Origin of the sequence: Rahnella sp. PCH160, assembly GCF_047784855.1 — a bacterium.
In the GTDB taxonomy this organism is placed as follows: Bacteria; Pseudomonadota; Gammaproteobacteria; order Enterobacterales; family Enterobacteriaceae; genus Rahnella.
The window spans coordinates 3221285-3682657 of sequence record NZ_JBLOGT010000001.1 but is presented as its reverse complement, the minus strand read 5'-3'; the positions used below and the strand labels follow the sequence as shown (position 1 = coordinate 3682657).

General features: G+C 54.5%; 393 protein-coding genes, 1 other RNA gene and 10 pseudogenes (2 of these 404 only partly in view). 210 read left to right on the top strand and 194 right to left on the bottom strand.

Features of this window, described 5'->3' with window-relative positions; all coding sequences use genetic code 11:
* From ACM5QY_RS16885 to ACM5QY_RS16860, 6 genes are all read left to right on the top strand, one after another.
* On the top strand, positions 1–1701 hold the end of the coding sequence (locus ACM5QY_RS16885) for a nitrate reductase subunit alpha (protein ID WP_416121885.1). 2076 nt of this gene lie to the left of the window's left edge; 1701 of the gene's 3777 nt are visible here — the last part of the coding sequence; its start codon lies beyond the left edge, outside the window; its stop codon occupies positions 1699–1701.
* Positions 1698–3233, top strand: coding sequence for a nitrate reductase subunit beta (narH, locus tag ACM5QY_RS16880; RefSeq protein ID WP_416121884.1), 1536 nt, complete (start codon positions 1698–1700; stop codon positions 3231–3233). The genes ACM5QY_RS16885 and narH overlap by 4 nt, the downstream gene beginning before the upstream one ends.
* Positions 3233–3955 (top strand): nitrate reductase molybdenum cofactor assembly chaperone, encoded by a 723-nt coding sequence (gene narJ, locus ACM5QY_RS16875; protein WP_416121883.1) that lies wholly within the window; start codon positions 3233–3235, stop codon positions 3953–3955. Before narH ends, narJ begins: the two co-directional genes overlap by 1 nt.
* A complete protein-coding gene (gene narI / locus ACM5QY_RS16870) occupies positions 3952–4632 on the top strand; it encodes a respiratory nitrate reductase subunit gamma (protein WP_416121882.1) in 681 nt (226 codons plus the stop codon). Before narJ ends, narI begins: the two co-directional genes overlap by 4 nt.
* 95 nt (positions 4633–4727) lie before the next feature.
* A complete protein-coding gene (locus ACM5QY_RS16865; protein WP_416121881.1) occupies positions 4728–4967 on the top strand; it encodes a hypothetical protein in 240 nt (79 codons plus the stop codon).
* A 168-nt stretch (positions 4968–5135) separates the two neighbouring features.
* Positions 5136–6008, top strand: a complete 873-nt coding sequence (locus ACM5QY_RS16860; protein ID WP_416121880.1) for a D-amino-acid transaminase — start codon at positions 5136–5138, stop codon at positions 6006–6008.
* Positions 6009–6698: 690 nt separating this feature from the next.
* Here ACM5QY_RS16860 and ACM5QY_RS16855 read toward each other — a convergent pair.
* The gene (locus ACM5QY_RS16855) at positions 6699–7403 is read right to left on the bottom strand and encodes a DUF2461 domain-containing protein (protein ID WP_416121879.1); all 705 of its coding nucleotides are present in this window, start codon (positions 7401–7403) and stop codon (positions 6699–6701) included.
* Between the two features lie 244 nt (positions 7404–7647).
* Between ACM5QY_RS16855 and ACM5QY_RS16850 the strand changes: the two genes are divergently transcribed.
* The 13 genes and pseudogenes from ACM5QY_RS16850 to ACM5QY_RS16790 all read left to right on the top strand — a co-directional run bounded on the left by ACM5QY_RS16850 (position 7648) and on the right by ACM5QY_RS16790 (position 22874).
* Positions 7648–8172: a hypothetical protein gene (locus tag ACM5QY_RS16850; RefSeq protein ID WP_416121878.1), complete on the top strand. Its 525-nt coding sequence runs from the start codon at positions 7648–7650 to the stop codon at positions 8170–8172.
* Positions 8173–8186: 14 nt separating this feature from the next.
* Entirely contained in the window at positions 8187–8492 is a 306-nt protein-coding gene (locus ACM5QY_RS16845; protein ID WP_416121877.1) for a hypothetical protein, read from the top strand.
* A gap of 155 nt (positions 8493–8647) precedes the next feature.
* A complete protein-coding gene (locus tag ACM5QY_RS16840; protein ID WP_416122911.1) occupies positions 8648–10360 on the top strand; it encodes an ABC transporter ATP-binding protein in 1713 nt (570 codons plus the stop codon).
* A gap of 769 nt (positions 10361–11129) precedes the next feature.
* Positions 11130–12209, top strand: coding sequence for a porin (locus ACM5QY_RS16835; RefSeq protein ID WP_416121876.1), 1080 nt, complete (start codon positions 11130–11132; stop codon positions 12207–12209).
* 286 nt (positions 12210–12495) lie between these two features.
* Complete coding sequence (dgcN, locus tag ACM5QY_RS16830) at positions 12496–13506, top strand: N-acetyltransferase DgcN (RefSeq protein WP_416121875.1); 1011 nt, start codon at positions 12496–12498, stop codon at positions 13504–13506.
* Positions 13506–14471, top strand: a complete 966-nt coding sequence (gene dgcA, locus ACM5QY_RS16825) for an N-acetyl-D-Glu racemase DgcA (protein WP_416121874.1) — start codon at positions 13506–13508, stop codon at positions 14469–14471. The genes dgcN and dgcA overlap by 1 nt, the downstream gene beginning before the upstream one ends.
* Before the next feature lie 37 nt (positions 14472–14508).
* Positions 14509–16376 (top strand): annotated as a pseudogene (locus ACM5QY_RS16820) (ABC transporter ATP-binding protein).
* Between the two features lie 37 nt (positions 16377–16413).
* Positions 16414–17958: a glutathione ABC transporter substrate-binding protein gene (locus tag ACM5QY_RS16815; RefSeq protein WP_416121873.1), complete on the top strand. Its 1545-nt coding sequence runs from the start codon at positions 16414–16416 to the stop codon at positions 17956–17958.
* A gap of 241 nt (positions 17959–18199) precedes the next feature.
* A complete protein-coding gene (locus ACM5QY_RS16810) occupies positions 18200–19120 on the top strand; it encodes an ABC transporter permease subunit (protein WP_416121872.1) in 921 nt (306 codons plus the stop codon).
* Positions 19121–19129: 9 nt separating this feature from the next.
* Positions 19130–20041 (top strand): ABC transporter permease subunit, encoded by a 912-nt coding sequence (locus tag ACM5QY_RS16805; RefSeq protein ID WP_416121871.1) that lies wholly within the window; start codon positions 19130–19132, stop codon positions 20039–20041.
* 36 nt (positions 20042–20077) lie between these two features.
* The gene (locus tag ACM5QY_RS16800) at positions 20078–21142 is read left to right on the top strand and encodes a P1 family peptidase (protein ID WP_416121870.1); all 1065 of its coding nucleotides are present in this window, start codon (positions 20078–20080) and stop codon (positions 21140–21142) included.
* Between the two features lie 13 nt (positions 21143–21155).
* Complete coding sequence (locus ACM5QY_RS16795) at positions 21156–21977, top strand: M55 family metallopeptidase (RefSeq protein ID WP_416121869.1); 822 nt, start codon at positions 21156–21158, stop codon at positions 21975–21977.
* Positions 21978–22874: a LysR family transcriptional regulator gene (locus tag ACM5QY_RS16790; RefSeq protein ID WP_416121868.1), complete on the top strand. Its 897-nt coding sequence runs from the start codon at positions 21978–21980 to the stop codon at positions 22872–22874. It begins immediately after the preceding gene.
* Between the two features lie 807 nt (positions 22875–23681).
* Here the strand turns inward: ACM5QY_RS16790 and ACM5QY_RS16785 are convergent.
* From ACM5QY_RS16785 to bcsE, 8 genes are all read right to left on the bottom strand, one after another.
* Complete coding sequence (locus ACM5QY_RS16785) at positions 23682–24770, bottom strand: iron-containing alcohol dehydrogenase family protein (protein WP_416121867.1); 1089 nt, start codon at positions 24768–24770, stop codon at positions 23682–23684.
* A gap of 74 nt (positions 24771–24844) precedes the next feature.
* On the bottom strand, positions 24845–25693 hold the full coding sequence (locus tag ACM5QY_RS16780) for a MurR/RpiR family transcriptional regulator (RefSeq protein WP_416121866.1): 849 nt from the start codon (positions 25691–25693) through the stop codon (positions 24845–24847).
* Between the two features lie 3 nt (positions 25694–25696).
* Positions 25697–27016, bottom strand: a complete 1320-nt coding sequence (locus ACM5QY_RS16775; protein ID WP_416121865.1) for an MFS transporter — start codon at positions 27014–27016, stop codon at positions 25697–25699.
* A gap of 209 nt (positions 27017–27225) precedes the next feature.
* Positions 27226–27564, bottom strand: a complete 339-nt coding sequence (locus tag ACM5QY_RS16770) for a hypothetical protein (RefSeq protein WP_416121864.1) — start codon at positions 27562–27564, stop codon at positions 27226–27228.
* A gap of 239 nt (positions 27565–27803) precedes the next feature.
* Positions 27804–28568, bottom strand: a complete 765-nt coding sequence (gene fhuF, locus ACM5QY_RS16765; RefSeq protein ID WP_416121863.1) for a siderophore-iron reductase FhuF — start codon at positions 28566–28568, stop codon at positions 27804–27806.
* Positions 28569–28791: 223 nt separating this feature from the next.
* A complete protein-coding gene (gene bcsG, locus ACM5QY_RS16760; RefSeq protein WP_416121862.1) occupies positions 28792–30441 on the bottom strand; it encodes a cellulose biosynthesis protein BcsG in 1650 nt (549 codons plus the stop codon).
* Positions 30438–30671 (bottom strand): cellulose biosynthesis protein BcsF, encoded by a 234-nt coding sequence (gene bcsF / locus ACM5QY_RS16755; RefSeq protein ID WP_416121861.1) that lies wholly within the window; start codon positions 30669–30671, stop codon positions 30438–30440. The genes bcsG and bcsF overlap by 4 nt, the downstream gene beginning before the upstream one ends.
* Before the next feature lie 5 nt (positions 30672–30676).
* Positions 30677–32275 (bottom strand): cellulose biosynthesis protein BcsE, encoded by a 1599-nt coding sequence (gene bcsE, locus ACM5QY_RS16750; protein WP_416121860.1) that lies wholly within the window; start codon positions 32273–32275, stop codon positions 30677–30679.
* A gap of 202 nt (positions 32276–32477) precedes the next feature.
* Here bcsE and bcsR point away from each other — a divergent pair, with 202 nt between their 5' ends.
* The 5 genes from bcsR to ACM5QY_RS16725 all read left to right on the top strand — a co-directional run bounded on the left by bcsR (position 32478) and on the right by ACM5QY_RS16725 (position 41644).
* On the top strand, positions 32478–32678 hold the full coding sequence (bcsR, locus tag ACM5QY_RS16745) for a cellulose biosynthesis protein BcsR (RefSeq protein ID WP_416121859.1): 201 nt from the start codon (positions 32478–32480) through the stop codon (positions 32676–32678).
* Between the two features lies 1 nt (position 32679).
* The gene (bcsQ, locus tag ACM5QY_RS16740) at positions 32680–33384 is read left to right on the top strand and encodes a cellulose biosynthesis protein BcsQ (RefSeq protein ID WP_416121858.1); all 705 of its coding nucleotides are present in this window, start codon (positions 32680–32682) and stop codon (positions 33382–33384) included.
* A gap of 1 nt (position 33385) precedes the next feature.
* Complete coding sequence (bcsA, locus tag ACM5QY_RS16735; protein WP_416121857.1) at positions 33386–36001, top strand: UDP-forming cellulose synthase catalytic subunit; 2616 nt, start codon at positions 33386–33388, stop codon at positions 35999–36001.
* Positions 35998–38349 carry a cellulose biosynthesis cyclic di-GMP-binding regulatory protein BcsB gene (bcsB, locus tag ACM5QY_RS16730; protein WP_416121856.1) on the top strand — a complete coding sequence of 784 codons (2352 nt, stop codon included), beginning with the start codon at positions 35998–36000 and terminating at the stop codon, positions 38347–38349. The genes bcsA and bcsB overlap by 4 nt, the downstream gene beginning before the upstream one ends.
* Positions 38350–38470: 121 nt before the next feature.
* Positions 38471–41644, top strand: coding sequence for a cellulose synthase subunit BcsC-related outer membrane protein (locus ACM5QY_RS16725; protein ID WP_416122910.1), 3174 nt, complete (start codon positions 38471–38473; stop codon positions 41642–41644).
* 607 nt (positions 41645–42251) lie between these two features.
* Here the strand turns inward: ACM5QY_RS16725 and hutG are convergent.
* The 3 genes from hutG to hutC form a co-directional block, all read right to left on the bottom strand.
* The gene (hutG, locus tag ACM5QY_RS16720) at positions 42252–43088 is read right to left on the bottom strand and encodes an N-formylglutamate deformylase (protein WP_416121855.1); all 837 of its coding nucleotides are present in this window, start codon (positions 43086–43088) and stop codon (positions 42252–42254) included.
* Positions 43085–44347: an imidazolonepropionase gene (hutI, locus tag ACM5QY_RS16715; RefSeq protein WP_416121854.1), complete on the bottom strand. Its 1263-nt coding sequence runs from the start codon at positions 44345–44347 to the stop codon at positions 43085–43087. The genes hutG and hutI overlap by 4 nt, the downstream gene beginning before the upstream one ends.
* Before the next feature lie 180 nt (positions 44348–44527).
* Positions 44528–45328 (bottom strand): histidine utilization repressor, encoded by an 801-nt coding sequence (gene hutC / locus ACM5QY_RS16710; protein ID WP_416121853.1) that lies wholly within the window; start codon positions 45326–45328, stop codon positions 44528–44530.
* Between the two features lie 240 nt (positions 45329–45568).
* Between hutC and ACM5QY_RS16705 the strand changes: the two are divergent.
* The 10 genes and pseudogenes from ACM5QY_RS16705 (at position 45569) to ACM5QY_RS16660 (ending at position 57474) form a co-directional block, all read left to right on the top strand.
* A pseudogene (locus ACM5QY_RS16705) lies at positions 45569–46941 on the top strand (formimidoylglutamate deiminase).
* The gene (locus tag ACM5QY_RS16700) at positions 46938–47519 is read left to right on the top strand and encodes a HutD/Ves family protein (RefSeq protein ID WP_416121852.1); all 582 of its coding nucleotides are present in this window, start codon (positions 46938–46940) and stop codon (positions 47517–47519) included. The pseudogene ACM5QY_RS16705 and the gene ACM5QY_RS16700 overlap by 4 nt, the downstream one beginning before the upstream one ends.
* Positions 47520–47750: 231 nt before the next feature.
* Positions 47751–48731: an ABC transporter substrate-binding protein gene (locus ACM5QY_RS16695; protein WP_416121851.1), complete on the top strand. Its 981-nt coding sequence runs from the start codon at positions 47751–47753 to the stop codon at positions 48729–48731.
* Between the two features lie 17 nt (positions 48732–48748).
* On the top strand, positions 48749–49630 hold the full coding sequence (locus ACM5QY_RS16690; RefSeq protein ID WP_416121850.1) for an ABC transporter permease: 882 nt from the start codon (positions 48749–48751) through the stop codon (positions 49628–49630).
* On the top strand, positions 49630–50415 hold the full coding sequence (locus ACM5QY_RS16685) for an ABC transporter ATP-binding protein (protein ID WP_416121849.1): 786 nt from the start codon (positions 49630–49632) through the stop codon (positions 50413–50415). Before ACM5QY_RS16690 ends, ACM5QY_RS16685 begins: the two co-directional genes overlap by 1 nt.
* Before the next feature lie 118 nt (positions 50416–50533).
* Positions 50534–52084, top strand: a complete 1551-nt coding sequence (gene hutH, locus ACM5QY_RS16680) for a histidine ammonia-lyase (RefSeq protein WP_416121848.1) — start codon at positions 50534–50536, stop codon at positions 52082–52084.
* A gap of 61 nt (positions 52085–52145) precedes the next feature.
* Complete coding sequence (hutU, locus tag ACM5QY_RS16675; RefSeq protein ID WP_416121847.1) at positions 52146–53828, top strand: urocanate hydratase; 1683 nt, start codon at positions 52146–52148, stop codon at positions 53826–53828.
* Between the two features lie 180 nt (positions 53829–54008).
* On the top strand, positions 54009–55163 hold the full coding sequence (hisC, locus tag ACM5QY_RS16670) for a histidinol-phosphate transaminase (protein ID WP_416121846.1): 1155 nt from the start codon (positions 54009–54011) through the stop codon (positions 55161–55163).
* A complete protein-coding gene (locus ACM5QY_RS16665; RefSeq protein WP_416121845.1) occupies positions 55160–56308 on the top strand; it encodes an alpha-hydroxy acid oxidase in 1149 nt (382 codons plus the stop codon). The genes hisC and ACM5QY_RS16665 overlap by 4 nt, the downstream gene beginning before the upstream one ends.
* A gap of 80 nt (positions 56309–56388) precedes the next feature.
* Complete coding sequence (locus tag ACM5QY_RS16660) at positions 56389–57474, top strand: iron-containing alcohol dehydrogenase family protein (protein WP_416121844.1); 1086 nt, start codon at positions 56389–56391, stop codon at positions 57472–57474.
* 645 nt (positions 57475–58119) lie between these two features.
* On the opposite strand, the gene ACM5QY_RS16655 is transcribed toward ACM5QY_RS16660, so the two are convergent.
* The 15 genes from ACM5QY_RS16655 to ACM5QY_RS16585 form a co-directional block, all read right to left on the bottom strand.
* Positions 58120–58890, bottom strand: coding sequence for an SDR family NAD(P)-dependent oxidoreductase (locus ACM5QY_RS16655; RefSeq protein WP_416121843.1), 771 nt, complete (start codon positions 58888–58890; stop codon positions 58120–58122).
* A complete protein-coding gene (locus ACM5QY_RS16650) occupies positions 58887–60212 on the bottom strand; it encodes a hypothetical protein (protein WP_416121842.1) in 1326 nt (441 codons plus the stop codon). Before ACM5QY_RS16650 ends, ACM5QY_RS16655 begins: the two co-directional genes overlap by 4 nt.
* 2 nt (positions 60213–60214) lie before the next feature.
* The gene (gene hisD, locus ACM5QY_RS16645; RefSeq protein ID WP_416121841.1) at positions 60215–61555 is read right to left on the bottom strand and encodes a histidinol dehydrogenase; all 1341 of its coding nucleotides are present in this window, start codon (positions 61553–61555) and stop codon (positions 60215–60217) included.
* A gap of 16 nt (positions 61556–61571) precedes the next feature.
* The gene (locus ACM5QY_RS16640) at positions 61572–62342 is read right to left on the bottom strand and encodes an ABC transporter ATP-binding protein (RefSeq protein WP_416122909.1); all 771 of its coding nucleotides are present in this window, start codon (positions 62340–62342) and stop codon (positions 61572–61574) included.
* The gene (locus ACM5QY_RS16635) at positions 62342–63151 is read right to left on the bottom strand and encodes an ABC transporter permease (RefSeq protein ID WP_416121840.1); all 810 of its coding nucleotides are present in this window, start codon (positions 63149–63151) and stop codon (positions 62342–62344) included. The genes ACM5QY_RS16640 and ACM5QY_RS16635 overlap by 1 nt, the downstream gene beginning before the upstream one ends.
* Positions 63148–64158, bottom strand: a complete 1011-nt coding sequence (locus tag ACM5QY_RS16630; RefSeq protein ID WP_416121839.1) for an ABC transporter substrate-binding protein — start codon at positions 64156–64158, stop codon at positions 63148–63150. The genes ACM5QY_RS16635 and ACM5QY_RS16630 overlap by 4 nt, the downstream gene beginning before the upstream one ends.
* Positions 64159–64509: 351 nt before the next feature.
* On the bottom strand, positions 64510–67641 hold the full coding sequence (locus tag ACM5QY_RS16625; RefSeq protein ID WP_416121838.1) for an efflux RND transporter permease subunit: 3132 nt from the start codon (positions 67639–67641) through the stop codon (positions 64510–64512).
* Positions 67638–68888 (bottom strand): efflux RND transporter periplasmic adaptor subunit, encoded by a 1251-nt coding sequence (locus ACM5QY_RS16620; protein WP_416121837.1) that lies wholly within the window; start codon positions 68886–68888, stop codon positions 67638–67640. The genes ACM5QY_RS16625 and ACM5QY_RS16620 overlap by 4 nt, the downstream gene beginning before the upstream one ends.
* Positions 68888–70141 (bottom strand): TolC family protein, encoded by a 1254-nt coding sequence (locus tag ACM5QY_RS16615; RefSeq protein WP_416121836.1) that lies wholly within the window; start codon positions 70139–70141, stop codon positions 68888–68890. Before ACM5QY_RS16615 ends, ACM5QY_RS16620 begins: the two co-directional genes overlap by 1 nt.
* A gap of 14 nt (positions 70142–70155) precedes the next feature.
* On the bottom strand, positions 70156–70413 hold the full coding sequence (locus ACM5QY_RS16610) for a copper-binding protein (protein ID WP_416121835.1): 258 nt from the start codon (positions 70411–70413) through the stop codon (positions 70156–70158).
* A 175-nt stretch (positions 70414–70588) separates the two neighbouring features.
* Complete coding sequence (locus ACM5QY_RS16605) at positions 70589–71008, bottom strand: hypothetical protein (RefSeq protein ID WP_416121834.1); 420 nt, start codon at positions 71006–71008, stop codon at positions 70589–70591.
* A 175-nt stretch (positions 71009–71183) separates the two neighbouring features.
* Positions 71184–72191, bottom strand: a complete 1008-nt coding sequence (gene corA / locus ACM5QY_RS16600) for a magnesium/cobalt transporter CorA (RefSeq protein WP_416121833.1) — start codon at positions 72189–72191, stop codon at positions 71184–71186.
* 196 nt (positions 72192–72387) lie between these two features.
* Complete coding sequence (locus ACM5QY_RS16595; RefSeq protein ID WP_416121832.1) at positions 72388–73977, bottom strand: efflux transporter outer membrane subunit; 1590 nt, start codon at positions 73975–73977, stop codon at positions 72388–72390.
* A gap of 1 nt (position 73978) precedes the next feature.
* The gene (locus ACM5QY_RS16590) at positions 73979–75547 is read right to left on the bottom strand and encodes a DHA2 family efflux MFS transporter permease subunit (RefSeq protein WP_416121831.1); all 1569 of its coding nucleotides are present in this window, start codon (positions 75545–75547) and stop codon (positions 73979–73981) included.
* On the bottom strand, positions 75544–76734 hold the full coding sequence (locus ACM5QY_RS16585; RefSeq protein ID WP_416121830.1) for an HlyD family secretion protein: 1191 nt from the start codon (positions 76732–76734) through the stop codon (positions 75544–75546). Before ACM5QY_RS16585 ends, ACM5QY_RS16590 begins: the two co-directional genes overlap by 4 nt.
* A gap of 264 nt (positions 76735–76998) precedes the next feature.
* Between ACM5QY_RS16585 and ACM5QY_RS16580 the strand changes: the two genes are divergently transcribed.
* A complete protein-coding gene (locus ACM5QY_RS16580) occupies positions 76999–77910 on the top strand; it encodes a cation diffusion facilitator family transporter (protein WP_416121829.1) in 912 nt (303 codons plus the stop codon).
* An 83-nt stretch (positions 77911–77993) separates the two neighbouring features.
* On the opposite strand, the gene ACM5QY_RS16575 is transcribed toward ACM5QY_RS16580, so the two are convergent.
* The 9 genes from ACM5QY_RS16575 to ACM5QY_RS16535 form a co-directional block, all read right to left on the bottom strand.
* Complete coding sequence (locus ACM5QY_RS16575; protein ID WP_416122908.1) at positions 77994–78140, bottom strand: DUF2474 domain-containing protein; 147 nt, start codon at positions 78138–78140, stop codon at positions 77994–77996.
* Between the two features lie 36 nt (positions 78141–78176).
* Positions 78177–79184, bottom strand: a complete 1008-nt coding sequence (gene cydB / locus ACM5QY_RS16570) for a cytochrome d ubiquinol oxidase subunit II (protein ID WP_416121828.1) — start codon at positions 79182–79184, stop codon at positions 78177–78179.
* A 1-nt stretch (position 79185) separates the two neighbouring features.
* Entirely contained in the window at positions 79186–80604 is a 1419-nt protein-coding gene (locus ACM5QY_RS16565) for a cytochrome ubiquinol oxidase subunit I (protein ID WP_416121827.1), read from the bottom strand.
* An 840-nt stretch (positions 80605–81444) separates the two neighbouring features.
* A complete protein-coding gene (gene phoA / locus ACM5QY_RS16560) occupies positions 81445–82869 on the bottom strand; it encodes an alkaline phosphatase (protein ID WP_416121826.1) in 1425 nt (474 codons plus the stop codon).
* 128 nt (positions 82870–82997) lie between these two features.
* Positions 82998–83894: an arabinose operon transcriptional regulator AraC gene (araC, locus tag ACM5QY_RS16555; RefSeq protein WP_416122907.1), complete on the bottom strand. Its 897-nt coding sequence runs from the start codon at positions 83892–83894 to the stop codon at positions 82998–83000.
* Positions 83895–83970: 76 nt separating this feature from the next.
* A complete protein-coding gene (locus ACM5QY_RS16550) occupies positions 83971–85971 on the bottom strand; it encodes a beta-galactosidase (RefSeq protein WP_416121825.1) in 2001 nt (666 codons plus the stop codon).
* Between the two features lie 16 nt (positions 85972–85987).
* Positions 85988–87220: an oligosaccharide MFS transporter gene (locus tag ACM5QY_RS16545; RefSeq protein ID WP_416121824.1), complete on the bottom strand. Its 1233-nt coding sequence runs from the start codon at positions 87218–87220 to the stop codon at positions 85988–85990.
* An 886-nt stretch (positions 87221–88106) separates the two neighbouring features.
* A complete protein-coding gene (locus tag ACM5QY_RS16540) occupies positions 88107–89027 on the bottom strand; it encodes a L,D-transpeptidase family protein (RefSeq protein WP_416121823.1) in 921 nt (306 codons plus the stop codon).
* A 265-nt stretch (positions 89028–89292) separates the two neighbouring features.
* Positions 89293–90846, bottom strand: a complete 1554-nt coding sequence (locus ACM5QY_RS16535; RefSeq protein ID WP_416121822.1) for a DHA2 family efflux MFS transporter permease subunit — start codon at positions 90844–90846, stop codon at positions 89293–89295.
* Positions 90847–90927: 81 nt separating this feature from the next.
* On the opposite strand from ACM5QY_RS16535, the gene ACM5QY_RS16530 reads away from it, so the two are divergent.
* Together ACM5QY_RS16530 and ACM5QY_RS16525 are read left to right on the top strand one after the other, a co-directional pair.
* Positions 90928–92052, top strand: a complete 1125-nt coding sequence (locus ACM5QY_RS16530) for an efflux RND transporter periplasmic adaptor subunit (RefSeq protein WP_416121821.1) — start codon at positions 90928–90930, stop codon at positions 92050–92052.
* A 38-nt stretch (positions 92053–92090) separates the two neighbouring features.
* Complete coding sequence (locus ACM5QY_RS16525; RefSeq protein ID WP_416121820.1) at positions 92091–92696, top strand: TetR/AcrR family transcriptional regulator; 606 nt, start codon at positions 92091–92093, stop codon at positions 92694–92696.
* A gap of 89 nt (positions 92697–92785) precedes the next feature.
* On the opposite strand, the gene ACM5QY_RS16520 is transcribed toward ACM5QY_RS16525, so the two are convergent.
* Positions 92786–94858, bottom strand: coding sequence for a TonB-dependent siderophore receptor (locus ACM5QY_RS16520; protein WP_416121819.1), 2073 nt, complete (start codon positions 94856–94858; stop codon positions 92786–92788).
* Between the two features lie 447 nt (positions 94859–95305).
* On the opposite strand from ACM5QY_RS16520, the gene ACM5QY_RS16515 reads away from it, so the two are divergent.
* On the top strand, positions 95306–95989 hold the full coding sequence (locus ACM5QY_RS16515; RefSeq protein WP_416121818.1) for an O-methyltransferase: 684 nt from the start codon (positions 95306–95308) through the stop codon (positions 95987–95989).
* Positions 95990–96000: 11 nt separating this feature from the next.
* On the opposite strand, the gene ACM5QY_RS16510 is transcribed toward ACM5QY_RS16515, so the two are convergent.
* The 3 genes from ACM5QY_RS16510 to ACM5QY_RS16500 all read right to left on the bottom strand — a co-directional run bounded on the left by ACM5QY_RS16510 (position 96001) and on the right by ACM5QY_RS16500 (position 99196).
* Positions 96001–97962, bottom strand: coding sequence for a glycoside hydrolase family 3 protein (locus tag ACM5QY_RS16510; RefSeq protein WP_416121817.1), 1962 nt, complete (start codon positions 97960–97962; stop codon positions 96001–96003).
* A gap of 131 nt (positions 97963–98093) precedes the next feature.
* Complete coding sequence (locus ACM5QY_RS16505) at positions 98094–98612, bottom strand: chromate transporter (protein WP_416121816.1); 519 nt, start codon at positions 98610–98612, stop codon at positions 98094–98096.
* Positions 98612–99196, bottom strand: a complete 585-nt coding sequence (locus tag ACM5QY_RS16500; RefSeq protein ID WP_416121815.1) for a chromate transporter — start codon at positions 99194–99196, stop codon at positions 98612–98614. Before ACM5QY_RS16500 ends, ACM5QY_RS16505 begins: the two co-directional genes overlap by 1 nt.
* A gap of 123 nt (positions 99197–99319) precedes the next feature.
* On the opposite strand from ACM5QY_RS16500, the gene ACM5QY_RS16495 reads away from it, so the two are divergent.
* Positions 99320–100237: a LysR family transcriptional regulator gene (locus tag ACM5QY_RS16495; protein ID WP_416122906.1), complete on the top strand. Its 918-nt coding sequence runs from the start codon at positions 99320–99322 to the stop codon at positions 100235–100237.
* Here the strand turns inward: ACM5QY_RS16495 and ACM5QY_RS16490 are convergent.
* A complete protein-coding gene (locus ACM5QY_RS16490) occupies positions 100234–100587 on the bottom strand; it encodes an ArsR/SmtB family transcription factor (protein ID WP_416121814.1) in 354 nt (117 codons plus the stop codon). The two genes, ACM5QY_RS16495 and ACM5QY_RS16490, sit on opposite strands and share 4 nt — an antisense overlap.
* A gap of 251 nt (positions 100588–100838) precedes the next feature.
* Between ACM5QY_RS16490 and fusA the strand changes: the two genes are divergently transcribed.
* The 4 genes and pseudogenes from fusA to ACM5QY_RS16470 all read left to right on the top strand — a co-directional run bounded on the left by fusA (position 100839) and on the right by ACM5QY_RS16470 (position 105071).
* Entirely contained in the window at positions 100839–102944 is a 2106-nt protein-coding gene (gene fusA / locus ACM5QY_RS16485; RefSeq protein WP_416121813.1) for an elongation factor G, read from the top strand.
* A 130-nt stretch (positions 102945–103074) separates the two neighbouring features.
* Positions 103075–104402: pseudogene (locus ACM5QY_RS16480) on the top strand (IS4 family transposase).
* 64 nt (positions 104403–104466) lie between these two features.
* A complete protein-coding gene (locus ACM5QY_RS16475) occupies positions 104467–104760 on the top strand; it encodes a type II toxin-antitoxin system CcdA family antitoxin (RefSeq protein WP_416121812.1) in 294 nt (97 codons plus the stop codon).
* Complete coding sequence (locus ACM5QY_RS16470) at positions 104760–105071, top strand: CcdB family protein (RefSeq protein ID WP_416121811.1); 312 nt, start codon at positions 104760–104762, stop codon at positions 105069–105071. Before ACM5QY_RS16475 ends, ACM5QY_RS16470 begins: the two co-directional genes overlap by 1 nt.
* A gap of 39 nt (positions 105072–105110) precedes the next feature.
* On the opposite strand, the gene wrbA is transcribed toward ACM5QY_RS16470, so the two are convergent.
* From wrbA to ACM5QY_RS16455, 3 genes are all read right to left on the bottom strand, one after another.
* On the bottom strand, positions 105111–105710 hold the full coding sequence (gene wrbA / locus ACM5QY_RS16465) for an NAD(P)H:quinone oxidoreductase (RefSeq protein WP_416121810.1): 600 nt from the start codon (positions 105708–105710) through the stop codon (positions 105111–105113).
* A gap of 303 nt (positions 105711–106013) precedes the next feature.
* Entirely contained in the window at positions 106014–106625 is a 612-nt protein-coding gene (locus tag ACM5QY_RS16460; protein ID WP_416121809.1) for a helix-turn-helix domain-containing protein, read from the bottom strand.
* 165 nt (positions 106626–106790) lie between these two features.
* Positions 106791–107033, bottom strand: coding sequence for a hypothetical protein (locus ACM5QY_RS16455; protein WP_416121808.1), 243 nt, complete (start codon positions 107031–107033; stop codon positions 106791–106793).
* 346 nt (positions 107034–107379) lie between these two features.
* On the opposite strand from ACM5QY_RS16455, the gene ACM5QY_RS16450 reads away from it, so the two are divergent.
* The 15 genes from ACM5QY_RS16450 (at position 107380) to ACM5QY_RS16380 (ending at position 118591) form a co-directional block, all read left to right on the top strand.
* The gene (locus ACM5QY_RS16450) at positions 107380–107907 is read left to right on the top strand and encodes a fimbrial protein (protein WP_416121807.1); all 528 of its coding nucleotides are present in this window, start codon (positions 107380–107382) and stop codon (positions 107905–107907) included.
* A 120-nt stretch (positions 107908–108027) separates the two neighbouring features.
* Positions 108028–108585 carry a fimbrial protein gene (locus ACM5QY_RS16445; protein ID WP_416121806.1) on the top strand — a complete coding sequence of 186 codons (558 nt, stop codon included), beginning with the start codon at positions 108028–108030 and terminating at the stop codon, positions 108583–108585.
* Positions 108585–111140, top strand: a complete 2556-nt coding sequence (locus ACM5QY_RS16440; protein ID WP_416121805.1) for an outer membrane usher protein — start codon at positions 108585–108587, stop codon at positions 111138–111140. Before ACM5QY_RS16445 ends, ACM5QY_RS16440 begins: the two co-directional genes overlap by 1 nt.
* 89 nt (positions 111141–111229) lie before the next feature.
* Complete coding sequence (locus tag ACM5QY_RS16435; RefSeq protein WP_416122905.1) at positions 111230–111988, top strand: fimbria/pilus periplasmic chaperone; 759 nt, start codon at positions 111230–111232, stop codon at positions 111986–111988.
* A 34-nt stretch (positions 111989–112022) separates the two neighbouring features.
* Positions 112023–112394 carry a fimbrial protein gene (locus ACM5QY_RS16430; protein ID WP_416121804.1) on the top strand — a complete coding sequence of 124 codons (372 nt, stop codon included), beginning with the start codon at positions 112023–112025 and terminating at the stop codon, positions 112392–112394.
* Positions 112391–112582: a fimbrial protein gene (locus tag ACM5QY_RS16425; protein WP_416121803.1), complete on the top strand. Its 192-nt coding sequence runs from the start codon at positions 112391–112393 to the stop codon at positions 112580–112582. Before ACM5QY_RS16430 ends, ACM5QY_RS16425 begins: the two co-directional genes overlap by 4 nt.
* Positions 112575–113129, top strand: a complete 555-nt coding sequence (locus ACM5QY_RS16420) for a fimbrial protein (protein WP_416121802.1) — start codon at positions 112575–112577, stop codon at positions 113127–113129. The genes ACM5QY_RS16425 and ACM5QY_RS16420 overlap by 8 nt, the downstream gene beginning before the upstream one ends.
* Positions 113130–113139: 10 nt before the next feature.
* On the top strand, positions 113140–113637 hold the full coding sequence (locus tag ACM5QY_RS16415) for a fimbrial protein (RefSeq protein WP_416121801.1): 498 nt from the start codon (positions 113140–113142) through the stop codon (positions 113635–113637).
* Positions 113638–113645: 8 nt separating this feature from the next.
* Positions 113646–114179 carry a fimbrial protein gene (locus ACM5QY_RS16410; protein WP_416121800.1) on the top strand — a complete coding sequence of 178 codons (534 nt, stop codon included), beginning with the start codon at positions 113646–113648 and terminating at the stop codon, positions 114177–114179.
* A gap of 18 nt (positions 114180–114197) precedes the next feature.
* A complete protein-coding gene (locus tag ACM5QY_RS16405; protein ID WP_416121799.1) occupies positions 114198–114761 on the top strand; it encodes a hypothetical protein in 564 nt (187 codons plus the stop codon).
* Complete coding sequence (locus ACM5QY_RS16400; RefSeq protein WP_416121798.1) at positions 114707–115117, top strand: fimbrial protein; 411 nt, start codon at positions 114707–114709, stop codon at positions 115115–115117. Before ACM5QY_RS16405 ends, ACM5QY_RS16400 begins: the two co-directional genes overlap by 55 nt.
* A gap of 348 nt (positions 115118–115465) precedes the next feature.
* Complete coding sequence (locus ACM5QY_RS16395; RefSeq protein ID WP_416121797.1) at positions 115466–116062, top strand: pilin glycosylation ligase domain-containing protein; 597 nt, start codon at positions 115466–115468, stop codon at positions 116060–116062.
* On the top strand, positions 115962–117017 hold the full coding sequence (locus ACM5QY_RS16390; protein WP_416121796.1) for a PglL family O-oligosaccharyltransferase: 1056 nt from the start codon (positions 115962–115964) through the stop codon (positions 117015–117017). The genes ACM5QY_RS16395 and ACM5QY_RS16390 overlap by 101 nt, the downstream gene beginning before the upstream one ends.
* A gap of 114 nt (positions 117018–117131) precedes the next feature.
* A complete protein-coding gene (locus ACM5QY_RS16385; RefSeq protein WP_416121795.1) occupies positions 117132–117767 on the top strand; it encodes a hypothetical protein in 636 nt (211 codons plus the stop codon).
* 158 nt (positions 117768–117925) lie between these two features.
* On the top strand, positions 117926–118591 hold the full coding sequence (locus ACM5QY_RS16380) for a DUF3313 domain-containing protein (protein ID WP_416121794.1): 666 nt from the start codon (positions 117926–117928) through the stop codon (positions 118589–118591).
* Between the two features lie 49 nt (positions 118592–118640).
* On the opposite strand, the gene ACM5QY_RS16375 is transcribed toward ACM5QY_RS16380, so the two are convergent.
* From ACM5QY_RS16375 to ACM5QY_RS16360, 4 genes are all read right to left on the bottom strand, one after another.
* Positions 118641–119168, bottom strand: a complete 528-nt coding sequence (locus ACM5QY_RS16375) for a phospholipase D family nuclease (RefSeq protein ID WP_416121793.1) — start codon at positions 119166–119168, stop codon at positions 118641–118643.
* Entirely contained in the window at positions 119165–119407 is a 243-nt protein-coding gene (locus tag ACM5QY_RS16370) for a hypothetical protein (RefSeq protein WP_416121792.1), read from the bottom strand. Before ACM5QY_RS16370 ends, ACM5QY_RS16375 begins: the two co-directional genes overlap by 4 nt.
* Positions 119404–119820 (bottom strand): hypothetical protein, encoded by a 417-nt coding sequence (locus ACM5QY_RS16365; RefSeq protein WP_416121791.1) that lies wholly within the window; start codon positions 119818–119820, stop codon positions 119404–119406. The genes ACM5QY_RS16370 and ACM5QY_RS16365 overlap by 4 nt, the downstream gene beginning before the upstream one ends.
* Before the next feature lie 67 nt (positions 119821–119887).
* The gene (locus ACM5QY_RS16360; protein ID WP_416121790.1) at positions 119888–121372 is read right to left on the bottom strand and encodes a YadA C-terminal domain-containing protein; all 1485 of its coding nucleotides are present in this window, start codon (positions 121370–121372) and stop codon (positions 119888–119890) included.
* Positions 121373–121700: 328 nt separating this feature from the next.
* On the opposite strand from ACM5QY_RS16360, the gene ACM5QY_RS16355 reads away from it, so the two are divergent.
* Positions 121701–122027 carry a hypothetical protein gene (locus ACM5QY_RS16355; protein WP_416121789.1) on the top strand — a complete coding sequence of 109 codons (327 nt, stop codon included), beginning with the start codon at positions 121701–121703 and terminating at the stop codon, positions 122025–122027.
* Between the two features lie 101 nt (positions 122028–122128).
* Here ACM5QY_RS16355 and ACM5QY_RS16350 read toward each other — a convergent pair whose 3' ends face one another.
* Positions 122129–122434, bottom strand: a complete 306-nt coding sequence (locus ACM5QY_RS16350) for an EthD family reductase (protein WP_416121788.1) — start codon at positions 122432–122434, stop codon at positions 122129–122131.
* Between the two features lie 174 nt (positions 122435–122608).
* Between ACM5QY_RS16350 and ACM5QY_RS16345 the strand changes: the two genes are divergently transcribed.
* Positions 122609–123955, top strand: a complete 1347-nt coding sequence (locus tag ACM5QY_RS16345; RefSeq protein WP_416121787.1) for a cation:proton antiporter — start codon at positions 122609–122611, stop codon at positions 123953–123955.
* 72 nt (positions 123956–124027) lie between these two features.
* Here the strand turns inward: ACM5QY_RS16345 and znuB are convergent, their stop codons facing one another.
* Together znuB and znuC are read right to left on the bottom strand one after the other, a co-directional pair.
* Positions 124028–124813 (bottom strand): zinc ABC transporter permease subunit ZnuB, encoded by a 786-nt coding sequence (gene znuB / locus ACM5QY_RS16340; protein WP_416121786.1) that lies wholly within the window; start codon positions 124811–124813, stop codon positions 124028–124030.
* Positions 124810–125568 (bottom strand): zinc ABC transporter ATP-binding protein ZnuC, encoded by a 759-nt coding sequence (gene znuC / locus ACM5QY_RS16335; protein ID WP_416121785.1) that lies wholly within the window; start codon positions 125566–125568, stop codon positions 124810–124812. Before znuC ends, znuB begins: the two co-directional genes overlap by 4 nt.
* 95 nt (positions 125569–125663) lie before the next feature.
* On the opposite strand from znuC, the gene znuA reads away from it, so the two are divergent.
* The 3 genes from znuA to lpxM all read left to right on the top strand — a co-directional run bounded on the left by znuA (position 125664) and on the right by lpxM (position 129013).
* Positions 125664–126584: a zinc ABC transporter substrate-binding protein ZnuA gene (gene znuA / locus ACM5QY_RS16330; protein WP_416121784.1), complete on the top strand. Its 921-nt coding sequence runs from the start codon at positions 125664–125666 to the stop codon at positions 126582–126584.
* 20 nt (positions 126585–126604) lie between these two features.
* Positions 126605–127939 (top strand): murein DD-endopeptidase MepM, encoded by a 1335-nt coding sequence (gene mepM, locus ACM5QY_RS16325; RefSeq protein ID WP_416121783.1) that lies wholly within the window; start codon positions 126605–126607, stop codon positions 127937–127939.
* A 93-nt stretch (positions 127940–128032) separates the two neighbouring features.
* Entirely contained in the window at positions 128033–129013 is a 981-nt protein-coding gene (gene lpxM / locus ACM5QY_RS16320) for a lauroyl-Kdo(2)-lipid IV(A) myristoyltransferase (RefSeq protein WP_416121782.1), read from the top strand.
* A gap of 60 nt (positions 129014–129073) precedes the next feature.
* Here the strand turns inward: lpxM and ACM5QY_RS16315 are convergent, their stop codons facing one another.
* The 6 genes from ACM5QY_RS16315 to ACM5QY_RS16290 all read right to left on the bottom strand — a co-directional run bounded on the left by ACM5QY_RS16315 (position 129074) and on the right by ACM5QY_RS16290 (position 138860).
* Entirely contained in the window at positions 129074–130294 is a 1221-nt protein-coding gene (locus tag ACM5QY_RS16315; protein ID WP_416121781.1) for an MFS transporter, read from the bottom strand.
* Between the two features lie 80 nt (positions 130295–130374).
* A complete protein-coding gene (locus ACM5QY_RS16310) occupies positions 130375–132759 on the bottom strand; it encodes a GNAT family N-acetyltransferase (RefSeq protein ID WP_416121780.1) in 2385 nt (794 codons plus the stop codon).
* A 13-nt stretch (positions 132760–132772) separates the two neighbouring features.
* Positions 132773–134098, bottom strand: coding sequence for a lysine N(6)-hydroxylase/L-ornithine N(5)-oxygenase family protein (locus ACM5QY_RS16305; RefSeq protein WP_416121779.1), 1326 nt, complete (start codon positions 134096–134098; stop codon positions 132773–132775).
* Between the two features lie 13 nt (positions 134099–134111).
* Positions 134112–135680 (bottom strand): pyridoxal phosphate-dependent decarboxylase family protein, encoded by a 1569-nt coding sequence (locus ACM5QY_RS16300; RefSeq protein WP_416121778.1) that lies wholly within the window; start codon positions 135678–135680, stop codon positions 134112–134114.
* A 634-nt stretch (positions 135681–136314) separates the two neighbouring features.
* Entirely contained in the window at positions 136315–137757 is a 1443-nt protein-coding gene (pyk, locus tag ACM5QY_RS16295; protein WP_416121777.1) for a pyruvate kinase, read from the bottom strand.
* 233 nt (positions 137758–137990) lie between these two features.
* Complete coding sequence (locus ACM5QY_RS16290; RefSeq protein WP_416121776.1) at positions 137991–138860, bottom strand: MurR/RpiR family transcriptional regulator; 870 nt, start codon at positions 138858–138860, stop codon at positions 137991–137993.
* Positions 138861–139270: 410 nt separating this feature from the next.
* Here ACM5QY_RS16290 and zwf point away from each other — a divergent pair, with 410 nt between their 5' ends.
* Positions 139271–140746: a glucose-6-phosphate dehydrogenase gene (gene zwf, locus ACM5QY_RS16285; protein WP_112290019.1), complete on the top strand. Its 1476-nt coding sequence runs from the start codon at positions 139271–139273 to the stop codon at positions 140744–140746.
* Between the two features lie 203 nt (positions 140747–140949).
* Positions 140950–141591: a bifunctional 4-hydroxy-2-oxoglutarate aldolase/2-dehydro-3-deoxy-phosphogluconate aldolase gene (locus ACM5QY_RS16280; RefSeq protein ID WP_416121775.1), complete on the top strand. Its 642-nt coding sequence runs from the start codon at positions 140950–140952 to the stop codon at positions 141589–141591.
* Between the two features lie 105 nt (positions 141592–141696).
* Here ACM5QY_RS16280 and ACM5QY_RS16275 read toward each other — a convergent pair whose 3' ends face one another.
* The gene (locus ACM5QY_RS16275; RefSeq protein WP_416121774.1) at positions 141697–142041 is read right to left on the bottom strand and encodes a RidA family protein; all 345 of its coding nucleotides are present in this window, start codon (positions 142039–142041) and stop codon (positions 141697–141699) included.
* 144 nt (positions 142042–142185) lie between these two features.
* Between ACM5QY_RS16275 and ACM5QY_RS16270 the strand changes: the two genes are divergently transcribed.
* The 5 genes from ACM5QY_RS16270 to rnd all read left to right on the top strand — a co-directional run bounded on the left by ACM5QY_RS16270 (position 142186) and on the right by rnd (position 148837).
* Positions 142186–144099: an ATP-dependent DNA helicase gene (locus ACM5QY_RS16270; RefSeq protein ID WP_416121773.1), complete on the top strand. Its 1914-nt coding sequence runs from the start codon at positions 142186–142188 to the stop codon at positions 144097–144099.
* A 73-nt stretch (positions 144100–144172) separates the two neighbouring features.
* On the top strand, positions 144173–144874 hold the full coding sequence (gene tsaB / locus ACM5QY_RS16265; protein WP_416121772.1) for a tRNA (adenosine(37)-N6)-threonylcarbamoyltransferase complex dimerization subunit type 1 TsaB: 702 nt from the start codon (positions 144173–144175) through the stop codon (positions 144872–144874).
* A 62-nt stretch (positions 144875–144936) separates the two neighbouring features.
* A complete protein-coding gene (locus ACM5QY_RS16260) occupies positions 144937–145569 on the top strand; it encodes a Slp family lipoprotein (RefSeq protein ID WP_416121771.1) in 633 nt (210 codons plus the stop codon).
* 356 nt (positions 145570–145925) lie between these two features.
* Complete coding sequence (fadD, locus tag ACM5QY_RS16255; RefSeq protein WP_416121770.1) at positions 145926–147623, top strand: long-chain-fatty-acid--CoA ligase FadD; 1698 nt, start codon at positions 145926–145928, stop codon at positions 147621–147623.
* Positions 147624–147715: 92 nt separating this feature from the next.
* Positions 147716–148837 carry a ribonuclease D gene (rnd, locus tag ACM5QY_RS16250; RefSeq protein ID WP_416121769.1) on the top strand — a complete coding sequence of 374 codons (1122 nt, stop codon included), beginning with the start codon at positions 147716–147718 and terminating at the stop codon, positions 148835–148837.
* Positions 148838–149202: 365 nt separating this feature from the next.
* Here rnd and minE read toward each other — a convergent pair whose 3' ends face one another.
* The 3 genes from minE to minC are packed head-to-tail and all read right to left on the bottom strand — an operon-like array spanning position 149203 to position 151008.
* Entirely contained in the window at positions 149203–149478 is a 276-nt protein-coding gene (gene minE / locus ACM5QY_RS16245; protein ID WP_104921763.1) for a cell division topological specificity factor MinE, read from the bottom strand.
* A gap of 3 nt (positions 149479–149481) precedes the next feature.
* Positions 149482–150294, bottom strand: coding sequence for a septum site-determining protein MinD (gene minD, locus ACM5QY_RS16240; RefSeq protein WP_416121768.1), 813 nt, complete (start codon positions 150292–150294; stop codon positions 149482–149484).
* Between the two features lie 24 nt (positions 150295–150318).
* Positions 150319–151008 carry a septum site-determining protein MinC gene (gene minC, locus ACM5QY_RS16235; protein ID WP_416121767.1) on the bottom strand — a complete coding sequence of 230 codons (690 nt, stop codon included), beginning with the start codon at positions 151006–151008 and terminating at the stop codon, positions 150319–150321.
* 135 nt (positions 151009–151143) lie between these two features.
* Here minC and ACM5QY_RS16230 point away from each other — a divergent pair, with 135 nt between their 5' ends.
* The 4 genes from ACM5QY_RS16230 to ACM5QY_RS16215 all read left to right on the top strand — a co-directional run bounded on the left by ACM5QY_RS16230 (position 151144) and on the right by ACM5QY_RS16215 (position 153929).
* A complete protein-coding gene (locus ACM5QY_RS16230; RefSeq protein WP_416121766.1) occupies positions 151144–151416 on the top strand; it encodes a YcgL domain-containing protein in 273 nt (90 codons plus the stop codon).
* A gap of 122 nt (positions 151417–151538) precedes the next feature.
* Positions 151539–152693 (top strand): lytic murein transglycosylase, encoded by a 1155-nt coding sequence (locus ACM5QY_RS16225; protein ID WP_416121765.1) that lies wholly within the window; start codon positions 151539–151541, stop codon positions 152691–152693.
* 23 nt (positions 152694–152716) lie between these two features.
* Positions 152717–153373 carry a fumarylacetoacetate hydrolase family protein gene (locus tag ACM5QY_RS16220; RefSeq protein WP_416121764.1) on the top strand — a complete coding sequence of 219 codons (657 nt, stop codon included), beginning with the start codon at positions 152717–152719 and terminating at the stop codon, positions 153371–153373.
* A 106-nt stretch (positions 153374–153479) separates the two neighbouring features.
* On the top strand, positions 153480–153929 hold the full coding sequence (locus ACM5QY_RS16215; protein WP_101080018.1) for a YcgN family cysteine cluster protein: 450 nt from the start codon (positions 153480–153482) through the stop codon (positions 153927–153929).
* 325 nt (positions 153930–154254) lie between these two features.
* Here ACM5QY_RS16215 and iraP read toward each other — a convergent pair whose 3' ends face one another.
* From iraP to nhaB, 4 genes are all read right to left on the bottom strand, one after another.
* Positions 154255–154596 carry an anti-adapter protein IraP gene (gene iraP / locus ACM5QY_RS16210; protein ID WP_416121763.1) on the bottom strand — a complete coding sequence of 114 codons (342 nt, stop codon included), beginning with the start codon at positions 154594–154596 and terminating at the stop codon, positions 154255–154257.
* A 137-nt stretch (positions 154597–154733) separates the two neighbouring features.
* On the bottom strand, positions 154734–155858 hold the full coding sequence (locus ACM5QY_RS16205) for an AI-2E family transporter (RefSeq protein ID WP_416121762.1): 1125 nt from the start codon (positions 155856–155858) through the stop codon (positions 154734–154736).
* A 160-nt stretch (positions 155859–156018) separates the two neighbouring features.
* Positions 156019–156549 (bottom strand): disulfide bond formation protein DsbB, encoded by a 531-nt coding sequence (gene dsbB / locus ACM5QY_RS16200; RefSeq protein ID WP_416121761.1) that lies wholly within the window; start codon positions 156547–156549, stop codon positions 156019–156021.
* Between the two features lie 188 nt (positions 156550–156737).
* On the bottom strand, positions 156738–158255 hold the full coding sequence (gene nhaB, locus ACM5QY_RS16195; RefSeq protein ID WP_416121760.1) for a sodium/proton antiporter NhaB: 1518 nt from the start codon (positions 158253–158255) through the stop codon (positions 156738–156740).
* A gap of 242 nt (positions 158256–158497) precedes the next feature.
* Here nhaB and fadR point away from each other — a divergent pair, with 242 nt between their 5' ends.
* Positions 158498–159217, top strand: coding sequence for a fatty acid metabolism transcriptional regulator FadR (gene fadR / locus ACM5QY_RS16190; RefSeq protein ID WP_416121759.1), 720 nt, complete (start codon positions 158498–158500; stop codon positions 159215–159217).
* Positions 159218–159286: 69 nt separating this feature from the next.
* Here fadR and ACM5QY_RS16185 read toward each other — a convergent pair whose 3' ends face one another.
* Both ACM5QY_RS16185 and ACM5QY_RS16180 read right to left on the bottom strand, forming a co-directional pair.
* Positions 159287–160822: a SpoVR family protein gene (locus ACM5QY_RS16185; protein ID WP_416121758.1), complete on the bottom strand. Its 1536-nt coding sequence runs from the start codon at positions 160820–160822 to the stop codon at positions 159287–159289.
* A 253-nt stretch (positions 160823–161075) separates the two neighbouring features.
* Positions 161076–161906: an alpha/beta fold hydrolase gene (locus tag ACM5QY_RS16180; RefSeq protein WP_416121757.1), complete on the bottom strand. Its 831-nt coding sequence runs from the start codon at positions 161904–161906 to the stop codon at positions 161076–161078.
* 554 nt (positions 161907–162460) lie between these two features.
* Between ACM5QY_RS16180 and ACM5QY_RS16175 the strand changes: the two genes are divergently transcribed.
* Entirely contained in the window at positions 162461–163762 is a 1302-nt protein-coding gene (locus ACM5QY_RS16175) for a D-amino acid dehydrogenase (protein ID WP_416121756.1), read from the top strand.
* A gap of 72 nt (positions 163763–163834) precedes the next feature.
* Complete coding sequence (gene dadX / locus ACM5QY_RS16170) at positions 163835–164908, top strand: catabolic alanine racemase DadX (protein WP_416121755.1); 1074 nt, start codon at positions 163835–163837, stop codon at positions 164906–164908.
* Between the two features lie 4 nt (positions 164909–164912).
* On the opposite strand, the gene ACM5QY_RS16165 is transcribed toward dadX, so the two are convergent.
* Complete coding sequence (locus tag ACM5QY_RS16165; RefSeq protein ID WP_416121754.1) at positions 164913–166109, bottom strand: multidrug effflux MFS transporter; 1197 nt, start codon at positions 166107–166109, stop codon at positions 164913–164915.
* A 144-nt stretch (positions 166110–166253) separates the two neighbouring features.
* Positions 166254–167084, bottom strand: a complete 831-nt coding sequence (nadE, locus tag ACM5QY_RS16160; RefSeq protein WP_416121753.1) for an ammonia-dependent NAD(+) synthetase — start codon at positions 167082–167084, stop codon at positions 166254–166256.
* A gap of 466 nt (positions 167085–167550) precedes the next feature.
* Here nadE and ACM5QY_RS16155 point away from each other — a divergent pair, with 466 nt between their 5' ends.
* Positions 167551–168315, top strand: coding sequence for a DUF481 domain-containing protein (locus tag ACM5QY_RS16155; protein ID WP_416121752.1), 765 nt, complete (start codon positions 167551–167553; stop codon positions 168313–168315).
* Positions 168316–168382: 67 nt separating this feature from the next.
* Here the strand turns inward: ACM5QY_RS16155 and ACM5QY_RS16150 are convergent.
* Positions 168383–169656: pseudogene (locus ACM5QY_RS16150) on the bottom strand (YeaH/YhbH family protein).
* A gap of 34 nt (positions 169657–169690) precedes the next feature.
* Positions 169691–171625 carry a protein kinase YeaG gene (gene yeaG, locus ACM5QY_RS16145; protein WP_416121751.1) on the bottom strand — a complete coding sequence of 645 codons (1935 nt, stop codon included), beginning with the start codon at positions 171623–171625 and terminating at the stop codon, positions 169691–169693.
* Between the two features lie 520 nt (positions 171626–172145).
* On the opposite strand from yeaG, the gene ACM5QY_RS16140 reads away from it, so the two are divergent.
* On the top strand, positions 172146–172895 hold the full coding sequence (locus ACM5QY_RS16140; protein WP_416121750.1) for a MipA/OmpV family protein: 750 nt from the start codon (positions 172146–172148) through the stop codon (positions 172893–172895).
* 271 nt (positions 172896–173166) lie between these two features.
* Here the strand turns inward: ACM5QY_RS16140 and ACM5QY_RS16135 are convergent, their stop codons facing one another.
* Together ACM5QY_RS16135 and gapA are read right to left on the bottom strand one after the other, a co-directional pair.
* A complete protein-coding gene (locus tag ACM5QY_RS16135) occupies positions 173167–174036 on the bottom strand; it encodes a D-hexose-6-phosphate mutarotase (protein WP_416121749.1) in 870 nt (289 codons plus the stop codon).
* A 170-nt stretch (positions 174037–174206) separates the two neighbouring features.
* Complete coding sequence (gene gapA / locus ACM5QY_RS16130; RefSeq protein WP_056770313.1) at positions 174207–175205, bottom strand: glyceraldehyde-3-phosphate dehydrogenase; 999 nt, start codon at positions 175203–175205, stop codon at positions 174207–174209.
* A 349-nt stretch (positions 175206–175554) separates the two neighbouring features.
* Between gapA and msrB the strand changes: the two genes are divergently transcribed.
* Both msrB and ACM5QY_RS16120 read left to right on the top strand, forming a co-directional pair.
* Positions 175555–175968, top strand: coding sequence for a peptide-methionine (R)-S-oxide reductase MsrB (gene msrB, locus ACM5QY_RS16125; protein WP_416121748.1), 414 nt, complete (start codon positions 175555–175557; stop codon positions 175966–175968).
* Positions 175969–176051: 83 nt separating this feature from the next.
* Entirely contained in the window at positions 176052–176324 is a 273-nt protein-coding gene (locus ACM5QY_RS16120; protein ID WP_416121747.1) for a YeaC family protein, read from the top strand.
* An 87-nt stretch (positions 176325–176411) separates the two neighbouring features.
* On the opposite strand, the gene ACM5QY_RS16115 is transcribed toward ACM5QY_RS16120, so the two are convergent.
* The 4 genes from ACM5QY_RS16115 to sppA form a co-directional block, all read right to left on the bottom strand.
* Positions 176412–176966, bottom strand: a complete 555-nt coding sequence (locus ACM5QY_RS16115; RefSeq protein ID WP_416121746.1) for a serine O-acetyltransferase — start codon at positions 176964–176966, stop codon at positions 176412–176414.
* Positions 176967–177357: 391 nt separating this feature from the next.
* Positions 177358–177987, bottom strand: a complete 630-nt coding sequence (pncA, locus tag ACM5QY_RS16110; protein WP_416121745.1) for a bifunctional nicotinamidase/pyrazinamidase — start codon at positions 177985–177987, stop codon at positions 177358–177360.
* Between the two features lie 20 nt (positions 177988–178007).
* Entirely contained in the window at positions 178008–179021 is a 1014-nt protein-coding gene (gene ansA / locus ACM5QY_RS16105; protein WP_416121744.1) for an asparaginase, read from the bottom strand.
* A 152-nt stretch (positions 179022–179173) separates the two neighbouring features.
* Positions 179174–181027: a signal peptide peptidase SppA gene (gene sppA, locus ACM5QY_RS16100; RefSeq protein ID WP_416121743.1), complete on the bottom strand. Its 1854-nt coding sequence runs from the start codon at positions 181025–181027 to the stop codon at positions 179174–179176.
* A 179-nt stretch (positions 181028–181206) separates the two neighbouring features.
* Here sppA and ACM5QY_RS16095 point away from each other — a divergent pair, with 179 nt between their 5' ends.
* The 3 genes from ACM5QY_RS16095 (at position 181207) to ACM5QY_RS16085 (ending at position 184270) form a co-directional block, all read left to right on the top strand.
* Positions 181207–181758 (top strand): NAD(P)H nitroreductase, encoded by a 552-nt coding sequence (locus tag ACM5QY_RS16095; RefSeq protein WP_416121742.1) that lies wholly within the window; start codon positions 181207–181209, stop codon positions 181756–181758.
* 246 nt (positions 181759–182004) lie between these two features.
* Positions 182005–183951: a DNA topoisomerase III gene (locus ACM5QY_RS16090; protein ID WP_416121741.1), complete on the top strand. Its 1947-nt coding sequence runs from the start codon at positions 182005–182007 to the stop codon at positions 183949–183951.
* A 22-nt stretch (positions 183952–183973) separates the two neighbouring features.
* Positions 183974–184270: a DUF1496 domain-containing protein gene (locus tag ACM5QY_RS16085; protein ID WP_416122904.1), complete on the top strand. Its 297-nt coding sequence runs from the start codon at positions 183974–183976 to the stop codon at positions 184268–184270.
* 79 nt (positions 184271–184349) lie between these two features.
* Here the strand turns inward: ACM5QY_RS16085 and ACM5QY_RS16080 are convergent, their stop codons facing one another.
* Both ACM5QY_RS16080 and xthA read right to left on the bottom strand, forming a co-directional pair.
* Complete coding sequence (locus ACM5QY_RS16080; protein ID WP_416122903.1) at positions 184350–184742, bottom strand: pyrimidine (deoxy)nucleoside triphosphate diphosphatase; 393 nt, start codon at positions 184740–184742, stop codon at positions 184350–184352.
* Positions 184743–184748: 6 nt separating this feature from the next.
* The gene (gene xthA / locus ACM5QY_RS16075) at positions 184749–185558 is read right to left on the bottom strand and encodes an exodeoxyribonuclease III (protein ID WP_416121740.1); all 810 of its coding nucleotides are present in this window, start codon (positions 185556–185558) and stop codon (positions 184749–184751) included.
* A 254-nt stretch (positions 185559–185812) separates the two neighbouring features.
* Between xthA and tyrR the strand changes: the two genes are divergently transcribed.
* The gene (tyrR, locus tag ACM5QY_RS16070; RefSeq protein WP_416121739.1) at positions 185813–187387 is read left to right on the top strand and encodes a transcriptional regulator TyrR; all 1575 of its coding nucleotides are present in this window, start codon (positions 185813–185815) and stop codon (positions 187385–187387) included.
* 110 nt (positions 187388–187497) lie between these two features.
* On the opposite strand, the gene tpx is transcribed toward tyrR, so the two are convergent.
* Positions 187498–188001, bottom strand: a complete 504-nt coding sequence (gene tpx, locus ACM5QY_RS16065; RefSeq protein ID WP_416121738.1) for a thiol peroxidase — start codon at positions 187999–188001, stop codon at positions 187498–187500.
* A 132-nt stretch (positions 188002–188133) separates the two neighbouring features.
* On the opposite strand from tpx, the gene ycjG reads away from it, so the two are divergent.
* Both ycjG and ACM5QY_RS16055 read left to right on the top strand, forming a co-directional pair.
* Positions 188134–189111: an L-Ala-D/L-Glu epimerase gene (gene ycjG, locus ACM5QY_RS16060; protein ID WP_416121737.1), complete on the top strand. Its 978-nt coding sequence runs from the start codon at positions 188134–188136 to the stop codon at positions 189109–189111.
* A gap of 130 nt (positions 189112–189241) precedes the next feature.
* The gene (locus ACM5QY_RS16055; RefSeq protein WP_416121736.1) at positions 189242–190873 is read left to right on the top strand and encodes an ABC transporter substrate-binding protein; all 1632 of its coding nucleotides are present in this window, start codon (positions 189242–189244) and stop codon (positions 190871–190873) included.
* Between the two features lie 89 nt (positions 190874–190962).
* Here ACM5QY_RS16055 and ACM5QY_RS16050 read toward each other — a convergent pair whose 3' ends face one another.
* From ACM5QY_RS16050 to ACM5QY_RS16035, 4 genes are all read right to left on the bottom strand, one after another.
* Entirely contained in the window at positions 190963–192570 is a 1608-nt protein-coding gene (locus tag ACM5QY_RS16050) for a gamma-glutamyltransferase family protein (protein ID WP_416121735.1), read from the bottom strand.
* Between the two features lie 365 nt (positions 192571–192935).
* The gene (locus tag ACM5QY_RS16045; RefSeq protein WP_416121734.1) at positions 192936–195020 is read right to left on the bottom strand and encodes a sensor domain-containing protein; all 2085 of its coding nucleotides are present in this window, start codon (positions 195018–195020) and stop codon (positions 192936–192938) included.
* A 351-nt stretch (positions 195021–195371) separates the two neighbouring features.
* Positions 195372–195605, bottom strand: coding sequence for a hypothetical protein (locus ACM5QY_RS16040; protein WP_416121733.1), 234 nt, complete (start codon positions 195603–195605; stop codon positions 195372–195374).
* 195 nt (positions 195606–195800) lie between these two features.
* Positions 195801–196823: a LacI family DNA-binding transcriptional regulator gene (locus ACM5QY_RS16035; protein WP_416121732.1), complete on the bottom strand. Its 1023-nt coding sequence runs from the start codon at positions 196821–196823 to the stop codon at positions 195801–195803.
* Positions 196824–197083: 260 nt separating this feature from the next.
* Here ACM5QY_RS16035 and ascF point away from each other — a divergent pair.
* Both ascF and ACM5QY_RS16025 read left to right on the top strand, forming a co-directional pair.
* Positions 197084–198558, top strand: a pseudogene (gene ascF, locus ACM5QY_RS16030) (PTS cellobiose/arbutin/salicin transporter subunit IIBC).
* A gap of 14 nt (positions 198559–198572) precedes the next feature.
* Positions 198573–200003, top strand: coding sequence for a 6-phospho-beta-glucosidase (locus ACM5QY_RS16025; protein ID WP_416121731.1), 1431 nt, complete (start codon positions 198573–198575; stop codon positions 200001–200003).
* 305 nt (positions 200004–200308) lie between these two features.
* Here the strand turns inward: ACM5QY_RS16025 and ychF are convergent, their stop codons facing one another.
* Entirely contained in the window at positions 200309–201400 is a 1092-nt protein-coding gene (ychF, locus tag ACM5QY_RS16020) for a redox-regulated ATPase YchF (protein WP_416121730.1), read from the bottom strand.
* A gap of 230 nt (positions 201401–201630) precedes the next feature.
* On the opposite strand from ychF, the gene ACM5QY_RS16015 reads away from it, so the two are divergent.
* The 5 genes from ACM5QY_RS16015 to ACM5QY_RS15995 all read left to right on the top strand — a co-directional run bounded on the left by ACM5QY_RS16015 (position 201631) and on the right by ACM5QY_RS15995 (position 209314).
* Positions 201631–203112, top strand: coding sequence for a SulP family inorganic anion transporter (locus tag ACM5QY_RS16015; protein WP_416121729.1), 1482 nt, complete (start codon positions 201631–201633; stop codon positions 203110–203112).
* Positions 203113–203349: 237 nt separating this feature from the next.
* Entirely contained in the window at positions 203350–205308 is a 1959-nt protein-coding gene (locus ACM5QY_RS16010; RefSeq protein ID WP_416121728.1) for an SPFH domain-containing protein, read from the top strand.
* Positions 205305–206348 (top strand): protease modulator HflC, encoded by a 1044-nt coding sequence (gene hflC, locus ACM5QY_RS16005; RefSeq protein WP_416121727.1) that lies wholly within the window; start codon positions 205305–205307, stop codon positions 206346–206348. The genes ACM5QY_RS16010 and hflC overlap by 4 nt, the downstream gene beginning before the upstream one ends.
* Complete coding sequence (hflK, locus tag ACM5QY_RS16000) at positions 206345–207388, top strand: protease modulator HflK (protein ID WP_416121726.1); 1044 nt, start codon at positions 206345–206347, stop codon at positions 207386–207388. Before hflC ends, hflK begins: the two co-directional genes overlap by 4 nt.
* Positions 207389–207400: 12 nt before the next feature.
* Positions 207401–209314: a heavy metal translocating P-type ATPase gene (locus tag ACM5QY_RS15995; protein ID WP_416121725.1), complete on the top strand. Its 1914-nt coding sequence runs from the start codon at positions 207401–207403 to the stop codon at positions 209312–209314.
* Between the two features lie 67 nt (positions 209315–209381).
* On the opposite strand, the gene pth is transcribed toward ACM5QY_RS15995, so the two are convergent.
* Positions 209382–209972 (bottom strand): aminoacyl-tRNA hydrolase, encoded by a 591-nt coding sequence (gene pth / locus ACM5QY_RS15990; RefSeq protein ID WP_416121724.1) that lies wholly within the window; start codon positions 209970–209972, stop codon positions 209382–209384.
* A 292-nt stretch (positions 209973–210264) separates the two neighbouring features.
* On the opposite strand from pth, the gene ychH reads away from it, so the two are divergent.
* Positions 210265–210543: a stress-induced protein YchH gene (gene ychH / locus ACM5QY_RS15985; protein ID WP_104921954.1), complete on the top strand. Its 279-nt coding sequence runs from the start codon at positions 210265–210267 to the stop codon at positions 210541–210543.
* Positions 210544–210656: 113 nt separating this feature from the next.
* Here the strand turns inward: ychH and prs are convergent, their stop codons facing one another.
* From prs to lolB, 3 genes are all read right to left on the bottom strand, one after another.
* Entirely contained in the window at positions 210657–211604 is a 948-nt protein-coding gene (gene prs, locus ACM5QY_RS15980) for a ribose-phosphate diphosphokinase (protein WP_104921955.1), read from the bottom strand.
* 168 nt (positions 211605–211772) lie between these two features.
* A complete protein-coding gene (gene ispE / locus ACM5QY_RS15975; RefSeq protein WP_416121723.1) occupies positions 211773–212636 on the bottom strand; it encodes a 4-(cytidine 5'-diphospho)-2-C-methyl-D-erythritol kinase in 864 nt (287 codons plus the stop codon).
* A gap of 1 nt (position 212637) precedes the next feature.
* Positions 212638–213261, bottom strand: a complete 624-nt coding sequence (gene lolB / locus ACM5QY_RS15970; protein WP_416121722.1) for a lipoprotein insertase outer membrane protein LolB — start codon at positions 213259–213261, stop codon at positions 212638–212640.
* 278 nt (positions 213262–213539) lie between these two features.
* Between lolB and hemA the strand changes: the two genes are divergently transcribed.
* The 6 genes from hemA (at position 213540) to kdsA (ending at position 218947) form a co-directional block, all read left to right on the top strand.
* A complete protein-coding gene (gene hemA / locus ACM5QY_RS15965) occupies positions 213540–214802 on the top strand; it encodes a glutamyl-tRNA reductase (RefSeq protein ID WP_416121721.1) in 1263 nt (420 codons plus the stop codon).
* Positions 214803–214834: 32 nt separating this feature from the next.
* Positions 214835–215917, top strand: a complete 1083-nt coding sequence (prfA, locus tag ACM5QY_RS15960; RefSeq protein WP_416121720.1) for a peptide chain release factor 1 — start codon at positions 214835–214837, stop codon at positions 215915–215917.
* The gene (gene prmC / locus ACM5QY_RS15955) at positions 215917–216750 is read left to right on the top strand and encodes a peptide chain release factor N(5)-glutamine methyltransferase (RefSeq protein ID WP_416121719.1); all 834 of its coding nucleotides are present in this window, start codon (positions 215917–215919) and stop codon (positions 216748–216750) included. The genes prfA and prmC overlap by 1 nt, the downstream gene beginning before the upstream one ends.
* Before the next feature lie 44 nt (positions 216751–216794).
* Entirely contained in the window at positions 216795–217190 is a 396-nt protein-coding gene (locus ACM5QY_RS15950) for a SirB2 family protein (protein WP_416121718.1), read from the top strand.
* Positions 217187–217996 (top strand): invasion regulator SirB1, encoded by an 810-nt coding sequence (gene sirB1, locus ACM5QY_RS15945; RefSeq protein WP_416121717.1) that lies wholly within the window; start codon positions 217187–217189, stop codon positions 217994–217996. Before ACM5QY_RS15950 ends, sirB1 begins: the two co-directional genes overlap by 4 nt.
* 96 nt (positions 217997–218092) lie before the next feature.
* Entirely contained in the window at positions 218093–218947 is an 855-nt protein-coding gene (gene kdsA / locus ACM5QY_RS15940) for a 3-deoxy-8-phosphooctulonate synthase (protein ID WP_416121716.1), read from the top strand.
* Positions 218948–219022: 75 nt separating this feature from the next.
* Here the strand turns inward: kdsA and dauA are convergent, their stop codons facing one another.
* The gene (gene dauA / locus ACM5QY_RS15935; RefSeq protein ID WP_416121715.1) at positions 219023–220690 is read right to left on the bottom strand and encodes a C4-dicarboxylic acid transporter DauA; all 1668 of its coding nucleotides are present in this window, start codon (positions 220688–220690) and stop codon (positions 219023–219025) included.
* A 272-nt stretch (positions 220691–220962) separates the two neighbouring features.
* On the opposite strand from dauA, the gene ACM5QY_RS15930 reads away from it, so the two are divergent.
* The gene (locus ACM5QY_RS15930) at positions 220963–222069 is read left to right on the top strand and encodes a GGDEF domain-containing protein (protein WP_416121714.1); all 1107 of its coding nucleotides are present in this window, start codon (positions 220963–220965) and stop codon (positions 222067–222069) included.
* 36 nt (positions 222070–222105) lie between these two features.
* Here ACM5QY_RS15930 and ACM5QY_RS15925 read toward each other — a convergent pair whose 3' ends face one another.
* The 11 genes from ACM5QY_RS15925 to ACM5QY_RS15875 form a co-directional block, all read right to left on the bottom strand.
* The gene (locus tag ACM5QY_RS15925; protein ID WP_416121713.1) at positions 222106–223425 is read right to left on the bottom strand and encodes a c-type cytochrome; all 1320 of its coding nucleotides are present in this window, start codon (positions 223423–223425) and stop codon (positions 222106–222108) included.
* A 22-nt stretch (positions 223426–223447) separates the two neighbouring features.
* Complete coding sequence (locus tag ACM5QY_RS15920) at positions 223448–225052, bottom strand: GMC family oxidoreductase (protein WP_416121712.1); 1605 nt, start codon at positions 225050–225052, stop codon at positions 223448–223450.
* Positions 225045–225599: a sugar dehydrogenase complex small subunit gene (locus ACM5QY_RS15915; protein ID WP_416121711.1), complete on the bottom strand. Its 555-nt coding sequence runs from the start codon at positions 225597–225599 to the stop codon at positions 225045–225047. The genes ACM5QY_RS15920 and ACM5QY_RS15915 overlap by 8 nt, the downstream gene beginning before the upstream one ends.
* A gap of 74 nt (positions 225600–225673) precedes the next feature.
* Positions 225674–226150 carry a GlcG/HbpS family heme-binding protein gene (locus tag ACM5QY_RS15910; protein WP_416121710.1) on the bottom strand — a complete coding sequence of 159 codons (477 nt, stop codon included), beginning with the start codon at positions 226148–226150 and terminating at the stop codon, positions 225674–225676.
* Positions 226151–226545: 395 nt separating this feature from the next.
* Positions 226546–228540, bottom strand: a complete 1995-nt coding sequence (gene aegA, locus ACM5QY_RS15905) for a formate-dependent uric acid utilization protein AegA (RefSeq protein ID WP_416121709.1) — start codon at positions 228538–228540, stop codon at positions 226546–226548.
* 349 nt (positions 228541–228889) lie between these two features.
* Positions 228890–230449 (bottom strand): serine hydrolase domain-containing protein, encoded by a 1560-nt coding sequence (locus ACM5QY_RS15900; protein WP_416121708.1) that lies wholly within the window; start codon positions 230447–230449, stop codon positions 228890–228892.
* Between the two features lie 78 nt (positions 230450–230527).
* Positions 230528–231301 (bottom strand): ABC transporter ATP-binding protein, encoded by a 774-nt coding sequence (locus ACM5QY_RS15895; RefSeq protein WP_416121707.1) that lies wholly within the window; start codon positions 231299–231301, stop codon positions 230528–230530.
* A complete protein-coding gene (locus ACM5QY_RS15890) occupies positions 231298–232128 on the bottom strand; it encodes an ABC transporter ATP-binding protein (RefSeq protein WP_416122902.1) in 831 nt (276 codons plus the stop codon). The genes ACM5QY_RS15895 and ACM5QY_RS15890 overlap by 4 nt, the downstream gene beginning before the upstream one ends.
* Positions 232128–233054, bottom strand: a complete 927-nt coding sequence (locus ACM5QY_RS15885; protein ID WP_416121706.1) for an ABC transporter permease — start codon at positions 233052–233054, stop codon at positions 232128–232130. The genes ACM5QY_RS15890 and ACM5QY_RS15885 overlap by 1 nt, the downstream gene beginning before the upstream one ends.
* The gene (locus tag ACM5QY_RS15880) at positions 233051–234064 is read right to left on the bottom strand and encodes an ABC transporter permease (protein WP_416121705.1); all 1014 of its coding nucleotides are present in this window, start codon (positions 234062–234064) and stop codon (positions 233051–233053) included. Before ACM5QY_RS15880 ends, ACM5QY_RS15885 begins: the two co-directional genes overlap by 4 nt.
* Entirely contained in the window at positions 234061–235656 is a 1596-nt protein-coding gene (locus ACM5QY_RS15875; protein WP_416121704.1) for an ABC transporter substrate-binding protein, read from the bottom strand. The genes ACM5QY_RS15880 and ACM5QY_RS15875 overlap by 4 nt, the downstream gene beginning before the upstream one ends.
* A gap of 250 nt (positions 235657–235906) precedes the next feature.
* Here ACM5QY_RS15875 and ACM5QY_RS15870 point away from each other — a divergent pair, with 250 nt between their 5' ends.
* A complete protein-coding gene (locus ACM5QY_RS15870; protein WP_416121703.1) occupies positions 235907–237019 on the top strand; it encodes a dipeptidase in 1113 nt (370 codons plus the stop codon).
* 91 nt (positions 237020–237110) lie between these two features.
* Here ACM5QY_RS15870 and ydgH read toward each other — a convergent pair whose 3' ends face one another.
* Positions 237111–238064, bottom strand: a complete 954-nt coding sequence (gene ydgH / locus ACM5QY_RS15865; protein WP_416121702.1) for a DUF1471 family protein YdgH — start codon at positions 238062–238064, stop codon at positions 237111–237113.
* Positions 238065–238600: 536 nt separating this feature from the next.
* Here ydgH and pntA point away from each other — a divergent pair.
* The gene (gene pntA / locus ACM5QY_RS15860; RefSeq protein ID WP_416122901.1) at positions 238601–240127 is read left to right on the top strand and encodes a Re/Si-specific NAD(P)(+) transhydrogenase subunit alpha; all 1527 of its coding nucleotides are present in this window, start codon (positions 238601–238603) and stop codon (positions 240125–240127) included.
* Between the two features lie 10 nt (positions 240128–240137).
* Complete coding sequence (gene pntB / locus ACM5QY_RS15855) at positions 240138–241529, top strand: Re/Si-specific NAD(P)(+) transhydrogenase subunit beta (protein ID WP_416121701.1); 1392 nt, start codon at positions 240138–240140, stop codon at positions 241527–241529.
* Between the two features lie 65 nt (positions 241530–241594).
* Here the strand turns inward: pntB and uspE are convergent, their stop codons facing one another.
* The gene (gene uspE / locus ACM5QY_RS15850) at positions 241595–242554 is read right to left on the bottom strand and encodes a universal stress protein UspE (protein ID WP_416121700.1); all 960 of its coding nucleotides are present in this window, start codon (positions 242552–242554) and stop codon (positions 241595–241597) included.
* Positions 242555–242708: 154 nt separating this feature from the next.
* Positions 242709–243464, bottom strand: coding sequence for an FNR family transcription factor (locus ACM5QY_RS15845; protein WP_013575564.1), 756 nt, complete (start codon positions 243462–243464; stop codon positions 242709–242711).
* 437 nt (positions 243465–243901) lie between these two features.
* Between ACM5QY_RS15845 and ACM5QY_RS15840 the strand changes: the two genes are divergently transcribed.
* Positions 243902–244927, top strand: a complete 1026-nt coding sequence (locus tag ACM5QY_RS15840; protein WP_416121699.1) for a TerC/Alx family metal homeostasis membrane protein — start codon at positions 243902–243904, stop codon at positions 244925–244927.
* Between the two features lie 90 nt (positions 244928–245017).
* Here ACM5QY_RS15840 and ACM5QY_RS15835 read toward each other — a convergent pair whose 3' ends face one another.
* On the bottom strand, positions 245018–246238 hold the full coding sequence (locus tag ACM5QY_RS15835; RefSeq protein WP_416121698.1) for a glycosyltransferase family protein: 1221 nt from the start codon (positions 246236–246238) through the stop codon (positions 245018–245020).
* A gap of 117 nt (positions 246239–246355) precedes the next feature.
* Positions 246356–247171 carry a mannosyl-3-phosphoglycerate phosphatase-related protein gene (locus ACM5QY_RS15830; RefSeq protein ID WP_416121697.1) on the bottom strand — a complete coding sequence of 272 codons (816 nt, stop codon included), beginning with the start codon at positions 247169–247171 and terminating at the stop codon, positions 246356–246358.
* Positions 247172–247395: 224 nt separating this feature from the next.
* On the opposite strand from ACM5QY_RS15830, the gene smrA reads away from it, so the two are divergent.
* Together smrA and apbE are read left to right on the top strand one after the other, a co-directional pair.
* Positions 247396–247962, top strand: a complete 567-nt coding sequence (gene smrA / locus ACM5QY_RS15825) for a DNA endonuclease SmrA (RefSeq protein ID WP_416121696.1) — start codon at positions 247396–247398, stop codon at positions 247960–247962.
* A gap of 106 nt (positions 247963–248068) precedes the next feature.
* The gene (gene apbE / locus ACM5QY_RS15820) at positions 248069–249118 is read left to right on the top strand and encodes an FAD:protein FMN transferase ApbE (protein WP_416121695.1); all 1050 of its coding nucleotides are present in this window, start codon (positions 248069–248071) and stop codon (positions 249116–249118) included.
* Positions 249119–249178: 60 nt separating this feature from the next.
* Here the strand turns inward: apbE and glgX are convergent, their stop codons facing one another.
* A complete protein-coding gene (gene glgX, locus ACM5QY_RS15815) occupies positions 249179–251461 on the bottom strand; it encodes a glycogen debranching protein GlgX (protein ID WP_416121694.1) in 2283 nt (760 codons plus the stop codon).
* 482 nt (positions 251462–251943) lie between these two features.
* On the opposite strand from glgX, the gene ACM5QY_RS15810 reads away from it, so the two are divergent.
* The 3 genes from ACM5QY_RS15810 (at position 251944) to cbl (ending at position 255909) form a co-directional block, all read left to right on the top strand.
* The gene (locus ACM5QY_RS15810; RefSeq protein ID WP_416121693.1) at positions 251944–253614 is read left to right on the top strand and encodes a fibronectin type III domain-containing protein; all 1671 of its coding nucleotides are present in this window, start codon (positions 251944–251946) and stop codon (positions 253612–253614) included.
* A gap of 212 nt (positions 253615–253826) precedes the next feature.
* Complete coding sequence (locus tag ACM5QY_RS15805; RefSeq protein WP_416121692.1) at positions 253827–254771, top strand: 2-hydroxyacid dehydrogenase; 945 nt, start codon at positions 253827–253829, stop codon at positions 254769–254771.
* Between the two features lie 184 nt (positions 254772–254955).
* Positions 254956–255909, top strand: a complete 954-nt coding sequence (cbl, locus tag ACM5QY_RS15800) for an HTH-type transcriptional regulator Cbl (RefSeq protein ID WP_416121691.1) — start codon at positions 254956–254958, stop codon at positions 255907–255909.
* 795 nt (positions 255910–256704) lie between these two features.
* Here the strand turns inward: cbl and ACM5QY_RS15795 are convergent.
* Both ACM5QY_RS15795 and ACM5QY_RS15790 read right to left on the bottom strand, forming a co-directional pair.
* Complete coding sequence (locus ACM5QY_RS15795) at positions 256705–258648, bottom strand: exoribonuclease II (RefSeq protein ID WP_416121690.1); 1944 nt, start codon at positions 258646–258648, stop codon at positions 256705–256707.
* A gap of 147 nt (positions 258649–258795) precedes the next feature.
* Positions 258796–261102 carry an FdhF/YdeP family oxidoreductase gene (locus tag ACM5QY_RS15790; RefSeq protein ID WP_416121689.1) on the bottom strand — a complete coding sequence of 769 codons (2307 nt, stop codon included), beginning with the start codon at positions 261100–261102 and terminating at the stop codon, positions 258796–258798.
* 459 nt (positions 261103–261561) lie between these two features.
* Between ACM5QY_RS15790 and ACM5QY_RS15785 the strand changes: the two genes are divergently transcribed.
* On the top strand, positions 261562–262731 hold the full coding sequence (locus tag ACM5QY_RS15785) for a serine hydrolase (protein ID WP_416121688.1): 1170 nt from the start codon (positions 261562–261564) through the stop codon (positions 262729–262731).
* Between the two features lie 72 nt (positions 262732–262803).
* On the opposite strand, the gene ACM5QY_RS15780 is transcribed toward ACM5QY_RS15785, so the two are convergent.
* The 3 genes from ACM5QY_RS15780 to ACM5QY_RS15770 all read right to left on the bottom strand — a co-directional run bounded on the left by ACM5QY_RS15780 (position 262804) and on the right by ACM5QY_RS15770 (position 264517).
* The gene (locus tag ACM5QY_RS15780; protein ID WP_416121687.1) at positions 262804–263658 is read right to left on the bottom strand and encodes a pirin family protein; all 855 of its coding nucleotides are present in this window, start codon (positions 263656–263658) and stop codon (positions 262804–262806) included.
* Positions 263659–263813: 155 nt separating this feature from the next.
* The gene (locus ACM5QY_RS15775; protein ID WP_015697366.1) at positions 263814–264041 is read right to left on the bottom strand and encodes a hypothetical protein; all 228 of its coding nucleotides are present in this window, start codon (positions 264039–264041) and stop codon (positions 263814–263816) included.
* A 209-nt stretch (positions 264042–264250) separates the two neighbouring features.
* Positions 264251–264517, bottom strand: a complete 267-nt coding sequence (locus ACM5QY_RS15770) for a YjbD family protein (RefSeq protein ID WP_104924725.1) — start codon at positions 264515–264517, stop codon at positions 264251–264253.
* A gap of 174 nt (positions 264518–264691) precedes the next feature.
* Between ACM5QY_RS15770 and ACM5QY_RS15765 the strand changes: the two genes are divergently transcribed.
* Positions 264692–265810, top strand: a complete 1119-nt coding sequence (locus ACM5QY_RS15765) for an ABC transporter substrate-binding protein (RefSeq protein ID WP_416121686.1) — start codon at positions 264692–264694, stop codon at positions 265808–265810.
* An 86-nt stretch (positions 265811–265896) separates the two neighbouring features.
* Here the strand turns inward: ACM5QY_RS15765 and ACM5QY_RS15760 are convergent, their stop codons facing one another.
* Positions 265897–268026, bottom strand: coding sequence for a TonB-dependent siderophore receptor (locus ACM5QY_RS15760; protein WP_416121685.1), 2130 nt, complete (start codon positions 268024–268026; stop codon positions 265897–265899).
* 195 nt (positions 268027–268221) lie between these two features.
* Positions 268222–268593, bottom strand: a complete 372-nt coding sequence (locus tag ACM5QY_RS15755) for a YebF family protein (protein WP_416121684.1) — start codon at positions 268591–268593, stop codon at positions 268222–268224.
* A 216-nt stretch (positions 268594–268809) separates the two neighbouring features.
* Between ACM5QY_RS15755 and ACM5QY_RS15750 the strand changes: the two genes are divergently transcribed.
* Together ACM5QY_RS15750 and ACM5QY_RS15745 are read left to right on the top strand one after the other, a co-directional pair.
* A complete protein-coding gene (locus ACM5QY_RS15750) occupies positions 268810–269685 on the top strand; it encodes an NAD(P)-dependent oxidoreductase (protein WP_416121683.1) in 876 nt (291 codons plus the stop codon).
* Positions 269686–269844: 159 nt separating this feature from the next.
* The gene (locus tag ACM5QY_RS15745; protein WP_416121682.1) at positions 269845–270858 is read left to right on the top strand and encodes an isopenicillin N synthase family dioxygenase; all 1014 of its coding nucleotides are present in this window, start codon (positions 269845–269847) and stop codon (positions 270856–270858) included.
* 48 nt (positions 270859–270906) lie between these two features.
* On the opposite strand, the gene ACM5QY_RS15740 is transcribed toward ACM5QY_RS15745, so the two are convergent.
* Together ACM5QY_RS15740 and ACM5QY_RS15735 are read right to left on the bottom strand one after the other, a co-directional pair.
* Positions 270907–271365, bottom strand: coding sequence for a MarR family winged helix-turn-helix transcriptional regulator (locus tag ACM5QY_RS15740; RefSeq protein ID WP_416121681.1), 459 nt, complete (start codon positions 271363–271365; stop codon positions 270907–270909).
* 187 nt (positions 271366–271552) lie between these two features.
* Positions 271553–271714: pseudogene (locus ACM5QY_RS15735) on the bottom strand (colicin M resistance protein CbrA); the annotation flags it as partial.
* Between the two features lie 58 nt (positions 271715–271772).
* Between ACM5QY_RS15735 and ACM5QY_RS15730 the strand changes: the two are divergent.
* A complete protein-coding gene (locus tag ACM5QY_RS15730; protein WP_416121680.1) occupies positions 271773–272183 on the top strand; it encodes a VOC family protein in 411 nt (136 codons plus the stop codon).
* A gap of 146 nt (positions 272184–272329) precedes the next feature.
* On the opposite strand, the gene gap is transcribed toward ACM5QY_RS15730, so the two are convergent.
* Entirely contained in the window at positions 272330–273340 is a 1011-nt protein-coding gene (gap, locus tag ACM5QY_RS15725) for a type I glyceraldehyde-3-phosphate dehydrogenase (protein WP_416121679.1), read from the bottom strand.
* Positions 273341–273419: 79 nt separating this feature from the next.
* Positions 273420–274397 (bottom strand): GlxA family transcriptional regulator, encoded by a 978-nt coding sequence (locus tag ACM5QY_RS15720; RefSeq protein ID WP_416121678.1) that lies wholly within the window; start codon positions 274395–274397, stop codon positions 273420–273422.
* A gap of 198 nt (positions 274398–274595) precedes the next feature.
* Here ACM5QY_RS15720 and ACM5QY_RS15715 point away from each other — a divergent pair, with 198 nt between their 5' ends.
* Both ACM5QY_RS15715 and ACM5QY_RS15710 read left to right on the top strand, forming a co-directional pair.
* A complete protein-coding gene (locus ACM5QY_RS15715; RefSeq protein WP_416121677.1) occupies positions 274596–275201 on the top strand; it encodes a transglycosylase SLT domain-containing protein in 606 nt (201 codons plus the stop codon).
* 126 nt (positions 275202–275327) lie between these two features.
* Entirely contained in the window at positions 275328–275690 is a 363-nt protein-coding gene (locus ACM5QY_RS15710; protein WP_416121676.1) for a cupin domain-containing protein, read from the top strand.
* 191 nt (positions 275691–275881) lie between these two features.
* Here ACM5QY_RS15710 and ACM5QY_RS15705 read toward each other — a convergent pair whose 3' ends face one another.
* Complete coding sequence (locus tag ACM5QY_RS15705; RefSeq protein ID WP_416121675.1) at positions 275882–276490, bottom strand: class I SAM-dependent DNA methyltransferase; 609 nt, start codon at positions 276488–276490, stop codon at positions 275882–275884.
* 204 nt (positions 276491–276694) lie between these two features.
* On the opposite strand from ACM5QY_RS15705, the gene yqfB reads away from it, so the two are divergent.
* The gene (gene yqfB, locus ACM5QY_RS15700; RefSeq protein ID WP_416122900.1) at positions 276695–277003 is read left to right on the top strand and encodes a N(4)-acetylcytidine aminohydrolase; all 309 of its coding nucleotides are present in this window, start codon (positions 276695–276697) and stop codon (positions 277001–277003) included.
* 56 nt (positions 277004–277059) lie between these two features.
* Here yqfB and ACM5QY_RS15695 read toward each other — a convergent pair whose 3' ends face one another.
* Positions 277060–277701, bottom strand: coding sequence for an HD domain-containing protein (locus ACM5QY_RS15695; protein ID WP_416121674.1), 642 nt, complete (start codon positions 277699–277701; stop codon positions 277060–277062).
* Between the two features lie 115 nt (positions 277702–277816).
* Here ACM5QY_RS15695 and ACM5QY_RS15690 point away from each other — a divergent pair, with 115 nt between their 5' ends.
* Positions 277817–278776, top strand: a complete 960-nt coding sequence (locus ACM5QY_RS15690; protein WP_416121673.1) for a GlxA family transcriptional regulator — start codon at positions 277817–277819, stop codon at positions 278774–278776.
* Positions 278777–278792: 16 nt separating this feature from the next.
* On the opposite strand, the gene ACM5QY_RS15685 is transcribed toward ACM5QY_RS15690, so the two are convergent.
* Positions 278793–279374: a DNA-3-methyladenine glycosylase I gene (locus tag ACM5QY_RS15685; RefSeq protein ID WP_416121672.1), complete on the bottom strand. Its 582-nt coding sequence runs from the start codon at positions 279372–279374 to the stop codon at positions 278793–278795.
* 178 nt (positions 279375–279552) lie between these two features.
* Here ACM5QY_RS15685 and tus point away from each other — a divergent pair, with 178 nt between their 5' ends.
* Entirely contained in the window at positions 279553–280488 is a 936-nt protein-coding gene (tus, locus tag ACM5QY_RS15680) for a DNA replication terminus site-binding protein (protein WP_416121671.1), read from the top strand.
* Between the two features lie 69 nt (positions 280489–280557).
* Here the strand turns inward: tus and fumC are convergent, their stop codons facing one another.
* Positions 280558–281955 (bottom strand): class II fumarate hydratase, encoded by a 1398-nt coding sequence (fumC, locus tag ACM5QY_RS15675; protein ID WP_416121670.1) that lies wholly within the window; start codon positions 281953–281955, stop codon positions 280558–280560.
* 261 nt (positions 281956–282216) lie between these two features.
* Between fumC and manA the strand changes: the two genes are divergently transcribed.
* The 4 genes from manA (at position 282217) to fetB (ending at position 286707) form a co-directional block, all read left to right on the top strand.
* Complete coding sequence (gene manA, locus ACM5QY_RS15670; protein ID WP_416121669.1) at positions 282217–283398, top strand: mannose-6-phosphate isomerase; 1182 nt, start codon at positions 282217–282219, stop codon at positions 283396–283398.
* A 144-nt stretch (positions 283399–283542) separates the two neighbouring features.
* On the top strand, positions 283543–285078 hold the full coding sequence (locus ACM5QY_RS15665; protein ID WP_416121668.1) for a YdgA family protein: 1536 nt from the start codon (positions 283543–283545) through the stop codon (positions 285076–285078).
* Positions 285079–285230: 152 nt separating this feature from the next.
* Complete coding sequence (gene fetA, locus ACM5QY_RS15660; RefSeq protein ID WP_416121667.1) at positions 285231–285947, top strand: iron efflux ABC transporter ATP-binding subunit FetA; 717 nt, start codon at positions 285231–285233, stop codon at positions 285945–285947.
* On the top strand, positions 285934–286707 hold the full coding sequence (gene fetB / locus ACM5QY_RS15655; RefSeq protein ID WP_416121666.1) for an iron efflux ABC transporter permease subunit FetB: 774 nt from the start codon (positions 285934–285936) through the stop codon (positions 286705–286707). Before fetA ends, fetB begins: the two co-directional genes overlap by 14 nt.
* A gap of 61 nt (positions 286708–286768) precedes the next feature.
* On the opposite strand, the gene ACM5QY_RS15650 is transcribed toward fetB, so the two are convergent.
* The 4 genes from ACM5QY_RS15650 to ACM5QY_RS15635 all read right to left on the bottom strand — a co-directional run bounded on the left by ACM5QY_RS15650 (position 286769) and on the right by ACM5QY_RS15635 (position 291513).
* Positions 286769–287464: a GntR family transcriptional regulator gene (locus ACM5QY_RS15650; RefSeq protein ID WP_416121665.1), complete on the bottom strand. Its 696-nt coding sequence runs from the start codon at positions 287462–287464 to the stop codon at positions 286769–286771.
* Between the two features lie 178 nt (positions 287465–287642).
* Entirely contained in the window at positions 287643–289376 is a 1734-nt protein-coding gene (locus tag ACM5QY_RS15645) for an ABC transporter permease (protein ID WP_416121664.1), read from the bottom strand.
* A gap of 19 nt (positions 289377–289395) precedes the next feature.
* Positions 289396–290397, bottom strand: coding sequence for an ABC transporter substrate-binding protein (locus ACM5QY_RS15640; protein ID WP_416121663.1), 1002 nt, complete (start codon positions 290395–290397; stop codon positions 289396–289398).
* Between the two features lie 54 nt (positions 290398–290451).
* The gene (locus ACM5QY_RS15635; protein WP_416121662.1) at positions 290452–291513 is read right to left on the bottom strand and encodes an ABC transporter ATP-binding protein; all 1062 of its coding nucleotides are present in this window, start codon (positions 291511–291513) and stop codon (positions 290452–290454) included.
* 320 nt (positions 291514–291833) lie between these two features.
* Between ACM5QY_RS15635 and ACM5QY_RS15630 the strand changes: the two genes are divergently transcribed.
* Positions 291834–292166 carry a type II toxin-antitoxin system RelE/ParE family toxin gene (locus tag ACM5QY_RS15630; RefSeq protein ID WP_416121661.1) on the top strand — a complete coding sequence of 111 codons (333 nt, stop codon included), beginning with the start codon at positions 291834–291836 and terminating at the stop codon, positions 292164–292166.
* Positions 292156–292461, top strand: a complete 306-nt coding sequence (locus ACM5QY_RS15625; protein ID WP_195823369.1) for a helix-turn-helix transcriptional regulator — start codon at positions 292156–292158, stop codon at positions 292459–292461. Before ACM5QY_RS15630 ends, ACM5QY_RS15625 begins: the two co-directional genes overlap by 11 nt.
* A 27-nt stretch (positions 292462–292488) precedes the next feature.
* On the opposite strand, the gene xdhC is transcribed toward ACM5QY_RS15625, so the two are convergent.
* From xdhC to ACM5QY_RS15595, 6 genes are all read right to left on the bottom strand, one after another.
* The gene (gene xdhC, locus ACM5QY_RS15620; RefSeq protein ID WP_416121660.1) at positions 292489–293277 is read right to left on the bottom strand and encodes a xanthine dehydrogenase accessory protein XdhC; all 789 of its coding nucleotides are present in this window, start codon (positions 293275–293277) and stop codon (positions 292489–292491) included.
* A gap of 11 nt (positions 293278–293288) precedes the next feature.
* A complete protein-coding gene (xdhB, locus tag ACM5QY_RS15615) occupies positions 293289–295706 on the bottom strand; it encodes a xanthine dehydrogenase molybdopterin binding subunit (protein WP_416121659.1) in 2418 nt (805 codons plus the stop codon).
* Entirely contained in the window at positions 295699–297132 is a 1434-nt protein-coding gene (xdhA, locus tag ACM5QY_RS15610) for a xanthine dehydrogenase small subunit (protein WP_416121658.1), read from the bottom strand. The genes xdhB and xdhA overlap by 8 nt, the downstream gene beginning before the upstream one ends.
* Positions 297129–297767 carry a TetR family transcriptional regulator C-terminal domain-containing protein gene (locus ACM5QY_RS15605; RefSeq protein WP_416121657.1) on the bottom strand — a complete coding sequence of 213 codons (639 nt, stop codon included), beginning with the start codon at positions 297765–297767 and terminating at the stop codon, positions 297129–297131. Before ACM5QY_RS15605 ends, xdhA begins: the two co-directional genes overlap by 4 nt.
* The gene (gene guaD / locus ACM5QY_RS15600; RefSeq protein WP_416121656.1) at positions 297764–299116 is read right to left on the bottom strand and encodes a guanine deaminase; all 1353 of its coding nucleotides are present in this window, start codon (positions 299114–299116) and stop codon (positions 297764–297766) included. Before guaD ends, ACM5QY_RS15605 begins: the two co-directional genes overlap by 4 nt.
* A gap of 120 nt (positions 299117–299236) precedes the next feature.
* Positions 299237–300409: an ROK family transcriptional regulator gene (locus tag ACM5QY_RS15595; RefSeq protein ID WP_416122899.1), complete on the bottom strand. Its 1173-nt coding sequence runs from the start codon at positions 300407–300409 to the stop codon at positions 299237–299239.
* 317 nt (positions 300410–300726) lie between these two features.
* Here ACM5QY_RS15595 and ACM5QY_RS15590 point away from each other — a divergent pair, with 317 nt between their 5' ends.
* The 8 genes from ACM5QY_RS15590 to ydfG all read left to right on the top strand — a co-directional run bounded on the left by ACM5QY_RS15590 (position 300727) and on the right by ydfG (position 309447).
* Positions 300727–301977: an extracellular solute-binding protein gene (locus ACM5QY_RS15590; protein ID WP_416121655.1), complete on the top strand. Its 1251-nt coding sequence runs from the start codon at positions 300727–300729 to the stop codon at positions 301975–301977.
* Between the two features lie 69 nt (positions 301978–302046).
* A complete protein-coding gene (locus ACM5QY_RS15585; RefSeq protein WP_416121654.1) occupies positions 302047–302949 on the top strand; it encodes a carbohydrate ABC transporter permease in 903 nt (300 codons plus the stop codon).
* Complete coding sequence (locus ACM5QY_RS15580; protein ID WP_416121653.1) at positions 302946–303785, top strand: carbohydrate ABC transporter permease; 840 nt, start codon at positions 302946–302948, stop codon at positions 303783–303785. The genes ACM5QY_RS15585 and ACM5QY_RS15580 overlap by 4 nt, the downstream gene beginning before the upstream one ends.
* A gap of 25 nt (positions 303786–303810) precedes the next feature.
* The gene (locus tag ACM5QY_RS15575; RefSeq protein ID WP_416121652.1) at positions 303811–304764 is read left to right on the top strand and encodes a carbohydrate kinase family protein; all 954 of its coding nucleotides are present in this window, start codon (positions 303811–303813) and stop codon (positions 304762–304764) included.
* On the top strand, positions 304765–305859 hold the full coding sequence (locus ACM5QY_RS15570; RefSeq protein WP_416121651.1) for an ABC transporter ATP-binding protein: 1095 nt from the start codon (positions 304765–304767) through the stop codon (positions 305857–305859).
* Between the two features lie 115 nt (positions 305860–305974).
* Positions 305975–307420 (top strand): MFS transporter, encoded by a 1446-nt coding sequence (locus ACM5QY_RS15565; RefSeq protein ID WP_416121650.1) that lies wholly within the window; start codon positions 305975–305977, stop codon positions 307418–307420.
* A 47-nt stretch (positions 307421–307467) separates the two neighbouring features.
* On the top strand, positions 307468–308532 hold the full coding sequence (locus ACM5QY_RS15560; RefSeq protein ID WP_416121649.1) for an aldo/keto reductase: 1065 nt from the start codon (positions 307468–307470) through the stop codon (positions 308530–308532).
* 165 nt (positions 308533–308697) lie between these two features.
* The gene (ydfG, locus tag ACM5QY_RS15555; protein WP_416121648.1) at positions 308698–309447 is read left to right on the top strand and encodes a bifunctional NADP-dependent 3-hydroxy acid dehydrogenase/3-hydroxypropionate dehydrogenase YdfG; all 750 of its coding nucleotides are present in this window, start codon (positions 308698–308700) and stop codon (positions 309445–309447) included.
* Between the two features lie 125 nt (positions 309448–309572).
* On the opposite strand, the gene ACM5QY_RS15550 is transcribed toward ydfG, so the two are convergent.
* A complete protein-coding gene (locus ACM5QY_RS15550; RefSeq protein ID WP_416121647.1) occupies positions 309573–310868 on the bottom strand; it encodes an NCS2 family permease in 1296 nt (431 codons plus the stop codon).
* A 304-nt stretch (positions 310869–311172) separates the two neighbouring features.
* Here ACM5QY_RS15550 and ACM5QY_RS15545 point away from each other — a divergent pair, with 304 nt between their 5' ends.
* On the top strand, positions 311173–312078 hold the full coding sequence (locus ACM5QY_RS15545) for a LysR family transcriptional regulator (RefSeq protein WP_416121646.1): 906 nt from the start codon (positions 311173–311175) through the stop codon (positions 312076–312078).
* Between the two features lie 3 nt (positions 312079–312081).
* On the opposite strand, the gene ACM5QY_RS15540 is transcribed toward ACM5QY_RS15545, so the two are convergent.
* Positions 312082–312408, bottom strand: coding sequence for a YnfA family protein (locus ACM5QY_RS15540; RefSeq protein ID WP_152326211.1), 327 nt, complete (start codon positions 312406–312408; stop codon positions 312082–312084).
* Between the two features lie 134 nt (positions 312409–312542).
* Between ACM5QY_RS15540 and ACM5QY_RS15535 the strand changes: the two genes are divergently transcribed.
* Positions 312543–312899, top strand: coding sequence for a DUF1283 family protein (locus ACM5QY_RS15535; RefSeq protein WP_416121645.1), 357 nt, complete (start codon positions 312543–312545; stop codon positions 312897–312899).
* Between the two features lie 38 nt (positions 312900–312937).
* Entirely contained in the window at positions 312938–313234 is a 297-nt protein-coding gene (locus ACM5QY_RS15530; protein ID WP_416121644.1) for a DUF1161 domain-containing protein, read from the top strand.
* A gap of 178 nt (positions 313235–313412) precedes the next feature.
* Here the strand turns inward: ACM5QY_RS15530 and ACM5QY_RS15525 are convergent, their stop codons facing one another.
* From ACM5QY_RS15525 to malI, 3 genes are all read right to left on the bottom strand, one after another.
* Positions 313413–313571 (bottom strand): hypothetical protein, encoded by a 159-nt coding sequence (locus ACM5QY_RS15525; RefSeq protein WP_416121643.1) that lies wholly within the window; start codon positions 313569–313571, stop codon positions 313413–313415.
* Between the two features lie 167 nt (positions 313572–313738).
* On the bottom strand, positions 313739–313939 hold the full coding sequence (locus ACM5QY_RS15520) for a hypothetical protein (RefSeq protein ID WP_416121642.1): 201 nt from the start codon (positions 313937–313939) through the stop codon (positions 313739–313741).
* 14 nt (positions 313940–313953) lie between these two features.
* Positions 313954–314985 (bottom strand): Mal regulon transcriptional regulator MalI, encoded by a 1032-nt coding sequence (malI, locus tag ACM5QY_RS15515; protein WP_416121641.1) that lies wholly within the window; start codon positions 314983–314985, stop codon positions 313954–313956.
* A 236-nt stretch (positions 314986–315221) separates the two neighbouring features.
* Here malI and malX point away from each other — a divergent pair, with 236 nt between their 5' ends.
* From malX to add, 3 genes are all read left to right on the top strand, one after another.
* Complete coding sequence (malX, locus tag ACM5QY_RS15510) at positions 315222–316835, top strand: maltose/glucose-specific PTS transporter subunit IIBC (protein WP_416121640.1); 1614 nt, start codon at positions 315222–315224, stop codon at positions 316833–316835.
* 61 nt (positions 316836–316896) lie between these two features.
* Entirely contained in the window at positions 316897–318081 is a 1185-nt protein-coding gene (locus ACM5QY_RS15505; RefSeq protein WP_416121639.1) for a MalY/PatB family protein, read from the top strand.
* Positions 318082–318274: 193 nt separating this feature from the next.
* Entirely contained in the window at positions 318275–319273 is a 999-nt protein-coding gene (gene add, locus ACM5QY_RS15500) for an adenosine deaminase (protein ID WP_416121638.1), read from the top strand.
* A gap of 76 nt (positions 319274–319349) precedes the next feature.
* Here add and ACM5QY_RS15495 read toward each other — a convergent pair whose 3' ends face one another.
* The 3 genes from ACM5QY_RS15495 to ACM5QY_RS15485 all read right to left on the bottom strand — a co-directional run bounded on the left by ACM5QY_RS15495 (position 319350) and on the right by ACM5QY_RS15485 (position 322298).
* Complete coding sequence (locus tag ACM5QY_RS15495; protein WP_416121637.1) at positions 319350–320360, bottom strand: bile acid:sodium symporter family protein; 1011 nt, start codon at positions 320358–320360, stop codon at positions 319350–319352.
* A 51-nt stretch (positions 320361–320411) separates the two neighbouring features.
* Positions 320412–321455 (bottom strand): oxidoreductase, encoded by a 1044-nt coding sequence (locus ACM5QY_RS15490; RefSeq protein ID WP_416121636.1) that lies wholly within the window; start codon positions 321453–321455, stop codon positions 320412–320414.
* 144 nt (positions 321456–321599) lie between these two features.
* Entirely contained in the window at positions 321600–322298 is a 699-nt protein-coding gene (locus ACM5QY_RS15485) for a FadR/GntR family transcriptional regulator (protein WP_416121635.1), read from the bottom strand.
* A 196-nt stretch (positions 322299–322494) separates the two neighbouring features.
* Between ACM5QY_RS15485 and uxuA the strand changes: the two genes are divergently transcribed.
* Complete coding sequence (uxuA, locus tag ACM5QY_RS15480) at positions 322495–323679, top strand: mannonate dehydratase (RefSeq protein WP_416121634.1); 1185 nt, start codon at positions 322495–322497, stop codon at positions 323677–323679.
* Between the two features lie 679 nt (positions 323680–324358).
* Here the strand turns inward: uxuA and araC (ACM5QY_RS15475) are convergent.
* The 4 genes from araC (ACM5QY_RS15475) to ACM5QY_RS15460 all read right to left on the bottom strand — a co-directional run bounded on the left by araC (ACM5QY_RS15475) (position 324359) and on the right by ACM5QY_RS15460 (position 329315).
* On the bottom strand, positions 324359–325294 hold the full coding sequence (araC, locus tag ACM5QY_RS15475) for an arabinose operon transcriptional regulator AraC (RefSeq protein ID WP_416121633.1): 936 nt from the start codon (positions 325292–325294) through the stop codon (positions 324359–324361).
* Positions 325295–325471: 177 nt separating this feature from the next.
* The gene (araH, locus tag ACM5QY_RS15470) at positions 325472–326476 is read right to left on the bottom strand and encodes an L-arabinose ABC transporter permease AraH (protein ID WP_416121632.1); all 1005 of its coding nucleotides are present in this window, start codon (positions 326474–326476) and stop codon (positions 325472–325474) included.
* Between the two features lie 18 nt (positions 326477–326494).
* Positions 326495–328078, bottom strand: a complete 1584-nt coding sequence (araG, locus tag ACM5QY_RS15465) for an L-arabinose ABC transporter ATP-binding protein AraG (protein ID WP_416121631.1) — start codon at positions 328076–328078, stop codon at positions 326495–326497.
* Positions 328079–328328: 250 nt separating this feature from the next.
* Positions 328329–329315, bottom strand: coding sequence for an arabinose ABC transporter substrate-binding protein (locus ACM5QY_RS15460; protein ID WP_416121630.1), 987 nt, complete (start codon positions 329313–329315; stop codon positions 328329–328331).
* 416 nt (positions 329316–329731) lie between these two features.
* Here ACM5QY_RS15460 and ACM5QY_RS15455 point away from each other — a divergent pair, with 416 nt between their 5' ends.
* From ACM5QY_RS15455 to ACM5QY_RS15430, 6 genes are all read left to right on the top strand, one after another.
* Complete coding sequence (locus ACM5QY_RS15455; protein ID WP_416121629.1) at positions 329732–331411, top strand: ribulokinase; 1680 nt, start codon at positions 329732–329734, stop codon at positions 331409–331411.
* Positions 331412–331462: 51 nt separating this feature from the next.
* Positions 331463–332968 carry an L-arabinose isomerase gene (araA, locus tag ACM5QY_RS15450; RefSeq protein ID WP_416121628.1) on the top strand — a complete coding sequence of 502 codons (1506 nt, stop codon included), beginning with the start codon at positions 331463–331465 and terminating at the stop codon, positions 332966–332968.
* Between the two features lie 511 nt (positions 332969–333479).
* Positions 333480–333562: non-coding RNA, RtT sRNA (locus ACM5QY_RS15445), on the top strand.
* A gap of 364 nt (positions 333563–333926) precedes the next feature.
* Positions 333927–334670 carry an ABC transporter ATP-binding protein gene (locus ACM5QY_RS15440; RefSeq protein ID WP_416121627.1) on the top strand — a complete coding sequence of 248 codons (744 nt, stop codon included), beginning with the start codon at positions 333927–333929 and terminating at the stop codon, positions 334668–334670.
* 86 nt (positions 334671–334756) lie between these two features.
* Positions 334757–335698: an ABC transporter substrate-binding protein gene (locus tag ACM5QY_RS15435; RefSeq protein WP_416121626.1), complete on the top strand. Its 942-nt coding sequence runs from the start codon at positions 334757–334759 to the stop codon at positions 335696–335698.
* Between the two features lie 60 nt (positions 335699–335758).
* Complete coding sequence (locus ACM5QY_RS15430) at positions 335759–337417, top strand: ABC transporter permease (RefSeq protein ID WP_416121625.1); 1659 nt, start codon at positions 335759–335761, stop codon at positions 337415–337417.
* Here ACM5QY_RS15430 and ACM5QY_RS15425 read toward each other — a convergent pair.
* The 4 genes and pseudogenes from ACM5QY_RS15425 to ACM5QY_RS15410 form a co-directional block, all read right to left on the bottom strand.
* A pseudogene (locus ACM5QY_RS15425) lies at positions 337414–338894 on the bottom strand (MDR family MFS transporter). The gene ACM5QY_RS15430 and the pseudogene ACM5QY_RS15425 sit on opposite strands and share 4 nt — an antisense overlap.
* A 131-nt stretch (positions 338895–339025) precedes the next feature.
* Positions 339026–339712, bottom strand: coding sequence for a dethiobiotin synthase (gene bioD, locus ACM5QY_RS15420; protein ID WP_416121624.1), 687 nt, complete (start codon positions 339710–339712; stop codon positions 339026–339028).
* Between the two features lie 322 nt (positions 339713–340034).
* Positions 340035–341258: a sugar metabolism global transcriptional regulator Mlc gene (gene mlc, locus ACM5QY_RS15415; protein WP_416121623.1), complete on the bottom strand. Its 1224-nt coding sequence runs from the start codon at positions 341256–341258 to the stop codon at positions 340035–340037.
* A 168-nt stretch (positions 341259–341426) separates the two neighbouring features.
* The gene (locus ACM5QY_RS15410) at positions 341427–342326 is read right to left on the bottom strand and encodes a LysR family transcriptional regulator (RefSeq protein WP_416121622.1); all 900 of its coding nucleotides are present in this window, start codon (positions 342324–342326) and stop codon (positions 341427–341429) included.
* Positions 342327–342486: 160 nt separating this feature from the next.
* Here ACM5QY_RS15410 and ACM5QY_RS15405 point away from each other — a divergent pair, with 160 nt between their 5' ends.
* Complete coding sequence (locus tag ACM5QY_RS15405; protein WP_416122898.1) at positions 342487–343761, top strand: MFS transporter; 1275 nt, start codon at positions 342487–342489, stop codon at positions 343759–343761.
* A 721-nt stretch (positions 343762–344482) separates the two neighbouring features.
* Here ACM5QY_RS15405 and ACM5QY_RS15400 read toward each other — a convergent pair.
* The 6 genes from ACM5QY_RS15400 to ACM5QY_RS15375 all read right to left on the bottom strand — a co-directional run bounded on the left by ACM5QY_RS15400 (position 344483) and on the right by ACM5QY_RS15375 (position 350644).
* On the bottom strand, positions 344483–345577 hold the full coding sequence (locus tag ACM5QY_RS15400) for an ABC transporter ATP-binding protein (protein ID WP_416121621.1): 1095 nt from the start codon (positions 345575–345577) through the stop codon (positions 344483–344485).
* Positions 345578–345581: 4 nt separating this feature from the next.
* On the bottom strand, positions 345582–346424 hold the full coding sequence (locus tag ACM5QY_RS15395; protein WP_416121620.1) for a carbohydrate ABC transporter permease: 843 nt from the start codon (positions 346422–346424) through the stop codon (positions 345582–345584).
* A 10-nt stretch (positions 346425–346434) separates the two neighbouring features.
* A complete protein-coding gene (locus ACM5QY_RS15390; protein WP_416121619.1) occupies positions 346435–347358 on the bottom strand; it encodes a carbohydrate ABC transporter permease in 924 nt (307 codons plus the stop codon).
* Positions 347359–347415: 57 nt separating this feature from the next.
* Positions 347416–348699, bottom strand: coding sequence for an ABC transporter substrate-binding protein (locus tag ACM5QY_RS15385; protein ID WP_416121618.1), 1284 nt, complete (start codon positions 348697–348699; stop codon positions 347416–347418).
* A gap of 66 nt (positions 348700–348765) precedes the next feature.
* Positions 348766–349944, bottom strand: a complete 1179-nt coding sequence (locus ACM5QY_RS15380) for an aminotransferase class I/II-fold pyridoxal phosphate-dependent enzyme (RefSeq protein ID WP_416121617.1) — start codon at positions 349942–349944, stop codon at positions 348766–348768.
* Positions 349931–350644: a FadR/GntR family transcriptional regulator gene (locus ACM5QY_RS15375; RefSeq protein ID WP_416121616.1), complete on the bottom strand. Its 714-nt coding sequence runs from the start codon at positions 350642–350644 to the stop codon at positions 349931–349933. The genes ACM5QY_RS15380 and ACM5QY_RS15375 overlap by 14 nt, the downstream gene beginning before the upstream one ends.
* A 290-nt stretch (positions 350645–350934) precedes the next feature.
* Here ACM5QY_RS15375 and ACM5QY_RS15370 point away from each other — a divergent pair, with 290 nt between their 5' ends.
* The 10 genes from ACM5QY_RS15370 (at position 350935) to nth (ending at position 361382) form a co-directional block, all read left to right on the top strand.
* Entirely contained in the window at positions 350935–352143 is a 1209-nt protein-coding gene (locus ACM5QY_RS15370; RefSeq protein ID WP_416121615.1) for an FAD-dependent oxidoreductase, read from the top strand.
* Between the two features lie 960 nt (positions 352144–353103).
* Entirely contained in the window at positions 353104–354468 is a 1365-nt protein-coding gene (gene dcuC, locus ACM5QY_RS15365) for an anaerobic C4-dicarboxylate transporter DcuC (RefSeq protein ID WP_416121614.1), read from the top strand.
* Between the two features lie 255 nt (positions 354469–354723).
* On the top strand, positions 354724–355164 hold the full coding sequence (locus ACM5QY_RS15360; RefSeq protein WP_416121613.1) for a DUF2569 domain-containing protein: 441 nt from the start codon (positions 354724–354726) through the stop codon (positions 355162–355164).
* 39 nt (positions 355165–355203) lie between these two features.
* A complete protein-coding gene (gene rsxA, locus ACM5QY_RS15355) occupies positions 355204–355785 on the top strand; it encodes an electron transport complex subunit RsxA (RefSeq protein ID WP_101078861.1) in 582 nt (193 codons plus the stop codon).
* On the top strand, positions 355785–356351 hold the full coding sequence (gene rsxB, locus ACM5QY_RS15350) for an electron transport complex subunit RsxB (RefSeq protein ID WP_152326144.1): 567 nt from the start codon (positions 355785–355787) through the stop codon (positions 356349–356351). The genes rsxA and rsxB overlap by 1 nt, the downstream gene beginning before the upstream one ends.
* 1 nt (position 356352) lies before the next feature.
* A complete protein-coding gene (gene rsxC / locus ACM5QY_RS15345) occupies positions 356353–358365 on the top strand; it encodes an electron transport complex subunit RsxC (RefSeq protein ID WP_416121612.1) in 2013 nt (670 codons plus the stop codon).
* A complete protein-coding gene (gene rsxD, locus ACM5QY_RS15340; RefSeq protein WP_416121611.1) occupies positions 358366–359418 on the top strand; it encodes an electron transport complex subunit RsxD in 1053 nt (350 codons plus the stop codon).
* 9 nt (positions 359419–359427) lie between these two features.
* Positions 359428–360060, top strand: a complete 633-nt coding sequence (gene rsxG, locus ACM5QY_RS15335) for an electron transport complex subunit RsxG (protein WP_218521008.1) — start codon at positions 359428–359430, stop codon at positions 360058–360060.
* Positions 360053–360751, top strand: coding sequence for an electron transport complex subunit E (locus ACM5QY_RS15330; protein ID WP_152326140.1), 699 nt, complete (start codon positions 360053–360055; stop codon positions 360749–360751). Before rsxG ends, ACM5QY_RS15330 begins: the two co-directional genes overlap by 8 nt.
* Positions 360744–361382 carry an endonuclease III gene (gene nth, locus ACM5QY_RS15325; protein WP_416121610.1) on the top strand — a complete coding sequence of 213 codons (639 nt, stop codon included), beginning with the start codon at positions 360744–360746 and terminating at the stop codon, positions 361380–361382. Before ACM5QY_RS15330 ends, nth begins: the two co-directional genes overlap by 8 nt.
* Positions 361383–362129: 747 nt before the next feature.
* On the opposite strand, the gene ACM5QY_RS15320 is transcribed toward nth, so the two are convergent.
* Both ACM5QY_RS15320 and ACM5QY_RS15315 read right to left on the bottom strand, forming a co-directional pair.
* On the bottom strand, positions 362130–362624 hold the full coding sequence (locus tag ACM5QY_RS15320) for a YjjA family protein (RefSeq protein WP_416121609.1): 495 nt from the start codon (positions 362622–362624) through the stop codon (positions 362130–362132).
* A 99-nt stretch (positions 362625–362723) separates the two neighbouring features.
* Positions 362724–363653 (bottom strand): LysR family transcriptional regulator, encoded by a 930-nt coding sequence (locus ACM5QY_RS15315; protein ID WP_416121608.1) that lies wholly within the window; start codon positions 363651–363653, stop codon positions 362724–362726.
* A 235-nt stretch (positions 363654–363888) separates the two neighbouring features.
* On the opposite strand from ACM5QY_RS15315, the gene ACM5QY_RS15310 reads away from it, so the two are divergent.
* On the top strand, positions 363889–364161 hold the full coding sequence (locus ACM5QY_RS15310; protein ID WP_104922127.1) for an ElaB/YgaM/YqjD family protein: 273 nt from the start codon (positions 363889–363891) through the stop codon (positions 364159–364161).
* A gap of 63 nt (positions 364162–364224) precedes the next feature.
* Here ACM5QY_RS15310 and ACM5QY_RS15305 read toward each other — a convergent pair whose 3' ends face one another.
* A complete protein-coding gene (locus ACM5QY_RS15305; RefSeq protein ID WP_416121607.1) occupies positions 364225–365124 on the bottom strand; it encodes a nickel/cobalt efflux protein RcnA in 900 nt (299 codons plus the stop codon).
* Between the two features lie 121 nt (positions 365125–365245).
* Here ACM5QY_RS15305 and rcnR point away from each other — a divergent pair, with 121 nt between their 5' ends.
* A complete protein-coding gene (rcnR, locus tag ACM5QY_RS15300; protein WP_416121606.1) occupies positions 365246–365518 on the top strand; it encodes a Ni(II)/Co(II)-binding transcriptional repressor RcnR in 273 nt (90 codons plus the stop codon).
* A 54-nt stretch (positions 365519–365572) separates the two neighbouring features.
* Here rcnR and ACM5QY_RS15295 read toward each other — a convergent pair whose 3' ends face one another.
* Positions 365573–366991: a NarK family nitrate/nitrite MFS transporter gene (locus ACM5QY_RS15295; protein WP_416121605.1), complete on the bottom strand. Its 1419-nt coding sequence runs from the start codon at positions 366989–366991 to the stop codon at positions 365573–365575.
* 362 nt (positions 366992–367353) lie between these two features.
* Here ACM5QY_RS15295 and narX point away from each other — a divergent pair, with 362 nt between their 5' ends.
* Together narX and narL are read left to right on the top strand one after the other, a co-directional pair.
* Positions 367354–369150 (top strand): nitrate/nitrite two-component system sensor histidine kinase NarX, encoded by a 1797-nt coding sequence (narX, locus tag ACM5QY_RS15290; protein WP_416121604.1) that lies wholly within the window; start codon positions 367354–367356, stop codon positions 369148–369150.
* A complete protein-coding gene (gene narL / locus ACM5QY_RS15285) occupies positions 369147–369797 on the top strand; it encodes a two-component system response regulator NarL (RefSeq protein ID WP_416121603.1) in 651 nt (216 codons plus the stop codon). Before narX ends, narL begins: the two co-directional genes overlap by 4 nt.
* A 4-nt stretch (positions 369798–369801) precedes the next feature.
* Here narL and ACM5QY_RS15280 read toward each other — a convergent pair whose 3' ends face one another.
* Positions 369802–371235: a YchO/YchP family invasin gene (locus ACM5QY_RS15280; protein ID WP_416121602.1), complete on the bottom strand. Its 1434-nt coding sequence runs from the start codon at positions 371233–371235 to the stop codon at positions 369802–369804.
* A 543-nt stretch (positions 371236–371778) separates the two neighbouring features.
* Between ACM5QY_RS15280 and ACM5QY_RS15275 the strand changes: the two genes are divergently transcribed.
* From ACM5QY_RS15275 to ACM5QY_RS15265, 3 genes are read left to right on the top strand one after another with little or no spacing between them, the layout of a single operon-like run.
* A complete protein-coding gene (locus ACM5QY_RS15275) occupies positions 371779–372528 on the top strand; it encodes a gluconate 2-dehydrogenase subunit 3 family protein (protein WP_416121601.1) in 750 nt (249 codons plus the stop codon).
* Positions 372529–372543: 15 nt separating this feature from the next.
* A complete protein-coding gene (locus ACM5QY_RS15270; RefSeq protein ID WP_416121600.1) occupies positions 372544–374307 on the top strand; it encodes a GMC family oxidoreductase in 1764 nt (587 codons plus the stop codon).
* Positions 374304–375539 carry a c-type cytochrome gene (locus tag ACM5QY_RS15265; RefSeq protein ID WP_416121599.1) on the top strand — a complete coding sequence of 412 codons (1236 nt, stop codon included), beginning with the start codon at positions 374304–374306 and terminating at the stop codon, positions 375537–375539. Before ACM5QY_RS15270 ends, ACM5QY_RS15265 begins: the two co-directional genes overlap by 4 nt.
* 72 nt (positions 375540–375611) lie before the next feature.
* On the opposite strand, the gene ACM5QY_RS15260 is transcribed toward ACM5QY_RS15265, so the two are convergent.
* Entirely contained in the window at positions 375612–376031 is a 420-nt protein-coding gene (locus tag ACM5QY_RS15260) for a hypothetical protein (RefSeq protein WP_416121598.1), read from the bottom strand.
* 366 nt (positions 376032–376397) lie between these two features.
* On the opposite strand from ACM5QY_RS15260, the gene rstA reads away from it, so the two are divergent.
* From rstA to ACM5QY_RS15235, 6 genes are all read left to right on the top strand, one after another.
* Positions 376398–377129: a two-component system response regulator RstA gene (rstA, locus tag ACM5QY_RS15255; RefSeq protein WP_416121597.1), complete on the top strand. Its 732-nt coding sequence runs from the start codon at positions 376398–376400 to the stop codon at positions 377127–377129.
* Positions 377126–378451 carry a two-component system sensor histidine kinase RstB gene (gene rstB, locus ACM5QY_RS15250; protein ID WP_416121596.1) on the top strand — a complete coding sequence of 442 codons (1326 nt, stop codon included), beginning with the start codon at positions 377126–377128 and terminating at the stop codon, positions 378449–378451. Before rstA ends, rstB begins: the two co-directional genes overlap by 4 nt.
* A gap of 2 nt (positions 378452–378453) precedes the next feature.
* The gene (locus ACM5QY_RS15245; protein WP_416121595.1) at positions 378454–379935 is read left to right on the top strand and encodes a carboxypeptidase M32; all 1482 of its coding nucleotides are present in this window, start codon (positions 378454–378456) and stop codon (positions 379933–379935) included.
* Positions 379936–380693: 758 nt separating this feature from the next.
* A complete protein-coding gene (asr, locus tag ACM5QY_RS15240) occupies positions 380694–381125 on the top strand; it encodes an acid resistance repetitive basic protein Asr (protein WP_416121594.1) in 432 nt (143 codons plus the stop codon).
* A 116-nt stretch (positions 381126–381241) separates the two neighbouring features.
* Entirely contained in the window at positions 381242–381322 is an 81-nt protein-coding gene (ydgU, locus tag ACM5QY_RS26510) for a small membrane protein YdgU (protein WP_455567028.1), read from the top strand.
* Positions 381323–381472: 150 nt separating this feature from the next.
* Positions 381473–382354: a trypsin-like serine peptidase gene (locus ACM5QY_RS15235; protein ID WP_416121593.1), complete on the top strand. Its 882-nt coding sequence runs from the start codon at positions 381473–381475 to the stop codon at positions 382352–382354.
* A 211-nt stretch (positions 382355–382565) separates the two neighbouring features.
* Here the strand turns inward: ACM5QY_RS15235 and hrpA are convergent, their stop codons facing one another.
* On the bottom strand, positions 382566–386459 hold the full coding sequence (hrpA, locus tag ACM5QY_RS15230) for an ATP-dependent RNA helicase HrpA (protein WP_416121592.1): 3894 nt from the start codon (positions 386457–386459) through the stop codon (positions 382566–382568).
* Positions 386460–386759: 300 nt separating this feature from the next.
* Between hrpA and ACM5QY_RS15225 the strand changes: the two genes are divergently transcribed.
* On the top strand, positions 386760–387377 hold the full coding sequence (locus tag ACM5QY_RS15225) for an FMN-dependent NADH-azoreductase (RefSeq protein ID WP_416121591.1): 618 nt from the start codon (positions 386760–386762) through the stop codon (positions 387375–387377).
* Between the two features lie 105 nt (positions 387378–387482).
* On the opposite strand, the gene ACM5QY_RS15220 is transcribed toward ACM5QY_RS15225, so the two are convergent.
* From ACM5QY_RS15220 to ACM5QY_RS15195, 6 genes are all read right to left on the bottom strand, one after another.
* Complete coding sequence (locus ACM5QY_RS15220) at positions 387483–387902, bottom strand: putative T6SS immunity periplasmic lipoprotein (RefSeq protein WP_416121590.1); 420 nt, start codon at positions 387900–387902, stop codon at positions 387483–387485.
* Between the two features lie 11 nt (positions 387903–387913).
* Positions 387914–388465 (bottom strand): type IV secretion protein Rhs, encoded by a 552-nt coding sequence (locus ACM5QY_RS15215; RefSeq protein WP_416121589.1) that lies wholly within the window; start codon positions 388463–388465, stop codon positions 387914–387916.
* Positions 388466–388493: 28 nt separating this feature from the next.
* Positions 388494–388970, bottom strand: coding sequence for an Hcp family type VI secretion system effector (locus tag ACM5QY_RS15210; RefSeq protein ID WP_416121588.1), 477 nt, complete (start codon positions 388968–388970; stop codon positions 388494–388496).
* Between the two features lie 207 nt (positions 388971–389177).
* Positions 389178–389516: a YdbL family probable chaperone protein gene (locus tag ACM5QY_RS15205; RefSeq protein ID WP_416121587.1), complete on the bottom strand. Its 339-nt coding sequence runs from the start codon at positions 389514–389516 to the stop codon at positions 389178–389180.
* Positions 389517–389524: 8 nt separating this feature from the next.
* Positions 389525–389719, bottom strand: coding sequence for a YnbE family lipoprotein (locus ACM5QY_RS15200; RefSeq protein WP_416121586.1), 195 nt, complete (start codon positions 389717–389719; stop codon positions 389525–389527).
* Entirely contained in the window at positions 389716–392442 is a 2727-nt protein-coding gene (locus ACM5QY_RS15195; RefSeq protein WP_416121585.1) for a YdbH family protein, read from the bottom strand. The genes ACM5QY_RS15200 and ACM5QY_RS15195 overlap by 4 nt, the downstream gene beginning before the upstream one ends.
* A 237-nt stretch (positions 392443–392679) precedes the next feature.
* Here ACM5QY_RS15195 and ACM5QY_RS15190 point away from each other — a divergent pair.
* A pseudogene (locus ACM5QY_RS15190) lies at positions 392680–393672 on the top strand (2-hydroxyacid dehydrogenase).
* A 45-nt stretch (positions 393673–393717) separates the two neighbouring features.
* On the opposite strand, the gene ACM5QY_RS15185 reads toward ACM5QY_RS15190, so the two are convergent.
* The 8 genes from ACM5QY_RS15185 to ACM5QY_RS15150 all read right to left on the bottom strand — a co-directional run bounded on the left by ACM5QY_RS15185 (position 393718) and on the right by ACM5QY_RS15150 (position 403284).
* Complete coding sequence (locus ACM5QY_RS15185) at positions 393718–394662, bottom strand: metallophosphoesterase (protein ID WP_416121584.1); 945 nt, start codon at positions 394660–394662, stop codon at positions 393718–393720.
* Positions 394663–394680: 18 nt separating this feature from the next.
* Positions 394681–395526, bottom strand: a complete 846-nt coding sequence (locus tag ACM5QY_RS15180; protein ID WP_416121583.1) for a carbohydrate ABC transporter permease — start codon at positions 395524–395526, stop codon at positions 394681–394683.
* Positions 395523–396446 carry a carbohydrate ABC transporter permease gene (locus ACM5QY_RS15175; protein WP_416121582.1) on the bottom strand — a complete coding sequence of 308 codons (924 nt, stop codon included), beginning with the start codon at positions 396444–396446 and terminating at the stop codon, positions 395523–395525. Before ACM5QY_RS15175 ends, ACM5QY_RS15180 begins: the two co-directional genes overlap by 4 nt.
* A 9-nt stretch (positions 396447–396455) precedes the next feature.
* Entirely contained in the window at positions 396456–397736 is a 1281-nt protein-coding gene (locus tag ACM5QY_RS15170) for an ABC transporter substrate-binding protein (protein ID WP_416121581.1), read from the bottom strand.
* Between the two features lie 66 nt (positions 397737–397802).
* Positions 397803–398906, bottom strand: coding sequence for an ABC transporter ATP-binding protein (locus ACM5QY_RS15165; protein WP_416121580.1), 1104 nt, complete (start codon positions 398904–398906; stop codon positions 397803–397805).
* Between the two features lie 757 nt (positions 398907–399663).
* On the bottom strand, positions 399664–400875 hold the full coding sequence (locus ACM5QY_RS15160) for an aminotransferase class I/II-fold pyridoxal phosphate-dependent enzyme (RefSeq protein WP_416121579.1): 1212 nt from the start codon (positions 400873–400875) through the stop codon (positions 399664–399666).
* A gap of 15 nt (positions 400876–400890) precedes the next feature.
* Positions 400891–402195 (bottom strand): LLM class flavin-dependent oxidoreductase, encoded by a 1305-nt coding sequence (locus tag ACM5QY_RS15155; RefSeq protein ID WP_416121578.1) that lies wholly within the window; start codon positions 402193–402195, stop codon positions 400891–400893.
* 9 nt (positions 402196–402204) lie between these two features.
* Complete coding sequence (locus tag ACM5QY_RS15150) at positions 402205–403284, bottom strand: iron-containing alcohol dehydrogenase family protein (RefSeq protein ID WP_416121577.1); 1080 nt, start codon at positions 403282–403284, stop codon at positions 402205–402207.
* Positions 403285–403631: 347 nt separating this feature from the next.
* Between ACM5QY_RS15150 and purB the strand changes: the two genes are divergently transcribed.
* From purB to ACM5QY_RS15135, 3 genes are read left to right on the top strand one after another with little or no spacing between them, the layout of a single operon-like run.
* Positions 403632–405014, top strand: coding sequence for an adenylosuccinate lyase (purB, locus tag ACM5QY_RS15145; protein WP_416121576.1), 1383 nt, complete (start codon positions 403632–403634; stop codon positions 405012–405014).
* Positions 405011–405556 (top strand): GNAT family N-acetyltransferase, encoded by a 546-nt coding sequence (locus tag ACM5QY_RS15140; RefSeq protein ID WP_416121575.1) that lies wholly within the window; start codon positions 405011–405013, stop codon positions 405554–405556. Before purB ends, ACM5QY_RS15140 begins: the two co-directional genes overlap by 4 nt.
* On the top strand, positions 405557–406894 hold the full coding sequence (locus ACM5QY_RS15135) for an MmgE/PrpD family protein (protein ID WP_416121574.1): 1338 nt from the start codon (positions 405557–405559) through the stop codon (positions 406892–406894). It abuts the gene before it with no gap.
* On the opposite strand, the gene ACM5QY_RS15130 is transcribed toward ACM5QY_RS15135, so the two are convergent.
* Genes ACM5QY_RS15130 through ACM5QY_RS15120 form a run of 3 tightly spaced genes read right to left on the bottom strand, consistent with a single transcriptional unit; the run spans position 406881 to position 409466 of the window.
* A complete protein-coding gene (locus ACM5QY_RS15130; RefSeq protein ID WP_416121573.1) occupies positions 406881–407642 on the bottom strand; it encodes an amino acid ABC transporter ATP-binding protein in 762 nt (253 codons plus the stop codon). The genes ACM5QY_RS15135 and ACM5QY_RS15130 overlap by 14 nt on opposite strands.
* Positions 407635–408573 carry an amino acid ABC transporter permease gene (locus ACM5QY_RS15125; RefSeq protein ID WP_416121572.1) on the bottom strand — a complete coding sequence of 313 codons (939 nt, stop codon included), beginning with the start codon at positions 408571–408573 and terminating at the stop codon, positions 407635–407637. Before ACM5QY_RS15125 ends, ACM5QY_RS15130 begins: the two co-directional genes overlap by 8 nt.
* The gene (locus ACM5QY_RS15120; RefSeq protein WP_416121571.1) at positions 408570–409466 is read right to left on the bottom strand and encodes an ABC transporter substrate-binding protein; all 897 of its coding nucleotides are present in this window, start codon (positions 409464–409466) and stop codon (positions 408570–408572) included. The genes ACM5QY_RS15125 and ACM5QY_RS15120 overlap by 4 nt, the downstream gene beginning before the upstream one ends.
* 955 nt (positions 409467–410421) lie before the next feature.
* Here ACM5QY_RS15120 and ACM5QY_RS15115 point away from each other — a divergent pair.
* From ACM5QY_RS15115 to ACM5QY_RS15105, 3 genes are all read left to right on the top strand, one after another.
* The gene (locus ACM5QY_RS15115) at positions 410422–411420 is read left to right on the top strand and encodes an MsnO8 family LLM class oxidoreductase (protein WP_416121570.1); all 999 of its coding nucleotides are present in this window, start codon (positions 410422–410424) and stop codon (positions 411418–411420) included.
* A gap of 10 nt (positions 411421–411430) precedes the next feature.
* Entirely contained in the window at positions 411431–411991 is a 561-nt protein-coding gene (locus ACM5QY_RS15110) for a GNAT family N-acetyltransferase (RefSeq protein WP_416121569.1), read from the top strand.
* Positions 411992–412059: 68 nt separating this feature from the next.
* Positions 412060–413400 carry an LLM class flavin-dependent oxidoreductase gene (locus tag ACM5QY_RS15105; RefSeq protein ID WP_416121568.1) on the top strand — a complete coding sequence of 447 codons (1341 nt, stop codon included), beginning with the start codon at positions 412060–412062 and terminating at the stop codon, positions 413398–413400.
* A gap of 283 nt (positions 413401–413683) precedes the next feature.
* Here the strand turns inward: ACM5QY_RS15105 and ACM5QY_RS15100 are convergent, their stop codons facing one another.
* Together ACM5QY_RS15100 and ACM5QY_RS15095 are read right to left on the bottom strand one after the other, a co-directional pair.
* Positions 413684–413857, bottom strand: a complete 174-nt coding sequence (locus ACM5QY_RS15100) for a hypothetical protein (RefSeq protein WP_416121567.1) — start codon at positions 413855–413857, stop codon at positions 413684–413686.
* 368 nt (positions 413858–414225) lie between these two features.
* Complete coding sequence (locus ACM5QY_RS15095; RefSeq protein ID WP_416121566.1) at positions 414226–415542, bottom strand: NtaA/DmoA family FMN-dependent monooxygenase; 1317 nt, start codon at positions 415540–415542, stop codon at positions 414226–414228.
* Between the two features lie 299 nt (positions 415543–415841).
* On the opposite strand from ACM5QY_RS15095, the gene ACM5QY_RS15090 reads away from it, so the two are divergent.
* From ACM5QY_RS15090 to ACM5QY_RS15075, 4 genes are read left to right on the top strand one after another with little or no spacing between them, the layout of a single operon-like run.
* Entirely contained in the window at positions 415842–417464 is a 1623-nt protein-coding gene (locus tag ACM5QY_RS15090) for an ABC transporter substrate-binding protein (RefSeq protein ID WP_416121565.1), read from the top strand.
* A gap of 21 nt (positions 417465–417485) precedes the next feature.
* A complete protein-coding gene (locus tag ACM5QY_RS15085; protein WP_416121564.1) occupies positions 417486–418481 on the top strand; it encodes an ABC transporter permease in 996 nt (331 codons plus the stop codon).
* Positions 418482–418504: 23 nt separating this feature from the next.
* Positions 418505–419317, top strand: a complete 813-nt coding sequence (locus ACM5QY_RS15080; protein WP_416122897.1) for an ABC transporter permease — start codon at positions 418505–418507, stop codon at positions 419315–419317.
* Positions 419314–420945 carry a dipeptide ABC transporter ATP-binding protein gene (locus tag ACM5QY_RS15075; RefSeq protein ID WP_416121563.1) on the top strand — a complete coding sequence of 544 codons (1632 nt, stop codon included), beginning with the start codon at positions 419314–419316 and terminating at the stop codon, positions 420943–420945. Before ACM5QY_RS15080 ends, ACM5QY_RS15075 begins: the two co-directional genes overlap by 4 nt.
* Here the strand turns inward: ACM5QY_RS15075 and ACM5QY_RS15070 are convergent.
* The 5 genes from ACM5QY_RS15070 to ACM5QY_RS15050 form a co-directional block, all read right to left on the bottom strand.
* The gene (locus ACM5QY_RS15070; RefSeq protein ID WP_416121562.1) at positions 420916–421608 is read right to left on the bottom strand and encodes an amino acid ABC transporter permease; all 693 of its coding nucleotides are present in this window, start codon (positions 421606–421608) and stop codon (positions 420916–420918) included. The genes ACM5QY_RS15075 and ACM5QY_RS15070 overlap by 30 nt on opposite strands.
* Positions 421598–422371, bottom strand: a complete 774-nt coding sequence (locus ACM5QY_RS15065; RefSeq protein ID WP_416121561.1) for an amino acid ABC transporter permease — start codon at positions 422369–422371, stop codon at positions 421598–421600. The genes ACM5QY_RS15070 and ACM5QY_RS15065 overlap by 11 nt, the downstream gene beginning before the upstream one ends.
* Complete coding sequence (locus ACM5QY_RS15060) at positions 422368–423198, bottom strand: amino acid ABC transporter ATP-binding protein (protein WP_416121560.1); 831 nt, start codon at positions 423196–423198, stop codon at positions 422368–422370. The genes ACM5QY_RS15065 and ACM5QY_RS15060 overlap by 4 nt, the downstream gene beginning before the upstream one ends.
* 24 nt (positions 423199–423222) lie before the next feature.
* The gene (locus ACM5QY_RS15055) at positions 423223–424065 is read right to left on the bottom strand and encodes an ABC transporter substrate-binding protein (protein ID WP_416121559.1); all 843 of its coding nucleotides are present in this window, start codon (positions 424063–424065) and stop codon (positions 423223–423225) included.
* Between the two features lie 294 nt (positions 424066–424359).
* Positions 424360–425793 (bottom strand): aminotransferase-like domain-containing protein, encoded by a 1434-nt coding sequence (locus ACM5QY_RS15050; protein ID WP_416121558.1) that lies wholly within the window; start codon positions 425791–425793, stop codon positions 424360–424362.
* 95 nt (positions 425794–425888) lie between these two features.
* Between ACM5QY_RS15050 and ACM5QY_RS15045 the strand changes: the two are divergent.
* The 4 genes and pseudogenes from ACM5QY_RS15045 (at position 425889) to ACM5QY_RS15030 (ending at position 429574) form a co-directional block, all read left to right on the top strand.
* A pseudogene (locus ACM5QY_RS15045) lies at positions 425889–426658 on the top strand (arylamine N-acetyltransferase family protein).
* Between the two features lie 284 nt (positions 426659–426942).
* Positions 426943–427290 carry an HNH nuclease YajD gene (yajD, locus tag ACM5QY_RS15040; protein ID WP_416121557.1) on the top strand — a complete coding sequence of 116 codons (348 nt, stop codon included), beginning with the start codon at positions 426943–426945 and terminating at the stop codon, positions 427288–427290.
* 242 nt (positions 427291–427532) lie between these two features.
* Positions 427533–428516: a DUF1852 domain-containing protein gene (locus ACM5QY_RS15035; RefSeq protein ID WP_416121556.1), complete on the top strand. Its 984-nt coding sequence runs from the start codon at positions 427533–427535 to the stop codon at positions 428514–428516.
* Between the two features lie 26 nt (positions 428517–428542).
* Entirely contained in the window at positions 428543–429574 is a 1032-nt protein-coding gene (locus ACM5QY_RS15030) for a methionine synthase (protein ID WP_416121555.1), read from the top strand.
* Between the two features lie 155 nt (positions 429575–429729).
* On the opposite strand, the gene ACM5QY_RS15025 is transcribed toward ACM5QY_RS15030, so the two are convergent.
* Entirely contained in the window at positions 429730–429933 is a 204-nt protein-coding gene (locus ACM5QY_RS15025; RefSeq protein ID WP_416121554.1) for a DUF6434 domain-containing protein, read from the bottom strand.
* 229 nt (positions 429934–430162) lie between these two features.
* Between ACM5QY_RS15025 and ACM5QY_RS15020 the strand changes: the two genes are divergently transcribed.
* Positions 430163–430528 (top strand): methionine-R-sulfoxide reductase, encoded by a 366-nt coding sequence (locus ACM5QY_RS15020; protein ID WP_104921933.1) that lies wholly within the window; start codon positions 430163–430165, stop codon positions 430526–430528.
* A gap of 72 nt (positions 430529–430600) precedes the next feature.
* Here the strand turns inward: ACM5QY_RS15020 and ACM5QY_RS15015 are convergent, their stop codons facing one another.
* Positions 430601–431263, bottom strand: coding sequence for a dTMP kinase (locus ACM5QY_RS15015; protein ID WP_416121553.1), 663 nt, complete (start codon positions 431261–431263; stop codon positions 430601–430603).
* Between the two features lie 408 nt (positions 431264–431671).
* Between ACM5QY_RS15015 and ACM5QY_RS15010 the strand changes: the two genes are divergently transcribed.
* Entirely contained in the window at positions 431672–432310 is a 639-nt protein-coding gene (locus tag ACM5QY_RS15010; protein ID WP_416121552.1) for an NAD(P)H-dependent oxidoreductase, read from the top strand.
* A 69-nt stretch (positions 432311–432379) separates the two neighbouring features.
* On the opposite strand, the gene ACM5QY_RS15005 is transcribed toward ACM5QY_RS15010, so the two are convergent.
* On the bottom strand, positions 432380–432694 hold the full coding sequence (locus ACM5QY_RS15005; RefSeq protein WP_416121551.1) for a cupin domain-containing protein: 315 nt from the start codon (positions 432692–432694) through the stop codon (positions 432380–432382).
* Positions 432695–432930: 236 nt separating this feature from the next.
* Between ACM5QY_RS15005 and ACM5QY_RS15000 the strand changes: the two genes are divergently transcribed.
* The 13 genes and pseudogenes from ACM5QY_RS15000 to ACM5QY_RS14940 form a co-directional block, all read left to right on the top strand.
* On the top strand, positions 432931–433626 hold the full coding sequence (locus ACM5QY_RS15000) for an amino acid ABC transporter permease (protein WP_416121550.1): 696 nt from the start codon (positions 432931–432933) through the stop codon (positions 433624–433626).
* Positions 433604–434371 (top strand): amino acid ABC transporter ATP-binding protein, encoded by a 768-nt coding sequence (locus ACM5QY_RS14995; protein WP_416121549.1) that lies wholly within the window; start codon positions 433604–433606, stop codon positions 434369–434371. Before ACM5QY_RS15000 ends, ACM5QY_RS14995 begins: the two co-directional genes overlap by 23 nt.
* A 42-nt stretch (positions 434372–434413) precedes the next feature.
* Positions 434414–435187 carry an amino acid ABC transporter substrate-binding protein gene (locus ACM5QY_RS14990; protein WP_416121548.1) on the top strand — a complete coding sequence of 258 codons (774 nt, stop codon included), beginning with the start codon at positions 434414–434416 and terminating at the stop codon, positions 435185–435187.
* A 102-nt stretch (positions 435188–435289) separates the two neighbouring features.
* Complete coding sequence (locus tag ACM5QY_RS14985) at positions 435290–436168, top strand: ABC transporter substrate-binding protein (RefSeq protein WP_416121547.1); 879 nt, start codon at positions 435290–435292, stop codon at positions 436166–436168.
* Entirely contained in the window at positions 436165–436749 is a 585-nt protein-coding gene (locus ACM5QY_RS14980; RefSeq protein ID WP_416122896.1) for an ABC transporter substrate-binding protein, read from the top strand. Before ACM5QY_RS14985 ends, ACM5QY_RS14980 begins: the two co-directional genes overlap by 4 nt.
* Positions 436750–437919: a MalY/PatB family protein gene (locus ACM5QY_RS14975; protein WP_416121546.1), complete on the top strand. Its 1170-nt coding sequence runs from the start codon at positions 436750–436752 to the stop codon at positions 437917–437919.
* 609 nt (positions 437920–438528) lie between these two features.
* Entirely contained in the window at positions 438529–439380 is an 852-nt protein-coding gene (locus tag ACM5QY_RS14970; RefSeq protein WP_416121545.1) for a MurR/RpiR family transcriptional regulator, read from the top strand.
* A 251-nt stretch (positions 439381–439631) separates the two neighbouring features.
* Entirely contained in the window at positions 439632–440468 is an 837-nt protein-coding gene (locus tag ACM5QY_RS14965; RefSeq protein WP_416121544.1) for a transporter substrate-binding domain-containing protein, read from the top strand.
* A gap of 3 nt (positions 440469–440471) precedes the next feature.
* On the top strand, positions 440472–441101 hold the full coding sequence (locus ACM5QY_RS14960) for a DUF1989 domain-containing protein (RefSeq protein ID WP_416121543.1): 630 nt from the start codon (positions 440472–440474) through the stop codon (positions 441099–441101).
* Positions 441085–441732 (top strand): urea carboxylase-associated family protein, encoded by a 648-nt coding sequence (locus tag ACM5QY_RS14955; RefSeq protein WP_416121542.1) that lies wholly within the window; start codon positions 441085–441087, stop codon positions 441730–441732. Before ACM5QY_RS14960 ends, ACM5QY_RS14955 begins: the two co-directional genes overlap by 17 nt.
* Before the next feature lie 3 nt (positions 441733–441735).
* Positions 441736–442389: an amino acid ABC transporter permease gene (locus ACM5QY_RS14950; protein ID WP_416121541.1), complete on the top strand. Its 654-nt coding sequence runs from the start codon at positions 441736–441738 to the stop codon at positions 442387–442389.
* Positions 442389–443054 (top strand): amino acid ABC transporter permease, encoded by a 666-nt coding sequence (locus ACM5QY_RS14945; RefSeq protein WP_416121540.1) that lies wholly within the window; start codon positions 442389–442391, stop codon positions 443052–443054. Before ACM5QY_RS14950 ends, ACM5QY_RS14945 begins: the two co-directional genes overlap by 1 nt.
* Positions 443055–443068: 14 nt before the next feature.
* Positions 443069–443734, top strand: a pseudogene (locus tag ACM5QY_RS14940) (DUF1989 domain-containing protein); the annotation flags it as partial.
* A 439-nt stretch (positions 443735–444173) separates the two neighbouring features.
* Here the strand turns inward: ACM5QY_RS14940 and ACM5QY_RS14935 are convergent.
* The 3 genes from ACM5QY_RS14935 to ACM5QY_RS14925 form a co-directional block, all read right to left on the bottom strand.
* Complete coding sequence (locus tag ACM5QY_RS14935) at positions 444174–444560, bottom strand: hypothetical protein (RefSeq protein ID WP_416121539.1); 387 nt, start codon at positions 444558–444560, stop codon at positions 444174–444176.
* Positions 444561–444607: 47 nt separating this feature from the next.
* Positions 444608–444790: a hypothetical protein gene (locus ACM5QY_RS14930; protein ID WP_416121538.1), complete on the bottom strand. Its 183-nt coding sequence runs from the start codon at positions 444788–444790 to the stop codon at positions 444608–444610.
* A 233-nt stretch (positions 444791–445023) separates the two neighbouring features.
* A complete protein-coding gene (locus ACM5QY_RS14925) occupies positions 445024–445653 on the bottom strand; it encodes an NADPH-dependent F420 reductase (protein WP_416121537.1) in 630 nt (209 codons plus the stop codon).
* 104 nt (positions 445654–445757) lie between these two features.
* Here ACM5QY_RS14925 and ACM5QY_RS14920 point away from each other — a divergent pair, with 104 nt between their 5' ends.
* Positions 445758–446645, top strand: a complete 888-nt coding sequence (locus ACM5QY_RS14920) for a LysR family transcriptional regulator (protein ID WP_416121536.1) — start codon at positions 445758–445760, stop codon at positions 446643–446645.
* Positions 446646–446662: 17 nt separating this feature from the next.
* Here the strand turns inward: ACM5QY_RS14920 and ACM5QY_RS14915 are convergent, their stop codons facing one another.
* On the bottom strand, positions 446663–448978 hold the full coding sequence (locus tag ACM5QY_RS14915; RefSeq protein WP_416121535.1) for a molybdopterin-dependent oxidoreductase: 2316 nt from the start codon (positions 448976–448978) through the stop codon (positions 446663–446665).
* Positions 448979–449224: 246 nt separating this feature from the next.
* Between ACM5QY_RS14915 and ACM5QY_RS14910 the strand changes: the two genes are divergently transcribed.
* From ACM5QY_RS14910 to ACM5QY_RS14890, 5 genes are read left to right on the top strand one after another with little or no spacing between them, the layout of a single operon-like run.
* Positions 449225–450772 (top strand): ABC transporter substrate-binding protein, encoded by a 1548-nt coding sequence (locus tag ACM5QY_RS14910; RefSeq protein ID WP_416121534.1) that lies wholly within the window; start codon positions 449225–449227, stop codon positions 450770–450772.
* Positions 450772–451770, top strand: coding sequence for an ABC transporter permease (locus tag ACM5QY_RS14905; RefSeq protein ID WP_416121533.1), 999 nt, complete (start codon positions 450772–450774; stop codon positions 451768–451770). Before ACM5QY_RS14910 ends, ACM5QY_RS14905 begins: the two co-directional genes overlap by 1 nt.
* Complete coding sequence (locus ACM5QY_RS14900; protein WP_416121532.1) at positions 451767–452582, top strand: ABC transporter permease; 816 nt, start codon at positions 451767–451769, stop codon at positions 452580–452582. Before ACM5QY_RS14905 ends, ACM5QY_RS14900 begins: the two co-directional genes overlap by 4 nt.
* A complete protein-coding gene (locus tag ACM5QY_RS14895) occupies positions 452582–454207 on the top strand; it encodes an ABC transporter ATP-binding protein (protein ID WP_416121531.1) in 1626 nt (541 codons plus the stop codon). Before ACM5QY_RS14900 ends, ACM5QY_RS14895 begins: the two co-directional genes overlap by 1 nt.
* Positions 454204–455208, top strand: coding sequence for a dipeptidase (locus tag ACM5QY_RS14890; RefSeq protein WP_416121530.1), 1005 nt, complete (start codon positions 454204–454206; stop codon positions 455206–455208). Before ACM5QY_RS14895 ends, ACM5QY_RS14890 begins: the two co-directional genes overlap by 4 nt.
* A 744-nt stretch (positions 455209–455952) precedes the next feature.
* On the opposite strand, the gene ACM5QY_RS14885 is transcribed toward ACM5QY_RS14890, so the two are convergent.
* Positions 455953–458730 carry a flavocytochrome c gene (locus ACM5QY_RS14885; RefSeq protein WP_416121529.1) on the bottom strand — a complete coding sequence of 926 codons (2778 nt, stop codon included), beginning with the start codon at positions 458728–458730 and terminating at the stop codon, positions 455953–455955.
* Between the two features lie 623 nt (positions 458731–459353).
* Between ACM5QY_RS14885 and ACM5QY_RS14880 the strand changes: the two genes are divergently transcribed.
* Positions 459354–460865 carry an anion permease gene (locus ACM5QY_RS14880; protein ID WP_416121528.1) on the top strand — a complete coding sequence of 504 codons (1512 nt, stop codon included), beginning with the start codon at positions 459354–459356 and terminating at the stop codon, positions 460863–460865.
* Positions 460866–460953: 88 nt separating this feature from the next.
* Here ACM5QY_RS14880 and ACM5QY_RS14875 read toward each other — a convergent pair whose 3' ends face one another.
* A protein-coding gene (locus ACM5QY_RS14875; protein ID WP_416121527.1) for a GntR family transcriptional regulator crosses the window boundary here: on the bottom strand, positions 460954–461373 show its 3' portion. The gene runs 246 nt beyond the window's last position; only the last 420 of its 666 coding nucleotides appear in the window; its start codon lies off the right edge, out of view; it ends in the stop codon at positions 460954–460956.

The following is a 461373-nucleotide window of genomic DNA, read 5'->3' as shown; positions in this document are numbered from 1 at the left end:
GGCAGCGTGCGTTTCGCCGCTGAACAGCCGGACAACCCGCAGAACTTCCCGCGTAACCTGTTCGTCTGGCGCTCCAACCTGCTGGGTTCTTCCGGTAAAGGCCACGAGTACATGCTGAAATATCTGCTGGGCACCGAACACGGTATTCAGGGAGACGATTTGGGCATTCAGGGCGGCGTGATGCCGGAAGAAGTCGAATGGCAGGCGCAGGGCGGCGAAGGCAAACTGGATCTGGTGGTGACACTCGATTTCCGGATGTCCAGCACCTGTCTGTATTCCGACATCGTTCTGCCGACAGCCACCTGGTACGAAAAAGACGACATGAACACCTCGGATATGCATCCGTTTATTCATCCGCTGTCTGCGGCCGTTGACCCGGCGTGGGATTCCAAAAGCGACTGGGAAATCTACAAAGGTATCGCCAAAGAGTTCTCACGGGTTTGCGTCGGGCATCTGGGCGTGGAAACCGACGTGGTCACGCTGCCGATCCAGCACGATTCTGCCGCCGAACTGGCGCAGCCGCTGGGCGTGGAAGACTGGAAAAAAGGTGAATGCGACCTGATCCCGGGACGTACCGCGCCGCATCTGATGACCGTTGAACGCGATTACCCGAATACGTATGAGCGTTTCACCTCAGTCGGGCCCTTGCTGGAAAAACTCGGTAACGGCGGTAAAGGCATCAGCTGGAACACCGACAGCGAAGTTGAACTGCTGAAAAAACTGAACTACACCAAGGCCGATGGCGCAGCGAAAGGGCGGCCGTGCATCGAAACGGCCATCGACGCCGCCGAAGTGATCCTGACGCTGGCACCGGAAACCAACGGTCAGGTTGCCGTGAAAGCCTGGGCCGCGCTGAGTGCCAACACCGGCCGCGACCACACGCATCTGGCGCTGAATAAAGAAGACGAGAAAATCCGCTTCCGCGATATTCAGGCACAGCCGCGCAAAATCATCTCCAGCCCGACCTGGTCGGGCCTGGAAGACGAACACGTTTCTTACAACGCCTGTTACACCAACGTGCATGAGCTAATCCCGTGGCGCACGCTGTCAGGCCGTCAGCAGATTTATCAGGATCACGAATGGATGCGTGCTTTCGGTGAAAGCCTGCTGGTTTACCGTCCGCCCATCGACACCCGCGCAGCGCAGCCGTTGCTGAATGCGAAACCGAACGGTAACCCGGAGATGGCGCTGAACTTCCTGACGCCGCACCAGAAATGGGGCATTCACTCCACTTACAGCGACAACTTGCTGATGCTGACCTTAGGTCGCGGCGGCCCGATTGTCTGGCTGAGTGAAGACGATGCGACAAAACTGGGTATCGAAGACAACGACTGGATTGAAGCTTTCAACGCCAACGGTTCACTGAGCGCCCGTGCGGTGGTCAGCCAGCGCGTACCGGCGGGGATGACCATGATGTATCACGCGCAGGAACGTATCGTGAACATTCCGGGCTCCGAAATCAGCCAGCAGCGCGGCGGTATTCACAACTCCGTCACCCGCGTTTGCCCGAAACCGACGCACATGATCGGCGGTTATGCGCAGCTGTCTTACGGTTTCAACTATTACGGCACCGTGGGTTCTAACCGCGATGAGTTTGTGATTGTCCGCAAGATGAACCGTATCGACTGGTTAGACGACGAAGGCAACGACTACGTGCAGGCCGCAGTCCTCCCTAAAAAAGCACAGGAGAAAGCCAAATGAAAATTCGTTCACAAGTCGGCATGGTGCTGAATCTCGACAAATGCATTGGCTGCCACACCTGTTCCGTGACCTGTAAAAACGTCTGGACCAGCCGCGAAGGGATGGAATACGCGTGGTTCAATAACGTCGAAACCAAACCGGGCCTGGGTTATCCGCACGACTGGGAAAATCAGGAAAAATGGAAGGGCGGCTGGATCCGTAAAATCAACGGCCAGTTGCAGCCGCGCATGGGCAACAAAGCCAACCTGCTGCATAAAATTTTCGCCAACCCGCACATGCCGGAAATTGACGATTACTACGAACCGTTTGATTTCGATTATCAGCATCTGCACACCGCGAAAGACGGTAAACATCAGCCGGTGGCGCGTCCGCGTTCCCTGCTGACCGGCAAACGCATGAAGAAAATAACCGGCGGCCCGAACTGGGAAGACGATTTAGGCACCGAGTTCAGCAAGCGTTCTGCCGATCAGAACTTTGCCAACATGCAGAAAGAAATGTACGGCGAATTCGAAAACACCTTCATGGCCTATCTGCCACGTTTGTGCGAACACTGCCTGAATCCGGCCTGCGTGGCGACCTGCCCGAGCGGCGCGATTTATAAACGCGGCGAAGACGGCATCGTGCTGATCGACCAGGACAAATGTCGCGGCTGGCGTATGTGCCTGACCGGCTGCCCGTACAAAAAAATCTACTTCAACTGGAAAAGCGGTAAGTCAGAAAAATGTATCTTCTGCTATCCGCGTATCGAAGCCGGTCAGCCGACCGTCTGCTCCGAAACCTGCGTGGGCCGTATCCGCTACCTCGGCGTGGTGTTGTATGACGCCGACCGTATTGCAGAAGCCGCCTCGGTTGAGAACGAGAAAGACCTGTACGAAAGCCAGATGAGCATCTTCCTGGATCCGAACGACCCGGAAGTGATTGCGCAGGCTGAGATCGACGGCATTCCGCTGTCGGTGATGGACGCCGCACGTCAGTCACCGGTTTACAAAATGGCGATTGAGTGGAAGCTGGCGCTGCCTCTGCACCCGGAATATCGCACCTTGCCGATGGTCTGGTATGTGCCACCACTGTCACCGATTCAGTCCGCCGCCGACGCGGGCGCATTACCGCACAGCGGTGTGCTGCCGGATGTCGAAAGCCTGCGGATTCCGGTGCAATATCTGGCCAACCTGCTGACCGCAGGTGACCCGGAGCCGGTGCTGCGTGCCCTGAAACGTATGCTGGCGATGCGCCATTTCAAACGTGCAGAAAGCGTGGACGGCGTGGTGGATACATCCGCGCTGGAGCAGGTCGGGCTGACGGCTGCACAGGCGGAAGAAATGTACCGCTATCTGGCGATTGCTAACTACGAAGACCGTTTCGTGGTGCCATCGAGCCACCGTGAACAGGCGCGCGAAGCGTTCCCGGAAGCGAAAGGCTGTGGTTTCAGCTTTGGCGACGGTTGCCACGGCAGCGATACCAAATTCAACCTGTTTAACAGCAAACGCATCGATGCTATCGACATTGGCGCGAAAACCGAAAGGAAAGGCTAATGAACAGTTTACGACTGATTGGTTTATTGCTGGATTATCCGTCAGAAGATCTCTGGCTGCACAAGATGGAACTGCTTGAAGCCGTGACCACGTCGCCGGAACTTAACCCTGAGCAGCGCCTGGATCTGGCGCTGTACATCACGGATTTCTGCCAGAAAGATTTACTCGACGCGCAGTCGGCCTACACCGGTTTGTTTGACCGTGGCCGCGCGACATCCCTGCTGCTGTTTGAACACGTTCACGGCGAATCCCGCGATCGCGGACAGGCCATGGTGGATCTGATGGAGCAGTACCGCGAAGCCGGTCTGGAAATCGACAGCCGCGAGCTGCCGGATTACCTGCCGCTTTATCTGGAATATCTGACCACGCGTGATGAACAGGAAGCGCGCGGCGGCCTGCGTGATATCGCCCCGATTCTGGCACTGCTGAGCGCCCGTTTGCAGGAACGCGACAGCCATTACGCGGAACTGTTTGATCTGCTGCTGGCGATTTCGGGCAGCGACATCGTCACGGAAAGCGTGCGCGAAGGCATTAAACAGGAAGCGCGCGACGATACGCCTGCTGCACTGGACGCCGTCTGGGAAGAAGAGCAAATCAAATTCCTCGGCGAGCAAAGCTGTGCGAGCGGTGAAGAAGCTGCGCGCCAGAAACACTTCGCCGGTGCGGTTGCGCCACAGTATCTGAACCTTGATGACACGAATGCGGGGGAACCACGCAAATGACTGACTTCCTCAACAACTTTTTCTTCAACATTTACCCGTACCTGTGCGGCACGGTCTTTCTCGCCGGCAGCTGGCTGCGCTATGACTACGGTCAGTACAGCTGGCGCGCGGGCTCAAGCCAGATCCTCGAGAAAAAGATCTTGCGTATTGCCTCGCCGCTGTTCCATGTCGGCATCCTCGGCATTATCGCCGGTCACGCCTTCGGGATGCTGACACCGCACTGGATGTACGAATCCTTCCTGCCGGTGCCGGTGAAACAGCAGATGGCAATGTTTGCCGGTGGCGCGTGTGGTGTGATGACGTTAATCGGTGGCGGCATGTTGCTCTGGCGTCGTCTGAGCAATGAGCGCGTGCGGGCCACGTCAAGCGTTGGCGACATCATGATCATCGCACTGCTGGTGATCCAGTGCGCGCTGGGCCTTGGCACCATTCCGTTCTCCGCCCAACATATGGACGGCAGCGAAATGATGAAACTGGTCGGCTGGGCGCAGTCGGTGGTGACTTTCCACGGTGGTGCGGCAGCGCATCTGGACGGCGTGGCGTTTATTTTCCGTGTGCATCTGGTGCTCGGGATGACGTTATTCCTGCTGTTTCCGTTCTGCCGTCTGGTGCATATCTGGAGCGCGCCGGTGGAATATCTCACCCGACGCTACCAGCTGGTGCGCAACCGTCGCTGAAAATTGGCAGAAGTTGTGAACAGTCTGTTTTGACATAAAAATCAGGGGCGCTATTATGCGCCCTTATCATTATTTTATTGCTCAAGGACGTACTGATGGCCACTCCAAGACAACCTATGACTGTTGCCCGTCGTTTATTACGCAACAGCCTGATTTTACTGGTGATCGGCATTGTCGCCGCGCTTCACGGCCTGATTGTTGGCAGCCCGGAAACCCCGCCGGGTGAAATGGCACCCCAGCTGATGCTCGGTATCTGGTTTATTTTTATGGGTGCGGTAATGGCGCTGATCAGCTGGCTGGTCATCCGTAATAAAAAGAAGAAAGGCCAGATCTGATCGTCTGGCAATCCTCGTGAAAAGCGCTCAACGGAGCGCTTTTTTTATGCGCCGGGCACCCAAAACCTGCGTTACGTCAACATCACCCGCTCAGTTTTCACGCAGTTTATTCTGGTGACTCAGGTAAGCTAATAAAAATCCTATTTCAATTTGGCCAGGAAAAATAACATGACCAGAACGGTATACCTCAATGGGGAGTTTGTTGCCGAGCAGGATGCGAAGGTGTCGGTGTTTGACCGCGGTTTTTTATTCGCGGATGCGGTGTATGAGGTGAGTGCCGTTCTGAATGGCCGGTTACTGGATAACGCCGCCCATCTGGCCCGGCTGGCGCGTTCGTGTCAGTCGCTGGATCTGCGGTTGCCTTGCGCGTTAGGGGATATTGAGAACCTGCAAAACCGGCTCATCGCCGGGAATAATCTGCGCGAAGGGGCGGTTTATCTGCAAATCAGCCGGGGCAACAGCGGTGACCGTGACTTTGATTTTCCCGGTGAAAGTGTCACCCCGACTTTCCTGATGTTCACGCAGGCTCGCCCGCTGATTGATCATCCGAAATCGAAAACCGGCATCCGCATGGTTTCCCTGGATGACATCCGCTGGCAGCGTCGCGACATCAAAACCGTCGGTCTGTTAGCGCCGTGTCTTGCCAAAGAGTATGCGCATAAACACGATGCAGACGACGCGTTGCTGGTCGAAAACGGCCTGATCACCGAAGCCAGTTCCAGCAATGCCTGGATCGTGGATGCCGACGGCACGCTGATCACCCGTCCGCTGAGTACGCACATTCTGCACGGGATCACGCGTCAGGCGCTGCTCGAACTGGCGAAACAAAACGATCTCCGTGTCGAAGAACGTCCGTTCACGCTGGAAGAGGCGCAGAATGCGCGGGAGATTTTCATCAGTTCCGCCACAACGTTTATCTGGCCAGTGGTGAGCCTGAACGGGAAGGTGATCGGGGATGGGAAGCCTGGGGAGGTGACCCGGAAATTGCGGGAGATATATGTTCGGATGGCGGTTGAGGCAACCGGGGGAGTTGGGAGTTAAATTCAACTTCAACTTCAACTTCAACTTCAACTTCAACTTCAAGGTCGTGGGCGTCGGCCCACACCGACCAAAGACCCGGTAACGCGCGGGTCTCTGGACTCTGCGCTTTTTTAACTGCGCGCTGTCGCTGGGTCGACGGACGTGTTCTGTTACTCCAGCATGTGGCGCAAATCCAGGCACTTCGTGCTGCCTTCACTCGGTCTTCGAGCCATAGGTCTCGAAGCCGCTCCGTTCAGCTGGATTTTGAGCGCGCCAGCCCACTTATCTAAAAAGATTAAAACTCGTCTGCTTTTGAATCTAGATAAGCCTCCAGCCGCTTTCAAAAAGCATGCTGAATTACATAGCCAGTGGCCGCTTTCAGAAAGCTTGCTGAATGAGTGTTTCGAGACCGAAAGGCTCGAAGACCGAAATGAAGGTACCGCGCAGCGGCAAGTTTTCGCGGCACTAGCTGTGGCTTCTGAAACATAGCCAGCGAGCGGCAGCGCGCAGTAAAAAAGACGTGGAGAGCCCAGAGAGGGCCCGTCCTGGCCCTCTCTGGTCGGTTTCGGCGCGAAAAGCCATGTGGTCACCGCTCGTGAGAAACCGAAATTTTCTCGATTCCGATTAAAGCCCCCACGGCGAGTGAGAAACCGAAATTTACTCGATCCCTTTAATATCTTAAAGCCCGTTTGGTCGGCGATCCCATGAACATCACTCTTCCCCCAACGACAGTTGATTCCTCTTCATTCCCTCGATCCCGATCAGCATCTGATACAACGGCGCAATGCGCTGAAAATCACGACTTAGGATCCCCACCAGTTCACTAGTCATCACCGGTTCCATATCCATGTGAGAACTCATCAGCGCGAAGGATTTTTTGTTGTACCAGGCCGCGAGCGCCGGATCCTGATCTTTAACCAGCGGGCGTTTATAACTGTCGCCCTCAATGGTGAAATTCGGCTCAATGCATTTCGCCATTTTCAGAAACTCAGCGGGCTTTTTCAGCAGCTGCTGGCGGAAGAGATCCATCGTGGTTTTTGACGCGCTGTAATATCCCAGCCCATAACGCCACCAGTCCTGCCCGAATTCAAAAAAGTACACCGGCGCATCGGTCCAGTTTTTACGGGAACGTTTGAAGGTCAGCCACAGATTGCAGCGGTAGATCGACTTATCGTGAGAAAAACGCGTATCGCGGTGCATTCTGGAAATGGTTTTGCCAATCACCGGACGGGTTTCGAACAAATCGTCGATGACCACCATGTCCTGGCTCAGGTCTGCGACCAGCTTACGCATCGGCTCAAGAAGATGTTCCTGATAAATATCACGATTCTCATCGAACCACTCTTTATTATTGTTCTGACGCAGCGCCTGCAGGAAGTTCAGGCCTGATTGCGTGAAACCGGTAAATTCTCCCATTGTGACCTCTTTATCCTTTGCCAAAAACCAATGAACTGTGTATTTGAACAGTATCGCCGAAGGCCCGGAAGAGATCAAAGGTCAATTCAGTAATCTGTTATTTATCTCATTGATAAATTTTTTCTCAGAGGTGATTGAAAATGATTAACCCTCCGGTTGCGCTGATTCTTTCTTATGGCTAATTTTCAAAGCACGGCAGTGTAATAAAATCCATATCAATGAAAGTGTCCGCAGGAGACATCTGTTGAAATTAAAAATAAGGTCTGTAATAGCGGTGTGTTTCGCTGTCATGATGATTTCCGCATGTACTTCACATAAGTATGACCCGACTCTGGATAATCAGATTACCGCATTCCAGTTAAAGGCCGACCAGCAATTTGTTAGCTGGACTGCGCAGGCGATGGCGGACAATTCGCTTGCGGCTAAACCGGTTGTTGCCTGTCAGGCCGCGCCCGTTATGACGGGGCAACCGCTTTCGCTGATTTCGCCACCTTCTGAATCTGACAGCGCATTCTTTAATTCCGTTGAGACGGATTTATCAATGATTGAGCTACGAACCAGAATCTTGAATAATAATCCCGCCATCGGCCAGCAGATGTCTGGGCTGAGAAATATTTTTTATCAGATTAAATATAAAAGGCAGCACTGTTCGCAATACGACTCGCCAGCCTATATCAATATTCAGAGAAAACAAATTTCCGCTATTTTACAGGCAATGCTGATATACCAGTTGGTCTTAAAAAATGGCGCTACTACAACGCAAAATTAATCGGGGTGATAAAAATGAGTGATATCTTTCAATTAAGAGACAGCGCAATTAATGCGGCAAAAAACTCACTGGGTACTAACTGGAATACCGTTGTAAACGGCGCGGTGCCGCAAATTGAAGCGCTGCTTCAGCTTGCCTGGGAGATTGAAAAGGGGAAAAGCAACTTTCGGTCGGGTGAGTATGAGTCTTTACTGGCGTCACAAAAATCTACTTTCGTGGCGGTGCTGACTACTTACGAAGCCATCACGGAAGAGATGGCCTGGCAGGCACTGAATGCAGCATTCGGCGTCATTTTAAGCGGGGTACACAAACTTATATAAGGCCGGATGGCATGGAGGACACCGCTCATCATTTACCGAAGCCAATGATTCTGAAGAACAAAGTAGTAACTGAACCAAAAACCTCTTTATCGATAACCGTTTTCATTTAGACTGACGGACTTGCCCATTTTGGGCCGTCTCAATGAGGATGCATGATGCTCCGCCGTTTTTTCGCTTATTACGCGCCTTATAAAAAACTGTTCTTGCTCGACTTCGGATGCGCAATCCTCGCCGGATTGCTGGAACTGGGTTTTCCGATGGCGATCAAAACCTTCATCGATAAACTTCTCCCTGCCCACGACTGGGTGCTGATCATCGGCGCGACGGTCGGATTGCTGCTGATCTACCTGTTTAACACTGCGCTGATGGCGATTGTGAACTACTGGGGGCACGCGCTGGGCGTCGGCATTGAAACCGACATGCGGCGTCAGGCTTTCAGCCATTTACAGAAACTCTCTTTCCGTTATTACGACAACACCAAAACCGGCCACATCATTACGCATGTGACCAAGGATCTGGAAGAAGTCGGAGAAGTCGCGCACCACGGGCCGGAAGACGTGTTTATCGCCGTAATGACCTTTATCGGTGCCTTTATTCTGATGGCGACAGTGCATAGGCAACTGGCGCTGATGACCATCATTATTGTGCCGGCGATGACCTGGATGGTGAGCCGTTACGGGGCGCAAATGACGGAAACCTGGCGGCGGCTGTTCGGGCAGGTGGGGAATTTCAACGCACGTATAGAAGAAAGCATCGGCGGTATTCGCGTAGTGAAAGCGTTCGCCAACGAAGAACATGAGCAGAAACTCTTTGCGTATGACAACAATAAATACCGCACCACCAAACTGAAAGCCTATCAGATCATGACCGCCAGCCTGACGCTGAGCTATCTGAGTACGCGTCTGGTGCAACTGATCGTGATGGTGGCGGGCACCTGGTATGTGATTAATGACCAACTGACCTACGGTGGTTTTGTCGGTTTCCTGCTGCTGGTGGAAGTGTTCTTCCGGCCGGTTGCGAAAATCAGCTCTGTTTTAGAAAGTTATCCGAAAGGCATCGCCGGTTTTAAACGCTTTACACAGCTTATTGATACGGCACCGGATATCGTGGATCGTCCGGGCGCAAAGGTTGTCAGTCATCTGCGTGGCGACATTCTTTACGACAATGTGGTGTTTGGTTATACCCCGGCCAGCAAAATCCTGAACGGGATCACGCTGTCGATTAATGCCGGTGAAACGCTGGCGTTTGTCGGGCCGTCCGGTGCGGGGAAAACCACGCTGTGCTCACTGCTGCCACGTTTCTATGAGATTGACAGCGGTAGTATCTCCATCGATGGTATTGATATCCGTGATATGACGCAAACCTCGCTACGCCACAACATCGGTATTGTGCAGCAGGATGTCTTCCTGTTTGGCGGCACCATCCGCGAAAACATTGCCTACGGCAAGCTCGATGCCAGCGAAGACGAAATCCGTCTGGCCGCCAGCCGCGCGCGTCTTGATGATGTGATTGATGCGCTGCCGCTGGGGATGGACACGGTTATTGGTGAGCGGGGCGTTAAACTCTCCGGCGGGCAGAAACAGCGGCTTTCCATTGCCCGTATTTTCCTCAAGAATCCGCCGATCCTGATCCTCGATGAAGCCACTTCTGCGCTCGACACCGCCACCGAACAGGCGATTCAGCAATCGCTGGCCGAGCTTTCCGAAGGGCGAACCACGCTGGTGATTGCTCACCGTCTTGCAACGATTCAGAATGCCGACCGCATTATCGTGGTCGATAAAGAAGGCATCGTTGAGCAGGGGACGCATGATTCTCTGCTGGCCCTTCAGGGCCGCTACGCACAACTTCACGCGGCACAGTTTCGTTAATTTTTGTTGCCCTCCTCACTCGTGAGGAGGGTTCTGATGATTCATCAATCCCCTCTGCTGTAAAACCTGCAAATGCGTTCTGACCGGATACCCTTTTTCTTCTTCCCTGAAGTGCTTGCACACATCCCAAAGCCCGTTTTGAATAAATAAAAGCCACTTCTGAAATGTGTGAATATCATTTTTCGTTCAATTTAATCACGTGGGAAATTATTTTTAGAATAAATTTGTCTTTATTTTGCTCAGGCTTTTTATTAAAAATCCGAATGCGGACAAAATTGCGTAGTACAAAAATCTTATGGTGGCATTTTCTATTTATTTGCTAATGAAATTACCACTATAATAATTACCCTGCTATGCACTATTTAAAGGCAAACCCTTTTTTCCTAATGTGAATTCATTAACGATTGTTAACAGATAAAAACCTTTTGAGAAAGGTGATCTCGCTAGCAACTACTTTACAAAAGTAAACTCATTTTGCACCAAAATAACGCACAGCACCAAAATGGTGCAAAACGTTATGCGAAAACCGCATATAATCAGGGGGTTAGAGACTTATGATTGAAACATATTTTTACAACTCTTTACTCAAAAAAGACTTATCGAGGCGAACTTTTCCATTTTAACTTTTCGTGCTCAGTGTTAAGGTTCAAATCGCTTTACAGACAGACGCATTTAAAAACATATACAAATACTCACAGCCCGATATTCCCGATATTTAAAAGAAAGCGGGCATGAGAAATCCTTTATAAAAATCAAGGAAACTTAAATAATGATGAAGCGCAGTGTATTGGCCTTAGCGGTCTCTTTAATTGCAGTGGGTTCTACCGCAAATGCAGCCGAAATTTATAACAAAGATGGTAATAAACTGGACCTTTACGGTCGCGTAACCGCTAAGCATTATTTTTCTGATGACACCGGTTCAGACGGCGACAAAACTTATGCGCGTCTGGGCTTTAAGGGTGAAACTCAAATTAACGACACATTGACCGGTTATGGTCAGTGGGAATACAACATTCAGGCTAACCACGCTGAATCTCAGGGCGATTTGGGCAACAAAACCCGTCTGGGCTTTGCAGGTCTGAAAATCAAAGACTTCGGTTCAATCGACTACGGCCGTAACTACGGTGTGGTTTACGACGCACTGGGCTTCACCGATATGCTGCCTGAGTTCGGTGGTGATACCGCTAACTCCGACAACTTCATGGTTGGCCGTTCAAATGCCCTGGCAACTTACCGTAACCAGGACTTCTTCGGTCTGGTCACCGGTCTGAACGTTGCTTTGCAATACCAGGCTAAGAACGAAAATGACGGTCGTACTGCGACTAAAGCGAATGGCGACGGTTACGGTGCGTCAATCGATTATGAAGATATCGCAGGTTCCGGTATCGGTGCAGTGATCGCGGGTTCTTCTTCTGACCGCACCAATGCACAAACCACCGGGACTTACGGCAAAGGCGACAAAGCTTCTGCATGGGCAACCGGCCTGAAATATGACGCACACCAGATTTACCTGGCAGCCATGTACAACGAAACCCGCAACGAAGCGCCAATCACTGTTGGCAGCACCAGCGGTTTCGCGAACAAAACTCAGGGTTATGAGTTGGTTGCACAGTACCAGTTCGAAAACGGTCTGCGTCCTTCAGTCGGTTATGTTCAGTCTAAAGCGAAAGACGTTGAAGGCGTGGGCGATGAGGATCTGGTCAAATACGTGGAAATCGGTGCGACTTACTACTTCAACAAAAACATGTACACCTATGTTGACTACGAGATCAACCTGATCGATGACAACAACAAACTGGGCGTGAGCTCTGATGACGTTGTAGCCGTTGCACTGACTTACCGCTTCTAAGTTAGTGAACAAAATTATTACCCCATTCTGTGTCTGAAAAAGGTAATCGCAAAGGCAGAGTTCATTGGTTCTGCCTTTTTTTATTGCTGCTTTCTCATGAATTCTCCCGCCTTACGTCGTTTCTCTCCATTTCAAATAATCCCCACTAATTCAACAGACTAAACCCTATAGCCTGAGGTTATACCCCAGCGCCAAACAAGTATTCGCCGGGGGATGTCTCCCGTGGAATAGTGACCTCCGGTCTGACATAAAACACATTCTAAAATTCATTTCCGGAGAAACTGACATGCAGCAAATACCGAAGCCGTACCTGCTATTCCTGGGTGATGTCATGGATCCGCTGGCGGCGAAAACCGCGCGCGGGATACACGTCTGGCGGCCTGAAGCCTGCGTCGGGCAAATCCGTCTGGCCACCGATTCTGTGTCTCTGGGGTTGCCGGATCTGGATATCGACACAGCGATTGCGCAGGGTGCAAAAACCATGGTGCTGGGTACGGCGAATTCGGGCGGCAAATTACCCCGTCACTGGCTTGATTCGATCAAAACGGCGATCCGCGCAGGGCTGAACGTGGCGAACGGTTTGCATCAGGGATTGAACGATATTCCTGAACTTGTGGAACTGGCGGCTGAACACAATGTACAACTTTTTGATGTGCGCCATATGCAGCCGGAGCTGGACACCGGCACCGGAATCAAACGCAGCGGTAAACGTATTCTGACGGTCGGTACCGACTGTTCCGTCGGCAAAATGTACACCTCGCTGGCGCTGGAATCCGCGATGCGTGAACTGGATTTAAATGCAGATTTTCGCGCCACCGGCCAGACGGGTGTGCTGGTGGCCGGTGCGGGTATTGCGATTGATGCCGTGATTGCTGACTTTATTTCCGGCGCGGTAGAAGCGCTGTCACCGGCCAACGACGATGACCACTGGGACATCATCGAAGGGCAGGGTTCGCTGTACCATCCGTCATTTGCAGGCGTCAGCATGGGCCTGATCCACGGCGCGCAGGCGCATTTACTGGTGATGTGTCATGAACTTGGCCGTCCGCATATGCGCCATCTGCAGCATCAGTTTATGCCGACGCTGCGTCAGTGCCTCGACACCAATCTGGCCGCTGCCAGCCTCACCAGCCCGGACGTCAGAATCGCCGGTTTCTCGCTGAACACTTCCGCCGTGAGTGAAGAAGAAGCCAAAATCGCGCTGGCCGAAATCAGTGAAGAATTCGGCGTTCCGGCAACCGATCCGGTGCGTTTCGGCATCAAAAATATCGCGCAATGGATCAGGGACAACGGCTGATGATTCAGATGACTTTCTTGTCAGCCGAGCTGCCGCTGGCCAAGCCCTTTGTGATCTCACGCGGAACACGCACCGCTGTCACGGTGGTGCGTGTAACCCTGACGGACGGTGAATTTACCGCCACCGGCGAATGTACGCCCACCGCGCATTATCAGGAATCGCCGCAAAGTGTTTGCGAACAGCTTGAATGGATCCGGCCACAGGTCGAAGAGGGGCTGAGTCGTGAAGCGTTGCAGAACGTGTTGCCGGCTGGCTCTGCGCGCAATGCCCTGGACTGTGCAATGTGGCGTTTGGATGCGGCAAAACAGGGCAAAACCTTGTGGCAACTGCTTGATATGCCGAAACCTGTTTCGGTGATTACGGCGGAAACCCTGAGCCTGGATTCTCTGGAAAACATGGCAAAAGCGGCCGGAATTGCCGTGGCCGGTGGCGCGCAGTTGCTGAAAATCAAACTCGATCGCGAGCAGATTATTGAGAAAGTCGCCGCTATCCGCGCGGCGGCACCGCTGGCGACGCTGGTCGTGGATGCCAACGAAGCCTGGCAGGGTTTAGATCTCGGCAGCCTGTTTCAGGCGCTGCACGAATTTAACGTGGCGATGATTGAACAACCCCTTCCGGCAGGCCATGACAACGATCTGGTGCGGTGTTTGCATCCCATTCCTGTCTGCGCCGACGAAAGCTGTCACGCACGTTCGGATATCGCCGGTCTGCGCGACCGCTACGAGATGATTAACATCAAGCTCGATAAATGCGGCGGACTGACTGAAGCGCTGGCGATGACCGAAGAGGCCCGCCGGCTGGGGCTGCGGATCATGGTGGGTTGTATGCTCGGTTCGTCGATTGCGATGGAAGCCGCGCTGCCGGTGGCGGTTCAGGCCGAACGTGTCGATCTGGATGGCCCGATCTGGCTGGCGCAGGACGCTGAACCGGCGTTGCGTTACGAAAATGGCGAAGTCTGGCTTTGATTTTTTAACTGCTATCTATAAAGGAGACGTTTTTTTGATGAATGAACAGCCATCGCCAATCTTGCAGATTAACGATTTGTCGGTCACGTTTTCCGGCCGTCAGGGCAAAACTCAGGCGCTGAAGGGCGTTTCCTTTTCTATTAATAAAGGTGAAGTGGTGGCGGTGGTCGGCGAAAGCGGCTCCGGTAAATCTGTCACGTCGCTGAGCGTCATGGGCCTGCTGCCGGATTCCGCACACATCGACGGCGGTACGATCAATTTTTTCGGACGCGACGGCACGCGTCACGTTCTCAATTCCCTTCCGGCAGAATCGCGGCGCAAACTGCGTGGCCGCGAAATGTCGATGATTTTCCAGGAACCGATGACGTCGCTTAACCCGGTGCTGCGGGTGGGCGATCAGCTCACCGAAGGGTTGCGCGATCACGGGATGGCGACCAAAACCACCGCGCTCAATATTGCCCGCGACCTGCTCAGACAGGTACGTATCCCCGACGTTGAACGCATTCTCAGATGTTATCCCACGAACTTTCCGGCGGTATGCGTCAGCGCGTAATGATTGCGCAGGCGCTGGCTTGTGACCCGGCATTACTGATTGCCGACGAGCCAACTACCGCGCTGGATGTCACCGTGCAGGCGCGCATTCTGCAGATCCTGCGCGACCTGCAAAAGGGCACGGAGATGTCCGTGCTCTTTATTACGCACGATATGGGCGTGGTTGCCGAAATAGCCGACCGCGTGGTGGTGATGTATCAGGGCAACGTGGTGGAACAGGGCAGCGTGACCGAAATTTTTGCCCACGCGCAACATCCGTATACCCGCGCACTGCTGGCCGCCGTGCCGAAACTGGGCGACATGCAGGGGCTGAAATGGCCGCGCCGTTTTCCGCTGCTCAGCGCGGCTAAAAATGGCGAAAATAAGCAATCGATTGCAGGTGATGAACCTCACATTTCAGCCGCAGACGGCGATCAGAAGACCGCGAATTACGACGCGCAGCCGCTGCTCGACGTGCGCGGGCTGCGGGTCTGCTACCCGATCCGTTCCGGCGTGCTGTCACGGGTGACCAAAGAAGTGCACGCCGTTGAGCAAATTGATTTTTCAATATGGCCTGGCGAAACGCTGGCACTGGTCGGGGAGAGTGGTTGCGGGAAATCCACCACCGGGCGGGCGATTTTGCGTCTGGTTGGCAGTGAATCTGAAAGCATTCATCTGGAAGGTAAAGAAATTACGCTGATGCGCGACACGCCATTTCAGGCGGTGCGCCGTCAGATCCAGATGGTGTTTCAGGATCCGTATGCGTCGCTGAACCCGCGTCTGACCGTCGGGTTTTCTATCGCCGAACCTTTATTACTGCACGGCCTGAAAAAGTCGCTGGCAGATGCCACGCCGGTGGTGAATCAGTTGCTGAAAAGCGTCGGGCTGGATCCCTCTTTTGCGCGCCGCTATCCCCATGAATTCTCCGGCGGCCAGCGTCAGCGCATCGCGATTGCGCGCGCCATGGCGTTACAGCCGCAGGTGATTATTGCCGACGAAGCGGTATCCGCGCTGGATGTCTCGATTCAGGCGCAGGTGGTCAATCTGATGATGGACTTACAGCGCGATACCGGTGTGGCGTGGCTGTTTATCTCGCACGATATGGCGGTGGTGGAACGGATCGCTAACCGTGTGGCGGTGATGTACAGCGGGCAGATTGTGGAAATTGGCCCGCGCGATGCCGTGTTTAGCAATCCTCAACATACTTATACCCGGCGTCTGCTCAGTTCGGTGCCGGTGGCGGATCCAACGCAGCGGGCATTACGAAATTTTGATGATGTGGAAGTCAAATCGCCGGTGCATCCGGCAGGTGTACAGATAGAAAAACTCAAATATTCCCGGGTCAGCGAACACCACTGGGTCGCTCAGGGATAAATCATATTTCTTTTTTTGGGACACACAGGAGAAGACCATGCACTCGACGTTTCTACGTAAAAGCCTGCTGGCAGCAGGGCTGGCGCTATGTTTTGCCGCTTCAGCACAGGCGAAAGATCTGCGCATTTCTATGTATGCCGACGTGACCGGTTTTGATCCGCACGACACCACGGACACCCTGAGCTATTCCATTCAGAGCGGCATTTTTGAACGCCTGTTCCAGTTCGACAGCAAAATGGCCGTGGTGCCGGTGCTGGCAACGGATTACACCAGCAACAGCGACGCCACTGAATTCACCCTCAACCTGCGGCACGACGTGACCTTCCAGGACGGCACGCCGTTTAATGCGGATGCAGTAAAAGCTAACCTCGACCGTCTCGCAAATCCGGCTAATCATCTGAAACGTAACTCACTGTTCAGCATGATCAAATCGGTAGACGTGGTCAGCCCGTATCAGGTCAAAATCACGCTCAACAAACCGTTTGGCGCGATGATCAACACGCTGGCGCACCCGTCAGCGGTGATGCACAGCCCGGCATCACTGAAACAGTATCCGAATGAACAGGATCTGAGCGTGCATCCGGTCGGAACCGGTCCGTTTAAATTCGTCGAATGGCAGCAGGGCAAAGACGTCAAACTGGTGAAATTCGACAACTACTGGCAGAAAGGCTGGCCGAAAGTCGATTCTGTCACCCTGTATCCAACGCCGGAAGATTCCACGCAGGTGGCAAAACTCAAATCCGGCGGCGTGGATGCGGTGTATCCGTTGCCGTCTGATCTGGTGGAAACGGTGAAAAGCGATCCGAAACTCGATATTGCTCAGAACCCCAGCATTTACCTGTATTACATCGCCTTCAACACGCAGAAAAAAGAGTTCTCCGACGTGCGCGTTCGTCAGGCGATCAACTATGCCATTGACCGCAATTTATGGCTGAAAGTCGGCTTCGCCGGTTTAGGTTCGCCGTCCACGTCACCATTGCCGAAAAACGTGCAGTTCTACCAGAAGCAAACCACGACGGATTACAGCTACAACATCGCCAAAGCGAAAGAGCTGATGAAAGAAGCCGGTTACGAGAAGGGCTTCGACGTGGAAATGTGGAGTTCCAACAAAACCGATCGTATCCGCAGCGCGCAGTTCCTGAAGCAGCAACTCTCGCTGATTGGCGTGCGGGTGAAACTGGTGCCAATGGACGCCGGAACCCTGACTCAGCGCCTGTGGAGCACGCCGAAACCGGCGGATGCCAAAGTCGAAATGTACTATGGCGCATGGTCAGCTTCCACGGGTGATGCAGACTGGGCGCTGCGTCCGCTGTTCGCTACCGAATCCTGGATCCCGTCGGCGTACAACGTGTCGTATTACAGCAACAAACAGGTTGATGCGGCGATCACCGCCGGGCTGCAAACCGCCGACGTTGAAAAACGTAAAGCGGCGTATGCCGATGTGCAGAAAGTCCTGTGGGCGGATGCGCCAATGGCCTATCTGGGCGTCCCGGACAATCTGGTCGGTAAGAGTAAAGCGTTGTCCGGCGTCTACATGCTGGCCGACGGCTCCCTGATTTTCAATCAGGCACAGTTTAAGTAATTGATTGCCAGAACGTGTATGCGGTTTACTCCCTCCCCTGCGAAGGGGAGGGTTGGGGTGGGGTATTAAGGTTAAAAACCCTTGTTAAAGTGTGCTTTGGCAAGGGGCATGTCTGCTAAACCCCCTCCCAACCTCCCCCTTCGCAGGGGGAGGAGCAAAGGCCAGACCTTCGGTCAGCTCTCTCTTCTGCGCCGGGGATGAGTAAACCGTCATCAATATGCAGGCTCAGGGAAACACATTTATGCTGACCTATTTAATCCGCCGGCTACTGGAGATGATCCCGGTTTTACTGGTGGTGTCCTTACTGGTATTTGGATTTATCAAGCTGCTGCCGGGTGACCCTGCGCGTATTTACGCCGGTCAGGATGCGCCGATTGAGGCGGTTGAGTCAGCGCGGCAACTGCTTGGCCTGAATGATCCGCTCCCGGCGCAGTACTGGCACTGGCTCGACGGCATGGTGCATGGCGATTTGGGGACGACGTACCGCACGCGTCAGCCGGTCTTAAGCGTAATTGAAAGCGGCTTTATGCCCACCATGCTGCTGGCGCTGGCCGGTTTTGCCTGGTCGGTGGTGTTAGGGCTGGTAATTGGCGTGGTTTCTGCGCTTAAACGCGGAAAATGGCAGGACTGGACATTAATGAGTATGGCGGTCGGCGGGATCTCTATGCCGCCGTTCTGGCTTGGGTTGCTGCTGATCCAGTTTGTCGCGATGCCGTTTGGGCTATTTGCCGTCAGCGGATTTAATCAGCCGACCGACATCATCTTACCGGCGATTACGCTCGGTTCCTCGGTGGCGGCGGTGATGGCGCGTTTCACCCGCTCGGCATTTCTCGACGTGGCGCAGGAAGATTATGTGCGTACCGCCAACGCCAAAGGATTGCGCGCGCGGCTGGTGACCTGGAAACACATCATGCGCAATGCGCTGATCCCGATAATTACCATGCTGGGGTTGCAGTTTGGTTTCCTGCTGGGCGGTTCGATCATCGTCGAAAGCGTCTTTAGCTGGCCGGGGCTGGGCTGGTTACTCATCGAATCCATCAAAACGCAGGATCAGCCGGTGATTCAGGCGCTGGTCATGCTGTTTGTGTTTGAATTTATTCTGATTAATCTGCTGGTTGACGTGCTTTACGCCGTGGTCAATCCCGCTATTCGTCTGCGTTAGGAGCTGCATATGACCGATCGTGTCTCAGGGCCCGGAGAAAACCAACCGGTAGTGGTTGCCCCGCACAGTGATGATATCCGCTCGCCGTGGTATGACTTTTTCGAGACGTTTATCCGTCATCCGATGGCGCTGGTGTCCGGCGGATTTATTTTGCTGCTGATTCTGGTCGCAATCTTTGCGCCGTGGCTGGCACCTTTCGATCCGATGACGCCGGACTGGATGGCGCTGGGCGTCGGCCCGACGCCGGAACACTGGTTTGGCACCGATGATCTGGGCCGCGACGTGCTCAGCCGCATTATTTATGGCGCGCGGATTTCGCTCTACGTGGGCATTTTTTCGGTCACGCTGGGCATGATTGCCGGTGTTTTGCTCGGATTACTGGCGGGCTATTATGGCCGCTGGGCCGACATGCTGATCATGCGCGGATCCGACGTTCTGTTCGCGTTTCCCGGCATGTTGCTGGCGATTGCCGTCGTCGCCATTCTCGGCCCCGGCCTGAATAACGTGATTATCGCGGTAGCGGTATTCAGCGTGCCGGTTTTTGCCCGCATCGTCCGTGCGGCGACGTTATCCATTAAACAAAGTGCCTACGTGGAAGCGGTGCGCTGCGTCGGTGCGCCTGACCGGGTGGTGATTTTACGCCACATTCTGCCGGGCACGCTCTCGAACGTGATTGTGTATTTTACGATGCGTATCGGCACCAGCATTCTGACCGCCGCCAGCCTGAGTTTTATCGGCCTTGGCCCGGAACCTGACGTGCCGGAGTGGGGCAATATTCTGGCGATGAGCCGTAACATGATGATGGCGGGAAAATGGAACGTCAGCGTTTTCCCCGGACTGGCGATATTCCTCACGGTTCTGGCGTTTAATTTGCTCGGCGACGCGCTGCGTGACACGCTCGATCCTAAACTGAAGAAGTAATTTCTGACTGAACGCATGAGATGAAACGGAATACGGATGCACCCGCAAAATAATCAAGACGAATTCACGCAACAGGCGCTGGCGGCCTTACTGCAACGCTGGCGCAAAACGCGTCAGATTTTTCGCCCGCGTTTTCCCTGCGGGCTTACGAATGCCATCACCGACGTCGCGGGCGTGACCGTCGGCCACAGCACGCTGGCCGCGGGGGATATCCAGACCGGCGTCACCGCGATTGTGCCGCCGGGTGATAACCTTTATCAATACCCGTTACCCTGCGGGGCGGCGGTGCTGAATGGTTTTGCCAAACCGATGGGGCTGATCCAGATAATGGAACTGGGCGAACTGCAAACGCCCATTCTGCTCAGCAATACTTTCGCCACCGGCACGTTATTTAATGCGCTCGTGAAGCGCAGTTGCCAGCAGTTTCCGCAAATCGGACGGCCGGACGCGACGATTAATCCGGTGATCCTCGAATGTAATGACTTCTATCTTAACGACATTCAGGCGATGCCGGTCAGTGAAGACGACGCGCTGATCGCACTCGACGGCGCAACAAAAACATTCGCCCGTGGCAGCGTGGGCGCCGGGCGGGGCATGAGCAGTTTCGGCCTGAAAGGCGGAATTGGCACCGCGTCGCGATGGTGTGAAGAACTCAACGCGACGCTCGGTGTGCTGGTGCTGGCGAATTTCGGCAAGCTGTCCGAACTGACGCTCGACGGCGTGCGCGCCGGTGAGGCCATCGCACAAATTCAGCCTCAGTTAGCGCCGCAGGTGGACGCCGGTTCCATCATTATTATTATGGCCTGCGACCGTTATCTCGACAGCCGCCAGCTCGGACGGATCGCCAAACGTGCCGGTGCCGGGTTAGGGCGTCTGGGCAGCTACTGGGGCCACGGTTCCGGTGATATCGCGCTGGCCTTTTCCACTCAGCGTGACGGTGTCACGTTGGCGGAGGCGAAATTAGAACCGCTGCTGGCGCTCGCAGCAGATGCCACAGAACACGCTATTATTGATGCCTTACTGAGTGCAGAAACCGTCTGCGGATTCGACGGACATTACCGGCTGGGGCTGGCTGAAATTCTGGACAACTTCGCGAATTAAAAGGGAACCCATTATGAAAATCTTTATCTCTGCTGACATCGAAGGTATTGCGGGCGTGATGCGTCCCGAGCAATGCAGCCCCGGCAACGCGGATTACGACGCCGCGCGGGCGCTGATGGAAGGCGAAGTGAATGCGGCCATCGACGGTGCATTTGCCGGTGGCGCGATGGAAGTTACGGTTGCTGACAGCCATGCGATGATGCAGAACCTGCGTGCGGACAAAATCGATCCACGCGCCCGCCTGGTGCAGGGCAAACCGCGTGGATTATCGATGGTCGAAGGCCTGCAACAGCAACAATACGACGGCCTGATGTTTGTTGGTTATCACACCGCCGCCGGGGAAAACGGCGTGCTGGCGCATACCATTAATGGCCGCGCCTTCTACCGCGTCAAACTCAACGGCAACGTGGTCGGTGAAAGTGATTTGTACGCCGCAGCCGGTGCCGAAATGAACGTCCCGCTGTGGCTGGTGACCGGCGACGATCATCTCGAAACCTGGATCCGCCGTCACTATCCGGAATCCCAGTACGTCTGCGTAAAACGCGCGATTTCCGCCAACGCCGCCGAATCTGACAGCCCGTCGATTGCCTGTGCCAAAATCCGCAAACAGGCGACGATTGCCGTCAGCAAACCCGCGCCGCTCACCGCCGGGAGATTCAGCGCCCCGTATCATCTTGAGCTGATGGCGGCCAAACCGGTTCTGGCCGACTTGTTCTGCCTGATCCCTGGCGTTGAGCGTATCGACGCCGTCACCGTGGGCTATCACAGCCCGAACGTCGCCAATATAATCAGCCTGTTAAGTGCGTTTTCCTACCTTGCGACGACGCAGAAATAAATGCGCTTACGCCACATTGAAGTCTTTCAGGCGGTCTTACAGGCGGGCAGCGTCAGCGGCGCGGCACGTCTGCTCAACGTTTCGCAGCCCAACGTCAGCCGCGTACTGAATCACGCCGAACAGCAACTGGGTTTTACACTGTTTGACCGCACGCCGCAGGGGCTGATCGTCACCCCCGAAGGCCGCCGCCTGATGCCGGAAGTCGAGGCGTTGTTCAGCCATATTCAGGCGATTGGCGAACTGGCGGAACAACTGCGTCAGGGCGAAGGCCAGCATGTGCGCATCGGTTCGGCGCATGCGCTGGGGCACAGCGTCATGGCTCCGGTGCTGGTGGATTTTCGCCGCCAGACGCCCGGCGGCAGCGTTGAACTGGTGACCGGACATTTCAATACGCTGAGCCAGGATTTGCTGCAATACAAAATGGATTTCGCGCTGGCGTTCGGCGAGCAGGCCACGCAGGAACTGGTTGCTGAGTCGGTGTATCAGGCCAACATGGTGGCGTTATTGCCGAAAGATTCCACTGTCGAAGGTCCGGTGTCGCTGGCGTGGTTATGTGACAACGATTTGCTGATGCTCCAGCAACAGGATCCGCTTGGGCAGGTGCTCAACCGCGTCCTGCGTGAAAACAGCCTGATGCCGCATTCCGCGTTGTTTATCAAAACCTATTCGGTGATTGCCGACATGGTGCTGGCAGGCGGTGGTGTCGGCGTCGTCGATACGTTTACCGCGAGACGGTATGTCGATCAGCTGAAAATTTTGCCTGTCGTGGAGGCACTGCCGTTTGAGGTGATTCTGCTGAGCAGGAGAGATCAGCCTGCTTCGCAGGCGGCGTTGAAGCTTAAGCAGCTGATTCGCCGGAAATTGTGGGAGATTGGGGAGGCAAAAGGGGGCTTTTGAATCCCTGAATTCAAAATCAAGACCTTGGGTTCGCCGCCCAAACTGGCCTTAGGTCAAGTTCAAAACCTTGGGTTGCCACCCAAACTGGCCTTAAGAGGCGCCTATCGCCGCGCCTCTTAAGAATCTCCGGCTCTTTCACTGCGCGCTACCGCTGGCTGGCCATGTTTCAGGTGCCACCGCTATTGCCGCAAAATCCCGCCGCTGCGCGGTTCCCTTCATTCGGGTTACAAACCGCGCGAACAGATACGCGGTTTTCCACCTCTCATTACGGCGTGATTTTTGAAAGCGGCCAGAAGCTATGTCATTGAAAAAATTGATGCTGGCTGGTTTTGATTTGCTCCTTCCCCTCTCACGAGGGGAAGGCCGGGATGGGGTGTTGGTTTTAGCGACTCAGCGGCCTGCTAAACCCCCTCCCGGCCTTCCCTTCGCAGGGGAGGAGCAAAACAACCGATTGTTATATTTGAAAAAGCCTCCAGCCGCTTTCAGAAAGCTTGCTGAATGAGTGTTTCGAGACCTAAGGCTCGAAGACCGAAATGAAGGTACCGCGCAGCGGCAAGTTTTCGCGGCAATAATTGTGGTCGCTGAAACATAGCCCGCCAGCGGTAGCGCGTGTTGTAAAAAGACGCGGAGATTCCAAAGAGGGCTCGTCATAGCCCTCTTTGGTCGGTTTCGGCGCAAGCCGCTGAGCGATCACTGCAATTGAAAAACCGAAACTTTCTCGGTTCAGCCCTCACGGCGAGTGAGAAACCGAAATTTTCTCGATCCCGTCAAAACCAAAGGCCCGTTTGGGTGGCAACCCAAAATTTATCAGCCCGTTTGGGCGGCGAGCCCTTCGACTCTCTCAATCGCCCCCCTCACATCCGCGAAGCAAATATCCCCCGGCATATTCGCCATATCCGGCGTACTCAGACTCCGGTCGATAATCACCGCCAGATCCTGCTCCGTCAGGCCCTCAGCGATGTGTGAAAGCTGCGTCGGGATCGCACTGGCACGCGCCAGAGCTAACGCTATGTGCAACTCTTCATCGCTGCGGCCTTCGAGCGCCAGCAGGCACAGATTCCCGTATCCGACCAGCAGACCGTGGGCGACATGGCGGGTTTTGGCACAGGCGGTGAAACCTTCATATAACGCATGGGACGCGCCGGTGTGCGCGCCGTTGCTCATAATGGACGTCAGTCCGGCGTAGAGGAAAATCGCATCGAGAACCTGTTCGAGCGCGTTGTTGGCTTTGCCGTCCTGCACTGCGAAACAGGCGTCGGCGGCGAAGTGTTCGATGAGCGTATAGCAAAGTTCACTGTTGGTTCGCGCGACACCGGCAAGGCCGGTGAGCTGGGTCAGATCACTGATGGCGCGGTATTCGTACCATTTTGCCAGCGTGTCGCCAATACCGGCTGAAAGCCATGCCAGCGGAGACGCAGCGAGCAAATCAGCGTCGATAACGGCTGCCGCCGGGCCGCAGGGGAGCGGAAACATATCGCGGAACTCGCCGTCTTCCTGATAACGAAACGCCAGCGATGTCACGGCGGAGCAGGTGCCCGCGATGCTCGGCAACGTCACTACCGGAATATTGCAGGCGACGCCCGCCGCTTTTGCGGTATCCAGCGCTTTTCCGCCGCCGGTGGCGATAATCACTTCAACGCCTTGTGTGCGGAAAACGTCCGCCAGCCGGTTGATTTCCTGCTGGCAGCATTCTCCCTTGAAAACTTCACTGCCGAGATAACTGACCATCTGCTGTTCGAGCTGGTCGGCGACTTTGGCTTCCACGCTGGCGATTGCGCGTTTGCCGCCGACTAACAGAGCCCGCTGGCCGAGACGTCCGCACATTGCGCCTAAATGTTTAATCGCTCCGCGTCCGCGAAGCACGCTGGCAGGAAAAACCAAACGATGGGTGAACATGGCTGCCCTCAGATAAACGCATAAAACGGAGTGTTTTATGAAGTATAGAAGGCGCGTTGTGAAGTGCCGGAATATCAGCGGCGGCGCTGGCGCACGGCGTCATGGGTTTTGCGTAAGGCTTCCCGCGCGCCGGGTAAACGCTGTGCGACGCCGATATATAAGCAGTCAATAATCAGCAACTGGCTGGTGCGGCTCGCCATCGCGGCGGCGCGAAAACCCAGTTCGCGGCTGCTGGTGAGCAGCACAACGTCGGCTTTGCGCGTCAGCGGTGACCGGCCATTGGCGGTGATGGTGAGCGTCTTCGCACCGGCGTTTTTCGCGTGCAGAAGGGCGTCCAGAACGCCCGCCGTTTCGCCGGAATGGGAAATTGCCAGCGCGACATCTGCCGCCGTTAACTGACAGGCGCTGACCAGGCTTTCGTCGGTGCTGCCGAACGTCTGGGCGATAAGGCCGATGCGGCGTAGTTTCTGGCAAAAATCCTGCGCCACCAGCGAAGATGCGCCCGCGCCGTAAACGTCAATCCGCCGCGCCTGTGCCAGCGCCGCAACCGCCTGTTCCAGCGAGTCGCCTTTCAGCAACTGCGCGGTGGCGGTCGCGCCTTCCACCTCAAACGCCAGCAGTTTATGCAGGATTTGCTTCGGGGAATCCGCTTCATTAATGTCCGCCGCCAGCGGCGATTCGACAGGCGGCAGCGCATGGGGCAATTCTGCCGCCAGCGCCAGCCGCAGCGCGGGATACCCCTCAAACCCTAACCGCTTGCTGGTTCGTACTACCGTGGCGGTGCTGGTTTCGGCGAGCTTTGCCAGCGCCGTTACGCTCAATTTCGCAATATCCGGCGGGCTCAGCATGATGAGGGTAATGATGCGCTTTTCAGCCGGTGAAAAGCTGCCCTGCAAAGCCTGTAAACGTGATTGCAGATTCATCAGTTATTTTTCCAGTTCGCGAAGATGGTCATCTTTGCGCAGCGTCATCAGCGCAAACAGGCTGACCACGCAGGTTGCCACCACGTAATACGCCGGAATATCCAGATTGCCGGTTTCTTTAATCAGGCCGGTGATAATCAGCCCGGCACAGCCGGAGAACACGGCGTTTGACAGCGAATAGGACAGGCCGAGACCGGTATAGCGCACACGGGTCGGGAACATTTCCGCCAGCATCGCCGGGCCGGGGCCTGCAATCATGCCGATGGTCGCACCGGCAATCAGCACGGCGACGCCTTTTGCCAGCAGGCTGCTTTCCGGGTTTTGCAGCAGATGCAGCAGCGGGAAGCTGAGAATAATCACCGCCAGCACCGCCATCATCATCACTTTTTTGCGGCCGATTTTGTCACTCAGCCAGCCCGACGGCAGGATCGCAATCGCAAAACCGACGTTCGCCAGCACGGTCGCCACCAGCGCCTGTAAGAACGTGGCGTGCAGCGAAGTTTGCAGATAAGACGGCATCACCACCAGGAATGTATAACCGCCTGCCGACCAGCCCATCATACGGCCAATCCCCAGCGCGATGGCTTTGGCGGTCACCAGCGTTGAGGCTTTTTCTTCCGCTGTGCGCGGCGCGTTCTTTTCAGGTTTCTGGCTGGCAATAAAGGTCGGCGTTTCGTCGAGTTTCAGACGCAGATAAAGCGCCACCAGCCCCATCGGCAGGGCGAGCAGGAACGGAATGCGCCAGCCCCAGGCTTTCATTTCGGCTTCCGGGAGCCACTGCACCAGAACCGCCACCAGCGCCACGCCGGTCAGCAGGCCGAGTGACACGGTAAACGACTGCCATGCGCCGTAAAACCCGCGTTTGCCTTTCGGTGCAAATTCCGTCATCAGCGACACCGCACCGCCGAATTCACCCCCCGCAAATAAGCCCTGGAACATGCGCATCAGCGTCAGTAACAACGGCGCGGCGACGCCAATCTGCGCGTAAGTTGGCAGGATACCGATAATGGCGGTGGCGAGCGTCATCAGTAACACCACGGCAATCAGCGTAGGTTTACGGCCAATACGGTCGCCAATGCGGCCAAAAATAATCGCGCCAATCGGGCGGCAGAAAAAGGCCAGCGCAAACGACGCGTACGTCAGAAGCAAACCGGTCATGCCGCTCTGGCCTTCGAGCGTGAAAAAGTTTCCGGCGATCAAAGTGGCCAGATAGCCGTAAACGCCAAATTCGTACCATTCGATAAAGTTGCCCACCGAACCGGCGACTAACGCGCGGCGTGACTGGCTGGCAGTGGCAGGGGAAAGCTGTCCGGTGCGGGTCATCAGTAACCTCATAAATGGAATGAAACGGCAGGAATAAGATGTAAATAATTTTCTAAATTCTGGTGATTATTATGTCAATAATTTTCATTGATTGAACAAAATAAAAGCGAGATCTGTGGGGTAAGGCAGATTTATCGGCGGAAAGGGGCGGTTCAGGCCATAAAAAAAGCTGCCCTGGTTAGGGGGCAGCCTGTTTTTAAAAGAGGGCGTTACAGCGTGTGAATATCGATGCCGTCACCGATATTACTTTTTTGGTAATAAGCCCGCGGGACTTCTACCTGATACTGTTTGTCGGCGTAAGCGACTTCCAGAATAAAACGTTCGTTTTCATAAGATTCCACCGGAATAAACCCGAAGAATCCTTCCGTTACGCTGATAGTGCGGGTGGACGGAATGGCATAACGATGAACAATCCTTGCTCTGAGCGGCTGCTGATTGCCGGTTAACGTGTTCCATACGCGGTTAACGGGTTGCGCCAGAGTATCAATTACCTCTGAGGCCAGCGAGTTAAGAGCAGATGGCCAGCTCTTAGGTGTTTTCATTGTCATGATGAATGCCTCGTTGGTCTATATAACCTTTATCCTTCAAGCCGCAGATGCGTTGGCTACTCTCACTTACCCGAATCACTTACTCAAGTAAGCTCATCGGGATTCGTCCGTTTGCCGCCTTCCTGCAACTCGAATGATTTTGCTTATAACCCAATTCTTATAATTATATGAGACTAAGATCCAATCATTTTTTACGCTTAACTTATTACCGTTTGGTAAGTGGCTGGCGGATCAGCGAATTACTCCGCGACGGTTTTACGTCTTTTGCCGGATTTACGCTCTGCTAGCAATAACGGGCAGGAAGGGCACATCGCGTGGTCTTCCAGATCGTAGCGCAGGCAGCACTGTTTACGGTATTGCGGGCTGTCGGGGTCTGCAGGGTTTTCCGCGCGCATCGGCTGAAATAAAGGATTTTTGCCGCCGTAGCGCAGCTCCCGTGACTCCATCAGCGTCATGCCGTCAGAAATATCAGCATCAACCAGTTCGGCCTGTTTCACACCCCAGCCGACGCGGATGGCCGCATTGCTCCAGTAAATGCCCGGTTTCAGGCCGGAGAATTCCGCCAGTGCTTCGCAAATCGGGCGTAACTGCTGCTCGATCATCACGTCAAACCGCGCCATGGGTTCTTGTGAAATCAGCGCTTCGCCTTCTCCATCCAGATAAATCTGCGCCGGTAAGCCTTCTTCCTGCATACCCAGGTAGACATTCTCAGCAGCGATCGGCAACTGCCAGCCGTGGCGCAATGACACAATCACCCAGGCTGGCAGCAGGGTGGCGAAATACCATTGTGACCACATTGAAATGCGCGCACGGCGTTTGTCGCACTGCGCGGCGTCAGCGGCATTGGCATCCAGATAGCGTTGCAGCACGCGTCCACAGCCTTCGGCGGTGGTCAGTTGTGACATCGGCACCGCGTTGGTGACCAGCGGCGTCAGCGGCTTAAACGTATCGGCCACCCAGCTCACAGGCGTATCGCGGAAACTGTCGAGAAAAGTTTGCATCATGACGTTATGAAAGAGATTCGGTTCTATAAATCATGCGGATAGAGTAGCGAATATTAAACCGGAATAGTAATGATTTCGATTTAGATCTCTTAAGGGATTATCCACTTCTCCATACGGCGCGATTTTTGAAAGCGGCCAATGGCTTTTTAATTTACAACCTCGCCTTGCCATTAGCGCTTTACTGTAAGTGAAAAACCGCCCTGAAACCCGGTCTGGCTTCCCCTCAACTCGGGTACGGCACCCATCCTCCGCCATTTAACCGGATGTAAATTTTCCCCTGATATTCCATCACCACGGCGTTTTCATTTTCTGAAACCCGGGGTGTTTGCGGCAGGTTAGACGCGAAAGTTTTCCAGTCCATGGTCGGGCTGGTGAAGACTTTGCCATCTACTGCGCGGGAAACCATTTCGGAAATCGCCAGGTAACTGCTCGGGCCGTCGATTTTCATCGGCGCGGAAGCGTGCTGTGCCTGCATACCGAAGAACTTCACGCCGACGGGGATGTGCGTAATGCCAGGGCTTGGGATATCGCGCAAACCAGAAATCTGCATCTTATCGCCCACCAGCGCCGCTCCGTGTTCAGGTACCACGACCAGCATGACTTTACGGCCTGACTTATCCAGCTGATCCATAAACGTATTGAGTTGATTTAGCAGAGTCTGGGCACGGTTATGATAGTCCGCGCCCTTGTTGCTGCCCACGTAACGGTTGCCATCGTGCAGCGCAATCAGGTTGAAGAAGGTGGCGGTACGCGCGGTCCCGGCTTTTTCCTGATTTTCCAGCCAGCGGGAGAACAACTGTCCGTCATTGAAAATCGGTGAACCGTCGAATGACGTCAGTTCATAACCCAGACCGGCCTGCGACATCAGCGGGGCTTTCATGTCCGCATCGTCACGGAGATTGCCGATGTAATTGCCGAAAACGCCCGTGTGATCCATCGCCAGCTGGTTGGTGAAGCCCAGACGCGCCAGATCGTCAAACAAATAACATTGCTGGCCGGCAGGCTGATACAGATTGTGGTGCGATGTCTGGCCGCAGCTTGCGCGCAAGAGGCGAATCGACGCCGGGCCGCTGTAAGCGGTCGCCGAGTTGAAATTGCTGAACACGAAATCGAAACGCGACCACAGCGGTGAACTGGCAAGATTTACCGCGTCCAGATCTGACCAGGCCAGCGAACAGATGTTGATCACCAGCAGGTCGAAAGGCTGGGCATCGGCAGGCAGTGCGTCCGGGAACTTCGTCGCCTTGCGGCTTTCATTCTGGTAGAACTGCTCCAGATAAGCACTCAGATTGGCGTTGGTCGGCGGGCCGTTGACCGTGTTGTCAGCCGCAGGTTGCGCAGAAGGGGAAGCAGACGCGGCGGCGGTATTCTGTGCCACCGTGGTCGCCGGCGAATGCACGAAAATTGGCGTAATCATGCCGCTAAAATTCACCCACAGCAGCGCAAGCACGGTGAACGTGGTCAGACGCACCCACTGGGAGACAAACAGGTAGCCCACCAGCAACGCAAAACCGACGGCAATCCACTGCCAGTTAATGAAACGGTCAGCCAGTTCGATCAGATAACTCATGCTGAATCCGGCGACGTCGGCACCCTGATTTACAATCGAGCGCCAGCCCGGCAGCCAGGTGTCGTGATACAGCAGCGCCAGACCAAACGGCAGGGCGAGCCACTGACGCCAGCGGTGCAGACGCAGTGAAGGCAACGGGAAGAGTAACGCGGCGGCAAATACCAGATTACTCAGCGCGTCAAAATTCAGATACCCCTGTGAAAGCAGGACGAATTTAAGTAAAAAATAGTAGTTCCAGGCGCCAAGTCCGCGCCAGGATTGCCAGATCCGCAAACGCGGTGAAGATGAATTCGGTTCGTTCATAGTGGAGTTTTGGATTTCCCAGTAACCGCAGAAGCCTCAGTCAGCGCGTCGGAACGTTTGCGGTTCTTATTAATCGTGCTGACTGTCATCGGGGTTAAATAACGTGGTGAAAGAAAACGTGTGGCCAGACGGGTTTTCCAGCCGGGAAGGCGGCTGCGCAGGGCGTATCCCAGCGGGATGAAAATCACGGCGGCCAGAAAAAAAATCTCAATAATGTCCAGGATGTCCATTTCGGTTACTCCGGCTGCTGCTGAACCGGCGCGTCGTTCAACGCGAGCGTCACCGGCACAGGGGCATGGACCTGCGCGCGTTTCAGCGGTTCTGCTTTTTGTGGAACATAGGCTTCAGGGCCGGTCACGGCTTTTGCCATCGGCGGCTTAGCGGCCAGACGCCTGACTTCCGACTGAATATCCAGCTCCTGACTCCAGAATGTCTGGCTGGTGAAAACGTCTTTCACTGGCAGAGTAAACAGAAAGGCCAGCACGTTTTCGACATCGCTGACCTGACAGTTCGACAGGAACAGATAGAGATGCCGTTCGGTCACGGTAAGAATATCGCCGTCGCGGCGCAGGGAACACAGCGACATCGCCTGCTGCGGGCTGATCCCGGCGGCAGGGCGCAGTGAAATCAGCAAACCGCGCGACTCGGTGGCGAGCGAAGCATGGGCCCAGATATCGTTCATGACGCTGCAAAAAACCGACAGCGGCAGATAGCCTTTATGGTGCGTCGGCAAACGGCTGTCGAGCAGTGTTTCAATATCGTCCTGCACATGGCGGGAGAATGTAAGATTTTGCAGATCGTCGAGCAGCGTCAGGAAATTAGAGAGCCGCGCAGCCTGTGGGACCACCAGATTTGCGCCACAGGCTTGCAGCAAACGCTGATCCACGTAGCGCAGCGAGGCGTTCATTTCACGCACGACAATTTTCAAACCCGTACCGCGCTGCATACGCAAACGGTGGATCTGGCGCGCCATCACTTCAACCGCGTCATTACCGCTCAGGGCAAAAATGACCGTCGCTGAACGGGCGTGTGAGGCTCTTTCTGCCAGATCTTCATTATTGTCAAACAGGAACCAGCGCTCTGACAGCGCCGGTGCGCCTTCCAGCACGGCGCGTTCGGCCAGCAACATCCACTGGTCGTCACCCACCTGTTCGGCCACAGATGCCGGTGCGTTCTTCTGAATTTCCCAGCCTGTCTGGCGCTGAACCAGCGGATAGAGCGTATTGGCTTCGGCACCCAGTGGGTCGTGCCACCAGGAAATGCCCCACTGATTAGGATCAACATCGGTTTTTAAATCGGCAAGGCCGTATATATTGCGATGATATAAATGCAGCTGAGTTTTAACCGCATTAATACCTGCGCCGTAGCAGATAATAAGGAGCGTAGCGTCTTTATTATTTACGCTTGCGCTCATTTCACTCACCCAGCGGGCGAATTGTTTATCATTGAGCATCTGCCAGGTGGTAGCAGGAAGTAATAGAATCATTAAAGACGTAGCGTGACGAGGCAACCGATTAATATCGGCGGGCAACCCAAGAAACGCCTTCTTCCCGCTGGCTAACCGGTAATAAAAAGTTTGCCTGGGGTGCTGCTTCAAATGAGAGAGGAGTATGTCATCATCGGTTAGTCGATTTTCTCCGTCAGCGCAAATTAAATTGTGCTGCGGGAACAATACCGTGACAGGATTTTCGCCCTGCTGAGCCTCAAGAGCCTGCCCGCACAGATGATAAGCGGCTTCCAGTTTGTCAGCGTTGACCCAGTAAAGCCCCCGGGCCTGCATTTGGGCTAATCCATTCCAGTATTGCTTCATGCCCAATGAAAAGGAGAGTGCCATATAGTTAATCTGCTTGTATTCGGGTTTGATAAAAAGTCTGCTTGGGACACACTGATAAATGTGAGTATAATAAATTCTATCATTGCTACATTAAATAATCATAATTCTTCACAATAATGTTTGAAACAAAAATGCCAGATTTCGGCGCTATTTTGCTCGTGCCGAAGGGTCGGCGTTTTGATTGAAGCAGGGAGGGGAAAAAGTGGGACCCGATATTGTAGACTCAGAAGAATCCGAACCCACAAAAGATGACGATTTTTATGCGCTGAGTCACCTTTTTTCTTTGTCTGAATTAAATTACGTGGATGTCGCCCGTAAAGAAAAAATTCCGCAACTAATGTCCCGCTGGCCATTACTGGCTGAGCTGGCGCAATACGATAAACACGGTGCGGAGAAGAAATAACATGGCTGTCATTGCGTTACAGGGCTTTCGTGGTGGAACGGGTACAACGTCAGTCACCGCCGCGCTGGCCTGGGGGCTTGCGCAACTCAATGAAAAGGTTCTGGTGATAGACTTCTCACCGGAAAATTTGTTGCGTCTGCACTTCGGAATGCCTTTCACACAAACGCGTGGCTGGTGTTCTGCTGTTAACGCCGGTGAGCCCTGGCAGAAATCCGCCATGCGCTATCACGCGCATCTGGACTTTTTACCTTACGGTTTTGTGGGGACTGAAAGTGCCGGTTCGCCTGAGTTTGACTGGCCGAAAGCGATTACGCAGCTTAAAAACAGCGGCGTCTATGACTGGATCCTGATTGATTCTCCCGCCGCCGATCCGCTGCCCGCTCAGGCTATCGCCGACAGCACAGTCGTCTTACTCCACACCGACACACAATCTCACATCCGTCTTCATCAGCGTGCTTTACCGGCCAATGGCCGTTATCTGGTGAATCAGTTCGTACCCTCCAGCCAGTTACAGCAAGACATTTTGTTACTATGGCAGGAAACCTTGCCCACTATGGTCCCGGTAATTTTACATCGCGATGAAGCGATGGCGGAATCACTGGCGGCCAAACAGCCGGTGGGCGAGTGGAAATCCAACAGTAAAATCAGCCGTGAAATTAACACACTGGCAAACTGGTTCCTGCTGAATTTGCGCGGGGCCCGATAAAATGAACCGCCTGCTCAGCCTGTTTCTGGTGCCACCGGTGGTGTCTGAAATACAAGACCGCTACCGGTTGTATCGCGCTAACCGAGCATCACGGCTGGCGTCGGGAATCCGGGTTTTTTGCGTTGCTTTGTGTTGGCTATTCCTTCGTTTTGAATCGCCTTCCTGGCGAAACCTGCAAGCGCAGCGCAGCCGCTGGTATCCGCAGTTGTCGCCGTCCAAACCGCGTCTGGCCGATCCCCTGCGTTATCTGGTTCAGAGCCTGTGGTTGCTGGTGATTATTCCTTCTGATGGTCTGCGCGAACGCGTGGTTTATGCCCGCTGGCCGCAGCGTCTGCGTGAGAAGGTGATTCTGTGGCTGGAATCGCTGCCAAACCAGGTAAAACTGAACCCACTGGAAATTCGTGTCACACGGCGCATTGGTAAAATGAATCGCCTTGGGAAACGTGTGCTGATCATACTGACCAGCCTGGTGGCGATTACGCTGGCGATGTTCTGTATTTCGCAGCCTTTCGGGTATATCGCCCAGTTTGTTTTTGTGGTGCTCCTTTGGAGCATCGCGATGATTATCCGGCGGATACCGGGGCGTTTCCCTGCGCTGATGATGATTGTTCTCTCGCTAACCATTTCCTGCCGCTATTTATGGTGGCGTTATACCTCGACGTTAAACTGGGAAGACCCGCTCAGCCTGATTTGCGGTTTGCTGCTGTTGGGCGCGGAAACCTATTCCTGGACGGTGCTGGTGCTCGGGTATATCCAGACGATATGGCCGTTAAACCGTAAACCGGTACCGATGCCTGCGGATGTGTCGATGTGGCCGACGGTTGATCTGATGATCCCGACCTATAACGAAGACCTGAGCGTGGTGAAACCGACACTGTACGCCGCACTCGGGCTGGACTGGCCGCGTGAGAAACTCACTATTTATCTGCTGGATGACGGCAACCGCCAGGAGTTTGCCGATTTTGCGCACAAAATTGGTATTCAGTACATTGCCCGTGAAACACATGAACATGCGAAAGCGGGGAACATCAACCATGCGCTGAAATATGCCAAAAGTGAGCTGGTGGCGATTTTTGACTGCGACCATGTGCCGACGCGTTCTTTCCTGCAACTGACCGTCGGCTGGTTCTTTAAAGATAAAAAACTCAGCATGTTGCAGACGCCGCATCATTTCTTCTCGCCGGATCCTTTCGAACGCAACCTTGGCCGTATGCGGCGCACGCCGAATGAAGGCGAGCTGTTCTACGGGCTGGTGCAGGACGGAAATGACCTGTGGGATGCCAGTTTCTTCTGCGGCTCGTGCGCGGTTTTACGCCGTGACGTGCTTGATGAAATCGGGGGTATTGCGGTCGAAACCGTCACGGAAGATGCTCACACCTCGCTGCGTATGCACCGTCACGGTTACAGTTCGGCGTATATCCGCATTCCGCAGGCAGCCGGACTGGCAACAGAAAGCCTGTCGGCGCACGTCAGCCAGCGCATCCGCTGGGCGCGTGGTATGGTGCAAATTTTCCGTCTGGATAACCCGCTGTTTGGCAAAGGGCTGAAACTGGCACAACGGTTGTGTTATGCCAACGCCATGATGCACTTTCTGGCCGGTATTCCACGCCTCATATTTCTGACCGCGCCGCTGGCGTTCCTGTTGCTGCACGCGTACATCATTTATGCCCCTGCGCTGGCGATCGCGCTGTACGTGCTGCCGCATATGATCCACGCCAGCCTGACCAACTCAAGGGTGCAGGGCAAATATCGCCATTCCTTCTGGAATGAAATCTATGAAACCGTGCTGGCGTGGTATATCGCCAGGCCGACGACCGTCGCGCTGTTTAATCCTCATGCCGGTACCTTTAACGTCACGGCAAAAGGTGGCCTGAACAAACACGCGTATGTTGACTGGAAAATCAGCCGCCCGTATCAGATTCTGATGCTGCTCAATCTGGCCGGTCTGTTCTTCGGTATTTACCGCGTGATCTATGGCCGGCCCGACGAAATTCTGACCGTGCTGGTGAGCATGGCGTGGGTGATTTACAACATGATCATTTTGGGCGGGGCAATCGCGGTAGCATTTGAATCCAAACAGGTGCGTCAGGCTCATCGGGTTGAGGCCAAAATGCCAGCGTCATTGATGCGCCCGGACGGACACATCTATGTGTGTACCGTGCAGGACTACTCCGACAACGGTGTCGGGCTGGAAACCGAGAGTGCCAGCCAGTTTCAGGCAGGTGACAACGTCACGTTACTGCTTCACCGTGGTCAGCAGGAATATACTTTCCCGATGCAAATCAGCCGCGTCTTTGGCAAAAGTATCGGCATGCAGCTTCTGCCTTTAACCACACAACAGCATATCGATTTCATTCAATGTACTTTTGCCCGTGCTGACAGCTGGGTCTTGCGTGAAGACGCTTTCCCGGAAGACAAACCGATGGAAAGCCTGCGCGAAGTGCTGGGGCTGGGGATCCGCGGTTATCTGCGGATGCTGGACATTGCCCCGAAACAATATCGCCCGCTGGCCTCCAGAACACAGGCGTTTGGCTGTTGGTTGCTGTCCTTTGCGCCACGCAATCCGTCGCTGACCGTTCAGCCTGATGAATCCAACCTGATGATGACAAAACAATGAAAAGACTTCGTTTGACAACTTTAATGGCATCCGCATTGATGACATTGGCTTTGGGTTCAGCGGCTCCGGCCTTCAGTGAACAGGCTCCGGCGCGCGCGGGCACGGCCCCTGATGCCGCGCAAAATCAACCGGCACCGCAGGTGATATTGCCAATGGTCGCACCGGCGGTAAATCCGATGATTATTCCGGGGGCGCCGGTACGCAACGTGACGCTGCCGTTCGCCGATGTCGCGCCCACGCCGGGGGCGATTACCTTGCGCGGTATTCAGCCAAACGGACAAATTGAATTTGGTGTGCGCAGTGACGAAGTGGTCACGCAGTCCACCCTGAATCTGGAATTCACGCCGTCGCCTTCATTAATTCCGGTGCAATCGCACCTTAAGGTGTATCTCAACGACCAACTGATGGGCGTTGAAGTGATTGATAAAGACCAGTTGGGCAAGAAAAATCACTTACAGATGGCCATCGATCCGCGCTACATCACCGACTTCAACCGCATCCGGCTGGAGTTTATCGGGCATTATCAGAACGTCTGTGAAAACCCGGCCAACACCACGCTGTGGCTGGAAATTGGCAAGGGCAGTTCGCTCAGCCTGCAATACCAGAAACTGCCACTCAGCGACGACCTGGCGCATTTCCCGGTGCCGTTCTTTGATGCCCGCGACAGCCGTCCGCTGGATTTGCCGATGGTGTTTGCGGCGTCTCCGGATGCCAGCCAGCAACAGGCGGCTGCTATTCTGGCATCGTGGTTCGGGACCAAAGCGCAGTGGCGCGGGCAGTCTTTCCCGGCGCTGTATAACCAGTTACCGGACAGCCATGCTGTGGTGTTCGCGACCAACGATAAACGACCTGATTTCCTGAAAGACATGCCACCGGTGAAAGGGCCGGTCGTGCAAATGATCAGCCGTGCGGACAATCCTTACGTCAAAATGCTGCTGATTTTGGGGCGTGATGACAATGACCTGCTCACGGCGGTGAAAGGCATTGCGCAGGGCAATATTCTGTTCCGGGGTGAAACTGTCGGCGTGGATAAAGTTGACCAGATTCAGGCGCGGCAGCCTTATGATGCGCCGAACTGGGTGCGCACAGATCGTCCGATGAACTTCGGCGAGCTGAAACAGTACGCGGAACAGTTGCAGTCTGATGGCATTCAGCCAAACCCGATCACCATGAACATTAACCTGCCGCCAGACCTGTTCCTGATTAACAGCACCGGTATCGATATGCGTCTGAAATATCGCTACACCTCGCCGCAGTTGCCAAATACGTCGCGCCTGAGCATCAGCCTGAATAACCAGTTTGTGCAGGATTTAACCCTGAAAACCGGGCATGACGAAGATTCACAGATCCTGCATTTATCCCTGTTACAGGGCTTGCTGGATGGCAGCAAAGATCTGAACATTCCGGCGCTGAAACTCGGCGCGGTCAACCAGATGCGCTTTGACTTTGACTACACCTCGCTGCTGGCGAGCGGAATCGAAGGGCGCTGCGAAACGTACACCACCGTGCCCAATCATGTTGTGATTGACGACAGTTCGACTATCGACTTCTCCGGTTACCGCCACTTTATGGCGATGCCGGATCTGCGCGCGTTTGCCAATGCCGGTTTCCCGTTCAGCCGCATGGCCGATTTATCCCAGACGCTGGTGCTGGTTCAGCCGCAACCGCAGCCTGTTCAGCTCACCACGTTACTTGACGCGATGGGCAATATCGGTGCGCTGACCGGCTATCCGTCACTCGGCGTGAGCCTGACGGAAGACGCGGCGAAAGCGAAAGCCACCGACGCGGACTTACTGGTTATCGGCAATCTGCCCGCGGACATGCGCGACGACACCCTGCGCGATGACAAAAAAGCCAATCTGCTGCTGGATGCAGCGCGTGATGCGGTGAATACGCCAATCCGCCAGACGGCGTTACCGGATAACACTGCACCAGCCAGCGATGCACGTGTTGATGCCAGTGCGCAGATCAGCGCGCAAGGGCCGATTGCGGCCATTGTTGGTTTGCAGTCGCCTTATTATGATCAACGCAGCATTGTGGCGCTGATGGCGAATGGGCAGAAAGGTTTTGAAATGCTCAACACCTCAATGCAGGACGCCAAACAGCGGGCGCAGGTCTTTGGTTCGGTGACCGTCGTGCGCGATTCCGGCGTGAACAGCCTGAAAGTGGGCGATACCTACTATGTCGGCCATCTGCCGTGGTGGGAACGTGTGTGGAATGCGCTGGCAACCCATCCGGCACTGCTGGCGCTGATGGCGGTGATTGTGGTGATACTGGCGGCTATTCTGCTGTGGACCGGCCTGCGTTCTCTGGCGCGTCGTCGTTTGTCTGATGATGACCAGGAATAAGCCTGTGAACACGCGCCGCAGGATCCCGTTTATTTTCAACCGGCTGGCCCTGGCGTTAGGGCTGGCACTGCTCGCGGTGCCGTCGATTTCGGCACCGGTGGTTTCGCCGGAACAGTGGTTGATGGAACAGGTCCACGTCGGCGAAGCCAGCCATCAGGATGATCTGGTGCGCCAGTCACTGTTTCGACTGGAATTAATGGATCCGCAAAATCCAAAAGTGTTGTCCGCACGTCTGCGCCTTTCCCTGCGGGAGGGCGATCAGGTTAAAGCGCAGCAGCAACTTGAAAGAATTAAAGAAGTGGCACCCGGTTCTGACGAATACCGGCAGGCACAGTTAAGTCTGAAAATTGCCTCGCCGGAGATGCAGCAGAAACTTCAGCAGACGCGTTTGCTGGCAACGGCAGGGCGACTGGATGAAGCCAAAGCGCAGTACGACCAGCTTTTTGATGGTCAGCCGCCAACATTAGATCTGGCCGTTGAATACTGGCAACTGGTCGCCCGTTTGCCGGGGCAAAAAGCACGGGCACAGGCGCAGTTACAGGCGCTCAATAACCAGTATCCGGGCGATGTACAACTGCGTTTGCAACTGGCGCAGATGGCCTTTGATGAAGGCGATAATGCCAAAGCGGTCGGGTTAGTGAAACAGATTGCCACAACCAACGAAGGCCGTTCGCCTGCCGCAGATCTCTGGCTGGCTAAAATTAAAGACCAGCCGGTAACTAATGGCAGTGTTGACGCGCTGCAACAGTTTATTTCGACCTTTGATACCGGCCCGCAGGTGATTGCGGCGCAGCAGGAACTTCAGCGTCAGCAGGCGTTGCTGGCCGATCCTCATTATCAGGCGCGCGTTCGCGGGCTGGCTCAGGTCAGCAAGGGCGGCTCAACGGGCGCCATCGCACCGCTTAAACAGGCGTTACAGGCCAAACCGAATGACGCAGAAGTGCTGGGCGCGATGGGGCTGGCGTATTCCCGCACCGGTAACCGCCAACAGGCGCTGAACCTGTTCCAGCGTGCGAAAGCAGCGGAAACCGACGGTTATAATTCCGGTAAATGGACCAGTCTTATCCAGACCAACAGCTACTGGCTGAAAATCAGTCAGGGCGATAACGCGCTCAAAGCCCTTCAGCTTGATCAGGCCGAAGCGGCTTACAAACAGGCGCAGCGTATCGACTCACGCGATCCGTGGGCGCTGATTGGCCTCGGCGATGTTGCCGTGGCGCGCAAAAATGACCCGCAGGCGGAGCAGGCCTATCTTCACGCGCTACGCCTTGAACGCGACAACAGCAGCGCCCAGCGCGGGCTGGTGAATATTTATCAGCGTGAGTCATCGCAAAAAGCGCTCGATTATCTTAATTCATTACCGGCCGCGTCTCAGGCCAAACTGGTGGATAAGCAACGTGGTTTGAAAAGTGACATTGTCACTGCGCAGGCCGAAAAGTATGTCGCTAACCGCCAGTGGAATCAGGCCGCCAACCGTTATGCCGAGGCGCTGAAACTCAATCCGGACGATGTCTGGACCACATATCACTACGCCAACGCCCTGCGCGAAGCCGGAGAACCGGCGCAGGCCGACGCCGCTTTCGCGCATCTTGCGGCAAAACGTCCGGCGGATCTGCAACAGGTTTACGCTTATTCGCTTTACCTTTCCGGCTCCGATCGTGCCGAAGCGGCTTTGCGCAATCTGCATACGCTGCCGGAAGCGAAGTGGAACGACAACATGCGCGAAATGGCGCAGCGAATTCAGCTCGACAAAACCCTGACTGATATCGATACCGCCGTGGCAGCGGGCAAAAAATCGCAAGCCAGACAGTTGCTGCAAGCCGCCGATCTGAAAGGCATGAGCCTGAATCAGCAGCGCCGCGTCGCGATGGCGTGGCTTGACGTGGGCGAAACCTCGCGCGCCGCCGCATTGTTACAACCGCTGAAAACCGCCGTACGCACGCAACCCGCCGGGCAGGACAAAGCGCTGATTTACCGCAACGCCGCCAACGTCGAACAACAGCTCGGCCAGCCGCAACGGGCGCGTCAGGATTACCAACAGGCGATGATCGCCAGCGGGATCACCGACAACGTGCCGCAGGACAACGACAGTTACACCCGTCTGACCCGCAACAACGCCAGCGATGACTGGCTAAAACGCGGCATTCGTGCCGACGCGCATGATCTGTATCGTCAGCAGGACGTGAATTTCACGGTGGACAACGATTCCTGGACCTCCAGTGGCACACCGGGGAAATCGGATCTCACCGCCAACACCACCATGTTCCAGGCCGACATGCCTGTTTATCAGGGGCGTGGATTCCTGCGTGCCGACTGGGTACGTATGGATGCGGGAACGTTTGACAATCAAAACGGCAACTTCGAAGCCAGTTTCGGGACCTGTAGTGATCAGAATTGCCGGAGCTACCGCAGCCAGACGGCCAACGGCGTCAGCCTTGGCGCGGGCTGGGAAAACGACAAATGGAAAGGGGATCTGGGCACCACGCCGCTGGGCTTCCCGGTCGTTGACTGGGTCGGCGGGCTGGCGTACAGCGGAGACTGGGGCGATATCGGCTGGACCACCACGGTGTCACGCCGTCCGATTTCAAGCTCACTGCTTTCCTTTGCCGGTGCAAAAGATCCGGGAACCGGCACTACCTGGGGCGGCGTCCGCGCAACCGGTGCCAGCCTCGGCCTGAGCTACGATCAGGGGCTGGCAAACGGCGTCTGGGCAGACGTCAGCGCGCACCAGCTGACGGGTGAAAACGTCGAAGACAACACCCGCGAGCGCCTGATGGGCGGCTATTACTACAAAGTTATTAACGAAGACAACCGCCGCGCAACCGTCGGCCTCAGTTCGATGTTGTGGCATTACCAGAAAGATCTCAGCGGCTACACGCTGGGACAGGGCGGTTACTACAGTCCGCAGCAGTATTTTTCGCTGTCGGTGCCGGTGAATTACCGCCAGCGAACAGAGAACTGGTCATGGCAACTGGGCGGTTCGGTTTCGTGGTCACGTTCATCTACCAGCGACGAAAAACGGTATCCGATTCAGAATCTTATTCCTGATTCTCTGCCGGACAAAGGTGCTATCGAAACCGGCAGCAGCGGTTCCGGGTTCGGTTATACGGTGCAGGCGCTGCTCGAGCGTCGTGTCAGTTCCCACTGGACAGTGGGTGCCGGGGTCGACATTCAGCAGGCGAAGGATTATACGCCGAGTCATTATCTGCTGTACGCCAGATATTCCTTAAGCGGATGGCAGGGGGATTTGGATATGCCGCCGCAGCCGTTAGTACCGTACGCGGACTTTAAGTAATTCAATATATTGGGTTGCCACCCAAACTGGCCTTAAGTTCAAGGTCGTGGGCGTCGGCCCACACCGACTTGGGGGCGGCCTATCGCCGCCGCCCCCAAGACCCCCAGGCTCTTTCACTGCGCGCTATCGCTGGGTCGACGGACATGTTCTGGTAAATCGGCGTGTGGCGCGAAATCTTGCCGCTGCGCGGTACCTTCCCTACGGGCTTCGAGCCTTGCGGTCTCGAACCCTCGGTCAGCAAAATTTCTGAGCGCGCCAGATTGCCTTTGTAAAAGATCAAGACCAGCATGATTTTGAATTTAGATAAGCCAGTGGCCGCTTTCAGAAAGCTTGCCGAGCGAAGTGTTTCGAGACCTGTGGCTCGAAACCGAGCAAGGGAACCGCGAAGCGGCAAGTTTTCGCGGCAATAGCTGTAGCTGCTGAAACATAGCCAGCGAGCGATAGCGCGCAGTTAAAAAGACGTGGAGATTCAAAAGAGGGGCCGTCTTGCCCCTCTTTTGTCGGTTTCGGCACGGCGCGTTAAGCGATCACTGCAATTGAGAAACCGAAACTTACACCTAATCCAATCCAATCCAATCAAACCAAGCGTCAGCGATAAAAAGCGTGATTAAACAGCGCCCTGTTTATATCTCTCCGCTCCCCACGCCAGCATCCCCGCCAGCAATGGCTTCAACAATGCCTGGAGCTCAGAGGCTTTGTCCTCTGAATAGCTGAACGGCTCAATTTCTTCCATGTAATTCACCTGCGCCAGTTCCAGCTGAACGGCATGTACATCGTTTTCCGGCTGGCCGTAAGCCCGCGTGATATACCCGCCTTTAAAGCGTCCGTTCAGAACGTGAGTGAAACGCGTCTGCTGCTGGCAGGTTTTTTCGAGGATTTCACTCAGTGCCGGCGCGCAACTTTCACCGCTGTTGGTGCCGAGATTCAGATCCGGCAACCGGCCATCGAAAAGACGCGGGATCACGGAGGCAATTGAATGGGCGTCAAACAGCAGCGCATAGCCGAATTCCTGTTTCATTCGTGCCAGTTCTGATTGAATTTTCTGGTGATACGGCTGCCAGATTTCATCGAGATATTGCTGACGCCGGTCGTCAGTCGGCGTCATTCCCGGTTTAAAGGTGGCGCGCCCGTCAAACAATGTGTCCGGATACAAACCGGTGGTGGCAGTCGCATAGAGCGGTTTATCGTCGGACGGACGGTTCAGGTCGATCACGAACCGCGAATACTGGCCGACCAGAATGCTGGCACCCAGCGCGCGGGCAAAGTCATACAGCTGCGGAATGTGCCAGTCGGTATCGGACAGCGGCAGGGCGGCGTCACTCAGCCCGCTGGCGACTTCCGGCGTCAGGTGTGTGCCTGCGTGGGGAATGCTGATCAGTATTGGTGCTGTGCCGGGAATGAAATGGTAAGGATCGGCGATGACGTTAGCTGCTGAAAGGCTCATGAACGAAATTCTCCCCGGATTTCTCCGCGATAAACGATAGTGCAGGGCAACTGCCCGCCCAGCCAGTAAACCAGTTCCGCCGGTCGCGACAGCGGCCAGTGAATGAAATCAGCGACTTTGCCCACTTCCAGCGTGCCGTGCGAGTCCTGTAATCCCAGCGCCCGCGCAGCGTGGCAGGTGATACCGGCCAGCGCTTCTTCCGGCGTGAGACGAAACAGGGTGCAACCCATATTGAGCATCAGACGCAGCGAAAGCGCCGGAGATGTGCCCGGATTGGCGTCGCTTGCCAGCGCCATCGGCACGTTATGCAGGCGGAAATACCCAACCGGCGGGCACTGCGTTTCGCGCAGCAAATAATAGGCACCCGGCAGTAAAACGGCGACGGTACCGCCGGCGGCCATCGCTTTGGCGTCGTCTTCCGTAGCGTATTCCAGATGATCGGCGGAAAGCGCGTGATGTCGCGCTGCCAGCGCGCTGCCGTGCAGCGAAGAAAGTTGCTCCGCGTGCAGTTTCACCGGCAAACCCAGCGCCTTAGCGGCTGTAAATACCCGTTCAACCTGATCCGGCGAAAAGGCAAGATGTTCGCAGAATGCATCCACCGCATCGGCCAGATTTTCGCTGGCGACCACCGGCAGTAACGTGTCGCAAATCAGGTCAATATAGTCACCGGCGCGGCCTTTAAATTCAGGCGGCAGGGCGTGGGCGGCAAGGCAGGTGGATTTCACCTCAACCGGCAAGATCACGCCCAGCCTGCGGATCACGCGCAGCATTTTCAGCTCGCTTTCCACACTCAGGCCGTAGCCGGATTTAATCTCAACGCAGGTGACACCTTCGGCCAGCAGCGGTTTGAGGCGAAATAACGCCTGTTCAAGTAATTCCTCTTCCGTGGCGTCACGCGTGGCGTTAACGGTCGAGAGAATTCCGCCGCCCGCCGCGGCGATTTCGGCATAACTCACGCCGTTTAAACGTTGCTCAAACTCAGCGCTGCGATCGCCTCCGAACACCAGATGCGTATGGCAGTCGACAAGGCCCGGCGTGATGATGCCGCCGTCAAAATCGTGCTGCCGGGCGTCCGAAAAGGCCGGGCAATCCGCCGCGCTGCCCACCCAGACAATCTTGCCGCCGGTGACGGCAATCGCGCCATTTTCGATCAGGTTGTAATGCCCGTCTTTCATGGTCACCAGCGTGGCACCGCGCCATACGCTGTCACACTGAGAAGGCGGTTCGGAAGGCAAACAGGGGGAAAGTGCTACCGGCATGACAGGCTCCAGGCTGAATTCATCTTGTATAGACAACTAAAGTCAACCTAACGCATTACCGCTAAACCGGCAAGGCAGCCAGCGATAGTTTTTTCTTATTACGAGACGTCTTCCAAAATTTAAAAGAAAGGATAGCGGCCCGGAAAGGCCGCGATTAGGGTAGTGCGGAACGAAAAGGCATCAGCCGTGGCTGGTGAAACGCCCGAACAACTGGTAACGGGAACCCGGATAAATCAGACGCGCAGAGGTCACCACGCGGCTGCCGCTCCAGGTACGGCGATGGATGAGGAGGCAGGGTTCATGCTCACTGAGTTGCAAAAGTTCGCGCTGTTCATCGCTGGCACCCACGGCTTCAACGCGGTGTTCACCGGCGGTCAGGGGCGCGATTTCCATCAGGTAGGTGTACGGCGTTTGATTGTTGAGTACCTGCTGAAGGTAATCCGGCGCAGTTTCCGGGTTTACGAAGCGGTCTTCAATCTGCACCGGCACATTGTTTTCGTAATGTACAATCTGCGAATAAAACAACATCGCGCCCGGTGCAATACCCAGCTGAAGCGCCTGTTCAGCGTCAGCCAGACGGGCTTCGCAGACCAGAATTTTGCTGTCGTGGCGGTGTCCGCGCTGGGCAATTTCATCGGCGATATTATGGACTTCGAGCATCGGTGTGTAGGCCTTGGCTTCAGCGACAAACGTCCCGACGCCCTGCATGCGAATCAGAAAACCTTCGCTGGTCAGTTCGCGCAGCGCACGGTTGATGGTCATACGGCTGACGCCCAGTTCGTTGACCAGCTCACTTTCAGAAGGGACGCGCTGATGTGGCTTCCAGACACCGGCGCGGATTTGACCGGTGATCGCCTGTTTCACGCGCTGATAAATCGGCGCAGGCGTGTCGCTCATCGCCGCAGCCAGCTCGGACAATGTCTGCTGAGACACTCCCAGTTGCGCTGCACTTTGCGAAGAAAGTGGTGTGGGCTCCGACATGTCTCTGACCTCTCAAAAAAATACACAGGTATTTGGAAATTTTCCCTGAACGCTCATCAGTTTCCATTCGTGGAAAGTAACGGAAAGGGCGTGACGAAAAACTAAATTTTAAAAAAGGATTGTTGCAAGTTTACAGCGCAATCAGGCATATGTATATGTATAGACAAGTCGCTTAAAATTTTTGCAATTGTTTCTATAAAATTGCGTTTATGTTTCTCTTTGCCGATCAGGAACGCTGTCATGCCTGCTTATTTTGCTACACGCGCCTTACTTGCCAACGGCTGGGCGCACAATGTGCGTCTGGACGTTGATGCTGCCGGAATACTGAGCGCCGTGACGCCAGGGAGTGATCCGACGGGCTGCATCCGTCTTTCCGGCCCGGTGGTTCCAGGAATGCCCAACCTGCATTCTCACGCTTTTCAGCGTGTGATGGCGGGGCTGGCGGAAGTCGCGGGCGATCCGCAGGACAGCTTCTGGACATGGCGCGACCTGATGTATCGCATGGTACTGCGCCTGACGCCAGAACAGGTTGGCGTTATCGCCCGTCAGTTGTACATCGAAATGCTCAAAGGTGGCTATACACAGGTCGCTGAATTCCACTACCTGCACAACGATATCAGCGGAAAACCTTACGCCAGTCGCGGCGAAATGACCGCGTATCTGAGCGAAGCCGCCGCGCAAACCGGTATCGGGCTGACCCTGCTGCCGGTGCTTTACAGCTACGCCGGATTCGGCGCTCAGCCGGCACAGGCCGGGCAAAAACGGTTTATTCAGGATGCCGACGGTTACCTGCAACAGCAGGACATTATCCGTAGCCAGATTAAAAATCAGCCGCTGCAAAATCAGGGGTTGTGCTTCCATTCGCTGCGAGCCGTTTCTCTTGAACAAATGCAGCAGGTGTTGGCGGCGGGCGACAAACAGTTGCCGGTGCATATCCATATCGCCGAGCAGCAAAAAGAAGTGAACGATTGTCTGGGCTGGAGCGGGCAGCGCCCGATCGCTTGGTTGTATGACAAAATCGACATCAATGCCCGCTGGTGCCTGATCCACGCCACCCACGCCGACCGGTTTGAACTGGCGAGCATGGCGAACAGCGGCGCAGTGGCAGGGCTTTGCCCGACCACCGAAGCCAATCTCGGCGACGGCATTTTCCCCGGAGTGGATTATCTCGCGCAATCGGGCCGCTGGGGATTGGCTCCGACAGCCACGTTTCTCTCAACGTGGTGGAAGAACTCCGCTGGTTTGAATACGGCCAGCGCCTGCGCGACCAGCGACGCAACCGTCTGACCACAGCCTCGCAAAATTCCGTCGGTGACGTGCTGTATGTGCAGGCATTGCAGGGCGGTGCGCAGGCGTGTGGTGCGGCAATCGGGCAGTTATCCGCAGGCTACCGCGCCGACTGGCTGGTGCTCGACGGGCTGGATCCTTATCTGTCAGCCGTCAGAGACACCGAATTGCTTAACCGCTGGCTTTTTGCCGGGAATGCGGGGCAAATCCGCGATGTGTTCGTCGGCGGTGTCGCACGCATTATCGACGGGCAGCATGAACAGCAACAGGAAGCGGCAAAAGATTTCCTGCACCTGCTGAATCAGCTGGCAGAGGATGCCGTATGAAACACTGGCAGCATTTTTCCTTCGACAACTTACCGGTCAGCCCGTGGCGAAATGGCGGCGGCGAAACCCGTGAAATCATCAGTTATCCGCCGGGTAAAACGGATTTTGACTGGCGAGCCAGCATTGCGACCATCGCGCAGGACGGCCCGTTTTCCGCTTTCACCGGCATAGACCGTTCCATTACTTTGCTGAGCGGCGGGGGCGTTCATCTGCTCGCCGAACCGGAGATTGATCATCATCTCAGCGAAGCGGGCAAACCTTTCGCATTCAGCGGGGACATTGCATTGAGCGCCTATCTCATGGGCGGAGTGACGACCGATTTCAATGTGATGACGCGCCGGAATGTCTGCGCTGCTTGTGTCATCTCGGTCAGGGAAAACCAGCAAATCACGCATGAGAGAGGTGGCATTATTTATGTTATTCGCGGTGAGTGGCAACTACCAGACGGGGTAGTAATCGGAAGAGGTGAAGGATTTGTCTGGTCTGCACCTCTAGCGGAAAAAAATGACGCTGAACATTTTATCGTGCTGGCAAAACACGCTGATAGCCTACTGCTCTGGGCCAAAATTACGAGGTAGACGTGCGCTAAAAAAGAGCGTGCGGCGCACCGAATTGATTCATCCTCGGCCGGGCCACGGGGCAGTGTGAGAAAGAAAACGACGTAACATGGCCTCTGCCGGAACTGGCACAAAGCTTGCTTAACTACAGTCGACTGACTTGTATAGACAAGAATATACAGTAGCGCAATTTGCCTGAAGTTTTTCTCCGCTTCAGGCGTTCCCCGACAGGTACTTTGGCAGGAGTGGCAGATGAACAACATGATTTCCAGGGCTGTACTGAAACGTTCGTTGTCTTTGTTAGGGCTGGCTGTAGCGATGGGCAGCGGGACTGTCAGCGCGGCGCAGGCGGCAGATACACCGGTCGCTATTGGTATCTCCGGGTGGACAGGTTTTGCACCGCTGACGCTGGCGGATAAAGCCGGGATCTTCAAAAAGCACGGTCTTGAAGTCACGCTGAAAATGGTGCCGCAGCAGTCCCGTCATCTTGCGATTGCTTCCGGTTCATTGCAGTGCGCGGCGACCACGGTGGAAACCTATTTAACCTGGAACGCCAGCGGCGTGCCGATTAAACAAATTGTGCAGCTCGATAAATCCTACGGTGCGGACGGTATCGCCGTGCGCAGCGGCATCAACAAAATTACCGACCTGAAAGGGAAAACCATCAGCGTCGATGCGCCGGGCACCTCTTCTTACTTCCTGCTGGCGTGGATTCTCGATAAAAACGGTATGACGATGAAAGACGTCAAGCTGGCGACGCTGGGGCCGGATGCGGCGGCGCATGCGTTTATCGCCGGGCAAAACGATGCGGCGGTCTCTTACGAACCGTATCTTTCCAACATCCGTCAGAGCCCGGACAAAGGCAAAATCATCGCCACGACGCTGGATTACCCGATGGTAATGGATACGCTGGGTTGTACGCCTGCGTGGCTGGATAAAAACCCGAAAGCCGCACAGGCGCTGGTCGACAGCTATTTCGAAGCGCTGGATATGATCAGGAAAGACCCGGAGAAATCCAACGAAATCATGGGTGCTGCGGTAAAAGAAACCGGCAAACAGTTTGCGGAAGAATCCAGTTATCTGCGCTGGCAGGATCGTGATGCCAACAAGAAATTCTTCAGCGGTGAAATCGTCACCTTCACCAACGAAGCCGCGCGACTGCTGACAGAGATGAAAATCCTGCGTAAAACGCCGGACATCAACACCTTGTATGACGCGAAATACGTGAAATAGCCATGAAGGACACTGACATGAACAGTCCTGTCTCTCAGGCCGCAAAAACTCCCGTTGATGCGTCGTCAGATTTACGCGAGCCGGCACCGTTGCCGGCAAGCAAAAAAATCTGGCATAACCCGCTGATGGTGCCTTTGCGCCCGGTTGCAGCAAGGCGACGCGGTTTCCTCGGGTTCTGTTTTTTTGTCCTGTTTTTCGCCTTGTGGGCGCTGGTGACGTTTACCGGTTTTGTTTCACCGACATTTCTCGCCAGCCCGGCCAGCATGTTGCAGGAAGGCGTTTTACTGTTTACCGATTTCGATTTCACCACCGACATCGGGATGACGGTGATGCGCGTGCTGGGCGGGTTTGTTCTGGCCTGTGCCGTTGCCGTGCCACTGGGCATCCTGATGGGGTCGTACAAACTGATTGAAGCGTTCTTTGAGCCGTTTGTGTCGTTTTGCCGCTATCTGCCTGCGTCAGCGTTTGTTCCGCTGCTGATCCTGTGGGCAGGGATCGGTGAAATGCAGAAAATCCTGGTGATTTTCATCGGATCCTTCTTCCAGATAACCCTGATGGTGGCCGTGACGGTGGGCGCTGCACGACGTGATCTGGTCGAAGCCGCGTATACGCTGGGCGCGACCAATCAGAGCGTGGTTCGCCGGGTGATTATTCCGGGGGCTGCGCCTGAAATTGCCGAGCTGCTGAGGCTGGTGCTGGGCTGGGCGTGGACGTACGTCATCGTGGCGGAGCTGATCGGTTCATCGAGCGGCATCGGGCATATGATCGTCAACAGCCAGGCGCTGCTCAACACCGGGCAGATGATCTTCGGCATTATCGTGATCGGCTGTATTGGTTTGCTTTCTGACCTGTTATTTAAAGCGGCTAACCGTCGCCTGTTTGTCTGGAGTTCACTGTGATGAGCTATCCAAAACTGAGTGTCCGGCAGGTGGAACGTATTTTCACCGGCCCGAAAGGCGAGAAAACGCAGGCGCTGTTGCCGGTGGATTATCAGGTTAACGAAAATGACTTCATCACCATTCTCGGGCCGTCGGGCTGCGGTAAATCCACGCTCCTGCGCATTGTGGCCGGGCTGGATCAGCCAACGCGCGGGGAAGTCTGGCTCGACGGTGAGCTGGTCGACGGGCCTGGCGCTGACCGGGGAATGGTGTTTCAAAGCTACACCCTGTTTCCGTGGCTGACGGTGGAACAAAACATCCGTTTTGGTTTGCAGGAGCGCGGTGTCAGTAAAGCGGCGCAAAAAGAGCGCAGCGACTATTTTATTAATAAGGTCGGGTTGCGCGGATTTGAGCAACATTTTCCCCGCCAGTTGTCCGGCGGCATGCAGCAGCGCACCGCGATTGCCCGTGCGCTGGCGAATGATCCGAAAATTTTGCTGATGGACGAACCCTTTGGAGCGCTCGACAACCAGACCCGCGTGATGATGCAGGAACTGCTGCTGTCGATTTGGGAATCCTCGCGTAAAACCGTGCTGTTTGTGACGCACGATATCGACGAAGCGATTTTTATGGCGAACAAAGTGGCTATTTTCAGTGCGCGGCCGGGGCGGATTAAGACAGAAATTGCCGTCGATTTCCCGCATCCGCGCGATTACACCCTGAAAACGTCACCGGAATTTATGGCGCTGAAAGCGCGGGTGACGGAAGAAATCCGTACCGAAACACTGCAGACGATGGATCACTGATCTCCTCCCTGCGGGTAAAAATTTAACGTTGTCGTATCAGGTATTGCATAAACACCCGGCGGGCTGAGGCCTTAGCCGGGTTTACTTCCCGTTTCACTTGTCTATACAGGAATAGATTATGGCTTCTTCATCCACCGATTTAACCCTTTGCCGCCTGCAACCGGGCCATGTTGACCTGCCGATGCTGCGCAAGATTTATCAGGGCAATGTCCGCCTTGAACTGGCTGAGGAGGCGCGCGCGGGCGTGCTGGCGTCGCAGGAAACGGTCACCCGCATCGTTGAGTCGGGCAAAGTGGTTTACGGGATCAACACCGGTTTCGGCAAACTGGCGCAGACGCGTATTCCTGCTGAACGGCTGGCTGAGTTGCAACGTAATCTGGTGCTGTCGCACAGCGTCGGTATCGGCAAGGATCTGGCGGATAATGTGGTGCGTCTGGTCATGGCAACCAAAGTCCTGAGCCTGTCGCGCGGCCATTCCGGTATTCGCATTGAAGTCATCGATGCGCTGATTACTTTATTCAACGCGGGCGTGTATCCGTGTATCCCTGAGAAAGGCTCGGTGGGCGCTTCCGGCGATCTGGCCCCGCTGGCGCATCTCTCCCTGATGCTGATTGGCGAAGCCCATGTCACAGTGAAAGGTGAAAAAATGTCTGCCACCGAAGGGCTGGCGACCGTGGGTCTGGTGCCGTTCGAGCTCGGGCCGAAAGAAGGGCTGGCACTGCTCAACGGCACGCAGGTTTCAACCTCTCTGGCGCTTTCCGGTTTGTTCGAAGCCGAACGCGTATTTTCTGCCGGGCTGGTGGCGGGTGCTCTGTCGCTCGAAGCCATCAAAGGCTCGGTGAAACCGCTGGATCCGCGCATTCACGAAGCACGCGGGCAGCAGGGCCAGATTCGTGTGGCTGCGGCGCTTTCTCAAATCCTGACAGGCAGTGACATTGTCACGTCTCACGCCGATTGTGGTCGTGTGCAGGATCCGTATTCCATCCGTTGCGTGCCGCAGGTCATGGGCGCGTGCCTCGATAACCTGGATCACGCCGCGCGTATTCTTCGCATCGAAGCCAATGCAGCGTCCGACAACCCGCTGGTCTTCTCCGAAAATGGTGATGTGATTTCCGGGGGGAATTTCCACGCTGAACCGGTGGCGTTTGCCGCTGACATCATCGCGCTGGCGGTGGCGGAAATCGGTGCCATTTCTGAACGCCGTATGGCACTGCTGCTTGATACCGGCCTCTCCGGCTTGCCCCCGTTCCTGGTCAACGACGGCGGTGTGAACTCCGGTTTCATGATTGCGCAGGTGACGGCGGCGGCGCTGGCGTCAGAGAACAAATCGCTGGCACATCCGGGCAGCGTTGACAGCCTGCCGACTTCCGCGAATCAGGAAGACCACGTTTCCATGGCGACCTACGCCGCACGACGTCTGGGCGACATGTGCTTTAACACCAGCGTCGTCGTGGGCATCGAAGCCATGGCGGCTGCACAGGGGATTGATTTCCACCGTACACTGCAAAGCTCCGTGACGCTGGAAAACGAAATGAAGGCCATCCGCGAAAACGTCGCGTTCCTTGAAAAGGATCGCCTGATGGCGCCGGACGTCGAAATGATGCGTCTCTGGGCGTCGCGTGAACACTGGCCAGCGGCGATTGAAGCGCTGCTGCCAAGCTTTGCATGACCACAGTTTTGCCTGAACATTTTGAGCATAAAAACACCCTATCTGAGATAAGGAACCGACGATGAACGCTCCACAAAAAACGGCTGTCGCCCGCGTTGTTCGTGCGCCGCACGGGACTGAACTGAGCTGCCAGAACTGGCTGATTGAAGCCGCGTACCGCATGATCCAAAACAACCTTGATCCGGATGTCGCTGAGCGCCCGGAAGATCTGGTGGTTTACGGCGGGATTGGTAAAGCGGCGCGCAACTGGCCCGCGTTTGAAGGCATTCTGGAAAGCCTGCGTCAGCTGCGTGAAGACGAAACGCTGCTGGTGCAATCCGGCAAACCGGTCGGCGTATTCCGCACCCATACCGATGCGCCGCGCGTGCTGATTGCCAACTCCAATATCGTGCCGCACTGGGCAAACTGGGAGCATTTCCATGAGCTGGATAAAGCCGGGCTGATGATGTACGGCCAGATGACCGCCGGTTCGTGGATTTACATCGGCGCGCAGGGCATTGTTCAGGGCACTTACGAAACGTTCGCCGAAGCGGGGCGTCAGCACTACAACAGCGACCTGCGCGGCAAGTGGATTTTAACCGCCGGTCTCGGCGGCATGGGCGGCGCACAACCGCTGGCGGGCGTCCTGGCCGGGGCGTGCGTACTGGCTATTGAGTGCCAGGAATCGCGTATCGACTTCCGTCTGCGTACCCGTTATGTCGATTACAAGGCGCACAGCATTGATGAAGCGCTGGCGATGATTGAAAAAGCCTGTGCCGAGAAAAAAGCCATTTCCGTCGGCCTGTTGGGCAACGCGGCAGAACTGATGCCGCAGTTAGTGGCGCGCGCAAAAGAAGGTGGCTTGCGCCCGGATATCGTTACCGACCAGACCTCGGCGCATGACCCGCTGAACGGTTATCTGCCGGAAGGCTGGAGCCTGGAAAAATGGCAGGAAGCGCGTAAATCGGATCCGCAATCTGTGGTGAAAGCCGCAAAAGCCTCGATGGCGAAACACGTTCAGGCGATGCTGGATTTCCACGCGATGGGCATTCCGACCGTGGATTACGGCAACAACATCCGCCAGGTGGCGAAAGACGAAGGTGTGACCAATGCCTTTGATTTTCCGGGCTTTGTTCCTGCGTATATCCGTCCGCTGTTCTGCGAAGGCAAAGGCCCGTTCCGCTGGGTGGCGCTTTCCGGTGATCCGGAAGATATCTATAAAACGGACGCCAAACTCAAAGAACTGTTCCCGGATAATGCCAATCTGATCAACTGGCTGGAGATGGCGCGCGAGCGCATTGCCTTCCAGGGCTTACCGGCGCGTATCTGCTGGCTCGGTCTGGGCGAACGTCATATCGCCGGTCTGGCGTTCAACGAAATGGTGCGTAACGGCGAGCTGAAAGCACCGGTTGTGATTGGCCGCGATCATCTGGATACCGGTTCTGTGGCATCGCCAAACCGTGAAACCGAAGCCATGAAAGACGGCTCCGATGCGGTTTCCGACTGGCCATTGCTGAATGCATTGCTTAACACTGCAGGCGGCGCGACGTGGGTCAGCCTGCACCACGGCGGCGGCGTCGGTATGGGCTTCTCGCAACATGCGGGCATGGTCATTGTGGCGGACGGCACCAAAGAAGCCGATGCACGCCTTTCACGTGTTCTGTGGAATGACCCGGCAACCGGCGTGATGCGCCATGCTGATGCCGGTTATGAGCAGGCCAAAGCCTGTGCGCAACGCAATGATCTGAACCTGCCGATGTTATGAAACCCGTTGGGCTAAGTGATTTATACCGCGCCAATTAAATCGAACAAAATTAGCGGGCAGTGGCGCAGGTCGCTGCCCGTTTTGTTTCTAAAAACATCTGAAAATGCGTTAAACAGTGGCGCAAAACCACGCTGAATTCCGGCATGAACGGAACAGAAACTTCACCGATCGAGGTAAAAGATGGCTTCAGATTTGACCGTTTTTGATGCAGCAGAAGAGTGTCTGAAAAATCTGGCAAGGCCCGCATCACGGGCGTTGGGCGTGTATAACGCCGGGCTTTCAGCCGACGCTGTACAGCAAAAATATGGCGCAGTCCGTATCGCCAAACTGGCGAGCAATGAGAATCCGCTGGGGGCCAGCCCGAAAGTGATTGCGGCGCTCGAAGCCGATGCCCGTTTTAGCGCGATTTATTCTGATGCCTCGAGCGCGGCATTGCGTGCGGCGCTGGCGGAAGAAACCGGCGTTAGCGCGGAAAACATTGTGGCCGGCAACGGTTCTGAAGACATTTTACACATGCTGGCGCTGGCCTTTCTTAACCCCGGCGACCGCGTCGTCACGTTGATCCCGTCTTTTGGTCTGCATGAAATTTTCCCGCGCATGATGGGGGCAGAGGTCACGCTGGTGGGCATCAACGCACAGCAGCAGTTCGACATTGCGGCCTGGGAACAGGCGCTTTCCACACCGGCAAAAATGGTGATTTTCAGCAATCCGTCGAACCCGGTGGGCTGCATGCTGGGGCGCGAAGGGTTTGCCCGCATCATCGATGCCGCACCGCACGATTGCGTGCTGGTGATCGACGAAGCTTATTTCGAATATTGCGAAAACGATCCGGATTATCCCGACAGCCTGCGCGTTCTGGCTGAGCAGCCGCGCCCGTGGATTGTGTTACGCACTTTCTCCAAAGCTTACGGGCTGGCCGGTTTGCGTATTGGCTATGGTTTAGCCAGCCATCCTGAACTGGTGAATCTGCTCGACCGCGTCCGTACGCCGTTCAACATTAACCGCTCGGCGCAAACCGCCGCCGTCGCAGCTTTGCAGGATAAACAGCACGTCCGCGACAGCATTGCGCTGGTCACCGCGCAGCGTGAAAAAATGGCCGCTGAGCTTACCGTTCTGGGCTTCACCGTCGCGCCTTCATACGCCAATTTCCTGTTTTTCGACTGTGGTCAGCCGAGCGCCGGACTGGCACAGCGATTGCTGGCTTATGGCGTCATTATCAAACCGTGGCGCGAAACCGGTTATGAAAACTGGATCCGCGTTTCTGTCGGTAACGAACAGGATAACCGGCAGTTTCTGCAAAGCCTGAAACACATTCTGGCGGAGGAAGCCGCGTGAAGCGTGAAGCGTTAAACATTGAAGAATTGCGCCGTCAGGCCCGGTGCGCGTTGCCGCGTTTCGCTTTCAGCTATGTCGAAGGCGGTGCGGATGATGAACAAACGCTGAAAGATAACCGCGAGGTTTTTGCCCGCTGGCGCTTTATTCCGCCGGTGCTGACGGATTCCAGCCAGCGCGATTTATCCGTCACGCTCTGCGGGCAGTCACTTTCCGCGCCGCTGCTGATTGCACCAACCGGTTACAACGGCATGCTGCGTTTTGGCGCAGACGCCATGCTGGCGCGCACCGCTAAACGCGCCGGTATCGCGTATATCCAGAGCACGGTGTCGACGGCGTCCATTGAAGAAATTGCGGCGGAAAACCTGCCCCAGCACTGGTTTCAGTTGTATGTGTTAAAAGACCGTGGAGTGACGACCGGCCTGCTGGAGCGTGCGAAAGCCGCCGGATGCACCACGCTGGTGGTGTCCGTCGATGCCGTCCATTTCGGTAACCGCGAAAAAGACAAACGCAACTACCGGCGGCCAATGAAGCTTTCGTTGTCGAGCCTGGTGGATGTCACGCTGCATCCCGGCTGGGTATGGCGGACACTGAAACCGGCAGGTATGCCCGGTTTTGGCAATTTAAAACCTTACGTTCCGGCGGATAAACAGCGCGGCGCGGGCGGGGCGAGTTACTTTTCAGAACAGATGGATACCTGCCTGAACTGGGAAACCCTTGCGTGGATCCGCAGCCAGTGGCAGGGCGTGTTGCTGATTAAAGGTATTCTGGCACCGGCCGATGCACAACGTGCGCTGGACACCGGCGCGGACGGCATTGTGCTGTCCAATCACGGCGGACGACAGCTCGACGGTTCGGTCAGTGCAATGGAAGTCCTGCCGGAAATCCGCCAGTTGTGTGGCGCGAATGCCACTATCCTTATCGACAGCGGTTTTCGTCGCGGCACGGACGTGGTGAAAGCGCTGGCGCTGGGCGCAAATGCCGTATTGCTTGGCCGTCCGATGCTTTACGGCGTGGCGGCAACGGGCGAAGCGGGCGCGCAACGTGCGCTGGAGATTATCTTGCAGGAAGTTGACCGTACGCTGGCGCAACTGGGTTGCACGTCGGTGAATCAGCTGGGGCCCCATTTGTTGCGCCCTCAGCGTTAATGTTCACCAGTCAAAACACTCAACATCCTCAGAATTTTTACCCCTAATCAGTCCAACACAAGCATCACGGAGAGGCAGTTATGCAGGCACAGAACATCATTTTCCCGGCGCAAATCCTGCGCGGCCCCGGCGTTATTTCGCAGCTTGGCGATATTTGTGCGTTGCTGGGCAAGCGTGCGCTGGTGATTGGCGGGCATCAGGCCCTGATGGCGGTGGGTGATAAAATTCGTCATCAGCTGGAAGGCTGTGCGGTGGAACTGGTGGGCAGCGAATGGTTTGGCGGTGAAAGCAGCGAAAGCAATATCACCCGTCTGGCGAAAGCGGTGAAAGACAAAAAGGCTGACATCGTGATTGGCGTGGGCGGCGGGAAATCCCTCGACACTTGTAAAGCCGTCGGCGTGGAAACTAACGTGCCTGTGGTGACCATTCCCACTATTGCCGCAACCTGCGCCGCCGTGACGCCGCTGACGATCCGGTATCACGATGACGGGCATTTCCGCGATTTATTCCCGCTGCCACAGGCTCCGGCGGCGGTCATTATCGACAGTGAAATCCTGGCTGCCGCGCCGTTGCGCTGGCTGTCCGCAGGATTGGGCGACACGCTGGCAAAATGGTACGAGTTCCGCGCCATCAGCAGCCATCACGGTCAGTTAAGCGGCGTGGCGCGATCGTCGAGCGCCAACAGCCGGATTTGTTATGACCTGATTGACGCTTACGGTCCGGCGGCCTGCGACGCGGTACGCGCCGGTAAACCGAATGCTGAACTGGATCAGGTGCTGGATGCCATTTTCATGTTTGCCGGTCTGACCTCGCTGATGAGCAGCGGGGCACACGCCGCCGCGTCCCACGCGATTTACGAAGGTTTCACCGTCTGCGATAAAACCCGCACATTCGGCCACGGCTTGCTGGTGGGGTTCGGCAATCTCTGCCTGCTGGCGCTGGAAAATCGCAGTGACGAAGAGCTGATGGAAGCGATTAAACTCGCGCACGCCTGCGCAGTGCCGCTGCGTCTGAGTGACATCGCCGGGCTGAACGCCGAAGAACTCGACAGCATCGTGAAGGCATCGCTGCACGCGCCGGATATGGAGAATATGCCAGTGCCTGTGACGGCAGGGGGATTGTATGAGGCGATTTCGCGGGTAGAGGCAATGGCGGATCTGATTTGATCTTTTTGGGCTTGCAGCCCAAGCCTGCGAGTTTTGGGGTAGCGATCTGAACGGGTTTTAAATTTAATTTCAAATTCAAAATCAAGACCTTGGGTTGCCACCCAAACTGGCCTTAAGAGGCGCCTATCGCCGCGCCTCTTAAGAATCTCCGGCTCTTTTACTGCGCGCTGCCGCTGGCTGGCTACGTTTCAGCAACTCCTGCTAGTGCCGCAAACGCCGCCGCTGCGCGGTACTCTCGCCTCGGGTTCGAACCTGCTCGAAAAAAGACTCTCGCTGTTTCTCACCACTCACTCGACGTCGTTTTGAAAGCGGCCAGGGGGTATGTAAATCGAAAGATTGATGCTGGCTGGTTTTGATTTGCTCCTTCCCCTTGGCAAGGGGAAGGACGGGATGGGGTTCGAAATGGCAACTTTGAAGGTGAGTTGTTTGCAAAACCCCCTCCCAACCTCCCCCTTCGCAGGGGGAGGAGCAAACCAACCGTTTATAAATGCTTGCAAATTTACCTGGTTTCCAGCCACTTTCCTCTTTTGGTCGGTTTCGGCGCGGTGAGTAAAGTGATCACAGTTATTGAGAAACCGAAATTTTCTCAGTCAGAGAATTCAGTCCCTCACTACAAGTGAAAAACCGCAAATGTCCGGTCTGACATCAGATCCCCGCTAGATACCCCCCATCCACATACAGCACCTGTCCGGTGATATACCGCGCCGCCTCGCTGCTCAAAAACACCGCCGCACCGGTCAGGTCGTCGAGTTCTCCGAAACGGCCGAGCGGGATTTTGCCCTGCATCTGCTGGCACCAGCCGGCGTTTTGGTAAAACTCAGCCGTCAGGTCGGTCTTGAAATAACCCGGCCCGATGCCGTTGACGCGGATGTTTTTCGCGGCCCATTCCGTTGCCAGTGTGCGGGTCAGTCCGGCCATGGCGGATTTCGATGCGCCATAAGCCGCAGCGCCCGGTACGCCGACCTGACTGGTGAGCGAACAGAGGTTGAGAATACTGCCGCCGCCGTTTTCGGCCATCAGTCGTGCGGCGGCTTGTGCGCAGAAAAATGCGCCTTTGAGGTTGGTGGTGAGAATGGTGTCCCAGAGCGCTTCGTCAACGTCCATCGACGGACAAAGATGTTCGGTTCCGGCGTTGTTGACGAGTACGTCAGGCGGTGCGGGCAGTGAGGCAAACGCGGCGGCGAAGGTGGCGGGTTGCGTGACGTCGAGCACCAGCGGGAAAGCCTCCGCGCCAGACTGACGGATTTCCCCGCAGACGGCGTTTATCGTGACGTTGTCACGCCCGCTGACGATCACGCTGGCACCGGCTTTTGCCATGCCAATGGCCAGTGCTTTACCGATGCCACGTGAACTGCCGGTGATCAGCACCCGTTTGCCTTGTAATGAGAACTGTTGCAGGGAAAAGCCGGCATTCATTGCACTTTCTCCGCCGGGCTGATGCCGGCCAGCCAGTCGCTGAATTCATCCGTATCTTCTACCGGCTGGCTGCCCAGCATGACGGCCATCGCCAGGCCAAGCGCGGAACTGGTGGGTGTGTGCCCGCTGAACCCGCCTGCGCGGAGATCAAGAACCAGTGTCGGGCAGCAGAACATGGCGAGGCGGAAAATCCGCTGCCAGTGCGGCGGCAGCCAGCCACGGCGGGCGAGCTGTGCCAGCAACGGCTGCCAGTATTCCTCCCCTTTGTCGCGCAGGAAGGCGGCGCGCAGCGGTGTCAGCTGCCAGTTGTGATCCACAAAAAGTGTATCGCCGCGTCGCATCACCGTGACTTTGTACAGTTCGCCGCAGCGCGCCGGTTCGTACAGCCACAGCGGATGCGCAAAAATGTTGTGGAAGGTGGCTTTGATTTCCGCCAGCAGCGCCGGAATATTGCGCCCGGCGAACGCGGGGTCAAAACTCACCAGTTGCGGGATTTCTTCGGACGTGTCGTACCAGACGTTGGCGTTGTGCGCGTCGCCGTGAGCGGTGATCACGCCGTGATCGGCCAGCGCGGCGGGGGCGAGGCGCGTTCCCGATTCGGCAAATAATTGCCGCAGGCTGTGTTCATACGCCACGCCGTTGATGACCCAGCGCAGGTTGCTCAGTGTTTGCCATTCCAGCTCTTCATCTTCGAGCCGGAAAGTTTTACCGACGTAAAAACGCGCGACGCGTCCACCGAAACCGGCGGGGATCTCCGGGTTATCCGGGGAAACCAGCCGGTGATGAAACAGCTGGTGTACAGGCTCGGCGGAAACGGCGTCCACCGAACCGGCTTTCAGCGTCGGTAGCGTATTCGTCAGGATATCGCGGTCTGCGCGGCGCTGGGCTTCTTCGATTTCGGCTTCCTGATCCCACGCCTGTTGCTGTTCGATATCCCGGCAGACATCCGCCATGCGCCGGTCGTGGCGCAGGGTATACATCAGGATCTGCCGCCCCGGTTCGCCGCAGGCATACACCGGCACATCGACCCGAAAGCCGCTTTCACGCAGTAATTCAGCGTTGTAATACTCTTCGATGGTTTTATCTTCGCCTTCTTCATTGTGATATTTGAAGAACAGGGCGCGCCCATCGTCTAGCGTCACCGTACCGTTGAGGGAATTCAGGCTGTACTGGTCACGGTTGATGGTCAGCTGACCGGCCGCCACGCCGGTCACTTCACCAATCAGCTGGCGCAAGGTATCCGCCGCTTTTTGCCATTCCCCCGCGTGCACTAACTGACGCGCCTGCGCGGCCAGCGGTTCACTGCCCGTCAAATTGCTCATCGTTATTGGCCTTTTTTATTGAGGATGTCAGTACGTAATGCCGATACCGCCAGCGCATGGCCGGGGAAGCCTTCGTACAGCGCGAACGCGTGGGCTTTTTCAGCCAGCGGCGCGTAGCCTTCGCGGGTCACGTAGCCGACAGAAATGCGTTTCATGTAATCGAAAACGGACAGCGGGCCGACGGTTTTTGCCGCGCCGTTGGTCGGCAGGACGGCGTTCGGGCCGAGCACAAAATTCCCCAGCGTGATGGGCGTGTAGTTGCCGAGCAGGATTTCTCCGGCGTTACGGATTTTGCCCATCACGGCCATCGGTTCTTCCGCAAGAATTTCCAGATGTTCCGGCGCGTACTGGTTTACAAACTCAACGGCAGTCGCAAAATCTTGCGTCAGCACCACGCCGCCGTGCGTGCCGCATAAAACGGCTTGCGAGAAACCGGCGCGCTTTTCGCCGATTTGCGCCCAGTAGCCGGGCAAGGCGGCGATGGCTTCTTCGGCCACGCGACGGCTGTTGGTGACCAGATAAGCCGAGGAGTCCGGGCCGTGTTCGGATTCAATGATGAGATCTAAAGCCGCCAGTGCGCCGTCCACGCTGTCATCGGCCAGGATCAGGCTTTCGCTTGGCCCGGCGGGAATGCCCGGATCGATGACGTTCGATAACTGGCGTTTTGCCGCCACCACCCACGGGCTGCCCGGTCCGACGATTTTCAGGCATTTCGGCACGGTTTCGGTGCCGAATGCCACCGCCGCCACGCCCTGCGCGCCGCCGCATTTATAGACTTCCGTAATGCCCACCAATCGCGCCGCCACCAGCGTGGCATCGTCCACTTTACCGTCAGGCCCCGGCGGGGTGATGACGATGGCGCGTTTTACGCCTGCCACCACTGCCGGGATCGTGGTCATGAGAAAAACGCTGGGGAAGGAGCCTTTGCCGCGCGGCACGTAGCAGGCGACGGAGTCGATCGGCACGTGGCGGTCACCGGCAAATGCGCCGGGTCGGATTTCTTTCATCCACATGTCTTCGGGTTTCTGCGCTTCGTGGAATGCGCGGATGTTTTCCACGGAATAACGGATGGATTCGATCACCTGCGGATCGAGGCGTTCAAACGCCGTGGCGAACTCTGAATCTTCCGCCATGATGCTCATTTCCGGCGCGGTGACAGCGTCGAAATCGCGGGCAAAGCGTTGCAGGGCGGCGTCGCCTTCAGTGCGCACGGCGTCGATAATCGGTGCCACACGCTCGATGAAAAAGGATAAATCCGCTTCGGTGCGCTGGAATAACGCCGGTGGCAGGTCGGTCGAATCGCTCAGGTCATGAAAAGTCACAGTTTGAAAAGGTGCAGACATGGTAAATCTCCGGTGATCAGGCCAGCGCGGCGCGGGTGTGGCCGCTGCGGATAGTGTGGAGAACCTGACGTTGCAGGTCAGTGAATTCAGGGCTGGCGGTCAGTTCTTCGCGGCGCGGGCGCGGTAACGGCACATCAAACGTTGCCTGAATCGTGCCGGGGCCCATCACCACGATACGGTCGGAAAGATAAACCGCTTCCTCGATATCGTGGGTGACGAACATCACCGTCAGCCGGTGCTGTTCCCAGATACCGGTCAGCAGTTCCTGCATCTGGTGACGCGTCATGGCGTCGAGCGCGCCGAAAGGTTCGTCCATCAGCAATATTTTCGGACGATAGGACAACGCGCGCGCAATCGCCACACGTTGTTTCATGCCGCCGGAAAGCTCGGACGGCCAGGCGTCAGCAAATGCCGTGAGCTGAACCAGTTCGAGATGCCGATCGGCTTTTTCGCGGCATTCCGCACGGCTGAATCCGGCGGCTTTCAGCGCAAATTCGATGTTCTGGCGCGCCGTCAGCCACGGTAATAACGTATAGGACTGAAACACCACGCCACGGTCGATGCCCGCACCGCGTATGGTTTGCCCGTCCACCTGCACGTCGCCGCTGTCGTAATCCTCAAGCCCTGCCGCAATGGACAGCAGGGTGCTTTTGCCGCAGCCCGACGTGCCGACCACCGAGACAAATTCGTTGTCCGCCAGCGTCAGGCTGATGTCGTGCAGAACTTCGCGTGTCTGTTTGCCGACCTGAAAACTTTTGTGCAAATGAGAAATGGTTAAAACCGACATCATGCACGCCTTTTGTTGTAGCGGAACAGGACGCGCTCGGCGGCACGCATAATCTGATCGCTGATTAACCCCAAAATCCCCAGTAGCAGGATGTAACCGATGATGGTGTCGGTCTGGAAGAAGCGCTGGGAAACGACGATGCGGTAACCCAGCCCGGAGGTGGAGGCCACCAGTTCGGCCAGCACCAGCCACGTCCACGCCCAGCCGAGGCTGATGCGCAGTGCGTCCCAGATGCCCGGCAGTGCGCCCGGTAAAACGATGCGGAAGAGGATTTTGCGATCCGGCATACCGAGCGTGCGGCCTAAACCGACGAAATCGACCGGGACCCGTTTCACGGCGTCGATCACCATTAACACCTGCTGGAAGAAGGTGCCGATCCAGATAATCAGGAATTTCTGCACGTCGTCGGTACCGGTCCACAAAATGGTCAGTGGCACGAATGCCACCACCGGCATGTAACGGATGAAATCCACCAGCGGTTCGGTCAGGGCTTTGAAGAAACCGTAACAGCCTGCCAGCACGCCAATCACAATCGACATCACCGAGGAAATGGCGAAGGCAATACTGATGCGGTACAGGCTGCTTTTGACGTCACTCCACAGCGTGCCGTCCTGCGCCAGTGACACCATTTTCAGCCACACGTCGGTCAGTTTGGGCAGAAAAATCGGCGGAATAGCGCCGCTGCGGGTCGCCAGTCCCCACGCCAGAAACAGGGCAAGGAACAGCGCCACGGCGATGCCGACGAACAATTTGCGCGACGGCAGGCGGCCAATCACCATCAGATTGAGCGGTTTACGACGCGAACTCATGGCAGGCTGTTCACAAAGCTGGCGTCAATCACCTGCGCGGCGGTGACCGGTTTAGGGATCAGCCCGGCGGCGGTGGCGGCTTTCAGCACATGCGCAAACGTCTGTTCGGAGAACGCGTGGCTGAGTACCTGTTTGTTTTCGGCCAGCGAATAATATTTCACGCCGTCAAACGCCGATTCTAAATCAGCAGGTGTCGCGCCCACGGCTTTGGCGATCAGGGCGCGGTCGGCAGGGGTGTTGGCCTGATAATGGGTCAGGGCGGCGTCCCAGCTTTTAATCAGCGCGGCAATCTGACCCGGTTTTTCTTTCAATACGGAATCGCGAACCACCAGTACGTCGCCGATCAGGCCCGGATCGGAAGAGCCGCTGTAAAGCATTTTCAGCGACGGATCCTGTTTTCTGGCGGCAGAAATGTACGGCTCATAAGTCACGGCGGCGGTGACGCGTTTGGCAATCAGCGCGCTGCCCGCAGAATCGGCAGGCATCGGAACCGGCTTGATATCACTCCATTTCAGCCCCGCCGAGTTGACGGCGCTGTGCAGCAGAATGTCGCTGGTGGTGCCTTCTTCGAACGCCACCTGTTTGCCTTTCAGGTCTTTCAGCGTGGCGATGTCTTTGCCGACCAGCAGAGCGTCGGCGGTTTCGCTCTGATCGAGCAGTAAAACAACTTTCACCGGCAACCCGGCGGAAACCATCGCCATCGCGGTGTGTGTGGCGATATTCGCGCCGTCAATCTGCCCGCTGGCTAATGCGGCGTTGATGTCTTTGTCTTCGGCGAAGTTAATGATGTCGACCTTTTCGAGCCCCTGCTGTTTAAAAATGCCCTGACTTTGTGCGACGTGCCACTGGCCATAGCCCAGCCAGGGTTCGATACCCATTTTGAAAGTACCGGCTTCCGGCGCAGTGGTTGCCGCACCGGCGTTCAGGCTGAACGTCGTGAGTGCGCCCAGGCAACAGGCTAAAGCGACTTTGTTTTTTAAGGCGTTTAAGGTCTGAGAAGGTGACATGGTGAGCCTCGCATGGTGTTGAAAGAGAGAAAGACGGCGAATAGAAATCCTAATGTGCAACCCTGTATAGACAAGTGAGTAAAGCAATAACTACGCCACAGTTGAATTCACGGAAGGAAATCAGGCAGGGCATTGATGTTATACATTTTGGGATAATTAATGAGAAGAAGGTTAACGGATTTATAATTAAAAGTGATAACCCGCACCATAATATGACTTTGATTGCTCTGCGGGAGTGCAAAGGAATATCCGGATTAGAAATTCAAATTCAAAACCGTGTGAGCCGACCAGGACCCCGGGTGGTCACCCAAGGTCCTGACTTCTGTGAGGTGCTCAATGCGGGTAAGAAACCTAAACCTTCTCACTTCTCCGCCGGTGCAGCAGCAAATACACCGCCGGGATCACCAGCATCGATAATAACGGCGCACTCAACATCCCCCCGATCATCGGTGCAGCAATACGTTGCATGACTTCTGAACCGGTACCGCCGCCCCACATGATCGGCAGTAAGCCCGCCATGATGGTGGCGACGGTCATGGCTTTTGGCCGGACACGCAATACCGCACCGTGGTGAATGGCGTCACACAACGCTTCCTCAGTCAGCGGTTCCCCCGGTTTCTGCCGGCGCTGCACCGCCTGATTCAGATACAGCACCATAATCACCCCGAACTCGGCGGCGACGCCGGCCAGCGCGATAAAGCCGACGGCGGCGGCGACCGAGAGGTTGTAACTGAGCAGATAAAGCAGCCAGATACCGCCGGTCAGGGCAAACGGCAGGGTTGCCATGATCAGCAACGCATCGCGCACGCTGGTGAAGGTGACGTACAACAGGACAAAAATGATAAGAAGCGTGACCGGCAGGACGATTTTCAGTTTTGCCGTGGCGCGTTCCAGATATTCAAATTGCCCCGACCAGCTGACGGTGACGCCTTCCGGCAATTTCACCTGCTGATTCACCGCCTGCTGCATATCTTCCACCGCAGATTTCAAGTCACGCCCGCGCAAATCGACATAAATCCAGTCCGACAAACGGGCGTTTTCACTTTTCAACATCGGCGGGCCGTCAGTAACGTTGACCGAGGCCAGCGCCGAGAGCGGAACCTGCGCGCCGGACGCGGTCAGCACCGGTAAATCACGCAGTGCCTGTACGTTGTCGCGTAGCTCGCGCGGGTAACGCAGGTTGATCGGGTAACGTTCGCGGCCTTCCAGCGTTTCACCGATATTTTCACCGCCAACCAGTGTCGAAACCAGCGACTGCAATTCGGCAACTGTGACACCGTAACGTGCAGCTTCCCGCCGGTTAATATCGATGTTCACGTAGCGGCCACCTTCGAGACGCTCGGCAAGTGCCGACGTCACGCCGGGAACCTGCTTCACGATATGCTCGATTTGCTGCGCCACCTGCTCAATCTGCACGATGTTATTCCCGTTCACCTTAATCCCCACCGGGCTTTTGATGCCGGTCGCCAGCATGTCCAGCCGGTTGCGGATCGGCGGCACCCAGACGTTGGCGATACCCGGTAATTTCACCGCGTTATCCAGCTCCGTGACCAGTTTGTCGGGCGTCATGCCAGGCCGCCACTGGTCGCGCGGTTTGAAGCGGATCGTGGTTTCAATCATGGTCAGCGGCGCGGGGTCGGTGGCGCTGTCGGCGCGTCCGGCCTTTCCAAACACGCTGGCGACTTCCGGTACGGTTTTAATCAGCCGGTCGGTTTGCTGTAACAATCTGGACGCTTCGCGGGCGGAGATCCCCGGCAGCGTGGACGGCATATACAGCAAATCACCTTCGTCGAGCGGCGGCATAAATTCGCTGCCCAGTTTTGACAGCGGATAAAGCGACACCAGCAGAAACAGGCCGCTGCACACCAGCGTGGTTTTCGGGCGTTTCAGCACCGCAGAAAGCACCGGCTGGTAAGCGGAAATCAGCCAGCGGTTGATCGGGCTGGCGTTTTCATCGGGGATTTTTCCGCGAATGAAATAGCCCATCAGTACCGGCACCAGCGTGATCCCCAGCCCGGCAGAAACGGCCATGGCGTAGGTCTTGGTAAACGCCAGCGGCGAGAACATCCGGCCCTCCTGCGCGTCGAGCGAAAACACCGGAATAAACGACAGCGTAATGATCAGCAAACTGCAAAACAGCGCAGGCCCGACTTCGATGGCCGCCCGTTCGGAAACCTGCCAGTAATCCGCGGAAGTGGGCTTCTGGCCGGGGTGATCGTGCCGCCATTGTTCGAGTACTTTGTGCATGTTTTCAATCATCACGATCGCGGCGTCCACCATCGCCCCGATGGCAATCGCAATGCCGCCAAGCGACATAATATTGGCGCTGACCCCCTGATAATGCATGACGATAAACGCGCCGAGAATGCCGAGCGGCAGCGTAATGATCGCCACCAGCGCCGAGCGGAAGTGGAACAGAAACAGCGCGCAGACCACCGCCACGACGATGAATTCTTCCATCAGTTTATGCGACAGCGTTTCGACAGCCTGTTCGATCAGCGGCTGGCGGTCATACACCGGCACGATTTCCACACCGGCGGGCAGTGTGCGGGCGAGGGCGTGCAGACGCACTTTCACCGCTTTCAGGGTTTCCAGCGCATTCTTGCCCGAGCGCATGACGATAACGCCACCCGCCACTTCGCCTTCACCGTTGAGTTCCGCCACGCCGCGCCGCAGTTCCGGGCCGGTGCGCACGGTGGCAACGTCAGACAGCAGCACCGGAATGCCGCTGTTGGCCGTCACGACCACGTTGTTGAAATCGTCCAGACTTTTCAGGTAACCGGAAGTGCGCACCATGTATTCGGCCTCGCCCATTTCCAGAAGCGATCCGCTGCTTTCCTGATTGGCGTTTTGTAAGGCGCTGACCAGTTGCGTGTGCGTCACGCCACGCGCGCGCATCCGCTGCGGGTCGGCGACCACCTGATACTGCCGCACCATGCCGCCAATGCTGGCCACTTCCGAGACGTTGGGCACCGTTTTCAGGTCGTAGCGCAACGTCCAGTCCTGCAACGCACGCAGCTGTTCGAGGCTGTGTTGACCGGTTTTATCGACCAGCGCGTATTCATAAATCCAGCCGACACCGGTCGCATCCGGCCCGAGCGACGCTTTCGCACCCGGCGGTAACGAGGATTGCACCTGGCTGAGGTATTCCAGCACCCGCGAACGCGCCCAGTACGGATTCGTACCGTCATCAAACAGCACGTAAACATAGGCATCGCCGAACATCGAAAAGCCGCGCACAGTTTTCGCGCCGGGCACCGACAGCAGGGTGGTGGTCAGCGGATACGTGACCTGATCTTCAATGATTTGCGGCGCTTTACCCGGATAACTCACGCGCACGATCACCTGTACATCGGAGAGATCCGGCAGGGCGTCGAGCGGTGCTTTTTGCAAAGACCAGATGCCCCAGCCCGCCATCATCAGGGCGGCGAGCAGCACCAGAAGCCGGTTGCGCAGCGACCAGCGGATCACGGTGGCAATCATAAATGGCTCCCGTGCTGAGGGGCGTCTGGCGTGGTTTCATCAGCCGCAGCGGCGGGCAGCGCGCTGCGCAGGCTGGCTTCTGAATCAATCAGGAACTGGCCGGAGGTCACGACAGATTGCCCTTCGGTCAGGCCGGAAAGAATTTGCGTCCAGCCATCACGTGTTGCGCCTGCGGTCACCGCCTGCGGCGTGAAATGCCCGTTACCGTCGTCGAGCAGCACGGTATTACGGGTGCCTGTCTGGATCAGCGCTTCCTGCGGGATCGCCAGCACCGGCGTTTGTACCGGGGCATCAAGCGTCAGGGTGAGATACATGCCGGGGCGCAGTTTTTGCTGCGTATTATCAATCACCACGCGGGCTTTCAGCGTGCGGTTGATGGCGTCAGCGTCGGGCAGTAATTCACTGACTACGCCACGAAACACATCGCCCGGCTGGCTGTCCGTGTTGCCGCTGATTTTACTGCCGACCTGTACCTGCGCGGCAGCGGACGGCGGATAATCCATCACAATCCACACCTGTTTCAGGCTGGTCAGTTCGAATAACGGCTGCGCGGCGGCGACCTGCGCGCCTTCACGCACGGCCAGCTGGCTGAGATAACCGTCCTCCGGTGCCACGACGTCAATGCGTGTCTGCGGCTGGCCGGTTTTGTCTATGCGCTTAAGAATATCTTCCGGCATAAATTGGAGCGCCAGACGCTGACGGGCGGCGGCGCTCAGGCTGCGGTCACCGAGCTGACGCACCGCCAGATATTCCTGCTGCGCGGCGGTCCAGTCGGGGATCCACAACGTCGCCAGTTTTTGGCCTTTTTTCACCTGCTGCTGGCTGGCGGCCACATAGAGTTTTTCCACCAGACCGCCTGCGCGGGCGGCCACCGTGCGCACGCTGCGCTCGTCGGCGGTGACGGTGCCGTAAACATTCAGCGGCGAGGAAATAACGCGGCGCTCCACTTTTGCGCTGCGCATACCGAGATTCTGCTGCTGACGGGCGCTGACCGTGACACCGCCGTCGTCGGCCACTTCACCGGCGTAACGCGGCATCAGTTCCATATCCATAAACGGCGATTTACCCGGCTTATCAAAACGCTGACCCGGCGTCATCGGGTCATACCAGTACAGCACCTGGCGTTCGGCAGACGCAGACGCGTTTTTTGAATCTGCCGGCGGGTTATGGCGTCCGGCCTGGTAACCCAGTGCCAGTGCGGCCGCGACGCAAAGCGCCAGCAAGCTGTAAGTTTTAGCGGTAGTCATCAGTGATTCTCCTGAGGCGCCAGGTAGCGCAGGGCGACCCAATAGCGTGCGACGTCGAGTTCGGCATTTCGTACTGCAATCTGGCTGTCGAGCAGGCTGCGGCGGGCTTCCAGCACATCATTCAGGCTGCTTTTTCCGGCGCGATACTGCGCCTGAATCACGCTGACGCGCTGCTGTTGCAGCGGAACAACGTCATTTTTCTGCCGTTGCCACAGGGTACTGGCCGCCTGATATTGCGCCAGCAGCGTGGTCAGTTGCGCCTGATGCGTGCGGATGAGCTGCGCCAGCCGGTCATTGCTTTCCATTGCCATCGACTGATCGGCGGCGTGATCTTTGTCCTGACGTGACGCGGTAAACAGCGGCAAATCGACGGTGACCATCACGCCCGCCAGATCGTCGTAACTGTCGGCGCGGCGGCCGTAATAGACTTCCACGCCGATATCTGGCAGTGCGGCAATCGCTGATTCGGACGATTTCGCCTGCGCCACTTCCGCCTCGCGTTGCGCTTGCAGAATTTCAGGATGCTGGCCGATGCTGTCGGCCTGCATCGCTTCTGCGGGTAATTCGCTGACCGGCGGAACAGCACCCAGAGTTTCGGGCTGATCGATGCCGGTGAGCTGACTCAGCCGGGTACGTGCAAGCTGTACGTCGCGACCGACTTCGGTGAGTTTGTCCTGCATACTGATGAGCGTCAGGCGTGCGTCGAGCACCGACGCAGGCAGGGCGCTGCCGCTGCTGACACCGCCGCGCTGAACACCAATCTGCCGCTGACTTTCGTCCACCAGCGCCTGCAACTGCTTCACGGTTTCATTGCCGATGGCCAGTTCCATCCAGGCCTGCGCCGCATCGCGCTGCAACTGGGCACGGATGCTCTGGCCGTTTGCCGCCACCTGCCGGGATTCGGCGCGCAGTGTGCCGGCTTTACGTTCGCGCTTACTGCTGCTCACGTAATCCTGCATGATGCCAATCCGCTCCATGGTCATGCCTTCGCGGGTAAAACGCTGGTCGTTATTGCCGCCAACGGGCAGGTTTTCAATCCCGAATTTCAGCTTCGGATCGGGCAACTGCATAGCGGATTCCGCGCGGTTTTCCAGCGCATTAATCTGATGCTGGCTGGCAGACAGTTCCGCCGAATATTCCTGCGCGGCAACCAGCGCCTGGGGAAGAGAAACGGGTGTGGCAAAGGCGCTGACCGGCATAAAAGCCAGCAGCCAGTGCCACGTCACCCTGAGGTGACGCGGTAAATTCAACATGGTATTTCTCCCGGTCAGCGTTTCAGCGGTGTCAGTGTCTGCAACTGATAAGCCGTGTCAGTTTTGACAAAGCTGAACGCCACCGGTGTACCAGCGGGCAGGGAGTTTGTGGCGATTTCCGTTGGCAACCGGAAATTCATGGTCATGGCGGGCCATTTAAGCGCAGGAATGGCGTGATGAGAAATACCGACGCGGTCGGATTGCCATTGCGTGATCACACCTTCAGATTGATAAACCTCCACGGTTTGCATCGCCATATGATCATGATTCATGGGCATTGTGTCAGCGAAAGAATAAGCGGAAATAAAGAAAAGACTACAGGCAAAACCATTTAAAATTGTACGCATGGGAATAACTCCAATACTGTCATATCAGATAAACGCCGTTATTACGGCAGATAAATAAGATTATTCAGATGCAGGAAAATGCATCCGCTGACAGCAGGGGCTATTCTCTGTACCGGCAGAACTGAACTTCAGCGGGCGGAGCCGTGACCGGCGGGGCAACCCAGTTTGCGGTAGTGACCGCCACGCGGGCATCAAGGGTGATTATGGCGAGTGCAGGCATAACCGGAAGTGCCACCAGGGGTACATTTCCGCTGTCTGACTGGGTTCTTTCAGGCACGCAGTACTTTTCACACAGCACCTCCTGACTTTGCATATGCTCAGGGGAATCAGGCATTTGCATGTATTCGTTATGCGACATCGTGGTATTTTGCACCGGCGGGCGCATGTCGCACTGATGGCTGGCAAGCGCCAGCTGAGAATTAAGAATCAGCCAGCACAACGCGAACAGCAACGCACTGATCCGCTTGCCGGGCAAGCGCAGTGAATGCATAAACTGTGAAATCGCGGAACACACTGACATAATAAAAGTAATTTCCAAATGGAAAGATGCAAATGAGTATATAAGGAAATAACGCGGGGAGGAAAGGATAAAGAGAATAACGCGGCGGTAAATTTGTCAGGATAATTAAAAAGGGCGAATAACAGCGGTTTCTGTTATTCGCATGTTAATTAACGTGCGGCTTACGGTAATAATATCAGAGCCAGCCCGATTTTTTGAGTTTCCAGTAAAGCCAGATACAACCGACGAGCGTTACGCCCAGCGTCACCGGATACCCCCACCAGTCATCCAGTTCCGGCATGTTTTTAAAGTTCATGCCGTACAGGCTGAATATCACCGTCGGGATCGCCAGAATTGCCCCCCAGCCCGCGAGACGTTGTACCACTTCATTCTGATGCACTGACACCAGCGCCAGATTCACATGCATGGCGTTTGAGAGCATTTCACGCATATCGTCGGTGGTGCGGATCACCTGATTCGCGTGGTCCTGCACGTCACGAATGTAGGCGCGCAGGCTTTTCGGCATCAGCTCTTCATAATGGTGGCTGAGCTGGTTACAAATATCTTCCATCGGTACGGCAGAATTGCGCAGCGAAAGCAGATCACGACGGAGCTTATACACCTGCTGCACGGCCTGCTGGTTGAACGTGTTCTGGAACATCAGCTTTTCGATGGCGTCGAATTCTTCGGTGTAGCGGTGCAGGATTTCCAGGTAGTTATCGACGATGGAATCCAGCACGCAATACAGCGCGTAAGCCGGTCCTTTACTCATCATGTCCGGGCGTTCTTCGGCATGTTTGCGGATTTCTTTGTAGCTCGACGACGCGCCGTGGCGGATGGTGACCAGAAAGTTTTTGCCGAGAAACAGATGCGTTTCGCCGTACTCGATGGTTTCCTTCACCTTTTGCGCGGTATGCGTGACGATAAACAGCGACTCGCCGTACTGCTCGATTTTCGGCCGCTGATGGGCGGTCAGCGCATCTTCAATGGCCAGGTCATGCAGCCCGAATTCTTCCTGAATGCTGCGCATATACGCATCTTCCGGCTGCCACAAACCCAGCCACACGAACGTGTCGGGTTCTTTCAGCACTTCGCTGATGTCTTCAACGGTGACATCCTGCAACCGCTTGCCGTCACGGTAGGCAACGCTGTTGATCACTGAATCGCAGCTGGGTTTTTTCTCTTCAGTAGAAATATCGTTCATTTTTTACCCGATTGTTATTCAGCGGAAAATCCCGCCCGCAGGCAGGAGTGTTTTCAATGTTTGAACAGAATAGCGCAGTCTGGTGGAATTGCGCTGAGGGGGGATTCTGAAAAGAGGGGGCGCGAACACGAAGCAGAATAGCTCTTTACCTGCCCAGGTCACGCCTTCCGATTTTATCTCGCCACATTAAACCGCTTTACGGCGTTATCCCCGACGTCGTTTTGACTTTCACATCCGACGTTGCCGCCGGGCCAAAGACGGTGTAGGTCGGTAAATCGACGTTCTGGTACGGCTCCCAGCCGCCGCCGAGAGCTTTGTACAGCGACACCAGATCGGTGCTGGTTTTCACTTTGGCTTCGGCGGATTGCTGATGCGCCTGCGCGAGCTGGCGCTGGGCGTCGAGCACGTTGATGAACGTTGAAAGCCCCTGACGGTAACTGTCGCTGGCGAGATCAAACGCGGTCTGTAACGCGTCGGTTGTCTGTTCTAATCCGTTCACCTGATCCTGATCAGTGCGGTAATTCACCAGTGCGTTGTCGACGTCCTGAAGCGCGGTCAGCACCGTCTGGCGGTAGTTCAGCGCGGCATTGGCCTGTTGTGCGCGGGAAAGATGCACGCTGGAAACCAGACGTCCGCCCTGGAAGATCGGCAGGGTAACCTGCGGGCCGAAGGAGTAGAAATGGCTGCTCCAGTTGTCGAGATAACTCACGTCAGTGTTACGCATCCCGAACTGGCCGGTGAGGGAAATGCTCGGGAACATCTGCGCGACGGAGACGCCGATATTGGCGGTCGCGGCGTGAAGATCGGCTTCGGCTTTACGCACGTCCGGGCGTCGGCGCGCCAGCTGTGAAGGCACGCCAATCGGAACCGCAGCGGGCAGTGCAGGCATGGGTTTTGGTGCGGTCAGTTCGGCATCGAGCGAGCCCGGCGTCTGGCCGAGCAGAACCGCCAGCCCGTTCATTGCCTGACGTTCCTGCGCCTGATACTGCGGCAACTGCGCGCGCAATGAACCCAGCTGCGCACGGGCGTTTTCCACATCCAGCTGGGGCGACAGGCCGTTCTTCTGACGATTTTGCGTGAGATCCAGCGTCTGCTGCGCCACGTCGATTTGCGTCTGAATCGCCGCCGTCACGCTTTGCGCACCGCGCAGTTGCAGATACGCACGGGCGACTTCGGCTTCCAGCGACACCAGCGCATCGTTACGTTGTTCGACGGAAGACTGCGTCTGCGCATTGGCGGCTTCCACCTGACGCCGCGTGCCGCCGAATAAATCCAGCTCCCAGCTGGAATCAAAGCTTCCCTGATACAAATTCACCGGCCGCGTCGCCGTACTGATGGCGCCGGAGGCTTCCGGGCTGAGATCGCTGAGCTGCTGCGAAGCACCGCTGGAATCCAGAATGCCTTTCAGGCCAAGTTGCTGACGCGTGGCTTTTGCGCTGCCCTGAACTGACGGCAGCCAGGCACCTTCGGCCTGTTTAACCTGTTCGCGGGCACCGGCGATACGCAGCACCGCCTGTTGCAGGGAGATATTCCCGGCAATCGCGCGGATGATCAGGCTGTCGAGCTGCGGGTCGTTAAACGCTTTCCACCATAACGGATTCGGCTCCGACGGCAGGGCAATGGACGCGCCGTCGGCGTCTTTCGGCTTCGTCATGTCGTTATAAGCGCCCGGCGTGACCGGGTCCGGTTTCTGGTAATCGGGGCCCACGGAGCAGCCCGCCAGCGCCAGCGTGAGAGCCGAAACGGTAAACAGCGTGGTTTTATTCAACTTCCGGGTCGTATTCAACTTAATGTGCTCCGGCATTACCTTCGCTTTTAACCGGCGAAAGCAGGAAACAAAATGGGATCAAAATAACAGCGACGATGGCGCAGTAGCCGAACACATCGATGTAGGCCAGGATGCGCGATTGCGAGATCATTTCCTGATACATCTTCACGGTGGCGATCTGCATCGGGTCGCCGGCGACGTGGGCGAAATCGCGGATCGCGGCGGCACTTCTGCTGACGGCCTGATTAAACTGTTCGTTCAGCGGCGACATGTTGTGTGCCATGTGCGCGCTGTGTGCCTGCGTTCGTTCGGTCACGCCGGCGGTTGCCAGTGAAATCCCAATCGAGCCTGCGACGTTACGGAACATGGTAAACAGCGCGGCGGCGTCGGCGTTCATCCGCTGCGGAATGGTGATGAACGCGATGGTCGTCAGCGGCACAAACAGGAAGCCCAGCCCGATTGACTGCGCGCTGCGGTACAGCACCAGTGTTTTGAAATCGACATTGGGCGTCAGCGTGGCCGAATAGATAAACGACGCAGCGAGCAGGAAGAAGCCGAACGCAATGATGTAACGCGTTTGCACAATCGGCATCAGTTTCAGCACCAGCGGGATCGACAATACAATCAGCACCGCGCCGGGCGACATCACCAGCCCGGAAAGCGTGGCGGTATAGCCTAACTGCTGTTGCGCCAGTTGCGGAATCACCACCGAACTGCCGTAAAGAATCATCGCCATCCCCGCCATCAGCAGACCGGCGATGGCGAAGTTTTTATCCTTCATGCAGCGCAAATCGACCACCGGTTTTTTGGCGTAAAGCAGCCAGTAAATCGCCCCGACAATCCCGGTTGCCGCCAGCACAGCAAACGTAACGATAAAGCCGGATTTGAACCAGTCGTCGTCTTCGCCGCGATCCATCATCACCTGCAAACAGCCCAGCCCGAGCGCAATCAGCCCGATACCGATGTAATCAATACCGAGTTTGCCTTTGGCTTTACGTTCCCACGGCGGATCTTCCAGCAGCTGATAAATTGCCAGCAGGGCGATAATCCCCACCGGAATGTTGATGAGAAACACCCAGCGCCAGCTGAAGTTATCCGTGATGTAACCGCCCAGCGTCGGCCCGACGACCGGGGCGACGATGATGGCAATCGACGAAAGACCAAACGCCTTGCCGCGATCGGCGGGCTTGAAATAATCCAGCAGCACCGATTGCTGAATCGGCTGCAAACCGCCGCCGAAGAACCCCTGTAACACGCGGAACAAAATCATCTGCCACAGTTCTGTCGCGATACCGCACAGGAAAGAGCAGACGGTGAACATTGCGATACAGATCAGAAAGTAAGTTTTGCGGCCCATCACGCGGCTGAGGAAGGCGGAAATCGGCAACACAATGCCGTTGGCCACCAGATACGATGTTAAAACCCAGGTCGATTCGTCATAACTGGAGGACAGCGAACCGGCGACGTGCGGCAGCGCCACGTTAACGATGGTGGTGTCCAGGATTTCCATGAACACCGCAATGGTTACGACGGCGGCAACTGCCCACGGATTGGCCTTGGGTTTCCAGTAGCTGCGATCTTCATTCATTCGACGGTCACCGTCGGTTCAACAGACAGGCCGAGCGGCAGGGGCTGGTTCTCATCCAGACCGCTGTCGATAACGATTTTGACCGGAACGCGCTGAACAATTTTCACGTAGTTACCGGTGGCATTTTCAGCCGGGAAGGCCGAGAAGCGCGAACCGGTGCCTTGCTGAATACTGTCTACGTGGCCGTGAAGTTTGATGTCCGGGAACGCATCGACGGTGATGTCGACTTTATTGCCCGGACGCATTCGCTCAAGCTGCGATTCTTTGTAGTTGGCGGCGATCCAGAGGTCTTTCGACACCACCGAGAACAGCGAAGAACCGGCCTGCACCAGCGTGCCGAGCTGCACATTACGCTTGGTGACGTAGCCGTCGAACGGCGCACGAACCTGCGCATACGAGAGATTCAGCGTGGCGTTTTCCAGCTGCGCTTTGGCCTGTTCAACCTGTTGTTCGCGGGCTTCAACGTTAGTTTCGGCCTGACGGATATTGAGCTGAACCTGCGCGGCTACCTGCACCTGGGCTTTGGCATTTTCCAGATCCGCAGCGGCGGAACGCACCTGCGCGCTGGACGAGTCGATATTCTGTTGCGTGGTTGCACGCGGGTCGACGCCACGCTGACGACGGAAATCGGCCGTCGCTTTGAGCAGGCTGGCTTCCGCCCGCGTCTGCTGGGCTTTCGCCTGCGCCAGTTGCGCCGGATACTGCACTTTCGCCAGATCATACTGAACCTGCGCCTGATGCAGTTGCGCGACCGCCAGACCCAGCTGAGCCTGTGCGGCATCGCGTTGCGCGGTGGCATCACGCGGATCGATTTCCACCAGCAGATCTCCTTTATGCACAAACTGGTTATCTTTCACCGCCAGACTGGTGACGTAACCGGCGATTTTCGGCGCGATGGTGACGGCGTCGCCTTCGATAAAGGCATCGTCGGTGCTGACCTGATCTTTGGTCATCAGCCACCAGACCAGCGTAACAACCAGCATGATCACGACGACAATACCGAGGATAATCAGCGGTTTTTTGCCGGGGCCTTTGCGTTTCTCGTCCGGTTCTACGGCGTCATTATTGGGGGCTTTTTTGTCCTGTGTGTGGCCTTCTCCTGATTTAATCTGGCTGGAATCGAGTTCTGACTGTTCGGAACGTGCGTCATCTGACGCAGAAGGTTTTGCATGGTTATTGTTTGTCATAGCGCTCTTCTGATTATCGGCGACCACGCGCCGGAACAAAGAAATCTTGTTTTAAGCTAGAGTGTATTGATGTAAATGCAAGTAAATTTAAGTCAATAAACTGTAGTGAGAGCACGAAGATCCACGCTATAGGGAAGGTCTTAAAAACCGGGAAATGGGGTATAATGCCGGTCTGGTATTTGTATTTATCAAATAAAGTTGATCCTCTGCTTCAGGAATTCTTGTGAATAACTCTCAAAATAATCTGCTTGCCCGGAGCCGGTCATGAGTCGCCCGGCCCCGTCCTATAAAGGGCTGACGCGTATCGCCTCTCTGGTTTCTGTCTGCGTGGCGCTGGTGCTGGTGTGCATCAAAGTCTGGGCCTGGGTGGCAACGGGCTCGATTGCTCTGCTGACCTCGGCGGCAGACGGGCTGGTCGATGTGCTGGCGTCCATGGTGACGTTAATTGGCGTGCGTTACGCCCTGCGTCCTGCCGACAAAGGACACCGTTACGGGCACGGCAAAGCCGAAGCCGTCGCCGCCTTTGTGCAGGCGTTGTTACTCGGCGCAGCGGGGCTGGTACTGGGCGGGGAATCCATCGGACGCATTATTAACCCGGCGCCGCTGGCACAACTTGGGCTGGGGATCTGGGTCATCATCATCAGTTGTGTGGCGGCGACCGGTCTGGTGCTGATGCAAACCTACGTGGTGAAACGCACCGGTTCCACGGCGATTGCCGCCGACCGTGCGCATTACATCACCGATGTCGCGGTGAATATCGCCGTACTGCTGGCGCTGATTTTCGAACGCTATTTTGGCTGGACGCGCTCTGACTCCATTGGCGCGTTGCTGATTTCCTTCTATATGATCTGGAATGCGCGCGGGATGGCGGCAGATGCGCTGACGCAGTTGCTGGACAGGGAACTGAGTGCTGATGACCGTAAGCGTGTAAAAGAAGCCGTGCTGAGCGTGAGCGGCGTGAAGGGCGTGCATGATATCCGCACCCGTAACGGCGGCGACCGCGTTTTCGTGGAATTCCATGTGGAGGTTGACGGCAATCTGAGCGTGGATATCGGGCACGATATCGGCGACGCGGCTGAAATGGCGGTGGGTAAACTGTTCATGTTTGCCGATGTGACGGCGCACCTTGAGCCGGACGGCATCGACGACGATCGTCTGGATAATCTGCTGCGCTGATCGGCTGTCGTTATCCGCAATTAAGAAAACCTCCGCCAAATTTGACGGAGGTTTTTTGTTGGGTGTTAATAAACGTCAATAAATCAGTGCGTGCGCATTCCCGCCGCGGCCATCAGCAATTTAAAGACCGAGGCGACGACAAACAGCGCCAGCACGCTGCCCAGCCAGATAGCCGCCATCCAGCCGACGCGTTTCCAGAAAGGCTGACGGATAACGGTGTCATCATCCATTTCCCTGATAAGCTTTTTCATTTACCCCTCCACCTCTCAGTGATAACCCTGTTCCGGCGTCACTTTCCCCCTGAACACGTAATAGCTCCAGAAGGTATAAACCAGAATAACCGGGATAATAAACAGCGCGCCGACCAGCATAAATCCCAGACTTTGCGGCGGAGCGGAGGCCTCCCAGATGGAAACGGACGGCGGAATAATATTCGGCCAGAGGCTGATCCCAAGGCCGGTATACCCGAGGAAAATCAGTGCCAGCGTCAGCAGGAACGGCGAGTGGTGCGCCTGACGGTTTACCGCACGCAACATCCAGAACGCCACCAGTAACACCAGCACCGGAACCGGCAGGAACCAGAACAGATTCGGCAAACTGAACCAGCGCACGGCGATGGCGGCGTGCGTCAGCGGCGTCCAGACGCTGAGGGTTACCAGCACGGCCAGAAAAGTGAAAAGCAGCGGTTTTGCATAGCGTTGCATACTTTCCTGCAACCGGCCTTCGGTTTTCATCATCAGCCAGGTGCAGCCGAGCAGGGCGTAGGTCACGAGCAGCCCGAAACCGCAGAACAGATTGAACGGCGTCAGCCAGTCCAGCGCGCCACCGGCATACGCGCGGTTAACCACCGGAATGCCGCCGATGACCGCGCCGAGCACCACGCCCTGACAAAACGTTGCCAGTAGGGAACCGGCGATAAAAGATTTGTCCCAGACGTGGCGTTTTGCCGCGCTGGCTTTGAAGCGAAACTCAAAAGCCACGCCCCGGAAAATCAGGCCGAAAAGCATTAACGTCAGCGGAATGGTCAGTGCGTCGAGCACCACCGCATAGGCCAGCGGAAATGCGCCAAACAGCGCGGCACCGCCGAGCACCAGCCAGGTTTCGTTGCCGTCCCAGACCGGCGCGACGGTGTTCATCATCACATCGCGCTCATGCTCTGCTTTCACCAGCGGGAACAGCAGGCCGATGCCCAGATCAAAGCCGTCCATTACCACGTACATCATCACGCCAAAGACGATGATCAAAAACCAAATCAGCGGAAGATCGATACCCATTTCAGACTCCTTCGTCGTTCAGCGGTTCTTTAATCGCCGACAGCGGACGCGCCGGTGTGCGATGTTGTCCCGGCCCGCCGTGATCCTGATTCTGACCCTCATGCGGCTGCGGCCCTTTGCGGATGAGCTTCATCATGTACAGATATCCCACGCCAAACACCGAGGAATAAATCACCACAAACAGCAACAGGCTGATGCTCATCTGCATTTCTCCGTGGTTCGATACTGCGTCTTTGGTGCGTAGCAGGCCATAAACCACCCACGGCTGACGGCCAATTTCGGTGGTAAACCATCCGGCGAGCAGGGCGATCAGACCTGACGGCCCCATCCACAACGCAAACCGCAGAAACGCTTTGTTCTCGTAGAGATTGCCGCGCCAGCGCAGCCAGAGGCTCCACAAACCCAGCACGATCATCAGCATTCCCAGCCCGGCCATAATGCGGAAACTGTAGAAAATGATGGTCGAGTTAGGCCGGTCTTCTTTCGGGGAGGATTTCAGCGCCGGAATTTGCTGCGTCAGGCTGTGCGTGAGGATCAGACTGCCGAGATAGGGGATTTCCACGGAATAACGCGTTTCCTCGCGTTCCATATCCGGATACCCAAACAGAATCAACGGCGTCGGCTCGCTGTTTTTATTCTCCCAGTGGCCTTCAATCGCAGCGATTTTCGCAGGCTGATATTTCAGCGTATTCAGCCCGTGCGCGTCGCCAATCAGCGCCTGAACCGGGGAAACGATCAGCGCCATCCACATCGCCATCGACAACATGGTGCGCATCGCCGGCGTATTACGCCCTTTGAGGAGATGCCAGGCGGCGGACGCGCCGACGAAAAACGCCGACGACAGGAACGCGGCGGTGGTCATGTGCAGCAAACGGTAGGGGAACGACGGGTTGAAAATGACTTTCAGCCAGTCCACCGGCACCACCTGATTGTTGACGATTTCAAAGCCCTGCGGCGTCTGCATCCAGCTGTTGGACGCGAGGATCCAGAACGTCGACATCAGCGTACCGAGCGCAACCATGCAGGTGGCAAAAAAGTGCAGGCCGGGGCCGACGCGGTTCCAGCCGAACAGCATCACGCCCAGAAAACCCGCTTCGAGGAAGAAGGCGGTCAGCACTTCGTAGGTCAGCAGCGGGCCGGTAATACTGCCTGCAAACGATGAGAAAAAGCTCCAGTTAGTCCCGAACTGATAGGCCATCACCAGCCCGGAAACCACGCCCATGCCGAAATTCACGGCAAAGATTTTTGACCAGAAATGATAGAGGTCGCGATATTCCTCTTTTTTGGTTTTGAGCCACATCCCTTCAAGCACCGCCAGAAAACTGGCCAGCCCGATGGTGATGGCAGGAAAAATAATATGGAAAGAAACGGTGAAGGCGAACTGTATACGAGCCAGTTCAAAAGCATCCAGACCCAGCATGAGAGAACCTATTTTTATTGCAGATGACAGAGGGGGATTTAAGCATGAAGGGCTGTGGGTATAACAGGTACAGTATGGTGATAGTTAGGTATAACAGTTGTGGGCCGCGGGCGGTTTTAATAAGAGATCGAGAAAGTTTCGGTTTTTCACTTGCAGTTAAGGCTGACAGTTGACCGAGAATATTTCGGTTTCTCAATTGCAGTGATCGCTCAGCGGCTTGCGCCGAAACCGACCAGAGAGGGCCAGGACGGTCCCTCTCTGGACTCTCCGCGTCTTTTTTACTCCGCGCTGCCGCTCGCTGGCCATGTTTCAGCCACTCCGGCTAGTGCCGCAAACGCCGCCGCTGCGCGGTACTTTCGCTTCGGGTTCGAACCTGCTCGAAAAAAGACTCTCGCTGTTTCTCACCGCTCGCTCAACGCCGTTTTGAAAGCGGCCAATGGCTATGTAAATCGGAAGATAGATGCAGGCTGATTGTTGAATTGAAAAAGCCTCCAGCCGCTTTCAGAAAGCTTGCTGAATGAGTGTTTCGAGACCGAAAGGCTCGAAGACCGAAATGAAGGTACCGCGAAGCGGCAAGTTTTCGCGGCAATAGCTGTGGCACCTGAAACATAGCCAGCGAGCGGAGCGCGTGTTGAAAAAGCGTGGGGAAATCCAAAAGGGGAAAAGCACTTTCCCCTTTTGGTCGGTTTCGGCGCGAGCGGCTGAGCGATCACTGCTACTAAAAAACCGAAATATTCTCGATCCAGCCCTCACGGCGAGTGAGAAACCGAAATTTACTCGTTCAGCTGTCAGCTGTCAGCAGTCAGCCTCACTGCAAGTGAGAAACCAGCCGCCTCGTGCTTATTTAATATTCATTGCGTCCCGCATTGTATAGAACAAATCCGTCTGGTCGGTCAGCCCGACGACGTTCGCCGCGTGTGGCCCGAACGCAGCTATCCGCAACTGAGTCCCGGTGTGTCCTTGCGAATCCTCTTCGGAGTTCCCGTAGCTGATGGTCATCGGTGCGCCGTCTTTGGTGGTCAGCGTTTGCGTCAGGCCCGGTGCTTTGGCATCGGCTTCAATAATCTGGCTCGAATGCGCGTGGTCGGCGGTCACAATCACCAGCGTATTGCCATCCTGGCGGGCGAATTCGAGAGCTTTTTGCACCGCTTCATCCAGATCTACCGTCTCACCAAACTGACCACACGGGTTGGCGGCGTGATCTTGTTTATCAATAGACGCGCCTTCTACTTGCAGGAAGAAACCGTTCTGATTGGTTTTCAGCAGGTCGATGGCTTTTTCGGTCATCGCGGCGAGAGTTGGGATCTCTGCGGTACGTTGCGGATTGGCTTCGCAGGTGACCGCCGGTTTATCGATGTTGCCATGATAGGTGGCTTTCGGGCCCTGCCAGCGTACCGGCATGTTGCCGTCGGCGAATAACCCGAGCAGCGGTTTTTTCTGGTCGGCCTGCGCAATTGCACTGAGCTGATCGGCGTTTTCCACCCAGACATAACCCTGCGCAAGTGCCTGGTCTTTCAGGGATTTACCGTTGAACTCACCGGCTTTCGCCAGCTGACTGAAAGATTTTTTGCCGCCGCCCAGCGTGACGTCGGCACGGGCTTGCAGCAGCTGTTCAGTGATGGAACCTCGTCCGCCGTTTTCCAGGGCGTTGCTGGCGCATTTCTCGGCTGTTTCTTCCGGGCCGTAGCATTTACGGGAGGTAACGTGCGCGATTTGGGCGGCTGGCGTGGCGTCCTGCAATTCGGCAGTCGAGACGTTACCGGTCGCTTTGCCTGCGGCTTTAGCGATTTCCAGGATGGTCTGGTGATCTTTACCGTTTACGTCCACACCGATGGCACCGTTATAGCTTTTAACGCCGGTTGTCCAGGCGGTGGCCGATGCGGCGGAATCTGTCACGTAGCTCGGCTTATGGGTCTTTTTATCCAGAGAATAATGCGTGTACTGGCCGGTCAGCGGCAGGGCGTCGATGCCTTTGAAATAACCGCCCGCACCTTCGGCATAATTTCGTGCGGAGGTGATTTCGGAATCGCCCATTCCGTCACCAATCAGCAGGATCACGTTCTTCACCTTTTTGTCCGACAGTGAGGCGATCAGCGCTGCCGTCTGGTCACCGCTCAGACGACGTGCGCCGCCCGGTTCAGTCAGTACGCCTTTTGCCGCGCGGTCTGTCAGGGTGTCCGGCTGAGTGGCAAAAGCGCTGGCGGAGGCGGAAACCAGCAGGGCGGCAGAGAGTGCGCGGGCAAGCAGAGAGAGAGGTTGTTGCATGGTCAAAACTCCTTTTGATGAACCGTCAGAAATAAAAAAACACAAATTGTTGTATTTTGTTACCGGCAGGTTAGGTCAGAGTTATGACGTTTTAATGACAGTAAAGGCATTATTATGACAATTTGGCGTTACTCCTTCTCTTCGCCGATCCGATCCCTTTCATCGAAATTTCTCCGATACTGGCTGGGGCTGACGGACAAATGCTTGCGGAAAATCCGTGAAAAATAGAGCTGATCTTCATAACCGACGGTTTCTGCGATTTTGGCAATCGGCTGCTGACTGACCTGCAATAACGATTTGGCGCGGTTAATCCGCTGCTCCTCACGCCAGCAGAGGATCGTCGTGTTCAGTTCCTGCCGGAACAGATGCGCCAGTCGGGAAGGCGAGAGGTATACGCGCTGTGCCAGTTCTTCGATTTTGATGTCGCGATCCAGATGCTCGTTGAGATACTGGCAAACCTGATGAATGCGCGGGTCGCGCTGATGGGTGTTGTGGATCGGCAATAACTGCTGGCAGTGCAGAAGCAGTTTTTCCAGCGCGTTCATCGCCAGTGCTTCGGAAAGCGGGCTGCCGCAATCGCTGTAGGTCAGAATGGATTTAAACAGACTGATGACTTCATCCACTTTTTGCTGTGACGGCAGGGTGAGCTGGCCGATAGCGCAGCCCGTATCGTACCAGTTCAGCCAGTCAAGCCAGTAGCCGCGCGGGCGGAAATAGACCCAAAGATGATCCCAGCTTTCACTGTGATTTGCCCTGCCGTAATAATGCGGAATGCCGGGCGGGAACAGCAAAAGATCGCCCGCGTGGCAGGCGCGGTGATCATTACCGGAGGTGATATCGCCCTGTCCGGTGAGCGTCAGGTTAATGATGTAACCTTTCATGCCGTTCGGGCGGTTGATGAAATAATCCAGCGCGCTGTCGGTGGTGATGGGCGTGAAACCGGCGACCAGATAGGCCTGGAAACTGAATTTTTTCATCAGCGGTGAGTAATGCAGAAAATCAAAATTGTCCGGGTTCTGGTCCATCATGAGGCTGTCCTGATATTCGGTGCATCAATACTAGCCGTCACATTGATTATTACCAGCGTGACGGCAGGTCAGTTTATCCGGCGACAATCGCCACGCCCCACGGCGCAAGAATCAGCGGTTGCCCGTTCAGAGGCGTGCCGCTGAGCAGTTCTTCTCCGCGCGGTGCGTCTTCGACGGTCAGCGCGCACGCAGAATAATTCAGATAATAACGGATACGCTGCCCGGCAGAATTCACGCCACCGCGCACGATCAGCGGGAAGGGCTGCCGGCTCATTCTGGCGCTGAGCGGCAGGCCGGTTGTCAGGCGTGCCACGAGCTGCTTAATCAGTGAGATCTCCGGCAGGAAGCCGACGTACATCGCTTTGCCGCGCCCGAAATCGTTCTCAGTAATCGCCGCGTATTCGCCCCAGACCGGATGTTCGTAACGCGCCAGAACCTGCGCGCCCTGCGGTTTCAGCAGTTCCATCCAGGTTGAAACCTGCGCATTTTGAGCATCCAGTTCCAGAAGTTCTGACGCAATTAGCGTGCTTTGAGGAAGTACAAACTGGTTGTAGGTCACGCCACAGCATTCATGTAATACGCCCGGCTGTGCGCCATGACGAACCTGAACATTTTCATCGCTGAAACCTGATTTAAAACCGATCAGCGCCCGGCCACCGGCTTCGACAAACGCGTTGATGCGCCCGAGCAGGTCGTCGCTGGCGGCGTACAGCGCCGGGACAATCAGCAGTTTGTAGCGCCCGGAATCCGCCGGGAGATCGCTGAGGATGTCGGCAGAAATGTTCTCTTCGTAAAGCGCGTCGTGAAACTGACGGAAAATATCGTTGTACAAATTGGTGCTGACGCCTTCGGGTTTAAACCAGTTCAGCGCGTCCATCGCTTCATTGCTGATCAAAATGGCGACGTCATTTTCTATTTTCAAATCTCCGAGCCGGGGTGACAGTCGGGCGAAATCGGCACCAATTGTTCTGGCTTCGGTATACGTCGGATTTGGCGCAAAGTCATGGCTGAGCAGACCTTTCCAGTACGTTTCAAAGGAATTGTGAATCGAATGCCAGTGCCAGTACGAAAGCAGCGTTGCGCCGTGCGCCAGATGGCTGAAAGCCTGCAAACGGAGCTGACCGGGGAAGGGCACCCACTGAGCGAAACCCTGCGCCTGCGTTTCCATCACATAATAATTCTGTCCATGTTTCATACCGCGTGCGATGGCACCGCCGAAAGCGATTTCCCTGCCGGTCAGCTTTTCCTGTGACGGGTGATAAATATCAACACTTGCCACGGTCATTGCCTTGGCAGCCGCGAAGTGATCGACGCGTGGCTGCACGCCAAAGGAATAACCGCGCCATTCGAAATCAAAATTTTGCGTCACGAACTGATGAGGCTTGCGGTATTCATTGACCAGCGCCGCCTGCCACGCCAGATATTGCGTGACACACTGACGCTGAAAGCGGGAAAACGCGCAGCCCAGGCTGGCATTAATGGTTGCCTCAGGCGGCGGGAAATCCTGCCAGTCGTCAATTCGGTTGCTCCAGTAACTGAGACCAAACGCCTGATTCATTTCATCGATATTGGGAAACTGTTCCTGCATACCGGCCACAAATTTCTGCTTCATTTCCGGGCCGCAATTATCGTAATGCTTGGTTTCGTTATCCACCTGATAACCGATAATGGCCGGATGATCTTTTACGTGGCTGAGCAGAGCCCGAATAATATTTTCGGCATGACGCAGGAAATCGGGATTCACAATATCCATGATTTGGCGACGGCCATATTTCTGCTGGCCTTCCGGCGTGGTGACCATAATTTCCGGGTATTTACGTGCCAGCCATGCCGGAATCGCATACGTCGGTGTGCCGATAATCACGGCGATCCCCGCCTGATACATGGCGTCGAGCACGTGGTCGATGTGGTGGAAATTGTACTGGCCTTCTGCGGGTTCCAGCGTACTCCAGGTGGATTCGGCAATGCGCACGACATTAATACCGGCGTCGAGCATCATGGCGATATCTTTTTCCAGACGCTCAACCGGCATATATTCATCGTAATATGCCACGCCATAATAAAGTTTATTCATGTCGAACTCCTTATATTCAGCCGGAAACGGCGTCCTGCGTTATACGCTGACGTATCGGTGACAGCGTAAAGAATGAAAGTAACGTAAAACCCAGCGCAATCAGGCCGAGAATGATATAGGTGTCGCGAAAATCCAGCGTTTTATACATATGCCCGACCGTGCCGGAGAGGAAAATCGCGCTGAACTGTTTGGAAAACTGGAAGCCAATTAAATAGACTGTAGCAGAAATATACGCCGGGAAATTTGCGGAGATGTATTTCAGACCGGCGACCAGGAAGACCGAACTTTCGAAACCGTGCAGCATTTTAATTGCACTGATACTGACCGGGCCGGTGGCATACGCCGAGCCAATAATGCGGATACTCATGATCATCCCGCAATATAACAGGGCATTTTTAGGACCGATTTTATTCACAAACCACGGGGCGAAGAACATGACCACGGCATCGAGGAAAATTTGTGCGGTATAGAGATACCCGAACGCCGCCGCACCTTCCGATTTGCTGGCGAAAAACCGGCTGTAATAGATGGCGAACTGCTGGTCGTAGGTTTCATAGACCGCGCCGACGCCGACCATGTACACAGCGAAGAACCAGAACCGGCGGGTTTTCAGTAATTCCATCACGTCTTTGCGGGTGATAATGGCTTTGCCTTCCACCTGAACCGGGCAACTGCTGTCGTGTTTGGGATCCGTCATGTAGACGACGAACAGCAGGAAAACTCCGGCCAGACTGGCCATCCAGAAAATATAATCCTGATTAATGCCGTACAACTCTCCGGCTAAAAACGTCCCGAATGCTGCGCCAAGCCCGCCGAACATGCGCGCACGACCAAATTCAAAACCGGTCATGCGGCTGACTTTATCGATATAGGCTTCGCACACGCCACAGCCCGCACCGAAAGCAAATCCGATATATATCCCGCCCGCGAGTGCGCCGGTAATGACGTTATATTTCATCAGTGGTGCGAAAATATAAATCCAGTAAGGTGCGAACAGCACCATAATAATGGCAAGCATCCACATCAGGTTTTTACGGAATTTTAATTTATCGGAAATAAACCCAAAAACCGGCTGAATACACACAGACACAATGGCGGTAAAGGAATACACCAGCCCGACATCGGTATAACTGACGCCGATAGTGTCCGTGAGCCATAATGACAAATAGGGGTAACAGGCTCCCCAGCAAATAAAGAAGAAGAAAAAGAACAAACAACACATTACGTAATTTCTGTTCAACCTGGCCATAAACGTTCTCCGTTATTCTCGTTATTGGCTGTCCGTCGTTGCAGGGTGCAGACAGCATGAGAATAAAATACGCAGAGACGGGAAAAGGCATGAGGGGGATCCGCTGCCGGCATGAAAAAATCTGCTACCGGGAGGGGAACTGTGATGCGTGTCGCAGGCGGGGGAGTGGGTTACCACCCGGACGAGTTTTTTAATTCAAGTTCAAGTTCAAGTTCAAGTTCAAGTTCGTGGGCGTCGGCCCACACCGACCAAAGACCCGGTAACGCGCGGGTCTCTGGACTCTGCGCTTTTTTCACTGCGCGCTGTCGCTGGCTGGCACTGTTTCAGCAACCCCGGTTAGTGCCGCAAACGCCGCCGCTGCGCGGTGCTCTCATTTCAGGTTCGAACCTGCTCGAAAACAGACTCTCGCTGTTTCTCACCGTTCATTCGACGTCGTTTTGAAAGCGGCTGGAGGCTTATCTAAATTCAACGGCATTCAGTGTTTCACTTAGCTTATCCTTGAATCAGCCAACATCGGTCTTCCGAATTATATAGCCAGTGGCCGCTTTCAAAAATCGCGCCGCAGGAGTGGTGGAAAACCGAGCGTGTTTTGGCGAGGTTTGTAACCCGAACGAAGGGCACCGCGCAGCGGCAAGTTTTCGCGGCAGTAGCTGTGGCTGCTGAAAAAGTGCCAGCGAGCGGTAGCGCGCAGTTAAAGAGCCCGGGATTCTCAAGGGGCGCGGCGACAGGCGCTCCTTGAGGCCAGTTTGGGTGGCAACCCAAGGTCTTGACTTGTGTGAGGCGATTACCGCAATTTGAAAGCGGGTCTTAGGGAAACCCCTAAAAAGTTCCCAAAAAAAAGCCCCGAAATAGTTTCGGGGCTTTCTAAATCAACAACCAATCAATGTTAGTTGATCTGAACCGGCATACCGGAACGCATCTCAATCGCGCGCTGAACCACAGTCTGGTTTACAGCCGGAGACGATGCGACGGTGTTTGCGCTGCCGGTCAGCGAGATTGGGATCGGCTGCTGGGAATCAAACTCTTCCTGGTTGGAAGACAGCGGGTTGTGGATCTCGATATAACGTTTGCCATCCGGTTCAACGGTGGCTTTCACCGGTGCGTTGATGAACTGCACGCGGGTGTCTTGCGGCACGTTATCGAACAGCCATTTGATGTCCGCATCACGCAGACGCACACAACCGTGGCTTACGCGCAGGCCGATACCGAAGTTAGCGTTAGTACCGTGAACCGCATACAGACGGCCAACGTACAACGCGTACAAACCCATCGGGTTGTCCGGGCCAGCAGGGAAGACGGCGGGCAGGAATTCACCACGGGAGGCATATTCTTCGTGCATTTTTGCCGTCGGGGTCCAGGTCGGGCCTGCTTTTTTACGCTGAACGGTGGTCACCCAGTTCATCGGGGTGTCTTTGCCCAGCTCGCCGATACCGATTGGCAGAACGACAACGGTGTTGGTGCCTTTCGGGTAGTAATACAGACGCATTTCAGCACTGTTGATAACGATGCCTTCATGTGGCGTTTCCGGAAGGATCAGCTGCTGAGGAATCGTCAGCACGGTCCCCGGCGTTGGCAGGAACGGGTCAACACCAGGGTTGGCTTCGAGCATGTTGCTCAAACCCATCTGGTATTGCGCTGCAAAATGTTCCAGCGGCAAGCTGCTGCCCTGAGGAACGGTAACCGTGATGTTTTCACCGACCAGACGACCATTGTTCGCCGGAAGAGGATAGACCACAGCAAAAGACGCCTGGCTATATGCAGCAACTGCCAAAACCAGGGTAAGGATTGCGCGAATGCTCATTTTCATATTTTCGTTGGTCGTTAATGCCACACTGGCAGTTGTTGTCAGGATGTTGATTTCCCCCCGATCAGGTCGAAACCCGACGGAGGAATAGTGTACTTGCACATAGCACTTGAATGGGACTCAGTATGTGTAACGAATCGCATTTCAGGGCCGCTAATTATAAGGATTTATTTCAAACAGGCCAAAGCTTTCTCACCTTGTTCGAAAAGTTCCCTTCCGCAAACGCATTTTTTGAGGCTGGCTGCACAATTCCTTCACATTTCCGCCTTCATTTACGGCAAAACGGCACCATCACTAACGCGGCGATAAACATCCATGCCATAACCTGGAAAATATCGTTGAAGGCCAGCGTCAGGGATTGCGCCGCCACTTTTGCGCCGAACAGACCTTTGGCCATCAGCAATGCGTGGGCGGTATCCGGTGTCAGGTGGCCGATTTTCTCCGCCAGCGACCCGATCACTTCCTGCGCATGGTCGCCGTATTGCCCCAGACTTTCACCGAAACGCGCCGCGTGAACGCGCGTCCAGTCCTGCAACCAGGTGTTCACCGTCGCAATGCCGATAGCGCCGCCCAGATTCCGCATCAGGTTAAACAGCCCGGATGCATAGCGCAGTTCCGGCCCCTGAAAGGCGGTCAGCGCCATGTTTACGCTCGGCACAATGCACAACATAATGAATAATCCGCGCACTACCTGCGGCCAGAAAAATTGTTCCGCGCCCCAGTAAGGCGTGACGGCGGTCGTCAGCCATAAACTCAGCGCGAAACCGGATAATCCCACGGTGATTAATATCCGGCGATCGACCCGGTTGATTAATCTGGCGGCGATAATGGTGCTGAAAAACTGCCCGACACCGACGACAAATACCGTCGTCCCAATCTCAAGGCTATTGAAATCACGGATACGGCCCAGAAAAACCGGCGTCAGGTAGGTCGAGGCGTACAGGCCAAAACCGACAACCAGATTGAATAAACAGGCGAAGGTAAAGGTCGGGTCACGGAAGGGTGTCAGGCGCACAATCGGGTTTTTGGAATAGAAAGAACGCTCGAGAAACAGGACAAACGCCACCAGCGAAAACCACGCGGAAATCTGGATTTGCGGATCGCTGAACCAGTTTTTGCGCGGGCCTTCTTCGAGCACATATTCCAGACAACCGAGCGCCACCGCCATCGAAAATAAATGCGCCCAGTCGATACGTTTGAGCATCGAAAAATCGGCTTTATCAACGTGAATAAACATGACCGCGCCGGTCGCCACCAGAATGCCGGGCAGGATATTGATGAAGAAGATCCAGCGCCAGTCGAGAACCTGCGTCACCACGCCGCCGACGGTCGGGCCGAGTGTCGGCGCGAGCACGCTGACCATTCCGAGGATCGCCGGGATCAGCGCCTGCTGTTTGCCCTGAAACATGGCGAATCCGGTCGCGAAAACGGTCGGTACCATCGCCCCGCCGGTAAAGCCCTGTAATGCCCGGAAGAATATCATCGACTCAATATTCCACGCCAATCCGCAGCCGATACTGCTGAGCGTAAACAGGGCGGCGGACGCACTGAACAACCAGCGGGTTGAGAGTGCCTGTGCCAGAAATGCCGAGAACGGGATCATCACCAGTTCGGCGATCAGATACGAAGTTTGCACCCAGCTTATTTCGTCAGGCCCGGCGGAAAGCCCGGCCTGAACATCATTAAGCGAGGCGGCGACGATCTGGATGTCGATCAGCGCCAGAAACATGCCGAACGCCATGATGCTGAAAATCAAAAACTTGCGTGATGTCGGATAATCCGCTGGCGAGTGCGTAGCGGGGTGATTCAGGGTGGCTGACATTTTTGTGAGATCCCGGGGCTTGTTTATATGATGGTTATAATATTAATATGATGGTCATCATGCAATGAGGCGCAAAAAATAATGAGCGAAGCAACAGCGGACGGCGGGCTTGCTGCCCCGCAGTCAAAAGTGAATAAACGATCAAAACGGATCTGGGTGGTGAGTGCGGTTGCGCTGGCCGTGGCGCTTGGCGGGGCAGCCTGGTTGCTGGCGGCACCGTCTTCTGAATCTACCGACGATGCGTATCTGACGGCAGACGCCACCACCGTTGCGCCTAAAGTGAAAGGGTTTGTGTCGAAGGTGCTGGTCCGGCACAACCAGCAGGTTCATGCGGGTGATAAACTGGTGCTGATTGACAGCGAAGAATTTACGGCGCGTTTAGCCGCCGCGCGCGGTGATCTGGACGATGCCCGTGCGCAGGTTGCACAGCAGCAGGCGGCGTTGCTGAGCCAGCAGGCGCAGGAACAACTGGCGCTGACGCAAATCGATGCGGCGAGAACCGCCATCCGGTCGTCGCGAGCTGAACAACAGCACGCCGAGGCCGAGCAGCAACGGTATCAGTCGCTGGCCGTCAGCGGCGCGACATCCCGCAATGATGCGGACAGGTATAAAACGGTGGCAGTGACGGCAGAACAGACGTCGGCACACGCTGTTGCAATGCTCGATGTGGCACAAAATCAGGCGGCAGTGACGCACGCACAGCGGGCGGAAATTGCAGCCGCGCTGGCGCTGGCGAATGCGGCGGTGGTGAAAGCGCAGGCGGCGGAAGATCTGGCGCAACAGGATCTCAACCATACGACGATTTTCGCCGCAGTGGAGGGTGTGGTCGGTAATCGTCAGGTACAGGTCGGGGATTATGTGACACCCGGCCAGCGGCTGATGGCGCTGGTGCCGGCAGAGGGGATTTACGTCACGGCTAACTTTAAAGAAACGCAGACGGGCAGAATGCAGCCCGGTCAGAAAGCAGACGTACAGGTTGATGCGCTGCCCGGCGTGACGTTCCACGGGGAAGTGGACAGCCTCGCGCCCGGTTCCGGTTCAACGTTTGCGTTGCTGCCGTTTGAGCCGGGGACCGGCAATTTCACCAAAATTGTCCAGCGCGTGCCGGTGCGTATTCGTCTGGATCCCGGTCAGCCGGAAGCCACCGCGCTGAGGCCGGGGTTATCTGTCGATGCGCGCGTTTCGTTAACTGAACCGGTCAGGTAAACTGAGGCAGCAATTTATTCGATTATCAGGGTCTTACTATGCGCTACGAAAGTGAACATAAGCCGAAAATCCGCGAGCGGATTGTGAAGGAAGCGGCGAAAGCCATCCGCGCCAAAGGGCCGTTGCAGGTCAGCGTGGCGGGCGTGATGAGCAAAGCCGGGCTGACGCATGGCGGGTTTTATGCACACTTTGCCTCGAAAGACGCTCTGATCGAATCCGCTATTAAGCAGATGTTTAATCAGGTGATGCAACGCTGGGATAAAGATAATCAGGGGCTGAGCGCACCGCAGCAACTGGCAGGTTATATCGATTTTTATCTTTCGCCGTGGCACCGCGACAACCGTTCGCAGGGCTGCCCTGTGTCGGCGCTGGCTTCCGAAGCGCCGCGGATGACCGCGCCCTGTCAGGCTGAATTTGCGCGCGGGATTGAACGAATTCGCAGCATGATTATCCGCCAGCTGACTGAAATGGGTGTGGACGATCCGCAGGCAACCGCGGTGTCGGTGAGTTCAGAACTGATGGGCAGTTTATCGCTGGCGCGGTGCGAACCCGACCGGCAGGCCTCGGACGCATTGCTGCACAGTGCAAAGGAAAATCTCAAAATGCGGCTGCATTTACCGGCGCAGAACATACCGGCGCAATAGAAAAGAGAAAGCCCCGAAAATTCAGGGCTTTTTTTATCACGGAAAATTGAGGGGACGTGTGAAGGTTTTCCCTTTTCCGCCGTCAGCTATCAGAAATCATAACCGACAGTGGCGATCACGGTACGTTCCTGGCCCCAGTAGCAATAGCTGGTGCCGTAACAGGCCGCGACGTATTTCTTGTCGAACAGGTTGTTGGCGTTCAGCTGGACATACGCGCCTTTCAGCTGCGGATTGAACTGCACCAGATTCATACGTACTGACGCATCAACCAGGGTTGCCGAAGGCATGTGCACGGTGTTTTCGTTATCCGCCCACTGTGTGCCGATGTAACGAACGCCCGCGCCCACATCCACGCCGATTGGCGATTTGTACTGACCCCAGATGGAGGCCATCTGTTTTGGTGTCACGTACGGCGTGTTGCCGTTGTTTTGCGCCGCGTCGCGGATACGCACTTTGTTATAGGTATAACCCGCCATCACGTTGAAACGCTCAGTCACCTGTTTCTTCGCTTCCAGCTCCAGACCTTGTGAACGGATTTTACCCGCCGGCTCGTAGTAGCTGCCGACAACCACGCGGTTACCCACGTCTTTTTGCGTCAGGTCATACACCGCCGCAGTGTACATATCGGACGTGCCGACCGGCTGGTATTTGATCCCCGCTTCGTATTGCTCACTCTGCATCGGCTTCAGCAGCGTGCCGTCCGCGCCAGGCAGGGCAGACGGTGTCATCGCCTGGCTGTAGCTGACGTAAGGAGAAATCCCGCTGTCGAATGCATAAAGCAGGGAAGCGCGGCTGCTGAAGTGTTCGTCTTTACGTTCGCTGTTAGTGGTTTGCGCGTAAATACTTTCGTAGCTGCGGCTTGAGGTTTTCAGGGTGTCGTAACGGCCTGACAGCGTCAGATACCACTTGTTCCAGCTCATTTCATCTTGCAGATAAGTGCCCATCTGCTCGTAACGGTTTTTGCCGCGTGAATGGCTGTAGTAATTCAGCGCATCGCCGCCCACCCCGGTGTACGGGTTAAGCGTTTCGGCATACGCGCCGTCAGATTTCACGTCGTTGATGAAGTGGGAATAGTCGAAGCCCAGTACCACTTTGTGCGCCAGTTCGCCGGTGGCGAAATCGGCTTCCAGCTGGTTATCGATAGCAAACGTATCGAGGGAGGATTTCTCGCCGGAATAGTAACGGTTCATCAGCGTGCGATCCGCGTTCCAGCCTGCCTGATACACCTGATCCAGTTCGGTATTGGAATGGGTGTAGTTGGTGTTCTGGCGGAATGACCAGACGTCGTTAAACGTGTGCTGGAATTCGTAGCTGTAGATTTGTTCCCAGCGTTTGAACTGGTTGTACGTGCTTTCGCCGTCAAAGAAGCCACGGCTCAGTTTCTGGCCGTACAGGCTGCCGTCGGCCGGAACTGCGGCGTGATAACCGCCGGACGGATCTTTTTGCAGATACGCGCGCAGCAAGAGGGAGGTGTTTTCATCCGGCGTCCACAACAGTTGCGGGGAAATGGCATAACGCTCTTCACGCTGATGATCGTACTGCGTGTCGCTGCTGCGGGTCATCCCGGTCAGACGGAATGCCACCGTATCGCTGAGTGCATTGGTGTAATCGAACGCGCCGCCTTTGGTGTTTTGCGTTCCGCCGGAAAGCTGGATATGACCTTCTTCCGCAAATTGCGGACGTTTGGTGGATTCCACCACGACGCCGCCAGGAATGCTCTGGCCGTAAAGGGCGGAAGACGGGCCTTTGACCACATCAATACGCTCAAGGAACCACGGATCAACCTGAATGGAGTTGTAGGTCGCGCCGTCGCTCAGAATACGCAGGCCATCAAGGAATGTGTTGTTGACGTCACCGCCGTGGAAACCGCGCAGGGAGATGGTGTCATAGCGGGTTGCGCCACCGGCAAAGTTGGTGAAAACGCCCGGCGTGTAGTTCAGTGCCGCGTTGACGGTGGTGGCGTTTTGGTCAGTCATTTGCTGACGCGTGACCACAGAAACCGCCTGACCGGTGGTGATTAACGGCTGATCCGTTTTGGTCGCGCTTTTACTGGTTTTCGCGCTGTAACCCTGCGTCGGAGCCTCTGCGGTATCGGCAGGTGCGGCTTTGACAACGACGGTGTCTTCGGCAGCGATTGAAGTTGCCGGAACGGACAGCGCCATTGCGCACAAAAGCACCGAGCGTTTGAGGGGAAAGCCAACAACATATTTATAGTCCCTATAAATAACCCGATAAATAATCGAGTAATTAATTGATGCGAGTGTAGTGATGCGTGTGTACAGACCCAAAAGCCAACATCGTTCCGCACTTAAGCCCCTGTACAGAAAATGACAGGGATTAACAGAAACGAGACGAATGTTAAACTTAATGATAATTGTTATCATTATTATTTTACAAATTCAAGTGAACTTTCTGCAAAAAGTGTGAAGTGACGACATTTTATCCGTATGAAAGGTATGGGTTTTTTGATTGATTAGTGGGCGAAAGCGCCTCCTGACGGTCGTAAGGGTGAAGCGCTAAAATCTAAAAAGTTGCAATAAAATCCGGCAAAACTGAAAGAAATGATTAGTTTTAAAGGGGGGATAAAACACTTTTTAACAGGAGGGCGCATGAGTCAGTTAAGCCCTGAGAAGTACGCTGAAAAATGGACTGAGGTCGATCACTATCTGGTCAGCCATCTGGTAGAAATCGATCCGGTGCTGGAACAGGTGCTGAAAAATAATCATGAGGCTGGATTACCGGCGCATGATGTCGCGCCGAATCAGGGGAAATTGCTGGCGATGTTCATACAGATGACCGGCGCACAGAAAGTACTGGAAATCGGTACGCTCGGCGCGTATAGCACAATCTGGATGGCGCGGGCTCTTTCTGCATCGGGCTGCGTCGTAACGCTCGAAGCGGATCCGCATCACGCCCGGGTTGCACAGACAAATATCGAGCTGGCCGGTTTGCAGGATAAAATTACGTTGCACACCGGCCCCGCGTCCGCCACGTTGCCGTCTCTGGTCGCGCATGCGCCGTTTGATCTGATTTTTATTGATGCTGATAAACCCAATAATCCGCTGTATCTGGAATGGGCGCTGAAGTTGTCAAAACCGGGGACATTAATTATCGGGGATAACGTCGTGCGTGATGGTGAAGTTGCCGATCCTCACTGCGACGACGCCCGGGTTCAGGGCGTGCGTCGTTTTATTGCGATGATCGAAAAAGAACCGCGGCTGTCGGCAACCGCATTACAAACCGTCGGCAGCAAAGGTTGGGACGGTTTTGTGCTGGCGCGAGTTATCGGCTGATTCCTAACGTTTTACCGCGCCAGCCCGAAGCCAATATCAAACAACGGAGATTGGCTGTCGTGCGGCATATCTGATTTCTGTTTCAATACGGCTTCCATGGAAGAAGGCAGCTCGAAAGGCAGTTTTCCGCTAAAGGCTTCCGTTCCGGTGAGGCGGGTAAACAGCACGGTATCACTGACGCCAAAATTGCCGATCACCGCTTTCGCTTTATCGACCACGTTGGTCAGAATGGCCGGGCGATCCAGATAAACGGTTACGATGGTCGGGACGGATTGGCTGGCTTTGACGATGGCCTGATAATCCGCGTTGTCTTTAGTGAACGCCAGTGAACCTTCGTGATGGCGTTTGCCGAAGAACCACTGCTTATGCGGCTGTTCATACGGCGCTTGGGCGCGGATCAGCGCGACTTCGGCTTTTTCCGGTGAATCTACCACGGTGAAACCTGCCGCCTGCGCGGCTTTCGGTTCGATGCCGTACAGCCAGATTTTTTTGCCTTTTTTCAGCGGCAAAATCTCATCTTTGTTTTGCAACAGAACCAGCGAATGTCCTTGCGCAGAATTCGCCTCTTTCTGCCAGCTGTCGCGGCCGACGGTTTGCACGGCTTTTTGCGCATCGACATACGGATTTTCAAACAGGCCGGTCTGGAATTTTTGTACCAGAATGCGGGTCACCGATTCGTCCAGACGTTGCTCTGTCAGTTGCTTTTCGTTTACCGCGTTCACCAAAAGTTGCGAGTCAGTGACGCCACCAAACTGGTCCACACCGGCTTTCACCGCTTTGACGAAACGCGCCTGCGGCGTCAGGTTTTCCACGCCCCACGACATGCCGCCCGGCACCGGTTCTTTTCCTTCCGGCGTGCCGTTGATGCATTCGTCGCTACAATTACTGGTGATCAGCCAGTCGCTGAGGATCACGCCTTTGAAGCCGTATTGCCCGCGTAAAATGTCGTTCAGCAACTGATGGCTGAATCCGGCACCGACCTGTTCCAGCGGTTTGCCTTCGAACATGGCATTTTTCAGGATGGAATAGGTGGGCATCACGCTGGCGACTTTTGCTTCAAACGCGCCGGTAAACGGGTAAATGTGTTCTTTTAGGTTATTGCCGGGGAAAACGGCGTTCTTGCCATACACGTTATGGCTGTCGTAGCCGTTTTCCGCCGCGCCGTAGCCGACCCAGTGTTTCACCACCGAAATGACGCTGCCAGTGTTCAGACCATCGGCCCCGTTTTGCATCCCTTCAACGTAGCCACGCACCATGTTATGTACACGGGCCGGATCTTCGCCAAAGGTTCCGCTGATGCGCGCCCAGCGTGGTTCTGTCGCCAGATCCGCCTGCGGTGAAAGCGCTTCGCGGATACCGACCGCCAGGTATTCCTGACGAACAATATCGGCGTAACGTCGGGTGACTTTTTCATCCCCAATGGCCGCAAGCCCCAGGGTTTCCGGCCATTGGGTAAATTTGCCGGAAGACGTACTTGCGCCAACCAGATATTCAAACGAATTGCGCGGATCGCTGCTGATGGTGACCGGGATCCCCAGCCGCGTTCCTTCGGCAATTTGCTGAAGTTTGTTGTTTTCTTCGGCCATAATGGCCGGATCTTCCGCCGAAAGACGGGTGATGAGGCTGTTGACTTTGGCTCCGGCGATCATCTTTTTCGCGGCGTCAGTATCGTAGTGCGTTCCGGCTCCAATCGGGCTGTTGGCCGTCGGCGCGGAGCCGTGCATCATCACGCCCGCTTTTTCTTCCAGCGTCATGCGTCTGACCAGATCCGCCGCACGCTCTTCCGGCGTCAGCCGCCAGTCTTCGTAAGGTTCAAGTTTTCCCGAATGGTTGAGATCTTTGAATTGCAGGTCGTCAACGGTCAGCAACGTGGTTTCACGCTGGCTGAGTTCAGGCTGAGTATCACTGGCAAAAACGGGCGGGGCGGAAAGCAGCAGGGCAGATACAGCAAGGCTCAGAGGTTTGATCTTCATTATCATCCTTAATGATTGATATATATAGATACTCAATCTTCAATCAATAACCTATTTTCGGGCTGAATATTGCGACCGGGTTCGCAAATAAAAATCCACAGATGATAGGGGGCATTGCGCCCCACTCATCATCAACCCAACGCCAGCCCTAATACGGCGCCGACGGCCAGCACCCACAGCGGGTGAATGCGTTTGTTCAGGGCCATTAGCGTACATATCACAATCACACCGCCGAGTGTCATTGTCGTGGCGGAGGCTTTGGCGATGAGCAATCCGCTCGAGACCACCAGCCCGACGGTGACCGGCACCAGACCGCGCTGGATCACCTGCCGCCACGGCCGGTCTTTATAGCGCTTCCAGCCGCCCATCACGATAATCGTCACGAGGGAAGATGGCCCGAATTTCGCCAGAGAGGAAACCAGCAATCCGGACCATCCGGCGACCTGCCAGCCAATCAGCGGTACGATCATCATATTCGGGCCCGGCGCGGCCTGTGCCAGAGCAAACAGGGCGCTGAATTCCTGCGCGCTCATCCAGTGGTGTACATCCACCACCGCGCGCTGCATCTCGGGGAGGATGGTATTTCCGCCGCCAAACGCCAGTAAGGAAAGTTCGGTAAACAGCAGGGCAAGGGAAAGTAAAACGGCCATCAGTTTTTACTCCTCGCGCAGATAAAGATGCTGACCGGTGCCAGAACCAGCATGACCGGCAGCATCGGGATACGGAACGCGGCAATGGCGATCACGCCTACGGCGACCAGCGCCAGTTGCAGCCATTTTCCCCACAGCGGCGCGAGCATTTTAAGGCCCGTCGATAACAGCAAACCGGCCGCCGCCGCGGCCATACCGGCGAACAGATGCTCGACCAGTGGCTCATTCTGATAACGCGCATACACCAGACCCAGCAGCACGACGCAAATCGTCGGGGCGAGGATAAGACCAAGAATGGCAGAAAGCGCACCGCGCAGCCCGCGAAATTCCATCCCCAGGGCGACCGACAAATTGATGATATTTCCGCCGGGCAAAAACTGGCACAGTCCGAGCAGTTCGGTGAACTGTGCAGCGGTCAGCCAGCGGCGTTTATCCACCAGCATGTGCCGCGCCATCGGGAGCACGCCGCCAAAGCCGGTCAGGCCCAAAATAAAAAAGCCCATGAAAAGTTGTCCGCAATCGGGTGCGGGCGCAGTCTGGTCTTCGGTACTGAGCATGATTTTTTCCTGCATGTAATCGGCCATCTCGACACTCTCCCTCAAATGTAATTCAAAGCCGCCAGAGGCGTAAATTTCGTTACAGATCATGCGCGCTGTCGTGACATGATGTCTAATGCCTTTAATAGTGAGGATAGATACCCTGTGAGTATGGCAATGATCGAACTGAAACGGCTTAACGCCTTTGTCACCGTGGTGGAAGCCGGCAGTATTACCCGCGCTGCGGAGTTGTTGTTTATTCAGCAGCCGCCGCTGACGCGCCTGTTGCAGGGGCTGGAACAGGATTTTGGTGTGCCTTTATTGCAGCGTCTCCCGCGCGGGGTGATCCCGACCGAAGCCGGTGAGGTGTTGTTGCAGGAAGCCCGCGCCGTGCTGGCGCGGGCGGAGCAACTGAATGCGGCAATGCGTCGCGCGGCACAGGGGGAACAGGGGCGCATCCGGATTGGGTTCACCAGTTCGGCGGCGCTGCATACGTTTGTGCCCGCGCTGCTGCGCCGGTATCGTGAGATTTATCCCTCTGTCAGCACGCTGCTTGAGGAAAGCGGCAGCGGCGAGTTGCTGGAAGCCGTGGTGGCCGGGCAACTTGATGTGGCGTTTGTGCGTATGCCGGTCAAAGACATGCCGGAACTCGAGATGGAAAAGGTGCTGGAAGAGCCGATGTGGGTCGCCGTTCCTGCCGGACACCGGCTGGCATCGCGGGTAAACGGTCAGCCGCTGAAACTCGAAGAACTGAGCAACGAGCCGTTTGTGCTTTACCGCCGTCGCGCCGGGCAGGGGTTGTACGATGCGATACTCGCGGCGTATGTCCGCGCCGGATTTAGCCCGCATATTGTGCAGGAAGCGCCGCGGCTGACGTCATGCCTGAGCCTGGTTGGCGCAGGGCTGGGCGTTTCGATAGTCCCGGCGTCCATGACCCGTCTGGGCGGCGACGGTGTGGTGTTTTTGCCGCTGGATGCCAGAACCCGGCTCAGCGCGCCGTTATATCTCGCCCGGCGGAAAGACAGCCATGCATCGTCTATAATAAGAACGTTTTGTCAGCTGGTCAGAAAGCAGCTGGCCGGGGATTAAAGATGTTGCTCGGAGATGTGTTTTTGCGTGGATTCAATGGTAATGCCGTCGGATTCGATGGCGCTGAGCAGGCAATCGAGCAGGCCGGGGAAGCGGGCGTCCAGATCTTCACGGCGCAGCGACAGTAAGTTGGCGCGTCCGTCCGGGCGCTGCCAGATCACGCCGCTGTCACGCAGCACGCGCCAGTGATGAGTCAGCGTCGATTTCGATAACCCCTGCAACAGGGTGCCGCACGGGTGTTCGCCGCCTTTCGCTAAGGTGCGGATCACCGCCAGACGTAGCGGATTTCCCAGCGCAGTCAGCACATTTTCGAGACGAATCTGCTCGCGTTCAGGGTGGTTAGCTATCATCGGACTTTCCTTACTTAGACGTGTGTTAACGCGGCCGCGCAATATAGCTTATCCGCCTGCTGCTGTACAACGCGACGGCCTCTGACCGATTTCATCAATAGAATAAAATTATTGTACGACTATACACGTACAATTGTAGTATACTCTCCGCATTAAGAATTTTAGTCATCACTTTATTTCTTAACTCAACTTTGTGACGGGATGTGAAATCACTCTCCGCCAACTTAGCCATCAACCAGTAAGGACGTTATATGGCTCGCAAAACGCCAATCGAGCGCTACCGCAATATCGGTATCTCAGCACACATCGACGCAGGTAAAACCACCACCACCGAGCGTATTCTTTTCTATACCGGCATGAACCATAAGCTGGGAGAAGTGCATGACGGCGGTGCGACCACAGACTGGATGGCTCAGGAACAGGAGCGCGGCATTACCATTACGTCCGCTGCGGTCACCTGTTTCTGGCGAGGGATGGATCACTCGTTCGATGAGCATCGCATTAATATTATCGATACCCCGGGGCACGTGGATTTCACCATTGAAGTGGAACGTTCCATGCGTGTGCTCGACGGTGCGGTCATGGTGTACGACGCTGTGGGCGGCGTGCAACCCCAGTCTGAAACCGTATGGCGTCAGGCGAATAAATACAAAGTGCCGCGTCTGGCCTTCGTCAACAAAATGGACCGTCAGGGTGCAGACTTCTTCCGCGTTCGCCAGATGATGGTGGACCGCCTGAAAGCCAATCCGGTGCCGATTGTCATTCCGATTGGCAGTGAAGAGCATTTCACCGGCGTGGTCGATCTGCGCAAAATGCGCGCCATCCTGTGGGATGACGAGTCGCAGGGCATGACGTTTACCTATGAACCGATCCCGGCAGATTTGCAGGGGCTGGCGGAAGAATGGCGCGAAAAAATGGTCTCAGCGGCGGCGGAAGCCAACGATGAGCTGATGGATAAATATCTCGAAGAAGGCTCGCTGACCGAGGATGAAATTACGCAAGGTCTGCGTCTGCGCACCATCGCCGGTGAAATCCAGCCAATGCTGTGCGGCAGTGCGTTTAAGAATAAAGGTGTTCAGCGCATGCTCGACGCCGTGGTTGAACTGATGCCGTCGCCGCTGGATATTCCGCCGGTGGCCGGTACGGACGAAGACGGCAACGACGTGTTCCGTCATTCCGACGATAACGAGAAATTCTCGGCGCTGGCGTTCAAACTCATGACCGACCCGTACGTCGGCCAGCTGACGTTTGTCCGCGTTTATTCCGGCGTGCTGAAAAAAGGCGACAGCGTCTACAACCCGGTGCGCGGCAAGAAAGAACGTATCGGGCGTATCGTGCAGATGCATGCCAACGACCGCATCGAGATAGATGAAATCCGCGCCGGTGATATCGCGGCCTGTGTCGGCCTGAAAGATGTGACTACCGGTGAAACGCTGTGTGATCCGACCGACATAATTACGCTGGTGCGCATGGAATTCCCGGATCCGGTGATTTCGCAGGCGATTGAACCGAAGACCAAGGCAGATCAGGAAAAAATGGGGATCGCGCTGTCGCGGCTGGCGTCGGAAGACCCGTCGTTCCGCATCCGCACCGATGAGGAATCCGGCCAGACCATTATTTCCGGGATGGGCGAGTTGCATCTGGAAATCATCGTTGACCGTATGAAACGTGAGTTCGGCGTGGAAGCCAACATCGGCAAACCGCAGGTTACGTACCGCGAAACTGTGCGCAAAACCGTGCAGGATGTCGAAGGGAAATTTGTGCGCCAGTCCGGCGGTAAAGGCCAGTATGGCCACGTTGTCTTCACGCTCGAACCGCTGCCGGCAGGCACCGGCTTTGAGTTTGTCGATGCCACCAAAGGCGGCGTCGTGCCGCGCGACTACATTCCTGCGGTCGAAAAAGGGGTTACGGAAGCGCTGAACAACGGCATTCTGGCGGGGTATCCGGTGGTGGATGTGAAAGTCACGCTGACCTTCGGTTCCTACCACGAGGTCGACTCCTCGGAAATGGCGTTCAAAATGGCGGCCATCTTTGGTTTCAAAGAAGCGGCCAAACGCGCGGATCCGGTGATCCTCGAACCGATGATGAAAGTGGAAGTGGAAACCCCGGAAGAGTACGCCGGTGGCGTGATGGGCGATTTATCTTCCCGTCGCGGTACGGTTCAGGGCATGGAAGAGATAGCAGGCGGCGGCGGTAAAATCATTAAAGCCGAAGTGCCGTTATCCGAGATGTTCGGTTACTCCACCGTTTTGCGGTCGATGTCGCAAGGTCGTGCAACCTACAGCATGGAGTTCAATCACTATGCCGAGGCGCCGCGCAATGTCGCAGAAAACATTATTGCGTCGCGTGGTAAATAACGGAAACGGGCGTAATCTCCGCTCAAGACAAAACGGTCCGCAAGGGTAATGCCGATCAGTTAAGGATCAGTTGAACGATCCAGTGGCTGTGTAAAAATCCAGAAACGTTCTTCGTTTCTGGATTTTTTTTATGCGCATTGCTCAGGCTCTTGAGCTCGTTTCCTGCTACGACTCTACCCGTAACCCTCTGACTTCTCTCGGTGATGTTCTGGATCCCGACCTTGTCTCCCGCTGTCTGGCCGAGTCAGGTTCCGTCACGCTGCGTAAACGCCGTCTCCCGTTGGAAATGATGGTCTGGTGCATCATTGGCATGGCGCTCGAACGCGAAGAACCCCTCCACCAAATCGTGAACCGTCTGGATATTATGCTCCCCGGCAACCGGCCCTTCGTTGCCCCAAGCGCCGTTATCCAGGCCCGCCAGCGCCTGGGAAGTGATGCCGTTCGCCGCGTGTTTACCCAAACGGCACAGGTGTGGCACAACTCCGTCACCCATCCACACTGGTGTGGTCTGACATTACTGGCGGTGGACGGTGTCGTCTGGCGAACCCAGGATACACCAGAAAATGATGTGGCTTTCCCGCGACAGACCTATGCCGGGCAACCGGGGCTTTATCCGCAGGTGAAAATGGTCTGCCAGATGGAACTGACCAGCCACCTGCTTACGGCTGCCGCCTTCGGTACGATGAAAGAAAGCGAATATACGCTGGCAGAAAAACTGATAGAACAAACAGGCGATAACACACTGACTTTACTCGATAAAGGTTATTATTCTCTGGGGCTGCTGAATGCCTGGCATCAGGCGGGAGAGAGCCGTCACTGGATGATCCCGTTGAAAAAAGGAGCGCAGTACGAAGAGGTGCGAAAACTCGGTAAAGGCGATCATCTGATAAGGATGAAAACCAGTCCTCAGGCCCGGAAAAAGTGGCCTGATCTGGGGGAGGAAATGACGGCTCGCCTTCTGACGTTTACCCGTAAAGGCAAAGTCTGCCATCTGCTGACCTCAATGACAGATGCCATGCGGTACCCGGGGGGGAAATGGCCGATCTCTACGGCCACCGTTGGGAAATCGAACTGGGTTATCGTGAAATTAAGCAGACGATGTTACTGAGTCGGTTAACGCTGAGAAGTAAAAAACCAGAACTTGTCGAGCAGGAGTTATGGGGGGTATTACTAGCCTATAATCTTGTTCGTTATCAGATGATTAAGATGTCTAAAACCCTAAAGGGTTACTGGCCGAATCAGCTAAGCTTCTCAGACTCGTGCAGTCTGGTGATGAGGATGTTAATGACGCTTCAGGGCGCATCTCCGGGCCGGATCCCCGAACTGTTGCGTAATCTGGAGAGTATGGCGCAGATGGTGAAGCTGCCGATAAGAAGAGAAAGGGCCTTTCCGAGAGTGGTGAAGGAAAGACCCCGGAAGTATCCAAAAGCACAGGAAAAAAGCCAGTCAGTTGCTTAACTGACTGGCATTAGTCCGCAAGGGCCGTTTTTTTTGGGGTTTATTAGGAGATAGGGGATAGAACATGACGGATTTATGTGACACGATTATGCGCATGATTAATGCGTATGGTGAGTGTGATATGTCTTCTGTTTCTGGAACAAAAAAGCGAACCAATGTCACGCTGAGTGCCGATTTACTTGAACAGGCGAAAGCGTTCGGCATTAACCTCTCAGCAACATTCGATAAAGCATTAGGAGAAGCCGTGAAAGAAAAGAAAAGGAAGCTGTTTTTAGAAGAAAACCAGCAGGCTATGGATTCCTGTAATGCGTTTACAGAAGACGCAGGGCTTTTTTCCAAAGGCCGGGGTGTACTGTAATGGCACAGTTTGATGTGTACGAAAATCGGGGAGAAGCTAAAAGTCGCTATCCCTATTTCATGGACATTCAGAACCCGCTTTTTGAAAGGCTGAATGAAAGAGTGGTGATCCCACTGACTCCTGTAGAAAATTTAAGACCAATCCGTCATTTGCATCCATTGGTCAGCGTTGAAGATCAGCAGTTTGTATTAATGACGAATTTACTGACCAGTATCAGCAATTCTGAGTTGAGACATGAGCCAGTGAGCAATGCGGGTATCTATCGCAATGACGTTATCGCTGCACTGGACTTACTCGTGATGGGAATTTAAGGCGCAAACAATATTTGCGCCTTTTGCAGAGGTTACGCGTTAGCTGAACAGTTTCTGTGTAATGGTGGCAACGTGTTTGCCCTGATGCGCGGCAATACGCAGCTCTTCCGCGCTTGGCTGGCGTGAACCGTCGCCGCCTGCGATGGTGGTTGCGCCGTAAGGTGTACCGCCACGAACCTGAGAAATGTCGAACAATTCAGGGGTGGTGTAACCGATTGGGACGATGATCATGCCGTGGTGGGCGAGGGTGGTCCAGGTTGAGGTAATCGTCATTTCCTGACCGCCACCGGTGCCTGTAGAACTGAATACGCTGGCGACTTTGCCGGCCAGTGCGCCTTTGGCCCATAAGCCGCCGGTCTGGTCGAGGAAGGTGCGCATCTGGCTGGACATATTACCAAAACGGGTTGGCGTGCCGAGAATAATGGCATCGTAGTCGGCAAGCTCTTCGGGTGACGCGACTTCTGCTGTTTGTCCGGTCTTCCCACCTGCGGCTTTAAACGCCTCTTCAGGAATGGTTTCCGGCACACGTTTTACCGTAACTTCAACACCGGGTACGCTGCGTGCGCCTTCTGCAATGCTCTGCGCCATCGTTTCAATATGACCGTACATTGAATGATAAAGAACCAGTACTTTTGCCATTTTTAACTCCTCATGAGGGGGTGTTTGTTGCGTATTTTGCTTTGGTTTCTGGCCGGCAATACGGGCGAACAATCCGCTTAAAAATCCCACGTTAACTCCTCCGCCAGCACGGCGGTTGTGGTGAGCAAGAGACTCCATCGTCTGCGCATACGCAGTGAGTTACAAACGCAAATTTTTGAACAGACTCATCAGTTAATTAGGGCAATACGAAAACCGGGGAAGGGACGTTTTGTTCATCTGTCCGTTTGCGTCTCTATAGGGTAGGACAGAACGCGTGTTTTCGTGTTCGCAGAGAAACCTGAATCAAAATCGCTCTGGGATTGAATTAACACTTTTAAGTATCCCGTTTTCGATCACCACATATCCGCCTTTCTTGAGTTCAGAAAGAATATGCATAACGGCGCTGCGGGATGCCTGAACTTTGGCGCGTATAAAGTTCTCAACAATAATCTGATCGCGTATTGATTCCGGCTTGGCCATCAGCTCATAAAGCTGCATGCGCACAGCTTCATAAATTCTGCGCGAATTGAGCCGGAATATCACTTCGGGGGCGAGGCCTGCGAGAAGTTGCATGTGTCGGGCAAAAGGTTCCCAAAGATTCAGCTCACTCAATAGGATATAAAAAATATCCAGATCCAGAATGGCTATTTCAGCTTCTTCAAAAATCTTAATCACGTATAACGATTCGAAATCATCATGAATCGGAATGATGCCCCGGATGGTGGGCGCGGGAAAGTAATCAATCAGAATGTCATCGGGTTGTCGATGTAAAGAAATGGCGCCGCTGCGGATGATATAGCACTTTGACTGCTCTTTAGCACTGCGTGTAAACCGCTGCCCGACAGCATAGGGTTTGTACTCCAGCCATGGGCTCATATGTTGCAATAGAATGTTGCAATAGGTGTTATCCACCATCGTGGGAGCCGGTGTGAATTTTTTAGTCATCAGGTTTCAAAATCAGTAAAGGCGGATGCTATAAGCGTAGCAACTTGCGAGGAAAATCTCGAACCACAAGCTTGAAGTGCTTCAAAAATTGCAGGCGTAATGACAATTCAATGAATATAAAAACAATCATTTAGCTTAAACCGCAGTAAACCAATGCGTCACTAAATCGATTCCGATATAAATCACTTCATGTTTTTCATCGGACATCAGGGGAATACACGGGTAAAAATCGGGTTTTTCCTCATCCAGCAAGGCTCTGACAGCCTGCTCATCAAACATACTGAAGTCACAGTGGCTCAGGTACCACGTACTGAAATCATCGAAAGACGACAAAACTTGTACATCAGTTTTGATGTTATCTTTTTTAAAGACATGCATATTTTTCTCATTTCCCTGTCACTGATGTGAATAACTAAAGTGCAATGCTTTTTTCAGGATACAGATCAGGTGTTCACACTCATCTAAAACCCGTTCCAAAATTGGACTGAACTGGTTTTGCCAGAAACAGTAACGCTCATTATTATTTGCTCATCGGATAGCTACTGTATTCCGAAGCGTGTTGTCCCGATATTAATTATTACGGATGACGAAACCGCCACTCATGATTTTCTAAAGCAATTCAAATTAACCGAATACATATTTTTTTTGACCGGTTATTAATGTGCTTTATTGAATGATGAATTTTGTGCGGATATTAATCGAGAAAGACAAATAAAGGTTTTTTATGAACATCCAGAAAATTGCTTTAATTCTAACTATGGCTTCCGGTATGGCAATTGGCGCAGCAAATGCGAAAGACCAGGGCCACGGGACGATTACTTTCACAGGTTCCATCATTGATGCACCTTGCTCAATTATGCCTGAAAGCTCCGACCAGACTATCGACCTGGGTCAGGTCTCTAATCTGGCGCTGAAAGATGGCGGCCGCTCTATTCCGCAGGTGTTTACCATCAAGCTGGAACAGTGTGATACCACCACCTCCAAAACCGTGACCACCACGTTTTCCGGTACAGCGTCATCTGCCAATAAGGATCTGTTAGGTCTGGCGGGTACCGCTAAAGGCGCTTCTATCGGTATCAGCACCACTACCGGTGATTTAGTCAAACTGGGTACCGCGTCTCCGGCGCAGGCTCTGCTGACGGGTACCAACAATCTGTCATTTGCCGCTTATCTGCAAGGTGATGGCGCGAGCGCAACTATCGTTCCGGGAAGCTTCCAGTCTGTGGCGAACTTTGCCCTCGACTACCCGTAAGAAACTGAGTGGCGGATACCTCGGGTATTCGCCTTCACGTCGCCATGCTGGCGGTGGTTCAAGCAGAGAAACGGCTTACAGCATGGCGTGTGTCAGTGATGTACAAACCCGGATTTTCGCATGTTATTAGTTTGCTCATTTTGCAAGAAAACGCTGCCTGCCATGCTGGCACTGTCCATGCTGGGGGCCGCATTAAGCTTTGCCTGCGCTTCACCGTCGGCACCAGAGTTCGGGCACGTCCACATGCAGGGCAGCATTATCGATACACCTTGTGCAATTGCCACCGCAGATCTTCATCAGAGCATCGAAATGGATGTGTCAACGGTCGGCGAAATGGTGCTTAACGGCCGGGGATCACAAAAGACCTTTTCACTGAATCTGGTGAATTGCGATCTGAACTCGCATAGCCAGGAACAACCTGACAGTACGCATTTCAGGACCACGTTTGACGGGCCTTCTGATCACGGTTTATTTCGCATCAGCGGTGCCGAAGGTATCGGGTTGCAGATCACGGACGCGCTGGGAAACCTCGCGACACCGGGTCAGCCACTTCCAGCGGGCTCTCTGGTGCCGGGAACTCAGCGGCTGGATTACATCCTGCGTCTGGTGAGTAACGAAAAACCCCTGAAAGTGGGTGAGTATCACGCCATTTTGCGTTTTAAGGTGGACTACTTCTGATGGCTTTAAAAGTGAAAAACCTTATTCCGCCAGCAAAGAACAGCCGGTTCTCACCGTCTTTCGCCGGCGCATTATGCCCGATTGCCGTGGGTGTGCTGATGGCTCTGTTTCCGGTACGCGGCGCCCGCGCTGAAGAGGCGGTGCAGTTCAACACCGATGTGCTGGATGTGAAAGAGCGCGCCAATATCGATCTGGGGCAGTTTTCCCAGCCGGGCTATGTGATGCCGGGGAAATATCAGCTCGCTCTGCGCGTCAATAAATTCGATATCCCCGACCAGACCGTGGAATTTCTGGCGCCTGAAGGTGACCCGAAAGGTAGCCAGCCGTGTCTTACACCGGAGATGGTCGGAAAATTTGGCCTGAAAGCGGCGACGTTAAAAGGGGCAACCTGGTGGCACGAAAACCAGTGCCTGGATTTGAAATCTCTGGACGGCATTACGGCAGTTGCCGACCTCGGTACCGGCGCATTGAACATCAACGTGCCACAGGCCTATCTGGAATATACCTCGGAAAACTGGGAGCCGCCTTCCCGCTGGGATAACGGTATTACCGGCGCGCTGTTTGACTACAACATGAATGCGATGAACTCCAGCCAAAGCGACGGTGGCCGCAGCCGGACGGTCAGCGGCAACGGAACCACGGGCGTGAACCTCGGCCCGTGGCGTCTGCGGGCGGACTGGCAGGCGCAGTACAACAAGTCTACCGGCGAGAACAGTACGACACAGAAGAACTGGGACTGGAACCGCTTTTACGCCTACCGCGCCGTGACGTCACTGCGGGCGAAAATGGTGCTCGGCGAGACTTCGCTGAACTCCGCGATGTTTGACAGCTTCCGTTTCAGCGGTGCCAGTCTGGTGACGGACGATAACCAGCTGCCGCCTAACCTGCGCGGCTATGCGCCGGAAGTGGTCGGCGTGGCAAAAACCAACGCCAAAGTGACCATCAGCCAGCAGGGGCGGGTGTTGTATGAGACGACTGTCGCGGCCGGGCCATTCCGTATTCAGGATCTGAACTCAGCGGTTTCCGGCAAGCTTGACGTGAAAGTCGAGGAGCAGGACGGCAGCGTTTCTACTTTTACCGTTGATACCGCCAGTATTCCGTATCTGACCCGTCCGGGGCTGGTGCGTTACAAAATCTCCGCCGGTAAGCCTGAGGACTATGGCCACCATACACAGGGGCCGGATTTCGCAACCGGGGAATTTTCCTGGGGCGTCAACAGCGGCTGGTCGTTGTACGGCGGTGCACTGTTAGCCGGAGATTATAACGCGGCGTCAGTCGGGGTTGGTCGGGATCTGCTGTCTTTCGGGGCCGTGTCGATGGATGTCACGCAGTCGCAGGCCCAATTGCCGGATGAAGGCACAAAAAGCGGTAAATCTTTCCGCGTCAGTTATTCAAAACGTTTTGATGAGTACGACAGCCAGGTGACCTTCGCCGGTTACCGTTTCTCGGAAAAAAACTTTATGAACATGTCGCAGTATCTGGATAAGCGCTACGGCGAAAACAACAGCGACGGCAGCGACAAAGAGCTGTACACCGTCACGTTCAACAAGCAGTTCAGGCCGCTCAATATCAGCACCTATCTGAACTACAGCCATCAGACCTACTGGGATCGTGATGCCACCGACACCTGGAACCTGTCGGTCTCTAACTTCTTTGACGTTGGCCGCTTCAAAAACGTCAGCGTCAGTGTCTCGGCTTACCGCTCGCAGCGTGACGGTTCTAACGACGACGGCATGTATCTGAGCCTGTCTTTGCCGTGGGGTAATGGCGGCAGCCTGAGCTACAACAGCCAGTACAGCGACGGCAGCAATAACCGCACCGTCGGCTATTACGACCGGCTGGATGAGAACAATAACTACCGTATTAATGCGGGCACAACCTCCGACGGGCAGGGCACCGGCAGCGGATATTTTACCCACGACGGCGATAAGGCCAGCATGACGGCCAACGCCAGCTACACCGGCAGCGAATACAACGCTTACGGCGTCTCAATGCAGGGCGGTTTAACCGCCACGACCGAAGGTGCCGCGTTACATCGCACCAGTACGCCGGGGGGAACACGAATGATGGTCGATACCGACGGCGTGAGTGATGTCCCGGTGCGCGGATCCGGTGGAACCGTGCGGACAAACTCCTTTGGTAAGGCTGTTGTCAGCGACGTCAGCAGCTATTACCGCAGCAGTGTGAACGTTGATCTCGACAAACTGCCGGACAACGTGGACGCCACCCGTTCGGTTGTGCAGGACACACTGACGGAAGGCGCCATCGGTTACCGCAAGTTCGGCATTCTGGCCGGTGAGAAAGCGATGGCGATCATCAAACTTGCTGATGGCAGTTCACCGCCGTTCGGCGCTGAAATTCGTAATAAGCAGGGGACGCAGACCGGGATCGTTGGCGAAAACGGCAGCACCTGGCTTTCCGGCATCCGTCCGGGGGAATCGATGAGCGTCAGCTGGAACGACGGCGTGCAGTGTCGCATTGACCTGCCATCGCAATTGCCGGCGCAGGGCAAGGGATTATTGCTGCCATGCCGCCTGGTGAAAAAGAGCAACTGATTAATCCGTGACGCAGGCATTGCGAAGCGCAATTGGCCGGATGCCTGCACCCACACAATCTTATATGAACAAGTGAAGTCTCTATGAACATGATTATGAACACCTCAAAAAGCCGTATGAAAATCGCGCTGAGCATCGTCGCGCTGATACTGACCGCTCAGCAGGCGCATGCCGCGATTGCGCTGGACAGAACCCGCGTGATTTTTAACGCCGGGCCGAAATCCATCACGCTGGGCATCAGCAACCAGAATAAATCTCTGCCTTATCTGGCGCAGGCCTGGCTCGAAGATGCCGACGGTAAAAAAATCGAATCCCCGGTCACGGCGTTGCCGCCGTTGCAGCGCGTGGAGCCGGGTGCCAAAGGACAGGTGAAAATTCAGGCAACCGGTAGCCTCGCAGGATTGCCGCAGGACAGGGAATCGCTGTTTTATTTCAACGTGCGTGAGATCCCGCCAAAAAGCAGCAAGCCGAACACCCTTCAGCTGGCGCTTCAGACCCGCGTAAAAATGTTCTACCGCCCGGAGGCGCTGGAAATCAAGCAGGGTGAAGATAACGAAGCGCAGAAAAAACTGACGCTGACCCGTCAGGGCGACAGTTATCAGTTGAATAACCCGACGCCGTATTTCGTGACGATTGTTGCCGCGTCTGCCTCGGAAAAAGGTAATTCAGCTGACGGTTTTAAACCGGTGATGGTAAACCCGAAAAGCAGTATTGCGCTGGGCGCAGGCACTTCCGCGCTGGGCAGCCATCCGGTGCTGACGTTTGTGAATGATTTTGGCGGCCGTCCGAAGCTTAATTTCAGCTGCAACGGCAGCGCCTGTGCGGTCAGCAGCGTTACCGCAGGCTGATAAACCGCCATCAAATGTGCAAACGGAGAAACTGATGCGCAGACAAAAAGATCCGACCCGGTTTCTGGCGGGTGTCGTCATGGCTGGCGGAATTGTGTGGTCAGCCAGTTGTGCCGCTGTCGATGACTGGAACATTCAGGGCGAACATGGTGAGTTACAGATACATGGCTCGATGATGGAAGCCCCGTGTCTGCTGGATATGCGCTCTGAATTTCAGGACGTGAAGATGGACAGCTCGGCTATCGCCAACCTTCACAATACGGGCGATACCGGCCTGCCGGTGCGGGTAACCTTCCGCCTGCTGGGGTGCTTTGCGGCGCGTGCAGCCATAAAGGAAATGCCCTTCGTGAGCTTCCAGTCACCGGCCGATCCGGACGAACCCACATTGCTGAAAATGGGGGAGTGAGCGGCGTTGGTTTGCGGATCCTCGATGAACAAGGGCGGCAAATCATGCCCGGACAGCGGCATCAACCTCAGTTCAGCACCGGCGGTGGCAATACGCTGGTCTACAACGTGATCCCGGTTCGTACCCGCGCGCCGCTGACGACGGGGCGGTTTCAGGCGACGGTGGATTTTCGGATGAATTATGAATAACAACAAACTCAGGTTTTTTGTCGTTGCCGTCATTCTGCTGGCGCCTGTTTACGGTGTACAGGCAGCCCCCGGAAATACCGGGGACATAGACTCGATGGATATCAATATTACCGGCACGGTGGTGGCGAACGGTTCCTGCACTTTTAACCAGGGCGGCACGCTGAATGTTGATTTTGGTGAAGTGAAGCTGATGAGTTCAGGCACCAATACCGTTGAGCTTTCGGGGAATTACAGTAAAACGCTGGTCAGCGACTTCTTCTGCGACGGCGACACAGATGGCCTGCTGCAAATGAAATTCACCTCGACCTCCGGCAGTTATGAAACCTATCAGGGCGCACAGGTACTGGCGGCAGATAAGGATGTTATCGGGATTGAGCTGCTGGTCAACGGCGCGCCACAAAACATGGGGGAGTGGTTCACGATAGACCAGAATGCGGCTCCGGCACTGAAAGCCCAGCTGGTTCAGCTGAATACCACTAGCAGCGAAAGCATTGTCAGCGGCGACGTATTCAGTGCGTCCGGCACGCTGACCATGGCGTTTAACTGAGGTGCGCGTGATGAAAAAAACAGTGTTTTTTTGGCTGCTGGCGATATTGATGATGCAGACGACGTACGCAGCACAAACCGGCGACAGCGTGACCTACAACTTCAAAGGGCATTTTTTAGTGCTTCCCACCTGCGTAATCAGCGACGACAAAGTGATGGATGTTGCTTTTAATACCGTCGGCGTCAAAAAGGTCGATGGGGTGAACTTTAAACAAACCATCCCGTATACCGTGGAGTGCAAGGGGGAGCCGGATAATACGCCGCTGAATCTGACGATTATCGGCACAGCGGAGAGTTTTGATGACGCCGCCGTGACGACGGACGCCCCCGGCCTAGGAATACAAATTCAGGCCGACGGCCAGCCGCTGAAATTAAACACGGCGAAATCAACAACGCTCGGGGCGCTGAGTTCACTGGTGTTGACGGCCGTGCCGGTCAAAGACCCGGCGACAGAACTGGCTGCACAAGCCTTCTCCGCCACGGCGACGCTGAAGGTGGATTATCAATGAGAACGCCGATGAAATTTCCTGTCTGCTGCGGGCTGGCTTTGGCCGTTGTACTGATCGGCATCTTATTTATTGCGCCGGTCAGCGCCATCGAAAATAACCTGAAATTCAGTGGCACGCTGGTCAGTGACCCGTGCGAGTTGGATCCAAATACCACAGAGCTCACCGTGGATTTTGGCACGGTCATTAAGAAAGGGTTGTATCTGCATCAACGCACCAACGCCAAACCTTTCACCATCAACCTGATCGAGTGCGACATCGCGCAGGGCAACGAAGTCACCATCACGTTCAGCGGCACGGAAAGCACCACATTACCGGGCGCGCTGGCAGTAACAGGCACAACGGGCATTGCGATTGGCCTGGAAAATACAGATGGCACGCCGCAGGCAATTAATCAGCCAACGCCGGTGTATACCCTGGCTAACGGCACCAACAGTTTCACGCTACAGGCTTATGTGGCAGGCGAACCCGACGCGTTACAGGCGCAGTCAATTACGACCGGTGATTTTAATGCGACGGCCACCTTTGAAATGGCTTACCCCTAACGTTCAAATAGAATACAAATGATGAAACTTAATATTTTAAATACCGGAAGATTATTGCTGCTGTTTATTGTGCTGGCGTTTAGTGGGCAGCAGGCCAAGGCAAATATTAGTGGAGTATATGGGATAAACGGTATCAGTTCAGGCAATAAGTGTGCCGACAGTAGTTCATGGTATTTATGGGTGTTTATTTCAGATCGATTCACACTTATGTCTTCATGTTCTCTGACATCCAATAATTATGTACCAAAAACAGGAAGCTATCGGGTAGAAACGATCATTAGGGATTTGGCAACAACAAAGTTAATTGAGGATAAATCGACAAGTACATTTACGGTTGATGCAACCAAGACACTTGCGCAACAATCTATTAATGCATATGGTGGTGACACGGAGTCTTTCACTGGAAGTGCGGTGGATGGATTTATTATATGTGATTACCTTGTCGATGATGCTGGCCACAAGTACACAGCTTCCGGTGGAAGCGGCTGCAATGACGGGAACGTAACACCGTTGCCCCCAACTCCCCAATGCCAGACACATCCTGCACTCTTAACAACGGCAATGATCTCAGTGTCAATTTAGGCACTGTCGACCGTGCGCAAATGCCTACCGTACCCGGTTCCGGTTCAATGCGGCATATTCAGGTGCCGGTAGATTGCACCGGCGGAGACGTCACGGTGAATATGCAACTGAATTACACGCCTATTTCCTTAAGCGGCGGGCAGGTAATCAAATCATCATCAAACGGATTAGGCGTTTCGGTGGTGTATAACAGTAAAATATTGTCTACGACGGATGTCACACCGGTGACTTTTCTAAGCGGTTCTAATTCGATGGATCTCGCTTTTCAGGCAGTGCGCGACCCCGCGGTAGAAATAAAAGATGTCCCTACCGGCGCATTTACGGCGAGTGCAGTGTTAGTGATGACGCAGCAATAATCATTCGGGTAAACAACGGGTTAATTTTAATATTCACCCGCAAAGAACGCCAGTCCTAAATCGGACTGGGAATTGATTGAATAATGTGTGTTTTTAACGATAATTAGCCGCCCAATGTCAGCACGTTTACGGCAAGCGCCGCAGGGGTAATGGCGCAGCAAAGATCCAAAAAATAATCTAATGACTCTTTATGTTTTTTAATTCTCCGGGAAAACTATGTCAGGGATGTTTCTATTTCCATCTTTTTCAGACGAGCGCATTAATATCGGCGTCTCGTTTTTATTATTCCTCTGGCTCTGTGGCGGTCTGAACTTCGTATTACCGAATCACGGCGGAGCAGGGCTTTCATTGCCGCAAAATATACTGGCGTGGGCGGTCATGGCCGTTATTGCGCTGTGGTGTGTTTTCCATCTGACAAGACGGCGAACGGCTGAGGGCAAAATGACGCTCCCGCCGGGCACCGGCCTTATTCTTGCTGGCGTCGCGCTATGGTCTTTGCCGTTGTTATGGTCACCCCGCGCGGACTGGCAATTGAATGCACTGCCCAAAGTGCTTGCGCTGTGGGGAATGGCCGCATTCTATGTGCTTTTGCTGTGCACCACGTCCTGCCGTCGCCTGCGTTCACGCTGGTTAACGATTCTGGTCATCGCGGCGTTGTTGCAGGCTTTTCATGCGCTGTGGCAGCTTAAAGACTTTGCCGAAATACCGCGCGGGCGACCTTATGGCAGTTTCCAGCAGGCCAATGTGCTGGCGTCTTTTTTAGCGACCGGGCTGGCCTGCGCGCTGTGGCTTTATTTACAACAAGGCAAGCGGCTGGTGCAGTTTATCTGCGGCGCTGCGCTTTTTGTTATCCCCCGCCGTCATGGTGTTTTTACAAAGCCGGGCCGGGAATATCGGAGCCATTCTCGCCACGGTTCTGTTGCTTTCGCTGGTTATCACACATAAGAAAATGCAGGTGGCACAGGCCGTTTTGATCATGGCGGCAGGCACGGGAACGGGGCTTTTCTGGCTTTATTACGGACATCTCTTTTTCCCGTTTTTCACGCCAGCAATAAAAGAAAGCTCTACGCTTTCGCGCTGGAATATGGTGAAGCTGACCTGGCAAATGATCCGCCTGCATCCGCTGGCGGGTAACGGTTACGGCAGCTTCGAGGCGGTGTATGGCACGCTGGCAAAAGCGGCGGGAACCGGGCTGGATAACGACACCATCCAGTATCCGCACAATGAGTTTTTATATGCCTGGGCCGAAGGTGGGTTAACGGCGGTATGCGGGATTTTGCTGATGATCGCCGGTGTCTTCAGGCGTTTGTGGAGTGCGGGAGGTACGCGTTTCGTCGGCGTGGCGCTGTTATTGCCCATCGCCGTGCATATGAATCTGGAATATCCGTTATACCAGTCCGCGACGCACGGGCTGACGATCATGATGTTGCTGGTGGTAAGCGGGGCAGCAGCCCGGCGTAATCAAGTGGAAAGGCAAAGACTGCCGCTGGTGTGGCGAAGTGCGCTCATGCTTATTCCGCTCGCTGTCCTTGTTTTTATGATCACCGGCCTTCAGACCCAGCAGAAGTTAACAGTCATCGAGCAACAGAAGTTGCTGCCGTTAGCCTTCAGCGAACAGACGGCGGTAGATTCATTCGCGAACCCTTACAGCCAGCATGACCGGATCGATTTCGACCGGCATGTCGCATTATTAGTGAGATTTAACCAGACGAAGGATCTGTCATTACTGGAATCATTCAGTCAGTGGGCGGAAAACTATTTGCAGGTTCATAACGACCCCTCGGTTTATGCCAGTTTATTAATGATTGCACGGGCTCAGAATTTACCGTCAGCGGGATCCATTTGCCAGGGGGCAAAAGGGCGCTGGTTAACAGACCCGCGTTTTATCTGCGAAAAATAAAAATGGGCTAATTTCAATATTCAATGATTTTTTGAGTCTTAAACAGGATCGTGAAATTATTGAAGTAATTGTGTTTTTGTCGATAATTATGCGTCAATTCTCAGAGCGTTCAGTATGAATAACATCAGTATCGAAAGTGATAATTATTATGTCAGGGAAGCTATAAAAAGCATCATTAGCGATTTCGCTTTTTTAACTCACAAAAGTCAGTCGGTATCCGTTTTCTTTTTCGAAAAAAAATGGGTCACCAGGAATGAGTTTTATACGTTATTAATGTGCCAGTCAGACAGAGTCATGATCATTGGCTCTGATGTTGTACTGTCATTTATTGAGAATAACATTCTGATTAAAAATCTTTGTCTTTTATCCAGTAAGGCAAGTCTTAATACCATGAAAATGGCGCTGGAACATTTCCTTAATGGGATTTATTCAGGGTTATTAACCTATCCTGAACCTTCTGAAGACGCTTATAAACTGAGTGGTAAAGCAACCAGAATCATATCGTTATATTTATCAGGGGTTTCTATGACCAGAATTTCAAAATTAGAGAAAATTAATGCCAAAACGTTATATGCCTACAAAGCGAAAGTCATGGCTGAAAAAGGGCTTATCTCTGCGCTGAGTCTGGTTAACCACTGGAAAATGGTGCGCCTCGCCGAAATTTATCTGGAAAATATGACGCCAGTGAAATGTCAGAATATTGAAAAACGAAAAAATAAAACGACGACTTATGAATATCAGGTTTTGTAATGCGTACTTTTTTAGCATCAATTTTAAAGGACGGGTAAATGCAACTTTTGCCTAAGGAACCTTTGCCTAAAACAATAGTATTAGTCGGGTTATTTATGATTGCCCTATCTCTGTCAGATATTGTGATACTTATGATTTTAGTATCAATTTAAAAGGACTTGAAAATGCAAGTATTCCCTAAAACGATCGTATTCGTTGGGTTATTAGCTCTGGCCGGCTGTACATCAAAAATCGCTGAACCTGAAAAGTATTCCGGCTTCTTGCAGGATTATTCCGGGCTGGCGAAAACAACGTCGCCTTCAGGAAAACCGGAGTTACGCTGGGTTTCGCCGAAATACGACCCAAAGAATTACAGCAATATCGTGTTCAAACCGGTGACGTATTTCCCGCAGCCTGCGCCAGCTACTCAGGCGGATGCGCAGATGCTCGAATCGATCCGGGCGTACACCGATACCCAGTTAAAAAATGCGCTGGCGAGACATAAAACGCTGGCCTCTTCGCCGGATGCGCACAGCCTGATTTTCCGCGGGGCTATCACGCATGTGGAGACCAATAAAGAAGGGTTGCAGTTTTATGAAGTTCTGCCGGTCGGGCTGCTGATCGCGGGCGCTGAAGTGGCTTCCGGGCACCGCACAATGAACACCCATTTGTATTTTGAAGGCGAGCTGATTGACGCCGCGACCCAACAACCGGTCATGAAAGTGGTACGGAAAACGGCAGGGAAAACGCTCTCCAACGAATCAAAACCCGTAACGCTGGAAACGCTGAAAGAAGCCATTGATTCGATGGCCTCGGACGCTGCCGAAACCCGTCCGGCAAGCTGATCAAACTGTCAATGAAATGCACAATGCACTGCGTTGTGCATTTCACCCTTTAGCCATTCTTCCCGCCCAACACTTCTGACAACGCCCACCGGCTCGAAAAATGTTGCTGATATTGTTTCGTCACATCGGGCATTTCGCGCAGGACAACGACGTTTTCGCTGTTGGCGGTTTCTGCCGTTTGCGAATAGTTGAAGGAGCCGGTTTCAACGGCGTCGCCGTCGGCGATGATCACTTTGTCATGCTGGATGTGATAGTGCTTATCGACGCGCATCTGAATGCCGTGCGTTTCGGCATCTGCGATATTGTGCAGTGCTTTTGGGTTATGCATATTCTGACGGTTATCGACAATCACCTGAACGGAAACGCCACGGTCGGCGGCGGAATCCAGCGCGGCAACAATGTCATGCGCCGTAAATTCATAGGCCATCATTTTGATGCTCTTGTGCGCATGGTTGATCAAGTCCAGAACCAGCGCGCGGGCGGAGCCTTCAGGCGAAAAACCGACCTGAACCGTTTGTGCCTGAACGCTGCCCGCGAGAAGGGCGGTCACGGCGAGGCATTTTATCCACGTTTTCATATCTTCACTTCTCTGTCATTTTTCTCGGGTTCCCAGCTCACAAGAACGGCCACTTCGTCAGGCTGGGCAATAAATTTACTGAGCGTCGCGGTATGTCCGTCTTTCATCATGACAGAGATGGCGACGCCGGTGATACCTTCGGTCAGAGACGTTTCTTCGACACGTTGTAACATCTTCAGGCAGGTATATTGCTGCTCTGGCGGCAAATGTCTGAACTGATCGGTGTGATGTTTCTTCATAGTGCTGTCCGGCCGTAAATCTGCCCGTTGCGCATCAGCACCACCTTATGCGTGCGCTTGTAATAAATCGCCGTGAAAATGCCTTTACGGTAAACCTGAGCATCCGCGTTATCTTCATCAAGATAGGCGGCGGTGCCTTCTATATAGCCCTGTTTATCCGCGGGAAAAATTTTGATATCAATGCCTTTGATTCTGACATGCACAACCCGTTTGGCGGTCTGCGCATATTGTTTCGCGGCATTTTCCATCGCCTGTTTCATTGCGGTGTTTTGAATCGCCGTCTGGCGGTTTTGCTCCACGATATAGCACGCGTCTTTGGAAATCCCCTGCGCCTGGCATTCCGCCATCCGGGAGGCCTGAGATGAACACCCGGAGAGGAGGATCAGGGCGGTGATGACAAAAATTTTTTTCATAAAATGACCGTTAGATTTTTCAATTAAATGCCGTGGCTGACGTCGCCAGCCACGGATAATGACGTGCTTACCAGCCTATGCTCACGCCAGCGCCATAACCGACATTGTCCTGCGAGTCATCGGATACCGACATCTTGACGATAGTTGCCTGTCCTGCGTGGAATGATGCGCCGACGGAAAGTGCATTTTCAGAGTCGTAGCCGCCGATACCTGCACCGACAGCAAACTGCTGGGATTCCTGAACCTGTGGAATATTGGCCTGAGCCATCGCGGAGGCAGAACCCGCGGCGGCTTCTTTTTTGTTGTCATCGACCTGAGATTTCAGATCACTGAATTTCTGATTGGTGTAGGACTCAGATTCGGACAGCACCTGTTTATCTGCCTGATAACGCGCATGAGATTCCGTTAACACTTCAGCATGATGCTGTTCAGCTTCTGCGTTCAGCGCGGTGATTTGTTTATCGTAGTAGGCGGAGCGGACTTGTTGCTGGATGACCGGCTGTTGAATCGGAGTGCCCGTTGCCTGCGTGACTGTCTGCAAAACGATGGATTTGGAATGTTTTTGTTGAGTCAGAATGCGTTCATCTTTTTCTTTTTGCTGACCTTTAGCTGTTTCCTGCGGGACGACGGCAGCGTATTTCTGCGCAGTAAGATCACGTTGAGCCTGTTCGTTTTTCTGACCTTCAATTGTTTCCTGTGACGTAACAGCGGCATATTTCAGCGCGGTGAGGTTACGCTCGCCTTGTTCTTTCTGCTTACCGGCAAATGTTTGCTGCGGCACAACGGCGGCATATTTCAGCGCGGTGAGGTTACGTTCGCCTTGCTCTTTCTGCTTACCGGCGAAGGTTTGCTGCGGTACGACGGCAGCGTATTTCTGCGCAGTAAGATCACGCTGAGCCTGTTCGTTTTCCTGACCTTCAATTGTTTCCTGTGACGTGACAGCGGCATATTTCATCGCGGTGAGGTTACGTTCACCTTGCTCTTTCTGCTTACCGGCGAAAGTTTGCTGCGGCACAACGGCGGCATATTTCAGCGCGGTGAGGTTACGTTCGCCTTGTTCTTTCTGCTTACCGGCGAAGGTTTCAGGTTGCAGTACAGAAGGCTCATTCGGGTCATTATTTTCACTATCAGTTGTGACTGGATGAGGAGTAAGCGTGACTACCAGTTTTACCGAGGTTGGGATTGACTGCGGGATCGGGACATTCCCCTTTGCGTTTTCGCTCCATGCAGAGCCGCCGGCTGTTGCTAAAACTCTGTTCACACCGTCTAAATTAGTCTGATAATCAGCAGTCAGATTATCTTTAATCCATTCAGGAAACTCCGGGTGAGCGGCGACGAAAGCATTTACGGTAGCCAGATCTTCCGGAGATAGTTTTGCTTCAGCTGTCTGGATATTTCCCATAGATGTAGCTGCCAGAACAACACCCGCTAAAACACGGCGAATGGTCGACGCCGACACCCCGAAGTAACGCGCCAATTCCGATTTGTTATGATTCCCTGCGATGTAAGCATTAATGATCTGAGTGTTACGGTCTGTTGCCTGAGCTTTCATGAGTTGTTTCCGACATTGAAATAAGCATCTAATAGCGACAAATAAAAGCGTTAACAGAACGCTATTTATGTCTCCTTACTAAAAGCATACATACGATGAATGTGACTTGTTTCACACATTCACGGTCATTTGACTTATGTCAAGAAACGTAAAGTTAAACCGCAACATGAAATTGTTTCACTTAGCGCGCTTATTTGTAGCCGATAGACACGGTTTTATGCCTCTGAAGAGGGTAAAGTTCGGATTTTTCGTAGCGAATAGCGACGTAATGAAATCTCTACGGGATTCTTGTACAATATGTAAGGTTTAAGTAATGGGAGATAAAGCTATGGCAGATAACGCAAATGAGTTTTTGGACTATGTTCAGAGGCTGAATATCGATCAGCCCGCATTGTGTATCCTGCTTGGGTTGCCCCGCAGTACGTTAAATAAGTGGATCAACGGGACAGTGACGCAAATTCCTCAGGTTGCCGTGACGGCGGTGAGAATGCTGTGGTTCATGCGCGAAAGCGATCATGCTCTGTTCGATAAATGGGCAATGGTGCAGGATTTTGGTGTGACTGCCGAATATGCGGCGAACGATAAAGCGCAGGTTTTTCTGCATACCATTAAACGTGAACCGAGCGCGCCGATCAAAAGGCTATTAAGTAAATAGGTTTTCAGGCGGGAGTAAAAGGGCGCTAAAAGTCCGTTAAAAAAGGCGATAGACCTGCTGAGGTTTATCGCCTTTTTTATTCTATGCGCGAAGGGATGTGATCAGACAACAACCTCGAAAATCATCTTAACAGGTTCGATATTGGTGAAGTTCGCCACATCTGCCACAAAGTCAGCGGCGTTATCTTTCATGCCCTGTTCGAAATCTGCCATCGAATGACAGTAAATGTGACATGCCGCGATAAACGGTGCGTCGGCCGGGGCATTTTCAGGGATTTTGTCGATAGCGTAGGAGTGGCAAAAATCGCCCATGCGGCTTTTAATCAGCGGTAAATGCACGTCTCGGTAATAGGCATGATCAAAGGTTCCGTTTTTGATATTTGGGTATAGCACGCTGTATTTAATCAATTTTTGTCACCTTCGGTTTTAATATAACTATTCACAATAATCGTCAAAACAATCGTCAAAACAGAGAAGGAGTCTAGCGCACGGTTTACGCCGGTGCCGTGCCTTTTGTGCCCGAAAACGTCTGAATTTTGCGATGTACTACGCTTAGACGATGGCACTTTAAAAGGACGATGCATGGGTTTTCTGGGCTGGACCGCCGCAGTCGGCGGATTGTTGTTAATTATGTCTCTGGCGTCGGGATGGATTTCCCGTGGCCCGGTGACAACATTTGGATTGTATCTCGCCGCGGGTGTGGTGTGCGGCCCGTGGGTTCTGGATTTACTGCACGTCGATCTGGTGGCGTATTCGACGCTCACCGCGCGCTTTACCGAAATCGCGATGGCGGCTTCGCTGTTCATTACCGGCCTCAAACTCCGGCTGCCTTTCCGTTCACAAAGCTGGCGAGTCGGCGCTGTGCTGGCATTCCCCGCGATGTTGCTGACGGTGTTGTGCGTCACCGTGATCACGCATTACATCACCGGACTGTCCTGGCCGCTGGCGCTGACTTTGGGGGCGATTATCGCACCGACGGATCCGGTTCTGGCGAGCATGATTGCCGTCAATGATGCGAACGATGACGACGGCCTGCGGGTTGCGTTGTCGAGCGAAGCGGGGATGAACGACGGCTCGGCGCTGCCGATTCTGATGCTGGCGTTGATGTTGTTTACAGCGCACGACGGGTTATCGTCTGAAGCCATCTGGCACTGGGCGTGGCGCGATGTTGTCTGGGCGCTGCTCGGCGGGCTGGGGATTGGTTTTGCGATGGGGAAAGGGGTCGGGCTGTGCGCTACGCGTTTTCACAGCAGGCAGCGTACGGTTGCGCCGAGCGATTTTCTGGCGCTGGCGCTGATTGCACTGAGTTATGCGGCGGCGCAAAGTCTGGATGCGTCCGGCTTTCTGGCGGCTTTCGCGGCGGGCGTTGGTTTGCGCCGCGCCGAGGTGCGTGTCGTGTCGCTGCATCCGCCTGATGATCTGGAAGAAGGGCGGCGGCCACCGCCGGCTGAAAACATGGTCAATCCGCATCAGCGCCACAGTATGCAGGCGGAAATGCCGAGGAATTCAATCGGGCTGATGGTCGGTGATGCGCTGTCATTTGGCGATACCATCGAGCGGCTTTTTGCCGCCGGAATTGTGATGGTGCTGGGGATTACGCTGGCGGAACACTGGGAGCCGATGGGGCTGCTGATCGCCGCTATTTTGTTTATCGTGATCCGCCCGCTGGCTGTTTATCTCACGACGTTGGGCATCAGCGTGCCGCACGGAAGGCGGCTGATGATTGGCTGGTTCGGTATCCGCGGGATTGGCAGTATGAATTACATCGCTTATGCCTGGACGCACGGGCTGCAAGGTGCGCAGGCCAATTACATGACCAATATTGCGTTTACGGTGATTGTTGCCAGCGTAGTTATCCACGGGCTGACGGTGTCACCGGTGCTGCACTGGCGGCAGGCGAGACAGGCGGCGAGGGCGCAAAAAGAATAACAGAAGAGGTATAAATGAAAACGGACGCTCAGGGCGTCCGTTTTTATGTGCGTTACGGGAATGATGCTGCCGTCAGGCAATCTGCTTTTTGCCGAGGCTGAGCATAAACAACACGGCGGCGGAAAGCACCACGGACGGACCCGCCGGGGTGTCGTAGAATGCTGAAAACGTCAGGCCGCCAGTGACGGCGATAATGCCAATCGCAATCGCGACAGACGCCATCTGCTCCGGTGTTTTCGCAAAGCGGCGCGCTGTGGCAGCAGGTATAATCAGCAGCGACGTGATGATCAGCGCCCCGACGAATTTCATCGCCAGACCGATAGTCAGTGCCGTGACCAGCATCAGGATGATCCGCGAGCGTTGCAGGTTTACGCCGTCGACATGCGCCAGTTCCGGGCTGATGGTCATGGACAGCAACGCCCGCCACTGCCAGCAAAGTACCGCAATCACAATGGTGACGCCGACGGCAATCATCCAGATATCGCTGTACGTCACAGACAGCAAATCCCCGAACAAATACGCCATCAGATCAACGCGAACGCCGGACATCAGGCTGACCACCACCAGACCGAGTGATAATGCGCTGTGCGCCATAATCCCCAGGAGGGTATCGACGGCCAGATGCGGTTTGCGTTCCAGCGCCACCAGTAAAACCGCCAGCAATAATGTCACGGCGATGACGGTATAAAACGGATTGACGTTGAGCAGCAGGCCAAACGCAACGCCGAGCAGGGACGCATGAGCCAGCGTATCGCCGAAATAGGACATACGACGCCAGACGACAAAAGAACCCAGCGGACCGGCGGCAATCGCCAGCAAAACACCGGCGATCCAGCCGGGCAATAACAGCGCGATCATGCGTCACGACCTCCGGTGTTGCGCAAAATAATCTTCCCTTTTAAGTCGTGGCGATGATTATGGTTGTGACGGTAAATCGCCAGTTGCTCCGCGCCCCGGTTGCCAAACATGGCAATAAATTCAGGGTGCGTGGACACCACTTCCGGCGAACCGGAACAGCAAATATGCTGATTCAGACACAAAACCTCGTCGGTTTTCGCCATCACCAGATGCAGGTCGTGCGAAACCATCAGGACGGCACAACCCAGCTCGCATCGCAGGTTGTCGATGAGGTTGTACAGCGCAACCTGACCGTTGACGTCCACGCCCTGCGTCGGTTCATCAAGCACCAGAAGCTGCGGGCTGTTGAGAAGCGCACGCGCCAGCAAAACGCGCTGGTTTTCACCGCCGGACAATTTTTGCATCGGCTGATCGAGAAGATGCGCCGCCTGAACGCGTTTCAGCGCAGGTAAAATGTCGCTTTTTTTCACACCGGGTTTCAGGCGCATGAACCGGCTGACGGTCAGCGGCATCGTCGGGTCAAGATGAATTTTTTGCGGAACGTAGCCGATGCGTAAACCCGGCTCGCAGGTCATCGTGCCTTCGGTTGGCGCAATCAGACCAAGCACAACGCGCACTAACGTTGATTTCCCTGCGCCGTTCGGGCCAAGCAGGGTCAGTATTTTCCCCGGTTGCAGGCTCAGCGAGATGTTGGACAGCACGCGGCGTGTACCGAAAGTGACCGAGATATTGTGAAGCGTAGCTAATGTGGGCATGTCATAGGGTCTTGCAGAACAAATCGGATGTTATAATATTGCGTTTCGCGCAAAATAACCAGTTTTCCCCCAACACGAAGATGAGTTCACCCCGCATGATACAGAAAAAAAGCGTTAAACGGATGTTACTGGCAGCCGCAATCCTCAGTTCCGGTGCGGTTTTCAGCGCTCAGGCCGCCGTTCTGGCCTCCGTTCGTCCGCTGGGTTTTATTGCCGCAGCGATTGCCGATGGTGTGATGCCGACCGAGGTATTATTGCCGGATGGCGCGTCGCCGCATGATTTTGCGCTGCGACCTTCGGATATCCAGCGTATGCGCGCGGCGGATCTGGTGGTGTGGGTGGGGCCGGAAATGGAAGCCTTTATGACCAAATCGGTCGCGCAGTTGCCGCCAAACCGTCAGGTGCAGATCGCCGCACTTCCGGCGGTGAAACCGATGCTGATCAAAGGCAGCGATGATGATGAACACGACCACGATCATGACGACGGCGATCATCATCACGGTGAATATAATATGCATGTCTGGCTCTCGCCGGAAATCGCCCGCGAGACCGCCATTGCTATCCATGACAAGCTTGTAGGGCTGATGCCGCAGAAAAAGCAACAATTAGATGCAAATTTGTTGCATTTTGAAGATGGATTGACAAAAGCTGACAAAAACCTTGGTAATATTCTGCAACCTGTTCAGGGTAAGGGATATTTTGTTTTTCACGATGCCTACGGCTACTTTGAAAAACACTTCGGCCTTTCGCCACTTGGTCACTTTACGATCAATCCCGAAATACAACCTGGCGCACAGCGTTTACATCTCATTCGAACACAGTTGGTTGAGCAAAAAGCGACCTGCGTTTTTGCTGAGCCACAATTCAGGCCAGCCGTCATAACGGCTGTTGCCCAGGGAACAAAAGTGCGTATGGGCACATTGGATCCGCTGGGGAGCGGCATTGTATTGGGTGCGGACAGCTACGTGAACTTCCTGTCACAGCTGACGAACCAGTATTTGAGCTGCCTGAAGTAAGCTAAAAGGACAGAATTTAAGTGCAGCTGATAGCCCGATCTATCGCTCTGGCGTATAGCAACCTTCCACGGCCCCACCGCATTATGCTGGGGTCGCTGACCGTCGTCACACTGGCCGTCGCCGTCTGGAAACCGTTAGCCTATCACCCGGACAATGACCTTTCTGATACCAAACCACTGGTTAAAAACATCACGTTAGACAACCAGCAATTGCGTTCACTGCTTCCCGAAGCCAGTGAACCTATTGATCAGTCGCCTCCGGCTGATGATGACATTCCACAGGACGATCTGGACGATAAAACCGCGAACGAAGCGGGCGTTCATGAATACGTGGTTTCTACCGGCGATACCCTCAGTAGCATTCTGAACCAGTACGGCATTGATATGTCCGAAATTGCTGCGCTTTCAGATGCCAACCGCGATTTGCGTAACCTGAAAATTGGTCAGCAACTGTCGTGGACGTTAAACGACGCGGGCGATTTACAGCGTCTGACGTGGGAGAAATCCCGCCGCGAAACCTACACGTTTGACCGCGCCGGCAACACTTTCAAATCTTCGCTGGAAACCCTCAAAGGCGAGTGGAAAGACTCGGTCATGAAGGGCACGCTGAACGGCAGTTTCGTGACCAGCGCCAAAGCGGCAGGGCTGACCAGCGCAGAAGCCAGCGCAGTTATCAAGGCGTTACAATGGCAGCTCGATTTCCGTAAATTGCAGAAAGGCGATGATTTCGCGGTGCTGATGTCCCACGAAGTGCTGGAAGGAAAGAACGAGCAAAGCGAATTGCAGGCTGTGCATATGCGTTCCGGTGGCAAAGATTATTACGCCGTGCGTGCGGAAGACGGGAAATTCTACGACCGCACCGGCAGCGGGCTGGCGAAAGGTTTCCTGCGTTTTCCGACCGGCAAGCAATACCGCGTTTCCTCAAACTTTAACCCGCGTCGCCTGAATCCGGTGACGGGCCGTGTTGCGCCACACCGGGGTGTCGATTTCGCGGTGCCTGTCGGTACGCCGGTTCTTGCGGTCGGCGACGGCGAAGTGGTTATGGCAAAAAATGGCGGCGCGGCCGGTAATTATGTTGCTATTCGCCACGGTCGCCAGTACATGACCCGTTATATGCACCTGCGTAAGCTTCTGGTGAAACCCGGTCAGAAAGTGAAACGTGGTGACCGCATTGCGCTTTCCGGTAACACAGGGCGTTCCACCGGCCCGCATCTGCATTTCGAAATGTGGATTAACCAGTTGGCCGTCAATCCTCTGACCGCCAAATTGCCTCGTACCGAAGGGCTGACAGGTAAAGATCGCAGTACTTACCTGGCGACCGTCCGCGAAGTTGTCCCTCAGTTGAAGCTGGACTGATCGCTTAGGTTTTACTGATTCGCTGCCGTGATTTATTGCAAAATAAATCACGGCACTTATCATTAAGCCAGAATTTGTCATAAGAGCCTGAGCATGCAGCCAGAAAAAGAAAAACGATCCACCGTAGAATTTATTCCGCAATTTCAGAAAGCCTTTTACCATCCGCGCTACTGGGGCGTCTGGCTGGGCGTCGGGGCGATGGCCGGTATGGCGTATCTGCCCGCGAAAGTCCGCGACCCGATTTTAGGCAGCCTGGGCCGTCTGGCCGGAAAGTTTGCCAAAGGCGCACGTCGTCGCGCGCAAATCAATCTGTTGTATTGCCTGCCCGAAACGCCGGAAGCGGAGCGCGAGCACATCATCGATGAGATGTTTGCCACCGCGCCGCAGTCAATGGTGATGATGGCGGAACTGGCACTCCGTGACCCCAAAAAAATCATGCAGCGCATTCACTGGCACGGCAAAGAAATTGTCGACCAGATGCAGCGCGACGGCAAAAATGTGATTTTTTTGGTGCCACACGGCTGGGCCGTGGATATCCCGGCGATGCTGATGGCGGCCAGCGGCCAGCCGATGGCGGCGATGTTCCATAATCAGAAAAACCCGCTAACGGATTATCTGTGGAACAGCGTGCGTCGCCGCTATGGCGGACGCTTACATGCCCGAAATGACGGGATAAAACCGTTCATCAGCTCCGTGCGTCAGGGCTACTGGGGATATTATCTGCCGGATCAGGATCACGGCGCAGAACACAGCGAATTCGTGGATTTCTTCGGCACCTACAAGGCGACATTGCCTGCGTTGGGCCGTCTGATGAAAGTCTGCCGCGCGCAGATTGTGCCACTTTTCCCGGTGTATAACGGCAAAGAGCAGCGTCTGGATATCTTTGTGCGGCCACCGATGGACGATCTGGCGACGGCTGACGACAACCAGATTGCGCGTCGAATGAATGAAGAAGTAGAATTGCTGGTCGGGCCGAATCCTGAGCAATACACCTGGATCCTCAAATTGCTGAAAACGCGCAAACCGGGTGAACCCGAGCCATATTCCCGCAAAGAGCTTTTCCCGAAAAAGTAAGCGTTTATCACCGCAAACACGAAAGAGGCTGAGCATGATACTCAGCCTCTTTTGTGTTTGTTATCCCGCTTTGATGGCGCGTTTCAGAAACAGTGCAATCAGCAGTACTCCCGCCGTCCCGGATATCAAACCCGCCAGCATGAAAATGCCATATCCCTGAGAGAAGTAGAGCTGTTTTGCCAGTTCAATCCCTGCCGCAAAGACCACAATGGTGATCAGCCCGAGTGCCGCCGCCACCGTGCCTTTGCCGGTCGTGCTGGAAAACAGTGTCAGCCGGTAAAGCCCGGCATTCACCAGCCCGGAACCCAGCGCGTACAGGCTCAGACCCGCCGTTATCCAGTACCAGGCATTAACCATAAACAGCGCCGCATAAGCGCTGATGCAAAGCCCGAGAACAATCGGCAAAATTCCCAGCCAGACCGGCGTGCGGATATTGACGTTGCCGCTGAGTTTGCTCAGCGCAACGTTGCCGATAATCAGCCCGGTGAATACCGGCACCTGTAGCCAGCCGTATTGTAACGGCGTCATTCCGGCATCCTGAATCAGCAGAACCGGCGACTGCGCGACCCACGCCAGCAGCGGCAGGGTGATCAGCCCGATAGACAATGAACCGGTCACCACGCCCGCATTGGTGAATACTTCACTGTAATCTGCCCGCAAGCGGCGCATCGAAAAACGCCCGTCGCAGCCTGACGCCGTTTCCGGCATGCTGCGCCACAGCCCCCAGAATGCCAGCGCCGAAATCAGCGAAAACAGCGCAAACATGGCTTTCCACGGCGCATAGTGAATGAACGCCGCGCCCGCCAGCGGCCCGAGCAGCGGGGCGATAAGCGTAATGTTAGCCATCAGCGCCATCAGTTTTACGCTCAGCGCTTCATTGAACGCTTCCTGAATGGCGGCGTAACCCACTGCGCCGATAAAGCACAGGCTCATGCCCTGTAAAAAACGCATGAGAATAAACTGTTCGATGCTTTGCGTGAATACCGTCAGAAAACAGGTGACGGTGAAAAGGGCCACGCCAGCCAGCAACACCGGCCTGCGCCCCAGGCGGTCTGAGAGCGGCCCCAGCAGCCATTGCAGAAGAATTCCGCCACACAGGTACGCGGTCAGCGAGGTGGAAACCCAGTCGGCGCTGGCGCTGAAGTCGCTGATCACCTGCAACATACCTGGCTGAATCATATCGTGGGCAATATAGGTGGCGAATTCAAACATCACCAGCGACAGCGGAAACAGCCACTGACGCCAGCTCAGCTGAGAGGCAGGTTCAGAAACGGACGACATAACAAGACTTCTCCATTGCTCAAAATCAGAAAAGCGCGGCCCTCTCAGGCCGCGCTAAAAAACGTATTTAAGTGTGGGACTTAGTATTTATTCGCATACGCCGCAATGGGGTTTTCCAGTGTTCCGGCAAACTTGAGGTTTTGCGCCGGATCCGACAGGTTGATCATCTGCTGGTTATTCGCCAGTTGCAGACGGTTCAGGCAGGAATGTGTGAACTCAGCACCAAACATGTCGTAACGGGCAAATTTCTCTGCCAGCTCCGGATACTGAATCTGATAATCGCGCACCACTTCCGCCACCACCTGCCAGAACTGACCCGCCGGATAATTGCCGTGCTCTTCCAGAATACGGGCGATAAAGCGGAACACGCCGGCAAAAACGTCGGTGAAGATCGACAGAATTTTCAGCTGTTCCGGTACGTCAACCGCCAGACGTTTGGCTTTTTCCGGCAGATGCGCATCCGGGTTCATCACGGCAATTTCTTCCGCGATATCTTTCATGAACGCGTTAACCGGAATGTTGTTTTCGAAACGCAGGATCAGGTTCTCACCGTGCGGCATGAACACCAGATCGTACTGATAGAAACAGTGCAGCAGCGGGCTGAGGTAAGCGTGCATGTAACGCTTGAGCCAGTCGCCGGTTGCAAGACCGGAAGATTTAATCATCTCAACAATCAGGGCATCGCCGTGTTTGTCGGTATGCAGCAGGGCGGCCATGGTCATCAGACGCTGGTTAGGTTGCAACTGTGCCACCGGATTCTGACGCCACAGTGCGGCAAACATTTTTTTATAGGCGCTGTCGCCCTTAATGGCTTCTTCGAAATAGTGGTTGTGATAACCCAGTGACGCCACTTCCTGCAGGATGCTGAAACCGGTGGATTGCAGGTATGCATCGTTTTCGACCAGCTCTGCCAGCCATTCGTTGATGCCCGGCGTGGTTGCCATGTAATACGGCGAAAGCCCGCGCATAAATCCCATATTCAGAATCGACAGGGCCGTTTTCACATAGCGGCCTTTCGGGCGGCTGGCGTTATAGAACGTTCGGATAGACTGCTGCGCCAGATAGTTATCCTCGCCTTCACCGAGATAAATCAGGAACTCACGGGCGATGTCTGATGCGAAGACAGTCAGTAATTTGTTCTGCCACTGCCAGGGATGAACCGGCATGAAATAATAGTTTTTCGGATCCACGCCTTTGTCGACCAGACGCTGCGTGAACGCGCAAATCTGCGCATCGCCCAGTTCTTCGGCGATCAGTTTTTCGTAAGGCAAACCTTCCACGCTGGCGAAATGGGCTTTGTCGTGATGCACGGCAACCCAGACCAGTTGCAGCGGATTTGCCGCTTCCGGCGCATAACGCACGTAGTCTCCGGCATCAAAACCGATGCGGCCATTGTTGGCGATAAAGCTCGGATGGCCTTCGGTCATGCTGGTTTCCACGGTCTGAAAATCGGCTTCTGAAAGCTGTTTTGCGGTAGTGTGGTTATTCGCCAGTTTGTACGCGCTGCTGTAAAGCGTGCTGCTGATTTCTTCCATGTAGGTCGGCAGCATCGCCTGAGAAATGCCGATCTGATCCGCAAATTCGATGATGAATTTCAGGGCGTCCAGCGGTTGCGGCGCGAAGTTATCCAGACGCTGAATGCTGTCGAGATCAATCATCCAGTCATTGAGGGGTAACTGGCGGGCACGGAAACGGTATTCAATTTCAGACGCCGGTACGGCCAGCTGATAGTCGGTCCAGGTGCCACTGTTTTGCAGCGCGACCGGCGCGAGCAGGCGTTCGTGCGTCAGTTCGGCCAGGCATTTACGTAACAGCAGGGCATTGGCTTTCGCCCAAATTTCCGGTTGCAGGTGCTGGCCGGATTGCAAATGAGATGTAGTCATGGTGTTTTTTTCCTTCTGGCGTGTCTGCAAAAAATCTTCCCGCTGGCAGAAAGCCAGCCAGGCCGTTTTATGAGTCAGTTGAATGTGTTTCTGATAGCGGAAACCGGCGCGCTTATTCAGTTTGTGGATCTTTTCGTTTCGCACGTCCGGCTCAACCACCACGCGCTTCACGTCCGGCTGGCTGAAGAGATATTCCATGACGGCTGAAAAGACCTGCCAGCTGAAACCGGCCACCGGTTTATCCGCCGGAGACAGCAGAATATGCATGCCCATATCGCCCGGCTGAACGTCGTAATGTTCGCGCAGCGGATCGTCCTGCACGGGATAGCATTCGATCAGAAAACGCGGATGTCCGTCGATTTCGCCCATTAGCGCGGCCAGTGGTTTTCCGGCCGTCAGGTCGCGGTAGAAAACATCGACGTCGGCCACGCTGCTGTTCTGCATCCCCCAGAAATGCGCGTATGGCTGCGTCATCCACGTATGCAAAATGGCGGCGTCTTTTGCCAGATTCAGCGGGCGCAATGTCAGCTGACCGGCATCGCGCGGGCAGGTGAACAGGGGCGCGGGTGTCAATTCAGACATGGGTCATTCTCCGTTATTTGTCTGCAAGGCTGCGGGCGCAGAAAGTCTGGAAGGCGATGGATTTCTCCACCGGATAGACTTCCTCGCCGAGCATTTCGCGAATAATCGAACTGTTGCGATAACACGCCATGCCCAGATCCGGCGTGACGAAACCGTGGGTATGCAGTTCGGCGTTCTGGACAAAAATCTGGTTGTGGGCATCGATGCTGTAATTGCGGTTGACGGCGTAACGCCCGGCGTCATCCCACTGAATACGGTTGTAAATACCTTCGATAAACTGCGGCGGCTGATAACTGTAACCGGTGGCGAGCACCACGGATTCTGTCTGATGGCGATATTCCTGCTGTTGTTCGTGATGAAGCAGGGTCATCTCCAGTTCGCCTTTGAGGTTGCCGGTCAGCGCGGTCAGTTCAGAATGCGTGTAGAGATCGACATTCAGCGGGCCATCAAGACGTTTTGTGTACATCAGATCGTAGATGTCGTTGATAAGGCTGATATTGATGCCTTTGTACAAGCCTTTTTGCTCGCGGTTCAGCTGGTCACGCTTGCTCACCGGCAGCGCGTGAAAGTAATCGATGTACTCCGGTGAGGTCATTTCCAGCGTCAGTTTGCTGTATTCCAGCGGATAGAAACGCGGCGCGCGGGTTACCCAGGTCAGGTGATAATCGTATTTGTCGATTTCTGAAAGCAGGTCGTAATAAATTTCGGCCGCACTTTGGCCGCTGCCGACGACTGTGATGGATTTCGAGCGCTGCATCCGCGCTTTGTTCGGCAGATAGTCGCTGGAATGGTGAACGTTGCTGCCTGCTTCACGGGCACAGGCCGGCATCCACGGCGACGGACCGGTGCCCAGCACCAGACGTCTGGCGCGGTAAATCTGTTTATCGCCGCCCTGGGTCGAACGCGCCTGCACCAGATAACATCCCGTTGGCGCATCCCAGGTCACCAGCTCCACGCGCGTGGAAAATTGCAGACAGGTGAGCTGCTGACAGACCCACTGGCAATACTGGTTGAACTCTTTGCGCATCATGAAGAAGTTTTCACGAATATAAAAAGAGTACAGTTTTCCCTGCTGCTTCAGGTAGTTGAGAAAGCTGTAAGGACTGGTCGGATCGGCCAGCGTGACCAGATCGGCCATAAACGGCGTTTGCAAATGTGCGCTTTCCAGCATCATGCCGGTGTGCCAGTCAAAGCCGTCATTTTGATCTAAAAACAGGCCATTCAGCGCTTTTACCGGTTCCGTCAGACAGGCCAGACCGAGGTTAAACGGGCCGATGCCAATCGCGATAAAATCGTAGGTCTGTTTATCTGCATTCAGTTCAGGGGAATTAAGGCTCATGGTGCAACTCCTGTTAGCGGTTTTTCGCGGCGCTCAGCGCGGCGGCTGTCAGTTCTTTACCGTAATGCGTGATAAGGCTGATCACATCGGCGACGTCTTCCGTGGTGGTGGTCGGGTTGAGCAGGGTAAATTTCAGGTACTGGCGCTGATGCACTTTGGTTCCGGCAATCACGGCGCTGCCGTCGCGGAAAATGGCTTTGCGGATGTCGGCGTTGATGGCGTCAATTTGCTCCTGACTCATCGACATGCGCGGGACAAAGCGGAATACCAGCGTGCTCAGTTCGGGTTTGTGCAGCACTTCAATGTTCGGGTTCTGTTCCATCATCTGATGGGTTTCGGTGGCGCGTTCCAGCAGCACATCGAAGGATTCGCCCAGCGCCTGCTGGCCCATGATGCGCAGCGTCAGCCACATTTTCAGGGCGTCGAAACGTTTGGTGGTCTGGATGCTTTTGTTGACCAGATTCGGCGTGCCTTCCAGTTTTGCACTTAGCGGATTCAGGTATTCCGCGTGATGAGTGACGTGCTCCAGATGGCGATGGTCGTTGACCAGAAACGCGCTGCAACTTACCGGCTGGAAGAAGGATTTGTGATAATCAACGGTCACGGAATCGGCGAGGTGAATACCTTCGATGCGCTGGCGATGCTGCGGGGAAACCAGCAAACCACAGCCGTAAGCGGCGTCGGCGTGCATCCAGATTTTCTCTTTGCGGCAGATTTCCGCGATTTCATTCAGCGGATCGATACTGCCGAAATCGGTGGTGCCCGCCGTGGCGACAATCGCAATCGGAATCAAACCTTCTGCGTGGCAGCGTTCGATTTCCTGTTTCAGCGCGCTGATATCCATACGGAATTTGTCATCGCAGGCTACCGGCACTACGGCGTCATAGCCGAGGCCGAGCAGTGCGGCGGATTTCTGAATGCTGAAATGGCTGACCTGCGAACTGAAGATGCGCCAGCGGTTGGCTTCCGGCGGTAAGCCCTGATATTTGATGCTGTGCTGCGGACGCGTGCGTTTGCAGTGGCTGTCGCGCGCCAGCAGCATGGCCATCAGGTTAGATTGCGTGCCGCCGCTGGTGAAAATACCGTCTGACTGCGTGCCAAATCCGATGCGTGCCAGCGTCCAGTCGATGACCTTTTGTTCAATCAGCGTGCCGCCTGCGCTCTGATCCCAGGTATCAACGGATGAGTTGATCGCACTGATAAAAAGTTCGGCCAGTTGCGACGGAACGACGGTCGGGCAGTTGAGATGTGCGAGGTATTTCGGGTGATGGAAATAGACCGCATGCTGAAGATACAAATCATCCAGCTCTTCCAGTGCCAGCCGCGTGCCGTCTAAAGGTTTGGTTAAATCAATATGACGAAATTGCTCGGCTAATTCGGCAGGAGATACGCCGGAAAAAGGCTTTTCGGTCTGATTAATATGAGACTTAATTAATTCAATCCCTTGCTCAATCTGCGCCTGCCATTCCGGGGTGCTATTTTGATTGAAAATATAACCCTGATTTTCGCGTAATTTTTCCTGAGCGGGAGTGAGGTTATTCGCGCTGTCCTGCATTAATTCCCAATTATTTATCTGGCTCATGCTGTACCCTTTTAATCTGACCATTTTCATCCGGCGGGGGCGTGGGGCTGCCTTCCGAATGTATTAAGGAAATTTCAGTGAACGTAAGCGTTAGCAGGCAGGGCTTATGGCCACGCCTGTAAGGTCTGTGGTTAACTATTTTTCTTTATAGAAAATTGCAGGTGATTTATCTTGTCTGATTTCCTTCGTGCGGATTTATACAAGGTTTTAACGATTGGGAATCATTATAAATGCAAATCATTATCATTCAATGTCGATATTGAACATTTAACTAATAGGCGCGTTTTTGATGTTTTTATGTGATCACGATCACATAAAAATGTAAATCCTGCTTTAGGTACTCTTAATCCTATGAGAGAAATCTGGTTTTATTATTCAATTCTGTGCGCTGTAAAGAGACCGTTGTAATACAAAAAGTTATATTTAACCACACTAAACTAAGGTGTAATTTGTTTTGTTCAGAGAGGTTAACGTGTAGCGCAGAAGTGTATTTCCGTCAGATGGAAAAATAATGATCAAATTAAGAACATTAAATGCCTTCTTCCGGCAGGGGAATATAAGGATAAAATGAAGGGAAATAAAATGGCCGGTCATCATGATCGGCCATTGAGTTATATTTTATTACATTTAGTGATTAATCAACACGCAGTACGCGGCTGGTGTTGGTGGTGCCGATGGTGCTCATGACATCACCCTGAGTGATGATCACCAGGTCGCCGGAAAGCAGATAGCCTTTATCACGCAGCAAATTCACCGCGTCCTGAGCGGCTGCCACGCCGTCGTTCACGCTGTCGAAGAAGACTGGCGTAACACCGCGATAAATGGCGGTCAGGTTGAGCGTATGCACGTGTCTGGACATGGCGAAAATCGGCAAACCGGAGCTGATGCGTGACAACATCAGTGCGGTACGACCAGATTCCGTCATGGAGATGATCGCCGTGACCCCTTTCAGGTGGTTTGCGGCGTACATGGCAGACATGGCGATGGCTTCTTCGGTGTTATCGAACTCCACGTCAAGACGGTGTTTGGAAACGTTGATGCTTGGGATTTTTTCCGCACCGAGGCAAACACGCGCCATCGCAGCCACGGTTTCTGACGGATACTGCCCGGCAGCCGTTTCGGCCGAAAGCATCACGGCGTCGGTTCCGTCAAGCACGGCGTTTGCGACGTCCATCACTTCCGCACGGGTTGGCATCGGATTAGTGATCATCGATTCCATCATCTGCGTCGCGGTAATCACCGCACGGTTGAGCTGACGGGCACGGCGGATCAGTTTCTTCTGAATACCCACCAGTTCCGGGTCACCGATCTCAACGCCCAGATCACCACGGGCGACCATCACGACGTCAGAGGCGAGAATGATGTCATCCATTGCCGCGTCAGTGGCGACGGCTTCAGCACGTTCGACTTTAGAAACGATTTGCGCATTACAGCCGGCTTCGCGTGCCAGGCGTCGGGCGTAGTTAAGATCTTCGCCGGTGCGTGGGAATGAAACTGCCAGGAAGTCCACGTCCATTTTGGCCGCAGTAATAATGTCTGCTTTATCTTTTTCAGTCAGGGCTTCAGCGGAAAGGCCACCGCCCAGTTTGTTGATGCCTTTGTTGTTGGACAGCGGGCCGCCAACGGTGACCTCTGTGAACACTTTCATGCCCTGAACTTCGATCACTTTTAACTGCACGCGGCCATCATCAAGCAGCAGAATGTCGCCTGGAACCACGTCGGCAGGCAGACCTTTATAGTCGATACCCACTTTCTCTTTATCGCCTTCACCCTTGCTCATGTTAGCGTCGAGCAGGAATTTATCGCCGATATTGAGGAAGACTTTGCCTTCTTTAAAAGTCGAAACGCGAATTTTTGGCCCTTGCAGATCGCCAAGGATAGCCACGTGACGGCCAAGGCGGGCCGCGATTTCACGCACTTTGTTGGCACGCAGGATGTGATCTTCAGGGGTACCGTGGGAGAAATTCATACGTACTACGTTTGCACCGGCGGCAATAATTTTTTCGAGGTTATTGTCGCGGTCAGTTGCAGGACCGAGGGTGGTAACAATCTTTGTTCTTCTGAGCCTTCTGGACATGCCTTACTCCGTTAACTGGTGAAGCAATTATTGTGCAAAAAACAGCGGGTCCACATTGGGTCGAGGTGTCATTGTAATACCAAAGAGTTTCACCTGTGTGACCCGCTGACCTCATGTCTGACATCGGTCGTGCGCACTTTGCGCATAGATTTTCCGCCAGACTCCCTATTAAATCATTGGTGCGCTATCAATATGTTTTATGGATGATTTGACGCCTGTCACGCAGGAAGAAATCATTCAAGCAGGTTAGAGACGACGATACCCTTATCAAAGCGCGATTCTTTCAACGCTTCTTTGACCCGCTTCAGGTTATCTCTGAATTTTGTGCCACGGCGTAAAGTAAACCCGGTCGCCAGCACGTCGATCAGCGTCAGTTGCGCAATTCGTGAAACCATCGGCATATAAACGTCGGTGTCTTCGGGAACGTCCAGCAACAGTGCGAGCGTGGCCTCGTGCGCCAGCGGCGTATTGAACGAGGTAATCGCAATCACCGTGGCATCGTTTTCGCGGGCAAGATGCGCCAGTTCCACCAGATTTTTGGTGCGTCCGGTGTGAGAAATCAGCACGACGACGTCGCCTTCGCTGGAATTCATGCAACTCATGCGCTGCATGACGATGTCATCGAAGTAAACCACGGGAATATTGAAGCGGAAAAACTTGTTCATGGCATCATGCGCCACGGCGGCGGAGGCGCCCAGCCCGAAGAAGGAAATCTTTTTGGCCTGAGTGAGTAAATCGACGGCGCGGTTAATGGCGGCAATGTCCAGGGTGTTTTTCACCTGATCCAGGCTGGCCATCGTGGATTCGAAGATTTTACTGGTGTAAGCGCTGACACTGTCGCTTTCATCCACGTTACGGTTCACATAAGGTGTACCGTTTGCCAGACTTTGTGCCAAGTGCAGTTTAAAATCTGGAAACCCTTTTGTGTCGAGGCGACGGCAAAAACGGTTTACAGTAGGTTCACTGACGTCGGCCATGCGGGCCAGAGTGGCTATGCTGGAATGAATGGCAATGTGCGGTGATGCGAGGATAACTTCTGCAACTTTGCGTTCTGACTTGCTCAGAATGTCAAGGCTGGTCTTGATTTTTTCCAATGTATTCATAAGCATGCCACTCATAGGTTTCAACGATTTCTTTGAAAAGAGGAAATCGTGCTGATTTGATGAAAATATACTACGCGCTTTATGCCGTTGGCAGCGTCAGTCAGGCGAATTTACGGCTTTTTTTGTCAGAGTTTGACCGGGATCTAACTTTCAGTATGGTAAATTCTGTTCAGTTTTGTCATAAAATTACAGAACTCGGTGAGTTTTTCGCGAGTCTGAGATAGGTATGATAAAAACAGGGTTTTATCAGCGAGTTATCGCGCAGTCAGATCAAGGTTTACGGCTCACGGGCAATCAGAGTACATTGTTGCTGAAATAAAATTACAATATGTACCCGAGATAATTCGAGTTGCAGCTCACGCAAAGGCAACCAGAAATAGATTAGGTATTCCTGCATTGAGGAGAAGAACATGGCGGTAACTCAGACAGCCCAGGCTTGTGATCTGGTAATTTTCGGTGCAAAAGGCGATCTTGCGCGTCGTAAGCTGTTGCCTTCCCTGTATCAGTTAGAGAAAGCAGGTCACATTCACCCTGACACCCGTATCATCGGCGTCGGACGTGCGGAATGGGACAAAGCGGCCTATACCGAAGTGGTTAAAGAAGCACTGACCACCTTCATGAAAGAAAAAATTGATCCGGAACTGTGGGATAAACTCAGTGCCCGTCTTGATTTCTGTAACCTTGATGTCAACGATCTGAAGCATTTTAAAGTGCTCGGCAAAATGCTGGATCAGAAAAATCGCGCCACCATCAACTACTTCGCGATTGCCCCAAGCCACTTCGGCGCAATCTGCCGGGGTCTGGGTGAAGCAGGGCTGAACAAAGAACCTGCGCGCGTTGTGATGGAAAAACCACTGGGACACTCTCTCGAGTCTTCTCAGGTCATCAACGATCAGGTGGCGGAATACTTCGCCGAATCTCAGGTTTACCGAATCGACCATTATCTGGGTAAAGAAACGGTACTCAACCTGCTGGCGCTGCGTTTTGCCAATAACCTGTTCGCCAGCAACTGGGATAACCGCACCATCGATCACGTGCAGATTACCGTTGCTGAAGAAGTGGGTATCGAAGGTCGTTGGGGTTATTTCGATGACGCGGGCCAGATGCGCGACATGATCCAAAACCACTTGCTGCAAATTCTGACCATGATTGCCATGTCGCCGCCGGCTGATCTGAGCACAGACCGTATTCGTGATGAGAAAGTCAAAGTACTGCGCTCCCTGCGTCGTATTGACCAGTCAAACGTGCGTGAAAACACCGTGCGCGGCCAGTATACCGCCGGCTTTGTGCAGGGCAAAAAAGTCCCTGGCTATCTGGAAGAAGAAGGTGCGAAAAAAACCAGCAGCACCGAAACCTTCGTGTCTATCCGTGTGGATATCGACAACTGGCAGTGGGCTGGCGTGCCGTTCTACCTGCGTACCGGTAAACGTCTGCCGACCAAATGTTCAGAAGTGGTGGTGTACTTCAAGAGCCCGGCGCTGAACCTGTTCCGTGATTCTTACCAGCAGTTGCCGCAGAACAAGCTGACTATTCGTCTGCAACCGGACGAAGGCATTGAAATCGAAGTGCTGAACAAGGTTCCGGGTCTGGAACACAAACATCGTCTGCAGACCACCAAACTGGATCTGAGCTTCACGGAAACCTTCAACGAGCAGCACATCGCCGATGCTTACGAGCGTCTGCTGCTGGAAACCATGCGTGGGATCCAGGCACTGTTCGTGCGTCGTGACGAAGTGGAAGAAGCCTGGAAATGGGTCGACTCCATCATGAATGCGTGGGCGGCGGAGAGCGAAGCACCAAAACCGTATCAGTCCGGCACATGGGGCCCGGTGGCTTCTGTGGCCATGATTACCCGTGACGGCCGTTCCTGGAACGAGTTCGAATAACCGGTAATCCTTGAAAAACGCTGCTTATGCAGCTTTTTTTTATGACATATCAATTCTTTTAGCAGTTAGGAATAGTAGTATCTCGTCGAATCGGGTGTGGTCGGTTTCTGGCAACGTTTTTTCTTTTTGAAAAGTTGCCGGACCCTGTGGCAGGGGCGCGCCATCAATCACAACGGTGCCTGCGGGCATGAACGGAGAACAAGATGAAAAACTGGAAAACAAGCGCGGAACAAATTCTGACCTCAGGGCCGGTAGTTCCTGTGATTGTTATCAATAAACTGGAACACGCTGTTCCGCTGGCGAAAGCGCTGGTTGCCGGTGGTGTGCGTGTGCTGGAAGTGACGTTACGTACCGCTTGTGCAAGGGATGCAATCCGTGCGATTGCCAAAGAAGTGCCGGACGCCATTATTGGTGCAGGTACCGTACTGAATCCGCAGCAACTGGCCGAAGTGACTGAAGCCGGTGCGCAGTTCGCAATCAGCCCTGGTCTGACAGATGCTTTGCTGAAAGCGGCCAACGCCGGTTCTATCCCCTTGATTCCGGGCATTTGTACTGTCTCAGAACTGATGATGGGTCTGGATGCCGGTTTGCGTGAATTCAAATTTTTCCCTGCGGAAGCCAACGGTGGCGTGAAAGCGTTGCAGGCCATTTCCGGTCCGTTCCCGCAAGTCCGTTTCTGCCCGACCGGTGGGATTTCACCGGCGAACTACCGTGATTATCTGGCACTGAAAAGCGTGCTGTGCATCGGCGGTTCATGGCTGGTGCCTGCGGACGCGCTGGAAAGCGGCGATTACGCACGTATCACTGAATTGGCAAGAGAAGCCGTTGCGGGCGCAAAAGCGTAATACCCGTCATCCTTCGTGGTGCCTTAACGTGACCCGGATGTTTTAGGGTATTTCAAAATGTGAAAACCTCCCGCGGGAGGTTTTTTTATGTCTGCGATCCGTCGCTTAACGGGCGGCGATGATCTTAATTTCGATTTTGTATTTCGGGTTCATCAGGTTCGCCTGCACGGTGCAACGAACCGGCGCGTGACCCGGAGAAACCCACGCATCCCAGGCTTCGTTCATTGCCGGGAAATCTTCCTTATGAACCAGAAACAGCGTGGCATCGAGAATTTTGCTCTTGTCGGAACCGGCTTCAGTCAGCACGGCATCGATGATGGCCAGCGTTTCAGCGGTCTGATCTTTTACATTCGCATCCAGATTTTCCGGCACCGCCGTGTAGTAAATAGTGTCGTTGTGGATGACCACATCGGACATGCGTGGCTCAGGTCGGATCCGTTCGATAGTCATACTGTTGTGCTCCGTTTTTCACTTTTTATTGATGACGCTAAGGGTATCACAAAGGTTCGCAGTGTTGGATTGGCAGATGGCGGTGGCGGTGAGGGCGTTCGGTTGGCATAATCACTGCTGATCCGTACAGGTAAGAGAGATGCAGTGACAGACGATTTTGCAACAGATGGCGCCCTGGCGCAGAAAATTGAAGGTTTCAAACCCCGTGAACCGCAGCGTCTGATGGCGCAGGCCGTCAGCAAAGCTATCAGCGGTAAACAGGGTCTGGTCGTTGAGGCCGGAACCGGAACCGGGAAAACCTACGGCTATCTCGCGCCGGCATTACGCTCGGGCAAAAAAGTCATTATTTCTACCGGCTCGAAAAACTTACAAGATCAGCTGTTTTCCCGTGACCTGCCTAAAGTGGCCTCTGCTCTGCAATTCAAGGGCCGTCTGGCATTGCTGAAAGGGCGCTCGAATTATCTCTGTCTGGAACGTCTGGAGCAGCAGTCGCTTTCAGGCGGTGATCTCGCCAGTCAGGCGCTCAGCGAACTGGCGCATCTGCGGCACTGGTCGAGCAGCACGGAAGAGGGCGATATCAGCACCTGCACCGTGGTGCCGGAAGACAGCTTTGTCTGGCCACTGGTCACCAGCACCAACGATAACTGTCTGGGCAGCGACTGCCCGCTGTACAAAGAGTGTTTCGTCGTCAAAGCCCGCCGTAAGGCGATGGACGCGGACGTCGTGGTCGTGAATCATCATCTTTTTATGGCCGATATGGTGGTTAAAGAGAGCGGTTTCGGCGAGCTTATCCCGCAGGCCGACGTGATGATTTTCGACGAAGCCCATCAGATCCCCGATATCGCCAGCCAGTATTTTGGTCAGCAGATTACCAGCCGTCAGTTGCTGGATATGGCGAAAGACATCACCATCGCTTATCGCACGGAAGTGCGTGATTCGGTGCAGTTGCAGAAAAGCGCTGACCGCCTGAGCCAGAGCACAATGGATTTCCGTCTGGCGCTCGGTGAACCCGGTTTTCGTGGCAATCTGCGCGACGTGCTCAGCCAGCCTGCCATTCAGCGCGCGCTTTTGCTGCTCGACGATGCGCTGGAGCTTTGCTACGACGTGGTCAAACTGTCTCTCGGTCGCTCGGCTTTGCTGGACGCCGCCTTTGAGCGCGCGACGTTGTACCGCAACCGTCTCAAGCGCCTGAAAGATGTGTCGATTCCCGGTTACAGCTACTGGTACGAATGTAATTCCCGGCATTTTGTTCTGGCGCTGACGCCGCTGTCGGTGACCGATAAATTCAGCGAAATGATGAAAGAAAAACCGGGCGCATGGATTTTCACGTCCGCAACGCTTTCGGTGAACGATCAGCTGCATCATTTCACCGAACGTCTCGGGCTGGATGAGGCAGAAACATTGCTGCTCCCCAGCCCGTTTGATTATGCCAAACAGGCGCTGTTGTGCGTGCCGCGTTTCCTGCCTGAATCTAAAGGTCAGGGCAGTTCCAAGCAGCTGGCGCGCATGCTCCGGCCACTGATCGAAGCCAATAAAGGGCGCTGTTTCTTCCTGTGTACCTCGCACAAAATGATGCGTGAGCTGGCGGAGGAATTCCGCGCCAGCCTGACGCTGCCGGTGTTGTTGCAGGGTGAAACCAGTAAAGGGCAGTTGCTGGCGCAGTTTGTCGAAGCGGGCAATGCGTTGCTGGTAGCCACCAGCAGTTTCTGGGAAGGCGTTGACGTACGCGGCGACGCGCTGTCGTGCGTCATCATTGATAAATTGCCGTTCACCTCGCCGGACGATCCGCTGCTGAAAGCGCGCATTGAAGATTGCCGTTTGCGCGGCGGTGATCCGTTCAATGACGTACAATTACCGGATGCGGTCATTACGCTTAAACAGGGCGTCGGGCGTCTGATCCGCGACACCGATGACCGTGGCGTGATGGTGATTTGCGACAACCGTCTGGTCATGCGCCCGTACGGCGAAGTTTTCCTCAACAGTTTGCCGCCGACGCCGCGCACACGTGACCTTGCACAAGCGATACGCTTTTTACATAACGTGGAAGAGCAGAAATAGCCTTCACGTTATGTTAGGATAGCGCCCCGAAAAAAGGCCCTAACTTATTCATTTCCCCCGCCTGAGGTTTGGCATGTCCACGCGAATTTTAGCGATTGATACGGCGACAGAAGCCTGTTCGGTTGCGTTATACAATGAGGGCGAAACGCTCGCTCATTTTGAACTCTGCGCGCGCGAACATACGCAGCGTATTTTGCCGCTGGTGCAGCAGATCCTGGCTGAAGCGGGTCTCACACTCAATCAGCTCGACGCACTGGCCTTTGGCCGCGGGCCTGGTAGTTTTACCGGCGTGCGCATCGGCATCGGCATGGCGCAGGGGCTGTCGCTTGGCGCTGAACTGCCTCTGCTACCGGTTTCGACATTACTGACCATGGCGCAGGGCGCGTACCGCCAGACCGGCGCTGAAAACGTGCTGGCTGCGATCGATGCGCGCATGGGCGAAGTGTACTGGGGAGAATTTTCCCGGAACGCTCAGGGCATCTGGCAGGGCGAAAACACCGAGAAAGTGATCAAGCCTGAGCAACTCATCGAACAGGCCGGTTCACTGACGGGGCGTTATGCGACCGTCGGCACCGGCTGGGAAGCTTATCCGCATTTGCTGGGTGAATCTCCGGTGGCAGAATTATTTGATGGAAAAATGTTACTGCCGCACGCGGAAGATATGCTGCCGCTGGCGCTCCAGCTCTGGGAAAACGGTGTTCGCGTAAATCCTGAAGATGCTGAACCCACTTATCTGCGCAACGAAGTTACGTGGAAAAAGCTGCCGGGCCGGTAAGTTACCGCAACTTGTGTACTTAAAAGTGGTCAAAATTAAGAGTATGCACAGGAGTCATCGCAATGCGTAAGTGGTCAGCAGTCCAGCAGTTTTCGGTTCAGACAGGTAAGAAATGGGCGTTTAGCGCTGTCGCGCTGAGCGTTCTGGTGCTGTCAGGATGTGTCACCGTTCCGGATGAAATCCGCGGAACCACGGCAACGCCGCAAATGAATTTACAGGCAGTGCAGGGCGCACCGAGTCTGTATGTCGGGCAGGAGTCGCGTTTTGGCGGCAAAGTGGTGACAGTCACCAACTTGCAGAATAAAACACGTCTTGAAATCGCCACGATGCCGCTTGATGACGGCGCGCGACCAATACTTGGCGCTGCATCGCGTGGCCGCATTCTGGCCTATATCAACGGTTTCGTCGATCCGGTGGATTACCGCAATCAGCTCGTCACCGTGGTCGGCCCGATTACCGGCGTTGAAAAAGGCACCGTAGGCCAGTCGTCCTATGATTTTGTGACCGTTAACGTCAACAGTTTTAAACGCTGGCGTATCGAGCAGCAGGTTGTGATGCCGCCTCAGCCGATAGGCCCGTGGGGTTGGGGATACGGGGGACCGTACGACAGCTGGGGGCGAGGGTTTGGGCCCGGTTGGGGGCCCGGCTGGTATGAGATGGGGCCCGCTCGGGTCCAGAGCGTCGTCACCGAATGAACGGCACCATCACGGCGCGCCGCCTCCGCACGGGGCTCCACCGCCACAGGGCGGACAGTCACGGCACGGCCCGCCACCTCAGGCGGCGATGAGGCCAACACCGGGTCATGCGGTGCCACCGCCGCCGCCGAAAAAGTAAAGACAGACAAGATCGTTGTTAAGGCGGCTTAATTGCCGCCTTTTTCTTTTTAAACCAGGGACGGTTTGGCTAATGAAGGGCACAGAAAAAGTGACCCGCCTCTCAACCTCGACATTGTTTGAAACGCAACTGGTAAGCTGAGTTAAAATATTGTTAAAGACGTGATAAAACTCGTCAAATTGAGACGGCAACAGAACATGATTTCAGGAGTGATACCTTGGAAAAGGTTTGGCTAAAACGTTATCCGGCAGATGTTCCAGAGAACATCGACCCTGACCGCTACAGCTCGCTGGTCGAGATGTTCGAGAATGCCACGCTGCGTTATGCCGACAGCCCGGCGTTTATCAACATGGGCGAGGTCATGACGTTCCGTAAGCTTGAGGAGCGTAGTCGCGCTTTTGCGGCCTACCTGCAAAACCAGTTAGGGCTGAAAAAAGGCGACCGCGTCGCCCTGATGATGCCTAATCTGCTGCAATATCCGATTGCACTGTTTGGCGTATTGCGTGCGGGCATGGTCGTGGTGAATGTCAACCCGCTGTATACGCCGCGTGAGCTGGAACATCAGCTCAATGACAGCGGTGCCAGCGCCATCGTGATTGTGTCCAACTTTGCCCATACGCTGGAAAAAGTGGTCTACAAAACGCAGATTAAGCATGTGATCCTGACCCGGATGGGCGATCAGCTTTCTGCGGCAAAAGGCACGCTGGTCAATTTTGTCGTCAAATATGTCAAACGGCTGGTGCCCAAATATCACCTGCCGAATGCGATTTCCTTCCGCAGTGCCCTGCAATACGGGCGCCGTTTGCAATACATCAAACCCGATATCATCAATGATGATCTGGCGTTTCTGCAATATACCGGCGGAACCACCGGCGTGGCGAAGGGCGCTATGCTGACGCACCGGAACATGCAGGCCAATCTGGAACAGGCAAAAGCGGCGTATGCGCCGTTGCTGCAACCGGGGCATGAACTGGTGGTAACGGCACTGCCGCTGTATCACATTTTTGCGCTGACGGTGAACTGCCTGTTGTTCCTCGATCTGGGGGGTAAAAGCCTGCTGATTACTAACCCGCGTGATGTGCCGGGCATGGTGAAAGAGCTGTCGAAATACCCTTTCACCGCCATCAGCGGGGTGAATACGCTGTTCAACGCGCTGCTCAACAATGAAGATTTCCGCGAACTGGATTTCTCCACGCTGCGTCTTTCGGTCGGCGGCGGGATGTCGGTGCAGAAGTCGGTGGCGGATAAATGGGAAAAACTGACCGGCAAACATTTGCTGGAAGGCTACGGCCTGACGGAGTGTTCGCCGCTGGTGGCGGGCAACCCGTATGACCTGAAACATTACAGCGGCAGCATCGGTCTGCCGGTGCCGTCCACGGAAGTGCGTCTGGTGGATGATAACGGCCAGGATGTCGCGCCGGGTCAACCCGGAGAGCTTTGGGTCCGTGGCCCACAGGTCATGCTGGGATACTGGCAACGGCCGTCGGCAACCGATGAGGTGCTAAAAGATGGCTGGTTATCGACGGGCGATATCGTTACAGTGGACGAGCAGGGCTTTTTGCGGATTGTAGATCGCAAAAAAGACATGATTCTGGTTTCCGGATTCAACGTTTACCCTAACGAAATTGAAGAGGTGGTTTCACAACATGACAAAGTGCTCGAAGTTGCTGCCATCGGCGTGCCAAACGAGTCGTCGGGTGAAATCGTCAAAATTTGCGTGGTGAAGAAAGATCCGTCACTGACCAGCGAAGAACTTCTGGCACATTGCCGCCGGTTATTAACCGGTTACAAAGTACCGAAAATTGTCGAGTTTCGCGATGAGTTACCGAAGTCAAATGTCGGTAAGATCCTCAGACGCGAACTTCGCGATGATCAGGCAAAACCGAAAGACGATCCGAAACAGGATGCGGCGTAACGTTTTCCCGCTGCGCCGTGATGGTCATTCTCAACGCCGGATATGTCCGGCGTTGTCACGTTATAACGCATTAATTTTAAGAGAATTAAGATTTGAATTATCAGTTGATCACGACCAATGACGCGCTCGAGCAGGTTTGTCTTCAGGCCAAAGCGCACAGCAAAATCGCGCTGGATACCGAATTCGTCCGTACCCGCACTTACTACCCGCAACTCGGGCTAATCCAACTCTTTGACGGTGAGCGGCTGACGCTGATTGATCCGTTGCCGATTACCGCCTGGCAGCCTTTTATCGATTTGCTGGTGAATCCTGATGTCGTGAAATTCCTCCATGCCGGTAGCGAAGATCTGGAAGTTTTCCTTAACGCTTTTGGCGTGATGCCTTCGCCGCTGATTGATACACAAATTCTTGCCGCATTTAGCGGACGTCCGTTGTCGTGCGGCTTTGCCCGTCTGGTGGCGGAAACAACCGGCGTTGAGCTGGATAAAAGCGAATCGCGCACCGACTGGATTGCCCGTCCGTTGAGTGAAAAACAGTGTGTCTACGCCGCTGCGGATGTCTGGTATCTCATGCCGCTGGCCGATCAACTGATGCGTGAAACCGAAGAAGCCGGATGGATGGAAGCGGCACAGGATGAATGTCTGGCGTTGTGCCGCCGCCGTAAAGAAGTTCTGCAACCCGAACTGGCTTATCTGGAAATTGGCAATGCCTTCCAGCTGCGTCCGCGCCAGTTGGGTTGCCTGAAATTACTGGCTGCCTGGCGCCTCAATCAGGCCCGTCAGCGTGATCTGGCCGTTAACTTTGTCGTGCGTGAAGAGAATTTCTGGCAGGTGGCACGTTATCAGCCTAAATCACTGGGCGAACTCGAAGCCCTTGGCCTGAGCGGCCCTGAAATCCGTTACCACGGACGGACATTGCTGGCGTTGGTTGAAGAATCAGAGGCGCTGGCAGAAGACGATTTACCGGCACCTATTTTGAATCTGATTGATCAGCCGGGTTACCGCAAAGTCTTCAAAGATATCAAAGCGCTGATCCAGACTGTGAGTGAAGAGAGCGGGTTAAGTGTCGAGTTGCTGGCCTCACGTCGCCAGATTAACCAGTTATTGAGCCGCCACTGGAAGTTAAAAGATAAAGAATCACAGCCGGAATTAATCAGCGGCTGGCGAGGAAAACTTCTGGCTGAAAGGCTCAGCGAAATTCTTAGCCAATATTGACTGACCAGCCGCTTTGAAAAATAGCGGCGAGCAAAAAAATTAAAGGCGGAGATCTTCTCCGCTTTTTGTTTTTTGATAAGGACAGATTAAGTTAACCGCGCATTTAAATAATAGAGACAGGTTAAAATTCGCTGACGAAATCACACTGAGGATATTAATCGCTGCTCTGAATGGGATGAGTCTTAATCTTGGATAATAAATAAAACGGGCCGCGGAATGAAGTATTGGGTGGGGATATATACAGTGGTACTGAAAGGGAAATAATTTTTCCGCTGGAAAACAGGACAGTAATTCAGTAACCCTCTGCGGAAACAGAGGGCACTAAGCTGAAAAACACACCGGCAAACAGGGTAAACAGACTGCTGTCATTTAGGCGCTTCTTCCGATTCTGACTCTGGAAGGGTGACGTTCAGTTCCAGTACGGAAATATCGTCACCTTTTTGCTCGAACTGAACCTGCAACATTTCGGGGTCAATCTTAATGTACTTACAGATGACTGCTAAAATATCACGTTTCAAATCAGGCAGATATGATGGTTCACTATCCCCTCGACGCCGTTCGGCTACGATAATCTGTAGCCGTTCCTTGGCTATATTGGCTGTCGATTTTTTGCGGGACAGAAAGAAATCTAACAATGCCATGGTTTATCCCCCAAAAAGGCGTTTCAGGAAACTCTTCTTCTCTTCCTCAATAAAACGGAACGCACGTTCTTCACCAAGCAGACGGCTGACGGTATCGTCGTACGCTTTCCCTGCATCAGATTCCTGATCCAGGATAACCGGTTCGCCCTGGTTGGACGCACGCAGCACGGACTGATCTTCAGGAATAACGCCAATCAGAGGAATACGCAGGATTTCCAGCACATCTTCCATGCTCAGCATGTCGCCACGGTTGACACGGCCCGGATTGTAACGGGTGAGAAGCAGATGTTCTTTGATAGGCTCGAGACCTTTTTCCGCACGACGGGATTTTGAAGACAAAATGCCCAAAATGCGGTCTGAGTCACGAACAGAAGAGACTTCCGGGTTAGTGGTAATCACCGCTTCGTCGGCAAAATACAGTGCCATCAGCGCACCGGTTTCGATACCCGCAGGGGAATCGCACACCACGAAGTCAAATTCCATTTCGGCCAGATCGTTGAGAATTTTTTCAACGCCTTCGCGGGTCAGTGCATCTTTATCACGGGTTTGTGAAGCCGGAAGAATAAACAGGTTTTCAGTGCGTTTATCTTTGATAAGCGCCTGATTCAGCGTGGCATCACCCTGGATCACGTTGACGAAATCATAAACCACGCGGCGCTCACAGCCCATAATCAGATCGAGATTACGCAGACCGATATCGAAATCGATAACAACGGTCTTTTTACCTTTTTGAGCTAAACCGGTAGCAATGGCCGCGCTTGAAGTGGTCTTGCCAACGCCCCCTTTACCCGATGTAACAACTATGATGCGTGCCATGAATGGATTCCTTGTCGAAAGGGCTTAGTTTAAAGGTTGTATGGTTAACACATTATTTATCAGGCTGAGGCGCGCGGCCTGACCGAGATAATCGGCCGGGATTTGATCACTCAACCAGTATTGCCCTGCGATAGAGACGAGCTCAGCGCCTAAGTGGGTGCAAAAAATCTGACAATTTGCATCACCTGCTGCACCAGCCAGCGCTCTTCCTCGCATCATACCGTAGATGTGGATGTTGCCATCGGCAATCAGTTCCGCACCTGCGCTGACACTATTGGTCACGATGAGGTCGCTGTTACGGGCGTAAATTTGTTGGCCGGATCGGACCGGAGCACTGACAATGCGGGTTTTCGCCGGCGCATTGTCGGGCACGACAGGAACCGGTGGTTCTGCGGCGATACGCTGTGCGCGGCCTTCACTCAGCAGCGGTAATCCGGTGCGGGAAAGTGCGCGTTTCTGCCCTTCGTCTTTACAACCACTGATGCCCACAACGCGAAAACCTGCAGAAGCGACAGCCTGTTGAATGTCTTTCCAGTTTGCTTCACCGCTCAGTGAGGCAACGTTGATAACAACAGGGGCATTTTTCAAAAAGGCCGGAGCTTGCTCCACTTTTTCCTGTAATGCCTGATAAATAACCTCTGGTTGTGAACTGTGTAAATGAACAACCGATAAGGTAAAACTGCTGCCTTTTAGTTCTATTGGCGATTGTGACATCTATCCTGACTCAGTCTCAGCAACTCTAAATCCCCGGAATACCACTCGGGGGCGATATTCCGATGTACGTTAAGCATGTTATAGTTACAGTTATATCTAGGCAAGCCACCGTTTCAATTAAATAGAGTTAAAAAAATGCTTTGTGTGATCTATAGAAGTACTAAACGCGACCAGACTTATCTGTATGTCGAAAAAAAAGACGATTTCTCTCGCGTGCCTGAAGAATTACTCAAAGGTTTTGGTGTGCCGCAGTTCTCAATGATGCTCAATCTGGCCGGACGGAAAAAATTAGCCTCGGCAGATATTTCAAAAGTGCGTCAGGCTCTCGAAGATCAGGGATATTATCTGCAGGTTCCACCACCGGTCGAAAGTTTATTGAATATTCACCTGACCGACGCGGGTAAATAACGCTTTCCTGACATTTGTTTCGGCATTTCACGCACTTTAGGACGTCATGACTTGCAATCATCGCTGGAGTACTCAAAGCTTACAACGATGATTAATTTGCAGATGTGATAAGGAAGAATTTGATGAAATTGTCGGCACTGGCCGTGTTAACACCGTTGATTATCCTCAGCGGTTGTGCAGCGCAGAAGGCAACCTCAGGACAGAGCACGCCGCAGGCTGCGGCAGCCACACAACCTTCAGCCGCCGCTCCTGCGTCTACACCCGGCAAAACGTCGCTGGCCGAACAGGGAAGAGACCCCACAGAGTTTCCGGCCTATGTTGAAAAGCTGAAAGCGCAGGCTCTGGCGCAGGATATCAGCCCGCAAACGATCGACAGTACCTTTGCGAACCTCCATTTTGTTGACCGTGTGATCAACTCCGATCGCAATCAGCTGGAAAAGAAAATTACGCTGGATGACTATCTGACCCGCGTCTTGCCGGAGTGGAAAATCAAACAGGGCCAGACGCAATATCAGAATAATTTACCCGCACTCCAGCAGGCCAGCGACCGTTACGGCGTTCAGCCGCAATACATCGTGGCGCTGTGGGCGATGGAAAGCAGCTTCGGCAAAATCCAGGGTAAGGAAGACGTCTTCTCCGCGCTGGCAACGCTGGCCTTCGAAGGGCGGCGTGAAGCGTTCTTCACCAAAGAATTTATGGCCGCGCTCAAAATTGTCGATTCAGGCCACGCAACCGCGGACATGATGAAAGGCTCATGGGCCGGAGCGATGGGGCAGTCGCAGTTTATGCCGAGTTCATATCTGACCTACGGGGCTGACGGCAACGGCGACGGCAAGATTGATATCTGGAAAAATACCGATGACGTCTTTGCTTCTACGGCGAATTACCTGTCGAAAGAAGGCTGGAAACGCGATCAGGGCTGGGGTCAGGAAGTGAAATTGCCCGCCGGTTTTGATGGCAATCTTACTGGCCTGAAAAACAACCAGATGCATCCGGCCAGTTACTGGCAGCAAATGGGCATCACGCAGGTAGACGGCACCCCGCTGGCCTCTGTGGCGACCCGTGCGTGGATCATCACACCGGATGACACACAAGGGCGTGCATTCCTGGTTTACGATAACTTCCGGACGATTATGCGCTGGAACCGCTCAACCTATTTTGCACTGAGTATCGGCATGATGGCGGATGGCATTATGGGGGCTCAGGTGCCGGTTGTTTCAGGTGAAGCCGCTTCTGCACCGTTAGCGCCAGCCCGGCGTAATCCGTTCAGCGGCTGATTTTCCTAAAAAGGAGTGGCGGTATGTATCAACACAGAAACTGGCACGGCGCGTTACTGGATTTTCCTGTCAACAAAGTGGTGTGTGTGGGCAATAACTATGCCGATCATATCAAAGAGATGGGCAGTCAGGTTTCCACCGAGCCGGTGGTGTTTATCAAACCGGAAACAGCATTGTGTGACATCCGCCAGCCACTCGCCATGCCGAAAGGTTTGGGTTCTGTACATCACGAAATTGAGCTGGCGGTTCTCATCGGCACGCCGCTCAAACAGGCCACGGAAGATCGCGTTGCCAATGCCATAGCCGGTTATGCGCTGGCGCTGGATTTAACGCTGCGTGATTTGCAGACGACATTCAAAGCCGCAGGCCAGCCGTGGGAAAAAGCCAAAGGCTTCGACGGTTCTTGCCCGATCAGCGGATTTATTCCGGTGAGTGAATTTGGTGATGCGCAGCAGGCTGATTTGCGCCTGGCGGTGAACGGTCAAACGCGGCAGGAAGGGAATACCCGTGACATGCTGACGCCGCTGTTACCGCTTATCGCTTACATGAGCCGTTATTTCACGCTGCGTGCGGGCGACATCATTCTGACCGGCACACCGCAGGGCGTCGGGCCGCTGAAAGCGGGTGACGAAATTGTGGCTACACTTAACGGTAAGTCTGTTTCAACCCGCGTGATCTGAAACAAACCCTCTCTCCGCCGGAGTCGCTTTCCGGCGGCTTTACTTGCATCTGCAGGCTAAAGCGTCTATATAAGCACCCTCATTTTATTTATACCGGATGCACATTATGACTGAACCCGCTTTTTGGCAGCAAAAAACGCTGTCTGAAATGACTGACGAAGAATGGGAAGCATTGTGCGATGGTTGCGGACAATGTTGCTTACATAAGCTGATTGATGAAGATACCGAAGAAATCTACTTCACCAACGTTGCCTGTAACCAGCTCAATATCAAATCTTGTCAGTGCCGCAACTACGAGCGTCGTTTCACGCTGGAAGAAGACTGCATTAAGCTGACCCGCGAAAATCTGACCACGTTTGACTGGCTGCCGCCAACGTGCGCTTATCGCCTGATTGGCGAAGGCCGTCCATTGCTGCCGTGGCATCCGCTGCTGAACAAAGCATCGAAATCGGCGATGCACACGGCACAAATCTCCGTTCGTTATATCGCGGTGCGCGAAGACGACGTGGAAGACTGGCAGGATCACATCATGAATAAACCAAGCTGGGCGAGATAAACGGCTGAAGGGAAAGAAGAAGGAATTTCCGGCGAAAGGATGCAGGGCAGAGACGGGGCCTGGCCCGTAATAGAGAGTTCAAAATCCTTCTGATTCCCTGCCTTTCACGCTAAACCGGGTCGCGATGATTTTACTTAAAGATCCCGTAGACCACGGTTCCTGCAATAACCCAGAACGCCACACAACCTGCCACGCAGATTACCCAAACAGCCCAAACGGGGAGTTTGTTCAAACGTTCTAACCCCATATTTACGTTCACCTGTGTTTTTAGACATAAAAAAGCCCCGGCGGCCGCCAGAGCGTAATCCTTATAATACATTCATTCTTATATTTCTAAATCGGGTTTCACGCCGTTTAATGCATTCAGTGCCTCAGCGTCCAGTTCAGGGTCGGCTTTATCGATCATTCGCGTAATTTCGATCAGGGCCTGAAAATGTTCAAACAAGAGCTTAGCATCCGACTTGAGCACGTCATCAGCGGAATCCAGTACAGAGTTAATCGCTTTATTCACGCTCTCTATGGCTTCCTGCGTGCCCCCGTTTTTGCCCACGGTGAGAAACACGGCGCTCAGCAAAAGCGACTGAGCTTCAACCTGTGCAGTCAGCTGTTTTGCGTCGACTTCCATCCGGGAGATCTTTGCGACCATACTTAGAATGATATTTTTCATTACAACTCCTTCAGACAGAAATGATGAATCGCCTCCACATTTCTACGCCAGGTTCGAAAATCTTCAAAATGAAATTTGAAAAAAATGAGCAGCCATTCTCAGGCCGCTCATCTGTGGGAAGTCTACCGCAGATTGCTTTATGAAGCCGTTTTATCCGCGTCAGGGTGGTTTTTCCCTTCTTCGATAAAGTCTTCGTCAATCATATCGGTATTATTCTGATGCTCGCGCCCGGAAAGGATATTCCAGCAGGCGATGAACAGGGCTGCAATCAGCGGGCCAATGACAAAACCGTTAATGCCGTAGATTTCCATCCCGCCCAGCGTAGTGATCAGAATGAGATAATCCGGCATTTTGGTGTCTTTGCCGACCAGCAGCGGGCGAAGAATATTGTCAACCAGGCCGATCACCACGACAAAGAAGACAATGAGGAAAATCCCTTGCCACAACATCCCCGAGGCGAAGAAGTAGATCGTCGCCGGAACCCAAATGATCGCAGAACCCACGGCGGGGATAATCGACAGAAATGCCATCAGCGCGCCCCAGAGCAGGCTGCCATCGAGGCCTGCGATGTAGAACGCAAGCCCGCCCAGCGCACCCTGAACAATTGCCACCACTACGGTGCCTTTTACCGTTGCACGCGAAACAGCAGCAAATTTCATGAACAGATGGTGTTTCACATGGCGGGAAAGCGGCAGCGCTTCGAGCGTCAGATTGACCAGATAGGCACCATCCTTAATCAGGAAGAACAGGATATAAAGCATGATGCCGAAACCGACGACAAAGCCGAATGTGCTCTTACCAATCACGAAAACACTGCCCGCCAGATACTGACTGCCCTGCAGGGCGACGTCAGAAAGCTTTTTCTGAATCTCAGCCGTGCTGTCTAAATTGTGGTCGGAAAGGAAATGGCGCGCCCATCGCGGCAAATGATGAATAGTGTCTGACACCATCACCGGCAGTTGGGTTTCATTTCCCTGAAGCTTGGTGTAAACCGCATTGAATTCAATGGCCAGCGACGAGGTAATAATCGCCAGCGGCGTGAAGACAATCAGGCAAATGATCAGCACCGTCAGCAGTGAGATCAGACCGTTGCGGTCACCCATATATTGCTTCAACCGGTTTTTCAGCGGATTAAAAATGACCGCCAGGATAACTGCCCATAATACGGATGAATAGTAAGGCCTTAATACATCCAGGAAGGCCAATGTGACAATGAAAAGGATCATAATAAAGAAACCCTTTGAAAACCCTTTAACGACCATATCTGTTCCTCTGTTGATCCTTTTAACCTTGCTAGCATAGAACTCATTGGTGGTTTTACAAATGTCGGTCTTTTTTCACGCAATACAGACCTTTAACATTCGCCGAAAAATGCCATAAAAAAAGCGCCCTGAGGCGCTTTCATCATTGAAACGGAAGGAATTAACGACCGAACAAATCACGACGTTTTGGTTTGACGAACTGGGCCAGTAATACCAGGATCCCGATAACCATAAAGACGCTGAAGATAACGACCAGCCACTGAGGCATACCCAGTGACAGGAATTCCCACTGTTTTTCAGCACAGTCACCGCTGGCGATAAACATCCACGGAAACCACTTATCCAGTGGCAGCCAGGTCGGGAAGCGGGCTGCGAAATCGCAGGTGGCGAACGGAGAAGGGTGCAGCTGGATCATGGTGTGTTCCCATGACAGGCGGATCCCTTCATACGCACTGTAAAGCCAGATAAGGATACCGGCGTAACGCAACCCGGTCGCCGGAGCAATTGCGCCCACCAGACCCGCAGCCAGTATGCCCAACAGCGCACAACGTTCGTAGATACACATGACGCACGGTTTAAGTAACATCACGTGTTGGAAATACAACGCAACCAGCTCAAGCGCCAGTGCGGTGAGCGCCATCAGAAGCCATGCCCCGCGGCCTTGTGAGCAACGGTTAAGATATTGCAACATAGAAAATTTTTCCCTGCAGTTAGCTACTGACACGCAGTGTAAACCAATTGGACCCTGCTGCCAGCCTGTCATAATAAAAATTAGGTAAATAATTAATATAAATCGGACAATTCGACTTTAAATTTGGTTATTTTCTAAATCGGGGGCAGCGCAGAGAACTACCGGCGTGCTCCCCGTTCAGATCAAGGCTACAACCCAGGCGTCAGCCAGCCCATCTCGGTGTACCACTGCGTCATTTCCGGCAGCAGGAATTGCACGCACAGCAGACCCGCGAGCGTCATCACGATTGTGTAAGGCAGTGCCATCCACACCATCCGGCCATACGAAAGGCGGATGAGCGGCGCAAGGGCGGAAGTCAGCAGGAACAGAAACGCGGCCTGACCGTTGGGTGTCGCGACAGAAGGCAGGTTTGTGCCGGTGTTAATGGCGACCGCCAGCATCTCAAACTGTTTCAGGCTGATGGCACCGCTTTCCAGCGCGGATTTCGCCTCATTGATGTAGACCGTGCCGACGAAGACATTATCGGAAACAGAAGAAAGCAAACCGTTGAACAGATAGAACAGCGAAAGCTGATTGGCGGGCGCGGATTGCAGCACAAAATTCACAATCGGGCTGAACAAATGCTGATCGACAATGACGGCCACGACAGCAAAAAAGACCACCAGCAGCGCGGTAAACGGCAGGGAATCCTGAAACGCTTTGCCGATCGCATGTTCATCCGTGACGCCACAAAACGCTGTCGCCAAAATAATTACCGATAACCCGATCAGCCCGACTTCGGCGAGGTGAAACGCCAGCGCGATAATCAGCCAGACACCAATCAACGCCTGCACGGCAAGTTTAATGCGTTCCTGACGGGTACTGTTTTCGCTGTTTTTCTGATCGTACTTCTTGAGGACTTCGAAGACCGGCTGCGGCAACTGTGCGCCGTAACCAAACAGGCGGAAACGCTCGACCAGTGCGCAAACAACAAAGCCGCAAATAAACACCGGTACACTGACCGGCGACATGCGGATAATAAAGTCAGTGAACTGCCATCCGGCAGCTTTGGCGATGATCAGGTTCTGGGGTTCGCCCACCATCGTCATCACGCCGCCCAGCGCGGTGCCGACCCCGGCATGCATCATCAGGCTGCGTAGAAAGGCGCGGAACTGTTCCAGAACCGCACTGGTATTCGTATTTCCGCTCTGGCCCGACGCGACGTTGTGATAAATCGAATAGAAACCGACAGAAACGCTGATCACCACAGCAATAACCGTGAGCGCATCAAGAAAGGCGGAAAGAAACGCGGCGGCGAAACAGAACGCCAGCGAAAGGGCGATTTTATTGCGCAAGTTAAGCAGGAGTTTGGTGAAAACCGTCAACAACAGCTGTTTCATAAAGTAGATGCCGGCGACCATAAAAATCAGCAACAAGAGCACTTCCAGATTGCCCGCCACTTCTTCGCGAACCCTTTCGGCGCTGGTCATGCCCATCATTACGGCTTCAATGGCTAGTAAACCACCGGGTTGCAGCGGGTAGCATTTCAGCGCCATGCCAAGCGTGAAGATGAATTCGACCATCAGCAACCAGCCCGCTAAGAAGGGGCTGACCAGAAAGAACACCAGCGGATTAATAATCAGAAAAACCAGAATGGCAATTTTGTACCAGCCCGGAGATTGTCCAAGAAAGTTTTTAATAAATGCGTGGCGGAAGGTTGTATCCATATTCCCCAAGAGTCCTTTATGGTTATTTTACTGCCGTTTCAAAAAGATAGACTAGTGTAATCCTCCGGCGAAAGATTTTCTCCTGTGTCGGGGAAATAATAAGTCCTTAAAAAAAGGAAATTCTGCCAACCCCTGCACAGTTTCAACATTAGTTCAGACCGGGCGCTATAACCGCTGATTTTCATCTGGTATGATGAGCTCAACTATATCCCTGAAAAAGCCTCACACGGAACGACAAACACATGGTTATTAAGGCACAAAGTCCTGCCGGTTTTGCCGAAGAGTATATTATCGAAAGTATCTGGAATAGCCGGTTCCCGCCGGGGTCAATCTTACCTGCGGAGCGCGAACTTTCAGAACTCATTGGCGTCACCCGAACCACATTACGTGAGGTTTTACAACGTCTTGCCCGTGATGGCTGGCTGACTATCCAGCACGGTAAACCGACGAAAGTGAACAACTTCTGGGAAACCTCAGGTCTGAATATTCTGGAAACACTGGCGCGTCTTGATCACGACAGTGTCCCACAGCTCATCGACAATCTGCTGTCCGTTCGTACCAATATCGCGACCATTTTTATTCGCAAAGCGATGCGCACGAATCCGGAAGAAACTCAGCAGGTGCTGGCGAAAGCCGCCGAAGTGGAAGATCAGGCCGAAGCCTTTACGGCGCTGGATTACGGTATTTTCCGCGGTCTGGCGTTTGCATCCGGGAACCCGATTTACGGTCTGATTATTAACGGGTTACGCGGTCTGTATACGCGCGTTGGCCGTTATTACTTCTCCAATCCGGAAGCGCGCAAACTGGCGATCAACTTCTATAAAAAACTGTCCGACATTTGCCACGAAAAAAGTTACGAGCAGATTGTGGATTGCGTGCGTAATTATGGCCGTCAGAGCGGTGAAATCTGGCACAGTATGCAGGGCACCATGCCGGGCGATCTGACCGACCAGAAACGCTGATTTTGCGCGTTCTGCTGAAATGAGAAAGGGCGCTGAGCGCCCTTTTTTAATGCCTGAAAATAGTGCCGGTCAGAGCGGCGTTGGCCGTGGCGGGCAACGTTCCAGCAGTTCCACGCTGCCATCTTCATTAAGTTGCTCGATAAACACATCGAAACCCCACAGACGGTGAACGTGTTTCATCACTTCACGACGGCTCTTGTCCAGCGGCGCGCGATCTTGCGGGATATAACGCAGCGTCAGCGAACGGTCACCGCGTAAATCAACGTTCCACACCTGGATATTCGGCTCGTGGTTACTCAGGTTATATTGCGCCGACAATTCCTGCCGTATCGCACGATAACCTTCCTCGTTATGAATCGCTGCAATTTCCAGATAATTATTGTGATCGTCATCAAGCACAGTAAACAGACGGAAATCACGCATCACTTTGGGCGACAGGAACTGGCTGATGAAGCTTTCATCTTTGAAATCCCGCATCGCGAAATGCAGTGTTGTCAGCCAGTCTGAACCGGCGATATCGGGGAACCAGTAACGGTCTTCTTCGGTCGGTTCCTGACAGATACGTTTGATATCCTGGAACATCGCGAAGCCCAGCGCATATGGGTTGATCCCGCTGTAATACGGGCTGTTATAGGGCGGCTGAAATACCACATTGGTGTGGCTGTGCAGGAACTCCAGAATAAAACGGTCCGTGACTTTTCCTTCGTCATACAGATGATTCAAAATGGTGTAATGCCAGAATGTCGCCCAGCCTTCGTTCATCACCTGAGTTTGTTTCTGCGGATAGAAATACTGGCTGATTTTACGCACGATGCGCAAAATTTCACGTTGCCACGATTCCAGCAGCGGTGCATTTTTCTCCATGAAATACAGCAGATTTTCCTGCGGTTCAGAAGGGAAGCGGCGCGCCTGTTCCGGGGCATCGACGCTGTCCTTTCGCGGCAGGGTCTTCCACAGCGTGTTTACCTGACTTTGCAGATACTCCTCACGGCTTTTTTGTCGCGCCAGTTCCTCCTGCAATGAAATCTTCTGCGGACGTTTATAGCGGTCGACGCCATAATTCATCAGTGCATGGCAGGAATCGAGCAGCCGTTCGACTTCATCGGCACCATAACGCTCTTCGCATTCGCTGATGTAGCGTTTGGCAAACAGCAGGTAATCGACAATCGAACTGGCGTCGGTCCAGCTTTTGAACAGGTAGTTATTTTTAAAGAAAGAGTTGTGGCCATAGCAGGCGTGCGCCATAACCAGCGCCTGCATCGTGATGGTGTTTTCTTCCATCAGATAGGCGATACACGGGTTGGAGTTGATGACGATTTCGTACGCCAGACCTTGCTGACCGTGTTTATACAGTTGTTCAGTTTCAATGAATTTCTTACCGAACGACCAGTGAGTGTAATTGATGGGCATGCCGATGCTGGAATAGGCATCCATCATTTGTTCAGAAGTGATGATCTCGATTTGATGCGGATACGTCTCCAGCCGGTAAGACTTGGCGACCCGGTCAATTTCTTCGAGATAGGTTTGCAATAACTCAAACGTCCAGTCCGGTCCATCGCTAAGACGTTTGTCCTCAGTTTTTTTCTTTTGGGTCACTGTCGTCATAAGCCGCACCCTCATTCAGTTATGGACGCTACAGAGTGTTTTATTCACAACCTTTTCTTAAGATTTCGCACGTCCATTGATAATCGTAGCTCAATCTGCGTGTGCTGCAGGATAAACACTATGATTCCATTCCTTATCAAATCTATATCCTGATGGTAAGGGACTGTCAATCAGTGCGCGATGAAGACCCAAAGCCGCAAAGAACCGGGCTTTGGGTCAGTATCAGACAGGTAAAAACGGAGTAAACACGGAATTAACTGCGGATAAACGCTAACAAATCTTCATTAATCTGGTCTTTATGTGTGCTGCAAACACCGTGCGATGCGCCGGGATAAACTTTGCCCTTTCCGTGCGGCAGAAGCTTAAGTGCGGCTTCGCTGGAGGATACCGGCGGCACAATCTGATCATCATCACCGTAAATCACCAGTGTCGGAATGGTCATCTTTTTCAGATCTTCGCGCTGGTCGGTTTCAGAGAAGGCCTTCACGCAATCATAAAGCGCTTTTATCGACGCCTGCATTCCCTGACGCCAGAAGCTATGGCGCAAACCTTCTGAAATTTTTGCCCCTGAACGGTTGAAACCGAAAAAGGCATCCGGCAAATCCAGGAAAAACTGCGAACGGTCTTGTTGTACGCCGTCGCGGATACCGTCGAATACGGAAAGTGGCAGCCCGGACGGATTGAAATCTGTTTTGATCATAATCGGTGGCACCGCCCCAATCAGCACGGCTTTGGCGACACGTGCCGTACCGTGGCGGCCAATGTAGCGCGCCACTTCGCCGCCACCGGTTGAATGCCCGATATGCACCGCGTCTTTGAGATCTAGATGGGCCGTGAGCTCGGCCAGATCATCGCCGTACTGATCCATATTGTGGCCGTCCCACGGCTGCGAGGAACGGCCGTGTCCACGTCGGTCGTGCGCAATCACACGGTAGCCTTTTTCCGTCAGGAACAGCATCTGATCTTCGAATGCGTCAGAAGACAACGGCCAGCCGTGGCTGAAAACCACTGGCTGGCCGCTTCCCCAGTCCTTATAAAACAGTTGCGTGCCATCTTTGAGCTTCAGAAAGTTCGAGTTATTCACGGGTGACTCCTTATCGCTTAAATGAACGGTGCGGATTATGAAACTTTCGAAGTGTAGGTCAGTTACTGAACGATCGCGATATTGATCGCATTTTCAGGTGGCAACTCCGGTGGGCAGTTTTGCGAAAAAAAACCTGATCCTTAGCAGGATTACGGGACTCAGCCCGCTTTATAAACCCCAACAGACGACAACCCCGTTGCCGGTGCGCGATATCAGGTAATGTTATACATGCCGATAATTTAAGTGATTTATGCCGAAAAATATCTTGTATGAAAGAATAAAAGACTGCAGTGAACCCGGCGCACAAGCGGCAAAGGCCGGTAATATCAATGCCGTCATTGCTGTCATAACACCCGATTTTTCTCTCCTGAAAGCCGGAATGTAGCGGAATATCATTATTTATTTGCAGCTATTGAAAAAAATGCTGGCATGAACGATAAATAAATGTGAAACAAATCACGGTTATGAACGCCTGTGTTGGCGATTTTTCGCAGTCAGGTTAATTTCCTGTCATCAGAATATTATGCTTTGTTTTGTCGTGGAGTGGAGTCGATATGCGTGTGGTGATTTTAGGCAGTGGTGTGGTCGGTGTCGCCAGTGCGTGGTATCTGGCTAAAGCAGGACATGATGTCACGGTCATCGACCGTCAGTCCGGCCCTGCGGAAGAAACCAGCGCGGGGAATGCGGGGCAGATCTCACCGGGCTATGCTGCGCCATGGGCGGCTCCGGGTGTTCCTGTGAAAGCGATCAAATGGATGTTCCAGAAGCATGCACCGCTGGCAATCCGTCTGGACGGGACACAGTTCCAGCTCAAATGGATGTGGCAAATGCTGCGTAACTGCGACATGAACCACTATCAGACCAACAAAAGCCGCATGGTACGTCTGGCGGAATACAGCCGCGATTGCATGAAGGCGTTGCGCGATGAAACCGGTATTCAGTACGAAGGCCGTCAGGGCGGTACGTTGCAGCTCTTCCGTACCGCGCAACAGTTTGAGAGTGCAGCGAAAGATATCGCGGTGCTCGAAGACGCCGGTGTTCCGTATCAGTTGCTGGAGTCCAGCCAGCTGGCGACGGCTGAACCGGCTCTGGCGCAGGTCGCGCACAAACTCACTGGCGGTCTGCGTTTGCCTAACGATGAAACCGGCGACTGCCAGCTTTTCACCCGCACGCTGGCGGACATGGCGCGTCAGGCTGGCGTGAAATTCGAATTCAACCGGACAGTCGATAAGCTCCACGTAGAGAACGGCGAGATTACCGGCGTGCAGTGTGGCGAAGAACGGGTGAAAGCGGATGCATATGTTGTGGCATTCGGCTCTTATTCCACCGCGCTGCTGGCGGATCTGGTTTCTATTCCGGTGTATCCGCTGAAAGGCTATTCGCTGACGATTCCTATCATCGACCCGGATTCCGCGCCAGTTTCCACCGTGCTGGATGAAACCTATAAAATTGCGATTACGCGTTTTGATAACCGGATCCGCGTGGGCGGGATGGCGGAAATTGTCGGCTTCAATCTGAAGCTGGCGCAGGCGCGCCGCGAAACGCTGGAGATGGTAGTCAAAGATCTCTACCCGAACGGCGGCAACGTGGAGGCGGCGACATTCTGGACAGGTTTGCGTCCGATGACGCCAGATGGCACGCCGATCGTCGGGCGAACGCGCATCAAAAATTTGTATCTGAATACCGGCCACGGAACGCTCGGCTGGACGATGGCCTGCGGTTCCGGCCAACTGTTATCGGATATCATGTCCGGCGTGACACCGGCTATTCCTTCTGATGACTTATCGGTTGAGCGTTACAGCCCCGGCTTTATTGCCCGTCCGGCTGGCCCGCATAAAATGCATCCGGTGGCATAAAAAACGGTTTATCTTCCCCCGTGCGGTGACTGACGCCGCGCGGGCGTTACTTTGCACTTTGCCGGAGCTGGTATGCCTCGCCCGATTTCAGCCACTTTATCGTTATCTGCGTTATCCCAAAATCTCAATGTCATCCGCGGTTTTGCCCGCAACAGCAAAGTCTGGTCGGTGGTGAAAGCTAACGGATACGGTCACGGGATTTCCCGTATCTGGAAGAGTCTTTCAGCCACTGATGGTTTCGCGTTACTCGATTTCAACGAAGCGATATTACTGCGTGAATCCGGCTGGCAGGGGCCAATCCTGCTGCTGGAAGGGTTCTTTACGCCCGCAGATTTAATGACGATCGATCACCACCGGCTGACGACGACAGTACACAGCGACTGGCAGATTCAGGCGCTGGCACAGGCAAATCTCAACCTGCCGGTGAATATCTATCTGAAAGTGAACAGCGGTATGAACCGTCTGGGATTTGCGCCAGCGCGGGTCAACGACGTCTGGCATCGGTTGCGCGAGCTGAAACAGGTCGGGGAAATTACGCTGATGAGCCATTTCGCCACCGCCGACAGCGTCGAAGGCGTGGATGCGCAGATGGCGGCCGTGAACCTGGCCGGGCAAAACATCTCCGGCCCGCGCTGCCTCGCTAACTCAGCGGCGACGCTCTGGCATCCGTCGACGCATTATGACTGGGTTCGTCCGGGGATTATTTTGTACGGCGCATCGCCGAGCGGGCAGTGGCAGGATATCGTTCAAACCGGGCTGCAACCGGTGATGACGCTGAAAAGTGAGCTGATTGCCGTGCAGGCGCTTGATGCCGGTGATCGTGTCGGTTATGGCGGCCGTTATCGCGTCGCACAACCGCAGCGCGTGGGTGTGGTGGCCTGTGGTTATGCTGACGGTTATCCGCGACACGCGCCTTCCGGCACACCGGTTTGGGTGGGTGGCGTGAGGACAAGAACGGTCGGAACGGTTTCGATGGATATGCTGGCGGTGGATTTAACGCCGTGCCCGCACGCGCAGATCGGTACGCCTGTCGAACTGTGGGGCAACCATCTGCCGGTGGATGATGTGGCGACGGCAGCCGGTACGCTGGGCTACGAACTGCTGAGTGCGCTCGCGCCGCGCGTACCGGTGACCACCGTCGGGTGACGGTTTAGCTTTCCTGGCGGGTCAGCTGGCCCGTCGATTTCTTACTGGCGCGACGTGCCAGCAGTGCCAGACATCCTCCCGCCAGCATGACCAGCGCAAGGCTCAGCTTGGGTTGTAACGGCAACGCCATCGCAATAAAGCCCAGCAACGCACCTCCTGCCATCTGTACCGAACCGACCAGCGCCGAAGCCACACCGGCTTCACTTGAGAACGGCTCCAGCGCATAGCTGGTGGCTGGCCCCATCAGGAACGCCAGACCTGCACAGGCGCTGGCTACCGGCAGCATATACAGCCAGGTTGCGGTTTGTTCAGCGGCAGGAACCAGCGTGATCCCGGCGATCAACCCCAGACAACCGGCAAACATCAGAATACCGCCGGTTTTCAGGCACACAGGGCGGCCTACTTTGCGGATAATCCGGTTGGCAATAAAACTCACCGCCATAATCCAGAAGCCATTTGCGCCGAATACGACAGAAAACTCCAGCGGTGTGAGCCCGGCGACGTTCATCAGCACGGTCGGCGCCAGCGAGACATAGGTCAGCGCCATGCCCATCGCACCGGCGTTAACCGCAGCGAAAGTGATGAAACGCGAATCCGATAAAATCCGCGCGTACTGACGAAACGGCAGGCCGGTATTGATCTGCGTTCCGACGGGGCGGGTTTCCGGCAGTTTGAAAATAACCAGCAGCATGACTGCCACGGTGTACCCGGCCAGCGCCCAGAACGGCGCACGCCAGCCATAATATTGCGCAATCAGGCCACCCATCAGCGGCGCAAGCGCGGGAATAATATTGAGCGTCCCGTTGAGGAAACCGTAAGCACGGGCAGCGTCGTTGCCACTCATGCGGTCACGCACGCCGCTGAAAATCACCACCGATGTGCAGCACACGGCCAGCCCCTGAACCACACGGGATAACAGGAACATCCACGGTGCAACCGACGTCGCCGCGATAATCGCGCCCGCCAGATACACCACCACGCCGATAATCGCGATCGGACGGCGTCCAAATTTATCCACCAGCGGGCCGGCGACCAGTTGCCCTAAACCCATCACCAGAATGAATAACGAAATCGAAGACTGAATTACCGCTTCGGAACTTTGCAAACCGAGGGCAATCGCCGGGATGGCAGGCAGGTACAGATCGATACCCAGAGGGCCGAGCAACACCAGGCTCAGCAGCAGGAAAAGAAATTTTTGCATTGAAAACATCACTGTCAGTCAGTCCGGAAGGGAGCTTAGGGTAATGACTTCGTTAATGAATGGAAAGTAACTTGTGATATCAGAACCAGAAGTGAGAACCCGCAATAAAAAACGGACACGCAGGACGTGTCCGTGACAGAGAATTTACTTCTTCTTCCAGAAATCATCAAACACCGTGATCGGCGGCTGACGTTTATGTTCAGTGCGCAGATACCAGCCTTCAATAATTGCCGCGATGCTGTCGTCTACTTTTTTGCCTTCAAGATAATCGTCGATCAGCTCGTACGTCACGCCCAGCGCGACTTCATCGGGCAGAGAAGGGCGGTTTTCTTCTAAGTCTGCGGTCGGCGTTTTGGTATAAAGATGTGCCGGGCAGCCCAGCGTTTTGAGCAGCGCTTTGCCCTGACGTTTGTTCAGACGAAAAATCGGGTTGATATCCGTGCCGCCGTCGCCGTATTTGGTGAAGAAACCGGTCACGGCTTCCGCCGCGTGGTCTGTCCCGACAACAACGCCTTTTTTCATCCCGGCGATGCTGTACTGGGCTTTCATACGCTCACGCGCTTTCTCATTACCTTTAATGAAATCGCTCAGCTCAATGCCAATTTCACGTAATGTGGCTTCGCTCGCCAGTACCGCATTTTTGATATTTACGGTCAGAACCTGATCGGGCTGAATAAAAGTGATGGCGTCCTGACAGTCAGACTCATCAGCCTGCACGCCATACGGCAAACGCACGGCGATGAACTGATAGTCATCTTCTTTCGTTTCGGCGCGTAATTCGCGAATTGCTGTTTGGCAAAGTTTGCCGGTAAGAGTAGAATCTTGCCCGCCGCTGATACCCAGAACCAATGTTCTGATGAACGGATGGGCCAGCAGATAACTTTTGAGAAAATCGACGCTGACACGGATTTCCTGTGAGGCATCGATATGCGGTTTAACGTGCAGAGCCTGAATAATCTCTTGTTGTAAAGCCATGACCACTCCTCCTGAAGGCTGCCTTCGAGGAACCCGAGGCAAAAATAAGATGCTATCAGAATAAAACTACCCCGCATCGCTCAAAAGGACAAGATTCAGCGAAGCGTTCGGCGGAAATCTGTACGTCGCCCGCCCACAAGCTCTCTGATGAGAGCGGCAGTGCAAGAAGTCAGTTTGGCGCAGCAGGAATGATTACAAAACTGCATTGAAATAAAAATCAATGAAAGAAAATGTAATGATTTTGTCTGTTTATATTGCCGGGAATAACTGTCATTCGGAACTCTCTAAAAAAGCCGCTTTATTAAGATATCCCGTGCTGAGTGCGTTATATTTGTTGCGGTAAAAATATTTGTATCTATGTGCCATCGAAACGGAGTTGTCAGGCTTGATTAACGGATCCTAATTAATGGCATACATCGTGTAGTTTAGTCTCGTTATTTGCCTTAAGTCTTATTGGGGAAACAAAATGTTTTTTCGGGTTGTACGTCGTTTACCAGCTTGTGCCGTAATTTGCGGTGCAGCGCTGTTCAGTATTTCAAGCCTTGCAGACACCACAATTTTCACCTCGCTCGATGATCCTGCTCAGGCGAAGAAGCCTTTCGTAGGCAATGTGCAGGCGGGTTACAGTGCACAAACCGGTAACACCAGCAACTCCACGCTGAATGCCGATACCACGATGACCTGGTTTGATACCAACACGGCATACAGCCTGTGGGGGTCTGCGCGTAACACATCTTCTTCCGGTGTCCGTTCATCCGAGAAGTATCAGGCCGGTGGTCGTACCCGTTATAATTTGGATAATGCGAACTACCTCTTCGGTCAGGCAAGCTGGTTGAGTGACCGTTATAACGGTTATCGCTCGCGCGATGTGGCAACCGTCGGTTATGGTCGTCAGATCTGGAGCGGTCCGGTTCATACCCTGAATCTGGAAGCCGGTCCGGGTGTTCGTCATGATGAATTCGAGCAGGGCGGGAACACTACCCGTGCTCTGGCCTACGGTTCCGGTACTTACGGTTATCAGATCAGCGATACCGCGCGTTTCACGCAGGGCTTCTCAGTTTTAGCCAACGATGAAACCACGCTGAACTCTGAAACTGCGCTGACTGTGGCTATCAATAGCCACTTCTCGCTGAAAGTCGCGTATGACGTGACCTACAACACCAAACCACCTGCCAGTGCGCCGGATAAAACCGACACCGTCACTTCTGTGAACCTGGTGTACGGCATGTAATTTCCTTCGCGGAATTGATAAAAAAGCCAGAGGATCTCTCCCCTGGCTTTTTTTATTGACACTGGATTTACCCATGTTCAGTTTGCTTATGGAAGAGTTCCCGGAATACCGGATAAATATCTTCCTGTTCGCGGATATGCTGCATGGCGAAATTATCAAATTTCTCCTGCAATACTTCGTATTCACGCCACAGCGTCTGGTGGGCGCGACGGGTGATTTCGATGTAACTGTAGTAACGCACCATCGGCAGGATCTTCTGCGCCAGAAGTTGGTGGCACAGAGGGGAGTCGTCAGCCCAGTTGTCGCCATCGGAGGCCTGCGCGGCGTAAATGTTCCACTGCACCGGGTCGTAGCGTTCCTGAATGACTTCATCCATCAGTTTCAGTGCGCTTGAAACGATGGTCCCGCCGGTTTCCTGCGAGTAGAAGAACTCCTGTTCATCTACCTCTTTGGCTTGTGTATGGTGACGGATATAGACCACGTCGACGTTCTTATACGTCCGGCTCAGGAACAGATAGAGCAAGATATAGAAACGTTTGGCCATGTCTTTGGTTGCCTGATCCATGGAACCGGAGACATCCATCAGACAGAACATCACTGCCTGGCTGGAAGGCTCAGGGCGACGCTCGTAGTTGCGATAACGTAAATCAAAGGTGTCGATGAACGGCGTTTTGGCAATTTTCGCCCGCAACTCGGCGATCTCTTTACGCAGCCGTTCTTCTTCCAGTAATTGTGCCGGTTCACTGTGTTCGACCTCCGTCAGCGTCGATTCCAGCTCACGCAGCTCCCGTTTTTTACCCGCTGTCATCGCCGTGCGGCGGGCCAGAGAGTTTTGCAAAGAGCGCACCACACTGATGTTTGCCGGCACGCCGTTAGACGTGTAACCGGAGCGGTGGGTTTTGAATTCGGTCAGCTGTTTATGCTGATTTTTCCTCAGGTTAGGAAGTGCCAAATCTTCAAACAACAGATCGAGATATTCGTCTTTGGAGATCTGGAAAGAAAACTCGTCTTCGCCTTCACCGTCCTGACTGGCATCGCCCTGACCACTGCCGCCGCCACCGCCCCTTGCGGTCGTTCGATACGGTCATTCTGCACAAAGTGGTCGTTGCCGGGGTGAACACGGTGGCGTAAGCCACCGCGACCCTGATGAAACATGGGTTCGTTGATATCTGCATTGGGGATCGAAACCGACTCCCCGCTGTCCACGTCGGTAACCGAACGCTTGTTGATGGCTCCGGCAATCGACTGTTTGATTTGCGACTTATAGCGACGCAAGAAGCGCTGGCGGTTCACCGCGCTCTTGTTTTTGCCATTCAGCCGACGGTCAATAAAATACGTCATATTTCCCCCAAACGACGTTGCCAACGATCCTCTGTTACGAAGATTTTCTTACGCGCAGATACCATTCACACAGCAGGCGAACCTGTTTGCGTGTATATCCTTTCTCCATCATTCTGTCGACAAAATCATCATGTTTCTTCTGTTCATCGGTCGACGTTTTGGCGTTAAACGAGATAACTGGCAGTAATTCCTCGGTATTTGAGAACATTTTTTTCTCAATGACCGTGCGCAGTTTTTCGTAACTGGTCCAGTTTGGATTGCGGCCGCTGTTATTGGCACGGGCACGCAGCACGAAGTTGACAATTTCGTTACGGAAATCTTTTGGATTACTGATCCCCGCCGGTTTTTCAATTTTTTCCAGCTCTGCGTTCAGGGATTCACGGTCAAACAACTGGCCGGTATCCGGGTCGCGGTATTCCTGATCCTGGATCCAGAAGTCAGCGTAGGTGACATAACGGTCGAAAATGTTTTGCCCATACTCTGAATAAGATTCCAGATAAGCGGTCTGGATCTCTTTGCCGATAAATTCAGCGTATTTCGGGATCAGATAGCCTTTCAGGTGCTCCAGATATTTTTCAGCGATGTCCTGCGGGAACTGCTCACGCTCGATTTGCTGTTCCAGAACGTAGAACAGATGAACCGGGTTAGCGGCGACTTCCACATGATCAAAGTTGAAGACGCGGGACAGAATTTTAAACGCGAAACGCGTCGACAGCCCGTTCATGCCTTCGTCCACGCCCGCATAATCGCGGTATTCCTGATAAGACTTGGCTTTCGGATCGGTGTCTTTCAGGCTTTCACCGTCATAAACGCGCATTTTGGAATAGCTGCTGGAGTTCTCCGGCGTCTTCAGACGCGAAAGGATGGAGAAGCGGGCCAGCGTTTCCAGGGTGCCCGGCGCGCAAGGGGCATGAGATAACTCACTATTGCTGAGCAGTTTATCGTAGATTTTCATCTCTTCAGAAACGCGCAGGCAGTAAGGCACTTTGACGATGTACACACGGTCGAGGAACGCTTCATTATTCTTGTTGTTGCGGAACGTCACCCACTCAGATTCGTTGGAGTGCGCCAGAATAATGCCGTTGAACGGCAGGGCAGAAATTCCTTCAGTGCCGTTATAGTTACCTTCCTGTGTGGCGGTCAGCAACGGGTGCAGCACTTTGATCGGAGCTTTGAACATCTCAACGAATTCCATCACACCCTGGTTTGCGCGGCAGAGTGCACCGGAATAACCGTAGGCGTCCGGATCGTTTTGCGCGTGGTTTTCCAGTTTACGGATATCCACTTTCCCGACCAGCGCGGAGATGTCCTGATTGTTTTCATCGCCAGGTTCGGTCTTGGCGATGGCGATTTGTTCGAGAATCGACGGCCAGACTTTCACGACTCTGAATTTCGTGATGTCCCCGCCAAATTCGTGCAGACGTTTTGCCGCCCACGGCGACATGATGGTGCCCAGATAGCGCGGAGGAATGTTGTATTCTTTTTCGAGAATATGCGCATCTTCCTGCGGATTAAACAGGCACAGCGGATGATCATTGACCGGGCTGCGGTCGCCGTTGGCGCTCAGCACATAAATCGGTACACGTTGCATCAGGGATTTCAGCCGTTCGGCCAGTGACGATTTACCGCCACCCACCGGGCCCAGTAAATAGAGGATTTGTTTCTTTTCTTCCAGACCCTGCGCGGCGTGTTTCAGATAGGAGACGATCTGCTCGATGGCCTCTTCCATGCCGTAAAATTCTTCAAATGCAGGATAACGTGCAACAACACGGTTCGAGAATAAACGCGACAGGCGTGGTTCAAGCGCGGTATCTACCATCACTGGTTCACCGATTGCCATCAACAGACGTTCCGCCGCATTGACATAAGCACTGCGATCTTGCCGTGCAATGGTAAGAAATTCCTGCAGTGTGAACTCTTCGTCCTTGGCAGCCTCATAGCGCTGGCGATAATGGTCAAATATGTTCATACGATGCCCGTCCTTCGTTATTTTACCTTTCGTTTTGAAGCGTTAGCGCAACCTCAAAGACTTGGGTATAGCACAGGTTAATGAGCGCTAAGCCCCCGGAAGAAAGATCTCCCACCTGAATACAGCAACCCTTATGCCAACTTGCAGAACCCCTTTGACGCTGACAGCAGAGATGTTTCGAAAACTGTCATAAATCGGTGGGACGGGCGACTGTTCAGGCTAAGTCTTTCATCTATTGATAAGCGTAGTTTGGCATTAGAAAATTTTCCTCTCTGGATTTGCCATTTTTTAAGTCATTTCAATGACTCAGTTATCCGGAATGCTCTGAAAAGCCTTGCAGGACGTGCCTTGCAGGCCGGAAGTTGTTTCTTTAGTCATTTTTATTTCATATTTTGCAGATAAATTGTGCGATCGCTTCGATTTTTCAGGGTAAGGTTTTTTAGAGAACGAGAATAGCTAAGCGAGACGCTTACGCTTCATTTACACTACCGGCGAATTTTTACTTAATGGAATTAAGACAATGAAGATTTTGAACCTAAAAACACTGTCCATCCTGGGCTCGGCAGTGCTGTTCAGCCATGCAGCTGTCGCAGGAACCTGGCAGTTGGGTGCATCTGCTTTGGTTGCGCCTGATCCGTACCGTGGCAATAACGACCATGTTTACCCGGTTCCAATCATTAATTATGACAATGATGATTTCTACTTCCACACCCTGATGGCGGGCTATTACCTGTGGAATGATGACGTCAATAAACTGAGCGTCACCGCCAGCTACTTTCCGTTAAGTTTTGACCCAAGCGACAGCGACGATAATCGCATGAAGCGTCTTGATAAACGCCACTCCACGCTGATGGCGGGGCTGGCTTATTCGCATAACGCGCAGTGGGGGACTATCCGTGCAAGCTTTAACGCAGATACGCTCGACACCAGCAACGGCATGACTGCCGATCTGGGCTATCTGTATGCGATCAAAGGGTCTAACTGGGCCGTGGTGCCTGGCTTTGGTGTGACGTGGTTTAGCTCGAATCTTAACGACTACTATTACGGTGTGACCAACAACGAGTCCCGTCGCAGCGGCTTCAGCAGCTATTCTCCGGGCGACAGCTTCAGTCCGTATGTTGAAGTTTCAGCAAAATATAATTTCACGCCAGACTGGCAGGGTTTCGTGACTGGCCGCTATCTGCGTCTGTCCAGTGAAGTAACCGACAGCCCGATCATTGAAAATGACTGGACTGGTGTATTGTGGACCGGTGTCACCTACAGCTTTTAATCAGGTGGCACTCAACTGGTGCGCAATCTGCACATTAATGGGGCGTTTCGCCCCATTTGCACGTTTATAGTTCACAGATCTTTTTTGTATGACCCGATATAAGGAAACAGATGAAAGCGAAGACTGTGCAATTCCCCGATGGGAAGAGCGTTCCCGCCATCGGACAAGGCACCGGGTATATGGGGGAACAAAGCAGTGACTGGCGCGTTTTGGTGCAGTCAAAAGGGGCCAGATGGCCCCTTAGTTTTTACTGCGGGTAAACTCAGTCCGGTTATTTGCGGATAGAGAATGTCACCGCCAGACGCGCCGGTGCAGCAGCTGTCGAGATATGCTTGTGTGACACCTGCGCCGTTTCAACGCAAACCATGGATTTGTAGCCGTCGTCGGGCATATCGGCCATGCTCACGGACAGCGCAGAACCCGGGTTCCACGCAACAACGTCAGCGTTGTTTTCATGTGCAATAACCAGTGTGCGTTTCAGCACCGGGTCAACGATTTCGCTGGTCGCCTGCGGCTGGGTGTAGATGCGGTCAGTCTGGCCGGTAAAGGTCAGGTCGCCGCCTTCTTCTTTCAGTTTTGCGCCATCAACTTTATCGATGAAGCTGGCGCCGAGGTCTTTAACGGTGACATCAGCGATATCGCCGATATTGAAATAGGTGTGCAGGGCGCTGTTGGCTTCGAAATCACCGGCAGATTCCAGTTCTATGTGGCAGGTTTCTCCCAGCGTAAAGCGCGCGGTCAGCACAAATTCGTGAGGCCACAGTTCCAGACTTTCAGGCGTGCTTTTCAGCGTAAAGGTGAGGACAACGCCTTCAGCGCTTTCTTTGTGACCGGTCAGTGCCCACGGAAAGTTACGCGCGAAGCCGTGAGAAGGCTTACCCGCCGGGCCAAACCACGGCCAGCAGATCGGAATACCACCACGAATAGCCACGCCGTCTTTGAACGCGCTGGCGCTGCTCATCCACAGCACAGGCGCTTCGCCTTCAGGCTGCCATGATAATAAATGCGCGCCCTGTAAGGCCACGGCCGCTTTTACTTTTGGATGAGAAACGACGATCACCGGCAGTTCATCAATCTGACGCTGGCTGATGGTGGTTGAAATTTGATTCACGACCGGGAGAGAAAAGAGTTGTTCTGTCATTATCTAAAGTCCTGTCAGGTTTTTAACAATTACGAAGATAAGAACCAAGACTACAGATGAACGTCATCAATCTGTTTGATCGCACACATGTGCCTGATAAAAAAGTGCATCCTACAGAAAGCAAAAGGGCGACTTGCGTCGCCCTTCAATCAGTTCATCAACATTGCCAATTACTTGGAAACGTGAGAAATCAGATCCAGTACTTTATTTGAGTAGCCAGTTTCGTTGTCGTACCAGGAAACCAGTTTCACAAAGTTGTCGTTCAGCGCGATACCGGCTTTAGCATCGAATACTGAAGTCAGTTTTTCGCCGTTGAAATCGGTAGAAACAACGTCGTCTTCGGTGTAACCCAGAACGCCTTTCAGATCGCCTGCTTCAGAAGCTGCTTTGATCACTGCGCAGATTTCTTTGTAGGTTGCTGGTTTTTCCAGACGTGCAGTCAGGTCAACAACGGAAACGTTAGGAGTAGGAACGCGGAACGCCATACCCGTCAGTTTGCCGTTCAGCGCAGGGATAACTTTACCTACTGCTTTAGCAGCACCGGTAGAAGAAGGGATGATGTTCTGAGATGCGCCGCGGCCGCCGCGCCAGTCTTTGTGAGACGGGCCATCAACGGTTTTCTGAGTTGCGGTAGTTGCATGAACAGTGGTCATCAGCGCTTCAACGATACCGAAGTTGTCGTTGATAACTTTAGCCAGTGGAGCCAGGCAGTTAGTGGTGCAAGATGCGTTAGAAACGATTTCCTGACCCGCATATTCTTTATGGTTAACGCCCATAACGAACATAGGGGTGTCATCTTTAGATGGCCCGGTCAGAACAACTTTCTTAGCGCCTGCAGTGATGTGTTTACGTGCAGTTGCGTCGTCCAGGAACAGACCTGTCGCTTCAGCAACAACATCAACGTTAACTTCGTTCCATTTCAGGTTAGCTGGATCACGCTCAGCGGTAACACGGATGGTTTTGCCGTTAACAACCAGGTGGCCGTCTTTAACTTCAACGGTGCCGTTGAAACGACCATGAGTTGAGTCGTACTTCAGCATGTATGCCATGTATTCTGCGTCTAACAGATCGTTGATTGCTACGATCTCGATGTCAGAACGTTCTTGAGCAGCACGGAAAACAATGCGACCGATACGGCCAAAACCGTTGATACCTACTTTGATAGTCATATATTCCACCAGCTATTTTTTTAGTGAATAAAAGGTTGGTTGTAAAATTACAAAAACCTCGCTGAGCGTCAAGCGGAATCGTGTCAATTATTGCTGTAAGTCAAAGCGAAGACCTACTGTTGCTCGCTTATTGCACGTTCCGTTTTTTTAATCGGCTCACAACCACATGGGGGCGAAAAACTGAATATAAAGGGCAAGAAGATCAAGAGTGTGATCGCCATCACAAGTTGGAGCTGGCTAACGCTGATGCCATACAGTTTAGGACAAAACAGGCTGAACTGTTGTTAATTTTTTGTTATTATAAACCGTTAATTTAGTTGTATTTTAAATTCGTCAGAGAACGATAATCATGAGTAATGCATCAAAATCTGCGCCTGCACTCGAACAACTCACTGAAATCCAACGTTATGTCACCCAGGAGCGCGGAACTGAACGTCCGTACACCGGAAAACTGCTGCACAACCAGCGCGAAGGCATCTATCATTGCGTGGTATGTAACGCGCCTCTGTTCTACTCCGATAGCAAGTACGAATCCGGATGCGGCTGGCCAAGTTTTTATCAGCCTGTACATCATGATGCGATTAAATATCTTACTGATAATAAGCATAATATGGAGCGCGTTGAGATACGCTGTTCCGCCTGTGAAGCGCACTTAGGGCATGTTTTCCCCGATGGTCCGCAACCGACAGGCGAACGTTACTGCGTAAATTCTGCATCGATGCGTTTTACCGATGGCAGAAGTGGTGAAAAAATAGCCGGATAGGCAGCGCTGTAATCTTACCGACAAAATCGATTCAGCTATTATTCAAAACCTTTTGAATAATCGTGTTGAACAGAGGTGCTCAGATGGAAATTAATCAACTCATTGATGTAATGACGCCGGAAATCTACGCACGTTTGGCGCAGGCCGTAGAACTGGGTAAATGGCCCGACGGCGTGGCGCTGACGCCAGAACAAAAAGAGAACAGCCTGCAGGCCGTGATGCTTTACCAGTCGCGGCACAACGTGGACGCCCAGCACATGAGCATTGGTACCGACGGGCAGATCGTCACTAAAAGTAAGCAGGAACTCAAACAGCAGTTCGCTCAGGATGCACTGATTAGACTCAAACCTGAGTAATCGGGAGGTTTGTGTGAACAGATGAAAAAGGCGCATAACGCGCCTTTAAAATGAAGCCTGCATCAGGAAAGTATCGTGCGTCAGGCGCTACGCAATACTCTTATAAACCAGATTATCTGTCCTCTGGTTGTAGACGACGCAGTCATTCGGAACATTTTTATCGACAAAACTCATCGCGCCGATAGTGACATTATTCCCGATGTTGATATCACAGCCAATAATACAACTGTTCGCACCAATAATGACATTGTCCCCGATATAAATCTTGCCGCTCTGATTATCATATTTGATACCAATTGTCACATTTTGCTTAATGTTCAGGTTCGAACCTATTTCGCAACAATCGGCGACCACGATACCAACGAAATGAGAAATCTTCATTCCGGGGCCGATATCCGCGCCTAAATTGATATCGGTACCATATTTATTTCTTAATCTTCTGTTAACAGAGATTGCGTATTTTCTGGAAGCTTTACCGCCTGTTTTATAAAGATAATTAGCGATACGCCACCAGAAGTAGAAACGTCTGCCCGGGCATTTTACTGCGCGATGCAGCGTGCGGAGCCAGGAAAATTCTTTCTCTGAGTCCATCACTTCGCGCTGAAGACAGCTTTTTAAAATTTCATATTGGTATTCTTTCAATCTGACAATCCTTAAGGGTTAGCCTGCTCATCCTAAGCTTTAGTTATTCATTTAATAAAAAGCGGCGTCATCTTATTGGTATGACCGTACATAGTCCATTTATTCTTTACGGATAATAAATACCAGACGCATCGTAGAGTCATCTGTGTGAAACGTCAGGGGGGGAAATTATCATGGATTACAACCGGGTGATTAATGATAGTGTGCTATTCATAACGTATTATATATACCCGAAACGAGATCTATTACGTGAACTTTTGTAAAAAATGAAAATGTCCCGAACCGAATATTTTTATGCCTGAACGTCGTGGTGGGGAGGGGAGATGATGCGTTTTCAAGACCGTCAAAAGGCGCCTGACGCGCCTTTTATGCGACTGAAAGAGAGGGGGAATCAGCCGTTCAGATCAGCAGCAGTGCCAATCTGCGCGCCGGCCTCACGCAGTGTTTCAATGGCTACAGCGCTGTCATGAGCTTCGATATTCACGCCGCGGCAGCCATCGGTCAGCAGCGTAACCTGATATCCCTGCGACAGCGCGTCCAGCACCGTGAATTTTACACAGCAATCTGTCGCCAACCCCATAACATAGAGATGTGAAATCTGCGCGGCCTTCAGCCAGTCGTTCAGTACGGTAGCGACGCGATGGCCGTTATCGAAGAAAGCGCTGTAGCTGTCGATTTCCGCATCCGTGCCTTTTTGCACGACAAAATCTATAAGCCGCGTATTGAGTGAAGGATGAAACTCAGCGCCCGGTTCCCGCTGAACGCAGTGCACCGGCCACCAGACCTGCGGCAGCCCGTTCAGTTCACCCGATGTCCAGGTGTCCTGATGTGAGTTGGCGGCAAAACTTTTGTGTCCGGCAGGGTGCCAGTCCTGCGACGCCACCACGGGAATATCGCGGTTTTTACACCACGACATCATCTGATTGGCGACGGCAATGGTCGCCTCCCCGTCTTTAACGGCCAGCGCACCACCGTGACAAAAATCGTTTTGCAAATCGACCAGTAACAACGCAGATTTCATATCGCCTCTTATTCGGTCAATTATTCTGTCAGCTCGCCACGCAGATTCTGCTGCATCAGTTCGCGGATTTCTTCCGGCGTATGCGACTGACTGAGCAGATAATGCAGCTTGGTCAGCGCGGCTTCCACCGTCATATCAAACCCGCTGATCACGCCGGAATGCGCCAGCGCATTGCCCGTGGCGTAACCGCCCATGTTGACGCGTCCGGAAATACATTGCGTCAGGTTCACCACCACAATGCCGCGCTCAGAGGCGTCCTTCAGCACTTTCAGCAAATCGCCTTTTTGTGGTGCATTGCCGACGCCGTAAGAACGCAGGATCAGCGCTTTTACCGGCTGCATCAGAAAGTTTTGCACAACTTCAGCGGAAATGCCGGGGTAAATTGTCACCACGCCGATAGGCTGCGGGGTGATGTGATGCACTTTCAGCGTTGCGGCCGGTATGACCGGCAGCGACGGCGTGGACAGGCGGCGGATATGAATGCCGGCTTCCAGCAGCGGAGAAAGATTCGGTGAAGCAAATGCATCAAAACCGTCGGCGTGGGCTTTGGTGCTGCGGTTGCCGCGATACAGACGGTTGTTGAAGAACAACGTGACTTCGTTAACCGGATGATTTGCCGCGATATACAGCGAGTTCAGCAGGTTGATCTGGCCGTCAGAGCGCAGGGCTTCCAGCGGGATTTGTGAACCCGTCACGATCACCGGCTTGCTCAGATTTTCCAGCATGAAGGACAGCGCAGAAGCCGTGAAGGCCATGGTGTCCGTGCCATGCAGAATCACAAAACCGTCGTAATCGTCGTAATGCGCCTGAATGTCGTCAGCGATGTGCTGCCAGTCTTCCGGCGTCATGTCGGAGGAGTCCATCAGTGGCGCATATTCCTGAATGGTAAATTCAGGCATTTCAGGGCGATGGAATTCCGGCATCAGTGCCAGCTGGCGTTGTAAATGGCCGGAAACAGGAATGTAACCCTGCTCAGAACGCTGCATACCGATGGTGCCGCCGGTGTAGGCAACGTAAATAGATTTTTTAGTCATCGAAGATGTTCTTTTTTAGAAAGGTGAAAGCCACTGCGCTAAGTATAAAGGCTTCGCTGCCGCTGTCCCACTATAAAACGGGGGCATCATAAAAAAGCCCGACGTTCTCTGGGAGAACCGCCGGGCGGATTTTCATACAGTGGTTAACGTGATTACTTCACATCACCACACGTCAGGCAAAGTGCATAACGGTTTTGCGGATCGTTCATGTTGCTGAACAGGTCTGCCTGCGATTTCAGCTCCATCGCCATTTTGCTCACCGGCGCAGGCAGATACGCCTGAATTGCTGCGGGCAGCATGGCATGAACTGACACGCTGACCTGAGAGAACAACATATCGCTCAGGCTCGGCTCGCTGACATACCAGTTCAGCTGCCATTTCGGCAGTTTGGCCAGTTCCGCCGCTTTCTTCACGGCGTCGTCGAAATCACCCAGTTCATCTACCAGACCGTTAGCCTTGGCGTCAGAACCAATCCAGACGTGACCCTGTGCAATCTGATCAATCTGCTCCGGCGTTTTATGGCGTGAATCCGCCACCAGACCGAGGAAGGTTTTATAACCATTCTCGATGTTCAGTTGCATCATCTGCGAGAACTCTGGCGGCAGCGCTTTGGTCGAGGCGATATCGGCCAGCGGAGACGTTGCCACGCCGTCGGTATGCACACCGGCGTAATCAAGCGTGTTCTGATACGTATTGATCACACCAAAGATACCGATGGAACCGGTCAGCGTGCTCGGGCTGGCGATGATGTAGTTCGCTGGCGTTGAAATCCAGTAACCCCCGGAAGCCGCCATGCCACCCATTGAAACCACAACCGGTTTACCCGCGGCTTTCGCTGCGGCCAGTTCAGAGCGGATCACTTCAGAAGCGCTCACGCTGCCGCCAGGGCTGTTAACGCGCAACACAATCGCTTTCACTTTCGGATCCAGACGGGCATCGCGAATTTGCTGTGCGGTGGTGTCGCCGCCCACGGCACCCGGTTGTTCTTCGCCGTCGTTGATGGCGCCGGTGGCGAAGATCACCGCGATTTGCGGATCGTTGTTATCCGGTTTTGGCTTCGGTGAATAATCGTAGATGCTGGTGTAGTTAAAGTCTTTGGTGGTTTTATTCCAGCCAAACGCTTTCACCATGTCATTGTCCGCTTCGGTACGCGACGCCAGAGAATCCACCAGTTTGGCTTTCAGCGCATACTGCGCCATATCGCCGCCGGTGGCCTGCATGCCCGCAAGAATACCCGCTGCCCCCGGGAATAGCTGTTCAGGCGTAATCTGACGGTTTGCCGATACGGTATTCAGATAGTTACTCCACAAGCCACCAATCCAGCGGCTGTCCGCCTCACGGGCCGCAGGGGACATATCATCACGGATCAGCGGTTCAACGGCGGATTTGTACGTCCCGACGCGGAAGATATTGGTGGTGACTTTCAGCTTATCGAGCAGTGATTTGTAGTACAGATTATTGGTGGCAAAACCGTGCAGATCGACCGCGCCTTGTGGCGACAGATAGATTTTGTTGGCGTAGCTCGCCAGATAATATTGTGACTGATTGTAGCTGTCGCCGATGGCGTAAATCGGTTTGCCGGCATCACGGAATTCGCGCAATGCTTTACCGATATATTGCATGGATGACTGATCGGTGCCGGTGAAATCGCTCAGCTGCAACACGATACCGGTGACGTTTTTATCATCTTTTGCTGAACGAAGGGTATCCACCAGGTCAAACAGGGAGTTTTCCTGCAACCGGCTGCTGGATGTCCCCAGAAGCTCGCGGCCCCACTGACGGACTTTATTGTTCACGGAAGGTTTATCCACCACCGAGCCGCTCAGATCAACCAGCAGAGCGCCTTTTGTGGTTTCAACCGGTTTATCCTGCACGGCATACCAGATGCCAACGCCGGCCAGAATGATCAGAATAAGAAATACGTTGAGAATGAATTCTCTGACGAAATTAAGAAGACGCCAGGTCCACTTAAAAAAACCGGCGATAATTCGCCACAATGTGCGCATGGTCTCTCCAATAAGACAGTTAAGTCTCGCTATCCTAATTACCTGCCGGAGAAATGTCAGCTTTAAATCATTTCAGAATTTGGCGGTGAAGGATTATCTGAAAGCCCGCCGCAGGTTGGAAAAATGCGTTGTGCCTATGTTAACGTAAGGTAAATAGCAATTATTCTCAGGAGATTAAAATGGACGCACTGGATTTGTTACTCAACCGCCGTTCTGCTTCCCGTCTGGCGGCTCCCGCACCGTCAGGGCAGGCGCTGCAAAACATCATCAACGCGGGTATGCGTGCGCCGGATCACGGTGCGCTCCAGCCGTGGCGTTTTGTGATTGCCGAAAATGATGGCCTGATCCGTTTCAGTGAGCTGCTGCGTGCGGCGGCCATCAAAGACGGCGCGGACGAAAAAACCATTGAGAAAGCCACGCAGGCTCCGCTTCGCGCCCCGCAAATCATTACCGTGATTGCGGCCTGCAAGGAAAGCCCGAAGGTGCCGCAGTGGGAACAGCTATTGTCTGCCGGTTGTGCGGTGCAGGCGATGCAAATGGCGGCGCTGGCGCAGGGGTTCAACGGTATCTGGCGCACCGGCGCGTGGACCGATCATCCTGATGTCCGCAAAGCTTTCCATTGCGGCGAGAACGATAAAATCGTCGGCTTCCTGTATCTTGGCACGCCACAGCTCAAGGCCAGTTTGCAGATCATTCCGGTGGACAGCACACCTTTCGTGACGCATTTCTAAGCGGTTTCAAATCCGCAGGCTGACCGGTTTTTCAGCAGAGCGCGTTCAGTTCTTTCTGATAAACCGGTTTTTCGCTGTCTTTGTGAGCGACCGCCATCCCGGATGCCTTTCTCCATCTTACTAATTACGTCGCCAGCGGCTAACATAGCCCCTCTGGATGATGAGGGCGTTGTGAATGAAGGATGGGATGATGGAAATTTTTGTAGCGATCACACTCGCGGTCACACTTCAGGTCGGTGCGGTCTGATGCGTCTGTTTATTGCCGAAAAACCCAGCCTTGCACGCGCCATTGCGGATGTCCTGCCGAAGCCTCATCGCCGCGGCGACGGATATATTGCCTGTGGTAACGATCAGGTGGTGACCTGGTGCGTGGGGCACTTACTCGAGCAGGCGCAGCCGGATGCCTATGACAGCCGCTATGCGCGCTGGGCGCTGGCCGATTTACCGATTATCCCCAGTAAATGGCAGCTTCAGCCGCGTCCTTCGGTCGCCAAACAGCTTAACGTCATCAAACGCCTGCTGCTGGAGGCCTCTCAGGTTGTCCACGCCGGTGACCCGGATCGCGAAGGGCAACTGCTGGTGGATGAAGTGCTGGATTATCTGGAACTGACGCCGGAAAAACGCCACGCGACCCAGCGTTGCCTGATTAACGATCTCAACCCGCAAGCCGTTGAACGCGCCATTGACCGCCTGCGCGACAACCGCGATTTCATTCCGCTGTGCGTTTCTGCGCTGGCACGCGCCCGCGCCGACTGGCTTTACGGCATCAACATGACCCGCGCCTATACGATTTTAGGGCGCAATGCCGGATACAACGGCGTGCTTTCTGTGGGTCGTGTGCAAACGCCGGTGCTCGGGCTGGTGGTACGCCGTGATGAAGAAATCGAAAACTTCGTGGCGAAAGATTTCTTTGAAGTGAAAGCGCATATCGTTACGCCTGCAGACGAACGTTTTGTTGCACTCTGGCAGCCGAGTGAATCCTGCGAGCCGTATCAGGATGAAGAAGGGCGTTTGCTGCACCGTCCGCTGGCCGATCACGTGGTGGCGCGCATTGCCGGGCAGCCGGCCATGGTCACCGGGTATAACGACAAACGTGAAAATGACATCGCGCCGCTGCCGTTCTCGTTATCCACTTTGCAGATTGAAGGGTCAAAAGCTTTCAATCTGAGCGCACAGCAGATTCTGGATATTTGCCAGAAACTGTACGAAACGCACAAATTGATTACGTACCCGCGTTCAGATTGCCGATACCTGCCAGAAGAACATTTTGCCGGACGTCACGCGGTGCTGAATGCCATCGCCGTTCATCGCCCGGATTTAATGCCGCAGCCGGTTGTTGATACCGATCTGCGTAACCGCTGCTGGGACGACAAAAAGGTCGATGCGCACCATGCGATTATCCCGACGGCGCGCAGCAGCAACGTCAACCTGAGCGACGACGAGCGCAAAATTTACGGTCTGGTGGCGCGTCAGTATCTGATGCAATTTTGCCCCGATGCGGTTTACCGCAAATGTGTTATCGATCTGGATATCGCTGGCGGCAAGTTCATCGCCAAAGCACGTTTCCTGGCAGAGGCAGGCTGGCGCACACTGCTTGGCAGCAAAGAGCGTGACGAAGAAAACGAAGGTACGCCGCTGCCGGTAGTGGCAAAAGGCGACGAATTACTGTGCGAGCGCGGAGAAGTGGTGGAGCGCCAGACGCAGCCGCCGCGTCCGTTTACCGATGCGACGTTACTTTCCGCAATGACCGGTATTGCGCGCTTTGTGCAGGATAAAGAACTGAAGAAAATTCTGCGCGCCACGGACGGGTTGGGTACAGAAGCGACACGCGCCGGGATTATCGAACTCCTGTTCCGCCGTGAGTTTTTATACAAAAAAGGGCGTTATATCCATTCCAGCGACACGGGCCGTGCACTGATTCATTCGCTGCCGGACATTGCCGCACGGCCGGATATGACCGCTGACTGGGAATCCACGCTGACGCGTATCAGTGAAAAAAGCTGCCGCTACCAGGATTTCATGGAACCGCTGGTCGCCACGTTGCAGAACCTCATCATTCAGGCCAAAACGAACCGGGTGTCTCCGGCATTCCGCAGCCTGCCTTCTAAGCCAGCTGCGGCGGCGAAAGGCAAAAGCGCACCAAAACGGCGTAAAGCCAGCCCCAAAGGGAAGGAAGCAAACAGTGATGAATAACGTACTGATGAATAAGAAGTTGATGCGCAAAGCGCTGATGGCGTTATGGGTCAGTTCGTCATTGCTGGCGGCTCCGGCATTGGCAGAACGTTACGGCAACGGCGCGGACGTCGTGGTGCCTTTGCCGCCGCAAATCTGGGAGAACAGCGGCAACAGCAATAACAACAGCGCACCGACCTGCCATAACTGCTGCATCTACAACAACCAGAGTTACAGCGAAGGGGCGGTGGTCACGGCGGACAGCGTGGTGCTGCAATGCTCGCGCGACCCGAACGTGGTCGGCACCAATGAACTGAAATGGGAAGTGCTGAAAAAATAGCACGGCTAAGAGAAATTAAAAGGCGCGGAAACAGTGACCTGTCCGCGCCTTTTTTATGTGAAAACGTTAATCGCTGCGATTACTGAAATGTGCGCAGATAGGCATCAATCAGCGGAATATCCGCCGGTGCCAGTTCGAAGGAACGAACCTCTTCCGGTGCAACCCAGCAAATCTCTGAGTGACACTGTAACGAAATCGTTCCTGTGAAATGGTTGACGCGCCAGCCGTGCAGGCGAATCAGGCGCTCTGGCTGGCGGATTTCGCTGGTCGCGACAAAACCGGCAACCTGCGCGGTGATATTCATCTCTTCGTGTAACTCACGCACCAGTGCATCCGGCTGGTTTTCCCCGGCTTCCACTTTCCCGCCGGGAAATTCCCACAAACCGGCCTGATCGCTGCTGGCATCACGCCGTGCCAGCAGTAATTTGCCTTCGCGTTCAATCAGCGCAGCGACCACATCAATCGTTTTCATCATGCATTACTTCAGGTCGAACGTCGCCCAGATTGGCGCGTGGTCAGACGGTTTTTCCATGCCACGGATATCGTAATCGATACCGGTCTCTAAGCAGCGTTCTGCCAGCGGATTGCTCGCCAGGATCAGGTCGATACGCAGGCCGCGGTTTTCGTCAAAGCCTCGCGAACGGTAATCAAACCACGAGAATTTATCGGTCGCTTCCGGGTTGGCGGCGCGGAACGTATCGATGAGTCCCCAGCCTTTCAGGCGTTCCATCCATTCGCGTTCTTCCGGCAGGAAAGAACATTTACCGGTGCGCAGCCAGCGTTTACGGCTGTCTTCGCCGATACCGATATCCAGATCGGTCGGGCTGATATTCACATCACCCATCACAACGACAGGATTATTCACCGACAAGCTGGTGTTCAGATAATCCTGCAAATCGCGGTAAAACTTCTCTTTGGCCGGGAATTTGGTCGGATGATCGCGGCTTTCGCCCTGCGGGAAATACCCGTTGATCACCGTCAGAATGCCCTGCGGCGTTTCAATGTCGGCCATAATAATACGGCGCTGGGAGTCTTCATCGTCTCCCGGGAAACCACGGCGTACAGCCACCGGCTCCTGTTTGGTCAGCATAGCCACGCCATAATGGCCTTTCTGACCATGATAAAACACGTGATAGCCGTACTGGCTGACATCTTCCAGCGGGAACATGTCGTCATGAACCTTAGTTTCCTGCAAACCGATCACGTCAGGCTGATGCTGTTCAATAATCGCGGCGAGCTGGTGCGGACGGGCGCGCAATCCGTTGATATTAAAGGAGACGAACTTCATAGTCGGGAACCATTTGGCGATGAAATCAGAAGGGCGATATTAGCAGAAAAAGGCGCGGATGGCGAAACCGTCCGCCCGGAAACTGGCAGCAGAAATCACTGCAAAAGCCAAAGGGAAACCCGATCATTGTGGCAACCGGATTTCCACCCCGGAATTATTTTGTCAACTTTTCGTGACAGTCTCTTCTTCCCGTGTACATGAAAGAGTATTATCCCTCCAGCGATTTCCGCACCGGCAGAAAAAGGTCAACACTGATGCGTCTGGAAGTTTTTTGCGAAGACCGCCTGGGGCTCACCCGGGAACTACTCGATCTACTGGTTTTACGCAGTATTGATTTACGCGGCATCGAGATTGCCTCGATTGGCCGCATTTACCTGAATTTTTCCCAACTGGATTTTGATACTTTTCGCGCCCTGATGGCAGAAATCCGCCGTATCGACGGCGTGACAGATGTCCGTACCGTTTCGTTCATGCCTTCTGAACGTGAACACCGCGCCTTGCGAGCGCTGCTGGTTTCCATGCCGGAACCGGTTTTCTCCATTGATATGAGGGGCAAAGTCGAGCAGGCCAACCCGGCGGCGATGGCGTTGTTTGAACTCGACGAAGAGAAAATCCGTAACGTCACGGCGGCAAACCTGATCACCGGTTACAACGTCACGCGCTGGCTGGAAAGCGAAAACGCACAGCCGCATTCCGAGCGTATTGTCATCCGCAGTCAGGATTTCCTGATGGATCTCACGCCGATCCACATTGAGGATGAAAACGAAAAAGGCGGCATCGCCGGTGCCGTGGTTATGCTCAAATCGGCCGCCCGTATGGGACGCCAGTTGCAGGATCTGACGGTCAACGACGACAGCGAATTCGACCACATTGTCGCGGTGAGCAGCAAAATGCGTCATGTGCTGGATCAGGCGCGCAAACTGGCGATGCTGGACGCGCCGTTGCTGATTGTCGGCGATACCGGCACCGGTAAAGATTTACTGGCACACGCCTGCCACCTGCGCAGTGCGCGCGGCAAAAAGCCGTTCCTCGGCCTCAACTGTGCCTCGTTGCCGGATGATGTCGTTGAAAGTGAGCTGTTTGGTTATGCCGCTGGCGCATATCCGAATGCTTTGGAAGGCAAAAAAGGCTTCTTCGAACAGGCCAACGGCGGCTCAGTATTGCTCGATGAAATCGGTGAAATGTCGCCGAGAATGCAGATTAAGTTGCTGCGTTTTCTCAATGACGGCACATTCCGCCGCGTCGGCGAAGAGCATGAAGTGAAAGTGGATGTGCGCGTCATGTGCGCCACGCAGAAGAATCTGGTGGAACTGGTTCAGCGCGGAGAATTCCGTGAAGACCTGTATTACCGTCTGAACGTGCTGAGCCTGACGCTGCCGCCGCTGCGCGATCGTCCGGCGGATGTGATGCCGCTGACCGAACTGTTTGTGGCGCGTTTCTCCGATGAACAGGGGATGCCGCGACCAAAACTGTCCTCGCAACTGGCGAATTATCTGACGCACTACGGCTGGCCGGGCAATGTCCGTCAGCTGAAAAACGCCATTTATCGGGCGCTCACACAACTGGACGGCGGCGAACTGCGCCCGCAGGACATTGTTCTGCCAGACTTTGATGCTGAAGTGACGATTGGCGAAGAAGCGCTGAACGGCTCGCTTGACGACATCAGTAAGCGTTTCGAACGTTCGGTGCTGACCCGTCTTTATCGTACCTATCCAAGTACGCGAAAACTGGCGAAACGTCTGGGCGTCTCGCACACGGCGATTGCCAACAAACTGCGCGAATACGGCCTCAGCGCCCGTCGCGGTGAAACCGGCGAAAGCGAAGAATAATGCTTTCCGGTCAGTAAATTTTTTCTTCAAAAAGAACCCATAAAAAAGCAACGGACTGAGCCGTTGCTTTTTTTTTCGCCTGTCATCCGCAGATGACAAAACTCAGATCATTATTTCAGGACAGCCAGCGCAGACTCGTAGTCAGGTTCGGTGGTAATTTCGTTCACCAGCTCGCTGTACAGCACGTTGTCCTGACCATCCAGAACGATAACGGCACGCGCCGTCAGGCCAGCCAGTGCGCCATCGGTGATGGCTACGCCGTATTCAGATTTGAAATCACCGCCACGCAGGGTGGACAGCATAATGACATTGCTCAGGCCTTCTGCGCCGCAGAAACGTGACTGCGCGAATGGCAAATCAGCGGAGATACACAGTACAACAGTGTTGTCGATTTCGCTGGCCAGCTGGTTGAATTTACGTACAGACGTGGCGCAAACGCCGGTATCAATGCTTGGGAAAATGTTCAGGACTTTGCGTTTACCCGCGAAGCTGCTCAGGCTGACATCAGAGAGATCTTTAGCGACCAGGCTGAAAGGCTTGGCGGCGTCGCCTTTTTGTGGGATTTTGCCAGCAACGGATACCGGATTGCTCTGAAAGTGTACTGTCTGGGTCATGATGATTTCCTATGGACATTGGAGTCAAACGGCGTTCATTTTAGGGTAACAATTGTAGATTGGATATATATTAAATGCTAAATACTTGTATATCTTATATATGCCCGTTTGAGTATATACCGAGGAGCCGCTATGAGAAGTGTCCGCTTTTATCCGGAAGCCTGGCCGTTGCATACGGCATTTGTGATCTCGCGCGGCAGCCGCACTGAAGCGCGCGTGGTGACCGTCGAAATCGAAGAAAAGGGCATTCGCGGCGTGGGAGAATGCACGCCGTATCCCCGTTATGACGAAAGCGAAACCTCGGTGATGGCGCAAATTGCCAGCGTCGTCACGGCGATTGAACAGGGCGCAAGTCGCGAACAGTTGCAACATTTGCTCCCTGCCGGCGCCGCCCGAAATGCGCTGGACTCGGCGTTATGGAATCTTGAAACACAGCTGACAGGCCAGACGCTCTGGCAACTCACCGGCACTGAACCGCTGGCGTCAATCAGCATGGCGCAAACCGTCAGTATCGGCACGCCGGAAGAGATGGCAGAAGCCGCGCTCGCACTGCAACAAAAGGGCGCGACGCTGCTGAAAATTAAACTCGATGACCGGCTGATTGCCGAGCGTCTGGTCGCTATCCGCGCCGCCGTGCCGAAGGCGTCCCTGATTGTTGATGCCAATGAAGCGTGGCAAAGCGACGGTCTGGCGGCGCGTTGTCAGCTTCTGGCCGATCTCGGGATTCTGATGCTCGAACAACCGCTGCCTGCGGGCGAAGATTCTGCGCTGGAGAATTTCATTCATCCTTTGCCAATTTGCGCTGACGAAAGTTGCCATACGATTGAAGGGCTGCCGGCGCTGAAAGGGCGTTATGAGATGGTGAATATCAAACTCGATAAAACCGGCGGGCTGACAGGTGCACTGCGGCTGGCGCAGGCGGCGCGCGAACAGGGCTTTGAAATCATGCTGGGCTGCATGTTATGCACCTCTCGCGCGGTGCGGGCAGCGCTTCCGCTGACGGCGGGCGCGAAGTTCATCGATCTCGACGGGCCGACCTGGCTGGCGCAGGACGTTGAGCCTGCGATGAAGTTTCATTGCGGCGGAATCGACATCGCCGGTTCCGAATAATTTTCCGTTTATTGAAGTCGTTTTGTGCGCGAAGGCAGATCTGTAACGATTTCCTGTAGGGGATTGTGATAACAAATGATAAAACTCCTGAATATTTCAGGGCCTTGCCCTTATGTGTTCAGGAGAATTTATGCCGCAGGGAAAATCGTTTCCTCTCTTTTCTTATTCCGCCTGTGCCGCGCTGGTGGCACTGATTTCCGGTCATGCCGTGGCGGCGCAGGTTCCCGCCGGTACGTCGCTTGCCGCCAAACAGGAAATCGTCCGTCATATCAAAGATGAGCCCGCCTCGCTGGATCCGGTAAAAGTGGTCGGCCTGCCTGAAGCGCAGGTGGTGCGGGATTTGTTTGAAGGTCTGGTGAATCAGGATGCTAACGGGAAAAGTATTCCGGGCGTCGCCGAAAGCTGGCAGAACCAGAACAATCAGGTTTTCCTGTTCACATTGCGCAAAGACGCCAGGTGGTCGAACGGCGATCCGGTGACGGCGCAGGATTTCGTTTACAGCTGGCAGCGTCTGGTGGATCCGAAAAGTCCTGCAACCGGTTCATGGTTTGCTGCGCTGGCCGGTATTGCTAACGCCGACGCGATTATTGCCGGGAAAATGCCGGTCGATAAACTGGGCGTCACCGCCATCAGCCCGACGCAACTGCGGGTCACGCTCGACCGTCCGGTGCCATTTTTTGTCAGCCTGCTGGCAAACTTCAGCCTGTTCCCGGTTCACAAAGCCACGGTGGAGACATTCGGCAATGACTGGACCAAGCCCGGTAATCTGGTGGGGAACGGCGCGTATGTGCTCAAAGATCGCGTCGTGAACGAAAAACTGGTGCTGGAGCCGAACCCGAATTACTGGGATCACGCGCATACCGTGCTGACAAAAGTGACGTTTGTGCCGATCAATAAAGAATCCAACGCGACAAAACGCTATCTGGCCAACGACATAGACATCACTGAATCCTTCCCGAAAGATCAGTACAAAAAACTGATGCACGACATTCCGGGGCAGGTCTACACGCCGTATCAGCTTGGCACCTATTACTACGCGTTTAACACCCGCCGCGCGCCGACGGACGACGCCCGTGTGCGTCTGGCGCTGTCACTGAGTATTGACCGCACCGTGATTGCGGAAAAAGTGCTGGGAACCGGCGAAAAACCGGCATGGCATTTTACGCCTGACGTCACCAACGGTTTTAAAGCAACGAAAAGTGAAATGCAGGATTATTCGCAGGAAGAGCTGAATGCGCAGGCGAAAGGCCTGCTCGCAGCGGCGGGTTATGGCCCGAACCGTCCCCTGCATCTGACCTTGTTGTACAACACCTCAGAAAGCCATCAGAAAATTGCGATCGCCGTGGCATCGATGTGGAAAAAGAATCTGGGTGCGGACGTGAAACTGGTGAATCAGGAATGGAAGACGTACATCGACAGCCGCAATACCGGCAATTTCGACGTGATCCGCGCATCATGGGTTGGCGATTACAACGAAGCCTCGACGTTCCTCTCCCTGCTGACATCCACGCACAACGGCAACATCAGCAAATTCAGCAGCGCCGAATATGACAAAGTGATTGCCGACGCCAGCCGTGAAACCAGCGATGCGCGCCGTAACGATGACTACAACAAAGCTGAGCAAATTATCGCCAGTCAGGCACCGATTGCGCCGATTTATCAGTACACCAATGGCCGCCTGATCAAACCGTGGGTGAAAGGTTATCCGATCACCAACCCGGAAGACGTCGCCTACAGTCAGGAAATGTACATTGAAAAATAGAGCACACCAGAGGCACTTCCCGGCGTTCAGTGCCTTCCCCCGGAAAAAAGGAAGGACTGAACGGGGTTGATTTTTGCGCGTCCTGAAGATCACATCACCAGCGCAACGCCATCTTTCCTCGATTCTGTCCCCGCCAGATACCCGCCTGCCGGATTCACCACAATCACCTGCGCGCCGCCAAACGAATGCCCGCCAAGCGGGTCTTCCACAATCAGCTCATGCCCCATCGCCCTCAGCGCCGCCAACGTATTGCGGTCAAACGTGGCTTCGACCGCCACCTGACGGCCGCCTTCGATCCGCCAGCGCGGTGCGTCGATCGCGGCCTGCGGGTTTTGTTTATAGAGCATGATGCGCAATGCAAGTTGCAGATGCCCCTGCGCCTGCATCGGGCCACCCATCAGGCCGAAGGACATCAGCGGCTTACCTTCCCCGTCCTGCGCAAACGCCGGAATAATGGTGTGCAGCGTGCGTTTATTCGGTGCAACGCAGTTGGCGTGTTGCGGATCGAGCGTGAAGCCGCAGCCCCGGTTTTGCATACTGATGCCGGTTCCCGGCACCACGACACCGGAACCAAAACCCATATAGTTCGACTGAATAAATGAGACCATCATGCCGCTGGAATCGGCGGCGGTGAGGTAAACGGTGCCGCCCGGACGCGGTGCGCCGTAGGTCACGTCGCTGGCTTTCGTGCGGTTGATAAGGCGAGCGCGTTCTTCCAGATAGTCGTCATTGAGGAACAGTTGCGGGTCGAAATGCATATGGTCGTTGTCGGTGACATGCTGATCCAAATCGGCCAGCGCCAGTTTCATCGCTTCGATGCACAGATGCGTGGTTTCGACGGAGTCCACCGGCTTATCGCCGATATTGAGCTTATCTATAATACCCAGCGCAATCAGCGTGGCGATGCCCTGACCGTTTGGCGGCAGTTCGTGAACCGAGCCGCCCGCGAAGGATTGTTGCAGGGTTTCTACCCAGTCGGCTTTGTGATTCGCCAGATCGTCGTGCGTCATCACGCCGCCGCATTTCTGGCTGTGGGCGATCATCTTATCGGCCAGTTCGCCACGGTAAAACGCTTCGCCTTCGGTTTTGGCAATCAGCTCCAGTGTGTCAGCCAGCTTGGGATTACGGAAAATTTCGCCGACTTTTGGCGCGCGGCCTTCGGGGGCGAAACACTCGCTGAAACCCGGCTGGTTATGCAATTTTTTCACCGCGATTTCCCACAGGCGAGCAATCAGCGGTGATACAGGGAAACCGTTGCGGGCGTAGCCGATGGCCGGTTGTGCCAGCGTGGTCAGCGGGAGGGTACCAAAACGTTTTGCCACCGCCACCCAGCCGGAGACAGCGCCGGGTACGGTAACGGCGTCCCATCCATAGGTCGGTACGGCTTCATGGCCTTTCGACGCAAAATATTCCGGCGTCCACGCCGCCGGTGAGCGGCCCGATGCGTTCAGGCCGTGGTTTTTTTTGCCATCCCAGATCATCGCAAAAGCGTCGCTGCCCACGCCGTTACCGCTGGGTTCCAGTACGGTCAGCGCAATCGCGGTGGCGATGGCGGCATCGGCGGCGTTTCCGCCAAGCATCAGCATGTTCATCCCCGCCTGCGCGGCAAGAGGTTGGGAGGCGCAGACCGCATTCGCGCCCATCATCGTCGGGCGCAGCGTAGGGTATGCGACGTTAAAATCGTAATTCTCAGACATATCTGTTCCTTAAGACGCGGTGAACGCATTACGCCCACGCGGCGCCTGGCATTTTTGAACTCATTCAGACATTTGGAACATTCGGGAATGTCTTTGTCAAATTCAAAAAGTGGGATGTGTTTGCCAGCACGGGAGCATACCGGACTCAGATGTTCCCACAGCATTAACTGATGTCCAAGTTAAGGGGGTTCAGTTCATCGCAGGGGGAGGAGCAAAACAGCCGCTGAGCGATCACCGCAGATGAGAAATAGAAATCTTCTCGATCCAGCCCTCACGGCAAGTGAAAAACCCATCGCCAGAAATAGCCGCTAAATGAAACCTTTATCCCCGATTACTCCCCCGCGAGTCGTGTTTAATACCTATCATCAGAGATGTGCAAACCCAGTCAGGCGGGATTCTGAGGGCTGAGGTCGTCCAAAATAATATCCCTGAAACAAACTACACCCTTCTTCTTTCAGACGTTTGAACTGCTCGGGGGTTTCCACGCCTTCTGCGGTGGTCTGAATATCCAGACTCCGGCTCATGCCGGTAATGGCGCGGATAATGGCCAGCGCCTCGCGGCTGTCCTGCATGTCGTTGATGAACGACCGGTCGATTTTGATTTTGTCGAACGGGAACGACCGCAGATAGCTTAAGGATGAATAACCGGTGCCGAAATCATCGAGCGCAATGCGCACGCCCAGCGCTTTCAGTTTCCGTAAGGTGTCAATATTCCCCAGCGTGTTGTCGAGCAACACCGATTCGGTAATTTCAACTTCCAGACGTGACGGATCCAGCCCGGACGCTTCCAGTGCGGACTCCACTACAGAAACCAGTCCGCTGTTTTTAAACTGAATCGGTGACAGATTCACCGCGACGGTCTGCGAACCACTCCAGGTGGTGGCTTCGCGGCAGGCTTCGTGCAACGCAAAGGATCCGAGGCTATGAATCAGGCCCGTTTCTTCAGCGATAGGGATGAAATCCACCGGCATAATCAGCCCGTTTTGCGGGTGATGCCAGCGCATCAGCGCCTCATAACCCATGACAGCATCATGTTTGGCGTCGGTAATCGGCTGGTAATAAAGACGCAGCTGATTGCATGTAATAGCGTCGCGCAAATCCATCTCGACCACGCGACGTTTACGGGCGGCGGCGTCCATTTCAATACGAAAATCTTCATATCTGTTGCGGCCATTACGTTTAGCTTCGTACAGCGCCATGTCCGCGCAACGCAGCAACTGATCCGGCGTGTTTTCGATAGCGTCCGCCAGCGCAATACCGATACTCAGGCCAACCGACAGAGAGTGACCGTCGATAATGACCGGCGGACGAACCGCTTCAATCAGGCGTTTTGAAATCTGATGCGCGGCAGAAATGTCTTTCAGCCCCGGCAGCACGACGGCGAACTCATCGCCACCAATACGCGCCAGCGTGTCGTCGTCACGCAACGTCATTCGCAGACGTTTTGAAATCGCCCGCAGCAGTTCATCGCCTACCTGATGGCCCAGCGCGTCGTTGACGTTTTTGAAATTATCCAGATCCAGACACAGCGTGGCGGTGTGGCTGTGCGTATAGCTGTCGCGCTGCAACGCTTCGTTAAGCCGCTGGCTGAAAAGAATGCGGTTGGGCAGGCTGGTCAGATTATCGTGGTGCGCCATGTGGTGGATGCGGGCATGAGCCGCCTGCTGGTCGGTAACGTCGTCAGCAATCATCATCACATAGCTGGTCTGAGGATCGTGTCCGCGGATCACCGAACTGGTGGTTTGCAGCGTCCTGTCCCCGAGTGCCGTGAGCAGTTGTTGCTCGCTTTTATGCACACCCTCAGCGCGCAGGCATTCGTCCGATTGCTTATTAATGAAGTTGCTCAGCCCTAGCCCCATGCAATCCTGAGGACGCTTGCCGAGCATTTTCTCGCGGGAAATCCCCAGCAGATGTTCGGCCTGACGGTTAACCAGCAGAATTTCCCGTGAAACGGCATTTTCGACGATGACGGAAGAGGGGATATTCGCGATGACCGTATTGAGAAATTGCGACAGGGAAGAGAGCTGTTCGCTGTTGTTTTCGGCCAGTTCTTTGGCTTTCAGCAATTCTCTTTCGGTTTCACGTCTTTCGGTCACATCACGCGTTATCTTGGCGAAACCAATGATTTCACCCGCTTCACGCAGGGCTTCAATAATGATGTGCGCCCAGAAACGCGAACCATCTTTGCGCTGTCGCCAGCCTTCGGATTCATAGCGGCCCGTTGAGCGTGCAGTCTCCAGACCGTGCTGCGGCCAGCCACTTTTTTTGTCTTCTTCGGTGTAAAAACATGAAAAATGCTTACCCACCACTTCTTCCGGCGTATAGCCTTTCGCGCGTTGCGCCCCGGCATTCCAGTTCGCAATCGTGCCGTCCGGTGTCAGCATATAGATCGCGTAGTCTTCTACGCGTTGGACCAGCAACCGATACAGTACATCAGAATCTTCGCTCATTTTATTTTGCCTGGTAGCCTGCCGCCTCTGCGCGGGGTCCGTCCAAATCAGAGTCCGGCGTGATAGTACGCCTGTCCCGGCGCATTTTTGCTGTGATGTGCTCGTGAAACGTTAGCATAAGATAATTCTTAGTTCGTCAAGTTTTGCTTCTAACATGCTTAAAATTAAGCATTTTTAGTAAAAAGATCGGACTTAAGTGAAATTGCATATTTGGGTTTTAGTGAGCAAATACGTTATCGGCATAGTGGAAATAAGCTTTAGTGGAATGGCATTAAAAGCTAAGGGAAATTTGAGGGGATCCAACGTGTTAAATAAAAAAGCCGCAAATTATTGCGGCCTGTTAAATTTTGGTTACGGACGCTGCGGTTTGGGTTCGTGTTTCACCGGTGGTTTTGGCTTCACTTTATGATGAACCGGCACAGGTTTAACCTGATGATGCGGTTTTTCGTGTTTCACGACAGGTTTGTGAACTTTATGAACCTGCTGCGGCTGACTGACCGGCGCGTTGTACGGACCTTCAGCGTAAGCACTCAGGCTGGCGGTCGCCAGCAACGCACACAGAACAACCATTCCTGACTTAATCATTGTATTCCTCGTTCCCGTTTTGACGGTGTTTTCTGATAACGCACAGACTTTGCGGGGCAAACGGATAAACAACAATTCGGATAAGGCTTAATAAAGCGGGTTTAACGGAAAATTTAAACTGTGTTTACGGAAAGCTGATGGAAGTGCAGGGCGCTTACGATATTTCCTGCAAGCGCGCTGGTTTATTTCCGGGAATTACTGCACGACTTTATAAGGGCCGTCGGTCACTGAATCACGCAAAATAAGGTCTGAAGAGAATTGATTCTGTTCGGACAAATAACCGCCATCGAGCATGGCGATTATCTGGTTAATCACCTCACTGATCATATCGCTGACCGGATCTTTCACGCTCGACAGCGCCGGAATAAGAAACGGCGCGGTCGGGATATTATCAAACCCGATCACCGAAACTTGCGCAGGCACGGCAATTCCGGCGTCGTTTAACTGTTTCATCGCGCCGATCGCCATTTCATCGTTACTGGCGAGCAGGGCGCTGAATTCCTGCCCGGATGCCAGCAATGTCGCCACCGCCGCCGCGCCGCTGGCCGGAGACCATTTTCCCTGAACGATCAGCGAGTCTTTCACCTGCAAACCGGAAGCCGTCAGCGCGTCACGGTAACCGGAAAGCCGCTCAATGGCAGTCGGGGAATCCATCGACCCGGTAATAAATGCAATATCCTGGTGCCCGCGTTCAATTAACGCCTGCGTGGCGTTAAAACTCGACCCTTTATGGTCACAATAAATACAGTGGCTCTGGTGTTTGCGTAATTTACGGTTCACGACCATCACCGGCTTTTTATATTTGTCGATGAGCAAATCCATTTCATCGACCGATAAAAAGCGCGGATAAATAATAATGCCGTCGCAGCGTAAATCGTGCAGGAACTGAATGGCGTCCTGTTCTTCACCGGCGCTGTTTTTGCCATCGACCAGAATCAGCTGACGTCCGTTAGCGTCGAGCTTTTTGGCGGCCTGGGAAATCAGCTCACTGAAATAATGTCCGTTATACAACGTGTTGGTCACCACCAGTCCGATGCACATCGACTTGCTGGTCGCCAGATTTCTCGCCAGCAAATTGGGCCGGTATCCCGCTTCCTCAATGGCTTTAAAGACCTGATCTTTGGTTTCCTGGCTTGCATAACCCTTGCCGGAAAGCACACGGGAAACCGTGGCTTTCGAGACGCCCGCTTTGGCTGCCACTTCCTGCATTGTCGACATCAGGCACCTTCTGGATGAGAAAAATTATTCGTCATTCTACACATTCCACGCGTGTTGAGACGATTTCACTGCGCAGGGAGATCGTCATCACAAAAATGAAACGGCGTGATCATTTTCTATTGAAGTGAGGGAAAGAACTGCACATTCTCGTATGAAACCGGTTACCTACTGTTTCGGAAAAAGCCCGTCAGGTTTCATAAAAATGGCTTCCCGAAAAGAAAATTATTCATAACCCTATGAATCCGAGAGAGTTATCACTCATGGCTAAGAATTTTGCAGCATTATCCAGGTCCATCGTCGATGCCATCGGCGGCGCAGGCAACGTGGCGGCGGTTACGCACTGCATGACGCGTCTGCGCTTCGTGCTCAATGACGAATCCGTGGTGGACACAGCGACGCTGAAATCCATCACCGGCGTGATGGGCGTGGTGCGCAATGAAAAACAGTGCCAGGTGATCATCGGCAATAACGTGTCGCAGGCTTACGCCGAAGTGCTGAAACTGTTACCGGAAGGCTTTGCGGCGGCCAGCGATGCGCCTGCCAAAAGCAAAATTACGCTCAAACGGATTGGCGCGGGCATTCTGGATGCACTGATCGGCACCATGTCACCGCTGATCCCGGCGATTATCGGCGGTTCTATGGTGAAACTGCTGGCGATGATTCTGGATATGACCGGCGTGTTTGAAAAGGGCGCCTCGACGCTGGTGATCCTCAACACCATCGGTGACGGTGCGTTCTTCTTCCTCCCGGTGATGGTAGCCGCGTCGGCGGCGGTGAAATTCAAAACGAATATGTCGATGGCGATTGCCATCGCCGGGATCCTGGTGCATCCGGCGTTTATCGACCTGATGGCGAAGGCCGCGCAGGGGCAGAAAGTCGAGTTCATCGGCATTTCCGTTACGGCGGTGAAATACACCTACACCGTGATCCCCGCGCTGTGCATGACGTGGCTGCTGTCTTACATCGAAAAATGGGTGGATCGCATTACGCCGGTCGTCACCAAAAACTTCCTCAAACCCATGCTGATCATGCTGATTGCCGCACCGATCGCCATCGTGCTGATCGGGCCGCTGGGCATCTGGATTGGTACCGGTATTTCCGCCGTGGTGTACACCGTTCACAGCTATCTCGGCTGGCTGTCAGTGGCGATTATGGGCGCGGCCTGGCCGCTGCTGGTAATGACCGGTATGCACCGCGTGTTCACGCCAACCATTATTCAGACCATTGCCGAAACCGGAAAAGAAGGCATGGTGATGCCGTCAGAAATCGGCGCAAACCTGTCGCTGGGGGCTCATCGCTGGCCGTGGCGTGGCGGACGAAAAACCCTGAACTGCGTCAGACCGCACTGGCGGCAGCCGCGTCGGCGATTGTGGCCGGGATTTCCGAACCTGCGCTTTACGGCGTGGCGTTGCGGCTCAAACGTCCGCTCATTGCCTGCTTAATCAGTGGTTTTATCTGCGGCGGCGTTGCCGGTTTAGGCGGGCTCGCCAGCCACTCAATGGCATCGCCGGGACTGTTTACCAGCGTCCAGTTCTTCGACCCGTCGAATCCGATGACCATCGTCTGGGTTGCGGGCGTCATGATCCTCGCAGTGGTGCTCTCGTTTGTCATCACCCTGTTACTCGGATTTGAAGATATTCCGGTGGAAACCGTCGTGCCGAAAGAGGGCAAAACGGCCGAGACCACCCCGCCTGCGCCGTTGCCAGTGGCACCCGTCGCAGCGCGTTCACATTAAAGAAGAGGTAATTCATGGCAGCATCCTTATTTCCTGATGGCTTTTTATGGGGCGGCGCGATTGCCGCAAACCAGGCCGAAGGTGCCAGTTTTGAGGGCGGAAAAGGTCTGACGACCGTAGACATGATCCCGCACGGTGCGCACCGTCTGGCGGTAAAAACCGGTCAGGAAAAACGCTTCACATTACGGGAAGACGAGTTTTATCCGAGTCATCAGGCGATTGATTTCTATCATCGTTATAAAGAAGACATCGCGCTGATGGCCGAGATGGGATTCACTGTATTCCGCACCTCAATCGCCTGGAGCCGTCTGTATCCCAACGGCGATGAGTTAACGCCAAATGCGGAAGGCATCGCGTTCTACCGCGACGTTTTTGCCGAATGCAAAAAATACGGCATCGAACCGCTGGTGACGTTGTGTCATTTCGATGTTCCGATGCATCTGGTGATTGAATACGGTTCGTGGCGTAACCGGAAAATGGTCGAGTTTTTCGCCCGTTATGCGCGCACCTGTTTTGAGGCGTTCGACGGGCTGGTGAAATACTGGCTGACGTTTAACGAAATCAATATCCTGCTGCACAGCCCGTTCTCCGGCGCGGGTTTAGTGTTCGAAGAGGGCGAAAATCAGGAGCAGGTCAAATATCAGGCCGCGCACCATGAGCTGATTGCCAGTGCACTGGCGACGAAAATTGCCCATGAAGTGAACCCGGTAAATCAGGTCGGCTGCATGCTGGCGGGGGGGAATTTCTATCCGCGCACCTGCAAACCGGAAGATGTCTGGGCGGCGCTGCAAAAAGACCGCGAAAACCTGTTCTTTATCGACGTTCAGGCGCGCGGCGCGTATCCGTCTTACACCCGCCGCGTGTTTGCAGAAAAAGGCATCGTCATCGATAAACAGCCGGGCGATGACGACATTCTCAAAAACACCGTCGATTTCGTGTCCTTCAGTTATTACGCCTCGCGCTGTGCCTCCGCTGACATGAACGACAACAACAGCAGTGCGGCAAACATCGTAAAATCACTGAAAAACCCGCACATCGACGCCAGCGAATGGGGCTGGGGCATCGACCCGCTCGGGCTGCGCATCACCATGAACATGATGTACGACCGCTACCAGAAACCGTTATTCCTGGTGGAAAACGGCCTCGGCGCAAAAGATGCATTCAACGTGCAGGGCGAAATCATTGATGATTACCGCATCAGTTACTTGCGCGAACACATCAATGCCATGGGCGAAGCCATCGCCGACGGCATTCCGGTCATCGGCTATACCTCTTGGGGCTGCATCGACCTGGTGTCTGCCTCCACCGGCGAAATGAGCAAACGCTACGGCTTTGTTTACGTTGATCGCGACGACAGCGGCAACGGCACGCTGGCAAGAACCCGCAAAAAATCGTTTTACTGGTACAAGAAAGTGATTGCGAGCAACGGAGGGGATTTGGAGTAGCGTTGAGAGGGTTGGGATGATTTATCCCACCGTACTCGCCCGGACTATTGCCTTCCGGCAGGGCATAACGGGCAATTTTGGTGCAAAAAAGCATCAGTCTGAAAGTGACATTTTCCTAACGCATTGAATTAATGATGACTCTGATGTTGGCATGCAAGCTGCATTAATTTTGACGACATGATTGAAATACGTCAGTACAGAAAGATTACGGATGAAGGCGTCCGTTAGCGTTCAGGTGTCTGAGCGCTAACAGGACGCTTTTTTTTTGAGTTTTTAGCCAATCAAAAGGGCCTGTAGGACAAAACTCAGACGTTGAACAGGAAGTTCATCACGTCGCCGTCTTTGACAATGTATTCTTTGCCTTCTGAACGCATTTTGCCGGCTTCTTTCGCGCCTTGCTCACCTTTGTAGGTGATGAAGTCTTCGAACGCGATGGTTTGGGCGCGGATGAAGCCTTTCTCGAAATCGGTGTGGATTTTACCTGCGGCTTGTGGCGCGGTAGCACCAACAGGGATGGTCCATGCACGGACTTCTTTCACGCCAGCGGTGAAGTAAGTTTGCAGGTTCAGCAACTCGTAACCGGCGCGGATCACGCGGTTCAGGCCCGGCTCTTCAATGCCTAATTCGGCCATGAATTCTTCACGGTCGGCGTCGTCCAGCTCGGCGATATCAGATTCAACCGCGGCGCAAACGGCAACCACAACAGAACCTTCGGCTTCGGCGATTTTACGCACGATATCGAGGTACGGGTTGTTTTCAAAACCGTCTTCGTTGACGTTCGCGATGTACATGGTCGGTTTCAGCGTCAGGAAGCTCAGGTAGCGGATAGCTGCTTTGTCTTCTTCGGTCAGATCCAGCGCACGCAGCATGCCCGCTTCGGAAAGCTGTGGCAGACATTTTTCCAGTGCAATGAGCTCGGCTTTTGCATCTTTGTCGCCGCCTTTGGCACGTTTTTGCACACGGTGAATGGCGCGCTCGCAGGTATCAAGGTCAGACAACGCCAGTTCGGTGTTGATGACGTCGATGTCGTCCGCCGGATCCACTTTGTTGTTAACGTGGATAATGTTGTCGTTTTCGAAACAACGGACAACGTGGCCGATCGCTTCAGTTTCACGGATGTTGGTCAGGAACTGGTTGCCCAGGCCTTCACCTTTGGACGCGCCTTTTACCAGACCGGCGATGTCCACGAATTCCATGGTGGTCGGCAGGATACGCTGCGGTTTTACGATCTCGGCCAGTTGGTCAAGACGCGGATCGGGCATTGGCACGACGCCGGTGTTAGGTTCGATGGTACAGAACGGGAAGTTTGCTGCTTCGATACCCGCTTTGGTCAGCGCATTGAACAGAGTAGATTTACCGACGTTCGGCAGGCCGACAATACCGCATTTGAATCCCATGTTTTTCTCACCTTAATATCTTAATTATCAAGCAATTAAACGTAATTGCGCGATGTAATGACCATAATTCCCCGCATTATACACGAGAACGGCATTTTTCTCGATCCGGTTGTGACGGTGATACATCGGCGATACATCATTGGCCGGATTGATTAAACCTTGCCTCGTTCCGGCCATTTTTAGATACTTGTCACAATTTTTTAACTGACTGGAAGTAAACCGGATGTCTTATGTTTAGCCCGCGTGGTGTGAAGTTGTCGGAAGTCAAAAACGAAACGCTGGCAGGATTTGTTGTGGCGGTATCCATGATCCCGGAGGCCGTCGGGTTTTCGCTGGTCGCGGGGCTCTCGCCGATTGTCGGTTTGCACACCGCTTTTATCATCGGTCTGGTGACCGCGCTGTTTGGCGGAAAACCGGGGATGGTGTCCGGTGCGGCGGGGTCTATTGTCGTGGTGCTGATGAGCCTGGCTGCGCAGCACGGGATGGGTTACGTGTTATGGGCAACGATTTTTGCCGGTCTGATTCAGATTCTGGTGGGTGTGTTCCGGCTCGGGAAGTTTATCCGGCTGGTGCCGCTGCCAGCGGTTCACGGTTTTGTGAACGGGCTGGCCATTGTCATTATGCTGGCGCAGCTCCACATGATTACCGGGCAGGGGCCGCTGATGTACGGGCTGGTGCTGCTGGCGATTCTGGTCGTCGTGCTGTTCCCGAAACTGACCAAAATCATCCCGTCGTCGCTGGCGGCGCTGATTGTGGTTTCTGCCGTTGCGATTGGCTTTAATCTGCATACGCTGCGTGTCGGTGATCTGGCCGATATCTCGGGCGCATTACCGCATTTTAGTCTGCCCGTCGTACCGTTCAGCCTTGAAATGCTGAAAGTGGTGCTGCCTTATGCGGTAGTCATTGCATTGGTCGGGCTGATTGAATCGCTGCTGACCATGACGGTGCTCGATGAAATGGGCGGTCAAAAAGGTAACGGTAACCGCGAAAGTATCGCGCAGGGTGCGGGCAATACGATTTGCGGTCTGTTCGGCTGTTTTGCCGGTTGCGCGATGATCGGGCAATCCATCATTAATTTTACGTCTGGCGGACGCGGGCGGATTTCCGGCACGGTCGGCGCGATGTTGCTGATTTTGTTTGTGGTGAGTTTGTCCGGCTATATCGGCCTGCTGCCGGTCGCGGCGCTGGCCGGGATTATGCTGGTGGTTTGCTATAATACGTTCGAGTGGAGTTCCCTGCGCCGTCTGGGGCGTATGCCGAAGGCCGATGCGCTGGTGATGCTAATTGTCACTGTCATCACGATTTTCACCGATCTGGCCGTGGCGGTGATCAGCGGGGTGATTATCTCTGCGCTGGTTTTTGCCTGGCAGCAGGCGCGTATCCGCATCCGCGAGAAGAAAAGCAAAGGCGAACTGACGGTGTATAAGCTGGAAGGGCCGCTGTTCTTTGGCTCGGCGGCGGCGTTCTCTGAACTGTTTGAACCGAAGAACGATCCGCAAAACGTGGTGCTGGATTTTGCCGGTACACGGGTCATGGATTCGAGCGGGGTCGAAGCAATTGATAAGCTGACTGCGCGGTATCTGGATGCCGGAAAAACGATTCGTCTGCGCCATCTGAGCCATGATTGCGTGAGCCTGCTCAAAAAAGCCGGGCCGTTTTGCAGCCACGAGCTTGACGACCCGCAGTATTATGTTGCGGAAGATAATCTCTGACATTCAACAGGTGCCGCTTCAAAATGGCACCTTTTTTTGACACAAAAAAGGCTGGCAGTCGGTGTCTCTGGCTGTCGTCGCGCCGGCAGACAAACGCTTACAATTAGTGGCAAAAAAGCGGCTAAATTCATATCGCCGAAAATTCTGTAATGTTATACGGTTACGCTCGGTTAATTTCGCACGCACGGGCACAACGTCAGCGTGGCGGGTTCTTTTTTCTTCTCTGCCGGAGCGGACATGAGCATAAACAAGGCATCCGGAACGGACGACGCCAGCAAACAGCTGCGCTTTCAGGCCGCCGCTTCCCACACACGCTGGCTGAGCGGGCTGATCCACGCCATTATGGTGATCAGCAGTGTGCTGTATCTGATACTGCTGATGCTGTATATGGTGTCCCCGGAATCGGTATGGCCGTGGGTGACCGGCAATATTATGGCAGCGATGTGGGTTTGTGCCGCGTCGCTGCAATGCGCCCGGCGAATGACCCGCTGGCGTGTGCAAGCGTTTACGCCCGGTATCGACAACGTCGGGCCGAAAACCCCTCCCGGATTCTCCCAACGTCTGACATCCCGACCGTGGATGCAGCCGCTATTACGTTATGTCGACGCGCACGTTTTCTTCCAGGCATTTCCTGCGTTGGCCGCATTACTGCTTATCGTTTTGCTGTGGCAGTTGCCGTTACCGGCAAATCTCGCCAGTGAGGCCGGGTATTTCGCCGGTTCTGTCTTCATTCTCTGCGCTTTCGCCGTACTGGTGCTTGAGCGACACTGGACGTTAAAAAATCCGCTGGAGTGGCCGGAAGCGGTAAAACTGGCACCGCAGCTGCGCATGATGATCGGCGTCTTTTTGCTGACGGCGCTGGCTCTGATGTTTGCGCGAGGAACCGCGGTCTGGCCTGCACACCTGCTGGTGCTCACCGGATTGTTACCGGCGCTGGTGGCGCTGGAGCTTTTCCTGAGGGCGCTGATCGCGATGTTTTCACCGCCACGTGAGAACAAAGAGCCGGAGTTTATTGCGGGCAGCCTGCTGGCGGCGCAACTCTGCTGGCCACCGCGCCCGTTACAGTTTGTGCAGAACGAACTGCATCAGCACTTTGGTATCGATCTCCGCCAGATTTGGGCGTTCCGTTTTATGCGTCGTGCGCTGTTACCGCTGGGCGCAATCCTGTTGCTGACTGGCTGGCTGCTGACAGGTATCAGTGAGGTACCGCTGACGCAGCGCGGAATCTATGAATCCTTCGGCAAACCGGTGGCTGTCAGACAACCCGGTTTACACGCGGGGCTGCCGTGGCCTTTTGGCCGCACGCTGATGATTGATAACGGCGAAGTGCATGAACTCACCACCGGTTCAGAGGAAGCGGTGACCGCCACGCCCGTCGCGGTGGCTGACACTGCCGAAGGCCCGGCACCGGACAGCGCAAACCGGTTATGGGATTCCGGTCACAGCAGCGACAAATCACAAATCATCGCCAGTGCGACGAACGACCGGCAAAGCTTTCAAATCATGAATATGGATGTGCGCTTTGTGTTCCGCATCGCCATGAACGATGATGCGGCGTTGGCGAGCCTCTATCACACCGAAAATATGCCGGTGCTGATCCGCAGTATTGCGAATCAGGTGCTGGTGCATGATTTTTCCTCGCGCACGCTCGACAGTTTGCTGGGTAGCGATCAGACCCGTCTGGCCGGCGACATCGGGCATAAAGTGCAGACGCAGCTTGATCATCTCAACAGCGGTGTGGAACTGCTGGCCACGGTGATTGAATCGATCCATCCGCCAGCGGGCGCGGCAGACGCGTATCACGGCGTGCAGTCGGCACAAATTCTGGCACAAAGCGCGATCGCCGGTGAGAAAGGTCAGGCTGCACAGCAACTGAATGCCGCGCAGCAATATGCCCGTCTGGCGCTGGATGCCGCCAGCGCACAAAACCATGAAAATCTCGATCAGGCGCAGGTTATGGCCTTGTCCTTTAGCGCAGAAAATCAGGCGTATCAGGCCGGAGGGCAGGCATTCCTGACCGAGCGTTATTTCCGTCAGCTGACGCTGGCGATGCAGCAGCATCCGAAGGTGTTGATTGTCGATCACCGCATGGGTGGCGGGACGCCGCCGGTGCTGGATCTGAGAAATTTTACCCTGCCATTTACGCCCGGAGCGGATAAAGCGGCGCATTCTGTTAAAGCGGAGACGACCCGGTGAGTGATTCCCAAAAACCTGAAGGCCACGGACACGATCATGATGCGCAGGGCGGGCATCATCACGGCGCCGGACATCATCATCACCATCATCATTCCGGCCCGGCGGCACCCAAACTTTGGCGGCGTGTCACGATTGCCACCGTGCTGGTGGCGCTGATTGCCGCGACGGCTTGTCTCGTGCAGGTGCGTTCCGGTGAAGCGATGGTGATCACACGCTTTGGCGATCCGGTACGCGTGCTGTTGCAACCGGGGCTGGCGTGGCATCTGCCGGTTCCGCTGGAAACCGCAATCCCGGTGGATTTGCGTATCCGCACTACTTCCAGCGGTTTGCAGGATGTCGGCACGCGCGACGGCCTGCGGATCATTGTTCAGGCGTACACCGTCTGGCAGGTGAAAAACGATCCCCAGCACGTGCAGCGTTTTATCCGTGCGGTACAAAATCAGCCGGACATGGCGGCGGCACAGATACGCACGTTTATCGGTTCGGCGCTGGAAACCACCACCAGCGGCTTTGCGCTGGCCGATCTGGTGAATACCGACGCCAGCAAAATCCGGCTTTCCGGTTTTGAACAGCATCTGCATGACCAGATCGCCCGCCAGCTACTCGACAGCTACGGCATCGAGCTGGTGCAGGTCGGCGTTGAACGCCTGACGTTGCCGTCGGTGACCTTAGATGCCACCGTTGACCGGATGCGGGCGGAGCGGGAAACCATTGCCACCGAGCGGTCGGCCGAAGGGAAGCGTCAGGCGGCTGAAATCCGCTCTTCCGCCGAACGCGATGCCCGCGTGATTAAGGCGGATGCGTCAGTCAACGCGGCCAATATTGAAGCGCAGGGACAGGTGCAGAGCGCGGCGATCTACGCCAAAGCCCGTGCCGGTAATCCGCAACTTTACGATCTGCTACGTTCGCTCGATACGCTCAGCAGCGTGATCACGCCGGGTACGCAACTGGTGCTCGGCACGGATGCGGCACCGTTCCGGCAACTGGTCGAGGGCCCGCCGGCATTACCCGCCGCTTCAACTAACGGACCGCATCCATGAATCCGTTATCCCGTTTTCAGGGAAATGCGTGGTTTCAGGCGGGGCGTATGGCGTATCTGGCGCTGTTCGCCATGACGCTGATTGCCGCCGCGAGCTGGCTGTTTTCCAACGTCCGGCAGATAGAGCCGGATAAACGCGCCGTGGTAATGCGTTTTGGTGCGGTTTCGCGCACGGCGGGCGCCGGGCTGCTGCTGGCATGGCCGGAACCGCTGGAACAGGTTGAAATCCTGCCCGCCGCCGATCGGGTGATCGAGCATCACGTGACTGCCTTGCTGAGGGCAGACATTGTGCCTGCGTGGAACAATACCGGTGGCGAGAAAAGTGATGCCGTCGCCGGTGCGGGGTATTTGCTGACCGGGGATTCCGGCGTGGTTCAGCTGGATGTGCAGGTGTACTACGTGATAACCGACCCGGTGGCTTTTGTGCTGCAAGGAGAACACGTATTACCGGCGCTCGACCGGTTAACCGAGCATGCGGCGGTGGCGATTTGCGCCTCGCGGGATCTGGATACCATTCTGGTCGCCCGGCCGGAAAGTGTGGGTAACGGCAGCAATATCGCCGAACGCCGCGAACGGCTGCGCGGCGATTTGCGTCAGGGCATTAACCAGCAACTTGCGGCGCTGAGTGCGGGCGGGAGCAGCACCGGTATCGAAGTCCGCCGGGTTGACGTGCAGTCGTCCCTGCCACCGTCAGCGGTGGATGCGTTTAATGCGGTACTGACGGCCAGCCAGCAGGCGGAACAAAACATCGCCAGCGCCAGTAATGAGGCGGCGCGCGTTCATCAGGACGCCTTTCAGTCGGCAGACCGCGCTTTACAGGTATCGCAGGCCAAAGCCAGCGAGCAGATTGCCCGGGCGTCCACCGATACCGCGATCCTCCTGCAGCTGGCGGACGACCACTCGCCTGAATTGCTGTGGCGTTTGTGGCGTGAACGCATGCCGGCGATCCTCGCCCGTGCCGGCAGCGTCACTGCGGTTGATCCCCATAACAGCGCACATCTGATCCTGCCGGGGCCAGACCGCCCGGCATCTCAACCCTGAGGTATTGCTTCCGTGACTTCTTTTTCCTCTGAAGAACCGCACACGTTGCCCGCGAAAAGCGTGCTGTTAACGCGCCATGAACAGCGAAACATGGCGGTGCAGCTGTTGCTGGCGATGGCCGCGTTTGGCCTGTTGCTGTGCGGCTGGATCTGGCAGTGGCTGTTTCCGCAGCAAAGCGACGTCGGGCAAATTCTGTTTGGTGTGGCGTCACTGCTGGTGGCAGTGCCGGTGCTGCGTTCGGCGATTTACAGCTTGCGCAGCCCCAGTCTGCACGGCGTGACCGATCAGCTGATCGCCATCGCGATGCTGGGCGCGTGGGCGACCGGCGACCTGATGACCGCCGCATTGCTGCCGGGCATTATGATTTTTGGTCATATACTGGAAGAGCGCAGCGTGATCGGTTCGCAGGAAGCCATTGATGCGCTTAGCCCTCTGACCCGCAGCCGTGCCAGGCGGATCTTGCCTGACGGTGAGATTGAAGAAATCGATAACCACCATCTGCGAACCGGCGACCAGGTTGAAGTCCGCGCCGGTGACCGGTTACCCGCTGATGGCCGCGTGTTATCCGGTAGCGCCAGCTTGGATACTGCGCCGATCACCGGAGAATCGGTGCCACAGGAAGCCCGCGCGGGTGATGACGTTTTCGGCGGTGCCATCAGTCTCGACGGTTTACTTTGTATTGAAGTTACTCGTACCGGCGCGGATGCCACACTGGGTAAAGTGATTGCGCTGATGCAAAAAGCCGAACACGCCAAACCGCCGATCACCCGTCTGCTCGAACGCTATGCCGGGCAATATCTGGTGCTTATTTTGCTGATTGCCGCCGCGACCTGGTTTATTACGCGCGATGCCCATGCCATGTTGGCGGTGCTTGTGGCGGCGTGTCCATGCGCGCTGGTGCTTTCCGCGCCGGCCACGGCCATTGCCGGAATCGCCGTGGCGGCGCGTCACGGGATACTGATCCGCAGCTCCGCATTTCTGGAGGAACTGGCGGATCTGAACGCCATCGTGGTCGATAAAACCGGCACGCTGACACACGGTGAATTGCAGTTGCAGCGCACGGTGCTGGCCGCAGAGGCGTCTTCTGACGCAGTGCGCCGTCTGGCGGCCAGTCTGGGCGCGGCGAGCAGCCATCCGGTCAGCCGTGCGCTGGCAAAATTACTGCCGCGCGAACAATATTTACCGCTGGAAGATGTGTCAGAACAGCAGGGCATGGGCGTGCGTGCGCGTACCGCACAGGGCGATGCGCTGTTAGGGCGTCCGGCATTTTTCAGCCAGAACAATATCCCGGTCAATGACGAACCTGAACATGACGGGCCGCTGGTCGGGCTGGCGCTGAACGGGCGTTTTCTCGGCTGGCTGCTTCTGGCCGATTCGCTCAGGCCGGAAGCGCAAGCGGCACTAGCTGAACTGCGTCAGCTTGGGCTGCAACGACAACTTCTGCTGACCGGCGACCGCGCCAGCGTGGCAAACCGTATTGCGGGAGAACTGGGCATCGGTGATGTCGTCGCGCAGGCTTTACCGGAAGATAAACTGCATCAGGTATCCGCCGAAATTGCGCAAGGCTTCCGGCCTATGGTCGTCGGCGACGGCATCAATGATTCCCTGGCGTTAAAAGCCGGCGTTGTGGGCATTGCGATGGGGGCGGGCGGCAGCGATATTGCGCTGGCTTCTGCCGACGTGGTGCTGATCGGCAGCGACTTGCGCCGTCTCGGAACCTGTGTCCGCCTGAGCCGTGCCTGTCGTAAAACCCTGAAAATCAATGTTTGTATCGGGCTGGGCTGGACGCTGGTGGTGATGGCAGCGGCCGCGATGGGGTTACTGGGCGTGGGCGGCGTACTGATTGCCGCACTGCTGCATAACCTCAGCACCTTGCTGGTGCTGGGCAACGCCGGGCGTTTATTGCGTTTCGACGAACCGCTTTAAACCGGCCTGCGGAAAGTAAAACGGGCGCAAAAAGTTGCGCCCGTCAGAGTGAATGCGAGCCAGTCGGTTAAAGCTCGGCCTTAAAGGTGTGCAGGCGGCGCATGGTTTTTTCCAGACCGTCTTTCATCAGCAATTCCGTGCAACGCAATGACTCGTCGATTGCATCATCAATCAGTTTCTGTTCACTGGCTGGCGGCTTGCCCAGCACAAATCCCACGACTTTGCTTTTATCGCCCGGATGACCGATACCAATGCGCAGGCGGTAGAAGTTCGGGTTGTTACCAAACTTGCTCTGAATGTCTTTCAGCCCGTTGTGGCCGCCATTGCCGCCGCCCAGTTTAATTTTCGCCATGCCCGGCGGGATATCCAGTTCGTCGTGCGCGACCAGAATTTCCTCCGGCTCAATGCGGTAGAACTGCGCCATCGCCAGAACGGCTTTGCCGCTGAGGTTCATAAACGTGGTCGGCACCAGCAAACGGACGTCCTGGCCTGCCAGGGATAAACGCGCGGTGTAACCAAAAAACTTACTTTCTTCTTTTAACTGCTGGTTGTGCTGGCGTGCCAGAAGGTCAACATACCAGGCACCCGCGTTATGACGGGTTTGGGCATATTCGGCTCCGGGATTGGCCAGCCCGACGATCAATTTAATGCTGCTCACGGTTTTCGCTTCTTAATCGGGTGAGGTTTAGCGGGCTAGTTTACCTGTCACTTTTCGCTGTGCCAAATATCAGGCCACGTAATTCCGTTTAAATGGGGGGATTTCTGAATAGTTACGGGTATTAATTATTAACCCTCCGAATGTATCTGGCTGGAAAACGTAAAGAATTGTCATCTGATGTTCTCTGTCTGTGATCGTGACCGCAAAGTGAACCGGATGGGACGTCTATAGTTAAGGCATGAATTAACAAGACAGCAATGATGCTAAGACTATCGACAACCGGAGGTGACAGATGAAACGTAAAACCGCAATGAGACTGGGCAATGCCCTGATGGGACTCGGTTTACTCACAATGGTCGGTGGCGTTGGTTATTCTATTTTAAATCAACTGCCTGAGTTAGGGCTGCCGCAATTTCTGGCACATGGCGCAATCGGCAGTATTTTTATCGGCGCTATTTTGTGGCTGGCGGGTGCCAGAGTCGGTGGACGTGAACGCGTTGCAGATCGCTACTGGTGGGTGCGTCACTATGACTCACGTTGCGCAAACAGTAAGACACATCGCCATTCCTGATTAGCGGCCTGAAAAGAAAAAACCGTTGTCGCTCACGCTTCAACGGTTTTTTGCATTTCTGAATCAGTCAGTGTTTACATTAAACAAAACGCCCCTGAAAAGGGGCGTCGTAATTAATGCTCGAACATCGCAGAAATGGATTCTTCATTGCTGATGCGGCGGATAGCCTCAGCCAGCATGCCTGACAGGGTCAGGGTGCGTACTTTTTTCAGTGCGCGGATTTCTGCGGACAGCGGAATGGTGTCGCATACAATCACTTCGTCGATGACGGAGTTTCTGATGTTTTCCACTGCATTGCCGGAGAAAATTGGGTGAGTTGCGTAAGCGAAAACGCGTTTAGCACCGCGTTCTTTCAGTGCTTCAGCGGCTTTACACAAGGTGCCACCGGTATCGATCATGTCATCAACCAGCACGCAGTCACGGCCAGCGACGTCACCGATGATGTGCATCACCTGAGAAACGTTGGCACGCGGACGGCGTTTATCGATGATAGCCATGTCGGTATCGTTCAGCAGTTTCGCCACGGCGCGGGCGCGAACAACACCCCCGATATCCGGAGAAACAACGATTGGATTTTCCAGATTTTGTTGCAGCATATCTTCGAGCAGGATAGGGCTGCCGAAAACGTTGTCTACTGGTACATCAAAGAAGCCCTGAATCTGCTCTGCGTGCAGGTCAACGGTCAGAACGCGGTCAACACCGACGCTGGACAGGAAGTCAGCAACAACTTTAGCGGTGATTGGCACTCGGGCAGAGCGCACCCGGCGATCCTGACGTGCATAGCCGAAGTAAGGAATAACGGCTGTGATACGACCAGCAGAGGCGCGGCGTAAGGCATCAACCATGACGACCAGTTCCATCAGGTTGTCATTCGTAGGTGCACAAGTGGACTGGATAATGAAAATATCTCCGCCACGTACATTTTCGTTAATTTGCACACTTACTTCACCGTCGCTGAAACGACTGACGGCGGCGTCACCAAGGCTGGTGTATAAACGGTTGGCAATACGTTGTGCTAGTTCCGGGGTGGCGTTACCAGCAAAAAGCTTCATATCAGGCACGAGAAGAACCTCAGGCTTGCGTCCAGGGAAGACATTGGCTTTTGGCACCACCGGGCGGTGAGCGGTACCAAAGCATTATGCTCACGATACTTCTAAATCTTACTACTTAAACTAAAACCGGTTGAATAAGTCGCTGGCAAAGAACAGACACAAAACCACTGTGACTCTCTACGCTTTGCCCGCAGTTCTCAACCTGGCTTCGCGAAAACGGTGCAACGGTGAAACGTTTACACCGCGTGCAACAAAACCCCGACTCCATGCTGGGATTTGTTCTAAAACCTGACGGGCCTCGGTTTCGGTGTCGAATTCGGCAAACACACAAGCACCTGTTCCGGTCAGTCGCGACGGCGCGTATTCTAACAGCCAAGAAAGTAGCTGTTCAACCTCGTAAAAACGTTTTCTCGCAATCGGTTCGCAATCATTTGCGTAAGGCGTGTTCAAAAGCACATTTACAGGGCGTTTTGGTGTATTTCTGGTCAGTTCAGGATCGCTGAAGATCACCGGAGTCGGAATGTGAACGCCGGGGTGAACCACCAGGAACCATTTTTCCGCCGGTGTGACCGGTTGCAGGATTTCACCAATGCCTTCGGCAAATGCGGCAAAACCCATCACAAAGACCGGCACGTCTGCGCCCAGCGTAATGCCGAGTCCGGCAAGTTCGGTGTCCGTCAGCCCGCAATCCCACAATGTGTTCAGGGCAACCAGCACGGTCGCGGCGTTAGAGGAACCGCCACCCAGACCACCGCCCATCGGGATCTGCTTTTGCAGCGAAATCTCAGCGCCAAGCGCGCATCCCGTGTGTTTTTGCAAAAGACGTGCGGCGCGCACCACCAGATTCTCGTCGTCTGAAACGCCTTCAACCGGCGTTGTCAGGGCGATAACGCCGTCGGTGCGCACGTTAAAAGTCAGCGCGTCGCCGTAATCGAGAAACTGAAACAGGGTCTGCAAATCGTGGTAGCCGTTGAGCCGTTGCCCGGTGATATAAAGAAACAAATTGAGTTTAGCCGGAGACGGCCACAATTGCTGCGTCATCTCAGTTTAATGTCCAGTTATCCATTTTCAGCTTGATGCGCTGTTCTCCCTGGGTCATTTCCAGACGTTGCGGCAGGGAAGGTTTGGCATCGTCGTCATAGCTCTGATACACCACGGTGCCGCTCTGGCCGTTCTGGGTGAATTTGACCTGCGACAGGCGATACTGGCTGTCGAGGGTAAAATCGGTGCCATCACCCGGCAGGCCGAGCATCCACAAACGCAGGTTGGACAGCGGAATCGACATGCCGGTGAGTTTTTGGATCATGTCGTCAGGATTGTTGCTGGTGTAATGCTTGCCTTCGTTGTTGGTCAGTTGCGCGATGCCGCTTTGGACTTTCAGCTCCATTTCGGTGCTGCCGAGCGGATTGGTCAGCAGCAGGCGGTAGCTGTCCGGGGAATATTGTTGCCAGAAGAAGCGGGCGTAGACTTTTTGTCTGTCTGAGATATAAGCGAAAGAGCCACGGGTCTGATAATGCTCGAGTTGTTTGACCTGAGCTTCGTGTTCACGCCATTGCGGGGACGTCGGGCTGGTCGCCGGGCCTTTCGGCGCATTAATCGAACATGCAGCAAGCACTAAACTTGCCAGAGGGAGAAGGCGAACAAAATGTGTTTTACGCATTGGCATAACAGGTAAATCCTTTGTGCTTTGGCGGCAGTGGCTTTTATAAACAGAAAAGGGGCCAGACAAATACGGCGTGCGCTAGTTTAGCACAGCCAGCACATCGGGTGATCGGCACCCGGTACAGATGATCGACGATCGGAGAGTTTTGGGACAATACTGATTTGTAAATGGATTTAACGTTAGATGCTGTACGGCTTTTATTGATCCCGCGCATCTTGTAGAATGCGCAGCAGACGTAAACCCATACTATTATAAAGTATAAGTCGATAATCGCTTCCCATATGACCCTGCTTGCATTAGGTATCAACCATAAAACTGCCCCAGTGTCTCTGCGTGAACGGGTAACTTTTTCCCCCGAGACTCTGAATGAGGCGCTCTCCAGTCTGCTCCAGCAACCGCTGGTGCAGGGCGGAGTCGTGTTGTCTACCTGTAACCGGACGGAGCTCTATCTGAGCGTCGAACAACAGGAAAACCTGCAAGAGCAACTGGTGAAATGGTTATGTGATTATCATCATCTCAGTGAAGATGAAGTGCGTAAAAGCTTGTACTGGCACCATGATAACGAAGCCGTCAGCCATCTGATGCGCGTAGCGAGCGGGCTCGATTCGCTGGTGTTGGGCGAACCGCAAATCCTCGGACAGGTCAAAAAAGCCTTTGCCGAATCGCAAAATGGCCGGGCAGTATCCGGCGAACTGGAACGCCTGTTCCAGAAATCCTTCTCCGTCGCCAAGCGTGTCCGCACTGAAACCGATATCGGCGCCAGTGCCGTTTCTGTGGCTTTCGCTGCCTGTACGCTGGCGCGCCAGATTTTCGAATCCCTTTCCGATGTGAATGTGCTGCTGGTGGGTGCGGGTGAAACCATCGAGCTGGTAGCGCGTCATCTGCGTCAGCACAATGTCCGCCACATGATGATTGCGAACCGTACCCGCGAACGTGCGCAGGCGCTGGCAACCGAAGTGAACGCAGAAGTGATCAGCTTGCAGGATATTGACTCCCGTCTGGCTGAAGCCGACATTATTATCAGTTCTACCGCCAGCCCGCTGCCGATTATCGGTAAAGGGATGGTCGAACGTGCGCTGAAAGCGCGCCGTAATCAGCCGATGCTGATGGTCGATATCGCCGTGCCGCGTGATATCGAACCGGAAGTCGGTAAGCTTGCCAACGCGTATTTGTACAGCGTTGATGACCTGCACAGCATTATTCAAAACAATCTTGCCCAGCGTAAAGCCGCCGCGATTCAGGCGGAAACGATCGTTGAGCAGGAAAGCTCAAACTTCATGGCCTGGCTGCGTTCGCAGGGAGCCGTTGAAATTATTCGTGATTATCGCTCGCGTGCTGATATTATTCGCGCCGACGCACAAGCAAAAGCCTTAGCCGCTATCGCGCAGGGCGCTGACGTCGAAGCGGTGATCCAGGAATTAGCCCACAAATTGACCAACCGCCTTATTCACGCGCCAACCCGTTCTCTGCAACAGGCAGCCAGCGACGGTGATGTGGAGCGTTTGCAAATTTTACGCGACAGCCTCGGGCTGGATCAGCAATAGTTCTCCTTTTCTCACAGGGTTAAACACCACGCATGAAGCCTTCTATTGTTGCCAAACTGGAAGCGTTACAAGAGCGCCACGAAGAAGTGCAGGCGATGCTCGGCGATGCCAGCGTCATTGCCGATCAGGATAAATTCCGCAGTCTTTCCCGCGAATACTCTCAGTTAACGTCCGTTTCCGAATGTTTTCTGGCCTGGCGTCAGGCGCAGGAAGATTTAGAGACTGCCGAGATGATGCTCGACGATCCAGAGATGCGCGAAATGGCGCAGGACGAAATCAAAGACTGCAAAGCCACCATCGAAGATCTCGAACAAAAATTACAACTTCTGTTACTGCCGAAAGACCCGGACGACGAGCGCGGCTGTTTCCTCGAAATCCGTGCAGGAACCGGCGGTGATGAAGCGGCGATTTTTGCCGGTGATTTATTCCGCATGTACAGCCGCTACGCAGAATCGCGTCGCTGGCGTGTGGAAATTGTGAGCGCCAGCGAAGGCGAGCACGGCGGATATAAAGAAGTCATCGCCAAAGTCAGCGGTGAGGGCGCATACGGACAGTTCAAGTTTGAATCCGGCGGTCATCGCGTTCAGCGCGTGCCGGAAACCGAATCTCAGGGACGTATTCATACGTCGGCCTGTACCGTGGCCGTGATGCCGGAAATTCCCGAAGCCGAACTGCCGGAAATCAACGCCGGTGATCTGCGCATTGATACCTTCCGTTCCTCCGGTGCGGGCGGTCAGCACGTTAACACCACCGATTCTGCGATCCGTATTACCCATATTCCGACCGGTATCGTGGTGGAGTGTCAGGACGAGCGTTCTCAGCACAAAAACAAAGCCAAGGCGATGTCCGTGCTCGGCGCGCGTATCCGTGCGGCAGAAGTGGCGAAACGTCACGCGGAAGAAGCCTCGACGCGCCGTAACCTGCTGGGCACCGGTGACCGTTCAGACCGTAACCGGACTTACAATTTCCCGCAGGGTCGCGTGACCGATCACCGCATCAACCTGACCATTTACCGTCTCGATGAAGTGATGGAAGGCAAACTCGATTCGCTGATCCAGCCGATTGTGCAGGAATATCAGGCCGATCAGCTTGCCGCACTGTCTGAGCAGGACTGATGGATTTTCAGTGCTGGCTGCGCGACGCCACCCGCCGTCTGGCTGCGGGTGAAAGCCCGAAGCGAGACGCTGAAATCCTGCTCGGCTTTGTGACTGGCCGGGCAAGAACCTACATGATGGCGTTTGGCGAAACACCGCTGACAGCCACTGAGCTTCAACAACTGGACACCCTTCTGGCGCGACGCGAGCAGGGTGAACCGGTTGCCTATCTGACCGGCGAACGCGAGTTCTGGTCATTGCCGCTGTCCGTTTCTCCTGCCACGTTAATTCCCCGCCCTGATACGGAATGTCTGGTTGAACAGGCCCTTGCCCGTTTGCCGTCTGAGCCGGTGAACGTGCTGGATTTGGGCACAGGAACAGGCGCGATTGCGTTAGCGCTGGCCAGTGAACGGCCAGACTGCCAGCTCACCGGTGTTGATTTGCAGCCCGACGCGGTAGCGCTGGCGCAATACAACGCGCAAAAGCTGAAAATCAGCAATGTGCGGTTTTTACAGGGCAGCTGGTTTTCGCCGGTCGCGGGTGAAACGTTCGCACTCATTGCCAGCAATCCGCCGTACATTGACGCCGCCGATCCGCATCTTGCGCAAGGTGACGTTCGTTTCGAACCGGCCAGTGCGCTGGTGGCAGAAAATGCCGGTCTTGCTGATCTGGCTCATATTATTCAAACCGCACCCGCGTATCTTCAAAAAGGCGGCTGGCTGTTGCTCGAACATGGCTGGCAGCAGGCGACAGACGTGCAAACACTTTTGCGCGATGCCGGTTATCAGCAGGTTTCGACTGTGAAAGATTATAGCGGCAATGACCGCGTCAGCCTCGGACAGTGGAATTCGTAGTCAAAACCTCTTGATTTTAAAACGATAAATGAAGGAAACAGGCAATGGCGTATGTCTGGATAAAGCAACTCCATCTGCTCACGATCACCCTGAGTATTTCGCTGTTTGTTTTACGATTTTTTTGGAAATGGGCGGGTTCTGCTATGATGCAGAAGCGCTGGGTGAAGATAGTCCCGCACATTGTGGACACCTTGCTGCTTTTAAGCGGCATTTCGCTTATCTTCATCACACACTTTTATCCGTTCAGCCCACAGGGAACCTGGCTGACCGAAAAGATTTTTGGCGTTATTATCTATATCGCGCTGGGCTTTGTGGCCCTGAGCAAGCGACCGATTAGCCAGAAGACCCGCTGGCTGGCCTTTATTCTGGCGCTCGCTTGCCTGTATCTGGTTCTCAAACTGGCGCTGACGAAAATACCGCTGCTAATGGGACAACTATGAGTACCCTTGCTGATTTTGAATTTAACACCGCCCGGCTCAGTACCGGGGTGATCAAAGTAACGGAATCTGTGCGTTTTGATTTCAATGCGGACGATGTTCGCCGCCAGCTTAAAACGCTGGTCGAGGAAGCTCGCCGCGTCGTTCCTGAGGACCTTGATCAGGATCAGCAGCTTGAAGTGTTGATTGAACTGTTTTACCGCACGTGGGGATTTGGTGGTGCGGGCGGCGTTTATCGCCTGTCTGATGCTATCTGGATCGACAAAGTGCTGGCTTCGCGTCAGGGGACGCCGGTTTCTCTGGGCGTGATCTTCCTGCACATCGCGCATGAGCTGGATTTGCCGCTGATGCCGGTCATCTTCCCGACTCAGCTCATTCTTCGCGCCGACTGGATGGACGAAGAAATGTGGCTGCTCAACCCGATCAACGGCGACACGCTTAATGAGCACATGCTCAACGTGTGGCTGAAGGGGAATCTGGGCGTCACGGCGATAATCGAAGATGATGACCTGGAAGAAGCGGATAACACGATGATCGTGCGCAAAATGCTCGACACGCTGAAAGCCGCGCTGATGGAAGAAAAACAGTTTGAACTGGCGCTGCGGGCCAGTGAAACGGTTTTACAGTTTGATCCGGATGACCCGTATGAAATCCGCGACCGGGGTCTGATTTATGCTCAGCTGGAGTGTGACCACGTGGCGATTTCCGATCTCAGCTATTTTGTAGAGCAGTGCCCGGAAGACCCGATTTCAGAAGTGATTAAAATGCAAATCCATTCGATTGAGCACAAGCACGTCACGTTGCACTAATTTAAAGTTACCTTACGTTATCATCTGATCAATGCTGATGAAAAAACGCGTTGACGCATTTTCAGGTGAAGGATTTATCATTAAAAAGGCCAAAGCATGAAACATAAAGTGGTTAGCATTCAGGATATTAAAGTCGCCAACGATCTGCCGTTTGTGTTGTTCGGTGGGATGAACGTACTCGAATCACGCGATATGGCGATGCGTGTATGTGAACATTACGTCACCGTGACACAGAAACTCGGCATTCCTTACGTTTTCAAAGCGTCTTTTGATAAAGCCAACCGCTCGTCGATTCATTCCTACCGTGGTCCGGGTCTGGATGAAGGGATGAAAATCTTTCAGGAACTGAAGAAAACCTTTGGTGTGAAAATCATCACCGACGTTCACGAATCCTGGCAGGCACAGCCGGTTGCAGACGTGGTTGATGTGATTCAGCTGCCCGCATTCCTGGCGCGTCAGACTGACCTGGTTGAAGCCATGGCAAAAACCGGTGCCGTGATTAACGTGAAAAAACCTCAGTTTGTCAGCCCTGGCCAGATGGGTAACATCTTGGACAAATTCAAAGAAGGCGGCAACGATCAGGTTATTCTGTGTGATCGTGGCAGCAACTTCGGGTATGACAACCTGGTTGTCGACATGCTGGGCATGAACGTGATGATCAACGCCACGGGCGGACATCCGGTGATCTTCGACGTGACTCACGCACTGCAAACCCGCGACCCGTTCGGCGCAGCGTCTGGCGGCCGTCGTGCGCAGGTTGCAGAACTGGCGCGCGCAGGCATGGCGGTCGGCATCGCGGGCCTGTTCATCGAAGCACACGAAGATCCGGCGAATGCGAAATGCGACGGCCCGTCTGCTCTGCCGCTGGCGAAACTGGAGCCTTTCCTGCTTCAGATGAAAGCCATCGACGACCTGGTGAAAAGCTTCCCGGCGCTCGATACCAGCAAGTAATTTGCGGTGTGACTGTCAGTAAAAAGGCGACCTTCGGGTCGCCTTTGTTGTTTTGGGATAAACGTTTTGAAAAGCTTACAGGGCGTCCTGTAAATTCCCGTGGAAACTCAGACGGCCTTCGACCGGCTGCATTCTGGCGCGTGCGAGGGTTTTCAGCGGCTGGAAAGGGATTTCTGCAATACGCAGTTCTGTCTCTGCGGGCAGTGCATCGATAAAGTGGCGCAAGGCGTTAACGCCGCCGGCATCCAGAACAGCGACGCGATCCCACAGCAGGATAATCACTTTTTTGCCGTCGGCACGTACCTGAAGTTCGCTGAAGATGCGCTCGGCGGCGGCGAAGAATAACGGCCCGTTAACGCGCAGAACCAGCGTGGTGTCCGGCGTGTCGACGGCGACTTCGGTCAGGCGCGTCAGCCGTGCAATGCGGCGCATAAACAGCAGCGAGGCCATCACGATCCCGGCTGTGATCGCGATCACCATATCGAACAACACCGTCAGGCTCATGCAGGTCAGCATCACCAGAATGTCGTCTTTCGGCGCGCGGCGCAGTAAATCCACCACTTTATGCGCTTCACTCATGTTCCACGCCACCATCAGCAGCAGTGCCGCCATTGCTGCCAGCGGAAGCCAGGAAAGCAGCGGAGCAAGAACGAGCAGGGCAAGAATGACCAGCAGCGAGTGAATGATGGCGGAAACCGGCGATGTTGCACCGGCACGCACGTTCGCCGCCGATCGTGCTATGGCCGCCGTGGCCGTAATCCCGCCAAAGAACGGGCTGACTATGTTGCCAATACCCTGACCGATCAGTTCATTGTCCGAATGGTGTTTTTTGCCGGTCATTCCGTCTAGCACCACGGCGCACAGCAGGGATTCAATCGCGCCCAGCATCGCCATCGAAAATGCGGCGGGCAGTAATGCCTGAACCAGCGACCAGCTCAGGCCGCTGCCGTCAGGCTGTGTCCAGGGCAGTGCAAACTGCGGCAGAATGGGCGGAATGCCGTTGCCCTGCGAGCCGTCCGGCAGCAGGAAATGAAAACGTGAGCCGATGGTGGCGACCGGATGCCCGGTCTGCATGAAAATCGCCATGACGGCGCAACCGGCCAGTAACGCAGGCAAGTGTCCGGGGAGGCGCAGCCCGAGTTTTGGCCACAGAATCAGCACGCCGAGCGTCACAATACCAATCGCGGCATCGCCGATATCCAGCGTCGGCAGCGCCATCACCAGCGCGGCGACTTTACTGAGGTAATGCTCCGGCACGCTGGCCATCGTCAGGCCAAAGAAATCCTTGAACTGCATCGTCCCGATGGTAATCGCAATCCCCGACGTAAAGCCGAGCGTCACCGGCAGCGGAATGTATTCGATCAACCGGCCAAAACGCGCCAGCCCCATCAGCAGCAGGATAAAGCCGGACATCAGCGTTGCCAGCAACAGCCCCGACAAACCGAACTGCTGCGAAACCGGATAAAGAATGACGACGAATGCCGCCGTGGGGCCGGAGACGCTAAAACGCGAGCCGCCGAAAATGGCGATGATAATGCCCGCGATTGCCGAGGTATACAGCCCGTACTGGGGCGGAACCCCGCTGGCAATCGCCAGTGCCATTGCCAGCGGAATGGCAATGATCCCGACCGTGACGCCCGCAATAGCATCTTTGAGTAAGCGCGGAAGGGTATATTTTTCACGAAAACAGGCGTCTGTCAGGGCGCTGAAAAGCCTGACATGGCGTCTTCCTGAGGTATTCATAAGGCGTAAACCACCTGGCGAAAAGAATGAAAGAGAACCCGGTATTTTAATACCGGAAAAACCCTAGAATACGCCGTTTTGGATGTTGTCGTGTAGACATAAATCAAGGCTTGTTAACAGAAAGGCGCGTAAGCTGCATAACAACATGATTACTGGCAATGTGACGTGCCGCCAGATATTAAACAGCAAGCCACGACGCACGTATTCATCATCTATATTTAAGTTAATACCCGTTAATCGGATAGGGAAAGCGTGAGAGGGCACCGTTAACCATGCCGGATATATTGTCTCTGGGAAGTTTGTATGCGGATCTATGCGTTACCTACGCCACGCTCTCAATCAGTTTTTTTGTACTGAGCCGCAGCGAACCTTTTACGTTTAAAGGATCCCACTGGAAACGGCTGGCTTTTGGTCTGGTCGCGGGGATCACCGCACTGTATCTGCGTGGCAATCAACTGGTCCTGACTGATGACTTATCGTTCAGTTTTGAAATGTTGCCGATGATTTTAGTGACGTTTTTCGGTGGCTGGCTCAGCGGATTGTGCAGTTATGGGGTGGCGTTTTTCTTCAGCGGCATGTTTACGCTCAATAATCTGTTCATCGGCATTATTCTTGGCACGCTGTTTTTATTTCGTGTCTGGAGAAGGCGTAAACATCGCGAACTGTATATTACCATTGTACTGGTCGGTATTTTTCGGCTGGCGCTGGTTTCCAGTATTCATGGTATTCATGTGCCCTGGACTGAGCTGATATTTTATCAGGCTATTGCTGCCTGCTGCATGATCCTCTGTTATCACGCCTTAAATTATAAAGAAATCTACATGCATAAAGTCTTCATCACCCGGGTGAAGGCTGCAACCGACGAACTGACGCAAATTAATAACCGCGCCAGCCTGGATTACTGGCTGGCACAGCGGCAAATCCAGCGCGAAGCCTGCGGTTTAATATTGCTGGATATCGATAACTTCAAGCGGGTGAATGACACGCTCGGCCATCTGGCGGGCGATCGTGTATTAATTGAGGTAGGACGTTTATTACGGCATCTGACGCGCAACGAAGATTTTGCCGGACGATACGGCGGCGAAGAATTTCTGGTGATGACCTCTGCGTTTGACCCCGCGACTTTGCTCACCATCGCGGAACGTATCCGCAAAGAAGTGGAAGATTGTGTGATCTATCTTGAAGACGGTCTCGAACTGAGAGTGACAGTGTCACTGGGCGTTTCATTGTATTTACCGGGTATGATCATTCGTAAGTCGCTGAAACTGGCCGATCTTTCGTTGTACGAGGCGAAACGAAAAGGCAAAAACTGTGTGGTGGGCAGTTCTATTCTGACACTGGCGGAGTTGGGAAATAAGCACCACACGCACAAAATGTAAAAGGAGCCTTTCGGCTCCTTGTCTGCCTATCCACAGTTACTTCAGCGTACCTTCTTCAATTTTCGGCGGATACGTCAAATCCGCGTCTTTTCGCATCTTCGCGACGTCTTTCGCCGTCACCGTTGCCCCCGCCGGATTACCAAACTGCGTGCTGACATAATTGCTCAGCGTCGCAATCTGCTCATCATTCAGCTGGTTAGCGAACGAAGGCATCATGATTTCGCCTTCATTCATATGGCGCTGAACGCCATTGAGGATCACCGAAACCTGATTCCGGCTGTCGTAGGAACCGGTGCTGGTATGGCTGAACAGGGACGGATATGCGTGGAATCCTTCGCCGCTGCCCGCGCCGCCTTTACCGTGGCAAGCTGTGCAACTGGCATTAAACAGTGCGGCGGCAGATTCATTCACCGTTTGCCCTCCGGCGCGCAGAGGATAAACATCCTGATTCTGCTGGCCCCAGGCATCGCGCGGTTTGGTCTGTTTGTCGTCACCGATAGCCGGAACGGAACGGAGATAGGTTGCAATCGCGTTCAGGTCGCTGTCAGACAGGTGTTGCAGGCTATGCTCGATCGCTTCGCCCATCGCACCGGACGCCGATGCCTTACCCGCCACAAAACCGGTTTTCAGGTAGGTCACCAGTTCCTGTTGCGACCAGGTGCCAATCCCGGCGTTTTTGTCCGGTGTGATGTTAAACGCCACCCAGGCCCCTAAATCACCGCCGGAAAACGCTTTGTCGGTGTCCATGCCCATGGTCAGCGTGCGCGGCGTGTGACAGGTGCCGCAATGCTCAAGCGCTTCCACCAGATATGCGCCACGGTTCCAGTCCGCAGATTTGGACGGATCGTTTTTCAGCTCGCCTTTATCGAAGTTAAATAACTTCCACACGCGCATGCCCCAGCGCTGGTTGAACGGGAAAGACAAATCAGTTTGCGGCCCGGCGGAATGCACCGCAGGTAGCGACATCAGATAAGCTTTCACCGCCAGCACGTCGTCGCGTTTCATCTTGGTGAACGAGTCATACGGCATCGCCGGATACAGCTGTTGCCCGTCTTTGCCGACACCTTCACGCACCGCGCGCACGAACTCATCATCTGTCCAGCTGCCGATACCAAATTCTTTATCGGAAGAAATATTGGTGCCGTAAATCACCCCGAAAGGTGAGGCCAGCGGATAACCGCCGCCAAATTTCGCGGTTTTGTCGGCACCCGGTGCCGTATGGCAGGCGGTGCAGTCTCCGGCGGTCGCCAGATATTCGCCGCGTTTGACAAGTTGTGCATTGCCTGACGCGTTATCTGCCCAGGCGCTGGTCGCCGCCATTAACGGCAGCATCGCCAGCATGAATTTCATGTTCATTGCTCAGTCCTCAGAAAATCAATCAGGCCAGACTTTTCAGCACCGCGTCCGCCATGCGTAATGCCAGTGCTGTACCGGACAGCGTGGAATTCACCGTGGAGGCCGACGGCATAATGCCGGTGCCGGCAATAAACAGGTTCGGGTGGTCATGTGTACGGCAGTTGCCATCCACCACGGAATCTTTCGGATCGCTGCCCATAATCATGGTGCCGGTGATGTGCTGGTTGTTGTCGTAAACGCCACGCTTGCTGTAGACCACTTCGGTGCCGCCCATCTCTTTGACGATCTTCTGGAAATCGAGCATTGACTGGTCATAGCCGCGATGCACGTATTCCGGGAACTTGTAATGGACTTCCAGACGCGGAATGCCCCATTCGTCTTTCTCTGTTTTGCTGAGGACCACGCGGTTTTCCGGCTCCGGCAACATTTCCAGCAGGCATTTCAGCTGGATAAAACGCTCGGACTGGAACGCCAGTTTGTCGTTCAGCGCTTTGCCGTAATACCCCTGGCGCACCAGCCGTTCCGTGAGATAGCGCACCGGCGAGGTGTTGGCGACGTCGATACGCAACGCGGAACGGTCACTGCGGAATTCGCCGTCGCGCAGGTTGTTGATACTGCCCGGCCGCATCGGGCCACGGCCGAAATACACCGGTTCGTCGGCATAGAATTCCACCGAGGTGCCGGGATGGTCCATCAGGTTACGGCCAACCATGCCGGAACTGTTGGCGATGCCGTCCGGATATTTATCGCTGGTGGACAGCAGCAGCAGTTTCGGGCTTTCGATGCCGTTTGCGGTCAGAACAAAACGCTTACCGGTGACTTTGTGTGTGACTTTGTCGGCATCCAGATAGTGCACCGCGACAATTTCGCCGCTGTCGCTGGCTTCGATTTTGTACACCACGGCATTGGCGATCACGCGCACACCGGCTTCGATGGCTTTTCGTGCGGAAATCCCGCCGTGGTATTGCGCATCAATCGGGCAAACCGGCATACAGTTATTGTTGCCACAGCAGGCAGGGCGGCCATCGTATGGAATACTGTTGCGCGCCTGTGGGCCGATGCCCAGTACGTAGCCCAGTTTCGCAATCCGTTTGCTCATGCGGTCAAAACCGTAAGGCAGCGGAATGCCCGGCAGCGGATAAGGCTGCGAACGCGGGGAATCCAGCGCATCGTCACCGGAAACGCCCATCTGAATTTCGGCTTCGGTGTAATACGGTTCCAGCTCTTCATAACTGATGGGCCAGTCGCGTCCGATGCCGTACAGCGTTTTGATTTTCATGTCGTTGGGCAGCAAACGAAACGCCTGACCCGCCCAGTGCCACGTTGTGCCGCCGACGCCGCGCAGGTATTGCGCCGCATACACATCCGGGCCTTTCTGAATCAGATAGTTGTTATCTTTTGGCTGGAATTTTGGTTGCGGTGCCCAGGGTTTTGGCGGATACGGCTCGGTAAAATCGCCTTTCAGCGGCGACTGGCGAAAAAGTTCGACCGCTTCGTCTCGTTTGATTACCGGCCCGGAATCCAGCATCAGCACGGAAACGCCGGCTTTAACCATTTTCAGCGCGGCGAGCGAACCGGCGATACCGGCACCAATGACGACGACGTCAGCATTCAGCGCATCAGCCATGAGTGACCTCCGGGGCATTTTGTTGCGTGGTGGCAGGTTTGTTAACCCAGAAATTCGGCTCGCCCGGCGCGTAGCTTGGCGGCAGCAGGTTATTTTTCAGCAGCTGATAGCTGACAATATTTTCGAATCCGATGCATTTCTGGCTGCCGGGCTGGCCGACCACGCCGAGATACCAGCCGCTGACCAGTTGCTGATAAAGCTGCGCCAGTTCCGCCGGTTGTTGCGCCAGCAACTGATGCAGGTCATCGCCGACCACGCCATCATGCGCGGTGAGCAGCGCGGACAGGGCATCTAGCCGGATATCGAGTTGCTTATCATGCAGCCAGCTGTACAGCGCCTGGCCGAGATGCGGCTCCAGAGTTTCCATCCCGGTCAGGTGTTTTGACAGCGTCATAAATCCGTCGGGCATAGTGATGGCAGAGGCCAGCGGCGGTGCGGCGTGTGCCAGCGTGGCAAATACGCCACCGCCCAGCATCTGGCTGCCGAAACCCGCAGCCAGCACGCCCGCAGTGCCGAGAACCATCCGGCGACGAGAGAGATTGATCATGCTGAAATTCCGTATAGGTTCTGAAGCGGCCACGGGCATGGCCGCCAGCAAGAAGGATTATAGAAAAGTGCCTGTTATTTCAGGACGCTGGCGGCTTTTTCAGAAGACTGGTTATCAATCTCCTGCTTCGGCGTGCTGACGCCCACGGCACCGACCACTTCGCCGTTCAGGGTCAGCGGGAACCCGCCGCCCAGCGCCACCGCGTGCGGAATTGCCAGCACCGTGGTTTCGCCACCGGCCAGACGCTGCATGAATTTCAGCGAAGGTGCGTGATACAGCGCAGAGGTGCGGGCTTTGCCGATAGAAGCATCGACACAACCTGCCGGAGAACCGTCGAGGCGCTCGAATGCCAGTAATGAACCAGATGAATCAACAATGGCAACGCAGCCGGTGCTGTGTTGTTCGGCCAGCGTGGATTTTACGCTCTCGATCACTTTAGCAGCCTGGGCGTTATCGAGCTGAGGATGCTCCGCGGCGAAAGCGGATGTGGCAGAAAATAGCAGTGAGGTGACACAAAGTAGTGTTTTAGTGGTGCATTTTTTTACAAACATAGACTTATCCCTTGTAACGATTGCTACAACATTGCCTTGAAAGTGTTTTTAAATAAGCATCTGAAAATAAACAATTTAAAACCATATGGTGAAGCCAGTCTGAACATTTTGCGATGTTTCTTAATGGCACAACAAAGAAAGTGCTATTGCTTTTTGTTTCGTGGATGTTAATTCAATTAACAAAGGAGGAGAAGTGACGGTCGCGGTGAGTCACTAATTGATACAGGGTTTTTTTGGGGTATTCCCCCAAATCGGGCTGGCAAGCCTTACAGAATAAGGCATGAACATTTTGTGCGAATATGTACCGGATGATCCGTAATAATTGATGGAATATGATCTGAACAACAAAAAACCTCCGGTAAAGGGAGGTTTCGGGATGACCAAAATGTGAGGTTTTAGTGTATGAGGTCTTTCGTGCGGCCTTCCGGGGCCGGAACGGCGCGGGCACGGCTCTCCAGCCAGGCGATAATGCTGTTTGCCGCCTGTCGTCCGTCGTCCATGGCGGTCACCACCAGATCGGCACCGCGTACCGCATCGCCGCCGGCAAAAATCTGCGGGTGACTGGTCTGGTAGGGGAAAGCACCAGGGTGAGATGTGATCAGACGTCCGGCAGAATCACGCTCGACGGCCAGTTCATTCAGCCACGACATGGCGTGCGGCTGGAACCCGAATGCCATAATAATGGCATCGGCCTCGAGTAAGAATTCAGAACCGGGGATCGGTTCAGGCCGCCGCCGCCCGCTGGCATCCGGCGCACCGGGCGCGGTTCGTAACAGGCGAATCCCGCACACGTTGCCCTGCGGATCCAGCCCGATACTGACCGGCTGAACGTTGAACTGGAATTCAGCGCCTTCCTCACGGGCATTTTTCACCTCTTTTTTCGAGCCAGGCATGTTCTTCTCGTCCCGGCGATACGCACAGATCACGCTGGCCGCGTCCTGACGCAAAGACGTGCGCAGGCAATCCATCGCCGTATCGCCACCGCCCAATACCACCACGCGTTTGCCTTTCATACTGATATAGGGTTCGTGCGGCAGTTCAGGTAAATGCATCAGATGTTTGGCATTGGCAATTAAAAACGGCAGGGCGCTGAACACACCCGGCGCGTCTTCGTTTTTAAGCCCGGCTTTCATCGACTGGTACGTTCCGACGCCAAGGAATACAGCATCAAATTCTTCGAGTAAATCGGTGACGCGGGTATCGGTGCCGATGTCGCGGTTCAGGCGGAACTCAATGCCCATTTCAGTGAAAATCTCCCGCCGTTTCGCCAGCACCTGTTTATCGAGCTTGAACGCCGGAATGCCGAACGTCAGCAGGCCGCCGATCTCCGGGTGACGGTCGAATACGACCGCGCTCACGCCGTTGCGCGCCAGTATGTCCGCGCATCCCAGCCCCGCAGGCCCGGCGCCGACAATGGCAACGCGGTAATCGCTCTGTGTCACGGCTGACATATCGGGCTTCCAGCCCATCGCCAGCGCCGTGTCAGTGATGAAACGTTCGATATTCTCGATGTTCGCTGAACCGGATTTTTTCAGTGTGCAGGAACCTTCGCACAATCGGTCTTGCGGGCAAACGCGGCCACAAATTTCCGGCAGGCTGCTGGTGCGATGAGAAAGTTCGGCGGCTTCCAGAATTTTGCCTTCTTTGACCAGCGACATCAGGCCGGGAATATCGTTATGCAGCGGGCAGGTCCAGGCGCAGAACGGATGATCGCTGCACTGAATACAGCGCCCGGACTGCTCCTCCGCCTGTTCGGGTGTAAAGCGGCGGTAGATCTCGTTGAATGTGGTTTTCCGCTCGGCAATATCAACCCGTGTGGCATCGAGACGCGGGGGATTCAGCGCCCCGGTGAACACCGTTTCTGTCGCCCGTGGGCGTGGCGCAGGCCGGTAACTGTATTCCTCCAGTGCGGAAAGCCGCTGTTTGCCGGCGCGGTTTTTCCGCAGCGTTTGCTCCGTCACCAGATGCAACGCCTGTGTCGGGCAGACATTCACGCAGGCCTGACCGGCCGTATTCCCTGCGCAAAGATCGCATTTTTGTACCGCCGCGCCGTGGGGGAGAGAATCGTCTGAATAACCGATAACGTCGAGTGCGCCAAACGGGCAGGCAATCACGCAGGTTTTACAGCCGATGCATTTTTCCTCCAGCAACTGAACGCCGCTGTCACGGTAAACCAGCGCGTGCGTCGGACAGACGCCGACGCACGGCGCTTCTTCGCAGTGGCGACACAACACGGCATTGCTGAAATTGTCATTTTGGATGACGTGGATGCGGGGTAAAAACGCGTCTCTTGCAGGGTAACGTTGCGCATTGTGCGACAAAACGCAGGCCACTTCGCAGGCGCGGCAGCCGATACAATCTTGCGGATCAGCCAGGACAAATTGATTCATTTTATCTTCTCAGCCCCGGCTCTCCGTACTTACTGAAAGCCGGATCTTTGTATGTGCGCGGGGTTTTACTTTGAAGAGAATAAGAGGACAAAACCTGAGGTTTTGTGAGTGAGATCACATTTTACAGCTGTAAACGTTTCAGCTTAGTCAATTAACCCTAAAAAGATAAAGGATAATTTCGCACCCGGATTTTGAGCGAATTTTCAATTGGGCTACAGCACAGCTTTTCTTAGCCCGATCAGCCATTTGCACAGGATTTATGAGGGGGGAAGGATTGACTGATGAGCGTGCCGCGACGCATTTATCCGTTATAAACGGATTACGCGCCGCGGCGGTTCTGGGCGGTTTATTACGCGGGTGGCCAGTTGCTGATACGGCATTCGTCACGATGAAAATTGAGCACGCGGCTGCGGTTTGAAATCAGCCTGACGCTGTAACCCCGGAAGTAGAGGCAGAAGTTTTTCTTCCACGGGCCATCGGGAAGTTCGACCAGCAAACGGCCTGCGCCCAGCGACGTGAGTTGCCCGCTGGCGCTCAACGTGCCGACGCCCATTTTGAGCTGATCGCCTTCAATATCAAATGCGGCGTTTGACCCGGGATGATACCAGCGTCCCTGAACCATTTTCAGGCAGTCATTGGGTTCGACTGGCGTGAAATACCGCGATGCATGGCCGATTTCGCCCTGAACCGCCTTGCCATCCCAGCGCAAACGCATCGGCATATGCGCGGAAAGCGTAATCGCTTCTCCGGCGTCTGCACCCTGATACAAGTTGTCGGCAGAGCCGAGATAACTGGCCGTACCGTTGCTGACTTTCAACCAGTACGGATCGGCGGTGCTGGCATAAAGTCCGTCCGGCAGTGCGTGGCTGCGCGGCGGCAACGGCGCGGCGAGCAGGGCGGACATCACCTCCAGCGCGTGGGTATATGCGGTAGTGTCTTCGCGGTTGGACACCAGCGCCACACCAACGTCCAGCGCGGGATGCAGCAGGAAATAGGTTTTGTAACCGGCATGAGAACCACCGTGGCCGTAAACCGTGTGCTCGCCGATTTGGGTGGATGTGGTGCCCAGACCGTAAGCCGACGGAATATCGCCGTGAAGATAACGTTGTTCTGTCAGGGTTTTCAGTACGCCCGCGCCGGGACCGGTGTTGCTGAGTAAACTTTGCAACCAGACGCTCAGCGAACGCACGCTGCCGGTCAGGCTACCGGAGGCGGAAAGATGCAGACCGGCGACGGCGTTTTTCCAGCCGGTCGTGTCCTGCCAGTATCCCGGCACCAACCCCGGAACGATATCAAACCAGGTTTCCGGCGCGTGGAAAGGGATGTCCAGCGGCTGCGCGATATGCTTTTGCAGCAGGTCCTCGAAAAGAATCCCTTTTTGTTTCAGGATTTCTTCAACCAGCCGGTAGCCGGTGTTGCTGTAAGAAATCTCGGTACCCGCCGGGAAATTCAGTGCGCCGTCCTGTGCCAGAAAATCCATGATCGCCCCGGCTTCGCTGACGTTATAAACCGAGACACCCAGCAGCGATAAGGTTTCGCGCACGTCCGGCAAACCGCCGGTCATGTCCAGTGCCTGACCTATCGTGACCTGCGCCATCGGGGCTTTTAATTGGGGTAAATGCTGGCCGAGTGTATCGCTGAGGGAAAGTCCTGCATCGCTGTGAAGCAGTGCCAGCGTCGCAAAAATATGTTTGGTGACAGAGGCATAACGCACGACGGAATCAACGCTGAAAGGCTCTGCTGTGGTCAGGTTCGACAGGCCGCCGGCGGCGTGACAGCGTAACGTTTTGCTGTCGAAGAGGGTAATTGCGCCGCCCGGTTCGCCGGGTTTATTCCATTTTTCAGTGATGCGTTGTGCTGTCTTTTCAGCCGCCTGCCACTGTAATGCAGACTGTGCGGTGGATGTCATCAACATCTCCTAATTTGTCTATCAGTGAATAAGGTGGGCAGCCCGGACTGCCCGTGGTAACCGAAATAACCGACGGGGCTATTCAGGCTCCTCTAAACTGAGACTTAACGATCTTAACTCTGCTGTGTGCGGATGGGTGACGTTGCCTGTCCGCAAATCGTCGGCACTCAGAAGCTCGACCATTTCACCACCAATCATGACGCCAATGCTGGTGCAAAGATGCGCAACGACGGCCAGATTGTGGCTGACCAGAATATAGGTCAGTTTGCGGCGCTCACGCAGATCGCTCAGCAGGTTCAGAATTTCAGCCTGAACCGAGACGTCCAGTGCGGATGTCGGTTCGTCGAGCAGAAGGATTTCCGGCTCTGAAATCATCGCCCGTGCAATCGCCACGCGCTGACGCTGCCCGCCCGAAAGCTGGTGCGGGAAACGAAAACGCACGGCCTGCGGGAGGCCGACTTCGGTCAGAGCATCGGTAATGCGTTTTTCGATATTCAGGAAACCGTGAACGATCAGCGGTTCACTCAGAATACGGTCAATCGTCTGACGCGGATGCAGCGAACCATATGGATCCTGAAAGACCATTTGTACACGGCGGAAAAATCGCTTCTGCCGCACCGGCATCTGGTCTTCGCCACCAATCACCATTTCACCCGACCACGACTGATTCAGCCCGGCCAGCGCGCGCAAAATCGTCGATTTTCCCGAGCCGCTTTCGCCGACAATGCCAAAGCATTCGCCGGGGGCCACGCTGAAACTGACGCCTTTGACCACTTCGGTGTCACCGAAAGCAATGCGCAGGTTATTGAGGATGATTTTGCTGTTATCTAAATACGGGGATTTTCCTGTCATGAGGTTTTCCAGGCTTCGTCACGCACCAGCACCGGCAGTCTGTCACGCGGATGTTTCAGCGATGGCAGGCACTCCAGCAGCCCGCGCGTGTAAGGATGTTGGGCTTTCAGCAGATCGCCGGCCTGTAAGGTCTCGACGATGCGCCCGGCGTACATGACCGCCACGCGGTCGCAAAATTTCGAGACCAGTGGCAAATCGTGGCTGATCAGAATCAGGCCCATGCCACGGCTGGATACCAGATCATCGAGCAATCGCAGAATTTCCGCCTGAACGGTGGCATCGAGCGCGCTGGTCGGTTCATCGGCAATCATCAGCTCAGGATCCGGTGCCAGCATCATGGCAATCATCACGCGCTGGCCCATTCCGCCGGACACTTCGTGCGCGTAACGTTGCGCCACTTTATGCGGTTCGCGGATTTTTACCTGATCAAGCAGGTCAATGGCGGCGTTCATCGCCTGTTTCTTCGAACCGCCTTTGTGCGTCTGCCAGGCTTCGGCCACCTGTTTACCCACCGGCATCACCGGATTGAGCGAGTATTTCGGATCCTGAAGGATAAAGCCGACGCGCTTTCCGCGTATCTGGCGCATCTGTTTTTCGCTGGCGTTACGTAAATCAATACCGTCAAAAGACAGCGTTTCCGCGCGGCACTTCGCGCTGGACGGCAGCAGGTTCATCAGACAGCGCGCAGTCAGGGATTTCCCTGAACCGCTTTCGCCAACAATACCGAACTTTTCCTTACCCAGAGAGAGCGAAACGCCGCGAACGGCATCGAAACTGCCGCTGTTGGTCTGGAAGGTAATATGCAGATCTTTGATATCAACCAGCATCATTTTTCCTTAGGGTCGAGGACGTCGCGCAGCCCGTCGCCGAGAAAGTTAAACGCCAGAGAGGTCACGAAAATGGCAATGGCCGGAATCAAGGGCACCCACCATTCGCTGAACAGAAAACGGCGTGCGGTGGCAATCATCGCACCCCATTCCGGCGACGGTGGTTGTGCGCCCATGCCCAGGAAACCCAGGCTGGCGGCGGTGATAATGATCGAACTCATGTCCAGCGTGATGCGCACGACCAGACTCGGCACGCACAGGGGCATGATATGGCGCAGCACGATGCGGGCAGGTGTGGCACCGGTCAGACGGCAGGCCGCGATGTAATCCGTGCCGCGCACCTGCATGGTTTCGGCGCGCGCCAGACGGGCATACGGCGGCCAGGCGGTGAGGGCGATGGCGAGAATGGCGCTTTCGATGCCGGGCCTGAGTGCCGCGACAAAGGCCAGCGCCAGAATCAGACGCGGGAAAGCCAGAAATATGTCGGTGATGCGCATCAGAATGCGATCCAGCAATCCGCCGGCATAGCCCGCGACACAGCCGATCAGCAGGCCAACTGGCGCGACAATCGCCACGACGATAATCACCATGCCCAGCGTGATGCGTCCGCCGTAAAGAATACGGCTCAGCGTGTCGCGGCCCAGTTCATCGGTGCCGAGCCAGTGCAGGGACGACGGTTTCGCCAGACGGTGCGCCAGATCCTGCGCACCCGGATCATAGCTGGTCAGCCACGGCGCACAGAGTGAAATCAGAAGAACCACCAGCACGGTAAACAGGCCGGTGATCGCCAGTGGATTTTTGCGCAGGCCGAGCCAGATACGGTATCTGCGCCCCCAGACCGCTTGCGTGCGGGTGTGAGGCGTATCCGCCAGCAGCCAGTCGCGGCTGCCTGCGCGGGGTGGTGGTGTGACAGGTAAAATGCTCATGTTACGCGGGGATCCAAAAGTCGGTAGAGAAGGTCGGCCAGCAGGTTAAGCAGCACGTAAATAGCGCCAATCAGCAACGTAGAGCCGATGACCGGGTTCATATCGGCGTTCATCAATGACACGGTGAGATATTGCCCGAGGCCCGGCCACGAGAAGACGTTTTCCGTGACGACGGCGCCTTCGAGCAAACCGGCGTAAGTCAGTGCCAGAACCGTAATCAGCTGAACGCCCACGGTCGGAAACGCGTGCTTCCAGATGACGCGCTGCGCTGACAGCCCTTTGGCGCGGGCGGTGATGACGTATTCGCCGCCGAGCGCGTTGAGCATGAAGGTACGGGTCATACGCGTGATGTAGGCCATGCTGAAATACGCCAGGATCAGCACCGGCTGAACCATGTGCGCCAGCGCATCCCAAAACGCGCCCATATCACCGGCGAGCAGGGAATCAACCGTCAGTAAACCGGTGACCTGCGGGATCATATCCTGATAGATGATGTCCTGACGGCCCGGACCGGGCGCGATACCTAACGCGGAGTAAAAAATCAGCAGGCTGAGCAGCGCGAGCACAAATACCGGCAGCGAGTGACCGGCCAGACACACCACGCGGATGGTCTGGTCAATCCAGCTTCCCTGACGCGTCGCCGCCCAGACACCCAGCGGGATGCCGACAATAGTCGCAATAATAATGGCCGCCGTGGCCAGTTCGAGCGTGGCCGGGAAGAAACGCGCGATATCTGTGGTGACCAGATTGGACGTCAGGGCAGACCGGCCTAAATCACCGTGAAAGACCTGACTGATGTAGTGAAAGAACTGCATCCAGAGGGGCTGATCCAGCCCCATTTCATGACGAACCCGTTCGACGACTGCCTGCGGTGCATTGTCGCCCACCGCAGCCAGAACCGGGTCCGTCGGCATCACGCGACCGATAAAGAAAGTCACCACCGACAGACCAAACAAAGTAAGACAAACGCTGATGCAGGTACTCAGAAAACCATTGAGTCTCTTGCTCACGCTTTAACAACCTTCTCGTAGGGGCTGGTGCTCATTACAGTCAATACCACACCGGAAATCACGTTACGGCAGGCGGCGGTCATGGTCGGTTGCAGCATGATGATAAACGGGCTGTTTTCCATATGTTTGGTCTGCAATTCTTCATAGAGTTTGATGCGGGTGGCCGGATCAGATTCCTTCAGCGCTTTGGTACTGAGGTCAGAAATCTCTTTGTCCTGCCAGCTGCAACGCCAGGCCAGCGTGCGACTTTTCGCGGCGTCGGTGTTATCCGGGTTGCTGCAAAATGCTTCGGCGTTAGAGTTCGGGTCAAAGTAATCTGCGCCCCATTGTGTCAGCGCCAGTTGCTGCTGACGTGCGCGCATTTTGGTGAGCACCTGACGGCTTTCGGCGGCGAGCAGCGTCACTTTTATCCCGACTTCGGCGAGGTTGGCTTGCAATGCCTGCACGATGTCAGAAGAAGGTGAAGCGGAATAGTGATCCAGCGTGATCTCAAAACCGTTCGGGAAACCGGCTTCGGCCAGCAGTGCTTTGGCTTTCGTCACATCACGTTTGTACATGAGGGTATTGACCGCTGCCGGGAAACCTTCAGGCAGGAAACTCTGGTGGATTTTGTGCGTCAGCGGCACGATGTGCTGCTGAATATTTTCGTAATCAACCGCCCATTTCAGCGCCTGCCAGACCTGCGGTTTCGCGAGGTTAGGGTGCGCGGTGTTGGCGGAAAGCATGTAAGTCCCGGCGATACCTTTGCGCACCAGCGTGAAGTTTTTGTCGTTCATCAGCGGACGCAGTTGTTCGGTCGTCAGGTTACGGGCGATATCCACGTCGCCTTTTTGCAGCATCAACAACTGGGCGGAAGGGTCAACGATATGGCGCATGATGATGCGCTGGATTTTGCCTGCGTGCGGGTTGTTCTTGTTGCTTTCGAGAATGACGGATTCGCTGACTTTCCAGTCGCGCAGTTTGAAAGCACCGGAACCGGCGCTGTTTTTCTTCAGCCAGGCGTTACCCAGATCTTCACCCACCTGATTGGCCAGACAGGCGGACTTCTGCACGATGCTGCCGACGTTGGCCGTCAGACAATATAAAAGGAAGGATTCAGAAGCCGGTTCAGCGGTTTTGATCACCAGCGTTTCTGCGTCTGGTGCAGTAATCAGGCTATCGACATTCTCTTTGGTGTAACCAAACTGGTTGATGATGTAAGCCGGGCTTTTATCCAGTTTTACGACGCGTTGCAGGGAAAAAGCGGCATCTTCAGCGGTAACCGGTTTGCCGTCAGCCCATTTGGCTTTCGGATCCAGTTTGAAGGTAAAGGTTTTTTTATCGTCAGAGGAGGTCCAGGAAAGGGCCAGATCGCCTTCGATTTCATCAGGGGAGGCCAGCTTGGGTTTCACCAGTTGCTGATACATATTGCCGGTCACTTCGCTGCCCACGGACTCAAAACTTTCATGCGGATCAAGGCTGGTAATGATGTCGAGCTGAATCGCCATCACCAGAATTGACGCGGGCGTTGCAGCAAACACCGCATCAAATTTAAGGTATGACAGCACAGGTATTGCAGAGAAACCGGTAACAAATTGACGCCTGGTAACCATAACTACTCCCATAGTATTGATATATATAAGTAAAGTTAAAAATTACATTGTCATACCCTTGACGCAGACTCAGACAACGGGCTTAAATGAAAAAACGTTGCTACGCACCTGTCGACGTTTCGTATCGAAAAAACTAATCTGAAGCGTACTGTGTTTGTTCTTCGTTGGTGCAATCGTTCGCAGGTGATGCACTCCGTCTGAGCAAATCTTCGTTGTCTTAGCCATGCTTAATCAAAGGTAGACCTTTTTTATGAATAACGTAGCGCACGGAACCGAAGAACTAATGCCGGTATTTGATGGACATAACGATGTTTTGCTACAGCTTTGGAAAGAACATCGTCAAAATCCTGAACGCGCATTCCTTCAGGGCCCCGCCAGCGGACAATTAGACCTGCCGCGCTGTCGTGAAGCGGGCTTCGCCGGCGGCCTGTTTGCCGCGTGGGTGCCCACTCCTGACACAGGCATTGCAAATAGCGTGCCTGATCGCTCAGTCGACACGCGATTCCTTGTGGAAGGGACTCAAAAACATCCTGATTTTTCGCCGACACCTTCTTTCGATTTTGCACGCGATGTCACATTTGGCATGATGGCGTTTTTGCTCAGAATTGAAGAACAGTCACAGGGAAAGGTGAAAATCTGCCGCACGGCGCAGGAAATCCGTCAGTCTATTGATAACCATGCATTAGCTGTGGTTATGCATATCGAAGGCGCGGAAGCGATTGATGAGGATTTGTATAATCTGGACGTGCTGTACAGCATGGGGCTGCGTTCACTGGGGCCTGTCTGGAGTCGTCCGAACATTTTCGGCCACGGCGTGCCGTTCAAATACCAGACCTCGCCGGATACCGGGCCGGGGCTGACGGAGGCGGGCGTCCGGCTGGTGAAAGCCTGTAATCAAAAGCGCATCATGGTTGACCTGTCGCATCTGAACGAGAAGGGATTCTGGCAGATTGCCGGTTTGAGTGATGCTCCGCTGGTCGCCAGCCATTCCAACGCATTCAGCATTTGTCCGCAGTCACGTAATCTGACCGACAAACAGCTGGCTGCCATCAAAGAGAGTAACGGTTTTGTCGGGCTGAACTTCGCCGTGCCCTTCCTGCGTGAAGACGGCAAAAGAAGCGACGATACCGGCACCGATATTATGGTGCGCCACGTGGATTATCTGGTGGAGCATCTGGGTGAAGACGCCGTGGGCTTTGGCTCTGATTTCGACGGCGCGTCGATGGCACCGTTTATGGCAGATGTGCGTGGTTTGCCGGTGCTGGTGAACGCATTACGCGAAGCAGGTTACGGGCAGGCGCTGCTCGAGAAGATTTGCTACAAAAACTGGGTGAACGTTTTGGAAAGAACCTGGGGAAAATAACGTTCGCTGAGAACTACGCAGCGACGTGAATGGCAGAAAGTAAAAAGGCAGCCCCGAAAGGCTGCCTTTTGCTTTGTTGCGCTGATCAGACTTATTTGAAGAAGTCTGCGCTCACGGTCAGGTTGCCACCGCTTTTGTTCTGCCACTGACGGGTAATGTGGTAGAACTTGGCGCCTTTCGCCGCAGCACGGTTCGCCACTTCCTGCGAAACGTCCGTGGTGCTGTTGAAGTGACCGGTGAAGGACGTGGAATCAAACGGCACCATCTGCGCGGCGGTCACGTCGTTCACTTCCTGAATTTTTGCACCGTTGGTTGCTGTGACAGTGTAACGTTTACCAGTAGAAGTCTGCGTTTCGAAGAAACGGCCAACATCACGGCTTGGGCTGCCGGAAGAGGCCACACCCGGTATTTCAACTTTCTTCGCTTCTGCACCGCCGGCTGCCAGCGCGGCTTTACCTGCTTCAGAATCTGCAGGGATAGCATCCGGAGACTGAACAACGCGTTTCGGCGCATCTTTCTTATAGATGAATGCAGTGATGTACTGGTTGCCGCCGCTGTTGGCATCAATCTGACGCACGATGAAGAAAGAGTAAGCCCCTTTCTGTTTCGCGGCCGTCGTGATGGCATCATTAACGTCTGGCTGGCTGCGGTAGAAACCGCTGACAGTCACAGTATCAAAAGGCTCAAGGCCGTAAGCGACGTCTTTTGGAAGCTCTACAACGCCGTTAATCACGCGATAGTGTGGGTCATTGCTGACTTCAGGCGCATCTTTTTTATAGATATCTGCAACTACGCGCCAGTTACCGCTATTGTTAGTGGTATTCGTATCTTGAATATAGAAATAATCTGCACCCAGCGTATCGGCACGGCGGGAGACCGCGTCAGACGCGTCGCCCAGCGTGTTAAATCGCCCGGAAATAACAATGCGATCAAAAGGCTTGATGGCGGCTGCTTTCTGCGGGCTAATTTCCTGCGCGGCATGTGCTGCGGACAGCGCAGAAATAGAAAACAGGGCCGATGCGATGATCGTTTTTGTCAGCTTCATAAAAAATCCTTTCACCTTGCGCTGTAATGTTGAAACGTGCTGAATTCTTGATGTGTAACAGGTTAGCGGCCGATTATTGCATGTAACAATGCTGAGTGTCTCAGCAATTTATGGCAATAATGCGAGCGGTATCGAGATAACACACCTCTTTTTTTACTGCCCTTAACTTATATAAGTTTGATGAATAAACCAAGTAGTGAAATAAATGTTAATTATTCACTATTTTCTAACTTTTATGCCCGCGCCGGGCGGGTAGAGTGACACTGACCTGAGTGATTGATCCGGTATAAATAGGATTCTCAGGTGAAATAAGGGCCTGTTTCTCAAGGTTTGCAGCAGGTTTGCGGAGCATATCAATTTTTTTATTATTAATTGTCTGACTATCGCTGCGATACGTAGATTATTGATTAGATATTCAGTAGGTTATACCCAGCCTGCAAAAACAGATTTTCGGTCGTTTATATAACCGACAGGTTGGTAATTGAATTGTTATGTCGATGACACAAATCATCAATGAAAAGGGTGAAGGGAATACTATGCGTATTGGTGTACCAAAAGAGCGGTTGACCAATGAAGCCAGGGTTGCAGCCACGCCGAAGACGGTGGAACAGTTGCTTAAACTCGGCTTCACGGTGGCTATCGAACAAGGTGCCGGTAAGTTAGCCAGCTTTGAAGATTCCGCGTATGAAGAAGCGGGAGCCTCGGTCGTCACTGGCGATGATGTCTGGCGATCAGATATCGTTTTGAAGGTGAATGCGCCTGAAAACGATGAAATTGACAAATTACAGGCAGGAACCACGCTGGTCAGCTTTATCTGGCCTGCGCAAAATCCTGAGCTGATCCAAAAACTTGCCGACCGTCAGGTGACGGCGATGGCAATGGATTCCGTACCCCGTATTTCCCGCGCGCAATCTCTCGATGCTCTGAGCTCGATGGCGAACATCGCCGGCTACCGTGCGATTGTTGAAGCTGCGCATGAATTTGGCCGTTTCTTTACCGGGCAAATCACCGCCGCAGGTAAAGTCCCGCCTGCAAAAGTCATGATTATCGGTGCCGGCGTTGCGGGTCTGGCCGCCATTGGCGCTGCTGGCAGCCTCGGTGCTATTGTTCGTGCGTTTGATACCCGCCCTGAAGTGAAAGAGCAGGTACAAAGTATGGGTGCGGAGTTCCTGGAACTGGACTTCGAAGAAGAAGCCGGTAGCGGTGACGGTTACGCGAAAGTGATGTCCGAAGCGTTCATCAAAGCGGAAATGGCGCTGTTTGCGGCGCAGGCCGAAGAAGTGGATATCATCGTGACTACTGCGCTGATCCCTGGCCGTCCGGCACCCAAGCTAATCACCAAAGAAATGGTCGCCTCCATGAAACCGGGGAGCGTCATTGTCGATCTGGCGGCGCAAACCGGCGGTAACTGTGAGCTGACCGTTGCGGACAAAATCACCACCACTGAAAACGGTGTGAAGATCATTGGTTACACCGATCTGCCAAGCCGTCTGCCGACCCAGTCTTCCCAACTTTACGGCACTAACCTGGTTAACCTGCTGAAACTCCTGTGCAAAGAGAAGAACGGCGAAATCGAAATTGATTTCGACGATACCGTTGTGCGTGGCGTGACCGTAGTGAAAACCGGGGAAGTGACCTGGCCTGCGCCGCCGATTCAGGTTTCTGCACAGCCACAAGTGAAAGCCGCTGAACCGGTAGTGAAAGCAGAAGCAAAACCGGCTAATCCGTGGACCAAATACATCATCATGGCCGTCGCCATCGTGCTGTTTGGCTGGCTGGCGAATGTTGCTCCGAAAGAGTTCCTGTCCCATTTTACCGTTTTCGCGCTGTCTTGCGTGGTCGGTTATTACGTGGTCTGGAACGTCAGTCATGCGCTGCATACCCCGTTAATGTCGGTCACTAACGCCATTTCAGGGATCATCGTGGTGGGTGCCGTGCTGCAAATCGGTCATGGCGGCTGGGTCAGTTTCCTGTCCTTTATTGCCGTTCTGATTGCCAGTATCAATATTTTCGGCGGATTCACCGTCACTCAGCGCATGCTGAAGATGTTTCGCAAGAACTAAGGAATAACATATGTCTGGGGGTTTAGTTACAGCAGCATATATTGTTGCCGCTATTCTGTTTATTTGCAGCCTTGCGGGGCTGTCAAAACATGAAACATCAAAGCAGGGTAACATTTTCGGTGTCACCGGGATGGCTATCGCGCTTGTCGCCACCATCCTGGGGCCTGACTCCGGCAATGTGGGCTGGATTATTGTGGCAATGGTGATCGGTGGTGCGATTGGCGTTTATCTGGCACGTAAAGTCGAAATGACCGAAATGCCTGAGCTGGTCGCAATCCTTCACAGCTTCGTGGGTCTGGCGGCGGTTCTGGTAGGCTTTAACAGCTATCTGGATCACGGTGCTGTGCCGATGGAAGGCGTGATGGAAAACATCCATCTGACCGAAGTGTTCCTCGGGATCTTCATCGGTGCGGTGACCTTCACCGGTTCCATTGTGGCGTTTGGCAAACTGCGCGGGATTTTCTCTTCCAAGCCGCTCGCACTGCCACACCGTCATAAGCTGAATCTGGCGGCGCTGGTCGTTTCTTTCGTGCTGATGGTGACGTTCGTTCGCACTGAAAGCGTGGGCCTGCAAGTTCTGGCACTGCTGATCATGACCCTTATCGCGCTGGGCTTTGGCTGGCATCTGGTGTCCTCCATCGGCGGTGCGGATATGCCGGTTGTGGTGTCGATGCTGAACTCGTATTCCGGTTGGGCAGCAGCGGCAGCAGGTTTCATGCTGAGCAACGACCTGCTGATTGTTACCGGTGCGCTGGTGGGTTCTTCCGGTGCGATCCTGTCTTACATCATGTGTAAAGCGATGAACCGTTCGTTCATCAGCGTGATTGCCGGTGGTTTCGGCACTGACGGTTCTTCTACCGGTGATGCGGAAGAAATGGGTGAATACCATGAAGCGTCAGCTGAAGACGTGGCGGATATGCTGAAAAACGCCAGTTCAGTGATTATCACCCCAGGCTACGGCATGGCGGTGGCGCAGGCGCAATATCCTGTGCACGACATCACGGCTAAACTGCGCGCGAAAGGCATCAAGGTGCGTTTTGGTATTCACCCGGTTGCCGGGCGTTTGCCGGGCCACATGAACGTGCTGCTGGCTGAGGCGAAAGTGCCGTATGACATCGTGCTGGAAATGGACGAGATCAACGACGACTTTAGCGATACTGACGTTGTGCTGGTTATCGGTGCGAATGACACCGTGAACCCGGCAGCGCAGGAAGATCCGCGCAGCCCGATTGCGGGTATGCCGGTGCTGGAAGTGTGGAAAGCGCAGAACGTTATCGTGTTCAAACGTTCAATGAACACCGGTTACGCCGGCGTACAGAACCCGCTGTTCTTCAAAGAAAATACGCAAATGCTGTTTGGCGATGCGAAAGAAAGCGTAGAGAAAATCCTGCGCGCGCTGTAATTGTCCGGCAGTAATGAAAAAGGCCAGTCTGCTGACTGGCCTTTATTTTATCTGTCTTTCAGACGTTAATCTTCGTCATCTTCTTCTTCATCGTCCGCCGTAATAGGGCACTCGAAATCGTCGGGTTTGATGGCCAGCAAATCACATTTCAGATGGTCGATCACCTGTTCGGTGGTATTGCCGAGAAACGCTGCAGACAAACCGGTACGCCCGATAGAACCCAGAACCACCACACCCGCTTGCAGATGCTCCGCAATGTCTGGAATGACTTCTTCCGGCAGGCCTTTTTCCACATGCGTGAATTTTTCGTCGAGCTGGAATTTCTGGCGCAAGGCTTTCATCGCAATCAGATGCTGACCGCGGATCGCGTCGTTGTAGACGCTCGGGTCAAAATCGGGAAGTTCGATGGCGATATTAATCGGTGTCACCGGATAAGCACCCACCAGATGGACTTCTGTCTGGTTCACATGGCTGGCAAGATCGATAGTTTCCTTCACCAGTTTGATGTTGAGCGGGTCGTGATAAGGCTCCTCACTGGAAAGGTTAACGGCAACCACCGCTTTACCGCCTTCCGGCCAAGGCTGGTCTTTCACCATCCAGACCGGACAAGGGCACTTGCGCAGTAAATTCCAGTCCGTCGGCGTGAAAATGACGGATTCAAGACGGTCATGCTGATGAGCCATTTTCAGAATCAAGTCATGATTTCCGGAAATCACTTCCTGAATAATTGCTTCAAAAGGTTTGTTATGCCAGACCACTTTGACATCAATCGCAATGCCCGCGTCGACGTAGTAGTGACATTGCTCTTTAATCCATTCTTCCCTTTCGCTGATCACACTCTGACGCATGCTGGTTCGCTCATCCGGCGAAAGCATGGTCGTCATCTCGTAAGAAAAATCATAAATGGACAGGAACGCTTTGATGCGGCCACCGTTACGTTGTACCAGATAAACGGCGCGACGCAGTGCGGGTTGGTCATCCTGATTGGGGTCGATAGCAACCAGTAAATTCTGATACTTAGCCATGGGGACTCCTTAACACCTGTAAGAGAACGGCGGTCAGTGTATTAAGTACAGAGTAAACCAAGATTAAGCAATCGGACAGCGGAGAAATTGAGTCGGATCAACAAATTATTCCCTGATGATCCGACGCCAGTCAATGAGAAGAAAATCAAAACGGTCAGGCAGAAACGGGGGCAGACTGTCCGGCTAACTGAGAAAGCATTTCGTGATTCTCAATCGTAATGTATTTGCCTTTTACGCTCAGCATTTCTGATTTTTGGAAACGTCCCAGCAGACGGCTGATGGTTTCCACGGTCAGACCGAGGTAGTTACCGATGTCGCCACGGGTCATCGTCAGGCGGAATTCACGCTGAGAGAAGCCACGTTGTGCAAAACGGCGGGAGAGGTTGTAGATAAACGCCGCGAGTCTTTCTTCAGCATTTTTCTTAGACAACAGCAGGATCATGTCCTGGTCGCCTTTGATCTCACCGCTCATCAGACGCATCATTTGCTGGCGCAGATTCGGCATTTTCCCGGAAAGGTCATCCAGCGTCTCAAACGGGATTTCACAAACCATGGACGTTTCCAGAGCCTGTGCAAAACTTGGGTGCTGTAAGCCACCTATCGCATCAAAGCCGACTAAATCGCCTGCCAGATGGAAACCGGTAATTTGTTCGTCACCTTGTTCGGTGATGGTATAGCTTTTGATGGTCCCGGAACGGATTGCGTAAAGGGATTTCAATTCATCGCCGGCTTTAAACAATGCCTGACCTTTTTGGATCGGCTTTTTCCTTTCGATGATGTTATCGAGCTGATCGAGTTCATGCTCGTTCAGGGTGAAAGGAATACAAAGCTGGCTGATGCTACAGTCCTGACAATGGATAGCACAGCCACCAGATTGGATACGTCGAATAATACGTTTTTCTGGGATCATGATAGTCACTCTGGCAATATTGATATGGGTCAATTTTAACATCTTTTGCAGCGAGTGATAAGTAGCTGAATGAAGCGAAAAGAGCGAAATGTTAAAAAACCCCGTTTTTAAACAGGTTTTTTCCCAGAATATTTTGATCTGAACGGGGAATTAAGTCGAATTGAGAATCAATGAGATTAAAAACCGCATCAAATTATTTGTGGGAATTATAATTCTATTTTAATGAATTAGCTGTATGAATCAATTTATAGCCACCTAAGAATATTCACCGGCCATGAATTATTCAGGGCTGCGGGCGATAATTTTTGGCCTTAAATCGGGGGGCAGAATTATGGCACAAAATGCCACCTGCAAACGACTTTGATACCCATTCGTCCCGCAACCGCATACAATGCGCAGATTCGTTTAGCTTTCGTTTAATTTTTAGGAAAGGTGTAATGCAGTCTGATTCTCTGGGATTCCCATTCGAAACGACCTTTGTCTTCGTGGTCGTGGCCGTGGTCGCGTTGCTGATTGATATCTTCGCCCATCGCAGCCACAAACCGATTGGCCTGAAAAGTGCTTCAATCTGGACGCTCTTCTGGATAGCTGTTTCGCTCAGTTTTGCCGGTTTTTTGTATATTCATCACGGCAAAGAGGTCGCCAGTCTTTTCCTGACCGGTTATGCGCTGGAACAGGTGCTGTCGGTAGACAATCTGTTTGTGATTATGGCGATTTTCGCCTGGTTTAAAGTGCCTGACGGGTATCGTCACCGCATCCTTTACTGGGGCGTGATCGGTGCAATCGTCTTCCGTGGGATTTTCGTGGTGATTGGCACCAGCCTGCTGGCGCTGGGGCCGTGGGTTGAAATGGTGTTTGCCGTTGTGATCCTGTGGACTGCAATCCTGATGATGCGCGCAGGTAACGATGACGAAGAGAATGATGATTACTCGGATCATATCGCCAACCGCCTGGTGCGCCGTTTCTTCCCGGTGTTCCCAAAACTGGTGGGGCCGCATTTTCTGGTCAGCAGCGAGCAGGTCGAAGCTGAACTGGCGAAACCGGAAAATCAGGGTTTCAGCTTTACGGTGAAGAAGGGCGTGCGTTACGCGACGCCGCTGTTGCTGTGTATTGCCGTTGTGGAAATCTCCGACCTGATGTTTGCTTTTGACAGCGTGCCTGCGGTCATTGCCGTCAGCCGTGAACCGCTGATTGTTTATTCCGCCATGATGTTCGCCGTGCTGGGCTTACGTACGATGTATTTCGTGCTGGAAGCGCTGCGTAAGTATCTGGTGCATCTGGAGAAATCGGTGATTTTCCTGCTGTTCTTTGTGGCGGCGAAACTGGCGCTGAACTCCAGTAATCACCTGTGGCATCACGGCGTGGAAATCGAGGCATTAACCAGCCTTTACGTGGTTCTGGGCGTTCTGGCGCTGGGTATTGTCGCCAGCTTGCTGTTCCCCGGCAAAAAAGAATCCGCATAGTTATTTGCCCGTAATAAGTCCTTAACCGTTCTCATAAAAAACGCTGCCCTCGCAGCGTTTTTCATTTCTGATATCCGGGCCTGAAAGGCGTTACACGTCGCCTTCGTTATCTTTTTCTACTGCCTCATGAATGCGATCCAGCATGTCCGGGAACGCCGACTGCACGCGGCTCCAGCTCGGAATAAACGGTTTTTCGCTTGGCGTGTCCACAAACGCCTGACCCGCCTCCATAATTGCGCCGGAGAAGAGTTCGACTGCCGATTCCTCGCTGTGGCGGTCAAACGACAGGCCGTTCATCTTTGCGTCATTCTCGAAACTGTCAATCATATCCAGCGCATTGCGGTAATACGTGGCTTTCAGAATGCGGAATGATTCGCTGGTAATATTCACGCCAAGAATCGCCATCTTGCGGTACAGCGCCTTGGTGATATCAATACTCATACGCTGCAACCCGTTGGTCGCGTCATCTTCTGACATCGGCTGATGCTTGTGGTCGTAATTGTCGGCGATATCCACCTGACAGATACGGCGCGTCGCGGTATTGCGGTGAAGTTCGGACAATACGCCGATTTCCAGGCCCCAGTCGCTCGGAATACGCAAATCATTCAGAACGTGCGTGCGCATGGCGAATTCGCCGGAAAGCGGATAGCGGAAGGTGCGCAGATATTCCAGAAAATCTGAATGACCATAAACGATTTGCAGGGATTTGAGCAGTGGGAAGACCAGCAGACGTCCGACGCGGCCGTTAAATTTCCCGTCCGCCACGCGGGCGTAATAGCCTTTGCAGAAATCGTAATGGAAATTCGGGTTCGCCACCGGATACATCAGACGCGCCAGCATATCGCGGCTGTATGTGACAATGTCACAATCGTGCAGCCCGACCACGGAGGTGCGCCGCGAGGCCAGCGTATACCCGGCGCAGAACCACACGTTGCGGCCTTTACCCGGTTCATTCGGTGAAAGATTTTCCTTTTTAAGCTCTTCATCCAGTGCTTTCAGACGCGGTCCGTCATTCCATAAAATACGGTGACGTTGCGGCAGGCGGGAGAAAAATTCGCGGGCAAATAAAAATTGATCGCGGTCTGCGCGATCTAATCCAATGACGATTTCTTCCAGATAAGGCACTTTTGTCAGTTCATCGACAATATGTGTCAGCGCCGGGCCTTCAAGTTCTGAAAACAAAGAAGGTAATATTAATCCCATTGAACGGCGGCCTGAAAACACCTGCAAATCGTATTCCAGTTCTTCCACTTTACGGTGCGTCAGGTTATGAAAATTAGTGATTACACCATCCTGATAAAAATCGCTCATGCAGAATTCTCCAATTTTAGAATAGATAAAATTATTGGAAGTCTTATCGGTAAAAAAAACGATAAACAATGCCAAAGCACACATTGAATAAACGACTTTCCCTTAAACATTCTCCCTTTAAGAAAGGGTAATAAAATGATCCAGCCCCTGGCGCCAGCCGTGCGGGCCAAATTCGGTGGTGCGAAATACCTGTGAATTGTTCCGGGGGTTTAGCGGCATTTCATGGTCGTGGTGGCCTTTAATCACCACGGCGTAATCCACGGCTTCCAGCATCGATAAATCATTCGGGCCATCGCCCAGCCCGATACTCGCCACCGGCGAACCGCGTTGCTGCCGGTATTGCGCTGATAACCATTGCACTGCCTGGCCTTTTCCGGCATCCGTGCCCATGACGTGCCAGAAACGGCCACCGCGCGTGAGCGCCAGTCCTTCGCGGGACAGACATTTTTGCAAATGCGAAAAATCCAGGTCGTTGCCGAACCACACCAGCGGCTCTGACGCCTCACGCTGCATCGCCCGTTGCGCATCGGTTTCTGAAAGGCCGGTCCAGGCCGCCACCTGTTCAGCGGTGACGTCACCAAAGCCGCGAAACTCAAAATCATAGCGCTGGCGCAAATCGACCAGCGCCTGACGGATATCACGGTAACGGGCACCCATGACGTGAACCGGTTCCTGTCCGGAGGTTTGCCAGGCCGGCGGCAGATGGATAATCGCCCCGTTTTCTGCAATAAAAGGTTGATGAGTTAAGTGCAGTGCGGCCTGTAATACCGTGACTTCGGCGGAGGTTTTACTGGTAGTCAGGATCAACGGAACGTTCGCGGCCGCCAGTTTATCCAGCCACGGCTGCGCGGGTTTCCAGCTGTAATCGTGATGGTCGAGCAGCGACCCGTCCAGGTCAGTAAAAATGAGTAAAGGATCATCAAGGTACGGCATCTTTTCTCCTCAATTTAACGGGGTTACAGAAGCGCATTGGTTGGAATGCGTTTCTGCCCCAGCAGCTAAGTATAGAATCAAAAATGACTTTTACCGGCTAACCGGTCATTTCCGGATTCTTTACCGGTGTGCCGTTGGCGCGCAGCCAGCGTAACCCGGCTTTACCCGCAGGGCGTTTACAGGGATAATTCCCCCCGGTCCCACCGCTGAAAAAGAGGTAAAAAATGAGCGATGATGATGATTTATTCAGTCAGGAAATGGCGGGAGTACAGCCTCTGGCGTCGGATAAACGGGTGGTCTACCTCAGGAACTCAGCCACAGGGAACAAACCGGAAATCACCGATATCGCTGAAAAACGCGAAAACCCGCTGACAACCGGCTTTCTGAATATCCAGCCGTGCGATGAGCCACTGGAATACAAACACGACGGCGTGCAGCAGGGCGTGCTCGACAAACTCCGGCAGGGGAAATATCCGCTGGAAGCCAGCCTGAATTTACTGCGCAAACCGGTCGAACAATGCCGTCAGGAACTTTTCACCTTCTTCTGTCAGGCGCAGGCGGAAAATCTACGCACGCTGTTAATCATCCACGGCCGTGGCCGGGAAGACGAAAGCCACGCGAATATCGTGCGCAGCTACATCGCGAAATGGCTGAAACAGCTCGATGAAGTGCAGGCTTTCTGTGTGGCAATCCAGAAAGATGGCGGTGCGGGAGCCTGTTATGTCGCGCTCAAAAAAACGGCCCAGGCCAAACAGGAAAACTGGGAGCGTCACGCCAAACGCAGCCGCTGACCGGGGATCTTCAACCGAAACTTTGTTGCGTCATGGTTTAAGCGCGACCCCGTAATGTCCTGATACTTTTTCTGCCCGGAGACGGGCACTCAACCGAGCGACTTTCATGTTTCCAAAACCGGTTTATTTACGTTGCACACTGTTGCTGTGTGCGGTGAGCCTGCTGTCTGCCTGCGATCGCGGTGCGTCTGAACCCGAAGATGCACTGGTGATTGAAGGCAAAACCATGGGCACGTTTTACCGTGTCAGCCTGGCGGGAGTGGACAAAAACCGGGAAGCCTCGCTGCGTGAACAAATCGAAGCGCAGCTCAGAGAAGACGACCACGAGCTGTCGACCTACAAAGAAGACTCGGTTCTGTCGCGCTTTAATCAGTATCAGGGCAATGTCCCGCAGCCGATCAGCGCGGGGATGGCCGATGCGATAGTGACATCGATACGCATTGGTCAACTGACCGGCGGTGCGATGGATATCACCGTGGGGCCGCTGGTCAACCTGTGGGGCTTCGGGCCGGATAAACAGCCGGTGAAAATGCCGACGTCGCAACAGATTGCGGATGCCCGTCAGCGTATTGGCTTGCAACACCTGAAAGTGATCCAGCAGAGCGACGGGCAATATCTGCAAAAAAATTTGCAGGGGATGTATGTCGATCTTTCGACCGTTGGCGAAGGCTATGCAACCGACCATCTGGCGCGCCTGATTGAAGGTAATGGCATCAGCAATTATCTGGTGTCTGTGGGCGGCGCGGTGGTTTCCCGCGGGCACAATCCGAAGGGCAATCCGTGGCAGGTGGCGATTCAGAAACCCACAGACAAAGAGACGGCGGTGCAGGCGATTGTCGATTTGCAGGGCATGGGGATCAGCACTTCAGGCAGTTACCGCAATTATTACGAGCTCGACGGCAAACGGTTATCGCACATTATTGATCCGGCGACCGGCGCACCGATCACCCACAAGCTGGTTTCGGCAACCGTGATTGCGCCGACCGCGCTCGAAGCGGACGGCTGGGACACCGGCCTGATGGTGCTGGGCACGCACAAAGCGCTGGCGCTGGCTGAGAAAGAACATCTGGCGGTCTATCTCATCACCAAAGAGGGCGATACCTTCAAAACCTTCATGTCGCCTCAGTTCAAAGCGTACCTGAAAGATCCTGAGTAACGGTTTCACCCTGTGTTATCTGCCATTTCCCCCGCCAGACACTGACGCCGGATTGCGGCATCAGTGTTTGGCGGTGCTCACCAGTTCAAACAGCACCACGGTCCGCGATGTACAAATGTATTCGCGGCCAAATTCAAAGTTATGCTCGTTCACATCGTCGGGCTGGAACGTATCAAGAATATGTCGCCAGCCTTCACCGTGTGCCACGGATGGGAGCGTGAACACGACATCTTCGTGCGAAGCATTAAACAGCAGCAAAACCGTACTTAACGACCCCTGACGCAATAAACCGGTGGGCTGTGCGCGGCCATCGAGCAGCATCGCGATACATTTTGCGTGCGGATCTTTCCAGGCGGCGTCAGTCATTTCTTCGCCCTGCGGCTGGAACCAGCTTACATCCTTCACACCCAGTTTTTCATGCACAGCGCCGGTAAGAAATCGGCCACGGTGCAGGATCGGAAAACGTTTACGCAGGGCAATCAGCCGGTACGTGAACAGCAGCAGCGACTGGCCTTTTTCCTCGATATTCCAGTTAACCCACGCAATCTCGGTGTCCTGACAATAGGCGTTGTTATTGCCGTTTTGCGAGCGTGCAAATTCGTCCCCGGCCAGCAACATCGGCGTACCCTGAGAAAACAGCAGCGTCGCCAGCATATTGCGCATCTGCCGCAACCGCAGCGCGTTAATGGCAGGATCATCAGTCTGGCCTTCCACGCCGTAGTTGGCCGAAATATTGTTATCGCTGCCGTCTTTGCCGTTCTCGCCGTTGGCTTCGTTGTGTTTACTGGCGTAAGACACCCAGTCGTTGAGCGTGAAGCCGTCGTGTGCGGTAATAAAATTCACCGACGCATACGGTTTGCGGCCCCGGTGATTAAACAAATCTGCCGAGCCGGAAAGGCGGGTGGCAAACTGCGCCAGCTGGCCTTCATCGCCGCGCCAGAATTTGCGCACCGTGTCGCGGAAACGGTCATTCCATTCCATCCAGCCCGGCGGAAACCCCCCGACCTGATAGCCGCCGGGGCCGCAATCCCAGGGTTCAGCAATCAGCTTGCACTGACTGAGGATCGGATCCTGACGGCAGGTATCGAGAAAACCGCAGCCTTCGTCAAAACCGTAGCTTTCCCGTCCGAGAATGGTGGCGAGGTCAAACCGGAAACCATCGACCTGCATTTCTGTCGCCCAGTAACGCAGCGAATCGGTCACCATCTGCAGGACACGCGGGTGGCTAAGATTGAGCGTATTGCCGGTGCCCGTGTCGTTAATGTAATAACGTTTATTGTGCGGCATCAGGCGGTAATAGCTGGCGTTATCGATACCTTTGAACGACAGCGTGGGGCCCAGTTCGTTGCCTTCCGCCGTGTGGTTGTAAACCACGTCGAGAATGACCTCAATGTTTGCTGCGTGCAGGGTGGCAATCATCTGCTTGAATTCGTTCACGGTGTGCGTCGCCATATATTGCGGGTGCGGCGCAAAGAAACTCAGCGTGTTGTAACCCCAGAAATTGTGCAGCCCTTTATCCTGCAAATGCCGGTCATCGGTGAACGCATGAACCGGCATCAGCTCAACCGACGTCACACCCAGAGAGCGGATATATTCCACGATGTGCGGCGTACTCATCCCCGAGAATGTCCCGCGCAAATGCTCCGGCACCGCCGGATGACGCATGGTGTAACCGCGCACATGCGTTTCGTAAATCAGCGTTTTCTCCCACGGAATATGGCGTTTGCGTGAACGTGCCCAGGAAAATGCCGGGTCGATGACCCGACATTTCGGCAGAAATTCCGCGCTGTCGCGGTTATCAATGTGCAGATCTTTCTTCGCGCTTTGCAGGTCATATGCAAACAGCGCGTCGTCCCATTTCAGTTCACCGACAATCTGTTTGGCATACGGGTCGAGCAGTAATTTGGCCGGATTAAACCGGTGGCCGTCGTGCGGTGCATAAGGGCCGTGAACGCGGTAAGCATAAAGCAGGCCGGGGCGGGCGTCGGGCAGATAGCCATGCCAGACCTCGTCGGTGTATTCCGGCAGTTCAATCACGTCATATTGCTCGCCGGCTTCATTAAACAGGCACAGCTCAACTTTTGTGGCGTTGGCGGAAAACAGCGCGAAGTTCACGCCCAGACCGTCCCAGGTCGCGCCGAGCGGGACGGGCAATCCTTCACGAACGCGGGTGGTGTGCCCGGAATCAAAACTGCGGACAATTTCGCCGTCGCTGTAAGGATGGATGATGCGCACGCCCAAACTGTCTACGGCGATATCAACCTGTGCGTGGGAAGGGACGGTGCGGACTTCTCCCGTCGTGGCGGTGGGTTTAGTTGTCTTACCGGATTGGGCTTTTGCCATTCGTTTCACACTCCTGAACAGGTCAATCAGAATAAATCCTGAGAAAGAATTAGAGCGAAAAAGATCCGCAGCTCATGGGGCCGCTTGTCCGTTGCTACCAAATCATTGTAGTTGCAGTTACGGCTTTTCCCCTGCCAGCGGTGCATTAACCGGCAAATCAAGATTTTCCAGGAGAGAAACCTGATGACAAAAAAGAGGCATCTAACGCGCCATCGCAAAAAATCAGTGTGATGAAAATATTCCTGATTGATACGTTTTTGCTGGTCACGGCGCATCACAAATCTGCCTCTTAACGACTGATTATAAAGCCTTAATTCCTCACGCCATTTTTTGATGCAGTGTGATTTTCTCTTTTGAAATCAGGCTCTGATACTGGCCACAGAGAAAGCAGCGGCGAGCGATGAGACAACGAATTTTACCCCGCGATCATCGTCTGCTTTCCGTCATTCACTCACTTACATCAATCTTCGGAGTTACGATTCATGAGCACTACCAAACAAAAATATATGGTTTCCGCCGCATGGGAAAATGCGGACGACGTCTGGTCCTCTGCCTGTTTTATCGACGTATTTAATATGACGGAGTCCGATCTGGAATCCGGCAAGATTGAGTTCACGCTCGATAACTCCCAGAGCGCTTCTGCAAACATTAACTTTCAGTTCGATACCTGGAGCAGCCCGATCAAAGGCACGCTGATCGACGCATGCAGCGTGATCCCGGCGGGTGGCAAAGGCACTTTTGCCATTATGGTCGGCAACAACACTGGCGTGAGCATCGGCAATCTGCCGCAGGGTTTTAAAGTCAACGGCGAAGCGGCCGATCAGGTGGCGGATACTCAGGCACCGACCGTTCCGGTCAATGTGAAAGTGGTGGCGAGCGGCGCGGTCACCCTGACCGTGGGCTGGACGGCGTCTACCGATAACGTGATGGTCAGCGGCTATGAAGTCACTTACACCCATACCCAAACCAAAGTGGCCAAAACGCAAAAAACCACCGGTACATCCGTGACGCTGGTCGGGCTGACGGCGCAAACTGCCTACAGCGTGCAGGTCCGCGCTTATGATCTGGCCGGTAATTTCTCGGCTAAATCCCCCGCGCTGAATGTCACCACCGACAAAACCTTGCCGGATTCGGGTGATTACAGCTTCAACCACGCACCGTTTATGGATTTCACCGGCTGGCCGACGCCACGCCCGAGCGTTTTCGGTCAAGAGTCAGGACTGAAAGCCTATACGCTGGGCTTTATCACGACTGCCGACATGAATGCAGGCAACGGCACGCCGAATTATCGTCCTTGCTGGGGTGGGCTGGTGAGTATCACTGATGCCAACGTTGGCGATTACGGCCAGGAATTTACGGGCGATGCGACGGTCTCTGATTACGGTAAAGCCGATATCGCGGCGTTCCGTGCAGCAGGGGGGGATGTCGCGATTTCCTTCGGCGGGGCGAATTCCAACTTCCTCGAAGAGCACATTACCGACGTGGGCGAACTGGCCGCGTTGTATCAGGGCGTGCTGGATAACTATGCCGTCAACCATATCGATTTTGATATCGAAGGGGGCGCATTACAGCAGACTGAAATGCTCAGCCGTTTACTGGCGACCATGGCGGTGGTGCAGAAAAACAATCCGTCGCTGCAAATCGCTTTCACGCTGCCGGTTGACGGCCAGACATCCGATGATTCGCAGGGACTGACGTCCTTCGGGATTGATTTCGTGCGTATGGTACATGATGCGGGCATTTCGCCGGCACTGTTCAATGCCATGTCGATGGACTTTGGCGACGTCGCGCCGCCTCCGGACATGTATACCGGTGTGGAAATGTCGATGCTGGCGATGCATCGTCAGATTAAAACCGTCTTCACCGAGTGGTCAGATGCCAAACTGTGGCGTCGCATTGGTGTGACACCGATGTTTGGCATCAACGACACCGGCCCGAGCTTCACCACGGATCACATGAAAAAACTGATCGACCTGGCGACAAAATACAACTTCGGCACTATCTCCGGCTGGGATGCGACCCGTGATTACAATCAGGGCCTGGAAATGTGTCACACCAGCGATCACAACAATCTGTATCAATGTACTTACGAAGGTACCGAGTCCTACGCCTACAGCAAGATTATCGCGACATATCGCCATAAGGCGGTGTAATCCGCTGCCAGAAATTCATTTCATCATTTTTTCGTATTGTGTCATTTCGCCGGTGTGAACCCGTCACACCGGCATTTTTTCGTCTGTATCATTCTGCAAAGCTTAACTTCTGTACATGGCGGTGGCCTTCGCTGATATTCACTCTGACCCGTTACAAACAGGGCGGGCGCAAAACGTCATTTGCCGTGTTTAAGACGCATTTAGGAGCCTCCATGACCATCGCTTTGCTGAGCCACATCGACCTTGATGCGGGCTATCCTGACCGGTTTGAAGCAGCCGGATATTCTCTGCATTTCGCCACCACGCCGGCGCAACGTGCAAACCTTGATCCTCACATCGCACAGACCATTCGCGCCATCATAACCATTGGTACCCTCGGCGTGAGCGCGGCAGAAATCGCCGCATTGCCCGCGCTGGAGATCATCTGCGCGCAGGGCGTCGGCTTTGAACATATTGACCTGGCGGCGGCAAAACAGCGCGGCATTCAGGTCACGCACGGCCCCGGCACCAACAGTTCTTCGGTTGTGGATCATACGCTGGCGCTGATGCTGGCGATCACCCGCAGAATTCCGCAGTTCGATGCGGCCGTTCGCGCCGGTGAATGGAAAAAAACGCGCTGGAACGTGGACGGAATGTCCGGCAAACGGCTGGGAATTATCGGGCTGGGCAACATCGGTGCGCAGATTGCCCGCCGCGCCGCCGGTGGGTTTGATATGGAAGTGGGGTATCACAACCGCCGTCCGCAGGATGACAGCCCGTACCATTATTTCCACAGCGTGACCGAACTGGCGGACTGGGCGGATTATCTGGTTGTCGCCACACCGGGCGGTGCCAATACCACCCGGCTGGTGAATGCGCAGGTGCTGAAAGCCCTGGGGGAAAACGGTTATCTGATTAACATTTCACGGGGCAGCGTGGTGGACAGTGACGCACTGATCGCCAGTCTGCAACGCCGCGAAATCGCCGGAGCCGCGCTGGATGTGGTGGACGGTGAACCGAAAGTTCCGCCAGCAATGCTGGCGCTGGATAATCTGGTTCTGACCCCGCACGTGGCCGGACGCTCGCCGGAATCCGTCGAAAATATGATGACGCTGGTGCTGTCCAATCTGGATGCACATTTTTCAGGTAAGCCGGTCATGACGCCGGTGCCTGAATAATCCGCTGATTTATTTGCCCGATGCTGAGAGAAAACGCCGCCTGCCGGCGTTTTTTTATGGATGCTGAAAATCATCCGGACGGGCTATAGTCGGAAAAAGCATAAGTAACCGCTTTTTCTTATTTGTCTGGCATAGCTACAGACCGTAACAATAGGGTTTTCAGGCAGAACAGAGGCAGACAGCGGTGAATTTTCAACAACTCAAAATTATACGGGAATCCGCGCGATGCAATTACAACCTGACCGAAGTCTCGAACATGTTGTTCACTTCGCAGTCAGGCGTCAGCCGTCATATTCGCGAGCTGGAAGATGAACTGGGCGTTGAGATTTTCATCCGTCGCGGCAAGCGCCTGTTGGGGTTGACCGAACCGGGTAAAGAACTGCTGGCCGTAGCCGAGCGTATTCTCAACGAAGCGCAGAATATCCGCCGTCTGGCCGATGTGTTTTCGAAAGAAGACGCGGGCGTGCTGACTATCGCCACCACCCATACCCAGGCGCGTTACAGTCTGCCCAAAGTGATTAAAGCCTTCCGGGCGATTTATCCGGGCGTGCGGCTGGAACTTCATCAGGGCTCGCCGCAGGAAGTGCTGGCGATGTTACTGAGCGGGCAGGCGGACGTGGCCATCGCCAGTGAAAAACTGATGAATGACCCGACGGTGGCGGCGTTCCCGTATTACCGCTGGCACCACGCGATTGTTGTTCCGCAAGGGCATCCGCTGACGTTGCAGCACCCGATCACCTTACAACATCTCAGCGAACAGCCACTGATCACCTATCGTCAGGGGATCACCGGCCGTTCCCGTCTGGATGATGCGTTCAGTCGTGCAGCACTCACTGCGGATATCGTGCTCAGTGCGCAGGATTCTGACGTGATTAAAACCTACGTTGAGCTGGGATTAGGCGTGGGGATCCTGGCGGATAAAGCGTTTGAGGCGGCGCGTGATACCGGGCTTCAGCTGATTAACGCCGAGCATCTCTTCGAAGGCAACACCGTCTGGCTGGGGCTTAAAAAAGCGCAATTGCAGAGAAACTACGTCTGGCGGTTTATCGAACTGTGTAACCCTGGGTTATCGGTGAATGAGATCAAGGAGAAGGTGTTTGCCGTGGGGGATGAGCCGGTGATTGACTATCAGATTTGATGGTATGAGGCGTCATACGGGCGCCTGATAATTCAACTTTCAACTTTCAACTTTCAACTTCAAGACCTTGGGCTCGCCGCCCAAACTGGCCCAAAGGGCGCGTTAACGCGCGCGCCCTCTGGACACCCGCGCTTTTTAACTGCGCGCTGCCGCTCGCTGGCACTGTTTCAGGCACAACAGCTATTGCCGCAAAATCCCGCCGCTGCGCGGTTCCCTCCTGTCGGGTTACAAACCGCGCGAAAAGAGTCGCGGTTTTCCACCTCTCCATACGGCGCGATTTTTGAAAGCGGCCAGGGGCTTTTTAGTTCACAACCTTGCTGCTGGTTGTTTTTAATAAAATGAGTTGCCGTTTTCACAAAAGGTTAAGTAAGAAAACTGAATGACTTTGAATTTAGATAAGCCCTGGCCGCTTTCAGAAAGCTTGCTGAATGAGTGTTTCGAGACCTTAGGCTCGAAGACCGAAATGAAGGAACCGCGTAGCGGCAAGTTTTCGCGGCAATAATTGTGGCTCCTGAAACAGTGCCAGCGAGCGGAGCGCTTGTTGAAAAAGACGCGGAGATTCCAAAGAGGGCTCGTCATAGCCCTCTTTGGTCGGTTTCGGCGCGGCGAGTTAAGTGATCTCTGCACATAAAAAACCGAAATTCTCTCGATCCCGACCCAGCCCTCATGGCACATGAAAAACCGAAACTTTCCCCGGTCAGTCCTTTTAAAAGCGCCTGTGTGCCCGCTTATGGCACAAAAAAAAGCCGATTCCTGAGAACCGGCTCTGATGCACATCAAACGACCAGGCGTCCGCTAAGCTGCAGGCTTAGCAATCACATTGCGATTTTCCATCCGCACTTCCGCGATATTGACATCAATGATGTCACTCTGACGATAGGCGACTTCGCCTTTGATCAGCACGGTGCCAGTGTCTGCGCTGCACACCAGCTCGTCGCGCACGCTGTGCAGGAACGGTGCAGGGATAAAGGCGACAGCGCCGATATCTTGCAGACGGACGCGCAAACCACCGCGGGTCACATCGATAATTTCTGCGCTGAATTTCACATCCGTGCCGACTTTATCTTCCAGATAACGGGCGTACAACCAGTCACCGACGTCACGCTCGGCCATGCGGTTGGCACGGCGGCGTTCTGCCAGCTGAACGGTCATATCTTCCTGCGGTTTCTCAGCAGACTGTTGCAGGATCATCGCTTTCAGCAGACGGTGGTTCACCATATCGCCGTATTTACGAATCGGTGAAGTCCAGGTTGCGTAAGCTTCCAGACCCAGACCGTAATGCGGCCCCGGTACGGTGCTGATTTCTGCAAATGTCTGGAAACGACGGATGCGGCTGTCGAGGAACTGGGTTGGCAACGCATCCAGTTTACGGCGCAGGGCGCAGAAACCGGGCAGTGTCAGCAGTTCTTCGGCGTTGGCTTCCACATCATTGGCCGCAAGCACCGTGACAGCGTTTTCCACCAGCAGCGGGTCGAAACCGGTATGCACGTTGTACACGCCGAAACCGAGGCTGTCGCGCAGCGCAATAGCCGCACAGACGTTAGCGGCGATCATTGATTCTTCAACGATGCGGTTGGCGATACGGCGATGCTCAGCAATGATTTCCAGAACGTTGCCTTTTTCACCCAGCACGAAGCGGTAATCAGGACGGTCTTTAAACACCAGCGCGTGTTCGGTGCGCCATGCACTGCGCACGTCGCAAACGCGTTTGAGCAGGCGGATCTGATCAGCAATCACATCGCTGGCAGGTTGCCATGCGCTTTTCTCATCCGCTTCCAGCCAGTCAGACACATTGTCATAGGCCAGTTTGGCTTTTGATTCGATGGTGGCGGCGAAGAAACGAATGTCGGTGCCCAGCGCGCCATCGGTGCCCAGCGTAACGGAGCAGGCGAGAACCGGACGGCTGACGTCCGGCCACAGGGAACACACGTCGTCGGACAACTCACGCGGTAACATCGGGATGTTAAAGCCCGGCAGATAGTTGGTGAATGCGCGTTTTTTGGCGATGTTATCGAGTTCGCTGCCTTCGGTGACGTACGCCGTCGGGTCAGCAATCGCAATGGTCATCTGCAAAGTGCCGTCGCCGTTGTCTTTCACATACAGCGCGTCATCCATGTCCTGCGTGCTGCCGCTGTCGATGGTGACAAATGGCAGGGCAGTCAGATCTTCGCGGTTCAGGCCTTCATCGCGCAGTTCAGCGATGTCAGATTTTGGCGCTTCGCGTTCCAGATTATGACGGGCCAGCGTGACCCACCATGGCGCGAGATCGTCAGTGCCTGTGGTGATCCATTCGGTGATTTCAGCCTGGAAGCTGTGATCGCCTTCTTTGAGCGGGTGGCGGCGCATTTCGGCCACGCACCAGTCGCCGTCACTGACTTCGTGATTAATGTTGCGCACCACACGACACTGGATCGCATCACGTAATAAAGGATGGTCAGGGATGATAGAAAGACGGTCGTCTTTTTTGGTTACGCGACCCACAAAGCGGCTGAGGAAAGGTTCAACCAGTGTTTCCGGCTGGACGACTTCACGCTCTTTTTCGGTTTGCAGCGAGGCGATTACGCGGTCACCGTGCATGACTTTTTTCATGTACGGAGGCGGAATGAAATAGCTTTTTTGACCGTCTACTTCAAGAAAGCCAAAGCCTTTCTCAGTCCCTTTCACGATGCCTTCGACACGTGGAGTCTGAGAGTGAAGTTGCTGTTTTAGCTGCGCGAGCAGCGGGTTATCTTGAAACATATCGTCCAGGGAATTAGGGTTAATGTGGCTCGATTAGCGGCAGACAGTTTTACGCGATTCAGCCCCTGCGGGCAAGCAGCATCTGCCCCTTTTGCCTCATAACCCTGAAGCCAAAGGGGAGATTTACGGCACATCCCGCATAACGGGTTATGCGATGCGTTGCAGGTCAACTTTTTGTTCGCAGCGACGGATTGTCACCGGAACGGCTTTGGAGGTTGGCGTGTGGGTCTGGTCACCAAAACTGGACATCGGCACCAGCGGGTTGGTTTCCGGATAATAGGCCGCCAGATTGCCACGCGGAATGTCGTAGCTGACCAGCTTAAACCCGGTGACTTTGCGCTCGATACCGTCGTTCCACAGCGTTTCAATTTCCACCAGCTCGCCGTCTTTCAGGCCCAAATCGGCCAGATCCTGCGGGTGAATGAACAGCACTTCACGCTGGCCGTACACGCCGCGATAACGGTCATCAAGGCCGTAAATCGTGGTGTTGTACTGGTCGTGGGAACGCAAAGTTTGCAGCGTAAACGGTGCATTCTGGTCGCCCATCGGGATCAGCACATCCGGCAGCGGCACGGCGCTGAAATTGGCTTTGCCGCTCAGGGTATTGAAGTTCAGATCGGCGGCCGCATTGCCCAGATAGAAACCGCCTTTGATATCACAACGCGCGTTAAAATCCCTGAACCCTGGGATTGTCGCTTCGATGTGGTCGCGGATCAGGTTGTAATCGTCGGCCAGCCCCATCCAGTCCAGGTATTTGTCACCCAGCACGGCGTTGGCGATTCCGCAGACAATCGCGGTTTCTGAACGCTGCTCCTGAGACAACGGAATGCCGACGCCTTCGGACGCATGCACCATGCTGAAAGAATCTTCCACAGTGATGAACTGCGAACCGGTTGCCTGCATATCCAGTTCGGTACGCCCCAGCGTAGGCAGGATCAGCGCTTCTGCGCCGGGCGTCAGGTGTGTGCGGTTAAGCTTGGTGCTGATTTGCACGGACAAATCCAGATTGCTTAGCGCCTGTTCGGTACGCGGCGTATCCGGTGCCGCAGCCGCCAGATTACCACCGAGGCAGATCAGCACTTTGGCTTCATGACGCAGCATGGCTTCCAGCGCTTCCACGGTATTGTGACCGGGAACGCGAGGCGGGGTGAATTTGAAGTGGGTTTCCATCGCATCGAGCAGGGCTTTCGGCGCTTTTTCGTCGATACCCATCGTGCGGTTGCCCTGCACGTTACTGTGACCACGTACCGGACACAAACCGGCACCCGGTTTACCCAGCTGGCCGAACAGCAGTTGCAGGTTGGTGATTTCACGCACGGTCGGCACGGAATGTTTGTGCTGGGTTATACCCATCGCCCAAGTGCAAATCACGCGGCCGGCATTCATATAAATCGCCGCTGCTTCACGCAAATCTTGTTCGCTCAGGCCGGACTGTCCGGTGATTTTGTCCCAGCTTGTCGCATCGACAATAGCCAGATACTCGTCCACGCCCGCGCAGTTTGCCGCGATAAATTCTTCATCAAACAGGGAAGGCTGACCGGAAGCAATGCGTTCGCGGTGAGTCTGCAATAACGCTTTCACGATACCGCGCACGGCAGCCATATCCCCGCCCAGATTTGGCTGGTAATACGCCGAGCTGATGCGACCGGCTTTCGGTGTCACCACTTCCAGCGGTTTTTGCGGATCGGCAAAACGTTCCAGGCCACGTTCACGCAGGGTATTGAAGCTGACCACTTTCGCGCCGCGATCGGAGGCATGGCGCAGGCTGTGGAGCATACGCGGATGGTTGGTGCCCGGATTCTGACCGAAGACGAAAATCGCATCGGCTTTTTCGAAATCATCCAGACGGATGGTGCCTTTACCGACGCCGATACTTTGCTTCAGACCTACGCCGCTGGCTTCGTGACACATATTCGAGCAGTCGGGAAAGTTGTTGGTGCCGAACATGCGGCCAAACACCTGATAAAGGTAAGAGGCTTCGTTACTGGCACGGCCTGAAGTGTAGAAATCTGCCTGATCCGGGCTTTCAAGGCCTTTGAGATGGCTGGCGATCAGCGAAAATGCGGCGTCCCAGCTGATCGGTTCGTAATGGTCGGTGGTGCGGTTATACCGCATCGGGTGGGTCAGACGACCCTGATATTCGAGGAAATAATCGCTCTGCGCGCGCAGTTTGGTCACGCTGTGCTGAGCGAAGAATTCCGGCTCAACCGCTTTACGGGTGGCTTCCCAGCTGACGGCCTTCGCGCCGTTTTCACAGAAACTGAAGGTGCTGTGGTTATCATCGCCCCACGCACAGCCCGGACAGTCAAATCCGCGACCTTTGTTAACACGCATCAGGTTACGCAGGTTGGAGAGGACTTTTTTACTGTCGAAGACGAAACGGGTGGTGGATTCCAACGCACCCCAGCCACCGGCCGCGCCGTGGTAGGGTTTGATCTCAGTTTTAAATTTCATAGTTATGCTTCGCAGGTGGTTTTTGTCTGGTCTGTAAACAATCAGAACGGTGAATTGTTAATCCGATTGTTAATTTTATGTCACAAGTTTAGGAGGGAGATGCGACGACGTCTAATCGAATGCCATGATGGTGCGATTAGATCTGTCTATTACAAGAAAATCCGCACGAATAACGTTAATGAGCAGACAGAATGCGAAGTGCGCCGTCTTTTTAAGCCTGAATTAAAACAGCGGGTTGCGATAAGAAAGGGTGATGGCGGCACTGGGTGAGGCTTTTGGTTAAATTAAGATCAAGTTGTAACAGAACCGTTTCACTATGAAATGGTTAGCAAAAGACTAAGGGTTTTTCTGGCCGGCGATTTAGGGCACCCTATGCGGCAAATAATATCCGGTATTTTTTTATCTGCCGGCAGGTTCGCTTATTGCGTCTGCCGGAAAGGTGCGTTTAAGGAAGATTCAGTGAAACGTAGTGTAATGAGTGTTTTATCTTGTGTGTTGATGTTCTCCGCGGGCAGCGTAAAAGCTGTCGCTCCACTGGATTTCCCGGTCGTGCCACCGAGCATTGATGCTGCTTCCTTTGTGCTGATGGATTACGCCAGCGGTGATGTGCTGGCCGCCGGTAACCCGGACGAGCGTCGCAACCCGGCCAGCCTGACCAAACTGATGACCGGTTATGTCATCGACCGCGCGCTGGACCACAAAAAAATCACCATGAACGATGTGGTGACCGTGCCTCAGGAAGCCTGGGTTGCCGGTAATAAAAGCCTCGAAGGTTCTTCCCTGATGTTCCTCAAACCAGGCGACCGCGTTTCTGTGCGCGACCTTATTCGCGGCATCATCATTACTTCCGGCAACGACGCGTGCGTGGCGATGGCGGATTACGTGGCCGGAAGCCAGGATTCTTTCGTCGGCATGATGAACCAGTACGTGGTCAGCATGGGCCTGACCAATACGCATTTCGAAACCGTACACGGCCTGGATGCGCCGGGGCAGTTCACCACCTCCTATGATCTGGCAAAACTTTCCCGCGCGATTATCGGCGGTGAGCCAGAGGAATACCGTATGTATGCCGAGAAATCGCTGACATACGACAACATCACCCAGCAGAACCGTAACGGCCTGTTGTGGGATAAAAACCTGCAAGTGGATGGCCTGAAAACCGGTCACACCGAAAGCGCCGGTTTCAACATTATCGCGTCTGCCACGCAGGGCGGCCGTCGTCTGATAGCGGTGGTGATGGGCGGGAAAAGTGCGAAAGGGCGTGAAGAACAGGCGCGTAAACTGCTGACCTGGGGCTTCCGTGAATACACCAGCAAGCAGATTTTCAAAGCGGATCAGACCGTTTCTAATGAGCACGTCTGGTTCGGTGCCACAGCTCAGGTGAAAGTCGGTTCGCTCAGCGATGTGTTTATCAGCGTTCCGCAGTCTGACGCCGATAAACTGAAAGCGCAGTATGTGCTGACCAATCCGCAGATTGACGCGCCGCTGAAAAAAGGCCAGGAACTGGGCAGCATCAATATCGTGGACAACGGTAAAGTCATCAAAACCGTGCCGCTGGTGGCGCTGGAAGACGTGGCGCAGGGCGGGATTATCAGCCGTGCGATTGACTACGTGAAACTGAAAATCTAACTTCTGCTCTTTCCCCTCTCACGAGGGGAAGGTTGGGATGGGGTGTGGTTTACCCCTTGCTAATAAAATTCTTCATAACTTCACATCAAACTTTCCGGCCTGGTAATCCAGAATGGCCTGATTAATTTCCTGCACCGTGTTCATCACAAACGGGCCGTGGGACACCACCGGTTCATTGATTTTTTCAGCGTGCCCGAACAGGAACGTGGCGTCATCGGTTGCGGTGATCGTCACGCGGTCATCGTTGCTATCCAGCTCAATCAGATGCCAGGCCTGTGCCGGAATATCATCGATTTTGAGACGTCCTTTCACGGTATACAGGAAAACCTGACGTGCCGCTGGCGCATGCAACGTCACTTCACTGCCCGCGCTCATCTGAACGGTCATCAGGGTGACATCGGTCAGTGATTTTATCGGACCGGTGACGCCCGCCACGTTGCCGGAAATCAGACTGATCGCGCCGTTTCCTTTGCTCAGCGGAATTTGCGGGATGTCCTGAACCTGTAAACCCACATAGCCTGGAGGCGTCATTTTCAGCCGTGACGGCAAATTTACCCAAAGCTGCAAAATTTCCAGTTCACCGCCGTGGCGTTTAAACGCCTCCGGTGAGAGCTCAGAGTGGATAAGACCCGAACCTGCAGTCATCCACTGCACGCCGCCGGTGCCGATAATACTTTCATGACCGCCGGTATCGCTGTGCGCCAGTTCGCCGCGCAGGATAAATGTGACCGTTTCAAATCCGCGATGCGGGTGCGGGCCGAAAGGTAAACCGAGGTTATCCGGTGCGTAAACCTGCGGGCCGTGATGATTGAGGAACAGAAAAGGGTCGAGCTGCTCGAGTTCCGGCCCCGGAACCGGCCGGCGTGTTTGCAGATCGCGGATATCATCACGATAGGCTTTGTATTGCTTAACAATTTTTCGGGTCATGGGGCGGGTTCCGTTAAAACACTGGATAATAACGAAGACTAGCGGGTTCAGCGAAGGTTGTCACAGCTGATTGTTAACAAGGTGTAATTCGCGCTGAATCAGTCAACAAAACGCGGGCGACTGGCTCACAACCGCCCGGAAATTCAACGGTAATGTCAGAACACTTTCGACGAGAAGTCTGTTTTCACTTCGCTTTCGATGTAGGTATTGAGCCCCCAGCCGGCGCGGGCCAGTTCTTTCATTTTTTCGAGATGTTCCGGCCCCGGATGGCGGATATCGTAGAGATAAACGTGATTGTTCTTGAAACGGACTTTGATCGAATTGGCATCAATCTGGAAGCTGACAACCTGTGAATCACCACTTTTGTTCGCGTAATTTTCCATGCTGCATCCTGTTTTCTGAGCCTGATGACGGGCGACGTCTTCTATTAACCACGTCTGAATTTTCCGTACAGGGCGACAGTTCACAGTTTACGAAACACAGGGAAAACAATGCTTATCAGGGCGTTATGGCGAGACCTTGGGTTGCCTCCAAACAACGGAATATCCGGGGCTGACCCTCAGCGTAATGCACGAAGAGGGTCAGTGCGTTCTTAACGGCGGCCGCGCGGATGGGTGCGGGCAGTCCAGTCATAGGTCGCTGACGTGCTTGGAACCGCTTTGTTGCGGCGTTTTTCAGCACGCGCTCGCGCGGCCACTTTTTCTTTCTCTGCCATCAGCGTGTCGATGTAATCATCTTTAATCCGGTTGTTTTCCGAATTGGTCAGCTCACGGCCCTGTGCTTTGCGGGCTTTATCGAGCAACGTTTTCAACTCGCGCTGTTCGCTTTCCGTCATATCTTGTTGTGTCAGTCTTTTCATCATTACTGCGTCCTGTGAGGAAAGTGGCTACCAGTGTAGTCGAATTACGGGCAGGCGTCGCGGCAATCTGGCGCGGGCGCGAAAGCAAATCCTGTCGTCGTGCGCTATCGCCGCATTGCAGCAATTAACGATAATCATTATCATCTCAGCCTTTATGATGGGTTTTGAGGTGTTATGCGTAAGTTCACTCAGTCGCTGCTGGTTTCCTGCCTGTTGTTTTCCGGTCTGGCGCAGGCCAGAACCGTGACCGATATTTCCAACCGTACAGTGACCGTGCCGGATAATCCGCAGCGTATCGTGGTGGGCGAAAGCCGCATGTTGTATACGCTGGCGCTGGTACAGGACGGAAACCCCGCTCAGCATGTGATTGGCTGGCCAGGTGATATGGCGCAGCTCGATGCGCAAAGCTGGGCGATGTACGTGAAAGCCTTTCCTGAAATCGCCACTATTCCGCTGCTGGGGCAGAACAACTACACGCAGCTCAACGTGGAGAAGGTGATTGCGCTGAAACCGGATCTGGTGATTTTGCCGGTGTATGCCAAGAAGCAGACCGATCGCGATCAGATGGAAATCACGCTGACCCAAGCGGGGATCCCGGTGATCTTCGTCGATCTGCGTGTGGATCAACTGCACAATACGATCCCCAGCGTGAAATTGCTGGGTGACGTGCTGAACCATCCGGAAAAAGCGGCGCGCTTTATCGCTTTCTATCAGCAGCACATGGATCGCGTTCGCGAACGTATCGCGGCGTATCAGGGCAAACGGCAGACGGTGATGCTGCAATTGCATCTTGGCCGTCGCGAAGGCTGCTGCACCACGGTTTCTCATGGAAATCTTGCCGATCTGCTGGCGTTTGCCGGAGGGGATAACATCGCCAAAGGCGCTTTTGGCAGAGTGTACGGGGATCTGAATGCAGAAAAAGTGATTATGGCCAACCCGGATGTGTATATCACAACCGGAATGGCAGGCCCGGAAGGGAAAAGGGTGTCTAATCTGATGCTGGGGCCGCAGGTTACGCCGCAGGAAGCGGAGCAAAGTTTCCGGCAGATCATGGATAAACAGCCGGTGCTTTCCACACTGAAAGCCGTGCGCGAAGGGCGGGCGTACAGCGTCTGGCATAATTTCTATCTCAGCCCGTATCACATGGTTGACGTGGAAGTCTTCGCCAAAGCTATGTATCCGCAGCTGTTTAAAGATGTCGATCCGCAGCAAACCATGAAAGAACTCTACACGCAGTTTCTGCCGGTTCCGTTCAGCGGCACCTACTGGAGTACGCTGCCACCGGCGAAATAATTCCACCACGTCGTTCGTTTTAAAACAGGCATAAAAAAACCGGCACAATCGCGTGCCGGTTTATGTTTATAACACAACCTCTTGTATCAGAAATCGACCGCCGCAGAGAGCACCACGTTGCGCGGTTCACCTTCAATCACGCGCAGGTTTCCGGCGCTCGACGAGTAATATTCTTTGTCGAACAGGTTATTCACGTTCAGCTTAATCTGCGTATGTTTGCCCAGCAGTGCGTTATCCCAGGCCACAAAGGCATCGGCCACGGTGTAATCGGGCATGGTGAAGCTGTTTTCCGGGTCACCGGCACGGTTGCCGACGTAACGCGCACCGCCGCCAATACGAATGTCACCCGGCACCATCGACCAGCGCAGGGTATGGCTGAGATACAGGCTGCCCATGTTGATCGGGGCATTCACCAGACGGTTGCCGACGTTGGACGAGTTCACGTTGTCTTCGGTGATTTCAGTTTTGTCATAGCTGTAGTTGGCGGTGACGTTCCAGTCTTTGGCGATTTCACCGTTAAGTTCGACTTCCGCGCCGGTGGAGCGTGCTTTAGGGATATTGCGCGTCACGCCGTTGATGTAGACCGACATATCTTCTTCATCAATGCGGTACACCGCCAGCGTGGCATCCAGACGCGGAGAAATCTGCCACTTGGTGCCGACTTCATAGGTGGTGCCGAGCTCAGGTTTGGAGACATTACCGTCATCGTCTGTGTCCGTGGATGGCGTGAATGATTTGCTGAAGTTGGCATAGAACGACAGATCGTCGGTCAGCTTATACACCACACCAATCTGTGGCAGGAACTTGTTGTCGGTATCGTCCAGACTTTGTGTCGGCGTCACGAAACCATACGACTGCTTCTGGTTGTAATGCTGATAACGGCCGCCCACGACACCAATCCATTTATCGGTCAGATGAATACTGTCTTTCAGATAGATCGATTTGTTGTAGAGCGTGTTGCGCAGATTACTGTTGCTGTCGGAATACGTGCTGCTGTCGGTCACCGGCTCCACGCCGTACACCGGATCATACATATTGAACGTGCTGAAGGTTTTGCCGCGATAAGAATACTGCTTATAGGTCTCGTTCTTCTCGTAATCGACGCCAATCAGCAGGTCGTTCATCATGCCGAAAATGTTCTGGTTTCCAATCCAGTCCCACGAGGTATAGCTGGTCTGATGGTTAAAGCCGCGGTTTGCATCGGCGCGGCGGGTGACGGCTCCGGTTTCCGTATTAACGGCAGTGGCGCGCACTTCATTGCTGTCATAACGGCGCTGCTGCCAGGCGTAGGTCAGACGCGTTTTCCAGTCGTCGCTGACCTGATATTCCCAGGTGGTGTTCAGGCGTTTGGTTTTGCCCCAGGCGTGGTTTGCCAGTTCATCCAGACGGCGGTTATACGGAATATCGACCGGTTTGCCGTTGATAAACGCGGTTCCACGGTCATAGGGAATATCGTATTTGTATTCCTGATAACTGACGTTGAAACTGGCTTTCTCACCGAACCAGCTCAGGGAAGGCGCGAGCAGGGTATGTGAGTCGCTGCCAAAGTTACGCCAGTAATCTTCATACTGACGCTCGGCAATCATACGGAACGCAAAACCGTTGCCCAGCGGGCCGGTGACGTCAATCGTACCGGCACCGCCGCCGAAACCGCCGGTGCGGCCACTGACGCGGGTATTCCAGTCATATTGCGGCTTCTTGCTGATCATGTTGATCACGCCGCCGGGGTTTTGGATCCCGTAAAGTAAAGACGCCGATCCTTTCAGCACTTCGATGTGATCGATGGTGGAATCAAAACCCAGTCCCTGATTACTGCGCACGCCGTCAATCAGAATAGAACCGTCGCTGTTGGCACCAAATCCGCGTTTCACGAATCCGTCTTCCGTTCCGCCCAGCGTATTGCCCTGAGTCACGCCGCTGACGAACTTCATGGCATCGTCCAGAGAGGTGACGTCATAATCCTGAATCATCGACTGTGTGACGACGCTGACGGACTGCGGCGTTTCACTGAGCGGCGTATCGCCTTTGCTGGCCGTCGAGCTTTGAGACGCGCTGTAGTCCGTGGTATCCAGCGCGTCAGCCTGCGCGTTGACGGTGATTGAATCTTCAGACGCTTGTGTTGCGGCCAGAAGGGGTGAACAGTGCAAAATAGCCAAGGCCAGCACGGATTTTTTGAATCCGCTGGCCGCCCTGCGCGGGGCTTTTATACCAGACATGTGAATATCCCTGAAAATAACAAAAAAGCATCAAATGCAAATGATAACAGTTTGCATTCTAATCAAGGAGTTTACAAAGGGAAACATATTTAACAATTTCAATAGTTACAATTGTGGGGCGGGGCCAGGGCTGGTGCGGGGAAACGCAAGGATTTCGCCAGTTTCCTCCCCGGCGAAGGGGAGGAAAAACAGACATTATTCGACGGTAGAATATTTCACGTAATGATTTGAACAGTTGAAATGCGCGACATAACCCAGCGTGCCGTTCGGCCCTTTTGCGCTGAAAGGAATGTGGTAGGTACCTTTATCTTCTTTCACGTCATCGCTGATGAAATTCAACACCGGCACGGAAGTGCCCATATTATCTTTATCATTGCCCCAGTTGGGAATGCGGTTTTGCATGTAATCACGGGTCACGGTGTCGATGGCATTATCTTTGGTGATGGTGCTGCACGCGCCTTCGGAAGTGCGCTGCATCCACCACGGATACACATAGACTGAGCCCAACATGAGCACCATCAGGGCGAAAATGACGGAAATGATCCCGATTAAAACGACTTTACTCATAGTGCTTGCGACTCCTGAAAATTCTCAGTCAAATCAGAGTTGCCGGGGCATCAGGCTCAAGCCCCGGCACGAAAGCGCGTATGTTACGCCACTTCGCCAACAGAGGTTAAGTATTATAAGCCCTTCTGTTGCATCCGGTTACAGAAGCCAGTTCCGCCGCAGGGCCTGCGATGATAGCCTTTTGAATACACTTAACGTTTGCACAAGGAATAAAACATGAGTCAGCAACCTGTAGTCGCGGTGCTCGGCCTGGGGGCAATGGGACACGCATTTGCCGCCAATCTGCTTAAAAAAGGTTTCACCACCCGCGTGTGGAACCGGACAGCATCGCGTGGTGACGATCTGGTGAGTGCAGGCGCGCAACGCGGCCTGACACCGCGTGAAACCACAGAAGGTGCTGATGTGGTGATTACCATGCTGTCGGATGGCAAAACGTCTCTGGACGTTTATCAGGGCGACAATGGCCTTCTGGCCGGGCTGAAGCAGGGCGGAATTATCGCGCAGATGGGGACGCTGGGCGTCGATGCCACGGAATCCCTGATTGCGCTGATTAAAGCACAGCGCCCGGACGTGGTGTTCTTTGATGCGCCGGTTTCAGGCACCAAAGCGCCCGCAGAACAGGCGCAAATTGTGGTGCTGGCCAGCGGTGATCGCGAGGCGGGCGCGGCTGTCGAACCGGTGTTTGCGGCGATTTCCAAAGCGACGAAATGGCTGGGCGAGGCAGGTCGCGCGTCTAAGATGAAACTGGTGGTTAACGCGTGGCTGATTGCCATGATGGAAGGCATCGCCGAAAGTACCCAACTGGCCGAAGAACTGGGCTTTACGCCGGATGACCTGTGGGACGTTCTCGACGGAGGCCCTCTGGCGGCGCCTTATATCAAAGGCAAAATGGCGATGTTCAAAAGCGGCGATTACACCCCGCAGATGCAGCTGACCTGGGCGCTGAAAGATATCAATCTGGCGATTGATGCGGGCAGTAAGCTTGAGTTGCCGGTAATGAAACGCATCAGTGAAACCTGGCAGGCTGCCGTGGATGGCGGTTATGGCGATCAGGATCTGGCAGTGGTTTACCGTTATCTTGGTTCCCGTTAACCGGCCAAGCCCACGGAAGGGCGTGTTATAACCGGTTAATATTCCCCGTGGTTTATTCATAACTGCGAAGCATAAACCAGATTATCTGGCTATTGGTCGTCCGCTCCGGCGCTGTGATAGCGTTGATGATTATCAGCAATAATCACGGCGGAGTAAGCAATGAGCCAGACGTCAACAACTATTCCTTTGGTCGATTTCAGCCAGTTTTCCGGTACGCCTGAAGCGCGTGAAGTTTTTCTTTCGCAACTGCGTTATGCCGCCCGCGAAATTGGATTCTTCTATCTGAAAAATCACGGTGTGGATGCCACATTACTTAACGATGTGCAGCGCGTGGCGCGGGAATTTTTTGCCTTGCCGGAAGAAGAAAAACTGGCCGTGGCGATGATCAATTCTCCGCATTTTCGCGGCTATAACCGTGCGGCGTCAGAAATTACCCGCGGGCAGCCGGACTGGCGTGAACAGTTTGATCTCGGTGCTGAACGACCAAAATTGCCGGTGAGCGGCGAAACACCAGCCTGGGCGAGGCTGCAGGGGCCGAATCAGTGGCCGGAAGCGTTGCCCGAGTTACGTCCGCTGCTGCTGCGCTGGCAGAGAGAAATGACGGCGATGTCACTGCGTTTATTGCGCGCTTTTGCGCTGGCGCTGAAACTGCCGGAAGCAGCTTTTGATCCGCTTTACGGCGAAAAACCCAATGAGCATATCAAGCTGATTCGTTATCCGGGGCGTGCGGCGGGTGCCGGGAATCAGGGCGTTGGCGCGCATAAAGATTCCGGATTCCTGAGTTTTTTATTACAGGATGAACAGCGCGGTTTGCAGGTTGAAGTAGAAGAAAACCAGTGGGTGGATGCGTTGCCGGTGGCGGATACGCTGGTGGTGAACATCGGCGAACTGCTGGAGCTGGCCACCAACGGCTATCTGCGCGCGACGGTTCACCGCGTGGTGTCACCGCCTGCCGAAGGCGAACGGCTGTCACTGGCCTTTTTCCTCGGTGCGCAACTTGATGCCGTGGTGCCGTTATTCCCGCTGCCGCCGGAACTGGCGAAAGAAGCCAGAGGCGATACCAGCGATCCGCTCAATCCGCTGTTCCGCGATGTCGGGTTTAACTATCTGAAAGGGCGGCTGCGATCTCATCCGGACGTCGCGCAGCGTTATTACGCCGATATTGTCACGTAAGCGGGTTCACTCAGATGAAAACCGGGAAAACGGGAAGGGGAAATGCCACTAAAGCGCGGCGATATTGGCGGTGATGCAGGCGAGAACGTCGCGGGCAACATTAATATCCTTATCCGGAATACCGTCCATTACACGCATCAAAATATCGTCGGTCATGCTGCGAACCTGGTTGGCCAGCTCAGTTCCGGCGTCAGTCAGCTTAATGTCTTTCGAGCGGCGGTCTGAATCCCCCGGGCAGCGCTCCAGCAAACCCAGCTCGGCAAGGCTGTCAAACAGGCGTATTGCGGTGGGATGCTCAACTTCCAGCAGGGCCGTCAGCTCTCCCTGAGGCAGGCGGCCTTTGGCGGCTTCGAGGTGCAACAGCACTTGTCCGCGGGCGAGTGTCAGGCCAATTGTTTTGAAACGGGCATCACAGTAAGTGCGTAACTGACGACCGATATGAATGGTTTCCGGGAGGAAACGAAGCCTGGGGATAGATGCTTCCGGGCGGCGGCGTAAAGTGGTCAAAGATTCCTCACAGTCGGGCGTAAGCAGGTTTCAGTGACCTAAGATTAGCACGACCAGTAACATTTACCCTAAATCGCCGACTTCCATTAACATTTTTGAGACAACAGGAAACCCTCCATCCTGTTGCCTCAAAAATGCCGGTATCTGAGATTTTATTTCTCTGTGGTCATGTCGGCATGTGAAATTTTTTGCGACACAGGCTGTCATGCCTGACATCAACGTTGGCTGGAATCAGTGTTTTGAGCCGCAAATCAAACCGGTGACGATTGATATTCACGTAAGTACGTTGATAATTACGAATCAGCCGGGTCTGTAAATCATCGGTTTTTACGCTAAACCTGCCCGGCGAGAAGCCTGAAAACTACTCTTTTATGGGATTGTTATTATCAATAGCCCTGGAGCTCATTATGCAACCTGTCATCAATATGATTACGCTCGGCGTGAAAGATTTAGCCGTCGCCACGGCGTTTTATCAGAACGGTCTTGGATTCCCGAAAGTGGTCATTGACTCAGACGGCGTGAGTTTCTTTGAGCTGGCAGGTGCCTGGTTATCGTTGTTTCCGTGGGATGAGCTGGCTAAAGACGCTGAACTCAGCCCGGAAGGTCACGGATTTCGCGGAATGGCGCTGGCGCAGACCGTCGAAAGCGAAGCAAAAGTGGATGCTGTACTCGCACAGGCGGTGAAAGCGGGCGGTAAGCTGATTAAACCGGCACAAAGGGTTTTCTGGGGTGGATATTCGGGGTATTTCGCCGATCCAGACGGACATTTGTGGGAAATTGCCTACAACCCGTTTATGAAAATAGGGCCACAGGAATAACCTATGCGGTGTGTTTTTGTCTGGAATGAACGAATTTAGTTACAACATACAGTCTATTTTACAACAAACGGTGTCTGTCTGAAGCCTTTGTTAAAACACCGCCTGAAGGCGGTGTCGCATTATATTGTCTGGCAGGAAAGAAAGGGCTACAAACCTCTTTTTTCCATCAACAGGGCCAGATCAACCAGACGGTTTGAGAATCCCCATTCGTTATCATACCAGGCCAGAATTTTCACCAGCTTACCGCCGATCACCAATGTGGAAAGCCCGTCAACAATCGAAGAGCGTGGATCACCACGGTAATCACTGGAGACCAGTGGTTCTTCGCTGTAGCCCAGAATATCTTTCAGCGGGCCGGATTCTGATGCTTTACGGAATGCGGTGTTGATTTCTTCGACCGTCGCTTCGCGTTTCAGGTTGACGGTCAGATCAACAATCGACACAACCGGAACCGGCACACGCAGGGAATAACCGGTCATTTTGCCATCCAGTTCAGGAATGACTTTACCGATGGCTTTAGCCGCTCCGCTGGAATAAGGAACAATCGAAACCGCCGCCGCACGCGCACCGCGTAAATCCTTTTCAGGCTGATCATGCAGTGCCTGGCTGTTGGTATAAGCGTGGGTGGTGTTCATCAGACCATGTTCAATCCCGAAGGTTGAATGCAAAACCTGCGCTGCCGGTGCCAGACCGTTCGTCGTGCAGCTACCGTTGCTGACCACTTTGTGTTTGGCCGGATCATAATTGCCGTCATTTACGCCCATCACGATAGTGATATCGTCATCTTTGGCCGGTGCGGAAATAATGACGCGTTTGGCGCCGCCTTGGGTGATATGCACCTCGGCCTTGGCTTTTTCAGTGAAAAAACCGGTGGCCTCGATAACGATATCCACACCCACGCTGCTCCACGGAATCGCCGCCGGATCTCTTTCGGAGAACACGCGGATTGCTCTGCCATCGAGCAGCAATTGCCCTTCGCCGGCTTCAACTTTGGCATTTAACGTGCCGGAAAGTGAATCATATTTCAAAAGATGTGCGAGAGTTTTGCTGTCGGTGAGATCGTTGATGGCGACGACCTGAAAGTCATCACGCCCCAGTGCGGCGCGAAGAACATTGCGACCAATCCTGCCGAACCCGTTGATGCCTACTTTGACCATGATGAAACTCCTTTATTATCAGACCTGCATTTAATGTAGACCGAAGGAGGAATGGCGTAAATGACAACAAAAGATCTATTTACGCCAATGTGCGTGAGCAGAAGCGTTCCCGGTATTCCGTTGGGGTCAGTTGCAAATTCCTTTCAAAAACACGCCGTAAATTCAGGCCACTGCCAAATCCGGTGGCCTGTGCGATTTGCTCGACACCTTGCGTGGTTTGTTCAAGTCGTTGCCTGGCGGCATTCAGGCGAACTTCTTCAACATATTTGGCTGGGGTGATCCCGGTTTCGCGGGTGAAAACGCGTGTAAAATTACGCGGGCTCATGGCGACGCGTTCTGCCAGAACGTCCACTGAAAGTTCGACGGTGAGATTTTGCGGCAACCAGAGCTGAAGCTCGCGGATAGGGCCTTCGCTGGCCTGATTCAAAAGATAGCGGCTAAACTGTGCCTGTCCACCGGGCCTGCGCAGAAACATCACTAAATCCTGCGCAACGTCTCTGGCCAGATTAAAACCCTGATCGTCTTCCACCAGGGCGAGCGTGAGATCAAAGCCGGAGCTGACGCCGCCGGAGGTCCAGACCGGGCCGTCCTGCACGTAGATTGGCCCACGTTCGACGGTAATCTGCGGGAAGTCGGCCTGCAACGTGTCCAGTAACCGCCAGTGGGTAGTAGCATGACGGCCATCCAGCAAACCGGTTTTCGCCAGTAGCATGGCTCCGCCGCAAATGGAAACGACGCGTCGTGCATACGGTGCGGCGCGCTTTACCCAGGTCACGACGTCCGAACCTTCTTCTTCCGTCAGTCCTTTGCCGGTGATCAAAATGGTGTCGCGGGGAAGTTCGGGGTCAAGGTCGCAAAGCCGGTGATCTGCCAGTAAATTCAGGCCGGAAACGCCGTGAACCACGCGGTGCGGCTGCGTGGTGGCGACCGTCACCTGATAAGGGGAATTTTGACCACCCGTTGGCATCAGGCGGTTGGCCTGCATAAGGATGTCGGCGATACCGGCCGCTTCAAACAACATGCCGCCGTCAGGGACGATAATCAGAAAAGTTTTCATGGCATTAAAAATACAATTTGTATTAAATAAGTCAATGTACCATTGAAGCGACGTCAGAGAAGATAAAACGGCAGGGGATTTGTATTCCGCATTTTTGGCACACGTAAAAGGCGAAAAACCTCAATTAAACCATGATACTCAGTGACGTTAAGGGTATCTTGTCAGCGTCCAAAATGACGCATTCAACCGTGAGATTTCATGAATTCAATACTCAAACATCCGCCTCGAATCGGCATATTGATCATGCTGATGATTCTGGCGGGTTGCTCAAGCAAGACGCATTATAAAAAATACGACACCCACGCCTATGATGATGAAATTGAAGACGCGGCTGATAACTACAAAGTTGACCGGAAACTGATCAAAGCCATTATTCAGGTAGAGTCGAGTTACAATCCCGACGCCGTCAGCCCGTCCAATGCCATTGGCCTGATGCAACTTAAAGCCTCGACCAGTGGCTGCGATGCTTACCGTTATAAAGGCAAGCGCGGTTGTCCGAGCAACCGGCAGTTGCATGACCCGGAAACCAACATTGATTTAGGAACAGCATATCTCTTTGGATTACAACATCAGCAATTAAACTGGATCAACGATCCGCTCACGCGTCGTTATGCGACCGAAGTCGCTTACGCCAACGGTGCCGGGGCTCTGTTGCGGACGTTTTCTGCAAACCGCCAGACAGCGATTCAGATGATCAACCAGCTAACACCGGAAGCGTTCAACTGGCATGTCCGCCAGTATCATCCGTCACCGCAGGCTCCGAGATACATGGCGAAGGTCGAGAAAGTTTATGCCGGGTTATAGCCGAAACCGGCCAACATTAAGAATGCGCTACGTGAATTTTGGAGCATTATGGTACTGCCAGAAATTCAGAATTCACGTAGCGTTGTCATTTTTCACCGGCTGAAATCCGCCGAAAGGAGAGTTCGTATGCGGTCTAATTTATTCGCCGGTTTACCGGTTACTGTCAGCGCGCAGCAAAACGAAACCTTCGAAGCGGTATTAAACATGCCGGGCATTCGTATCGAGAGAATTGTGTCAACCGGGCAGGCAAGTCCGCCAGATTTCTGGTATTGCCAGACGCAAAGCGAGTGGGTCATGATTCTGCAAGGATCAGCGGCTTTGCAATTTGAAAACGAAACGCAGGCGCAGGTAATGCACGCAGGTGATTGCATCAATATTCCGGCGTTATGCAAACACCGTGTGGAGTGGACAGCCGCAAATGAAATCACTATCTGGCTTGCCGTGCATTATGGTGATATTGAAGATCAAAGCGCAGATGAAGAGTCATGAAAAAGGAACAGAATGGCAGGAGAGACGGTGGATCGATGGCGGATTCGTTACCAGTGTTCTTATTTAACATAATATACATTATGCGCACTTAATTAGGTTTTGCATTATGTTAAATATCAGGATGCCATTGTTTGAAATCTGCCAGTCGTGCACCTTTCATACCGGCAGCTTTCACCACTTTACTCAATATCTCAGCCTTTGAACTGTGCCAGCCAGATAGTATGCCCAGCACACGTCGGATCTTCGGCAACCATCTTCACTTCCCTGAAACCATGCGTATCAAACAGCGCCCGGTATTCTTCCGGAGCCAGACTCGCATGATAAAGATCTTCCCCTTCGAATGTGCCAATCGCTTCGCCATTACCCGGACCGCTGGTGAACATCAACGCTGCGTTAGGATTCGCGTGTTTCTCAAAGATAGAAAACATGGCGCGCTGATCATCGCGTGTCAGATGGAAAAAACTGTCCCAGGCAATCAGTCCGTCGAACTTCTCGTTCAGCGATAACGAACGCATATCGGTAACCTGCCAGCGTTGTTCCGGGAAACGTTCACGGCAGATGGCAATCATCGGTTCTGAAGCATCGACGCCAGTCACAAAAAAATGACGTTCTACAAAATATTCCGCGATAGGCTTTCCCGCCCCGCAACCGATGTCAAGAATCCGGCCTTCTGGCGGGATCAGGGCCAGAAAACTGTCCAGCCACGCCTGCTCGAATCGCTGATCTTTGCGTAATTTATCCCAAATATCAGCATGTCGCTGATACAGTGAAATGATGTTTTTCGCCGAAATATCGTCCATTTTCTCTCCGTTCTGACCGTCATTTGATCGCGCTGCGTGAATTCTGAGTGTCTCACGCGACCTCAGCGTCTGTCAGTGAAAGATTTGAATTTGTTCGTAATTCATCAATTTTTTATCATATTTATCAATGTGTTTGTTGATTTTACCGGCATGCTTCGTATGATGTGGCGGACAAGACTTTAACGTAGCGCTGAGGGATAACATCTGATGAAAGACATCACTTTTTACGGTCGTTTCGAGGCTGATATTCTGGCCGGGCGCAAAACGATTACGCTTCGTGAAGCCAGTGATGCGGAGTTTGTGGCGGGCGATCGTGTTCGCGTAAGTCGTTATGAAGACGACGTTTTCTTCTGCAATATCGGGATTATCGACGTTACGCCGGTACAGTTTGACGAGCTGAATGACGCCCATGCCGTGCAGGAAAATATGACATTAGCTGAGCTGAAACAGGTGATCAGCGAGATTTACCCGGGGCTGAAATCACTGTTTATGATTGAGTTTCGCGTTATCTAACCCGTTTATATGACAGGAAAACGCACCGGCATTTTCACCCGTGCGCCCTTTTCTTCTTACCCCTGCCAGCGGGTTCCGCGGATCACCGAACAGAAATTGCCTCTGATAAAATCGGGTTCTTTGTCGGCGATGACGTCCGCTTTCACGTTGCCAAATGTGGTTTGCGGTCTGTTTTTGATGCCATCATAAAATGCCTGAATGATGTCTTCTTTAAATGCCGGTGTCCGCGGATGCGTATCCACAACCGCATTTCGAACATCGTCATCGTATCCCTGATAATTAATCCCGAGAACGTCCATTTCCACACCCGCTGTCACCAGCGCAATGACCGGATCCATAAATTCAGGAATTCCCGGCGTAGTGTGCAAGGCAATCGCCGTCCAGACTTTATCAATATCCTGCGTGCTGACGCCGTGTTGTTGCATAAATTTTCGCGCTGAGTTTGCGCCGTCCACTTCAAACCGTTTATCACAGCTACAATTTTCGTGGGTCAGCCCCATGTCGTGGAACATGCAGCCGATGTAGAGCAGCTCGTGATCGACTTTCAACTGACGTTGCTGACCGGCAAGCGCCGCCCAGTAATACACGCGGCTGGAATGATGGAACAGTAAATCGGTTTCTGTATCGCGGACCAGTTCGGTGGCTTCGCGTGCCATTTTGCTGTCGGGAATGCGGATGCCCTGAATGTTCAGACTCATAATATTTCTCCGGTGGGGTTGAATGAGTCCAGAATAAGCTTCACCATGGATGTCATCAATCGTCGTAATATGACGATTACAGACATAACCGTATTCTGCGACAGGAAATCATCTCATGCCCAAACACATCATCATTCTGGCGGTGCCCGGCGTTCAGTTGCTGGATGTCTCCGGCCCGCTGGACGTTTTTGCCGAGGCAAATCAGCAACGCGGGCGTGAGGTGTATAAACTCAGCGTGATGGCCGTGGCCGATCCGGTTATTGTTTCGTCTTCCGGTGCACGTATGCTGGCCGATCTGACCCTCGACGCCCCGCTTCCTGACGCGCTGGATACCTTTCTGGTTGCCGGTGCGCCGGTGCTGGACACCTTCATGACGGACGAAAAGCTGCATGAAAATATTTGCCGCTGGAGTCATCACGCGCAGCGTTTTGGCTCGGTTTGCAGCGGTGCGATGCTGCTTGCGGCGGCTGGATTAATCAACGGACGTCGTGTCACCACACACTGGAGTGTCGCGGAACGACTTCATCAGGAATATCCGCAGGTGACCGTAGAAGCTGACGCCATTTTTATTGCCGATGCCGAACTACGCACTGCGGCTGGTGTGACGTCCGGGCTGGATTTGGCATTGAATATGGTGGAAGAAGATCTCGGACGGGAAACGGCGCTGGACGTCGCCGCCCAACTGGTGATGTTCTTTAAACGTCCCGGCGGTCAGTTGCAGTTCAGCCGCCACGGCCAGGCTTCGGTGAGCGGGCGCTCTGCTTTGCAGGACGTTCAGCGCTGGGTGCTGAATTCTCTGGATCAGCCGCATAACGTGCAAAGTCTCGCCAGGCATATGGGGATTAGCGCCCGGCACATTACCCGTTTATTCAATCAGGAACTGAATCAGTCACCGGCCGAATGGCTCGAACAGCAGCGTGTATTTCACGCGCGTCAGCTGCTGGAAACTGGCGAGCTGGCGGTGAAACAAATCGCGGCGGAATGCGGATTTTCCAGCGTTGATATCCTGCGACGGGCGTTTGTCAGGAAGTTTTCCGTGACACCGTCACAATATCAAAAACACCACAGCCGATGAAACTTACACATAATAATCAACCTTCTGCCACGACCTGAGCGCGACGAAAACAGTCAGGATGATGGGTATTGATCAGGCCTGTCGCTTCCAGCCAGGCGTAGACAATCGTCGGGCCGACAAAGGTAAATCCCCTCTTCTTCAGGTCTTTCGAAATCCGTTCTGACAGCGCATCTTTTGTGGGAACCGGGCCGGTATGCTGAATGGCCTTCCCTCCGATTTGCGCCCAAATCCACTCACCAAATTCTTCGCCTGACGCCTGCATGACCAGATACGCGCGGGCATTTTTAATCACTGCGGTGATCTTGCTGCGCGAGCGAATAATGGCGGCGTCATTCACCAACCTTTCGATATCTTCTTCAGTGAATTCAGCCACTTTTTGCGGGTCAAAATGGTAAAATGCCTGCCGCAAAGCATCGCGTTTTTTCAGTACGATCCGCCATGATAAGCCCGCCTGAAAACCATCCAGCATCAGCTTTTCCCATAAGGCACGGCTGTCGCGAACCGGCTTTCCCCATTCGCGATCGTGGTAATTGCGCATCATCGGGTCGTTATCGCCCCAAGGACAACGCGGTAAGTCATCAGGAAATTCAGAGTTCATGGCAGCCCTTCTGATCATGTGATGAACAAGCTTACGATAAAGCCACGTAGGTTTAAACAGCCGCCCTTTTACCCTGCTAAACGGTATTAATCCCGGTATTGATAAAAAAACTGAAGGTCAGGTGTGCACGGTTTTGAATTATGTCATAAACTGTATGTTGTAACTAACTGGAGGGTTTATGGCAGATTATGATTTAATTGCCCGGATGAACGGTTGTTTTAACGAACTGGAACTGGCGTTGCACGACCTGGGTAATTTCCTGAATCAACTGGAATTATTGCAGGCAAGAGTGTTTGCATTGCCGGAGATAGCCAAGGGCGAAGAGCATAATCCTGCGGATAAAATCCAGGTGACCCCTTTTACCGGTGAAGCCGCTCAGCAGATGGCGTTACAGCATTTTCAGCGTCTGTTTATTCATCACAATAACGAGAATGTCAGCAGTAAATCTGCCGTCCGCCTGCCCGGCGTGTTGTGTTACGCGGTGGATGCAGCCGAGCATCAGTCAGCCCTGCTGCTGATTGAAGAAGTGAACAAATTAAAGGCCGAGCTGGAGAATATTGTGACTGTGGAATCAGGTCTGGCCCGCGAGCAGCGCTTCGAATTCGTTCATACTCATCTGCGCGGGCTGATTACATTGAACGCTTACCGCTCGGTCAACTTTCTGAATGACCCGGATTCCGTGCGGTTTGGCTGGGCGAATAAACACATCATCAAAAACGTCACGCGTGATGAAGTACTGGCTCAGCTGGAAAAAAGCCTGAATGCCGGCCGTGCGGTTTCACCCTACACCCGTGAACAGTGGATGGAAAATATTAACCGCGAGATGAACGACGTTAAGCGCCTGCCGGAACATGCGGCGCTGAAATTTAAACGTCCCGTGAAAGTCCAGCCGATTGCGCGCGTCTGGTACCGGAACAGCCAGAAACAGGTGCAACATCCCTGCCCGCTGCCGCTGATTGCGCTGTGTCTGCGCTCGCCGATGATGCAGGTGCCGAAACTGGGCGAGTTACAGGATTACGATGCTGCATCGGTGAAACATAAATATAAACCGAAATCACAGCCGCTCAGCCTGCTGATCAGACGTCTTCATTTATACACCGACTATCCTTTATAAAACGCGGCGCACAAAAAAGGTCCGGATTTCCGGAACTCATTTTGCGTTCTCACATTTAACCGGAAACGATCAGCGCTTCATGCTGCCCACCATGTCTTCCGGACGCACCCACTCATCAAACTGCTCTTCCGTAAGATAACCGAGTTTCAGGGCTGAGCCTTTTAGGCTCAGGCCTTCGTGGTGGGCTTTCTTGGCAATTTCTGCCGCTTTGTCATAACCAATATGCGTATTCAGCGCCGTCACCAGCATCAGTGATTCGTTGAGCAACTGCGAAATACGGTCACGGTTTGGCTCGATGCCCACCGCGCAATGCTCGTTAAATCCGCGCAGCCCGTCTGTCAGTAGACGAACTGATTGCAGGAAGTTGTGGATCACCAGCGGGCGGAACACGTTCAGTTCGAAGTTACCGGAAGCGCCGCCGATATTCACCGCCACATCGTTGCCCAGCACCTGTGCGCACAGCATGGTCATCGCTTCACACTGCGTCGGGTTCACTTTGCCCGGCATGATGGAGCTGCCCGGTTCGTTTTCCGGAATGGAAATCTCGCCGATGCCGCAACGCGGGCCGGAAGACAACCAGCGCACATCGTTGGCAATTTTCATCAACGACGCGGCCAGACCTTTCAGCGCGCCATGCCCGTGAACCAGCGCATCACACGTGGCCAGCGCCTCAAATTTATTCGGTGACGTCACAAACGGTTGTCTGGTCAGTTCGGCCAGCGCTTTCGCCACGCGAACGGCGTATTCCGGATGCGTATTCAGACCGGTACCGACTGCGGTGCCGCCCAGCGCCAGTTCGGCGATGTGCGGAATACTGTTTTCGATATGCCTGAGATTATGCTCCAGCATCGCTACCCAGCCGGAAATCTCCTGGCCCAGCGTCAGCGGCGTGGCATCCTGAAGGTGTGTACGGCCAATTTTGACGATATCGCGAAACGCTTCGGCTTTTGCCTGAAGGGTTTTGTGCAACACGTTCAGTTCAGGGATCAGCTTTTCGCGCAGTTCAATCACCGCCGCTACATGCATTGCGGTCGGGAAGACATCGTTCGAGCTTTGGCTTTTATTCACGTCATCGTTCGGATGGACTTTTCGCTCTTCGCCGCGCTCGCCACCGAGGATTTCACTCGCCCGGTTGGCAAGCACTTCATTCATATTCATGTTGGTCTGGGTACCGGAACCGGTCTGCCAGATGGAAAGCGGGAATTCTGTGGTGTGTTTGTCGGCCAGCACTTCGTCTGCGGCGGCGATGATGGCGTTACCTCGCTCTGCGGGTAATAACCCCAGATCAATATTGACACTGGCCGCTGCACGTTTTGTCTGTGCCAGCGCGTGGATCAGGGCCACCGGCATTTTTTCCGAGGAAATACGAAAGTGCTCAAGCGAACGTTGCGTCTGTGCGCCCCAAAGCTTATCTGCCGGAACGTCGATAGGCCCCATTGAGTCTTTTTCAATGCGAGTCGCTGCCATTACAGTCTCCTTAGCGTGGTTTTTCGAAACATAAGTTCGAATGATAATTATGCTTTTTTTGCAGGGTTTTGAGTGCCGGATGCGGTCCCACGCATTCACTGACAATCACTCGATTATAGTGTCATATAAGGCAGACGTATAATTCGAATCGATCCCGATTCCGAGTTTTCGCTCTGACAGCACTTTTTGAGGCATCGTGGTTGTAAAGCCCGCTTTGTCATTGTTTACTATGCCCAGAACTTTTCTATTCAGGATGAAGCAATGCAAAAGATGCATAACGGTGTACAGAATTACGCCTGGGGCAGTAAAGACGCGCTGACCCAACTTTATGGGATCACCGATCCGCAAGGACGTCCGATGGCTGAGCTGTGGATGGGTGCCCACCCGAAAAGCAGTTCTCAAGTCGGGAATGTACAAGGTCACCCCCTTTCCCTGCGTGACCAAATCAGCGCTGACCTTGATGGCCAGTTGGGTAAAAAAGTCGCCAAACGTTTCGGCGAGTTGCCTTTCCTGTTTAAAGTCCTGTGTGCCGACCAGCCGCTCTCCATTCAGGTTCACCCGAGTAAAGGTGCCGCCGAGATTGGTTTCGCGAAAGAAAATGCGGCAGGTATTCCACTGGACGCCGCCGAGCGTAACTATAAAGATCCAAACCACAAACCTGAGCTGGTTTACGCCCTGACGCCTTTCCAGGCGATGAACGGTTTCCGTGAACTGCGCGACATTGTTTCTTTGCTGCAACCCGTTGCCGGTGCGCATCAGCTGATTGCCAGCTTCCTGAATTTCCCGGACGTCGAACATCTGCGCACCCTTTTCGCCGGGCTGCTGAGCCTGGAAGGTGAAGACAAATCCCGTGCGCTGGACGTGCTGAAATCCGTACTTCGTGAGCAACACGGCGAGCCGTGGGATACCGTTCGCAGTATTTCTGAATTTTATCCGGACGATACCGGCCTCTTCTCCCCGCTGCTGCTGAATGTGATTACGCTGCAACCGGGCGAAGGCATGTTCTTGTATGCCGAAACGCCACACGCTTATCTGAAAGGGGTTTCGCTGGAAGTGATGGCAAACTCTGACAACGTGCTGCGCGCCGGTCTGACCCCGAAATATATCGATATTCCTGAGCTGCTGGCAAACCTGAAATTCAACGCCAAGCCTGCCAATGAATTGCTGACCACGCCGGTGCAAAAAGGCGCGGAACTCAACTTCCCGATTCCTGTCGAAGATTTTGCCTTCTCAATTCATTCGCTTGCCGCTGAACCGCAAACGCTGGAACAAGACAGTGCCGCGATCGTCTTCTGTATCGAAGGCCAGAGCGTGCTGTCAAAACAGGGTGAAACGCTGACACTGTCGCCGGGTGAATCCTGTTACCTGGCCGCCAGCGAATCGCCGGTGACTGTCAGCGGTAGCGGTCGCATTGCGCGGGTCTTCAATACCCTGAGCAAGTAAGGTGAGATGAAACGAAGATGAAACAAATTGGGGCTGCGTGCCCCAATTTGATGATTTTTCTGCAGATTCAGCTACACTCAGTAGACTATTAACGCCGTAAGGCGTTTTTTATTTTCGGGATATTTCATAAGGATAAACAGAGATATGAAGAAGTCGATAGTCGCTGTAAGCGTCATTGTCGTCCTTGGCGCGGCCTGGACAGGCGTCTCGTGGTATACGGGTAAACTTATCGAACAACATCTGGATGAGCAGGTTGCAGCGGCCAACAGCCAGTTGCAAAGTGCGTATCCCAAAGCCGGTCTGAAAGTCAGTTATCAGGATTATCATCGCGGGCTGTTCAGCAGTAATTTACGTCTTGTTTTGCAACCTGATGCGGCGGCTGCCACGGCCGGGACCAGCGTGTTGAAAACCGGTGATGAAATTGCCTTTATCGAAACCATCGATCACGGCCCGTTCCCTGCCGCGCAGTTGAAGAAATTCAATCTGATCCCAAGCATGGCTTCCGTTCACTCCGAACTGCAAAACACCCCGACGCTGAAAGGCCTGTTTGACGTCACCAAGGGTAAATCGCTGATCACGGCTGACACACGTCTGTCGTACAGCGGCGCCAGCGCTTCTGCCATCGATATCATTCCGGTGACTTACCAGAAAGACGAAAGTCAGCTGCAATTCTCCGGCGGTACAATCAATGTTGATGTCGATAAAGACCTGACCGCGATGAAACTCAAGGCCAATACCGACAGTGTTGCGCTGACGTCAAAAAACCAGTGGGGGCAGCTTGAGAAAGTGACGCTGGCCGGTTTCAGTATGGACAGCGACACGCACCAGGGTAAATTCCAGGTCGGCGTGGGTGATCAAAACCTGTCAGTGAAACAGATCCTGGTCAACATTGAGGGCAAAGACGCCGGTTCACTGGACAATTTCAAGCTGGTGAGCAAATTCGCTGAAAACGGCAATAACATCAATGGTCAGCAGGATTACACCATCGATGCGCTGAAAATTCAGGGGGCTGATTTCGGTTCTGCCAAACTGACACTGAAACTGGAAAAACTGGACGGCGTCGCGCTCAAAGAGTTTGCCGACAAGTACAATCAGCAATCTCGTGAACTGTTGATGCGTCAGAGTGATCTGGATCCTGCGGCGTATCAGCAACAGGCCGCCGATTTACTCCTGGCCGGCTTGCCGATGCTGCTCAAAGGCAACCCAAGCATCAGCATTGCCCCGCTGAGCTGGAAAAACAGCAAAGGCGAAAGCACCTTCACCCTGCAATTGGATCTGAAAGATCCGGCAGCAGCACCTGCACAATCGCAAGACCAGATGTTGTCTCAGTTGGTGAATAAGGTCGATGCCACACTGAACATTCCACTGCCGATGGCAACTCAGGTCACCACACAGGTTGCGCAGCTCGAAGGCTACAGCGCCGATGACGCCGCGAAACTGGCTCAGCAGCAGGTTCAGGGTCTGGCCGCGATGGGTCAGATGTTCAAACTGACCACCGTGAAAGATGACACCATCACCAGCAGCTTCCATTACGCGAACAATCAGGTTGACCTGAATGGCCAGAAAATGACGTTGCAGGAATTCGCCGGTCTGTTCGGTATTCTGGGCGGGCCAGCCGCGCCAGCACCAACGCCTGAACAGGAATCTCCGGTAGCGCCAGCGCCCGTTCCGGCTCAGTAATATTCTTTACTCCTCCCCCTGCGAAGGGGAGGATGGGAGGGGGTTTTACACACGACACCTTCTGGCCTGCGTTAACCCACACCCCATCCCAACCTTCCCTCGTGAGAGGAGAAGGAGTAAAACACCCTCCCGTTACCAAAGGATTTTCAGGCGTGACCACTCCTACTGACCTCCTCCGGCTGGACGATGTTTCGTTCACCCTCAATAATGTTCCGCTCCTTGAGCCCGTTTCATTAACCCTGAATCCCGGTGAATTTACCCTGCTGACCGGCCCGTCCGGCAGCGGGAAAAGTACGTTGCTGAAAATCATCGCTTCACTGCAAACCCCGACCGGTGGCAGCCTGTATTTTAAAGGCGAAGACATCAGCCGGATTAAGCCTGAAACGTATCGCCAGCGGGTTTCCTATTGCTTCCAGACACCGTCACTGTTTGGCGAAACGGTCTACGACAACCTCGCGTTGCCTTACCAGATCCGCCATAAAAAAGTGGATGAAACACAGTTACGCGCCTGGCTGACCAGAGTGAATCTGGACGAAGGGATGCTGACGAAAAGCATTCAGGAACTGTCCGGCGGCGAGAAACAGCGCGTCGCCCTGCTGCGTAATTTGCAGTTTATGCCCGATGTGCTGCTGCTCGATGAAATCACCAGCGCGCTGGACGAAGAAAATAAGCTCAATATCAATGACATTATTGCCAGCCTGGTCGCCGAAAAAGAGCTCAATATCAATGACATTATTGCCAGCCTGGTCGCCGAAAAAGAGCTGGCCGTGTTGTGGGTCAGTCATGATCTCAATGAAATCCGTCACGCCAAACACGTCATCACCCTGACCCGCCACCCGCAAGGAAGCACGGCTCATGAATCAGCATAATATTACCGATCAGTCACTGGCTCTGGCGTTGATTCTGGTGGTTGTCGCCCTGCTGGTCAGCAAGAAAGAAAAACTCGGGCTGGAAAAAGACATCATCTGGAGCGTGGCGCGCGCCATCGTCCAGCTGGTCATTGTCGGCTACGTCCTGAAATACATTTTCGATATCAATAACGGTCTGTTAACCGTGCTGATGGTGCTGTTTATCTGCGTCAATGCCGCGCTGAATGCGAAAAAACGCAGCAAGAATATCGATAACGGTTTCGTCATTTCTTTTATCGCCATTACGGTCGGCACGGCGCTGACGTTAACCATTCTGATCCTCAGCGGATCGATTGAGTTCCTGCCGATGCAGGTGATCCCGATTTCAGGGATGATTGCGGGGAATGCGATGGTGGCGGTCGGTTTGTGTTACAGCAATCTGAATCAGCGTTTTGTCGACAATCAGCAGAAAATCCTCGAAATGCTGAGTCTGGGCGCGCCGACAAAAATCGCTTCCGGGAAGATTATTCGTGACAGTATTCGGGCGGCGATGATCCCGACAATTGATGCAGCGAAAACGGTGGGGATCGTGAGTTTGCCGGGCATGATGTCCGGCCTGATTTTTGCGGGGATCGACCCGGTGAAGGCGATTAAATATCAGATTATGGTGACGTTTATGCTGCTGGCAACCGCCAGTTTATCGACGATTATTGCCGGTTATCTGGCGTATCAGCGTTTCTACAATGACCGCGCGCAGTTGCGGTCACTGAAATCTTCGTAGCCCTGACAGAGCCCGACGGCAAAACTGCGGCGGGCGCATTTTTATTCCGGCTTTATCATACTTACAAATCCGACAGTGCCTGACGCAGATTGATTTCCCCTGCCGCTTCATCGCCCAGATCCAGAACCCTTTCGAGCTCGTTCAGATGTTCCTGCATCAGTTGCACGGCCTGAGCATTATCGCCCTTTTCCAGCGCATCAATAATCGCCTGATGTTCGTCACACTGGCAGGAGGACGCGTCGCCCCGCTGATAGAGCGCCACAATCAGGGAACTGCGCACCATCAGATTCGACAAAATTTCACTCAGCACGCTGTTACACGAGAGTTCCCCGAGGATCAGATGAAATTCACTGAGTTCACGCACAATGACACGGCGATCTCCGGATTTCGCCGCTTCGCGTTCGCCGTTCATATGCGTCTGAATACGTTGCAGGTTCTTCCGGATACACGCCGGTGCGATGCCTTCAACAATCGCGCGTTCAATCGCGCGACGGGCAATAAATACTTCACGCGCTTCTTTCGCCGTGGGCTGCGACACCATCGCCCCACGGTTAGGTTCGATAGTGACAATGCGCTGCATAGACAGACGCTGTAACGCGACCTGAACGTGGTTACGGTTGGCGTTGAGGGCTTCAACCAGCTGCGACTCGACCAGACGTGTGCCGGGACGCAGACGCTGCTGAGCAATAGCCTTGGATAGAACGTCGACAATGCGCTGAACTTCCAGCTGCTTGGCGGTTGTAAATTGATTACTCATGGAATGCTAAATGGCCTCTTTATGGCAGTTTTTCGTGCAAAATATCACCAGCCGTCAACTCCCGTCATTAGTAAATGGAGTCCAGTGGTGAATCATGCACAAACCCGCAACAAAACGGCACGTATTATTCATCATAATGATCATTCCCGCACGCATTCCCGAAATTCTTACCCTTAATTCATACCTGCCACGGCAACACACCTTCCGGCAAACGTCGGGAAAACAACGACGCCAGCAACATCAGGATCAGCACCACGCCAATCATCAGGCACCCGACAGCAGCGGCCAGCGTTGAAGAACCGCCTTCGTCGAGGAACACAATCATCGGGCCGAGCGTTTGTGTGCCGGACGTCACCAGCAGAATCGACACCTGAATTTCATTCAGCGCCGTCAGGAACACCAGAATCGTGCCCGCCATTGCCGACGGTGCCGCCAGCGGCATCAGAATGTCGCGCATCCGCCGGAGGAATCCGGCACCAAAGATTTGTGCCGCCTCATCAAGCGAACGTTCGATTTGCGCAAACCCCGCCATCGTAGGCCGCAATACCAGCGCCATAAAATTGGAAAGATAAGCCGCGAGAATAATCCATACGGTGCCATACAGACTGACGTGGATCAGCGGCAGTGGTTTAAGGAAAAACAGAATGGCCGCGATGCCCGTCACAATTCCCGGCAAGGCATAGGCCAGTTCCGTGGATAACTGCAACACACGCACCAGCCGCGTGCGCTGCCAGCTGAGGAAATAGGCCAGAAACAGCGAGGTCACGGTCAGGATCACCGCCGTGAGCAGCGTCAGCCCCAGACTGGTGAAGAATGCCTGCCGGATGGCCGGATACCCGAACAGCGCATTGGCGTAATGACTCAGCGTCAGGCTGTTGAACGTCAATTCCTGCCCAAATCCTTGTGTCAGAGAGGTCGTCAGCAGCGCGGAAAGCGGCAGCAACAGGGTCAGAACCATCCAGAGCCAGACGGTGATCTCAACGGGCAAACGCCAACGTCCGAGCGGCTGATGCAAAGATCGCGGTGTGCCGGTTACGCGCACATCCTGCCGCCCGCCCAGCCACCGGCTGAGCATCAGGCCGGCCAGCGTAATCGCGGCAATCAGTAAAGACAGCACCGCCATATCCGCCAGCGCCGACGCCCCGATGCTGTTGAGTTGTTGATAAACCAGCGTGATCAGCGTAGGCACGCGCCCGGGAATACCCAGCATGGCCTGAATACCGAAATTTCCCGCCGCGGTGACAAACGACAGCGCCGCACCGGCAAAAATCGCCGGACGCACCAGCGGCAATATGATCGTAAGCAGCACCCGCCACGGCTGCGCCCCGCCAGCCCGCGCGGCTTCAACCAGATCTGCGGGCAAACGGCGCAGCCCCGCGCGCACCATCAGAAACACCAGCGGCGCATTATGTAACCCGAGCAAAATAATGATGCCGCTCATCGAATATAACGGCGAAGGCGAACCCGGCGGCAGGCTCAGTCCAAAGAACTGCAAAACCGGGCTGGACGGTGAAAGCGCCTGAACCCACGCCAGCGCCGTCACCTGCGGAGGGATCATCAGCGGCAGGATGAACGTGAAAACCCATGCCTGCTTGCCGCGCAGATTGGTTAACGCAATCAGCAACGCCGCCACGGTACCGAGCAATATCGCCAGCAGCGTCGAGACAATGGCTATCGACAGCGTATTAAGCGTGGCAGTCAGCACCCGTCGTGTGCCCAGCAGATGGCTGAACCGCGAGAGATCCGGCATACCCTCCGGTGCCACCGCCGCCCACACCAGCCGCGCCAGCGGTGCGACTGACAAAATGCCAATCAGCAGCGTCAGCCCCCAGAGCACGACCTTCTCGCTGCCCGGCCAGAAACGCCTGCGTGCTGCCACCGTCCGGCGCTGAATTTCGCGCATCACGCTCATTTGCCTTTCCCTTCAGAAATCAGCCGCCGAAGATTTCCGTGAATTTCGCACGGACTTGCTTATCGTCGGCCACGGCTTTATCTGAGTCGAGCGTCAGCAGTTTGATAGAATCCGCTGGCGCAAAACCGTCCGGTGCCGGCACGCTGGCATCAATCGGACGGTTACCCTGTTTTGCCACAAGTTGCTGCCCTTGCGGCGAGAGCATGAAATTAACAAAGGCTTTGGCTGCCGGAACGTTATGCGCCCCGGCGAGGATCGCCACCGGTTCCGTCACAAAGGATGCGCCTTCTTTCGGATACACCAGATCAATCGGTGAACCCTGTTTCTTCGCGCGGATAATATCGGCATCGGTGATCACGCCGTATTTCGCCATGCCGCTAGCAACGGCTTTCAGCGCCGGGCCATTTCCGCCTTCCGGCGTAATCCCGTTCGCTGCCAGTTTCTGATAAAACGCCCAGCCAATATCCGGCGTGTTAATGGCCGTGTGCAGGTGATACAGCGCCGCACCGGAATACAACGGGCTGGGCACCGCGACCTGACCTTTGTTCTGCGGGTCGGTCAGTGCCATCCAGCTGTCGACCGGTTTGGCATTTTTCGTGTTGTAAGCAATAACCGTAGCGATGATTTTAGTGCCGAACCAGGTCTTATCTTTATCGTAGAAATCCGGGCTGATATGACTGACCGGCGCATCAGGATACGCCATCAGCTTGCCGTCTTTTTTCAGCGCGCCCAGATTGATGGAATCCGCCACCAGCAGCACATCGGCTTTCACATCACCGGCCATCATTTCGGTCTGCAACACATTCATCAGTTGCGTGGTGCCGTTACGCGTCCATTCCACCTGAACATCCGGATACGCCGCTTTAAAGGCATCAACCGTCTGTTGTGCGATTTCCGGTGCCTGAGAAGTATAAATCACCAGTTTGCCTGATGCCGTTTCCGCTGCATTCGCAGAAGTCACCAGCACGGAGGCCAGTGACAGCGCGCATAAACTCAATCTGATGGTGTTAGAAATGTGCATAGCCCTGTCCTTTTGAGAATAAATAGTTATAAAAATGAGTGAATTAAGAATGGATCATTGAGGAAGTACCCAGCCGTCACCGATGATAAAAGTGACGCTGTCACCCGGCTGGAACTCTTTTTTAGAATGAAGGGATAATCTGAGTTCCGGCGCGGCGTGCGGAGTGATGTCTGTCTGGCAGTAACCGCCACGATAAATCCGCCGGGAGACTCTGGCCGTGATCCCCACTTCGCCGGGTTCGGCAAAACGTAAATCCGCTGCGTGAACACACGCCTGTGCCTTCGCCACGGAAGGCTGTGAAACTGCCGCACGCAGCCTGACGCGGGTGCCGAAAACCGCCGCCTGTACGTGGCCATTACCGTCCGGCTGAACATCCGTCACCGGAATGACGCGCCCGTCATCGATAAACGTGGCGACCATTTCATTGGCCGGTTCGCGGTACAAAACCTGGGGCGTGGCAAACTGCATCACGCGCCCTTCGTTCATCACCACCACGCGATCCGCCAGCGACATCGCTTCCTGCTGGTCATGGGTGATATACAACAGCGTCGCGCCGGTATGTTGATGAAAGCGGCTGAATTCCTCTTCCATCGCGGCCCGCAGGTGAACATCCAGATTTGCCAGCGGTTCATCGAGCAACACTACGCCGGGCCGTGTCACCAGACAACGCGCCAGTGCTACCCGCTGCCGCTGCCCGCCAGATAAATCTGAGGGTCGCCGGGTGGCAAATTCACCTAATCCCACCAGCGCCAGTGCTTCCTGCGTACGAACGCGCCGCTCATTGCGATCCATTCCCACGACTTTCAGGCTGTACGCCACGTTCTCTTCCACAGACATGTGCGGCCACAGCGCGTAATTCTGAAACACGATGCCCAGCTCACGTTTCTCCGGCTGAACATGCACCTCAGGCGATGAAAACAGACGATCACCCACGGTGATCGTGCCGCTGTTCACCGGTTCAAATCCGGCCACGGTGCGTAGAAGCGTGGTTTTCCCGCAGCCCGACGGGCCAAGAACGGCCACAAATTCCCCCGGCCGGATATGCAGGGAGACATCGTTAAGCACCGGTTGTGTGGCGAAGGATTTGCTCAGGTGGGAAATCTGGATAGCAGACATGCGTCGGTGTTTTCCTCAAAGCAGCGATGGCCTGTTCAATGAGAAAACAAATTACTGCGGTTTTGTGACTGTTTTATGAACGGGTTGAGAAGGTTTGGTTTGTCTTATGTTTCAGTCGTTTATTTTTTGCGAGACATCGCGGAGGAAAAGATCGCCCTTCTGAATTTCCTGCGAATACCCGACAGGATGCGCGTGTGCGATGGCACAACGCGTCGGGCGCGGGAAAGAATGTGAACCCCGTTCCCGTTTAAAAATAATCATAAATGATTACTTCCACTTTGCACAAAACGTAATCATACTCCACCGCAAGGAACGCCATTGTGTACGACGTGACCATCATTAACAGTGCGGAAAAGGAACTCACGAAACTGCCCGCGACGCTGTATGCCGCAATGCTTGGGGCTTTAGACGAGCTGGGAATTTACGGCCCCGCTTTGCAGGATCCCGAGGTCAGGTATGTAGGCAAAGGGCTACGGGAACTTCGTGTCACCAGCCTCGATGGGCTGGGCAGAGCGTTTTACTTTTTTATGAAAGGCAGGCGTATTTATATTGTGCATATCTTGCACAAGAAAACCGCCAAAACGCCGCATCAGGATTTAGAACTGTCAATACAGCGCATGAAAACCATCAAAAGGAATGAGCATGAAAGATAATGACGACGACTATGAACTGATCCCCTTCAGTGTGGTGAAAGCTGAAGCACTGAAAAATCCAGAAATCGCGGCGGCATACTATGCACTTAAGATGCACAAAAAAATGGTCGCCGAACTCAAGGCGGCGCGGCTGGCGGAATCCCTGACGCAGGAGGATATCGCGCGGCGCACCGGCATGAAAAAACAAAATATCAGCCGGTTTGAAAACGGTGCCGCATCCCCGACGCTTAATACCGTCAGTCGTTACGCGGTCGCGCTTGGCGGCACTTTTGAATTCAAAAAACTGCACGGCTAGACTTTAGCGGGTCCGGACAAAAGTCTGTCAGTTAACCGACTGATTGTGCGCCCCGTACGCCGCGATAAATTCCCCCGCTATCGCCACTGCGATTTCAGCGGGGAGTTTACCCCGCACATCCGGCAGGCCGACCGGGCAACGCATTCTCATCAGTTGCTCGCCGGAAATCCCCTTGCCGGATAAACGATAATCAAAGCGTTTACGCTTCGTCTCAGAACCAATCAGCCCGAAGTAGCGGAAATCACCGCGTTTCAGAATCTTTTCACTGAGGGCAAAGTCCAGCTGATGATCGTGCGTCAAAACCATGAAGTAACTGCCCGCGGGCATTTGCGCCACGGTGCCTTCCGGTTCGTCATCCACCACACAGGTAATCTGCGGGTCAACGTGAACAGGAAACTCACTGGCGCGCGCATCCACCCAGGTGATCCGGCACGGCAATGTACTGAGTATGTTCACCAGCGCACGCCCCACGTGTCCGGCGCCATACACCACCACATGCGGCTGTGGCTGCCCGAGCGGTTCGAGCAAAACAGTCGCCATGCCGCCGCAACATTGCCCGAGCCTTGCTCCTAACGAAAAACGCTCTAACCGGCTGGTTTTCGCGCCCTGCTGCAGCATTTCGCGGGCAATGGCGGTGACCTGAAACTCCAGGTTTCCGCCGCCTAAGGTATAAAACAGCTCACCGGCGGTGATCAGCATTTTACTGCCCGCATCACGCGGCGTTGAACCCTGCTGATCAACCAGCGTCGCCACCACACAAGGCTCGCCGCGCTGCCGGAGGTCATGTAAACGGGTTACCCAGTCATCTGTACGCATAGAAACCTCCGTTAACCGTTCGCTTTTTCGGTTGTTTCACCGGTGGCTGTTTCGCTGATAATCGTTGTGACAACGTCACCGGAAAATTTCAGCTGATTAATCCCATTCAGCACTCTTTCCGGCGTGGCCGGTGCATCGATATGCGGATGAACGCGGTAATCCGCGAGGCTGGAAACCGCGTCTTTAATCGCGCACCAGACTGAAATTCCGTGCATAAACGGCGGTTCCCCCACGGCTTTGGAATGGAAAACCGTGTCTTCCGGGTTCTTGCGGTTTTCAACCAGATGAACGCGCAAATCCTGCGGAATGTCGCCGATGGCCGGGATTTTGTACGCCGCCGGACCGCTGGTCATCAGCCGCCCTTTGTCGTTCCATACCAGTTCTTCGGTGGTCAGCCAGCCCATGCCCTGAACAAATCCGCCTTCCACCTGCCCGATATCTATCGCCGGATTCAGCGAATCGCCGACGTCATGCAGAATATCGGCGCGCAGCAGTTTGTATTCGCCGGTCAGCGTATCAACCAGCACCTCGGCGCAGGCCGCACCATAGGAGAAGTAATAGAAAGGATGCCCGGCTGCCTTGCTGCGGTCGTAGAAAATCTTCGGCGTTTTGTAATATCCGGTACTGGAAAGCGGCACCTGATTCAGCCAGCACAGGGTGGCAACCTGCTCAAAACTGAAATACTGGTTTTTGACCCGCACGTGACCGTTGCTGAACTCCACGTCGCTATGTTCCGCGTCATGAACGCGCATCAGCATTTCCACCATGCGCGCTTTAATGATTTCAGCCGCATTTTGCGCCGCTTTGCCGTTAAGGTCGGTTCCGGAAGACGCCGCCGTCGGCGACGTGTTCGGCACTTTTCCGGTATCCGTTGCCGTGATCTGAATGCGGCTGATATCCACCTGGAACACTTCAGCAACGACCTGCGCCACTTTGGTATTCAGCCCCTGGCCCATTTCCGTACCGCCGTGGTTGAGCTGAATGCTGCCGTCGGTGTAAACCAGCACCAGCGCGCCCGCCTGATTGAGGAAACTGGCGGTAAAGGAGATGCCAAATTTCACCGGCGTCAGCGCCAGCCCTTTCTTAAGATACGGATTTTTAAGATTAAATTGAGTGACAGCGTCACGTCTTGCCGCGTATTCTGCGCTTTCTTCCAGCTGACAAGTCATCTCCTCAAGCAGATTCTGACCGACGGGCTGGTGATAATGCGTGATGTTTCGGCTTTCCTGGCCGTAGTAATTATTTTTGCGCACGGTCAGCGGATCCATCCCCAGTTCGCGGGCGATGTGATCGACAATATGTTCAATAGCCAGAATGCCCTGCGGACCGCCAAAACCACGGTAAGCGGTATTCGATGCCATATTGGTTTTGCAGCGGTAACCCGTAATTAATGCATCGCCGAGGTAATAGGCGTTATCGGAATGGAACATCGCCCGGTCAACGATGGAACCGGAGAGATCCAGCGAATAGCCGCAGTTGGCCGCCAGCTTCAGGTCGATACCGTGAATAATGCCGTCATCCGTAAACCCGACGTCGTAGCTGACGTGAAAAGGATGGCGCTTCCCGGTGATCAGCATGTCGTCCTGCCGCGCCAGACGCATTTTCGCCGGGCGCCCGGTGAGATGGGCCGCCAGCGCGGCCAGACACGCCGTGCCTGCCGCCTGTGTTTCCTTGCCACCAAAGCCGCCGCCCATGCGACGCATATCGACCACCACTTTGTGCATCGGCAAATCCAGGACCGAGGCCACCAGTTTCTGGACTTCGGTCGGGTGCTGCGTCGAGCTGTAAACCAGCATCGCGCCGTCTTCACCCGGCATCACCGATGCAATCTGCGTTTCCAGATAAAAATGCTCCTGCCCGCCAATCTCCAGCTCGCCCTGCAAGCGGTGCGGCGCACAGGCCAGCGCCATGCCGGCATCGCCCCGTTTATGCTGATGCGGTTCCTCGACGTAATGTTCAAGTTCCAGCGCCTGTCTGATGGTCAGCACGGCGGCGCGGGGCTGATAGTCAACTTTCGCCAGCGCAACAGCCGCACGGGCGGCTTCCGGGGAAGTCGCGGCAACCACCAGCACAATCTGCCCGACGTATTCCACCACGTGGTGCGCCATCAGCGGGTCGCCGTGGGTCAGCGGCGCGATATCCAGATTGCCCGGCACATCTTCCGCGGTCATCACCCGCACCACACCGGGGACGCTGTAACAAGGTTCGGTATCAATATGCAGGATGTCGGCGTGCGCGTGCGGGCTGAGCAGCGGCACCAGATGTAACTGACGCGGAAACTCCAGCCGGTCATCGGTGTACACCGCTTCGCCGCTGACATGTTTATCCGCGCTTTCGTGTTTCTGGCTTTTGCCCACGCCGCTTTGTAATCCGGCGCGGAACAACTGTTCCATCTCCTGCCGGGAAAGTGACGGTTTGGATTCAGACATAATGAGTTACCCGCATCAGCGTTTCAGGAGACGTCAGTTCGATATGGCAGCGGCGCAGCAGGTTTTTGGCGACCTGCATGCGGTATTCGCGGCTGGCGCGGAAATCAGTGATCGGTGTGAAATCCCTCTCCAGCGCCAGACATGCGCGCTCGAGGGTAGCGGTTTGCCAAGGCTGCCCGAGCAGTTGCGCCTCGCATTGTGCGGCACGTTTCGCCACTTCCGCCATGCCGCCGAACGCGATGCGGGCATGTACCACCACGCCGTCGCGGACTTCAATCTGCAACGCGGCGCAGACCGCTGAAATATCGTCCTCCAGCCGTTTCGACACTTTATAAACCCGCAACTGCCGCGCCTCCGACGTCACGCGCGGAATGCGGATCTGCTCGATAAATTCACCCGGCTGCAAGGCCGTTTTGCGGTAGCCGAGGAAGAATTCGTCCAGCGGTAATTCGCGTTGCGCCGTGCCGCAGCGCAGCAGCAGAGAAGCGCCCAGCGCCAGCAACACCGGACCGCCGTCGCCAATCGGGGAACCGTTGGCGATATTGCCGCCGAACGTGCCCTGATTACGGATTTGCTGCGAGGCAAAACGCTCAAGCAGTTCGCCGAACGCCGGGAATTCACGGTGCAGAACCGGCAGACAGGCGCTCAGCGTCGCCGCAGCGCCAATATGAATTGCCTGACCGGTCAGCGTAATGTTTTTCAGTTCCGAAACATGGCTGAGCGAAATCAGTTTCGGGATGTGCTGGTAACGTTGCGTCACCTCCAGCGCCAGATCGGTGCCCCCTGCCACCAGCCGGGAATCTGGCTCCGCCAGATACCGTTGCGCCAGTTGCTCAATCGTGACCGGTTGCTGCGTCTCGGAAATTGCCCGCAGTTTTTCGAGAGAATGCAGAGTATTGGCGTCAAACTGATCCGCCTGCGGGGCTTCGCACACCGCCTGCGCCGCCGCCATAATCGGCCGGTAACCGGTGCAGCGGCAGAGATTGCCGGAAAACGCTTGTTGCATTTGTTCACGGTTAACAGGCTCGCGGCTAAAAGTTTCACGGTCGATCGTCAGTTTTTGCTTTTCCAGCGCAAACAGCGACATCACAAAACCCGGCGTACAGAACCCGCACTGCGAGGCATGGTTATCGACCATCGCCCGCTGAACATGGTGCAGCTCGCCCTGATGTTTCAGATCTTCCACGGTGATCAGCTGCTTGCCGTGGATCGCAGGCATAAACGTCAGGCAGGCGTTGACCGTGGTGTATTTCAGCCCGTCGCCCTCTTTTTCGGCCAGCACAACGGTGCAGGCGCCGCAGTCACCGGAGGCGCAGCCTTCTTTGGTGCCGCAACGCCCTACATCGCGGCGCAGATACTGGAGAACCGTGGTATCGTCCGGCAGATTTTCCGTCTGGATCCTGCCGTTCATCAGAAACTGGATCATGCGTCATCCCCCTTCCGGCACCCGTTTAAAATCAGCGTGGTGACTTCATCGATAATGTGTTCCCGCGCGACGTCATCGCCGTCGAAATTGCCGTACATGTGTTTCACCTGCACCGCGAAATCGGCGTAATACTGCGTCAGCGCCCAGATGTGCATAATGAACAGACGTGCATCCAGCGGGCGGATTTTGCCCTCAACAATCCACTGGTGGATCAGGTTTTCTTTCCCGACGATGTTCTGCGTCGCCTGCGGCCAGTATTTGTGCAAATAATGTCCACCGCTCAACACTTCGCTGGTGAAAATGCGCGACAGCTCCGGCTGGTCAAACGAAAAACTCAGCTTGTTGCGGATGTAGCGGCTCAGCACGGCTTGCGGTTCACTGAGCGTCGGGTCGAACTGAATAATGTCACCCCAGACTTTCAGCACTTTCTGCAAGAGTTCCTCGTACAACTCTTCTTTTCCGGCGATGTAATAATGCAACTGGGCCTTTTTGATCCCCGCACGCCGGGCAATCGCCTGGGTCGTCGCGCCCTGAAAGCCTTTTTCGCTGAATTCGGCAATCGCTGCCGTGTGGATGTTTTCCAGCGTGCGCTCGCGGGCGACGCGGACTTTGCTGCCGGTGTCGCTGTTCATCATGCGCAAAATTCTCCTGATATGTCGTCCCGTGCATAGGCCCGTTCGCCGTCGATGTACGTGCTATACACGTTACGGTCGTCGCCGAGGGTCATCAGCACAAACAGTTTCTCCGCCAGCGTTTTGCTGTTCGATGCACGCAATTTTTGCAGCGCGCTGACGCCCGGCTCGAGCACCACGAAATCCGCTTCTTTTCCGGCGTCGAAATTGCCGATTTTGTCATCCAGATGCAGCGCCCGCGCGCCGCCCAGCGTGGCGTGATAAAAGGCTTCGAAAGCCGACAGCCGGTAACGTTGCAGTTGGCCAACTTTGTAAGCTTCCAGCAGCGTTTGCAGCATATTGAAGGTGGTGCCTGCGCCAACGTCGGTGCCCATTCCCACGCGAATGTGCTTCTGCCAGGTTTTTTGCAAATTGAACAAACCGCTGCCAAGAAACAGGTTGGACGTCGGACAAAACGCGATGGTCGAATCCGTTTCACTCAGACAATCCCATTCGCTGTCATCAAGGTGCAGACAATGCGCAAACACGCAGCGCTCGCCGGTCAGACCATGCTGATGATAAACGTCGAGATAATGCTGATGTTCCGGGTGCATTTCTTTCACCCAGGAGAGTTCCGCCACGTTTTCACTCAGATGGGTGTGCATATACACGTCCGGGAATTCCTGTCTGAGCTGGCGGACTTTTTGCAGCAGTTCGGGCGAGGATGTCGGCGCAAAACGCGGCGTCAGCGCGTAGCTCAGGCGCTGACGGTTATGCCAGCGCGCAATGAGTGCGCGCGTATCGGCTTCGCTTTGTTCCGGAGTTTCCAGCAGTGCGTCGGGGGCGTTTTTGTCCATCATGACTTTGCCCGCCACCAGCCGCATGTTGATGTCAGACGCCTCTTTAAACAGCGCATCGACCGACTGCGGATGCACGGTGCCGAACACCAGCGCCGTGGTGGTGCCGTTGAGCAGAAGCTGGCTGATGAAGAATTTCGACATGCGCTTTGCGTAATCCGCGCAGTGATATTGCTGCTCCGTCGGGAAGGTGTAGCGCGTCAGCCATTCGAGCAGTTGCTCGCCATACGCGCCGATCATTTCGGTTTGCGGGTAGTGAATATGGGTATCGACAAAACCGGGGACAATCAGTTTGTCGCGGTAATCATCGATTTCCAGCCCGGCGGTTTTACGGACGCCGGCGAGTTTTGCTTCGCCCTCCCGCCATTCCCCGAGCCAGACAATGTGCCCGCCGCTGAGCAGCATCAGGCCATCTTCGATATAACGAACGCTGGCTTCTAATTCTTCCGGCCCGGTGACCGGCTGGCGGATATCAAAGAAGTTTCCGCGTACCGCGCGGGTGATAACCTGACTCATGGCATAGTCCTTCTGTGCAACATTCTTATTGATAATTAATAACAGAACGTTTGCAAAGCTTATGCCAAATCTGACCAACCGGTCAGACCGTCTGGTTCTTTTTCTGCACGCCAGCCAGTACTACTTCAGCAACACCTCGTACTGCGGGTTGAATTCATCAAAGATTGGCAACGCCGCCGCACCAAGCGCCGGGGTATCGCTGCCGGACATGCCGATGCGGATCCGCGTGCCTTGCGCATAGCGGCTGCGCACCGAACTGTACAACGGCGTCAGGCGTTTGATCAGCTTCTCCACCAGCGGTTTCGGCATGGTGCCGCCGATAATCACGGTCTGGGCATCAAACACACATTCCATAATATTGATGGCCTGAAGCGCCGGTTCGACCGCCGTATCCAGCCATTTATCGAACAGTGCCTCATCGACGCTCAGCAGATCTTCCGGCATCGCCGACGTCGGATCCAGCCCGCAGGCTTCGTACGCCGCCTGCAAAGAAACATAGCGTTCGAGGCAACCTCTGTTGCCGCAATAGCATTCGCGACCGCCAGGTTGCACCACAATGTGGCCGACCTCGCCCGCATTATGTGCATGACCGGTGTAAATCCGCCCGTCAGTGAAGATGCCTGCGCCGAGACCGGTACCAATATAAAGATACACAAACGAAGAAAGTTGCTTGGCAATTCCGTGAAAACGCTCGCCGATAGCCGCGACCGTCGCATCGTTTTCCAACGTAACCGGCCAGCCGGTAGATACGCTCAATCGCGCTTCAATATCAATATTATCCCAGCCGTGCAGCGTGGTCGGCCCCTGCGAAGAAATACCCTCAACGCCAAACGGCCCCGGCATCACCACACCGATACCTAACATTTTTCGCCAGTCTATTTTCACCTGTTGGCGCATTTCTTGCAGTACCTGAACAATAAGGGCCAGCGTGGGCTCAGGCTGAGGTTTCTGTATGTGGATCTGGTGGCGAAAACGCACCGACCCCGTCAGATCCACCAGCACAATCAGCAGCGACTGATGATCAAGATGGATGCCGATGGAATAGGCGCTGTCAGGATTGAGTGTCAGTGGCGTTGCCGGTTGACCACGTCCGCCCGCACGACGCGGCAGATGGGAAGACAGTATGCCCGCCTGTTCGAGTTCGGTCGCAATATTGGAAACCGTCTGCGGCGTGAGCGACGTCAGACGGGCGATTTCTGCGCGGGTCAGCTCACCGTTGAGGCGAATGGCTTCGATGACGACCCGGCGATTGTGAGCGCGGGCATGTTCAAGATTGGTACCAGAAGTTGTTATCACGGCCTTGTACCCAGAGGGGAAACCTGTGGGCAGTATGCGGAGAGTGATTACAGCAATCAAATTGATTTTATAAATATCAGAATATGAATATGACGATGCCATCACAGCTTTCAATGTTATTGGCATGTTAATAATAATCGTCAGTCACTATTCAGTTCGATCAGTTTATAGAATTCGTTTTATGCCTCAGGTAGCAAGTATCAATCTGGCAGGGACGCAGGGGTTGCCGACAGTGACGGCCATCCCACTTTTTTTTAGCCGATTAAAGCAATCAAATTGATTTAATAAACCTAACCCTGTTTCGGAGAATGACGATGAGCCTACGACTTACCCCTGCGGCCACCCTGTGCGCCCTCTCTGCCCTCACTCTGGGATATTCCGCCAGCGCGCTGGCAGAAACCACACTCAGTGCGCTGTTTATGACTCAGGCGGCGTACAGCGAAGCCGATATCCGCGCCATGACCGCGGACTTCACCCATCAACATCCTGACATAAAGGTGAATCTGGAATTTGTACCGTATGAAGCGCTGCACGACAAAATCGTGGCCGCGCGCGGTGCCGGTGACAAAGGGTATGACGTGGTGCTTTTCGATGCGATCTGGCCAGCCGAGTTCAATAAATACGGCCTGTTGCAGGACGTCACGACGCGTATTCCCGCCGACGAAAGCAGCAAGATCTTCGACGGCGCGATTTCTACCGTGACCTACAAAGACAAGCGCTGGGGAATGCCGTGGATCCTCGACACCAAATATCTGTATTACAACAAAGCCATGCTGGCTAAAGCCGGGATCACCACCCCGCCGGCGACCTGGGCTGACGTCGAGAAACAGTCTGAGATCCTGAAAGAAAAAGGCATCGTGAAGTTCCCGCTGGTCTGGAGCTGGTCACAATCCGAAGCCTTGCTGTGCGACTACACCACGCTGGTTTCGGCGTTCAAAGGCGATTTCTACAAAGACGGCAAGCTGAACTTCACCAACACCGGTGCAATGAAAGCCATCAATTACATGAAAGAGACGCTGGATAAAGGGCTGACCAACCCGAACTCCCGCGAATATCTGGAAGAAGACGTGCGTAAGTCCTTCTCCAACGGTGACGCGGCCTTCGCGCTGAACTGGACCTATATGTACAACATGGCCAACGACCCGAAACAGAGCAAAGTCGCGGGTAACGTCGGTGTGATCCCGGCACCGGGCGAAACCGCAGGCGGCGCGTCCGGCGTGAACGGTTCGATGGGTCTGGGCATTGCGAAAGCCAGTGCGCATCCGGATCAGGCGTGGGAATACATCAGCTATATGACCTCCCAGCCGGTACAGAACAAATACGCCAAACTGAGCCTGCCAATCTGGAAATCCTCGTATGACGATCCGGCGGTGCAGAAAGATCAGGAAGCCCTGATTGCGGCGGCAAAAACTTCGCTGAACGTGATGCTTTCGCGCCCGGTGACGGCGGATTACTCACGTTTGTCGAACATTTTGCAGCAAAACATTCAGGCGGTATTGCAGGGTAAAACCCCGGCGAAAGACGGTATGGAAGCCGCAACCACAGCCGCTGACCGTTTACGTTAAGTTTTTTTAAAGCCAACACAACGCCCCGGATGCTGCGGTATGCGGGGCAAACCAACACCACGGAAAACTATGCTGACTTTACCGCAACGAGAACGTCGACAAGCCTGGTTGCTCCTTGCGCCCATGTTGTTAATGATGTTTCTGCTGACCGCCTGGCCGCTGGGCCGCACGCTGTGGCTCAGTTTCACCGACGCCGGTCTGATTGGCGACGGCTCTGCGCCCGGCTGGGTGGGCAGCGACAACTTTATTTATGCCCTGACCGATCCGGATTTCCGCGCTGCGCTGTGGCGGACGCTCTATTTCACCGTGGTTTCGGTGATTTTCGAAGGCTTTATCGGCGTGCTGGTGGCGCTGCTGCTTAACCAGCCATTCCGGGGACGCAGCGCGTTACGCGTGCTGGTGATTTTGCCGTGGGCGCTGCCGACCATCGTCAACGCCACCATGTGGCGGCTGAACTTCAACCCGGATTACGGCAGTATCAACGCCCTGCTTTCCCAGCTCGGCCTGATTGACACCTACCGCAGCTGGCTTGGCGACCCGTCGTCGGCCATTAACGCCGTGATGTTTGCTGATATCTGGAAGAACTATCCGCTGATCACCCTGCTGGTGCTGGCGGCACTGCAAACCATCCCGGAAGATTTGTTTGAAGCGGCCCGGCTCGACGGCGCATCGGCGTTCCGGCGCTTTCGTAAAATCACCCTACCGGCGATCGCCGCTCCGCTGGCCGTCGCACTGATTTTACGCACCATCGACGCCTTTAAAGTCTTCGACATTATTTACGTGATGACCCGTGGTGGCCCGCTCGACAGCACCAAAACCGTCAGCTTCTTCGTTTATCAGGAATCCTTCAGCTATCTGCGTGCGGGCAGCGGGGCTGCTTACGCCATTCTCATGACGCTGATTTGCGCCCTGTTAATTCTGGTTTATATGGTCATGCTGCTGCGCCAGCGCCGTTCGGGGAACGCGGAATGAAACAGAAAATCCGACTCGTTTTACGTTATCTCGCCGCGCTGATTCTGGCCATCTCCATTCTCGCGCCGCTGCTGTGGATGTTCCTGATGAGCGTCAGTTCAGCGGAAGATTTAACCCGCATTCCGCTGGAATGGTTGCCGCGCCACTGGGATTTCAGCCGTTACGCCAGCCTGCTGACGCTTCAGGCCGGGCAACCGGGCGCACTGTTCCTGCATGCGCTTGGGAACAGTTTGCTGGTGGCCTGCGGGGCGACGATTGTTTCCCTGCTGCTGGCCATTCCGGCTGCGTACAGTTTCTCGCGTTATCCGGGACGCGACGGCTGGCTGTTTGGCAGCCTGGCCATTTACATGGTGCCGCCGGTGGCGTTCGTTCTGCCGCTGTATTTCATCCTGCAACAGCTCGCGCTGCTGAATACGCACCTCGGGCTGATTCTGGTGTATTGCTCGATGATCCTGCCGTTTCTGACCTGGATGCTGAAAAATCAGTTCGACGCGTTGCCGGTGGATATCGAACAGGCGTCCCGCCTCGACGGTTTGCGTTACTGGCAGGTTTTGTTGCGGATCACCCTGCCGCTGGCAAAACCGGCGCTCGGCGCTTCGGCGATGTTCGGCTGGCTGCTGGCATGGGATGAATTTTTCTACGCCCTGCTGTTCACCAACAATATCGACGCCCAGACATTGCCGGTGACTATCGCCGGATTCACCGCCGGGCGCGCCACCGATGACGGCCTGATTGCCGCCGTCGGCATTCTTGCGGCCATTCCGCCGCTCTTTATTGCGCTTTGGCTGCAAAAAACGCTGGTCAGCGGGTTAACCGCCGGCGGCAGCAAAGGCTGATTATGAACATCAGGGAATCTCATCAATGATTACAAGACCTGACACCCGCGCCACGCTGTATGTGGTGGGCAATATTAACGTGGATTTGATCATGAGCACGCTGCACGCATGGCCGAAAAAAGGCACCGAGGCGATGCTCGAAAGCAGTTCACTGCGCCCCGGCGGTTCTGCCGGAAACTGCGCGCTGGCGCTGTCAGCGCTGGACGTTCCGCATCGTCTGGTGGCCAATCAGGGCAACGACCAGTTCACCGGCTGGCTGGCGAGTTTGTTCCCGGAAAGCGCGCCGCACTGGCCGACCTGCGACTGCGAAACGTCGCTGACGTTTGGCGTCACGCATCCGGATCACGAACGGACGTTTTTCAGCAATCAGGGGCATATCGTCCGCCTTTCCATGCAGGATGTTCTGCCGCAGCTGCCGGAACGCGCGCAGCCGGGCGACTGGGTTTTGCTGTGCGGCACCTGGCTGTGTACGGCGCTGTATGCGGATTATCCGCAGTTGCTTTCCACGCTCAGAACACGCGGCTATCACGTTGCCATCGACAGCGGCTGGCCGCCGGAAGACTGGAGCGACACGCTGCGCGCACAGGCAGGGCAATGGCTGCCGTTCTGCGATGCGCTGCTGCTCAATGAAGTCGAAACACTCGGGCTGGCGGATGCCCAAACGCTGGACGCCGCCGCGCAAAAGCTGCTGACACAAATGGCAGGGAATGCTTTTTGCGTCGCGAAATGCGGCCCGGACGGCGCGCGCCTGTGGTCTGTGAATCAGACTTTGCATCAGCACGCCGAACCGGTTGAGGTGGTGGATACCATCGGCGCCGGAGACAGCTTTAACGCCGGATTTTTATCCGCGCTGATTTATGGCCTGCCGCCTGCCACGGCGTTGCAATGGGGTGTCCGCGTCGCCGGTTGTGCGATCAGCAGCTCCCCGCGCCGTTATCCTGACTGGCAATCGCTTTTTGGCCTTGTGGAGAAACTCTGAATGGCTCTGGTAGAACTGGTAAAAGTCGCCAAACATTATGGCAAAGTACAGGTGCTCAAACCGCTGGATCTGACCATTCCCGATGGCAGTTTCACCGTGCTGGTCGGGCCGTCCGGCTGCGGCAAATCCACCCTTCTGCGCCTGCTGGCCGGGCTGGAGTCCTTATCCGACGGGGACATCCTGCTCGATAAACAGCAAATCAATAATTTTGACCCGGCAGACCGTGATATCGCCATGGTTTTCCAGAGTTACGCGCTGTATCCGCACCTGACAGTGGCCGAAAACATGGCGTTCCACATGCAGGTGAAGAAAGTCCCGAAAGCCGAACAACAAGCCAAAGTGCAGCAGGCGGCCAAAGTGCTGGGTATCGATCATCTGCTGAAACGCCTGCCGAAAGATTTGTCCGGCGGCCAGCGCCAGCGCGTCGCGATGGGTCGCGCACTGGTGCGCAATCCGAAAGTTTTCCTGTTCGACGAACCGCTGTCTAACCTGGATGCGCAGCTGCGCATGGAGCTGCGGGCGGAAATCAAATCCCTGCATCAGCAGTTCCGCACCACCACGGTTTACGTCACGCACGATCAGATTGAAGCGATGACGCTGGCCGACAATATTGTCGTGATGAAAGACGGTTTTATCGTGCAGCAAGGCGAACCGCTGTCGATTTACGACAAACCGGTGAACACCTTTGTGGCGCGGTTTATTGGTTCGCCGCCAATGAACTTACTCAGCGGCGTATTCCAGAGCATCGGCGGCCAACCGGGCGTGACCTGCAATCAGCTGTGGTTTGCTTTACCGGAGAAATGGGCGTTACAGGCGCGACATTGCGAAGGTGAACCAGTGACGCTCGGCCTGCGTCCGCATGACCTCAGACCGGTACAGCACAGCGCGCAACCCGCCGCCACGCTGCGTCTGCTGGAAGTCACCGGCGAAAGCAGCCTGCTGCACATCGACTGGAGCGGCTTCCCGCTGCACGTCCAGTTCGCAGGCCGCGCCCGCGTCAGCACCGATCAACCGCTGTATCTCGAAGCCAACAGCGACGCCATCCATCTGTTCGATGCACAGACCGGGGAACGGCTGGCGGAAACAAAACTCTGAATTAATGTGCAAAATCTCCCCTTTCGCCGGGGGAGATCCTCACTCCCGCCGTTGACGCCTTCCCCCGATGCGCTATGCTCAGACATTCCTTATTTCATTAGCGCGCTTACCTTCTATGAGCCTCTTCTCAAACAAAAAATTCTCGCTGCCGCCGGGTTCCGCGTTGCCGTTACTGGTGGCGGGCGCGTTCTTTATGGAAAATCTGGATGCCACGGTGATTGTCACCGCGCTGCCGCAGATGGCGAAAGATTTCGGCGTGCATCCGGTCGATATGAATATCGGCGTGTCGGCGTACATTCTGACGCTCACAGTGTTTATTCCGGCCAGTGGCTGGATTGCCAACCGGTTTGGCACGCGTAACGTCTTTTCGCTGGCGCTGATCCTGTTCACCCTCGCGTCACTGTTATGTTCCGCCAGTGTCAGTCTCGGCACATTTACTGCCGCCCGCATGTTGCAGGGGTTTGCGGGTGCGCTGATGGTGCCGGTCGGGCGGCTGGTGGTACTGAAAAATACGCAAAAATCAGATCTGATCCGCGCTATCGCAACGATTACCTGGCCCGGGCTGGTGGCGCCGATCCTCGGGCCGCCGCTGGGCGGATTTATTACGACGTATGCCTCCTGGCACTGGATATTTCTGCTCAATCTGCCGCTCGGGGTTATCGCGCTGATGTTCAGCCGTAAGCTGATTCCACAGGTTGCGGGGCAGAAAGGTGTGCCGTTTGATGTCACCGGTTTTGTGCTGACCGGCGCGGCGTGTCTGGGGCTAATCTTCGGGCTGGATATGTTCAATCAGGGCACCCTTAACTGGAAACCGGTGACGATAGTGGGCGGCGCGGTGATCGTCGGGGCGCTGGCAGTCTGGCATTCCGGGCGGGCAGCGTACCCGTTGCTGCCGCTGACGGCGTTGAAAATTAAAAGTTACGCCGTCACGATTTACGGCGGTTCATTGTTTCGCGTGGCTATCGGCGCCCTGCCGTTTTTGCTGCCGCTGATGTTCCAGCTGGGTTACGGGATGAACGCGTTTGATGCCGGATTGCTGGTGCTCGCCGTGTTTGCCGGTAATCTGGCGATGAAACCTTTTACCTCGCCGATTTTGCACCGCTTCCGCTTTAAGTCGATTATGCTGGTAAACGGCCTGCTCAATTCTGCGACGATATTTGCCTGCGCGTTGCTGACACCGGAAGTGCCGACCGCCATTACGTTGCTGCTGCTGTTCGCCAGCGGCATGACCCGTTCGATGCAGTTTACCGCGCTCAATACACTGGCCTTTTCGCAGGTTCCGGCAGAACAAATGGGCGGCGCGAATACGTTATTTAACACCGCGCAACAGCTCTCTACCGGGCTGGGCATTGCCATCGGCGCGCTGTCCCTGCGCATCGCGGAACATTTTTTACCGGCCAGCGCCGCGATGCAGACCGGCACTTTCCATATCGCTTTCATTATTATCGGGGTGTTTTCTCTGGCGGGAACACTCGACAGTCTGACGCTCGACCCTACCGCGGGCGATGAAATACGCCGAAAAAAAGAATCTGTACCGCAACCGGCTTCGTCAGGAAAATAATGGCGTGGCTAAACTGAAATTAAGTATCCGATAAATGGAGAAAACCCATGGAATACCGTTTGTTAGGCCATTCCGGCCTGAAAGTTTCAGTTCTCAGCCTGGGCACCATGACATTTGGTGGTCAGGGGAAATTCGCAAAAACCGGTCAGACCGACGTCAGTGCCGCACAGCGCCAGATTGGCCTGTGTCTGGATGCCGGAATTAACTTATTCGATACCGCCGACGTTTATTCAGGCGGTGAATCAGAAGTGATTCTGGGCAAGGCGCTGGGCAGTCAGCGTCACGACGTGCTGGTCGCCAGCAAAGCCCGCTTCCCGATGGGCGATGGCCCGAACGATCGCGGGTCATCACGTCATCATATTCTTCGCGCCTGCGAAGCCAGTCTGAAGCGTCTGAATACGGATTATCTGGATTTATATCAGTTACATGAATGGGACGGTCAGACGCCACTGGATGAAACGCTGCGCGCGCTCGACGATCTGGTCAGCAGCGGTAAAGTGCGTTACGTCGGTGTCTCCAACTTTTCCGCCTGGCATGTGATGAAAACGCTGGGCGTGGCGGCGGCAAATCACTATATCCGCCCGGTCAGTCAGCAAATTCACTACACCCTTCAGGCGCGTGAAGCCGAATACGAACTCCTGCCGGTGGCGCAGGATCAGGGGCTGGGCGTTCTGGTCTGGAGCCCGCTGGCCGGTGGTTTACTTTCCGGTAAATACCGCCGTAATCAGGCCGCGCCCGAAGGGACACGCCATCTGGCTGACTGGGGCGAACCGCCGGTGCGTGACGAAAATGCGCTGTATGACGTGGTGGATGTACTGGTGGATATCGCCGGGCAACGCGGTGTTTCCGCAGCACAAATCGCGCTGGCGTGGCTGATTGCGCGTCCGCAGGTAACGTCGGTGATTGTCGGTGCGCGTAACGACACCCAGTTGCAGGACAACCTGCTCGCGGCAGATCTAACCCTGAATAGCGAAGAAATAGAAAGACTTAATCAGGTCAGCCAGTTGCCGTTACTCTACCCTTACTGGCATCAGGCGCAGACCGCGCCGGACCGGCTTTCTGCTGCAGATTTGTCGCTGATTGCGCCTTATTTGAAAAAACCATCGTCATAAAAGGTCATCGCAATAAAATGATACCAAGTCAGACCGGCATCCGCTGCCGGTCTGGTTATTTTTGTGTTAATACTGATAGCGTTTCTTTTTCTGTACGCCGTGCGTGTGCAGACGCGTTCTTTTTTTGATTCGATTTTATTCGTTTAAATACTAAGGAATACCGGGATGATTATTTTTGTGACCGGCGCGACCGCCGGATTTGGTGCTGAAATCGCGCGCCGCTTTGTCAAAGAAGGCCATAAAGTGATTGCCTCCGGCCGCCGCAAAGAGCGTCTGGACGACCTGAAAGCGGAACTGGGTGACGCGCTGTATACCGTTGAACTGGATGTGACCAACCGAGCTTCCATCAAAGATGCCATCGACAGCCTGCCTGCTGAGTGGAGCAACATCGACGTGCTGGTCAATAATGCCGGTCTGGCGCTCGGTCTGGAAAAAGCCGACAAAGCCTCACTGGAAGACTGGGACAAAATGATCGACACCAACACCAAAGGTCTGGTGTACATGACCCGCGCCGTCCTGCCGGGCATGGTTGAACGTAACACCGGCCACGTGATTAACATCGGTTCAACGGCGGGCAACTGGCCATACGCCGGTGGCAACGTGTATGGCGCGACCAAAGCTTTCGTCCGCCAGTTCAGCCTGAACCTGCGCACCGACCTGCACGGCACCCACGTTCGCGTGACCAATATCGAGCCTGGCCTGTGCGGCGGAACGGAATTCTCGAACATTCGCTTTAAAGGCGATGACGATAAAGCCAGCAAAACCTATGACAAGACCAATCCGCTGACGGCAAAAGACGTCGCCGAATCCGTGTTCTGGGTTTCCACCCTGCCTGAGCACGTGAACATCAACAGCATCGAAATGATGCCTGTCAGCCAGTCTCTGGCCGGTTTGCAGGTTCATCGCGAAGACTGATCAGCCGTTCTGATGCACATGAAAAGCAGCTCCGGCTGCTTTTTTTATTGGCTTTTTTCGCCCGATTTTGAGCATAAAAAAAGGCGCGGTATTCAAACCCGCGCCTTTTACGACCTGCAGAGCGATTACGCGCTCAGCCAGCCCAGTTTGATCACGAACAGAATCGACAGAACGATCAGCGCGGAATTCAGTTCACGCCAGCGACCGGTCAGCAGTTTTGCCAGCGTCCAGGTGATGAAACCGAACGCGATACCGTTGGCGATGGAATACGTGAACGGCATGGTCAGCGCAGTCACGGTTACCGGTGCGGCAACGGTGATGTCTTTCCAGTCGATTTCGGCCAGACCTGAGGTCATCAGAACCGCGATGAACAGCAGAGCAGGCGCCGTGGCGAATGCCGGAACGCTGCCCGCCAGCGGTGCGAAGAACAGGCTCAGCAGGAACAGAATTGCGACCACAATAGCCGTCAGACCGGTACGGCCACCGGCGCTCACGCCCGCCGCAGATTCGATGTAACTGGTGGTGGTTGACGTCCCCAGCAAAGAACCGAACAGCGCAGCCGCGCTGTCCGCCACCAGCGCACGACCCATTTTCGGGATGTTGCCATCTTCGTCGGTCAGACCTGCGCGTTTGGTCACGCCGATCAGGGTGCCGGAGTTATCGAATACGTCAACGAACAGGAACGCAAACACGACGCTGATCAGCGACACGTTGAACGCGCCTTTGATGTCCAGCTGCATAAAGGTTGGTGCGATGGAAGGCGGCATAGACATCACGCCGCCAAACGGTGAGTAGCCCAGCGCAATCGCCAGAACCGTCACAGCCAGCACGCCAATTAGCACAGCGCCGGTGACTTTACGCGCTTCCAGCACCACAATCAGAATGAAACCGAGCATCGCAAACAGCGGGCCAGGCTTGGTCAGGTCGCCCAGACCGACCAGCGTAGCCGGGTTTGCAATCACAATACCGGCGTTTTCCAGCGCAATCAGCGCCAGGAATAACCCGATACCGGCGGCAATCGCTGAACGCAATGGCAGCGGAATGCTGCGGATAATCCATTCACGGATTTTGAAAATGGATAACGCGAAGAAAATACATGCGGAAAGGAAAACAGCACCCAACGCAATCTGCCAGGTGTAACCCATGTGCAGCACAACGGTATAGGTGAAGAAGGCGTTTAAACCCATGCCCGGTGCCAGTGCAATCGGGTAGTTGGCGATAAACCCCATCAGTGCGGAACCGATTGCGGCAGCAAGACACGTTGCCACAAAAACCGAGCCTTTATCCATCCCCGTCGCGCCCAAAATGGACGGGTTAACGAACAGAATATAGGCCATTGCTAAAAATGTAGTCAGTCCTGCCACAATCTCAGTCCGCACGTTAGTACGGTGAGCTTTTAACTTGAATAGTTTTTCTAACATGAGAAGGCATCTCTTGGTCGCGTGATCACTTCAACCGGGTGATCAAAAGCGCACGCTTGTTATTAGTGTTGTTTTTCAAAACACGCACGCCAGCAGTACGAATGCCACAATTCGCACCCCTTCTGTCCAAAGAAAAGCGGCACACGAGCTTAACCGTGTTTTGACGAACCCTGTCATTCCCCTTTTGTATGAGAAACAACCTGAGGTGATTGTTTTACAAAGGGGCATCGCACAATCTAGGAAAAATGAGTGATGCAGTCCATAATAGATATCTCACTTATTCACTGCATAAATTAGTACACCTATGTCACCCTTCTCCCGTTTTTCGCAATATTTTACTGAAGTCGCCCGAACAGGAAGTTTGCGCAAAGCGGCGGAAGCGCTGCACGTCTCCGCTTCAGCCATTAACCGGCAGATTTTGCAGGCCGAACAGACGCTGGAAACGCCGCTCTTCGAGCGCCTGCCGACCGGCCTGAAACTGACATCCGCCGGTGAGATTTTGTTCGATGACATCCGCCGCTGGCGAAAAGAATTTTCCCGCACCCGTGAGCGCTTTGATGAAATTCAGGGTTTGCGGCGCGGACACGTCACGATTTGTATTATCGCCGCGCTCAGTGAAGGGATCATGGCGCAGCTGATTGCCGAAGTCGGCGCGGAGCATCCTTACCTCACGTTTGATATCCGCATCGAAGACAGCCGGAATATCAGCGAGCAGGTCAGTTCGGCGGAAGTGGATTTTGGCCTGCTGCTCGACCCGGTCGAACATACCGGGCTGGAAGTGCAGGCGTTTGCAGAATTACCGATTGGCATCGCGATGCCGGTCGGGCATGAGCTGTCGCGTCAGGAATCGCTGTCGTTCAGCGATATCGCGGCTTACCGGCAGATCATTCCGTCTGAGCCGCTGATAGTAAACGCCCGCGCGAAGCTGCTGTACAACCGTTATCAGTTGCTGGATACGCCGTCGATTGTCTGCAATGACGTGCGCATGATGCGCGAACTTATCCGTAAAGGAGCGGGTGTGGGGGTGCTGAGTTTGCTCGATGTGTTACCTGATTTGCAGGAAAACCGGTTGGCATTTGTACCTTTACAGGGACGCAGCGCCAAACCGCTGACGCTTGCGCTGTGCGTTGCGCCACGCCGTCAGCTTTCCCGCGCCGCGCAGATTGTGATTCAGAAAGTGATCGTGATGATGGAAAAACTGTCGCAGTAATTTTTACGCCGCTTTCCAGCCAGAAATAATAATCAGCATCCCGGCCAGCGCCACACAGGCTCCGAGCCAGTCGGTGGTGCTGAGTTTTACGCCATCGACAAACCGCAGCCACAACATCGCCGTCATCACATACACCCCGCCGTACGCCGCATAGACCCGGCCGCTGGCTGCCGGATGCAGCGTCAGCAACCAGACAAACGCCGCCAGGCTCAGCGCCGCGGGGAAAAGCAGCAGCCAGCTACCGCCTTTGCGAAGCCAGAGATACGGCAGAAAACAGCCGATGATTTCCGCCAGCGCGGTCGCAAAGAACAGTAAAGTCGTTTTGAGCATGTGAATCGCCAGGTTTACAGTTTTAAGTTAAACATGAATTCAACCCGTTAGCAGGCTTTGGGTGACGTGACTCAGGGTGATGTTATAATTGAAAGTATTCGCCTGAGCGATGTGTAAATTAAAAGGATTAGCTAATGAATACAACGTTTTTACGCCGTTTACTGCCTGTTGCGCTGCTGGTAATGACCGCAAGCTGGCAGGCACCTGCGCTGGCAGCCACCAACTGTGCGGGCGGAACCTGTGTCTTTGGCGGCAGCGGTAATGACGCCATGTCCAACGAAGAAGCGCGCCAGAGCAAAGAGCAATGGAATGAAACCCAGCGTCTGCGGGCGTTGAAAAACCAGCGCGCTGAGAAAGATTATTCCAAATACGATAATTCTGTCGATCTGCGCGATAAATGCAACGCCAGCCAGAACGTGAATGCGTACTGGGAAGATAACACTCAGCGCTGCCTCGACCGCCGCACTGGCCGTCAACTGATGGCACCGTAATCTCATTAATACACTGCTTCTCATAAAAGGAATGAATGATGAAAAAGACACTCTTAGCCGGCCTTGCGGTCATGATTTTAGCGCCGCTGATGGTTCAGGCTGCCACCTGTGAAAGCGTGAAAGCGGATATCACCCAGAAAATCGTCGCTAACGGTTTGCCGGAATCCGGCTTTAAGCTCGATATCGTCCCGAACGATCAGGCTGATCAGGCCGGTGGTCAGGTTGTGGGTCATTGCGGGAATGATACGCAGAAGATTATCTATACGAAGACAGCTGGCGCGGATGATGCGACGGCGGCGAGTCCTAAGACGGGGACAAGCCAGGATTCTCAGTGATGCAGACAGGCATCACACTCGGTTATATTTGATCGAGAAAGTTTCGGTTTTTCACTTGCAGTGAACGGCGCAACCCAGGTCAAGACCTTGGGTTGCCACCCAAACTGGCTTCAAGGGGCGCCTATCGCCGCACCCCTTGAAAATCCCGGGCTCTGAACTGCGCGCTGCCGCTCGCTGGCTATGTTTCAGCAACCTCATTTATTGCCGCAAAATCCCGCCGCTGCGCGGTTCCCTTCGTTCGGGTTACAAACCTCGCAAAAACACGCTCGGTTTTCCACCACTCCTGCGGCGTGATTTTTGAAAGCGGCCAGAAGCTTTCAAAAATAGAAGTTTGCACTGCATTTCTTAGATCGGAAATAGTTAGGTTTCGAATTAGAAAGTCTGTGGCCGCTTTCAAAACGACGTTGAGAGAGTGGTGAGAAACAGCGAGAGTCTTTTTTCGAGCAGGTTCGAACCCGAAGCGAAAGTACCGCGCAGCGGCGGCGTTTGCGGCACTAGCCGGAGTTACTGAAACATAGCCAGTGAGCGATAGCGCGCAGTTAAGAGCCTGGGGGTCTTGGGGGTGGCGGCGATATGCCGCCCCCCAAGTCGGTGTGGGCCGACGCCCACGACCTTGAAATTGACCTTGAACTTGACCTTGAACTTGACCTTGAACTTGACCTTGAACTTGAACTTAAATTTGTCACCTTTCAAAAAGGTGCTCACCGGCCTGGCACCTTTCAGGCCGACTCCCTCTCCACCAGCCCCGGTGGCATAATAATATTCTGCGCTTCTAAATTCTGCCCCCCGATCCTCAGCAATAACCGTCTCGCTGTTGCATGACCAATCTCCCGTGCGGAGTTCGCGATAGACGTCAGCGGCGGCTCGGTCAGCTCCGATTCCGGTGCATCTTCCATGCCGATAAGTGCCACTTTTTGCTGGAAGAAGCTGTCGACCGCCCCGCCGCCAACTTCTGCACCAGTACGCAATACACCGAAATAAGCGCCGAGCGCGACGGACGATTTATGGCAGACGATAGCACTGATTTTCGGGTAATGGGTCAGCAGCGTTTCAGTGGCGTCGGCGGCACATTTCTGCTGGTAATCACATTCGATAATCCACTCGCTTCGAAACGGCAGACCGTACTGTATAAGGGTCGCGCAAAAACCGCCGAGACGTTCAGCGCGGGTTAATGAATTACTGAGGCCGCCGAGGTAAGCGATTTGTTTGTGACCGTGGCGGATGAGATATTCGGTCGCCATTTTTGCCGCGAGCATATTGTCAGGGCGCACAACGTCGACACCTTCGATACCGCCGGAACGCGCGGCACAAATCAGCGGGACGCCCTGTTCTTCCGCTTTTTCTTTCAGGCCGGAAATTGCGTTGGTACCGCCCGCGATGACAATTCCGTCGACGCCATGCGTAAGCAATGTGTCAAAGCAGCGCATCAGGCCTTTGCCCGACGGGCCGCTTTGCAGCAGAAATAATACTTTGCCCTGCGCTTCAAACATCTCGCTGAGACCGGCGGTCATTTCCGCATAAAACGGTTCGCAGATGTCACGTACAATCAGCCCGACCACGCCGGACTCACCGCCGCGCAGCGTGCTGGCCTGCCGGTTACGTACAAATCCCAGCTCATCCACCGCACGGTTTACCCGCTCAGCCGTGCTCAGGGAGATGCGCCCTTTGCCGCTGAGCACCAGAGAAACCGTGGTGACAGAAACACCGGCGTGCTGCGCAACATCGATTATTGTAATTTTTTTATGATTCATCAGGCTATGTCGTTCATTCCAGACTCCATGAAGCGGAATTAAGCGGTTAAATCAGTAGTGCGGTCAAACAGTTATACCCGACTCGCCAGTTTGAGTAAAACGTTAAACCTTCATTTCACCAAGATGGTGCGGGCATCTTACAATATTGTGATTTCCGACACGTATTGTTTTGGTAAAACGTTTTATCTTAGCCGCCATTACCACACAGCCAACACCAAACCACTCAGGGAGCAGTCATGCCTGCAAACAAAAAACAAAAAGTCACACTTTGGGAGTTCTTCCAAAGTCTTGGTAAAACCTTCATGTTGCCCGTCGCATTGCTGTCGTTTTGCGGCATTATGCTGGGCATCGGCAGTTCTTTAAGCAGCCACGATGTCGTTACCTTGTTGCCCGCACTGGGCAATCCTGTTCTTCAGCTGATTTTCGTGTGGATGAGCAAAGTCGGCTCATTTGCATTCAGCTTCCTGCCGGTGATGTTCGCCATCGCTATCCCGCTGGGCATGGCGCGTGAGAACAAAGGCGTGGCCGCCTTTTCCGGTTTCGTGGGTTTCGCCGTACTGAACCTGGCGATCAACTTCTACCTGACCGCCAACGGCACGCTGCCAACGGTTGATCCGCTGGTGCTGAAAGCGAATAACATCCATATGATCCTCGGGATCCAGTCTATCGACACCGGTATTCTGGGTGCGGTTATCGTGGGTATTATCGTCTATATGCTTCACGAGCGTTACAACACCATCCGCCTGCCGGATGCGCTGGCGTTCTTTGGCGGTACGCGTTTTGTGCCGATCGTCACCACCGTCGTGCTCGGTTTAGTCGGTTTGCTGATCCCGTTAATCTGGCCATTCTTCGCCGCAGGGATCAACGGTCTGGGCCGTCTGATTCAGGGCGCGGGCGTGTTCGGGCCGATGATTTTTGGTTCCGGCGAACGTCTGCTGTTACCGTTCGGTCTGCATCACATTCTGGTGGCGCTGATCCGCTTCACCGAAGCCGGCGGCACGCTGGACGTGTGTGGCCGCGAAGTCAGCGGTGCGCTGACCATCTTCCAGGCACAACTTTCCTGCCCGACCACGCACGGTTTTTCTGAAAGCGCGACGCAGTTCCTGTCTCAGGGCAAAATGCCTGCATTCCTCGGAGGTTTACCGGGTGCCGCACTGGCGATGTACCACTGCGCCAAACCTGAAAACCGTCATAAAATTAAAGGCCTGCTGATCTCCGGTGTGGTCGCTTGCGTTGTCGGCGGAACCACGGAACCGATTGAATTCCTGTTCCTGTTCGTTGCACCGGTTCTGTATGTGATCCACGCAATTCTGACCGGCCTGGGCTTCACCATCATGTCGGTACTGGGCGTCACCATCGGGAATACCGACGGTAACATCATCGATTTCGTGGTCTTCGGTATCCTGCACGGCACCGCCACCAAGTGGTATCTGGTGCCGGTGGTCGCAGCCATCTGGTTCGCGGCCTACTACGTTATCTTCCGCTTCTCCATCACGCGCTTTAATATCAAAACGCCGGGTCGTGAATCTGAAAGTATGCCAGCCGCTGCAGCCGTGCCGTCTTCGAGCAAATCCGGTTACAACGTGCCGGTAATCTTAAGCGCGCTGGGCGGTGCCGGTAACATCGTTTCACTCGATAACTGCATCACCCGTCTGCGTCTTTCCGTGGCGGATATGTCGCTGGTTGACGATGCGACGCTGAAAGCCAACCGTGCGATTGGCGTGGTTCATCTCAACGAACACAACCTGCAAGTCGTTATCGGCCCTCAGGTACAGTCGGTGAAAGATGAGCTGGATTATCTCATCCGTGAAGCGGCTAATCAGCCAGCGTCCGAACCGGCGATGGTGTAAATACTGAATCCACAGGGCGACTTCGTGTCGCCCTTTTCTGCTTTCTTCAGGGAGTGAAAAAATGTCCTCAGCTTCTTTTGATTTCTCCACCGTCGTCGACCGTCACGGAACCTGGTGTACGCAGTGGGATTACGTCGCCGACCGTTTTGGTCGTGCCGATTTACTGCCCTTTACCATTTCGGATATGGATTTCGCCACCGCACCGTGCATTCTCGACGCCCTGCAAAAACGTCTGCAACACGGCGTGCTCGGCTACAGCCGCTGGCATCATGATGATTTTCTTGGTGCCGTCGAGCACTGGTATCAGCAGCGTTTTAACAGCCAGATCGACCGCGACTGGGTGGTGTATGGCCCGTCGGTGATCTACATGGTGGCGCAGCTTATCCGCCAGTGGAGCCAGCCGGGCGACGGCGTGGTGACGTTTACCCCGGCCTACGACGCGTTCTTTAAAGTGGTGGATGGCAATCAGCGCAACCTGCTGGCCTGCCCGCTGATTAAACACGGCAACGACTGGACGCTGGATGCCGAAAATCTGGAAAGCCTGCTGGCGCAACCGGACTGTTCGCTGTTGTTGCTGTGCAGCCCGCACAATCCTACCGGCAAGGTCTGGACGCGCGAAGAACTGACGCTGATTGCGACGCTGTGCGAGCGCCACAATGTGCGGGTGATCAGCGATGAAATCCACATGGATATGATCTGGGGCGGGAACCAACATACGCCGTGGAATGAGGTGGCGCGCGGTGAATGGGCGCTGCTGACGTCCGGCTCGAAAAGCTTCAACATCCCTGCGCTGACTGGCGCTTACGGCTTTATCAGTCATAAAACGCCGCGCGATGCATACCTGCATCAGCTGAAAGCCTGCGACGGTTTATCTTCTCCGGCGGTGCTGGCGGTGCATGCGCACGTCGCGGCGTATCACGCGGGTGAACCCTGGCTGGACGCGTTGCGCGACTATTTGCAGGGGAATCTGCACTATGTAGCGGAACAGCTGAACGCCGCATTCCCGCAGCTGAACTGGCAACCGCCGCAGTCAACGTATCTGGCATGGATTGATTTGCGTGCGCTAAACATCGACGACAGGCTGCTGCAAAAAGAGCTGATCGAACAACAAAAAGTCGCGATCATGCCGGGTTACACCTACGGCACGGAAGGCGAAGGTTTTCTGCGTCTGAACGTCGGTTGCCCGCGTTCAAAAGTCGAAGCCGGTGTTCAGGCTTTAATTCGCGCGATTAATACACTGCTGTAAGCTCCTCCCCCTGCAAAGGAGGAGGTCGGGAGGAAAACCAGGTTTAAATACACTTCAACTCCCTGATTTTTCATTAATACCCCACCCCAACCCTCCCCTTCGCAGGGGAGGGTGCAAAGATAAAACCCTTCTTGTTGCGCAACGAAATACAGTTATAATGCCCCGCACATTTCAATAATAACGAGTGCACACCATGATCGACACACGCCTTCCTCTGACCGACATTCACCGCCACCTTGATGGCAACATCCGCGCTCAAACGATTCTCGATTTAGGCCGCCAGTTTAATCTGACGCTGCCCGCCAATGAACTTGAAGCCCTGCGCCCGCACGTACAGGTCATGCACACAGAGCCCGATCTGGTGAGTTTTTTGCAAAAACTGGACTGGGGCGTCAAAGTGCTGGGCGATCTCGATGCCTGCCGCCGTATTGCTAAAGAAAACGTTGAAGACGCGGCTAAAGCCGGTCTGCACTATACCGAGCTGCGTTTCTCCCCTTACTACATGGCGATGAACCACAAATTGCCGGTCGCAGGCGTGGTCGAAGCGGTGATCGAAGGCATCCGTGAAGGCCAGAAAAATCACGATATCGATGTGCGCCTGATCGGTATTCTGAGCCGTACATTTGGCGAAGACGCCTGTGTACAAGAGCTGGAAGGTTTACTGGCGCACCGCGACGGCATAACTGCGCTGGATCTGGCCGGTGATGAACTCGGTTTCCCCGGCAGCCTGTTCCTCAGCCACTTTAACCGTGCGCGTGACGCGGGCTGGCGCATTACCGTTCACGCCGGTGAAGCCGCAGGCCCGGAAAGCATCTGGCAGGCAATTCGTGAGCTGGGCGCCGAGCGTATCGGCCACGGCGTGAAAGCCGCGCAAGACCCGGCGTTGATGGATTTCCTGGCGAAGCACCAGATTGGTATCGAATCCTGCCTGACGTCGAATATTCAGACCAGCACCGTGTCCTCATTTGAGCAACATCCGCTGGCGACCTTCCTGCGCCACGGCGTTCTGGCGTCAATCAATACCGACGATCCGGCCGTTCAGGGCATCGAAATTGCCAACGAATACAACGTTGCCGCGCCAGCCGCCGGTCTGACCCAGAATGAAATCCGCAAAGCGCAGGAAAACGGCCTGACGATGGCTTTCCTGACCAGCGCGGAAAAACAGGCAATTCGCGATAAAGTGTCTGCATAACATTTTCTGAGCGCCAGAATTCTGAGCACAAAAAAGGGCGAGAGTGATTCCCGCCCTTCTCTTTTAAATCAATCAGCTATGCCGATTTGATTTCTTCTTTCACGGCCAGTTTAGCGGCATCTTCACGCGCGACACGTTTCGCGTAACGCGACGCCAGAACGGCACACACCATCAGTTGAATCTGATGGAAAATCATCAGCGGCAGCACCATCGCACCCACCGCCGCCGCAGGGAACAGCACGTTCGCCATCGGAATGCCGTTCGCCAGACTTTTCTTCGAACCACAGAAAACAATGGTGATTTCGTCTTTGGTATTGAAACCAAAAAGCCGCGCCACAAACGTATTGATGATCAGCACAATGGTCAGCAGCACAACCGAACAACCCAGCACCGCCAGCAGTGACCAGCCATCAATCTGATGCCAGATGCCTTCCACCACTGCCGCGCTGAACGCCACATACACCACCAGAAGAATCGACGAACGGTCAGTAATATTCACGATCTTCTTGTGACGCTGCACCCAGCCACCAATCAGCGGACGGCACAAATGCCCGATGATAAACGGCACCATCAGTTGCAAAACAATCGAACCGATTGCGTGCAGCGTGTCGTTGGTTCCGCCCTGCGTGTGCATCAGCAAACCGACCAGCACTGGCGAGAGAAACACGCCAAGAATACTGGAAGCCGACGCGCTGCAAATCGCCGCCGGGATATTCCCGCCCGCCACCGACGTATAGGCAATCGCCGACTGCACAGTGGCAGGCAGCGCACACAAATACAGAAAACCGTAGTACAGCGTCGGTGTCAGAATTCCGACCGGCACCAGCCATTTCATGCCCAGCCCCAGCAGCGGGAACAGCGCAAACGTGCTAAGGAAAACCACAACGTGCAAACGCCAGTGCCCGATCCCCGCCATGATTGCCTCACGCGAGAGTTTAGCGCCGTGCATAAAGAACAGCAGCGCAATGGCAGCGGTGGTCAGGTGTTCGAAAATCGTTTTATAGATACCCTCGCAAGGGAAAAACGACGCGACCACGACCACACAAATCAGAATCAGCAAAAATTTATCGATTTTTAACCAGGACATGAACCTTCCTTGCCAGTTGAACGAGTAAAAGTGAATCGGTTTAACGGCGGCTTATTTTTTTACTTTCAGCGTCGCCTGTTGTTCTGAAGATTGCATACCCAGCTCAATCATCTCCATCACGCGGATAGCGTCTGAGGCCGGAACCGGATTTTCACCGTTGCCGTTAATGGCATCGCGCACTCCGGCGTAATACGCAGGATAGTTACCCGGAATAGTCCGCAGCGATTTCTCTGCCAGCACACCCTCGTGGCTCAGCGTGATCACGCCGTCACGTTTGTCGTATCCCCAGTCAGCCTGCGGCAGACGTTCGCCCGCTTTCAGGCGATCTTCCTGCGGATCCAGACCAAATTTCACGTAGCTGCCGGTTTCACCCTGCACGATAAAGCGGGCAGTTTCGGCCACGGCGTACACGGTGCTGTGCAACACGACGCGGCGGCGAGGATACGTCAGCACGGCATTGAAATAATCCACCGCTTTACCGCCCGGACGCAGCACGGCCAGATCGGCCTGCAACGAATCCGGCGTACCAAATAACTGCAGCGCCTGATCCAGCAGATGTGAACCCAGGTCGTACCAGATGCCGCTGCCCTGCGCATCGCTTTCACGCCAGCGCGCAAGCACCTGCGGTTTATAGCGATCGTAATGGGATTCGAAATACACGACTTCGCCCAGTGATCCTTCTTCGATCAGCGCCTTCACGGTCTGGAAATCGGAATCCCAGCGACGGTTGTGGAACACAGAAAGCACTTTGCCTTTTTCACGCGCCAGCGCGTCCAGATCGCGGGCTTCTTCCAGCGTCACGGTGAACGGTTTATCGACAACAACGTGTTTCCCGGCTTCCAGCGCCAGCTTCGCCAGCGGGAAGTGCGTGGTGTTTGGCGTCGGGATCACCACCAGATCGATGGAAGGATCGGCCAGCAGCCTCTCAGGGGAATCAACCACGGTGACATTTGGCCAGTCGGCATGAACTTTCGCGGCGTCACTGCTCGACACCACCGCCAGCTCAAGGCCCGGTGTGCCATCAATCAAAGGTGAATGGAAAGTTTTGCTGGCAAAGCCATAACCGATCAGGCCAACGCGGAGAGTCTGGGACATGGGATTTTCCTTTATTTAACGGTCTTGCCCGTCAGGATGCTAATCACCTGATTTGACACCAGCTTACAAAACGGGACAAGTAAAACTTTGGTTTTGGCAGCCAGGACCTTGGGTTTACACCCAAGGTCTTAAATCGGGCTCCGCTTACTCCGCAAAAAGCTGATCATACACATGTTGCAAATGCCGGCTCATCCGCGCTTTCGCTCCCGCCCCATCACCCGCCAGAATAGCGTCCAAAATGCCCTGGTGATCGGCATTCATCTCACGGGCGAAATCGACTTCGGTGTAATGGCTTTCAAGCCGCATAAAACGACGGGAACGGCGTTTGTCCCACAGGTATCCCATCATATCGTGCAGGACTTCATTGCCCGTCATTTCACTGATCATCAGATGGAAACGACGGTCGGCTTCCAGAAACGCGTCGTTGTTGGCATTCAGGCCGCTTAACTCGTCGGCGATTTCTTTCAGTTTGGTTCGCTGATCGACCGTGCCGTTCAGCGCGGCCAGTTCGGCGGTCATCGATTCGTAAATCTGCCGCGCCCTGACCAGCGATTGCAGGCTGAACTCTTCTTCCGGCGTCATGGCCGGCGCGACAGGTGTGGCCTGCGGGAGCGGGTCGCTGACGTAAACACCGTTGCCTGTGCGGATTTCCACCCAACCGGTGATCTCCAGCGCGATCAGCGCTTCACGTATTGATGAGCGGCTGACGCCCAGCTGTTTAGCCAGATCACGTTCAGAAGGGATCATCGCACCCGGCGCAAACTGACCGGTATTAATACAGTTAATCAATACATTAGAAATCTGGCGATAGAGCCTTTCGACTTTCAGGGTGGGCAAATCCATTATTTTCTCCGTGCAGGTGCTGGATCCCAAATCTGTTATCCCGATCACATTAATGATCGGTTCGATGCTGAATCATATGTCGGTCTGATGGCCTGACCAGCAGACCACCTGACCAGACCGCGCATTAAGATTGAACTTATCACCGGCCATGCGTCAACTACATTCAGATGTCAGATAACAATTTTAAGGAAAACACATGGAACAGACTTGGCGTTGGTACGGCCCGAATGACCCGGTTTCACTGGATGATGTGCGTCAGGCTGGCGCGACCGGCGTGGTGACCGCCCTGCACCATATTCCGAACGGCGAAGTCTGGCCGGTGGATGAGATTAAAAAACGTCAGGCGCAGCTCGAAGCCAAAGGTCTGGTGTGGTCAGTGGTGGAAAGTATTCCGGTACATGAGGAAATCAAAACCCGCAGCGGAAACGTCGATCAGCACATCGCCAATTATCAGCAATCCATCCGTAACCTGGCGGAATGTGGCATCGACACGGTCTGCTACAACTTCATGCCGGTTCTCGACTGGACGCGTACCGATCTGGGTTATTTATTGCCGGACGGTTCCCGCGCTCTGCGTTTTGACCACATCGCGTTTGCCGCTTTCGAATTGCATCTTCTGAAACGCGAAGGCGCGAAATCTTATTACAGCGCGGAAGAACAAAAACAGGCTGCGGATTACTTTGCTGCAATGACGCAGGCAGAGAAAGACCAGCTGGTTTCCAACATTATTGCCGGTTTACCGGGCGCGGAAGAAGGCTATACGCTGGATCAGTTCCGTGCGCGTCTGGCGATTTACGACGGTATCGATAAAGCCAAACTGCGCGAAAACATGGCGCACTTCCTGCGCAGCATCGTGCCGGTTGCCGAGCAATGCGGGCTGAGCCTGGCGGTTCACCCGGATGATCCTCCGCGCCCTATCCTCGGCCTGCCGCGCATTATCTCCACCATTGAAGATATGCAATGGCTGAAAGAAACGGTCGACAGCATCCACAACGGTTTCTGTTTCTGCACCGGTTCTTACGGTGTGCGTGAAGACAATGATTTAGTGAAGATGATGACGACCTACGCCGATCGCGTTCACTTCATCCATCTGCGCGCCACCCAGCGTGAAGAGATCCCGGGCAGTTTCCACGAAGCGGATCATTTAGACGGTGATGTGGATATGGTCGCGGTCATTAAAGCGATACTGACCGAAGAACAAACCCGCCGGAAAGCCGGTAACCTGCGCGCAATCCCGATGCGTCCGGATCACGGGCATCAGATGCTGGATGACTTACATAAGAAGACGAATCCGGGGTACTCGGCGATCGGGCGCTTACGCGGCTTGGCGGAATTGCGGGGCGTTGAGCGGGCATTGAAGCAAAGTTTCTTCAGCGAGTGAATTTGCCATTCAGGCTAACAGCAGAATTGTGATTGCTCACTACTGACCGAGAAAATTTCGGTTTTTCACTTGCAGTGATCGCTCAGCGGCTGGCGCCGAAACCGACCAAAGAGGGCTATGACGAGCCCTCTTTGGAATCTCCGCGTCTTTTTTCAACACGCGCTATCGCTGGGTCGACGGACATGTTCTGCAACACCAGCATATGGCGCGAAATCTTGCCGCTGCGCGGTTCCTTCCTCGAGGGCTTCGAGCCATTGGTCTCGAACCCTCAGTCAGCAAAATTTCTGATAGCGCCAACTCACCGTTCAAAAGAATCGATTTTCAGACTTCTTAGTTTATTTAAAATAATGAATAGCATGGCGAGGTTGTGAACTAAAAAGCCATTGGCCGCTTTCAGAAATCACGCCGTATGGAGAGGTGAAAAACCGCGAATCTTTTTGCGCGGTTTGTAACCCGACGGGAGGGAACCGCGCAGCGGCGGGATTTTGCGGCAATAGCAAAAGTCACTGAAACGTAGCCAGCGAGCGGCAGCGCGGAGTTAAAAAGACGTGGAGATTCAAAAGAGGGGCCGTCTTGCCCCTCTTTTGTCGGTTTCGGCACAGTGAGTGAAATGATTACCGCAATTGAGAAACCGAAACTTTCTCGATCAAATTCAAAAGCTTTTGGGCTTCGCAAAGCCTCAGAAATGATATGAAACCTGATTCTCCTGCTCCGGCCACGGCTGCGATCTGTACGGTTTGGCCGGATAATTAATCTCGACGCTGCGGCGGCGAAAATCACTCGGGCTCACCCCTACCCGCTTGCGGAAAACACGCGAGAAATACAATTGATCGTCATAACCCACCACACGCCCGATGGTCGCAATCGATTCCTGCGTGGTTTGTAACAGCAGTTTGGCGCGGATCACCCGCTGATCTTCACGCCAGCGCAGGATGTTGATCCCGACCTGTTCGCGGAATAAATGCGCCAGCCGCGATGGCGACAGGCAGACATGGCGCGCGACTTCATCAATACGCAGCTCACCGGCCAGATTGCCGGTAATAAACTGACACGCTTCAATGACGCGCGGATCCATAATTTTTTGCGGGCTCTGCGGATCTTCTTCCATTGCGCGCAGCAACAGCCGCTCCAGCAGATTCATCCCTAATTCTTCGCAGAAACGACGGCCTGATTTTTGGGTTTGCTCGATATTGGCAAACAGTCGGTCGAATTCCAGCAACAACGTGTTGTTCGGCAGAGAAAGACGTCCGACGTCACGGGTTTTGGTGTGCCATTCCAGCCAGTCAGCCCAGTACGCGCGCGGACGGAAATACACCCAGCGGTGATACCACGAATCGGCATTTGCCGAACGGGCATATAAATGACGTGCTTTCGGCGGGAACAGTAAAAGGTCGCCGGGATTGCAGTAAAACGTATCTTCACCGTCAAAGACTTTACCCTGACCTTTGACCGTCAGATTAAGAATGAACCCTTTCATGCCACCCGGCCGGTCAATCGCGAAATCCAGCGGGCCGTCAGCAAGGATCGGTGTCATACCGGCGACCAGATAGGCATTGAAACTGTAACCCGGCAACAGCGGGTTTTGCTGCTGATCCTGAATCATACGGTGATACATCGAACCTCCTGAAACATCTTGTGGCTATGGACTTTTCATCTATTCTAATCGGCGGTGAAAACGCTGCCAGTAAACGTTACTAATTTGTGAACAAACACGCGTTTTTACGGCATTTAACCCCCGTGAGCGTTAAATGCCGTCGGTATTACACAGTGAAAGCGTTATCACAAAAACGAATTAAACGGTCTTTTTCGCTTTCTGTTTGTAACGGTCAAAGATCACCGCCGCCAGCAGAATCAGACCACGTACCACGTATTGCGAGAACGGAGAAATGTTCAGCAGATTCATCGCATTTTCCACGGTGCCCAGGATCAGGATCCCGGAAACCACGTAGGAAATTTTGCCGATCCCGCCTTTCAGTGAAACGCCGCCCAGCACGCAGGCGGAGATGACAATCAGCTCAAAACCCAGAGAGGTCATTGGCTGGCCGCTGGTCATACGCGATGCCAGAATGATCCCCGCCGCCGCCGACACCAGCCCGGACAGCACAAAGATGATGATTTTCGTACGCACCACCGGCACACCCGCCAGCCGCGCCGCATCTTCATTACCGCCAATCGCCAACGTGTTACGCCCGAAAGTGGTTTTGTTCAGCAGCAAACCGAAGATAATCAGGCAGCCAACGGTCAGCCAGATCGGCGCAGGCAGGCCGAACCAGTTGGCATAGCCGAGGGCAAAGAAACGTTCGTCTTCGATACCGACCGCTTTACCGTCAGAAATGATGTACGCCAGACCGCGCACAATCTGCATGGTGGCGAGGGTGGTGATCAGCGCATTGATTTTCAGGCGGGCGATAACAAAACCGTTGAGCAAACCGGTCAGCATACCCAGCAGCAAACCGGCACCGACGCCAATCCACAGGCTTTCGGTCATGTTGATGACCACCGCCGTGGTGACACCGGCGCAGGCAATCACCGAGGCGACGGACAGGTCAAAGTCACCGGACGCCAGACAGAACAGCATCCCGCAGGCCACCATGCCCGACATCGAAATCGCCAGCCCTAACCCTTTCATGTTGATGAAAGAACTGAAGTTCGGCACGAAAATTGAACAGGCGATAAACAGCACGGCGAACACGACTAACATGCCGTAGCTGTCCCAGATACGCATGAGACCTTGTCCGCCGCGTGATGCCGCTGAAGGTTGATCCGGTTTGGCTGAATTGGTTGTCATACTCGACATAATATTTTTGCTCCTCAGTCAGGCAGCGTTATGCGCAGAGTCAAGATCTGGCGTTCGCAACATGGCGAGCCCCAGCGCTTTTTCTTCGGTGGCTTCGTCATGCATCAGTTCGCCGGAGAGTGCGCCTTCGCGCATCACCACAATTCTGTCGGCCAGACCCAGCACTTCCGGTAAATCACTGGAGGCAAACAGTACAGCAATGCCCTGTTTCGCCAGTGAGTAAATCACGTTGTAGATTTCATGCTTGGCACCGACGTCAATGCCGCGCGTCGGTTCGTCGAGCAAGATGACCTTCATGTCTTCCGACAGCCAGCGGCCAAGAATGGCTTTTTGCTGATTGCCCCCGGAGAGATTCATGATCAGTTGCTGATCGGACGGAGTTTTGATGTTCAGCGCCTCGATGTGTTTGCGGGCATTTTTGACTTCCCAGGCATTATTGATCAGGCACCCCGCTTTCACGGTTTTGCGCCGCGCGCTGATGTTGATATTGTCGCGCACCGAATGTACCGCAATGATGCCGTCGGCTTTCCGGTCTTCCGGGCACAACATGATGCCGAGGCGGATGGCGTCAGCCGGCTTGCGGATGTTCAGCGCTTCGCCGTCCAGCCGGACGGTGCCGCCGGTGATGCGCGTGCCGCCGAACAATCCTTTCATCAGCTCACTGCGCCCGGCGCCGACCAGCCCGAACAGACCGACAATCTCCCCCTGACGCACAGTCAGGCTGACCGGCGTTCTCACGCCCGGCGCTTTGACTTCATCCAGCTCCAGCCGGATTTCGCCGTGCGGACGCGGCGCATAACCGTAGATATCATCCAGATTACGGCCCACCATCGCCTGCACCAGTTTGCTGTTGTTGACCTGCGTCATGTCGTCGAAGGTCCGCACGTAGCGGCCATCTTTGAAAACAGTGACAGCGTCACTTAATGCAAAAATTTCTTCCATACGGTGTGAGACATACAAAATAACGCGCCCTTCGGCACGTAACTCACGGATAACGCGGAACAATTGCTCGATTTCACGGGCAGACAGCGAACTGGTTGGCTCGTCAAACGCAATGATCTTGGCGTTGCGCGCCAGCGCTTTCGCGATTTCCACCATCTGCCACTGCCCGATGGAGAGATATTTCAGCGGCATGTCCGGGTCGATATCCAGCCCGAGGTGTTCGAGCTGAATTTTGGTTTCATAGCGCAGCAATTTGCGGTTCACGAACCCGTGTTTACTCGGCAACTGCCCGAGATAAATGTTTTCTGCTACCGTCATTTCCGGCACCAGATGCAGTTCCTGATAGATGATCGCCACACCGGCATCGAGCGCGTCGGTGGTGTTGTTAAACGCCACCGGCTGGCCTTTGATGTGAATGTTGCCCTGCGAGGGCTGATAGTTTCCGCTGAGGATTTTCAGCAACGTGGATTTACCCGCGCCGTTTTCGCCCATCAGCGCATGAATTTGTCCGGCGTAACAATTGAATGAAATACCGTCCAGCGCTTTCACGCCCGGAAAAGTTTTGCCAATGTCATGGAATTCCAGATACGGCCTGGCCGCATCAAACTCCGTCAGTGACGGTGTCAGCAAAGGCGTCTTATTTGAAGATTGCTGAGTCATAGTGGCTACCTGGAAAAATATGTGAAGGATTTCAAACCGATTACTGCACCACAGAAAACAGTCGCATTTCTTAACCGTCGTCCGTAGTGCAGCAGCGTTATCTAATGCTCGTTTCAACACCGATTTCCTCAAAATCATTCGGGTTGCAGAAAGGCGGCAAGCTTGAGAGTCCCCGGGAGCTTACATAAGTAAGTGACCGGGGTGAGCAAGCGTAGCCAACGCATCTGCGGCCCGAAGGATGAAGAGGAAATTACATCAGGCCTTTCTTCTTCAGTTCTTCTTTGAAGTTGTCGCGGGTGATCAGGACAACGTCGGTCACTTCGGTGAATTTCGGTGGTTCAACGCCTTTGGTCACCCATTCGTTCAGCATCTGGATACTTTTGTAACCGTGGATATCCGGGCTGGGTAACAGGGAGCCGTAGAAGCCGGTTTGTGCGCTTTTTGACAGCTCATTCACCGCATCCACACCGTTGATGCCGATGCCGATCACGTTCGCGGCTTTAAAGCCCTGACCTTCTGTTGCACGCACGCCACCCAGAACGGTGTTGTCGTTCATGCCGATGATCAGCCAGTTTTTCACGTCAGGATGTTGCACCAGCAGGGAGTTACCGGCATCCAGTGCGCCGGGGATGTCGTTGGATTTAGTCGGGACTTTATAGATTTGTTTTTCCGGGAAACCCGCCGCTTTGAGCGCAGCCATTGAACCGGAAGTGCGGCGGCGCGCGGTGTCCAGCTCATCAGCCGTGATAGCCATGACGCCTGTGTCCGCCACTTTCCAGCCGCGTTTTTGCATTTCTTTATACAGTTCCTGGCCCTGACGTTCGCCGATTTTGGTCGCGGCCATCATGACTAATGGCACATCATCCATCGGTTTGCCTTTGGCATTCACAAACTGGTCGTCGACCTGGATCACTTTCATGTCATAGCTGCGGGCCTTGGCCATAATGGCCGGGCCAAGACGAGGGTCTGGTGTGCAGATAACAAAGCCTTTCGCGCCGTTTGCCGCGAGGCTGTCAATGGCATTCAGCGTTTTTTCTCCATCCGGCACAGCAATTTTAATGACCTCAAAGTTCAGATCCTTGCCGGCTTTATCGGCGAATCGCCATTCAGTCTGGAACCACGGCTCTTCCGGCTGCTTAACCAGGAAACCCAGCTTCGGATTTTCTGCTGCCATAGCTGAATGTGACATAACGGCAGCTAAACCAACCGCCGCTAACGCCTTAGTGAATTTATGCATGATGTTCTCCGACTTTTATTGTTGTTTTTCACGATCCCGGCCCTGAATGGGAAGGTTTGCCATCGTCGTGAAAACGTTATCAGTAGCGTAAGGAAACAAATTCGGAGTGCGGCGAAGTCCGTTATATAGCGGATTTACGTCACACTCTCTTGTAAGACGCAGTCAGTTTTAGCGGTAATTTTGCAGCGGAATGTAGAGCGCTATCACACGGCGGGAAAACAGCAGGTTTGTACATAGATATAGCGATTTTAGCCAAACGCTAACATTTGACCAACCTCACAGAAACATCATGAGGAGCAGATTTGTGCATACTTCCAGCTAACGCCTCCTCACTCACTTTTTGCCATCCTCCTACTGTTAGAGCAATTCGATTCGCCGCCGTAATGACTACGGCAAACCTGAAGGAGTGAGAAAGAATGACGCAAGGTGCGATTGCTCTTGGTCTTGATTTTGGCAGCGATTCCGTCCGGGCACTGGCCGTTGATTGTCAGACCGGTGCCGAGATGGAAACCGATGTGGTTTACTACCCGCGCTGGAATGAAGGCCGCTATTGTGATGCGGCTATAAATCAGTTCCGACACCATCCGCTTGATTATATAGAGGCGATGGAGCAGGCGATTAAAAACGTCGTACAACGTCTGGGGCATGAACGCGCTGCACGCGTGGTCGGTATCGGCGTTGATTCCACCGGTTCCACGCCCGCACCGGTCGACAAAGATGGCAACATTCTGGCCCTGAACCCGGAATTCGCCGAAAACCCGAACGCCATGTTCGTGCTATGGAAAGATCACACGGCAATAGAAGAAGCCGAAGAAATTAATCGTCTTTGCCGCAGCGGCGATTTTCCCGACTATTCCCGCTATATCGGCGGCGTTTACTCCTCCGAATGGTTCTGGGCCAAAATTCTTCATGTTTCACGCGCCGACAAATCTGTCACCCAGGCCGCCGCCTCCTGGGTGGAATTGTGCGACTGGGTGCCCGCCCTGCTTTCCGGCACCACCGCGCCGGACAAAGTCGTGCGTGGCCGTTGCAGTGCCGGGCACAAAATGCTCTGGCATCCGTCGTGGGGCGGCCTGCCGCCGAAAGATTTCTTCGCCGCGCTCGACCCGTTATTAGTGGAACACCTGCCGTATCCGCTGTTTACCGAAACCGTCACCGCCGATCAGGCCGTAGGCACACTGACCCCGGAATGGGCACAGCGCCTCGGTTTACCGGCGAGCGTGGTGCTTTCCGGCGGTGCGTTTGACTGCCACATGGGCGCAGTCGGTGCCGGAGCGCAGCCTTACACGCTGGTCAAAGTGATCGGCACCTCCACCTGCGACATTCTGATTGCCGATAAAGAGCGCGTGAACGACCGCGCGATTGCCGGGATTTGTGGTCAGGTTGAAGGCAGTGTCGTGCCGGAGATGATCGGGATGGAAGCCGGGCAATCGGCGTTTGGCGATATGTACGCGTGGTTCAGCCGTCTGCTGAGCTGGCCGCTGGTTCAGGCCGCCAAAGCGCATCCGGAACTGAAAGATCAGCTCACTGCATTACAAAAAAATCTGCTGCCCGATCTGACCGCCGCGTGGGCCGAAAATCCTAAACTGGATCACCTGCCGCTGGTGCTCGACTGGTTTAACGGACGCCGGACACCGTTTGCCAATCAGCGTCTGAAAGGCGTCATTACTGACATCAATCTCGGCACCGAAGCGCCGGAACTGTTCGGCGGTTTCATCGCGGCCACCGCCTTTGGTGCGCGCGCGATTATGGAATGTTTCGAACAACAGGATATTCCGGTTGAAAACGTTCTCACGCTCGGCGGTATTGCCCGTAAATCGCCGGTCATCATGCAGGTTTGCGCCGACGCCATGAACCGCCCGTTGCAGATTGTCGCCTCCGAACAGTGCTGTGCGCTGGGTGCCGCCATCTTTGCTGCCGTCGCGGCCGGAGAGTTCAAAGACGTCCCTGCCGCTCAGGAAAAAATGGCGTGCAGCATCGAGCGCACGTTGTTGCCGGATCCGCAGCGCGTCGAACAATACCAGCGCCTGTACGAACGTTATCAGCAATGGTGTGCCACCACTGAACCGCTGTTTGCAGCGAAGACAGCACACTGACTACTTTTTCGAAAACGGCTTTTTCAAACATCTGAAATTCAGGAGTGATTAATGGACGCGTTTAAACATCTCGAAGTGTGGTTCGCTATTGGCAGTCAGCATCTGTACGGGCCGGAAACGTTACGTCAGGTAAAGGAGAACGCCGAGAAGGTGGTCAATGGCCTGAACTCAGAAGCCGGATTGCCGGTTAAACTGGTGCTCAAACCGCTGGTCACCACCCCGGACGAAATCACCGCACTGTGCCGCGAAGCCAACTATGCGAATTCCTGCATCGGCCTGATTACCTGGCTGCACACCTTCTCGCCGGCCAAAATGTGGATTGCCGGTCTGAGCATCCTGCACAAACCGCTGTTGCAGTTCCATACACAGTTCAACGCTGAAATTCCGTGGGACACCATGGACATGGACTTTATGAACCTGAACCAGACCGCGCACGGTGGCCGTGAATTCGGTTTCATCGGCGCGCGTATGCGTCAGCAACATTCCGTTGTCGCCGGTCACTGGCAGGATGGCGAATCGCACCGCCGCATCGCCCAGTGGATGCGCGTTGCGGCCGCGAAAAACGAAAGTCAGCATCTGAAAGTGGCCCGATTTGGCGATAACATGCGTGAAGTCGCGGTGACCGAAGGCGATAAAGTGGCCGCGCAAATTCAGTTTGGCTACAGTATCAATGCCTATGGCATCGGTGATCTGGTCAGCGTCATCAACGAAGTCAGCAAAGGCGATATCGACCAGCTGGTGGAAGAGTATGAATCCACTTACCGTCTGACGGATGCCGTGAAACTCAACGGTGAACGTCGCGAAAATCTGCTGGACGCGGCAAAAATCGAACTGGGGATGACCCGTTTCCTGGAACAGGGGAAATTTGGCGCATTCACCACCAACTTTGAAGATCTGCACGGCATGAAACAACTGCCGGGGCTGGCGGTACAGCGTCTGATGCAAAAAGGCTACGGCTTTGGCGGCGAAGGTGACTGGAAAACCGCGGCCCTGCTGCGCATCATGAAAGTGATGGCCAGCGGCCTGAAAGGCGGCACGTCGTTCATGGAAGATTACACGTACAACTTCAAGCCGGGCAACGATCTGGTGGTCGGTTCGCACATGCTGGAAGTGTGCCCGTCGATTGCCAAAGAAGAAAAACCGCTGCTGGATGCGCAATATCTGGGCATTGGCGGCAAGGCTGATCCGGCGCGTCTGATTTTCTCCACCCCGGCAGGCCCGGCGGTCAACGCCAGCGTCATCGACATGGGCGACCGTTTCCGTCTGTTAGTGAATCTGGTAGATACCATCGAACAGCCCCATCCGCTGCCAAAACTGCCGGTTGCCCGCGCGATCTGGAAAGCCCAGCCTTCTCTGGCGACGGCGGCAGAAGCCTGGATCCTCGGCGGCGGCGCACACCACACGGTGTTCTCGCAGGCGCTGGATATCGACGCACTGCGGTTGTATGCGGAGCTGTCCGGGATCGAGTTGCTGGTGATTGATAACGATACGACGCTGGCGGACTTCAAGAATCAGATCCGGTGGAATGAAGTTTATTACAAGCTCTGCAGCCGCTAAGGGGCTGTTTTAAAAACGAGTTTTTTTTAATTTTCTTAAGTGCGGTGATCACGCAGCCCAAGTCAAAACCTTGGGTTGCCACCCAAACCGGCCTCAGGGGTGGCTTATCGCCGCCACCCCTAAGAACCCCGGGCTCTTTCACTGCGCGCTACCGCTTGCTGGCCATGTTTCAGCAATTTCTGCTAGTGCCGCAAAATCCCGCCGCTGCGCGGTTCCTTCCAGTCGGATTACAAACCGCGCGAAAAAATACGCGGTTTTCCACCTCTCCTTCCAGCGTGATTTTTGAAAGCGGCCACTGGCTATGTAATTCGAAAGATGGATGCTGGCTGGTTTTGATTTGCTCCTTCTCCTCTCACGAGGGGAAGGCCGGGATGGGGTGTTGGTTTTAGCGACTCAGTGGCCTGCTAAACCCCCTCCCGGCCTCCCCCTTCGCAGGGGGAGGAGCAAACCAACCGATTGTTATATTTGAAAAAGCCTCCAGCCGCTTTCAGAAAGCTTGCTGAGTGAGTGTTTCGAGACCGAAAGGCTTGAGCCGAGCGAAGCGAGACAACGTCACGAAGTGACGACCCGAAGGGCGAGGCCGCAGGCCGAGTAAAACCGAGTAAGGGAACCGCGCAGCGGCAAGTTTTCGCGGCAATAGCTGTGGCTGCTGAAACTTAGCCAGCAAGCGATAGCGCGTGTTGTAAAAAGACGCGGAGATTCCAAAGAGGGCTCGTCATAGCCCTCTTTGGTCGGTTTCGGCACCCGTCGCTGAGCGGTCACCGCCCGTGAAAAACCGAAATTTTCTCAATCTGCTATCAGCGATCCACTGCAAGTGAAAAACCAAAACTCACCCGGTTAATCCGTTAAGCCGCCCGCCAGGGCAATTTGCGGCACCTTTCTAAAAGGTGTCACACTCCGGTCACATTCCCCCTTTACGCTCACCCCACAATTAAGTCCCAAAGAGGATAGTACAACCATGATCATTCCAGCTAAATCCAGCGGGAATGCGCTGCCGCGCACCTGTCCCGCTATCGCCATCCATCAGGTTTCCCATTTCTTTGGGAGCAACCCGGTACTCAATCACGTCAATCTGACGGTGCCTAAAGGCACGATCCTCGCATTGCTGGGGCCTTCAGGCTGCGGCAAAAGCACGTTGCTGAAAATGCTCGCCGGGCTGCTCAATCCGGCATCCGGGGAAATCCGCTTCGACGGCGAAATCGTCGCCAGCGGCTCGTTCAGTCTGCCGCCGGAAAAACGCAATCTCGGCATGGCCTTTCAGGATTATGCGCTGTGGCCGCACATGAGCGTCCGGCAGAACGTCGCATTTCCGCTGCAAATGCGTGGCATCAAAGGCCATGCGCAGGAAGAAAAAGTGATGGCGGCGCTGGAACGCGTCGGGCTGGCGGATTTCGTCTCGCGCCGCCCTTCCGAACTTTCCGGCGGGCAGCAACAGCGTGTTGCCCTCGCCCGCGCCATCGTCGCCGAACCCCGCATCCTGCTGTTTGACGAACCGCTGTCGAATCTTGACCGCGATTTGCGCGAAAACCTGTGTGAAGAAATGGCAGTGCTGCTGCGCCAGCTCGGCACCACGGCGGTTTACGTCACGCACGATCAGCACGAAGCCCGTGCGCTCGCCCATCGTATTGCACGCATGGACCAGGGCGCTATCGCCAGTATTGACACGATTGATCCTTCCGTAATTTCACCTTTTGTTGCTTAACCTCTGATGGGATAAAAATCATGAACCGCACACTCAGCACTTTTCATAAAAAAAACAGCACGTTTTCCCGGACTAAAACAGGCGTAATGACCGCAATGACTCTTTCTCTCGCAATGGCAACAGGCAGCGCGCAGGCGCTGACGCTCTACACCGCCGGGCCGGGCTCTCTGGCAAAAAAACTGGCAGCAGGTTATGAAAAACAAACCGGCGTGAAAGTGGATGTTTTTCAGGCCACCACCGGCAAAGTGATGGCCCGTCTGGACGCCGAGCAGGCCAATCCTCGCGCCGACGTGCTGATTTCGGCGTCCTGGGATACTGCAACCGATCTCGAAAAACGCGGCTGGTTGCTGGAATATCAAAGCCCGAACGCAGAGCAGGTTCCGGCGCAATTTAAAACGCCTTATTACGTCGCGCAGGGGATTTCCGCACTGGGCATCGTATGGAACACCAAAAGCGGCACGACCGAGCCTAAAGACTGGGGCGATTTAGCCAAACCTGAATTCAAAGACAAAGTGACAACACCTGACCCGTCGCTTTCCGGTGCGTCGCTGGATTTGCTGATCGGGTTACAAAACGCCCACGCGCAGCAGGCGTGGAAGCTGTTTGAAGATCTGAAAGCCAACGGCATGATTATCGCCGGGCCGAACGCACAGGCGCTGACGCCGGTGTTACAGGGCGCGAAAGCCGCCGTATTTGGCGCGGTGGATTACGTGTCTTACGCCAGCGTGCAGGACGGTGAATCCGTTAAAGTAATCTTCCCGGGCAGCGGCACCGTGATCGCCCCGCGCCCGATGATGATCCTCAAATCCAGCCAGCAGCAAAAAGAAGCCAAAGCGTTTATCGATTACGCGCTTTCGCCTGAAGGCCAGAAACTGGTGGCGGATGCGTGGCTGATGCCAGCGCGCACCGATATCGAAGCCAAACGTCCGTTGTTTAAATCGCTGAAACTGTTGCCAGAGGCTTCTCAGGCGTCGGCATCGCGCAAAGAAGTGCTTGAGCGTTTCGCAAAACTGTTCGGTCAGCAGTAAACCAGTCACGGGCTGTTAAAGCAGCCCGTTTCCCCTCTCCGGACAACGACGACAAATACCATGAACAGAAATGCTTTTTTGCCCGGCGTGACGGGCATCGCGTTGTTATTGCTGGTCGCCGTACCGGTCAGCTTTGTGATTTTACAGGCGGTTTTCCCGCATCTCGATACCGGGGCTTATTCCGCGCCGTTCAGCGCATTTACCCGTGTTTTCGCCGAACCTCAGCTGCGTGAACTGTTTTCCACCACGCTGAAAGTCGGGCTGGGTGTCGCACTGTGCAGCGGAGTGATCGGTATTCCGCTCGGCGCGCTGCGTGGCCTGTTTGCCCTGCCGGGCGCGGCGCTGTGGGACGTTCTGTTTCTGGTGCCCTTTTTGCTGCCGCCTTATATTGCCGCCCTGTCGTGGATGCTGGCGCTGCAAACCCACGGTTATGTGCAGCAACGGGTGCCGTGGCTGCATCTCAACGATTTCCTGTTTTCTGTACCGGGTATGATTGTGGTGATGACGCTGAATGTCTTTCCGGTGGTGTATTTCGCGGTGTCGCGCAGCATGGCCGCCAGCGGCAGCCGTCTGGCCGACGTGGCACGTATTCACGGCGCAGGCCCGTGGCGCGCCTTTTCCCGCGTGACATTACCGATGGCACTGCCCGCCATGGCATCGAGTTTGCTGCTGGCGTTTACGTTATCCATCGAAGAATACGGCGTGCCGGGTGCGCTCGGTTCGCGCAGCGGCGTAGTGTTGCTGACCACCGGTATCGAAGCGCGTCTGGCCGACTGGCCGATTGATTTGCCCGGCGCGGCGGTGCTTTCGCTGATGCTGGTGGCGATCGCGCTGTGCGCTTACAGCGTTCAGCGTGCGGTTGTGGCGGGCAAGAATGTGGAAAGCATGACCGGCAAACCGGCTGATGTCACACCCAAACCGCTGAAAAACGCAACGATCCCGGTACTCATCTTATTTGCGTTAGTGACGCTGATTGCCGTGGCACTGCCGATTTTGTCCATGCTGGCCACGGCGTTTTCCGGCACGCTTTCCGGCGGGCTTTCGCTGTCGAACCTGACGTTACGCCACTTCGGCGCGCTGTTTGCTGCACACGGCGACGCGCTCAGCGCCCTGTCAACCAGCCTCAGTCTGGCGCTCGGCACGGCATTAATCGCGGGCGCGACGGGCTTTCTGGCGTCGTGGCTGGTGGTGGTCAGGAAGATCCGCGGTTCGGCGCTCATCGACGGATTGTCTTTGTTGCCGGCCGCGCTGCCGGGGATTGTGGTCGGCGTCGGCCTGATTCTGGCGTGGAACCGCAGCTTCTGGCCGGTCACGCCTTACAACACCTGGGCGATTTTGCTGCTCGCTTATTGTTGTCTGCTGCTGCCTTATCCGGTGCGCTACGTCAGTGCGGCGTTAAAGCAGATCGGCGGAAATCTGGATGCCGCTGCGCGGGTGCATGGCGCGACGGCGGCGCAAACGCTGCGCCTGATCCTGCTGCCGCTGGTCTTTCCCAGCCTGCTGGCGTCGATGATGATGGTGTTTGCCGTCGCCTCGCGCGAACTGGTGACGTCGCTGGTGCTTTCACCGGCGGGCGTGCAGACCGTTTCGGTCTACGTGTGGCGGCAGTTTGAACAGGGATCGGTGGGCGATGGTATGGCGATGGCGTCGGTTGCGGTGTCACTGAGCCTGACGCTGATGCTGGCTGCCGTCAGGCTTCAACGAAAACCGCTGGCTTAACTTTCCCGCTGCGGTTCTGTGTGCGGGCGGTCGCCTGCCGGAATTAACAACCCGGCGGCGACCGCCAGTACGGAAATAATCGCGGAGACCATAAAGACCCAGTGCAGAGAGGCCGCCACACTTTCGGTCAGCGCCGCCAGTTGATGGCTTTCCATCGCACTGCGCGTAGCTTTTTCCATCAACTGCTGAACCGGATCGTTCACCTGCGGCAGGCGATATTGCAGATTGAGGTTCAGCGTCGCGCCCAGCACAGCAGTGCCGATAGCCGAGCCCAACATGCGGGTGAATAAGGTGGATGCAGTCGCAATCCCGCGGATCGCCGGTTCCGTATTATTCTGCACCGATACAATAAACGTGGTGTTCGATAACCCCATCCCCGCGCCGATTGAAAATGCCGCCAGACGCGCCACCCACAGCCCGGAATCCAGCGAAAGAAACAGCAGCGCCACACTTCCCCCAGCAACAAAACGCCGCCCAGGACCGCCGTCGCGCGGTAAGACGTGGCCTGCATCAGACGGCTGCTGAGCATACTCGCCAGCGGCCAGCCGATGGACATCAGCGCCAGCGTGGTGCCCGCCTCCAGCGGCGTACCGCCGAGAACGCCCTGCACATAGGTCGGCAAAAACGCGCTGATCCCCATCATGGTCGCGCCGATAATCAGGCCGCCAATGTTACCGGCAATGATCACTTTGCTTTCCCACAGCGCCAGCGGGAACAGCGGCTCAGGCGTTTTGCGTTCCTGACGGATCAGCAAATATCCGCTGACCACCGCCAGAACAATCAGCGCCAGCGCCCAGTAGCCCAGCACTTCGGCCTGAAGCAACGCCAGCAGCAACGCCGCCACGGAAAGCGTCAGATAACCGGTTCCGGCCAGATCCAGCTTATGCTGTTTGCGCTGTCCGTCAGGCGGCAGATATTTGACCAGAATCGCCATCGCCACCAGACCAATCGGCACATTGACCCAAAACACCACCGCCCACGGGAAATGCGAAACAATAAACGCCCCCATCAGCGGGCCGACAATTGCCGAAACGCCCCAGACGCTGGACAGATATCCCTGTGCTTTTGCCCGTTCCTGCGGGCCATAAACATTGGCAATCAGCGTGGTCGCAATCGGCGTAATCGCCCCCGCGCCCAGCCCCTGCAACGCACGGAACGCAATCATCCAGGCCAGCGAAGGCGCGAAGCCGCACAGCACGGAGCCAATAAGAAACAGTGTCGTGCCGATGAAAAACATCTTCCGGCAACCGTACAAATCCGCCAGCCGCCCGTAGATCGGCACCGTAATCGCCTGCGTCAGCAGATAAACCGCAAAGACCCAGCCGAGCAACGAGAAACCACCGAGATCACCGATGATGGTCGGCATCGCGGTCGCCACAATCGTGACTTCAACGGCCGCCATAAACATCGATAACATGCAGGCGGTGAGGATTAAGGGGCGGTGAGATGATTTTACAACAGGAGTCGTGACGGCCATGTTCTCTGTTTTCGTTAGATTATGCGCTCAGGCAGATAGGCAAACTATACACAAACTATAGACAAAAAAGCGGCTCAGGGTTTGGCACTCTGAGCCGCTTTGTTTTGATTCATGCGTGACAACGTCACCGGTCAGGCTTTGGTCAACGTTTTCAGCTTCAGGCTGGACAGGTCGATATATTTTCCCATATCGCGGCTTTCCGCACGCGGCAAATAAGGAATTTCTCCCAGCAGCGGCGCGGAAATATTGGCGCTGATGGCATCTATAGTTTCCTGATAGTGGGCAAGGCATGGGTTAATTCGGTTTGCGACCCAACCCAGCAGCGGTAAACCATCGGCAATAATAGCCTGCGCGGTTAATAACGCATGGCTGACACAGCCTTCCTGAATACCCACCACTAATACCACCGGCATATTTTGCTGGCGAACCCAGTCTGAATATAAAAGATGCGGAGTAATCAATGTTCTCCAGCCATCGCACCCTTCTACAACCACTGAATCTGCCTCTTCACGCATGAAGTTGAGGCCACTGGTCATTATTTCAAAAATATTCTCCGGAACCTGGCTGGCATAAATATCTTCGTCAGCCAGGGCCAGAGGGGTTATTTTATTAAAAGGATAAGCAATAGAAGATGACTGCTGGAGAGTTACCGCATCTTTATTTCGAACCCCGTCGGCCAGCTCCTGGCTGCCTGTTGCAATAGGTTTATAGCCTAAAACGCAGCGATCCTGCGCGGCTAAGGCCTGAAGCAAGGCACGTGTGACAATGGTTTTACCTACACGGGCGTCCGTACCCGTGACGAAAAAGTGCGTTAACATGAAATTCAGGCTCCGGGATCTCTCCGTCTTATTGAAAGATAGCCTCCGGTAAGTCAAAGCCGCCAGAGACAAAGTAACAGCAGAAAGTCTAGGCGATGAGAGATGAGAGCGGTTTGCGTTAGCGCAATGTTTTGTTGGGTGGACTGTAAGGAATACGCATAAGGTTATAAGAATTTATTTAATGACATAATCTGATGGCATAGCCAAAAATAATGGAATGCCCTGACAGACCACGACTTCTCCGGTGTTAAACCCGCGGCTAATCTTGCTGATGCAGATCAATAAAAGCCGCCTTCCCGGAAAATATAGCCCGCTAAGTATATTAGCCCTGTAATAATTTAATCAGTAAAGAACCGCTGTAAAGCGCGTCTTTAACTAATGCTGCGCCGGGCATGGTGCCCTGATTATAAAATTGCGTGGATTCCAGTTTGATATTTTCGCTGTAGGCGGGAAGCGATTGCTGCTGAATACAGGACATTATCGCGGGATGAAGAATATCCTGAGATAAATTAAGCGGTGAGCCGATCAGCACTTTTTCCGGATTAAACAGATTCACCATGATGGCCAGAATGCGTCCCACGCTCTGCCCGACGCTGATAATCACATCACGCGCCAGCTGATCGCCCCGGTTGGCGGCGTCACACACCGCTTCAATCGTCAGCGACACGCCGTGAAGCAAACTGGCAGGCACCGGCACCGTCAGGCGCTGACGTACCAGATCCAAAATACTGTCTGTACTGGCGACGGTTTCCAGACAACCGTGATTGCCGCAATAACAACGTTTCCCGTACGGATCAACCTGGGTATGCCCGATTTCGGCCACGCTGCTGCTGCCCGCGTGCAACACGCGTCCGCTGGTGATCACCCCTGCACCAACGTTATGGTCAATGACAATCTGCACCACATTTTTGCAGCCGCGCGACGCGCCGTACAACGATTCCGCCAGCGTCCACGCACCGATATCGTGCTGAACATACACCGGCAGGCCCGTGTGCTCTGAAAGTGTATCGCCCAGCGGCATATCGAAAACGTCATGATAAAACGGCATACGGTGAACAATGCCCCGACGCGCATCAATCATGCCCGGCAGGGTAATGGCGATGGCGGTCAGGCGCTCAAGTTTGCGCTGATGGCGGATAAAGAACTGGTCAATTTCAGAAATGATGCGCTTAAGCAGCGGCTGATGCGCCTGTTCCGGCAGCGGAAGCACCTCTTCCACCACCAGTTTGCTGCTCAGATCCCGCAAGCCTAAGGTAATCGAGCCCAGGCTGATGCGTGCAGAAAGGTAGTGCCAGGCCTGAGTATCGAGGGCTAAACCAATGGCGGGACGCCCGCGACTGCCCGGATCCTGAAATTCAGTTTCAAGCACCAGATGGGCCTGAATAAGTTCGCGGACAATCTTCGTAATACTGGCCGGAGCCAGTTGGGCTTTTTTGGAAAGTTCTATGCGCGAAATGGGACCAAACTGATCTATCAGGCGATACACAGCACCGACATTGGTTTGTTTAATCTGATCAATATGGCCGGGTTGCCCGTCGGGGATCACTCAAGGAACTCCTGTTATTTTCGCGCTTCAAAATAAAGATTAGGGCTATGTTGGGGTTTTTGTCATATGTCGTCAACTATTTGATTCGTTATGTGATTTGGTGCACAAATTGCGTGAAAAGCCTCTCGGAATTGACTGGAAATACAGCAAGTTCGTGCTGTTGCATGGTCAGTCTTCCTGCAGCAGTAAATCCATAAACGCCCGAGTCGCCGCCGTCATCGGACGACGGGCATGATTCACCAGCCACAATTGCGTGATTCCTTCCGTCTTTCCAAAACGCAGATAGCGCACGCCGTCAACCTGAATCCGCAGATACGAAGCCGGAAGAATCGACACGCCTAAACCGGCCGCCACCAGCCCGATAATGGTCAGCGGCTCGCCCACTTCCTGCGTGATATAAGGCGTGATCCCCTGCGCTTTAAGTTGTCCGAGAATATCGTCATACAGCGAAGTCCCGACGTCTTTCGAGAAGAACACGAAAGGCTGATCGGCCAGATGCTGAAACGTCAGTTCTCCGTCCGGCACCGCGTTCAGCGGGTTATCTTTGTGAACCACGGCAATCAGCGGTTCCGACAGGATCAGATGATGCTCCAGCTCTTCCGGCAGCTCGCCGTTGCGCATAATCCCCAGATCCAGCCTGCCTTCCAGCAGCGGTTCGATTTGCTGTTTGCTGTTGAGTTGCTCGATGCGGATATTGACGCCCGGATAGGTCAGCCGGAAATGATGCAGCGTGCGGGAAACCCGGCGCATAAACGGCGCGGAGGACGTCAGCCCGAGCGTCAGGTTCCCGGCTTCTCCGCGATGGATACGCGCCGCCTGTGCCGCCGCTTCATCGACACGCAGCAAAATCTGCCGGGCTTCCTGCAAGAATGCCTGTCCGGCCTGTGTCAGCCGCACGCTGCGGTTATTGCGGTAAAACAGCGCCGCGCCAACGTGAGCTTCCAGCGCCTGAATTTGCTGGCTGAGCGGTGGCTGAGAGATATGTAACCGACCAGCGGCACGGCCAAAATGCAGTTCTTCGGCCACCGCGATGAAATACCGTAAATGACGCAGTTCAATATGGTTCATGGTTTAGGACAATTATTCCTCATTGATATGTTTAACATATCAATTTCACGAAATTAATATATTAGACAATATAACGGCCACTGTTAAAATTTTCATACATTTTAAAATTTAGTTTTACAGCTCATCGCGTTAAGGAATTACAGTGAAAACCTCCCAGCGGATCCCCGCTGCACCAGCCAACGACTCTGTTAATGACGACGAATTAAATCCTGCATCGCCCGTCGCCCGTTCTGGCCTGAAAACCCCTTTTATCAAACGCGGGACACCGCAGTTTATCCGCGTCACGCTGGCCTTATTTTCAGCGGGTCTGGCGACGTTTGCCCTGCTCTATTGCGTTCAGCCAATTCTGCCGGTGCTCTCGCATGATTTCGGCGTATCGCCCGCGACCAGCAGCTTATCGCTTTCATTATCCACCGGTCTGATGGCCATTGGCCTGTTGTTTACCGGCCCGGTGTCTGACGCCGTGGGGCGTAAATCGGTGATGGTCGTGGCGTTGTTACTGGCCGCAGGCTGTACGCTGGTGTGTTCGTTTATGCAAAGCTGGGACGCCATTCTCATCATGCGCGCGTTGATTGGTTTGTCGCTAAGTGGCGTGGCGGCGGTGGCGATGACCTATCTGAGCGAAGAAATTCACCCCAGCGTCGTGGCGTTTTCGATGGGGTTGTACATCAGCGGGAATTCCATCGGCGGGATGAGCGGACGTCTGGTCAGTGGTGTGCTGACGGATTTCTTCTCGTGGCGTATCGCCATGGCGGTCGTCGGTTTCTTCGCGCTGGCTGCCGCCATTATGTTCTGGCGTATTCTGCCGCCCTCAAAACATTTCCGCGCCAGTTCACTTAAACCACGCAAGATGCTGATTAACTTCAAACTGCACTGGCGCGACAGCGGCCTGCCTTTGCTGTTTGCCGAAGGTTTTCTGCTGATGGGCAGTTTCGTGACCCTGTTTAACTACATCGGTTACCGCCTGCTCGCCCCGCCGTACAACCTGAGCCAGGCCATCGTCGGTATTCTGTCGATTGTGTATCTGATGGGCACCTACAGTTCGCCGAAAGCCGGTGTGATGACCGGTGTGTATGGCCGTGGCCCGGTGCTGATTGGTTCAACCGCCATCATGCTGGTGGGGATTCTGCTTACCGCGTTCTCGCCTGTCTGGCTGATTTTCATCGGGATGATCCTGGTCACCGGCGGATTCTTCGCCGCCCACTCCGTCGCCAGCGGCTGGATCGGCCGCCGCGCCCGTCGCGCCAAAGGGCAGGCCTCGTCGCTGTATCTGTTCAGCTACTACGCGGGTTCAAGCGTCGCCGGGACACTCGGGGGATTCTTCTGGCATGCCTACGGGTGGGGTGGAATTACAGGGTTTATCAGTTTGATGTTGGTAGTTGGCGTTGGGGTCGGGATCCGGTTGATGCGATTGGCTGAAGCTAAGCCGGTTTAAATCAACTTCAAGTTCAAGACCTTGGGTTGCCACCCAAACTGGCTTTAAGGTCAAAACCTTGGGTTGCCACCCAGGTCAAAACCTTGGGCTCGCCGCCCAAACTGGCCCAAAGGGCGCGTTAACGCGCGCGCCCTCTGGACACCCGCGCTTTTTAACTGCGCGCTATCGCTCGCTGGCTACGTTTCAGGTGCCACAGCTATTGCCGCGAAAACTTGCCGCTGCGCGGTGCCTTCGTTTCGGTCTTCGAGCCCACGGTCTCGAAACTCTCACTCAGCAAGCTTTCTGATAGCGGCCACTGGCTTATCTTAATTCAACGGCATCTTTTAAAAACCATCAGCAGTGAGGTTGTGAATTAGAAAGCCAGTGGCCGCTTTCAAAAATCACGCTGAAAGGAGAGGTGGAAAACCGCGTATTTTTTCGCGCGGTTTGTAATCCGACTGGAAGGCACCGCGCAGCGGCGGGATTTTGCGGCACTAGCAAAAGTCTCTGAAACGTAGCCAGCGAGCGATAGCGCGCAGTGAAAGAGCCGGAGATTTTTAAGAGGCGCGGCGATAGGCGCCTCTTAAAGCCAGTTTGGGTGGCAACCCAAGGTCTTGACCTGAGCTGAGCGATCACCGCAATTGAAAATCCGAAATATCCCCGGTCAGCTGTAAGCGCCTCACTGCAAGTGAAAAAACCAAATTTAGCTAATCCGCAGCGGGTTCAGGGCTGCCAGCCCGAATCACTCACCACGTTTAGAAAGCCGCCTCTGGCTGTCTGCCTCAAACAACTGCACCCGCCCCGTATCAATCTGTACCCAAACTCTGTCCCCCGGTGCGGCACCGGATCTCACCATGCTATATACGCTCAGCCGTTCATCGCCGAACGTACCGTGGATAAGCTCGCTCAGACCGGTGGGCTCGATGAGCGTGACATCCAGCGGAACCGCACCCGGCGCGCTCTGTTCACACAAGACAATCGCTTCCGGTCGCACGCCGTAGATGACTTCTGCGCCACTTTTCAGGTTCATAATCTGCGGGTCAACCGGCAGCGTCTGGCTGGTATTGATCCGCAGTTGCGGCGCAGAATCGCCCAGTTCTAACGTGCCGTTGATGAAGTTCATCGAAGGCGAACCGATGAAGCTGGCGACGAATTTATTAGCAGGTGTGTCGTACAGTTCCAGCGGCGTGCCGACCTGCTGGATGACGCCGTGGTTGAGCACCACAATGCGGTCAGCAAGCGTCATGGCTTCGACCTGATCGTGGGTCACATAAACAATGGTGTTACGCATACGCTGGTGCAGGCTTTTGATTTCAATGCGCATCTGGCCGCGCAGTTGGGCGTCGAGGTTGGACAACGGTTCATCAAACAGGAAAACCTGCGGTTCGCGCACGATCGCCCTGCCCATCGCCACGCGCTGACGCTGGCCACCGGACAGCTCTTTAGGACGACGATGCAACAACGCCGTCAGCCCGAGAATATCCGCCGCTTTGTTCACGGCGGCGTCGATTTCGGCTTTCGGGCGTTTCTGCACTTCAAGGCTGAAACCCATGTTCCGCGCGACGGTCATGTGCGGATACAGCGCGTAGCTCTGAAACACCATCGAGATATCGCGGTCTTTGGGAGCCACCTGATTCATCAGGCGCGTGCCGATATGAATGTCCCCCGCTGTCGCCAGTTCCAGCCCGGCGATAGTGCGCAGCAACGTGGATTTCCCACAGCCCGAAGGCCCGACTAACACTACAAATTCACCGTCCTGAATGGTCAGGTTGATATGACGCAGCACTTCGACATTTTCGTAACGTTTTTGAAGATCGGAAATCGTAATCTGAGCCATAAAATTATCCTTTAACCGCGCCAGCCGTCAGCCCCTGAACCAGGTAACGCTGAATGAATGCAAAGAAAAGACAGGCAGGGATCAGCGCCAGCACCGCCGCCGCCATCATGTCGCCCCAGGAAACCGCGAATTTCGACACAAAACTGAGCAGCCCGACCGGGAAGGTCATCACGGCGTTTTTGTTAATGAGCATCAGCGAGAACAGCAACTCGCTCCACGCGGCGGTAAACACAAACCCCAGCGTGGCGGCCAGGCCCGGCAGCGTCAGCGGAATAATGACTTTACGCAGCGCCATGAAACGGCTGCACCCTTCGAGCATCGCCGATTCTTCCAGATCTTTCGGAATGCTGTCGAAAAACGACTGCATCAGAAAAGTGGCAAACGGCACGTTGAACGCGGTGTAAATCAGGATCAGCCCCAGCAGACTGTTGGTCAGCCCGAGCGGTGCCATCACTTTGTAAATCGGCGCGAGGATCATCACCAGCGGGAACATTTGCGTGAACAGCAGCAGCGCCGCCATCACGGTTTTGCCGCGAAAGCTGAAGCGCGAAAACGCAAAGCCCGCACCGGCGGCGATTACGGTCGTCAGAAACGCCGTGCCGAATGACACAATCAGGCTGTTAAAGAAATACAGCGGAAACTGGCTTTCGGTAAACACACGCTGAAAATGCACCAGCGTCAGTTCACTCGGCCACATCCGCACGCCTTCGCTGTAGAGCAGTTTGTCCGGCGTGAAGGAAATCTTGATCAGCCAGTAAATCGGAAACAGCGCAAACAGCAGGTACAAGAGGATCCCCAGCCGGTGTCCGCCTTTGCGGAGCCACAAATTTAATGACAGTGCGTTCATCGGGTTCTCCTTATTTCAATAACTGATGGCGGATACGCAGCAAAACCAGCGCGTACAGCGTCATCAGAACCAGCAGGAATACCGCCATCGCCGAGGCATAGCCAAAGTCGAGTTTCCGGTAGGCCGTGGTGAAAATGAAACTCGACAGAATCGACGTCGAATTCGCCGGGCCGCCGTCGGTCATGACCACAATCAGGTCGGCAAAATTGGCAATCCAGATGGTGCGCAGCATGACGGTAATCGCGATCATCGGTGCCAGAAACGGCAGCGTGACTTTGCGAAACTGCTGCCAGCCGGATGCGCCGTCCATCGCCGCCGCCTCGTACAAATCTTTCGGAATCGACTGCAACGCCGCCAGCAGCGTGATGGCAAAAAACGGGATGCCGAACCAGACATTCGCCAGCACCGGCCCGTAGAGCGCCAGTGTCGGGTCCGACAAAATGTTGTAAGGCTCAGAAATAATGTGCAAATCCGCCAGCCAGTACGGCAGCACGCCGATCACCGGATTGAACAACCACGCCCAGGTCAGGCCGGAAAGAAACGCGGGCACCGCCCACGGCAGAAACACCAGCGCCTGCACCCAGCGGCGGCCAGGGAATTCACGGTTAAGCAGCAACGCCAGACCGAGCCCCAGCGCAAACTGTAGAACCAGCGACGTAGCGGTCCAGTTAAAGGTGTGGCGCAGCGCGGCGTAAAAATGCCGGTCGTCGAACATCGTGCGGAAGTTATCCAGCCCGACCCAGCCGGTATCAAGCGGGTTAAGCAGCTGAATATTCTGGAAGGCATAGGAAATGCCGATCGCCATTGGCACGAAAATAAACAGGCCAATCAGCACCATCGTCGGGCTGAGATAAACCCAGGGTTCAAGCAGCGCCCGCAAACGGGGAAAGCGCGGCGCGGCAGCAGTGTCTGGCGGTGAAACTTCCAACATCATGACGCGTCTCCATTTAAAAAAGTGTTAACTCCGGCACCCCGTGCCGGAGCCGGAGGCTTACTTCTGCGCAGCCAGCCACGCCTTTTGCTCTTTGGTCAGGTATTTCGCCCAGTCTTTCACCATGCTTTCGGTGTCGTTCTGGCCGAGCAGCGTTTCTTGTGAGCTGTCTTTCACAATCACCGAGTTGAAATAGCCCCAGCCTTTAAGGTGCGTCGGCATGGTCAGCGGGATGTAATCCGGGCTGTTCAGCTCGGCAAACCAGCCTGCGAACTGCGGCGCGTGGTAATACGCGTCCTGCTCCGCGCCTTTGTAAATCGGCAGCGTGCCGACGAATTTCGACCACGTCAGGTTGTTTTCTTTGTTACTGAGGAAGGAAATCAGATCCCAGCTTTGATCCTGATTTTTGCCCTGTTTGAACATCGACCAGCCGGTGTAACCGATGGTCGGATACGCTTTGCCGTTCGGCCCGAGCGGCATCGGCGCAACGGAAAAATCGTCCGGGTTCATGCTATTTTTGATGGCAATCAGCGCGTCAGGATCCTGATCGAGCATCGCGCATTTGCCGGAATAGAAGCCGGAGACGATTTCATTAAAGCCCCAGTTCACGCTGTCTTTCGGTGCGTAGCCTTTCTGGTACATATCCACCAGGAACTGCGCCCCTTTGATTGCACCCGGTTTGGTCAGCGTGCTGTTGCCGTCTTTGTCGAAGAAGTCCGGCGAACCGTTCATCGCCGCCATAAACATCATCCAGGCGTTGGTGCCACCGACGCCGCCGCGCAGGCAATACCCGCTGATACCGTTGCCCAGTGCGCTGATTTTTTTCGCATCAGCCATGAATTCGTCCATGGTTTTCGGCGGTTCGGTCAGCCCGGCTTGCTGGAAGAGTTTTTTATTCCAGAACATCGCCCGCAGATAGAAACCGTAAGGGATTAGGGTCGCCGTGCCGCCGGAAGATCGCGCCATCGTCAGCGTTTTATCGGTGAGATCCGGCGTGCCGCCCCAGCTTTTCAGACGCGGTTCGAGGTCAGCCAGCATTCCGTTGCTGGCGTACAGCCCCTGCCAGGTGTCAGGCATTTCCACGACGTCCGGATATTGTCCGCTCTGAATCATCGTGCCGAGCTTTTCAAACGCCTGCCCCCACGGCAGTGAAACCACTTCAATCTCGACATCCGGATGTTGCGCCTTATACGCGGTCAACATTTTTTGCAGCATTTCGGTACGCGCCGGGCTGGTGATCACTTCCACCAGCGTCAGTTTGGTGGCGGCAAAACCGGCACAGGAAAACAGGCTGACGCTGAGGGCCAGCGCGCTGAGCAAAGCATGACGTTTCGGGTGTCGCATAATCTGGGTTCTCCACGGTGCTAAGGGTCGGATCACAGGAACAATCGTTGATGTTTAAAACCGGTTTCAGGCACAGGCGCTTTCGATGGCGTTTTTCAGGTCACGCCACAGATCGCCGGTGTCTTCCAGACCGATAGAAATGCGGATCACCCGTGGCGATACACCAAAATCAATCGCCGAGTTAAATTCGCCCGCCTGATTCAGAACGGAAATGGCGGGCATCACCAGGCTTTCAAATCCGCCCCAGCTCACGCCCATCCGGAATAATTTCAGCGCGTTGCAGAACGTCGGAATGTCGATGCCCTCGCTGAGTTCGAATGAAAACAGGCCGCTGTAGCCGGTCAGCGTGGATGCCGGCAGCGGGTCTAAACCGGGATGATTAACCTGCGTAATGCGCGAATAACCCTGTAAACGGCGCGCCAGTTCCAGCGCACTTTCGTGATGCTGACGCATACGCAGCGGCAAAGTCCGCAGGCCGCGCAGCAAAAGCCAGGCTTCGTTGGCCGACAGTTTTCCGCCTAAAAACGGGCTGATGTGACGGGTAATCGCGCCGATGCGTTCCTGACTGGAGATAACCAGACCGGCCACCACGTCGCTGTGCCCGCTGATGTATTTAGATGCGGAATGGATCACCAGATCGATACCCACCGCCAGCGGTTTCTGGAAAACAGGCGATGCCCAGCTGTTGTCGATCATCGTGATCACGCCGTATTTTTTTGCCAGTGCGGCAATCGCTTTCAGATTCTGCTCGCCCATCACCCAGCTGTTCGGGCTTTCCAGATACAGCAGTTTCGCGCCCTGAATCGCCTCTTCCAGCGCAGGCAGTGAGCTGCCATCCACGAACTGAGTCTCGATTTGAAAACGGGTGCAGAATCCGCGCAGGAAGCGGTAGGTATCGGGGTAAACGTGGTTCACGCACACCACTTTGTCGCCCGGCCCGGCCACGCTCAGAATCGAATTACTGATCGCCGCCATGCCGCTGCCAAACGCCAGACAGGCTTCGCCGCCCTCCAGTTCCGCGACCTTTTTCTGCAATTCCATCACTGTCGGGTTGTCGACACGCGAATACAGTGCATGGTCACTGTCGCCGCGAAAACGGGCGATCATGCTGTCATAATCGGTGAAACTGAATAATGAAGACTGGTAAATGGGCGGTGAAATGGCACCGCGATCGTGGCGTCCGTCGTGGACTAAACGGGTGTATTCGTGCAACTCGTCGTGCTGGCTTTTATCATCTTGCTGCATTAATCACTTCCTTCATGTCACGTTCAGTTATGTTCAGAATGTCGTTACTCAGCCTGCGTGCGGTTTCCGGTTCACGCCGCGCGATGGCCTCAAATAAGGTCCGGTGCAGCGGAAAAGAGTCGCTGAACAGCGCCTGTTCTGGCGGCGATTCGAAAAAGGCGTGGAGTAAGTCGTAGATGCCGCCGACCATTTGCAGCAGCAGCGGATTGTGCGCGGCGGTGTAAATCGCGGCGTGAAACTGCCAGTCTTCGGCTCCCGCGGAACCGACACTCAGATGTACTTTTTCCATCACATCAAGCTTTTGTTCGATGAACAGCAAATCGCTTTCCGTCGCCCTGACCGCCGCCAGCGCCGAGGCTTCGCATTCAATAATCCGGCGGACTTCCAGCGCGTGAAGCATGGTGGCGGAATCGTTTTTAAAGCGCAGGGACAGGAAGCTGTCGTTGGCCGTGACTTCGGATTGCAGAAAAGTGCCGCTGCCTTTTTTACGCATAATAATGCCCAGCGCTTCCCAGCGTTTCAGCGCCTCGCGGACGGTATTGCGGCTCACCGCCAGCCCTTCCGCCAGCACGCGCTCAGGCGGCAATTTTTCTCCCACGCGGGTGCCGGACTGCGCCACATAGCGGGTCAGCGCATCGAGCACCAGCGTGTCACTTTGCTGAGGAGCGATCGGGTGCAACAAATTCAGTTCACCGTGCATGTGGTTCTCCGCGCATCGGCCAAAATTGGCCCAACAACTCAACCTGTGGACCACTTTGCAATATGTTTGCCAGTTTTCAGATAACAAAATAAACCGATGATTTTTAGTGAAATTGTGGTTTTACCCGGAAATTCAGACAAAAAAACCGCGATCATGGTGGTGCAAAAAACACCAATATTGTTACGACGCTGTGCAGGATTTGTTCAGGCATGTCGCACGCAATGGATTGACGCCCTTCGGCGCAAATGATAATTGTTATCATGTAAATTCATTTCATCAGGCAGGTTTGCATGACCACGAACACTGACCGCGCATCCGTCGCCTCCGTGTGTATTGCCGGCGGCGGCCCTGCCGGATTAATGCTGGGCTACCTGCTGGCCCGTCAGGGAATTGATGTAACAGTGCTGGAAAAACACCGGGATTTTCTGCGTGATTTTCGCGGCGACACCATTCACCCGTCGACGCTGGACATCATCTGGCAACTGGGTTTTCTCGATGAGTTTCTTGCCCTGCCGCATCAGCGCGCCGAAAAGCTGTACGGCGAAATCAACGGCAAAGAAACCACGCTGGCGGATTTCAGCCATCTGCCGACGCAGTGCAAATTCATCGCCTTTATGCCGCAGTGGGATTTCCTGAATTTCATCGCCAGCAAAGCCGCCCTGCTGCCCAATTTCCGGCTGATCCACAATGCGCAGGTGCTTTCGCTGCTGGAGGATAAATGTCAGGTGTCTGGCGTTCTGGCGGAGGTTAACGGCGAGGCAAAACATTTTAATGCGGATCTGGTGGTCGGTTGTGACGGCAGAAATTCGATTGTGCGCGAACAGGCTGGCATGGAAATCCGCCGTTACGGCACGCCGCGTGACGTATTGTGGCTGAAAATCAACAAACGCGCCGGGGATCCGCAGTGGTCGATGGGCCATCGCGGCCCGAAGAAAAACTTCATCATGATCGACCGGGGCGATTACTGGCAGTGCGGTTATTCGATTCCGAAAGACAGCCTCGACGCGCTCAAAGCGTGCGGCATCCCGCCTTTTCTGGATTTGCTGACCGACGTCTCACCGTTTGAGCGCGAGCGTCTGGGCGAAGACATTCAAAGCTGGAACGATGTGCGCCTGCTGGTGATCCGCATCGACCGCCTGAAAAAATGGGCCAAACCGGGGCTGCTGTGCATCGGCGACGCCGCCCACGCGATGTCCCCGATTGGCGGTGTCGGCGTGAATCTTGCGATTCAGGATGCCGTGGCGACCGCGAATATTATCGCGCAACCGCTGAAATCCGGGCGTCTGACGCTCCGGCATCTGAAGCGCATCCAGCGGCGACGGGCGTTTGCGACCTGGGCGACACAATCCTTACAGATCATGATCAGTAAGGTGGGGCAAAAGCCCCGGAAGCGTGCCCCTTCCAGGCTGGAAAGCTGGCTACGGGGGAGGAAATTTATTCCATTTCTGTTTGGACGCCTGATCGGAGTCGGGTTTTATCGGGAGATCCCGAAACTGTGATCGTTAGCCTTTTGGGAAAAGGCTTTAAAACCTTTTAAAAGGTGAAAATTTCGGTTTTTCAATAACTGTGACCACTTAACGAGCTGCGCAGAAACCGCCCAGAGGAGGAAAGTGCTTTTCCTCCTCTGGACTCCTCCACGCTTTTACAACACGCGCTCCGCTCGCTGGCACTGTTTCAGTAACTCCGGCTAGTGCCGCGAAAACTTGCCGCTACGCGGTGCCTTCGTTTCGGTGTTCGAGCCTTCGGTCTCGAAACTCTCACTCAGCAAGCTTTCTGAAAGCGGCCGGAGGCTATGCCATTCTGCAAGCATTAACGAGCGGCTGGTTTGCTCCTCCCCCTGCGAAGGGGGAGGCCGGGAGGGGGTTTTGCAAACAACTCAGCTTTAAAGTTGCCATTTAGAACCCCATCCCCGCCTTCCCCTTGCCAAGGGGAAGGAGCAAAAACATCAGCATTAATCTTCCGGATTACATAGCCTCTGGCCGCTTTCAAAAATCACGCCGTATGGAGAGGTGGAAAACCGCGTATCTTTTCGCGCGGTTTGTAACCCGACGGGAGGGAACCGCGCAGCGGCGGGATTTTGCGGCACTAACCGGCGTTGCTGAAACAGTGCCAGCGATAGCGCGCAGTGAAAGAGCCCGGGATTCTCAAGGGGCGCGGCGACAGGCGCTCCTTGAGGCCAGTTTGGGTGGCAACCCAAGGTCTTGTGGGTTTGGGTGGCAACCCAAGGTCTTGACCTGAGCTGAGCGATCACCGCTATTAAAAATACTGCTTTTAAAAGCCCTGTGCGGCATATGAGCACCGCAGAAACCGTTTGGTGATGTCGGTCATACATCACAAATATCAATCCTCTCCGCTATTTCATCACCGATACTTGATAAGCGTCATGACGCCCAACCGGATAATTGTTCAAAGTGCCCGCCTTTCACTTGGATCCAAATTTAATCTCGGGGAATACAAATATGACAGAGTTATTAACAGGCCTGGTGGTGGCCGTGTTTGTCGGGCGGTACATCATCAAGGGATATTCGCCAACCGGCGTGCTGATGGTGGGCGGGTTATTACTGCTGATTATCAGTGCGTTAATGGGCCACAGCGTGCTGCCGGAAGGTACGAAGAGCACCGGCTGGAACGCCACAGATATCGTGGAATACGTCAAAATCCTGCTGATGAGTCGTGGCGGCGATCTCGGGATGATGATCATGATGCTGTGCGGTTTCGCGGCGTACATGACGCATATCGGCGCTAATGACGTGGTGGTAAAACTCGCATCCCGCCCGTTAAAGATGATTAACTCACCGTACATTCTGATGGTTGCAGCCTATATTCTGGCGTGTCTGATGTCGCTGGCGGTGTCTTCCGCGACCGGTCTCGGCGTGCTGCTGATGGCGACGCTGTTCCCGATTATGGTCAACGTCGGGATCAGCCGTGGCGCGGCGGCGGCAATTTGTGCGTCTCCGGCGGCGATTATTCTTTCTCCGACGTCCGGCGATGTGGTGCTGGCCGCGCAGGCCGCCAATATGCCGCTGGTTGATTTTGCCTTTAAAGTCACCCTGCCGATTTCAATTGCTGCCATTGTGGCAATGTCCGTCGCACATTTCTTCTGGCAGCGGTATCTGGATAAACGCGATACCGCCGTGGTGGATAGCGTTGATTCCAATAAAGAGGATGTTATTGAAACCAACGCCCCGGCGTTTTACGCCATTTTGCCTTTCACGCCGATTATCGGGGTGCTGATTTTTGACGGCAAATGGGGCCCGAATCTGCACATCATTACCATCCTGGTGATCTGCATGTTGCTGACTGCGCTGATTGAAACGGTGCGTAACCGCAACGGGAAAGTGGTGTTTGCCGGGCTGGACGTGGCATATCGCGGCATGGCGGATGCATTTGCCAACGTCGTGATGCTGCTGGTGGCAGCAGGCGTTTTCGCGCAGGGTCTGAGCACCGTCGGCTTTATCAGCAGCCTGATCGGGCTGGCGCAAAACTTTGGTTCCGGCAGCATTATTATGATGCTGGTGCTGGTCACCATCACCGTTCTGGCCGCGATGACCACCGGCTCGGGCAATGCGTCGTTTTATGCGTTCGTGGAACTTATCCCGAAACTGGCGGCAAAAATGGGCATCAACCCGGAATATCTGGTGATCCCGATGTTGCAGGCGTCTAACCTCGGACGCACCATTTCACCGGTTTCCGGCGTGGTGGTGGCCGTAGCGGGTATGGCAAAAATTTCCCCGTTTGAAGTGGTGAAACGCACCTCCGTGCCGGTCCTCGTCGGGCTGATTGTGGTCATCGTCGCCACAGAAATTCTGGTTCCGGTTCACTAATTCCCCTCCTTTTCTAATACTGAAATCATTCGCGCTGTATCAAGGCGGCAACTGAGCAAATCCCTGGGAGCATACAAAAGTATGTGACCGGGGTGCGCGAAGGAAGCCAACGCCGAGACAGCGTGAAGGATGAAAGTATTGATCACATAAATACGATAACGAGAATTACCCTCACAGGTTAAGCTACTGCGCCTTGAAGGTCGGGGAAAACGCCCCGTCTGAGTGATGGCGAAATCCGCGTAATATAGGCTTTTTATGTCGAATAATCCGGGCTACAAACGAATCGGCGGGTGGTTACTGGCCCCGATGGCGTATCTGATTGTCACGCTGCTGAGCGTTTTATTAATGCTGTTCCTGTTTTCAATGGCCGTATTTATGCCGGAATCACGCGAATATTTATTCACCAATTCGCAGGCCTTTACGCTGCAATGGTATTTCTCCGTGGTGACCACATTAGCGATGTGGGTATTTACCGTTGCGGTTCTCTGGCAATTCTGTAAGCGTGCCAGAGCGTTACCAAAAATGTATATTATCTGGTTGCTGTGTACGGTCTTGCTGGCAGTAAAAGCCTTTGCATTCTCACCGGTTACCGATGATCTGGCCGTGCGTAACTTGCTGTTACCTTTATTGGCCGCCGCCGTGTTTGTGCCTTATTTCAAGCGCTCACTGCGGGTGAAAGAAACCTTCACGGAATAACCCTGAAGTTTTAATGTTTATTATGTCCGGGCAATTGTCATGACCTCTTACTTATTACTGTTTGTCGGCACCATGCTGGTGAATAACTTTGTTCTGGTGAAGTTCCTCGGACTTTGCCCGTTTATGGGCGTGTCCAAGAAACTGGAATCCGCGATCGGCATGGGGCTGGCGACCACGTTCGTGATCACCTTGTCGAATATCTGTTCGTGGATGGTCAACACCTTCATTCTGATGCCGCTGGGTCTGGTGTATCTGCGCACCATGGCGTTCATTCTGGTGATCGCCGTCGTCGTGCAGTTCACCGAAATGGTCGTGCGCAAAACCAGCCCGTCGCTGTATCGCCTGCTGGGTATTTTCCTGCCGCTAATTACCACAAACTGCGCCGTGCTTGGCGTGGCGCTGCTTAACATCAACCAGCAACTGAATTTCATGCAGTCCGCGCTCTACGGTTTCGCCGCCTCACTCGGCTTCTCGCTGGTGATGGTATTGTTCGCCGCCATTCGTGAGCGTCTGGTGGTCGCTGACGTGCCTGCGCCGTTCAAAGGATCTTCGATTGCGCTGGTCACGGCGGGCCTGATGTCACTGGCCTTTATGGGCTTCACGGGTCTGGTGAAATTCTAATGTTTGAATTATGGGTAGCGATTGGCGCGCTGACCGCACTGGCGCTGGTTTTTGGCCTGCTGCTGGGTTACGCCTCGCGTCGTTTTGCCGTTGAAGGCAACCCGGTTGTCGATCAGATTGACGATATCCTGCCGCAAAGCCAGTGCGCGCAATGCGGCTATCCCGGCTGTAAGCCTTACGCCGAAGCCGTGGCCAATGGCGACAACATCAACAAATGTGTACCGGGCGGCGAAGCGGTGATGCTCAAGCTGGCCACCCTGCTCAACGTCGAGCCACAACCGATGGGCGAAGACGTCGCCGCCGCAGTGCCGGTGCGCAAAGTGGCGTACATCGACGAAAGCAACTGCATCGGCTGCACCAAATGCATTCAGGCCTGCCCGGTCGATGCGATTGTGGGCGCGACCCGCGCCGTGCATACCGTGATTACCGATTTATGTACCGGCTGTGACCTGTGCGTCGCGCCGTGCCCGACGGACTGCATCGAAATGCTGCCGATCAAAACCACCACCGCTAACTGGAAGTGGGATTTGCAATCCATTCCGGTTCAGGTCATCCATGCGGAGTAACATGCTTAATCTGTTTGCCGCGCTCAAAAAAGACAAGGTCTGGGACTTCGACGGCGGTATCCATCCGCCGGAAATGAAGACCCAATCGAGCCACGTTCCGCTGCGCAACGTGCCGTTGCCTGAGCGCTTTATCATTCCTCTTCAGCAGCATCTTGGCCCTGAAGGCGAGCTGTGTGTGAAAGCCGGTGACCGCGTTTTAAAAGGCCAGCCGCTGACGACAGGCCGTGGCCGCACCGTGCCGGTACACGCACCGACATCGGGCGTGATTACCGCCATCGAACCGCACATTACCGCGCACCCTTCCGGCCTGAAAGAACTCTGCGTGCTGATTGACGCCGACGGGCAAGACACCTGGTGCGAACGCGACATTGTGGCCGATTACCGCCAGCTTTCCGCCGGGGATCTGAACCAGCGCATCAGCCAGGCCGGTATCGCCGGATTGGGCGGCGCAGGTTTCCCGACCGCCAGTAAACTCGCGGGCGGCCTGACCTCCACGCGCACGCTGATCCTCAACGCCGCCGAATGCGAACCCTACATCACCGCCGATGACCGGCTGATGCAGGAACATGCCGGTCAGATCCTCGAGGGCACGCGCATTCTCTGCCATATGCTCAGCCCGGAACGCGTGCTGATCGGCATCGAGGACAATAAACCGGAAGCCATTGCGGCGTTTAAAACCGCGATTAAAGCCACGGCACAGCAGGATCTGGCTAACGGTATCCGCTTCGAACTGCGCGTGGTGCCGACCAAATATCCGTCCGGCGGTGCCAAACAGCTGACCAAAATTCTGACCGGCCTTGAAGTGCCTAAAGGTCATCACTCGTCGTCAATCGGCGTGCTGATGCAGAACGTCGGCACGGTTTACGCGATCAAACGCGCAATACTCGACGGCGAACCGCTGATCGAACGTGTCGTGACGCTGACCGGTGAAGCGATGGCGAAACCTGGCAACGTCTGGGCGCGTCTGGGCACGCCGGTTTCGCATCTGATGCAGGAAGGCGCGTTACAGCCACAGGGCAACAAAAAGATGGTGATCATGGGCGGCCCGCTGATGGGCTTTACCCTGCCGTCGCTCGATGTGCCGGTCGTTAAGATTTCCAACTGCCTGCTGGCTCCGTCCGAATCGGAACTCGGTCAGCCGGAGCCGGAAGAAGCCTGTATCCGTTGCAGCCTTTGCGCCGAATCCTGCCCGGCCGGTTTGCTGCCGCAGCAGCTTTACTGGTTCAGCCGTGGCGAAGAACACGAGAAAGCGCGTAACCATAACCTGTTCGATTGCATCGAATGCGGCGCCTGTGCGTACGTCTGCCCGAGCAACATTCCGCTGGTGCAATATTACCGCCAGGAAAAGGCCGAAATTCGCGCCATCGACAGCGAAACCGCCCGTGCGACCGAAGCCAAAGCGCGTTTTGAAGCCAAACAGGCGCGTATGGAACGCGAGAAAATTGCCCGCGAAGAGAAACACCAGAAAGCCGCCGTGAAGCTGAGTGAAACGCCGGTGGACGACGCGCCGGTCGCCGAAACCGTGACTGAAACGGTAGCTGAAACAGCCGAAGTGGATCCGCGTCAGGTCGCACTGGCCGCCGCCATTGCCCGCGCTAAAGCCAAAAAAGCGGCTGCCGCACAGGAAATCCCGGTGGCCTCTGAACCGGTGCCTGAAACGCCACCGACCGCTGAAGACGATCGCAAAGCCACCGTGGCTGCCGCTATCGCCCGTGTAAAAGCGAAGAAAGCCGCAGCGGCGCAGATCAATAATGATGAAAGCGTGACAACGTCACCGGCAGAACCTTCCGCTGACGACAAGCGTAAAGCCGCTGTTGCCGCCGCCATTGCCCGTGCGAAAGCCAAAAAAGCCGCAGCGCAGAGTGAGGCAGAAGAGTCGGCTGCGGATATTTCATCTTCAGAACCAGAAGACACAACACAACAAGAAAGCGATCCACGCAAAGCCGCCGTGGCTGCTGCGATCGCCCGAGTTAAGGCCCGTAAAGCCGCTCAGACAATGTCGAACGAGGAATAGATGGCCTTCAGGATCGCAAGTTCACCTTTTACACATAACCGCCAAAACACCAGCACCATCATGATGATGGTGATTCTGGCGTGTATTCCGGGTCTGATCGCTCAGATTTGGTTTTTCGGCTACGGAACGCTGGTTCAGCTCGCACTGGCGATCGTGGTTGCTCTGCTGGCAGAAAGTGCCGTTCTGCAACTGCGCAAACAGCCGGTAAAAAAACGTCTGGGCGATAACAGCGCCCTGCTGACGGCCATTTTAATCGGCATCAGCCTGCCGCCGCTCGGCCCGTGGTGGATGGTGGTGCTTGGCACGTTTTTCGCCATCATCATCGCCAAACAGCTGTATGGCGGTCTGGGGCAAAACCCGTTTAACCCGGCGATGGTCGGTTACGTGGTGCTGCTGATTTCGTTCCCGGTGCAGATGACCACCTGGCTGCCGCCGGACGCGCTGCAACATCATCACGTCAGCTTCACCGATACGCTGCTGACCATTTTCACCGGCCACAGCGGACAGGATCTGACGGCCTATCAGTTGCAGATGAATGTTGATGGTGTGACGCAGGCGACGCCGCTGGATGCGTTTAAAACCGGTCTGCGCTCCGGTCATACGGCGGATCAGATTCTGGCCACGCCGCTGTTTAGCGGCACGCTGGCGGGTCTGGGCTGGCAGTGGATTAACCTCGGTTTTCTGGCCGGTGGCCTGTTCCTGATGTGGCGTAAAATCATCAGCTGGCACATTCCGGTGGCGATGCTCGGTATGCTGGCGTTCTGCGCCGCCGTCGCATGGGGCCTGGCGCCGGAAAGCTATTCATCGCCGCTGGTGGGGCTGTTCTCCGGTGCGACCATGCTCGGCGCGTTCTTTATCGCCACCGACCCGGTGACGGCGTCAACCACGCCAAAAGGCCGTCTGGTTTTCGGCGCATTAATAGGTTTGCTGGTCTGGCTTATCCGCACCTACGGCGGGTATCCCGACGGCGTGGCTTTTGCGGTTTTACTGGCCAACATTACCGTGCCGCTGATTGACCATTACACTCAACCACGTGTTTACGGGCATCGCTGAGGAAGAATTATGTTAGCTACAATGCGACGCCACGGCCTGATTCTGGCTTTCTTTGGCGCACTGATGACCGGCATGACCGCCATCGTAAACCTGCTGACCAAGCCGACGATTGAACATCAGGCGCTGCTACAGCAAAAAACGTTGTTTGATCAGGTGATCCCGGCCAGCGTTTACGATAACAACATGCAGGACGAATGTTACAACGTCACGGATGAATCGCTCGGCACCGCCACGCCGCACCGCATGTATCTGGCGCGCAAAGGCGGCGAACCGGTGGCTGCCGTGGTAGAAACCACCGCGCCTGACGGCTATTCCGGTGCGATCCAGCTGCTGGTCGCCGCCGATTTTCATGGCAAAGTCTACGGTTCCCGCGTACTCGAACAGCATGAAACGCCGGGGCTTGGCGACAAAATTGAAGTGCGTATTTCTGACTGGATCAAGCATTTCGCCAACGAAACCGTGAACGGTGCCAGCGACCCGCGCTGGGCTGTGAAGAAAGATGGCGGCGTGTTTGATCAGTTTACCGGTGCGACCATTACCCCGCGCGCTGTCGTGCGCTCGGTAAAACGCACGGCGTTATTTATCGGGACGGTGCCGTCTCAGCTTTCCCACCTCACCCCTTGTGGAGCCCGTGATGAGTGAAGCCAGAAAGATAATCGTTCAGGGTCTGTGGACCAATAACTCCTCGCTGGTCCAGCTGCTGGGGCTTTGCCCGCTGCTGGCCGTGACGTCCACCGCGACTAACGCCTTAGGTTTAGGGCTGGCGACCACGCTGGTGCTGACCTGTACTAACGGCATGATTTCCGCGTTCCGTAAGTGGATCCCGGATGAAATCCGTATCCCGATTTACGTGCTGATCATCGCATCGGTGGTCAGTACCGTTGAAATGCTGATTAACGCCTATGCTTTTGGTTTGTATCAGGCACTGGGGATCTTCATTCCGCTGATTGTGACCAACTGTGTGGTGGTCGGACGGGCGGAAGCCTGCGCAGCAAACAGCCCGGTGCATCTGGCGGCGCTGGACGGTGCCATGACCGGCCTCGGGGCGACGTGCGCAATGTTCGTCCTCGGTTCGATGCGTGAAATTCTGGGCAGCGGCGTGTTGTTTAACGGCGCGGATTTGCTGCTTGGCGGCTGGGCGAAAGTGCTGCGCGTTGAAGTGATTCATCTGGATAACCCGTTCCTGCTGGCGATGTTGCCGCCGGGCGCGTTTATCGGTCTGGGTCTGCTGCTGGCGGCCAAATACCTGATTGATCAGCGCATGAAAGCGCGTAAAGCGGTGCAACACGTTGCCGCCGAAGACAGTTTGCCAAAGGGAAGTGTTCATGAATAAGGAAAAGCGCATTGAGATCCTCAGCCGTTTGCGGGACAACAACCCGCATCCCACGACTGAACTGGTGTACACCACGCCGTTCGAGCTGCTGATTTCGGTGTTACTTTCCGCGCAGGCGACGGATGTCAGCGTAAATAAAGCGACTGCGAAACTTTATCCGGTCGCGAACACGCCGGAGTCCGTTCTGGCGCTCGGCGTGGACGGTGTGAAGCAATACATCAAAACCATCGGCCTGTTTAATTCGAAAGCCGAAAACGTCATCAAAACCTGCCGGATTTTGCTGGAAAAACACAACGGCGAAGTGCCGGAAGACCGCGCCGCGCTGGAAGCCCTGCCGGGCGTCGGGCGTAAAACCGCCAACGTGGTGCTCAACACCGCTTTCGGCTGGCCGACGATTGCCGTCGATACGCACATTTTCCGCGTCTGTAACCGGACGAAATTCGCGCCAGGTAAGACCGTCGATGACGTGGAAGAAAAACTCCTCAAAGTCGTCCCCGCCGGGTTTAAGCTCGATTGCCATCACTGGTTGATCCTGCACGGGCGCTATACGTGTATTGCGAGGAAGCCACGGTGCGGATCGTGTTTGATTGAAGATTTGTGTGAGAGTAAAGAGAAGGTGTATGCGGAGTGAAAGGGAGTGCCCTTTGACCCCTTTTTATTTCGGTTTCTCACTTGCAGTGAGGGGCAGTAAATTGCTCGAGCAAGTTTCGGTTTCTCAAGTGCAGTGAACGCTTAACTCCCTGCGCCGAAACCGCCAAAGAGGGAGGAAAGCGCCTCCCTCTTTGATCTCCCACGCTTTTTCTCAACACGCGCTGCCGCTCGCTGGTTATATTTCAGCAACTCCGGCTATTGCCGCGAAAACTTGCCGCTGCGCGGTACCTTCATTTCGGTCTTCGAGCCTAAGGTCTCGAAACACTCACTCAGCAAGCTTTCTGAAAGCGGCTTGAGGCATTTTTAAATATAGCGACGGTTTGGTTTGCTCCTCCCCCTGCGAAGGGGAGGCCGGGAGGGGGTTTAGCAGACCACTGAGCCGCTAAAACCAACACCCCATCCCGGCCTTCCCCTCGTGAGTGAACTGAACCCCGAATTACATAGCCAGTGGCCGCTTTCAAGAATCGCGCCGTATGGAGAGGTGGAAAACCGCGACTCTTTTCGCGCGGTTTGTAAACCGACGGGAGGGAACCGCGCAGCGGCGGGATTTTGCGGCACTCGCCGAAGTTGCTGAAACATAGCGAGCAAGCGGTAGCGCTTGTTTTAAAAAACGCGGGAGTCCAGAGGGAGAAGGTTTATTCTCCCTCTGGTCGGTGTGGGCCGACGCCCACGACTTTGATTTTGAATTTGAAGTAAAAAGCCGCCGTTGCAGCGGCCTCTGCAATCATCAGATGAATGATTTCGCCTGCTTCAGCACCACATCACACGCTTTGGTTTTCACTTTCTCTTTCACCTGCGATAACCCGCTGCCCAGATTATTCAGGTCAACGCTCTGGTCTTTACCGGTTTTCAGCAAGCCACCCAGCCCCTGCTGGTAGTCCTTACTTTCTGCGCCAGACGCGCTCTGGATCCCCAGTTTGTTCAGCAGTTGATCTTTCACGTTCTCGGTGCTGGCTTTGGAAAGCACGTTGTTTTTCACGCAGTACTGCAACACACCGGCGACGTTGGTCGCGCTTGTGGAGGTCAGCGCTTTATCGCCGCCGTTAAGCAGTGAAGTCAGCGATGACGTAGTCCCCGTCCCTGAAGTTGTTCCGGCACTGTTCAGCCCGTCGGTGGCCGCCTGTTGCAGTTGTCCCAGCAGGTTATTTGATGCCTGTGCGGAGGCTGCCAGTAACAGGCTGCCCGCGACCATTGCCAGAACGCCGGTCTTTAATGCTTTCATGTGCTGCTCCATTCATTTCACTGATATATTGCGGGAAAGCTTGGTCTTAATTGATGAATTCATCAATAGGAAAAGGGAGATAAACCGGTGATGCCGGGTTTATTTGATTGTCGCCGGGAGTTTAAGCGGTTGTTGCTGCGTCAGCCACAGCCCGGCTGCCGTAAAGAAATGCTGCGCCAGCGCCGTCGCCCTGCCCGGTTCGGCCACCACCAGCGCCGCGTGGCGGGTCATTGGCGTGATGTCCAGCGGGCAGCGTTTCAGTGCCGGATGCATTTCATCAATCAGATGCCCGCCCGGCACTAACGCACAACCGATGCCGACAAACACGCCCTGCATCAGCTGAAATATCGAGGTGCTTTCCAGACGCGGATGCAATTCCAGCCCGGCCTGACGGAAGAAATTATCCAGATAGCGGCGGAAATAGCGGCTCGGCTCGGACAGACACAAAGGCAACGCCGCGGCCTGTTCGGCGGTGATCAGCCCGACATTGTCCAGCTCAGGGAAATGGTCCGGGTGATACACCACGTCCACGCCGCCGTCATCAAGCGAAACCAGCTGGAAACGCAGTTCGTTGAGCGTTGAGAATTCAAAGAAGCCGATGCCGACATCCACGGAATGGCTGCTCAGCGCTTCAATCAGCTGATCGGCACTGACTTCCGACACACGATAATCCAGCCCCGGATGTGCCAGGCTCACCGCTTTAATCAGCTGCGCCAGCGAAACGCTGCATTGCGGCATGACGCCAATACGTAGCGTTCCGCTCATGCCCTGTTTGAGGGATTCCACTTCCAGCTTGAGGCCTTCGTAAACCGCCACAATTTCACGCGCCCAGCTCAGCACCCGCAAGCCTTCGGCGGTGAAGCCTTCGAAATTGTTACCCCGGTTGATCAGGTTCAGCCCGAGTTCTTTTTCAAGGTTTTTGAGCCGCATCGACAGCGTTGGCTGGCTGACAAAACTGGCTTGCGCCGCCCGCCCGAAATGACGTTCCCGTTCAAGATTGCAAAGATAAATAAGCTGTTTGATGTCCATTTTATTGGTGATTCAATATGTTGCTAAAACGCTGAAAGCGCATTGATTCAATGCCGTACCGCCGTGCGTACACACAAAGAATGGCCCGAAATCCGTGCGAGATGATCAAAGAAGCATAGCGGATAGCGGGATGGACGTCATCAGCGCGTCTGTCCCGACTTTTCAGACAAGAATCCGGCAGACATCGTGTTTTCCGACTACGCTTAAAAGCTGTCACAAACAAAGGAGCACTAAAATGTCATCTCAAGAATTCGAAAATGATGCAGATCGTCTGGCTGATAAGGTCGAAAACAAAGCCAACGAGTTCGCCGGAGAAGCGCAGAAGCAATTTGGCGACTTTGTGGATTCACCAAAGCACCAGTTGAAAGGCGCGGCGCGTAAATACTCCGCACAGGCGAGTGAAGTGGTTTCAGATGTTGCCGATAAGATTAAAGAAAATCCGTTGTCAGGATTGATTGCAGCGGGCGCTATCGGCGTCGTGCTCGGTTTGCTGCTTGGCCGCAAATAAGCCTGATCTTCAGTAAGATAAGTTTCAGTTAAAGAAAGCCCGGTCGGGCTTTCTTTGTTTTCATCATCCGGTTAATCCTGCCAGCCCGATAAAGGCGTGTACGCCCATATAAATACCCACGATGCCAATCAGTACGCTGGAAAAATACGGTGCGCGGCGGGCGAGCGTATTGAATCCACTCCAGCGTTTCGCGACATGCCGGACACTCACCGCTGCACCGACACCTACGGTCACCAGCGTTAACGCCAGCCCGAGACTGAAACACACCACCAGTGCGGCACCCAGCGCCAGCGCTTTCAGCTGGATGCAGATCAGCAAAACGGTAATCGCCGCCGGACAGGGGATCAGTCCGCCGGTCAGGCCGAAGAACAAAATCTGCCAGTTGGTGACGTCTTTGGTCGCGAACCGCCGGGCGATATCCCCTGCGTGCGCCCTTTCGTGTGCATCCTGATATTCCTGCGCGGCAACGTTGACGCGAAAACCCGTCAGGCTCGCCGGTTTGGCGTGAATAGCGTGAGGCACGCTGGCCGACTGAATAAACCCCTGAGCATGGTCGTGATGGTGATCATGAGAGCCATGACCGTGCGTATGCCCTGCGCCGCTCTGTTGCTGCTTCCAGGCACTTTCACCACGAAATGTCCGCCAGAACATCCACGTCGCCGTGCCCACGATAATCACGGCGGAGACCAGCTGGAGCCAGGGTTCAGCCGATTCAGCGGTAAAACGGTTACTGATGAACATCCCGCCGAATGCAATCAGCCAGACGATCGCGGTATGTGAAACCGTGGCCGCCAGACCGAGCATGACAGCCTGCCGGACGGTGCCTTTGATCGCGATGATAAATGCCGCCATCATCGTTTTCGAATGCCCCGGCTCAAGCCCGTGCAAAGCCCCTAACAATATGGCGCTGGGGATAAATACCCAGGCATTTCCCTGCTGCAATAACGTGGCAAAGTCGTTCATGGTGATCATTCTCGATGAAAGTGGCGCTGGCGATTCTACTCCCCCCCAGTATCAAATACTACCCCCCAGTATACTGAGAATGGTATGCTGACTGCGTATTTACCGTCATCAGGGAGTTCACATGTCACACACAATCCGCGACAAACAGAAGCTGAAAGCGCGTACCAGTAAAATTCAGGGACAGGTTGTGGCATTAAATAAAATGCTGGATGAGCCGCACGAATGCTCGGCGGTGCTGCAACAGATTGCGGCAATCCGCGGCGCGGTCAACGGGCTGATGCGGGAAGTGATCAAAGGCCATCTGACCGATCATCTGGTGCATGAAGAGGATGTGTCTAAGCGTGAGGCCGATCTGGATGTCGTGCTGAATGTGCTGAATGCTTACGTGAAGTAAGTTGCGCCCATGAAAAAAGGGGCCGCAGCCCCTTTCATTAGTGTCTGTCAGTCTTTATTTTCTGTCCTGTTTGGTCGCAAAACCTTTGTTCAGCTTACGCCAGTACACCAGCCAAGTGATCAGCGCACACACCACGTAGAACACCAGGAAGACTTTCATCGCACCCGCCGGTGAACCGGTCAGCGCCAGCGATGTCCCGAAAGCTTTCGGAATGAAGAAGCCGCCGATCGCACCAATTGAAGAGATAAAGCCCAGTGCCGCCGCCGTGTCCGTGACCGCTTCACGCAGCGCTTCGTCGTCGGTTGCCCCGCGCGCTTTCGCCTGATCGGTGGTCAGTTTACGGAAGATCACCGCAATCATCTGGTACGTGGAACCACTTCCCAGACCGGCCGTCAGGAACAGCACCATGAACACGGCGAAGAAGGCCGGGAAATGACCGCCCACACCGCCGACCGGCAGCGTCAGGAACAGCAAACCGGCAAAGACTGCCATCACGATATAGTTGACCAGCGTAACGCGAATACCGCCCAGACGGTCAGAGAGCATACCGCCGCCGGAACGCGCCAGCGCACCCACGAACGGGCCGAAAAACGCGTACTGAATGATATTTACATCCGGAAACTGGGTTTTGGTCAGCATCGCAAAACCGGCGGAGAAGCCGATAAACGAGCCGAACGTCGCCAGATACAGCACGCTCATGATCCACAGGTGACCACGTTTCAGTACCGGCAGTTGCTGGCGGATAGACGCTTTAGACGTCGCCAGATCATTCATGCCAAACCAGGCGGCGATCGTGCCGATGATCAGGAACGGCACCCACACCCACGCGGCGTTTTGCAGCCACATGTCAGCGCCGTTCGCCAGCGTTTGTTTATCGCTGAACGCAGCAAATACGCCGAGGGAAATCACCAGCGGAGCGACCAGCTGCATCACGCTGACGCCCAGATTGCCCAGACCGCCATTAATACCCAGTGCGCCGCCCTGCTTGGATTTCGGGAAGAAGAAGCTGATATTCGACATGCTTGACGCGAAGTTTGCGCCACCGAAACCACACAACAGTGCAATAACCAGGAATGTATTGTAGGACGTACTGACGTCCTGTACCGCAAAGCCCAGCCATGCGCACGGCAGAACCAGGAAGATGGTGCTGAGTGCCGTCCAGCGACGACCGCCAAACAGCGGGATCATGAACGAGTAAGGCACGCGCAGAAGTGCGCCGGAAACCGAAGGGATCGCGGTCAGCATGAACAGCTGATCGGTCGTGAAGTTAAAGCCGACTTTGTTCAGATTGACCGACACCAGACTGAACAGCATCCAGACGCAGAAACCCAGTAACAGACAAGGCACGGAGATCCAGAGATTTCGGCTCGCCACCTTATGCCCGGTTTTTTCCCAAAACGCCGGATCTTCCGGCCGCCAGTCCTGCAACAGACGTGACGGCTTTTCCGTTGATGGAGCAGATGTGTGTGACATAAGTACCTCGTGTAGCAGCGCGTTATTGTTGTAATGACTGAGTTATGCCGCACACACTAGGTAGAGCACCGCCTCCGCATGTTGATGCAAATCAACGCAACGGCGGGTGTAAAAAGGCAAAAAAAAGACCACAAATCCTTTGTGAGTATCCTCCAGCTTTCAGATAAAGTGCTAAGATTCATTGAGTTGGTGAATTAATTACCGTTAAGTTTTTACGGGTATCGCTTGAGTGGAAATAAAGGAGTAATCACAAAGAGGTATAGGGAAACTCCCCCTGATCATAAAAAATGCCACTCCGTCATGAGATTGTTTCAGCTTGACACGGTTTTAACCGCTCCCGACACAGGTCCAGGAATCCAGTTATGTTTAAACGCGCGTTGCCTTCTCTGTCGCTGGTCAGCCAGATCACATTGCTGATGCTGCTGCTCGGCCTGCTGGGCATTGGTGGAATGAGCATGGCGGCCTGGATGGCAGGAAGTATTGAAGGCAACGCCCACGCCATTAACAAAGCCGGTTCGCTGCGTATGCAGAGTTACCGGTTATTGTCCGAAGTGCCGCTGAACGGCAAAAATGCTGCGTATATCCGGCAGATGGACGTCGATCAGAACAGCGCCGATTTATTGCAGGCCGTCGGGCGTGAAAACCTCCAGCCGCAATTTTTTGCCCTGCGCCGTTACTGGCAAACCACGCTGCGCGATCAGGTTCTGGCGGCGAAACATCCGCAGGACGTCTCCGCGAATATGGCGGTGTTTGTCAGCCAGCTGGATACGCTGGTGGCCGAACTTGAACATAAAACCGAATACCATTTGCAGCAGATTGCGCTGATCCAGCGCGGTCTTGTGACCTTCACGCTGATCCTGCTGGCGCTGACCATCTGGTTCCTGCGCCGCCATCTGCTGACGCCGTGGCGCAACCTGCTTTCTCAGGCCAGCGCGATTACCGCCGGTGATTTCACCCGCCGCTATGAACGTAAACGCGTGGCGACCGGCAATGCGCATAACGAGATGGATATTCTCGGTGATTCACTTAACAGCATGTCGGTGGCGCTGGGGGAAATGGTCGATAATCTGGCGCAGCGCGTGGCGGAGAAAACCGCCGATCTGCAACAGAAAAATCAGGTGCTGGATTATCTCTATCGCGTCAGCCGCCAGTTGCACACCAGCGCGCCGCTGGAAACGCGGATGCAGCCGGTACTCAAAGAGCTGCAATCGCTGACGCCACTCAGTGGCGTACAGGTGCGGCAATACGAAAATAACGGCGCGGAAGTGTTTAACGAATTCAGCCAGGCCTCGCCGCGCCAGCCGGTCAGCCCGAAAGTGGGTGATCATGCGGGTGAAACCGGAGAATCCCTGAGCTGGAGCCTGCGCGATGAGCGCGAAAATTACGGCGTTTTGCTGGCGCAACTGCCGCCGGGGCAACATCTTAACGACGATCAGCAACAGCTGGTCAATACGCTGCTTGAGCAGCTCACCAGTACATTAATGCTGGCGCGACAGGCGGAAGATCAGCAGCAGCTGATGCTGATGGAAGAACGTTCGGCCATCGCCCGTGAACTTCACGATTCGCTGGCGCAGTCGCTGTCGTGCCTGAAAATTCAGGTGGCCTGTTTGCAGATGCATCAGGAAAGATTGTGTGAGGAAGATGCGGCGCTGTTACAGCAAATGCGCGAGGAGCTGAGCACCGCGTACCGCCAGCTGCGCGAACTGCTGACCACGTTCCGCCTGACGATTAACACGCCTGGCCTGCGGGCGGCGCTGCAACATACGGTGGATGAATTCTCCCGCCGGATGGGTCTGACGATAGATTTTGATTATGAGATCCCGCCGCGTTCAGTTCCGGCGAATCAGGGCATACATTTGTTACATATCGCCCGCGAGGCGCTGAACAATGCGTATAAACACGCGAAAGCAACGGAAATTTCCCTGTCGCTGCACGCCAGTGAAGGTGAAGGTGAAATCACCATGAGTATCTGTGACAACGGCGAAGGTATTTCCCCTGACGCCGGGCGGCAAAATCATTACGGCCTGATCATCATGCAGGATCGCGCCAGTACATTACACGGCCAATGTCGGGTTGCCCGACGTCCGGACGGCGGCACAGAAGTCACTGTCCGTTTTCGTCCGGAAGCGTTACCCATCAATCCCCAGGAGCAAGTATGAACGACATCACCCCTTCCACCATTTTGCTGATCGACGATCATCCTATGCTGCGTAACGGCGTGAAACAGCTGATCGCCCTCGATGCCAGCCTGCAGGTGATTGGCGAAGCCAGCAACGGCGAACAGGGTGTCGAACTGGCCAAACAGCTCGACCCGGACCTGATTTTGCTGGATCTGAACATGCCCGGCATGAACGGGCTGGATACGCTGGATAAAATGCGTGAAACCTCGCTGTCAGGCCGCGTGGTGGTGTTCAGCGTGTCCAATCATGAAGATGACGTGGTGACAGCGTTAAAACGTGGCGCAGACGGTTATCTGCTCAAAGATATGGAACCGGAAGATTTGCTGACCGCCTTGCACAACGCAGCAGCGGGCAAAATGGTGCTGAGCGAAGCGCTGACGCCGGTGCTGGCGGCAAGTCTGCGTGAAAGCCGTCCAAGCGGCGATCGCGATATTCAGTCCCTGACGCCGCGCGAACGTGACATCATCAAGCTGATTGCCGAAGGGTTGCCGAACAAGATGATTGCCCGCCGCCTGAACATCACCGAAAGCACGGTGAAAGTTCACGTTAAGCATTTGCTGAAAAAGATGAAGCTGAAATCCCGCGTCGAAGCGGCGGTTTGGGTGTTGCAGAGTAACGTAATCTAAACGTTTAGAAATTGAGCCCGGTGTCATCGCCGTATTGCGGTTGCGCCGTCAGCGGTGGGGAAACGGTCAGCGTGATCCAGTTTGAAGTGACTTTCTGCGATTTGCTGTCTTCCACCGTCACGGATAAACGGTAGCTGTTGGTGGCACCCGGCGAACTGTCCCATTGCGGCACAATCACGCTCCAGCCTTCGGGGTTACGGTTATTGGCCGGTGGCGTCAGGCTCAGTGCCTGTGTATCGCCCTGCCAGCTCAGCGCGACCACAGAATTGAGCGCACGCAGTTGCAGTTTCAGCGGCACCGTTTCGCCCGGCTGTAATGACCACGGCGGCGTCGCCAGATACACCGACAGGGTTTTCCGCTGTTTAAACTCCATCACCGGCATGTTATTGCGGTCGACCATTTCAAACCGGCTGCCGCGCAGTGAACGCGCTGCGGCAACATTCTGCGGTGACAACTGCTGATCCAGCGGCACACCCAGACGGTAATTGAGCGTCAGTTTCACCACATCCTGATTATCGCCATCCTGCCCGGCCTGATGTTCTGCCATCACGGTCACCAGCGGTACCGGCGTGTAATTCACCCCGAACGAGACGGCGGAAGGGTTACTCTGGCGCGTACCGTTGCCGAATAAATCCACCTGATTACCGAAATATTGCTCATAACTGAGCGACGCCCCAATCTGGCGGTAAAACGGCAAATACCCTTTGGTGGTGATGTCGTAACCCCGCGCCTGACGCCGCAATTGTACCGATGAGCTGCTGTCTGCGCGGTAAGAGGTGAACGGATGATAGTAGTTAGTGGAAAACCGCAGGTAATCCGTCCAGGCTTCCGCCCCCAAACTTCCGCGCGTCAGCTGATGATCAAAGTCGTTATCGATAAACGCGTTGTAGCCGAGCATCCACGAACCGGTATTAAAACGCTGGCCCAGACCAAAGTTTCCCACGGTGGCGTCTGCGGCGCTTTGCAGGCCAATCTGGCTGTAGACCAGATTATTCTCCGAATTGTACAGCGGACTGAGAAGCTGGCCTGAACTGCCATCCAGATTATGGCCGGTGACATCCAGCGTCGTACTGACCGTACCCAGCGGCGAAAGCAAACTGCTGGTTTCCTTTTGCACCAGTTTGGCGGCCTGGCTGAGGGCGAGATTTTCCGCCTGCAAACGCAGCGGATCGTCGCTGTCCGACGTAGTGGTGCCGAGTTCTTTCAGCGTGGTGGCGAGCTGTTTCTCGGTCGCGCCCGGCGCATTGTCATTTTTAATGTACTGGCTGCCGAGGCTGGGTAAGACATTGGATTGCCGGATGTTTCCGGTATTGAACGCGGACTGTTCATCGCCTGCGGGCAGGAAACCGGAGAGATCGTAGGAAAGCCCCCGTGCGCCGGAAGCAACTTCAGAAGGGTCTGCCGTCAGTGCAGACGCACTTCCAGCATAGAAAGCCAATCCCCCTGCCACGAGCAGAGAGAAGCAGGTTGAGCCCGCATAACGCTTCAATAAATAAGAAAAAAAATCTGTGACCTTTGTCATGCCTTACACATTTTAAACGTAAGGTTTGATCTTACCTGACAGACGACATATTTCAACCGTCATGCCATGAATGGCTAAACAACCCGGGTCAGAAAGGAAATTGATGCCGACGAATTCCCTGCTTAACGTGCGGATAAAATGCACGCGCGTCACAAAAAACCGACTAAAATTACAACATTAAAACCACTTCACACACATTTCATAACATTTTTAACAAATTAACCATTTATCTTTACAGGCCATTTTCATTTATCCTTAGCAGGTTAACGATTATTCCGGTGCCACCCGACTGCTTATGCAGAGCGCGCCTGAATTCAGACCGGCGTTTTTACTGGCAGCCGTCAGGCCGTAAAAAACGCTATTGCACGCGTCCCTCTCCCCTTTTCTTCCGTCCGGAAGACGACGGGATGTGCGCCATTTATAGCGACAACTGGCTACAGAGAAAAACAGGGAACATCAATGAGCAAAAAAACACTGCCCGGCGTCACCCGCCGGCAAATTCTCTCATTCACGGCAGCCTCCGCAGTTTTAGGCGCGGCCAAAGCCGCTAACGCGGTGACGCTCAAAGGAACGCCCGTGTGGAGCCCCTTTGACGCCAGCCCGCCTCCGCAAATTGATATTGATGGCTGGGCGTTCTTTACCGACGCCGAAGCCGCCGCCATGGAAGCCATTGTTGACCGGCTGGTGCCCGCCGACAATCTGAGCGTCGGCGGTAAAGACGCCGGATGTGCGGTGTTTATCGACCGTCAGCTGGCCGGTTTCTACGGCACTTATGCCCGCCTTTACATGGAAGGCCCTTTTCAGGACGGCACGCCGGAACAGGGTGACCAGTCTCCTTTAGTTCCTCAGCAACGCTATCGTCTCGGCCTTGCCGCGCTGGATAAATACAGCCAGTCGCAGCATCAGAAACTGTTCAAAGATCTGCCCGGCGACCAGCAGGACTCAATCCTGTCCGGCCTCGAAAGCGGAAAAATTGCTCTGGATGGGATCGATTCCAAACTGTTCTTCGCCATTGCGCTTAAGAACACCCTGGAAGGTTTCTTCGCTGACCCGATTTATGGCGGAAACCGCAACATGGTGTCGTGGAAAATGCTGGGCTTCCCCGGCGCACGCTACGACTACCGGGAATATGTCGGCAAACATAACCAGAAACTCGATCTGGAACCGCTGAGCATTTCAGGCGGCGACGCGTGGAAAATGAAGAGCTAAGGGCAGAAAACGATTATGGCAAAGAAATTACCCAAAACCGACGTGGTGGTGATCGGGCTCGGCTGGGCCGGCTCGATCATCGCCAATGAACTGTGCGACGAAGGCCTGAACGTGGTGGCTATAGAACGCGGCCCGTGGCGTGATACCGCGCGCGATTTCAACGTGGCCACCGCTGCCGACGAACTGCGTTACAACTCCCGTCAGGAACTGATGTTACGCACGCGTCAGAACACCATTACCATCCGTAATAACCTGGCGCAAACCGCATTACCGATGCGCGAATGGGGCTCGTTCCATCCGGGCAACGGCACCGGCGGCGCGGGCAACCACTGGGCGGGGATTACCTTCCGCTTCCAGCCGGACGAGTTCCGCCTGAAAAGCCATCTGACCGAACGTTACGGCGCGAAAGCCATTCCTGAAGAACTGGTTCTGCAAGACTGGGGAACCGACTGGGAAGAGATGGAACCGCATTACGCCTCATTTGAACGCATCGCCGGGGTTTCCGGCAAGGCCAGCAACGTGAACGGCGAGCACCGTGACGGCGGCAACCCGTATGAAGGTATGCGCTCGATTGAATATCCGACCCGCCCGATGGATCAGCCATACGGCCCGACGCTGTTTGCTGAAGCGGCGCGCAACATGGGATACAAAGCGTTCCCGGTGCCCTCTTCGCTGATTTCCGAGCCTTATACCAATCCGCTCGGCGTCAAAATGGGGCCGTGTACGTTCTGCGGTTTCTGCACCAACTACGGCTGCGCCAACTACTCCAAAGCCAGCGCCATTACCACCGTGTTACCGGCGCTGATCCGCAAAGAGAATTTCGAAGCCCGCACCAACTGTGAAGTGATGCAGGTGCTGAAAGATTCCACCGGCAAACGCGCGACCGGCGTGGTGTACATCGATTCTTCCGGCGACGAATGGGAACAGCCCGCCGATCTGGTGATCGTCAGCGCCTTTACCTTCGAAAACGTCCGTCTGATGCTGCTTTCCGGCATCGGTAAGCCTTACGATCCGGTCACGTTAGAAGGTACCACCGGCCGAAATTATGCCTATCAGACGGCCAACGGTGTCCAGTTGTTCTTCGATGATAAGAACTTCAACCCGTTCATCGGCGCAGGCGCGGTCGGAATGGGTATCGATGATTTTAATAACGACAACTTTGACCACAGCGGCCTCGGATTCTTTGGCGGCGGCAGCATCCGCGTAACGCCGATTGGTGGCGCACCGATCGGCTACCGCCCTGTTCCGCCGGGCACGCCGAAATGGGGCTCTGAGTGGAAAAAAGCCACCGTCGCCAACTACCTGAGTTCGATGTCCATCGGCTGTGAGGCTAGCAGTTACACCACCAAAACCAACTATCTGTCGCTCGATCCGAACTACAAAGACCGCCTCGGTCGGCCGCTGCTGCGCGTTACGTTCGACTTCCCGGAAAACGACCTGAAAATGGCGGCGTATTGCACCGGTAAAGTGGCCGATATCGCCAGAGCCATGAACCCCCGTCAGCTGGTTGCCAACCCGATGAAAGGCCACTGGAACGGCACGCCGTATCAGTCTTCCCACGTCGTCGGCGGATTTGTGATGGGTGCCGATCCGTCTAACAGTTCCGTAAACAAACACCTGCAAGTCTGGGACGTGCCGAACCTGTTTGTAGTCGGCGCGTCTGCCTTCCCGCAAAACCCCGGTTACAACCCGACCGGCACCGTCGGCGCACTGGCGTTCAAGGCCGCCCATGCGATCCGTAATTATTACCTGAAAAAACCGGGAGAGATGATCGCATGAAAAAGTTAACGTCATTCTCACTCGGCTTGCTGGCACTGAGCATGTCCGGCCTGGTTCACGCCGCCGGTGACGGCTCTTTCGAGCAGGTTGAACGCGGCCGCTATCTGGCCACCGTCGGCGACTGCGCCGCCTGTCATACCGCTTCCACGCCGGATGCCAAACCCTTCGCCGGGGGCGTGCCGATTGAAACACCGTTTGGCCGTTTAGTCGGCGCCAACATTACGCCGGATGCTGAAACGGGTATCGGCAAATGGTCATTTGACGACTTCCAGCGCGCGATGTCCGAAGGCGTGGGCCACGGCGGCAAACGTCTGTACGGCGCGATGCCGTTCACGGCGTACACCAAAGTGACCCGCGAAGATAACGCCGCCATCTGGGCGTATCTGCAAACGCTGCAACCGGTACATCACGAAGTGGAAACCAACCAGCTTCCGTTCCCGTTCAACGTCCGCGCCAGCCTGATGGGGTGGAACTGGCTGAACTTCAAAAAAGGCGAATTTAAACCGCAGATGGATAAATCCGCAGAATGGAATCGCGGGGCATACATTGTGGAAGGTCTGGGGCACTGCGGCACCTGCCATACGCCAAAAAATATGATTGGCGGCGACAAAGACAGTGAGTTCCTGCAAGGCGCGGTGGTGGAAAACTGGGTCGCGCCGGACATCACCCGCAACAAACACACCGGTATCGGCAACTGGACACAGGAAGATCTGATGCAATATCTGAAAACCGGTTCTAACCGGTTCGATATTGCCTCCGGCCCGATGGCGGAAGAAGTGACGAATTCGTCGCAGCACTGGACGGATGCGGATCTCAACGCCGTGGCGGTTTACCTGAAAGACAGCGGACATGACAGCGGCAACACCGCGCCTGCCCCGGTGAAAGCCGAAGACAGCGCGATGGTGGCCGGTAAACATCTCTACGCCGACCGCTGTTCTGCCTGCCACACGCCATCCGGCATGGGCCAGGAAGGGTTGTTCCCGCGTCTCGCCGATTCCGCGCTGATCAACCAGCCCAATGCGACATCCCTGATCCGCGTTGTGCTGGCGGGCAGCCGGCCGGTCGCCACCGACAGCAAACCGACCGCGCCGTCAATGCCGTCATTTGATGCCAACATGAGTGACGCGGACGTGGCGAACGTGCTGACCTACATCCGTAACAGCTGGGGAAATGCCGCCGCACCTGTGTCGGCAAGCGATGTGAAAGATTTACGCGCAGAGCTGAAGAAATAACCGGACGCCAGATGTGACAAAGGCCGCGAAAGCGGCCTTTTTTCTTACAGACGATCAAAACACAGAGGACGATCAGTGCTGAGAAGGCATCTGCATAATCTGCACGAGCAAATGATCGTTATTCTGGCTCAACTGCACCAGGTGTTTGCATTCCACTTTGATGGCGGTGAGCTGGTCGTCAGTCAGCGAGTACGGCAGATTGATATCCATGCTGTACATGCCTTGCTGCTCCGCCAGTTCAATCAGCCGGACGATATTCGTTTCGTCGCTGACCTGCGTGGACACCACCTGCAAAGCCAGCGCGCGCAAGGCTTCCTGCTTCGATTTATCTTTTTTCGAACGGGATTTCAGAACCATGCCGAAAAACGGCATCACGCCATAAATAGCGTCGACAAAACTCCATTTCTTTTTGCAGGATGCGGACAAATATTCCATGTAGTCAAAGGACGCTTTTTGACTGCGCGCATCGGGTACCAGGCGATTTTCATTCATCCCCGTTTCCTCTTCCTGGTCAGGGCCTGTTCATTTGAACGTCTGTACAGAACGTGCGAAGGTGTGCTCAGTGCTCTACCTGCTAACAGAGAATCTGCCGACAGATAGATAATGCAGATCAATTTATGAAGCTAAAGTTATTCACCTGTATAATGGCATAATTCAACAACACTTTGCCAGTCGGTTCAGGCGCTTTCCATCACTGAAACGCACTTTGCTGGCATTTCAGAATTTAGCCAAAGTATTTAGCGGATAGGAAATTTATGCCGCAAAACTGTCACGTTCTATTTCTATTACGCTACCGCGATGGCGTCAGAAGACGGGTCACGCTATGCTACTCACCGGATTTCTTATAACAGCAAGCCAATGAATAGAATCGTTTTTGTAGAAGATGATGCAGAAGTCGGCAACCTGATCGCCGCCTATCTGGGTAAACATGATATCGAAGTGCTGGTCGAGCCCCGTGGTGATACAGCGCAAGCGCGTATTGAGAAAGAAAAACCCGATCTTATCCTGCTGGACATCATGTTGCCGGGTAAAGATGGCATGACGCTGTGCCGCGATTTGCGCCCTATTTTCCCCGGCCCGATCGTGCTGCTCACCTCGCTCGACAGCGACATGAACCACATTTTGTCGCTCGAAATGGGCGCCAGCGATTACATCCTGAAAACCACGCCGCCGGCCGTTTTACTGGCACGTTTACGTCTGCATCTGCGCCAGAGCCCGGTGCAATCCGCGCAAAGCGAACAACCGGTTCAGACGCTGAAAAGCGGTAATGCCCTGCACTTCGGCCAGCTGTGCATTGACCCGGTGAACCGCGAAGTCACGCTGGTGGATGAAACCATTGTGCTCTCCACGTCCGACTTTGATTTGCTGTGGGAACTGGCGACACACGCGGGCCGCATTATGGATCGCGAAGCATTGCTGAAAAACCTGCGTGGCGTGAGCTACGACGGGCTGGACCGCAGCATTGATGTGGCGATTTCACGCCTGCGCAAGAAACTCTACGACAACACTCTCGAACCTTTCCGCATCAAAACCGTGCGCAATAAAGGTTATTTGTTTGCCCCGAACGCCTGGGAGTCTCTACAGGAATGAGAAAGCTTTTCGTCCAGTTCTTTCTGTTACTGCTGGTCTGTTTCCTGGTGATGGCGATGCTGGTCGGCCTGGTGTACAAAGTCACCGCCGAGCGCACGGGCCGTCAGTCTATGAATGACCTGATGAAAAGCTCGCTTTACCTGATGCGCAGTGAGCTCAGGGAAATTCCGATTAAAGACTGGAACAAAACCATCAATACGCTGGATCTGAACCTGTCTTTCAAACTTCACATCGAACCGCTCGGCAAGCGCAAACTCAGCCCGGCGCTGGATCAACGCCTGAAAGACGGCGAAATCATCGCCCTCGACGACGAATACACCTTTATCCAGCGTGTTCCGCGCAGCCATTACGTGCTGGTTGTCGGCCCGATCCCGTATCTGTTTTACATGCACGAAATGCGGCTGCTCGATTTGGGATTACTGATTTTTATCGGCCTGTCTCTCGCGCTGCCGGTTTTCCTGTGGATGCGTCCGCACTGGCAGGATTTGCTGCGGCTGGAAAACTCCGCGCTGCGCCTGGGTAACGGCCATCTCGACGAACGCATCGATTTTGATTCGACCTCCAGCCTCAACCGGCTGGGCGTGGCGTTTAACCAGATGGCGGACAACATCAGCACGCTGGTCGCCAGCAAAAAACAGCTGATCGACGGCATCGCCCACGAACTGCGCACGCCGCTGGTGCGCCTGCGGTACCGGCTGGCCATCAGCGAGAACCTGCCGGAATCCGAGCAAAATGCCATTAACCGCGATATCGGGCAGCTCGAAGCATTGATTGACGAACTGCTCACCTATGCGCGGCTGGATCGTCCGCAGGTGGCGTTGCATCTGGAAAAAGTGAATCTGGCGCGCTGGCTCGAAGACAAGGTGGATGATTTCCGCCTGATCAATGCGGAGCGCGCTATCCTTTATCAGGCACCGGAAAACCTCGATTTCGGCGGCGTCGATTTGCGGCTGATGGAGCGTGTGCTCGACAATCTGGTCAACAACGGCCTGCGTTATTCTCAGGAAATGCTGCGCATCAGCCTGTGGCTTGACGGCGAAATGGCTCACCTGCAAGTCGAAGACGACGGCCCCGGCATTCCTGAAGAAGAACGTGCGCGAATATTCGAACCCTTTGTCCGCCTCGACCCGAGTCGCGACCGCGCAACCGGTGGCTGCGGGCTCGGGCTGGCTATCGTCCATTCCATTGCCGTGGCGTATCAGGGGCGGATTGCGGTTGAAAGCAGTTCACTCGGCGGAGCCAGTATGCGTTTCAGCTGGCCGGTAAAACCCCTATTCAATCTGGCTGTTGAACAGCCTGACCAAAACCAGGAAGGGAGCTAATAATGACCATCGCATATAAAAAATTACATGACACCTTCGCCCGTTTATCCCGTTTCGGCCATTTATCGGCGATTGCAGGTTGGGATGCAGCGGCCATGATGCCTCCGCAAGGTGGCCAGGCGCGCTCCGAAGCGCTGGCCGAACTGAACGTGCTGACCCATCAGATCCTCACCGCGAAACAGGTCGGTGAATGGCTGGAACAGGCCGGCGGCGAGCAGCTTAATGATGTGGAACAGGCGAACCTGCGTGAAATGCGTCGTCATTATCAGCAGGCCGCGCTGCTGCCGGAAAGCCTGGTGCAGGCAAAATCACTGGCCGGTGCGCGATGCGAACAGGCATGGCGTATTCAGCGTAAATCCAACGACTGGGAAGGTTTCTCCGATAACCTGAAAGAAGTGGTGAAACTCAGCCGTGAAGAAGCCAAACTGCGCGCCGAAGCCGCCGGTATCAGCCGTTACGACGCCCTCCTCGATTTGTACGAACCGGGTATGACATCGCAGAAACTCGACGTTCTGTTCGGCGATCTGAAAACCTGGCTGCCAGATCTCCTGCAAACCGTGGTGGAAAAGCAAAAATCTGAATCACGCATTGCGCCGCAAGGCCCGTTCGACATTGAAAAACAGCGCCAGCTCGGCCTGAAAGTGATGGATCGCCTGGGCTTTAATTTCGATGCCGGTCGTCTGGATGTCAGTGCGCACCCGTTCTGCGGCGGTGTTCCGCAAGACGTGCGTATCACCACGCGTTACAACGAAGATGAATTCCTCAGCGCCATGATGGGCGTTATCCACGAAACGGGTCATGCGCGGTATGAGCAAAACCTGCCCAAAGAGTGGCTGGGTCAGCCGGTTTCCAACGCACGTTCCATGGGCGTTCACGAATCGCAAAGCCTGTTGTTTGAAATGCAACTGGGTTGCAGCGAACCGTTCCTGAAATCGGTGTATCCGCTGGTTATCGGGCAGTTCGGTCAGCGTCCGGGCTTAGATGAAAGCAATTTCATCAAGCTGAACCAGCGCGTCCAGCCGGGCTTTATCCGCGTTGACGCCGATGAACTCAGCTATCCTGCGCACGTCATCCTGCGTTATGAAATCGAAAAAGCGCTGATGGAAGGCGAAATTGAAGTCGATGACATTCCGGCCTTGTGGAACAGCAAGATGAAGGAATATCTGGGTATCGATACCGTGGGGAATTACCGCGACGGTTGTATGCAGGATATCCACTGGACAGACGGCGGTTTCGGTTACTTCCCGACGTACACGCTGGGCGCGATGTACGCCGCGCAGCTGTTCCAGTTCGCCAACAAAGCGATCCCGACCTTGCAGGAAGATATCGCCCGAGGCGACCTGACGGCGTTGTTCCAGTGGTTGCAGCAGAATATCTGGCAGCACGGGAGCCGTTTTACCACTGACCAGTTGATGGCGAATGCAACCGGGGAGACATTGAACCCGGGGTTCTTCAGGGCACACCTGGAGGGGAGATACCTGTAAGGTGACAGCCTGGCATTGAATTCAAATTCAAGACCTTGGGTTGCCACCCAAACTGGCCTTAAGAGGCGCCTGTCGCCGCGCCTCTTAAGAATCTCCGGCTCTTTCACTGCGCGCTGCCGCTCGCTGGCTACGTTTCAGGTACCACAGCTATTGCCGCAAACTCCGCCGCTGCGCGGTACTTTCGCTTCGGATTCGAACCTGCTCGAAAAAAGACTCTCACCGTTTCTCACTCCTCACTCAACGTCGTTTTGAAAGCGGCCAATGACTATGTAATTCGGAAGATACATGCTGGCTGGATTTTGAATTTAAAAATCCTCCAGCCGCTTTCAGAAAGCTTGCCGTGCGAAGTGTTTCGAGACCCAAGGCTCGAAACCGAGAAAGGGAACCGCGCAGCGGTAAGTTTTCGCGGCAATAGCTGTGGTACCTGAAACGTAGCCAGCGAGCGGTAGCGCGTGTTGAAAAAGCGTGGGGAAATCCAAAAGGGGAAACGCTTTTCCCCTTTTGGTCGGTTTCGGCGCGAGCCGCTGAGTGATAACTGTTATTGAAAAACCGAAACTTTCTCGATCCAAAAAATGTTAAGCCGCCAGTGCTGCGGAACCAGCGCATAACTCACTGATTTCCCAGAAATCCCCCCTTTGTACATTCCGTTACACGCCGAAACCAATCACTCACGGACTTTGTGATTGAACCCGCCTAGTATTCTTCATACCGGCCCCGCAGTGGGGTGGACACTTAAACGAAATTCTGAGGAATTAAAGATGAAAAAAGTATTAGCTCTGGTTGTTGCCGCTGCAATGGGTCTGTCTTCTGTCGCTTTCGCTGCTGAAACGACTGCAACTCCAGCACCAGCTGCTGCTGCAACGACTACTGCTGCTCCAGCGCCTGCTGCCAAGCACGTTGCTAAGCACAAGACTCATAAGAAAGTAGCTCAGAAAGCTCAGGCTGCTAAAAAACACGTGAAACACGCTAAAAAAGCTGCTCCGGTAGCTCAGAAAGCGCAGGCTGCTAAAAAACACGTAAAACACGCTAAGAAAGCTGCTCCGGTAGCTCAGAAAGCGCAGGCTGCTAAAAAACACGTGAAACATGCTAAGAAAGCGGCTCCGGTAGCTCAGAAAGCTCAGGCTGCTAAAAAACACGTGAAACATGCTAAGAAAGCTGCTCCAGCTGCAAAAGCAACACCAGCAGCATAAGTCGTAAAGAAGTCTCTGTGAGCGTATCTACTCACCATTATCAAGACTGATGATTCAACACCCGGTTCGCCGGGTGTTTTTTTCTCCAGTTCTCTATCTTGAGGTACTGATGGAAGATGCTGCGCCGCTACCTGTTCGAAATCACCCTGTGCTCTCTGATCCTCTGCGGTCTGATCACCCTGTTCTTCTACTTCTGATGTTGTCATGAAGTACCCTGAGATAGCGCCCGCTATCTGCTCAAAAGATTGAGTTATCAGACAAATATATTCACCACGAAAGATAACCGTCTATAATCGTTCCATAATAACTGGTTCACGGGTTCTCCCTGTTTTCAAGGTCAGAATGTTATGCGCATCGCATTACCGCTGTTTTTGTGCTTTTTCTGTTTTACCGCCAGCCCTCTCGTGCATGCAGATTCTCCGGATGATGCAGATAGCGACGCCCCTGCTATCAGCCTTAAAGAAAAAACTGCCCTGTTCTTCGGACACGATCAGCGCACTCCCGTTGCCGCCGCCGCACACTGGCCATGGCAGGCGATTGGACAGATAGAAACGGAAAGTGGCAATCTCTGTACCGCAACGTTGATTTCTAAACATCTGGTTCTCACCGCAGGCCACTGTGTTCTGGCACCGCCGGGGAAAATTGACAAAGTGATCGCCCTGCGCTTCATTTCTCATAATCAGAAATGGCGTTACCAGATCACCGCTTTACAAACATTGGTTGACCCGAAACTGGGCAAGAAACTGAAAGCCGACGGCGAGGGCTGGATTGTGCCGCCGAAAGCCGCACCGTTTGATTTCGCGCTGATCCGTCTGACAGACGAAAATATCGCTTTGCCCATCAAGCCGTTGCCATTGTGGGAGGGTTCGCGTGATGACCTGACCGCCGTGCTGAAACAGGAAGGCAGAAAAGTCACTCAGGCCGGATACCCTGAAGATCATCTGGATGATTTGTATGTTCATCAGGATTGTCAGATTACCGGCTGGGCACAGCCTGGCGTACTTTCTCACCGTTGCGATACGCTGCCGGGCGACAGCGGTTCTCCGTTGCTAATTAAAAATGCACAAGGCTGGTCGTTAATTGCGATTCAAAGTTCGGCCCCGGCCGCGCAGGATCGCTATCTGGCTGACAACCGCGCGCTGGCCGTTCCGGCAATTCGTGACGCTCTGAGCACATTGTCTTCCGGTGTGATCAGCGCAAGTTCTCCGGCAACCCCTGCCGCGCAATAATCTCCTGCCCCTGAAAACGAAAAAGGTCGCTGAAAAGCGACCTTTTTGACTATCTGACTGGTCTAATCACTTAAATACCGTGCTATTTATGCAGCTAACTGGCGAATCAGATTTTTACCCAGACGCTATGATGTTTCTGTTCTGCCCTAACAAGGTTTTCGAATACTGATGTCGTCTTGCCCGCACTGGTTGCGGGCTTTTTTTTCGCCTGTTAATTACTGACCAGTTGTTCCATGGTTTGCAAAATTCGTTTATCCGAAATCGGGTAAGGCGTGCCGAGTTGCTGGGCGAAATAGCTGACACGCAGCTCCTCAATCATCCAGCGAACTTCTTTCACTTCCTCACTTTGCTGGCGAACCGGCGGCAGCTTATTCAGCCATTGTTGCCACTGCTGCTGGATGTTTTCCACTTTTAGCATCTGTGCGCGGTCGCGGTGAGCATCCATCGCCAGTTTGTCCATCCGCCGTTCGATGGCCTGCAAATAACGCAACGTATCCGGCAGACGTTTCCAGCCGTTTTGCGTCACAAATCCGCGATAAATCAGGCCAGACATCTGCGATTTAATATCAGAAAGCGCCAGTGCCATCGAGATATCAATGCGCCCTTTCAGCCGTTTATTGATGTTAAAGACCGTCGTCAGGATCTGCTCCACCTGAATGGCGATTTGCACCACGGTATCATTCAGATTGGCGCGCACATGCTCATGGAGTTTCGCGAAATCCTCTTCACGCCACACCAGCCCGCCGGATTCCGCGATCAGCTTATCGATACCGCAGGAAATACAGTCGTCGATCAGATCCAGCACTTTGCCGTAAGGGTTGAAATACAGCCCCAGTTTGGCTTTGTTCGGCAGCTTTTCATGCAGGTATTTCACCGGCGAAGGAATGTTCAGCAGCAGTAAACGACGCATCCCGCTCAGCATCGCCTGTTGCTGTTCCAGTTCGCTGTCAAACAGGCGGATGGCCACGCTGTCTTTTTCATCGACAATCGCCGGATACGCTTTCACTTCATAACCGCCGCGCTTTTGCTCGTAGCGTTCCGGCAGTGTGCCGAAACTCCAGACATGCAAATCGCGCTGTTCGATACCGTCATCGGCAACCGCAGAAAGCGTCTGCTGAACCTGCTCTTTCAGGCCGGTTTTCAGCGCTGTCAGATCCTTGCTTTCGCGCAGTGTTTTGTTTTTCTCATCAACAATGCGGAACGTCATTTTGAGATGATCGGGCACCTGATCAAGATGCCAGTCTTCACGGTCAATGGTCACGCCGCTCATCTTGCGCAGCTCTTTTTCCATCGCATCAAGCAGCGGCATTTCGAACGGTTTAAGGCGTCCGAGCAGTGCGTCCGCATAGTTTGGCGCAGGCACAAAGTTACGGCGAACCGGTTTTGGCAATGACTTGATCAGCGCCATAATCAGCTCGCGACGAATGCCGGGGATCTGCCAGTCAAAGCCTTCCTCGCTCACCTGATTGAGCAGCGGCAGCGGAATATGCACCGTCACGCCATCGGCGTCAGTGCCCGGCTCAAACTGATAGGTCACGCGCAGTTTGAGATTGCCCTGATGCCAGAAATTCGGGTAATCGTGGGCGCTGATGTTGCCCGCGCCCTCTTTGATCAGCATACTTTTTTCGAAATTCAGGCTGTCCTGCGGCTGTTTTTTCCACCATGTATCAAAGTGCTTCGCCGACACCACTTCCTGCCCGATGCGCTGTTCGTAGAACAGGAACAGCGTCTCGTCATCGACCAGAATATCGCGACGACGTGATTTGTGCTCCAGCTCCTCAACTTCGGTGCGCAGGCGCAAATTGGCGAGGAAAAACGCATGGCGCGTCTGCCAGTCGCCTTCCACCAGCGCGTGGCGGATAAACAGTTCTCGTGACACCACCGGATCGATCGTGCCGTAATTTACACGACGCGCGGCCACAATCGGCAGGCCGTACAGCGTGACTTTTTCCGTCGCCATCACCGCGCCCTGTGCTTTTTCCCAGTGCGGCTCGCTGTAACTGCTTTTCGCCAGATGTTGCGCCAGCGGCTCAATCCATTCCGGCTCGATGCGGGCGGCAATGCGCCCCCACAGGCGGCTGGTTTCAACCAGCTCCGCGACCATCACCCATTTTGGCGGCTTTTTGAATAAACCGGAGCCGGGGAACACCGCGAAACGGGCGTTACGCGCGCCGGTATACTCCTGTTTGTCCGCATCTTTCTGCCCGATATGCGACAGCAAACCGGTCAGCAACGCGCAATGCACTTCGCGGTATTCCGCCGGTTCGCTGTTGACCGGCAGCCCGAGCTCTTTTACCACCTGACGCAGCTGAGTGTAGATATCCTGCCACTCACGCACGCGCAGATAATTGAGGAAATCACTGCGGCAGAGTTTGCGGAACTGCGCCGAAGACAGCTCTTTTTGCTGCACCTTCAGGTAATCCCATAAATTCACGAACGCCAGGAAATCAGAATCTTTATCCGCAAAACGACGGTGTTTTTCGTCAGACGCCTGCTGTTTGTCCACAGGACGCTCACGCGGATCCTGAATCGACAGCGCGGCGGTGATGATCATCGCTTCGCGCACACAGCCATTTTTCTGCGCTTCCAGCACCATACGTGCCAGACGTGGATCGACCGGCAACTGCGCCAGCTGGCGGCCCAGCGGCGTCAGCGAGTAACGGCCATCGACCGCATTATTGATGGCGTTCAGCTCTTCGAGCAGACGCACGCCGTCCTGAATATTGCGATTATCGGGCGCTTCCACAAACGGGAATGCCGCGATATCGCCCAGCCCCAGCGACGTCATTTGCAAAATAACGGAAGCCAGGTTGGTACGCAGAATTTCAGGGTCGGTAAATTCAGGGCGCGACAGGAAATCCTGCTCCGAATACAGACGGATACAGATACCTTCGGAAACGCGTCCGCAACGGCCTTTTCGCTGGTTGGCAGACGCCTGCGAAACCGGCTCGATCGGCAGACGCTGCACTTTGGTGCGGAAACTGTAACGGCTGATACGCGCGGTGCCGGGGTCAATGACATATTTGATACCCGGCACGGTCAGCGAGGTTTCTGCCACGTTGGTCGCCAGCACGATACGGCGACCGGCGTGCGACTGGAACACCCGATTTTGTTCGCTGTTCGACAACCGCGCGTACAACGGCAGGATCTCGGTATGCGGCAAATCCAGACGGTGCAGCGCATCGGCGGTATCGCGGATCTCACGCTCACCGCTCATGAAGATCAGGATGTCGCCCATGCTTTCGCGACCCAGTTCATCTACGGCGTCGAAAATTGCCTGCAACTGGTCGCGGTCAACGTCGTCCGCCTCATCCACAATCGGGCGATAACGCACGTCAACCGGATACGTGCGGCCGGAAACTTCAATGATCGGTGCATTATTAAAGTGACGGGAGAACCGCTGCGGATCGATGGTCGCGGATGTAATAATGACTTTCAGATCCGGGCGTTTCGGCAGCAACTGGCGCAGATAACCGAGAATAAAGTCGATGTTCAGACTGCGTTCGTGGGCTTCATCGATGATCAGCGTGTCGTACTGCATCAGCATGCGATCCTGCTGGATCTCTGCCAGCAGGATACCGTCGGTCATCAGCTTGACCAGCGTGTTATCGCTGACCTGATCGTTAAAGCGGACTTTATAGCCGACGGTATTGCCGAGCGTGGTGTCCAGCTCATCGGCAATACGGTTGGCGACAGTACGTGCCGCAAGACGTCGTGGCTGTGTATGGCCGATCACCCCTTTAATGCCGCGCCCCAGTTCCATGCAGATTTTCGGGATCTGCGTGGTTTTACCGGAACCGGTCTCACCGGCGACAATCACCACCTGGTGGTCGCGGATAGCCTTAAAGATGTCATCTTTTTTCTGGCTGACCGGCAGATTTTCCGGATAGCTGATTTTTGGCCGTGACGCTTCACGGGCGGTGACTTTCTTCAGGCTTTCGGTGATGGCGTTCTGAAACTCAGCCGTTAAAGCTTCAACGGCCTGAGGGTTAGTGTTCTGATCAAAAGTCTTTTTGGCACCCTGCAAACGACGTTGCAGGCGTTGCCGGTCACGTAGCATCAGCCCGTCTAACTGCGCTGATAATGCCGCGAGCGGTGATTTCACGTTCGATATTCCTTGTTGCAAGTCAGCGGACTGAATGAGCAAAGCATCCGTCATCTGAATGAGAAATGATTTGAGGCGGGTTCATACGAGCCTGTTTGCCAATATGTTAACACAAGCGATTGAGGATGAAGAAAGTTCGACGTTTTTAGCCTTTCGTGTCTTGTTCAAAAATACTGAACGGAGGTCTCGAAATATTGCGCTATCACTGAATAAGCTTTGTGAATAAAGTAAGTTCCATTCCGGGGATGTTCTGGTTATAAAACCTGCTCCCCTATGTTCACACAGTTAAGGAACTCATTAATGAGCAAAGTACTCGTTCTGAAATCAAGCATTCTGGCTAACTTCTCTCAGTCTAACCAACTGGCCGATTACCTGGTTGCACAGTATCAGGCCGCCAACAGCGGTTCTGACGTAACTGTCCGTGATCTGGCTGCTGACCCAATTCCTGTCCTGGATGGCGAACTGGTTGGCGCGCTGCGTCCATCAGATGCTCCGCTGTCTCCACGTCAGGAAGAAGCACTGGCGCTGTCCAACACTCTGATTGAAGAACTGCAGGCGCATGACGTGATCGTTATCGCGGCCCCGATGTACAACTTCAACATCCCGACTCAGCTGAAAAACTATTTTGACCTGGTTGCTCGTGCTGGCGTGACCTTCAAATACACCGAGAAAGGCCCTGAAGGTCTGGTGAAAGGCAAACGTGTTATCGTTCTGACCAGCCGTGGTGGCATCCATAAAGACACCCCAACCGATCTGGTTGCGCCATACCTGTCTCTGTTCCTGGGCTTCCTGGGCATGAGCGACGTAGAATTCGTTTACGCGGAAGGGATTGCTTACGGCCCGGAAGTGGCGACCAAAGCACAAATCGACGCGAAAGCCGCCATCGATGCAGCAATTAAAGAACTGGCTGCTGCATAACATCTGTTATCACAATCTGAGCCCTCATTCACTTTAGAATCTTCAGACCCGCTCAGATGATGTTGTGATAAAGCTCTTGCGCGCTGAAAAGCGCGCTTTTTTTTATTAATTAACATAAGAAACATTCTTTTTTTTATCACTCCCTTCCCAAACAACAAATGATGTGGAGTAATAGTTCGGATTGTAATCACTTCTGCCATTACCAGTATCCGGCGTAAAAGAAAGCGTAATATTGTAAGCTTTTCCACTTTCAAATTTATACTCAAACGTAGGAATACAGGTGTCTTTTTTCACAGTAAGATACTCACGTTCATATTTGAAAATTTTTGTGAAACCCGGTGACTCCCCTCTTATTTCGAACATTACCCCTTTTAGCTTTTGAATTTCAGTTCTCCCAGGCGTCATCAGGCAGAGTGAACCGCCAACGAAAGCAGCTTCCGCATCTGATGGTGGTGTTATTCTGTCGCCCAAATGACAACCAGCAAGTGAGGTGGTCATGATTAAAAACAATATATTCCTTTGCATTATCGTTCCACTCAGTAATTTGGGAAGTCGGTTAAAATTAATTTATAAAAAGATGATACATTTTCATTAATGTCACCATTATAATATAAATCCTGATGACCTCCCCATTCAGCCTCACCGTAATTTAAAAGATAAAAGTAATCAGCGATCAGAGCAGCTTGTTGCTCCATCGAGTATTCACTGAGTCTGATCTTACCTTTGAAGTCATAATGATAATTGGCAGCCCAACTCATGCTCCCTCTGAGTTTAACCCATACTCCGTTTTGATATTGCCATACGTGGGTCATTTCATGTATGAACAGATGTTTTTTAGCAGGTACCTCTACAGAAAAATCATCACAATAGAGCGGCCCCCTGAAATAAAGCTCTCCATTGGGAGTCATTGCAGTATATTTATCCTGAGCCCCAAAAGGTAAATAACTGTCGTAGTGAATCCAGACCTTTGAGTAATTTATGTAGTTCCCAAAAATTGGGCGGGCTAATGCTACCTCTCCGATAGTCAGTCTTCTTAGCTGCCCTTCAGTCCTAAGGTGAGAAATTGTATTAATTTCCTTCCCTGCCATATTCGATCTCCCTATTTTGTAAACTCGCTTAGATCGTATCACTCCATATACTATAACCGGATGTACCGGCCGTATGGTGCTTCCAGGTTATTGTTTCATAGACAACTGAAATCATTTCTTCAGGCTCTTTGTTAGGGTTATCTAAAATATGAGGGGCTCTGATACTGTGGCGCTCAATAGTTGCGTTTCTGACTTCTACCGAAAAATGCTTCTCCTGCGCCCCGGCAGATGAGGTTCTGTAAAAATCAAAAAACAGATCCATTTTTTCGTTGTTAGAAATGGCCATTCCTATCAGAGGCGTTGATTTATCAATTAACTTAATAAAACTGACAGGCCGATGTTTGACATTCATATTCCTGACAATTTCGTGGTCAAAATGAATTACAAATATTTCGTCACGATGGCCATTCTGAAATTTATTGCCTATCGAATCATAGGTTGAACAACCAGAGGATATTAATCCTTGTTTATGACCTGTCATTTTAACATAAATTGCGTTTGCCATTTTAAACACCCTGCCATGAGAATAGGAAACATATATTTATTCGAGGACAACAATAATAATCATTCATCAAATGAATAACTTATAAAATCTCTTCTGTTTTTATATCAAGAAATTACTTATCAGGGAAATTTAAAAATCTATAAATAAAGTTTACGGCCGGAAATTTTTCTCTCCGGCCGTAAACTGAATACGCTTATTATTTCCGGCTTACTTCTGCAACCACTTCCCGTTTATGCCGCGCACGAACTCGCCTGTTGCGGCTCTGGCGACCAGCTTCTGTCCGGCAAGTCTGGCGACATCGGCGGTGCTGACGTTATTATCCTGCGCCACCTGCTGGTATTGCTGTTTACGTGCGTCGTTGATTTTTGCCGCCAGCGCGACGCTTTCTGCATCCTGCTTCACGGGTGCCAGATAACCGGAAAGCGTTTCGCCCACGCGCCCCTGTTGTTTGGCTTCATTGAGCGTTAACGCAAAAGCCTGGCTGCAAAACAGCAATCCGCTGGCCAGAATCATCAGGCTGAACCTTTTACACAAAACTCCGGACATACGGGCTCCTAGAACAAATTGCTTTGATTTTTCAGCAGGTTCTCGACATCCTTGTCAACTTTGATATGAATTTCATGCTCGATTTTCACGTTCATGTTTATCGTGATGGGCTCTTTCGGTGCCGCCAGCTCGATGCGCGGAACACAACCGCTAAGCATCATCACGCTGAGCGCCAGACATGGCCCGACGAGTCGCAGTTTCATTGTTCCTTCCTCACTGTTTTTTCCTCTTTTTGCCCGGTGGAAGCCGGACCTTTCGACAGCGCATCAGCAGGCAAAGAAACCTGCTGTTGCAGCCAGTCCTGAAGATTGTCGCCAAAACGCAAACTACGCCAAAGCTGGTAAATATTTTCCTGATGAGTGTAATTAAGCACGATTTCGCGTTTTTCCTTATCACCACCGTGAGTCGTGTCGGTGTAATTCACACCGTCGACTTTCGCCGCCATCGTCAGTACCCCCAGATTATCGAGGCTCACCTGCGCATCGGAACGGCTGATTTCCAGATAACGCAGCAAACTCACCACCATTTTATTGGCGAAGTTGCCGCTGGCCATCGCATCGGCAAATTGCGGATCCAGACGCAGCGTCAGGCCGCCGTCATTTTTGATCCACCCGTTATGAATGATCCATTTCGGATTCTCGACAAACAGCGGCAGCTCACCGTAAATCACGCCGGACATCGCCAGCTGTTTGGGTTTCAGCGCTGTAAACAACTCGCTGAGATTGATTTTTTCCAGCTTCAGCACCGCCGCATCGTGCTGAGGCATTCTCAGCGCCGACAGGCTCAGATGTCCGCGCAGCATATCCACGCCCAGATTCGTCAGCGTCAGCGGTTTGTCTTCGCTCCACGGATAATGCCCCTGTAAATCGGCGGTAATGTTTTTCATCGCCACCAGATTGTTCAGTTCACCGATGCGCAGCGTGACAGGCTTTTTAACGCCCAACTGCCAGACGGAATCCTGCAAACGGTACGGCAGGCTGAAATCCAGCCCGCTCAGGTCGCCGTCTTTCATCCACAGGCCGCCATTTTTCACCACCCAGTGACCACCGGCAACAAAGCCCTGACCGCGTGCGGCAGAAAACGCCGACTGCGCGTAGAAACTCCCTTCACGTAATTTGATATTGAGATCTGGCGTCAGCAGCGTCTGGAAAGACGTCAGCTGTTGCTTCGGCCACCAGGCTTCGCCGCGCAGACGCTCGCCGTCCCAGCGGCCGTTCAGCCGGATCGGGCCGATGGGTTTAGCATCCAGCATCCCGCGCATGCCAAACTGATCCGGGCTGTCGCCGTTAAGCTGCAATACTAACGTGGCCGGTGGCAGATAACCGCCGTTGGTGAACGCGATTTTCTTCGCCACCAGTCTGATGTCGCCTTTAAACACTGTTGGTAAATCAGGGTATTGCGGCTTGAAACGGGCCGCCGGCGGGCGCTGCCAGACCAGCGGTTTATCCAGCGTCAGGCGCGGCGCTTCAACATCCACTAAGCCATAGTGCAGCCGGTCGAAACCGGTAGAAAGGCTGTTGATGCTGATCCGGTTATCGTGCCATTGCCCTTTGCCGGACATATCCCAGCGCCCGTTCAGCGGCGGCAGATGCCCGTTGCCCCAGTAATTGAAATCCCACCGCCCGGCATCCGGCCAGAACTCCTGAGATTTACCACTGAGATGCAGATCGAATTTGCCCCAGAAGCGGTGGCTGGCTTTCAAAATCGCCTGCAACGGCCCGCTGACGCCCTGCGCCGACACTTTTACGCCCGCCAGCGGCCAGCGCGCGTCGCTGATGGTCAGCTCCGGCGTCGGTTTTCCCCAGGCACGCAACAGCGAGCCGCTGCGCAATAACAGCGTCGGGTTCAGCACAGAACCGCTCAGTTCGCCGGGCAATGAGGCGCTCAATGACGTCGCCTGCAAATTCGCCTGGCCCGTCAGCCGGAAACCTAAGTTGCTGTCGAGCAGCCCGATACGCCCCGGCCCCATGCTCAGCACCACGTTAGCTTTACCGTTGTGGCCCTGCGTCAGCACATTAAGGCGCGCGGTGATATTGGTTTGGTCAAACGCCGGTGACCAGTCGCTGAGCGTCAGATTCACGCCACCGGCCAGCGGTTGCGCGGCATACGGCCAGCGCCATTGCCCTTGCGAAATCTGCAATGCGTTGCCGTTCAGTTTCCACGGCAGCAATGCCAGCGGTTTATCACTGCCTTTTTCTGTCAGCGTCAGTTCGCCTTCCGTTGCCTGCCAGCTGAGAATAATGTCCAGCGGCGAAGGCACCTGCGTGGTTTGAATTTCGGCATGAAGTTCGCCGGATCCCGGCAGTTGATCGAACGTTACGGGCAGAAGCAGTTTGCCACTGAGCGTGACGGGTTGTTCGCTACCGGGCGGGATAAGGCTGAACGAGTGGATCGCCAGCGTGCGATCGGCACCGAGTACGGCGTCGAGTTTCAGCGCGTCACCGCTCACGGTCAGATGCTGCACGCCGCCTTCGCTGCTGAGCTGAACCTGCCCCGCGTAACGTTGCCACGGCGTCACCGAAAGCTGCGTCACATTGACGCGCCCGTCAGGTAGCAGGTGTTGTAAATCCGCCACGGACAGCGGCGCTGAAGCGTCACTTGTGGGCAGTTGCGCCAGACAGGCGGTATCGACTTTCAGCGCATCAATATTGAGCGCCCAGCGTCCGTCTTCTTTACTCAGGCGCGCATTTTCGGCGGTCGCCAGTGCGCATTCTCCGGCGGAATAACGCAGCCCCGGCAATTGCAACACGCCTTCTGACCAGTGCGGCGCACCGCTGAGCGTCAGTTGTGTGCCTTTCGGGAGCCAGTGACCGGCAAGCGGTGGCAGCCAGCGTGGCACCGTTTTCCATAACCCCCAGATCAGCAGCGCGAGGATCACCACTATACTCAGGAATATCTGCGCGCTATTTTTCAGTCCGTTCCTCATGACTTGCCTTGTTTTGCACTTAATAGTCTGACCGCCCGCAAGATATCATAATTAGCGTAACACCTGATGGTTGAAATACCCGTATCCGGCACCTAAATAGCACAGGAAAAATTGTCTGCCACCCCGCGCTCTGCTAGTTTGGTGGCATATTGCGAATTGTTTCTGAAAAAGCTTATTCCTTATAAAACAATCGGAAACGGTTTCGCCAGAGATCCAAACTCACTGCGGAGAAACACCATGAAAATGGCTGTCTACAGTACTAAAAATTACGACCGGAAATATCTGGAACTGGTCAATCAACATTATGGCTATGAACTGGAATTTTTCGATTTTCTGCTGTCCCCGCAAACGGCAAAAACCGCAGCCGGTGCAGATGCCGTCTGTCTTTTCGTCAATGATGACGGCAGCCGTGAAGTATTGCAGGAGCTGGCATCTCTGGGGATCAAAACGCTGGCGCTGCGTTGCGCGGGCTTTAACAACGTTGATCTGGACGCGGCGAAAGAGCTGGGGATTTCTGTGGTGCGCGTTCCGGCGTACTCACCGGAAGCCGTTGCGGAACATACCGTGGGCATGATGTTGTGTCTTAACCGCCACATTCACCGTGCTTATCAGCGCACCCGCGAAGCCAACTTCTCCCTTGAAGGCCTGATTGGTTTTAACATGTATCAGCGCACCGCCGGTATCATCGGCACCGGTAAAATCGGCGTGGCAACGATGCGTATTCTGAAAGGTTTTGGAATGCGTATTCTGGCTTTTGACCCGTATCCAAGCCCGCTGGCGCTGGAGCTGGGTGCAGAATATGTCGATCTGGACACGCTCTACGCCGAATCAGACGTGATTTCCCTGCACTGCCCGCTGACGCCGGAAAACCACCATCTGCTCAACGCTCAATCCTTTGCCAAAATGAAAGACGGCGTGATGATCGTGAACACCAGCCGCGGCGGTTTGCTGGATGCCACGGCCGCCATCGACGCACTGAAAAAGCAGAAAATCGGCGCGCTGGGCATGGACGTCTATGAAAACGAGCGTGATTTGTTCTTCGAGGACAACTCCAACGAAGTGATCCTCGATGACGTTTTCCGCCGCCTGTAATCCTGCCACAACGTGTTGTTTACCGGCCATCAGGCATTCCTGACCAGCGACGCGCTGACCAGCATTTCTGAAACCACGCTGATGAACATCGATCAGTTGAGCAAAGGGCAGAACTGCCCGAATTTGCTGACGGCGTAGCTCTGTCATTGTGTTCAAAGCCCGCTACGGCGGGCTTTTTGCTTGTTACAGAGACTCAACCTGGCGGCTCAAAACCCTGCTCACCTCCGGCCCGTATCCCGTGACCGTCAGGACTTCACCTGTCAGCGTGACGGATGCAAATGGCAGGCTGCTTTCTCCGTCAACCATACCTTTGAGCGTAATAAAATCGGTGTTTTCCACGCGGTCGTAACCGCCGCGGTGGTCATGCCCGGCGAAATACGCACGCACGTTATAGCGGCACAGCAATTCCACCAGCGTTTCGCAGTTCCACAGATTATGCGAGTTTACCGGCGTCAGCGGGTAATGGCCGAAGACCAGCACCGTTTCGCCCTGCGCACGCGCCTGTTTCAGGTTTTGCTCAATCCATTCCAGCTGTTTGCGCCCTACCGCACCGTTCCACGGCTGTGCCTGCGACTGCTGGCATTCGGTCAGTTCATCGAGCATAAATTCTGCCAGCTGGCGGTCTTCGCCGTTGGCATGATTGCAGTACAAACTGACGTCGTTGCCGTCAATCACCAGAAAGCGGTAGCCCGGCAGGCAGAACTGATAATAACTTTTCGGCAATCCGAGTGCGGGTGATTGCGCCGCCAGATGCTGGGAAATCACCTGCGCATCGTGGTTGCCGATCAGCACGGCGTGCGGATGGCGCAACGCCTCGTAACGCGCCAGCACCGCCTGATAACTGCTCCAGTCGCGATCCACCAGATCGCCCAGCGTCACCACGAAATCGAGCTTTAATTCATTCAGCTCATTAATCGCGGTCGCCAGTTTATTCAGGCTGTTGCGGTAATGGCGCTCTTTCTGCACGTCGGCATCGGCGTATTGCGGGTCCGCAATCAGCCCGAAACGCAGCCTGACGCCCGAAACGGCGGCATCGTGCATGTCCGGCAACTGATACAAAGCACTCACGTTGCCCAGTGCCTGTTCCTGCGCTTCAGATAACAAAGGGGATGAAGTGATCACGGTCATAACATGCTCCGGTTGTTCTTATCGAATCCCAGCCCGCATAAAGGATTGGACGAACTGACGTTGAAAAATAAGGAATAACGTGAGTAACGGCAGCACCGTCATCAGCGTTGCCGCGCCGATCAGCGCCCACTGCACGCCCTGTTCCGGTGCGGAAAAAAGCTGGAGCCCGACGGTAATCGGCCGCACTTTCACGGAATCGGTGATCACCAGCGGCCAGAGGAAATCGTTCCAGTGGAAACTGATCGACACCAGCGCAAACGCCACATACACCGGTTTCGCCAGCGGAATATAGATCTTGCGCAGTATGTAAAAACGGCTGGCCCCTTCCACAATCGCGGCTTCTTCGAGCACCAGCGGAATGCTTCTGAACGTCTGACGCAGCAGGAAAATGGCGAATGCCGAGGCGAAATATGGCAGCGCGATCCCAAGCAAACTGTCGCGCAGTCCCAGCGCGCCGATCGTTTTGTAGTTATTGAGGATCAGAACGTCGGGGCTGATCATCAGTTGTAATAAAACCAGCGCAAAAATAACTCCGGCACCTTTAAGTTTAAACCGCACCAGCGCGTAGGCGGCCAGCGTCGCCAGAATCAGCTGACAGACCACAATCATCAGCACCAGCAGCGTGGTGTTGAGGAAATACCGCCCGAACGGCGCGGCTTCCCAGGCGTTGATAAAATTCTGCAAGGTCAGCGGTGCAAACAGCGAAAAACTCCCCTGTTCAGACGCCGGATGAATGGCGACCCAGACCGATACCAGCACCGGCAAAAACCACAGAAACGCCGCCAGCCAGATGGCGATATTCAGGCACAGACGGCCCGCGGAAAACGTCCGCGCTGGCGTTAACGTCATCGTCAGGCTGCTCATTGATAGTGCGTCCTTTTATCCAGCAAATTGAATTTAATCAGCGCAATCGAGGCAAGAATCACCAGCAACACCACGGTCATCGCCGAGGCATACGGTAAATCCCAGTAGCTGAACGCGGTGCGGTAGATATAAAACAGCAGCAAACTTGTGCTGTTATTTGGCCCGCCGTTGGTCATGGCAATCACCTGATCCACGATGCGGAAAGCATTCATCGACGCGTTAATCAGGATAAACAGCGTGGTCGGCATCAGCAGCGGCCACTGCACACGACGGAAAAAGTAGCGGCGCGACGCCCCTTCTATTTCCGCCGCTTCGGCCAGACGCGGATCGATTTGTTGCAGCGCGGCGAGATAAAAAATCATAAAGAACCCGGCTTCGCGCCAGACGGACACCACCATCAGGCTGTAAAGCGCGGTACCCGGTTCGCCGAGCCAGTTGACGGCGGGCAGCGAAAACAGCGCCATCAGTTTATTGAGCAACCCGAGCTGCGGCGTGTAGAAAAACAGCCAGAGATTGGCGATCGCCACCATCGGCAATAAAGAAGGAATGAAAAACGCCGCGCGGATCATCGCGTTGCCGCGCAAACGTCGGTTAACCGCCAGCGCCATCATCAGCGCCAGCGCGACCGAGAGCGGAATGGTGATCACCGCGTAAAGCAGATTGTTGCGCAGCGCCAGCATAAAGGTGTCGTCATCAAGCAGCGCGCGGTAGTTATCCAGACCGACAAACTGCGCCGGATGCCCGTTACGTGCGGCGCTGAACACGCTTTCCCAAATTGTCGCCAGCGCCGGATAGTGCGTAAACAGCAGCAAAAAACACAACGCGGGCAAAATCAGCAGATAACCGTAAATCTGCAAAGACAACCCGCGTGTGCGGGGTGCCGGGGCAACAGCGTGAAGCGTGCTGTGAGGAATGCTCATTCGCGAACCTTACTGATACGGTTTCAACAGGCGGTCAGCCTGTTTTTGGGCAGAACTGAGCGCGTCAGCCGGCGTTTTCGCCTGCGTCACCGCCGCTTCAATCGCGTGGTTCATCAGTTCCTGAATCTGCACGCTGTTGTACGTCGACAGTTCTGGCTGCGAGTATTTCAGCTGCTCACGCGCCACCAGCGCCTGCGGAACCTTTTTCACGTAATCCTGCATCACCGGCGTTTCCCATGCGGCTGGCGATGTCGCAACATAACCGGTCGCGATGCTCCAGCGCGCCGCCTGTTCCGGTGCGGATACCCAGCGGATAAACGTCATCGCAGCCTTCTGCTGCTCAGGCGTCGCGTTTTTGAAAACATACAGATTGCCGCCGCCGGTCGGGCTGCCGCGCTGCGTTTTCTCCGGCAACATCGCTACGCCGAACGGGAATTTCGCGTTGTCACGCACCGTCGTCAGGTTGCCGGTGGTGGTCACCATCATGGCAGTTTTGCCGTCGATGAAATCCTGCGGCGTGGTGCCCCACGCAATCGCGCCTTTCGGGGAAACCGCGTCTTTCTGCGCCAGATCGGTCAGCCATTGCAGGGCTTCCACGTTGGCTGGCGTGTCAAATGTGACGGCGGTGCCTTTGCCGTTATCCAGATGGCTACCGTTGGTGGCGGCGATACCCTGGAAGTTCCAGTAACCGTTTGGTGTGGAAGGAATTTCGATCCCCCACTGTTTGACGTCGTTGCCGTCACGTACCACCAGTTTTTTACCGAAATCCACCACCTGCTGCCAGTTGGCCGGAGGCGTGTCGCCGCTCAGGCCCGCTTTCTCAAACGCCTGTTTATTCCAGTACAACACTACCGTCGAACGCTGGAACGGAATGCTCCAGACTTTGTCCTGAATGTGGCGGATAAAGGCCGGGTAGAAGCCGTCGATCCACTTTTTCCCTTCCGCGTCATTGGCGAGATCGCTCACCGGCACGATCGCGCCCGCGTCAATCAGGGAATAGGCTTCGATGTCACCGATCACCGCGATTTGCGGCGCATTGCCCCCGCGAAACGCTGTCAGCGCTTTCGTTACCGTCGTTGCGTAATCACCGGTATAAACCGGCTGAATAGTGATATCCGGGTGCGTTTTCTGAAAATCTTCCACCAGCGTATCGACCGTATGGCTGATTTTTCCGCCCACGGCAATCGGGTAATACATCTGTAATTTCACCGGATCGGCCGCAAAGGCAGAGGTTCCGGTGATCAGTAAAACGGCAGTGGCAATGCGTGAAAAGCGATGAGCAAGTGACATGATTTTCCCTTCGGCAAGTGTTGTTGTCAGTGTAAAAAAAAAAGAGTTCACGACGATAAATGGCCGCTAGACGGCGACTCTCTGGCCGGAGGGCATACAAAATTCCTCCGCCTCATAACAGCGTTTTCCGCCCGTCGTGAAGAAAAAATATTGTGCGCTGGTCTGCCATTGCAGCCCGACCGGCTGGCCTTCGGCAAAGCGTTTCATGCCCGCCACTTTTACGGTCAGTGGTTCAGTGGCACCGGCGAGGGAACACACCACCAGCGTATCGGCACCCATGTATTCGTGGCTGATAACCTGCGCCGTGAGCCCTGCCTGCGTGGCATCGGTCAGCTGAATATCTTCGGCGCGCAGCCCCAGACTGAGCGAGGCGTCACCCGACATTTCCACCACCGGCAACGGCATCGTGGCGAGATAATGATGTTCGCCGCGACGCGTCAGCGGCAGGATGTTCATCGGCGGCGCACCGATAAATTGCGCCGCAAAAACACTTTCCGGGTTGTTGTACAGGTTGTCCGGCGTGTCGTGTTGCTCGATACGTCCGTCATTAAGGAGAATGATTTTATCGGCCATGCTCATCGCTTCGGTCTGATCGTGGGTGACGTACACCATCGTCAGGCCGAGTTTTTTCTGAATCGCACGAATTTCGCGGCGCATGCTCTGACGCAGCTTGGCATCAAGATTGGAAAGGGGTTCATCCATCAGGCACAGCCGGTTATTGGCGATCACCGCCCGTCCCAGCGCCACGCGCTGTTGCTGACCGCCGGAAAGCTGGGAAGGTAACCTGTCCAGCAGCGGTTCCAGCTCCATCAGCCGGCTGATATCCGCCAGCCGCGAGGCAAATTGCCGTTTATCTTCGCCACGCGCCCGCAGCCCGAACAGCAGATTTTCCCGCACGCTCATGTGCGGAAATAACGCGTAAGACTGAAAGACCATCGACAGTTTGCGCTGCGAAGGCGTCAGCGCGGTGACGTCCGATTGCTGAAAATAAATCGCCCCGCTGTCTGCCGATTCCAGCCCGGCAATCGTGCGCAGCATGGTGGATTTTCCGCAGCCCGAAGGACCCAGCAGCGCAATAAATTCGCCCTCTTCCACATCAAAACTGATGTCGTCGAGCGCCACTTTATTGCCCCAGGTTTTGTGGATGTGATGGAGTGATAAATAACTCATGTTTGTTGCCCGTCTCTGCCGGTGATGGGCATAACCTAACGGGGTTAAGTGACGCTTTTATGAAATTTGGTTTTTTTCACTCGCCGTGATGGCGGGATCGAGAAAGTTTCGGTTTCTCACTCGCCGTGATGGCGGGATCGAGGAAGTTTCGGTTTCTCAATAACTGTGATCGCTTAATTCACTGCGCCGAAACCGACCAAAGAGGCCCAGGACGGGGCCTCTTTGGAATCTCCACGTCTTTTTTACTGCGCGCTATCGCTGGGCCGATGGACATATTCTTTCGCATCAGCGTGTGGCGCAAATCCAGGCACTTCGTGCTTCCTTCACTCGGTCTTCGAGCCATTGGTCTCGAAGCCGCTCCGTTCAGCTGGATTTTGAGTGCGCCATATATCCATTGAAAACAATCGATTTTGAGACTTCTAAGTTTTTTAAAAATAATGAATAGCATGGTGAGGTTGCGAACTAAAAAGCCTCTGGCCGCTTTCAAAACGACGTTGAGGGAGTGGTGAGAAACGGCGAGAGTCTGTTTTCGAGCAGGTTCGAACCCGAAGCGAAAGTACCGCGCAGCGGCGGCGTTTGCGGCACTAACCGGCGTTGCTGAAACAGTGCCAGCCAGCGACAGCGCGCAGTTAAAAAGCGCGGAGTCCAGAGGCCCGCGCGTTACCGGGTCTCTGGTCGGTGTGGGCCGACGCCCACGACCTTGACCTTGAACTTGACGTAAACCCCGTACGGGCGGCCACCCCATAGGTTTACCGGGCTAAAGCACCGGACTTAACCGTCCGCACGCCGCCGCAATGCGACGCCCGGCTTCAATCACCGTCGCGTTATCGGTGGCAATCGACAGCCGGAAATACGGCGACAAGCCATACGCGCTGCCGCCGACGCCGGAAACACCGCTCTCTAACAAATAGTCCATCACGTCGGCTTCGTTCTCTATTTTCGCGCCACCCGGCCGGTAACGCCCGATGAGCCCTGCACAGCGGCAGAAGACGAAGAAACCGCCCTGCGGCTGCAACAGTTCCAGCCCGTCGACGCTGGAAAGAATACCCGTGATGTCATCGCGCCGCTGCTGGTACGCCGCCACCTGCGGCACGAGGAAATCCAGCCCGCCGGTGTACGCCGCCAGCGCCGCCGCCTGGCTCACAGAACTGGCACCGGAACTGATTTGCGACTGCACCACGGTCATCGCGGTGATCAACTCTTTTGGCCCTGCACCGAAACCGATGCGCCAGCCGGTCATGGCGTAAGTTTTAGACACGCCGCCGACCAGCAAACTGCGCGCCTGAAAATCTTCCGCCACGTTCAGCAAATTACGGTGTTCGCGGCCATCAAACAGAATGTGTTCGTATAAGTCATCGAGCATGACCAGCACCTGCGGATGCCCGCGCAGCACACCGGCCAGCGCCTGTAATTCTTGCGCTGAATACACCGCGCCGCTCGGATTCCCCGGATGATTGAGCACCAGCCAGCGCGTGCGCGGCGTAATGCTCGCCGCCAGTTGCTGCGGCGAAAGCTTATAACCCTGCTCCAGATGGCATTCCACAAACACCGGCATGCCGCCGTTAAAACGCACGCTGTCCGGGAAGGTCGGCCAGTACGGCACCGGCACAATTACTTCATCGCCGTCGTTTAACGTCGCCGCAAACGCATTGAAAATCACCTGCTTCGCGCCGTTGGCAATCATCAGGTTATCAATGCCAAACTCCAGCCGGTTTTCCTGCTGTAATTTACGCTGCACCGCCTCGCGCAGTGCCCGGATTCCGGGCGTTGGCGTGTATTTGGTTTCCCCGCGAGCAATCGCCTCGTACGCCGCCTGCTTGATGTGCTCCGGCGTATCAAAATCCGGTTCACCGGTGGTGAGATCCAGAATATCAACCCCGGCCTTTTTAAGATCATTGGTGCGCTGTTTTGCCGCCGCGTTGGCAGAAAGCGACACGCGTTGTACGCGCTGTGACAACGAAATCGTCATACCGTTATCCTTGATTTAAAGCGCGGGCAAACCGAGATTTTCGCGCAATGTGCTGAATTCATACTCTTCGCGGAACAAGCCGCGACGGCGTAATTCCGGGATCACCAGCTCAACAAACAGCGAAAGCTGTTCCGGCATGATGGCAGGCATAATATTGAAACCGTCCGCGCCGCCCTGCTCCAGCCAGTGCTGGAAATCATCGGCGATATCTTCGGCGGTCCCTACAAGCACGCGGTGTCCGCGCGATCCGGCGGCAATCGCGGCCAGTTGCCGCAGGGTCAGATTTTCGCGATACGCCAGATCCGTCAGCAGTTTCACACGGCTCTGATTACCCTCTCCGGCAGGCACATCCGGCACCGGGCCGTCGAGCGGGAACTGGCTGAGATCCCTATTAAAGCGGGTCGATAGCTGACGGATGCCGTTATCGATATCTACCAGCGAATTCAGTTCGCGCCACGTTTCACGCGCTTCTTCCCGCGTGCGGCCCACAATCGGCATCACGCCGGGCAAGATCAGCACATGATCCGGATTGCGCCCCGCGTCTTTCACCTGCTGTTTCTGCGAACGGTAAAACACCTGCGCTTCTTCCAGTGTGGCGGCGGCGGTAAACACCACTTCGGCGGTGGCAGCAGCCAGCTTCTGGCCGTCAGCGGAAGAACCGGCCTCGATAATCACCGGACGTCCCTGCGGTGAACGCGTGATATTCAGCGGCCCCTGCACCTGGAAATACTTCCCGCGATGATTGATCGGCTGAATTTTTTCATTCACGAAATACTGGCCGCTGTCTTTGTCCGGCGCCACCGCGCCTTCCTGCCAGCCTTCCCACAGCTTGAACGCCACATCAAGAAACTCATGTGCCACCGCGTAACGCTCGGCGTGCATCGGCATATCTTCACGGCTGAAATTGCGCGCCACGTCAGTGGAAAACGACGTCACCACGTTCCACGCAGCACGGCCCTGGCTGATGTGATCCAGCGACGAGAAGCTGCGCGCCAGATTAAACGGATCGGTAAAGGTAGTGGATGCCGTGGCAGCCAGCCCGATATGACGGGTTTGAACGGCCAGCGCCGCCAGCAACGTCAGAGGTTCGAGGCGTGCCATGGTGGAAGGCAGGCGGTAAACGCTGGTCGCCAGCGCATCGCCGATGAAGAACATATCGAACTTGCCTTCTTCGGCTTTTTTGGCGATCCACGTCAGCCATTCGACGTCCGTTGGCGAACCGAGCTGTCCGGTTAAACGCCAGCCGCTGACGTGATGCCCGAGCGGTTGAACGAACAAACCGAGGCGCAGCTTTCTGGTGTTTTCTGAAGAAGAAGTCATAAAGTGTTCCTAACAATAATGTTGGTTTTCTGTCGCCCGCAGGGCTTTTTCGATGTGTTCAGCGGCCATGGAAAACGGCAGGCGCGCCGCGTTTTCAGCGGAAAATTTCACTTCACGGGCAATCGCCGAGAGGATTTCATCGCGGTTGCCGTTGAGTTCCGGCAGCGCCAGCGGCGCGCCATACTGCCGCAGCAGTGCCAGCAGTTCCGGCTCCGGTTCGCCGTTATCGCTTTCCATCAGCGACTGCACCAAAAGGCCGAACCCGACTTTCTCGCCGTGCAGCCAGTCATGCAGCTCTGGCTGATGGGTAAAACGGTTATGAATGGCGTGCGCCACGCCCGGTGCCGGGGTTTCATCGCGCATACTGTTTGCCATGCCCGCTGCCGCGATATTGGCGTCGATCACTTTGATCAGCGCCGGCGTCACTTCGCGGCGGACGTTGTCGAGCAACGCCTGCGTGCCGTATTTCTCAAAGGTTTCCACCGCCAGTTTTGCGGCCTGTACCTTGAGATTCAGGGCCAGGCTGTCGTCACTTTTTTGTTTATACGGACGGAATTCGTACCACTTCGCCAGCGCATCCACGATGCCCGCTTTCAGATAACGCACATCGTTCTGCGCGATCACTTCACTGTCCACCAGCACCATCAGCGGCATACGCGACAACGGCTGGCTGCGAACGTGCCCGCCCTGCGCGTTGTAAATAATGCTGACCGGCGACCAGGCGGCGCAGGTTGCGGCCACCGTTGGCAGGGTCACCAGCACAATATCGCCAATCAGATCCGCGATGGCTTTCGCGCAGTCCAGCACGCGCCCGCCGCCGATCCCCAGCACCAGCGTGGCATTTTGCGCACGCACGGCGTTGAGATGCGTTTCAATCGCAGCATCGGTGCATTCAGTGGTCAGGAAATTCACCTGCCAGCGGATCCCCGCCTCACGCAGGCTGTTTTCCAGTTGCGGATTTACCGCCTGCCACGCTGTCGGGCTGGTGATAATGGCGATTTCAGTGGAGTGAGCGGCAAGAAGTTCACCTGTGCGGGAACGCAGCCCCGGCTGATGGTGATAGGTTTGCGGTGATTTTATAGCGAACACGATGATGCCCTATTCTCTGGTCAGTAATGGAATAAACTGCCTGCCCGTAATAAACAGGAATTCGGATATGGGATATATTAAGTCGTTATATAAACATCCTACGAGAATCGAAATAATAAACAAAGTTCTGAATGCAGATCCTTATTCACTAATTCGCAATAGAATAGATGAATTTTAGCTTTAGTCTCAAAACCTCTTGCATCCTGTGCTGGATCAAAGAAATTATAGCGGCGCAAGGGGTTAATTTAATAAGCAAAAAAAAGAATATCCGATGGCGGCAACATCCCGGTATTGATTATTAACTTTGCCAGACACATTAATTAACCCTCAGAAAAACAGAGCGTATTATGGCCTCACATCCGATAGATTTTCTTTTACTTGGCAATAATTTTGGCACAGCGGAAATGCGGGAAATCTGGTCAGAGAAAAATCGTCTGACACAGCAAATAAATGTCGAAGTGGCGCTGGCATTAGCCGAAGGCGAACTTGGCGTGATCCCACAACAGGCGGCACTTTCTATTGCCGAACTGGCGGACGCAAGCCAGCTGAATATCGATGAAATCGCGGCCTCCGGCGCGCAGATGAAACATTCCCTGATGCCGGTGCTCGCGGCGCTGCAAAAACAGTGCGGCGAGGCCGGTGAATACATTCATTACGGTGCCACCACCCAGGATATCGTGGACACCGCGACGGTGTTGCAGCTCGCCCGGACAATGAAAGTGATCGTGCGTGACAGCACCGCGCTGGCGAATGTACTGAAAAATCTGGCACGCGAACATCAGTACACGCTCATGGCGGGCCGCACCCACGGAATGCAGGCGCTGCCGACCACGTTCGGCTTTAAAGTTGCCGTCTGGCTGGATGAATTTATCCGCCATCTTGATCGCCTTCAGGCCATTACGCCGCGTCTGCTGACCGGCAATCTCAGCGGCGCGATCAGCACGTATGCCCCACTTGGTGAAGCAGGCCCGGAAGTTGAACGCCGCACGCTGGCACGTCTGAACCTGAACACGCCGAACATCGGCTGGCAGGCGGCGCGCGACCGTTTCTCCGAATACGCCAGTACGGCGGTGCTTGTCAGCGGCACGCTGGGCAAAATCGGTAACGAACTTTACAACCTGATGCGCACCGAAATTAATGAAGTTGAAGAACCGTTCAGCGTGGGGAAAATCGGCTCAACGACGATGCCGCATAAACGCAATCCGGCCGCCATCGAGGGCTTAGCCAGCCTGACTGCCCCGCTGCTGCACAGCGCGTCGCTGATTTATCAGTCCATGCACGTCGAGCACGAACGCGATGCCATGAGCTGGCGCGCGGAGTGGATTGCCCTGCCGGAAATCTCGATTTACCTTTCCGCGCAGTTGCAAAACGCCCACGCCATTTTGTCCGGCCTGACGGTGAACAAAACCCGCATGCTGGAGAATTTACACATGCAGGACGGCCTGCTGTTGTCGGAAAAAATCATGTTTGAGGTGGGTAAAAAGATCGGCAAACAGACGGCGCATCATCTGGTTTACGCCTGTGCTATGCAGGCGTTCGAGAACCGGTTATCTTTTAAAACCGTGCTATTAGCACACCCGGTTCTGGCCGCCAGCATCTCAGAAGAAGATCTGGATCACTGGCTGGATCCGGCAAATTACATCGGCTGTGCGCCGCAGAAAGTGGATGACGTTATCCGCTTCGCCGAACAGTCCGGTCATTTATCACCCCCGGAGAAACCTGCGCGATGACCCCACATTTCCGGCGGCTGAATTCAGACGACAAACACGAATATCTGTCGCTGATGCTGGCCGCGTACGCCCCGATCAAAGCCCTCGGCATTCAGTTTGACGCCGCCACTGCCGATCTGGCGCGGGTGACAAAACATCTCGATGAACACACGGTATTTGCCCTGTTTGATGACCAGCGGATGGTGGCATCAGTCACTTTACGCTTCCCGTGGGGCACGTTGCCGGGGCCGATGGGCCTGCCGCATATCGGCTGGTTCGGGACGCACCCGGACTATAAAGGCCAGAACCTCGGCAAACGGCTGCTGGAATGGCTGGAAGAACACATTCTTATCAGCGAACTGAAAGCCCCGGCGTATTCCCTCGGCACGGCCACCAGCCATCCGTGGCTGCGCGAAATGTACATCAAACTGGGTTTTCAGCCGGTCTTTGAAAGAGACATCGGCAAAGGCCATATCACGCTGTACCTAAAAAAGATCCTCGACGAAGCGCGCCATGCCGAATGGCTGGCGGGTCAGCCCGCAGGCCTGAAACAGGAAAATTAAATGACACTGACTTCATCGCTGGCAAAGCTTATCGTCAGCGCGCGTCCCTCCGCCGAAGCGCGTGAAAATGCGCGTGAAGGGCTGCTGGATTTTCTGGCGGTCACCCTGCCCGTTGTGCTCGGCGAAGCCGGCGATTCCGGGCTGAAAAGTGTGCAGCAGGTATACCGTGCGGACGATGCGCAGACACGCGCCGTGCTGCTCGGTTACGCCGGTCATGCGCTGGATTTCGATGATTTCCACCCGGATTTTCGCGGTCATCCCGGTGTGGTGATTTTGCCTGCGCTGCTGGCGCTGGCATCTGATCGCCCAGACCTCAGCGGCGAACAGTTTCTCAATGCGTGGGTGACGGGCGTGGAAACCGCCGGTCGCCTCGGGCTGGCGGCCGGTTCGCAACATTACAAACTCGGCTTCCACAGTACCGCCACGCTCGGCACGATTGCCGCGGCTGCCGCCTGTGCGCGGCTGGTCTGCGCCAGCGAACCCGAAACGGCGGTTATTTTGGGCATGGCAGCAACGCAGGCAGCCGGGTTACGCGCGCAATTCGGCAGTGCGGTAAAACCGCTGCACGCCGGGCTGGCGGCGCAGATTGCTGTCACCTCCACCCTGCTGACGCTGGCCGGTTTTCACGGCCAGGCGGAAAACGTGCTCGAGAGTTTTCTCGACGCCTATTGCGCCGGTCAGCAGCAGCCGGAAAAACTCACCGAAAGCTGGGGCGCGCCGTGGCGTATCGTCTCGCCGGGGCTGGAGTTCAAACCCTATCCGACCTGTGGCGGCACGCACAGCGCCGCCGATGCCGCGCGGGCGATCCGTCATGAGTGGTTACAACAGGGAAAGTCCGTCAGTGACCTGAAAGATTCGGTGGAACGGATTGAGGTGTCTTTCCCGCCGGGCGGCGATATTGCGGCGTCAGTACGCGCGCCGTCGAACGGTATCGAGGCGCGTTTCAGCCTGGAATACGTGATTGCCGCCAGCCTGTTGCGTGACGCCTTACTGATACAGAATTTCTCCGAAAACCCGCCGGACGCCGAAATCGCCGCGCTGGCTGCCAGCGTCACCCGCACCCCGGATCACCGTGCCCCGCCGGATGAACTGAATCCGGCAGCGCGTTTTCATCAGGTCACGGTGTTTTTACGCAACGGAGAAACGCTGCAAAAACGCTTTACCCGCCAGCAAAGTCTGGCGATTGCCTTTGATTTACCGGGGAAATTGCGTGCCTGCCTGCCGGGGATGACTGACACGCAGCGGGCAAATATTGTGGCACTGAGCAGGCTGGAGAGCCGCGACAGTTTGCCGCAGCTGTGTAATGTTCTTTTTGGCGCAGATTCTACAACACGGTAGACAGGAAATTGCGGACACGGACGTTCTCCGCTTCATCCAGCACGGTTTTCACCGGCCCCGATGCCACGATTTTTCCGCCTTCCATAAAAATGACGTTATCGGCCACTTCACGCGCGAAACCGATTTCGTGCGTCACAATCACCATCGTGATACCTGAATGCGCCAGCTTTTTGATGACCTGCAACACTTCGCCCACCAGTTCGGGATCGAGCGCCGACGTCGGTTCATCAAACAACATCACTTGCGGATCCATCGCCAGCGCACGGGCAATCGCCACGCGCTGCTGCTGCCCGCCGGAAAGCTGCTGTGGCCAGTCATCTTCGCGGCTGGCTAAGCCCACCTGCTGTAACAGCGCGCGGGCTTTGGTCAGCACCTGCTGGCGGCTTTGTTTCTTCACACGCAGCGGCGCATCGGTAATATTTTGCAGCACCGTGCGGTGCGGGAACAGATTAAATTGCTGAAATACCATGCCGGTACGGCTGCGCTGTGCAGCGATTTTCCCGCTGCTCAGTTCATAGAGCGCGTTACCTTTTTGCCGGTAGCCCACCAGCTCGCCGCCGATACGAATGGTGCCGCCGTCGAGTTTTTCCAGATGATTAATGCAGCGCAGCAACGTGGATTTCCCGGAACCGGACGGCCCCAAAATCACCGTCACCGAACCCGCCGGAATATCCAGGCTGATTTCGTCAAGAATGGTGTTTCCTGAAAAACGTTTGGTGACTTTCCGGAACTCAATCGCCTCACCCATGGCTGGTTTCTCCTGCATTCAGGCCGGTATTCACCGCTCGCGGCGTCTCGTTACGCGGTTTGGATTTACGTTTCACCTTGCGCAAACTGCTGCGGCTGAAATGACGCTCGACGTAATACTGAATCACCGAAAGCAGCGAGGTCAGCACCAGATACCAGAGCGTCGCGACCAGCAATAACGGGATCACTTCATACGTGCGCTGATAAATAATCTGCGCGGAAAACAGCACGTCTTGCAGGGAAATCACCGACACCACCGCCGTGGTTTTCAGCTGACCGATCACTTCATTACCGGCTGGCGGCAGAATCGCCCGCATCGCCTGCGGCAACACGGTATGACGGAATATGGACGCGGGCCGGTAACCGAGCGCACGCGCGGCTTCAATCTGGCCGGTGCCCACGCTCTGAATTCCCGCACGGATAATCTCAGCGGCATACGCCGACTGGTGCATTACCAGCGCAATCACGGCGGCGCTGAACGGGCTGATTAACGCGTTGGCAGACGCACTCCAGATTTCCCCTGCCCACGGCAGCGAAAACGAAATGGTCGGATACAGCGCGGCAATGTTGTACCAGAGAAACAGCTGAACCAGCATCGGCACCCCGCGGAAAAACCAGGTATACCCCCAGCTCACGGCGACCAGCACCGGATTAGACGATAACCGCATCAGCGCCAGCACGGTGCCACCGGCAAAGCCGAAAATCACCGAAATGGCGGTCAGTTGCAACGTCATCAAAACGCCCTGCAAAATCGACGGGCCGGTGAAGTTTTCTGCAATCACCGACCATTCGAAACGCGGGTTATTGAGCATGGAATGGGCGGCGGCACCCAGCACCAGAACGACGATCAGGGCGCTTATCCAGCGCCCGATGTATTTCTTACCGACGATCCGCAGTTCTTCCGGCTGCTGACCGTGTATTTCAGTGCTCATCCGAAAATCTCTTCATTACGTTTGGATTCTTTCACTGCGCCAAAGCCAATCGACCATTTATCGAGAATCTTCTGGTAAGTCCCGTCTTTAATCAGCGAGTTAAGTGATGCCTGCACGGCCTCTTCCAGCGCGGATTGTTTCGGGAATGCCACAGAAACCGGTGCGTCATCCACATGAATGGTGCCGGACAGCGCCAGCGGTTTCACCTGACTGACCTGATATGTCAGGCCTTCATACGGGCCAAAGAACATCGGCACGCGGCCACTGACCACGGCCTGAACGCCGGACGGACGGTCCGGGAATACCGCAATTTTGATCGGCTGCTTGCCTGCATCTGTACAAATTTTGCTGGCCGCTTCGAGACGCCCGATTTGCGTCGTCCCGGCACCGGCACCGATTTCCTGTCCGCAGACGGCATCAAAAGCCGTGAACGGCGCGATATTGGCGTCTTTACGGGAAATCACGCCCAGACGCGACGCATCGTAATAACTGACAAAATCGACCTGCTCGAGGCGTTTTTTGGTGGCGTTAATATTAGACAGCGCCACGTCATAGCGCCCGGATTTCAGCCCCGGAATAATGTTGTCGAAACCGCCGGTATCCTGCCAGCGCACTTCAACACCCAGACGCGCCGCAACGGCATTCATCACATCGATTTCACGGCCTGCGAGGGTTTTATTGTCTTCCTGGAAAAACGTCGTCGGTGGTGTATTTGGGTTGGTGCCCGCGACAATGTATCCGCGTTTTGCAATATCGGCTGGCAGCTTACTTTTCAGCGATTCATCGGCGGATACATGGAAAGTGGTAGAAGACGGAACAATTTGCTCGGCTGCCCACGCAGTCGATAAATTCCCGGCAATCAGCAGCGGGAGCAATAACTTGGATAATGTCATGACGGGACCTTTTTCCTGGTGTAATACCTGTGAAAAACCACAAATATAGTGTGGTAAAAGCGACAAGGTCATTGCTGTTTATATTTCATATCTGAATTAACGCCCGACCTGCCGATAGAACTGATTTTGCGGGTATATACCTTTTGGTGACAAATGAGAAAATGAGATAAGGATTTTACAAATATGGGAATGGTTATTACGCTGGCGCGTGGGTAATTCACACCTTGGGTTGTACCGACAAAACTTCAAAACCTTGGGCTCGCCGCCCAAACTGGCCCAGAGGGCGCGTTAACGCGCGCGCCCTCTGGACACCCGCGCTTTTTAACTGCGCGCTATCGCTGGCTGGCACTGTTTCAGGTACCACCTTTATTGCCGCGAAAACTTGCCGCTGCGCGGTTCCCTTACTCGGTTTCGAGCCATTGGTCTCGAAACGCTTCGCTCGGCAAGCTTTCTGAAAGCGGCCACGGGCTATGTCATTCAGCAAGCTTTCTGAGAGCGGCTCGAGGCTTATCTGAATTCAACGGCATTATTTAAATAACAGTCAGCGGCAAGGTTGCGAACTAAAAAGCCTCTGGCCGCTTTCAAAACGACGTTGAGTGAGTGGTGAGAAACAGCGAGAGTATTTTTTCGAGCAGGTTCGAACCCGAAATGAGAGTACCGCGCAGCGGCGGCGTTTGCGGCACTCGCCGGCGTTGCTGAAACAGTGCCAGCCAGCGATAGCGCGCAGTTAAGAGCCTGGGGGGTCTTGGGGGTGGCGGCGATATGCCGCCCCCCAAGTCGGTGTGGGCCGACGCCCACGACCTTGACCTTGAACTTGATGTAAACCCCGTACGGGCGGCCACCCCATAGGTTTCCCGATTTCCGCAACTCCATAGCGACTATTGTTCTTTTACATCCGTCCCCCCTGACTTTAATAATCGTTGTTAATGATGTGTTGCGATGACAAGGGAAAACGATGGGATACCGCATAAGTTTGCTGGAAAAAAGTCCGCTGGATGAACATGAGGATGCCGCCGGGGCGCTGCGCCGGACGCTGGAACTGGCGAAACTGGCTGAACGCTGGGGCTATCACCGGTTCTGGCTGGCGGAACATCACAACACCGACAAACTTGCGATCTCTTCGCCGGAAATTGTCATCGCCTGGATCCTCGCACATACACACAAGCTGCGGGTCGGCTCGGGGGGCGTGATGTTGCAACATTACAGCCCGTACAAAGTCGCGGAGAATTTTAATCAGCTGGCGTCACTCGCGCCGGGTCGTGTCGATATGGGTATCGGCAAAGCACCGGGCGGATTGCCGCTTTCAACCCACGCGCTGCAATACGCCGCCGACCCGGCACGCAAAGGCGAATTCGCCGATCAGCTGCGACAGCTCGACGACTGGCTTTCTGTGCCGGTTCGCGGGCGCGGCGTGGATTCCCTTTCTGCCACACCGCAACCGCCTCAGTCGGCATCGCGTTTTCTGCTCGGCGCAAGCGAACAAAGCGCCCGGCTGGCGGCCAGTCTTGGCTGGGAATTTGTTTTTGCCGCGCACCTTAATGCTGACGAACGTGATATTTCTAACGCCCTTTCCGCCTATTCCTACGAAAGCCGTGGCCGTCGCGCGCTGCTGGCCGTGCCGGTGATCGTCGCCGACACCGCCGCGCAGGCCGCGCGGCTGGTGGATAAAACCCAGCGTTATCGCGTGACCGGCAGCGACGGCCAGAGCGTCAACGTCGGCAGCCTCGAGCAGGCAGAAACCTATATCCGGCAATCCGGTGCGGCGTCGCATGAAATTGAAGAACGTCAGTCGGACGTGCTGCACGGCACCGGCGAGGACGTTCACCGCCAGCTGGAAGCGTTGCAGGCCCGCTACGGCGTGGAAGAATTCATCATCGACACACCGGTCGCACAGCCACAGGCGCGCCTGCGTTCTCTCGAACTGTTAGCCGCGTCCAGCGTGGCGCTGGCATAAGGAACCGAACATGAGCCATCTGATCCGCCTTGCCCGGGAATCCGAAGCCACGGCGCTGCATTCGCTGCTGCAGAAAGCCTATGAACCGCTGCAGGAGCACGGCATCCATTTCACCATCACGCGCGCGAGCGTGGAGGATGTGCGGGATGTGATCCGCAATGAAACCACTTACGTGCTGGAAAAAGACGGCGAGCTGACGGCCACGCTGACCACCCGTTTTCTGTGGACACCGGCGAAAAATCATCTCGCGCCCTGGCCTTTCGTTCACTGGTTCGCCGTATCGGAACACGCCAAAGGGCAAGGTTTTGGCAGAGAGATTATCCGTTATGTAGAAGAGACGTTTTTGCGCGACACGCTGAAATCCCCCGCCGTTTATCTGGCGACAGCCATCAAACACCCGTGGCTGACGGATTTGTATCAGCGCCGGGGTTACGAGCCGTTTCATACCGCGACTAATCCGCTGGGCGTCGAGCTGGTTTATCTGCGAAAAGTGCTGATTCAGCAGGCTTTCGACGCCCAGGAACAGGTGCCGCTGGTGCGTTCCATCGCGGAGTTACGCACGCTGGTTTAATCGCGGCACAACGCTGTTTAATTTGTGAATGATCTATTTCTGAGAGCCGTCCATTAAAGGGAAAGAAAATGACTCAAAAACAAAAGATACGTCTTGGCGCTATTATTCAGGGCGCGTCGGGAAATATGTCCGCATGGCGACATCCGGATGCGATTGCGGACGCCAGTATTAATATTCAGTTCTGCCAGCAATTAGCGCAAAAAGCCGAACAGGCTAAATTTGATTTCTTGTTTGTGGCCGACGGTCTGTTTATTACTGAGAAATCTATCCCGCATTTTCTTAACCGTTTTGAACCAATTACGCTGCTTTCCGCGCTGTCGCTGGTGACCCACAAAATCGGGCTGGTCGCCACGCTTTCCACCTCGTACAGCGAGCCGTTCACTGTCGCACGGCAGTTCGCCAGCCTCGATCATCTCAGCGGCGGCCGCGCAGGCTGGAACGTCGTGACCTCTCCGCTGGAGGGTTCCGCCAAAAACTTCTCACGCGACAAACATCCGGAACACGACGAACGTTACCGCATTGCCAGCGAATACGTCAGCGTGGTCAAAGGGTTATGGGATTCCTGGGAAGAAGATGCTTTTGTGCGTAACAAAGCCACCGGCCAGTTCTTTACGCCGGATAAGCTGCACACGCTCAATCATCACGGCAAATATTTCTCGGTACAGGGCCCGCTGAACGTCGGCCGTTCTCCGCAAGGGCGTCCGGTCGTGTTCCAGGCCGGTGCTTCCGGACAGGGAAAAGCCTTTGCCGCTGAAGCTGCCGACGCGATTTACACCCGTCAGGAAACGCCGGAGCTGGCACGCGAATTCCGCGAAGACGTCCGCCGTCAGTTGGTCGAAAATGGCCGCGACGCCGACGACATCCGCGTCTTCCAGGGCATTAGCGTGATTATCGGTGACACCGTCACGGATGCTGAGCGTCAATATCAGGAAACGGCGCAACTGGTGACGCTGGAAAGCGCGCTGGATTATCTGGGCCGTTACTTTGAGCATCATGATTTCGCGCAATACGACCCGGATGCGCCGTTCCCGGACATCGGCGATTTAGGCCAGAACAGCTTCCGCAGCACCACTGATGAAATCAAACGTAATGCCAAAGAGCGCGGGCTGACATTACGGCAAGCCGCGCTGGAAGCGGCGACGCCACGTCCGACATTCTCCGGCACCGCCGGACAGGTCGCCGACGGGCTGGAGCACTGGTTTACGTCGGGGGCAACGGACGGTTTTATCGTTCGGGGTGGCACGCCGACGGCGTTTGATGACTTCATTGACTCTGTCATCCCAATTTTGCAGGCACGAGGGTTGTATCGTACCGAGTACGAAGAAGGGACGCTTCGCGGGAATCTGGGGTTACGGGAGCCGGAGAATCAGTTCGTTGACGTTGTGCATTCCGATGCACTGACGGTTTAAATCTTTGCTGAGACCGCAGCAAAAGGCGGTTTTTCACTTGCCGTGAGGGCTGACAGCTGACCGAGAAAGTTTCGGTTTATCGCTTGCAGCGAACTGCTGATCGAGAAAGTTTCGGTTTTTCACTTGCCGTGAGGGCTGGTTCTAGATCGAGAAGATTTCGGTTTTTCACTTGCAGTGATCGCTCAGCGGCTCGCGTCGAAACCGACCAAGAGAGGGAAGTGCTTTCCCTCTCTTGGATCTCTCCCCGCATTTTCAACAAGCGCTATCGCTCGCTGGCTATGTTTCAGGTGCCGAAGCTATTGCCGCGAAAACTTGCCGCTGCGCGGTTCCCTTTCTCGGTTTCGAGCCACAGGTCTCGAAACACTTCGTTCGGCAAGCTTTCTGAAAGCGGCCATGGGCTATGTAATTCAGCAAGCTTCCTGAAAGCGGCCAGAAGCATAATTAAATTTAACGGCATTCTCTTTTCTTACTTAATTTCTGGTGGAAACGTCTGTTCATTTTATAAATAACAATCAGCAGTGAGGTTGCGAACTAGAAAGTTTGTGGCCGCTTTCAAAACGACGTCGAGTGAGGAGTGAGAAACAGCGAGAGTGTTTTTTCGAGCAGGTTCGAACCCGGGCGAGAGAACCGCGCAGCGGCGGCGTTTGCGGCACTCGCCGGAGTTGCTGAAACATAGCCAGCGAGCGGAGCGCGCAGTAAAAAAGACGTGGAGATTCAAAAGAGGGGCCGTCCTGCCCCTCTTTTGTCGGTTTCGGCGCAGTGAGTTAAGTAATCACAGTTATTGAAAAACCGAAATTTTCTCGATCAACGATCAGTTGTCAGCCCTCACGGCAAGTGAAAAACCGATTTTAAAGCGGCCCGGGCAAACCAAGATTTGCCCGAAAATCCCCCCCCGCTGTAATCGCGGTCGATTAACTCCCGTTTCCGCAACTCCGGTAATAACCCGTTCAAAAGTAAATCCTCCTGATCCGCCTGCCCCAATCCATGTAATGAGATCACATCCAGCACACCCGCGCGGTAGCGCTCTTCTATGGCGTCCGCCAGCGATTCCGGCGTTCCGGCGACAAACCAGTGGCCGGTTTCCTGTGCCTGGATGATCAGTTCACGCAGCGTCAGCCCCTGCAGGGCGAATCGTTTGAAGATTTCCGCACGCCCGCGACGGCGGTTGACCTGCTCGACGTCCGGCAGTAACCGCAGCGGGATCGGCTGATCCAGCGGGGAATCGCGCAGGTCTATTTCGCCGCCCAGCATGTCCGCGACCCTGAGCCGCCCCTGCTGATAATCAATCCGCTCGTGCTTTTCGAACAGGCGACGCGCCACGTCTGACGGGCTTTCGCCGATGATCGAATGGAACGAGTTCATGATCAGTGGCCGGTTTTCGCGGCGGCCAGACGCATCGGCGTGGTGATGCACGCGCTCAACAAAGGCTTTGGCATCTTCCAGCGTCGGCTGCGAGGTGTAGATCACTTCGGCGTATTTCGCACCGAGTTTCAGGCCTTCTTCGGATTGCCCGGCCTGAAATTGTACCGGCCTGCGCTGTGGCGGCGGCGGTACGTTCAGCGGGCCCTGCACGCGGAAGAAATCCCCGTGATGGTTGATCGGATGCAGCTTGCGCGGGTCAATGCTCACCGATCCATTTTTACTGCGCGTCACCGCGTCCGGCTGATTAGCATCGAATAAGGCATTGATGACCTGAATAAATTCCGTCGCACGGGCGTAGCGCACTTCCGGCGCGGGAAGCTGGATGTCACCGAAGTTTTCCTCACCCACCGAGGAGGTCACGGCGTTCCAGCCCGCGCGGCCACCGCTGACGTGGTCCAGCGTGCCAATCAGGCGCGCCAGATTGTACGGATGCTGATACGTGGTTGAAACGGTGGCGATCAGCCCGATGTGTGACGTCACCTGGCTGAGCGCGGCGAGTGTGACAATCGGATCCTGGCTGCCGGTTGAACCGGACAGCCCGTCGGGATCTGCCTGCAATAAATCGGCGGTGAAAAGCGCGGTGAATTTCTCTTTTTCCGCTTTTTTGGCCAGCGCAACAGCGCGGGAAATTCCGGTATCCGGGCGCGTGTCACCGGAGGCATAAATCGCACTCCCTGCCCCGGCCAGGGTTTTTAAACGTCTGCGGGATGGACTAGTCAAACTGTTCTCCTTTAACGGGAAAGATAAACCTGCGTTAAAAATAGAGAACAGAGGTGATTAAGCCACGAAGAAAAAAGCATTTTATTACCCTGAATATGGATAAGCAGGATATTCCTGATTATTCAAAAAAATAATTTTCCGCTAAGTCATTTATTTTCGCTGATAAGCAAATATTGTGATTTTACAACTTAGCAACCTGCCCTTAATAATTCCTTTCAGCCGCTGAAAAATAACGCGGCATCCATATTGTTTATGCGTCTTTTCGAATCATTGATGATTAATAACCTGACGGGAAATGTATGAAATCTTTTGCTGGTGTGCGTTCTCTTTCTGCTTTGACACTGCTGGTGCTGTCTTCCGGGCAGTCGCTGTATGCCGCTGAACAACCTCAGCAAGGCGGAAGCCTGACGTGGGGCGTCGAAACCGAACCCAATACGCTGAATCCGCAGTTAAACGGGCAATCCAAAGCCGAGCTGATCCTGCGCGTTGCCTATGAATCGCTGCTGGCGCGCACGCCGGACGGCGCGTATATCCCGTGGCTGGCAACCGGTTATCACGTTTCCGATGACGGCAAAACCTACACCTTTACCCTGCGCGATGACGTGAAGTTTTCGAACGGGGAAAAACTGACGTCCGCCGCCGTGGCAGAAAACTTCCGTCATGCACAGGATCCGGCATATTGCGCGGGATCCAGTATTTGTGCGCTGGCCGGGCGAATCGATACCCTCGCCACGCCGGACGAACACACCATCAGCATCACGCTGAAGCAGGTTTACAGCCCGTTCCTCTCGTTTGCTTCCGGCCTGAAACTGATTTCGCCGTCGTCGTGGACATCGCCGCAACTGAAAGCGGGTGGCACGGATATCGCGGGAACCGGCCCTTTCATTCTCAAGCGTTATGAGAAAGGCCAGCAGATTGAATACGTGCGCAACCCGGATTACCACTGGGCGTCGGCGAATGCAAAACATCAGGGCCCGGCGTATCTCGAGAGCGTGACCTACCGCTTCCTGCCGGAATCTTCCGTGCGCACCGGCGCGTTGCTTTCCGGTCAGGTGGATGTGATTGAAGGCGTGTCCGGCAACGATGCGGGCGAATTCAAGGACAACGCGGATTTCAGCTATCAGCACGCGCTGAACACCGGCACGCCGTATTCGCTGTTCCTGAATGTGAAATATGGCCCGACGCAGGACGTGAAAGTACGGCAGGCGATTTTACAGGGGCTGGATATTTCTCCGATTCTGCAATCGATTTATCGCGGTGAACGCACCCGCGTCTGGGGTATCACGTCGCCGGTTGACCCGCTGTATGACGCCAGTCTGACCGGCAAATACGGTAATAATCCGGCGCTGGCGAACCAGCTTCTGGACGAAGCAGGCTGGAAAACCAAAGGCGCTGACGGCATCCGCACCAAAGACGGCCAGCCGCTGAGCATCGAAATCATTCAGGCGCAGGCCACCGTGCGCGACCAACGTGACGTCTTGTTGCAGGCCTTGCAGGCGCAGGCACGGCAGCGGCTGGGCGTGGATCTGAAAATCCGTTACGTCGATTCCGGAACCTATACCGAAGTCAGAAAAACCGGTCAGTTTGGCTCGATTGCCAACTCCAACACCGATACCGACGGCATCGATATTGAAAACCATTACCTGCCAATCAACGCCGGTGGCTCGATCAATTACAGCCGCACCGATGCGCCGGAAATCATCCCGCTGCTGAAAGGCGCGTCGCAAACGCTGGATACCGCTGAGCGCAAAAAATTCTACGGCCAGTTGCAGAACTTTGCCGTGTTGCATCAGGCGCTGGCAATCCCGCTTTATGAGCCGGAAGACCAGATTGCGGCGGCGTCCTACGTTCACGGTGTCAGCTTCCGTCCGTTCAAGCAGATGCCGGAAAATGCCTACGACGTCTGGCTGAGCAAGCATTAATCAGCAGTAAGGAGCTTTATTATGTCGGTTGAAAGTGCCTTTATTCCCCCGCAGCGGCCTAAGTCAGCGCCGTTATGGCGCGGGCGCGTGGTGCGGCGGTTGCTGAGCGGCGGGCTGGTGCTGTGGGCCGCAGTCACGCTGTCTTTTATCAGCGTGTATCTCGCGCCGGGCGATATCGTCAGTTTGCTGATGGGCGAACAGGTACAAACACCGGCGATTGAAGCGGCGATCCGCGCGGAATGGGGGCTGGATCAGCCCCTGTACCTGCAATATCTGTACTATCTCTGGCGCGTTTTGCACGGTGATTTTGGCCGTTCTTATATGCTCAATACCGACGTCAGTTCGCTGGTGCTATCGCAGCTGTGGCCGACGCTCAAACTCACCGGTCTGGCGCTGGTCGTCAGCCTGGTGTTTGCCGTGGTGATGGCCGTGGCGACCGCGCACCGCCGCCTGGGGCAACGCATTGCGGGCGGCATCGAGCTGATTCTGGCCTCGACGCCCTCTTTCTGGCTCGGCATCGTGCTGCTGTTTATCTTCAGCTTTACGCTGCGCTGGTTTCCGGTGGCGGGCGACCGCAGTTTTTCTTCGCTGGTGTTACCGGCGTTGTCCCTCGGTTTAGCGCAGGGTGCAGTGGTTTCTCAGGTATTGCGGCGCGGGCTGGAAGACGCGCTCGACGAACCCTTTGTGCTGACGTTGCGCGCGTGGGGGCTGGGCAACCGCATTATCCGTTTACGCCATGCGCTGCGCCACGCCGCCCTGCCCGCCGTCACGCTGACCGGCTGGCTGAGTGGCGGTTTGCTCAGTGGCGCGGTGATCACCGAACAGGTGTTTGGCCGCCCCGGTTTGGGCAAAATCACCGTCGATGCTGTTTTGGGTAAAGACCTGCCGGTGGTGCTGGCGGTGGCGATTTTCTCCGCGCTGGTGTACGTCGTGCTGAGTACGCTGGTGGATATTTTGTATCTGTTTATCGACCCGCGCTTGCGGGATAACGGCCAGGACGACGGGGAAAACGCATGAGCCAGATACTGACCTCAGGCGGCATGAAGCGCCGGTTTTCCACCGGTTACGTTCTCGCGTCCGTGTATTTGCTGCTGGTGATTCTGGCGGTGATATTCCCCTCGTGGCTGACCCATTTCGACCCGCTGAACGCCGATCCGGTCAACGCGCAACTTCCGCCATCTTCTCAACACTGGCTGGGCACCGACCAGCTCGGGCGCGACGTGCTGGCGCGCATTATTTACGGCAGCCGTTATTCCCTGCTGATCAGCCTCGCGGCGATGGCCGTGGCGGTCTGCATCGGCAGCCTGCTCGGTTTACTGGCCGGATTATTCAAAGGCCCGCTTGATGAGCTGATCAGCCGCGCCGTGGACGTGGTTTCCGCATTCCCGGATTTACTGCTCGCGCTGATGCTGATTGCGTTCACCGGCCCCGGCACCACCAATTTAATCTTCGCGCTCGGCGTCGCTTCCGTGCCGCGTTTCACCCGCGTAGTGCGGGCGCAAACTTTTGTGGTGATGTCCTCAGGTTACGTGGAACAGGCGCGCACGCTCGGCCTCAAACGCCACGTTCTGGTCTGGCGGCATGTGCTTCCGCACGCCATCGCGCACGTTCCGGCGCTGGCCACGCTCGGGCTGGGCACCGCGATTATCGGCACGGCGGGTTTGAGTTTTCTCGGCATGGGGCCGCAACCGCCGACCGCTGAATGGGGGCTGATGCTGGCCGAAGGTCGTAATTATCTGCGCAATGCGTGGTGGATTGGCGTCTGGCCGGGCGTGGCGATCACCCTGACCGTGATTTCTGTGAACACGCTTGGCCGCTACTGGCAGGCCACTTTTGAAGGGAAACAGCCATGAGCGACGAACTGTTTATTGATATCCGCAATCTTTCGATCTCCTTTCCCTCGGCAGACGGCGAAAAACCGGCCGTCAGCGGCCTGAATCTGCAACTCAAACGCGGGGAATCCATCGCCTTCGTCGGCGAGTCCGGCTCGGGGAAAACCGTCACCGCCCGCAGTCTGCTGGGGTTACAGGACGCCAAAGCACGGATCACCGCCGACCGTTTTGTGATCGACGGACAGAATATGCTCGGTGCCAGTCAGCGCCGCTGGCGCAAAATTCGTGGCAGCAAAATTGGCTATGTGTTGCAGGACGCGCTGGTGTCGCTCGATCCTTTGCGCCGCATCAGCCAGCAGTTGCGCGATGCATTACAGGCGAACCGCACCGGTAAGCCGCAGGAGCTGCATCCGCAAAGCATTTCTCTGCTGAAATCGGTTGGCATTCCCGATGCCGAAAACCGGCTGACGGCGTATCCGCATCAGCTTTCCGGCGGGCTACGTCAGCGGGTGCTGATCGCCACCGCGCTGGCGGGAAAACCCGGTTTACTGATTGCCGATGAACCGACCACCGCACTGGATATGACGGTACAGAAACAGATTCTGGATCTGCTGCAACAGCGCCGCGACCGGGGAGAAAGCCTGCTGCTGATCAGCCACGACCTTTCTGTGGTCGGGCAACTCGCCGACCGGATCCTGGTGATGCATCAGGGCAAAGTGGTGGAAGAAGGCACAGGCGAAAAACTGCTGAGCACGCCGGACCACCCGTATACGCGCCAGCTTCTCGCCGCCATTCCCGGCCCCGCCACACGCGGGCTGAAACTCTCCGGCCAGAGCGGCAGGCCGCTGCCCGCCAAAAATATCGCCACCGGCGAACCGGTGCTGGACGTGCGCAATCTGAGCAAATATTACGCGGATAAAGCCGTGGTTAACCACGTCAGCCTGACGCTGGCGGCGGGTGAAACGTTGGGCATTGTCGGGGAATCCGGCTCAGGGAAAACCACGCTGGCCAGAATGGTGCTCGGGCTGACCGAACCCGGTTCCGGCACCATTACTATTCAGGGGCAACGCTGGAGCCAGATCCCCGAATCTGTCCGCAGGCTGCAACGCCGGGGAATTCAGCTGATCGCACAAGATCCGCTCAGCTCTTTTGATCCGCGCTATAACGTGGAAAAAATCATCGGGGAAAGCCTCGACAGCGTGGGGGTTTTTGGCGATGAACGACGCCGCCGCATCCTGCAATTGCTCGATGAAGTGCAGCTCGGCGAAAGATTTTTGCGGCGTTATCCGCGCGAACTTTCCGGCGGTCAGCGCCAGCGTGTCGCCATCGCCCGCGCCTTTGCCCCGAATCCTGCGTTACTCGTGGCCGACGAACCGGTGAGCGCGCTGGACGTTTCCGTACAGGCGCAGGTGCTGGATTTACTGGCCGAAATGCAGGCCGAACACCGCACCGCGCTGCTGTTTATTTCGCACGATCTCGGCGTGGTACATCATCTGGCAGACAGGGTGATGGTGATGAAAGACGGGAGCGTGGTCGAGCACGGACAGGTCGATGACGTCTTCCACCGCCCTGCCCATCCGTGGACGCAAAAGCTGATTAATGCGCTGCCGGTGGTGGGCTCACGCCCTGATCAAACGGCGGCGTTTTAAGGATTTCCCCGCAAAATACGCCAGCGACGCGCACAGCAGGTAATACATCAGGCCGACAAACAGGAAGATTTCCGCCGGGTAGATTTGCACCCGGTTATTCACCTGCCCGGCGACGGTGGTCAGTTCCGGCACGTTGACGATAAAGGCCAGCGAGGTGTCTTTGACCAGTGAAATCAGCAGCCCGAGATACGACGGCAACAGGTTTGGCCACGCCTGCGGCAGCAGGACATTGAGCAAAACCTGGCTGTAACTCATGCCGGACGCAATGCCCGCTTCGGTTTGCCCGCGCGGCAGTGATTCCAGCCCGGCCAGCGTGGAGTGCATCACCGCCGCCGAGGTAAACCAGGCGAGTGCGATAATCACCGTCAGCGGGCCGGGGATCGAGCCGCCAAACACCACCGGCAACAGGAAATACAGCCAGAAAATCACAAAAATCAGCGGGATGCCGCGAATAAACGACGCCCACAGAAACAGCAATTTTCGCGTCCAGCCCCCGAAACGCCACGCTAGCGCCGCCATCGTGACGCCCAGCACTAATGCCAGCACGCCAGCAGAAACGGCCATGATCAGCGTGAGTAAAACGCCGCCCGGTTCGCCGTCGGCCAGCCGTCCCCACAGCATGTAGGTGAAGTTATCGTGTAAAACCGACCAGTCAAATTCCATCGTTCACCTCCGCCTTCTGCACGGCCTGCGGCCTTTGCTGCGGACGTTTCGGGCCAAAAACCGTCATCAGGCCGCCGAGGATCATTCCCAGCGCCAGATACAGCAACGTGCCGACGGCAAAACCTTCAAAGGCGTGCGCGTTGTAACTTTCAATCTGGCTGACCTGATACGTCAGCTCGGAAAATCCGATGCCGGTCGCCAGTGAGGACAGTTTCATCAGGTTGAGATACTGTCCGGTGATCGGCTGCCAGGCGTTGGTCAGCGCCTGCGGTAACAGGATCGAAAGCAGTAATGTTTTGCGGCTGAAGCCTTGTGAAATCGCGGCTTCGGTCTGGCCTTTCGGCACCGAATTCAGCCCGGCCTGCACTTCCTCCACCAGAAACGCGGCGGTGAATAATCCCAGTCCCCACGCGGCGCACAAAAACTCCGGCGTGAGCCACGCAATATTACCGGGGAAAACCGCCCACGCGTGGGTATCGCCGATGTAAAAACGCCAACTTTGCGGCAGCGCACCATACGCGGCGAAATACCAGAAAAGCAGCTGAACCAGCAGCGGCGTATTACGGAAAACTGACACAAACGCCGCCACCGAGCCGCGCGCCAGACGCGATTGACTCAGGCGCAGCGCGATCAGCAACACCACCAGAAGCGTCGCCAGCACACTGCCCGCAATACTGACGTAAAACGTGGTGAGAAAGCCGGAAATAATCCACTGCAAAGGCTGGCCGGTGAGTACGCCAGCCCAGTCGGGATGCCAGATCATTGCCCCGCTCCTGTTTCAGGATGCAGCGGGAACAACACTTTTTGCAGAAAACGCTGCGCACGCGGATGCTGCGGCCGCAGGAAGAAATCCTCCGGCTCGGCCTGTTCAAGGATCTCACCGCCGTCCATGAAAATCACCCGGTCGGCAATTTCACGGGCGAAACTCATTTCATGCGTCACGACAATCATCGTGATGCCGCTTTTCGCCAGTTCCTGCATGACCAGCAACACTTCGCCGATCATCTCCGGATCCAGCGCCGACGTCGGTTCATCGAACAAAATGATGTCCGGATCGGTCACCAGCGCACGGGCGATCGCCACACGCTGCTGCTGCCCGCCGGACAGTTGCTCGGGATAATGCTGCGCTTTGTCCTGCAAACCGACGCGGGTCAGCAGCGCCAGCGCCTTCCCGCGTGCATCACTTTTCTTCCAGCCGTGGACTTTAATCAGCGCAAGGCTGACGTTGTCCTGCGCGGTCAGATGGGCGTACAGGTTGAACTGCTGAAACACAAAACCGATGTGGGTACGTAACTCGCGTAGCGCCGATCCGTTCAGGCCGCGCGTCGGTTGGTTGTGGATGAGAATTTCGCCATCAGTGACGGTTTCCAGCTGGTTAATCAGGCGGATAAGCGTGGATTTCCCCGAGCCGGACGGCCCGCAAACGGCCACCACATCGCCGCTGGCAACGCTCAGTTCGACATTACGGATCACGGGGTGATGACCGAAAGATTTACTGACCTGACGAAATTCAACCGCCGTGGTTTTACCGGCGTTTGAATGTGAAAAAACCGCAGACGTCGCTGCGGTTGGTAAGGTGTCTTGTGGCATGTGCATGACCTTGCGTAAAGCGAATTATTTGGCTTCAATCTTGAACAGACGTGGCTGCGGAGATTTTGTCTGCGGGCCAAACCAGACGTTATAAATGCTCACCGCCTGACAGTTTTTCTCCAGATTCAGCAGTTCGTCATTCACCACTTTCAGCAGGCTGGTTTCGCCTTTTTTCACACCAACGCCAATTTCTTCTTTGCTCAGCAATTCAGGCAAGACTTTGTACTTCGCCTTATCCGGCGCGCCATCCAGCAAACCGGCCAGAATGGTGCTGTCCTGCGTAATCGCCTGCACGTTGCCGTTACGCAATGCAGAAAGCGCCAGAGGAATATCGTCATAAGACAACACGCGCGACTGCGGGAAGCGGTTGTGCAATTCCTGCTCGCCGGTGGTGCCTTTCACCGCGCCGATACGCGCCGTGGCGTAGGCATCGAGTTTATCCGGTGAATTGGCCGGCACCAGGAACTGCTGGCCGGTCACGAAATAAGGAATGGAGAAATCGACCACTTTCGCGCGTTCCGGCGTGATGGTGATATCCGCCACAATCAGATCGGCTTTGCCGGACTGCAACAACGGAATACGGTTCGCCGGATTCGTCGGCACCAGTTGCAGTTTCACGCCCAGCGTTTTCGCCAGCGCTTTGGCAAAATCAACGTCATAACCGACGATATCGTGGGTTTTCGCATCCACAGAACCGAATGGCGGATTGGAATCAAACGTGGCCACTTTCACCACACCGGCTTTTTTAATATCTGCCAGCTGATCCGCATGGGCTGCAAACGTTGAGACTGCGCTGAGCGCCAAAAACAGACCGGCGGAAACCACGCTTTTATTGAAGTTATTTTTGATTACTGATGTAGCAGCCATAGTTTTTCCTTATAAGTCATCTTAAGAGGGCTCGCGCCCTAAAGTTTAAATTTTGCAGGTAAATAACATTTTTGTTTTGTGGGTCAGAGAATTGCATATAGGAACGGGCGGCTGCCACTAACAAAAAAGGATATAGATGGATGATTAATGCATAAGGGTTGGATCTGGGTCGTTGGGGCTGCAACGGGCATTCAGCTTTCACAGCGGCACCACGCAGAGGTCATACAGTAACGGGCCGGGCGCAGTCAAAGACGGGGTACAGATAAAGGTTCAGGACCGGGCAGGTATTCGTCCTTAGCACTCGCCGGCCAGTTCGTGACAAAGCGCGCCGATCTGCTCCACGGCATTGAGCAGGTCAGGTGAGGGTTCGTTCGCACAATTTAACCGCAGAAAATTCTCTAATTCCGCACCGGGAGAAAACAGGGGGCCAGGGCTGACACCAATGCCCAGCGCCAGCGCGCGACGATACACCGCCCATGCATTCAGCTGAGGCGGAAGTTCAACCCACAATAAGAAACCGGCTGTGGGTACGGCAACGCGCGTGCCCGGCGGGAAACTGGCTTCGACCCGAGCGATGACCGCGTGTACCCCCTCAGAGATACGGAGCTTCAGCCGCCGCAGATGACGCTCGTAGTCTCCACTTGCCAGTATCTCGCTCGCGGCGGCTTCAAGCAGCGGTGAGCCTGCCCAATCCCCGGCCATGCGAGCCTGTAATACCTGTGTGTGGTAGCGTCCTGCCGCAATCCAACCGATTCGCCATCCAGGGGCAAGGGTTTTGGACAATGAACTGCAATAAATCACACTTCCACTCTGGTCGAACGCTTTACACGCCGGAGGACGCTGCCCCTCACCGGCCAGGTCGCCGTACACATCGTCCTCAATTAAAGGGATTCCTGCACGTTCAATCAGAGCGACAAGCTCCTGCTTGCGCGTGACGGGCATACTGGCCCCGAGCGGGTTTTGCACCGTGGGCGAGGCCAGCACGGCAGCGGGACGGTGGCGCTCAATAGCGTCGGCAAGGGGTGCCAGTAACAAGCCTTCCGCAGGATCCGTAGGTATTTGCAATGCCTTCAGGCCTAAATCTTCCAGCAGCAGGAGCGTACCGAAGTAGGCGGGCTGCTCAATCGCCACGACATCACCCGGCTGACATACCGCCCGGAGCGCCAGACGCAGCGCCTGCGTCGCGCCCGCGGTGATGACCAGATCATCCGCACCAAAACGGGCCCCCCACTGTGCAGCGCGTAAGGCGATATTTCGGCGCAGGTCTGCCCTCCCCGGCGGCAGGCTGTAACTCTGCCCGCGTGCTTCAAGGCGACGGCTTACCGTCTGCAGCGCCCGCTGCAGCGTCTCTGTTGGCAGCCACGTCGGGTCGGGCAGTGCTGCCCCAAGTGGCACCAGCCGGGCTTCTGCACGACTAAATAGTGAACAGGCTACGGCTGACATTGTCACCGGGACCGGACCAGGCAAATGATGGGGAAACTGCATATTCTGTGGTGTGTTTAGTTGGCAAACGAAGTAGCCCGAACGCGGACGCGCAACTATCAGGCCCTCGGCCTCAAGGCAACGGAGTGCTTCCAGTGCCGTTGGAAGGCTGACTTGCTCGCGTTCGGCCAGTTTACGCGCGGAGATCATCCGGTCACCGATTCGCAACGCACCTGATGCAAGCGTCAGGCGCAGCATTTCAGCAATCCGGCGGTAATGTGGGGAAGACAGAGGTGGGACGGACATTGCGATCTGTACAGGCTGATTTTCGATAAATCTGACTATACAGACAATGATGTGCTCCATCTATAGTGTCGGACTTGATCAGTTAAGGAGGCATTATGCACAGCGATAACTTCGACCTTTCGACTTATTTCCGTCGTATCGACTATACCGGACATGCGGCCGCCGATACTGCCACGCTGCACACACTCATGCGCCATCAACTCTTTTCGGTACCCTTCGAGAATCTGGATGTCCAGGCCGGTAAAGTTGTCTCACTGGTGCCCGAAGAAATTGCCGAAAAGCTGCTGCAACGCGGCCGGGGCGGATACTGTTATGAGGTCAACGGGCTGTTTGCCATGGCACTGGGCGCTTTAGGTATCCCCTGCCGTTTCGTTGCGGCTCGTCCGATGTTCTACCTGGCGCGCCGGCCGAAAACGCATATGGCGTTAATTGCTGAAGTCGATGACCGTCTGTGGCTTTGCGACCTGGGATTCGGCAGCTACGGTATTCGCGCGCCGGTGGCTTTAGACATGACAGATACCGATATTGTGCAGGATTTCGACACTTTCCGGCTGACCCGTGACGCGAATAACGAGTACCTGCTACAGGCGAAGGTGGAAGGCGAATGGGCCAATCAATACGGTTTTGATCTCTCCCCCAGGAGTGGATTGATTTCGTGCCGGCAAACTACCTCAACTCCACCCACCCCGATGCCATTTTTGTGCAAAAGTTGCTGGTCGTGCAACATGGTCCCGCAGGGCGACTGATTTTGCTGGGTGATGTGCTCAAGACGATCACCGCAGATGGCGTCGAAAAGCAACAACTGACGAAAGACGAGATTGCCGATGTACTGAAAAACCGCTTTGCTCTGCCTGTACCGCAATAAATCGGGATGACAGTGAAATGTTCAACGCAACCCCACCCTGAGTACAAATTTAACGTCTGACGGGTTTTTGATGCTTCATGAGGTTTTAACGAACCTCATGAAGACCGGCGAGCCTGATAAAATCCCTGTAATTGCATGGATTCTGCTTTTCGTTACGTCTTGATATCCTCTCTGCGGATCAGTATTGCACCGCAGATCCGGCTTTCTTTTTTCCTCCTGTCCGATTGTGGGATATATTGGGCGCAGACTCTTAAAATCATCTCTTTGTAACGGATAACATCGTCATGGCACTGATCCCAAAAAACTACACGCGTCTGGAAAGCGGCTATCGTGAGAAAGCACTCAAAATCTATCCCTGGGTATGCGGGCGTTGCTCGCGGGAGTTTGTTTATTCCAACCTGCGCGAATTAACGGTTCACCATATCGATCATGACCATACCAATAACCCGGAAGACGGCAGTAACTGGGAGTTGTTGTGTTTGTATTGTCATGACCACGAACATTCGAAGTACACGGAAGCAGACCTGTACGGCACACGCGTTGTCGCGGGTGAGGACGCGCAAAATGACGTTGATGCAGCCACCTACAATCCCTTTGCCGATTTAAAGTCGATGCTCAATAAGAAGAAATAATGTTAGAAATGTTGGCCTCTGGCACTGAGGCTGACCTTCGATACCCTCCTCTTTTCATCACTCCGTACAGGTGTTTCAGTGAATGACGCTGAACATCCGCGTTGCAACATTCCCGGCGTCATACCTGATCATGAAGATCATTCATGTTTAATGAAATTAAATCACTTTTCCTCAATCAATGACTCAGGCATAAATTATGCATAGCAATTATCTATAGATATAAATTAGGGTGCCAGATAACAATGAATAAAAAATTTGCATTTACTATTAAAAGCATTTGCTTCGACGAGAACTATAACCCTTCAGAAAGTACGCGTATTACAACTAACTTTGCTAATTTAGCCCGTGGCGAGAAACGTCAGGAGAACTTGCGCAACACCCTGGTGATGATTGACAACCGTTTCAATTCACTGGCGCATTGGGATAACCCGAACGGAGACCGGTATGGCGTCGAACTTGAAATCATTACCGCTCAGCTGAATATTGATATTGACGGTAACGCCGACACCTTCCCGGTGATTGAAATATTAAAAACAAATATCGTTGATAAAAAAACCAACGAACGCATTGACGGCATTGTGGGGAATAACTTCTCCTCTTACGTGCGAGATTTTGATTTTAGCGTTTTATTGCCCGCGCATAATCAAAACAAAGCTCAATTTACCCTCCCGGACAATTTTGGTGAATTACACGGGAACATCTTCAAACACTTCATCAATTCAGACATCTACAAAAACAGCTTTAATAAAACGCCTGTTATCTGCCTGAGTGTTTCAAGTAAAAACATCTATTACCGGACAGGTAATGAACATCCTGTATTGGGCATCGAATATCAGCAGGATGAACTTTCCCTGACTGATGCATATTTTGCAAAAATGGGATTGCATGCCCGATATTTCATGCCTGCAAACAGTGTTGCGCCTTTGGCCTTTTATTTCGCTGGCGACTTGCTCAGCGATTACACTAATCTTGAACTTATTAGTACCATCAGCACGATGGAAACATTCCAAAAGATCTACCGACCTGAAATTTACAATGCTAATTCCGCCGCAGGAAAGTGCTATCAGCCAAGCTTGAATTTCCAGGATTATTCTTTAACTCGAATTGTTTATGATCGCGAAGAACGTAGCCACTTAGCTGTTGAGCAGGGAAAGTTTACTGAAGAGAACTTCATTAAACCTTACCAAACACTTCTTGAGCAGTGGTCAGCAAGTTCCGTTCTTTGATAAACCAAAATACAGGGTCATCTATTATGAAAAAGTTATTACCGACTTCAACGGCGGGCAGTTTACCTAAACCCTCCTGGCTGGCACAACCTGAGGTACTTTGGTCACCCTGGAAACTGCAAGATCAGGAATTAATTGACGGCAAACAAGATGCCCTGCGCCTGTGCCTGGAAGATCAACAACAGGCAGGGATTGATATTGTCAGCGATGGCGAGCAAACGCGTCAGCATTTTGTCACCACGTTTATTGAGCACCTCAACGGCGTTGACTTTGAGAAACGTGAGATCGTTAAAATCCGTAATCGCTATGATGCGAGTGTGCCGACCGTCGTTGGCCCTGTCAGTCGGCAGAAGTCTGTGTTTGTTGAAGACGCTAAATTTTTACGCCAGCAAACAGACAAGCCGATTAAATGGGCTCTGCCGGGTCCGATGACGATGATCGATACACTTTATGATAACCACTATAAAAGCCGCGAAAAACTCGCCTGGGAATTCGCGAAAATACTCAACGAAGAAGCCAGAGAATTAGAGGCGGTGGGCGTCGATATAATTCAGTTTGATGAGCCCGCATTTAATGTGTTCTTTGATGAAGTGAATGACTGGGGAATTGCCACATTAGAAAGAGCCATTGAAGGGCTTAAATGTGAAACGGCAGTGCATATTTGCTACGGCTATGGCATTAAAGCCAATACAGATTGGAAAAAAACGCTGGGAACAGACTGGCGACAATACGAAAAGATTTTCCCGAAACTGCAAAAATCGAATATCGATATTATTTCACTGGAATGTCATAACTCGCATGTTCCGATCGAACTGCTCGAACTCATTCGCGGTAAAAAAGTGATGGTTGGCGCCATTGACGTGGCGACCAATACCATTGAAACACCGGAGGAAGTCGCCGCGACACTTCGAAAAGCATTGCAGTTTGTCGACGCAGACAAACTTTATCCTTGCACCAACTGCGGGATGATTCCTTTACCTCGTGGCGTTGCAAGAGGCAAGCTGGATGCATTAAGTGCAGGCGCAGAAATCGTCCGTAAAGAGCTTCTTGCTAAATAAAGCACTGCTGGCGAAATAACGCCGCCGGACAGTTTATGCTTTGAAGAGAATTCAGTCCGGGTTGAGCGATCTGATAGGTCGCTCAACCGATACCCTCAATCGGGCTGAGTGATGACGACGGTTCAGACGTCCCTGATCGAAATGACTTTCGCCGCTTAACGCCTGCGCTTCCACTCATCTGCAACATCTCCCAGGGTTTTTGGCGCATCACTGAGTATCCAGGCCATGAAATCACGGTCGAATCGAAATGCTTCCCCGCACTGCTCAACCATGAAACGACGCACATTTTGGGTGTTTTTGTAATTCTTATCCACGACAGTAGTACGTGTCAGTGATGCACTGTGCCAGTCGATTTTCATTTTTCCTGCTCCTCTTCCAGTGCCGGCCCAAACGCCAACGCCCGGTCATACAACGCCACAAACGGCTGCTGCAATGTTTGGCCAGCGGCGTAAGGCTGTATTCCATCCCTACCGGCGGCGGATGATCCACCCGATTGGGCGATCGCACACTCACTGCATTGTCACAACGGTGTTACGGTTGTAAAATCATTTAACAGCAGTAATGTGCAATTTAACAGGAATGACCCCCATGAAAAATGACCTCACAGAGTTTGAACGCTTTGTTATTGAAGACAAAGGCACAGAACGCCCGCATACGGGAGTTTACAATGCGCATTTTTCGCCGGGCCGCTATGTCTGCAAACGCTGCGGAACGCCGTTGTATACTTCAGAGCACAAATTTGAATCCCACTGCGGCTGGCCGTCATTCGATGACGAAATCCCGGGTGCGGTAGAACGCGTTCCTGATGCCGACGGACGCAGAACTGAGATTGTATGTGCCCACTGCCAGGCGCATCTGGGCCACGTATTCGAAGGCGAATATCTGACCGAGAAAAACCTGCGACACTGCGTGAATTCAGTCTCTCTGAACTTTGAGAGCGTCGGGGAAGAATAATAATCCCCTATTCATAAACAGAATTCCGGCATGACAAAAGTTCACCGAAACGGAAAGGGTGCCCGGTACGAATTACTGGCGATAGGCGGCGGAAGATCTGCCCGCAAAACCGATGCCGGTGGGGCATCCAAGCACTCTGTAGATCTCAGATACCACCAGCATCGTTGCATTTTCGATCGTTCCTTCATTACGGCATAAAACCCAGCCCTGATCTGCAATTTCTCGCTCGAACGCTTTGGTACAAGCGACATGATCTTCCAGCTTATGGATCACCGTACTACTCAGGCCACGCGGTCGGGCCGCGGCCCTCGCCCATGAAATATCAGGCGCGGTAACAACCCCGACATGCAGGTCTGGCGTTCGCACGTTCCGTTCAATGTTAAGCTGTAAAATCTCTGCAAATGGAACCATCCGGCGAAACGCGGCATCCGACGGGTACCAGCGATCCATCAGGATAATGCTGTCCGGTGGCTGTTCAGTCAGCACGTGCTGGGAAATCCAGGCACGGCTATCAGCAAAGCGCTCACAAACCTCCCGTTCCAAATCCAGGGTGGGATTTCTGGCGAGCTTGTTTACGAGGGCCATTGTTTCCCTCCTGTAGGGATCGCTTTTTTTCTCGCAAAGTCGGATCACCTTCTTGTTGTCTGCCCTTAGTACTTTCGTCATGGCCTCGAGCAGTGTGGTTTTACCGGCTCCCTTGGGCCCATCCAGAGAAACAAACAGCTGACGACTCATTCTTTAAATGACGATTGATATAAGGTTTTTGTAAAGCTCAAATCTGGCAAAAGCATCTTACTTCCTTCGTGTGAACAGCTGCCCCTCTTCGTTAGCTGGAGCCGTGTATGGTCATTGTTCATATATTATGACCTGCGCGGAGCGCGAAGGGCGTTTTCAGCAAAAAATGTTTGAAACACGCTACACAGGAACGTGACGCGGAAACTGCCGGAAGCCATCTCATCAGTGTTTTTACCCCAAAGCCTTGATCCGACTGCCGCCCTCGCCAGAGCTTGTGTGAATTTATGGCAGGGCTCAAATCCATAAAACACAGACGGCGGGATAATGCGAATATCGGCGGGTATTGGGGAAATAATTGTCACGAGCTATTATGCTCACGGTTCCAAACTTATCCTTCAGGAAAAAAAGATGACGACTCTAAACGACAGACTGGCATGGCGCTACGCCACTAAAAAATTCGACCCAACCAAAAGCGTACCGGCTGAAAAGTTAGAACGCATCATTGAGGCCGTCCGCCTTGCGCCTACGTCAAGCGGCCTGCAACCGTTTGAACTGTTTGTCATCACCAACCCGGAAGTGCGCGAAAAAATTCGCGCCGTAGCGTGGAATCAGGCGCAGGTGACTGACTGTTCTCACCTGCTGGTTTTCGCCGCCTGGGATGACATCACCGAAGAACGCGTCAATATGATGTTCGACCTGACCAACGAAGTACGCGGTTTCGTCAACGAAGGCTGGGAAAATTATCGCAAAATGCTGCTGGGCATCGTCGCTGAGCGCGGAACCGAAGCGAACTATCAGGCCGCTGCCCGTCAGGCTTACATCGCTCTGGGCGCTGCGCTGATCGCCGCCGCGTTTGAAGAAGTGGACGCGACCCCGATGGAAGGTTTTGACCCGTCCGCCGTGGATGAAATCCTCGGCCTGAAAGAGAAACATCTGCGCAGCGTGATCATCCTGCCAATCGGCTATCGCGCAGAAGAAGGCGACTGGCTGGTGAACCTGAAGAAAGTCCGCCGCAGCCGCGAAAACTTTGTGACTGAGATTAAATAATCGGGTCTTTCTCCTAAGCCAGAATTAAACACAATCCGTTAGCGTATTTATCCACGTTAACGGATTTTTTTAATAAGCAGCGACTTCCGGCAAATCAATAATCACCAGCGTTCCCGTGCTCCCCGGTTCAACCGTATGTTCCACGCCCGCTTTTGCCACGTATAACCCGCCCGCGCGGACGGTAAAACGTTCCCCTGCTACCGACAATTCTAAAACGCCGTCAACCACCAGCAAACCTTCGTCGTAGTCATGCACTTCCGCGGGCACAGGTCGCCCGTCCATGCGCAACACCTTCAGATTCGCCCGCCCGACGTGGCCTAAAATCCGTGATCGCCAGGCCGACGGCAAACTGTCAGCTTCTTTTTTTAAGTCAAATAATGCCATGTACGATGGTCCTGATAGTTGTGATACATTAATCCTAAGTGTAAAAACAATACCCTCTGAACTTCCTCTGCGTTAACTATTTTCATTAGAAACACAGCCATTATTTTTTAAATACATAAAACGCATAACCATTGCCGGTTAATGTCTATGCGGTCACCTTGACTGGCATGTTATTCTCTTCTCATAACACAGAACGTTATAATAATGAATTACTGAACAGTTGGGGAAGGTGTCTTGTGCCGTCGTGGTTTAGTCTCGCTTTAGATTCTTTCTGGCCCATGCTTTATGCTGGCCTGGTATTTACCATCCCTTTAACGCTTATTTCTTTTGCGCTGGGGCTGGGCTTAGGTTTTATTGCCGCCCTGCTCCGGTTGTATGGCCCTGCGCCCTTGCGCTATGTCGTCCGGTTCTATGTCTGGCTTATTCGCGGCACCCCGTTGCTGGTGCAATTATTCCTTATTTTTTACGCATTACCGAGCGCGGGGATTACAATCGATGCGTTCCCGGCGGCCGTCATTGGCTTTACCCTCAATATCGGGGCGTATACGTCTGAAGTGATCCGCGCCACCTTGCTTTCCGTGCCGAAAGGACAGTGGGAAGCGGCGCATTCCATCAGCATGACCTGGGCACAATCGCTGCGTCGCATTATCCTGCCGCAAGCCGCGCGCGTGGCGGTTCCGCCGCTGTCGAATACATTTATCTCACTGGTCAAAGATACCTCCCTGGCCTCGGTGATTACCGTGCCGGAGATGTTTCTGGCGGCGCAGCGTATTGCGGCGGTCACCTATCAGCCGTTAATCCTTTATACCGAAGCAGCAGTGATTTATTTGCTGATCAGCTCCGTGCTCTCTGCATTACAAACACGTCTTGAAATAAGGCTGGAAAGAAATTCTGTGAAGGAAAGTGATAATGATAACGCTGTCACAAATTGATAAACGTTTTGGCAGCCATAAAGTTCTGAATAAAATCGACCTGACGATTAGAGAAGGCAGCGTAACGGCGCTGATCGGCCCGTCAGGCAGTGGGAAAAGTACTTTATTACGATGCATTAATTTACTTGAAATACCGCAGGCAGGAAATTTACGCATCGGAAATGAAGAAATTACCTTTTCCGCCAGTGGCCGTACCGCTAAAAAAGATATTCGCCGTATTTGCCAGCAAACCGGCATGGTATTTCAAAATTTTCAGTTATTCCCGCATTTAACGGTAATTGAAAATATTACCGAAGGTTTAATTACCGTTCAGCGCTGGTCAAAAAGTAAAGCGGTAAAACGCGCAGAAGAACTTTTGCACAAAGTGGGTATGCAGCATAAACGCGATGCATGGCCTGCGACGTTATCCGGCGGGCAGCAGCAACGTGTCGCCATCGCCCGCGCGCTGGCCCCGTCGCCAAAAGTGTTGCTGTGCGATGAACCGACATCAGCGCTCGATCCCGAATTATCGCTGGAAGTGGTGGCGGTTTTGCGACAACTGGCCAATGAAGGCACAACGATGCTGATGGCAACGCACGATCTGCGTCTGGCCGCCAACATCGCCAATAACGTCGTATTTCTCGACGGCGGTGAAATTATCGAAAGCGGCACGTCGCAGGGTATTTTCACGCAGGCCAAAAAGGCACGGACACAAAGTTTTATATCAACACTGACCGACACATTACCCGATACATGGGAAATCTAAGACCACACACAACACCATTGACAGTATTTCAGGAGAAAAAACATGAAAGTCATCACCACGGCATTACTGGCCGCTGCATTGCAGTTAGGCCTGACCCACGCGGCATTTGCCGAATCGGATCTGGCTAAAATTCAGAGCGCCGGTGTCTTTAAAATCGGCACGGAAGGTACCTATCCGCCGTTTACTTTCCATGACGCTTCCGGCGAACTGAGCGGTTTCGACGTGGATATTGGCCGTGAAATTGCTAAACGTCTGAATGTGAAGGCAGAATTCGTGGAAGGTAAATGGGACGGACTGATTGCCGGTCTTGATGCCAAACGTTATGACGCGGTAATTAATGAAGTGTCCATCACGCCGGAACGTCAGGCGAAATTTGATTTCTCCGACCCGTACATCGCCTCAAAAGCCGTGCTGATCGTGCGCAGTAACAACACCACGATCAAATCGTTTGAAGATTTGAAAGGCAAAAAATCCGCGCATACCCTGACCAGTAACTACGCCCAGCTGGCGCGGAAATACGGTGCAGAAATCGTCGGCACCGACGGGTTTAACCAGTCTGTCGATCTGGTGGCGCAGGGCCGTGCCGATGCAACCATCAATGACAACCTGTCTTTCCTCGATTTCAAAAAGCATAAACCTGATGCGCAGGTGAAAATTGTCGCAACGCAATCCAATGCAGAGCAGGAAGGCGTGCTGATCCGCAAGGACAACCCTGAATTGCAGCAGGCCATCAACAAAGCCCTGAAAGAAATCAAAGCTGACGGCACGTACCTGAAAATTTCGAACAAATACTTTGGCGCGGATGTTTCGCATTAATTAAGGTTTTTCACTCGCGACCTCGTGATGAACGCAGTGGCATGAAATACGGCCACTGCGGCTTGCGCTTTACACTGCCCTCCTTCGTATCAGGTTCACATCATGCCCCTAACCCATACCCCCATTTTTACGATTTTGCAGCCGGCCGTCGTGCTCGCCGACCCGCACGTTTTGTCGGATATTCGCGACAGACGCAGCATTATCGACGCCATTTATGACGCGCTGGTTCGCCGTGATGACAATGGCGATTATGTTCCCTGGCTGGCAAAAAGCTGGACGGTTGACAGCGGCGGTCAGCACTGGCGTTTTAGCCTGCGCGATGACGTTTTGTTTCACGACAATACCCGGCTGACGGCGCGTGATGCCGCCAATTCCCTGCTGCGCGCCATTTCGCCGGAGATGCCCGGTGAGCTCGGTACGCAGGGCGTATTACGCAGTTATCTTGAAGGCGCGGAAATTTCGGCGACCGGCGATACCATTCTGAACATTTCCACCGCTCAGCCCGCCGCCAGTTTGCTGGATTTGCTGGTCGATATTCCGGTTGTGCGCTCCGATGCCTTACCCGGCGCACTCACGGGCAGCGGCCCTTACCGGCCGGTTTCCCATGAACCGGGGAAAGTCGTTTTGCAGCGTTTTGACCCGCACTGGGCCGGTAAACCGCCCGCGCAGCAACTGGTCTGGCAGGCCATTCCTGATGCGCATGAGCGATTAGCATTGCTCGCACAAGGCAAAGCCGATCTGGTCGTGGATCCGCCTCACAGCGTGGTGACACCCCCACCAGGCATCCGGCTGATCAGCCAGAAAAGCTATTTATGCGTCATTTTTCTGCTGAATCTTTTTGAGGGCGCGACCGGCGATATTCGCGTCAGAAAAGCGCTGAATCACGCGATTGATCTGGCTGAAATCATCCGCGATCCGGCCATTACCGCCGGTCAGGCCGACCCGCTCGCCGGGCCGCTGACCCGCTCGCCGGGCCGCTGACCCGCAGACATCCGGGAACGCCTTCAGATCAGCCCGCGTATTCTTATGACCCGGCGCTGGCACGGCAGTTGCTGGCACAGGCCGGTTATGCCGACGGCCTGACACTGGAACTCGCGCTTCCGGCACGTTTCCCCGATGAATCCATTGCGCTGGCGAACCGGATTGCAGGGCAACTCCGCGCCGTCGGTGTGACTGCCAATCTGACCGTTTATCAGGATCGTCCGGCTTACGCGCAGCGCGTGCGGGATAAACAATTTGGCGATATCTGCTGCTTTGATTCCAGCCCGGCCAGCGCCTGGCGGGTCTACGCCGAAAAGCTGGATTCACGGCGCAAAGGCCCGTGGTGGCAGGGTTATCACAGTGATGAACTCAACCTGCTGCTAGATAAAATTGCCGAAACAACCGAGGCGACTCAGCAGGAAACCCTGATGGAACAGGCTTTTGCGCGGGTTCATGACGATGCGCCGTGGTTATTCCTTTACTCTCCACACAGCCGCTGGGCTTTGGGCGAGAACGCGGCGGGCTGGGCACCGTCGTTTGAAGGCCGCGTGCGCATTATCCAGACCGGAAGTGAGGCATAAATGCGCCCTGATTTTGACGCGATAACGGACAGACGCAATCAGCATTCCACCAAATGGTCCGTGGTGAAAAATCTGATCACGGACAGCGGCGAACCGGTGATCCCGCTGTGGATTGCCGACATGGAATTCCGCTCACCGCCGGAGGTTATCGGGGCTTTACACCGCGTACTGGAGCAGGGAATTCTGGGGTATACCGACTATCCGGCTGAATTTATCGATTCGTTTTGTCGCTGGCAATCTTCCCGCCATCGCTGGGAAATCAGCCGTGAATGGGTCGTTCCCTGTCAGTCGGTGATCACCGCACTGGATGTCGCCATCCGCTGCCTGAGCGAGCCCGGTGATGAAATCATGGTGCTTTCGCCCGGTTTCGGGACGTTCAGACGTGTCATCCGGCATACCGGGCGGCGCGTCGTCGAAGTGCCGTTAACGCAGGAAGAACGGTCATATTCCTTAGATGTCTCCGTGCTGGCGGGGATGTTAACCGCCAGAACCCGCATACTGATTTTGTGCAATCCGCATAACCCTATTGGGAAGGTGTGGCGCGCAGACGAACTCCGCGAAATTGGCGGTTTCTGCCAGCAACATAATCTGCTGCTGCTTTCCGATGATGTGCATCAGGATTTGATCCTCGGTGACACGCCTTACACTCCGCTGGCAGGCATCAGTGAAGCGTTTGCTGATTTCACCCTGACGTTTACCTCACCCGGAAAAACGTTCAATCTCGCCGGATTACAGGCCGCCAATGTCATCATCAAAAATGACGACATCCGGAAAAAGGTGCGCGAAAACCTTTATCAGCTCAGCGCACATAAACCCAATATGCTGGCGCTGCACGCCACCGACGCCGCTTACCGGCATGGCGAAGCCTGGCTCGACGCGCTGCTGGATTATCTGAAAGGCAATCTGGCGTTCCTTGAAGCGGAACTGGATACCTTCGCCCATATTGATCTTTTCCACGTTCAGGGCAGTTTTTTAGCGTGGCTGGATTTTCGAAAAACCGGTTTATCGCAGGCCGAACTGGAGCATAAATTACTGCATCAGGCCGGATTACTGGCGGACAGCGGGGTTAATTTTGGTCACGGCGGAGAGGGATTCATGCGGGTGAATTTCGCGATCCCGCGATCTCAGCTTGAGATTGTTGTGGGAAGGTTAAGAGCGGAGTTTGAATAAATGGTTTATTTTGGGTTGCCACCCAAACTGGCCCAAAGGGCGCGTTAACGCGCGCGCCCTCTGGACACCCGCGCTTTTTAACTGCGCGCTGCCGCTCGCGGGGTATGTTTCAGCAGCATCTGTTAGTGCCGCAAAATCCCGCCGCTGCGCGGTTCCTTCCAGTCGGATTACAAACCGCGCGAAAAGATACGCGGTTTTCCATCTCTCCTTACAGCGTGATTTTTGAAAGCGGCCAATGGCTATGTAATTCAGAAGATAAATGCAGGCTGGATTTTGAATTTAAAAAGCCTCCAGCCGCTTTCAGAAAGCTTGCTGAATGAGTGTTTCGAGACCGAAAGGCTCGAAGACCGAAACGAAGGAACCGCGCAGCGGCAAGATTTCGCGGCAATAGCTGTGGCACCTGAAACAGTGCCAGCGAGCGGCAGCGCGCAGTTAAAGAGCCCGGGATTCTCAAGGGGCGCGGCGATAGGCGCTCCTTGAGGCCAGTTTGGGTGGCAACCCAAGGTTTTGACCTTGAGGCCGGTGTGGACCATCCCCCCACTTTCATTTACCTGATGACAACCCGGCACGTTCTGTGCAGGATCAGATTTTTATTTCCGGGGATCATCCATGAACGCAAAAACAGCGTCGCTGGAAGGCCGTATCCGCCAGCATTGGGATCAGCTCTCTTTGCACGAACAGCGTTTGGCCGATGTCTTGCTGGCAGCGCCAGGCCAGCTGGCTATGAATACCGCGACAGAACTGGCGCAGAGCGCGGGGGTTTCCAAGGCCACCGCGACGCGGTTTTTCCGCCATATCGGCTATGAAAGTTACGATGCCGCCCGCCGTCAGGCGCGTGAAATGCAAAACAGCGGTTCCCCGTTGTACCTTCAGGCCGTGCCCAGTGCTTCTCCCCTTGGCACATTGATACAAAATCATCTGGAAAAAGAAGTCTCCAGTCTGGTGAATACGTTCCGCTCACTGGAAACCGAGCAACTGGAAGCCTGCGTGGAGACGATTGCCCGCGCGCAGCGCGTTGTGGTGATGGGCTGGCGCCACAGTCAGACCATCGCCATGCTGATTTACCGCGATCTGGTTCACATTCATCCTGACGTCCGGCTGCTGCCGCGTGCCGGGGATTCTCTGGCGGAACATCTGGCGATGCTCGGCCCGCAGGATGTGGTGATTTGCGTCGGCCTTCGCCGCCGTATGCCAGCTCTGGAAACCGCCATGAATGCCCTGCACGAAATGCAGGTGCCGATGCTGTATATCTCCGACGTACTTGCCGGTAAACCGGCAAAGCATGCCAACTGGGTGTTGCGCTGCCACACCGATGTGAACCTGATTTTTGACAGCACCGTCGCCCTCTCCGGCGTCTGCAATCTGCTTTGCTCACTGGTCGCCCGCAGTATGGGGAAAACCGGCAGCTACCATCTCGCCACTATTGAAACCCTGCACCAGAGTCTCGACGAACTGGAATAATGCGCGGGTATGGCGCACGGCTTGCGCAGTTTCTCACCAAATCAGTGCAACGGCGTTTACGGACGCCGCTTTTTATTCGGTTGACATGAAATCTGAGAAATTAAATTAACAACCAAAGAAACAGTTGTTTCTTATTGATTCCCTGAGAAAAAATGCTTCCCTGCCGCAATTACCGTTTCTTCCGTCAAAAAACTGGCACGGAATCTGCTCTGGTCTGAATGACATTTCACCAACACCAGGGAATCACCATAATGAAAAAAACAGCACTGCTGATCGCCACTTTGCTCACGCTCGGCGCAGCGACAGCCGCTCAGGCGGATACGTTGTCAGACATTAAAAGCAGCGGAAAAATCACCGTCGGCATAGACCCGACGTTCCCGCCTTATGAATTCACCAACGATAAAGGCGAAATCACCGGTTACAGCGTGGCGATCATGCAATCGTTCGCCAAAGACCTCGGCGTGAAACTGGAGTTTCAGAAAACCGCGTTCAGCGGCATTTTGCCGGGCCTGATTTCAGGGTCATTCAATGCCGAAGGTTCTTCCCTGAATGTGACCGCCGAGCGCGCCAAAAAAGTGCTGTTCACCACGCCTTACAGCAAAACCGTCAACGGCGTGCTGGTGCGTGAGAGCGAAGCGAAAAAATTCAGCAGCAAAAAGCTGACGCCTGATGATCTCTCCGGTCTGATCGGCGCGGTAAAAAGCGCCAGCGTGCCGGAACAGTTACTGAAAGGCTTTAACGAAACGCTGATCAAAGAAGGCAAAAAGCCCATCACGATTATCAGCGTTGATACGCTCGATCAGACCGTCAGCACGCTGATGACCAAACGCGCCGATTTCGTTTATGACGATATCTCGGTACTCGCGCCCATCGTCAAAAAATACCCGAATAAAGTCGTGCAGGTGGGCGAAGCCGGGCCGTCTCAGTGGATGGCGTGGGCGACGCGTAAAGACGATGTCAGCCTGAATAAAGCCATCAGCGACCACATTCTGGCGATGCAAAAAGACGGTGAACTTTCGGCGCTGCAAAAACAGTATCTCGGCACCACGTTTACCGTGCCCGCCAGCGATTTCATCCCTCAGGAGTAAGTTATGTGCCAAACAACGCTGACGGTGCCTGCCGGTCACGGCAAAACCTTTGAGGTGAAAAAAGGGCAATTTATTACCGTCATTGACGCCGAAGGGCAACAGGCCGCCGACTTTGTGGCGGTCAATGCGGACGATCTCAGCGAGAAGCTTTCGCCGGTGCATACACGCCAGCACCTGCGCTCGCTGTTCTTCAAACCCGGCGACGCGCTGTGGTCGAGTGAAAACCGCCCGATGCTTCGCGTAGTGGCTGACACCATCGGTATTCACGATGCCAATGTTCCGGCCTGCGATCGTACGCGTTTTAGTATCGATTTCGGCGTGGAAGGCCACCGTAACTGCGTCGATAACCTGCTCGAAGGCATGAAGGCGCACGGTGTGACGTATTTCAGCCTGCCGGAACCGTTCAACCTGTTTCAGAACGGGCCGGTGACCGCCGACGGGCGGATGGAAGTCACCGATCCCATCAGTAAAGCAGGCGACTGCATTGTATTTGAAGCACTGTGCGACCTGATTTGCGCCGTGTCTTCCTGCCCGCAGGACATCATTCCCGGCAACGGTTTACAGGTTACGCCCATCGATATTCAGGTCAGCAATCATTACCACGGGGAGATTGAGCATGTTGTTAATGCGTGAGGCCTGGGCCGAAAGCGACGTGCGTCCGCTGGCCGCGCCTGTCGAAGTTAAAGCGGGGGAAGCGGGTTCCATTCGCGTACTGCGCGGCCAGTTGCTGCGCATCACCGCGCTGGGCGAAGGCGCCGTGGCGTCACTGTTTGGTTTTAGCCTGACCGATCCTGCCGTGTGGCTTTCCGTGCATCACACCCGCGTATTCAGCAACAGCTACCTGCTCGGTTCAGGGATGCGGCTGGTGAATAACCGCCGCCGTCCGGTGATGGTGCTGGGAAAAGACAGCGTGAAGCGCCACGATCTGCTGCTGCCGGGATCGACCCGCGCATGGCTGGCACAACAGGGTTATGAAGGTGAAGGCTGCATCGAAGCCGTTCAGGGCGAACTTGCGCGCCTGAACATGGACGTGCCAAAACTGCCGGATCCGATCAATCTGTTTATGCACGTCCGTCTGACGCGTGAAGGGGAAATTCTGCCGGAAACCAACCGCACGCAGCCCGGCGACAGCATCATCTGCCGCGTGGTGGCGGACACGCTGTTTATCGCGTCGGCCTGCTGTACCGGCATCGAAGGCAATGACAAACCGGCGCCGCTGCGGCTTTCGGTAGCGGAAAATCTGTCCGCATTCGGCGGGGAGTAACGCATGTTGGGGCTGAGTGAACAGGTCATTGCCGCACTTCCTGAGTTAGGGCATGGCCTGCTGATGACGGTGATCCTGACCGTCCTCGCGGCGCTGCTCAGTATCGTTCTGGGGCAGATTGTCTGTTTTCTCCAGCTTCGCCGTGCGTGGCCGTGGCGCGCGTTCGGACGGCTGTATGTCAGCCTGATGCGCGGCACGCCGGCCATCGTGCAGCTTCTTGTGGTGTTTTTTACCCTGCCGCGTCTGGGGCTGGGCGGGCATCCGATGCTCGCCGCCGTGCTGGCGATCGGGATGAACAGCGGCGCTTACGTCGCGGAGATCCTGCGTGTGAACCAGAGTCTGGTCACTAAAGGCCAGCGCGAAGCCGCCCGCACGTTGGGGCTGAGCCGGTGGCTGACGTGGTGGTTTGTGATTAACCCGCAAATCCTGCGCGCCAGCCTGCCGATGCTGGTCAACGAGTTCACGATTTTGCTCAAAACCACCCCGCTGGCGTCCGTTGTGGCGCTTACGGAGCTGACCTACGCCGGGCAAATTGTCATTGCGCGAACCTATGACGCCACGCAGGTTTTACTGCTGGTATCAGCGGGATACCTGCTGATTGCGCTGCCGCTGATCAGCGCCGTGCGCCATCTGGAAGCGAAACGGAGGGTTGCATAATGGACTGGCAGGCGATTCTCAACTCCTTGCCGTCGCTGGGCGAAGGCATGGTGGCCACCCTCAAACTGTGCGCCATCGCGGCATTTTGTTCATTGCTGTGGGGCACGCTGATGGCGACCGCGTTAATGCGCGCCCCGCCGTTCTGGCAGCGGATCCTGCGTATTTACACCAGTCTGACGCTGGCGTTACCGCTGCTGATTGTCATCTACCTGCTCTATTTCGTGTTGCCGGAATATGACATCACGTTCACCTCGCCGCAGGTGGGCGTACTGGCGCTGACGTTGTATTACGCGCCGTATATCGCTCAGGTGATCCGCTCCGCCGTTGAGGCGTTGCCGCGCGGCCAGTGGGAAGCCTGCCGGGTGCTGGGGTTGAGCCGCACCGAACAGTTGCGCGATGTCGTTTTGCCTCAGACGCTGCCGCAGATGTTGTCGCCGCTGGTCGGGCTGATGATCGGTCTGATCAAAGATTCGGCGCTGCTTTCGATTGTTTCGGTACAGGAATTTATGTACGCCGCCAAACAGGCGATTTCTGATACATACGCACCGCTGGAGATTTATCTCACGGTGGCGCTGTGTTACTGGGTGCTGAACAGCCTGATTGACTGGCTGGCGCGCCATATTGAATTTCGCATGACGCGCTATCGTCGCGGCATGCAACATTAACCAGGAGAAAGAACATGTCAGCTGATCTTGAGCATCGCGACATCCAGTTAATTCCGGCGCGCCACGGCAAAGCGGTGCATCTGAAAAAAGGTGAAGCGGTGCAGGTGGTGAATTTACACGGGACGCAGGTGGTCGATTGCTGGGCGTATAACGCGGCGGACGTCGGCGAATATATGTGTATGGAAGCCACGCGGGTGTGGAATCAGCGGCTGAATCCGCAGGTCGGCGACAGCTTTGTCACCAGCCAGCGCCACCCTATTCTCACGCTGGTGGCCGACACCTCGCCGGGCGTCCACGACACGTTCATGGCCGCCTGCGATGCGCGCCGTTATGAACTGCTCGGCTGTACCGAACCGCACCGCAACTGCCACGACAATCTGTTCGAAGGCATGGCGGAGCTTGGCGTACGTTTGCCGCACGGCAATCTGGCGTCGTTTAATATCTTCATGAATATTCAGGTTCAGCCCGATGGCCGCACGCTGAAAACGCTGCCGGTTGTCACACGTCCGGGCGATTACATCATTCTGCGCGCCGAGATGGATTGCTATGTCGCCTTCTCCGCCTGCCCGCAGGATATCGTCAGCATTCAGGGGCAAGGCGATAACACGCCGCGCGACGCCGAACTGCGAATTCTCACGGCGGGATTCCCGCAGGTGAAATTGCAGGGAGCGTGGGTACCGGAGGGGTTTGAGGCCAGCAACCTGGGCTCGCCGCCCAAACGGGCTTTAAGGTCAAAACCTTGGGTTGCCACCCAAACGGGCTTTAAGGTCAAGACCTTGGGTTGCCACCCAAACTGGCCCAAAGGGCGCGTTAACGCGCGCGCCCTCTGGACACCCTCGCTTTTAACTGCGCGCTATCGCTCGCTGGCTACGTTTCAGATACGTCAGCTATTGCCGCAAAATCCCGCCGCTGCGCGGTCCCCTCCCGTCGGATTACAAACCGCGCGAAAAGATACGCGGTTTTCCACCTCTCCTTTCGGCGTGATTTTTGAAAGCGGCGAGAGGCTATGTAATTCGGAAGATCTGTTCAATGAATTTATTGATAACATTAATTTTGGCAACCTCTTGTAACTGTGATTAATTCTATGCTTATCGCATGATATCCCCAGACAGTGCTATATTATCCATAGGCACATGTTCCGGGAGTGACCGCAATATCTGACCAGTAAAACCGCCAAACCAGGCCATTTTCCCGTTGTGAAAAGCCTTTGCTGATAAAAAATTGCTCTATGATTTTCTGCGCCGCTGGCACGTCTTCGATATCATTCCAGGTAATATCATTTTGAATAAAACCATAATTATCATCGCCCTGGCTGTAATACGTGACCCGTCCGGGAATATTCGGCGGATCCTTAAAGAGTTCCGGCGTCTCAAAATAGTAATGGACATAATCTGAGGCCGTGTACTCTCTGCCATCAAATGTATCGGCGAGTTTGATGAAAATGTAAATAAATCCGGCGAAAAGTATAATGATTGCGATAGATAACCATTTGAATAACTTACACACTTTTAAAAACCTGTTTTTTATCATATGATTGAAAATAGTGAAAGTCATCACCATATTGGGACTGGGCTGTCACCGCCGATATGAAAATAATCAGGAGGGACCGGATGGTGACAATGATAGTTAAAATGCGACGGCATTTCCGGCTTATCCCTAAATTCAAATCCTTTACGTAATTGTGATATCAGCCCTTGTTTTTCACCCGTTAAGGTCATGTAGATTTGATTAGCCATTAAAACCTCCGATTGATTTAAGAGGTTGTAACCTAATCGGGATGGTGAAACAAATGCTATATTTCAATGGATGCGTTGAATAAATACAAAGAGGATATATTCCTAAGTGAAAATGTTTTTTAAGAAAATGAGTTACCCAATGAATTAAGTAACTCAGCCAGTTTCAAGAACAAATTTACTGATTTATTCGTTTTAGCATCATCATTTATTATTACCCCTTTGACTTAATCTTCTTATTCCCGCCTCGTCCCTTCCAGCCCCGCCTTCAGCTCTTCTTCCGACATCAGCACACAATACGTCGGCGTGCCGCGTTCGAAGCGCCAGCCTTCGGAGAGTGCACCGGCGTCGACGGCGTCGAAACCGAAGGCATCGTACAAACCGGCCACCCGTTTTTTCGTTTCGGTGTTGTCACCGGCCAGCGGCAGCGCGCGACGCTGCGGGTCGCCGGCGGGCAGACCTTCGTTTTCAAGATCGGTCATCCGAATCGAGTTGAACGCTTTGGTGATGGTCGCACCCGACAGAAAACCGGCGAGATATTCGCTGGTGGTGGTGGCGTGGTTATCCAGTTCCGGCACCTGACCATCGCGATCCGGGTAGTAATTTACCGCGTCGATGACCTGTTTCCCGGCGAGTTCGGTGGCCGGTAATTGCCCGATGGCGGTCAGCGGGACGGCGATCACCACGATGTCACCGAAAATTGCAGCTTCCGTAGCGGTGCCGATTTCACAACCAATCATAGGTTTCAGGCTGAACAGTGTCTGCGGCCCGCGTGAGTTACTCAGCATCACCTGATGCCCCGCGTTGAGTGCCAGTTTGGCGACTGCGCGGCCAACAAATCCCGCGCCAATAATGCCTATTTTCATGATTACACCCTTTATTTCGTTGCAGAAAGATAAAGAATAATTCGATACTCACTGTTGATAAATCGCCGCCATCTACACAAACAAACAACAAAAAGGAGTGAATCATGGACCGGTTAACCAGCATGAATGTGTTCGTCAGAACGTCAGAACTGGGCTCATTTGCCGCTGCGGCAGAAGCATTGCGGATTTCGCCGCAGATGGTGGCGAAGCACATTGCCCGGCTCGAAGCGCGGCTGGGCACCGTGCTGATCAACCGGACCACGCGCCGCCAGCATCTGACCGACATTGGCCGCAGTTATTATGAACGCTGCAAAGCGGTGCTGGCCGAGGCGGAAGCCGCCGATGCGATTGCGCTGGAGATGAAAGCCACGCCCTCCGGCGTTATCCGCGTGAATGCGCCGGTTACGTTCGGGTCTTCGACGCTCGCGCCTTTTATTACGCAATATCTGGATAAATTCCCGGAAACGCAGGTGGAACTGACGCTGACCGACCGCCTGGTCGATCCGGTCGAGGAAGGTTATGAGGTGATTTTGCGCATTGGCGAACTGACGGACAGCCCGATGATTGCCAGCCCGCTGCGGCCTTACCGGCTGATTGCCTGCGCTTCGCCGGGCTATCTGGCGCAGCACGGCGTGCCGGATACACCTGCCAGTCTGGCGCAGCATTCGTGTCTGGTTTACGGGATCTGGTCACCGCAGGATCCGTGCCGCTGGATATTCAGTAAGGACGGGAAAAAGCATGAAGTTCAGCCAGCCGGACGTTTGCGCGCCAATGACTGGCGGGCATTGCTGCATGCAGCAGTAAAAGGTTACGGTGTCACGCTGGGGCCGGAAGATGTGTTGAATGAGGAGATCAAGGCAGGACGGCTGGTGCAAATTTTGCCGGATTACACCGGCCCTTCCCGGCCGATGCATGTTCTGACACCGGCCGGGTTGCGGCAAACTGTGAAAATTCGCTGCTTTATTAACGCGATTAAAGAGGCGTTTGGCTGAGACGCGCCTTCACAACTTTACGAATCCACCGCGACAAACGCCGGAGGCTGGAACGCCGTCACATCTGGCAATGGCGCTTCCCAGCGTTCAATTTCAATCCAGCAACTTTGCGCGGTACAACCTTGCCCGAGCCGCGAACTTCCGCGATCTTCCGTCAGTACGTTCGGATTGCCGTGTTTATCGATGGAATCCTGCTGCGACGGATCCTGCGGGTCATACCAGGCGCCGGTAGACATCTGCACCACGCCGGGTCGCAAATCTTCCGTAATATGCACGCCCGCTAAAATCGCCCCGCGATCGTTAAAGACGCGCACGATGCTGCCTTCTTTGATGCCGCGCGCAGCCGCATCCTGCGGATGAAGCCACAAGGGTTCGCGGCCTTGCACTTTGGTACTGCGGCTGACGGTGCCGTGATCGTACTGGCTGTGCAGACGCGTGCGTGGCTGGCTGGAAAGCAGATGCAGCGGCCAGCGGACGCTGAACGCCTGCTGTTCCCGCGCATCCTGTTCATACCAGAACGGGAAACCGGGGCATTCTTCGTAATCAAAATCTGCAACGGTCTGCGAGAACAGTTCGATTTTCCCCGACGGCGTGGCGAGCGGCGCGCCTTGCGGGTCATCGCGGAAGGCTTTGAGGAAGATCTGCGGCGTGTCCGGGCGGGCATATTCCATTTTCCCCTGCTGCCAGAAATCTTCAAAACCCGGCAGTTCGATGCCGTCCGCTTCGGCGCGTGGACGCGAGATTTCATAGATATGGCGCAGCCATTGCGCCGGGTCGCGCCCTTCGCTGAATTCCTCGCCAAAGCCCATTTTACCGGCCAGTTCGGCGAAAATCGCATAGTCACTTTTTGCTTCTGCAAACGGCGGAATATGCTGACGCATGGCAATCATAAAACCATCATTACTGGCGCTGCCAATGTCTTCGCGCTCAAGCGACGTCGTCACCGGCAACACGATATCGGCGAATTTCGCCTGCGCCGTCCAGTATTGTTCGTGAACCACGACGGTGTCCGGTTTACGCCAGGCGTTAATCAGCCGGTTGATGTCCTGATGATGGTGAAACGCGTTGCCGCCCGCCCAGTACACCACGCGGATATCGGGATACCGGCAATTTTTGCCGTCAAACTGATATTCCGCGCCCGGATTGAGCAGCATGTCGGAAAGCCGTGCAACCGGAATATGTTCGCTCACCGCATTTTTGCCCATCGGCAAACGCGGGCCGGAGAAGGTGCGGCGGTCGGAACCGGCGAGATTGGTCGAGGCATAGGCAAAACCCAGCCCGCCGCCCGGCGTGCCAATTTGCCCGAGCAGTGATGCCAGCGCCACCGTCGCCCAGAAGGTCTGCTCGCCCTGCCTTGCCCGTTGCAATGACCACGCGATGTTGATCATCGTGCGCTTTTCCGACATCTCCCGCGCCAGCGCCCGGATGCTTTCCGCGCTTATGCCCGTCAGAGATTCCGCCCATTCCGGCGTTTTGGCTTGGCCGTCTTTCGCGCCGGTCAGGTAGTCGCGCCAGGTGTCGAAGCCGACCGTATGGCTGACAACGAAATCCGCGTTGTAACGGGATTCGTCGATCAGAACGTAGCTCAGTGCCAGCAGCAGCGCGGTATCGCTGCCCGGCTTGAGGGAGATCCACTGCGCGGATTTCACCGAAGACAGATCGTTCTTCACCGGGCTGACGTTGATAAAGCGCGTACCTGTTTGCTCCATCGTCTGGAGCCAGTATTTCAGGGAGTGATCGTTCGCGCCGCCGCCGTTGACCTGCGCATTGCGCCACGGCAGGCCGCCAAAGGCGACAAACAGCTCGCAGTTTCCGGCCAGAACCGACCAGTGCGTGTGTTGTTTTTGCAGGACATCCAGGTCGCCGATGATGTGCGGTAACAAACGCTCGGCGGCGGCCAGGCTGTACGTATTGGTGCTGCCGGTGTAGCCACCAAACTGGTTGAAGAACCGGTGCATCTGGCTTTGTGCGTGATGGAAACGCCCGGCGCTGGACCAGCCGTAGGAACCGGCGTAGAACGCGGAATTGCCGTGTTCTGATTTCACCCGCTGAAGTTCGCCTGCGATGAGCGATAACGCGGTGTCCCAACTGACTTCCACAAACGGTTCTTTACCGCGCCCTTCGCGTGAGGCCGCGCCGTGCTGTAAATAGCCCAGACGCACCGCAGGGCGACGGATACGGCTGTCACCGTCAACGCCACCGACCAGCGACTGGCCGATTTCAGATGGGTTGCGATCCCATTCCACCGGTTTAACCGATTTTAAAACACCGTTATCCGTGGTGACGCGGTACGTCCCCCAGTGCATAACGGCCAGATCGTGATTGTTTTTCATTATTGGCAGGCTTTTATTATTGGCAAAAAATGGCAGGCAAAAACGCACATTAACATGCCGGTAACGTGTTCGCTACGCGATCGGTGTTATTCCCACTTTTATCATGTAGTTATCTGTTTTTCACATTAGACAATATGTTGCCTATTTTTTAGGATTACGCCCCTTTGGGATATTTTCTCACCGCTTCGGGCGGCCTATGCAGCAGGGTATTTACACCGTTTCAGCACATAAAATTAGGATAATAAAATGTCAACTTCCTGGAATCGTCGCGATTTTCTCAAATTCTCTCTCGCCGCCGGAGCCGCCTCAGGCATGAGTCTGACGCTGCCCGCGCAGGCTGCCGACAACACGCCAAAAAAAGGCGGACACCTCAAGCTCGGCATTGACGGCGCGGCCACCACCGATCTGCTGGATCCGGCGACCTGGATCAGTTCTTACATGATGGTCGTTGGCTGCGCGTGGGGCGACACGTTAGTGCGCACCGATCCGGCCAGCGGCAAAGCCATTCCCGGTCTGGCGGAAAGCTGGGAAGGCAGCGAAAAATCAACCCGCTGGGTGTTTACCTTGCGTAAAGGCGTGCTGTTCCATAACGGACAACCTCTGACCGCTGAAGATGTGGTGAAAACCATTCTCCGCCATCGTGATCCGAAATCCCGTTCCGGCGTGGTGGCGTACCTGTCGTCCATTCAGTCGGCAACGGCGGAAGGCGATAAAATCACCCTGACACTCAATGAAAGTAACGTTGATTTTCCGCTGGTGCTTTCGTTGTGGAACCTGCAAATCCAACCGGACGGCGGCGTAGAAAATCCCAATGCTGGCATCGGCACGGGTCCTTATCGCATTGTGAAATTCGAAGCGGGCGTCTACACCCAGCTTGAGAAAAACCCGCACGACTGGGACAGCGGGCGCGGCCACGTTGCCAGCGCAGAAGTGATTGCGATTAACGACGCCTCTTCCCGTGTGGCGGCGCTCTCCACCGGTAAAGTACATTTCATCAGCGGCCTGAGCCCGAAGATTGTGGCATTACTCAAAAATGGCCCGGTGACGGTTTACAACACGCCGGGTCGCGGACATTACACGTTGCCGATGATGGTTGATAAACCCCCCTTCAATAATAACGATCTGCGCCTTGCGCTGAAATACGCCATCGATCGCCAGCAGATCCTTGACCGCGTGTTGGGCGGCTATGGTTCGCTGGGCAATGATTTCCCGGTAAACCAGGCCTACCCGCTGTTCCCGGCCGATATCCCGCAGCGTCAGTATGATGCGGAGAAGGCGACGTTCCACTTTAAGAAATCCGGTTATTCCGGGCCGATAGTGCTCGACGTGGCGGAAGGCGCATTTCCCGGTGCGGTTGATGCGGCGACGCTCTTCCAGCTCAGTGCGCAAAAAGCCGGTATCAAAATTGATATCCGCCGCCAGCCTGACGACGGCTACTGGAATAATGTCTGGCGTAATAAGCCGTTCTGCGTCTCCTCATGGGGAACGCGTTTAACACAGGATCTTATTTACTCCCTCGAACTGGGCCCGACGTCCGCCAGTAACGAAACGAACTTCGCTAACCCGCAGTTTGCCAGCCTGCTGAAACTGGCGCGCGCCGAAGAAGATGAGGCCAAACGTCGCGCGCTTTACCACGATATCGCGCTGATTGTGCGTGATGAAGGCGGTACGCTGTTGCCGGTATTCAATAACTATCTGAACGCCAGCAGCAACAAACTTCAGGGCTATACCGAGGATGTCGGCAACGATTTATCAAACGGTCAGGTGATTTCACGCGTCTGGCTGAACAGCTGATGAAAAGAGCTCTGGCTAGCGGGGTGAGATTTGCCGCACCCCGTCATCCGCTGGCACGAGCATTAGGACACCGCCTGTTGCTGGCGGTGATTTTGCTGTGGGGCGTTTCGCTGCTTATTTTTATTGCCGTGAACACGCTGCCCGGCGATTTTGCGGCCACTTCATTGGGCAGAACCGCTACGCCGGAAGCGGTGGCCAGCATCCGGCAAAGTCTCGGGCTTGATAAACCGCTGGTGACGCGCTACTGGCACTGGGTGGCGCAAATTTTCCGCGGTGACTTCGGGCTGTCGTGGGCCAGTCAGCAGCCGGTCAGCGCGCAACTCGGCCACCGGTTGCTGAATTCGTTATGGCTGGCGGGCGCTTCCGCGCTGCTGGCCGTGCCCGTGGCGCTGCTCGGCGGGTTGTTTGCTGTTCGCTATCTGCACCGTCTGCCAGACCGGATTATCACGCTGATTTCACTGATTATTCTTTCCCTGCCTGAATTTTTCATCGGTTATCTGCTGATTCAGATCCTGGTGTTGCACGTCGGTGTGTCCACCTTTCCTTCAACAATCTATGACGGTATGAGCCTGCCCGACCGGCTTTCCGCCATGCTGTTGCCGGTGCTAACGCTGGCGATTGCCGTGCTGGCGAACATGCTTCGTTCCGCGCGCAGTGCGCTGATGTCTGTGACCAACACGCCGTGGATGGAAACTGCCCGGCTGAAAGGCCTGCCACCGCTGCGTATTCTGTGGAAGCACGCCGCACCGAACGCCATTTCACCCGTGCTGACCGTGATCGCCATGAATCTGGCCGGGCTGATTGTCGGTGCAATGATCATTGAAGTGATTTTTGTTTATCCCGGCGTAGGTCAGTACATGGTTGATGCGGTGACGGTGCGCGATATTCCTGTCGTTGAAGCCTGCGGTCTGGTCTTTGCGGCGGTCTATATCCTGCTTAATTTGCTGGTGGATATGCTGGCGATGGTGGCGAATCCCCGCCTGAGATTTCCGAAATGAAAACGTTGTTCTCTTCTTTCAGCGCTATCGCTGGCGGCGCTTTGCTGGTGATATTTATCTTCGCCGCCCTGACCGCGCCGTGGCTTGCGCCCTTTGATGCCGGGCAGATTGCCGGTGACATCTGGCAGCCCGTGAGCGCCGCACACTGGCTCGGCACCGATAACCTCGGGCGGGATCTGTTCTCCCGTCTGCTTTACGGCGCACGCCTCACGCTGTTTTTTGCCTTTGTGATTTCCGCGCTGGCGACATTGCTTGGCACACTGCTCAGTTTTCTGGCGGTCAGCGTTGGCGGCGGATTTGAAATGCTGTTGTCGCGGCTGAACGACCTCTTTATGTCGCTGCCGTCACTGATCATTGCGCTGGTCGCGCTGGCGGTGTTACCACAAACCAACGCCACGCTGGTGGGCGTGCTGGTCGCCATCGGCGCAACCCGCGTTTACCGGCTCGGTTACAGCCTCGCGTCGCACATTGCCGCCACGGATTATATGGAAGCGGCGAAACTGGCGGGCGAAACTCACTGGTACCGCATTACGCGGGAAATGCTGCCAAACGCCCGATTCCCGTTGCTCGCCGAATGGGGGATGCAGTTCAGCGCCAGTATTTTGTTCATCTCCACGCTGTCTTTTATCGGGCTGGGTATTCAGCCACCCGCTGCCGACTGGGGGGCCATCGTCCGTGAAAATAAAGACGGCATTCTGTTTGGCGTCAGTGCAGCCTTTTATCCGGCAGTGGCAATTTCCCTGCTGGTGATTGCTATCAACCTGCTGGTTGATGCGCTGAGCAGAAAACTGCAACAACAGGAGATTCTGTAATGTCAGACGCCATTTTGCAGGTACATGATCTCTGTGTGGGCTACCGGGAAACGGTAGTGGTGGATAAGGTTTCTTTCACATTGCGCCAGGGTGAAGTGCTCGGGCTGATCGGAGAATCGGGTGCCGGAAAATCCACGCTCGGGCTGGCAGTGATGGGGCATTATCGTGGCGCGTTACGTCCGATCAGCGGCACGGTTACGTTTCTCGGCAAACCTTATCCCCCGCAGGATGCCCCACGTTTAGCCTTGCATCAGGGCAAACGGATTTGCTATGTGGCGCAGTCGGCCAGCGCCGGGTTTAATCCGGCGTTAACCCTCGGCGCACAGGTGACCGAAGCCGCCTGTTATCACCGCGTCATCAGCAAAAAGGCGGCGCAGGAACGGATGTTGCAGCTGTTTGGCTTGCTCGGTTTGCCCGACCCTGTGCAGTTCGCCCGGCGATATCCGCACCAGGTTTCCGGCGGACAGTTGCAGCGCGCAATGACCGCCATGGCGCTGTGTTCATCGCCGGACGTGATTGTGTTTGACGAACCGACCACCGCTCTGGATGTCACGACCCAGCTCGACGTGCTGGCCGCCATCCGCCACGCCGTAAAGCAAACGCACACCGCCGCGTTGTATATCTCGCATGATATTGCCGTGGTTTCTCAGATTGCCGACACTTTGCTGGTGCTGCGACACGGCAAGCCAGTGGAAAGTGGCCGGACGGCGGAGATTTTGCGCGCGCCTGCGCAGGCTTATACGCAGGCGCTGCTCGACACCCGTCTTCCCGCGCCGCTGGAAACACCTGTACAAACTCTGCCGGTGCTGGAACTGCGCAATCTCACTGTAGGTTATGGCAACGGCGAACCGGTGATTTCCCGGCTTTCGCTATCACTGCCACGCGGGCAAACTTTTGCGTTAGTCGGCGAATCCGGCTCGGGGAAATCCACCCTCGCCCGCACGCTGGCCGGTTTGCAAAAACCTGCATCCGGCGAGCTGTCGCTTGAGGGCGAAACGCTGTCATTTGACTGTCAGCGCCGGACACCCGCGCAGCGTCAGCGGATCCAGTACATCTATCAGAACCCGGATACCGCACTGAATCCGCGCCATCGCGTCCGCGAACTGGTAGGCCGCAATGTTGCGCGCTTCAGCGGTTTACGCGGCGCGGCGCTCAGCGGGCAAATCAGCCAGTTACTCGAACAGGTCGAGCTTTCCCGCGAGCTGATTGATCGTTTTCCTTCTCAGCTTTCCGGCGGCCAGAAACAGCGGGTGGCGATTGCCAGGGCGCTGGCGGCTGAACCGGACATTCTCATTTGTGACGAACCCACTTCGGCGCTGGATCCTCTGGTCGCACAAGGCGTGCTGACGCTGTTCCGTAAGCTACAGCACGCCACCGGCCTGACGCTGCTTTTCATTACCCATGACATCGCGATCGTGCGCAGCATCGCGCATTCCGTCGCGGTGATGCACCGTGGAAAACTGGTGCGTCAGGGACCGCGGGAAACGGTGCTGGCTCCGCCTTACGATGATTACACCACACGCCTGCTACAGGCTGAACCGACGCTCGAACCCGGCTGGCTGGATAACGTGTTAACGCAGCAGTCACCCGCTCAGACTTTTTTATTACAGGAAATGCCGACATGACACAGACAGACATAACCCGACACGCCCGCACACTTTTCGCCCGTTCGCTGGTGTGGGACGGACACTCCGGTTTTATGCCCGATCCGGCAGCGGACCTGAATAATTTACAGATCTGGCGCGATGCCGGGGTGCATTATCTGTCAGTGGATGTCGGGTTTGATGTCCTGCCGTGGGAACAAACCGTGCGAAATCTGGCGGCGTTCCGCCACTGGATCCTCGACCATACCGATGATTATCAGCTTGTCAGCAAACCTGAAGATATTCTCACCGCCCGCGCCGCCGGTAAACTGGCGATAACCTTTGATATCGAAGGCATGAATGCGCTGGATGGCCGGGTGGAAATGGTCGAGTTTTATCATCACCTCGGCGTGCGGCAGATGCTGTTTGCCTATAACCGCAATAATCTGGCCGGTGGCGGTTGTCATGATGAAAACACGGGGTTAACCACGTTTGGCAAGGAAGTCATCGACGAAATGAACCGCGTGGGGATGTTTGTTGACGTCTCACATTGCAGCGTTCAGACCAGCCTCGAGGCTATAGACTATTCCCGCAAACCGGTGATTTTTTCCCACTCAAACCCGAAAGCCGTTCACGCACACGGACGCAATATCAGCGATGAACAAATTCGCGCCTGCGTGAAATCCGGTGGTCTGATCGGCGTCAACGGCATCGGGAAATTCCTGGGTGAAGATAAGCCTGATGCCGCCCTGTTTGCCCGCCACATCGATTACCTGATTGACGTTGCCGGGCCACGTCACGTCGCCCTCGCGCTTGACTACGCCTTCCCGGTCGGCAACGCCAGCACCGAAGAAATCCTCGCTGCACATCCGGAATACTGGCCTGCCGAAGCGTATTCCGGCGTCAGTGATAACGTTGCGCCTTCTGCGCTCGAAGAAGTCGTCGTGCATTTACTGCAATCCGGCCACAGCGACAAAGTGATCAACGATGTCCTGGGGGGGAATTTTTACCGGCTGGCGGTGGAAGTATGGGGCGGGGAGTAGATCAGGTCAGGAGCGTGGGTTGCCGCCCATACTGGCTTCAGGTCAAAATCAAAACCTTGGGTTGCCACCCAAACTGGCCTTAAGAGGCGCCTGTCGCCGCGCCTCTTAAGAATCTCCGGCTCTTTCACTGCGCGCTATCGCTGGTTGGCACTGTTTCAGCAACTACAGCTAGTGCCGCAAAATCCCGCCGCTGCGCGGTTCCTTCCCGTCGGATTACAAACCGCGCGAAAAAAATACGCGGTTTTCCACCTCTCCTTCCAGCGTGATTTTTGAAAGCGGCCAATGGCTATGTAATTCGAAAGAGTAATGCTGGCTGGTTTTGATTTGCTCCTTCCCCTCTCACGAGGGGAAGGCCGGGATGGGGTGTTGGTTTTAGCGACTCAGTGGCCTGCTAAACCCCTCCCGGCCTCCCCCTTCGCAGGGGGAGGAGCAAACCAGACTGTTGTTTTCTTTTGAAAAAATGCAATCTGGCGCGCTCAGAAATTTTGCTGACTGAGGGTTCGAGACCAATGGCTCGAAGCCCTCGAGGAAGGAACCGCGCAGCGGCAAGATTTCGCGCCACGCGCCGGTGCGGCAGAACATGTCCATCGCTCCAGCGATAGCGCGTGTTGAAAAAGACGTGGAGATTCCAAAGAGGCCCCGTCCTGGGCCTCTTTGGTCGGTTTCGGCGTCAGCCGCTGAGCGATCGCTGCAATTGAAAAACCGAAACTTTCTCGGTCAACTGTCAGTTAAACAACGCATTGTTTATCCTTTCGCAAAAGCCGTCGCCTTCCTCCCCGCCAGGGTTCCAAAGATAATGATATCGGCTACGGCGTTGCCACCAATCCGGTTTGCGCCGTGGATGCCGCCCACGACTTCACCGGCAGCCCAGGCTCCGGGGATAATTTGTTTCTGGGCATCCAGAACTGCGGTGTCAGGGTTGATAGTGACGCCGCCCATGGTGTGGTGGACACCCGGTGCAATGCGGATCGCAAAGAACGGCCCCTGATTAAGCGGGTGACGCAGCGCGGTGGTACGGCCAAAGTCTTCGTCTTTTTTTGCCACCACAAACAGATTATAGCGTTCCAGTGTTTCAGAAAGCGCCTGCGGATCCATGTTCAGTTTTACCGCCAGATCCTGCGGCGTTGGTGCGCTGAGCACAAAACCTTTGGCGATGTATTCATCCGCCGCTTTGTTGTTGCCCCGCACCTGCTCATCAAAAATTACCCATGCACTTTTCTCCGGCAGCCCGATAATCTCGGCGGAGACTTTGTCGCGGGTTTCCATTTCGTTGTAGAAACGCTTGCCGGCCTGACTGACCAGAATCGCCCCGCCGCCGCGAATGGCTTCGGAAATCAGGTAGGATGTGGTTTGTTCAACCGTCGGGTGGATCTGGATCTCGCCCATATCCACGGTGTCGGCGCCGAGTTTTTGCAACATGGCGATGCCGCTGCCGGTCGCGCCTGCATGGTTAGTCGTCACGAAACCGTCGAGATCCGGGCGATAGCTCACCACCATCTCACGATTGGCGCTAAAACCACCGGTAGCCACAATGACACTTTTCGCATTGAGAATGCGGCTGTCGTTATATTCATCGACCACTTTCACGCCGGACACCGCACCGTTATCGAACAGGATTTCCGCGACGGATGTTTCGAGCAGGACTTCGATTTCGCGTTTGTTAATATTTTTCACCAGCCCGCTGATCAGGAATCCGCCTACGGCAGAACGGTCGGCAGGACGGTGCGTGCGGTCGATGCTCATCCCGCCGGTAATGGTGATGTCGTTAAGCTCGATTTCTTTCGCCGCCAGCCATTCGATGGCTTCCGGTGCCAGCTCAACAAATTCACGCAGCAGAACAGGATTGTTTTTAAACTTCCCGCCTTTCAGCGTTTCGTCATAGAACAGATCTTTGCTGTCTTCTATGCCTTTGAGTTTCTGGAAACGGGTATCTGCCGCGTTCATCCCGACGGAGGCTTTGATGGTATTGCCGCCGATGGTCGGCATTTTCTCGATGATCACCACATGCGCGCCGTCGTCGTGCGCCTGAATGGCTGCCGCCAGCCCTGCGCCGCCGCTGCCAATGATCACAACGTCAAAGTTCTGCGGTGCCTGCGGGTTACCGCCTACATCGATAACGTGTTCTTTGCTCGAGGTCGTCATTGCGCGAGAAACGGCTTTTTTCAGCGCCTCACTCTGGGTGGTCGCGCCGGTGATCGCATCAACATGCGGGCTGTTGGCGACCAGCATACGCGTGCGAAGGCTTTCGAACGTGGTGGTGAAATCGACGTCCAGCGAGTCGTCTTTAACCAGCTGGATATCGGTAATACGGTCGGTGTCGAGCACCACGTTGATTTTCAGTTTCAGCGCTTCGGCTTCGACTTTCTCCTGATACACCCCGGCCTTGTATTTACGGCCCGTGACGCTGGTGTCGCGGATCATGGCGTCAACCAGCGAGAAGCGCCACAGCGGTTCCGGGATATTCAGCTCTTCGCGTTTATGGCTGTCGATGTACAGCTCAAGGTGATCGTTGTTGATAATGCGGTCGGCCCAGTCCGGGTAGGCGATACAGGCTTTGCCCACCGCCACCAGATCAAAGCCGTGTTCCAGCGCGCTTTCAGCGTCGGATTTATTCACCACGCCGCCCACGCCAATCACCGGCACTTTTGCCAGCGTTTCAGAACGCATGGCGCGGAATTTCGTGATAAGCGGCGTCGGGTCCTGGGTATCGACAATAGAAGAACGCAGCAACTGGCCGACGGAGAAATGCACGTAGTCCAGCCCGCGCGCAGCCAGTTTTTCCAGCAAATACATCGTATCGTCGAAACGGATGCCGGGCACTTCCAGCTCTTCCGGCGAGAAACGGTAGCCGATAATAAAGGACGCGTCGGCGAAGCGCTTCGCCATTTTATGGGTGATTTCCAGCACTTCCAGCGGGAACAGCGCGCGTTTGTCGCGGTCGCCGCCCCATTTGTCGGTGCGCTGGTTGGAGTTCGGGGAGTAGAACTGCTGAATCAGGTAGGTGTTCGCACCGTGGATTTCCACGCCGTCGAACCCGGCTTTAATTGCACGGTTCACGGCATCACCAAATTTGGTGATCATGGTTTCCACTTCTTCGCCGGTCAGTTCTTTCGGTTTGGTGGCACCTTCACGCGGCGCGGCGATAGCACTCGGCGCAACCGGCGTGCGGCCCCCGATCAGTTCGGGTTCCACCATGCGGCCGCCGTGATAAATCTGCAAAATTGCTTTCGACCCTTTGGATTTGATCGCGTCCGCAATTTTTTTCAGGCCGGGAATTTTGTTGTCGCTGTCGATGGCAATCGCGCCGGGAAATGCCGGGCCCATACGGTCAATGAAGCAACACTCAACGATGATGGTCCCGATGCTGCCGGCACGGTCGCGGTAATATTCCACCAGTTCGCTGGTCACCGTGCCGTCGTAAAAGCCCGTACAGGTGGTCATCGGCGCCATCAGCAAACGGTTTTTCAGCACCGCGCCGTTGGGCAGCGTCAGTGGCTTAAGGACCGGGGTGAGCTTATTCATTAGGGTCAACTCCAAAAATTGTAAGTCTTAAATTTTCCGTGGCCGTATTACTTACCGTGAAATTAAGCAATCCGATGCAGGTGATGAATTTAAAAATCGGTCTGATTTTTCTGTTTACTTTTCTGTTTGTGTAAATGAAAAAAGGGCGATGTGGGTCGGTATAACATTTGAGGGAACAGAAGTTGTTTATTTACGCGACATTAAATTAAATACCATCTTCAATTGTTATCGAGCGATTGACAAAAATCAACTTTTGATTAACATAAAAAAAATCCTGCCTGATAAATCAGCAGGTTGAACTCGAAAACTGGCGTTTGTGAAATTTTACTCTACATTCTCAATAGAAGGTTTTTCTGTAAGAAAATAACCACGCACTTATCATTGGTATTTTATTTAAATAACAATGACTCAATGGGGTCATGCAGGTCGCAGATAATATTTAGTTTTTAATCATCTCAACCTCAAATCATCATCTTTTTGTAATACGTGACGAGCTTCCGGTAAAGAAAAACGCATGGATTTAAGATGTCAAAGTGAAATAGCAAAATGAATTTTCAAAAGACGATATCACGCATGGACAACCAGGGCGTAACGCTCACTTTCAATCACGGGCAGACCAAACTATGAAACCCACAACGACTTTGAATGATCCCAACAAGGCCGCTCCGGCTCCGGCGGGGCTAAAAAAACGTCTGATCATGCTGTTCCTGCCAGTTCTGGTGGCGGTGCTGTTGCTGCTGACGCCGGTTCCTGCCGGGTTACAACCTTATGCCTGGCATTTCTTCGCCGTCTTCGTCGGCGTTATTGTCGGCCTGATTTTCGAACCTTTACCCGGTGCGGTTATTGGCCTGACCGGCGTGGTGGTCATCGCGCTGTTTAGCCAGTGGCTGCTGTTCAGCCCGGCAGAACTGGTGGATCCGAAGTTTAAAATGCCGACCGAAGCCTTTAAATGGGCGGTCAGCGGCTTTGGTAACTCCACGGTGTGGCTGATATTTGGCGCCTTTATGTTTGCCGCCGGTTATGACAAAACGCAGTTTGGCCGCCGTCTGGCGCTGATTCTGGTGAAATATCTGGGCCGACGCAGTCTGACGCTCGGTTACGCCATCACCTTCGCCGATCTGTTGCTCGCACCCTTCACGCCGTCTAACACCGCGCGCAGCGGCGGGACCATTTACCCGATCATCGCCAACCTGCCGCCGCTGTACGGTTCCAAGCCGAACGACCCGAGCGCACGTAAAATCGGTTCGTATCTGATGTGGGTGGCGATTACTGCGGCGTGTATCACCAGTTCGATGTTCCTCTCCGCACTGGCACCGAATCTGCTGGCGCTGGCGCTGGTGAAAAGCATCATCGGTTTCAATATTTCGTGGGGCATGTGGTTCCTCGCCTTCCTGCCGCTGGGCGTGATTCTGATCCTGACCATGCCGCTGCTGGCGTACTGGTTCTATCCGCCGGAAGTGAAGATTAACGATGAAGTGCCGAAATGGGCAAAAGCCGAGCTTGAGAAACTGGGCAAACTGTCGCGTAACGAAATCCTGCTGCTGATCTTCGTGTGTTCCGCCCTGCTGATGTGGATTTTTGCCGCGGCCTGGATTGAACCGGCGCTGGCGGCCTTGCTGGTGGTGATTCTGATGCTGTGGACCGGCGTGCTGAACTGGAACGACATTATCAGCAACAAACCGGCCTGGAATACTTTCGCCTGGTTTGCCACGCTGGTCGCGCTGGCTGACGGCCTTGCGCGCGTTGGTTTCATCGCCTGGCTGGGTAAAGAAGGCGGACAACTGCTCACTGGTATCGACCCGCAGGTCGCCGCCGTGATGCTGCTGATTGCGTTCTTCCTGCTGCACTATCTGTTCGCCAGTACCACGGCGCACACCACGGCGCTGTTACCGGCGATGCTGACTATCGCCGCCGCCATTCCGGGTATCAACATGCCGGTTTACTGCCTGATGATGGTGACGTCGCTGGGCGTAATGGGGATTATCACCCCGTACGGCACCGGCCCGAGCCCAATCTATTACGGCAGCGGGTATCTGCCGACCAAAGATTACTGGCGTCTGGGCACCATTTTCGGTGCTATTTTCCTCGCCGGTTTGATGCTGATTGGTTACCCGTGGATGGTTCTGATGTTCTGATGAACACCACGGTGTTTGAACGAAAGGTGCACGCGGGTGCACCTTTTTTTCGGGCCGAATTCGCCCTATTGTGCAAAACATCTTCCCCCTACTCCTGCGAAAAATAGTGTTCCACCAGAATAGCTGCGCCGTCATCAATCGCTTTGTGAATAAGCTTCACGCAGCGTTTACCGTCGCCGGTTTCCAGCGCCAGCAGCAGTTGATCATAATTGTGCTTACCCTGCGTCATCGGCGAAGACTGCGGATAGAGATAATTGAAGCACGGGCCAATCTGCACCCAGAGTTGTTCGATCAGCGCCATCAGCGTCGGCATTCCGGCCATTTCATACAGCGTAAAGCGAAACTCGCGGTTGGCCTCGAGCGCCGCTTCCACATTGTTTTCTCTTTTGGCGGCCAGGAATTTTGCGTTCAGGTTTTTCAGCAGCGCGATGTGATCTGCGGTCACATGCTCACAGGCTTGGGACACCGCTAATCCTTCGAGATTTTTGCGGATCAGCGTAATTTCCTG

Coding starts and splice junctions, on each gene's coding strand:
- narH (WP_416121884.1), top strand. CDS start 1,698: ATGAAAATTCGTTCACAAGTCGGCATGGTGCTGAATCTCGACAAATGC.
- narJ (WP_416121883.1), top strand. CDS start 3,233: ATGAACAGTTTACGACTGATTGGTTTATTGCTGGATTATCCGTCAGAA.
- narI (WP_416121882.1), top strand. CDS start 3,952: ATGACTGACTTCCTCAACAACTTTTTCTTCAACATTTACCCGTACCTG.
- ACM5QY_RS16865 (WP_416121881.1), top strand. CDS start 4,728: ATGGCCACTCCAAGACAACCTATGACTGTTGCCCGTCGTTTATTACGC.
- ACM5QY_RS16860 (WP_416121880.1), top strand. CDS start 5,136: ATGACCAGAACGGTATACCTCAATGGGGAGTTTGTTGCCGAGCAGGAT.
- ACM5QY_RS16855 (WP_416121879.1), bottom strand. CDS start 7,403: ATGGGAGAATTTACCGGTTTCACGCAATCAGGCCTGAACTTCCTGCAG.
- ACM5QY_RS16845 (WP_416121877.1), top strand. CDS start 8,187: ATGAGTGATATCTTTCAATTAAGAGACAGCGCAATTAATGCGGCAAAA.
- ACM5QY_RS16840 (WP_416122911.1), top strand. CDS start 8,648: ATGCTCCGCCGTTTTTTCGCTTATTACGCGCCTTATAAAAAACTGTTC.
- ACM5QY_RS16835 (WP_416121876.1), top strand. CDS start 11,130: ATGATGAAGCGCAGTGTATTGGCCTTAGCGGTCTCTTTAATTGCAGTG.
- dgcN (WP_416121875.1), top strand. CDS start 12,496: ATGCAGCAAATACCGAAGCCGTACCTGCTATTCCTGGGTGATGTCATG.
- dgcA (WP_416121874.1), top strand. CDS start 13,506: ATGATTCAGATGACTTTCTTGTCAGCCGAGCTGCCGCTGGCCAAGCCC.
- ACM5QY_RS16815 (WP_416121873.1), top strand. CDS start 16,414: ATGCACTCGACGTTTCTACGTAAAAGCCTGCTGGCAGCAGGGCTGGCG.
- ACM5QY_RS16810 (WP_416121872.1), top strand. CDS start 18,200: ATGCTGACCTATTTAATCCGCCGGCTACTGGAGATGATCCCGGTTTTA.
- ACM5QY_RS16805 (WP_416121871.1), top strand. CDS start 19,130: ATGACCGATCGTGTCTCAGGGCCCGGAGAAAACCAACCGGTAGTGGTT.
- ACM5QY_RS16800 (WP_416121870.1), top strand. CDS start 20,078: ATGCACCCGCAAAATAATCAAGACGAATTCACGCAACAGGCGCTGGCG.
- ACM5QY_RS16795 (WP_416121869.1), top strand. CDS start 21,156: ATGAAAATCTTTATCTCTGCTGACATCGAAGGTATTGCGGGCGTGATG.
- ACM5QY_RS16790 (WP_416121868.1), top strand. CDS start 21,978: ATGCGCTTACGCCACATTGAAGTCTTTCAGGCGGTCTTACAGGCGGGC.
- ACM5QY_RS16785 (WP_416121867.1), bottom strand. CDS start 24,770: ATGTTCACCCATCGTTTGGTTTTTCCTGCCAGCGTGCTTCGCGGACGC.
- ACM5QY_RS16780 (WP_416121866.1), bottom strand. CDS start 25,693: ATGAATCTGCAATCACGTTTACAGGCTTTGCAGGGCAGCTTTTCACCG.
- ACM5QY_RS16775 (WP_416121865.1), bottom strand. CDS start 27,016: ATGACCCGCACCGGACAGCTTTCCCCTGCCACTGCCAGCCAGTCACGC.
- ACM5QY_RS16770 (WP_416121864.1), bottom strand. CDS start 27,564: ATGACAATGAAAACACCTAAGAGCTGGCCATCTGCTCTTAACTCGCTG.
- fhuF (WP_416121863.1), bottom strand. CDS start 28,568: ATGATGCAAACTTTTCTCGACAGTTTCCGCGATACGCCTGTGAGCTGG.
- bcsG (WP_416121862.1), bottom strand. CDS start 30,441: ATGAACGAACCGAATTCATCTTCACCGCGTTTGCGGATCTGGCAATCC.
- bcsF (WP_416121861.1), bottom strand. CDS start 30,671: ATGGACATCCTGGACATTATTGAGATTTTTTTTCTGGCCGCCGTGATT.
- bcsE (WP_416121860.1), bottom strand. CDS start 32,275: ATGGCACTCTCCTTTTCATTGGGCATGAAGCAATACTGGAATGGATTA.
- bcsQ (WP_416121858.1), top strand. CDS start 32,680: ATGGCTGTCATTGCGTTACAGGGCTTTCGTGGTGGAACGGGTACAACG.
- bcsA (WP_416121857.1), top strand. CDS start 33,386: ATGAACCGCCTGCTCAGCCTGTTTCTGGTGCCACCGGTGGTGTCTGAA.
- bcsB (WP_416121856.1), top strand. CDS start 35,998: ATGAAAAGACTTCGTTTGACAACTTTAATGGCATCCGCATTGATGACA.
- ACM5QY_RS16725 (WP_416122910.1), top strand. CDS start 38,471: ATGGAACAGGTCCACGTCGGCGAAGCCAGCCATCAGGATGATCTGGTG.
- hutG (WP_416121855.1), bottom strand. CDS start 43,088: ATGAGCCTTTCAGCAGCTAACGTCATCGCCGATCCTTACCATTTCATT.
- hutI (WP_416121854.1), bottom strand. CDS start 44,347: ATGCCGGTAGCACTTTCCCCCTGTTTGCCTTCCGAACCGCCTTCTCAG.
- hutC (WP_416121853.1), bottom strand. CDS start 45,328: ATGTCGGAGCCCACACCACTTTCTTCGCAAAGTGCAGCGCAACTGGGA.
- ACM5QY_RS16700 (WP_416121852.1), top strand. CDS start 46,938: ATGAAACACTGGCAGCATTTTTCCTTCGACAACTTACCGGTCAGCCCG.
- ACM5QY_RS16695 (WP_416121851.1), top strand. CDS start 47,751: ATGAACAACATGATTTCCAGGGCTGTACTGAAACGTTCGTTGTCTTTG.
- ACM5QY_RS16690 (WP_416121850.1), top strand. CDS start 48,749: ATGAACAGTCCTGTCTCTCAGGCCGCAAAAACTCCCGTTGATGCGTCG.
- ACM5QY_RS16685 (WP_416121849.1), top strand. CDS start 49,630: ATGAGCTATCCAAAACTGAGTGTCCGGCAGGTGGAACGTATTTTCACC.
- hutH (WP_416121848.1), top strand. CDS start 50,534: ATGGCTTCTTCATCCACCGATTTAACCCTTTGCCGCCTGCAACCGGGC.
- hutU (WP_416121847.1), top strand. CDS start 52,146: ATGAACGCTCCACAAAAAACGGCTGTCGCCCGCGTTGTTCGTGCGCCG.
- hisC (WP_416121846.1), top strand. CDS start 54,009: ATGGCTTCAGATTTGACCGTTTTTGATGCAGCAGAAGAGTGTCTGAAA.
- ACM5QY_RS16660 (WP_416121844.1), top strand. CDS start 56,389: ATGCAGGCACAGAACATCATTTTCCCGGCGCAAATCCTGCGCGGCCCC.
- ACM5QY_RS16655 (WP_416121843.1), bottom strand. CDS start 58,890: ATGAATGCCGGCTTTTCCCTGCAACAGTTCTCATTACAAGGCAAACGG.
- ACM5QY_RS16650 (WP_416121842.1), bottom strand. CDS start 60,212: ATGAGCAATTTGACGGGCAGTGAACCGCTGGCCGCGCAGGCGCGTCAG.
- hisD (WP_416121841.1), bottom strand. CDS start 61,555: ATGTCTGCACCTTTTCAAACTGTGACTTTTCATGACCTGAGCGATTCG.
- ACM5QY_RS16640 (WP_416122909.1), bottom strand. CDS start 62,342: ATGTCGGTTTTAACCATTTCTCATTTGCACAAAAGTTTTCAGGTCGGC.
- ACM5QY_RS16635 (WP_416121840.1), bottom strand. CDS start 63,151: ATGAGTTCGCGTCGTAAACCGCTCAATCTGATGGTGATTGGCCGCCTG.
- ACM5QY_RS16630 (WP_416121839.1), bottom strand. CDS start 64,158: ATGTCACCTTCTCAGACCTTAAACGCCTTAAAAAACAAAGTCGCTTTA.
- ACM5QY_RS16625 (WP_416121838.1), bottom strand. CDS start 67,641: ATGATTGCCACCGTGATCCGCTGGTCGCTGCGCAACCGGCTTCTGGTG.
- ACM5QY_RS16620 (WP_416121837.1), bottom strand. CDS start 68,888: ATGACTACCGCTAAAACTTACAGCTTGCTGGCGCTTTGCGTCGCGGCC.
- ACM5QY_RS16615 (WP_416121836.1), bottom strand. CDS start 70,141: ATGTTGAATTTACCGCGTCACCTCAGGGTGACGTGGCACTGGCTGCTG.
- ACM5QY_RS16610 (WP_416121835.1), bottom strand. CDS start 70,413: ATGAATCATGATCATATGGCGATGCAAACCGTGGAGGTTTATCAATCT.
- ACM5QY_RS16605 (WP_416121834.1), bottom strand. CDS start 71,008: ATGTCAGTGTGTTCCGCGATTTCACAGTTTATGCATTCACTGCGCTTG.
- corA (WP_416121833.1), bottom strand. CDS start 72,191: ATGAACGATATTTCTACTGAAGAGAAAAAACCCAGCTGCGATTCAGTG.
- ACM5QY_RS16590 (WP_416121831.1), bottom strand. CDS start 75,547: ATGAATGAAGATCGCAGCTACTGGAAACCCAAGGCCAATCCGTGGGCA.
- ACM5QY_RS16585 (WP_416121830.1), bottom strand. CDS start 76,734: ATGACAAACAATAACCATGCAAAACCTTCTGCGTCAGATGACGCACGT.
- ACM5QY_RS16580 (WP_416121829.1), top strand. CDS start 76,999: ATGAGTCGCCCGGCCCCGTCCTATAAAGGGCTGACGCGTATCGCCTCT.
- ACM5QY_RS16575 (WP_416122908.1), bottom strand. CDS start 78,140: ATGGATGATGACACCGTTATCCGTCAGCCTTTCTGGAAACGCGTCGGC.
- cydB (WP_416121828.1), bottom strand. CDS start 79,184: ATGGGTATCGATCTTCCGCTGATTTGGTTTTTGATCATCGTCTTTGGC.
- ACM5QY_RS16565 (WP_416121827.1), bottom strand. CDS start 80,604: ATGCTGGGTCTGGATGCTTTTGAACTGGCTCGTATACAGTTCGCCTTC.
- phoA (WP_416121826.1), bottom strand. CDS start 82,869: ATGCAACAACCTCTCTCTCTGCTTGCCCGCGCACTCTCTGCCGCCCTG.
- araC (WP_416122907.1), bottom strand. CDS start 83,894: ATGGACCAGAACCCGGACAATTTTGATTTTCTGCATTACTCACCGCTG.
- ACM5QY_RS16550 (WP_416121825.1), bottom strand. CDS start 85,971: ATGAATAAACTTTATTATGGCGTGGCATATTACGATGAATATATGCCG.
- ACM5QY_RS16545 (WP_416121824.1), bottom strand. CDS start 87,220: ATGGCCAGGTTGAACAGAAATTACGTAATGTGTTGTTTGTTCTTTTTC.
- ACM5QY_RS16540 (WP_416121823.1), bottom strand. CDS start 89,027: ATGAAAATGAGCATTCGCGCAATCCTTACCCTGGTTTTGGCAGTTGCT.
- ACM5QY_RS16535 (WP_416121822.1), bottom strand. CDS start 90,846: ATGTCAGCCACCCTGAATCACCCCGCTACGCACTCGCCAGCGGATTAT.
- ACM5QY_RS16530 (WP_416121821.1), top strand. CDS start 90,928: ATGAGCGAAGCAACAGCGGACGGCGGGCTTGCTGCCCCGCAGTCAAAA.
- ACM5QY_RS16525 (WP_416121820.1), top strand. CDS start 92,091: ATGCGCTACGAAAGTGAACATAAGCCGAAAATCCGCGAGCGGATTGTG.
- ACM5QY_RS16520 (WP_416121819.1), bottom strand. CDS start 94,858: ATGGCGCTGTCCGTTCCGGCAACTTCAATCGCTGCCGAAGACACCGTC.
- ACM5QY_RS16515 (WP_416121818.1), top strand. CDS start 95,306: ATGAGTCAGTTAAGCCCTGAGAAGTACGCTGAAAAATGGACTGAGGTC.
- ACM5QY_RS16510 (WP_416121817.1), bottom strand. CDS start 97,962: ATGAAGATCAAACCTCTGAGCCTTGCTGTATCTGCCCTGCTGCTTTCC.
- ACM5QY_RS16505 (WP_416121816.1), bottom strand. CDS start 98,612: ATGGCCGTTTTACTTTCCCTTGCCCTGCTGTTTACCGAACTTTCCTTA.
- ACM5QY_RS16500 (WP_416121815.1), bottom strand. CDS start 99,196: ATGGCCGATTACATGCAGGAAAAAATCATGCTCAGTACCGAAGACCAG.
- ACM5QY_RS16495 (WP_416122906.1), top strand. CDS start 99,320: ATGGCAATGATCGAACTGAAACGGCTTAACGCCTTTGTCACCGTGGTG.
- ACM5QY_RS16490 (WP_416121814.1), bottom strand. CDS start 100,587: ATGATAGCTAACCACCCTGAACGCGAGCAGATTCGTCTCGAAAATGTG.
- fusA (WP_416121813.1), top strand. CDS start 100,839: ATGGCTCGCAAAACGCCAATCGAGCGCTACCGCAATATCGGTATCTCA.
- ACM5QY_RS16475 (WP_416121812.1), top strand. CDS start 104,467: ATGACGGATTTATGTGACACGATTATGCGCATGATTAATGCGTATGGT.
- ACM5QY_RS16470 (WP_416121811.1), top strand. CDS start 104,760: ATGGCACAGTTTGATGTGTACGAAAATCGGGGAGAAGCTAAAAGTCGC.
- wrbA (WP_416121810.1), bottom strand. CDS start 105,710: ATGGCAAAAGTACTGGTTCTTTATCATTCAATGTACGGTCATATTGAA.
- ACM5QY_RS16460 (WP_416121809.1), bottom strand. CDS start 106,625: ATGGTGGATAACACCTATTGCAACATTCTATTGCAACATATGAGCCCA.
- ACM5QY_RS16455 (WP_416121808.1), bottom strand. CDS start 107,033: ATGCATGTCTTTAAAAAAGATAACATCAAAACTGATGTACAAGTTTTG.
- ACM5QY_RS16450 (WP_416121807.1), top strand. CDS start 107,380: ATGAACATCCAGAAAATTGCTTTAATTCTAACTATGGCTTCCGGTATG.
- ACM5QY_RS16445 (WP_416121806.1), top strand. CDS start 108,028: ATGTTATTAGTTTGCTCATTTTGCAAGAAAACGCTGCCTGCCATGCTG.
- ACM5QY_RS16440 (WP_416121805.1), top strand. CDS start 108,585: ATGGCTTTAAAAGTGAAAAACCTTATTCCGCCAGCAAAGAACAGCCGG.
- ACM5QY_RS16435 (WP_416122905.1), top strand. CDS start 111,230: ATGATTATGAACACCTCAAAAAGCCGTATGAAAATCGCGCTGAGCATC.
- ACM5QY_RS16430 (WP_416121804.1), top strand. CDS start 112,023: ATGCGCAGACAAAAAGATCCGACCCGGTTTCTGGCGGGTGTCGTCATG.
- ACM5QY_RS16420 (WP_416121802.1), top strand. CDS start 112,575: ATGAATAACAACAAACTCAGGTTTTTTGTCGTTGCCGTCATTCTGCTG.
- ACM5QY_RS16415 (WP_416121801.1), top strand. CDS start 113,140: ATGAAAAAAACAGTGTTTTTTTGGCTGCTGGCGATATTGATGATGCAG.
- ACM5QY_RS16410 (WP_416121800.1), top strand. CDS start 113,646: ATGAAATTTCCTGTCTGCTGCGGGCTGGCTTTGGCCGTTGTACTGATC.
- ACM5QY_RS16405 (WP_416121799.1), top strand. CDS start 114,198: ATGATGAAACTTAATATTTTAAATACCGGAAGATTATTGCTGCTGTTT.
- ACM5QY_RS16400 (WP_416121798.1), top strand. CDS start 114,707: ATGCCAGACACATCCTGCACTCTTAACAACGGCAATGATCTCAGTGTC.
- ACM5QY_RS16385 (WP_416121795.1), top strand. CDS start 117,132: ATGAATAACATCAGTATCGAAAGTGATAATTATTATGTCAGGGAAGCT.
- ACM5QY_RS16375 (WP_416121793.1), bottom strand. CDS start 119,168: ATGAAAACGTGGATAAAATGCCTCGCCGTGACCGCCCTTCTCGCGGGC.
- ACM5QY_RS16370 (WP_416121792.1), bottom strand. CDS start 119,407: ATGAAGAAACATCACACCGATCAGTTCAGACATTTGCCGCCAGAGCAG.
- ACM5QY_RS16365 (WP_416121791.1), bottom strand. CDS start 119,820: ATGAAAAAAATTTTTGTCATCACCGCCCTGATCCTCCTCTCCGGGTGT.
- ACM5QY_RS16360 (WP_416121790.1), bottom strand. CDS start 121,372: ATGAAAGCTCAGGCAACAGACCGTAACACTCAGATCATTAATGCTTAC.
- ACM5QY_RS16355 (WP_416121789.1), top strand. CDS start 121,701: ATGGCAGATAACGCAAATGAGTTTTTGGACTATGTTCAGAGGCTGAAT.
- ACM5QY_RS16345 (WP_416121787.1), top strand. CDS start 122,609: ATGGGTTTTCTGGGCTGGACCGCCGCAGTCGGCGGATTGTTGTTAATT.
- znuB (WP_416121786.1), bottom strand. CDS start 124,813: ATGATCGCGCTGTTATTGCCCGGCTGGATCGCCGGTGTTTTGCTGGCG.
- znuC (WP_416121785.1), bottom strand. CDS start 125,568: ATGCCCACATTAGCTACGCTTCACAATATCTCGGTCACTTTCGGTACA.
- znuA (WP_416121784.1), top strand. CDS start 125,664: ATGATACAGAAAAAAAGCGTTAAACGGATGTTACTGGCAGCCGCAATC.
- lpxM (WP_416121782.1), top strand. CDS start 128,033: ATGCAGCCAGAAAAAGAAAAACGATCCACCGTAGAATTTATTCCGCAA.
- ACM5QY_RS16315 (WP_416121781.1), bottom strand. CDS start 130,294: ATGTCGTCCGTTTCTGAACCTGCCTCTCAGCTGAGCTGGCGTCAGTGG.
- ACM5QY_RS16310 (WP_416121780.1), bottom strand. CDS start 132,759: ATGTCTGAATTGACACCCGCGCCCCTGTTCACCTGCCCGCGCGATGCC.
- ACM5QY_RS16305 (WP_416121779.1), bottom strand. CDS start 134,098: ATGAGCCTTAATTCCCCTGAACTGAATGCAGATAAACAGACCTACGAT.
- ACM5QY_RS16300 (WP_416121778.1), bottom strand. CDS start 135,680: ATGAGCCAGATAAATAATTGGGAATTAATGCAGGACAGCGCGAATAAC.
- pyk (WP_416121777.1), bottom strand. CDS start 137,757: ATGTCCAGAAGGCTCAGAAGAACAAAGATTGTTACCACCCTCGGTCCT.
- ACM5QY_RS16290 (WP_416121776.1), bottom strand. CDS start 138,860: ATGAATACATTGGAAAAAATCAAGACCAGCCTTGACATTCTGAGCAAG.
- zwf (WP_112290019.1), top strand. CDS start 139,271: ATGGCGGTAACTCAGACAGCCCAGGCTTGTGATCTGGTAATTTTCGGT.
- ACM5QY_RS16280 (WP_416121775.1), top strand. CDS start 140,950: ATGAAAAACTGGAAAACAAGCGCGGAACAAATTCTGACCTCAGGGCCG.
- ACM5QY_RS16275 (WP_416121774.1), bottom strand. CDS start 142,041: ATGACTATCGAACGGATCCGACCTGAGCCACGCATGTCCGATGTGGTC.
- tsaB (WP_416121772.1), top strand. CDS start 144,173: ATGTCCACGCGAATTTTAGCGATTGATACGGCGACAGAAGCCTGTTCG.
- ACM5QY_RS16260 (WP_416121771.1), top strand. CDS start 144,937: ATGCGTAAGTGGTCAGCAGTCCAGCAGTTTTCGGTTCAGACAGGTAAG.
- minE (WP_104921763.1), bottom strand. CDS start 149,478: ATGGCATTGTTAGATTTCTTTCTGTCCCGCAAAAAATCGACAGCCAAT.
- minD (WP_416121768.1), bottom strand. CDS start 150,294: ATGGCACGCATCATAGTTGTTACATCGGGTAAAGGGGGCGTTGGCAAG.
- minC (WP_416121767.1), bottom strand. CDS start 151,008: ATGTCACAATCGCCAATAGAACTAAAAGGCAGCAGTTTTACCTTATCG.
- ACM5QY_RS16230 (WP_416121766.1), top strand. CDS start 151,144: ATGCTTTGTGTGATCTATAGAAGTACTAAACGCGACCAGACTTATCTG.
- ACM5QY_RS16225 (WP_416121765.1), top strand. CDS start 151,539: ATGAAATTGTCGGCACTGGCCGTGTTAACACCGTTGATTATCCTCAGC.
- ACM5QY_RS16220 (WP_416121764.1), top strand. CDS start 152,717: ATGTATCAACACAGAAACTGGCACGGCGCGTTACTGGATTTTCCTGTC.
- ACM5QY_RS16215 (WP_101080018.1), top strand. CDS start 153,480: ATGACTGAACCCGCTTTTTGGCAGCAAAAAACGCTGTCTGAAATGACT.
- iraP (WP_416121763.1), bottom strand. CDS start 154,596: ATGAAAAATATCATTCTAAGTATGGTCGCAAAGATCTCCCGGATGGAA.
- ACM5QY_RS16205 (WP_416121762.1), bottom strand. CDS start 155,858: ATGGTCGTTAAAGGGTTTTCAAAGGGTTTCTTTATTATGATCCTTTTC.
- dsbB (WP_416121761.1), bottom strand. CDS start 156,549: ATGTTGCAATATCTTAACCGTTGCTCACAAGGCCGCGGGGCATGGCTT.
- nhaB (WP_416121760.1), bottom strand. CDS start 158,255: ATGGATACAACCTTCCGCCACGCATTTATTAAAAACTTTCTTGGACAA.
- fadR (WP_416121759.1), top strand. CDS start 158,498: ATGGTTATTAAGGCACAAAGTCCTGCCGGTTTTGCCGAAGAGTATATT.
- ACM5QY_RS16185 (WP_416121758.1), bottom strand. CDS start 160,822: ATGACGACAGTGACCCAAAAGAAAAAAACTGAGGACAAACGTCTTAGC.
- ACM5QY_RS16175 (WP_416121756.1), top strand. CDS start 162,461: ATGCGTGTGGTGATTTTAGGCAGTGGTGTGGTCGGTGTCGCCAGTGCG.
- dadX (WP_416121755.1), top strand. CDS start 163,835: ATGCCTCGCCCGATTTCAGCCACTTTATCGTTATCTGCGTTATCCCAA.
- ACM5QY_RS16165 (WP_416121754.1), bottom strand. CDS start 166,109: ATGCAAAAATTTCTTTTCCTGCTGCTGAGCCTGGTGTTGCTCGGCCCT.
- nadE (WP_416121753.1), bottom strand. CDS start 167,084: ATGGCTTTACAACAAGAGATTATTCAGGCTCTGCACGTTAAACCGCAT.
- ACM5QY_RS16155 (WP_416121752.1), top strand. CDS start 167,551: ATGTTTTTTCGGGTTGTACGTCGTTTACCAGCTTGTGCCGTAATTTGC.
- yeaG (WP_416121751.1), bottom strand. CDS start 171,625: ATGAACATATTTGACCATTATCGCCAGCGCTATGAGGCTGCCAAGGAC.
- ACM5QY_RS16140 (WP_416121750.1), top strand. CDS start 172,146: ATGAAGATTTTGAACCTAAAAACACTGTCCATCCTGGGCTCGGCAGTG.
- ACM5QY_RS16135 (WP_416121749.1), bottom strand. CDS start 174,036: ATGACAGAACAACTCTTTTCTCTCCCGGTCGTGAATCAAATTTCAACC.
- gapA (WP_056770313.1), bottom strand. CDS start 175,205: ATGACTATCAAAGTAGGTATCAACGGTTTTGGCCGTATCGGTCGCATT.
- msrB (WP_416121748.1), top strand. CDS start 175,555: ATGAGTAATGCATCAAAATCTGCGCCTGCACTCGAACAACTCACTGAA.
- ACM5QY_RS16120 (WP_416121747.1), top strand. CDS start 176,052: ATGGAAATTAATCAACTCATTGATGTAATGACGCCGGAAATCTACGCA.
- pncA (WP_416121745.1), bottom strand. CDS start 177,987: ATGAAATCTGCGTTGTTACTGGTCGATTTGCAAAACGATTTTTGTCAC.
- ansA (WP_416121744.1), bottom strand. CDS start 179,021: ATGACTAAAAAATCTATTTACGTTGCCTACACCGGCGGCACCATCGGT.
- sppA (WP_416121743.1), bottom strand. CDS start 181,027: ATGCGCACATTGTGGCGAATTATCGCCGGTTTTTTTAAGTGGACCTGG.
- ACM5QY_RS16095 (WP_416121742.1), top strand. CDS start 181,207: ATGGACGCACTGGATTTGTTACTCAACCGCCGTTCTGCTTCCCGTCTG.
- ACM5QY_RS16090 (WP_416121741.1), top strand. CDS start 182,005: ATGCGTCTGTTTATTGCCGAAAAACCCAGCCTTGCACGCGCCATTGCG.
- ACM5QY_RS16085 (WP_416122904.1), top strand. CDS start 183,974: ATGCGCAAAGCGCTGATGGCGTTATGGGTCAGTTCGTCATTGCTGGCG.
- ACM5QY_RS16080 (WP_416122903.1), bottom strand. CDS start 184,742: ATGAAAACGATTGATGTGGTCGCTGCGCTGATTGAACGCGAAGGCAAA.
- xthA (WP_416121740.1), bottom strand. CDS start 185,558: ATGAAGTTCGTCTCCTTTAATATCAACGGATTGCGCGCCCGTCCGCAC.
- tyrR (WP_416121739.1), top strand. CDS start 185,813: ATGCGTCTGGAAGTTTTTTGCGAAGACCGCCTGGGGCTCACCCGGGAA.
- tpx (WP_416121738.1), bottom strand. CDS start 188,001: ATGACCCAGACAGTACACTTTCAGAGCAATCCGGTATCCGTTGCTGGC.
- ycjG (WP_416121737.1), top strand. CDS start 188,134: ATGAGAAGTGTCCGCTTTTATCCGGAAGCCTGGCCGTTGCATACGGCA.
- ACM5QY_RS16055 (WP_416121736.1), top strand. CDS start 189,242: ATGCCGCAGGGAAAATCGTTTCCTCTCTTTTCTTATTCCGCCTGTGCC.
- ACM5QY_RS16050 (WP_416121735.1), bottom strand. CDS start 192,570: ATGTCTGAGAATTACGATTTTAACGTCGCATACCCTACGCTGCGCCCG.
- ACM5QY_RS16045 (WP_416121734.1), bottom strand. CDS start 195,020: ATGAGCGAAGATTCTGATGTACTGTATCGGTTGCTGGTCCAACGCGTA.
- ACM5QY_RS16040 (WP_416121733.1), bottom strand. CDS start 195,605: ATGATTAAGTCAGGAATGGTTGTTCTGTGTGCGTTGCTGGCGACCGCC.
- ACM5QY_RS16035 (WP_416121732.1), bottom strand. CDS start 196,823: ATGTCGACAATGCAGGAAGTGGCAGCCAAAGCGGGCGTCTCGAAAGCC.
- ACM5QY_RS16025 (WP_416121731.1), top strand. CDS start 198,573: ATGGCAGCATCCTTATTTCCTGATGGCTTTTTATGGGGCGGCGCGATT.
- ychF (WP_416121730.1), bottom strand. CDS start 201,400: ATGGGATTCAAATGCGGTATTGTCGGCCTGCCGAACGTCGGTAAATCT.
- ACM5QY_RS16015 (WP_416121729.1), top strand. CDS start 201,631: ATGTTTAGCCCGCGTGGTGTGAAGTTGTCGGAAGTCAAAAACGAAACG.
- ACM5QY_RS16010 (WP_416121728.1), top strand. CDS start 203,350: ATGAGCATAAACAAGGCATCCGGAACGGACGACGCCAGCAAACAGCTG.
- hflK (WP_416121726.1), top strand. CDS start 206,345: ATGAATCCGTTATCCCGTTTTCAGGGAAATGCGTGGTTTCAGGCGGGG.
- ychH (WP_104921954.1), top strand. CDS start 210,265: ATGAAACGTAAAACCGCAATGAGACTGGGCAATGCCCTGATGGGACTC.
- ispE (WP_416121723.1), bottom strand. CDS start 212,636: ATGACGCAGCAATTGTGGCCGTCTCCGGCTAAACTCAATTTGTTTCTT.
- lolB (WP_416121722.1), bottom strand. CDS start 213,261: ATGCCAATGCGTAAAACACATTTTGTTCGCCTTCTCCCTCTGGCAAGT.
- hemA (WP_416121721.1), top strand. CDS start 213,540: ATGACCCTGCTTGCATTAGGTATCAACCATAAAACTGCCCCAGTGTCT.
- prfA (WP_416121720.1), top strand. CDS start 214,835: ATGAAGCCTTCTATTGTTGCCAAACTGGAAGCGTTACAAGAGCGCCAC.
- prmC (WP_416121719.1), top strand. CDS start 215,917: ATGGATTTTCAGTGCTGGCTGCGCGACGCCACCCGCCGTCTGGCTGCG.
- ACM5QY_RS15950 (WP_416121718.1), top strand. CDS start 216,795: ATGGCGTATGTCTGGATAAAGCAACTCCATCTGCTCACGATCACCCTG.
- sirB1 (WP_416121717.1), top strand. CDS start 217,187: ATGAGTACCCTTGCTGATTTTGAATTTAACACCGCCCGGCTCAGTACC.
- kdsA (WP_416121716.1), top strand. CDS start 218,093: ATGAAACATAAAGTGGTTAGCATTCAGGATATTAAAGTCGCCAACGAT.
- dauA (WP_416121715.1), bottom strand. CDS start 220,690: ATGAATACCTCAGGAAGACGCCATGTCAGGCTTTTCAGCGCCCTGACA.
- ACM5QY_RS15930 (WP_416121714.1), top strand. CDS start 220,963: ATGCCGGATATATTGTCTCTGGGAAGTTTGTATGCGGATCTATGCGTT.
- ACM5QY_RS15925 (WP_416121713.1), bottom strand. CDS start 223,425: ATGAACATGAAATTCATGCTGGCGATGCTGCCGTTAATGGCGGCGACC.
- ACM5QY_RS15920 (WP_416121712.1), bottom strand. CDS start 225,052: ATGGCTGATGCGCTGAATGCTGACGTCGTCGTCATTGGTGCCGGTATC.
- ACM5QY_RS15915 (WP_416121711.1), bottom strand. CDS start 225,599: ATGATCAATCTCTCTCGTCGCCGGATGGTTCTCGGCACTGCGGGCGTG.
- ACM5QY_RS15910 (WP_416121710.1), bottom strand. CDS start 226,150: ATGTTTGTAAAAAAATGCACCACTAAAACACTACTTTGTGTCACCTCA.
- aegA (WP_416121709.1), bottom strand. CDS start 228,540: ATGAATCAATTTGTCCTGGCTGATCCGCAAGATTGTATCGGCTGCCGC.
- ACM5QY_RS15900 (WP_416121708.1), bottom strand. CDS start 230,449: ATGACATCCACCGCACAGTCTGCATTACAGTGGCAGGCGGCTGAAAAG.
- ACM5QY_RS15895 (WP_416121707.1), bottom strand. CDS start 231,301: ATGACAGGAAAATCCCCGTATTTAGATAACAGCAAAATCATCCTCAAT.
- ACM5QY_RS15890 (WP_416122902.1), bottom strand. CDS start 232,128: ATGCTGGTTGATATCAAAGATCTGCATATTACCTTCCAGACCAACAGC.
- ACM5QY_RS15885 (WP_416121706.1), bottom strand. CDS start 233,054: ATGAGCATTTTACCTGTCACACCACCACCCCGCGCAGGCAGCCGCGAC.
- ACM5QY_RS15875 (WP_416121704.1), bottom strand. CDS start 235,656: ATGGTTACCAGGCGTCAATTTGTTACCGGTTTCTCTGCAATACCTGTG.
- ACM5QY_RS15870 (WP_416121703.1), top strand. CDS start 235,907: ATGAATAACGTAGCGCACGGAACCGAAGAACTAATGCCGGTATTTGAT.
- ydgH (WP_416121702.1), bottom strand. CDS start 238,064: ATGAAGCTGACAAAAACGATCATCGCATCGGCCCTGTTTTCTATTTCT.
- pntA (WP_416122901.1), top strand. CDS start 238,601: ATGCGTATTGGTGTACCAAAAGAGCGGTTGACCAATGAAGCCAGGGTT.
- pntB (WP_416121701.1), top strand. CDS start 240,138: ATGTCTGGGGGTTTAGTTACAGCAGCATATATTGTTGCCGCTATTCTG.
- uspE (WP_416121700.1), bottom strand. CDS start 242,554: ATGGCTAAGTATCAGAATTTACTGGTTGCTATCGACCCCAATCAGGAT.
- ACM5QY_RS15845 (WP_013575564.1), bottom strand. CDS start 243,464: ATGATCCCAGAAAAACGTATTATTCGACGTATCCAATCTGGTGGCTGT.
- ACM5QY_RS15840 (WP_416121699.1), top strand. CDS start 243,902: ATGCAGTCTGATTCTCTGGGATTCCCATTCGAAACGACCTTTGTCTTC.
- ACM5QY_RS15835 (WP_416121698.1), bottom strand. CDS start 246,238: ATGAGCGATTTTTATCAGGATGGTGTAATCACTAATTTTCATAACCTG.
- ACM5QY_RS15830 (WP_416121697.1), bottom strand. CDS start 247,171: ATGCCGTACCTTGATGATCCTTTACTCATTTTTACTGACCTGGACGGG.
- smrA (WP_416121696.1), top strand. CDS start 247,396: ATGAGCGATGATGATGATTTATTCAGTCAGGAAATGGCGGGAGTACAG.
- apbE (WP_416121695.1), top strand. CDS start 248,069: ATGTTTCCAAAACCGGTTTATTTACGTTGCACACTGTTGCTGTGTGCG.
- glgX (WP_416121694.1), bottom strand. CDS start 251,461: ATGGCAAAAGCCCAATCCGGTAAGACAACTAAACCCACCGCCACGACG.
- ACM5QY_RS15810 (WP_416121693.1), top strand. CDS start 251,944: ATGAGCACTACCAAACAAAAATATATGGTTTCCGCCGCATGGGAAAAT.
- ACM5QY_RS15805 (WP_416121692.1), top strand. CDS start 253,827: ATGACCATCGCTTTGCTGAGCCACATCGACCTTGATGCGGGCTATCCT.
- ACM5QY_RS15795 (WP_416121690.1), bottom strand. CDS start 258,648: ATGTTTCAAGATAACCCGCTGCTCGCGCAGCTAAAACAGCAACTTCAC.
- ACM5QY_RS15790 (WP_416121689.1), bottom strand. CDS start 261,102: ATGAAATTTAAAACTGAGATCAAACCCTACCACGGCGCGGCCGGTGGC.
- ACM5QY_RS15780 (WP_416121687.1), bottom strand. CDS start 263,658: ATGACCCGAAAAATTGTTAAGCAATACAAAGCCTATCGTGATGATATC.
- ACM5QY_RS15775 (WP_015697366.1), bottom strand. CDS start 264,041: ATGGAAAATTACGCGAACAAAAGTGGTGATTCACAGGTTGTCAGCTTC.
- ACM5QY_RS15770 (WP_104924725.1), bottom strand. CDS start 264,517: ATGAAAAGACTGACACAACAAGATATGACGGAAAGCGAACAGCGCGAG.
- ACM5QY_RS15765 (WP_416121686.1), top strand. CDS start 264,692: ATGCGTAAGTTCACTCAGTCGCTGCTGGTTTCCTGCCTGTTGTTTTCC.
- ACM5QY_RS15760 (WP_416121685.1), bottom strand. CDS start 268,026: ATGTCTGGTATAAAAGCCCCGCGCAGGGCGGCCAGCGGATTCAAAAAA.
- ACM5QY_RS15755 (WP_416121684.1), bottom strand. CDS start 268,593: ATGAGTAAAGTCGTTTTAATCGGGATCATTTCCGTCATTTTCGCCCTG.
- ACM5QY_RS15750 (WP_416121683.1), top strand. CDS start 268,810: ATGAGTCAGCAACCTGTAGTCGCGGTGCTCGGCCTGGGGGCAATGGGA.
- ACM5QY_RS15745 (WP_416121682.1), top strand. CDS start 269,845: ATGAGCCAGACGTCAACAACTATTCCTTTGGTCGATTTCAGCCAGTTT.
- ACM5QY_RS15730 (WP_416121680.1), top strand. CDS start 271,773: ATGCAACCTGTCATCAATATGATTACGCTCGGCGTGAAAGATTTAGCC.
- gap (WP_416121679.1), bottom strand. CDS start 273,340: ATGGTCAAAGTAGGCATCAACGGGTTCGGCAGGATTGGTCGCAATGTT.
- ACM5QY_RS15720 (WP_416121678.1), bottom strand. CDS start 274,397: ATGAAAACTTTTCTGATTATCGTCCCTGACGGCGGCATGTTGTTTGAA.
- ACM5QY_RS15715 (WP_416121677.1), top strand. CDS start 274,596: ATGAATTCAATACTCAAACATCCGCCTCGAATCGGCATATTGATCATG.
- ACM5QY_RS15710 (WP_416121676.1), top strand. CDS start 275,328: ATGCGGTCTAATTTATTCGCCGGTTTACCGGTTACTGTCAGCGCGCAG.
- ACM5QY_RS15705 (WP_416121675.1), bottom strand. CDS start 276,490: ATGGACGATATTTCGGCGAAAAACATCATTTCACTGTATCAGCGACAT.
- ACM5QY_RS15695 (WP_416121674.1), bottom strand. CDS start 277,701: ATGAGTCTGAACATTCAGGGCATCCGCATTCCCGACAGCAAAATGGCA.
- ACM5QY_RS15690 (WP_416121673.1), top strand. CDS start 277,817: ATGCCCAAACACATCATCATTCTGGCGGTGCCCGGCGTTCAGTTGCTG.
- ACM5QY_RS15685 (WP_416121672.1), bottom strand. CDS start 279,374: ATGAACTCTGAATTTCCTGATGACTTACCGCGTTGTCCTTGGGGCGAT.
- tus (WP_416121671.1), top strand. CDS start 279,553: ATGGCAGATTATGATTTAATTGCCCGGATGAACGGTTGTTTTAACGAA.
- fumC (WP_416121670.1), bottom strand. CDS start 281,955: ATGGCAGCGACTCGCATTGAAAAAGACTCAATGGGGCCTATCGACGTT.
- manA (WP_416121669.1), top strand. CDS start 282,217: ATGCAAAAGATGCATAACGGTGTACAGAATTACGCCTGGGGCAGTAAA.
- ACM5QY_RS15665 (WP_416121668.1), top strand. CDS start 283,543: ATGAAGAAGTCGATAGTCGCTGTAAGCGTCATTGTCGTCCTTGGCGCG.
- fetB (WP_416121666.1), top strand. CDS start 285,934: ATGAATCAGCATAATATTACCGATCAGTCACTGGCTCTGGCGTTGATT.
- ACM5QY_RS15650 (WP_416121665.1), bottom strand. CDS start 287,464: ATGAGTAATCAATTTACAACCGCCAAGCAGCTGGAAGTTCAGCGCATT.
- ACM5QY_RS15645 (WP_416121664.1), bottom strand. CDS start 289,376: ATGAGCGTGATGCGCGAAATTCAGCGCCGGACGGTGGCAGCACGCAGG.
- ACM5QY_RS15640 (WP_416121663.1), bottom strand. CDS start 290,397: ATGCACATTTCTAACACCATCAGATTGAGTTTATGCGCGCTGTCACTG.
- ACM5QY_RS15635 (WP_416121662.1), bottom strand. CDS start 291,513: ATGTCTGCTATCCAGATTTCCCACCTGAGCAAATCCTTCGCCACACAA.
- ACM5QY_RS15625 (WP_195823369.1), top strand. CDS start 292,156: ATGAAAGATAATGACGACGACTATGAACTGATCCCCTTCAGTGTGGTG.
- xdhC (WP_416121660.1), bottom strand. CDS start 293,277: ATGCGTACAGATGACTGGGTAACCCGTTTACATGACCTCCGGCAGCGC.
- xdhB (WP_416121659.1), bottom strand. CDS start 295,706: ATGTCTGAATCCAAACCGTCACTTTCCCGGCAGGAGATGGAACAGTTG.
- xdhA (WP_416121658.1), bottom strand. CDS start 297,132: ATGATCCAGTTTCTGATGAACGGCAGGATCCAGACGGAAAATCTGCCG.
- ACM5QY_RS15605 (WP_416121657.1), bottom strand. CDS start 297,767: ATGATGAACAGCGACACCGGCAGCAAAGTCCGCGTCGCCCGCGAGCGC.
- guaD (WP_416121656.1), bottom strand. CDS start 299,116: ATGAGTCAGGTTATCACCCGCGCGGTACGCGGAAACTTCTTTGATATC.
- ACM5QY_RS15590 (WP_416121655.1), top strand. CDS start 300,727: ATGAGCCTACGACTTACCCCTGCGGCCACCCTGTGCGCCCTCTCTGCC.
- ACM5QY_RS15585 (WP_416121654.1), top strand. CDS start 302,047: ATGCTGACTTTACCGCAACGAGAACGTCGACAAGCCTGGTTGCTCCTT.
- ACM5QY_RS15580 (WP_416121653.1), top strand. CDS start 302,946: ATGAAACAGAAAATCCGACTCGTTTTACGTTATCTCGCCGCGCTGATT.
- ACM5QY_RS15575 (WP_416121652.1), top strand. CDS start 303,811: ATGATTACAAGACCTGACACCCGCGCCACGCTGTATGTGGTGGGCAAT.
- ACM5QY_RS15570 (WP_416121651.1), top strand. CDS start 304,765: ATGGCTCTGGTAGAACTGGTAAAAGTCGCCAAACATTATGGCAAAGTA.
- ACM5QY_RS15565 (WP_416121650.1), top strand. CDS start 305,975: ATGAGCCTCTTCTCAAACAAAAAATTCTCGCTGCCGCCGGGTTCCGCG.
- ACM5QY_RS15560 (WP_416121649.1), top strand. CDS start 307,468: ATGGAATACCGTTTGTTAGGCCATTCCGGCCTGAAAGTTTCAGTTCTC.
- ydfG (WP_416121648.1), top strand. CDS start 308,698: ATGATTATTTTTGTGACCGGCGCGACCGCCGGATTTGGTGCTGAAATC.
- ACM5QY_RS15550 (WP_416121647.1), bottom strand. CDS start 310,868: ATGTTAGAAAAACTATTCAAGTTAAAAGCTCACCGTACTAACGTGCGG.
- ACM5QY_RS15545 (WP_416121646.1), top strand. CDS start 311,173: ATGTCACCCTTCTCCCGTTTTTCGCAATATTTTACTGAAGTCGCCCGA.
- ACM5QY_RS15540 (WP_152326211.1), bottom strand. CDS start 312,408: ATGCTCAAAACGACTTTACTGTTCTTTGCGACCGCGCTGGCGGAAATC.
- ACM5QY_RS15535 (WP_416121645.1), top strand. CDS start 312,543: ATGAATACAACGTTTTTACGCCGTTTACTGCCTGTTGCGCTGCTGGTA.
- ACM5QY_RS15530 (WP_416121644.1), top strand. CDS start 312,938: ATGAAAAAGACACTCTTAGCCGGCCTTGCGGTCATGATTTTAGCGCCG.
- malI (WP_416121641.1), bottom strand. CDS start 314,985: ATGAATCATAAAAAAATTACAATAATCGATGTTGCGCAGCACGCCGGT.
- malX (WP_416121640.1), top strand. CDS start 315,222: ATGCCTGCAAACAAAAAACAAAAAGTCACACTTTGGGAGTTCTTCCAA.
- ACM5QY_RS15505 (WP_416121639.1), top strand. CDS start 316,897: ATGTCCTCAGCTTCTTTTGATTTCTCCACCGTCGTCGACCGTCACGGA.
- add (WP_416121638.1), top strand. CDS start 318,275: ATGATCGACACACGCCTTCCTCTGACCGACATTCACCGCCACCTTGAT.
- ACM5QY_RS15495 (WP_416121637.1), bottom strand. CDS start 320,360: ATGTCCTGGTTAAAAATCGATAAATTTTTGCTGATTCTGATTTGTGTG.
- ACM5QY_RS15490 (WP_416121636.1), bottom strand. CDS start 321,455: ATGTCCCAGACTCTCCGCGTTGGCCTGATCGGTTATGGCTTTGCCAGC.
- ACM5QY_RS15485 (WP_416121635.1), bottom strand. CDS start 322,298: ATGGATTTGCCCACCCTGAAAGTCGAAAGGCTCTATCGCCAGATTTCT.
- uxuA (WP_416121634.1), top strand. CDS start 322,495: ATGGAACAGACTTGGCGTTGGTACGGCCCGAATGACCCGGTTTCACTG.
- araC (WP_416121633.1), bottom strand. CDS start 325,294: ATGTATCACCGTATGATTCAGGATCAGCAGCAAAACCCGCTGTTGCCG.
- araH (WP_416121632.1), bottom strand. CDS start 326,476: ATGTCGAGTATGACAACCAATTCAGCCAAACCGGATCAACCTTCAGCG.
- araG (WP_416121631.1), bottom strand. CDS start 328,078: ATGACTCAGCAATCTTCAAATAAGACGCCTTTGCTGACACCGTCACTG.
- ACM5QY_RS15460 (WP_416121630.1), bottom strand. CDS start 329,315: ATGCATAAATTCACTAAGGCGTTAGCGGCGGTTGGTTTAGCTGCCGTT.
- ACM5QY_RS15455 (WP_416121629.1), top strand. CDS start 329,732: ATGACGCAAGGTGCGATTGCTCTTGGTCTTGATTTTGGCAGCGATTCC.
- araA (WP_416121628.1), top strand. CDS start 331,463: ATGGACGCGTTTAAACATCTCGAAGTGTGGTTCGCTATTGGCAGTCAG.
- ACM5QY_RS15440 (WP_416121627.1), top strand. CDS start 333,927: ATGATCATTCCAGCTAAATCCAGCGGGAATGCGCTGCCGCGCACCTGT.
- ACM5QY_RS15435 (WP_416121626.1), top strand. CDS start 334,757: ATGACCGCAATGACTCTTTCTCTCGCAATGGCAACAGGCAGCGCGCAG.
- ACM5QY_RS15430 (WP_416121625.1), top strand. CDS start 335,759: ATGAACAGAAATGCTTTTTTGCCCGGCGTGACGGGCATCGCGTTGTTA.
- bioD (WP_416121624.1), bottom strand. CDS start 339,712: ATGTTAACGCACTTTTTCGTCACGGGTACGGACGCCCGTGTAGGTAAA.
- ACM5QY_RS15410 (WP_416121622.1), bottom strand. CDS start 342,326: ATGAACCATATTGAACTGCGTCATTTACGGTATTTCATCGCGGTGGCC.
- ACM5QY_RS15400 (WP_416121621.1), bottom strand. CDS start 345,577: ATGGCTCAGATTACGATTTCCGATCTTCAAAAACGTTACGAAAATGTC.
- ACM5QY_RS15395 (WP_416121620.1), bottom strand. CDS start 346,424: ATGAACGCACTGTCATTAAATTTGTGGCTCCGCAAAGGCGGACACCGG.
- ACM5QY_RS15390 (WP_416121619.1), bottom strand. CDS start 347,358: ATGATGTTGGAAGTTTCACCGCCAGACACTGCTGCCGCGCCGCGCTTT.
- ACM5QY_RS15385 (WP_416121618.1), bottom strand. CDS start 348,699: ATGCGACACCCGAAACGTCATGCTTTGCTCAGCGCGCTGGCCCTCAGC.
- ACM5QY_RS15380 (WP_416121617.1), bottom strand. CDS start 349,944: ATGCAGCAAGATGATAAAAGCCAGCACGACGAGTTGCACGAATACACC.
- ACM5QY_RS15375 (WP_416121616.1), bottom strand. CDS start 350,644: ATGCACGGTGAACTGAATTTGTTGCACCCGATCGCTCCTCAGCAAAGT.
- ACM5QY_RS15370 (WP_416121615.1), top strand. CDS start 350,935: ATGACCACGAACACTGACCGCGCATCCGTCGCCTCCGTGTGTATTGCC.
- dcuC (WP_416121614.1), top strand. CDS start 353,104: ATGACAGAGTTATTAACAGGCCTGGTGGTGGCCGTGTTTGTCGGGCGG.
- ACM5QY_RS15360 (WP_416121613.1), top strand. CDS start 354,724: ATGTCGAATAATCCGGGCTACAAACGAATCGGCGGGTGGTTACTGGCC.
- rsxA (WP_101078861.1), top strand. CDS start 355,204: ATGACCTCTTACTTATTACTGTTTGTCGGCACCATGCTGGTGAATAAC.
- rsxB (WP_152326144.1), top strand. CDS start 355,785: ATGTTTGAATTATGGGTAGCGATTGGCGCGCTGACCGCACTGGCGCTG.
- rsxC (WP_416121612.1), top strand. CDS start 356,353: ATGCTTAATCTGTTTGCCGCGCTCAAAAAAGACAAGGTCTGGGACTTC.
- rsxD (WP_416121611.1), top strand. CDS start 358,366: ATGGCCTTCAGGATCGCAAGTTCACCTTTTACACATAACCGCCAAAAC.
- rsxG (WP_218521008.1), top strand. CDS start 359,428: ATGTTAGCTACAATGCGACGCCACGGCCTGATTCTGGCTTTCTTTGGC.
- ACM5QY_RS15330 (WP_152326140.1), top strand. CDS start 360,053: ATGAGTGAAGCCAGAAAGATAATCGTTCAGGGTCTGTGGACCAATAAC.
- nth (WP_416121610.1), top strand. CDS start 360,744: ATGAATAAGGAAAAGCGCATTGAGATCCTCAGCCGTTTGCGGGACAAC.
- ACM5QY_RS15320 (WP_416121609.1), bottom strand. CDS start 362,624: ATGAAAGCATTAAAGACCGGCGTTCTGGCAATGGTCGCGGGCAGCCTG.
- ACM5QY_RS15315 (WP_416121608.1), bottom strand. CDS start 363,653: ATGGACATCAAACAGCTTATTTATCTTTGCAATCTTGAACGGGAACGT.
- ACM5QY_RS15310 (WP_104922127.1), top strand. CDS start 363,889: ATGTCATCTCAAGAATTCGAAAATGATGCAGATCGTCTGGCTGATAAG.
- ACM5QY_RS15305 (WP_416121607.1), bottom strand. CDS start 365,124: ATGAACGACTTTGCCACGTTATTGCAGCAGGGAAATGCCTGGGTATTT.
- rcnR (WP_416121606.1), top strand. CDS start 365,246: ATGTCACACACAATCCGCGACAAACAGAAGCTGAAAGCGCGTACCAGT.
- ACM5QY_RS15295 (WP_416121605.1), bottom strand. CDS start 366,991: ATGTCACACACATCTGCTCCATCAACGGAAAAGCCGTCACGTCTGTTG.
- narX (WP_416121604.1), top strand. CDS start 367,354: ATGTTTAAACGCGCGTTGCCTTCTCTGTCGCTGGTCAGCCAGATCACA.
- narL (WP_416121603.1), top strand. CDS start 369,147: ATGAACGACATCACCCCTTCCACCATTTTGCTGATCGACGATCATCCT.
- ACM5QY_RS15275 (WP_416121601.1), top strand. CDS start 371,779: ATGAGCAAAAAAACACTGCCCGGCGTCACCCGCCGGCAAATTCTCTCA.
- ACM5QY_RS15270 (WP_416121600.1), top strand. CDS start 372,544: ATGGCAAAGAAATTACCCAAAACCGACGTGGTGGTGATCGGGCTCGGC.
- ACM5QY_RS15265 (WP_416121599.1), top strand. CDS start 374,304: ATGAAAAAGTTAACGTCATTCTCACTCGGCTTGCTGGCACTGAGCATG.
- ACM5QY_RS15260 (WP_416121598.1), bottom strand. CDS start 376,031: ATGAATGAAAATCGCCTGGTACCCGATGCGCGCAGTCAAAAAGCGTCC.
- rstA (WP_416121597.1), top strand. CDS start 376,398: ATGAATAGAATCGTTTTTGTAGAAGATGATGCAGAAGTCGGCAACCTG.
- rstB (WP_416121596.1), top strand. CDS start 377,126: ATGAGAAAGCTTTTCGTCCAGTTCTTTCTGTTACTGCTGGTCTGTTTC.
- ACM5QY_RS15245 (WP_416121595.1), top strand. CDS start 378,454: ATGACCATCGCATATAAAAAATTACATGACACCTTCGCCCGTTTATCC.
- asr (WP_416121594.1), top strand. CDS start 380,694: ATGAAAAAAGTATTAGCTCTGGTTGTTGCCGCTGCAATGGGTCTGTCT.
- ydgU (WP_455567028.1), top strand. CDS start 381,242: ATGCTGCGCCGCTACCTGTTCGAAATCACCCTGTGCTCTCTGATCCTC.
- ACM5QY_RS15235 (WP_416121593.1), top strand. CDS start 381,473: ATGCGCATCGCATTACCGCTGTTTTTGTGCTTTTTCTGTTTTACCGCC.
- ACM5QY_RS15225 (WP_416121591.1), top strand. CDS start 386,760: ATGAGCAAAGTACTCGTTCTGAAATCAAGCATTCTGGCTAACTTCTCT.
- ACM5QY_RS15220 (WP_416121590.1), bottom strand. CDS start 387,902: ATGCAAAGGAATATATTGTTTTTAATCATGACCACCTCACTTGCTGGT.
- ACM5QY_RS15215 (WP_416121589.1), bottom strand. CDS start 388,465: ATGGCAGGGAAGGAAATTAATACAATTTCTCACCTTAGGACTGAAGGG.
- ACM5QY_RS15210 (WP_416121588.1), bottom strand. CDS start 388,970: ATGGCAAACGCAATTTATGTTAAAATGACAGGTCATAAACAAGGATTA.
- ACM5QY_RS15205 (WP_416121587.1), bottom strand. CDS start 389,516: ATGTCCGGAGTTTTGTGTAAAAGGTTCAGCCTGATGATTCTGGCCAGC.
- ACM5QY_RS15200 (WP_416121586.1), bottom strand. CDS start 389,719: ATGAAACTGCGACTCGTCGGGCCATGTCTGGCGCTCAGCGTGATGATG.
- ACM5QY_RS15195 (WP_416121585.1), bottom strand. CDS start 392,442: ATGAGGAACGGACTGAAAAATAGCGCGCAGATATTCCTGAGTATAGTG.
- ACM5QY_RS15185 (WP_416121584.1), bottom strand. CDS start 394,662: ATGACCGTGATCACTTCATCCCCTTTGTTATCTGAAGCGCAGGAACAG.
- ACM5QY_RS15180 (WP_416121583.1), bottom strand. CDS start 395,526: ATGAGCAGCCTGACGATGACGTTAACGCCAGCGCGGACGTTTTCCGCG.
- ACM5QY_RS15175 (WP_416121582.1), bottom strand. CDS start 396,446: ATGAGCATTCCTCACAGCACGCTTCACGCTGTTGCCCCGGCACCCCGC.
- ACM5QY_RS15170 (WP_416121581.1), bottom strand. CDS start 397,736: ATGTCACTTGCTCATCGCTTTTCACGCATTGCCACTGCCGTTTTACTG.
- ACM5QY_RS15165 (WP_416121580.1), bottom strand. CDS start 398,906: ATGAGTTATTTATCACTCCATCACATCCACAAAACCTGGGGCAATAAA.
- ACM5QY_RS15160 (WP_416121579.1), bottom strand. CDS start 400,875: ATGACGATTTCGTTGTCACAGCGCGTACAACGCGTGTCGCTTTCTGCC.
- ACM5QY_RS15155 (WP_416121578.1), bottom strand. CDS start 402,195: ATGACTTCTTCTTCAGAAAACACCAGAAAGCTGCGCCTCGGTTTGTTC.
- purB (WP_416121576.1), top strand. CDS start 403,632: ATGGCCTCACATCCGATAGATTTTCTTTTACTTGGCAATAATTTTGGC.
- ACM5QY_RS15140 (WP_416121575.1), top strand. CDS start 405,011: ATGACCCCACATTTCCGGCGGCTGAATTCAGACGACAAACACGAATAT.
- ACM5QY_RS15135 (WP_416121574.1), top strand. CDS start 405,557: ATGACACTGACTTCATCGCTGGCAAAGCTTATCGTCAGCGCGCGTCCC.
- ACM5QY_RS15130 (WP_416121573.1), bottom strand. CDS start 407,642: ATGGGTGAGGCGATTGAGTTCCGGAAAGTCACCAAACGTTTTTCAGGA.
- ACM5QY_RS15125 (WP_416121572.1), bottom strand. CDS start 408,573: ATGAGCACTGAAATACACGGTCAGCAGCCGGAAGAACTGCGGATCGTC.
- ACM5QY_RS15120 (WP_416121571.1), bottom strand. CDS start 409,466: ATGACATTATCCAAGTTATTGCTCCCGCTGCTGATTGCCGGGAATTTA.
- ACM5QY_RS15115 (WP_416121570.1), top strand. CDS start 410,422: ATGGGATACCGCATAAGTTTGCTGGAAAAAAGTCCGCTGGATGAACAT.
- ACM5QY_RS15110 (WP_416121569.1), top strand. CDS start 411,431: ATGAGCCATCTGATCCGCCTTGCCCGGGAATCCGAAGCCACGGCGCTG.
- ACM5QY_RS15105 (WP_416121568.1), top strand. CDS start 412,060: ATGACTCAAAAACAAAAGATACGTCTTGGCGCTATTATTCAGGGCGCG.
- ACM5QY_RS15100 (WP_416121567.1), bottom strand. CDS start 413,857: ATGCCGTTAAATTTAATTATGCTTCTGGCCGCTTTCAGGAAGCTTGCT.
- ACM5QY_RS15090 (WP_416121565.1), top strand. CDS start 415,842: ATGAAATCTTTTGCTGGTGTGCGTTCTCTTTCTGCTTTGACACTGCTG.
- ACM5QY_RS15085 (WP_416121564.1), top strand. CDS start 417,486: ATGTCGGTTGAAAGTGCCTTTATTCCCCCGCAGCGGCCTAAGTCAGCG.
- ACM5QY_RS15080 (WP_416122897.1), top strand. CDS start 418,505: ATGAAGCGCCGGTTTTCCACCGGTTACGTTCTCGCGTCCGTGTATTTG.
- ACM5QY_RS15075 (WP_416121563.1), top strand. CDS start 419,314: ATGAGCGACGAACTGTTTATTGATATCCGCAATCTTTCGATCTCCTTT.
- ACM5QY_RS15070 (WP_416121562.1), bottom strand. CDS start 421,608: ATGGAATTTGACTGGTCGGTTTTACACGATAACTTCACCTACATGCTG.
- ACM5QY_RS15065 (WP_416121561.1), bottom strand. CDS start 422,371: ATGATCTGGCATCCCGACTGGGCTGGCGTACTCACCGGCCAGCCTTTG.
- ACM5QY_RS15060 (WP_416121560.1), bottom strand. CDS start 423,198: ATGCCACAAGACACCTTACCAACCGCAGCGACGTCTGCGGTTTTTTCA.
- ACM5QY_RS15055 (WP_416121559.1), bottom strand. CDS start 424,065: ATGGCTGCTACATCAGTAATCAAAAATAACTTCAATAAAAGCGTGGTT.
- ACM5QY_RS15050 (WP_416121558.1), bottom strand. CDS start 425,793: ATGTCCGTCCCACCTCTGTCTTCCCCACATTACCGCCGGATTGCTGAA.
- yajD (WP_416121557.1), top strand. CDS start 426,943: ATGGCACTGATCCCAAAAAACTACACGCGTCTGGAAAGCGGCTATCGT.
- ACM5QY_RS15035 (WP_416121556.1), top strand. CDS start 427,533: ATGAATAAAAAATTTGCATTTACTATTAAAAGCATTTGCTTCGACGAG.
- ACM5QY_RS15030 (WP_416121555.1), top strand. CDS start 428,543: ATGAAAAAGTTATTACCGACTTCAACGGCGGGCAGTTTACCTAAACCC.
- ACM5QY_RS15025 (WP_416121554.1), bottom strand. CDS start 429,933: ATGAAAATCGACTGGCACAGTGCATCACTGACACGTACTACTGTCGTG.
- ACM5QY_RS15020 (WP_104921933.1), top strand. CDS start 430,163: ATGAAAAATGACCTCACAGAGTTTGAACGCTTTGTTATTGAAGACAAA.
- ACM5QY_RS15015 (WP_416121553.1), bottom strand. CDS start 431,263: ATGAGTCGTCAGCTGTTTGTTTCTCTGGATGGGCCCAAGGGAGCCGGT.
- ACM5QY_RS15010 (WP_416121552.1), top strand. CDS start 431,672: ATGACGACTCTAAACGACAGACTGGCATGGCGCTACGCCACTAAAAAA.
- ACM5QY_RS15005 (WP_416121551.1), bottom strand. CDS start 432,694: ATGGCATTATTTGACTTAAAAAAAGAAGCTGACAGTTTGCCGTCGGCC.
- ACM5QY_RS14995 (WP_416121549.1), top strand. CDS start 433,604: ATGATAACGCTGTCACAAATTGATAAACGTTTTGGCAGCCATAAAGTT.
- ACM5QY_RS14990 (WP_416121548.1), top strand. CDS start 434,414: ATGAAAGTCATCACCACGGCATTACTGGCCGCTGCATTGCAGTTAGGC.
- ACM5QY_RS14985 (WP_416121547.1), top strand. CDS start 435,290: ATGCCCCTAACCCATACCCCCATTTTTACGATTTTGCAGCCGGCCGTC.
- ACM5QY_RS14975 (WP_416121546.1), top strand. CDS start 436,750: ATGCGCCCTGATTTTGACGCGATAACGGACAGACGCAATCAGCATTCC.
- ACM5QY_RS14970 (WP_416121545.1), top strand. CDS start 438,529: ATGAACGCAAAAACAGCGTCGCTGGAAGGCCGTATCCGCCAGCATTGG.
- ACM5QY_RS14965 (WP_416121544.1), top strand. CDS start 439,632: ATGAAAAAAACAGCACTGCTGATCGCCACTTTGCTCACGCTCGGCGCA.
- ACM5QY_RS14960 (WP_416121543.1), top strand. CDS start 440,472: ATGTGCCAAACAACGCTGACGGTGCCTGCCGGTCACGGCAAAACCTTT.
- ACM5QY_RS14955 (WP_416121542.1), top strand. CDS start 441,085: ATGTTGTTAATGCGTGAGGCCTGGGCCGAAAGCGACGTGCGTCCGCTG.
- ACM5QY_RS14950 (WP_416121541.1), top strand. CDS start 441,736: ATGTTGGGGCTGAGTGAACAGGTCATTGCCGCACTTCCTGAGTTAGGG.
- ACM5QY_RS14945 (WP_416121540.1), top strand. CDS start 442,389: ATGGACTGGCAGGCGATTCTCAACTCCTTGCCGTCGCTGGGCGAAGGC.
- ACM5QY_RS14930 (WP_416121538.1), bottom strand. CDS start 444,790: ATGGCTAATCAAATCTACATGACCTTAACGGGTGAAAAACAAGGGCTG.
- ACM5QY_RS14925 (WP_416121537.1), bottom strand. CDS start 445,653: ATGAAAATAGGCATTATTGGCGCGGGATTTGTTGGCCGCGCAGTCGCC.
- ACM5QY_RS14920 (WP_416121536.1), top strand. CDS start 445,758: ATGGACCGGTTAACCAGCATGAATGTGTTCGTCAGAACGTCAGAACTG.
- ACM5QY_RS14915 (WP_416121535.1), bottom strand. CDS start 448,978: ATGAAAAACAATCACGATCTGGCCGTTATGCACTGGGGGACGTACCGC.
- ACM5QY_RS14910 (WP_416121534.1), top strand. CDS start 449,225: ATGTCAACTTCCTGGAATCGTCGCGATTTTCTCAAATTCTCTCTCGCC.
- ACM5QY_RS14905 (WP_416121533.1), top strand. CDS start 450,772: ATGAAAAGAGCTCTGGCTAGCGGGGTGAGATTTGCCGCACCCCGTCAT.
- ACM5QY_RS14900 (WP_416121532.1), top strand. CDS start 451,767: ATGAAAACGTTGTTCTCTTCTTTCAGCGCTATCGCTGGCGGCGCTTTG.
- ACM5QY_RS14895 (WP_416121531.1), top strand. CDS start 452,582: ATGTCAGACGCCATTTTGCAGGTACATGATCTCTGTGTGGGCTACCGG.
- ACM5QY_RS14890 (WP_416121530.1), top strand. CDS start 454,204: ATGACACAGACAGACATAACCCGACACGCCCGCACACTTTTCGCCCGT.
- ACM5QY_RS14885 (WP_416121529.1), bottom strand. CDS start 458,730: ATGAATAAGCTCACCCCGGTCCTTAAGCCACTGACGCTGCCCAACGGC.
- ACM5QY_RS14880 (WP_416121528.1), top strand. CDS start 459,354: ATGAAACCCACAACGACTTTGAATGATCCCAACAAGGCCGCTCCGGCT.